The sequence below is a fragment of the Catalinimonas alkaloidigena genome (genome assembly GCF_900100765.1).
Classification (GTDB): domain Bacteria; phylum Bacteroidota; class Bacteroidia; order Cytophagales; family Flexibacteraceae; genus Mooreia; species Mooreia alkaloidigena.
On the sequence record NZ_FNFO01000009.1, the window covers coordinates 1 to 341,317 of the forward strand.

Sequence of the window (341,317 nt, forward strand, 5' to 3'; positions counted from 1 at the left end):
GGGTACAAAACGCCGGTCTGGCAGCGCTTCAACAGCGAGGACATGATCGAATTGCGGTCTGACGGGCGGACGTCTCTCAGCCTGACCTATAATTTCTGACTTACAAAAAAGGCCTGCGCGAGCGCGCAGGCCTTTCAAAAGTGTTTCTTCCTAAAGGCTTAGTCGGCCTGAAACTTCAGGTACGATACGCCCAACGGCGAGAGCGTGAGCGACAGCGAGTGCGGGCGGCCATGCTTGTTGATGGCTTCCGTATGAATGGGGTAGGGGTTATTGACTCCGCTGCCCCCGTAATCGTGGTTATCGCTGTTCAGAAGCTCCGTCCAGGTACCGGCTTCGGGCGAGCCGAGGCGGTAGTTATCGCGCGGAACGGGCGTGAAGTTGCACACCACCATGATCTTCTCCGCACCATCCTTACTCTTCCGCAGGAAGGCGATCACGCTGTTGTTGTGATCGGAAATATCGACCCACTCGAATCCGGACGGATCGAACGGAAGTTCGTACAACGCCTTCTCCTGCTGGTAGACTTTGTTGACGTCTTTCAGCCAGTTCCGCAACCCCTTATGGTTGTCGTACTCCAAAAGGTGCCAGTTGAGGGTACCGTCGTGGTTCCACTCGCTCGTATCGCCAAACTCAGCGCCCATAAAGAGCAGCTTGGTGCCGGGGTGGCCGTACATGTAGCCGTACAGATTGCGCAGGTTCGCGAACTTCTGCCAGTCGTCGCCGGGCATTTTGTAGATGAGCGGCTGTTTGCCGTACACCACTTCGTCGTGCGACAGGGGAAGCATAAAATTCTCTGAGAAGCCATACACCGTGCTGAACGTAATCGTGTTGTGGTGATGGCTCCGGTTGATGGGATCTTCCTTGAAATACGACAGCGTATCGTGCATCCAGCCCATCATCCACTTCATGCCGAACCCAAGGCCACCGTTGTAGGTCGGGTGCGAAACTCCCGCGTAAGCGGTCGATTCCTCGGCGATGGTGTGCACACTGGGGAAATTCTCGTACACGGCAACGTTGAACTCCTGCAGGAACTGAATGGCCTCCAGGTTTTCGCGTCCGCCGTATTTGTTCGGAATCCACTCGCCTTCTTTGCGCGAGTAGTCGCGGTACAGCATCGACGCCACCGCATCGACCCGCAGGCCATCGGCGTGGTACTTGTCCAGCCAGAACAAGGCGTTGGAGATCAGGAAAGCTTTGACCTCGTTGCGTCCGTAGTTGAAGATGGCGCTGTTCCAGTCGGGGTGGTAGCCCTCACGTGGGTCGGCGTGCTCGAACAGGTGTGTGCCGTCGAAATAAATCGGGCCGTGCAGGTCGGTCGGGAAGTGCGACGGAACCCAGTCGAGAATCACGCCGATGCCTTCCTTGTGCAGGGCATCCACAAGGTACATAAAATCCTGGGGCGTGCCGTAGCGGCTCGAAACGGCGTAGTAGCCCGTTACCTGATACCCCCACGAGCCGTGGAACGGGTGCTCCATGATGGGCATAAACTCCACGTGGGTGAAGCCCATTTCCTTCAGGTAGGCCGGGAGTTGCGCAGCCAGTTCGCGGTAGCTGAGCGAGCGGAAGCCCTCTTCCGGAACGCGTTTCCACGAGCCCAGGTGCATTTCGTAAACGGACATCGGTTGAGACTGCCCGGCGCGCGCGTCGCGCTCCTGCATCCACGCCTGGTCGTTCCAGTCGTAGGCCATGTCCCAGACGATGGACGCCGTGCCCGGCGGAATCTCACGCCAGAAGGCATACGGATCGGTTTTGTCGACCGTATAGCCGTTGTATTTCGACGCAATGTGGTACTTGTAAAGCGAGCCGTGCTGCACTTCGGGAATAAAGACTTCCCAGATGCCGGAATCGTCGTCCTGACGACCGCCCATCGGGTGGGCACCGGCGTCCCAGTTGTTGAAATCCCCGATCACAGAAACGTAGTGCGCGTTGGGTGCCCACACGGCGAAGTAAGTCCCTTTCACACCGTTGTGCTCCATAATGTGCGCCCCCAGCTTTTCGTAGAGCTTGAAGTGTCGCCCTTCCCGGAACAGGTGGATGTCCATGTCGGTCAGCAGCGAAAGATCGTACTGCGCCGGCGCGTGCGTCACCTCGTGGGTCGGTGCCCCGGTCGGGACTTCCGTGACGTTTTCGGGTTTGGCTGGGGTAGCATGGGTATCGGCTCCGCTTTCGAGAGAAATGTCGGTTGATGAATTCATAGCGTTTTTGTCTTCCTCCTGAGAAACCGATGCTGAAGTTGAGGTCGCCTTTGGCGCTTTTTTCGCCTTGGTCGCCGACTTTTTTGCCGCAGGCTTGGCCGAAGTTGCCGCAGCCGCAGAGGCCCCTTGTTTGGCCGGTGTGGCGCTGGCCTTTGCCTTTTTTGCAGCCGGTTTGGCGGCTACCGGTTTAGTGGCCTTGGGCGCTTCGACTGCCTTGGATTCCGCTGCGGGTGCCTTTTGGGCCGGAGCCTTGGGCTTGGGGGCCGCCTTCTTGACCGGTGCTGCCGCAGCTTCCGTTTTGGCCGGAGCAGGTTCGGCCTTGGCCGACGGAGCCGAAGCCTTGGCTTTGGTGCTCGTCGGTTTGGCTTGGGCGGACGCCGATTGGGTAGCGGCCTTGGTAGCGGCCGGTTTTTTGTCGGGCGTCAGCTTGGGTTTAACTTCCTTTGCAACTTTCTTAGAATCAGGTTTCTTATCAGGCATAAGTTAAAGTCTTCTTTTCTGTAACTACGAGGAGAGACTACTCTTCGTTTTTCGAATCTTCCAGCAGCTTCCGAATGCCACGCAGCGGAATGCCCACCCAGTTGGGGCGGTTGTTCAGTTCGTAGCCCAGTTCGTAAACCGCTTTTTCCAGAAGGAAAATCTGCAGCAGCAGATTGAGATCGTCCTTGTCTTCGGGAATGAAGTCGTAGCCCTGCACGGCCTTCAGGTAACGGCGCATGAAGAAGCCGCTGATGTAATGGTACCACTGTTCGGCCCAGGGCTCGAACTCCGACTGGTTGGCGCTCTCCTGCTGGAACAGCGCGTTGTAGGCGGCATAGTGGAACGAGCGAATCATGCCGGCCACGTCGCGCAGCGGGGAGCGCTTCAGGCGGCGTTCCGAGAACGACCGGGCAGGTTCGCCTTCGAAGTCGATGATGACGAAATCTTTCCCCGTAAACAGCACCTGCCCCAGGTGGTAGTCGCCGTGGTTGCGGATTTTCATCGCTTCGAACTTATGGCTGTAGATGCGCTTCATGGTGGCCAGGGCTTCTTCGCGCGTGGCCAACACCGCCTTGGCATCGTCTACCCAGGCTTCGGGCAACTTGGAAAGCTGCTTCTTCAGGCTGGCATAGTTGTTCTTCACCAGACCTTGCAGCGACGAGTAGAGCGACCGCTGGTAGTGGAGCGAGAAAGCATCCGGCTCGAAACCCTCGTCTTTCGGACGCGAGGCCAGCGCGATGTGCATTTCGGCCGTGCGTTGGGCCAGCAGACCCACCCGCTCCACATAAGCGCCGCCGATGATGTTTTTCAGCACTTCGGGCATCTCCTCGAACGAGGCGGGCTCGGTCAGGCTGCCGATCAGCGGCGGAACTTTGGTTTTTTCACTGACGGCGATCACACGTTCGAAATAGCGCCGCAGCGAATCGTTGAAGTACGTCCAGGCATCGCCCTGATTCGACGCCAGTTCCTGCATCATCGCCAGCACGATGGCGGCTTTACCGCGTTGTAACTCAGCTGAGCCGAGGAACTTCGGCGTGTTGGGGAAGCCCGCCTTTTCGGTCAGGAACCGCGTAATTTCCAGGTCGGGGTTGATCGTATGGTCCAGCTTGCGGTAGATCTTCAGGAAGTACTTGTCCTGATAGATAATGGACGTATTGCTCTGTTCGGCACTCAGGACCCGCGAGCGCGCCATGCCGACGGCTTCGTTGCGGCCCACTTGCTTGGCCGCACTGAACACCAGCTCACTGCCATCCAGTTTAACCCGCCGCCGCTTGGTCAGCCCTTTGAACAGGTACTGCCGGAAGGCTTCGTCGTAAACCCCGTCGTACAACATGGTGTTGAAACCTCGGACCGCAATCGGCGCGATCAGCGCCTGAGGCGACTGTTCCTGCAACTGCTCCACCCGGCTCTCGTTCGCAGCGACCGACAGCGGAAGCTGGTAAAGTTCGGGCAGCCCTTCGTTGTAGGTGACTTCGAGGATGGCCAGCGCCATCTGCTCGCCCTTGTCGCCCATGGGCAGCAGTTCGAGGATGTCCATCTTCTGTACGACGCGAGCTTTGCCCCCGAACCAACGGCAACGGAACAGGTAGGTCGGCAGAATCTCTTCCACCAGCACACGACGGCTTCCTTCGTCAAAAATGGTTTCCCAGCGGTCCAGCTCCAGCATCGGTTCCGCTCCCAGCGATTCGGCTTCTAGGCCGGCCCGCTCGGTTTTCAGTTGGAACCAGAAATAGCCGAAAGGAGCCAGCGTCAGCGGGTATTGGTCGCGGGTGATGTAAGGGAACTTGTTTTTGCTGAAGATCTCGTGCGGCACGTAGCCCTTGAACTCCGGAATGTCGAGGTCTACCGCTTCGGCAAAGCGCGAAAGGTTGACGACCACCAGAATGGCTTCATCTTCGTAACAGCGGACAAAGGCCAGCACCTTGGCGTTGCTGGTTTGCAAGAAGCGAATGTCGCCCCGCCCGAAGGCCACGTGGCGTTTCCGCATCTCGATGCTGCGCTTCATCCACCAAAACAGCGAGTTCTGATTGCGCTGCTGGTTTTCGACGTTGACCGACTCGTACTGGTATTCCGGGTCGAGAATTACCGGCAGGTACAACTGCTGCGGATTGGCGTCCGAAAAACCGGCGTTGCGGTCGGCGTTCCACTGCATTGGCGTCCGTACGCCGTCGCGGTCACCCAGGTAATAGTTGTCGCCCATCCCAATTTCGTCGCCGTAATACAACACCGGCGTGCCGGGCAGTGAGAAGAGCAGCACGTTCATCAGCTCGATCTTCCGCCGGTCGTTTTCCAGCAGCGGAGCCAGGCGGTGGCGGATGCCCAGGTTGATGCGGGCCATCGGGTCGCGGACGTACACCTTGTACATGTAGTCGCGTTCCTCGTCGGTCACCATTTCCAGCGTCAGTTCGTCGTGGTTGCGCAGGAACATGGCCCACTGGCAATTGGACGGGATGTCGGGCGTCTGTTCCATGATGTCGATGATGGGGTGCCGGTCCTCCATTTTCACCGCCATGAACAGCCGTGGCATGATCGGGAAGTGGAAGTTCATGTGGCACTCGTCGCCATCACCGAAGTACGAGGCGGCCTGTTCGGGCCACATGTTGGCTTCGGCCAGGAACATCTTGTCGTCGTATTTCGAATCCAGGTGCGCCCGCAGCTTCTTCAGAAAGTCGTGGGTTTCGGGCAGGTTTTCGCAGTTGGTATTTTCCCGCTCGAACAGGTACGGAATGGCGTCGAGCCGGAATCCGTCCACGCCCATGTCGGCCCAGTAATCGATCATCTTGAATACCTCCTGCTGTACGCGGGGGCTATCGAAGTTCAGGTCGGGCTGGTGGCTGTAGAACCGGTGCCAGTAGTAGGCCTTCGCCACGGGGTCCCACGTCCAGTTCGACGCCTCAAAATCCTGGAAGATGATGCGCGTGTCTTTGTACTTGTGGGGATCGTCGCTCCAGACGTAGTAGTCGCGGTAGGGCGAGCCGGGTTTGGCTTCGCGTGCCCGCTGAAACCACGGATGGCGGTCGGACGTGTGGTTGATGACCAGTTCCGTAATCACTTTCAGGCCCCGTGCGTGCGCTTCTTTCAGGAAGTTCTTGAAGTCGCGGATCGTCCCGTACGATGGGTTGATGCTGTAATAGTCGGCGATGTCGTAACCGTCGTCGCGCAGGGGAGAAGGATAGAAGGGCAAGAGCCAGATGGCCGTGACGCCCAGGTTCTGCAGGTAATCGAGTTTTTGCATCAGTCCTTTGAAATCGCCGATGCCGTCACCGTTGCTATCCTTAAAAGCTTTGATGTGAAGTTCGTAGATAATGGCGTCTTTGTACCAAAGAAGATTCGCGTCCTTCTTCTCTTTGCGCGCTTTGCTCATATACGGGAGGAAAGTTAAAGTCGGGTTAGGTTAGTTTCTTACGGGGAAGTGGGGCATTAGGGTTTATACGCTGGGTTCCCACCCCGGCGCATATTGGCGCGACCAATACTTCATGGCCTCCATGTCGCCCTGGATGTGGCCGGTTTTCGGATTGCACGACAGCGACCGCCCCACAAACTGCGAGATGTTGCCCAGATGGCACAGCAGCGTGGAAATGTGCGCGTCGGCAATGGGGGAGTGGAGGGCCTGCCCGGACCGAATGCCGTCGAAAAAGTTGTTCATGTGGAAGATGTCGAGTGCGCCTTCGCCCAACGTATTGGTGGTGGCGCTTTCGGCTTTTTCCAGCACTTCTTTGATCAGCTTGCCGTCCATGTCGTACGCCCAGTAGCCGTTGCGGTCTAGCATCACGGTGCCCTCGGAGCCGTGGATGGTGGCGCCGCGCCCCCGGTCGTAGAAGTTGAACGGATTGCAGCTTTTGCCCTCCCAGGTAATCATTTTATTGTCGGGAAATTCGTAGCTCACCACCTGCGTGTCAGGAAATTCCCAATCGTCGCCTTGGTAATGATAGCGCCCGCCCGACGCACTGACCTTGGTGGGGTAGTCCACCCCCAGGGCCCAGCGGCACACGTCGATTTCGTGCGTGCCGTTGTTGTGGATTTCGCCGGTGCCCCAGTTTTTAAACCAGTGCCAGTTGTAATGCACCACGTTGTCGCGGTAAGCTTCGCGCGGCGCCGGTCCCTGCCACAGTTCCCAGTCGAGCCAGGCCGGTGGCGCCACCTCGTTGCCGTTGCCGATGGGCTTACGGTTGTTGCTGTACCAGGCCTTGCCGAAATAAGGTGTGCCGATGATGCCCTCCCGGATGTCTTTAACGGCCTGGATGGACGTCGGCGCGGAACGTTGCTGGTTGCCCATCTGAATGAGCTTGCCGTAACGCTTTTGCGCTTCCACCAGCATTTCGCCTTCGCGCGGGTTGTGGCTGCACGGCTTTTCGACGTAGACGTGTTTTCCGGCCTGTACGCCCATCAGCGCCATCGGTGCGTGCCAGTGCTCGGGCGTGGCGATCGTGATGGCATCGAGGTTTTTCTGGTCCAGCAGACGGCGGATGTCTTTTTCGCCTTTCGGCGTTTTGCCGGTTTTCTGCTTCACTTCGGTCAGCGTCGATTCCAGCACTTTGCTATCCACATCGCAGATGTATGCGACTTCCGCATTGTTGCCTTTCGAGATGGCCGTGATGTGGGCCTTGCCCCGGTTGTTGGTGCCGATTACAGCCAGGTGGATGCGGTCGTTGGCACCCAGAATGCGACGGTAGCTCTGCGGACTGGCAGCGAACGCCGACCCGAACGTACTTGCGCCGAGGGCATTCACGCCGAGCGCCAGACCGGCGGTGCCCACAACCGATTTTTTGAGAAATTCCCTCCGATGGTGGCTCATGTGTGGTGGTGATGATGGGGTTTAACGTGGCATATAATTTTCGAGGCGGAACACGTGGACCGGCATGCCGTAGGGGTGTAGCTCCACATAGTTCCATTCGTTGAACCAATTGTAGTGCGCTTCCGTGAGCAGATCGTGGGCCACGTAGCCGGTGTGCGGCGCGATGCCCAGGTCCCAGACCGGCACCCGAACCCAGCCGGATTGCATGTTGTGCGGGTCGAGGTTTACGACCACGACGATGATGTTGCCCGTCCGCTCGTCGCGCTTGCCGTAGCAGAGAATCGCTTCGTTGGCACAATCGCCGAAGTGGATGTTCCAGGTCGACTGCAAGGCCGGGTTCTCTTTCCGAATCCAGTTGATCTTCGTGATGACGTCACGGATCTTGGTGTACTGATCCCAGTCCCAGTGCTTGACCTCGTATTTCTCAGAATTGAGGTACTCTTCCTTGCCGTGGGCCACGGGCGTGTTGATGCCGAATTCGTAGACAGGACCGTAGAGGCCGTAGTTCGACGACATGGTGGCCGCCATCACCACGCGGGTGATAAATGCCGGTTCGCCGCCTTGTTGCAGCGACCCGGGCAGGATGTCGGGCGTGTTGGGCCAGAAGTTGGGGCGGAAGTACTCGCGCATGTCAGTGCGCGTCAATTCCGTCATGTACTGCTTCAGTTCCCACGCCGAATTGCGCCAGGTAAAATACGTATACGATTGCGTATAGCCAATTTTCGCGAGCCGTTCCATCACCCGGGGACGCGTGAAGGCTTCTGCCAGAAAGATGGTTTCCGGGTGCTCTTTGCGGATCTCGCCGATGCACCACTCCCAGAAGTAGAACGACTTGGTGTGCGGATTATCGACCCGGAAAACCGTCACCCCACGCTCAATCCAGTGATCGAACACGCTCTTGAGTTCCAGCCAGAGGGCCTGCCAGTCTTCGGTTTCGAAGTTGATGGGCAGAACGTCCTGGTATTTCTTGGGCGGGTTTTCGGCATACTGCACGGTGCCGTCGGGCCGCCATTTGAACCACTGCGGATGCTCTTGTACGTACGGGTGATCGGGCGAGCACTGAAACGCGATGTCGAGCGCGATGTCGATGCCCTGTTCTTTGGCTTGATTGACCAGGTGCACGAAGTCCTCTTCCGTACCCAGCTCTTCGGCGATGGCCTTGTGTCCGCCTTTCGGAGAGCCGATGGCCCACGGCGAGCCCGGTTCGCCCGGCTCCGAGGTGGTGCTGTTGTTTTTTCCTTTCCGGAACTGGTACCCGATGGGGTGGATGGGCGGGAAATAGAGCACATCGAAGCCCATTTGTGCGATGCGGGGCAAGAGGCGTTCACAATCTTTGAACGTACCGTGCTGGCCGGGTTCGGATGCCGCAGAACGCGGGAAAAACTCGTACCAGGTGGAAAATAGCGCTTTTTTGTGCTCCACTTCCACCTGCACGTAGGGTTCGTAGTACGAAGCGTTTTCTTTGTCGACCTCGGACAGAAGCATGGCTTGCGAAACCGTCTGGCTGAGGGCTTCGGCCACGGCGGCCGCCAGGTTCCCGTCCTGTCCTTTTTCGCGGAGGATGTGAGCCGAGAGGTAAAGTTGTTCGCGCTGCGCATCCGACACGTTGGCGGCTTTTTCCATCATTTCGGCGCCGATCAGCAACTCTACCGCGATGTTCTGGTTGTCTTCAAATTTCTTTTTCAACCCCTTCTGCCACGTGGTGTAGTGGTCGATCCACCCCTGAACGGTGAATTCCCACAGGCCTTCGCGGTCAGGGGCGAAGGAGCCTTCCCAGCGGTCGTTGGCAACGAAGTGCATCGGGGCTTCCTGCCAGGTGGCTTCGCCGACGGCCCGGAACAGCAACGCTGCGTTGACGGAATCGTGACCGTCGCCAAAGACATCAGCCGAGACGTGGACGCTCTCGTCTACCACGCGTTTGAGCGGATAACGCCCGCAGGAAATCAGGGGCTTGACGTGTTCGATGACAACACGGCGCTTGCCTTTGATGGATTGCAAAGAAGAAAGAGCGCTTTTGTTTTGGGTTTCAGGTTCTAGGTTGATCATTCACAAAGAAATTGTGCGAGAAGATTGGACTCACAGGGCAGGCGGCGCGCCGTTGCCTGCGGAACTCGTCCACGGCTCGGCGGCATAACGCACGGGCAAAAGGTACACAAAGTTTATCTGCCGTTGCCGCAACCCCCTTCACTCTATTGTACTAGCCCTTAAATCAAAGAGTTACAGCAATTATACGGATAGTTGCTCTTTTCCTTCAGCGCTGTGCCGCCCGGCGTGTAGTGCCTGAGGCCTCAGGTACCCCATCTATAACAAATGGTACTGGTGCTTCGCTTTTGGGATAATAACAAGCACCCCTTGGGTCCTATTCAAAATTAGACATTTGGAATTAGTATGCGTCTAATTCGCCGAAAAGGGCACCTCAAGCGGTGGGTGTATATTAATATTTTGACAAAATATGTTCACATTATATTACATACGATATTTTTTACCATCTTTGCAATTGGAACATTAATTTTCGATCCTCCGTATAGAAAGCGAATCGTACTGTATAGTACTTTTCCTCCATGAAGTGATGAAGCGAGGCAGAGATTATACAGTAGTGAGAATACCATAAACGATAGTATTATTCTATTCTAAGCATAGATTGTGATGACAAACGACTACAAAAAGTACGTAAAGTGGACATGGTTCCTGCCAATGCTTCTTACATGTCAGCTTTACTCCCATGCCGCTAACGCCGCAGGCTTCCGCTGGACGGGCAGCGCGAACGACAATTATTGGGGCTCGTACTTGAACTGGGAGCCCAACGGAGTGCCGGGCGCAAGCGATACGGCCATCTTCGACAACGGTGCTACACAGCTGGTATACCTGGCCGCCAACGATACCATCGGTGGCCTGGCGTTGCGCTACGGTACCCGCCTGAACCTGACGCGTCGGAACGGTGCCGTCAGCGATCCTATTATGTTGGTCATCCAAGGTTTCCCGGGCGCGACGGCCCTTACGGTCGACGCTACTTCCATTCTGGACATTCGCTCTGAAACCGGAACGCCTTCCAAAGCCATGTACCTGAAGTTGGACAATGGCGCTACCGGCCTGATCAACGGCCGTGTGGTGGCCGGCGGCGTGAACGGAAGCGGACTGGGCCTGGTGAAACTCCTCGTCACCAACCGTCAGGCGCTGGTGTTTGCCGACGGCGCGGTGTTCCAGACCCGGAACCTGGAAGGCAGTCCGTTCAACACGGTCGGCGAAATCAACACGGTGCTCTTCCGTAACGGCTCGACGTACATTCAGCAGTCAGGCGAGACTCCGTTCGGCTTCAGCGACCGCACCAAGTCGAAAGTGGTTTTCGAAGCGGAAGCGCTTTACCGCTACCGCATGGCCGGTGCTGCGCCCGATCTGGCGGGACGCAAGTACCCCAACCTGATTTTCGACGGTGGCGTAAGCGTATCGATCTCCAACGGGGTGAGTGGTTTCCCCAGCGTAACTATGACCGACCTGATCGTGCAGGGTAACGCTACACTGAACGTTAGCTTTACCACGTCCAAAACTAACTTTATCGTCAACGGCGACCTGATCGTGAGAGCGGGTTCCAGCCTGACGTTCGGTGCGGTGACGCCTTCGCTGGCGCCTTACATCCGCATGCAAGCGCTTTCGCCCAAAAGCATCCTGGCCATCGGAACCCTGTTCATCGCGCCGAGCGCCGAGTTGCAACTGGCCAATGGTAACGTCACGCTGGACCGGGACCTGAGCATTGCCGGGAAATTCAACCTGAGCTCGAACCTTTACCTGAACGGGTACAGCCTGACGCTGAACCAGGAAGTGGTCCGGTCGCTGACCAGCAACAAATACATCATTACCAACAACGGTGGCAAAGTGATTCAGACCTTGGCGAATGCTACGCAGCCGGTTGCCGTTCCCATCGGAACCGAGAATGCGTACATGCCGGTTAACCTCGAGTGTACCAACTGTATTTCCAACAGCCAGTTTGCCTTTTCGGTAAACGACGGGTTGACCAAGAGCCCCAACGGTTCGGGCGCACCGGTCACGACGTCGGCGGTGTTGGGAACCTGGACAATCGACCCACCGAACGATCCCGGCGTGCAAACCGCCGACATCACGTTCTTCTGGCCGAACACCCGACAAGTGGATGAAAACGGCGATCCGGTGTCGAATCCCAACAATCTGGTACAGCCCATCTTCGCGCAGGCTTCGGCTACTGAATGGACGGTCGATCCCGACGCCGTTGGCGATGCGTTCCTGAATACGCCTTACTATTACTACACGCTGAACGAGTTCCCTTTCGGAACCAACGCCCCTTACGTCTTTAGCTTCGTCGATGCGCTGAACAACCCGCTGCCGGTAACGCTTCTGTCGTTCGAAGGCCGCACGGAAGGACGCATCGCCATGCTGAACTGGGTAACGGCGATGGAAGAAAACAACGACCGGTTCGAAGTTGAGAAGTCGCTGGACGGACGGAACTTCGAAGTGCTCGACGTAGTCAAAGGCATGGGCACCACGACGGCCCGGCAGGAGTATCAGTTCGTAGACGATGGCTTCCGTCGTGAGGCGTATTACCGTCTGCGGCAGGTCGACTTCGACGGCGGCTTTGCTTACAGCCCGGTGATTTACGTCAGCACCCGCAACCTGCCTGGCTTTGAGGTCTACCCGAACCCCTTGCAGCGCGGACAGCGCCTGAGCATCGAACTCAACGACCGTTCTACTACCGCCTCGGCCCTGTCGCTCTCGCTGGTGTCGGCCCGTGGCCAGGTCTTGTACCAGGCAACCGGCGATTTGGACGCACAAGTGCAGGGACTCAACGAACAATTGACAAACGCACCTAACGGCTTGTACCTGATCCGCATCAATGCCCTGGAAGGACAGCGGACCATCCGTCTGATCAAGCAGTAGGACATTTCGAATACCATTCAAAAAAGCTCCTGAGCAATTCGGGAGCTTTTTTTGATAATAACATTACGTCAACAGTAAATTATCTCTTTTGAGGTGCTTTTTGGAGATTCTATAGCACGATAGCTATGCTGTCGTTGATTATGCCACTTTTTTGTACGATCTTGGGGCGGTATGTGACTTGACTATGGAGTTGCATAGATGTAAGCCTTCCTTATTTTATTACCTAACTCGGCTAGCTTATGCGAAATTGTTCCTCTCTTCTTTCGCGTCCTTTTTTCCTTCTTCTCTTCGCATTTTCTTACACGCTTCAGGCTCAGAACGATGGAGATTTCCGGTCTGTGCAAAACGGCAGTTGGAACGACAGTAACACCTGGCAAGTGTATACCGGCGGCGCATGGACCGCGACTACCAACATCCCTGACAATGCTCGCGTTTACGTTCGCCATCAGGTAACCAAAGATATTTCCGTTGATACAAAAGGCATCTTCATTCAAGGAGGGGCAACGCTGACCCTCAACCAGCCGACCGTGGTCAGGGGCGATAGTCTGGTGGTGGAGAACAACGGGGTGTTGCAGATGAATGAATTGCTGACCATCAGTAGCAACAGTGTCTTTCAAGCGAAGAGCGGGGGAATTGTCCGGCTGAACTACAACTTTGCCGACGCTACGCCTTCGAGCACCATTTGGCGGGGCGAAGAAGATTTTCAGCCGGGATCGCTCGTAGAAGTTCAACAATGGAATTATGCACGGACGCTTTTTGCCAGCGACGATGACATGTCGCAGAATTCCGGCTACATTTTTGGACACCTGACGCTCAGTGCCACCAACGTGACGAGTGGCTGGACCGTTTTTCCGTTCGGGCCCCTGGCCGTGACGGCCAACCGGTTCGAAATCAAGACGCAGGGCGCTAAAGTGACGCTGAAAGGCGACAACAAGTTTTTGGAGTTTGGCGGTGACTTCATTTCCAGCGCGCAGTCGCTAGACTTTACAAGCCTGGAGTCAGGCACTGCCACCGTTCAGATCAAAGGAAGCTTGCAGGTGCCTTCGGGAACTACCCGCCTGACTTCGGTCGCCAACACAGGGAACCGGGTGATCAGAATAAATCTGGAAGGGGATATCCGGTTGAATGGTAACACATTACAGTCGGGCAGCGCCGCCGCTTCAGATAGCTCCGGCATTTATTTTACGCGGAACATCGACAGTGTAGAGACGACTCACCTGTTCACAGCTACGACGCAAAGCGCCATCAGTTTGAAGTTCTTCGTGCAAAGCAGCTCCAATGTTCTGTTGCAAAACGACGTGAACCTGGCTAACAACAACGCCCGCGTCGAAGTGATGGGCGGGGGAATTCTGGATTTCAATAACCACATCGTTACGGGTAGTGGGGTTTTTAAACTCAACGCCGGGGGAATTCTGAAGATTACGTCTCCGGATGGCATCAGCCGGAACGGAAAAATCGGCAATGTACAGACCTCCCCGCAGGATGTAAACCGCATATTTGATCAAAACTCTACCTTCTGGTATACCGGGACGACCAATCAGGTCACAGGCAACGGAGTCTACAATCCTAGTAACAGCTCTACGAAGAATCAGATCATCATCGATAACCCCACTACCGTTACGCTGAACAACAGGGTCAACCTGCGTGCCGGTGGGTTGTTAGAAATCCGTCAGGGAACCTTCGCCGAAACGACACAGTACGCGATGGGAGGCGGAGGAACTAACGGCGTAGGAAATGTGAGGATGTTTTCGGATGACTGCTTTTACGTAATTCCTCAGGTACCGAGCAGTAGCAGTACCACTTTGCCGGTACTTGACTTACTTCTGCTGCCCAAGGCGGAAGGTTCCGCAGAACTGACGGGTGGTACGCTGGTGCTGAACGGCGCAGGCTACCAGAAGTTGAAGGGAGGAAAAGACTATGGGAACATCGTCTTTGCCGGTTCAGGTATTAAAGAAATCAGTACTGCTACTCCGAATGTCTTTGGAACCGTTACCATTCAGGATAACGCTGAACTCAATTTGGGCGACAGAACACTCGGTGGTGCGGCAACGGGCTTGGTTATGCTGGATAATAGCCGACTGAGGACTTCAGGATCGGGCATAAGACCTAATATGGGGGGTGCGTATGACTTGTCGGGTAACAGCACCATTGTGTTTGCCGGCGATGACAGAACTCCGCAAACCATTCGAGGAAGTAGCGGTTCTCTTTCGCGTACCTACGTTAATATCGAAGTAACGGGAACGAGTGTGGCGCAAAACACGGCCCTTTTTGCCATTCAGAAATCTTTCGTTGTCAAGAAAGGGGCTACCTTCGGGATGTCAGATCTGGTAATCAGCGGTCCTGGTTCGTTTGCGGTTGAGGATAGCGCTCATCTGATATTCAGGCTGCCACTGCAAGCGGCTGGCGAAGCCAGCGGCCATATACAGGTGGAAGGATCTCGCACCTATGGTAGAGCCATTTACGAGTACTATGGCGCTGAAGGTGAACTTGGAACGGGGGTGGCAGTAGCGCAACAGTTAAAATTAAGAAATGGCAGCCTGCGGCTAAATCGCAATTTAACGGTTACTGATTCGCTGGTCATTGATCCGCTATTCTCTAGTTCGGGAACCCCGGTTCATCTCTACACCACCGGATCGGACTTCGATTACGTAGTTACGCTGGGCCCAGAAGCAATAATCGAAGGGGAAACGTCTAATGGCTATGTCTTAGGCAAGCTGGCGGTTTCGCGTCTGTCTACTGGCTTTGGCATTGTCGATATGGGCAGGGCAGGGGTAGAAATCAATGTCAATGGGGAGTTTAATCTAGGACAAATCACCCTGCTGCGTTCCACGGGCGAGGCGGTCGATACGACGGTGGCGGGCTTCCCGATAATTAATCGAACCTGGGAGATAAATTCAACCAATCCAATCCCTGCCGATGAGTCGCTCTCGTTTATTCTATATTATCTGGGGTCGGAGCAAGGTGATATTGACTACCCATCCGCCTATTGGGGCAATGGCGTTACTTGGACAGAGAAGTCAGAAAGTACCACGGTGTATGACTACATGTCTGGTAATCCCGGGCTGCTGGTAGAAGAAATCACCGACTTTGGGCTGTTCGCATTCGGCGAAAGCAACCTCCCGCTGCCGGTCGAACTCCTGACGTTCGAAGGAAAAGCCGAGGGGCGTCTGGCACACTTGACGTGGTCGACGCTGTCGGAAACCAACAACCAGGGCTTTGAAGTAGAGAAATCGGTCGATGGCCGGGAGTTCGAAACCATTGGGTTTGTGTCGGGCGCAAACAACTCCACCGTACAACAGGACTACCGCTTTACGGACGATGGCTTCCAGGGTGAGGCCTACTACCGCCTGCGGCAGGTCGACTTCGACGGTGGGTTCGAATACAGCACCATCGTACACCTGCAAAGCAGTCTGCTGAGCCTCAAAGCTTATCCGAACCCGTTGGAAGGCGCGGCTGAACTGAAGCTGGAAATCAACGGGCGTACCTACTCGGCAGAAGACGTGCAGGTGCAACTGGTGGGGGCCGACGGACGGGTGCTGTTCCAGGGAAGTGGTGAACTGTCGCAACTAACGCGCGACTTGAACCAGACGCTGCGGCAGACCGCCCGGGGTGTTTACTTCATCCGCCTGGAATCGCTGGAAGGCGCGGAGACGTTCCGACTTCTGAAACGATAAGACAAATAACAAGCAACGCGGCTTACGCGAAGGCTGTCATCCACTGGGTGACAGCCTTTTTTGTGCCTGTACCGGCGCAGAAGGGACATAAAAAAAGCCTGACGCTTCCGTCAGGCTTTTCGAATATCGTTATAAGGCAGGATTAGACCAGAATGCCTTTTTCTTTCATGGCTTTAACGACGGTTTCGCCGATGTCGGCCGGCGACTTCACTACGTAAATACCGCACTCCTGCATGATCTTCATTTTGGCTTCGGCGGTGTCGGCCGCGCCACCGATGATGGCACCTGCGTGGCCCATGCGGCGTCCGGGAGGGGCCGTCTGACCCGCAATGAACCCTACCACCGGCTTGGTGCCGTGATCGCGCACGTAATAGGCCGCTTCGGCTTCCATTGAGCCGCCGATCTCGCCGATCATCACGATGGCCTGGGTGTCGTCGTCTTCCATCAGCATTTGTACCGCCTGCTTGGTGGTCGTCCCGATCACCGGATCACCCCCGATGCCGATGCAGGTCGACTGGCCCAGTCCGGCTTTGGTAATCTGATCCACTGCTTCGTAGGTCAGTGTGCCGGAGCGCGACACAATTCCGATGGAGCCGGGGTTGTGAATGAAGCCGGGCATGATGCCCACTTTGGCCTCGCCGGGCGTGATGACGCCAGGGCAGTTCGGCCCTACCAGTACGACATCGCGTCCCTGCAGGTATTTTTTCGCCTCAATCATGTCGCGGGTCGGGATGCCCTCCGTAATGGCGATGATTACGCCGATGCCTGCGTCAGCGGCTTCCATAATGGCGTCCGCGGCAAAGGGAGGTGGCACAAAGATGACCGATACGTTGGCGCCGGTCTGGTCTACGGCTTCTTGTACCGTATTGAAAACCGGCCGGTCCAGGTGCGATTGTCCGCCTTTACCGGGCGTTACCCCACCGACCACGTTAGTGCCGTATTCGATCATTTGCCCGGCGTGGAACGTCCCTTCCGAGCCTGTAAATCCCTGGACAATCACCCGGGAATCTTTATTCACAAGTACACTCATATCAGAATTTTTTATGCTGCACAAAAATAGAAGTCATAGAGACTTATTTGTACTCAGGAGAAGTTTTTATCGGGAAAGATGTAACAAGGCCTCCGCACGGCCGCCTCGCTTACCCGTGGGTCAGGTAATAGATGCCCAGATAGGCCCCCGCTCCGGCCAGGTAACCGACCAAAGCCAGCAGGCTGATCTTTTTCAGGTACCACACGAAGTCGATCTTTTCCATGCCCATCACGGCGACCCCGGCCGCCGACCCGATGATCAGGATCGAGCCTCCGGTACCGGCGCAATACGCCAGAAATTCCCAGAGTTTGGCGTCGGTCGGGAACTGAATCAGGTCATACATACCCATGGCAGCGGCTACCAGCGGTACGTTGTCGATGATGGCCGACGCTACCCCGATGGACAAGACTATGGCGTCCAGGTTACCGATGGTATCGTTCATCCAGAGGGCGAGCCCTTCCAACACGTGCGTGGCTTGCAGCGCGCCGATGGCCGCCAGAATGCCGAAGAAGAAAAGCACACTGGCCGTGTCGATCTTTTCCAGCGCGTGGATGGCCGAATAGGGTTTTTTCTCTTCTTCGGTTTTATCGATGTGAATCAGTTCAGAGGTGATCCAGACCACCCCGAGCGACAGCAGCATGCCCATGTAAGGCGGCAGGTGCGTAAAGGTTTTGAAAATCGGCACGAACACCAGGCCCCCTACGCCGACGGCGAGCATGCGGCGGCTGCCCTTGAAGCGCTCCATGTCTTCGGCCTGCTTGTAATCGTACTCTGCACGTTCTACCTCGCCCTTCATCTGGAAGGAAAGGATCAGCAGCGGCACCAGCAGACAGACCATGCTGGGGATGATGAGTTGCAGAATAATGTTGCCCGTCGTGACTTGCCCTCCGATCCAGAGCATGGTGGTCGTCACGTCCCCAATGGGCGACCAGGCCCCCCCGGCATTGGCCGCGATGATCAGAATCCCCGCGAAAAAGCGCCTTTGCGAAGGGTTATGGACTAGTTTTCGCAACAGCGAGACCATCACGATGGAGGTGGTCAGGTTATCGAGGATAGCCGACATGAAAAAGGCCAGCAGCGACATGACCCAGATCAGCTTGCGCGAACTCCGGGTTTTGATGCGGTTGGTGATGACTTTGAAACCCTGGTGGATGTCGATCAGCTCGACGATCGTCATGGCGCCCATCAGAAAGAAGAGGATTTCGGCAATTTCCGAAAGGTGGTGTGCTAACTGCTCTCCTACGTATTCGCTGTAAATTTCGTGGTCGGTGATGCTTTGCCCGATCGAACTGGCCAACTCGCGAGCCTCTACCGAAAATTCTTTGAAGCCTTCGTACTCGAAAAAGTCCGCATTCGGCGTACCGAGAATGAAAACGGTCCAGAGCAATACGCCCGTCAACAGGGCAGGGGCAGCTTTGTTGATCTTTAGCGGATGCTCAAATACAATGGCAGCATACCCTAGGATGAAGACAATCACCATCAAGGTGTACATAAGCAGGAGAGATTTGGTATTGGAGAAATGATAAAATGAGAAAAATAACCGCGGGGCGGCATGCCGACGCCTCGCAGCGTAAATATAACAGCACAGGCGGCAATTCACATTATTTTTGTGGGATCAATATGTGTTAAACTGACGCATTGACCTGAAGCCGCTCTTTCCCCACAGACGAACGGCTCTTGGGCGGAGGGGCCTGACCTGCGCACCGGGCGGGGCGAGGCCGCGGCAGCCACCAAAAGCACCGTTTTCTGTACCTTTGGCCCTTATTGAACCGACGCCCTGTCGGTTTTTTTATCCTATGGAAGTACTGTACCGCACCGGCGTACGTCTTTACGGCACACTGATCCGACTCTCGGCCCGGGTAAAGCCCAAAGCCCGCCAGTGGGTGGAAGGACGTCGCGACTGGCAGGCTCGCCTGCAGGACGCGATGGCGGGCAGCGATGCACCGGTGGTCTGGTTTCATTGCGCCTCGCTGGGCGAGTTTGAGCAGGGGCGGCCGGTGATGGAAGCCTTTCGGGCGCGCTATCCGCAGTATCGCCTTGTGTTGACCTTCTTTTCGCCTTCGGGCTACGAAGTCCGGAAGAAGTATGCCGGTGCCGAGGTGGTGGCTTACCTGCCACTCGACAGCCCCGAAGCGTCGGCAGCGTTTCTGGAGCGGGTCCGGCCGCAACTGGCGTTCTTTGTGAAGTACGAGTTCTGGTACTATTACCTGCGGGAACTGCAATGGCGACAAATTCCGGTACTGTTGATTTCGGCGATTTTCCGGGAGGGTCAGGTCTTTTTCCGGCCCTGGGGGCGTTTCTACCGGCAGTTGCTCGCGCGGTTTACCCATCTGTTTGTGCAGGACGAAGCTTCCGCGCAGCTTCTGGCGTCCGTCGGCATTCGGCACGTTACCGTGGCGGGCGATACGCGCTTCGACCGGGTCCGGCAGATTGCGACGCAGGCGCGCGTCATTCCCGAGGCGGAGCAGTTTTGCCAGGGCGAACCGACGCTGGTGGTGGGCAGTAGCTGGCCCGCCGACCTGGAGGTGCTGTTGCCGTTTCTGCGCCAGTTTCCCGCTCCCCTGAAGGTGATCGTTGCGCCCCACGAAATTCACGAGGCTCAACTGAACCAGTGGCAGCAGGAAGCGGGCATATCCTCGGTGCGGTTTTCACAGGCAACGCCGACCACCCTGGCCGAGGCGCGTCTGTTGTGGATCGACAACGTCGGGATGCTCTCGTCGCTGTACCGCTACGGACATTTTGCCTGGATCGGCGGCGCATACGGCCAGGGGCTGCACAACACGCTGGAGGCGGCTACGTTCGGCATGCCGCTGTTTTTTGGCGACCGGAACTACCAGAAATTTCGCGAGGCCCGCGACTTGGTTGCCGCCGGGGTGGCTCATCCCGTAGCGGATGCAGAAACGTTGACGCGGCTGTTTACCGAACTGTACCACGACGAGGCCCGGCGCGCTACTTTGGCTGCGCAGAGTCGTCGCTACGTGGCCGAACAGGCGGGCGCTACCGAGAAAATTCTCACCTTTGTGGAGCAAACCAGCATCGCATGAACGGCAGGGTATTCCGATCGACCGGATCGTGGTACGAAATAGTAGACGAGCACGGGCAACGGCACCAGGGACGGTTGCGCGGCAAGCTCAAGCTGAAAGGCGTCAAAGTGACCAACCCCGTAGCCGTAGGCGATCGGGTGGTTTTTGAGCCGGAAAGCGAAGCGCAAACCGCCGAAGCCACCGTGGTGATTACGGACGTGTTGCCCCGCGACAACTACATTATCCGGAAATCGCCCCACAAAACGGCCCACGGCCATATTCTGGCCGCCAATCTCGATCAGGCGGTACTCATTGCCACCCTGACTTTGCCTCGTACGTCGCTGGGCTTTATCGACCGCTTTCTGGTCAGTGCCGAGGCGTTCCGCATTCCCGGTGTGCTGGTGTTCAACAAACAAGACCTGCTGGACGACGAGTCTCGTGCGTACATCACGGAGCTGGAGGACCTGTACGAAGCGCTCGGCTACCGGTGCCTGAAAACGTCGGCCGTCACCGGCGAAGGGCTGGAGGCACTACGCGCGCTGCTGACCGGCAAAACCAGCCTGATTTCCGGACATTCGGGCGTGGGCAAGTCGAGTCTGGTCAACGCGCTGGCACCCGACCTGAACCTGCGTACCCAGGCCGTGTCCACCTACGCCAACAAGGGCGTCCATACCACCACCTTTGCCGAAATGTTTACCCTGGCCGACGATACGTACCTGATCGACACGCCCGGCATCAAGGAACTGGGCATGATCGACACCGAACCCGAAGAGATTTCCCACTACTTTCCCGAAATGCGCGATCGGTTGGGCGATTGCAGGTTTCACAACTGTACGCATCAGCACGAACCGGGCTGCGCGGTGGTAGCGGCCGTGGAGGCGGGCGAGATTGCGCTGACCCGGTATTATAACTATCTGGGGATGATCTCGGAGGAAGACAATCGCCGATGATCACCTGCGACTGACAGATTAGAACCCCGAACTGAGCGATTCGAAAGTTTAAAAATTGCTTTTGCGTCCTGCAATCTGGAAATTAGCTTCTCATTCAACATCTCCTCTCGCCGGGAGCTGACAGACTCCCGAAAACAAGGTCGGCATTGGTCCTTCTGCTGCACACTCGAAGACCAGTACCGACCTTTGTTTATTTTCTCTCCTTACCCCTTTACCGCTGAATTTCGCTGACGGACGCCTGTGGCCGCCCGCCGTTTTTTTGTGCGCGGACCGCTGCCGTCCGAAGGCACGATGTCGGGTTTTTACAAAGGATTCTTTTTTGCCCCGCCTATCTTTGTTTCAATCGCTATGACGCTCCCCTGAGCCCATAACGATTGAGCAGCCCGGCTGTCGCTCACAGCAGGGGCACCGAATAAGGCGAGATGATGGCGGAAACATTTTCTGGCATCCGTGGTAAAAGATCCCCTGGTTCAACAAGCAGTTCCTCCCACATTCCCTTCCTCTCCCTCCATGCTTGTCCGGAGCCAACCCTCCAACCACCTCGCCTTACTCGGTGCCCCTTGACGGGCAATACTCTCCTTCACACGCTCCCAACCAATTTCTCTACTCCTATGTACACTTCTTTACGTTCCTCTTTTGTCCGACGTATGGCCATACTGTTGGCCGGCCTGGGGTTACTAACCAGCCCGGCTGCACAGGCCACGGTATTTTACGTAAACGCCGCCGCCACGGGTGCCAACACGGGGGCCAGCTGGACCGATGCGTACACGGACCTGCAAAGTGCCCTGAGCACGGCCATTAGCGGTGACCAGATTTGGGTAGCGGCGGGTGTCTACACACCTTCCGCCTTAATTGACCTGGACGACAGCGGCGGCTCCGACCCACGCGAAGCTACATTCCGGATTCCGACCGGCGTACGGGTGTACGGCGGGTTTGCCGGTGGCGAAGTAGCGGTAGAAGCACGCGACTGGACCACGCACCTGACCATTCTGAGTGGCGACCTCGACCACAACGATGTGGACCTGGACGGAAACGCAATTGCCGAAACCGTAGCGGATGTGGTGGGTAGTAACGCCTATCACGTCATCTTTACTAAAAACGTAGGCCCCGGGGCCTGGCTCGACGGCTGTGTGGTGACGGCCGGGCGTGCCGACATTGCGGGCCTCTCCACCAACAAAAACCGCGACGGCGGCGGGTGGTACAACGAAGCAAAAGAACCGGCAGCCAGCAGTAGCCCGACCATCCAGCACTGCCTCTTTCAGGGCAACTACGCCGAAGACGAAGGCGGTGCGCTGTACAACACGCCCGGACCGGGAGGCGCCACCGCCTCGCCCATGCTGCTCGACTGCACGTTCGAGGCCAATTATGCCGGTCGCCAGGGCGGTGCCATGGTGCTGGGTTCGTTTACAGCGGGGACCTACGAGGCCGACATCGACCACTGCCGGTTTATCGGCAACATTGCTTACCGTAGCGGCGGTGCGCTTTACCTGTTAGGCGATGCCTCCACACTCGACAGTTGCACCTTCGACGGCAATGCCACCACCATCGTCATGCCCGGTTCCACCTCGCCAGGTTCGGGCGGCGCGGTGAATCTGGTCGCCTCCAACGCAACATTTCAGCACTGCATGTTCCTGAACAACAGCGCCACAGGCACCCCGAACGGCGCTTACGAAGGGGGCGGGGGCGGTGCTGTCAACATTGTAGCGGGCAGCGTCAGCCAGCAGAGTGCGCCTTCATTCTTCAGTTGCGGTTTCTACGGCAACTACGCCGGTGGCAATACCAGCGGCTGGGGCGGGGCGGTCAAGCAACTGGTCGACGGAGGTGTGCTGATCTCTCAGTTCGTCAACTGCGTCTTTGCCGACAACAGTGCGCAGGAAGACGGCGGCGCGGTGGCCCTGTTCGCTCGTGACTTTGCGTATCCCGGCCCGTCGGATGCGGTGCTGGAGTCTACATTTACGAACTGCACCTTCGCCGGAAACCACGCCGATCGCAACGGCGGCGGCTACTTTACCAACCTGGTCTACGGCGACGTGTCGCTGCTCCAGGCCAAGATGGAAAACTGCATTCTGGCCAGCAACACGGCCACAACGTCGGGCGACGAATCGTACAACAACCTGAGCACCAACACGCGCGTGTCGTACAGCCTGATTCAGGGATATGGCGGCAGCGGGGGCGGCTGGAATACGCTGGCGGGTACGGACGACGGCAACAACCTCGATGCCCCCCCGCAATTTGTGAATGTTGCCCTGCCGCTGGGGGCCGATGGACTCCCCGCGACGTCGGACGACGGGCTGCGGCTGCAAATCGGTTCGGCGGCGCGCAATGCAGGCAACAATGCCGCGACAGGACTGTCGGGCGTTACGCTGGACTACATCGGTGCAACGCGCATCCAGAACGGCACGGTCGACCTGGGGGCATACGAACGCTTCTCGTTCATCATTCCCGGACTGAAACTCTACTGGTTGTACAACTGGAGACCCTACCTGCCCAACTGCCTCACGTGCCCGTGGGCTCTGCGGTTCAACACCCGAATCCTCTATGCACAGCAACTGCAGAGCCGCGAGAAAGGCGGGAAAACGGACGAAGGAACCGGGCTGGTGTGGGATGCGCCCGCGCAGTTGCAGGTCTACGACGACTACGCACTGGTGAAGGGAACGCTCGTGCATCCGGAAAACAAAGAGATTCGGTTCGACGTGTACCTGAAACTGATTAAGCCCCATACCTGGAAAGCGTGGCGAACCAAAGGACGGGGCTACAAGGCCGTGACCGACGAAGCCAAGAAAGCGGCGCGCGCGCATCACGAAGAATGGACCTACTGGATTCTGTCGAACGAAAGCAAACTGACCGGGCAGGGGGCATTAAAAGGAACCTTGTCGTTGGCCCATGCGCCCCGAAATGTCCGCACCGGATTTCAGTTAGGAGAGGGTGGCAACGCCTACGACGCGACGTTTGGACTGGGAGGCGATTTTACCTACAAGGGCAAACTGTATTACCAGCGGAAAAAGCTTTTGTTGAAGGGCACCGGCAGCCTGAACGTAGATGCCGAACTGTGTACAGAGCAGTGCGAACCTACGCGTGAGCAGGCCACCACGCGTCCGGCCACCACAACCGCTTCCGTCAGCTCGGCCGAGGCACCGTACAACATATATCCGGTCCCGGCGCGCGATCGGCTGGTGCTGGAACCGGCCGGCACCGCGTCCGGACGGCACGTCGTGCGACTGTACGACCTGCGGGGGCAACTGCTGCGCGAGAAAGCCGTGTCGGTCACCGAGGGCACACAGCATCTGGACCTGCAGGGCCTTGCGCCCGGTTTCTACCAACTCCAACTCGAAAAACCCGACGGTTCTTTCCACCGGTACAAGATCGTCGTTCAGTAACCGTTAGGCTGCTTTGTTGATGTTTGTGGTTTGAAAAAGGGAAGGCACGCGTGCCTTCCCTTTTTGTGGAAAGTCGCCGAGGAAGGAGCGTTAGTTCCGTGGCAAACCGGGCACCTGTTCCGGCTTGGCATTCTGCCACGTATACGGCGCTGCCTTTTGGGCGTCGGGCAGCACTTCGTCGAGCGTGGCGGCGTCGTACAGGCGGCCGTTGCGCATTACGTACTGCAGTGTGTTGCTGTGGCGGATGTTGTCCAGCGGATTTTCGTTCAGAATCACCAGGTCGGCCAGCTTTCCGACTTCGAGCGAACCCAGGTCATCGTCCAGCCCGATGGCTTCAGCCCCGAGGATCGTAGCCACTTTCAGCGCGTCGTGGGGCGACATGCCCCCGCTTTGCATCGACCACAGTTCCCAGTGGTACCCCAGCCCTTGCAACTGGCCGTGGCTGCCGATGCCCGCCAGCCCTCCGGCTTTCACCAGTTCGTTCATAAATTCGGCGTGGCGCTGGAAGATGTGCTCTTCGTCCATGAACCAGGCGCTGCGTCGCCGGGCTTTGGCGGCTAGTTCTTCGTACGGCGTGAAGCGCTGCAATTTCGGATCGTGGTACGGATCTTCGGTTTCGTAGTAGTAATTCTCGGCCCAGGGACCTCCGTACGACACCAGCAGTGTGGGCGTCACGGCCATCTGCGACTCGGCAATGGTTCTGATCACGTCCTGGTAAATCGGGTAGATCGGCAGGGTGTGTTCGTGACCGGGGTAGCCGTCCAGGAGTTGCGTCATGTCGAGTTTAAAGTCCAGACCGCCTTCCGTCGTCGGCATCAGGCCCAGCTCCTTCGCCGCCATAATGACCCACTGGCGCTGCTTGCGGTTCCCCACCAGATACATCTTGATCGTTTTGGTGTGGTAATAGTCGCTGTATTGCTTCAGCACTCGCTTGGTGTGGTCCAGGTCTTTCAGATTGTACATCCAGTAGCCGACACCAGGACCGGTCGAGTAAATCCGCGGACCGGGCATCAGGCCCGCTTCCACCATGTCGCCGTAGGTGAGCACGTCGGTCGTACCCGTTTGCGGATCACGTGTGGTCGTGACGCCATAGGCCAGGTTGGCCGCGTAGACCCACACCTGATTTTTGTGGATGCCCCAGGTCGGGCGCAGGTGGGCGTGGGTATCGACAAATCCGGGCAAGATCGTCTTGCCGCTCACGTCCAGTTCCTGAGTGCCGGCCGGCGGTTGCAACGAACCCGAAGGCCCCACCGCTTTGATGCGGTTGTTTTCGATCCAGAGGTCGCCTTTGGCGATGACCTCGTCGCCCTTCATCGTGATGAGGCGGGCGCCTTTCAGCAAGACGTTGCCCTGGGGAATGTCGCGTGCAAACGGCACCTTGATTTTGTATTCGTCGGCCGTGAATGCAGGGGCGTCTTTCTTGCCGTTGCGCTGGGTAGAATCCGTGCGGGCGGTGTCGGCCTTGGCGGCTTCCAGGCTATCGGCAAACGCTCTGCCCTCTGCCAGATCGTAGATGAAATGGCCGTTGCCGAGCGACCAGTGGATCTTCTCCCCGTTGCCCGACCAGGCCGGAAATTCGCCGCCCAGTTCGGTCAGCTTTTGGGCCGGAAAGGCCGATTTTTCGGGGTTGGCCACAGAAATGGTTGGCGTCTGGCCGTAGACCGGAATGGTCACCACGTAGATGTCGTTGTTGACCTGCGCGAGCGCCTGCTTGCCCGTGGGCGACAGCAGAATGACCGAGGCTTTGGAGGCTTGGTCTTCGTCGGCTTCCGGGTTTTCGGGCAGCATGTGGGCGTCGTCGGCCATGACCGAGGTGCCGTAGGTGGTGATGCCCTTGATCTTGAGGTGTTCTTTTTCGTCGGTGCCGTCCCAGCGAATCGACAGTAATCCCCGGTCGCCCTCGTTCAGGAAAATACGGTCGACGCCTTGGGTAAAATGCGGTGTTTCGCGGTCGCGGGCTTTGTCGATCCAGTGTACCTCGCCCCCCTTGCTCGCAATCCAGCAGAGGTCGTTGCCCAGATCCGGCACGCGTGGCCCGGCCGCGTCCTTATAATTCTGCGCCACGCCGCGGACAAAGACGATGCGATCTTGCGTATACGACCAGGCCGGTTGCATGTAAACACCGGGCTGCTGCGTGAGTTGCACGAGCTTGCCTTTGCCGTTCGCGTTCACTTTGTAGAGGTGACCGCCGTTTGTGTCGTTCCAGGTCGTAAACACAAGCGTTTTGCCGTCGGGCGACCAGGCCGGTTGCGCTTCGGTGAAATTGTGCGTTGTCAGTCGCCGGGGCGTTCCGTTCGGGAAGTCCATCACGTACAGGCGGTTCAGCGCCGTGAAGGCCAGTTGCGAACCGTCGGGCGAAGGCACCGCGTGGCGGATCTGCGTCGCCAGCATCTGCGTAGAGTCGCTGATCGGGAAGTTGAAGTCCAGGCGTGGTCCCATCGCCAGGTTCACATCGGCCTCGAACGGAATTTCGGTGGCCGTCGGATTCTGCACCGAGATCTTGTAAATCTTTCCCCCGTAGCTCACCACCAGAAACTGGCTGTCGGGAGTAAACGACATGCCGGGCAGCACGCCCAGCGGCGCAATCGATTCCTGTTCGTCGCGCTGCACGGGATAGGCCAGCCACCGTTCGTCGCCGCTTTGCAAATCGCGGATCAGCAGGCCGGTGTTGTCTTCAAAGCGCGTCCCGAACACCAGCCACTTGCCGTCGGGCGAGAGGGTGGGCGTGAAGGCCGAGCCGTAGCGAGACGAGATGCGCGCCGTCTTTCCGTTCTTCAGGTTATAGGTACCGATCTGGTACTGGGGCAGTTGGGCATTGTATTCCCAGGCTTTGCTCCGTTGCGAAAAGTAAAGAAGTTGCCCGTCGGGGCTGAAGGCCGGATCGATGGTTTTCAGGTTTTCCGGCTCTTTGATCAGCGCCGCCCCGGCTCCGCCGTCCTTGTGGTAGAGGTGCAGCTTGAGGTTCCGGCGTCCGCGGGCCGCCACGATGTATTCGCCATCCGGCGACCAGTCGGCCGAAGCGAAGTACTGATTCTCGTCCTCCGAAATCTGGCGCATTTTCTGCGTGGCCAGTTCCATCGTCCAGACGTTGTCGTTGCCGCTCGAATCGGAGATGAACACAATCGATTTCCCGTCGGGACTGTAACGGGGATGCACGTCGTAGGCGAGGCCCTGGGTGATGCGGGTGGCCTTGCCGCCCGCGATGGGCAGGGTGTAGAGATCGCCCATCAGGTCGAAAATGATCGCTTGCCCGTCGGGGCGCACGTCCAGCGACATCCACGTCACCTGATCGGTCGTGAACTGGACGGTACGGGTCGGTTCCAGCGGAAGCGATTTCTTTTTTTCTTTCGAAGAGGCCGCCGAATCGGCTTTTTGGGCATGGGCGAGGGGCACGACGGCCAACGTCATCATACCCGCGAGCGAACAGCCGAAGAAGCGGGTGTAAAAAAATTTCATAAGCACAAGTGAATGAAGTAAACGTAAATGTTTACCCAAATGCCCGAAAATCAAAACCCAAAAACTGCGAACGGAGAGAAATAGCGGGGAAAATGAAAAAACGCAGCGGAAGAATGGCTCCTCGCGCTGCGTTACTCTCTCCCATACCTATATTTTCAGACCAGCACCTTGATGCGTCGCGACAGCGATTCGGCCAAGGCGGCCGTGCGCGCTTGAATCTGCGCGATGTGTGCGGCGATGTCGTGGCGTTTGTGACTCGACTCCAGCAACTGCGGCCCCTGAGCCACCAGGTGTTGCAGGCCGGCGTCGTCGATCAGGTGCAACGTGGTTTTTTGTTTGTGGATGGCCGAACGCAGCGCTTTCATGTCTTCGTGGCGCAGGGCGGCGGCGTATTCGTCGGCAAATTCGCGCAACGACCGGCAGATCATCTCGGTCAGTTGCTGGCGGTAGCTTTCTTCCTGAGCGGTGGCTTCCAGCCGCGGGAAACGGTCGGGAATGGCCATGTCGAGGATGGCGGGGCGTGTCGACGAAGGGTACGACAGCGGCAGCTCGGGCTGCATGGCCAACTGGTAGGCGCGGTTGCGGCTGTGGCGACGAATGACCCGGTGCAACTCTTTGGGCTGAAACGGTTTGCCGATCAGGTCGGTAAAGCCGTACGTCTGGGTCCGCTCCGTGAGCTCGGAAGGCGTGGCGGCCGTGAGGGCCACGATGGGCGTTTTCGCCACCCGCTGGTCGGCCGAGTTGCGGATCAGCGACGTAGCCTGCCAGCCGTCCATCACTTCCATCTGCAAGTCCATCAGAATCAAGTCGTACGACGTAGCGTGAGCACGTTCTACGGCCACCGCGCCGTTGGGCGCAATGTCGAACGAAACGCCCCAGTTGCGCAGCATGTCGCCAGCTACCAGTTGGTTGACCTCGTTGTCTTCGACCAGCAGCACGCGGATGCCTTCCAGCGATTGCGACAGGGAAAGAGGACGTTCTTCGGGCAGGTTCTGGCCGATGCCGAACCGCAGCGAGAACGAGAATTCGGAGCCGAGCGACGGAGCGCTGTTCACATGAATGGCGCTGTTTTGCAGCTCGATGAGGCGTTTGGTAATGGCGAGGCCCAGGCCCGTACCGCCAAAGCGCCGGGTGGTAGAGCGATCGGCCTGCATGAACCGCTCGAAGATCTGCTGCTGCCGGTCTTCCGGAATGCCGATGCCGGTATCTTTCACCGAAAACTGAATGTGTACTTCGTCGGGTTGGAGCGACTCTAGCGCCGCGCGCACCGTGACGCTGCCTTCGGGCGTGAATTTCAGGGCGTTGCCCACCAGGTTGTTCAGGATCTGCGTCAGGCGGGTGGGATCTCCCTTCAGGACCGACGGCAGGTTTTTGTCGTAATGCACCAGCAGTTGCAGGCTCTTTTCCTCGGCACGCGGCAGAAACTGCTCGCGCAGGCCGGTCAGGATGGCTTTCAGGTCGAAGTCGATCTCCTCCAGTTTGATGTGTCCGGCCTCGATCTTGTTGAAATCCAGGATGTCGTTGATCAGTGCCAGCAGGTTATCGGCCGAAAACTTGAGGGTTTTCAGGCGGGCCTGCTGCTTGCCCGTGAGCCCCTCTTCCGCCAGCAGCAGGTTGGTGATGCCGATCACGCCGTTGAGCGGTGTGCGCAGCTCGTGGCTCATGGTCGAGAGGAACTGGTCTTTGGCCAGCACCGACCGCTCGGCCGCTTCCTTGGCCTGAATCAGCTCGGCGTGGGTGCGCTCGTCGTCGGTGATGTCGCGGACCTGCCACAGGCGGCCGTAAAGTTCGTTGTCGCGCTGTACCGGAATGCAGGCCATTTCGAGCAGACGACCGGCGTGGGTTTCGAGCCGTACTGCGTGTTGCGTCGGGGGCTCTTCCAGCACCTGGCGGATCGGCGAGTGGTCGGCCAGCAGGCGATGTTCTGCCTGGCGGATCAGGGCGGTGGCCGAGGCGCCGACGTAGTCTTTCTCGTCGCCGGGCAGTTCCCACATGCGTACGAACGTTTCGTTCAGCAGCACAATGCGGCCTTCTTCGTCTTCGGCAAGTACGCCCGCCCGCACGTGGCGCAGCAGCGTAGAGGTGCGCGACAGCGCCTTGTGCAGGTGCTGCTCGTGGCTCTTGCGTTCGTCCGAATTACGCGAAATGCTTTGTAGGCCCGTCAGGGAGCCGTTTTCGTCGCGGATGGCACGCAGCGTGGTGTCCATCCACTTGTACTGGCTGTCGCTGTAACGCACCCGGTACTCCAGGTGGACCGGCTCTTCGGGGTGGGTCAGCGCCCGCTCCAGTCCCTGGCAAAACAGCTCGAATTCTTCCGGATGGATGTAGCGCTGCGGGAAATGGCCCACCAGCGATTCGGCCGACTGCCCCAGCAGCTCTTGTGCCGACGGCGTCACGAAGGTGTAGCGCCCCTCGCTATCGTGCAGACCGATCACGTCGTGCGTGTTTTCAGAAATCAGGCGGAACAGGTGCTCGTGGTGCAGCAGGCGCTCCTGTACTTCGCGGAACGAGGTGATGTCTTGCGTAATGCCCAGAATCTGCGTCGGTTTGCCTTTCGGATCGCGGCGGAACACCATCTCCCGCGAACGCAGCCAGCGGTAGTTGCCGTCGCGGTGCCGTACGCGAAATTCGGTGGTGCGGATCTGGTTTTCTTCCAGTTCGCGCCACTCCTGGCGGCGGCTGGTGAAAGCGGGGAGGTCTTCCGGGTGGACGAGCGTGCTGAGGGGCAGGCCGCCCATGGCCTCCACTTCCGCATCAGTGTAGCCCACAAAATCGGTGAATTGCTTGCTGAGGTAGATGTTTCGCCCCAGCGACAGGTCGTAGACGTGCAGCATGTCGGGCGTGTTGTTCAGCACCGCCTCGATAAAGCGCTGGTCGTCCAGCAATTGCCGTTGAATCACCTCTTCTTCTTCCATCCCGGTCAGGGTCAGCAGCCAGCCGCCGCCCGCAAAATCGGGGAGGGGCGAGCGCGAAAGGTGAACCGGGTCGCGGCGGTCTTTCTGGATGACGTACCACTGACAGCCTGCCGTAGGCGTTTGCAACTGCTGCCACACGGCCGCCCAGCTCCCCACACTCCGGGGCAACTGGATGTCCTGCGAAAGATGCAACAGTGCGGGCAGTTCGTCGAGGTCGATCTGATAATTCGCCAACAAGCGCTTGGCTTTCTGGTTACTAAAAAAGGGCTCTTGTGTTGCGGAGAAAGCAATCAGGGTCGATGGCAACTGATCCAGCCACCGGTAGTACTGTTCGCGGCACCGGCGCTGGTGGTGCTGGTACAGAAACCAGGCCCCGAGGCCGACCAGCAACAGAAGCGTGACAACAACGAGGGAAGACAGAAAAGAGATATGAAGAAGTGAACCTGTAAAAAGGTCGAACCAAGTGACGTTTTTCATGGGAGTAAGTCGGTCCGTACGAAGCCTTCAAAACGAGATTACCCGTGGTTGCGCAACCTCACATACGTACGTTGCTCAATATTACGAGCGCCTACGTCCGTTTGCGCTTCGGGTTACGGCGAAAACGTACCGTGTAAGCTTTCCGGATAATTTTCAAGATGCTGGTGGGCATCCGGTAACGTTTGCAAGGTCGCTTGAAAAGCCGGTGCCCGAGGAGGCGCTGCAACGCCGTAGAACGCCCCGACTGGCTGGTGTTACGCAGGCTTCCGGCTGCGCGCTATGCGTCACGCCACAGATGCCGGAAGTAAGAATTTGGGGAGAAGTTCTGATTCTGCCTCCTTTCCTCAAGTCAACCCTCATTTTTGACGTACGTCTGGATTTAAAACAGAACGAAAAGGCAAGTGAGGTGCGCCTGAAACCCACAGAAAATCCATTTTGGAGAGGCATTTCGACGCCATTTCGCGCATCGGCGGGCGGCGGGCGGGCGGCCTTTTTGGTACATGTGCGGCGCGTGACCCGGACGTGGAGACAACAAGTTGGTACTGAAGCCATTGGCGGTGCAAGGGTGCTGCGGTTGCCCGGCAGCGTGTGCGGATCGGGCCGCGGACAATTCCTGGATCATACCACATCTTACGTAGGGCGTTTGAGGCGTCGTCGTAGGAATTAGGGTATTTTATCTAGATTTAGACCGGTGTTTGTGTATCAATTTATTTAAATTGATATTTAAGCATTGCGGAATGTGGGTACAGACCAGAGGCGGGTCTCGGAAATGCGTTGAACCTGCCGCGACGAGCGTAGCGCGATAAGTTTCAGAAGGTAAGGCCGTCCACGAAGCGGGCGGGTTTTTCCTCTGGTAGTGTGTATTTATTTTGAGACAACAGGATGAAGAAATTACGCACCATTTTGATCATCGACGATGATCCCATCTTTACAGAAATGGCGACCATGATTATCAAGCACTGGCAGTTGTCCGAGCACGTAATCAGCGCCCTGAACGGAAAAGAAGGTTTGGCGCTTTTGCAGAAGTACTGTGGTGCCGACCCCTCGTCCCTGTGTCCGGACCTCATCCTGTTGGACATCAACATGCCCGTCATGAACGGATTCGAATTTCTGGAAGAGTTTCAACATCTGGCATTTGTCGAAACGCCGCAGGTCATTGTGTGCACCAGTTCGCAAGAGCTCTACGACCTGGAGAAAGTGCAAAAACTCGGCGTCATCGGAAACATGGGCAAGCCCTTTAAGCCCGCCAAATTGCAAGAGATTATGGAGGCATGGGAGCACCAGCATAATCTTTGACACATCAACCTGATGTGAGGTCTGACGTACAATTACTTGTAACCCTTTTGTTTGCCTCTATACCCACTGAGCCGAAGCGTGTGCAGCCTTTGGCTTACGGAGTGCCCACACGTGTGGTATCTGTTTTCCTAATAAAGTTAGTCAGTACGAATGTGTAGTTCAGCCCAGAGAGGAACGTTGAATGGCCGGAGTTTCGGGCAGAATTGGACAGAAACGGGGGATGCATGAGCACCGAAACATCGCAGTCAATACCTGAGTCGCTTTTACGGGTGGTCTTTCAACAAGCCCAAGACGGAATTTTCGTGTTTGACGAACGGGCGTGTGTGGTAGAAGCCAACCCGATGGCCTGCCAGATGCTGGGGTATACCCGCCAGGAGCTACAAGGCCTGTCGCTGGCCCAACTGATCATGTCCGACCACCTGCAAAGCTATCCGCTACGTCTGGAAGAGCTGCGCAAAAAAAGCGTGCTGCGCATGGAACGGCGGATGCGCCGGAAAGACGGCACGTCCCTGGCCGTGGAGGTCAGTGCGTACGGTACGCCCGACGGACAACTGATCGGGTTTGTTCGTGAAGTGACGGAACGCCAGCAGGCCGAAGAGGCCATCCGTACGTCGGAAGCGCGTTTCCGGGCGCTGGTCGATGCCGCGGCGCAGATCGTCTGGACCACCGGCGCGCAGGGCGACGTGGTAGAAGATTCGCCTTCGTGGCGGGCGTTCACGGGCCAGAGCTACGAAGCGTGGAAGGGCTTCGGGTGGCTGGAGGTCCTTCATCCCGACGACCGCGAGCGGGTGGCAGGCGAGTGGCAACGTGCCGTTGACAGTCGCTCGCCCCTGGCTACCGAGTACCGCCTCTGGCACCACAGCGGCGAGTGGCGGTGGACGGCTGTGCGGGCCAGCCCCGTCTACAGTCCGCATGGCGAATTGGAAGCATGGGTCGGCATGAATACCGACATCACCGAACGCAAGCAGATCGAACAGGCACTGGCCGACGAACAGGAGCGCCGTCAGTTGGCACTGGAGGCCGGTCGGATGGGCACCTGGCACTGGTATCCGGCCAGCAAAACCGTTGAGGTGGACGTCAGCCTGCGGCGGATGTTTGGCCTATCGCCCGACGAATCTACGACCAGCGAAGACCGCATCTTTCAGACGTTTCATCGGGACGATCTGCCGGAAACCCGAAGGCGCCTGGAAAACGCCTTGCAACAGCGGGGCACATACGAACACGACTTCCGGGTGATCTTGCTCGACGGCTCCGTGCGGTGGTGTCGCAGCATCGGCCGCGGGTACTACGATGCCGCCGGGCAGTTTGTCGTTTTCAACGGCGTCATCTTCGACATTCACGCGCACAAAGAAGCGGAGCAGGCCCTGCACCAAAGCGAAGATCGTCTGCAACAGGTAATCAGCCACCTGTCCGAAGGGTTGGTCATTGCCGACACCTCAGGCAAAATGCTCCACTGGAACCGGGCGGCGCTGGCCATGCACGGCTTTGCGAACATGGAAGAGTGCCGGCAAACCCTGCCGGAGTTTCAGGACCTCTACCAGCTTGCCTTCCTGGACGGAACGCCTGTGCCTTACGACCAATGGCCCATGATGCGTCTGTTCCGGGACGAAGAAGTGCAGGAGCTGGAATTGCGCATCCGGCGACTGGATTCCGACTGGGAGCGGGTTTTTCGGTACGGCGGTAGCTCTTTTCTGGACGCCACTCAACAGCAGGTGGTGTTTCTGTCGATTACCGACGTGACCGAACGCAATGCGGCCGAACAGGCCCTCAAAGCCAGCGAACAGCGCTTTGAGCGGATTGTCAGGGCCACCAACGATGCCGTCTGGGACTGGGATTTTGCCACCGACGACATCTGGTGGAACGACGGCCTGCGTACCATTTTCGGGCACGACCTGAAAGAGCTGAAATCGGATATTGCCTGGTGGGAGGAGCACATTCATTCCGACGACCGACTTTGGCTGATCGACGACCTTCAAAACGCCATTGACAACGGCGAAATTTCCTGGTCGGGCGAGTACCGTTACGCCCGCGCCGACGGAACCTACGCCTGGGTGCTGGACCGCGGCTACATTGAGCGAGACGACGACGGACGGGCCGTTCGGATGGTCGGCGGCATGGCCGACATCACGGTCCGCAAAGAAATGGAGGAGTCGATTCGCAACAGCGAAGAGCGTTTTTCCAAGGTGTTTCGCATGAGCCCGGCCGCCAAAGCGCTGGTGCGCAACGAAGGGCGCGAGATTATGGACGCCAACGAGAGTTATGCACGTCTGGTAGGCATCCGGCGCGAAGAACTGCTGGGGCAAAGTGCAGCGGAACTGCTGATTGTGGAAGCGGCAGAACGGGCTCTGATTCGGGATCGGATGATGGCGAATCGGGGGGTAATCCACAACATGGAAATCACTGCTACGTCGCGCGAAGGAAAAAAACTAGACGTGTTGTTCTCGGCCGAACCCCTGGAGTTGGCCGGCGAAGCGTGCATCCTCGTGACGATGATCGACATTTCGCGGCAAAAGCAGGCCGAGCGGCAGATCACGCAGTTGCACAGTGACTTGGCCAAGAGCGAGAAACGATTCAGGGGACTGGTGGAAAACAGCAAAGACCTGTTTCTGGTGTCTACGCCCGCGGGCATGCAGTACGTGAGCGACAACGTGGTGCAGATCCTGGGCTATACGCCCGAAGCGTACCTTCAACTCCTGCCCGAGCAGTTGGTGCACCCGGACGATCAGCCCCTTCGCTGGAAAGAACTGGAGCAGCCCAATGCGCTGATCACCCTGAAGTTCAGGGCGTTGCACCAGGATGGGCACTGGGTCTGGATGGAAGGAACGGCCTCCAACTTGTTCCACGTCGAAGAAGTCGGCGGCATCCTGTTTACCCTGCGCGACATTACCGAGAAGAAACACGCGGAAGATGCTTTGCGCGAGAGCGAACTGCACTTCCGGCAACTGACCGAATCTTTACCGCAACTGGTCTGGACCTGCCGCCCCGACGGCACCTGCGATTATCTGAGCCAGCAGTGGGTGGAATACACCGGCATGCCGGCCGAAATTCAGTTGCAGATCGGCTGGATGGAACAGGTGCACCCCGACGACCGGGACGCCACCATCGATGCATGGCACCTGGCCGTGACGCAGAAATCCGACTTTCATGTGGAGTTCCGCATCCGCCGCCACGACGGCCTCTACCGTTGGTTCGACACGCGCGCCGTGCGGCTGGTCGATTCGGCCGGCGATACGGTGAAGTGGTTCGGCTCCAATACCGACATTCACGACCGGCGCGAGGCCGAGCAGGCGCTGCACCTGATGAACGAACTGCTGGAGCAGCGCGTCAAAGAGCGCACCATCCAACTGGCCGAAGCCAATCAGGACCTGCACGCGTTTGCCGAAGAAATGCAGGCCACCAACGAAGAGCTTCACACCGCCAACGAGCACATCTCGGCCATCAACCGCCAACTCACCGAAACCACCGACCTGTTGCAGGAAGCCCAGCACGCCGCGAGTTTGGGCAACTGGGTGATCGAAATTCCGAGCATGAAGTTGTTCTGGTCGCGCGAACTCTACGAAATCTGGGGCTTCGACACGAGCGAGACGCCCCGCCTGGCGTGGGTGGAAGAGCGCATGCATCCGGAAGATTTCGCCCGTTTGCAGGAATCGCTCGACTGGAACATCCGCGAGAAAAAGCCGTCGGAATCGATCTTTCGCATCTTTCACCCGGACGGGCAGATGCGCTTCATCGAGACCAAAGCCTTTCCGATAGTCGACGACACCGGGAACGTGGTGCGGCTGAGGGGCATCTCCCAGGACATTACCCTGCGCAAGCGCCTGGAAGAAGATCTGCAGCAGATCAACGCTTCGCTGGAGCAGAAGGTAAACCAGCGAACCACCGAGTTGCGGCAACTGGCGCGCACGCTGCAGGCACGTAACGAGGAGCTGATGCGGACCAACGCCGATCTGGACAACTTCATCTACATGTCGTCGCACGACCTGAAACACCCCATCACCAACCTGGAAGGGCTGATCGATACCCTCCAGTTTTTCCAGGAGCCGGGGCAAATGGAACGTTGGGAAGAAATGATGCGCCTGTCGGTAGCTCGCCTGCGGAAGGTCATTACCCACATCACCGAAATCGCCAAGGTGCAAAAAGGGCTGGAAAGTGAGGTGAAGGAACTGGACATCGCACAGGTAGTGCAGGAGGTAGAAAAAGACCTGCAAGCCCTCATGACGCAGGAGGACGCCACGATCCAGCTTCAGTTGGACGTGCCCACCGTCACCTTCATTCCCAAGTATTTCAACAGCATTCTGCAAAACCTGCTCAGCAACGCCATCAAGTACCACCATCCGGAACGCAAACCGGTGGTCCACCTGTCGACGCATCGCGAAAAAGAACGGATTGTGCTCACGGTGCGTGACAACGGGTTGGGGTTGTCGCCCAGCCAGCAGAAGCGGCTGTTCAAAATGTTCCAGCGGTTGCACACCCACGTGGAGGGCACAGGCATTGGGCTGTACATGATCAAACGCATGGTCGAGAACTACGGCGGGCGCATTACGGCCGAAAGCCAGGTCGACCAAGGCACAACGTTCCGGGTCTATTTCAATCCTACGTGGTTCGAGCGCCCGCCGCACCACACGACCTGAGCCGCGCGGACGGTTCCCTTTCCGAAAAGATGATAAGAATCATGTTTTGGGTTGATGAAGATGCTCGCCATTCCTCGTCAGCGCAGCTACCTTTATCGTGTCCTTGCTGACAAGGTGGGCGGCCCGTTGCCCCGCACTGGGAGGAGCAACGCTTTACTACAAAGACCTGTCAGCCGTACCGACCTGCTACGTCGGTTACCTACAAGGCTTCGCGCTGGCGGCGTGCGGCCCTTCTTCCTACCGGCCGATCATCATCCTCTTCTCCCTATACTCATGAAAAAGATTCTGGTTCCCCTCGATTTCTCGGCGCCGTCCCAACAGGCGTTGCACCTGGCTGCCCAACTGGCTCGGAAAGCTTCGGCTTCCCTCGAACTGATGCACGTGGTGGAGCTTCCACCCACCTACGCCTACGGCGCCTACAGCCTGGCGCAGGGCAATTTGCTGACCGACTGGGAAGAACAGGCTGGCCAGATGCTGGACACCCTGCGGCAGAATCCGGACTATGCCGACCTGACCCTGCACACGTTTGTGGACATCGGTACCCCCACGCAGCGCATCGTGCAGCGTGCCCGGCAGACCCACGCCAGCCTGATTGTAATGGGCTCGAAAGGCTGCACCGGACTCGACGAACTGCTGTTCGGGTCGGTTGCCGAGCGTGTGGTGCGGTTTGCTCCTTGTCCGGTGTTGGTCAGCAAAGCGCTGGTGGACCTGGCCGACATCCGTCGGGTGGTTTTTGTGAGCGACCTGATGGAAGAGCAGAGCGGGGTGATTACCGCCTTGCGCGACCTGCTGCCGTTTTTGGGGGCCGAGTTGCACGTGCTCTACGTCGTGACGCCCCTCGATTGGGTGCCGAGCCGCGTGGCCGAACAGCGCTGGAACCATTTCCGGGAGCAATACGGCTTGGAAGCGCAGTTTCACTTCTACTTCGAAGAGAGCAAAGAAAGCGGTATACGCCACTTTATGGAAGACCTGAAAGGCGATATGCTGGCCATGGGCACACACGGACGGCGGGGGCTGCAACGCTTCCTGGCCGGCGGGAGCCTGGCCGAACAGGTGGTCAACCACACCCATCAGGTCATCTGGACGTGTCCGCTGGAACGGGCAACCGACGAAGACGCGCTTCCGGAAGCGCACAATTTTGCCAGCCTGGCGCACTGATTTCCCGAAGCAACGCGACCGGCCCCGGGCCGCTGCCAACTCGATACCCCCGTTCCCACGGAGAATGCAACCCCGTTTGATCCGCCTTGCTTACGCGGCGGACTGTCCGAATCGCTCTTACGTTCCTTCTTATGCACGTTCACACCTTTTATAATCCTACGTTGGCGCATGCGTCTTACGCCGTTTGCAGTGGTCGCGAAATTGCCCTGGTAGACCCCGGGCGCGACCCGGAGCCGTACCTTGCTTACGCGCGTCAGCACTTCGGTCGCATTGTGGCCGTGCTGGAAACGCATCCCCATGCCGACTTTGCCAGCAGCCATCTGGAGTTTCACGAGAAGCATGGCGCCGTTATCTATGTCAATCCGCGGGCACGGGTCACATACCCCCACCGCGCGGTCGACGAAGGGGACTGGATTCGGGTGGGGAACGTGGGGCTGCAAACCCGCTACACGCCGGGCCACTCGCTCGACCACAACGCCTACCTGTTGCGCGATGAGCTGGGCGAGCCGCACGCCATTTTTACGGGCGATTCGCTGCTGATGGGCGACGTGGGGCGCCCCGACCTGCACGAAGGCGACCTGCCCATTTCGATCAGCCGTCGGGTACTGGCGGAGCTGATGTACAAGACGTTGCAACGCGTTTACGAACCCTTGCAGGAAGACATACTGATTTACCCCACGCACGGATCGGGTTCGTTGTGCGGCCGTCAGATCCGTTCGGAGCGGTACAGCACGCTGGGCTGGGAAAAGCGAAACAACTGGGCGTTTCGGACCAGCGGGCGCAAAGAGTTTATCCAGAACCTGCTGGAAAACCCGCCTTTTCGTCCGCCTTATTTCTCGTTCGACATCATCCAGAACCGGGCGGGCTTTCCGGCCTATGCCGAGAGTCTGCAGCAGGTACGGTGGATGGGACCCCACACCCGGCGCGATGCACGCGTCACCGTGATCGATACGCGGCGCTCGGAAGCGTTCCGGGCGGGCCATGTGGCCGGCGCCATCAACCTGCGGTGTGCGCCCGACGATAAGTTCGAAACCTGGCTGGGTACGCTGGTCCGGCCGTACGAACCGTTTTATCTGGTGGTAGAAGACACCGCCGCCGCCGGGTCGGTGCTACGCCGGATCGCGTCCATCGGGTACGAAAAACAGCTGCTGGGCGTGCAGTGCAATCCTGACGATGGCCTGGAGCGGGAACAGGTGCTCAACCTGACCAATTTCCGGATGCATCCGGACGAGTACACCATTCTGGACGTGCGCCTGCCGGCAGAAGCCAAAGCAAAACGTTATTTTGCACATGCCCATGCCATTCCACTGCCGGAACTGAAGCGGCGGATGTCGGAGGTGCCTACCGAACTCCCCATTGTGGTTCACTGTGCCGGTGGGTACCAGTCGGCGGCCGGTGCCAGCATGCTGTCCGAACGTTTTCGCGGACTGGTGCCGGTTTACGATCTGGGCGAAGCCGTCCACGAGTTTGCGCCGCTTGCGCAAAGCAGCGTCGTGTAGCGCGGCCTTCTCTTGTTGCGAACAACCTAAACCACTCCCTCATGAAAACCCTCGTTTGCCCCACCGATTTCAGCGAAATAGCCGAGAACGGCGCCCGCTATGCCTACGACCTGGCTCAGTCCCTCCAGTTCCGTCTGCTGCTGCTCCACGCGTTTCATCTGTCCGAACTGGCTCCGGTCGACGGGACGTACGTACCCGAGCGCGTGGTCGACGATCTGGCAGCGCAGTGCGATGACAAATTGCATACTCTGGCCCAGCAGTTAGGGCAGGAGCAACCCGAGGGCACGGCCGTCGAGGTGATCACCCGGAGCCGCTCCGGCTTTGCGCTGGAGGCCATCATTGCCGAGGCTGAAGCGCAGCAGGCCGCGTTGATCGTGATGGGCACCGGGGGCGACAGTGGGCTGGCCAAGCTGCTGGGCACCCTCACGGCCGAGGTAGCTGTAAAAGCGCCGTGCCCGGTCCTGGTGGTGCCGGAGGGGCAGGTATGGGAGCCGTTTCGCAAAATCGCCGTGGTGGTAGACGAGCACGAGCGTCTGTCGGACGAATTGCCGGTGGTGTTGGCCATGGCGCGCCAGAGTAACGCGCAGCTTTTCTTCTTCCATGCCCTGACCGAGGCCGACGACCAGACCAAACACGAAACCATGAAACGTTTCGAGCACATCTACCAGACGGTCGACTATCCGCAGGTTTCCTGTCATTTCAACGAACACGCTTCGGTCGAAGACGGCATCCTGGAATTTATTCAGTGGCTGGGGGCCGATCTGCTCGTCATGACCCACCACACGCGGCGCTTCTGGCAGGCGCTGTTTCACCGCAGCTGGACCAGACGCCTGGCGCAGCATACCCACCTGCCGCTGCTCGTACTGCACGACGCTCAGGCTTAAAACCTGCGCCCGCTTGATGGGCCGCTACGTTCCGAACGCTATGATCCGAGGCATTCTGGTACCGACCGATTTCTCGACCTGCGCCGAGCAAGCCCTGCACTACGCGCTAACCCTGGCCGAGCGCAGCGGGGCCTACCTGGTGTTTTGCCATACGCTGCATGCGCCGCTGGCAACCGAGCCCGCGCCGAAGCGGGTGCAGCAGTTGCGCCACATGCGCGACGCAGCCGAGCACAACTTTCAGGAACTCCAGAAGCGACTGCCGATGCTGGGCAACCTGCCCTCCGTGTTTCGCATCGAAGAAGGCAATTTGCAGGATCACCTGCGGCACTGCATTCCGGACGACCGCATCGACCTGATTGTGATGGGAACGCGGGGTGCCGACGGCATTGCTGAGCTGCTGGGCAGCAACACCAGCGACACCATCCGGCGTGCGCCCTGTCCGGTGCTGGCCGTTCCTGAAAACGCTCCGTTGCGGCCCGTCCGGCGCATTGCCTTTGCCACCGACGCTACTGCCCTCCGGCCGGAAGCCTTGCAACCCCTGGCCGATCTGGTAGCATTGCTGGACGCTGAGTTGCAGGTGGTGTACGTAGAGGCAACCTCGGCTCGGCCGGGCACCGCCGCGCATCCGAACCGGTCAGTACTTGAGGCCGCCTTTCCGCAGGCCAGCGTTTCGTTTCATCAGATTGCCCACCCGCGTGTGGAAGAGGGGCTTGCGATATTTATGACGCAACACGCGACCGACCTGTTGGCCATGATGCCCCGATCCCACACGTTTTTCGATCGTCTGTTCAAGGGCAGCCACACCCATCGGATGGCGCTGCACAGCACTGTTCCGCTGTTTACCTTTCGCGAAAACTGAGCGGAATCAGTCGAAGCGCTGGGAAAGGTCATGGCCAAAACGCCGTCAGAAAGCTTGCTTTGCCGTAGGCTGCTCTTCAAAGGACAGTCGCCGTTTTTGTTTCACCCACTGAGTTCTGATCCCATGCTCGATACCGAAACCCTTACTTCCGTTGTTTCTGTCCCCGTCGCGTTTCCGTCGGCCACGCCCTTTTGCGGCAACGTGCTGGCGGTAGACGTAGGCGGAACCAAAACCGATGTGGCCCTGGTGCGTTTTGCCGAGGGCCGGGCTACCCCGCTGGCGCAGCATACGTACGCGTCGGCGGCCTATGCATCCCTGATCGAATTGTTGGACCATTTTCGGACGATGGCCCCGGCGCCGGATCGCCTCAGCCTTGGCGTGGCGGGTCCCGTCGTGGCCGGAAAAGCGCAGACCACCAACCTGCCCTGGACGGTCGACGCCGCGCAACTGAGTCAGCACTGGAACGGTATTCCCGTCTCGTTGCTGAACGATCTGGAAGCCAGTGCGTACGGACTGGCTGCGCTGCCCGCACACGACTTCGCGGTGCTCTGCCCCGGCACGCCGTCGGCGGAGGGGAATGCGGCCATCCTTTCGCCCGGCACCGGTCTGGGCGAAGCCGGTCTGTTTTGGGACGGCGAACGTTACCGGCCATTTCCTACCGAAGGGGGACATGCCGACTTTGCACCACGAACCGAACAGGACGCGCGGCTCTGGCGCTACCTCCGCGAGCAGTTTGGGCACGTGAGCTGGGAACGGCTGGTTTCCGGCCCCGGTCTGGTGAACATTTACACCTTTCTGAAAGAGGTAGAACGCCGTCCGGTACCGGCTTGGCTGGCCGACCACCCCTCGGACGCGTCACTGGCCAAGGCCATCAGCGAGGGTGCGATGCGGCAGCAATGCCCGATTTGCCTGGAGACGATGCAATTGTTTGTGCATTACCTGGCGCAGGAGGCAGCCAATCTGGTGCTGAAACTGAAAGCCACCGGTGGACTCTTTATCGGCGGCGGCATTGTGCCGCGCATCCGCCCGCTGGTCACCCCCGATGCATTTTTGCCGCGCTTTTTGCAGGTGGGGCGGCTGCGTCCGCTTCTGGAAAAAGTGCCTGTGTACGTGGTGCTCAACCAGCAAACGGCCTTGTGGGGAGCCGCTCAGTACGGCGCCCATGCCGTGCCATCGGAGTGAGGTTACGCCGCTTTTCGGGTAGACGAAGGCGGATCTTCGTGCGTGCCGAGCAAAAGCGCCAGCGGTTTCCAGGCCGGCACCCGTTCCGAGAAAAGTTTCAGGATGCCGACGAAAGGAATGAAAAGGATCATGCCGGCCGTTCCCCAAAGGAGGCCACCCGCCAGAATCACCAGAAGCAACACGAGCGTATTGATGCGGAGCTTATACCCCACGGCCACGGGAAAAATGACGTTGGCTTCCAGGAGTTGCACGATCACAAACACCACGACCACCCCCAGCGGATAGTAGAGCGAGTCGTACGTGAGCCAGGCAACTGCCATCGGCAGCAGCGCGCCCACCGTGATGCCCACGTACGGAATGAAGGTGAGCACCGAGGCCATAAAGCCAAAGAAAATCGCCTGAGGCACGCCAAGCAGCAGCAGGCCCAGGCTGTTGAGAATGCCCACGGCCAGGTAGACCAGCGCCATCCCCTTGATAAAATTGTAATACGTGTTGATGACCTCCGGAAGTGCTGTCGCAAAGGCATTTCGCCAGTGGGGCGGGGCCAGGTGCAGCACAGACGTGACCAACAGGTCACGGTAAAAAAGAATCAGCGCCGCAAAGATCGGAATCAACAGCACCAGTACGGCCGACACCGAGGTGGAATAAAGCACGCCGGGTAACTGCCCAACAGTATGCTGCAGGGCGCTGGAGAGTGCCGACGAAAGCCACTGCTGGCGGTCGTCCTGTCCTGCCTGCAACAGGGCATCGAGGTAATCCGTCAGCCGGTGGAGTTGCCCGGTCACCTTTGCCGACAACGCCGGCCAGAGTTGCCGGAACTGCATCAGTTGGCGGATCAGCAACACCGCCACCCCGGCCACCACCAATACAAACGCCAGCAGCGCGAAGCCAATGGACAGTGACCGCGGCACGCGCCGGCGTTCCAGCCAACGGCAGAACGGATACAGCACAAAACTGATCAGAAATGCAAAGCTGAGCGTCACCCACACGGTCTGGCCGAAGTACAGAATCAGGCCACCGAACAGGATCAGTTGCAGCCAGAACAGCAGCGATGAGGAAGGGGAGCGCATGGTAGGCATCGGCACGGGGATGAAAGAAGCGCGTTCACGTACGAAAAAGCGAAAAGGCCGTTTTGCAGCCCTTTCGCTCGGAGAGAAGCATGAACGAACGCAGTACAATCAGTTGATCTTGATCTCCCGGCTTGACAGATGCCGGGCTTTTTCCTGTTTGGGCAAGGACAGGTGCAGGATACCGCCGTCGTAGCGGGCGCGAATCTGCTCCGCATCCACCGAGTCGGGGAGGGTAAACGTCCGGCGGAACGAGCGGTAGTTGAACTCGCGCCGCGTATACGTTTTCGCTTCCTGGCTATGCTCTTCTTTTGTTTCGGCGCTGATGGTCAGCACCCCGCCGTCAATCTGGAGGCGAAAGTCCTTTTTCCGGAGGCCGGGTGCCGCTACCTCCACTTCGAACCGGTCGGCGTGTTCCAGCACGTTTACCGCCGGCATGGAGAAGCGGCGGCCGTTCCCGAAGGGAAAATTCGTCCAACGTTCGTCGTCGAACAGGTCTGCCAGGAGTGCATCGGTTTCCGGCAGCGCAGGGAAGTTGCGGTGTAACAAAGCCATGTGTGGTCCTCATAGAGGGGTTTTGGGTGAAACATGTAAACAAGCCACAACAGCAAGATCGGCAGCCTGACGGAAGAACGGAATGACCTGCGTCATCGGGCGGGGTGATCCTCCTCACACGACATGGGTAGCGTCTGGTAAGTAGCCTTTCAGTGTGAAATAAGCATTCCCTGCTGGCGTCGGGTAGCCAGGTAGGCCGCCCGCAGGTCGATCAGCAGTGCGCCGAACGCAGCCGTAATTACCAGCACGCTCAGCAGAAACCCGACCAGCGGGATGAAGAACAGCCACTGCACCACCACCGTCGCCAGAAGGGCCATCAGCGCCGTGGTGAAAGGGCGCCAGCGGCGTTCGTAACGCTGCCGGAACCCGTGCGCCAGCACCAGCCCGGCGATGGCAGGGCCAAAAATCAAACTGAACAGGTAGGCCGCCAGGGCAAACAGGGATACCGGAATGCCCACGACCGAAGCGGCCAGCAGCGCAATCAGCGGGGGGAGGCCCAGCAAATACAAAAAACCGTAACCCAGGCTTTTGCCGGTTTCGCGGAAGAGCGTTTTGGCGGCCGGTGGCAGAAAACGTTGAAAAATTACCTGCATCAGCAAAATGACCAACAGGGAAGCGAGCAGGTAAAAGACGGCAAACCCGACGAAGCTCCACGTCCGGGTGTCGTCAGGCGCGAGGGTCGGATCAAATTCCCAGCCTTCCAGAGGCGCGGGTTTGATCAGCTCGTTGGTCGCGTAATGCACGGTGCCGTGGGTCTGTGCCGTAGGCTGGACGGAAATGGTTCGTGCCGAAAGGGTAGCATTGCCCCACACGACACCGCCCAGGTCGAGCGACTCGGCCTGTTGTATTTCCAGTCCTTGTTCGATGATGCCCCGCAGGTGGAGCTGCCCACCCGAGGCCACCACCTTGCCCAGCACGTGCCCGTCGAAACGAACCTCACCGGCATAGACCAGCAGATCGCCCAGAATGCGCGCCGTCGGACCCACCACCACGTCGCCACCGAACACCATGACGTCACCCTGGGTAACGCCGTTCAGAATCAGAGTGCCGCCCGCCAGGCGAATGTCGTCGCCGACGTACCCTTCGATCGTCAGCTCTCCGCCGACGGCCATCAGATCCTGCCGGACGGTATCCTGCACCCGTAGGGTTTGCGCTGCTACAATCAGGTCGCCCTCGACGGGCGCTTGCACCCAAACCTGGCTGGCCGTCAGGTAACGATCACCCGGCGAAGGCTCCTGCAGGAGAATCGTTTCGTCGGCCGTCATGGTAGAAGGCTGCGGGGCGGCCAGCAGCCCGCTGAGCAGAAGAAGCAAGAAGGGAGTCATGGGAGAGGGAGGGATAACGTGCAAAGGAAAAGGGAGAGTACAAAGGCATCGCGGACCGTATTCCGCGAGAAGCGACAGGAGCAAATCAGTAAAGGCAGTTTCCAGAGACGGGGCACCTCTACGCAGGCAAAGAACCGGATTTTTGGGCCTGCCTCCGATGATGAGGATCATACCAGCTTGTGATGTAAGTCATTCATAATCAGTGTGCTGATGGCGACTTTTACCCTCGTTCATTCACCCTTCCCTCCAACGCCATGAACACCGACAGTCGCGTACAGCAGGAACTCCTGCAGCGGTTTTGGCAAGCACCCGGCATCAGCACCGCAGGGGTAAGCCTCACGGTCCGCGAGGGCATTGTGACGCTGCGCGGACACGTCGCTGACCTGCGCCAGAAGTGCCGCCTCGAAGACCTTGTGCAGCACCATCCGGGGGTTCGGGCGATGGTCGTCGCGCTGCGGGTGCCGCTGGCCGAAACCCCATTGACCGACGACCAAGACCTGGCGCAACGCGCCGTATCTGAAGTAGCGCCGTACGAGGTGCCGCAGGTGAAAATCAAGGTCGAAGCGGGTCGCATAACCCTGCGCGGCGAAGTACCCGAAAGTGATCTGAAAGAGGAGCTGTTGGCGGCCGTAGCGCGTCTGGCCGGGGTGCGTGGGGTGATCAATCGTCTGGTGGTGCACCCGGTTGTGAGCGCCCCCGACGTCGAAGCCCGAATCCGGGAGGCGTTTGAGCGCAGTGCCCTGCAAGATGCCGACCGGGTTGGAGTGGAAGTGCGCGCCGACAACGTCATTCTGCGGGGGCAAGTCCGCTCCTGGCAGGAACGTCGCGATGCCGCGGCGGCGGCGTGGTCGGTGCCGGGCGTCCTGCACGTAGAAGACCACCTGGTTGTGGTCGAGTGCTGAGCCTCGTACGCCGCCATGCGCGCTACCTTAGATTGTATTTCTGACTTGCTATTACACTGCTATGAAAAAGATTGTGACCCTGACCCTGAATCCGGCGCTCGACAAGAGCGCTACCGTAGCCGAGCTGGTTCCGGAACGTAAACTGCGGTGCGACCGACCTTACTTTAACGCGGGGGGCGGGGGCATCAACGTGGCGCGGGTGGTGCGTCGGCTGGGTGGAGAAGCGCTGAGCTTGTTCCTGAGTGGCGGACCTGCCGGGCAACACCTGGAAGCCCTGCTGGCGCAGGAAAAAGTGCCCTACCAGGCGATTCCGATCCGTGGCTGGACACGCGAAAACCTGACCGTGGTGGTCACCAGCACCCAGCAGCAGTACCGCTTTCTGATGCCCGGCCCGCAGGTGCAGGCCGACGAAGGAACTCAGGTGCTGCACATCCTGCGGAAAGCCCTCACCGGGGCGCACTACCTTGTGGCCAGCGGCAGCCTGCCGCCGGGCCTTTCCCCCGATTTCTACGGAAAGGTGGCCCAGCTGGCGCACGAACAAGGCGTGCGCTTCATTCTGGATACCTCAGGCGAGCCTCTGTTGCACGCCGCCCGGCAGGGCGTCTACCTGTTGAAACCGAACCTGAACGAACTCGCTTCGCTAACCGGCCGCGATAGCATCGACGCCCCCACGCAGGAACGACTGGCCCGGCAGCTGCTGGAACAGAACATGTGCCAGGTGGCCGTGGTATCGCTCGGGCCCCGGGGTGCCATGGTGGTCACTTCCGAAGGCATTGCCTACGTAGCGGCCCCGACGGTAAAACCGCGCGGCACGGTCGGAGCGGGCGACAGCCTGGTCGGGGGCTTGGTGTGGTGCCTGGCGAACGGCGACGCTCTGCTGGACGCAGTGCAATACGGTGTCGCCTGCGGTTCGGCCGCTACCCTGCACGCCGGCACGGAGCTCTGCCGGAAAGAAGACGCCGACCGGCTGTTCCAGTGGGTGCGCACTTCCGCCGTTGCCCAGCCGGCTTCCTCGCCGACGTTTCGCTAAGTCATCTCCCCACCTTAACCCCCACTGCCATGATCTCCCGTATTTTAGTACCGACCGATTTTTCACCTGCTGCGAACAACGCCCTGCGGTATGCCGTCGGGCTGGCCCGGCAACTGGACGCCAGGCTGACGGTACTGACCGTCTACGAAGTGCCCATTCACGTCTATCCGATCTACTCGACGCAGACCGTTATGCTGGAAGAACGCGTGCAAAAGCAGGCGCGTACCGAGGCCATCGACCGGCAACTGATCGAACTGGAAGCCGAATTCCTGGCCCATCAAGCCGTACCGTACGAATTGGCCCGTCAGATCGGACCGATAGAAGAAACGCTGGAAAACGTGGCAACGCATGGCGGGTACGATTTGGTCGTGATGGGTGCGGAAGGTGCTACCGGACTGGCCGCCCTGTTGGGCAGCACTACCACGCACCTGATGCGACGCGTCTCGGTGCCGGTGTTGGCCGTGCCCGCGCAGGCGCGTTATCAGGGCATCAACCGCATGCTGCTGGCCGCCGACTATCAGGAAGACATCGAACTGGAGGCGTACCGACCACTTGTCCGGTTGGCCCAAGCGTGCCAGGCTCACGTCGATGTGCTGTACGTGCTGGGCAAGTACGAGTGGCTCTCGGAGGCCGAAGTCGAGGCGGGGCGTGACCTGAAACAGCTGCTGCAGGCGGTTCCCCACACGTTCCGGATCGAACGCTACAGCGACGTAGAAACGGGCATTCTGACGCATTTGCAAGCGCATCCGGCCGACCTGCTGGCGATGATGCCCCAGCAGCACACGCTCTTTGAGCGGTTGCTGGAAAGGAGCCACACCACACACCTCTGCTTTCGGACCCACGTCCCCCTGTTGACCTTCCGAGCCTGAACAGGCACCGTTTTTCTACACCCCTAACCGTTACAACCATGTTACACACAAATGACACCTTTCACCGCATCGGCGACCGCCTGGGTCACTTGATTGACACAGATCATTTTCTGGGTCGGAGCGCTTTCGACGAACTCCGTTTCTCGTATCCCCCGACCAACTGCACACAGGCCATCAAAGGATACGACCTCGAAGTGGCTTTGCCGGGTTTCCGGAAAGAAGAAATCTCGGTCTCGGTCGAGCAGCACATCCTGAAAGTGCGGGCCCAAAAGCCGGCCGCCGCGGACGAAAAGCCGAACCTGGTTCGCCAGGAAATCGACATGACCTACCAGCAACGCGACTTTGCCCTGCCGACCGGCATTGACGAGGGGCGCATCGAGGCGAGCTATCAGAACGGCCTCCTGCACATTTACCTGCCCAACCTCGAAGCCAGTGCCGCGCCTGCCCACCGGCAGGTTGCCGTTCAGTAAATCCACTTTCCACCCACCTTTCGATACGAACATGACCACTATCCCTAAACCCTTGAGCGTGCTGCACGACGACCACCAGACGTGGACCCGGCAGCTTGATTTCTACCGCGACGAGCTTCAGGTATTGAATAACCGACTCGGCGAAGTGTCCATCCACACCACCCAACAGGACGTGAAAGCCTGGGTCGACCATTTCGAAACCCAGTTGATCATTCAGAACGAGCTGATCGACGAGCTACGACACGCCATCGGAGTACACGAGCACACGCTGGAACGGCAGGCGCAGGAATATCCCGTCGCCAGCGACTACCGGCGTCTGGAAGACCACGCCGAAATGCGGGGCCAGATGCAGGTATTTGTACGGCTGTACGGCGAAATGAAAAACGACCTCAATCGCTTTTTGTCCCGTACGCTTTGAGGCCCGGCCAGTCCCCACCGCAGACGCTTCATCACTTTACTTCTATTGCCATGACACTGATTCGCTATTTCCACGAAATTGACCTGAAGAGCCTGCCGCAGGTGGGCGGAAAAAATGCCTCGCTCGGCGAAATGTACCAGAATCTCTCGGCGGAGGGCATCCAGGTGCCCGACGGATTTGCGACCACCGCCGAGGCGTACCGTCTGTTCCTGGACGAAAACAACCTCCGAACGCCGCTTCGGAAATGCCTCGCGCGCCTGGACCGCAACGATTTTTCCAACCTGACGAAAGTCGGCGAACAGGCGCGGGAGCTCATGCGTCAGGCACATCTCCCTGCGGTGCTCGAACAGGCCCTGCAGGAAGGATACGACTACCTGGCGAACCGCTACGGGCACGGCGTGGCGCTGGCAGTCCGCAGTAGCGCCACAGCCGAAGACCTGCCGGAGGCCAGTTTTGCCGGGCAACAGGAGTCGTTTCTGAACGTGAAGAGCTATCAGGAGCTGCTGGAAAAATGCCACCGGTGTTTCGTTTCGCTCTACACGGACCGCGCCATCAAGTACCGCGAAGACCAGGGATTCGAGCACGAGCCGGTGGCGTTGTCGGTCGGGGTGCAGCTCATGGTGCGATCGGACCAGGGCGCTTCGGGGGTGATTTTTACCCTCGATCCCAACACCGGGTTCGACCGCGTGGTGCTGCTGACGGGCGCCTGGGGCCTGGGCGAGAATGTGGTACAGGGATCGGTCAATCCGGACGAATTCTACGTATTCAAACCGACGCTGCAACAGGGCCGGCCCGCGATTCTGTCGCGTCGCCTTGGTAGCAAGCTACAGACCATGATGACCTGCACCGACGGGAGCAGCGGCATCGTGAACCTGGATACGCCCACCGAAAAGCGCGACCAGTTTGTGCTGAGTGACGACGAGGTCACCTTGCTGGCACGCTGGTCATTGCGCATCGAAAAGCACTACGGCCGCCCGATGGACATTGAGTGGGCTAAAGATGGCTACACCGGCAAATTGTTCATTGTTCAGGCCCGCCCCGAAACGGTACACAGCAGCCAGCGATCCGGCCGGGCCGCTACGCTGTCGACCTACACTCTGCAAGAAAAAGGACCGGTGCTGTGCCAGGGCATTGGCCTGGGCAACCGAATCGCCTCCGGCCGGGCTCGCATTCTGCACAGTCCGTCGGAAGCCCACAAGCTACAGGAAGGCGAGATTCTGGTAACCCCCATGACCAATCCCGACTGGGACCCCATCCTGAAAAAAGCCGCGGGCATTGTCACCAACCAGGGCGGGCGCACCAGCCACGCAGCCATTGTGGCGCGCGAAGTAGGCGCCGTCGCGGTGGTAGGCACTGGCAACGCCACGTCGACCATTCGGGATGGACAGGAGGTGACGCTTTCCTGTGCGGAAGGCGCACGCGGCGTGGTGTACGACGGGAAGCTGGCCTGGGAAGAAAAGGCACTAGACTTGACCGACATTGACTTGCCGCAGACGCAGGTGATGCTGATTCTGGGAGACCCGGATCAGGCCTTCCAACTGGCCCAGTACCCCCACCGGGGCATCGGGCTGATGCGGATGGAGTTCATCATCAACAACGCCATCCAGATTCACCCGATGGCGCTCAAACAGTTTGCGCAGCTTGAAGACGAGGCCGTAAAGGCGCGCATTGAAGCGCTGACGCGTCATTATCCGGACAAGGAAGCCTATTTTGTCGAGAAGCTGGCCGAAGCGGTGGCGACCATTGCGGCGGCGTTCCACCCTCATGACGTCATCGTGCGGATGTCGGATTTCAAGTCCAACGAGTACGCCAACCTGATCGGCGGGCACTTGTTTGAGCCGCAGGAGGCCAACCCGATGCTGGGTTTCCGGGGCGCGTCGCGCTATTACCACCCGCGTTACCAGCCCGGCTTTGAGCTGGAATGCCGCGCCTTGCGGCAGGTGCGGGACGTGATGGGGCTGGAAAACGTCAAGGTGATGATTCCCTTCTGCCGTACGTTTGAAGAGGCACGCCGGGTGATCGACATCATGGCCCAGTGCGGCCTGGAGCGGGGGCAGAACGGTCTGGAGTTGTACATGATGGTGGAGTTGCCCAGCAACGTGATGCAGGCCGAAGCCTTTGCCGCGTATTTCGATGGCTTTTCCATCGGTTCCAACGACCTGACGCAACTCACACTGGGCATCGACCGGGACTCCGATCTACTGAGCGGCCTGTTTCGGGCCAACGATCCCGCCGTCAAAGCCATGATTGCAATGGTGATTGCGTCGGCCCACAAAACCCATACGAAGATCGGCTTGTGCGGGCAGGCCCCCAGCGACGACCCGACGTTCGCGCAGTTCTTGGTAGAAGAAGGCATCGATAGCGTATCGTTCAATCCCGATGCGCTGATCGAAGGCATTCGCAACATCCACCAGGCCGAAAGTACCCGCGTACACGCCTAAACCTAACGAGCCGCCCGGCACCCTCTGCAACGGAGGGAGCCGGGCGGCTCTCTTTGGGTACGTCTTACAACTGTTGCCCTACGTGCTTTCCCAGTTGGGTGACAAACCCCAGAAACTTCTGAAAATCCGGATCGGACAGGGCTTTCAACAGCCCCAGCGGGCCTACACTGCGTGGCGGCGCTTGTTTTGTCTGCCGGTAGGCTGCCGCCAGCATAGCCATAAGTTGTAAACCGTCGTCGGCCAGGGCATGCGGGTCGAGTCCCCGGTCCTGTAACGTCCGGATAGAATCGTCCACCTGATCGACTGCGAAACTCATCAGTTCATCGGCCTGTGCCGTCAGGGCCACCAGGGCTTCGGCTTTTTCCAGCACCAGCGGCGCGGTGGCCTGCACGACCAACGCCTGCAGGCGTTTAAGCCGGTCTTCCAGGTCAATGCCACGGTCGGCCGCCTGATCGGCCCAGGTGTCGGTCAGGTCCACCAGGTGTGCCACCAGCTCAGGCGACTGGTCGGCGACCTGCAGCAGCGTCTGGAGGTGGTGCAGGGTGTGGGAGCGGGTCAGGCGCTCCAGCAACAACAACGCTTGCCGGGTGTTCTCTTCCGGGTCCTGTCCCTGTTCCTGTTGTCGGGCGGCGTACGCATCCAGCAGATCGGTGGCGGTGGCCATCGCATCCGGCACGGGACTCATCACGTGTGCGAGCTGCTGCAACGTCTGCTCCATCGTTTCCAGCTTGGCGAGAATCGTCTCCAGCGTTGCTGCCGACGGTTGGGTCGGTGTGCTGCGTTGGGTCGGGGGCGGTGAGTAGGTGCTCATGGCGTAAGGGGGTTAAGCGGTTCCTTTCAGAATTTTGTTCCAGTACATCCAGGGGAGCACTCGCTTCTTGAGTTGGTACATGCTGAAGCGTTCGCGGGCCTGATCGAACGGAAAGCTTTCCTGCGGCTCGTGGTTGTAGTCAAATTCGGCCAGAATCAGACGGCCGATGCCGGTCACCAGCGGGCACGACCCGTAGCCGTTGTAGGTGGCAGGCAGGGACCGATGCTGTAGTGCCGCCAGCAGGTTTTCGACCACCACCGGGGCTTGCTTGCGGACGGCCGCCCCGGTTTTGGCGTTGGGCGTGTTGGTAGCGTCGCCCAAACCGAACACGTTGTCGTAGTGGCGGTGCCGCAGTGTATGCGGGTCAACGTCGATCCAACCGGCCGCGTCGGCCAGCGGGCTTTCGCGCACAAAGTCCGGCGCGCTTTGCGGCGGGGTGACGTGAATCATGTCGAACGATTTGGTCACTTCGGTAGTATGGCCCTGGCGATCGGTTACCTTAAAAACGACCTTTTTCTGGGGTCCGTCGATGCTGATCAGGTCGTGCCGGAAAAACAGGTGAATTCCGTAACGCGCCACCACCTTTTCGAGGGCCGCCGCGTATTTCTTGACGCCGAACAGCATGCCGCCGGCCGTGCAGAACTCCACGCGGGTCTGTTTCAGGATGCCGCGCCGCTTAAAGTGGTCGCTGGACAGGTACATGACCTTTTGTGGCGCGCCCCCGCATTTGACCGGCGTGCCGGGGCTGGTAAACAGGGCCGTGCCCCCCTTGAAGTTGCGTACGGTCTCCCAGGTGTAGCTGCACTGGTCGACGGCGTAGTTGCTGCACACGCCGTTTTTGCCCAGCGTTTCGGGCAGGCCTTTGATCTGCCCCCAGTTCAGCTGAATGCCCGGGCAAACCACCAGATAATCGTAGGTAAGTATACCGCTGGTGGCCGTTTCGACCTGGTTCTGGTCCGGCACAAACGCCACGGCCCGGTCGCGAATCCACACGGCCCGCTCGGGCATCACCTCGGCTTCGGTCCGGATGGTGTCTTCCAGGGCAAATTCGCCGCCGCCGACCAGCGTCCAGGCAGGTTGGTAATAATGTTTGTCGGAGGGCTCGACGATGGCGAGCGTCAGGTTCGGATCTTTGCGCAGAAGTTGCGCAGCGACCGAAATGCCCGCGTTGCCGCCGCCCACAATAAGAATCTGAAAATGAGTGTCCATGGGTGTATAGGTTTCGGTAGGTGATACTGATGGAACCAAGGTGGGCGATTTGAGAGTACAATACCGTAACTTTTGTCACAGATGACGATGATCCTTCTTCGTATTTCTGTCCACGCAAAAACTAAACGAACCCCATTCGCATGCACGAAAACGTAACGAACATTCTGCACAGCCTTCAATTCGAAGAACGACTGATCGAAGAGATGATGAAGGTAGGACGCCTCAAAAAAGTCAAAGAAGGCGCGTATGTCATTGCCCCCGGTGGCCAGGCCCGCGAAATTCCGATGGTGATCGAAGGCACCCTGAAGGTGATGCGCCAGGCGCCCGACGCCGGCGAGCTGTTTCTCTACTACCTGGAGGGAGGCGAAACCTGTGCCATGTCGATCACCTGCTGCCTGGAGCACAAAAAGAGCGAGTTTAGCGCCATCGCCGAAGAAGACAGCCTCCTGTGGATGATCCCGGTACAGGAGTTGGACGGCTGGATTACCAAGTACGAGTCGTTCCGGAAGTTTGTGTTCCGCTCGTATCAGGCGCGCTTCGACGAACTGTTGCAAGCCATTGACGCGATGGCCTTTCTGAAACTGGACGAGCGGCTGTTCAAGTACCTGCTCGACAAAAAACAGGCGTCCGGTTCTTTCGTCATCCACAAAACCCACGAGCAGATTGCCAACGAACTCAACTCGTCGCGCGTGGTGATTTCCCGCCTGTTGAAACGACTGGAACAGGAAGGGAAAATTGAGCAGCACCGCAACCGCATCGAAGTGCTCTGACGCCTGACGCCCGCCAGGAGTCCTGTCCGCAGGCTGTGTGACCAAGGTTACACTCTTCCGCAAAGAGGCTGCCTACTTTTGATCTCAAATTGAAGCAGTTTATTCGTATGGAGGAGATCGTAGCTTTTTTGAGTCAACCCTGGCCCTGGTATGTGGCCGGACCAGTGATTGCCCTGGTGATGGGGCTCCTGATTTATTTTGGAAATAACCTGGGCGTATCGGCCAATTTCAGAACCATTTGTGCCATGACGGGCGGGGGCAAGAGCTGTAGTTTCTTTGCCTTTGAGTGGCGTCAGCAGGTGTGGAATCTGGTCTTTGCGGCCGGTGCCCTCGGCGGTGGGTTCATCGCACACCAGTACCTGATGCCAGACGCTGCCGTGCACATCAGCGAAGCGACCAAGCACGAGCTGGCCGCGTACGGCATTGCCGACGCCGGGCAAAACCTGCTGCCGCAGTCCATCTACAACTGGGAAACGCTGCTGAGCCTCAAGGGGCTCGTCATCATCGTGTTGGGCGGATTTCTGGTCGGGTTCGGTACGCGCTACGCGGGGGGATGCACTTCGGGGCACGCCATCAGCGGGTTGAGCGATCTGCAACTGCCTTCGCTCATTGCCGTCGCCGGTTTCTTTATCGGAGGCTTGCTGATGACCTATCTGGTGCTGCCGTATCTGCTGGCACTTTGAGTCGGCACGCGGCGCTATTCCCTCACACTCTTTTAGCACAATCAGTATGATGAAATACCTTAAATACCTGGCGGTCGGGCTGTTGTTCGGCATTACCCTGACCAAAGCAGAAATCATTTCCTGGTACCGGATTTACGAAATGTTTCGGTTCCAGTCGTTCCACATGTACGGCGTCATCGGGTCGGCCATCGTGCTGGGCATTGTGTTCACACAGTGGATCAAACGCCGGCAGGTCAAGTCGCTCTACAGCCACCCCATTCACATTGCGCCGAAGCAGTTCAGCGTGCCGCGTTACCTGATCGGCGGGACCATTTTTGGTCTGGGTTGGGCCATGACGGGCGCCTGCCCCGGCCCGATGTTCATCCTGGTCGGCAACGGCTTCGCCGTCATTCTGGTGGCCATTGCGGCTGCCGTTTTGGGGACGTACGTCTACGGCCTGGTGCGCGACAAATTACCCCATTAATGCGCTATGGAAGAGCTGGCAAAAAAAGCCCGGTTGCTGATGGGCATCGTAATGACCCTGGCGGGTGTGGTGGTCGTGTTGTTCGTCACGCTGATCGCCTACCACCTGAATCCGGCGGCCTTTCGTGCCTCGCCCGTAGCTGAAAACGGATCGACTCCGGAAGCATCAGCGCCTGTGGCTACGGTTCCCACGGCGGCAGTATGGCATCCGCGGTCGATAGAAACGGACCTGCCGGCGGGCGAACGGGGCAAACAAATCCGGTACGGCTACCAGCTGATTTCTGAAACGCCCCGGTGGCTCGGTCCCCATGCGGATGAGCCCGCTTTGCGGCTGGCTGGAAACGAATTGGCGTGTAAAAACTGCCACCTGGGAGCCGGTACCAAAGCCGGCGCGATTTCGTTCGTGGGGGTGGCGCAACGCTTTCCGCAGTTTCGCGGACGCGAGGGAAAAATGGGCACGCTGGAAGATCGCATCAACGGGTGCATGGAACGCAGCATGAACGGCCAGGAACTCCCGACGCAGTCGGCAGAGATGCAAGCGATGGTGGCCTACATCCAATGGCTGAGCGAAGACGTGCCCGAAGCAAAGCTAGCCGAATACAAAGGCCTGCCGGCCTTCGAAATTCCGGCCATCAAAGCCGACACGGTGCAGGGCAAGGCGATCTACGAAGCGCAGTGCCAGGCGTGCCATGGTACGCACGGCGAAGGAATTCGCCAGCCGGGCGGCGGGGCCGGCTATCTGTATCCGCCGCTCTGGGGCGCGGATTCGTACAACCACGGAGCCGGGATGCGCCGTGTGCTGACGGCGGCCCCGTTCATCAAAGCCAACATGCCGTTTGGGGTAAGCTGGGAAAATCCGCGCCTGACCGACGAGGAAGCGTTGCACGTGGCGGCCTACATCAACCACTTTGAGCGACCCCACAAAGCCAACACGGCCGAAGACTTTCCGGATAAGAAACTGAAACCGGTTTCTACACCCTATGGTCCCTGGGAGGACCCCTTCCCGGCCGAACAACACCAGTACGGCCCATTCCCGCCCATCGTTGACTATTATCAGAAGACCTTTGCGCTCAAAAAGACCAATTAGCCGGATCGGCCTGGCCCTCTTGTTAGGCGTGATGCTGCCGTGGACCGTGCACGCCCAGTCCGATTCGGTGCAGTCCCGGGGCGACGTCTCCGGGCAGTGGCGGACCTATTTTATGAGCACGCTGAATCAGGGCGACCTAAAGGATTTTGCGGCCCTGGCGACCGGAGGAAAGCTGAAGTACGTGCATCGGTGGGGCACCCATCTGGAAGCGGCGGCGGCTTTCTACACGGCGGTGAACCTGGGCATCAGTGACCCGACCGCCACCGACCCCGCCACCGGAAGGCCCAGCCGCTACGAAGCGGGCTTGTTCAACATGCAGGACCTGTCGCAGCGCGAAGTGGCCTTGCTCGGCGAAGCCTACCTAACGCTACGGTACAACCGCCATGCGCTGACCCTCGGCCGCATGAAGCTGGTCTCGCCGCTGTTCAATCCGCAGGACGGACGCATGATTCCCACGTTGCTCCAGGGCCTTTGGTACGCCCAACGGCCCGACAAAGCCTTGGATCTGGGGGCAGGTGTGTTCACAAAAGTGGCTCCCCGCGGAACGGACCGGTTCTATGGCATCGGCGAAAGCATCGGGGTCTATCCGGCCGGGCGGAACCTGACCGGAGCGCCCAGCGACTACCCGATGCATACGCGGAGTAAGTTCCTGGCCATCGGCCATGCGCACTGGAAGCCGATGCCGCACGGCGAAGTGCACGTCTGGGACTACTGGGCCGACAACGTTTTTCATACGGTGTACCTGGAGCCGGCCTATACCGTCACCCTGGGCGAGCACGCCTGGCAACTGGCAGGGCAGTGGGTGCATCAGGATCGGGTGGGCGAGGGCGGCAATGCCGACCCAGTCCGGCGCTACTTCGCCTCCCGGACGGCCGACGTGTTCGGCGTGCAACTCCAGGTCAAAGGCACCACAACCGTGCGGCTGGGCTACAACCGAATTACCGGTGCCGGGCAGTTCCTGTTTCCGCGCGAATGGGGGCGCGAAGGGCTGTATACATTCCAGAAACGCGAGCGGAGCGAAGGCAACGCTAATGCCGATGCGCTCGTGCTGACCCTGGACCGTACCTGGAAGGGGCAGGCCGGATCGCTACAGGGCATCGTGTCGGCGGGGCACCACTGGCGGGCGTCGGTCACCGAGGCGGCAGCGAACAAATACGCTCAGCCCAGCTACACCCACCTCAACCTTGATCTGTTCTACACCCCGGCCGCACTCCGACGGCTTCAAACCGAGCTGCTCTTGACCTACAAAATCGGGCAGGGGGACATTCCCGAAAATCCGGCTTTTGTGCTGAATAAAGTAGACATGGGGCTGATCAATCTGATCGTGAACTATACGTTTTGAGGAGGCGGTATGCACCGCAGTTCCGTTGACGGAAGTCAGTCTCAGCGATGAGGCAAATCACCACGGTTGGTAACGAGCGTTACAGCCCAACGGGCCTTTTTGGATGTACTTTGAGTCAGTAAATCAACGCATTACTGTCATGAAAGTACAACAATTGTATACCGGATGCCTGGCAGAAGCTGCCTACTATATTTCGTCGGAGGGCGAAGCCGCCATCATCGATCCCTTGCGCGACCCGACCCCGTACCTGGAAATGGCCCGCGCCGACGGGGCCACCATCAAGTACGTTTTAGAGACGCACTTTCACGCGGACTTTGTGTCCGGGCACCTCGACCTGGCGAGGAAAACCGGCGCGCAAATCGTGTATGGCCCTACGGCACTGCCCGATTTTGAGGCGCACGTCGCCACCGACGGCGAGGTGCTGCCGCTGGGCAAAGTCCAGATCAAAGTACTACACACACCCGGCCATACCCTGGAGTCGGTAACGTACCTGTTGCTCGACGAAGCGGGCCGCGAGGTCGCCATCTTTACGGGTGATACCCTCTTCATCGGCGACGTGGGACGCCCCGACCTGGCCGTAAAGACCGACCTGACGCGCGAAGATTTGGCGGGCCACCTCTACGACTCGCTGCGTCATAAAATCATGCCTTTGCCCGACGGCGTTATCGTCTACCCGGGGCACGGGGCGGGTTCGGCCTGCGGCAAGAACATGAGCAAAGAAACCGTCGATACGCTGGGCCATCAGAAACAGGTCAACTACGCGCTGCAGGCCGACCTGTCGCGCCGAGCGTTCATGGCTGCGGTTACGGCCGATCTGGTCGCGCCACCGCAGTACTTTCCGCAAAATGCCATGCTGAACCGCAAAGGATACGACAGCCTGGAGAGCGTGCTGAAGAAAGGCTTGAACGCGCTGGACGTGGCGACCTTTGTGCGGCATCGTGCCCATTACGACACGCTGGTGCTCGACACCCGCAGCAAAGAAGCCTTTGCGCAGGCGCACATTCCCGGTTCCCTCTTTCTGGGCCTCGACGACAACTTCGCCTCCTGGGCGGGGGCGCTGATCCCCGACCTGCAACAACCGCTGGTCTTTATCGCGGACGCAGGACGGGAGGAAGAGGTGGTGACCCGTCTGTCGCGCGTCGGACACGACAATACGCTGGGCTACCTGAAAGGCGGCCTCGTTAGCTGGCAGAACGCCGGCTACGCCACGGATCGCATCGACGAAACAACCGCCGCCGCGTTTGCCCAGCACTACCACGAGGGCATGCAGTTGCTGGACGTCCGCAAGGCAAGCGAATACCAGTCGCAGCACGTGGCCGGGGCAAGGAACGTTCCGCTCGCTTCCATCTTCCAGTCCCTGACGCAACTCGACCCGTCCGCGACCTATTACCTCCACTGCCAGGGCGGGTACCGCTCCATGGTGGCCGCCTCGATCCTCCGAGCCAAATGCTTTGGCCACGTCGTCAACATCACAGGCGGTTTTAACGCGCTGCGACAGACCGCCGTGCCGCTCACGGCCTACCACGAGCCGGTCACGCAGTTATAACTTGCCAATGCACCACCTTCCCGAAGCCTCCGTTGCAGACCGATGCGCGGGGGCTTTTTCGTGAATCGCAGCGCCACGTGTGTAACTTAAGTCACGCCACCCGGCAGGCGCACCCTCTACCTTTGTTGCTATACAAAACGTACTAAATACCTGAACTTATGTCGCTACTTGAGATAACAGGCTACGTCGGGGCGGCGCTGATTGGCATTTCCTTAGGGCTGATCGGCAGCGGAGGTTCCATCCTGACCGTACCGGTGCTGGTGTACCTGATTCACGTCGAGCCGGTGCTGGCCACGGCCTACTCGCTCTTTGTGGTGGGCATCTCGGCACTGGTGGGGGGCATCAATTATGCCCGGAAGCACCTGGTCAGTTACAAAACCGCGCTGGTGTTTATGGTACCCGCCTTCGTGACGGTCTACCTGACGCGCCTGTGGTTGGTGCCCATGCTACCGGCTACGTGGCTCACGATCGGAAGCTTTGCGCTGACCAAGGATGTTGGCATCCTGGTGCTGTTCGCCTTGTTGATGCTATTCGCTTCCGTAGGCATGATCCGCAACGGCAAAAGTGCACAGACCGACACGACAGACGAGGCCCAGCCGCGTTTCAACTTCCCGATGATTTTGCTCGAAGGGGCGGTGGTCGGCGTGCTGACGGGGCTGGTGGGCGCAGGCGGAGGCTTTCTGATCATCCCGGCGCTGGTGTTGCTGGCGCGGTTGCCCATGAAAATGGCCGTCGGTACCTCGCTGTTCATCATCGCCGCGAAATCGCTGATCGGGTTCCTCGGCGACATCCAGGCCGACCAGCCCATCGACTGGGGGTTTCTGCTGGTATTCTCGGCCATTGCGGCCTCCGGCATCTTTCTCGGCGGGTATCTGTCCAACTTCATCAACGGCAAAAAACTCCAGAAAAGCTTTGGGTGGTTTGTGCTGGCGATGGGCCTGTTCATGATCGTCAAGGAACTCTTCCTGCCGGGCGTGTAGTGTAACTCGGGTTACAAACGCACCCCTTCCAAGCCCGTACTTTTGAATAGTCGAATTGATAAAACAGAGTCTTCACTACAAATTCATAGCACCATGAAAATAGAACAGATTTATGATAAAGCCCTGGCACACGGCTCGTATGCCATTGTCAGCGAAGGGCAGGTGGCCCTGGTAGATCCGGGTCGCGACCCGCAGCCCTACCTCGACTTTGCCGAAAAACACCACGGTACCATTGTGGCCGTGTTCGAGACCCACCCGCACGCCGACTTTGCCAGTAGCCACCTGGAGTTTCAGCAACGGTTCGGCGCCACCGTCTACATCAATCCGAAAGTCGGGGTGTCGTACCCCTTCCTTCCGCTGCAACACGGCGACGAAGTGCGCATCGGGAAGGTAACGTTCCGTGCCCTGTTTACACCCGGTCACTCGCCCGACCACAACGCCTACCTGTTGCTCGACGAAGCTGGCAAGCCACATGCGGTCTTCACCGGCGACTCGCTGTTTGTGGGCGACGTCGGACGACCCGATTTGCGCGAAGGCGCAGGCCACGTAAAGGCCAACCGCAAGGAGCTGGCCGGCATGATGTACGACACGGTCAACACCGTGTTTGCTCCCCTGCCCGACGACGTGCTGGTCTATCCGGCCCACGGCGCAGGGTCGCTCTGCGGCAAAAACATGAGCACCGAACTCTACAGCACCATCGGGCAGCAAAAGGAGGAAAACTGGGCGTTCCACGTTAAAGAGAAGCAGGCGTTTGTCGAGAGTTTCCTCGACGGGCAACCGTTCATTCCCAAGTACTTCCCCTACGACGTGGAGCTGAACCGCAAAGGGGCCGATCCGCTGGCCGAGAGCATTGAGCGGGTGCCGCGACTGGCTTCGGCCGAAGCCCTGGAAAAAGGGGTGCTGATTGTCGATACCCGAAATCAGGAGGCGTTCAAGGCGGGGCATCTGAACGGCGCACTCAACATCCAGAACAAAGAAGGCGATAAATTCGAAACGTGGCTGGGCGCGCTCGTAAGCCCGACCGAATCGTTTTACCTCGTTGCCGAAGACGAAGAGGCGCTGGCAGCCGCGATTGTCCGTGCGGCCAAAATCGGCTACGAAAAGCTGATCAAAGGAGCACTCGTCAACCCGGCACAGGCCCCGGTGAAAAGTGACCGCCTGGACCTGAACGAGTTCAAGGCGCATCCGGAGCGCTACACCATCGTGGACATTCGCAACCAGTCGGAAGTCGCGACCGGTAAGATTTTCGATAGCGCCGTGGAGATTCCGCTGCCGGAATTACGCGACCGCAGCGGCGAACTGGCGACCGACAAGCCCATTGTGGTGCACTGTGCCGGGGGGTATCGGTCGGCGGCCGGAGCCAGCATCCTGGAACGCAAGCTGGCCGGAGCCACGGTATACGATTTGAGTGAAGCAGTGAAAGAATTTAAATAAGAAGGGAGGCAATATGTTTGGTTTTAGCAAGCAAGTGAAAAATTTCGAAGATGTAGACGCCGCAACGTTTGAGGCATTGCGTCAGGAGGGAAAGGCCGTGGTGTTGGACGTGCGCACACCGGCCGAGGCACAACAGGGAATGATTCCCGGTGCCAAGCTCCTCAATGTGATGTCGCCTTCGTTTCAGAACGAGGTGCAGCGGTTCGATAAGTCCGTGCCTTACCTGGTGTACTGCCGCAGCGGGAACCGGAGCGCGCAGGCGTGCCAGTGGATGGCCGATCAGGGCTTTCAGAAAGTCTTCAACCTACGCGGGGGCATAGGCGCCTGGCAGCATGCGGTTGGGAAGTAAGTAGAGGAGTTTTTGCCTGCAAAGTGGTTGATGGCCTGGCGGTTCCGTTCGGAATCGTCAGGCTTTTTTGTGTCTGCAGGGGGGGGAGCAAACGAGCGTTCAGCCGCTCTGGAACTCGGTTACACGACGCACGATTCCGGTTTCGGGCAGCTCCCAAGATGACGAGAATCATGTTTTGCCCTGACCCGCACCAGTGCGGAAGCCCGCCAGAACCGACATCTTCGGAAGATGATAAAAAGACCGTGCCGGCAGTTGTCCACTAAGAACCACTTTATGAAACATGTGTACTGTCATTTGGTTTGCCTCGGGTTAGCACTCGGGGGGATGGAAAGCCTGTCGGCCGCTGCGCCGCCCGATTCGGTAGCGCAATCCCTGATGGCCTTCATCGAAACCAACGGCCCGGACGAGCGGCTGTTTTCGCAGGTGGTGTTGCCGGACTTCTACCGTCGGCGGCAGTACCAACCGGCCTGGACCGATGCGCGCAACGTGTCCGATCTGCTCGCCATTTTGCAAGCCGCTGAACAGGAAGGGCTGGCGCCTGCCGCGTATCATCTGGACCGCATCCAACGGTTGCGTTGCGCTACGGCCACCGCTCCGCAGTGCGCAGAACTGGACCTGATGCTGACCGACGCTACGCTGATGTACGCCTCGCACCTGTACTTCGGGAAGGTGGACCCCCGCACGCTTTCTGCCTCCTGGAACGTCGAAAAGCGGCCTCTGCCGGACGACCCGGCCGGTACGCTCGAAGCCAGCCTGGCGATCTGTTCCCTGCCGCAGGCGTTCGAGGCGCTGAAGCCGACGCATGCGATGTATCGGCAGTTAAAAGAAAAGCTGGTCGTGTTGCGTCAGCGCGCGGCATTGGGCGGGTGGGCCCCGGTGCGGTCGGAGGCGAGTACCCCTGCCGCTCTGGGCGACACGGTTCCCTGGCTGGGGGCATTGCGGCAGCGCTTGCGGGCCGAAGGGTATGCCATGGCGGCCGATGGGGGGACGGTCTACGACAGCGCCCTGGCCGAAGGCGTGCGGCTGTACCAGCGGGAGCACGGCCTGGTGCCGGACGGCATCGTCGGGGCCGCGACTCTCCGTGCCCTCAACCGCCCCGTCGATTTCTGGATCGATCAGGTGCGCGTCAACCTGGAGCGGGCACGCTGGGTACTCGGGCATTTGCCCGACTCGTTTCTGGTGGTCAACATCGCCGCTGCGGAACTGTACCTGGTGTACGACCGGCAGCGCGTGTGGCAAACGTCCGTGGTGGTAGGCAAAACGGCCACGAAAACGCCCATCTTCAGTTCGCACATCACCCGGGTTGTGTTTAACCCGACCTGGACCGTGCCGCGTAGCATTTTACGTGAGGGCCTGTGGGCCGACATCCGCCGCAATCCGGCCTATCTGGCACAACAACGGATGGTGGTGCAAGCCCGGGGGCAGACCCTGGACCCGACCACCATCGACTGGTCGACTTACAGTCCGTCTACTTTTCCCTACAGCGTGGTGCAGCGCCCCGGCCCCAACAACGCGCTGGGGCGGGTCAAGTTCTACTTCCCCAATCCCTACCACGTCTACCTGCACGATACGCCTTCGAAAGAACTTTTTGCACGGTCACCGCGCACGTTCAGCCACGGCTGCATCCGCGTCGAGCATCCCCTGGAACTGGCCCGGCTCCTCCTCCAGGACTCGGTACGGTGGTCGGCAGCGGCCATCGATCAGGTCGTGCAAGACGGGGCAACACAGCAGGTAGCATTGTCGCGTCCCCTGCACGTGCTGATCTTGTACTGGACGTGCGATGCGCAGCCCGACGGGCGCATCCGGTTTCACCAGGATGTGTACCGGCGCGATCCGGCCGTTTTGCAGGCGTTAAATCAGGGCGAGCCTTACTGAGGGACGCGGCACCCCGTAGCGACTGGAGTGCGATGAAAAACGTCCGGTGGTGGGGCAGCGGCCATGCCGGTTTGGCGGCAGGATACCCCCGGCGGCGCTCCCGTTCTGCCACTGTTCGGTCACCACGACGGGCGCCCTTTTCGCACTATGCTGGCGTGTAGATTCCGCCGCCTGCGCGACCCCTCCACACGCATCATTTGTCGGGCCTGAGAGGGAGCACGGCTTTTCCCGGATCAGGCAAAATCCACCGATGCCTACGACTTCGCATAATTCAAGAAGTTCTCTTTTTTGTAATTGTGAGCGGCGAAGTAACTCGGAAAAAGGCAAAAAATATCGCAAATAAGTCTCAAAAACTTCCCCGCTTTTAACCAACTTTAAGGCTGGATAATCAGCTCGTACCCATTCCGCACAAAATTTTTTCCGGATTGGCTTTTTCTGACGATAAACAAACCTATGGAAACGAAGCCACACGACGGGGTTCAGGAGAGTAACTTCTTGGACCCTAAAGAACTCCTGCAAGTGTTGATGGAAGTCAAGAACGGCAACTTCTCGGTCCGCATGCCGGTCGACCATTATGGCATCAACGGGAAAATTTGCGACACGCTGAACGACATCATCGAACTGAACGAGCAGATGATGATCGAGTTTACCAAAGCGGGCCACACCATCGGCAAGCAGGGGCAACTCACCCAACGGCTGGAACTGCCCAACGCCAAAGGGTCCTGGCGCACCGGCATCGACACGCTCAATACGCTGATCTCCGACCTGGTGCACCCCACCATCGAAATCGCGCACGTGATCGGCTCGGTGGCGAAAGGAAACCTCTCGCAGGCCATGCCTCTGGAAATCAGAGGCAACGTGTTGCAGGGGGAATTTCTGCGCATTGCCCGGGAGGTAAACGACATGGTGAAGCAGCTGAACCTCTTCTCAATGGAGGTGACGCGTGTGGCGCTGGAAGTAGGGACGGAAGGAAAGCTCGGTGGGCAGGCGAAGGTGAAAGGCGTTGCGGGCGTGTGGAAAGAACTCACCGACTCGGTAAACCAGATGGCCTCCAATCTGACGGCGCAGGTGCGGAACATCGCGGAAGTGACCACGGCGGTGGCGCGCGGTGACCTGTCGCGGAAGATCACGGTGGACGTAAAGGGCGAGATCCTGGAGCTGAAGAACACGATCAACACGATGGTGGACCAGCTCAACTCGTTTTCGTCGGAAGTAACGCGTGTGGCGCTGGAAGTAGGAACGGAAGGAAAGCTCGGTGGGCAGGCGCAGGTAAAAGGGGTCGGCGGGGTCTGGAAAGAACTCACCGATTCGGTGAACCAGATGGCGTCCAACCTCACCTCGCAGGTGCGGAACATCGCCGAAGTAACGACGGCGGTGGCGGGTGGAGACTTGTCGCGCAAGATTACGGTGGATGTAAAAGGCGAGATCCTGGAGCTGAAAAACACGATCAACACGATGGTGGACCAGCTCAACTCCTTCGGCTCGGAAGTAACGCGCGTGGCGCGCGAAGTGGGCACGGAAGGGAAGCTCGGTGGGCAGGCCAACGTACAGGGCGTTGGCGGCACATGGAAAGACCTGACCGACTCGGTGAACCAGATGGCCTCCAACCTGACGGGGCAAGTGCGGAACATTGCGGAAGTAACGACGGCGGTGGCGGGCGGTGACTTGTCGCGCAAGATCACGGTGGATGTAAAAGGCGAGATCCTGGAGCTGAAAAACACGATCAACACCATGGTGGACCAGCTCAACTCCTTCGCCTCCGAGGTGACGCGCGTGGCCGTAGAAGTAGGGACGGAAGGGAAGCTCGGCGGTCAGGCGACGGTAAAAGGCGTCGGCGGGGTCTGGAAGGAACTCACCGACTCGGTGAACCAGATGGCCTCCAACCTTACCTCCCAGGTGCGAAACATTGCGGAAGTAACAACCGCCGTAGCGCGTGGAGACTTATCGCGCAAGATTACGGTGGACGTAAAAGGCGAGATCCTGGAGCTGAAGAACACGATCAACACCATGGTGGACCAGCTCAATTCCTTCGGTTCTGAGGTAACGCGTGTGGCGCTGGAAGTGGGTACGGAAGGAAAGCTCGGTGGGCAGGCCAAAGTAAAAGGCGTCGGCGGCACGTGGAAGGACCTGACCGACTCGGTGAACCAGATGGCGTCCAACCTCACCTCCCAGGTGCGAAACATCGCCGAAGTAACAACCGCCGTGGCGCGTGGTGACTTGTCGCGCAAGATTACGGTGGACGTAAAAGGCGAGATCCTGGAGTTGAAAAACACGATCAACACCATGGTGGACCAGCTCAATTCCTTCGGTTCCGAGGTAACGCGTGTAGCCCGCGAGGTAGGTTCTGAAGGAAAACTCGGTGGGCAGGCGACGGTGATCGGGGTCGGTGGTGTCTGGAAGGACCTCACGGATTCAGTGAACCAGATGGGCTCGAACCTGACGGCGCAAGTGCGGAACATTGCGGAAGTGACCACGGCGGTGGCGGGCGGAGACCTTTCCCGGAAGATCACGGTGGACGTAAAAGGCGAGATCCTGGAGTTGAAGAATACCATCAACACGATGGTGGACCAGCTCAACTCGTTTGCCTCCGAGGTGACGCGCGTGGCCCGCGAAGTGGGGACGGAAGGGAAGCTCGGTGGGCAGGCCAACGTACAAGGGGTCGCCGGGACGTGGAAGGACCTGACCGACTCGGTGAACCAGATGGCGTCTAACCTCACCTCGCAGGTGCGGAACATCGCCGATGTGGCCATTGCGGTGGCGAACGGTGACCTCTCCAAAAAAATTACGGTCGACGTGCGCGGCGAGATCCTCCAGCTGAAGGAAACGCTCAACACGATGGTGGACCAGTTGCGGGGCTTCGCTTCCGAGGTGACGCGCGTAGCCCGCGAAGTGGGTACCGACGGAAAACTGGGCGGTCAGGCCTTTGTGCCGGGTGTCGCCGGGACGTGGAAAGACTTGACCGATTCGGTCAACCAGATGTCGGGGAACCTGACTGACCAGGTACGCGGCATCGCGGAGGTGACCAAGGCGGTGGCGAGTGGTGACTTGTCGAAGAAGGTGACCATCGACGTAAAAGGCGAGATCCTCGACCTGAAAAACACGATCAACACCATGGTGGACCAGCTCAACTCCTTCGCCTTTGAGGTGACGCGCGTGGCGCGTGAAGTGGGGACGGAAGGGAAACTGGGCGGCCAGGCGCAGGTACGCGGGGTGGCCGGCACGTGGAAAGACCTCACCGATTCGGTGAACCTGATGGCCTCCAACCTCACCGGACAGGTGCGGGGCATCGCCAAAGTCGTGACCTCCGTCGCGAAGGGAAATCTGAAACAAAAGCTGTCGATCAACGCCCTGGGCGAAGTCGCGCAGCTGACGGAAACCATCAACGAAATGATCGACACGCTGGCGGTCTTTGCCGATCAGGTAACGACGGTGGCCCGCGAAGTAGGGGTCGACGGAAAACTGGGCGGGCAGGCGAGCGTGCCGGGTGCATCCGGAACGTGGAAAAACCTGACGGAAAACGTAAACCAGCTGGCCGAAAACCTCACCACGCAGGTGCGCGCCATTTCGGAAGTGGCCTCGGCGGTGACGAAAGGAGACCTGACCCGGACCATCAACGTGGAAGCCAAAGGCGAGGTAGAATCGCTGAAGGATACGATCAACCAGATGATCGCCAACCTGAAGGAAACGACGCTCCGCAACCAGGAACAGGACTGGCTCAAGTCCAACCTCGCGAAGTTTACGCAGATGTTGCAGGGGCAGAAGGACCTCAACACCGTAACGCACCGCATCCTCTCCGAGCTGGCCCAGGTGGTGCGCGCGCAGTACGGTGCGTTTTACATCCTGCAGCAGAACGAAGAGCAGCACGACCTGAAATTGCAGTTGTTTGCGGCCTATGCCTACAAGGAAGACAGCCGCATCACCAAAGCCTTTGCCATTGGCGAGGGGCTGGTCGGGCAGTGTGCAATGGAAAAGGAAAAAATCCTGCTGACCAACGTGCCCGGCGAATACATCAAAATCAATTCCGGCCTGGGCGAAGCCACACCGCTCAACCTCGTGATCCTGCCGGTGCTGTTCGAAGGCAAGGTGAAGGCCGTCATCGAGCTGGCTTCGTTCGAAAGCTTCAGCGAAACGCACATGGACTTCCTGGAGCAGCTGACGGAAAGTATCGGGATCGTACTCAACACCATCGGCACCAACACCCGGACCGAAAAACTGCTGACGCAGTCGCAGTCGCTGGCCGACGAGCTACGTCGCGCCAACGAAGAGTTGCAGGACAAGGCGCTGCTGCTGGTCAAGCAGAAAGAAGAGGTGGAAGCCAAAAACAAGGAGGTGGAAGAGGCGCGCCGCTCGCTCGAAGAAAAGGCCGAACAGTTGACGCTCACGTCCAAATACAAGTCGGAGTTTCTGGCCAACATGTCGCACGAACTGCGCACGCCGCTGAACAGCCTCCTGATTCTGGCGCAGCAGTTGTACGAGAACGCCGAAGGCAACCTGACCGAAAAGCAGGTACGCTTTGCCAAGACGATCCACTCGTGCGGCGACGACCTGATCCAACTCATCAACGACATCCTCGACCTGTCGAAAATCGAATCGGGCTTTATCTCGACCGAAATTCAGCCGGTGCGGTTGCGCGAAATCTGCTCGTTCGTGGAGACCACCTTCAAGCCCATTTCGGAGGCCAAGCACCTCAAATTCCAGATCGAGTTGCAGGAAGGCCTGCCCGAAAAGATCGAAACCGACCTGCAACGCCTCAACCAGATCCTGAAAAACCTGCTCTCCAACGCGTTCAAGTTTACGGAGCGCGGCGAAGTGCGACTGCGCATCCACGCGGCCCGCAACAGCAGCTGGAAAAACAGCCACCCGAGTCTGGCCCGCGCCCGGCAGGTCATTGCCTTTGCCATTGTCGATACGGGCATCGGCATTTCCCGCGACAAGCAGAACATCGTGTTCGAGGCCTTCCAACAGGCCGAAGGGTCGACCAGCCGCAAATACGGCGGCACCGGCCTGGGGCTGTCCATCAGCCGGGGACTGGCCGAACTGCTGGGTGGCACCATCGAACTGCAAAGTGAAGTCGGGCAAGGAAGCACCTTTACGCTGTTCCTGCCACTGGAACCCGCGTCGGTGCTCAACCGCCTGCAAGAATCACCGCAGATGGCCGCGCGCGCCTCGGATCTGCTCGAACAGTCGGCGGCGGCGGCGTATGCCCTGCCCGCGCAACGTTCGGACGGTCGCCGTCTGGAAGAGATGAACGAAATTCTGAACCCGACGGGCGACGACCGGCACAACATCCAGTCGGCCGACCAGGTGCTGCTGATCGTGGAAGACGACATGCGCTTCGGGCGCATCATGCTGGAAAAGGCGCACGACTGGGACCTAAAGGCCGTCATCGCGACACACTACGGCGAGGTCTTCGACTTTGTCAATACGTACCGACCCGTGGCCGTGACGCTCGACATCCGCCTGCCCGACAGCAGCGGCTGGAAAATTCTGGACCTCTTCAAGAACGACCTGCACCTGCGTCACCTGCCGGTCTACCTCATTTCCGGGGAAGAAAACCAGCCGCTGGCCTACCAGCGCGGGGCACGCCATGCGCTGCTGAAACCGCTGAAAAAAGAACAGGTTGACTGGTTGTTCCAGGACCTGAAAAACCTGCACCAGCGGCAGGACAAACAGGTGCTGGTGATCGGCACCGACGATGCCCAGGTGAAACAGGTCCGGCAACTGATGAAGCCCAACGGCGTGAAGGTGGCCGAAGCTGCCGACGAGCGAAAGGCCCTGAAACTGTTGCAACAGCGCCTCTACGACGCCGTGGTGCTGCTCTATCCGTCGGGCGATTTGTCGCTGCCGGAACTAATGGCCAAAGGCCCCCGGACCGACTCACTGCCGCGCACGCCGCTGCTGGTGTATGCGACCGAACATCTGGTGGAAGAAGACGCGGCGCTGCTCAAGCCGTGGGCGAAACGGATCATTGAAGCCTCGCCCGAATCGCTCGATCTGCTGCTGGAGGAGCTGGCGATCAACCTGCACCTGGAGCACCAGCGCCTCCCGGCCGACCAGCGCAAGCGCATCGAGCGGCTGCGGATGAAAGAAGACGTGCTGAACGGGAAAAACATCCTGATCGTGGACGACGACGTGCGGAACCTGTTCGCGCTGACCACCGCCTTTGAGCGCTACAAGATGAACGTGACGACCTCGGAAAGCGGGAAGGAGGCCATTGCGCTGCTTCACGAAATGGAGGACATCGACATGGTGCTGATGGACATCATGATGCCGGAAATGGACGGTTACGAGACGATTCAGAAGATCCGGGAAGAGCGCCAGAACAACGACCTGCCGATCATTGCCGTGACGGCCAAGGCCATGAAGGGCGACCGGCAAAAGTGCCTGGAAGCGGGCGCGTCCGACTACATCACCAAACCCGTGAAAATCGACCAGCTGCTGTCGCTGATGCGCATCTGGCTCTACAAATAACCCTGCCGACGGAGGCTTTGCTGCGGTGTTCCTGCCGCAGGGAACGGCGGCGAAGCCTCCGCCTGGTATAACCTGACAATGAGTACCCATTTTCGGCCGCAAACGAATCCTGAGGCATGCGCATTTCGGTCCTGATCTTTGTTGGCTTCATCCTGATCCTGCTGCTGTTCTCCATCACTACTTACGTCAACTACCAGTTGTCGCAACAGGTGATCGAAAACACCAAGTGGGTGGCCAATTCGCAGGCGGTGATCCGCAACAGCAGCCGGTTGCAGCGCAACCTGATCGAGATGGAAAGCAGCCTGCGCGGCTACCTGTTTACCGGCGACGACATCTTCACGGACAATTACGACGTCGCTTCGCGCGAAAATGCCGAATTGTTTGCGGGGCTGGTCAGCACCATCGACCGGTCGGATACGGCCCGGCAGGAGGTGCGTCTGGCCGAAATCAGGGAGCTGTTCACCCGCTGGGAGCAGGAATACAGCCTGCCGTTGCTGCAGGCCAAACGGAACGCCGTGCTCTCCGACAGCGCTAACCAGCAGTTCGGGCGCCTCTACCGCACGCGGCTGCGCGACAAAATCGGCGTGGAGATCGGCAACGGCATCCGCACCAACCTGCGCGACTTTATGAACCACGAGTACGACCTGCGCGGCATCCGGATGGCCAACCTGGACGAGTCGGTGGCGCGCACGCGCGAAATCTCGTTCATGCTCACCTGTGCCTCGATCATCACAGGCCTGGTCATCGCCTTTTACGTCACGTTCCTGATCGCCCAACGTATCCGAAAAATGGTGCACCTGGCCGACCGGATTGCGGCGGGCAATTTCCAGCTGCTCACCGAAGACCAGTCGCGCGACGAGCTGGGAATGCTGGCGCGCTCGCTGAACCGCATGGCCGGGATTCTGAACGAAAACATCTCCGAGCTGCAACGGAAGAACGAGGAACTGGACCGCTTCGCCTACGTGGTGTCGCACGATTTGAAAGCGCCCCTGCGGGGCATCGAAAATGCTTCCAACTGGCTGGAAGAAGACTACGGCTCCGAGCTGCCCGACCGGGCGCGCGAGTACCTGCACCTGATGAAAGGGCGCGTGCACCGCATGGAAAACCTGATCGACGGCATTCTGGCCCTGTCGCGCATCGGCAAGGGGAAAAAGCCCGTGGAAACGGTCGATGTCCGGCAAATGGTCGAGGAAATTGCCGAAACCCTTTCGCCGGGCGAGCACATGCAGATTGTGATCGACACGCCCCTGCCGGTGCTGGTAACCGAGCGGATTCCGCTCCTGCAGGTGTTTACCAACCTGATCAGCAACGCCATTAAGTACCATGACCGGCCCACCGGGCGGGTCGTGGTGGCCTGTCTGGAGAAAGAACACGAGTACGAATTTTCGGTCGCCGACGACGGCCCCGGCATCGATCCGCAGTACCACGAAAAGATTTTTATCGTGTTTCAGACCCTGAAAGAGCGCGACGCCCTGGAAAGCACGGGCGTGGGCCTGGCCATCGTGAAAAAGATTATGGACGATGTGCGCGGCACGATTCAGGTTTTTTCGGAAGCCGGCCAGGGCGCGACGTTTACCTTTACCTGGCCTAAGTACCTTTGCGAAGAACGTATACCCTGAGTTAGTGTCACGATGCTTGAGAAAATAGTAAACATCCTGCTGGTAGAAGACGATTACCTGGACGTGATGGACGTAGAGCGGAACCTGAAGAAAATCAACGTTTTGCACAAGCTGTACGTCGCGCGCAACGGGGAGGAAGCGCTGGCGATGCTGCGGGGCGGAGGCGCGGAAACGATCGATCCGCTGCCCAGCCTGATCATGCTCGACATCAACATGCCGAAGATGAACGGCATCGAATTTTTACAGGAGTTGCGTCAGGACCCTGCCCTGAAACACATCAAGGTGTTCATCATGACCACGTCAGATCACGAAGAAGACCGCTCGGCGGCGCAGGAGCTGGGCATTTCCGGCTACATCGTCAAGCCGCTGAAATTCAGTAATAAATTTTCGGCCACGGACAGCTTCAATCTGTTTATCGACTTGCTCAACCTGAAAAAGTAGCGTAGGCGGGGCACCGCGGCCGAACCTAGTACACACTTAATTACGCAGTCATGAGTCTGGAGGAGTCACCCGATATCAAAATCTTGTTGGTCGACGATCGTGAGGACAACCTGCTTTCGTTGGAGACGCTGCTGGAACGCGACGGGTACCAGTTCAAGAAGGCACAGTCGGGGCGCGAAGCCCTCAAAATCTTGTTGAAGGAGTGGGACTTTACGCTGATCCTGATGGACGTGCAAATGCCCGACATCAACGGCTTCGAGACGGCGGCCATGATCCACGCCCGCGACAAATCGTGCCACATTCCCATCATTTTCATCACGGCGCACCATAACGACGAAAACATCACGAAAGGATACCTGCACGGCGCCATCGACTACATCTACAAGCCGATCAACCCGGTGATTCTGCGGGCCAAGGTGAGCGTTTTTGTGGACCTCTACCAGAAGAACTACCAACTGCGCGAACAGGAAAAACGGCTGAAGGCCATCAACCTGGAGCTGGAAGAGCGCGTGCAGGAGCGCACCGCCGAACTGCTGCTGAAAAATCAGGAACTGGAAAAAATCAACCGCGATCTGGACAACTTTGTCTACGCCGCTTCGCACGACCTGAAAGCGCCCATCGCCAACATCGACGGCCTGTTGCAACTGTTGCGCAAAACGCTGAAAAACCGGCTGAACGAGAAGGAGGACCAACTGTTTGCGTTGGCTAACCAGTCCATCAGCAAGTTCAGCAGCACCCTCAACGACCTGGGCGAAGTGATCAAGGTCCAGCGCCTGGACGGGGAAGCCATCCGTCTGGTATCGCTACCCGACGTGGTCAGCGACGTAAAACAGGACCTGACGAGCCTGATTGCCGAGACCGGCGCGACGTTCGAAGAGGACTACGAGGTGAAGGAGATGACGTTTGCCCGGAAAAACCTGCGCAGCATTTTCTACAACCTGATGGTCAACGCCCTTAAGTACCGGTCGCCCGCCCGACCGCCGCACGTGCGCATCCGCACCTACCGGGGCAAGGGGCAGGTCGTATTTCAAGTGCAGGACAACGGCCTGGGCCTGAGTCGCTCCCAGCAAACCAAGCTGTTTACCCTCTTCAAGCGAATGCACACCCACGTAGAAGGCTCGGGGGTAGGCCTCAGCATCGTGAAGCGCATCATCGACAACAACGGCGGCACCATCGAGGTAGAAAGCGAAGTAGACCGGGGCACCACTTTCATCGTGCGCCTGCGGTCGGTCGAAGAGGCCCTGCCCACCGTTTCGTGAGCAATTTCCCGACACCGCATACGTTTACCACAGAATTTAATCCGCTGATTCTGGGCGGGTTGCGCCATGCATTGCGTAACTCCGAAGTTCGTGGGGTGAGCTGATCGAACATCGCCCGACGCATGAATTATTCGATCAGCCCGAACTTGAAAAAACCAAGCGCTACGCGTCCGGCAAATTCGGGTGAGTAGCGCGTGAAAAACAGTTTGAAAAGTACGGCCGCCTACAGGTCGTAGATGGGCTTGGGCGCCGGTGTGGTCTCCTGCTCCGACGTAACCTCCTGAGCCTCGGCCGTGAGGGAACTCAGTTCGTCAACGTGAAAGGTGTGTTTCTTGAACTCGCCCGTTGCCGCAACGTAGTACGTGCAGGTGATCCAGGGCAGGTCGATTTCCCGGACGGTCATCGTCGGACTGGCGGGGGCTTTGTGGACGACCAGGTCGCCTTCGTTAAACAAGTCTTTTTTCTTTTTCTTGGCCATACGGGTCCGTTTTTTAGACATACAAATTCGTTACTGTCTCGCCCAAACGTATCAGGAATCCCGCCCATCGCCAAGGGGTAATGCATGCGCCACGAAAAAATAAACTAGGCGTAACAGGACGTTGCCGTTGGTCCGCTAGGTTTGTGGTGTTGCGCTGAAACGGGAACGTTCAGGCAACGGATAGGTTAAGTAGTGACATCAGATTTGCCAACGTCTCTCCGGTCTCCAGAGGGGCGTTTTTTTTTAGCGCCCCTTTGTGGACTACCCGCGTACGCCGCCCCGCCCGGACAACCTGGAGCGTGCATCCGGAAACGCGTGCAGCGCTTGCTACGGCGCATCCGCTTTGGCGCTTCTAGGCAAACGAAACAGGGTGGGGCGGGGGCAGTGGGGCACGGCAGCCGAGCCAAGTGCTACCCGAAAAAGAGCTGCGGCACAGTCCGGGCAATTTCTTAATGGAAAGATAACACTCCGGTTCAGGCTTTCCTGGGGCAGCCCGTTGCGGGAGTCCGGCCCTCTGGGTGGCGTTACGGGCCGTCATGGTCGGCTGTGCACGTGCCGGAGCGTAAGCACCCCGGTTGCGGTCACGGTGGTCGCGCGTGTACTTTTACTTTGTGTATGCTTTGAAATGGTTACCGGTACGATGGATGTGTTGCGCCATCCTCTGCGTCGGCATAGGACCCGCCGAGGCACAGCCGTCGGACGACGTGGCGCGTTTGCAGGCGGAATTGCGCCAGGCTCCTCCCGAAACACGCGCCCGCCTGCAGAACCGGTTGGCTCATGCGTACCTCTCGTTCGCACCCGATTCGACTTATGCCTACGCCCGGCAGGCCCTGAGCACGGCCGAGGCACAGGGGTGGCGCGATGTACAGGCAGAAAGCCAGCAGCTTCTGGGGCAGGTGTTGTATCAGCAAGGCGCCTTCACCCCGGCATTGCAAGCGTATTTGCAGGCTGTGGAACTCTACCGCCAGGTTGACGACCGTCGGGGGCAGGCCGCTACCTACGATCTGTTAGGGGAAATCTACCATTATACACAGCAGGCGGATCTGGCCTTTCGGGCTTATCAGGAGGCGTTGCACTTGTACGAATCCTTGCAGGAAGCCGCCGGGCAGGCCGCGACACTCGGGCACCTGGGGCATTGGTACGAGAAGCAGCAGCAGTACGACGAAGCGCTCGCGACCCAGCGGGAAGCCCTGTCCATTTACCAGCGGCAGCAGGACCGGGCCGGGCAGGCCGTGATTACGGAAAACCTCGGCAGCATCTACGAAGACCTGCAACGGTTCGATTCGGCCTATTTCTACTTTCGCCAGTCGCTCGACAATCATCTGGCCACCCGCAACCACCTGGAAGCCACCCGCCTTTACAACAACCTGGGCGACATCTACCGCAAAACGGGGCAGTACGACGACGCCCTCCGGCTAACGCAACAGTCGCTGGCAGAGGCGCGTGCCCTGGGGCAACGGTACCAGGAACGGAGTGCCCTGCGCGATCTGGGCAAAACACACGAACTGCGGGGCGAGTTGCCACAGGCTTTGGCGTATTACGAAGAAGCTTATCAGCTTTATCAGGAACTGTATTCAGAAGAAAATGCCCGCCAGATGGCTCGCTTTCAAGCGCTTTTCGAGACGGAGCAGAAAGACCGCGCCATTGCCCTGTTGGAGCGCGACCAGCAGATCAGCCGCTTGTCTCGCTACGCGCTGTCCGGCGGAGCGTTGCTGCTGTTGCTCGTGGCGCTGCTGGTGTGGAACCGGCAGCGGCTGAAGATCCGCCAGAACCAGGCCCTGCTGGAACAAAACCGCAAACTGCACACGACCGAGCAGGAGCTTCTGCGTGCGGAGCTGCAAAACCGGCAGTGGCAAGAAGAACGCCTCCGCTACGAACTGGAAAACCGCAGCCAGTCGCTTTCGCAGCACACCGTCCACCTGATCCAGAAAAATCAGCTCCTGTCGGACCTGAAAGAGGAGGTACTGAGCCTGACCAAAGGCCGCCCCAGCGGTGGGTTCAAGCAGTTGGTGCACCGCATCAACCAGAGTTTGCAGCAGGACCAGGAGTGGGAAGATTTTCAGCAGACCTTCGAGCGGGTGCACCCCGCTTTTTTCCGCGAACTGCAGCACCGCTTCCCGGAACTGACTCCGGCCGAGGTGCGACTGGCCGCGCTGATGCGGCTGAACCTCGACTCGAAAGACATCGCTACGCTGTTGAACATCTCACCCGAAAGTCTGCGCACCTTCCGCTACCGCCTGCGCAAAAAACTGAACCTCTCCGGAGAGGTGAGCCTGAGCGGCTTCCTTCAGCAGCTCGGTGTTACGCCTGCCGAACCCCCGAGCCACGAGCACCGCGAGCAAACGCTGGTAACGTTGCAAGATGATAACGAAACGTTAACCTAGTGGTAATGTGGATAAGTGATTGATATTCAGTTGGTTAATGGGTGTTGTTCACGTTCTGATACACCGCTTGCGTAGCCTGTTGCCGTCTTGTTGACGCCGCTCTTTGCGGGGAATCGGGGAGGGCTCTATCCTTGAAGCGGAAACCCCATACCGCTCATGAAACGATCACTACTTACGCTTTTTTTACTGCTGGCGGGCACGCTGCCGCTGTGGGCACAGACCGGCGCGCTCTCCGGGCGTGTCACCGACGAACTGGGCCTGGCCATGCCGGGCGCGACGCTCTTGGTTACCGATCTGCAACGTGGCACCGCCACCAACAACCAGGGCGAGTTTACGCTGGTCAACCTGCCGGCAGGCACACACACGGTGCGCCTCTCGTACATCGGCTACGCGCCCACCGAAACGTTCGTGACCATCGCCGAAGGCACCACGACCCAACTCAACCTCTCGCTGGAACCCGGCGTCACGCAGGGGCAGGAGGTCGTCGTCCTGGGCGACCGGCTCAAAGGGCAGGCCAAGGCCCTCAACCAGCAGCGTTCCAACCTGAACGTGACCAACATTGTGGCGGCTGACCAGATCGGTCGTTTTCCCGATGCCAACATCGGCGACGCCATGAAACGCATCCCCGGCATTACGGTGCAGTACGATCAGGGCGAAGCCCGCTTCGGCATCATCCGGGGAACGTCCCCACAGCTCAACTCCGTGATGATCAACGGCGAACGGGTGCCTTCGGCCGAGGCGGAGATTCGCTCGGTGCAACTCGACCTGGTGCCCGCCGACATGATCCAGACCATCGAAGTCAACAAAACTGTGACGCCCGACATGGATGCCGACGCGATCGGCGGTTCGGTCAATCTGGTGACCCGCTCGGCCCCGGAAGGGCTGCGCATTTCGGGTACTGCGGGGACCGGTTATAACTTTCTGTCCGAAAAGCCACTGACGACCGGCGCGCTTGTGCTCGGCAACCGCTACTTCAACAACAAACTCGGCGTGGTGCTGAGTGGCTCGTACTACAACCACCGGCTGGGCTCCGACGATTTAGAGGCCGAATGGGACTACGACGACGACCCCAACCAGGCGTGGGTGAGCACCGTGGAGGTGCGCAAATACAGCGTTCAGCGCGTGCGGCGCAGCCTGTCGACAACCCTGGATTACACGTTCAGCCCGAACCATAAACTCTTGTTCCGGGGCATGTACAACTGGCGCGACGACCGCGAGAGCCGTTACCGGTTGAACTACGTGCTGGAAGATGCCCTCAACGGCGGCCGACCGGGGCCGGAAGGCCTGGTGCCAGGAGAGGCCACGGAGATTGAAGACGGAGAAGAAGAAACCTACGCCACCGAAGTACAGATCCAGACCAAAGGAGGGCCCGACAACGACCGCGCCCGAAACCGCCGCCTGGAAGATCAACGCGCGCAGAGTTACCAGCTGCGGGGCGAGCACCTGCTGGGTAACAAGGTCAGCCTGACGTGGCAGGGCAACTACGCCATCGCTTCCGAAATGCGGCCTCAGGAACGCTACATCGGGTGGAACCTGGAAGGTGCCGACCTGCGTGTCAACTTAGCCGACCCGCGCCAGCCTCAGGTGGGCTTCGTACATCCGGAAGACTACCAACCCGGCGAATTTTCGCTCGACGAACTCACGGAAGAAAACCAGTTTACGACCGACGAAGACCTGAACGGCCGCGTCGACCTGCGCATTCCGTTGCAACTCAGCGGCAACACCGGCACGGTGCAGCTCGGGGGGCGTCTCCGCCACAAGTCGAAGGTGCGCCGCAATACGTTCAGCGAATACGAACCCCTGGACGAAGACGCCTGGGCAAACATGGGGCAACACCCTACAGCGGTGCAGACCGATCCTGATTTTCTGGCCGGACCGTACGCCGCCGGTTTCTTTACGCCCAATGGTTACCTGGGTACGCTCCGGCTCGACGACGCGGGGCAGTTTGAATCCGACGATCTGCTCGACGAGTACGTGTCCGGGAACTTCAACGCCCGCGAAGTGATTACGGCCGGCTACCTGATGTGGCAGCAGCAGTTGAGTGAAAAATTCTCGTTCCTGACCGGGGTGCGCCTCGAAAACACGAACCTCGACTACACGGGCAACGAATTGACGCTGGACGAAGAAGGCGAGTACGACGGCGTGCGACAAATCGACAACTCGGATCAGTACCTGAACGTCCTCCCGGCGCTGCACCTGCGTTTCGACGCCACGGACCATACCGTCCTGCGCGCCGCCTGGACCAACACGCTGGCCCGTCCCAACTACTACGACCTGGTACCGTACCGGGAGGTGAACCTGGAGGACAACGAACTGGCGATTGGCAACCCCGCCCTGCAACCCACGGTGTCGATGAACTTCGACCTGATGGCCGAGCATTATTTCTCGTCCGTGGGCGTGTTGTCGGGCGGTTTCTTCTACAAAGACCTGGAAAACTTCATCTTCAACTACCAGCGGGACGACGTGTACGATCCGGTGACCGACCGTGAGTTCGACGACTTCAGCCAGCCGCTCAACGGGGGCAGCGCGTCGCTCTGGGGCGTGGAACTGGCCGCACAACGCCAACTGGACTTCCTGCCGGGTGCGCTGCGGGGCCTGGGTGTCTACGCCAACTACACCTTTACGCAATCGGCGGTGGACGGCCTGCCCATCGAAGGTCGAGAGAACGAAGCGTTACCCCTGGCGGGCACCGCAAATCATACCCTGAACGGCTCGCTCTCGTTCGAGTCGGCCCGGCTGGTGCTGCGCCTGTCGCTGAACTACACGAGCGATTACATCGACGAATACGGCGACGAAGCGTTCTACGACCGCTACTACGACCAGCAAGTGTTCCTGGATTTCAACGGCTCGTATGCCTTCACGCCGCAGTGGCGTTTGTTTGTGGAAGCCAACAACCTGACCAACCAGCCGCTGCGCTACTTTCAGGGAATTGCGGACCGCACCATGCAGGCCGAGTACTACAACGTGCGCGTGACGGCGGGCGTCAAATTCGATTTGTTCCAAAAGTAAAAGAGGAAGGTGCCGGGGCCTCTGTGCGGCCCTGCTTCCAGTTTCTGAAGATACCCTATGAAAAAATGGCATTGGCCCCTTTTGGGGCTCGGCATAGCCGCTTGTTCTACCTCGGCCACCACGCCCCCTGCGGCACAGCAGGCCGACACGTCGGTCGCCACGGCGGACCTGCGCGTACGGCCGGTGGTGGTTACGGAGCCCACGTTGCACGATACGGACGACCCGGCCATCTGGGTCAATCAGGCAGACCCTGCACAAAGTCTGGTGCTGGGAACGGATAAAAACGTAGACGGCGCCTTGTACGTCTACGACCTGAACGGAAAGATTCTGCAAGACCGCGTGGTGCGCGGGCTGCAACGCCCCAACAACGTCGACCTGGAGTACGGCCTGATGCTCGGCGGAAAACCCACCGACATTGCGGTGGTGACCGAGCGGTTGACGCACAAACTCCGGATCTTCCGGCTGCCCGACATGCAACCCGTCGACGGGGGAGGCGTGGAGATGTTCGTCGACGAAGCGGGCGAAGGCTACCGCGATCTGATGGGCATCGGGCTCTATAAACAGCCGCAGACCGGCGAGGTCTACGCCATCGTGGGGCGAAAAACGGGCCCCACCGACGGAACCTACCTGTGGCAGTACCGTCTGTACGACGACGGAACCGGGCGGGTGGCGGCCGAACTGGTGCGGAAATTCGGGACGTTCAGCGGACGGAAAGAAATCGAATCCATTGCGGTGGACGATGCCCTGGGCTATGTCTATTTCTCGGACGAAACGGTGGGCGTGCGGCAGTACCACGCCGATCCCACCAAAGGGAATGAAGAGCTGGCCCGCTTCGCCACGGAAGGCTTTGCCGAAGACCACGAAGGCATTTCGATTTACCCAACGTCCGATTCCACCGGCTACATTCTGGTATCCGACCAGCAGGCGAATCAGTTTCAGGTTTTCACCCGCGAAGGCACGCCTGGCCATCCGTACGAGCACCGTCTGGTCAAGGTCATTCCTGTCTCCACGAACGAAAGTGACGGTTCAGAGGTGACCGCCGTCCCGCTCAACGCACAGTTTCAACACGGCTTGTTCGTCGCCATGTCCGACGACCGTACGTTTCAGTTCTACCGTTGGGAAGACTTGATGTCGTTCGACACCGCCGCCCGGTAATCTGCTACGGCGCGCGGTTTGCGTTGCGGTCGGCGATCAGGCCGTAGCCCGCGATCAGCGCCCACGCTCCGTTGAGGAACGCCGCCGGCAGGGACTTGTCGTACAGGGTGTTGAGGGTCAGCAGCACGCCGCCCAGGATGTTGCAGAGGTGATAGGCGAGGGAGGTGGACGTCCACCGTTTGGTCACGAGCAGAAAATACGCCAGCAAGTACAGCAACGTACCGAGCCACCCGAACAAGGTCATGATCGCCTGCCCCGTCATGGGGTGGGCGATTTGGTGACGCGTACCCAGCGGTTGACTGCGTTGTGCGAACCTTCCAGCACCACCTTGTAGAACTCGGACGGCAGCGTCGAAACGTCCAGCGTGTACGCTTCTTTCTTCAGGGGAACGGTCGCCAGGCGTTGGTAAGCATCCTGTTGTCCGCGGTCCTTGACATGATTCGTGGTGCTGACCCACACCTGCACGTCGCCTTTTTTCTCAAGCGCGTTCCACGAAAGCTGGAGCTTCCCGTTCTGGTACTGCACCTGTGGATCGGTGAGCGATACCGGGCCGGTCAGCGGCACGCCGTCGAGTTCGAGCAACGTCGCGCGCGGCACGTCGATGCCCAGGAACCGCGTCATCGTGGGCAGGATGTCGACCATGCCCGGTTGGTCGTTGTGGAAATGGGGGTTCAGGTCCTTCAGATTGGTCGTGATCCAGATTGTCCGCTCCCGCTCCGATTGGCCGCCGTGGTCTTTGCCGGTTTTCGCGTCGCGGCCGTGGTCCGTCGTAATCAGAATCATCCACTCTTCGCCAAAGCGTTGTTGCCGTTCCTGAAGGGCGGCCCAGATGCGCCCGACCTGTTGGTCTACGATCTCGACGGCACGCGTCTGTTGCGGACTATCGCCGAAGCGGTGGCCCATGTCGTCGGTGTATTCCAGGTAGACCCACGACAGGTCCGGCCCTTCTGCGCGCAGATAACGCGCGGCCTCGTCGGTTACCAGTTCGTCGATCTGATGAATGTATTCACTCTGGCGGTCGTGCGGAAAGCGGACGGTGTCCAGCTCAAACCCGTCGAAATCGTAATCGACCTGCACATGTCCTGTCGCGGCCAGCCCTTCGCCAATCAGCTTGGTGCGGTTGTCGAGCCAGGTGGAGAACACGGCCGTCTTCTTGTCCGGGTACTGATCTTTGAACAACCGGAAGATGGTGGGGTAGTGGTAGTTGGGGTCTTTGATGCCGTTGCCCCACACGTTGTGTTTGTTGGCCCACGTACCGGTCAGCAGACTGTTGTAACCCACGGCCGAAATGGTCGGCGTTTCCGAGTAGCCGCCCGCTTCGCCGCCCGTGTAAGCGCGGGTGTAACCCCCGACTTTCGCAATGGCATCCAGGTGGGGCGTGGGCACCTTCTCCACGACGTCGGCCGGAATGCCGTCTACGATGATGAAAACCGCTTTGCGGGGGGAGGTTTGTGCCCGTAGCCCGCCCCCAAGCAGGAGCAGGCCAATGGACAGAAGAAATGCTTTTTGCATGATCAGGAAAGGTACCAGATGGTGAAGGATGTTGTCATTGAGTGGAGGAGTGCAGCGATTTGTGGTTCATCCGTAATGAGCATTCGTAGCGACGGGCACTGAATTCCGTCGCTACGAATGCGCCCCGCCCCATGCACTCTGCGCTACTCCCAGCCGAAAAGCTGACTCAGGTTGGGGTTCAGCCGCACCTCGGCCTGCGGAATCGGGCGGTAGTAGTATTTCGGTGCCACAAACGTACCCCGATCGGCCGTAACCTGGACGGTACCCGAGGTGCCGTTTTTCAGAAAGACGGAGGCATCCTGCCCGAGGGTACCGGCGCGGTAGTAGATCAGCGGGACGCCCAGGCCGTTGGTTTCTTTCGTGTCGGGGATAGACTCCGAGGCGGCAATGAGCATGATGTCCGGTTCGCCGTCGCCCGTCAGGTCGTGTTTGCCCAGGCCCGAAAAATAAAGTCCCTCCGGCTCTTTTTCAAACAAGTGACCGGCGGCCCAGCGCATCAGGTCGTCGTAGCGATACCCTTCCAGTCCCAGCTCTACGCGGCGTTCCCGGCGGATTTCCAGCAGTTCGGCGCGTTGCGCAGACGTGATGTTCGGGTAGCGGTCGGCCTGTACCGGATCGACTTCCGGGTTCATCGCCAGGTGCGGCATGCCCACCCGGTCACGCAGCAGATTTACCGTCAGGTCCAGGTCGCCCTGCGTCAGTTCGCCCAGCTCGGCACGTGCCTCGGCGTAGGTCAACAGCACTTCGGCATAGCGGTAGACCGGCACATCGACCGAGTTGCGCACCGTCTGGTCGGTCGAGTTCATAAAGCCCTTGATCTGGTGGTAGCCCGAGAAATTTTTCGCGAGCTGCTGTACGTAGAGGCCCCCGCCCTGCGAATAGGTGCTGGTGAAAATCAGTTCCCAACCCGGGTAAGCATAGCTCTGGCTCAGGCGCGGATCGCGGTTGGCAAATTCGGCCACAAACTCGTTCGTTTCGTAGCCGGGCTGGCGCGTGTAAAAGGAGCCGTCGGCCATCAGGTAGGTCTGCACCAGGTCTTTCACCGGATTGTACTCGTAGTTGCCGAAGCCGTATTCCCACCAGCCGCTGTTCAGGAGGTTGTCCTCGTAATACCGCCCCAGAATCACTTCCGAATTTCCCGCCAGGCTGGTCTGGTTAAACAGGTTCAGGTAATCTTGGTCGGGGTGGCCGGTCGAGTAGAGTGCAAAGCCGCCGTTGTCCATGATGTCTTTCGCCACGTCGCGCGCCGTACGGAGGAAGTCGTCGGCTGTGGCCTGCAAGTCCAGCTCGGGGTGGTAGGTCCGGAAGGTGCCTTCGTAGAGCGCAAAGCGCGCAAAATCAGTTTTGACGACCCATCCGTTTACAGCCCCCGCTGCGGACGTGGGGTCGACGTGCTCGGCTGCAAACCGGTAATCTTCCATGATCCGCTCCACCACAAACGCCCGCGGATCACGCGGCTTCATCAGCAGCTCTTCTTCGTTCGTAGAGATCACTTCGTCGTACCAGGGCACGTCAGAATACCGCTTTACCTTGTTGGCGTAAAAGCGGGCCCGGAAAAAACGCGCCAGCCCCTCGAAATGGTCCAGGCGTTCCTGCGAAAGCTGGGCGCGCTGGAAGTTTTCCAGGAAGAAGTTGATGTCGCGCAGGCTGCTCCAGTCCCAGCCGCTGGTAAGGGTTTGGGACGAAGGCGCAGAAATCATCATCGTTTTCAGTTCGGTCACCCCCGTGGTGGCGGCGTTGTCGGTGGCTGCATCGGCCGTGTAGAGGCCGATTCCCGGAAAATCGTACAGGTTGTAGAGGTACATGGCGAGGTCTTCTTCCGTGTTGAAGAAGTTCTCCTGGTTGATTTGCGTTTCCGGAAATTTGTCGAGAAAATCGTCGTTGCAGGCCGTCAGGGTGGCGGCCAGGGCAACGCTTAAGAGTAGGGAACGAGAGTTCATGGGAAGGAGAGATCAGAAGTTAACGTTGAGACCGACCGAATAACGACGCTGGAACGGATAACCGAAGCCGTTGCCGACGCGGTCGGGGCTCTGGCCGGGATCGGTGTAGATGTTGGTGTTGACCGCTTCCGGATCGTATAATTTCTTCAGGGCCGACCATTCGGTGAGGTTGTCGCCGCTGACGAAGATGCGCAGGCTGGCAATCTTCCAGCGGTCGGTGAGCGCCGTCGGCAGCGTGTACCCGACGGTGACGTTTTTCAGGCGCAGGTAGGCCGCGTTGAGCAGGTACTGCGTCTGCGGAATAGCCAGCCCCTGCGCCTGGTCGATGCGCGTACCCAGGTTGCGGTCGGCCAACCACGCTTGCAGAATGGGATACGCCGCGTCCAGATTCTGCTGGGCCAGTCCGGCGTCGAGGTACGACTGCGAGTGCCGGGCCTGATCGGCCGCGCTCTCGTCGGCCGGTCGGTAGAAATCCAACAAATGCTGGTAGCCCCCGCCGTACGGCTGCTGGTAGAATCCCCAGTAGAGGTAATCGAGGGGATAGTAGTCGCGCTTGCCGATGCCCTGGAAGAACACCCGCGCGTCGAAGCCTTTCCAGTTCGCGCTCAGGTCCAGGCCGTACTGCAGGCGGGGCGTCGCGTTCCCGATGACCGACAGGTCTTTCGTGTCGTCGAGGGTGTACCCTTTTTCAATAACGCCGTTGCCGTCGAGGTCCTGGTAGCGTGGCCAGCCGGGCACGATGGACAGCGCTCCCCACGGGATGATCGACGTTTGATCCAGGGTAGCGATCTGGTCTTCGGTCTCGAACAGACCGTCGTTCTTCAGGCCCCAGATCTCGCCCAGTTCCATGCCTTTGTAGTATTGCAGGATGCTCCCGCTCGGGTTGTCGAATCGGGTAATGGTGGAGCGGCTGTCGGACAGCACCATCCGGGCGTTGAACGAGAACGGGCTGTTGGCGACGGCAAAATTGGTGCGATACAGCAGCGACGCTTCCCAGCCGTTGGTGCGCAGGTCGGCGGCATTTTCGCGCGGTTCCGAGGCGCCCAGAACCCCCGGTAGCTCTTTGCCAAGCGTCAGCATGCCCAGCGTATTGCGCTGGTACACATCGACGTTGAGGTTCAGCCGGTCGTTGAACAGACCCAGGTCCAGCCCGACGTTGGCGGTGTTGACTTTCTCCCACGTGTAGTTGGGGGAAACCAGCCCCGGTGCGTGAATGGCGTAAGGTCGTGCGCCGCCGATCAGGTAACTCTGCAGGTACGCCTCCATCGACGGAACGTACCCGTAGTTGAGGTAGCTGCCGCCCGCGTCGACGATCAGCTGGTTGCCGAGCGACCCGTACGAAGCCCGCAGCTTCAGGAGACTGAGCGTACCTGCAAGCGGTTGCATGAACGGCTCCTGCGAAATATTCCAGGCCGCCGACGCCGACGGGAAAAATCCGAAGCGCTTTTCGCGTGGGAAACGGGACGAGCCGTCGTAGCGCCCGTTCAGCTCGAAGATGTAGCGATTTTTCAGGATGTAGTTCAGGCGGTAGAACGCGCCGCGCAGGGCGTAGGTATCGACGTAATCGTTCGCGGTGCTCTCGCCGGTCGCGAGTTCCAGCACCGGGAACGAAGGCGAAATGATGCCGAGCTTCTGGGCACTGAACGCTTCGAGCCGGAACGATTCTTCGTTGAAACCGGCCAGCGCGGTGAAAGAATGCACACCCCAGTCTTTTTGCAGCGTGGCGTACACGTTCAACACGTTGTAGTTCTCAAACTCCGCGTAGCGATAAACCGAACTCGAACCTTCCTGGCGCACGTCCCCGGGGCCGTAACCGATCAGGTAGGGCGTCTGGTAGCTTTTGTAGTTCTCGTTGCGGCGGCGGTAAGTGTAGTCGGCGTTGACTTTCAGGAGTTTCTGCCAGAACGAAAGCTCTACGTTGAACTGCGTCTGGATCGAAGTGTTTTCATCCGTGGTTTCCCCACCGTCCAGAATGCTGGCCGCGGCGCGCCCTACGGCCGTGTTCGCCCAGGTGCCGTCGGGGTTCTGGTCCCAGGACGTAGGGAAGAAATTGTACGTGTCGAACAGGCTGAACTGCGCGGGCGTGTCGCGGACCGTCTTGGACAGAAAGGTGTTGTTGCCCAGCCGCAACCACGGGTACGCGTCGTACGACACCTTGCTGCGGAAACTGTACCGGTCGAAGTAGTCGTCGCGGATCGACAGGGCGCTGTTTTGCCGGTTGTAGTTCCCCGACAGGAAGTAATTGACCGTCTGGTCGGCATTGGCCCCGCTGACCGACAGATCATGGTTGTGCGAGAACGTGTAGTCGGACAGAAAATAGCGTGCCCAGTCGCGGTTGCCCATGTACTCCCACTGGGTGGGGTCAGTCGGGTTGATGCGCACGCCCGGTACCGACGACGGGTCGTTCGAGCGTTGCCGGGCGTACTCGTAAAACTGGTCGCTGTAGTTCACGTTGTCCCACGGCGTGTTGTCGGTCGAGGTTTCCAGCAGACGGGAGAAAATGTACGGGTCGGTGATGCGGTCGGGCAGCACGGTCGCTTTGCCCCAGGTCAGGTTGTTGCCGTAGTTGATGTGGACGCCCGGTTTCTGGCCCGTTTTGGTCGTGATCAGAATCACGCCGAAGGCGGCGCGGGCTCCGTAGATGGCGGCCGCCGAGGCATCTTTAATCACCGAATAGGTGGCGACGTCTTGCGGTGCCAGGCGGTTCAGGTCGGCCGAACTGGACGGAACGCCGTCGATCAGAATGAGCGGGCCGCCCCCGTTGATCGAGGTGATGCCTCGGATGTTAATGTTGGCGGCCTGCCCCGGCTCACCGGAGTTGAACTGCACGTTCAGGTTGGGCACCAGCCCCTGCAACCCCTGCGAAACGTTGGCGATGGGGCGACTTTCCAGGGCTTTGGCGTCGATCTGATCGACGGCCCCCGAGAGGTTGACTTTCTTTTCGGTGCCGAAGCCGATGACCACCACGTCCTGCAACTGCGCGACGTCCTCTTCCAGCGTCACGTCGAGCGTGGAGCGGCCGTTGAGTGGCACTTCCTGAGACAGAAAGCCCACGTACGAAAACACCAGCGTCGCGTCCGGGCCGGAGGGCGTCAACTGAAAGCGCCCCTCCAGGTCGGTAATGGTGCCTCGGGTGCTGCCTTTTTCCAGCACCGAAACGCCGATCAGCGCTTCGCCGGAGAGGTCTTTGACCGTGCCGGTGACCTGCGCCTGCGCCCCCAGCGCAACCCCAAAAAGCAGCAGGCACACCGTCCAAAATCGGTAGTAATTTTTCATGGGAGGTGAGTATGGAATGAGGCAGCAAACATAGAAGTGGCATGTTAACTCATGATGAAACCGACATTAAGAATCCGGGAATATTGATTTAACATTCATTCAATTTATTTTCAGGGATGAATCCCTATTTTTGATGCGACGGGCAGGTCACTGCACCTGCCAACGCCACCACCAACCCCGCACGCTATGGGACGAAAAAGTCTGAAAGACGAACGCCAGAAAAAGATCATCAAAGCTTTTTACCGGGTCGCGAAAAAGGAAGGAATCGAAAATACCTCGTTTGCCAAGGTGGCCAAGGTGCTGGAGATGCCCCCGAGCCTGTTGGTGCATTATGTCAACTCCAAAGAAGAGCTGTTGCTGGGGCTGATCGATTTTATTCTGGAAAAATACCGGGCGATTTACCAACCCGCGCCGCAGCGCGAGGGCGATGCGCTGGAACGGCTCGTCTCCATTCTCGACAACATCTTTTCCCGCAAGTGGAACCGGCTGATCGACGACGGCGTCTTTTACAGTTGCTTTGCGCTCGTGTTCCGCGACCCGCGCATCCGCACCAAATTCCGGGAACTGCACCTCGTGTTGCGGCAATGGCTCGCCGAGACCATTCAGGCGTGTATGGACCAGGGCGTGTTGACGGTGCAGGATGCCACCCACACCGCCGACCTGATTTTTGTCATTTCCGACGGAGCGTATTACTACCTCAGCCTGATCGACGACGAGGCAGCGTACCAGGAACGGCTGCAGGCGTATCGTCAGGAAGCGTTCCGGTTACTACAACTCGACGAACTCAACGTGCCCTCCAGGGAGTAAATGCTGCGGCCAGACTTTGGGCGTGGAAGCGGAAACGTGTCCCTGTAAAAAAGCTACCGCTCGATTTCCATTTCCAGCAGGGCATAGCTCAGGGTTTTGCCGTGGGTATCCATCGCCAGCGATGTGGTAACGCCTCCCAGCAGCGCCCGTTCGCAGACAAACTGGAGCGCGGGCAGGCGGGGGAGTTCGTAGCGCGTGATGTTCCCGTCCACGATGCCCTGCAGGTGCTGTTTGACCGCTTCGGCCGTGCAGTGGGTGCGCAGCAGTTCGTAATCCTCCTCCCGGTACGGAATCAGCGAGAGGGTCAACGTGTTGCCTTTGTCGCCTGCCCGGCTGTGTGCGAGGTCGTAGAGTTTGGTTTTCATGCGTGGTGAAGGGTAACGGAAGGATGTACCTGAGCGCGGGGAAGTAGGGTGGAGACGATGCCCACCACTTCGCGGACGTATTTGCGTGCGCCACCGCCACCGGCCGGTCCGTTCGTATAGAGGGCTTCTACTTCTTCGCCGATTAGTGCCGCCTGCGCTGCTGTCGTGGCCTGGCCTGCCACCCGCAACCGGATTTCGTACGGATCGGGAGGATGTCCCAGCACGGTGCGATGCACGGACGTATGCCCGATGTAATCGATGTGCAGGTCGGGAAAGTCGGCCGCCAGACGCCGCCGTATGGTTTCTCCGGCCAGTTGGGCACGGCCCAGCGCGTTGGCGCCGGCGTAGGAAATTTCTCCTTCTCCGATAAAGCCGGCGTCGTAACCAACGCTCACTTTCAACGTGTCGGGTCGGGCCTGGCCCCGTCCGCCGGAGGCTTTGATCCGGTCGGGACCGACTTCTTCCAGCCGCACGTGCGTGAAGTCGGCGATTACGTCGGGCGTGAAATACCGGCCGGGGTCCATCACTTCGTAGAGCAGTTGTTCCTTGGCCGTGCGGAGGGTCAGTCGGCCGCCGGTGCCCGGCACTTTACTGAACAGCGCCGTGCCGTCGGCGGCCACGTCCACAAACGGATGGCCCAGCCGGTCGAAGTCAGGAATGTCTTTCTTGCCGGGGTCGGCAAAATACCCCCCGGTCAGTTGGCCGGCGCATTCCATCAGGTGTCCGATCACCGTCGCCTGCCCGATGCGTTCCGGGTCGTCGAGCGACCAGCCGAACGTATGGACCAGCGGCGCTACGAACAGAGACGGATCGGCCACTCGCCCGGTCAGAATGAGGTCGGCGTCGGTCGCCAGGGCGGGCAACAGGGCGTCGGTACCCAGGTAGGCATTGGCCGAAATCAGCGGACCGGAAGCGTGGAGGGGTTGTCCGGTTTCCAGCGCAGCTTCGGCGCCCGACAGTTGTGCAAACACATCGTCGCCCGTCACGGCCGCGACCGTAAGGGAAAGCCCCAACTCCCGGGCGAGGGCGCACACGCGCTCGGCGGCGGCTACGGGATGGGCCGCGCCCATGTTGGTGATGATGCGGAACTTCTTTTGCTTGAGAAGCGGCAACAGCGGTCTCAGCCGACGTTCCAGCAATGGATCGTACCCTTGCGCAGGGTCATGGCGTTTGCGCTTCTGCGCCAGGGCAATCGTGCGTTCGGCGAGGCATTCCAGCACGAGGAAATCGAGGTGGCCCTGTGCGGCCAGCACCACCGCCGGTTCCAGGCGGTCGCCCGAAAAGCCGGCACCACAGCCGATGCGTATCGTGTCGTTCATAAGCTTAAAACGGAATGGCGCTCACCGCTATGGCGACCACCAGCATGACAAAAGTTACCAGAAACGCCAGCGGCATCGTTTTGCGTTGATGATCGCCCAGGTCGACGCCCGTCAGCCCGATCAGGAGAAAGGTAGCGCCCGTCAGCGGACTCACCGGAAAGCCCGTGGTCATCTGCCCCAGCAGCGCCCCGCGCCCCACCGCCAGCGCCTCACCCCCGAAATGTTCCGCCGTGGTGCCCAGCAGCGGCAGCACGCCAAAGTAAAACGAATCAGGATCGAACAACAGGCTGGCCGGCATCGACACCAGCCCGGTCAGCACCGCGAGGTGATTCCCGATGGCGGGCGGGATGTGCTCCACCGCTGCGTTTGCCATGGCATCGATCATCCCCGACCCTTTCAGAATGCCCGTGAAACAACCGGCTGCCAGCAGAATGCTCGCCATGAGTAGGGCGGCTTTGGCATGGGCGTCGATTCGTTCGCGTTGTTCCTTCAGGCGGGGGTAGTTCACCGTTAGGGCCATCACAAACGCCACCATGAAAATGACATGCGGCGGGGCCAGGCCGGAAATCAGCACGCCGACGGCCGCCACGATCAACGTCAGGTTGAACCCCAGAAGCCGTGGCCGCGCGAACGGCTTGGTGGCCGGTGCCATTTCCGCGACGGTAATTGCCCGCGGCTGCGCGATCCGCCTTTGTTCCTGAATCCCTAGCCCGTAGGCCAGCCCCAGGACGGTCAGCAACCCTGTGGTGACGGGCAGGAGCAGCGGATTGAACAGTTCGGTGACGGGGACATCCAGGGCAGTGGCGGCGCGAAGCGTAGGCCCACCCCAGGGGAGTGTATTCATGGTGCCCGCAGCCAGCGCCACGATGGTGGCCAGCGTGGTGCGGCGCATGCCCAGCGCGTCGTACAACGGCAACAGCGCCGGAATGGTCACCAGAAACGTCACGGCCCCCGAGCCGTCCAGGTGTACCAGCATGGCGAGCAGCGCCGTAACCAGCGTAATGCGGGGTGGATGGTGGCCCGCCGCCCGCAACAGCCGCGCGATGATCGGGTCGAAGGTACCTGCGTCCATCAGAATCCCGAAGAAAAGAATGGCGAAGATGAACATCACCGCCGTCGGAGCGATGGTCTGGATGCCTTCGGTCATGAACGCGGGCAGTTCGCTGGCAAAGCCTCCCGCCAAGGCGGTGGCAATCGGCACCGCGATCAGGGCCACCACCGGCGACACAATCCGGGCCATGACCAGCACCAGCAGCAACACGATGGTAAGCAATCCGAGGAAGGCAAGCATGCTGCAGATCAGGGCGTGGGTAGATGCGATTGGAGGAAGTCGAGGGTGGCGGCATCGGGAAGCGGTTTGGCAGATGGCGCCACGCCCAGGTCCATAATCTGTTGTGTTTTTCTCGTGTAGGCCGGCCACGCAGGCAGTCCGGCGCCGTTCGGGTTGCCGGTTTTGATGAAATTCGTCCAGTAGGACGACATGGTCTCGGCCAATTGACGGTCGACCGGCTCCCAGGGTCGGTTCACGAAGCGCAGGTTATCGTATGCGTAAGGCACTTCACCCGTATGAAAGGCCCCGTACTTGACGTACTCGCCGGTGGCTGGCACTTTCCGCGTAAAGCGATAGACGTAGACCGGCCGCTCCCGGTCGCTCGCGACATTGGCCCACGTATAATTCTGCGCGCCGAAAATCAGATCGCGAGACAAGGCGAGTTGCGAGGCAGCCGCTTCGTCGTCGGTGGTGGCGGGATAGAACTGGAGAAACGTAGTCGCCTCGGTCCCGTACTGTTCTTCGGCCTGTTGGCGGAAATCGGCCGCGTTCTTGATGGGACCGAACAGCAAACCTTCGTCTTGGTTCCAGCCGGTGAGCAACGTCACGGGGTTCTCGTGTCCGCCCGCAAAAATCGCGGCGATGGGCTCGGGCAGCACGTACCCGTCGATGATCGGGCCGCGCACGGACTGGGGCTGTTGCAACAGGGTAGCGGCCGGTACCTTTCGCAGGGCCGCGAGCGACGACGCCGAGACCGCCTGCGCAACTTGCTGGCCCGCTGCTTCGGCCTGGGCCAGCGTGGCGCTGCCCCGCGAAAAGTTGGCACCGCTCTGGGCAATGGCTTTGGTAAACAGGCCGCGCGCCAGCGGCGACGCCACCAGACCGTTGACGCTCATCGACCCCGCCGACTGGCCCGCAATGGTGACGTTGGCCGGATCGCCCCCGAACCGCGCGATGTTGCGCTGCACCCAGTGTAGCCCCGCGATCTGATCCATCAGGCCGTAGTTGCCGGAGGCCCCATGCCCCGATTCTTTGGTGAGGTCGGGGTGGGCAAAAAAGCCGAAGTGGCCGACGCGGTAGTTGAGGCTCACGAACACGATTCCCTTCTTCGCCATCGCTTCGCCGTCGTAGATCGGCACAGCACTGCCGCCACTCGAAAACCCACCGCCGTAGATCCAGACCAGCACCGGCCGCTTTTCGTCGGCCGATTGCGCGCCGGTCCAGACGTTCAGGTAGAGACAATCTTCCGAAATGGGCTCTTTCGGAATGAGAAATTCTTCCGACCACATGCTGAACGGAGCCGGCGCGCCCTGCATCGGACTGGGACCAAACTGGGTACAGGCCCGCACGCCTTTCCAGGCGGGAGCGGGTTGCGGTGCTTTCCAGCGCAGTTCGCCTACGGGCGGAGCCGCGAACGGAATGCCCTTGAAAATCCGGATGGAGCCGTCGGCGTTGGTGGTGCCGGAAATCAGTCCCGCATCGGTTTTAACAGGCTTCAGGTCGTACGTCGGGGGCGCTGCGCTGAACAGACTCAGCAACAGCAGGGTGCAGAGGTAGGTGGGAAACGTCATAGGGTTACGCCGTTGGTGTGAAGAACCTGGTAGAGGAAAAGTACCTGGTAGGGCAGCGCATTTTGCCAGTAGGCCCACGTATGTGCGCCGGGCCGTTCGGTGTAGTCGTGGGGAACGCCGTTTTCCAGCAGCAGCTGGTGCAGGGCCCGGTTGGTGTCGATCAGAAAGTCGTCGACGCCACAGTCGAAAATCAGGTGCAGGTCGCTGGCTTTGAAGCGATCGAGGCGTCCTGCGGCCGTGTACTCCGGGTACGGCCGCAGTGTATCTTGGGGCGGTCCCAGCAGCTTCGCGAAGTTCTGAGCGCGCGACTGGGCAAATTCGGCCGGTACTTGCCAGGTGCGGGTGTCGATGTTCATCACGCCACTCATGCTACCGGCCGCGCAGTACAACTCCGGGTGTTGCGTGGCGAGGTAAAACGCCCCGTGGCCGCCCATCGAGAGTCCGGCGATCACCCGCCCCTTGCGGTCGCGCACCGTGCGGTAAGTGGCGTCGATCGTGGCGATCACTTCTTGCGTGAGGTGCGTCTCGAACTGACTGGTCGGGTCCTGCGGACTGTCGAAGTAATAGCTGGTCGGGTTGCCGTCGGGCATCACGATGATCAGGTGGTACTGGTCGGCCAGCCGGTGCAGGAGGGTGGGGTCGGGCGTTTTGCTGAGCCAGTCGCGGTAGCTGCCGGTGCCGCCGTGCAACAGATACAGCACCGGAAACGATTGTTTCTTGGCTTTCTGATACAAATCCGGCACCACCACGGCGGCCCGCAGGGTGCGGTGCATCGCGGCACTGGGTACGTCGAGCGTATCGACCCGGGCGGCCCCGGCGCATAAGCTCGTGAGCGTGAAAACTACCGTCAGGCAGTAGCGGAGAAACAACATACGGAACTTTAATGAGACGTGTACGTGGTGGCGACCGAGCCGGGACGTAAGGCCAATTCGGTGGGAATGGGCGGACTGTACGGTTATTGTCGCAGAAAGAGACAATAGTAAAAAAGATCGCAGGAACTTCCAAACCACCGGTGGGGAGGAGTCGCGTACGGGCGGAAGAAGAACGGGTTAAGGATGGCCCAGCCAGTAGGACAGCAGTGCCAGCGTATAGACGCTTTCGTAAGGTTTAAACTTCTCGCGGATCGTCTTCAGGGCTTTGTGCAAATGGTTTTCGATGTTGCTTTTGCTGGTGTTGAGGAGTTGGGCAATCTCCGAATTGCTTTTGCCTTCGACCCGACTCAGGAGAAACACCTGCCGCCGGATGGGGGGAAGGGTCGCATAAATTTCTTCAAGAAGCGCGACCACTTCCTGGTAGGCAAGGGCCTCTTCCGTGCAACTGCTCGTAGGAATGCCGGCCGCCACCACGTACTGTCTGAAGGCTTGCTCGTAGACGCGGTGGCGCGCCTTGTTGTAGACCAGATGCCGGGCGATGCGGTACAGGTAGCCGTCGAAGTTCAGGGTAGCATCCAGCGTATGTCGCCGTTCCCAGACCTTCAGAAAAACCTCCTGCACAATTTCTTCGGCTTCTTCCCGCTGCCGGACCAGGTGCAGGGCAAACGCGTACAGTTGGGGCTCGAAGTGGTGGTATAGGGTGCGAAAGGCGGCCACATCGTCTCCCCGGAGTGCGGCGAACGTGGTGGCCAGGCATAGGGTGTTTTGGGCCTTCATGGTGGTGAAAAGGCTAATGGTGGTTGTCCGGCAGGCGTACACCAGCCGGTAAAAGCAACGGATAGCTGTCGGCAGCAGCAAGGCAGCGCGAGGCGTGGGACGAAGCCACAACTCACGTCACCCGAACCCGGGCGCGTGTCTGTGCGCACCCCAGGCAAGACAAAGGCAACCCGGCAGAAAGATGTAGAAAAAGCGTAAGTGGTGCGGACGTACGACGCACATCAAACCGGCCTTTTCCTGAGCAGCGCAGTGTCAGGTTTCCGCTCAAAGTAGGAAAAAAATCATAGCAAACAGAAAAATCACCTTTCAATAAAATTTTTTTCGCGGGCGAGGTGGTGCGTTGCTCGGGTTGCGTGTAGTACCGGTACCTGACCCGAAAACCGCGCCCATGAACCGTGCCCTACTCGACAAGTTTTACCGAGGCGAATGCTCTCCGGAAGAGGTGCGGCAGGTCGTGGCCTGGTTCCGGACGAACGAACTGAGCCCGGAACAGGAGCCGGACTTCCGGGCGCTGTGGGAAGAGGCCGGACAACACCCACCCGACGCGCACGATGCCGACCGCCTTTTCCGGCAGATCGCCGACCAGCTGCCTCCGCCAGGGGAGAAGCGCATGAGCGGTAAAAGGCGCCGTTTGCCTGCCCCGGCAGTCTGGTGGAAAGTTGCGGCGGTGCTGGTGCCGCTTTGTGTGCTGGGAGCGCTCGTGCTGTGGCAGCCCTGGCGTAACCCGGCCGACGTGGCGTATCGTTCGGCTGCAACCGCGCCGGGCGAGCGGAAAACGGTCCACCTGCCCGATGGGTCGGTTGTTTTTCTGCACGGCAACAGCCGCATCACCTATCCCGAGACCTTTACCACCGGTACCCGCGCGATCGAACTGCAGGGCGAGGCGTTTTTCGAAGTGGCCAAAGACAGCCTGCATCCGTTCGTGGTGCAGTCCGGCGCCATTGCCACCCGCGCGTTGGGCACCTCGTTCAACATCCGCTACCGACCGAACGATGGCCTGACGACCGTAGCGCTGGCTACAGGCGTGGTGCAGATCGAAGCCGATGCGTCGGGCACCGCCCAACCGTTGACGCGGCTGGTGCCTGGGCAGCAGCTGGCGTTCCAGCGGGAGGCACAGCGCTATGCCGTCAGTCCGTTCGACGCCCGCGAAGTGCTGGGCTGGATGGACGGCGTGCTCTACTTCCGGAATGCCGGCCGGGCCCAGGTGCTCCGCAAACTGGAAGACTGGTACGGCGTCGAGATCGACGTGGCGTCGGCAGATCAGGCACACGAAGACTGGAACTATACCGGCGAATACACCCACGAAACGCTCGATAAGGTGCTGGAAGGCATTGGCTTCGTGAAAGGATTCACGTTTGAGCGCACGGGCCACCACATTCAACTCATTTTCCACCCATCACAGCACGCCATGCCACAGAACCCGGACTAAACCACCCGGGGCGCACTCACCTACCAAGCGCCCCGCCCGCCCTTCGCCTCGCGGTTTCTACCGATCCCTACTCAGGAACTCAGGGGCACCCCAATTCAAACAAATCAACCGTACCTCTGTATGAACCACCACCTTTACCTCTCATGCTCCGGGCGCGTCGTCGCCTGCCTGTTGGCGTGGGCGCTGCTGATGCCCGCCTTTGTGGTGCGGGCCGCAGACCGACCCGTGCAAGAAGCTGACATCCAGAACGCGAAGGTTACGCTTTCGCTCACCCAGGCTACGCTACGGGAATTCATCAAAAGTGTAGAGTCGCAAACCTCCCTGCGGTTTACGTACGACGAAAAAGAACTGAAAACCGCCCGTCCCATCACCGTCACGGCCAAAAACGAATCGCTCAGCAAAGTGCTGGCGCGCATCACGGCCGAAACCGGGCTGGAGTTCAAGCTCATCAACAACAACATCCACATCCGGCTGGCCAGCGTCCCCCGGGCGTCGGAAGAGCGCCTGCCGCCAACCGGGCTGGACGTTACTGCCACCATTACCGGGCGCGTCACCGACCCGAGCGGGGCGGGCATTCCGGGCGTGAGCATTGTGGTGAAAGAGACCAGCAAAGGCACCATCACCGACGCCGCAGGCCAGTACGCTATCGACGCGGAAGCCAACGACGTGCTGGTGTTTTCGTTCATCGGGTTTACAACGCGGGAGATCACGGTCGGCAACCAGACGAAGATCGACGTGGTGATGGAAGAAAACGTGCAGGCCCTGAGCGAAGTGGTGGTAACGGCGCTGGGCATCAAGCGGGAAGCCAAGAAGCTGGGCTACGCCACCTCTACGGTCGATACCCAGGAACTGCTCAGCAGCCGCTCGCCGAACGTGGGGACAAACCTGGTCGGCAAAGTTGCCGGACTGAACGTACAGGCACCGCCCACAGGTCCGGGTGGTTCTGCCAAGATCCGCATCCGGGGGCAGTCGTCGTTCGGCGGCAACAATTCACCCCTGATCGTGGTCAACGGTGTGCCCATCAACAACACACCCGGCGGGCTGGGCAACGGCGCGGGGAAAGGATTTGCCGGTGAGGCCAAGTCGGACAACGGCGACGGCTTGCAGAGCATCAACCCCGAAGACATCGAGTCGATGACCGTGCTGAAGGGCGCGGCCGCCGCGGCACTGTACGGCTTCCGGGCGAAAGATGGCGCCATCCTCATCACCACCAAATCGGGAACGAATCAGACGGGCATCGGCATCACCATTTCGTCGACCGTTCAGGCCGACCGGGCGCTGGACTTTACCGACTTTCAGTACGAGTACGGGCAGGGTGAAGGGGGCGTGCGCCCGCAGAGCGTGAGCGACGCCCGCTCGTCGGGCGTGTGGAGTTTCGGCGAACGATTCGACGGCCAGCCCACGTGGCAGGTCGACGGGCAGCAGCACCCGTACGTGCCGTTCGAAGACCGGACGCACGCGTTCTACCGCACCGGCCTCATGACGCAAAACAGCGTGGCCCTGGCCGGGGGCACCGACAAAGGGAGCTTTCGCGTTTCGTTCGCCAACAACGACGCGCAGGGCATCATCCCCAATTCCGGCTTTACGCGCCGGTCGATCAACCTGGGGCTGAACTACAACCTGACCGACAAGCTTTCCACCAGCGTCAACGTCAACTACTCGAACGAGTACAACAAGAACCCACCGGTGGTCTCGCAACAGGATTACAACATCAACTCCACGCTCTACACCCTGGCCAACAGCATCGACCCCCGCTGGATGGAAAGCGCCTACAAAGATCCGGTGACGGGCAACGAGATCAACCCGGCGCGCTTCACCAACCGGACCAACATGTACTGGTCGATCAACGAGCGTTTCGAAAACCGGAAGCGCGACCGCCTGTTCGGCAACGCCGCCCTGCGCTACCAGTTTACGCCCTGGCTCTACGCCCAGGGGCGCGTCGGACAGGATTTCTTCGCGATTACCTACGAAGTGAACCGCCCGACCGGCACGGCCTTCCTGCCGCCGCCGCCTTCGGGCTTCAACGGCAATTATTACCAGAACAACGAGACGTTCCGCGAACTGAATATGGACTTCCTGATCGGGGCCAACCACGCGTTCGGGGCGTTCAGCATCGACGCGACGTTCGGCGGCAACACCATGGACCAGACGGGCCAGACGCTGAGCACGTCGGTGACCAACTTCTTTGTGCGCGACCTGTACACCATCAACAACGGGCAGATCAAAGAACCCGGCTACACCTACTTCCGCAAGCGCGTCAACTCGCTGTACGGAACCGTCGATCTGGGCTGGCACGAGTTTCTGTTTCTGAACCTGACGGGCCGCAACGACTGGTTCTCGACCCTGAACCCGAATTCCAACAGCTACCTCTACCCGTCGGTGAGCACCAGCTTTGTGTTCAGCCAGGCCCTGACGCTGCCCAACTGGATCAGCTTCGGCAAACTGCGGGCGGCCTACGCGGAGGTGGGCGGCGACACCGATCCGTACACCAACCAGCTGTTCTACACGCTGAACAACAACACGCTGAACGGCATTCCGTTGGGCAGCATTTCGGGCACGGTCAGCCCCAACCCGAACCTGCGTCCGCTGAAGGTGAAAGAGCTGGAAGTGGGGCTGGAACTGAGTTTGTGGAGCAACCGGGTTAACCTGAACCTGTCGGCCTACAACAAGAATACGGAAGACGAAATCCTGAACGTCGACATTTCGAACGCATCCGGCTTCGGGCAGACCAAGGTCAACGTCGGCCGCCTGCGGAACCAGGGCGTGGAAATGCTGCTGAGCGTGTTGCCCGTGCGCAACGACAAGCTCTCGTGGGAGACGGCCCTGAACTTCACTTACAACAAGAGCGAGGTGCTGGAGCTGGCCAACAACCAGCAGCGCATCGACGTAGGCACCGGCGAATTCATCGGCATTGTGTCGCACGAAGTGGGCAAGCCGCTGGCCTCGTTGCGGGGCGTGGATTTCCGGCGCGACGCCAACGGCAACGTGGTGACGTCGGACGGGCGGATGCTGGGCGGCGAACTGGTGACGTACGGCAGCGCCATTCCCACGCACATCGGCGGTTGGCTTAACACCATCAATTTCAAGGGATTCCGGCTGTTTGCCCAGATCGACTTCAAGTCGGGGCATAAGATGCTCTCCAATTCCAACTTCAACTGGTACCGCCACGGGCTGCACAAAGCGACCCTCGAAGGCCGCGAAGGCGGGGTGGTGTTCCCGAGCGTGACGCCGGAAGGCGAACCCAACACCACGGCCGTGTTGCCCGGTACTTTCTACAACGGGGTGCGCAGTTTCAGCATCGCCACGCCGTTTGTCTACGACGCCAGTTTCGTGCGGTGGCGCACGCTTTCGCTGGGCTACGACCTGTCCAAACTTTTGAGCGGCACGTTCGTCAAGGGCCTGACCCTCAACGCCTACATCAACAATTTCCTGATGATCAGAAAGCACGTGGACAACCTGGACCCCGAGGCGCAGTATTCGGCTTCCGACAACCTGTCGGGACTGGAGGCGCACTCGCTGCCTACCACACGCGGCTACGGACTTAACGTGACCATCAAATTATAAACCCCTGAACCACACGCACATGAAAACCCGATACCATTCGATTCTAGGGGCGGCACTCCTGCTCGTGGCAGGGAGTTGCGACACCAATTTCGAGGAAATCAACACCAACCCGATTGCCCCGATTTCGCTCAATCCCGAATACCTGTTTTCCGATGCCCAGCGCACGTCGGCCGTCAATACGCTGACCTACCAGGCGCCGATCATCCAGCAGGTGCAAATTCCATACTCGGGCAACCCGTCGGGCGGCAACCTGAACGTGGTGAACGAGACCAACACGATCCCGATTTTCAATACGCTCTATACCGAAACGATCCGCAACCTGACCGACATCCTCGACAAGACTAAGGACAATCCGGAGCGGAAAAACCTGTACAACATGGCGCGCATCTGGCGGGCCTACTGCTTTCAGGTGCTGGTCGATACGTACGGCGACGTGCCGTATTTCGAAGCGGGCAAGGGCTTTCTGGAAAGCACCTACCTACCGGCGTACGACGAGGCTTCGGTGATTTACGAGGACCTGATCAAGGAGTATACCGAAGCTACCAACGCGCTCGATCCCAACGGCGACATTGTGCAGGGGGATTTCTTCTACCGGGGCGACATTGCACAGTGGAAACGGTTGGGCAACTCGCTGTTGCTGCGGACCGGCATGCGCTACACCGAAATCGACGAAAACAAGGCGCGGTCGGTCGTGGCCGTGGCCGTGGACGGAAGTCGGGGCGGGGTGATGATGTCGAACGAGGACGACGCGGCCGTGCCGTTCAGTAGCATTTTCACCCATCCGATGTCGTCGCAGTTGCAGGCCACCGAGCGGCACAACTACTACGTGGGCGCACCGTTCGTGGAATTTCTGCAAGCCACCGAAGACCCGCGTCTGCGCTACATCGCCGTCAAGTACGAGAACCCGGTCAACCCGCTGGAAACCGCCGGGGCCGAAAATACCGATCCGGACGACCAGCAGGGCATGCCGTACGGGTACGACGAAACCACCATCGCCAACGCCCCGGAGTTTCCGGGCAAGATCGGGTCGGCGTTTGCCTACTCGCAGCTCAACCGCCGGACGGTGCTGCGGCTGGACCGGCCGGAGTTTCTGGTGACCTACGCGCAGACCTCTCTGCTCATGGCCGAGGCCGCCCACCGGGGCTACATTGGCGGCGGGGAGGCCGCCGCGCAGACCTACTACGAAGCGGGCATCCGGGCGCACATGAACCAGATGGCCGCCTACAGTGGCGATACAGAAAACTCGACCATCGACATCACCTCCGACCAGGTAGATGCTTACCTGACGCAGCCGGAAGTGGCGTACGACGTGGTGCGTGCGCTGGAGCAGATCAACGAACAGTACTGGGTGGCGTGCTTCCTGCAGTTTCAGGAGGGGTGGTGCAATTTCCGCCGCAGCGAGTACCCGGACCTGCAACCGATCAATTATCCCGGTCAGGACCCATCGGTCAACGCCGAGGGGGGCGGGTTTATACGTCGCCTCACCTATCCGCTTCGGGAACGGTCGGTCAACACCGCCCACGTGGACGAAGCCTCTGCCCGCATGGGGGGCAACACGCTGGGCAATCATGTATTCTGGGACGTGGTCCGCTAATGCTAAAAAAAAGAGCGCGGCGACGGGCCCGTAACCAACCGCCTGACGCTGAGTATGAACCGAATCGCCGCGCTCTTTTATTCCCAAGAACCCGACCACCGTGCCGAGGGGCGCCCCAGCCTTTGTGCCGCGCGCGTGGTGCATGGCCGAAGAGCCGCATGGCACTCCGAACTTTATCGACTCCGACACTAAATTCTAACCGCAGACCTACTTTATTTTCATGAAAAGCCTTTTACAACAGCTCATCGCCACCAGCAGAAAACAGGAACAGGACGCGGCGGCAGCCCGGCAGGCCGAACTCGACAGCCCGACCACGTCGGACAACCGCCGTGACTTCTTGAAGAAAACGGCGTTGGGCGGCATGGCCCTCGGAGGCTTCCTGTTTGCCCCCATCGAGGATACCGTGGCGCAATCGACCTCGAAAGTCAACCGGGCGTCCAGCCCTTCCGATCTAAAAATTACCGACCTGCGCTATGCCCTGACCAACGTGATGAACGGGACGGCCATCATCCGGATTGACACCAATCAGGGCATTTCCGGGCTGGGCGAGGTGCGCGACGCGGGCGATCCTCGCTACGCACTCATGCTCAAAAGCCGCCTGCTGGGGAAAAACCCCTGCAACGTGGAGATGCTCTTTAAAATGATCAAACAATTCGGCGCGCACGGGCGGCAGGCTGGCGGCGTATGCGGTGTCGAAATGGCCCTCTGGGATTTGTGCGGCAAGGCGTACAACGTGCCGGCGTGGCAGCTGCTCGGTGGTCGTTACCGCGACTCTGTGCGGCTCTACGCCGATACGCCGGAGGCCGACAGCCCGGAGCGGCAGCAGGAGTTGATCCGCTACCGCGTGAAAGAGCAGGGATATACCTGGCTGAAAATGGACCTGTCGATCGGTGAGCTCAAGGATGTGGACGGCGCGCTGGTCAACGCCGAGTTCTGGGGCGGGGCTCTCTCCCAATGGCGGGGCGATTACATGTCGTACGCCAACACGAAGCACCCCTTTACGCAGGTGCAGATCACCGAAAAAGGACTGGAGCACCTGGCGGGGCTGGTAGAACACGTCCGCAGCATGGTTGGCTACGAGATGCCGATTTCGACCGACCACTACGGCCACTTCGACGTGAACAACTCCATTCGCCTGGGCAAAGCCATGGAGAAGTACCGGCTGGCCTGGTTCGAAGACATGGTGCCGTGGCAGTACACCGATCAGTGGCGGCAAATTACCGACGCGCTGGAGACCCCGACCCTCACCGGCGAGGACATCTTCGCGAAAGAAGGCTTTAAAGAACTGGTCGAGAACCGGGCGGTGGACATCATCCACCCCGATCTAGCTTCGTCGGGCGGGTTGCTGGAAACCAAGCGCATTGCCGACTACGCCGAGGAAAACGGCATCGCGATGGCCATGCACCAGGCCGGGACACCGGTTTCGTTCATGGCCAATGTGCATTGCGCCGCCGCCACGCAAAACTTCCTGGCGCTGGAACACCACTCGGTGGACCTGCCCTGGTGGGAGAACCTGGTCAAAACGACGGACGGCCGACCGCTGATTACGAAGGGCTTTGCCAACGTGCCGCTGACGGCGCCGGGGCTGGGCATCGAACTGAACGAGGACGTGGTGAAACAGCACTTGCACCCCAAGGACAAAACGTTCTTTGCACCGACCAAAGACTGGGACGAGTTGCGTTCGCACGACCGGCAGTGGAGCTAAGGTAGCGGTTTGGGCCATTAACCTCCGTTCACGCTTTGAAAGCAATCAACGTTTACAAACTCGCGATGGGAGTAGCGGCAGTCGGCCTGGCCGTGGCGCTACTCCTGACCGCCTTCGGGCGCATTGCTCAGGCCGGGCCGTTCTTCATCGTTTTCTTTGCGGCCCTGGCGCTGGGGTGCCGCGGTTTTGCGCCGCTCAGGGGTTTTGCCTACACGGTGATGATCTTTGCGGCAGTCACCACGGCGCTGTACTATCCTGCCTATTTTGTGTCGGTCGGTACGTTCAAGTTCACGACGCTCATCACGCCCCTGATCCAGCTGATCATGTTCGGGATGGGCACTTCGATGAGCGTACAGGACTTCATCGGCGTGATCAAAATGCCCAAGGGCGTGCTCCTCGGCATCGTGTGCCAGTTTACCATCATGCCCTGCATCGGATTTCTGCTGGCTAACCTGAGCGGCTTTTCTGCCGAGATTGCGGCCGGCATCATCCTGATCGGCTGTTCGCCCAGCGGGCTGGCTTCCAACGTGATGAATTACCTCGCCAAGGCCAACCTGGCGCTTTCCATCACCATTACGGCCATCACCACCCTGCTGGCGCCGTTCTTTACACCCCTACTGATGAAGCTCCTGGCCGGTGCGTTTGTCGAGATCGAAGTGTTGGACATGATGTGGGACATCGTCAAAATGGTGATCCTGCCCATCGGGGCGGGGCTGCTGTTCAACAAGCTCCTGCACGGCAAAGCCAAGTGGCTGGACGACGCCATGCCGCTTGTGTCCATGTTCGGCATTGCCTTCATCATTACCATCATTACGGCCGCCGGACGCGACAGCCTGCTCGACATCGGGGGGCTGCTCATTCTGCTGGTGCTGGTGCACAACACGGCCGGCTATTTTCTGGGGTACTGGGGTGGGCGGTTGTTCCGCATGAGCGAACAGGACTGCCGCACCATCGCCATCGAAGTGGGCATGCAAAATGGCGGGCTGGCGTCGGGCATCGCCAAGGAGATGGGCAAAATTGCCACCATCGGGCTGGCCCCCGCCGTTTTTGGCCCGCTGATGAACATCACCGGCTCGATCCTGGCGTCGTACTGGCACCGCAAACCTCCACCGGTCGATGCGTCCGGCGAGCGTCCCCGGCCCGAAAAGCCGATGGCATTGGCCGAGCAATAACCCCGAAACGTAACTGAGGCGTATCGCGCCTCAACCCCGTGCAGTAGAAGAGGCAACGGCTCCGTAAAACGGGACGTTGCCTTTTATCGTGAAAAAGCGCTGGCGATTTACGTGCAGAATTGAGTACCTTATCCCTCCTTACGTTGGTGTAGATCACGAGACGACACCGGCATACCGATGGGATCGTGACCTGTTGCTGCCTTCATGATGAAAAAAATAAAAACAATTTTAATTGTCGACGATGATCCTATTTTTACAGAGATTGCAACCATGCTCCTCCACCATTTGCAGGTGGCAGAGCAGGTGCTCAGCGTTGTAAACGGGCAGCAGGCTCTGGCTTTGCTGCATGCCTGCACGGGCGCTGACGCGGGTCGCGACTGCCCTGACCTGATCTTGTTGGACATCAACATGCCGGTGATGAACGGCCTCGAATTTTTAGAAGAATTTCAGGGCTTGTCGCTTACCTCTACGCCTCGGGTGGTGATCTGCACCAGTTCGCAAGAGCCTTACGAACTGTCTGAAATTTCAGGATATGGTGTGATGGGAATTCTGACAAAACCCCTGAAGCCCGATAACCTGCACGCGATGCTGGCCTTGTGGCAGCAGCAATGAGGCCACGGTTTTTCGGTCTTCCGGAGAAGTGGCGCGTACGGTACTGCCGAGTGGCAAGCGTACGCCTAATTTTTACCAAGCTCCCATTGAGGTATCCAGATGAGCACAACCCCTTTCCAACCCTTCTCTGACGAACTGTTTCGCACGCTTGTGCAGCAGGCACGCGACGGCATTCTGGTCACCGACTCGGCGGGGCATCTGGTCGAAATCAACCCCAAAGGCTGCCGGTTGGCAGGCTATACCCGTCAGGAAATGGTAGGAATGCCGCTTGCGAAGTTGCTGGAGCCCGAACTGTTGGTCGGCCACCCGCCGCACCAGGAGCAGTTGCAACAAGGCAAGTCGGTGCTGGTGGCGTGTGAACTGCGCCGGAAAGACGGCTCGCTGATTTGGGTGGAGATCAACGCCTATACGGTTCCCAACTGCTACATCGTCGGGATTGTCCGCGACATTACCCAACGCAAAAAGCACGAAGAAGCCTTGCAGGCATCGGCCGCCCGCTTTCGGGCGCTGGTCGACGCCACGGCGCAGATCGTCTGGACCACCGATGCGCAGGGTGCCGTGGTGGAAGATTCGCCCTCGTGGCGGGCTTTCACGGGCCAGAGCTACGAAGAGTGGAAGGGCTTCGGGTGGCTGGACGCCTTTCATCCCGACGACCGCGAACGGGTGGCGGGCGAGTGGCAACGCGCCGTCGAAAGCCGCACCCCACTCACCACCGAATACCGGGTACGACACCGCGATGGCGGCTGGCGGTGGACGACCGCACGAACCAGCCCTGTTTACAACCGGCGCGGTGTGTTAGAGGGGTGGGTCGGCATGAACACCGACATCACCGAACGCAAGCAGATTGAGGCACAACTTCAGTACCAGGCAAGTCTGTTGGACAACGTGTCGGATGCCGTAATTGCCGTGGATCGCAGTTTCCAGATCACGAGTTGGAACCCGGCGGCCGAGGTCATCTACGGCTGGACCGCCGAAGAGGCCGTCGGCAAGCACATTAACGAGGTGCTGAAAACCGAGTACTTTCAGGGAACACAAGAACAGGCCCGGGCCCAGTTAGGCCAGCTGGGAAACTGGCAGGGCGAAGTCCGTCAATACCGGCGCGACGGGCAGCCCCGAACCATTCTGTCGTCGGTTACCTGGATCAAAGAGGCCGGCGGGCAGCCGGTCGGAGCCATTGCCGTCAACCACGACGTAACCGAGCACCGGCAGATGACGGAGGCGTTGCAGCAGAGCGAAGCCCGATTCAGCAGAGCGTTTCAGGTAAGCCCGGCTGCCCAACTGATTCTGCGGCAACGCGATAACCGGGTGATTGCCGTAAACGAGACCGCCCTCAAACTTCTGGAGCTGCGTCGGGAAGACGTACTCGGGCAGACGCCCGACCGCCTGGGGGTTATTTCGCCGGAGTTGATGCGCGAGCGGCAGGCCGCACTGGCCGAACACGGAGAGGTCAGGGGACGGGAACACACGGCCCGCACGGGCAGCGGGAGGGTCATCCACATGCTGACGTCCGTATCGGGTTTGGAATTTGACGGCGAAGCGTGTGTGCTGATCATCGGCATCGACATCACCGAGCGCAAACAGGCCGAGTCGGCACTGGTCGAAAGCGAACGGCGTTTTCGGCAGATCGCCGAAGGCCTGCCCCAACTGGTGTGGACCTGCAACGCCGACGGGTGCTGCGAATACCTGAATGATCAGTGGATAAAGTACACGGGCGTACCGGCCGCCGAGCAACTGGACTACGGCTGGCTGGCGCAGTTGCATCCGGACGACCGCTTGCCTACGCGTTTGGCGTGGGATCAGGCCGTAACGCAGCAATCGGAGTTGCAACTGGAGTACCGGCTGCGTCGGCACGATGGCGTGTACCGGTGGTTCGAAGTGCGGGCGTTGCGGCTCCAAAGTGCCGCGGGCGATACCTTCCGGTGGTTCGGGACCAACAACGACATCGAGGACCGAAAGCAGGCCGCTCAGATTTTGCAACGGACCAACGAAGTGCTGGAACAGCGGGTGCAGGCACGCACGCAGGAGCTGATCGATACCAACCACGAGCTGCAGGCCGCCAACGAAGAGTTGCAGGCCGCCAACGAAGAGCTACATGCCTCTAACGAGCACGTCTCCACCATCAACGCGCAACTGAGCGAGACCACGCAGGTACTCAAGCAGGCGCAGCAGACAGCACACCTGGGCAACTGGGAACTGGCCTTCGTGGAAGGGAAGGAGCAGATCGTGTATTGGTCGGAAGAAATGAGCCGCATCTTTCAGATTCCCTCCGATCCGCCCCCGACTCTGTCGTCGGTGGTAGAGCGCCTGCTGCCCGAACACCGCGATACGTTCCGCCAGAAAATCGGGCGTGCGATCCAGGAAGGTGTGTCTTACGAGCACAGTTGCAAAATTCAGCTGCCGTCAGGTGGCATCCGTTACATCGAAAGCCGGGGCATTCCGATCTGGAACGACCAGGGGCAGTTCCTGAAAATCCGGGGCATTTCGCAAGACATCACCGCCCGCCGAAAGCTGGAAGAAGAACTCCAGCAAGCCAACACCACCCTCGAACAGAAAGTGGCCGAACGCACGGCCGAACTGCAGCTACGCAACCAGGAGCTGGTGCGCATCAATACCGATCTTGACAACTTCCTGTACATGTCGTCGCACGACCTGAAACACCCCATCACCAACCTGGAGGGGCTGTTGGACATGCAGTCGTTCTTCGAAGAAAATCCGGTACAGAAACAGCGCTGGGAAGCCATGATGCGCCAGTCGATCGCCCGACTCCGCACGGTAATCAGCCACATCACCGAAATCTCGAAAGTGCAGCGTGGGTTGGAGCAGGAAGCACAGGAGATGGACATCGGGCGGGTGTTGGAAAGCGTACAGCAGGATCTGGCGTTTCTGATCAAGGAACACCGTGCGACGTTCGAGGTGAAGTTGGAGGTGGCGCGGCTGAGGTTCATTCCCAAGTACCTCCACAGCATCCTGCAGAACCTCATCAGCAATGCCATCAAGTACCGCCACCCTGACCGCACGCCCCTGATCAAAATCACGACCCACCGGCAAGACAAGCAGGTGGTGTTGGCCGTGCAGGACAACGGACTGGGCATCCCGCCGAAGCAGCAAAAGCGCCTCTTTAAGATGTTCCAGCGCCTGCACACCCACGTGGATGGGGCGGGCATCGGGCTGTACATGACCAGGCGCATGATCGAGAATTACGGCGGCCAGATCCAGGTCGAAAGCCAGGTAGACGTCGGGACCACTTTTCGCGTTTACCTGGACCCCAACCGGTTTGCGCACATTTCCTCCGAAGAAAATAAAAACGACTGACCGACCGCTTGCTGCCTAAGCAAAAAGACCCCGAGAGAGGGGGCGTGCAGCGGACGTTCCGGTCATAGCTAACATTGGTGCGATGTGCGCCATGTCTTGCGTAAGGCTGTCCCCTGTTTATAGAAAGGTATACCCGATGACTGTTATCTGAAAGTAGGCGTGAGGATTGGTAGAAATGGGTTAGAAGTACCCTAGAAACCAGTGAAGCCCGCTGGTGTAGCGGGTTTCCTAGCCAGAATAAGGAGAAAAGCGGAGAGTTAGAACTCTTGTATCAAAAGAGTTCATCTGTATAGGGTATAACGGGATTTTGATCGTAGCTTTTAGTAAACAGGTTCTTATAACTTATTTTATCGGATAGACGTGTGTTCCTTCCGTTGATTAGGAGCTATCTTCCTAAATGCAGATAGTAGAGACGCTGACACGAAATCTTCGGGAAAGAGGCTATGCGGCTTTGAGCGAATGATATTGATGGCTGGTATCTTGGTTCTTTCTGCATGACCCATAATAGTGCTAATCCATCAATGGGTCGAAGCAAATAAATCAATTTGAGGATGATCACGCGCGTGCATTCCAGCTGTTGCAGACGGTACCCTTCTCGTCGTAATACTTTTTGATGACCTTGGTCAGGTGGCTGGCATCCGTAAAGCCCAGCTCGTAGGCGATTTCCTTCAGACTTTGGCCTGAGTGCTGGATGCGGCTCTGCGCAACATTGACCCGGGCTTTCAGAATGTACTCTTTGAGGTTACTGCCGACTTTCTTCTTAAAGTACTCGCTCACGTAACTGGGAGCCAGGTGAAACGTTTCGGCAATGGCCTCTGCCTTGAGTTTGTCGTTCTCGAATAAGTTGTGCTGAATATACTGCAGAAGATCTTTGGCCTCGGGGGCGTCGGCATGATGACTCTCCAGAAAGCGGTTCTCAAAGTTGCGCACCAGGATGTTGAGCATGGCCACCATGTTGGTACGGAGGATGGACTCGGAGGGACGCGCCTGTTGGCGCTCGTGCAGCATGTTGGTGATCAGGCTGATGATTAGGGCTTTGTCGGACGGCGCATGCATGATGTCGCCCGGCACCCGGTTGTAGGTAGAGAGGATGTAGTGCAGGTTTTTGAACCACTCCCGGTAGTCCATCATCTGCCTTTTGTCTTCCTGGAAGAACAGTGCATTGAAACGAATAAAAACGAAGGTAGTAGGCGTCTGGATCTGGAACGAATGGCAGTCGTAGGGAGGCAGTAAAAAAAGGCTGTCCTTCTGGTAGGGCAGCAGCATGTCGTTGATGCACTGGCTCCCCGTGCCCTCCTTGATAAAAACCAGTTCAAAAAAGTTGTGCTGATGCGGACGTTTGGTCCACTTCAGTAACGTTTCTTCCTCCATTTCGAAGGGCTGCACCGTTTTTTCTATCTTCATTGCCTGCGATCGCTTGGTTTCGGGGAGTTGCCGGGAAATAAGTATACAGAAACGCTTCCCCGGCAGAGGAATGTAGAGGAATGCCGGTTGTTTTTGCATAAAGCTACCCATCAGGTCTGAAACATGCACTACGCGCTTTCTACCGTCACGACGGTTTTTCCAGTCAGTTGGTGGCTGATCATCTTCTCGTGTATCAGGGGAATCTCCCGGAACGTAAACCGGTGGGCGATGCGTGGCGTCAGGATGCCTGCTGCGAGCCATGTAGCCAGTACCTGCATATCCTCACCGCTCGAATGAACAAAGAGAAATTGGGCCTTGATGTGCCGCCGGGCGGCAAGGTCTTTCCAGGTGTCTCCGGTGCCCGACGGAATGGTGATCAGTCGTCCGTTCGCGCTTAGGATCCGAAATGCTTTGATGACGTTTTCGCCGCCCAGCGTATCCAGCACAAAGTCGATGTTGTTTGTTTCTTTTTCGAAATCAGCCGAAGTGTAGTCGATGGCTTCGTCCAGCCCATTGGCCAGCAGGAAAGGAATGTCTTTCGGTGCGGCGGTACCAATCACGTAAGCACCGTAGTGTTTGGCTAATTGCAGGGCCGGAAATCCAACGCCACCCGCCACTCCCTGGATCAGCACGCGCTCTCCTTGCCGGACGGCAGCCACCCGGAGGGCCTGGTAGGCCATCAGGGTAGCCAGGGTAGAAGCGGCGGCCTGTTCGTGCGAACAGTTCGCGGGTTTCCGGGCGATGTCGGAGACCGGTACGGCCACAAACTCGGCATAACAGCGCCCGTGGCCGGGAAAGCGAATCAACCCGAACACTTCGTCGCCCACCTGAAATGCCGATGCCTCGGCGCTTGTCTGAACCACCACGCCGCTCAGGCCCCAACCCAGTACGATTGGCGCATCGTTCTGAAGGGTGGGGTACTGTCCTTTTCCCTGGAGGGTTTTGCTATCGACGGGATTGATGTCGATTGCCATGGTTTTAACCAACACCTCGCCGGCTTGTAGCTCGGGAACGGGAAGATCCTGCAAGCGGAGTGCTTCTGCACGGTTAAGACCTGTCAGAACGTATGCTTTCATGGTTTTTTGACGGTAGGAGAAACTAACTTGGCGAAGGCCGGGCCCCGATTTTCATTTTATAGATGACGACGGGCCTCTGTACTTTGTTAACGCCCTTCTGGAACGGAGCCAGCCGATTCAGTTGGCCGGTAGGCATCCACAAATACCCTTCGTGATCGATCCAGAGGGCATCGCACCACAGAAGGCGTTTGTCCTGCACCACCACGCTGGTGGCCCCCTCGGGCGTGATCCGGAGGATGCGCCGCCGATTGACGTCGCTCACGTAGAGGTTGCCCGCCGCATCGATCGCCGTACCTCCGGTGGAAGGGGTTTGGTAAAAGAGCGAAATCTGGGCAGCCAGTGCCTTTTCGTCCATCGCTGCATCGCAGAGGTACTTGGTTTCGACGCGCCACAGGGGGCCACTGGCCGGCTGAAAGTAGAGCCATTGCCCATCGGGCGAGATCTCCAGCTGATCCGCATGAATGCGCACCTCGTTCCCGCGCTCGTCTTTCATAATTTTTCCTTCGGCGCGAATCGGAAGTTGGTCGGTCGTCGAGACGTGATTTTCCAGCACCCTCCGGCCTTGGCCCGTAGTCTTGTCCAGCACAATCAGCGCCGGTGCGCCCGCGTCGGTCAGAAAAATGGTGTTGTCCCACAGGCGGAGGTCGTCGATGAACGAGGTTGCTGTCGACACCGCGGCCAGCGGCAGGATGCGAACAACCTGATCGGTGCGGGGATCAATCGCCACCAGTTTGGCGGCCGGTCCCGGCAGGGGGGCGGCGCCCATCCGGGGAGTGCCGGTGTCCACCCCCCAGAGCAGTCCGTCGGGGCCGATGCGCAACGAGTTGGTGCGTACGAACGTTTCGTCCGTTGCTGCACCTGCCTGCCAGTTGTTCCAGGCGGCGTTCGGATAAGGTACGATGTGGCCGTCGGGCAGAACCTCCCCGATGCGCATGCCGGTGTCGCCTTCAAGCCGGGGAAAACAGACAAAGATGCGGTGGTCAGCCGTGACCGTGACGCCGTTCCAGACCGTCTCCGAGGTCGCTACCGGTTCGAGTTGTGCCAGGGTCGTGGTGCTGAGGAGAGTCGCCAGCAGAAAGAGAACGTGTTTCATAAGCTGCATGCGCAAAACGGCTGCGACCGTGGTTAGGTCGCAGGTGGTCCTGCCGCTATAGTTTGATTCTGAAAATCTGATAGGGATACCGGGTGCGGTTTACGTTTCCGTTGAACCAGGGCATCCGCTGAATTTGCGTGGTAGAGACGTAGAGGTAGCCGTCGGTCGAAATGCTGTAGCTATCCGGCCACACCAGTCGGGTCGTATCCCGCACGAGGGTCTGCATGCCAAGGTCGGGCGTGATTTTCACCAGGCTGCTTTGTTCCAGGTCGCCCACGTAAAGATTACCCTGCCGATCGAAGGCCATCCCGTCGGTGGTCGTGAAGTGTCCCAGGTCCTGCACGCTGTCGACCAGCGTCGCCTGAGGAAGCGAGAAATCCCGTAGCAGATGCGTGCGGATGCGGTACAGCTTGTCGTCCGTGAGGGGTTTGTAATACAGCCAGTCACGATCCGGCGTAAGCGCAATACCGTCGGAATTAATCTGGACAGGGCTGCCGTCGGCCTTGGTAAACGCTTTTCCCTCGAACCTGATATGATAAGCCGGGTCTGAGACGACCGAAGGCGAGTCGTGGAGTACAAAGCGGGAAGCGCCGGTATTGAGATCGAGCACAACAATTCCACCGTTGGAAGAGCTGGTCAGGTAAGCAAAGCCGTGTTCGTGGTCGACCCGAATGTCGTTAAGGTAGCTGTCTTTTCCGGCTACGCTATCGGGAAACCGGTAAATGCGTTCTACCTGATTGCTGGCCAGGTCGACTTTCACCACCTTGTTGCTCTGCTGGTACACCGCTCCCAGGCCGATGCCGGCGGCGTCGACGATCCACAGGGAGCCTTGGTCATCGGCCACGACGGCCTGCACACACACAAACTGATGCTGCCCATCCTCGCCGGTCCGGAAGTTGTTCCAGGCCGTGTCCGGATAAGGGACCGCTTTTCCTTCGATGATTTCCACCACCGAGTAGGCATGCGTGTCGAGCCAGTAGGGGTAATTGGTGAAGAGGCGTCCCTCCGGAGAGACGGCCACGCCCGTAAACTGATACACACTGTCGGCAAATACTTCTTCGAGCCTCGGAGCCGCCGCAGGGAGGGGCGCTGTAGCGTCTGCCGTTTCCGGAGGCGTCTGCCGGGTTTCCGACGAAGTACTGCAACTGATGAGTCCTGTCATTACGAAAATGAAGAGGAGCATTCCATACGTTTTCATGTTACTTACCATCTGAGGTATGATGAATGGGGTTGGGGAAACCGGCCCGTGCCCGGATGCAGAGCGCCGCCTGGCCGGACCGGTGATGCGTTTATTTCTGGAAGTACTGGTCCGTCCCGTTGATCCAGTCTTCCCGTTGGGGAGCAAAAAAATCCAGGTCGATTGTGCCGTCTTCCAGGCATTCAAACCGGTGGGGAACATGGGCGGGAATCAGAAGCACTTCGCCGGCTTTGACCACGTAGGTCTGTTCCTGAATCGTGACCTTCACGCTGCCTTGCAGAATGAACGTATACTGTTCGTTCGGGTGGTGATGCAGCGGTACTACCGCTCCCCGTTGCATGGTAAAATAGCCGAATGTAGCGCTATTCCCGGACGCCATCCGGCGGGTAATGCCGGCACTAAGCTGCTGGGTGGCCATGGTATCGAGGGTGAGGTGACGCACGGATTGTGCCTGGAGGGCCGCCATGCTCGCTAGCCAAACGACCAGCGCGCCTATAAACTGTCGCATGATGTTGATTTTTACGTTCGTACGGAGAAGCATCTGCCCCTCCGTCGGGATTAAGGGACGTGTACGTACGCGACGATAGAAGCCTTCGAAAGCGTGTTGGCGGTGAGGTTAAAACCCACCAGGGCCGGATTGGCGTCCTTGCTCAGGTCAAGCTTGTTTTTGAGGGCATATACGGTGATCACATACGGGTGAAACCCGCTCCCCGGCAGGGGCACCGGCCCGCCGTATCCGTACTGTCCGAAGTCATTGAGGGACGAAACGCTCCCTTTGGGTAACAGGGTAGGGTGGGTACTGGCCGCGCCCGATTTGAGGGTTTTTACGTCGTTGGGAATGTTAAACAAGACCCAGTGCCACCAGCCGCTGCCGGTAGGTGCCGCCGCATCGTACATCGTGACGGCAAAGGCCTGAGTGCCTTCGGGAGCATTCTCCCAGGACAATTCCGGCGATTCGTTTCCACCGTCTACGCCCCAGTCGTTATAATAAAACAGTGGAGTCAGCTGCCCTCCCAGTTGGGTGCTTTTGAGCGTAAAGGTCGGGGTCTGGCCGACCGATTGAGCGGAAAGCGCTCCGGAAAAGCCGAGCAAGGCTACCAGAATAAAAGCGTATAGCGATTTTTGAATTGCTGATTTCATGATTGTTGTGTTTAAAAATGATATGGATGACTAAATTTTAGTGCAGCGCCGGTGCCTCCGGAAAATCGATCGGAATGCCGGTGTTGGCGTACACGTAGTTCGTAAAGGTGCGGAGGGAGATCCAACCCAGCAGCTCCATCAAGGCCCCTTCGTGAAAACCGGCTTTCTCAAAAGCATCGAGGAGCTGAGGGTCGGCTTTGCCTTTGTTGGCGGCTACGGACTGCGCCAGCCGGACGATTGTATTCAGTTTTGGATCGGCAATCGCGGCTTTCCGGATCGCGAGCGTCTCGTCTTCCGTAAAACCTTTGGCTTTGGCCAGCGCCGTGTGAGCAGCCAGGCAATACGCACAGTCGTTGACCTGCGAAACCACCAGGTTGATCGCTTCGCGTTCTTTCGCCGTGAAATGAGACCCGTGCGCGAGTGCGTTCTCGAAGTCGAGCATGCCCTTCAGAGCGCCTGCGGAGTAGCCTATCGTGGCGTACAGGTTCGGCAGCATGCCGATCCGTTTTTGCACCTGTTCCAGGAGAGTTTTGGCGTCACTGCTTACTTGTTGTAGCGTGGGTACCGCAAACGGAGCCGCAAGTTGTTGTGTGTCCATTGTGTTTCTTTTTTAGTGAGTTGGCACTGATTTTTAGTGTACTACGCCCAGTTGCTGCATCAACGTGAGGTTATCTTCCAGATGCCAGTCTTCAATAATTTTAGCATCCCGGATACGGAGGATATCGATCGCCAGAAAACTGACGGGCTGACCCTGGCCCTGCACGTTCCCAAAGCTTCCGGTGAACGTGCCGGTAAACTGCATGCGCACCGTAACTTTATCGTCCGTAATCAACAAGTCATTCACCGTGCAGCGGAGGTCCGGCACGGCTTTCCGAAAGTTGGTGGACGCATACAAAGGTCCGGCCGGTCCCTGCGGTCGTCCCGGCGGAAGGGTGTTGTCGATAAATTGGGAAGCCACCGCTCTGTCGAGGTAGTGCTTCTTGCCGGTATTCCAGAAAGCGTAGTACGCCAGCGCGGTTTCCTGCATCATCGTGGCCCGCGCGGCCGACAGGCCCTGGTCGACGGTGATCGATTGAGGAACCGGTGTTTCAGGAAGCATTGCCTCTTGTGCCTGCGTGGGCAAAGCAATGAGGACGGCGGCTGCGATCAGGAGGTAGGGGATACGTTTCATCAGAAAAAGTTTGTTCGTACTGTGCCTTTCGACACCGCAAATTTTGACAGGACGCCCCTCGGAGGAGAGGTAGGTTTACAGGTTGCTCCGGTACGTTTTCAGGTTTTTGAGACCTTTTGACGCTGCTCTGCCCCGCTGGCGCTGTATGCTGTGTGGAACTGACCTGCCGCATGGAAGGTGGCCGGGGCACGTCGTATGTGGCGGTGGACGACGGAAACAAAGCTAGGCCCTGAGCAGACCGGTTGTTGCTGCAAAGCGTTGGATCCGGGATCGGGATCGTTGAGTGGTTCGTTGTGTGGGTTAGAGTGCCGAGAGCGGCGTGGCAGAAGCGAATCCGTCCGTGCTGATCGGTGTCGACCCGTAGTCGCCAGCGGTCGCTTGCGCTGTGGTGGGCCGACGCGGTGAGCCGGCTTTCGGTCCGAACTATCGGTAGGTCGACTTAAGCTACTCTTTTCCCTTTTTCAGCGATTGACCGGAACGCAAAACCGTATTTTTATGGACCTTCCCCCATCGTTTCGAGCGAAAGTCCCGGAGAAACGGAAGCACACCAGCTCCACCCAGACATGCATTTTATGATTAACAAGCGGTTCATCTTACTGACAATTCTGGCCTTTGTTTCGGGTACCTTCATTCTGCTGCTGATCCAGTTCAACTCGTATAAGAACATCAACCGGCTGATCAGCGGCAACGAACGGTTGCTCCGGGAACTCCGGCTCAGCAATTACCTGCGCGAACTGGAACGGGACATCATCTGGGTGGAAAGCCGCAATCGGGCCGCTATTGCGACAGACGACCCTTCCCACATCGAAGGGGTCGAGCAGAAAATTGCACAGGTGCAGGCTTACCTGGATACCCTGGAAGAGACCAACGACGACGACGAGATTACCCAGTACATCAACATGCTGCGGGTCCATGCCGCCGAAAAGCTGGAGGTCAAAAACCAGTTGTTGGACAGTTTCCGCCTGCACGGCACGATGGACGATACGGTGTTGATCGCCAACCCGCGGGCACGGCAGGTCTCCAACGAGATTAGCCTGGCCACTCAAAAAATCTACGACAGCCGCCAACACCTCATGCTGCAACTGAGCGACTCTATTGAGGAGATGAGCCTGAACGCGCGTAGCTGGAGCAGCATTCTGATCGGAGCGCTGGTGGTGAGTGCGGTGGGGTGGTGCTGGTTCATTTTCGCCCGCCTGCAGCAGCAGAACCGTCTCATTGTCCAGCTGAACGTTTCGGAGAAAAAGGCCCTGGCTGCTGCACAGGTGAAAGAGAATTTTATGGCCAACATGAGCCACGAAATCCGTACGCCGCTCAATGTGATCCTGGGCTTTACCAACCTGCTCAGGATGCAACCCCTTGATACACAGGCCAAAGAGTTTGTGACCTCGATTCAGAAGGCCGGAGAAAATCTGCTGGCCATTGTCAACGACATTCTGGACCTGGCCAAGCTGGAAGCAGGCATGATGCGGATCGAGGCCAGGCCGTTCCACCTCAGGAGTCTGTTGCACTCCCTGGAGATGATGTTTCAGGAACGGGTGGAGGCGAAAGGGCTGTCCTTTCAGGTACAGATCGACCCCAAAGCCCCTGATCAGCTGGTGGGTGACCCCACACGGCTTACCCAGGTGCTGGTCAACCTCATCGGCAACGCCCTGAAGTTTACACCGGAAGGTCACATCGCGATTCAGGTCGCCGCTACGCCCCTCCCCGAAGCGCGCGTGCAGATGCACTTTGAAATCAGCGACACAGGCATTGGCATCGAAAGAGAAAAGCTGGCCACCATTTTTGAACGGTTTCAGCAGGCGGACGACTCCACGTCCCGCAACTATGGGGGCACCGGCCTGGGCTTGTCGATCGTCAAAGACCTGATCCAGCTGCAAGGGGGCGAAATTCAGGTAGCAAGCGAGACCGGCCGGGGCACGACCTTCCGTTTCTTCGTGCCTTACAAAGTGGCCGAACCACTCCCCCCCCCCGCCCCGGCGTTGGAAGAGCAGGTTTCGCCCCTGGCAAGTGCACAGTTGCGGTTGCTGGTGGTAGACGACAATGAAATGAACCGGAGTCTGATGCACTACCTCTTGTCGCAGTGGCAACTGCAGTTCGATACAGTGGCCAACGGCGAAGAAGCTATCCTGCTGGTGCGGCAGCACTCCTATGACCTGATTTTGATGGACATTCAGATGCCGCGCATGGATGGGTACGCGGCCACGCAATACATCCGGTCGCAGCTCAAATCGACGGTTCCGATTGTGGCCATGACGGCCCACGCCCTGGCCGGTGAGCGCGAGAAGTGTCTCCGCATGGGCATGGACGACTACCTGACCAAACCCATCGACGAGCAGAAGCTATTCGAGGTGATCACGCAGTTAACCCGCTTTCGGGCCCGTCAGGAACCCGCCCGCCTGCCGGGAGGGGCCAGCGACAAAGACGGGGCCTATCAATACATCAACCTGACCTACCTGCGGAGCATCAGCAAAGAGAACGTGGCGTACATGAAAAACCTCTCCGGCCTGTTTCTGGAAGTGGTCGACGAAGAGCTGGAGCACCTGATCACGGCATTGCAACAAAAAGACAGCGAGACGATTCGGCAGGTGGCACACAAGATGAAAACGAGCGTCTCCGTGATGGGGCTGCTCGAAAGCCTGGAGCCGATGCTGGATGCCCTGGAATACCATGAACTAACCCCGGACGAACGAGAAGCCCTGGCGACCCGTGTCATCGTCATCTGTCAACATGCGTTGCAGGAAGCGAAGCTTTTTTACGACTCACTTTGACCGACCCATACGTACGGGCTGAACTGAACAGTAAGAAGGCGTCGACACCCACCTGACTTTTTCCTCATGTGCTAAAAAGTGATTCGAATGAAACAGATCAATACCGCCATCCTGATCATCGGGTTCGGCAAAGCGGGCAAGACCCTGGCGGCCTATCTGGGGAAAAAAGGCATCCGGACGGTGCTGGTGGAACAGTCGGAAAAGATGTACGGCGGAACGTGCATCAACATCGGCTGCATTCCCACCAAGGCCATGGTTTTGCAGGCAGAGCGCCATCAGCCTTACGCGGAGGCTCTGGCCCGGAAAGGCGAATTGACTTCCTCGCTCCGCCACAAGAACTACCAGTCGGTCGACCAGTACGCCTCCGTCGACGTCATTACCGGGAAAGCCACCTTTCTCCACGAACATGCCGTTCGGGTCGTGCTGCCCGATGGCTCGGACGTAGAGATCACTGCCGAACGTATCTTCATCAACACGGGTACGGTCCCGCTGCTGCCCGACCTGCCGGGCCGGGAGCAGTCGAGTCGGGTATACACCAGCACCACCCTCCTGGAGCAGCCGGTCTTACCCGAACGGTTGGTCATCATCGGCGGGGGCTTCATCAGCCTGGAGTTTGCGTCCATGTACGCACAGTTCGGTTCGCAAGTGACCATCCTCGACATCGCGCCGGTGTTTCTGCCGCGCGAGGACGAGGATATGGCAGCCGAAGTGAGAAGCGTGCTGACCGGAAAAGGCATCGAGATCGTCAACAGCGCGCACGTACAACGCATTGTGCCCGGCGAAACGACCGACCGAATCCAAGTGAGTATTCAGGGAACTCCCCGCACCATGGAGGCCGACGCAATTCTGATCGCTACCGGCCGCAAAGCCTATACCGAGGGGCTGAACCTGGAAGCAGCGGGCGTGGTGACGGATGCCCGGGGCTTCATTCCGGTGAATCGGCTGCTGCAAACCAATGTCGCGCACATCTGGGCACTGGGGGACATCAACGGAGGTCCACAGTTTACCTACATCTCCCTGGACGACTTCCGGATCGTCCGCGATCAGCTGTTCGGCCCACGGCAACGACATACCGAAGACCGGCAGCACGTCGCCTTCTGCGTGTTTGTGTCGCCTCCCTACGCCCACGTGGGGTTACGCGAGAAAGAAGCGGCGCAGCAGAACCTGGCATACCGGGTGGTGAAAATTCCGGCCAGGGTGGTGCCGAGGACCGCCCTGCTGCAACAGCCTGAGGGCATGCTGAAACTGTTGGTCGATCCGGAAACCGATCAGATTCTGGGGTGTACGCTGTTCTGTGCGGAGGCGCAGGAACTGATCAATACCGTACGGATTGCGATGAAGGCCGGCATGACGTTCGGCCAGTTGACAAACGAAATTTACACGCACCCTTCCATGACCGAGGCCTTCAACTACTTTGATTAAGAGTAGGGGGGCAGTGCACGAACCGGAGATCTGTGTCATTCTTCCCGACAAATGAATTATTTCCCGCACACCCCTCCCGATACCTTTGTTCTGGCGAAACAAAAAGATAACCCCGTATTTCTACCTCATGAGTAAGCTGCTACACTACAAAACCCTTTCGGACCTGCACCGGGGCAACGGCTGGCCTCCACCCGAGCATCCGTTGGTGAGCGTGGTCAACTGTATGAAAGACTGCCCGCTGGGTGACCGGGAGTTCACCAGCGACTGCTACATGATTGCCTTCAAAAAACTGAAGGCCGGGGTGGTGTTGTACGGGCGCACCACCTACGATCACACCAACGGCTCCATGATGTTTGTAAGGCCCCGGCAGATCATCGAAATGAAGAACCTGGAATTTGAGGAGCAAGGGTTTATGATCCTGGTACACGAAGATTACCTGACCGGCCACGAGTTACACGATACGATCCAGAACTACGGCTTCTTCGACTACGAAATCAACGAAGCATTACACCTGTCGCCCAGAGAGGAAACCATTGTCTGGGACTTGTATCACAAGATCGTGGTCGAATACGAGGACAATCCGGACGAGTACAGCCGGGAAATCATCCTCAGCCACGTGGCCTCCATCCTCAAGTACTCCCAGCGATTTTACAAGCGGCAGTTCATCAACCGGACCGACATGTCGGGCAAAACCGTCACCCGTTTCAACCAGGCATTGCAAGGCTATTTCAGGGCCGGTTTTTTGCAAAGCCGCGGGCTGCCTTCTGTGCAGCACCTGGCCGACACACTCTACCTTTCGCCCCGCTACCTCAGCGATTTGCTCAAACAGGAAACCGGTAAAACCGCCATGGATCTAATTCATATCGCCCTCATGTCGGAAGCGAAAAACCAACTGAGAACTTCCGAACAGAGCATTGCCCAGATTGCCTACGGACTGGGGTTTGAAAATACTTCGTACTTCACCCGTCTGTTCAAAAAGCAGGTAGGGATTAAGCCCTTGGAGTATAAAAAAATGTCGCTTAACTAAAACCGGACCGGGCGTTGTTGCCGCTGGCGCTTGGCCCTTTTTCGGCTCTTCATAACAGTAACCCTACGACCCTTTTGCGTCTACTGCCCTTCCTGAAAAGAGAGGGAACACGATGAGCAACGCTTCATGGTGCGGGGGGATTTTTTACCATTTATTCACTCAATTATATGATTACTTTACCGCAAAACCCTACCCTGTTGGATTCGGTCATCGCCGCCTACGGCGGAATCGACACCTGGAACAAGTACCAAACCCTGCAGGCCCATGTGCGCATCGGCGGGGTGACCTGGGGCCTCAAAGGCCACGAAAATGCTTTGCAGGATGTGGTGTTTACGGGCGCCCTGCACGAGCAGAACAGCAGCTGGACCCACGTTTTCGAGCCGAATACACGCTCGGTTTTTGAGCCGGGTCGCGTGGCGTTATTAAATGAGCGCGGCGACGTACTGGAAGAGCTGCGCAACCCGCGGGACTCTTTCAAAGGGCACACCCTGGCGACGCCCTGGACCAAGCTGCAACTGGTCTATTTTTCCAGCTATGCCACCTGGAACTACCTGACCGCTCCCTTCCACCTGCTGCAACCCGGCTTTCAACTGACGGAGCTGGACCCCTGGGAGGAAAATGGAGAAACGTTCCGCCGGCTGGAGGCCCGCTACCCGGACACCTTTGCGACGCACAGTCGCCGCCAGGTGTATTACTTCGACGCACAGGGGCTGATTCGTCGTCACGACTACTGGCCCGAGGTGCTGGGCGGGTCGTCGGCTACGCAGATCATCGAGGACTATCAAACGTTTGCAGGAATCAAAACCGGCACCAAGCGGAGAATTTACATCCTGAACGATGCCGACAACCACTACCAGCCGGAGCCGGTACTGGTGTCGATTGATGTGCTCGACCTCCGGTTCCACAACTAACTCACTACACGTATGAACGCAGTCATTGATCAGGCGCTGGAAGCGCCTACCCGTTTCCTGGAAGTGAACGGCACCTCCTACGCCTATCGCCGGTTCGGCCGCCCTTCCCAGGTGCCGCTGGTAGGGTTTCAACACTTTACCGGCACGCTCGACAACTGGGACCCCGCCCTGTTGAACGGCCTGGCCGAAGCACGCGAAGTCATCATTTTCGACAATGCCGGGGTGGGCAGCAGTGGAGGGCAGACGCCAGACAAAGTCGCCGGTATGACGGCGGACGCCGTGGCCTTTCTTCGGGCGCTGCAGCTGGAGCAGATCGACGTACTCGGCTTTTCGCTTGGCGGATTCATCGCCCAGCAACTGGCCGTGCAGCACCCCGCGCTGGTGCGGAAAGTGATCCTGGTCGGCACGGCACCGCAGGGGGCCCAGGTGCTGCGGGGATTTCCCGAACTTATTCAAAAGGCCATGCAGCTGCCGCCGGCCGAGCGGTTCCTGTTTATCTTCTTTACCGGTTCGGCACCAAGTCGCGCTGCCGGCGAAGCGACGCTGCAACGCCTGTGGGCCCGAACCGAGGATCGGGACCGGGACGCCAGCGTGCAGGCCGTGACGGCCCAGATCAACGCCATCACCACGTGGGGTACCGATCCGGTCACCCTCGACTTGTCCACCCTCCGGCAACCGGTGCTGATTGTGCAGGGCAGTCACGACGAGATGATGGCGTCAGAGAATGCTTATCTGCTCTACCGGCAGTTGCCCAATGCAATGCTGACTTACTATCCGGACGCCGCCCACGGCTCTTTCTTTCAGTACCCGGAATTGTTTGTTCACCAGGCCAACTACTTTTTGAACCACATACACTGAGCCGGACACCTGAGATTGCATGCAGGCGTCTCTTCACTAGTAGCTAGTATTTACATGATGGAAGAATTTGTTACCGAGAGTCCGGCCGCCGCGGCGGCCACTCAATTTGCAGCCTTAGCAACCAGTAAAATCGCGTACCGTACGTTTGGGCACGGCGTTCCGCTGGTGTTGTGCAACCGTTTCAGGGGCGTGCTGGATACCTGGGATCCCCTCTTTCTCGATTTGCTGGCCGCGCAACACACCCTGATCATTTTCGACTACCCGGGAGTGGGGGATTCGACCGGAACGCTCCCTACCGAGATCACCGACGTGGCCGACGTCGTAACGCAACTGGCAGACTACCTTCAACTCGACACGTTCTCCGTGCTGGGGTGGTCGTTTGGTGGGTTGGTGGCCCAAACCGTTACGTTTCTTTATCCCACTCGGGTGCGAAAAACGGTACTGATCGGGACCAACCCTCCCGGTACAAATGAAGTGGCCATTGAACAGACCTTTTTTGATCATGCTCTGAAGCCCCGCAATGACCTGGACGACGAAACTGTCCTGTTTTTTGAGCCTGCCGTGGCCAGGAGCCGACAAGCAGCGCAGGCGTCACATGCACGTATCGCGCCCCGGTTGAACCGAACCCTGATTCCGTCCACGCCGGAACTGTTCCAGCGTTATTTTGCCGCCTCGGCTACCTTCAGAGAGGACAAACACCAGTTGCGAGCACGTTACCAGAAGCCACATGCTCCGGTACTGGTGGTGATGGGTGACCACGACGTCAGCTTTGCCGTCCAGAACTGGTTTCCTCTGCTGCGGCAGGCCGGCCATACCCAACTTCTGATTCTGCCCGAAGCAGGACATGCCCCGCAACACCAGTATCCCGCCCTGGTTGTCGGCTACCTAAACACGTTTTTAGGGCAGGTCGTGTCCTGAATGGATGAAACGGCAAGCATGCTTTGTCCTGAGAAATCCTCTGGTTTTAGGTCAGGTATCTCCCCGGGGCTGGATCTTCCGCCGGACCTGAGAAAAGGATAAGAGGAGCCCTGAAAAGAGTAAAAACCTCAGCTTGGGCGAGGGCTACTTTTGCCGTATTGAAACTAACTCAAAAAAGCAATGAAAAAGACAGTTTTGATTACAGGCACTGCCTCGGGCTTCGGCCGGGCAACGGCCTCCTTGTTTCATCGCAAGGGCTGGAATGTGATCGCCACCATGCGTTCGCCCGAAAAAGAACAGGAGTTTACCAAGTGGGAAAACGTGTTGGTTACCCGGCTGGATGTGCAGGACGAGGCTTCCATCAAACAAGCCGTACAACTCGGGAAGGAGACCTTTGGTACCATCGATGTCCTGGTTAATAACGCAGGGTATGGGCTGATGGGGGTTTTTGAGTCGGCCACCAGGGAACAGATTCAGAATCAGTTTGAAGTCAATGTCTTTGGGATGATGCAGGTCACCCAGGCCGTCTTGCCGATGATGCGTCAAAAGGGCCAGGGGGTCATTGTAAACCTTTCGTCGTTCGGGGGCATCGTCGGCCTACCCTTCACGAGCCTGTACGCAAGTTCTAAGTTTGCCGTGGAAGGCTTTTCGGAGGCCTTGTCGCATGAGCTTTCCCAGTTGCATATCGCTGTCAAAATCATCGAGCCCGGCGGGGTACACACCAACTTCCGCAACGGCTTGGACGTGGTAAAAAATGACATTGAGGTGTACAATCCTTTGCAGGCTGCTTTTTTTGAGCGGTACGGAAAACCCACCGAAGCACTTCCGAAGGCTACGCCCGAAGAAGTGGCCGAAACCATCTTCACCGCGGCGACCGACGGAAGCAATCGGTTGCGGTACCTTGTGGGCGAAGACGCTCAGTTTTACGCCGACATCAAACTAAAAAACACGGAAGAAACCTTTGTTCAGTCGATCAGAGATTTCTTTGTCAAGTGAGCGGTAGAAACTCAAAGGGAGGGTCGTATTCAAGACGCTGCCGTCTCTTGAGAAAGCACTTGTTTACTTAATAACTATGGTGATGCTGGAAAATAAAGTAGCGGTCGTGACGGGTTCGTCCCGGGGCATTGGCAAAGCGATCGCCGAACGATACGCCACGCGCGGAGCCCACGTGGTCGTCAATTACACCTCCCACAAAGCCGCCGCTGAAGCAATTGTCAGGTCGGTCGAGGACAGGAAGGGCCAGGCCATCGCCGTTCAGGCCGATGTGTCGAAGGTCGATGAGGTGCATTGCTTGTTCGAAACCGCTCTGCAACACTTTGGTCGGATCGACATCGTGGTTGTCAATGCAGGGTTGGAGCTAACCGGCTTGCCGGTAACCGACGTTACGGAAGCGCAGTTTGACCGGCTGTTCAATACCAATACCAAAGGAGCGTTTTTCACGATGCAGGCGGCTGCCCGGCACGTTGCAGACGGGGGCAGGATTATCTACATTGGTTCCAGCACCACCGGTTATCCCAGGGCCGGCTATGCTATTCACGGGGGCAGCAAAATGGCCCCCCTGTATCTGGTGCAGGTGCTGGCCCAGGAAGTTGGCCCACGGGGAATTACCGTAAACGCCATTCTGCCGACGGCCACCGCGGGCGCGGGGTTGCATACCCACGTGACCGAAGACGCTCCCATCCGGAAGTTTATGGCCGAATTCAGCCCCATGGGGCGCATGGGTACCCCGGAAGACGTAGCGAATGTCGCCGAATTTTTCGCGAGTGATCTGGCGTCTTTTGTAAGTGGGCAGCATCTGTTGGTGACTGGCGGCGGACTGGCGTAAGCAATTTTACACTTTGAGCAAGGGCATGAAACCCACCTACCTCGACATAAAATCGATTGCGGAGGTGCATCGGTTTTACCGCTGTGATAAGCCAAAGCACCCGCTGATTACCATCATCGACCTGGCGAACGTACACCCGGACCGTCCTCCGGAAGAGGTATTTTACAGAACTGCCTTTTACAGTATCGTCTGCAAGCGGTTTGAGGGGGCCATGAAATACGGTCGGGCAGCTTATGATTTCGAAGAAGGGTCGCTGATGTTCACCGCGCCCCATCAGGTCATCTCCTCCAGCCCGGATCTGCAGGTAACGGAAGGATGGGGCCTGTTTTTTCATCCCGATCTGTTACACGGTACGGAACTGGGCAGCACCATTCATCACTACTCTTACTTTCAGTACGATGCCAATGAAGCCCTGCACATTTCCGAAGAAGAGAAGCATGTGTTGCAGGAAAGCCTGGAAAAGATAAAGAGAGAATATACTCAAAACGTAGACCAACACACCCGGGCATTGATTGTCGACAACCTGCAACTGATGCTGCGCTACTGCCAGCGTTTTTATGACCGGCAATTTTTTACGAGAGCAAAGGTGAGTCATGACGTAGTTCAAAAGTTTGAGCACCTGCTCATCGATTATTTTGCCAAAGATGGGGCCGTGAAGGGCGGCTTGCCGACGGTTCATTACTTTTCGGACCGGTTGCACCTTTCGCCCAACTACCTCTCCGATCTGCTGAGCAAATACACTGGAAAAACCACACAGGAGCACATCCACCTGCACCTGATCGATAAAGCCAAGGCACTTCTGTGGGGAACCGACAAGGCGATCAGCGAAATTGCCTACGACCTGGGGTTTGAGCATCCTCCTTACTTCACAAAACTTTTTAAGAAGAAAGTCGGGGTATCACCCAATCAATTCAGGCACTTGAATTAACGACTTGAGGAACGCTGGCAGCGCCAGGACAGATGTAGAAAAGAGCGTGCGTCATCCACTCAAATTCTCCTGGCATATTTGTGCTATTCTCTCCGACAAATGGGTTATTTCCGGCGTAGGCGTGCCGCTACTTTTGCTCTATCAATGCATCACAAACTAAAAGAGCAATGTCAAAAGTTATTTTTATTACCGGGGCCTCCAAAGGATTCGGAAGAATCTGGGCCGAGGCTTTTTTAACGCGTGGCGATAAGGTAGCGGCTACCTCCCGCAACATACGTGGGCTACAGGAACTGGCCGATCGCTACGGCGATGCGTTTCTGCCGATCCAGCTGGACATCACCGACCGCGAAGCGAGTTCTGCCGCCGTTGCCCGCGCGCATGACCATTTTGGGGGGCTCGACGTGGTCATCAACAATGCGGGGTATGGGGTATTTGGGGCCATCGAAGAGGTAAGCGAGCAAGAGGCCAAGGATTTGTTTGAGGCCAACGTGTTTGGCACCCTCTGGGTGACCCAGGCCGCGCTACCCATCTTCCGGAAGCAAGCGCACGGACACATCATTCAACTTTCCAGTGTGCTGGGGGTATGGACGTTGCCTACGCTGGGACTATACAACGCAACCAAGTTTGCGGTGGAAGGCTTGAGTGAGGCACTGGCCAGCGAGGTCGACCGTTTCGGAATTCATGTGACCCTGATCGAGCCGAACGGATACACGACGGAATTCGGGGGCAGCTCTGCCGTCCAAAGCACGCCGATTCCGGCTTACGACGAGCTGCGGGCCCGCCTTGCCCATACCGAAGGACTTGGTCCTGACGATTACGGAAAACCGGAGTCGACCGTCCCGGCCATCCTGAAACTGGTGGACAGCTCCAATCCTCCCCTGCGGCTCTTTCTCGGCAAGATCGGTTACCCCAAAACCGAGCGGGTGTACGCCGAAAAGCTGCAAACCTGGAAAGCCTGGAACGAGGTATCGGTGGCCGCTCACGGCTGAGCCGAGGGCATTTTCCCCCTGCCCGGTGAGGGTAGGGGCTTTTTTTAGAGACGCGCATACGTTGGGCCGATCACGAGTAGATGTCGCTGACAGCCAGGTATTTGTCGTTACAGTGGGCCGTCGATAACGCGATAGCCGGGTAAACTTAATTTTCCTCTTTACAACTCAATACGCTCCGTATGAAACGGCAACAACCGCAGTTTTTGCGCATCAGCACCCTGCTGGCTTTCGTCTTGATTCCGCTGGGTGGGTTTGCCACCGACATTTACATCCCGTCGCTCCCCGCCATGTCTCAGCACTTGGGCGTCTCGGTGCAGGCGGTACAACTGTCGCTTCTCCTCTTTATGGTGAGTTCGGGCGGTAGTCAGTTGTTTATCGGCAGTCTGCTGGACAGTTACGGGCGTTACCGCTTCAATCTGGTGGCTTTGGGCCTGTTTGCCCTGGCCAGCTTCACCATTGCGGTGACCGGCAACCTCTACGTGATCTACGCCATGCGCGTACTTCAGGGAGTGACCGTATCGCTGATCATCGTAGGCAAACGGGCCTTTTTTGTGGATATGTATCAGGGCAGGCAACTGAAGCACTACACCAGCCTGTTTTCCATTGTCTGGGCTACGGCGCCTATTCTGGCGCCTTTCATCGGGGGCTACCTGCAACATGCATGGGGCTGGCAGGCTAGTTTTTACTTTCTGGGCATCGTGACGGCGCTGGTGCTGCTTTTTGAGCTGATTTACAGCGGAGAGTCGCTGGACACGTGGCCGCCTTTTGACGGGCAGCACATCCGGCGGGTATACCGTCATATGCTGGGCACGGCCGATTTTGTACTCGGACTCCTGATCACCGGACTGAGTTATGCGCTGCTGGTCATCTACGGCATGGTCAGTCCGTTCATTATCGAAAAGATCTACGGCTATACGCCCGTAACGACCGGTTACAGTTCGCTGCTTTCCGGTGTTGCCCTCATGAGCGGTGGTATCGTGTCGAAGCTGCTGCTCAATCAACCGCTACGTGCCAAGTTAAACGGAGCCATGCTCCTGCAAGGGATCACGGCTGTCTTGATGTGGGTGACGACCCGACAGGTCGATCGGCTTGAGGTGCTACTGGGCTTTACTTTTGTGCTCCACTTCATCGCGGGCTTCCTCTTCAATAACCTTTATGCCTACTGCCTGCAGCGATTTACGACCCATGCCGGAACAGCCAGCGGATTGACGGGGGGCGGGATTTACGTGGTCAGTTCGGCGGTGAGCTACGGGCTGATCCATCTGATCGACCTGACAAACACGCAGGCGTTGGCCGTAGTGAACCTCGGCCTGGTAGCGATGCTTCTGCTGACGATTGTGGTATTCCAGCGAATGGCCCGCCAGCGCATCGGGGTCGTTGCTGCCGAGGTGGTTACTCGTTAAGAAAAGGAGAAGCACCACGGCAAGGGAATGTTTACAGGACGTTCAGTCGGCTGTTGACCTGCTTGCGGTAAGAGTCCGTCACGGGGATGAATTTCTTTCCGATGTACAGCCCACCGTCCTGAAACGTATCGATACTACTCAGATTGACGATGTAGGAGCGATGCACACGTAAAAACTGCTCGGCCGGAAACCGATTTTCGACGGCCCGCATGGTGGTATGAATGGCGTACATTTTTTCCGGGGTGTGCAACTTGACGTAGTCGCCCATGGCCTCCGCGTATAAAATGTTTTTGAGTTGCAGGCGGCGCACAATGTTGGAATCCCGTACGAAGATGAACTCGTCCGACGCCCATTGTATTTGTTCTTTCTGGCTTTCCAGAATGTCCCGCGCCTTGTCGATCGCCTGGGTGAACCGGGGCAGCGTAATCGGCTTCACCAGGTAGTCGACCACGTTCAGTTCGAAGGCTTCTACGGCATACTCTTTCCGGAAGGTCGTGAAGATGATCAGCGGCGACTTTTCACCCAGATTTCGCGTCAATTCCAGGCCATTCATGCCGGGCATCTCGATATCCAGCAACAGTACATCTACCGGATGCTCCATCATGTATTGGTAGGCTTCCAGGGCATTGCTGCACTCACAGACAATTTCCAGATCCTTGAGGTCGCTGGCCATGTGAATCAGGATTGAGCGTGCAATGCGATTGTCGTCGACGAGTAACGCTTGCATAGGGCGGAGGGGTTTTCAAGTTGCAAATAAACAGATGCCCGACGAAAACCCAAACAACTTTTGAGCGGGGTGCGATTATTTCATGGTCCTATCGTCGACCTCATCTACCCTTCGGCAGGGAGCGCAGTGCCAACAACGCTACGTTCGATCCAACCCACCAAGTGCACCTTCCAACGATCCTTTCTCCGGATCTAACGCTTTGCCGATACACCCCGTCCCGTTAGCTGATAGCTTTACCCTCGTAAGCCGCTGAAAACGAAAGTTTTCTATCATATAACTAAAATTCCTGATTACCATGGAAACTACACAAATCCAAGATTTCAAAACTGACCCCCGGCTCGATGCCGGTACCAAAGCGTTTCTGAAGGTGCTGAACACGGGTGGCTCTCCCGTCGAGAGCCTGTCCAAACAAGAGGCCCGCAACGTGTTGATCAACGCCCAGGCCGGGGTGGAGGTGGACCTTTCCGGCATCGACGAGTCGGAGAAAACCATCACCGCCGATGGCTACACGCTCACGCTCAACCTCGTGCGTCCCAAGGGCCACGACGAACCGCTGCCGGTCTTCGTGTTCATCCACGGGGGGGGCTGGATTCTAGGCGACTACCCCACCCACAAGCGGATGGTCCGCGACCTGGTGGTGCTCTCGGGCTGTGCGGCCGTGTTCGTTAACTACACGCCTTCGCCCGAAGCGCAGTATCCGCAGGCCATTCACGAGATCTATGCCGCCACCAAATGGGTCGCCGAGCATGGGGCCGAAATCAACGTGGACGGCAGCCGGCTGGCCATCGTGGGCAACAGTGTGGGGGGCAACATGAGCACGGTCACCGCTCTGATGGCCAAGGAGAAGGGTGGACCCGACATCAAGCTGCAGATCCTGATGTGGCCGGTAACCGATGCCGGGTTCGACTACGAATCGGTGCGGGAGTTTGGGGAAGACCGCTTTCTGACCACCTCGCTGTGGAAGTGGATGCTGGATCAGTACACGACCGACCCGCAGGAGCGCGGGGAGCTCTACCTTTCGCCGCTGCAGGCCAGTGTGGAGCAGCTGCGGGGCTTGCCGCCCACGCTGATACAGGTGGCGGAGAGCGACATTCTGCGCGACCAGGGAGAAGCCTACGGGCGGAAGCTGGATGAAGCGGGGGTGCCGGTGACCACGGTGCGCTACGACGGTATGATCCACGACTTCGGGTTGCTGAACGCCCTGGCGACGCTGCCCACCACTCGCTCGCTGTTTGTGCATGCCGCCGCCGAGCTTACAAAGTATTTGCAGTAGCCGCGCCCTCCTCTTGCGGGCAGCTAAGTCCTGAACAGCCCCGACCAGGCAATACCTCGTATTTCTCCATTGGATTTTTTAGCTCCTGGTCGGGCTTTTTTATTCTTTCTCGTCAACGGCCTGAAGCGCGCATTTTGTCGTGCCACTAACCCTCTTTTTAGAAATAGCATGTATCAGTTAAGTGTTGGGCTGAAAAAACAGGTCATCGGGGCCTTGATCAGACAAAAGCAGGAAGAATTGTACGCGATGCAGGGGTTTCAGCACCAGCAACTGGTGGCGGTTTCGGATCAGAACCAGGACAGCTTGCAACTGGTCGAATCGCCTCTTGAGGAAACGATGCAAAGCCTGGAGTTGTATACGCGCAGCATGGATCAGCTGAGCCGGGAAATCGCGCTGCTGCAGGAAATTGATCCGGACGTGTGGCACGATCAGATCCGCTACGGCAGCCTGGTCAAGCTGCAGCAGGTACTTCTGCTGGTGGCGGTGCCCGCTACCCGACACCGCATTCAGCAGTTTGACGTGTACGGCGTCTCCCTTGAGTCTCCCATCTATCGGGCCCTGGAAGGGTTGCTGCCCTCGGATCGATGCTACTTCGGGGGGATCGACTATTTTATTGAAGACATTCTGTAATAACCTATTGATTTTCCCGCTACATGGCAGTCACCGATTTACACCCCCATCTCCGCGCCGAGCATATCGAACAGATGTCAGCGTTTGGCCACCGCCTTGGCATTGCGCAGGGAGAGTACCTGCTCCGATCCGGCGAAAAAGCGCACAGCCTGTTTGTGATCCTGGAAGGCACCGTAGGGATTTTCGACGATACGACGCAGGAAAGGATTACAACGCACCAGCCCACGGAGTTTACAGGCAACATGACGGCGCTGTCGGACCGTCGGTTCGAGTACAATGCCGTGGCCCTGACCGATGTCGTCGTGTTGCAGGTTCCGCAGCTCCGCCTCAAAGAACTGATTAGCCAGACACAGGAGTTGAGCGAGCTGTTGCTTCGCACCTTTTTAGTGCGTCGGGTCAGCGAAGTGGAAAACAAGTATGGTTCCATCAAACTTTTTGGCTCCCGGTATTGTCCGGCCGTGTTCAGGCTGAAAGAGTTTTTCTCTAAAAACCACGTGCAGTACGTATGGGTGGACCTCGAAAAAGACGCTACTTCGGAACGCATTCTGCAGGAATTCGGGGTAGGTGTGGAAGAAACGCCCGTGGTCATCACCAACGATCACAAGATCTTCAAAACGCCTTCGGTCGAAGAAATTGCGGCGGAGCTGGGCCTCTCTTCCCTGCAGGACGCCTCGGTCTTCGATGTAGTGGTGGTGGGGGCCGGGCCGGCCGGCCTGGCCGCCAGCGTCTATGCCGCTTCGGAAGGGTTACAGGTAGCGACCATCGACGCGCTGGGACCGGGCGGGCAGGCCGGTACCAGTTCCAAAATCGAGAACTACCTGGGTTTTCCGCTGGGCATCTCCGGCAGTGAGCTGGCCAGTCAGGCCTATCTGCAGGCACAGAAATTTGGTTGCCATATTTCCATTCCCCACGAAGTGAAATCCCTTCGCTTTGAGGGCAATGTATTCCAACTTTCGCTGGCTTCGGGACACACCCTGAAAAGCAGTACGGTCATTGCGGCTACGGGCGCGGCTTACCGAAAACTTTCGTTTCCCAACCTGGCGATGTACGAGGGGCGGGGTGTCTACTATGCCGCGACTCCCATGGAGTTGCAACTGGTGCGGGGGAAAGAAGTGATCATCGTCGGTGGGGGAAATTCTGCCGGGCAGGCCGCCGTATTTTTATCCGCTCACTCCTCCAAAGTGCATCTGGTCATCCGAGGGCACGACCTGCGCAACTCGATGTCCAGTTACCTGATCCGACGACTTGAGCACGATCCTAACGTCACCTTGTACACCCATACGGAAGTTACGGCGTTGGCGGGCGATGGGTACCTGGCGCAGGTGGAATTGACGGATCGCCTCTCGCAGCAAAAGACCTGGAAAGACATCAGCAATCTGTTTTTGTTTCTGGGGGCTCAGCCCTGCTCCGCCTGGTTGCGTTCGATGACCTGCCTGGATGAGAAGGGATTTGTCGTGACGGGACGCGACCTGACGCAAGACACGCTTGCCCGCTACCAATGGCCGTTGCAGCGCCTCCCGCAGAGCCTGGAAACGTGTGTACCGGGACTTTTTGCCGTAGGTGACATGCGCAGTGGGTCGGTGAAGCGCGTCGCGTCTGCGGTCGGAGAAGGGTCGATGGCCGTGAGCCAGGTACACGCTTTCTTGACTGCGTAGCCGGTAGGCTAACAGGATGGCATTTCGAGACACCGACGACTAGCCACATCCGGATCGGCCCGGGGACTTCTTTGCCCTCCTCGGTTTCTCCGTAGGTCCTGACCGAGGGGAAGACGGATGCCGGGAAAGGCCGGTGGAACGTGTGGCACCCGTGCCCCCAAAAGAAGCTTCTGTACTCACATTTGATAAATCAATACAAAACTAAAATTCAACATGGAAACGATCACAGCAACTCTGGAAGAGAGAACCAAAGAAGTAGCGTATATGCTCAATACAATTTTAGCGGACGAGTATGTGCTCTACACCAAAACCCGCCACGCGCACTGGAACGTAGAAGGAGGCGATTTTCAAAGTCTGCACCTGTTTTTTGAGACGCAGTACCGGCAGCTGGATGCATTGGTGGACGACGTGGCGGAGCGGATTCGGACCATCGGCCACTATGTACCGGCCCATCTCAAGATGTTTCTGCAGGAAACGCACTTTACGGAGCAGGAGACCGCAGCCAATGACGGCAAAACGTACCTGGGCGCACTGTTGAGCGACCACGAGGCCCTGATTCTCCACTTCAAAGAGATTCTCCCTTCCCTGGAAGAAAAATACCGGGACTTGGGCACGGCAAGCTTCGTCAGTAAACTGCTGGAAGTGCACGAAAAAATGGCCTGGATGCTTCGCGCGCATTTGCGATAATACGACCCGATCTCATCTCATGCGGGGAGTTGAGGGGGACCAGACCGATCAGCCTGCGACGTGGCAAAGCAAAAACCTTAATTTGTACTTGTCACACCTTAAAATGTACTTCTGCTCTGGTGCCAGATCCGGCTAGGTTTGCCTCCGTAATCTGACCTAAAACGCACGAAGCCATGAAGGCCATCATCCTTAACGAGCCCGGCGGCACCGACGCCCTGCAGTACACCGATCTTCCGAAACCCGTCCCCCAGAGCCACGAGGTGCTGGTGCAAATCAAAGCGATAAGCATCAACCCGGTAGATGTAAAGACCCGCATGGGGAAAGGCATTTACGGACGTATCAAAGCGGATTCTCCTCTGGTTATCGGGTGGGACATTGCCGGTGTCGTGGTGGAAGTAGGCGATGAGGTAGAAACTTTTCAGAAGGGAGATGCGGTTTTTGGCATGGTCAACTTTCCGGGCTACGGCGGGGCCTATGCCGAGTATGTAGCGGCACCGGCCGATCAGCTAGCCCTCAAGCCGCCGTCGATTTCGTACCAGGAAGCGGCGGCGAGTACCCTGGCCGCATTAACGGCCTATCAGGCCATTTTTGAGAAAGCGAATGTAAAAGCCGGGCAACGGGTCCTGATTCATGCGGCGGCCGGGGGGGTAGGGCACTTTGCAGTACAGTTGGCGAAGCGCATCGGCGCCTATGTGATCGGCACTTCGTCGGCCAGCAACAGAGACTTTGTGTTAAGCCTGGGAGCCGATCAGCACATCGATTACCCCACCACCTGCTTCGAGAAAGAGGTGCTCAATGTAGACCTGGTGCTCGATACGGTAGGCGGCGACACCATCGCGCGTTCTTTGAAAGTCATCAAGCCCGGGGGGACGCTGATCAGCATTCCGACTGGTATTCCAGCGGAATTGACCGCGCAGGCCCACAAAGCCGGTGTAAACGCCTTCTTTTTCCTGGTGCAATCCAGCGGGTATGACATGCGGCAGTTGGCCGAGCCGCTAAGCTACCATCAACTGAAAGCACACGTTTCACAATCGTTTTCGTTTGACGAAATGCCCCAGGCACATGCGCAGGTGGCCAGTGGCCGCACGGTAGGCAAAGTCGTCGTGGAGCTGTAAGACCCGGCCCGACGCACTGTTGGGCATTGATGGGCTCGGCAAGGGAGGCGATAGTCTTGGAAAAAGTTAAGCGGGAGGAGGAGGTGATTTCAGGCGGACCCCTACGAACCGGCTGGTTCCCGTCTCGTCCGCACGGTGTCGGCCGAAAACTACCTCTTTTTAGGTCGCTCTAAAGCCAGCAAAGGTCTTCTGGCAATGCCTGGCTCCTACGCTTCTTTGCGTAGCTCTGTGGGGGCGTAGCCAAAATGCTTTTTAAAGGCGAACGAGAAATGTGACAGATTTTCAAAACCCGCTTCGAGGTACACCTCTGCCGGTTTTTCTTTGTTCTCGGCAAGCCGATAGTGTGATAGCTCCAATCGTTTTTGCGTGAGCCATCGTTGCGGAGTGGTATGAAAGATTTTTCTGAAGTCTCTGTTGAAAGTGGCCACACTTCGCCCGGTTAAGTAGCTGAACTTTTGCAGTGGCATGTTGAACATAAAATTTTTTTCCATAAACTCGGCAAGGTTGATCTTTCCTGGTTCTGAAAAATCAGCCAAAAGGCTATCCACCTCCTTATCAATCGACCGAAGAATGCTTATGCCTTCCTGTATCTTCAGCAAGGCTATTTCGTCAGGTAACTCGGACTTCATTTCAAAGTAGGAAAGAATAGAGGAAAAGTAACTATCCAGTAAAGCGTTGCGGGCAAATGTTCTCAGTTTTTGAACGGACGGCTGTTGAATCGTAATCTTTTTTTGAGCGTAGTAGTCTGTAAGGCGTTCGGGTCTAAACGTGACTGCGATTGATTTGTACGGATTGCCGTTTGTAGGCCGCTTGATAACGGCACACAGCTGGTTTCGTGGCACTAGTAAAATGTCGCCTTCGGTAAACACGTAAGAATGATCAGTCTGCACCATTTTCATTTCTCCTGATAGTACGTGCACCAATGTATGATACTCTGAAACAACCTCGGCTTTGAACGGTTTTTCTTCTACACAAGACAATACTATCTCAGCGTATTTGCTTTCTGCCATCAGTAAAATTTATAAATTTTAACGACCGTTCGTTACTCCAGGATTGCAATTTTAATTGCCTCCAGGTATTCTTTATTTCTCTTGGCATTATACGTATCCGCAATCATCAGCGCTAATGCGAAAAATACAAAGGAAAGTGAAATCCCTTTCCAGTAATAGTCAGGAGAGAGCAAAGCAAACCAGGTCAGTCCTGTAATCAGTACAGAACATGCGATCAAGGCGTAGCGAAACGATACATCTAGCACTTGAGTCATTCGCTGTATTTCCGCTTGCTGCAACTGTAGATCGGTTTCATTTTTTCTTTCGCGCAGGCGCTCTATCATCTTGGTATTGTAACATCCATTGGAAACAATGAGGAGGAGTAGGAGGCCGCCGGCGACTGTTAACCCCGTTCCTAGGCCTTTGGATAAAGGATTGACTGAGGATTGCAGCCCTAGCAAGAGACCTGTCAGGACAAAGCTGATCCCTGCGGGCAGTGCGTAGACGGAAGCCGCTTTCTCAGCTGCGTAGTACTGGTGAATGTGTTCGAGCATCTATTTTTTTAGAAAATCGGGCAGCACCATGTGGCTTTCGAAATCAGCATATTCACTGACCTCTTTCCATTGTTCGGCATCCTGCCATCTTTTCTCACTTGCTTCTTTTGCCAATGTATAGGCATCGCTCCCGATCAGAATATGAGGGGGAACCTGGTCAGCCTCACTGATTTTAAGGATGATCTGAGCAACTTTATTGGGGTCGCTATTTTCGTGGCCCCAGTAAGTTTCAAGGTACTTGATTGTCGCTCCGATGGTAGGTTCGTATTCGGGTAGTAACTCAATTGTGTTCTTGAAGGCACGTTTGCCCCAGTTCGTTCTCATGCCACCTGGCTCCAAAGCGGTTACCTTTACGTTGAACGTGGCTGTTTCTTGCGCCAGCCCTTCCGTAAAACCTCCAATGGCCCATTTTGAAGCATGATAGGCTGCATTACCGGCAGTGGCCATGCGTCCGCCGCCAGAGGAAATCTGAATGATATGGCCGCTGCGTTGCTGGCGCATCAGCGGCAATACTTCACGCGTCAGTGTCACCACACCAAAGAAGCATGTTTCCACCAATTTTCTGAATTCTTCAGCGGGCACTTGCTCAAAAGGTCTGTTGTCCCCATAGCCTGCGTTGTTTACCAAAACATCAATGTGGCCAAACGTATCGAATGCTAACTTCACAACTTCCTTAGCCTGACTTTCATCGGTTACGTCCAGTTCCGCAATCAGAATTTGACTGCCGTATTGCACCGACAGATCATCCAATTGCTTCGTGTTTCTGGCTGTAGCTACTACAGCATGTCCCGCCTGTAAGGCAGCTTCAACGATATTCCTTCCTAGGCCGTTACCACTACCTGTAACCAACCATACTTTCTTGTGCGTTTCCATTTTTTTGAATTCTGATGACGCAAAAGTAAATCGACGTCAGGCAGTTCACTTTGTTCAAACTATCAATTTGCTTTGTTCAGAATGTCATTCTAATACCTTAAGAATTGCGTACAGCCCACGGGGAACCGACATGTGAGAGGCGGATCATGCTCTTTCGTGCAGCACCCGTAATGTCCTCCTGTGCCGCCGCGAGTTGAAGCGCCGCCGGGCGAAAAACGGATTAGTATCTGAGTCGCGCCTTCCGCCTGTCTTTGTTCAGCGGCTGGCAACCTGAACCTGGAGTATACTCTCTGGGTCCTGGGCTTTCATTCAGATGGTATAAAAATCTTTTGGGACGTAATAGTACCGGGCGTTTTCTTTCTTGATGTAGCCTAAACCAGGATAAGGCAGATGATCGCCAAAAAATAACTGTCTCGATGCAGCAAGCTTTTCCAGAATAGAGAGGCGTGTTTCTACTGCAAGGCTAAAATCAGAGTCGATCTGATTGCCCCACTCGGGATGCTCTACTAACAGAATATGCTGGAATGCATCGGCGATGTGAAGTAATTCTTCCTCTTCAGAGAAAATTCTGATGATGGTATGGCCCGGTGTATGGCCTGGCGCAGCGTGAAGTTCAAGAAACCCAAAAAGTGTGTCCTGAAAATCATAAAACCTGATGTGACTGCGAATCAATTTCAAATGCTCCCTGGCAAACTGTATTTCGAAATCGGCAATTGCATTTTTAGTGCCGTTAGAAAAATCAGGCTCTTCTGAGTTCCAAAAAGTATACTCCGCACTGGCTATGTGAAATTCGGCTTTGGAGAAGACCAAATTGCCTTCTTCATCAACGATTCCCCCAATGTGGTCCGGATGTGCGTGGGTGAAGACGACGTCGGTGATATGGTCGGGGGTTAAGCCGGTACTGACGAGATGGTGGAATAATTTCCCGGCCGTTGGTGAAATTCGGTGCCCGCTACCTGTGTCGATCAGTACTGTCCTGTCGGGTGATTTGATGAGCATGACGTTGCCGGCCAACGTGATTTTATCCGTAGTAAGGAAATGATTCGCTAACAAAGTTGAAACCGCCTCAGGGCTGGCCTTTGGGGCGAAGAAAGGCTGTATCGGTGAAACGTCAGAGAAGCCGTCTGTCAATACAAACACTTCTAACTTGCCCAGTTGCATTTTGACGTAACCGGGATTGGTGATTTGTTCTGTCAAGTCCATTTTTTATAAATTTATGATCGCAAATTTACGGCAGGGGGCGGTTCGAAAATTATTACTATCCTTTTAGAAAGTGCTTTCCTTTTAGAAAGCTTTATGGAAATGGCAAAAGCAGCAGAAATTGAGCAAAAAGCGTGTCAGGAAATTATGCTTCCTATAACAGATGCGCTGGAAATTCTAAAAGGGAAGTGGAAACTACCGATCATTGTTTCTCTCTCATTCGGCAGTAAGCGGTTTCGGGAAATTTCAAGAGAAATTCCCGGAATTACCGATAAGGTCTTATCCAAAGAGCTAAAGGAGTTGGAAACGAATTGCCTGATTACCCGAACCGTTCATGACACGTTTCCTCCTACCGTAGCGTACGAAATAACTGAGCATGGTTTATCACTGGAGAAAGTGATCATGTCACTAAAAGACTGGGGCGTAGAGCATCGGAAAAAAATTATAGGAACTTGACGTGGCTGTTGAGTGATGAGAAACAGAGCGGAACGTAGAAGGTTGCTGAAGCTGCCCCATGCGGTTTCCTCTCGATGGCCGTGGCGCCGGACACTCAATGGGACATCTACGTGACTTCCTGCACTGGCGTGATGAAGGTCCGCATCGGAGGCTACTTTTACTCTCGGTTATACGGTCGGCCCAGCGCACCCATGCGTAGGCCAGATTGAAGCACGAGCGCAATCATGAACGCTATAACTATGGCCGTTTATTGGTTGCTCTATAGCTTGAGCAAGTATCGCGTTGCCCGGTTACGGAACCGCGGCAGTAAGATTGGAGAAACCCTTATAAATTAAGGAGCGAGAGAAGGCACCTAGACCTAGTAAACGCGCTACACCGAGCTAGTAGGGAACCGGTAGCCGTGGGGGGAGTGTCATATAAGCCCATTTATATCTGTAATATGGCGGCTCCCATTACCTATCCAATTCCAGAGACCACGAGTTGATAAGTAAGCGAGACCTGCGTCTTTTCAGATAGGCATGTGATTAATAATTGTTTACTGATTGTGTATTGAAGGAAGAGAGGGAGGTTATTATATAGACCTCTTGTATGCTTCCTGCACCCCGAAAGCTTGCCGAAACTCAGGACCATCCGATCTGTCACGGCAACGTAGCGCTCGTAGGAGCGATGGAGTTATACTGGATCGTTGAGTTCAGCCTGTTTGGCGATCACCTTCAGATAATCGTTCAGCTTCTGGTAGAGATAGAACGCACTTTGTCTTCCAGATACAATTTGACAATGTCACGAGCTTTTGGTGTAAGAGGAATCAGTAGACGAGACGGTCGTTGGTCTTGGTAGTGGTGATTTGTAATCACTCTTTTGAAATGCTTTCGACGAAGAATGGAAAAGTCGGAGTAGCGTATGCCGGTGTACACGGACAGTAGAAACAAATTGCGGGCCTTGTCTAGGTGACCAATGAGTTCTAGCTCCTCCAAAGCTTCTATTTCTTCCAAGGTGAGGACAAGCACTTGGGATTCACGCCGCCTCCAGCGAAATTTTTGGTAATCGAGCCGTATGTTGTAGCCTTGACCGGTGGCAAAGTTAAGGAAGCGCTTTGGTGTCGATACCTGTTTAACCACTGTGCTAGCGGTCAGTTTCGCCTTTGGAAGCAGGTGCGACGTCCAGCATTCGAAGAACGTAGCATTAAGGGTATATAATTAGATCCGGTAACGCGATTGCTTTTTAAAACCTTTCAAATGGTGCAAACAAGTATGATAGACTTGGATGCTCCCCATTTTCTGGTGGTGCTACATAATCTACTCTTTCATCATTACAAAGGTCTGTACATAGTACAGCATAAAACCTATGCGGTACTGAGCATGAAAGGATCAGTCTGCTTCTGCTCGTGGGTGACTTTACTCTTTATCCGTAGACGCAGAAGCATTATTAGAAGGTGAACTTCTACTTAACCGCAGCACCCAAACAATATAGCGAAGGTAAGTTTGGCTTTGCGTTAATGGGGATTCGTCGAAAACGCAGGGAGCTAGCTATATTATGATTATGAGGTTGCTACATTATGAAGCTGCTTTCTGGTACAAGTGTAGCTAATGGCTTCTATGTACCCCCAGGCGTACCCCAAAAAAGCAAAAGCCCTTCATACAGCTAGTATAAAGGGCTTTTTGCGGAGAGGGGGGGATTCGAACCCCCGATACCGTTGCCGGTATAACGGTTTTCGAGACCGCCGCATTCGACCTCTCTGCCACCTCTCCAGAGGTCCTTCGAAAGGCGCGCAAAATTAGTGGGTTTTTGTGAAACTACCATGCCTGTGAAAAACAAACAGCAGGATGAGGAGCTGTCTCTGCTGTGGCGGTGGGAAGACCGGTGCCGTCGAGCGAGCTGTACGAGATCGGAAATCTAGGGGAAAACCAAGGTGCCTCTTGCGGACGGTGCTCCTCCGGCAGGCGCTACGGAGCAGGATGGCCGCGTGCAAAAAAAGGCAACGCCTGCGTTTCACTCGGTAATTTGTCTTTAGGTTTTGAATTAAATTTTTCTACCAAATGTCATTTTGCGTGGTTGAAAGCCGGGTTCTGTTCCCTGTTTCAAAAGATCCAAACTGGCGGAATCGGCGGCGCACGGCAGCCAAGTGAAAATATTATTATGTCAAAGGGACACAATATGGCGCTGTTAGCCGAATAAAAGCGATGTTGCGAATTGTATTTAAAGAATAAAGTTGCGTTGTGTGTTGAAATCCCGAAAAAACTTTTTTGTTAAGATAATTTGCTAAGAATACCGGTAATTTAGTTATTTAGCGGACCAATGGTTCTCTGTGCAAACGATGGTATTGGGATTCTCGCGAGTTTCAGAAACTGTTGTTTTAAGGAGACGCTTCTTTGCATTTTGTCCGAGCGGCTATTTTGCAAAGTAAGACCAGAATAGTACTTTAGTTTACTAGATTACCTACTACCACCATGCTACACTCTACTCTTCAGACCTTTCCACTATCGGAATTCCTTTCGTTGCCGCGCGAACCACGAGCGGGACGATCGCTATTCTCAACCCTTTCTTCTTTACGCAGTTAACCCACGTTTTCCTTCCTGACCTGGAGGGGAGAGGTGTGTTCGCCCTTTTGTAAGGGCAAACCTTTGTTCAGGGCAATACGACTTCTGTTGTGTATTGTGCTAACCTTTGCGCATCTACTTATTATCTTTTATTTTTCTACTGTCCAAAACTCAAACATCTGTATGCATTACATCTACTTATCACGCCACCTACGCATGATTATGTGCCTGGTGGTATTCCTGGGGGCTCCGGGACTCTTGTGGGCCCAGGGAAGAACCATTTCCGGCACCATCATCGATGCCGCTGATAACTCCGGCGTGCCCGGCGTTAACATTCTGGTGAAGGGTACGTCTACCGGTACCATCACCGACGTAAACGGGAAGTACACCCTTCAGATCCCGGCCAACTCTACTACGCTGGTCATTTCTTCGGTAGGGTACCTGACACAAGAAGTGGAGATCAACAACCGCTCGACGATCGATGTCGCCATGGAGTCGGACATCGCGCAACTGAGCGAAGTGGTCGTCACAGGGTACACCACCGAAGATCGCCGCGAAGTGACCGGGGCCGTTGCGACCGTAAAATCGAAAGAACTGGTCGCGGTTCCGTCCGGTAACGTCGAGCAGCAGCTGCAAGGTCGTGTCTCGGGGGTAACCGTCATCACCAACGGTCAGCCCGGTACCACCAGCGTCGTTCGTCTGCGGGGCTTTGGCGCATTTGGTGGTAACGAGCCTCTGTACGTAGTCGATGGAGTTCCTGTAGGGTCTACCAACTTCCTGAACCCCGATGACATCGAGACAACTACGGTTCTGAAAGATGCGCCTTCGGCTTCGATTTACGGAGCGCGTGCTGCCAACGGGGTTATTGTCTACACCACCAAGAAAGGCTACGATGGCAAGATGCGCGTCACCTACGACGGGGTGGTTGGGGTCACTACACCGGGTAAAGTCGACAACATTCTCAGCCCGCAGGAGCAAGCGGACTGGATCTGGCAGGCAAAGCGCAACACCGCGCGTCAGCTGGGCTATCCAGTCGGATCGGACAAATACAACGCGCTGTTCGTAAGTGACCAGTTCGGGAGCGATCCGGCCGGTCCGGTGTTGCCTGACTACCTTCTGGTGGGCGACAGAACGGGCGTAGTCGGTGAGATTGACCTGAATGCAGAGCGCGCCAAATACAACAACGACCCCAGCCGAGGTTCGTTGTACCTCGTCATGCCGGCCGACAAATCCGGTACTAACTGGTGGAACGCCCTGACGCGCCCTGCCATCCTGAATCGTCACACGCTGGGTTTCTCGGGCGGAAGCGATCGTAGCAAATACTACGTTAGCCTGAGCATGCAAAACCAGGACGGGGTGCTCATCTATCAAAATTTCCAGCGTTACGTGCTGCGCCTGAACACCGAGCAAACCTTATTCAAAGGCGTTCGCTTCGGGCAGAACCTGCAGGGAACCTATCTCTCGGCTCGCGGTCTGGTGGGTAGCAACGGCGGACGTGGTGCAGCCGGTGAAGAAAACAACTACCTGGATGCCTTCCGGATGCCTTCTATCATTCCGGTATACGATGCCTTCGGCGGCTACGCCGGAACGCAGGCCAAAGGCTTCAACAACCCTCGGAACCCGGTGGGGATTCGGGATCGGAACGTGGCCAACGACCGGAACTTCAGCTTTGGGGCGTTCGGTAACTTCTACGCAGAAGCCGATATCTTCAAAGGCTTAAAAATCCGCAGTAGCTTCGGTGGCGGACTAAGCATGAACTACTTCTACGATTACAACTTCCCCACTTACGAGAACTCAGAAAACCTGGGTACTTATACCTACGGAGAAGGCGCGGGCTACAATGCGAACTGGGTGTTTACCAACACTGCCAGCTACGAGCGCGATTTCGGCGCACATTCGTTGAACCTGTTGGCCGGTGTCGAATCCCTCAACACCGGGATCGGACGCAACATGAACGCCAACGGACAAGAGCCGTTCTCGCGCGATCCTAACTACGTCAGCATCACGACCACCGGGAATAACACTGCATTCAGTAGCTATTACCGGGGCGTTAACTTCTTCTCGGTATTCGGACAGGCCAAGTATACCTTTAACGACAAATACATCCTCAACGGGGTGCTGCGTCGTGATGGTTCTTCGCGCTTTGGTGCAGAAAACCGCTACGGTATCTTCCCGGCAGTATCGGCCGCCTGGCGTGTTTCTTCGGAAGACTTTATGGCGGGCGTTCCTTTCGTAACGGACCTGAAGCTGCGCGGTGGTTACGGGTTGATGGGTAACTCTAACAACGTAGATCCTAACAACCAGTACAGCCTGTTTGCCGCTACGCTGAACTCTTCGTTCTATGACATTACGGGAGGCAACGCAGCGCCGACCGAAGGTTTCTACCGCAGCCGCATCGGCAACCCCGCTGCGAAATGGGAAACGTCCGAGACTTCTAACATCGGGATCGACGGATCGTTCTTTGGCGGTAAGCTCGATGTCGTGTTCGACTTGTGGAGAAAAGATACCCGCGATCTGCTGTACTCTCTGAGAACGCCGTCCGTGATCGGTCCTGCTGCCAATGACCCGGCGATCAACATCGCCAAAATGCGGAACCAGGGACTTGACATCGAACTGACGACACGCGGAAACTATTCGGCCGACTTCAACTACGAAGTGAAGCTGACCGGTTCATTCCTGCACAACGAGATCATCGCGCTGGCACCTGGCGTAGAATACTTCGATGCCGCTACGCTGCGGAACATCACGCCGGTGCGTAACCAAGTAGGCTACTCGCTCTCTGCGTTCTACGGCTATCAGGTACTGGGCCTTTTCCAGAACCAGGCCGAGATCGACGCTGCGCCTGTACAAGACGGTGTGGTTAGATCACAAGACGCTACCGAAGAGAATCCGGCACAGGGAACAGGTCGTTTCCGCTATGCCGACATCAACGGCGACGGAAAAATTACCGTTGACGACCGCACGTACCTGGGAAGCCCCGTACCGAAGTTCAACGGTGGGATCAACCTCGTGCTGGGTTACAAAGACTTCGAACTGACGGCCTTCCTGCAGACTTTCCTGGGCGTGAAGATTTACAACTTCTCCAAGTGGTACAACAACTTCTATCCGTCCTTTACCGGAACTGCTTACAGCACGGCGGTGAAAGAGTCGTTCACGTTTGAAAACGGAGGCAACACCGTTCCGATTTTCGAAGACGTTTCTAACTTCAGCACCAACACGCAATCGAACTCATTCTACATCGAGAGCGGTAACTACGCACGTCTGACCAACCTGCAGCTGGCGTACAAAGTGCCGAATAGCGTAGTGGGACGGTATGGTTTCGACCGGGCGCGCCTCTACGTGCAAGCCACGAACCTGTTCACCATCACCAACTACTCAGGATTGGATCCGGGTGTAGCCGGTGCGGCCGATACGCAATTGGGTATTGATGTGGGGAACCCGCCGATCACCCGTGGTTACAACATCGGTCTAAACCTTACTTTCTAAAACAACCAGTGTGCTGACAAAGCACCTTAAAATTTGAGCTTACTATGAAAAAAATAGTTAGAAAAGGACTTCCTTTCGCTGTGATTGCCGCCGTTGTGCTAGGGGCAATTGCCTGTAAGGATGAGTTTCTGGAAGTGCCGGTAACCGGTCAGATTTCAGAATCTCAGTTGACTACGCCCGCTGGTCTTGAAGGGCTACTGATTGGCGTGTATGCGCAACTCATGGGAGCTCCCGACAACGGAGGGGGTTCTGCAGGGGGTGAATGGAACGGCGGTGCTACCAACTGGGTGTGGGGTAGTATCCGCGGTGGGGATGCCAACAAAGGCTCCAACGCGGGTGACTTCAACTCCATTACGCCTATCGAACGCTTCGAGGTGCAGGTCACCAACAGCGAGGTGCAGTTTAAGTGGGAAGGTTCGTTCGAAGGCGTGGCCCGTGCCAATACGCTGCTGAAAATCATGGCTAAAGCCGACGAAGTATCAGAAGCACAGAAAACACGGATTGCGGCCGAAGCGCGTTTCCTGCGCGGCCACTTCTATTTTGAGTTGCGGAAAAACTTCAAAATGGTGCCTTGGGTCGACGAAACCATGACCGACGAAGAAGCCAAGAAAGTGCCGAACAACACGGACATCTGGCCGAAAATCGAAGCCGACTTTCAGTTTGCCGTCGACAACCTGCCCGAAACCCATTCGCAGATCGGACGCGCCAACAAGTGGGCGGCCATGTCTTACCTGGCAAAGGCGTACATGTATCAGAGAAAATTCAACGAGGCCAAGCAACTGTTCGACGACATCATCGCCAACGGAACGACCACTGATGGCACGCCTTACGGCCTGCACCCTGACTTTGGTGACTTGTTCTCGCTAGGCGGCGAAAACTCGGCGGAATCCGTGTTCGCCTATCAGGCAACGGGCGGAGCGAGTAGCACCTATAACTCTCTGCACGAAGTAGCGATGCACCAGCCGTACAGCACGGCCGCTGGCGAAACCGCCGGTAGCGACTGCTGCGGTTTCTTCCACCCGAGCTTCGACCTGGCCGCTTCGTACCGGACGCAGAATGGATTGCCGCTGTTGGACGGCTCGTACCGGACCGGTACTAACGAGTTGGTGACCGACCAGGGCAAAGCTTCTGACGAAGCGTTTACGCCCGATGCAGGTCCGCTGGATCCTCGCCTCGATCATACAGTCGGCCGTCGGGGTATTCCATGGCTGGATTGGGGGAACATCCACCCCGGAAAAGCGTGGATTCGCGATCAGAACTTTGCTGGTCCCTACACGCCGAAAAAGTATGCGCTGGATAAAACTGAGTATGGCACCCGCGATGCCAGTGGCTGGACGCCCGGCTATCAGGCCACAAACTTCATGATCATCCGCTTTGCTGATGTGCTGCTGATGGCCGCCGAAGCCGAAGTAGAGGTCGGAAGCCTGGAAAAAGCGCGTGAGTATGTGAACCTGGTCCGTAGCCGTGCCGCTAATGCTTCGGCTTTTGTGAAAAACCTGGAAGGTACCGCGGACGCCGCGAACTACGTAATCAGCACCTACGACCTGCCCTGGACAGATCAAACCGCAGCGCGCAATGCCGTACGCTTCGAGCGGAAGCTGGAACTGGCTCTGGAAGGCCATCGCTTCTATGACCTGGTGCGTTGGGGCAATGCCGCCGAGGTGCTGAATGCTTACCTGAGCTATGAAGCCTCGAAGCTTTCGAACCAGTTCGGAGGAGCTACCTTCACGGCGCCTGCAGACGAATACCTGCCCATTCCGCAAACAGAAATTGACCTGCAAGGGAAAGATGACAGCGGAGGCAACGTGCTGACACAAAACGACGGTTATTAAACCTGTCAGATCACTTCAAAAGGCTCTCTTTCCGGAGAGCCTTTTTTTATGCATTTTTGTTAACTTCTCCCTGTGCCACAACCTGCTTACACTTATGAGAAACGCCATGCTTTGGGGCGGCCTGCTCCTGCTTTGGGGAGCATGTTCGTCGAAAGAGGAAACCCCCACGCTGTTCCGGCTCCGTACCCCCGACCACACCGGAATCCACTTTGCCAACCACATTCAGGAGAGTGACTCGTTCAACATTCTCGTCGAGGAATACATCTACAACGGCGGCGGCGTCGGCGTGGGTGATTTCAACCGCGACGGCCTGCCCGATGTGTACTTTACGGGGAACCACGTCGGTAACAAGTTGTACCTGAACCAGGGAAACTTGGCGTTTGACGACGTCACCGAAACGGCCGGTGTAGAAGGGAACGGGCAGTGGTGCTCGGGCGTGGCCGTGGTGGACCTCAACCAGGATGGATGGCCGGACCTGTACGTGGCTTCTACCATGCAGAAAGATCCGACCCGTCGGCGCAATCTGCTGTACATCAACCAGGGGTTGAACGAACAGAATGTACCGGTTTTCAAGGAGATGGCTGCCGCCTACGGCATTGCCGACGAGGGTTTCACGACCAACGTGGCGTTCCTGGATTACGACAAGGACGGCGATCTGGACCTGTACGTGCTTAACAACATCATTACGAAAGAGGTCCCCGGCAATTACCGCGTTAAGATTACCGACGGCACCGCCCCCAACAACGATCATTTCTACCGGAACGAAGGCGTAGGGCCCGACGGCCATCCCGTCTTCACCGAAGTTTCGAAAGAGGCGGGCATTACCATCGAGGGCTATGGCCTTGGATTGGCGATCAGTGACCTGAACCAGGACGGCTGGCCCGACATCTACGTCACCAACGACTACGTTTCCAACGATTTTCTGTGGATCAACAACCACGACGGCACATTTACGAACCGTATCGAAGAGTACCTGCACCATACGGCCTATTCGGCCATGGGCAACGACGTGGTAGACATCAACAACGATGGCCAGGCCGATATCATCGCGCTCGACATGCTGCCTGAGAACAACGAGCGCAAGAAACAGATGCTTAGCGCCAACAACTATACCTCGTACCTGAACAACGAGCGCTACGGGTTTCAGCATCAGTACGTGCGCAACGTGTTGCAGTTGAATCAGGGACAAACCCCGGAGGGCGCGCCGCAGTTCAGCGAAGTAGGACAACTGGCGGGCATCTACCAGACCGACTGGAGCTGGACCCCGCTGGTGGCGGACTTCGACAACGACGGATTTCGGGACCTGATCGTAACAAATGGCTTTCCGCGTGACGTGACCGACCACGATTTTGCGATCTACCGCAGTGGGCCAGCGGGTAAGGTGGCCAGCAATACTTTTCTGCTGGAGAAAATTCCGTCGGTCAAAATCCCGAATTACGCGTTTCATAACAACGGCGATCTGACGTTCACGGACGAAACCAAGGCCTGGGGACTTAACATTCCGTCGTTCTCGAACGGGGCGGCTTATGCCGATCTGGACAACGACGGCGACCTCGATTTTCTGGTCAACAACATCAACGACAGTGCCTTCGTCTACGAAAACCAACTGTACCGGGACGAAGCGCAGGGCGCGCACTTCCTTCGGTTCCGCCTGGATAGTGCCGGCACCCCATCGGTGCTGGGCACCAAAATCAGGCTGCACTACGACGGCACCCAGCAGTACTACGAACACTCGCCCTTCCGGGGCTATCTTTCGTCGGTGGAGCCGGTGGCCCACTTTGGCGTCGGCGACCGTACCACCATCGATTCTGTACAAATTTTCTGGCCCGACGGGCGTTACCAGCTGCTGCGCGATCTGCCGACCGATCAGGTCGTGGCGTTGCAGTGGCAGGAGGCACAACCGGGGCCGGTATCGCCTCAGCCGGTCGGTCGGCCGTTGCTACAACCGGTGGCGGTGCAGCATGGCTTGCGTTACGTGCACGAGGAGCAGGACATGGTTGATTTCAACATTCAGCGCACGCTTCCGCACAAATTTACCCAGGCGGGGCCCGGCCTGGCGGTGGGTGACGTAAATGGCGATGGACTGGAGGATGTGGTGATTGGCGGCTCGGCCAATCAGCCTACTACGCTGTTCGTGCAACGGAAAGATGGCTCGTTCGAAAAACGTACCGAGGGCTTCGCCCCGAATCCCAAACCTCAGGAAGACATGGGGCTGTTGCTGTTTGATGCCGACGACGACGGCGATCTGGACCTTTATGCCGTGAGCGGCAGTTACGAGTTCCGGACCGAAGCGGAAGAGTTGCGGGACCGTTTCTACCGGAACGACGGGCGCGGCCACTTTACGCACGAGCCGAACGCGTTGCCCGATTTGCGCACGAGTGGCTCGTGTGTGCGGGCGGCCGATTTCGACGACGACGGCGATTTGGATTTGTTCGTGGGCGGGCGCGTGGTGCCTTACCAGTATCCGCTGTTGCCCAAGAGTTACCTGCTGCGTAACGAGGGCGGCACCTTTACCGACGCTACGGCCCAGGTGTGCCCGGCGCTCGACACGCTCGGGCTGATCAACGACGCGCTTTGGTCCGACTTTGACGGCGACGGACAACTGGACCTGCTGGTGGCGGGGGAGTGGATGCCCGTGACGTTTCTGCGCAACCACCAGGGCACGTTCGAAAACGTGACCGAAGCGGCGGGTGTCGCCAACCAGGTCGGATGGTGGAACTCGCTGGCCGCAGCTGATTTCGATCACGATGGCGACCTGGACTATGTGGCCGGCAACCTGGGGCTCAACACCCACTACAAAGCCAGTGAACAATACCCGCTGAGCATCTACGCCAAAGACTTCGACGACAACGGCACGGTCGATCCGCTGCTGTCGTGCTACATCAAAAACGAACAGGGGGAGATGAAGCCTTACCCGATGGCGACGCGCGACGACATGATCGGGCAGCTGTTGAAAGTCCGGCGGAAGTACGACCACTTCGCGGAATTCGGGAAGGCAACCATGGACGACATCCTGGCCGGCGAAGATCTGCAAGGCGCACTGATCCGCCACGCCACCCACTTTGCCAGCAGCTACCTGGAGAATCAGGGCGATGGCACCTTCCGCATGCGGTCCCTGCCGAACGAAGCGCAGTACGCGCCGATGTTCGGGCTGACGACCTACGACGTAAACGGCGACGGGCATCCCGATCTGGTGGCGGTCGGAAACGACTACAGCACGGAAGTATTCACCGGGCGGTACGACGCTTCCGTCGGCGCGGTTCTGCTGGGCGATGGCAAAGGACATTTCAGCGCCATGCCCATGACGCAGAGCGGCTTCTTCGTCAACGGCGATGCCAAAGCACTGGCGAAAGTCTATGCCGGAACCCAGCCGCTGCTGTTGGTCACCCAGAACCAGGACAGCCTGGACGTGTATTCGCTGCCCACGTCGGAAGAGCGCGTGCGGGTGCTTGTGCCGGAGCCGCTGGACATCCGCGCCGAAATCGAATACCAAGACGGCCGAAAGGAGCGACGAGAGCTTTATTATGGTCAGTCGTATCTGGCCCAGTCCAGCCGTCGCCTGGAAGTCGGCCCCGACGTCGTGAGCGTGACGTTCTTCCGGCCTTCGGGCGAGTCGCACCGCATTACGGCCGATATGTGGGCGCAGCGATAATGCGGGCGGTGCACTCCTTCGTCACAAAACGGTTTGGGGTTTACCGCGCCGCCTTCGACCTTTGCTGGCGTGAGCGGTCTCCCTCGGGTTAACGACGCGCAGTTTACGACTGAGGCGCGTGCGATTGAGGGGCGATCTGCCAATGCCAACCTAAATTCAGAAAACCGTGCTTGATCTCATCAAACAGGTGCAGGCCATCGCGCAGGCGGGGCTGCACTATGGCGAAAACGATTACGACCTGGACCGCTACCAGCGGCTCAACGAGCTTACCCAACAGATGTTCAACGCCTGGACCGGGACTGCTCCGGAGTTTGCGGCCCGTTGGTACGAAGGCGAAATCGGCTATCCCACCCCCAAGGTCGATGTGCGGGCGGTGGTGATGCGGGACGGAAAAATGCTTCTGGTGCGCGAAAAGATCGACGGTTGCTGGTCGCTGCCGGGGGGCTGGGCCGACGTGGGGTGTACCGTGCGCGAAACCGCCGAGAAAGAAACGTGGGAGGAAGCGGGCCTGCGGGTAAAAGCCCAGCGCCTGCTGGCCGTGTTCGACAAAAAATGCCATCCGCACCCGCCGGAGCCATGGTACGTATACAAGCATTTTGTACTGTGCGACATTGCAACGGGCGAAGGCGACGGGCAAGCCGGTATGGAAACGCTGGACGTCGGTTTTTTTGGACCGAACGAGTTGCCGCCCCTTTCGGTAGATCGCAATACGGCTTCGCAGGTACATCAGATGTTTACGCTGGCCACTTCTGTACAACCCACCATTTTCGACTAACGACCGTGTAGCCTACGGCATTTAAGAGCATTAGCCGTAGAATCTTCGTAATCTGGAAACGTATCGTGTAGAGATTTGTAAGAAATCTCAGAAAATGGTACATGGACAAATCGGGGATCAGAGCACTTAACATAATACACATCTCGTTTAAGAGGCTGGTATTGCACATTTTGTAGAAAAAAGGCATGGGTGTATTCCAGTTGTGCTTTTGAAAAGAAAAGAAAAACTACTAGTTTACATACATACCCAATCGTTTGAGCAACTATATTATGCAAAAAGCCCGGCCGCTAGCCGGGCTTTTTCTGTTGTCGGAAAGGGGAGGTAATAAATTGTTCTCTAGGAAGATTTCAGAAACCGGAGAAGCGGTTGTATGAACTGATCGTATGCTTCGATGTGGGGCAGGTGCCCGACCCCCGGCAACTCTACCAACTGCGCCTTCGGAATTTTGCGTGCCGTTTCTTTTCCCAGTTCCGGATAGTTGCCCATGGTGTTGCGTACTTCCGGGCTAACCCGGTTTTTGCCCAGCGCCGTGCGGTCCAACTGTCCGATGATCAGGAGGGTCGGGGCCTGAATCATCCCGAATTCGTACACGACCGGTTGCGTAAAAATCATGTCGTACGTCAGGGCGGCATTCCACGCAATGCGCGGATATTCAGGGCTGAGCGTCCATCCTGCCAAGGGGACGACCCACTGTTCGTACGCTGGCTTCCAGGTGCCGTGGTAATAACTTTCGACCTGGTATTTTTTGATCGACTCGTACGTATTGGTCAGTTCGGACTGGTACCACGCCTCCACGGGTTGGTAAGGAACCTTGACTTTCCAGTCTTCCAGGCCAATGGGGTTGGCCAGGATAAATTTTTCCACCCGTTCCGGGTACATCAACGTAAAGCGTGTGGCCAGCATGCCGCCCATCGAGTGGCCCAACACCGCTACTTGGTCAACGCCCAGGGTATCGAGCAAGGCACGGGTGTTTTGCGCCAGCAGCTGAAACGAGTACTGCAGGTCGTGCGGCTTCGACGATTTTCCAAAGCCAATCTGATCGGGAATGATCACGCGGAACCCGTTTTTGCTCAGGTCGGCCGCCGTCTGGCCCCAGTACGCCCCGTTGAAGTTTTTGCCGTGGAGCAGCAGCACCGCTTTGCCGTTGGGCTGCGGGGGTTGCACATCCATGTAGGCCATCTGCAACGCTTCGCCCTGGAGCGTCAGGTTGAGGTATTGCACCGGGTAGGGGTACGCGTAGCCTTCCAAAGCGGTGCCCAACGGCCGAACCGGCCCCTGGGCCAAGGTACCGAACGAAATCAGGCTGCAGAGTGCAGCCAACAAAACAAAACGTCGCATCACAAAAAAGTAGTTTTGGTTCTGTACGCGCGCCGTTCGCCGCAGGTTGAGCAAAGGCAGGCCGCCAGCACAGTCGCGTCAGGCCGCTAGTCTTCGGTAATCTCCTGGCACAGTTCAACCAGCACGCCGTTGGTGCTTTTGGGGTGGAGGAAACAGACCCATTTGTTGTCGGCGCCGCGTTTGGGTTCTTCCTGCAAAAGCGTGAACCCTTCCTGCCGGAGCCGCGCCATCTCGGCACGGATGTCGGTCACTTCGTAGGCAATGTGGTGGATGCCTTCCCCGCGCTTCTCCAGAAATTTGGCGATGGGGCTATCGGCCGTGGTGGCTTCCAGCAACTCGATTTTGGTGTCGCCCGCCCGAAAAAAGGACGTGGTGACGCCCTCGGAAACAACCGCCTCCGTTTTGTAAGAAGGGGCGCCTAACAGCTTCTCAAACAGGGTGTTCGATTGCGAAAGGTCGCGGACCGCAATGCCGATGTGTTCTACCTTCATTTGGTTGTAAATTACCGGAATGTTAACTTTCGCGAACAAATATACTGGGGCGACTGTTTGCGTTGTTTAGATATCCCTTCTTCTCGAGTAGCCATGCTGGACTCTTCTCCTGACATTCACGTCGAAAGTGCGCGTATCCAAAAAGAAATCAAGGATTACCTTGGGCTGTCGAGCAATAGCCTGGTATTTGAGTTTCGGACCGTCGAAAACAACCGCGTTCGGCTCGACCTGATTACAATCAACCCACGCCACCGGCAATCGTTCCTGTTTCATACCGAAGAGGGGTACGATAAAGTTGACGTGTTGAACCGGATGTTGCATTACGTCCGGAACTATAAAGACAAAGAAAACTCTTATACCGTACAGTGGCGCATCCGGGGGGAGAAGGAATTACAGACTTCGTACTTTCGCGCCAAAAATATGTACGACGCGCTCGATAAACTTTATTACGGGCGCGACATGAACACAATTACGGTTTTTAGCCTGGTGATGAACCCGGTAGCTTAACCTCACTGTTATACGATTATGATCACGGTTACAGAAAAAGCGAAACAGCGCATTACCGAACTACGGCAGGAAGAAAATTATACGGACGATTATGCCGTACGCGTGGCGGTGCACGGCGGCGGATGTTCCGGCCTGATGTACGACCTGAAGTTCGACAATCAGGTGACGCCCAGCGATCAGGTCTTCGAAGACAAAGGCGTCCAGATTAAGGTCGATAAAAAGAGCCTATTGTACCTGTTGGGCACCACGCTCGACTTTTCAGACGGGCTGAACGGCAAAGGCTTTCAGTTCATCAACCCGAACGCTTCGCGGACGTGTGGTTGTGGCGAAAGCTTCGCGGTCTAAGAACGATATTCTACTGTGCAAAAAGCCGCTGTCTCGCTGGAGGCAGCGGCTTTTTGCGTTCAGAGTCCGGCCTGTTTCAGGTAGCTTCGAAGGGTCGCGAGGTCTTTTTTCATCACCTGGATCGTCTGCTGACGCTTGGCGGTTGCGCTGAGCGAGGCGTTGTGTTCCGGCATTTCGTACTCGAAGTGGATCGAAACGGGCACCCGCAGACCGGAGGCTTTGAGCTGCCGAAAGAACGCCGGAAAATCGACCCTGCCTTCGCCGATGGGCGTATCCACAATCTGCCACCGGCCCTTTACCTCCGCCCATTTGGCGTCTTTCAAGACCAGCGTATTCACAAACGGCTGGATAATGCCCAGGCCGATGGGCCACGACTGCGCACTTTCGAGGGTGGCGTGGCGGATGTCGTACTGGCAACCCAAGTATTCGGAGCGAATGTTTTTCAGCACCTGTGCCAGGTCCCACACCGGTGCCCCAAAATAGTCCGCACCCGCGTGATTCTGGTAACTGCCCCGGATGCCCACCTCCCGGTTCAGGAGCGTCAGCGTGCGCAACTGCCGCTCGAAACGCGCCTGTTGTGCGCTGATCGAGGTACTCTGGTCGTACTTCAGCCAATCGGTGCGGTAGTAGCGAATGCCCAGTTGGGCGGCGGTGGCCAGTACCTGCCGGCTTAGCGGGTCGTCGGCGCGGGCGATGGCGGTTGTGATCTGAACCACCTGCAACCCCTGTTTTTGTACGGCCCGTACCGCCCGGGGCAGGTCGGTGGCGACGCGCTCGGGCAACACATGGCCGCCGGGCCGCACAGCAAGGTCAACGCCGTCGAAACCCACTTCGGCGGCTACTTCGGCCATGGCGTCATAATCCAGCCATTGCAGGTGTTTTGAAAAGACGGAGAGCGGCATCGGGGGCAGCGGGACCGGTGGTGTCGTAGCGTGCAGGTGACGCGCGGGTGTCAGCGCTGCAGGACCGGCAGCAACAGCGAGGGTGGCAAGGGCAGTGTGGGTTAGAAACGTACGGCGCGAGAGGGACATCGGAGGCTTCACATAAGTCAGTGGTAAAGTAACGCAATTTCCCTCCGTTTCCGTACCTCAACAAGTATTCCGCTGCCCAACAAAAAACCTCGCCGGGTGGGGCGAGGCCTCAAGCTCTTGTATCGCGTTTAGCTTAATGATCGTTGGTCGGCGTGGGCTGCGCTTCCAGGTTAAACAGGTCGTTCAACACGTCGATGAGCGTTTCGGCTTCGCCCCGGCGGCAGGCGGCTTTCAGTTGCAGCACCGGCAATTTGATGATCTTCTGCATCATGCCTTTGGTCACGCGGTCGACCAGCACCTGCTCTTCTTCCGACATTTTTTTCAGGTGACGCGCCAGCTCTTCCTGCCGAATCTGCTCCAGGGCGCCTTTCAGCTTTTGAATGGTGGGCGAAACGATCATGTCGCGTGACCAGTCTTGGAACTCCGTCAGGGCGGCTTCCATAATTTCTTCCACCTGCGGAATGGCGGCGATGCGTTGCTGTAACGCCTCGGTGGCGCGGTTCTGAATGTGGTCGATGTTGTAGACCAGCGCGCCGGGATGTTCTTCCACGTCGGGCGCTACGCTGCGCGGCACCGAGAGGTCGATGAAATACTTGTACGTGAGCAGTTCTGTGGCTGCCAGCATCGACCGGGTGATGAACGGTTCTTCGCGGCTGATCGAACTAATAACGACGTCGGCGTCGGCGATGGCTTGCGCGGCTTGTGCGAACGGCACCACCTCGGCCCCGATTTTCTGTGCGAGGGCTTCGGCTTTGGCTGGCGTCCGGTTGCAGATCCGGATATTTTTCAGGTCGCTGTTTTCCAGGTTCTTGCACACATCCCGGCCAATCTCGCCTACGCCCAGAATCAACACCTGCGGCGCGGCCATGTCCATCGTCAGTTCTTCCACCAACTCCACCGCCGCGTACGAAACCGAGGCGGCACCGTCGCGGAAACTGGTCTGTTGCACCACGCGCTTGTTGGCGAAGAAAATGGTGTGCATCAGGCGGTGCAGGAACGGCCCGGCCAAGTTGGCATCGGCAGTCCACTGGTAAGCCCGCTTCACCTGGTTGATGATCTGCATGTCGCCCACCACCATCGATTCGAGTCCCAGCGCAACGCGGAACAGGTGCCTGGCGGCTTCGTCGTCTTCGTGCAGGCGATTGAACTGTGCTAACGGCAATTCCGCAGCACTCAGACCCTTTTGCAGCGCCAGCAGTTTGATAATTTCGGTGCTGTAGTCCTCGTCGGACGAATAGTAAATTTCCGTACGGTTGCAGGTAGACAGGATGAGCAGTTCAGTAACCTCGGTGATCTCTTTCACGGTATCGAGCAGGCGGCGGCATTCTCCCTCGTCCAGGGCTACACGTTCACGAAGCTCAACGGAAGCGTTTTTATGAGATAGACTGATCGCTTTAAAAGAAGACTGCATGTTCGGGATTTTGGCGGCAAATTGATGAACTTACGGTGCAAAAGCTTGTAGATTTCCGACGTCCGGTCTGTTACATCTTCACAAAAGTAAAGTCGACAAGCCGGATAGAAAAATGATCAAGGTCAATTGATTCACTGATTTCGAATTTTAATTCAATTTAAATCTGTCATCCCGACACAAAAGGCGCTGAGACGCTTCGCGCGGGTCAACAACGGGAGGCGATGCGCCCAGAAACGCGCCCAAATGGGTGGCGGCGGGTGGGGAACCTTCGCCAACAGGAGCCGGGTTACAGAGGCAGTGGCCGTACATCGGAAGAATCTTTTCAAACGTTTGTCGTTTCATACACAGGCAAGTACACTATTGACTACAAAATATGGACGTGTTCGGTTCTGAAAATATTTATCAAGGGCGTTCGAAACTTAAGCTGGTCATCGTGGTCGTCGCGCTGATGATCGGTGGCTTTTCGCTGCTCTACACCAACTACCTGGTGAGGATTCTGGCCGAACGCGAAAAGGGCATGGTCCAGCTCACGGCCCGCAGCATCGAGTTTATCGGCAACGAAAGCGACCCCGGCGAGAGCATTGAGCTGGCAACGGACATTATCGAATCCAACAACTCGATTCCGTTGATCTGGACCGACGAGAAGGGGCATCCGATCAGCCGCCGTAACATCAACACCACCGGCATGACCGACGAGGAGGTGATGGCCCTCCTGGAAAGCAAAGTCCAGGAGATGCGCGAAGTGTACGAGCCCATCGAAATCGGGTCGGTCTCCGGCAAACCGCAGTACGTGTACTACGAAAATTCCGAGCTGACGTCTACGTTGCGGTATTATCCCTACGTGCAACTCAGCGTCATCACCATTCTCTCGCTCATGGCGTATCTGGTGTTCAATTACTCGCGTCGGGCCGAACAGAACCGCGTCTGGGCCGGACTGGCCAAAGAAACTGCCCACCAACTGGGCACGCCGCTTTCGTCGCTGATGGCCTGGCTCGAATACTTCAAGTCGGACGATCGCCTGAAAGACGATCCCGTCATCGACGAGTTGGGCAAGGACATCCGCCGCCTGGAGATGATCACCGCCCGCTTCTCCAACATTGGGTCGGTACCGGTCCTGAAACCCGAAGACGTCGGTGCCAGCATTGCCGATACCCTCAACTATCTGCGTCCCCGCATCTCGAAAAAAGTCACGATGGATCTGATCAATCGGTTGCCTGCGGGGGTGAAAGTAAATCTGAACCGCGCCCTGTTCGAGTGGGTGATCGAGAACTTGTGTAAAAACGCCGTCGATGCCATGAGTGGCGTAGGCAGCATCCAGATCGAGATTCAGAGCCTGCGCGACCACCGCATCGCCATCGACATCACCGACTCGGGCAAAGGGATGACCAAATCGCAGATGAAAAAGGTATTCGATCCGGGCTTCACCACCAAAAAGCGGGGTTGGGGGCTGGGGCTAACCCTGGTCAAGCGCATTATTGAAAATTACCACGGCGGCCGCATCATGGTCCGGCGCTCCGAACCCGGCAAGGGCACCACGTTCCGGATTTTCATGAAAACTTCGGAAACCACCCGTGCCGCCGAGCCGCAGCAGGTTATTTCTGACGAGCAGCTGGCCTGAAGCCACTCAGCGGTAAGGATTGGGGTTGTAATCGGCAGGCGGGGGCGGTTTGCTTTCGTCGTAAATGATGTCGGTGTTCACGTTCAGCAACACCCACTTGTGGCGGGGATGCTCCGCTACGTACCGGGCCATCCGTTCCTGCAGGCGTGCGGACGTGACGCCCCCCCGCACCGACCACCACACCACCACGTAGTAATCTGCCTCGGGCAGCTGGGCAAACGCAACGGGCTGCCCCTCCCAGGTGCGGTACTGGGCCAGCTCTTCCTCCAGGAAATACTGGCCGTAAATGGGCGACAGGTTGTGGGGAGGCACCCGCGCCAGCACTTCGTCGGTCAGGTCGCCTTCGATGCTGCCGTAGTGCGACAGCATCCGCCCGTCTTTCCCGAACACCTTGAACTGTAACAGCGGCTGGTAGTCGAGCTCGTAGGTCGGTTTGAAAGGACGCCGCCCCAGCGTGTCGAGCGCTGTCGGATCAAAAATCAGAAATTCCGAACTATCGCCGATGTGGTGCGTACGTGCATACTGCAGAATTTCACCGGGATAGGCGGTGCGGCGGCTGGGTTCGTCGAGGGTAGAGCGCGCGCCACCGTAACGGATGCACGAACTGCACAGCAGCCCTAACAAAAACACGTAACGTTTACGTAATGAGTTCATGCAACGAAGCGCCCGGGTCTGCAGAGCCTCTGCCCAACGGAGAAAGGTGGGCTTTGCAGAAGGAAGGCTTTAAAAAGGTACGGGTAAATTAGTGTTTTATTGGTAGTTTTAGAAAGTTCAACACGCTCTGTGTATGGTATTCTTGTCTGAGTTTGTTCTTCCGTTCAAAGATCCGGTTCTGGTATTTGCGCTGATGCTGATCATTACGCTGCTGGCCCCGATGGTGTTCAGCCGGCTGCGCATGCCCGGCATTGTCGGCTTGCTGCTGGCGGGCGTGCTGGTGGGGCCGCATGGCGTGGGCCTGCTGGAGCGCGACATCAGCATCGAACTGTTCGGAACGGTCGGGTTGATGTACATCATGTTTGTGGCGGGTTTGGAAATCGACATCAACGACTTCCGAAAAACACAGACGCGCAGCCTGCGCTTTGGGACGCTCAGTTTTCTATTGCCGCAGGTGCTGACGACGCTGGGCGCACGCCTGGTGCTGCATTTCGAGTGGCCCGCCGCCGTGCTCTTCGGGAGTTTGGTGGCCTCGCATACCCTGCTGGCTTACCCCATTGCGAGCCGCCTGGGCATTACCAAAAACGAAGCCGTAACCGTGACGGTGGGCGGAACCATCATCGCCGATACGCTGGCGCTGCTGGTGCTGGCCGTGGTGGCTGGGGCGGCGCAGGGCGAAATCGGGATCGGTTTCTGGGTCACGCTGGTCATTTCGCTCTCGGTGTTTGTGTTCCTGATCATGTGGGGCATTCCTAAACTGGGGCGCTGGTTTTTCAAAAACATTGAAAGTGAGGGCGTATCGCAGTACATCTTCGTGATGGCGCTTACGTTTCTGGCGGGCTATCTGGCGCACCTGGCCGGGGTGGAGCCCATCATCGGGGCCTTCCTGGCGGGGCTGGCCGTCAACCGGCTGATTCCGGCCAGTTCGCCGCTGATGAACCGCATCGAATTTGTCGGCAACGCCATTTTCATTCCCTTCTTCCTGATTTCGGTAGGCATGCTGGTTGACATCAGCACCCTCTTTGCCGGGCTGGAAGTGTGGCTCATTGCGGGGCTGCTCATCGTGTTGGGGGTCATCGGCAAGTATGGCGCCGCGTTTCTGATTCAGAAGTGGTTCGGCTATACGGTGGCGGAGCGGCACGTGATGTTCGCCCTCAGCAGCGCCCGGGCCGCCGCCACGCTGGCTGCCGTGCTGCGGGGCTACGAACTCGACATTTTGTCGGAAAACGTCTTCAACGGGACGGTACTCATGATTCTGGCCTCCACGCTGATCAGCTCCTTCACGATGGAAAGCGCCGGCCGCAAGCTGGCCGTAGAAATTGCCGACAGCCCTTCGACGACCGAATCGCCCGACCGGATTCTGGTGCCGATCTCTAACCCGAATACCGTCGAGAACCTGATGGACCTGGCGATGATGATCAAAGCACCCGATTCGGATGTGCCCATCATGCCGCTGTCGGTGGTGCGCGATGCCGACGACGCCGAAGAAAAGATTCAGGAAAATAACAAGATGTTACAGAAGGCGGTGCACCACGGGTCGGCCGCCGAAAAGAACGTGCAGGTGGTCTCGCGCATCGACCTGAACATCACCAGTGGCATTGTGCGCGCCATCCGCGAACTGGGCATTACGGAAGTCATCATCGGGTGGAACGGCAAAGTAACGGCCCGCGAGCGGATTTTCGGGACCGTACTCGACAACCTGTTGGCCAGCACCCGGCAGATGCTGCTCGTGAGCCACGTGACGCATCCGCTTAACACCATGGAAACGATTGTGGTGGTGGTGCCGCCCAATGCGGAGCTGGAAAAAGGCTTCGGCCGCTGGCTCCGGACCATCCACATTCTGGCCCGGCAGATCGGCACGCCGGTGCAGTTCTGGGGCGAAACCGAAACGTTGCAGGCCATCCGCGAGCCGCTGGGCAAAATGAAGCCCAACATCGAGGCGAAAATGCAGCCCTTCAACGAGTGGGCCAAGTTCCCGCGGTTTGCGCGCCGCATCACCACCGACGACCTCTTCATCGTCATCAGTGCTCGGCAGGGCACCATCTCCCACAACAACTTCGTGGATCGGATTCCGCGCCAGCTCAGCCGCTTCTTTGAAGATAACAACTTCGTGATCATCTACCCGGAGCAAGCCAGCCAGTTTCAGAGCGAAGAGCAGTTGCACCTGCACCAGCTGCGCCATACGATCAGCGAAAACGAGGACGAACAGCGAGAATACGAGAACCGTTCGGTGGTTCAGCCCGGCGAGACCCGGTCCGAAGTATAAATTGCACTTTTTTAAAGGAGGGTGGCATTAATCATCTAGGTAGATTCGTATATTTGTTACTTCCTAAGGTTCAATAGTCCTTTTCTTCTTCTGTGATTGGGTAGATATATGATTTAATCTTCAGATGTTTACCTTTAAACATCTACATGCCATACGCCTGCTATCTCTATGTCGAACTTCGCTCATCTGGATCAACTACGTCGCCGGTATTACACCCAGGCCCCAGTGGTTTTTCTGGTAACCGACGAGTTGGGCATTGTCCAGGAGTTTGACGGCAACACGCAATTCTTTTTTCTCGACGACCGGACCGTTACCGGGCAGTCGTTTCGGGCGGTGTTGCCCGCTACCATTGCGACCGAGCTGGGACGTATGCTGGTGCGCATCAATTCCGAAGGGCGACGGGTGTCGGTCGTGTTGCCACAGGTGCCACTGGCCGGCGAGCGTTGTGCCGTACGGGTGACCGGCTGGCGCATGCCAGGGGTCTACCAGACGTTGCTGGGCTTTTCGCTGGAGCGTTTGGCGGCGGAAAAAGGCCCAGACACCCCGAAGCCCACCGAAGCGAAACCGACTGCCGAACCGGGCCAGGTGTATCACTTCATGCGCGACGTAAACGAAATCGGCGTCGCGACCCTCGACCTGAAGGGACGTTTTACGGAAGTCAACGCCGGTTTTGTGCGCACTCTGGGCTATCAGGAATCGGACCTGTTGGGGCAACACGTTTCCGGCATTCTTTTTCCGGAGAACGAAGCCGAGATGCTGGCCTATCTGTTCGACATCTTCCGGGCGCAGGGGCGCGGCAACCGGGAGTGCCAACTGCGCCACCGCGATGGACAGGCCCTCTACGTGCAGGTCTATCTGGAAGTGTTTCAGCCTTCCGACGGCGCGCTGCAGATGATGTTCGGCATGCTGGACATCAGCCTGCGGAAACAGGCCGAGCGGCAATTGCACCGGTGGCTGGACTCAGAGCGTATTCTGCGGGCGGTATCGACGACGTTGATCCAATCGGCGGGGGAAGCTCCGGACGAAGTGATGGCGTACGCCCTGCAACAGATCGGAAAGTTCGCGGAAGCCGACCGCGTCTACCTAGGGCTGGTGACGGGCCGTCGCCTGCACCTGAAACACGAGTGGCGTGCTTCGGGGATCAAATCGGTGATGACCGACGCCGCCATCGGGCCAGAGGACTTTCCCTGGCTGGCCCGGCAACTGCCGCGCGGCAATGCCCTGCGCTTCGATACCCTCGACGAGCTTCCGGCCGAAGCGGCGGAAGAGCGCCGCTATTTTGAACGGCAGGGGACTCGGGCGCTGATGCTCATTCCTATGTTGCGCGACGGCAAGTTCATCGGCGTGATCGGCACCGAACAGGTACGCAAGGCACGTCCCTGGGAAGAAGAAGCTTTCTTTCTGGCCCGCCTTGTGTGCGAGCTTCTGGCCAATGCCCTGCGTCGACAGCATTTGAAGGAACGGCGGGCACGCCAGCACGAGTACCTTCAGGAAATTCTGGATACCAGCCCCAACCTGATCCTGGTGCGTACCGCCACCGGCGACTACAACGTGGCCAACCAGGTAGCGCTCGATTTTTTCGAGGGCGTGCTCCCTGTGGAACTGGACGAGTACGATCGGCAGGTACTGGACCGGAAGCAGACGGTGACCTGCACCCTGACCACAACCACGTCGGCGGGCAAAGCGCGCACGCTGGTCTGCACCAAAAAGCCCCTGCGTACCGCCGAAGGCCACTGGAACGTGCTGACCATCGGCGAAGAGGTGACAGAACAAAAGAAATACGAGGAGAACTTGCAGGCCGCATTGCAGGAGAAAGACGTGTTGCTGAAAGAGATTCACCACCGGGTGAAAAACAACATGTCGATCATTTCAGGGCTTCTGTCGCTGCAGTCCAGCTACGTAACCGACGAGAATACCCAGCGACTTTTTCAGGAGAGCCAGAATCGTATCAAATCGATGGCGCTGATCCACGAAAAGCTTTATCAGTCCGACACCCTTTCGCGGATTGACTTTGCTGCCTACCTGCGCGAACTCGTCAATGGCATCGTGGGCTACTACCGCCTCAACAAAGACATTCAGGTCGCGGTAGAGGCCGAGCCGGTGTTTGTGGACATCAACTTGGCGGTGCCTTGCGGATTGATTGTAAATGAGTTAATTTCTAACGCGTTCAAACACGCCTTCGAAGGCCGGCAACAGGGCCGGATTCGGGTAGCCTTTCACCGGGAGAAACAGGGCTATGCCCTGAAGGTGAGCGACAACGGCATCGGCATGAGGGAAGTCCCGCCCAAAGAAAGCACACAATCGCTGGGCACCACCCTGATCTACGCGTTAACTGCGCAACTCAATGCCGATATGGACATCATCACTGACGAGGGCACTACCTACGTTATCCGTTTCACCGAAAAAGTGAAACGCGTCCGGCGCCCGTCGGCTGTATGAGGAACCAGAACAAAGGGTACTTTGTGTTGCATAACATTAATCAGCAGGAAATAACTTACTGATCTTTAGCGTTTTTCTATCCCTTTCTTCGTAAAACGCGTTTAAGTTAGCATTGAATTAGCTGGGGCTCTCATGTATTGCAAAGTATCTTTTCTAGTCGTGCTCATGCTGCTCGGCCGAGTGGCGTGCGCACAGCCCATTCAGTGGGCCAGTGAGGTGAATTTTTACCACGGCGCCTACCGGGGCGAGGGCGATTACGGGGCCAAACAGGTGCTCGGGCCGCCCAACGCCGTTCCGTTTGGGCAGATGAGCCCGCGGGCGTTTCGGCTGGCTAGCCAGGAGGGAAGCGGCATTCTTCGTGTGGGATTTGCGCAGCCACAGCCCATCAAACAGGTGGTCGTGGTCGAAAGCAATTTGCCCGGCGCCGTCACCGAAGTGAAACTCTACGACGAGTACGGGCGCAGTTATGCGGTCTACCAGCAGGAGCCGCAAAAGCTGGCGGCCCCCTTTCGGAGTTTTAACCTGATTATTGCCGAAACCACCTACAAGGTTGCGCAGGTCGAAGTGCGACTGAACGCCTCTACGCATCACGGCTGGACGCAAATCGACGCCATCGGCATCCTGAATTCGGACGAACCGTATACGCTGTCGAGTTATTCGACCTATTCTGAAACCAAAACGGAAGCCCCGGCAGTGAGCTTCGTGTCTAAAAAAGAAAACCTGGGCGAAACCGTGAATTCCAAGTTTACGGAGATCAACCCGGTGATTTCGCCCGACGGGTCCATGCTGTACTTTGCGCGGCAGAATCATCCGCAAAACGACGGCGGCAAGCGCGACGCGCAGGACATCTGGGCGAGCCGACGGCAGGGGGACGGGTCGTGGGGAGAGGCCATCAACATGGGCAGCCCACTGAACAACGCGATGCCCAACGGCGTTGCTTCGGTATCGCCCGACGGCAACACGCTCCTGTTGCTGAACCGCTACAATCCCGACGGGTCCGTCAGCCCGGGGGTATCGCTGTCGCAACGCCAGAAGGGCGGCTGGTCGGCCCCGATTCCGCAGGAAATCGATCAGTACGAAAACCGCAGCGACTACGTGAATTACTACCTGACCAATGACGGAAACGCCATTCTGATGGCGGTCGACCGGCAGGAGGGCTACGGCGATCAGGACATTTACATCAGCTTCCGGGAAGGCAAAAACAAATGGAGCAAGCCCCAGAACCTGGGACCACAGATCAATACCCCTCGGGCCGATTTTGCGCCGTTTCTGGCGGCCGACGGGCGCACGCTTTACTTCGCTTCGGAGGGCTACAGTGGCTTTGGCGGCAGCGACATCTACTTCAGCAAGCGCCTCGACGAATCGTGGCAGCGCTGGAGCACTCCGGAAAACATGGGGAATCAGATCAATACACCCGATTGGGACGGCTACTACACCATCTCGGCGGCGGGCGATTTTGCTTACCTGGTTTCCGATCAGGAGGCCATTGGCAACTCGCGCGATATTTTTAAAATCGCCCTGCCCAACGCCATGAAGCCGGAGCCGGTGGTGTTGCTGAACGGACACGTGTACGATGCCGTCACCCGCCAGCCTCTGGCCGCCACCATTCAGTTTTCGACGCTGGAAGGCGGCAAAGAAGCCGCAAACGCTCGTACCTATCCGGAAGACGGCAGCTTCAAAGTCGTGTTGCCCTTGGGGGTGGAGTACAGTTACGTGGCAGAAGCGCCGGGCTATGTGGGCGTAGATGAAGATTTTTCGCTGGTCAGCATCCAGGAGTACCGCGAAATGGAGCAGGACATTTTTCTGTTTCCTCTGGAAAAAGGCCAGACCATCCGGCTGAAAAACATTCAGTTTGAGCGGAGTAAATCGTTTATTCGCGATTCGTCCAAACCTACGCTGGAACGCCTGGTGCGTCTGCTGGAAGAAAATCCTACGCTCGAAATTCAGCTGGAAGGGCACACCGACAACCGGGGAAGCTTCAACGCCAACATGAAACTTTCGGAAGATCGGGTCACGGAAGTGAAAAAGTACCTGACCGACCGGGGCATCAAAGCCAAACGTATCACCCTGAAGGCCTACGGAGGAACCCAGCCCATCGCCGATAACGAAGAAGAAACCACCCGTCGCCTGAATCGCCGTGTAGAATTTACGGTGACCAACCTGTAAGGCGGGGTCGCATTGTCTTTTCTGAACTTACCTTTGTGGTAACGCGCCATTGCGTTTACGTTCCGGACCCCGCAGGCGGGGACTTTTACGCGTTTACCCCATGATCGAAGTCAGACATATTACCGACCCGGCCGACCTGGAAAAGGCCATGCAGATTCGCCACCGTGTGTTTGTAGAAGAGCAGCAGGTGGCCGAAGAAGAAGAGTACGACGAATACGAAACCGTATCCCGGCATTTTCTGGCGTTTGCGGATGCGCAGCCCTGCGGCACAGCTCGCTGGCGTTATACCGACAAAGGCATCAAACTGGAGCGGTTCGCGGTCGAGAAAGCATGCCGGGGGCGGGGCGTCGGCAAAGCCTTGGTCGATACGGTACTGAAAGACGTTGCCGCTGCCGCCGAGAGTGCCCATAAAATGATTTACCTGCACGCGCAGTTGTCGGCCATGCCGCTTTATGCCCGTGCCGGGTTCGAAAAAGAAGGCCCGCTCTTTGAAGAAGCGGGCATCCAGCATTATAAAATGGTGTGGCGGGGCGCGTCAGCGAATCAGTAAGATCGTGCCGTTCTGGTTGTAATCGCGTCGGTTGGGGTAGTATTCCGCCCGATAGGTGAGCGTCCAGGCGTACGTACCGGCCGGGGCGGGCTGCCCGCGGTACGTGCCGTCCCAGGTGTCTTCCAGTGAACGGGCCACAAACACCACCTCGCCCCATCGGTTGTAAACGCGCATCTCGAATTCGACGACGTATGCCCCGAACAGAGCTAGTGCATCGTTGGTGCCGTCGTTGTTGGGCGTAAACGCATCGGGCACAAACACACGCGGATTACACAGGTCTACCACGTTGTATTGCACGGTCTCTGTGCAACCGGCCGTATTGGTGATTTCTACCGTATAGACGCCATCCTGTCCTACTTCAATGGCGCGGGTGGTCTGGTTGGTCGGCGTCCAGCGGTAGGTAAAATCCCCCGGGCCGGCATCGAGCGTAATGGTTTCTCCGTCGGGAACGCAGATCGACGAGTCGGCCAGCGGCACCGGGCGCGGCTGCGGCACCGGTAAAATGGTGACCTGCGTCTCGGCCGATGCCACGCACGCGTTCTGTTCGACTTCTACCCGATAGCGTCCGCTTTGCGTCGGAGTATAGCGGAGTCCGTTCACGCCGTTGAGGCGCTGGTTGTTGCGGAACCAGGTGATCGTCGGGTTCGGTACGTTGCCGACCGTGGCCACCAAGGTAGTCAGGTCGTTGGCGCAAGGCGAAACCGTGCTGCCCACGTTCAGCGAAACGGTGGGTTGCGGCAACACTTCTACGTCGACCAGTCCGGTGTTCGAACAGCCGTTGACCGACGTTACCGTCAGTTGGTACGTCTGCAACGTCCGGGTCTGGTTTACTTCGAGCGTCGGGCCGTTGCCGAGCGATTGGTTTGGGTTGGTACTCAGGGTCCAGTTGTACGAAGTGCCTTGCGGGTTACTGGGCGCTCGCAGCGTGACGGAACTGCCCTGACACACGTAGATACGCTCGTCGCCCAGATCTGCACTAGGAATGGGCTGGAACGTGAGGGGCGGCCCCTGGGCCTGGGTCTGGCAACCGCCACCGTCGCGCGTCACCGTGACTTCATAACGCCCGCTTTCCAGCGCCGTGAAACTGAAGTTGCGTCCCACCACCTGATTGTTCCCCACCCGTCGCCAGGCGTAGCTGTAACCGGCGGCCGTAGTCGGTGTCGTGATGGGAACGCCGTTGATGCGGAGCGTAAGTTCGATCTCGTCTCCCGCACAGGCCTGCGTTGTGCTGGCCTCTACCTCTACATTCAGTTGCTCGAACGTAACCGTCACGGTCGTGTCGTCCACGCAACTGTTGTCGTCAGGATTACGGACCGTAAGGGTGTAATTTCCCGCTTTGTTGACCGTCAGTGTAGCGCCGGTTGCACCGGACAGTACAGTATTGTCCAAGCGCCACTGGTACGTAGGATTGGCAATCCCGGTGTTGCCCGCTCTTAAAATGCCTTCCTGGCACGAGGTTTCTTCGAACGTCAGGCGAGCCACCGGCTGAGGGGCCGGCCGGATAACCAGCCCGCTGATGGTTTGCGTGCAGCCGTTCAAGTCGGTCAGCGTAACGGTGTATGTGCCCGGTACTCCATCCAGGTGCGCCTCGGTCGTTGGGGTGGTCACTCCGCTTTCGGTGTTGAGCCAGTCAAACTGCACTGCGGTTGAGTTCCCCGGTCCCGCCACAGGTGTCAGTGTGAGCCGTCCGGTGCCTGTAGCACACGAAGCGGTTACCGGCGCATTAGCCTGATAACGAGGAGCTTGCTCAATTTGTCGGACTTCGATCGTAGAGTCAATAACACAACCGGCAGCGCTTAAGATTTGCACTCTGTACTCTCCGGCTTGCAAGCCTGCAATGTCTTTCTCATTCGAGGCAAATGAGCCAGGACCTGTCCACGAAAACCCACTGGCACCCGTAACATTCAGCGAAATAGACCCCGTTGCCGGAGTAGTGCCAGGACAACCTACGGAGGCCCCCACCGAGATCGAATTGATTACAGGACTGGCTTGTGTGGTGACGGTCAGCGACGTGGAGCCTTCACAGCCTTCACTGTTGGTAACGGTGACTTTATAAGTTGCGTTGGCATTGAGCGTTTCGGTAATAACCTGCATGTTGTTGTTGAGGTTCACGCCATTGCGCTCCCATCGGTACGACGCAAAGCCTGCCCCGGCGTCCAGCGTAAAAGGTTTCCCGGCACAAACGGCTGTATCGTTGAGACTGATGTCGACCGGTTGGAAGGGCTCTAGCCTGACAGGATTGGAAATCTCCATGCAACTGCCGTTGCCGGTAGAAACCTGCATCACAAATTCGGTGGGACTGCTTAAGAGGCTGCGGTCGATGGTCAGTGTGCGCCCGGAAGCAATGGCGGCGTTGTTGGCTCCCCATACATACTGCGTCCCCGGCACATTGGCGGGGGTGGTAAGTTCTACAATGGGGTCACACGGAACGGCGTTGACGTTGATGGTAGGGGTATTGGGTTGTTCGAAGATCTGAACCCGCTGGGTGAGGAGGGTATCCTCACAGCCATTTCGGAGGCGAAGCTGGACCGTATAGATGCCTGGAGACGTCCAGACGACCGACGCCGATTGTGTCTCCGCTCCCTGCACGCTGGTCCCTTGTGGGAAAGTCCACGTGATGGTATCGACGCGCGGGTCGCAAATGGCCCCCGTCGAGAACTGGATAGGCTCGCCGGTACACGTCCCTACGTAGCTGATGCCCGGCCCGGAGGGCGGATTGACAAAGGTATTGACGAAGTTGGGCAGGCCGAGGTAACTGGTTTGTCCGGCCAGATCAAAATCCCCCACCTTGTAATATTCTCCGTCGATGGGGCCCAGCGGATCGGGAATGCGGTCCAGCGCCACGGTGTCGTTCACCGCGACGTAAATGCGGCTGTCCGGCCCGATTTGCAGGGCACCGAGCTGGTGGTTTGCTCCTGAAGAGAAAATTAATTGTTCGGACATGGCTACTTCCAACGAGTCAAAACGGTTGATCGTGTAGCGGTAAACGAACGAAGAGTCGGGACCTCGGACCGACAAAAAGAGGAAATTTCCGTTGTTGGCAAATTCCACCCCGTAGGCAGCACGCGGGTATTTCTGTCGGGTGTTGATGCGCAGGATGCTGTCCGTCTCTACGGCTCCTGACGAATTGTCGAAGCCAAACAGTTCCACGCCCGTAAAGCCATAGGTCGAGTCGGTCGTGCCCGTCGAATCGGTGTAGGCCACGGCCAGCCGCGCACCATCCGGCGATACTTTCATGTAGCCTTGCGCCTTGACCGGGTCGTCGTGCACAGAACCCATGGCGATAGTCTCCGGGCCGCTTAAGCCTGTTTCGGTGAGATGATACACCAGAAAATTATCGCTGCCATACTCGTGCAAAACAATCCAGTAAGTCGTATCCTGCGGATTTTCGACGGCGGCAATTCGTTCCGTTACTTCTCCACTGAACAGTAGCGTGTTTTTTTCTACCACCGATCCCAACGGCAAGGAATCAGCAGGGTTATCCGGGGTAGGTAACGCATCGTCACCCTGCCCCATGTCTACGACGGAGTAATAAACTTTTCTCTCTCCCTGCGCGGAATCCAGCGAGAAAATGTAGTAGCGCTCGGGGCAACTTTTGCAGTCGGCGGGTTGGGGAACCACAATGGTGGCCTGCGAAGCGGTTTCGTCGGCATTCAGGTCGGTGCCATTCTCCATCACCTCGTTTGTGCGGGTATAGACCGTGCGCCCGTCGGTATAAAACAAGAAGCGGCCCACGTGGTTGCTAATCACGGCTACTCCTTCCGGATTGGTCATCTCTCCATCCGTCAACGCGACCGGCTCGCCTCCACCCGAAAAATCAATCCCGGCTTTGCCACCAAAATACCACTTGGCGGCTTCTTTCCGGTTGTCACCGCATACGCTTACGAAAATGCGGTCTCCACCGATTCTGCTGCTGTCAGCGGGGTTTGCCGGATCGTACACTTTTACCGAGAAGCATCCATAAAAGCGCACCTCAGACGTATCGACGCTGATGGTGGGCGTGGTATCCCCTGTGTTCCAAAGGTAAGCTGGCTGAAACGTAATCTCACCAAGGTTGGTAGGCGTGCCGTCCAATTCCAACACTTGATTTTCGCAGATGACAGTGTCGTTAGGGCCAAGGTCCACTTCGGGGCTGTCCAGCTTTGTAGGTGCCAGTTGGGGGGCAGGTCGTGAAGTCAGAAAGCCTGCGGTAGCGTAGCGACGTTCGGGATCTTGCGAAGGATGCCCCTGCCAGAGACCGAAACACATCGTGGCCAGGAGGGCGCTCAGGGCATACCACCGCCAGGTCCGGCGCAGGTAGAAATCGGAAACTTGTAGTAATTCAATCACGCAATCGCCAGCTTTAACTTAAAAACGGGGAAAATCCGGTGTTGCTGCCGACATTTCTCCGCTGTACCTTTCCTGTCGTTCAGGAATAAAAAACGTGTAAAAAGGGATTTCCCGTAAAGAACGTTGTAAGTTAGAGAACCGGTATATTCTCTACAAACGAAAAGATAGCACGCCGATATACCGAACGCTTTTACCATAACGTTGTAAGGACGATATGCGCAGCCCTATGACCCGACTATTTCTACTTTTTTTCGCGTTTTTTCTCACGTTTCTGGTGCGGGCGCAAGATCCGCAGTATTCCCAGTTTTATGCCATCCCGATGTACATGAATCCGGCCTTTGCCGGAAGTGCGCAGGTGGGGCGGCTGTCGGCCATTTACCGGAACCAGTGGCCTACCCTGGAAGCCAACTACACGACCTTCTCGGCTGCGGCCGACTATTACTTTCCCAATGCCCAGAGTGGCGTTGGCCTCATCGCCACGCACGACATTCAGGGATTTGCGAACCTGCAATCGACCGAGATTGCCGGGCAGTATGCCTACCAGGTGGACATGACGCGTACGTTGCGGCTGCGGATGGGACTGCAGGCGGCGTATGTTAACCGTGGGGTCGACTATTTCGGGCTGACGTTCGGCGACCAATTCGACAACCGGGGCTTTCGGCGGGTGCCGACCGGCGAAGTATTGAGCGCGAACCGACGCAGCTACGGCGATATTTCGACCGGGGCGGTATTGTTTACGCCGCAGTTTTACATGGGTCTGTCGGGACACCACCTGAACCGCCCGAACCAGTCGTTTCTGGGCGACCGCGAGGCGGCGAGCCAGTTGCCGATTCGGTACACGTTCATCACGGGCTACAAATTTGCGCTCGACCCGCAGACCAAACGCGGATTGCAGCGCGGTCAGTCGTTCCGGGAGGTGAGCTTTTCGCCAGCTCTGCTCTACATGGCGCAGGGAAAATTCGACCAGCTGAACCTGGGCATGTACCTGACCTACGAGCCGTTCGTGATCGGGGGCTGGTACCGGGGGCTGCCCATCAAGCAATACGAACAGGGATTGCAGAACAACGAGGCGCTGATTCTTCTGCTGGGCCTCAATACGCAGGGACTTTCGATCGGCTACAGCTACGACGTCACGATCTCGACGCTGGGCTTCACGACCGGCGGGGCGCACGAAATTTCGGTGACCTATACTTTCCCGCGGCCTAACGAGCGGCGGGGAAGCCTCTTCCAGCACGGAGCCGGCATTCCGTGTCCGACCTATTAAAAGAACTGATCCAGCGAAGCTTAAGGTAAGCTAAACGTATAACGCTAATCGCTGCTGATTGTATGTTCGCGGCGATTAGCGCTTGATTGCCAAAAATCACGTGTGTTTTTTCGCTTAGCCCACCTGTCCCATCACGTACATCTGCTCCAGTGTAGGGGTGGGGCTGCCGCCCGCTTTTTCCAGCGTAACGGCGTAGGCCTGCGCTAAGCCCACAAACGGCACTTTTTGCAGAAGTCCTTCGGGTGTCGCCACGTCGAAGACGCCCATGCTGACGGGCGTACCGTCGACAATGCCCCAGAGTTGGTACTGCGAGCCGGCTGGCGGTTCGGGCAGGTTCAGGACGTTGAGGTAGGCTTGCTGATCCTTTCCGTTGACATAGACCACCGCCAGCGCTTCCGGCGCGAGGGGCAGCCCCGTCATCGGGACTGCGGTGGTGTTGGTGTCGCGTAGCACGTCGTTCTGCTGGCGGAGCTGGTCGGTGAAGGCAATCAAGCGGCTGTTTTCCTGCTGGGCCGCTTCGATCTGGGTCTGCAAAGCCAGCAATTCCGATTCGGCGGCTTCTTTCTGTTGGTAGAACACAACGCTCGTAACCGTGGCGATCAGCGCTACGCTGGCCGCGGCTCCCAAGGCCCAGTACAGCCCCCGAGCGGGTCGGCTGGCCGTCAGCACCGGGGCGGGAGCGGCCGCAGAAGCGGGTGTGTCCAGCTGATCGATGGCGTCCAGAATACGGGCGCGCAGCGGGGCGGGTGGCGTCACGGCGTGCAACTGGCCGTACTGTTCCAGGGCCTGCGCCAGCGCTTCTACTTCTTCGCGAATCTCCGGGTAGCGCTCCATCAACGCCTGCACACGCGCCTGTTCTTCTGGCGTAGCAGTACCCAGCACATATTCCTCCAGGAGGCCCGAATTCTTTATCTCGTCTAGTTGCTCCACTGTCGATTCGTTCAGCTAATGCACATCAGAAATAACCACCAAAGCAGGCTGGGATGATCCCGGAAGAATTTTCGAAGCTCGCGTAGGGCAATCTTCACGCGCGACTTCACCGTTCCCAACGGAATTTGCAGCGCTTCTTCTACTTCTGTATGAGTATATCCCTGAAAGTAAATCAGGTCGATTACCTGTCGGTATTTTGGGTCCAGCGTCTCGACCATCTGCTGCACGCCGATATGCTCGGGTGCGGGTCGGTTGCTTAACGATTCCAGGTTATATACTGAGAAATCGATCGGCTGGATTTTTTGGGACTGGATATGGCGTGCCGAGCGCACGGTGTCGATGGCCTGATTGCGGCAAATGTTCAACAACCAGGTGAACAGACGCCCTTTGGTGGCATCGTAGCGATGCCGGTTGCGCCATACCTTGATAAAACTCTCTTGCAAAACATCCTGCGCCAGTTCTTCCGACTGGACGATGCGCAACACGATGCCGTACAGGGTGGGTGCGTAGTGGTCGTAGAGCAGACGCATGGCCCTTTTGTCATCGGCTTGTAAAAGCCCAATGATTTCTTGCTCACGAGAACCGGCAGGAGAGTGCGCCATAGCGAAAGGCTAAATTCTGATTTTTTGGGGGGAATGCAAACAATCGCTGCCGGAACGGGCTAATTCTGGCGCATCAAAGGGGAAAACCTGAAAAGAAAAGAGTACGCGATCTGGTAAAATTTTGCCTGAAAAAATCCGAAGCGGGAGTAACATCGTATATGGATTGATCGGGGGTGTTGCCTTTGGCGTACCACAGGCTGTTTAGTATACGTACGCGTATGGACCGTCAGAAGACCACCGGCCATGCAAAAAAAACGTGGGATCGTACCCGCCCCCTGTTTGGAGCGCCTATCTTCGGATAGAGAATAGGTAGCGCATACGTATTCCACGAACGTTTTATCCCATAGGTTTAAAGTGGACCAGCCGAACTGCCCGAGGGTAGTTCGGCTTTTTATTTTTTTTAGTGCAACGTATTTTCCAGCACCACGAACGGAAGTCCCCGGGCGGTCCAGCGCGCGACCCAGTCGCCTGGGGGAATTACCTCGAACGCCAGCGATCCCAACGCCAGATCCAGGTCGCCGTCGCCTTCCAGGTCGCCCACTTCCAGCACCAGCCAGCGTCCGTCGGTCACCTGCGGAAACGTGTAGGCGGTAAAGTGGTCGTCTCCCCGATTTTCCAGATACTGAAAGGCGGCTTCGGGGCGATGGGCGAAATCGGGAAAAAACGCGATGGCGGCCAGGTCGCGGTCGCCGTCCTGATCGAAGTCGGCCGCAACGGCCCGGTAGGCACCGTGCATCGGATAGAAGAATTGTTCCGTAAAATGCTGCTGTCCGTCGTTCAGGTAGAGGCGAATGCCGTGGTAGGGTTTCAACAGCGGAGGGTAATCGGCGTTGTCGCCGTTGGTATACAGCAGGTCAACCGCGCCGTCGTCGTTCCAGTCGACCAGCGTGAGCGCACTGGAGCCCCAGCTCGGCGGAAACGCCAGCGCCCGCTCTTCCCGAAACGAACCTTCGCCTTCATTGTAATAGAGAAAAATGCCTTCGTCGCCCTGCCCGAACAGCGCGATCAGGTCCGGGCGTGCATCACCGTTCAGGTCATGAACGTAAACCTGCGTAGCGCCGGGCTTTTCGCGCAGCGCATGGCGGCGGTAACGCCCCTCTGTCGTCAGTTCCCACCACGAGAGGCCGCCGGTCCATTTGGCAAATTCGCAGGTCACCAGGTCTTCACGTCCGTCGCCATTCAGGTCGGCGTAGGCCGTATGGACGGGCCGTTGCAGGTTGCCCAGCACAACGCCCGGCCGCAGCCCGGGTTGGGTCGGCAGTGCCAGCACCTGCCCCGAGGGCGCATCGGTGGGCGAAAACGAACCCATTACGGTCAGGCGCAACTGATCGTCCGTTTCTTCGAGGGCCACGGCCGCTTCGCCGACGTTGGCGGCTTGCTGGAGGCGCAACTGCGCGTCGAACTGGTAGAGGCGTTGGGTATGGGCATCGGCCACAAAAAGTCCCTGTCCCTCCCGAAACCGAACCAGCGTTGTGCTGGGCGGCGAAAGTTGGTAGGGCGGGGTTTTGACCGTAAAGCCGGGTAGCCCCGGGGTGATCGGCGTGTCGGCCGGGCGGGGCAGCGTGTCGGGCGCTTCGGTCCGGTAGTAGTCCACGATCTTCTGCCACGTGGCGTCGTCGAGCCAGGGCCGCACCGGAAACACGTTGCGCTGCATCACCCGCGCACCACCGGCTCCTTTCTCTAGTAACTGTTGCCGTACGCTGTCGCTCGGGTAGCGCCCCATCAGGTAGCCCATCCGCGGCAGCACGTAGGTTTCCCACGTCGACCGGTCGAGCAGCGCAGGCGCAGGATACTGATGACAGCTAACGCAATACTGCTGCGCCAGGGCCTCGCCGTCGGGGGCGGGCGCAGTGGCCGGTCGGTCAGGCGAGGCGCTGCAACCCAGCAGCGCAAACAGCAAAGGCAAGAGGCGGAACCGTAGGGCCATAACAGAACATGACAGACGCGCAGCAAGTTACAGGGAGGCTGGGGGCAGGGGAGGATTTCCGCAAAAAACCTTTGTTAACTTCTGTGTGCTTCCCAATTCTTATTACTTTTCCTCCTCCATTCTGACGAAACATGAAGTATACTACTCCCCTGATCCTGAGTTTGGGATTATTCTTTGCGGCCTGTTCGCCCTCGACCGCCCCGACCGAGGAGGCGCAGACCAACAAGGCGCAGGCCAAACCACGTATCGGCATCGTTCCGCAACCCGTGCAACTGACGACCCAGACGGGGCAGTTTGCCCTGAACGACCGCACGCGCGTGCTCTATCCGGCCGAAAATGCCGACATGGTGCGCACCGCACGGTACCTGGCCGAACAGCTCAGCGCGCGGACCGGCCTCACCATCGGGACGGCCGCCATTTCGGCGGGTCCGGCGGCGGCTGAAGAAGGCATTGTGCTGGAGCTGGGAGACATTGCCTCGTCGAATGCCGAGGCGTACGCATTAACAGTGGATAGCAAACGTGTGTCTTTGCTGGCCAACGACCCGAAGGGCACCTTTTACGGCGTGCAGACGCTTCTGCAATTGCTGCCCCTGTCGCTGCCCGGCGAGGCCGAACCGCAAACCTGGACCCTCCCGGCAGTGCAGATTCAGGACGAGCCGCGCTTTGGCTACCGGGGCATGCACCTTGACGTGGGGCGTCATCTGTTCTCGGTCGAAGAGATCAAAAACTACATCGACCTGCTGGCGATGCACAAGTTCAACCGGTTTCACTGGCACCTGACCGAAGACCAGGGCTGGCGCATCGAAATCAAACAGTACCCTCGCCTGACGCAGGTGGGGGCGTACCGGAAAGAAACCGTGATTGGCCGCAAAGGCCCCAACAACCAGTACGACGGCAAGCGCTACGGCGGCTTCTATACCCAGGACGAAGTGCGCGAGGTAGTCAAATATGCCCAGGACCGGTTCATCACCATCATTCCCGAAATCGAAATGCCCGGCCACTCGCTGGCGGCGTTGTCGGCTTATCCGGAGTTGGGCTGCACCGACGGCCCGTTCGAAGCGGCCACAACCTGGGGGGTGTTTGAGGACATCTACTGCCCCAGCGAACAGACGTTTACGTTTCTGGAAAAAGTGCTGCTGGAAGTGATGGACCTGTTTCCGAGCGAATACATCCACATCGGTGGCGACGAAGCGCCCAAAGCCCGCTGGGAAGAGAGCAAGCTGGCGCAGGAGGTGATTCGCCGCGAGGGCCTGAAAGACGAGCACGAACTGCAGACTTACTTCATCGAACGCATCGAGAAGTTTCTTAATGCCAAAGGCCGGAAGCTGATCGGCTGGGACGAGATTCTGGAAGGTGGCCTTTCGCCCGATGCCACGGTGATGTCGTGGCGGGGAGAAGCCGGTGGCATCGAAGCGGCCCGGCAGCACCACGACGTGATCATGACGCCCACGACCTACGTCTATTTCGATTACCTGCAATCGCGTTCGCCGGAAGAGCCGCTGGGCATTGGCGGCTACCTGCCGCTGGAAAATGTCTATAACTACGAGCCGCTGCCCAAGGAGCTGACGGCCGAAGAAGCGAAGTACATTCTGGGCGCACAGGCCAACGTCTGGACCGAATACATCTCCACGCCCGAGCATCTGGAATACATGGTGCTTCCCCGCATGGCCGCGCTGGCCGAGGTGGTCTGGTCGCCGAAAGAGGGCCGCGGCTGGGAAAGCTTCAAGAGCCGGATGCCGCAACTGTACCGTCGCTACTATGCACAAGGGCTGAACTTCCGCGTGCCCGAGCCGGTCGTGACCAAGCGCTACCAACACGTGAGCCAGGGCGATTCCATCCGGCTGGAAAACACGTTGGGCTTTGGCGAGGTGCGCTACACCACCGACGGCTCGGTGCCGACGCCCAACGCCAAACGCTACGAACGGCCCATTTCGGTGCGCAAAAGCACCACCATCCGGGCGAAGACGTTTCTGCCCGATGGCCGCAGCAGCGTCACGACCATTACGCAGGCGCTCCTCGACGACGAGCTGCCCATCGGCACTACGTATGGCCTGCGTTACCGGTACGTGGAGGAAGACAGCCTGACGGCGGTGCCCAGTTTCACGCAGGTAAAACGCATGGGTGAGACCATGGAGTTTCGCCTCTCGGAAGCCAAGACCCGAGGCTCGCGCTACGCGATCTCGTTCGAAGGAAACCTGAAGATTACAACCGAAGGGCTCTACACGTTTTACCTGACGTCGCAGCACGGCAGCCGGCTTTTTCTCAACGATCAATTGATCGTCGACAACGACGGCCTGCATCCCAAACAGACCAAAGAAGGACAAATTACGCTCGCGGAGGGCGACTATCCCATTCGGGTCGAGTACTTCGATGCGGCCTGGGGCGGAGATTTACAAGTTATGATGGAAGGACCTAATTTTCCGAAACAGGAAATTCCGGCCCGGCTGCTGTACGTAAAGCAGTAAGCAGCTTTCCCGCACACGCAAAAGCCGCCGGCAACACTCAGGTTACCGGCGGCTTTTGCGTTGATCCGAAGCGCAGATTATTCTTCGATGCCCAGCGCTTTTTTGCGTGCCGCTTCGTATTCTTCTTCCGTAATCAGGTCTTCTTCGCGGAGTTTTTTCAGCGCGCGCAATTTTTCTTCCATCGTTTGCGACGCGTCGTTGCCTACGGCCGGCATCGGCTCCTGGGGCAGCGGTTCCTGCAGCAGCGGTTGTAATTCGTACGTATGCTCCGGCAGATACCCCAGCGTCCAGATAAAAGGAAACATAAAGAAAATCCCACCGATGATGGCCCCGGCGTCGGCTTCTTCGTTGCGGACCAACCAGGTTTGCAGCGGTTCGTACCCCTCTAACTCAAGACGCAGCGGGGTGCGGGTCCCCGATACTTTGGTGTCTTCGTGCTGGTAGGGCGTGGTGCCGACGTACTGATCGTTCAGGTACACGTGCGCCCCACTGGGAGACGATTGAATCAGGGTCGCACTGCTGCAACTGCTCAGCAGGAGGGTGAGCGCCAGCGTACTGGTCACGATAGCGCGAACGGAAGGAGAGGTAAAGCCCATAAGGTGATTGGTTTAAGGATTTGTTTAAAGTGCCTGCTCACAAACTCTACGCCAAACCTTACAGGCGTTCCGTCGGCTATTCGCGTAGAAAGACGGCATTGCAATACAGCAGCTTGCCGCTGTGCCAGAATCCGCGGAACAGAGGGTTGTCGACCAGGTACACAACGCTGCCACGGCCCATCGGCTGCACGCCGAAAACCAGCGCCTGAGACGTTTTGGGCTGGGCTTTTCGACCTACAAAACCGCTCACCAGTGCTTCGGACTTAATCACCCCCACGTTCCAGCCTTTCGTGAGGTAGGTGTAAGCAAGTGTATCCTGCTTCAGGGTGTAGTACTCGGGTGCATACCCGAATGCCAGCGGGTGGGTCGTGTCGAGCGAGGTCTTGAAAATCGCGCCCGGAATGGCCGCACTGGCTTCTTTGCGGTCGCGTTGCCCGTAGGTTTTCAGCCGGGAGTTGAGTTGTTTGGCTTCCGACCGGGTGGCGCTGTCGGAGGGCTGCCACGCCAGGCCGTAGCCTTTTTGCCCGACAAACGCCTGGGTAGCCCGCCCGGTAGCGATGAGTCGACCCCCGGCACGGAGCCAGTCGGTAAGTTCGGTTCGGCGCGCTTCGCTCAGCAGGTCGCCGTAGTCGCCTTCGGGCAGAATCAGCACGTCGTAGTCGGCCAGATCCACACGGCCGAACGACTCGGTCGGCAAGACGGTGACCGGGTAGCCGAGCTGCCGCTCGAAAAAGTGCCATGTTTCCCCAAAGTTGAGTGAGCTGACTTCCGGTCCGGCCAACACCCCCACGCGGGGCGCTTCCAGCCGCTGCACAAAACTGGAACCCAGGTCACGGCCCTGGTCTACCCACCCCGTGGTAATGGGCACCACCGCAACGTCCAGGCGCGTGCCGGCATTTGGTACGAGGGTGTCGAACTGCGCACGTACGGCACCGTTGTCGTCCCGCAAAGCGATCAGCGTGCCCGCCCCGTACGTGGTTCCGCCCAGGGCAAACGGCTCGGAAGCGTAGCGGAAGCGGACCCCCTGGTTGAGCAGGTGAGCCAGAAGACGCGCGTCGTTGAGGCCGGTCCAGGGAATCAGGTAGGCGTACGGCGTACCTTCTACCGAGGGGGCGGCAGGCGAAGTCGTCGGAGTGGGTTGGGCGGCTTGCGGCGTGAGGCGCTCGGGCAGTGCATACGCCTGCACCCCGAACGAATACGGCAGAGCCCAGGCCGTGATGTCATAGGTAAGTGAATCGGACAGAACCGTGGTCGGCTCAAATAAGGTCTTCACCATGGTAGAACGGGGCTGATAGGCCGACACCAGCACGTCGCCCGGCTGCACCTGCACGGCACCGGTCTGGCCAGTCATGTAGTTGTAGCCGCGTCGCGACGAAGCCGCCCGCCCGGCGTATCCGTACTGAATGCCCAGTTGATCCAGGTAGGTCGTCAGGTGTTTCACGGCGTCGGGATGTTGACCGGCGCTGATCGCGTAGGTGCGGAACGTGCCCCGCGGGTTGCGGGTGCTCTCGCTGAAAAAGCGGTCGAACTCCGACGTGAGGCGGTCGGCGTGCTGCGACGCAATTTCCACCGTCGAAAGCCCCGTGGTGTAGTGATGCGCCAGCCGCTCGTCGAGCGTCAGCGTGTCGCCGTCGGCCACGATCAGCGCGAGTCCGGCGCGCCCCGAGCCGCCCTGTTCGTAAGTCATGCCGATGGCCCCGTTCAGCGTGGGCCAGGTGTCGCCGTAGCTGGGGTAAAACAGATCGTATACCTCGCGGGTAAAGTAGAGCCAACCGGCTTGGTCGAAATATTTCGCGTGGTTGCGGCCGATGGTCTGTTGAAATTCGCGTTGCCAGGGTGTCACGTCCTTGTGGAACGGTTCGGCCGACGGTGCAAAGAAATACGAAGCCGAAGGGCCCATTTCGTGGAAATCGGCGTGAACGTGGGGCAACCACTGCTGATAGAGTTTGTGGCGGGCCTGGCTTTCTTGCTGGATCTGCCACGCCCAGTCGCGGTTCAGGTCAAAGTAGTAGTGATTCGTGCGTCCGCGCGGCCAGGGTTCCTGGTGCTCCCAAGCATCGGGATGCGGGTTGTTCGGGTAGCCAACCGTCTGCTGGTACCAGTGGACGTACCGCTCGCGCCCGTCGGGGTTCAGGCAGGGGTCCATGATCACGACCGTGTTGTCCAACCACTGGCGTTTTTCGGGGTTGCTGATCAGTTCGTAGAGGGTGAGCATCGATGCTTCGGTCGACACCGATTCGTTGCCGTGCACGCCGTAGCTGAGCCAGACGATGGCCACGTTATCGGCCAGGCCCGGCGTGCCTTCCAGCAGGCCGGCGCGTTGCAAATGGGCCGTACGGAGGGCTTCCAGACGCTGTTGGTTGGCTGGCGAAGTAACCGTCAGCGCCAGCAAAGGGCGCCCTTCGTAGGTTTCGCCGAATTGTTGCACCTGTACGTACGGCGACTGCGCGGCGACGTGCTGCACGTACGCCACCACGCGGTGATGCGGCGTGAAGTGAGAACCTAGCGGGTAACCCAGAAATTCCTGAGGAGACTGCTGTGCATAGCCGGACTGGAACAAAAGCAATCCGAACAAAAGCGCGTAAAATCGTTTCATGGAAGAAAAGTGAAAAAGCATTTGCGGCGGAAATTACGACAGCCCGCGCGATGTATCGACCGAAATTTGTTGATCGGAACTTTATTCTGAGGTTTTGCTGAATTGCGGAAGAATGATTTGTGAAATTCGCGAAGGTGGCCGTGTGGATCTTACGTGCCCGCCCCGTATCTTGTCGTCGTTTTCGGTTTTTCATGCGCCTGTATCTACGCTGCCTTTTCTGCTTTCTATTGGTATCAGAGGCCTCTGTGCCGCTCCGTGCGCAAGTGCTCGATTCGCTTTCGGCGGAAGATGACGTCCCGCGCGAGCTGTCGTTTCCGCTCAACGCCAGCGGTACGCGCTACATCAAAGCCAGCCTGAGTGCTCAGGTCTGGGCCCGGTTCAACCAGAGCAACCCCGGCACGCTCGTGTTTGGCCAGCCCCGCAACAGCACCTTCGACATCGGCATCCGCCGGGTGCGCATCCGCATCATGTCCCAGTTGACCGAGCGGGTGTTCATCTACGCCCAACTGGGACAGGCCAGCCTGAACCGCGTCTCGCCTCGGCAGGTAAGCCCGTTCTTTCAGGACGTTGTGACCGAGTTTACCGTGTTGCACCGCTGGCTGACGCTGGGCGGTGGCCTGACCTCGTGGGGAGGTTTTGCCCGCCTGACGAGTGCTTCGATATCCACCTTCACTACGCTCGACACGCCCGTGTTCTGCCAACCGACGATCAACGCCCTCGATCAGTCGATGCGCAAGTACAGCCTCTACGCCAAAGGAAAGTTGAAAAAGCTGGACTACCGGCTGGCCATCAGCGATCCTTTTCCGATCCAGACCGCCAACGGGCAGTACGATCCGGTCATCAGCCCGGCGGCGCATTTTGCGCCCCAACCGCCCCACAAGCAGTATTCCACTTATTGGAGCTACCAGTTTCTGGACGAAGAAAGCAACCAGACGCCCTATTTCCGAGGCAGTTACCTGGGGGCAAAACGGGTGTTTAACCTCGGACTCGGCACGCAATGGCAGCACGACGCCATGTGGCAACTGGCCGACAACGGCCGCGATACCCTGCGCACGGCCATGTGGCTCTGGGCGGCCGATGCGTACCTGGATCTGCCCACGCACCGGGGCGAGGCGCTTACGGCCTACGCGGGCTATTACCACTACGACCTGGGGAATTATTACCTGCGCAGCCTGGGCATTATGAATCCTGCCAACGGCGTAAATCCCGCACAGCAGAGCCTGAACGGCGCGGGCAATGCCTTTCCGCTGATCGGGACGGGGAGTAGCGTTTACCTGCAGGCGGCTTATCTGCTGCGGCCCAAGCTCTTTTCGACGTTAGGGACGCTCCAGCCTTATGCCGATCTGATCCGGGCGCGCTACGACGCCCTCCGCGACCCGATGCTCAGCTACAACGTGGGTGTAAACTGGCTGATCCGCGGGTTTGAGGCGCGCATCACCCTCAATTACCAGAACCGCCCCGTTTTCCGGTTGGAGGAACGAACCGTGAAGCAGCGGCGGGGGGCGGTCGTGCTGCAATACCAGATCATTATTTAAGCTTGGTGGGCAATAGTCCAGCAATGGTCGAACTTAATCCGATGATGCGCTCTTCTTTTTTTTTGATATTTTGCCCGAGACTACGGTGGGGTGCATGCAACCGTCCGAGCAGCCGGGCGTGTCAGCAAGGCCTTTCTTACTTAGATAAAAAGCAGTTGCTGCTTTTCCAGTTACGACTTCCTGCGTGTTGAAAACATTATTTTCATGGTTGACCTACGGCGAGCGGGAACAGGACGTACGTTCTGACGACTTTCGTTACGTACAAATTGCCAATGCCCTGGCGCTGTTGCTGGCGCTGCTCAGCTTTATGGTCACGGTGGCGCTCTACCTGATTTTCGGGTGGGTACTGTCGGTGCCGCTGGCGCTGGGCAGCGGGCTCTTTTTTCTGGGCATGGTGGCCATGAATCGGTTCGGTCAGCACCGCCTGGGTCGCATTGGCATTTCGCTGTTTGTGCCGTTGTATGCCTTGCTGGTCTCCATCCTGGTGAAACAGGGGGAAGCCTACGTCGAAGAGCCCGAATACTTTGATACGCGCCTGATTATCCTCTCGGCTTCCTTACTGCCGGTGCTGTTGTTCCGCTACCAGGAATGGCGCATGTGGGCCGCCGGTCTGGCCATCAGTTTTGCGATTTTGCTGGGATACGATGTGGTGCACGACTGGTTCGGGGTGGGCTATTACCAAACGGGGCATACGGCCTCGAACTACGCGTTTGCGCGTGCTCTGTTTCCCATCACCTACCTGCTCCTGACAGGCAGTTTTTTGTATTACAAGCGGCAGCTGGAAAAGGCCGAAGGCGTACTGCACCAGAACAACCTGGAGCTGGCCGATTTGTATAAGGAAATTCAGAGCCAGAACGAAGAAATTCAGGCGCAGGCCGAGGACCTGGCCCAGAGCCAGAACAAGCTTCAGGAGGCTTACCAGCAGATCTCGCAGCACAACACCGCCCTGACCAACGAAAATACGCTGCTGTACCAGCACTTGCGCGAGCAGAACACCATTTTGGAGTCCAGCAACGCCGAGCTGCACAAGCGGCTGGACGAGTTGGAGCAGTTCAGTTACACGCTTTCGCACAACCTGCGGGGGCCGGTTGCCAGCCTGTTGGGCCTTACGGCGCTGTTCGACGTACAGCAGGGGGAACCCGTGAATCCGGAATTGGTGCAACACATCAAAACTACCGCCCAACGGCTCGACGACGTGATTCAGGACTTGGCCAAGGTGTTGCAGATGCGGGAAGGCAACAAGCCGTTTGAGGAAGTAGACCTGCCGCAGCTGGTCAACCATGTGCTGCTGGCCCTGCAAGACGCCGGCGAAGACCAGGACGCCACCATCGACCTCGATCTGAACGTGACGTCGGTCTATTGCATCAAGTCGTACCTGCACAGCATTCTGTACAACCTGATCAGCAATGCCCTCAAGTACTGCGATCCCCTCCGGCCGAGCAAAGTTGCGGTTCATGCCCGTCAGGAAGGGCAGGAGTTGCTGCTGGAAGTCGCCGACAACGGAATTGGGATCGACCTGGAACGCCACGGGCGGCAATTGTTCAAAATGTACCACCGGTTTAGTGTCCGGCGCGAGGGCCGTGGCCTGGGGCTTTACCTGGCGCGGGTCCAGGCCGAAGCCATGGAAGGGCACATCGAAGTGCAGAGCGAAGTCGGCAAAGGCACCAGTTTCCAGATCTGGCTTCCGTTGCGGCGACCCGAATAAACGGTTCCAAGCCGTTTGACGGGAATAATTAAAAAATCTCTTTCCTCTGGTTCAGTCACTTGTTGTACCCCACCGGGAAAATCTCGCGGGGAGATTAGGAATTCCAGAGGCTGTGATATTACTTTGTATCTCAAAGTTCTTTATAACTTATGAATGATCCGGTTCAGTCGTTAGCCGAAATCCGTTCCATGATGGAACGTTCGTCGCGGTTTCTTTCACTCAGTGGTTTATCGGGCATCTTTGCCGGCATCTTCGCGCTGATGGGCGCAGCCGTGGCCTATGGGCTGACGAAAGACCTGCGGAGAGGCGTGGGGGCGGAAGGCATGACGTGGTCGGAGGCGGTGCCGTGGCTGATGCTGGACGCCGCCGTGGTGCTGGTGCTGGCGCTCGGCTCGGGCATCTACTTCACCAACCGGCGGGCGTTGCGCAGCGGGCAGCGGGTCTGGAATGCAACCAGTCGACGCTTTCTGATCAACCTGGCCATTCCGCTGGCCACCGGCGGTGCCTTCTGTTTTCTGCTGTTGCATTACGGGGCGGCCATTTTGGTAGCGCCGACCATGCTCATCTTTTACGGACTGTCGCTTCTGAACGCCAGCAAGTTCACCCTCGACGAAATTCGATATTTGGGCATCAGCGAGGTGCTATTAGGGCTGCTGGCTGGTATCTTTGCAGGATGGGGACTACTTTTCTGGTCTCTGGGGTTCGGCGTGTTGCACATTGTGTACGGCGCGCTGATGTACCATAAGTACGAGCGAGCATGAAAAACATCCTGTCGGATTTAGACAAAGCATTCGAAAACCGGGTGCGGTTGGGCGCCATGTCGGTGCTGATGGTGAACGACTGGGTGGAGTTTACGGCGTTGAAAGAGACGCTGGAAGTGACCGACGGAAACCTGGCAAGCCACCTGGGCGGACTCGAAAAAGCGGGCTACGTACAGGTACGGAAGGCTTTCATCGGACGCAAGCCTAACACATCCTACGCCGCGACGGACAAAGGAAAGGCGGCGTTTCAACAACACCTGAACGCGCTGGAAAGTCTGCTGAAAAACAACGGCTTAACGAGCTAATTTTTTTGGATACTAACTTTGAAATACAAAGTACTTTATATGAAAACGAACGAAATCAAGTTTCTTCTGTCCCTGGGCCTTGCCACCTTCTACACCGTCTTTTTCTGGGAAAGCCGGAGGGGCGTCAACGTACTAGTCTTTTCCATGCTGTTGCTGGCCGCACTTTACGCGTGTTACCGCGCCAGCTTTAAGGCGTCGGCCGTGCGCTGGCTGGCGGGGGCGGTGCTGCTGACGGGCGGTGCGGTGGTCTGGCATGCGTCTCTGTTCAGCAAGTGGATGCACCTAATTTCCCTGATCGGGTTCGTCGGCATGGTGCATCAGCCCCGGCTACGGGCCGTCTACGGCGCCTTCGGGGCCGCCCTCGAAAGCGCCTTGCTGAGCGTGGTCAACTACCTGGAGGCCTGGCAACAGACCGGGGGGCGGTGGGTGCCTCGCCCTGGTCGCCTGGGCTACGGTGTGCGGTTGGCCCTTATCCCGGTGCTGCTGCTGGTGACCTTCTACCTGATTTACACACAGGCCAATCCAAAGTTCGCCTACGTCTCGGCTTCGGTCTGGGGCGAAATCGGCACCTGGTTCGCCACGATTTCGTGGGGCCGCCTCTTGTTCTTCCTGACGGGGCTGCTGCTCACCACGGGCGCCCTGTTTAACCGCCAGCTCCATCACTGGCTGAAGCGGGACGCGGCGTCCGATTACCTGATGCGTCGGCGCAAAAAGCGTCTGTTTTCGACCGGGATGACGGGCCTGCGCGAAGAGTACCGCATGGCGCTCGGCGTGCTGATTCTGCTCAACACTCTGCTGCTGGCCGTGAACACCATCGACGTGTACTGGGTCTGGTTCACGTTCGACTACCACGACGTGCGGAACCTCTCGCAATTTGTCCATGAAGGCACGTATCTGTTGATTGTCAGCATCCTGCTGGCGATGGGCGTGGTGCTCTGGTTCTTCCGCGGCAACCTGAATTTCTTCAGGCACAATCGCATGCTCAAAGCTGCTGCGGCCGTCTGGATCGTCCAGAATGCAATTCTCGCATTGTCGGTCGGGGTACGCAACTACCATTACATCCACGAGCATGCGCTGGCCTACAAACGCCTGGGTGTAATTGCTTTCCTGGTGCTGGTGCTGTTCGGCCTCTATACCATATGGATGAAAATTAACGAGGCTCGTTCTTCTGCCTACCTCTGGCGCGTCAACGGCTGGGCCTCACTAGGCTTGTTGGTTACCATCAGTCTCCTGAACTGGGATGGGATCATTGTCCGCTATAATATGACCCATTCTAAGCCAAATGAACTCGATATGGAATACCTGTTCACCTTCTCGGACAAGACGCTTCCCATCCTGGCCGATCATGCCGACCTACTGCAAACCGATCGCTACGAATACCATGAAGGCGTAGCACTGAACGAGCCTCAACGGTTGCAGATGCGCGTGCAGGACTTTTTGAATGAGTACGAAACGCGCCGGTGGTGGGAATGGAACCGGGCCGATGCGCAGGCTTACCGTCAACTGGGCCGCCTGGAATAGGCATAAGTCGGATGACACAACTTCACGTGACGATGCACCTGATTCCACATTTCTCGTTCGAGCCAATTCTGGTACCGCTGACGGGCATTTTCACTCGTCCGGTATCGACCGGCTACCAACTTTCTCTTTCATTCACGCATCAACTCAATCGCTATGTTTGGTTTACCTCAATTGCCTGAAAAGCGCTATTTTGTACAGCCGGTCGCCTGGGCGACCGGTCTCACGGCCAACGCCGCCTACCGTCCGCTGATCCGCCTGCTGGCGCTGATGTCGTTCCTCTGTGTCGGCCAACTGGCCCTGCGCGTGCTGTGGACCTGGAACGACGACTTTGCCTTCTTCTCCTGGAACCTGTTGCTGGCGTGGGTGCCGCTGGGGTGCGTCTACCTGCTGCGCTTCCGGGAAGGGCTGGCCCGTTGGAAAGTTGCCGCCCTGATGGGGGCCTGGCTGCTGTTTCTGCCCAATGCGCCGTACCTGATCACAGACCTGTTGCACCTGCGCCACTGGCCCGCCGTCTTTTCCATTGTCGACGAACTGATGGTCTTTGCCTTTGCCTTGACAGGGCTGCTGGTGGGGTGGCTGTCCATGTTCCTGATGCACGAACTAGCCATCCGTTCGTGGGGCGAACCGTGGAGCTGGGCGTTTGTCGCGGGCGTTTCGGTGCTGACGGGCTTTGGAGTCTACCTGGGGCGCGTACAGCGCTGGAACAGTTGGGACATCGTAACGCGGCCCCTCTCGCTGGTCTGGCGGGCGGGCGGCAGCCTCGACGACCTGACCACCTGGGTGCTGACCGTATTGATGGCGCTGATTTTCTTCATCGGGTACCTCTTCTTCCACCAATTGATTAGGTTGGGCATCAGACCTGAACAACCATGATTCAATTCGCTAAAACGCTCCGCAGTTTCCGTTTCGCTGCCGGCGGCATCCACTGGCTCTTTCGCTACGAAAACAACGCCCGCGTCCACTTGCTGGCCGCGCTGGTGGTGATCGGGGTCGGCTTTTGGCTGCGCATTTCGCGCACCGACTGGCTCTGGCTGCTGCTGGCCATTGCGCTGGTCTGGACGGCCGAGATGTTCAACACCGCCCTCGAAAAAGTAGTCGACCTCGTCTCGCCCGAGTACCATCCGCTGGCCGGGCAGGCCAAAGACCTCGCTGCCGGTGCGGTGCTGCTGACCGCCCTCTTTGCCGTGGTGGTAGGCGTCCTGGTGCTGGGACCGTATGTGGTGGACGTATTTGCGTAGGAAGCCGGAAAACCGGAGACGGGGGACCGGATTTCCAATTGAACTTACATAATTGCCATCTCGAATGCCGCCGCCGCGGCGGACCGCGTTGTTTGAAATGACACGGCAAAAGAAGAACGTGCGACCTGACAACCGGCAAGCCTGCGCACTTGAACCTGAGACTTGCCTCCTGCGACCCCGAACCTGTAACCTTTCAACCTTGTAACCTTAACCTGCCATGAATAACTTCTTCGAGCGCCTCAACGAGTGGGTGCGCACTTCCGTCACTATCCGCATGTTGTCGGTGGCCTTTCTGATTCTGCTGCTCCTGATTCCGGCGAGCATGATCGAATCCCTGATCCGCGAACGGGAGATGCGGCAACAGGACGTGATTCGGGAAATCAGCAGCAAGTGGAGCGGGCCCCAGACCCTCACCGGACCGATTCTTTCCATTCCCTACGACGCCTACGAGCGTGCCAACGACGGTAAAATGGTGAAGGTGACGCAATGGGCGCACTTTCTGCCGGAAAGCCAGGCGGTGACGGGCCAGTTAGCCCCCCAAACCCGCCGCCGGGGCCTCTACGAAGCGGTGGTGTACAACGCGCAGCTCCAGTTTGCCGGCCGTTTCCCATCCCCCGATTTCAGCGAACTGGGCATCGCGCCCGACCAAGTGCATTGGAACGACGCTCTGGTGGCGGTAGGCATCAGCGACATGCGAGGCATTGAAAAGGAGATTCAGCTGCAGTGGGCCGGTCAAACCTACGCGCTGAATTCCGGTATAGAAACGCGCGACGTGCTACCGGGGGGAGCCAGCGTAAAAGTGCGGGTCGCCGAGGGTGCGGGACGTTACGAGTACCGGTTCGACCTGGAACTGAAGGGCAGCCAGTCCGTTTTCTTCGTCCCTGTCGGGCGGGAAACGAACGTGACGCTGCAATCCGACTGGCCGACGCCCAGCTTCGACGGCGCCTTTTTGCCTGCCGAACGGGACGTGACGGAGACCGGCTTTCAGGCGAAGTGGCACGTGCTGCACCTCAATCGGCAGTATCCGCAACAGTGGAAGGGGAGTGCCTATCACCTCGCCACAGAAGCTTCTCCTCGCTATGGTATAGAACCTGCGTTGCAGCAATCGGATCAGGCCGCCTTCGGGGTACACCTGCTGGTGCCGGTCGATCAGTACCAGAAGTCGATGCGGACGGCCAAGTACGCCATCATGTTGATCGCCCTCACGTTTGTCGTTTTCTTTTTCATCGAAATCCTCACCCGCCGCAACATCCACCCCATCCAGTACATCCTTGTCGGGCTGGCGCTGTGTGTGTTCTACACGCTGCTGCTGTCGCTTTCCGAACAAATCGGTTTCAACGCGGCCTATGCCGTAGCGGCGCTGGCAACCATTGGGCTGATCACCGCCTACGTCAGCAGCATCTTCAAAAATGGGCGCCTCACCGCGCTCATGGCCGGTATCCTGACGGTGTTGTACGGCTTCATCTTCGTCGTGCTGCAGCTGGAAGACTACGCCCTGTTGCTCGGCAGCATCGCGCTGTTCGTGTTGCTGGCCGTCCTGATGTGGCTCACCCGCCGCATTGACTGGTACCAGTTCGGCAAGAAGCCACCGCAGGAAGAACTGGCGTAGGAGATGACAACTAATGGCGGTATCGTTGCAAACAGTAGCATTCTGCTGCTTTTTTATGTGCTGCGGTGCTTAGTTCTGAATTTAATTATGCTGATGCCTCTCGTTATCACAGTTGAGGTCATCATGCTACTGGTGATTTTAGCGAGGTTGTGCCTGAAGCGTTACCGGACGCAAAAGAATCTCGTGCGATCGGTGGTACATATAGCATGTATTTCCTCTGTATTTCTTTTCATAGGTGATTGGTGTGCTGTCTTTACTTTGTCAGTCGTTCATCACCGTACAATTAGCATTTTCACAAAATATCAGGAGCAGATTCCTGTCGGTGATCGGGTAAACGGAGCATGGATTCTGGAAGAACCTGATTTTATGATTTCTGATGAGGAAAAAAATATTCTCGCCACCAACTATGCACGATGGAGTCCCTGTTTCTACGAACGAGGTTACTGCTATGTAGAGTTTGGAGGATTTTTGCGGAATGCGGGAGGGTACTGTCTTAGACTTGATGCTGCTCAAGAAACGTGTCTCAGGGGTTTCGGATTTCACAGAATCACAATCACAAAGCCATTAATTGGAGGTTGGAGACGTTACGAGTAGTTGAGCTACGTTATGAACGTATATCAATAAAATTAATCTTTCGTTTAGTTTTATTGAAATAGTGGTTAATTTTATGCATTCTTGTTGCGCGATATGCCCAAAAAACTTCCGCTGAAATGTCCGAGTTGTGAAACTACGTTGAAGGTGGAAAGTCTGCAGTGTACGCAGTGCGCTACGCGGGTGGTGGGTTTGTTCGATTTGCCCCTGTTGACGCGGCTCAGTCCCGACGATCAGCGTTTTGTGGTGCTGTTCCTGAAGGCAAGCGGCAGTTTGAAAGAGATGGCCAAGCAGCTGGGCTACAGTTACCCGACCGTGCGCAACATGCTGGACGACCTCATTGCCCGCATCCACACGCTGGAATCTGAAACCAATCCTTCGAACGAATGAACGTAACCGCCTGGCTTCTTAATCCTTTTCAGAAAGTGGCAGGTGAGCAGGCGCTGGCGTGGGGGAGTGGCGTGGTGGTGTTGGGTGGGCTGACGGCCTGGTGGCATCAGGCGCGGTTCGATGGCGTGCTCGACATGCACCTCGTGGAAGGCGGACCGTGGGTGGGGCCTTTCCTCGACGGCGTAGTCAACGTGCTGGTGCTGACAATTGTCTTCTACCCGCTGGGGCTGCTGCTGAACCGGGGGCGCGTGCGTCTGCTCGACGTGGTGGGCACCATGGCCCTGGCGCGGGCTCCGTTTGTACTGCTGCCGTTTTTGAACAGTCACGATTTTTTGCAGCGTACCTCTTCCGAAATCCTGACGCATGTCCAACAGGGTACCGTGGCAGAAATCGATAACCTGGACCTGACGCTTCTGCTGCTTATCTCGGTACTTTCGCTGGGGCTGCTGGTGTGGATGGTGCTGTGGCTGTACCGCGCCTATGCGGTGTCGTGCAACGTGCGCGGTGCGAAAGGCATTATCAGTTTCATCGTCGGGTTAGTGCTCGCCGAGCTCCTTTCCAAGTGGCTGATTGGTCACTGGGTGCAACCTTACCTTTCTTCTTTATGAAAACCTTCTTTTTGTACCTACTGCTCGTGGGAGTCCTGGTGGAGACCACCTGGGCTCAAGACCTGACCGGCACCTGGCAGGGGGCATTGAGCGTGCAGGGCCAGTCGCTGCCGTTGGTGGTGCACCTCAAACCGGTCGACGGAGGCTACACCGGGACGCTCGACAGCCCGAAACAGAATGCCTTCGGCCTGGCGATCTCTTCTGTGGAGTTGAACCAAAAGCGACTCACGCTGGGCCTGACCGCCCTGGGTGCGAGCTACGAGGGCACGCTGGTCACGGCCGATTCGCTGGCAGGCACGTGGAAACAGGGCGGCGCTTCCTTTCCGCTGAACCTGAAGCGTACCGATACGGAGGTGGGGGAAAGTCGGAAGCCGCAGGAGCCGAAGCCACCGTTTCTGTACGAAAGCAAAGACGTGAGTTTTCAGAATGCCGTTGCCCACCTGCAACTGGCGGGCACGCTGACCCTGCCGAAAGGGGCGGGGCCTTTTCCGGCGGTGGTGCTGGTGAGTGGCTCCGGACCGCAGAACCGCGACGAGGAGATTTTCGGACACAAGCCCTTCGCCGTACTGGCCGATTACCTGACCCGGCATAACATCGCGGTGTTGCGCTACGACGACCGCGGGCAGGGCCAGTCGCAGGGCGATTTTGCGACCGCCACCACAGAAGACTTCGCGACCGATGCGGCAGCGGCGTTTGCGTTTCTGAAGCAACAGGCGAAGATCGATCCCACGCGCGTCGGCATCGTCGGGCACAGCGAAGGCGGCCTCATTGCGCCGATGTTAGCGGCGCAGGATACGACGGTGGCGTTTCTGGTGTTGCTGGCCGCGCCCGGCGTGGCGACCGACGACCTGATGTTGCAGCAGTCCATTCTGATCAGCGAAGCCAGTGGTGCCGCCCCGCAGGAGATCGAGCAGCAGGTGCAACTGAACCGGCAACTCTTCAACATCCTGAAATCGAACGACGAGCCCGAAGCGCTGCTGGAACAGATGACCGAACTGGTCGATGCCGAGGCCAAGCGGCGTGCCGGAGGCGACGAAGCCACCGAGGCGGCTCTGAAGCAGCAGATGACCCGGGCCCTCGCGCCGACGATGTCGCCCTGGTTCCGTTACTTCATCAACCTCAACCCCCGTCCCACGCTGATGCAGGTCACGTGTCCGGTACTGGCGCTCAACGGCGAAAAAGACCTCCAGGTGCCTGCGGGTCCGAACCTGAAAGCTCTGGCCGATGCCCTGAAAAGTAGCGGCAATACGCGCGTCACCACCCGGGAGCTGCCGGGACTGAATCACCTGTTCCAGACCGCCCAAACCGGTCTCCCGGCCGAGTACGGGCAGCTGGAAGAAACCTTTGCACCGGTTGCGTTAGAAACCATCGCCGACTGGATCAACGGCCTGGCTCAGCAGACGTACGGCGTGAAGGAGTAAAACGAGCACAACCCTGCGCAGCGTCCACGCCTGCCCCTGGGGTGATACCTGGAGGCACTGGGCGTACTGAGCAGGGCTGCCTCTGTTGTACTACGCGCAGCTCCCGGACACGATTCCGCGCCACTTCGGGCCTGCGGGGCAGCCGGATGCGTACGGTGCAAAGGAACTGATCGGAACCTTGCCTGCGATTGGAAGCCTGCTGTACCTCGACCTAGTTTTTTTGAACCACTATCCCCACATCTTTCATTATCCGGTAAAAATTACGGCCGAACATGCACCTCGCCCGTACCGCCTGGCCATTCGCCGGGTTCGGGTGCTGAAGTGCGTGATCGTCGGTAGCTTTGCCTACCTCACGTACGCCACCCTGGGCAACCGTGAGGGCCTCGGCACGTTCTTCCTGCTGGTGTTTCTCCCGCTTACGCTAGGCAGCACCGAGTGCTTCGTCTACCGGGCGCTTACAAAATGCTAGACCGGTAACTAGGCTAGCTTACGCCTTCACGGCTTTGAGCCAGGCGTGGGCCATCAGTTGCGCCCCGGCCACGGACGGATGCACGCCGTCGGGCGTCCAGTAAGAGGCTGGCGCTTGTTTCTGGGCCTGATCGAACACGTCCTGGTACGGAATCAGGGTGGCGTTGAATTGCTTCGCGATGTCGCGGGCTGCCTCCTGGTATTTCGGAAACTCGGGGTACCACTGGTCGGTAACGGCCTTGACGTTCGGTACCGCAAACGGTTCGCCGATGATCAGCCGCACGTTGGGCAGGGCCTTTTTGGTACGTTCCAGCAGCGCGATGTAATCGTTCCGGTATTTGTCCAGATCGCCGTCGTAATTGCCGTTGATCATGTGCCAGAAATCGTTCACCCCGATCAGGATGCTCAGCACGGTCGGCTTCAGGTTCAGTGCGTCGGTATCCCAGCGGTCGGCCAGCTGGTACACCTTGTTGCCGCTGATGCCTTTGTTGTAGATAGTCAGGGTCAGCTCCGGTGCCTGGTACAGCAACTGCGAACCGGCCATAAAAGCGTAGCCGCGCCCGAGGGCCACGTCGTTGTTGGCGTCCATTTTTTCCTTGTCGCGCCCGGCGTCCGTGATGGAATCGCCCTGAAACAGAATGACATCGCCTTTCTGAAGCGACACTTTTTGCGTAGCGGTCGGGGCCATGGCAGCGGTAACAATTTCGGGAAGACTCAGGGCAAGCGCGCCGCCCAAAGTAGCGTTGCGCAGAAAGTGACGACGGTTGGAGGAATGTGTCTCGGACATGGGGAGTAGGTGGATAATAAAACGAAAAAATCCTTTGGTCGTGAAGGTATATTTTTCGAGGGGTTGCGCCAAGAAAAAACAGCGCTTCTCTGCGATCGGCTTGCCAAGTGCCACCACGGCCGGGTGAGTATAGGGAAAACGGGCGTGGCTCTTGTCTCTTACTGCAACGCTTCCTTTCAAGAATTACGCATGCGCAACTTTATACGACTGGCAGGCTTCCTGTGTCTCCTCGGGGGGAGTCCATCGGGCTGGGCACAGTCAACCTCCGACGGATGGCCGGAACGCACCGCTACCCACCGGCCGTGGACCCGCTGGTGGTGGATGGGCAACGCCGTCGACCCGGCGAACCTCGATACACTGCTGACGCGCTACGCTGCGGCGGGTTTCGGGGGCGTGGAAGTAACCCCGATTTACGGCGCCATGGGCTACGAAGACCGCTACCTGCCGTACCTGTCGCCCACGTGGATGGACGCCCTCCGCTTTTCGGCGCAAAAGGCCGAGGCAGTAGGGATGCGCCTGGACATGAACCTGGGAACGGGCTGGCCGTTTGGCGGCCCGCAGATCCAACCCGAACACGCCGCGTCGCAACTGGTGATGCAGACCTACGACGTGCGGGGCGGCAAGAAATGGACACACAGTTTGCAGGTCGATGACCCGAAGCAGCGTGAGTTGGGGGCTACGTTGCAAGCGGTCGTGGCCTACGGCGACGGAGGCGAAGTGGTGGACCTGACCGATCAGGTGAGTGACGCCGGCCAACTGACCTGGAAACCAAAACGGGGCCAGTGGAAGGTCTACGCTGCGTTTGCCGGACACACGCGGCAACAGGTGAAACGGGCCGCGCCGGGGGGCGAAGGCTACACGATGAACCATTTTTCGGAAGAGGCGCTACAGACCTACCTCCACCGTTTCGATACGGCGTTCGGTGCGCAGCCTCCGAACGTGCGGGCCTACTTCAACGACAGCTACGAAGTGTACAACGCCGACTGGTCGCCGAATCTGCTGGACGCGTTCCGGCAGCGGCGGGGCTACGACCTGGCGCTGCACCTGCGCGAACTGGTGAGCGACGACAGCACGGAGACGCTTGCCCGCCTCAAAAGCGACTACCGCGAGACCCTCAGTGAACTTCTGCTCGAAAACTTTACCCGCCCCTGGACCGGGTGGATTCACGGCAAAGGGGGCCTTTCGAAAAACCAGGCGCACGGCTCGCCCGGCAACCTGCTCGACCTCTACGGTGCGGTCGACATTCCCGAGTGTGAAACGTTCGGGTCCAGCTACTTTCCCATTCCCGGCCTGCGCCGCGATTCGGCCGACGTGCGCAACGTCGATCCCGATCCCATTTTTCTGAAATTCGCCTCGTCGCCGGCGCACGTGCTGGGCAAGCCGCTCGTCTCGTGCGAGGCCTTCACCTGGCTGGCCGAGCACTTCAAGGTCGCGCCTTCGCAGTGCAAACCCGAGGTGGAACAGACCTTTCTGGCGGGCGTCAACCACGTCTTTTACCATGGCACCACCTACTCGCCGCTGGTCGGCGACCAAGCCGCCCCGTGGCCCGGCTGGCTCTTTTATGCCTCGACCAACTTTGCCCCGTCGAACAGTTGGTGGCCGCAGGTGCAGGGCCTGAACCAGTACATCGCGCGGTGCCAGTCTGTGTTACAGGCGGGTCGGCCCGACAACGAACTGCTGGTCTACTGGCCTATTTATGACGTGTGGCACGATGCGCACGGCATGGAGTACCAGATCGGCGTGCACGACGTGGACGAGTGGCTGCACCCAACGCCCTTCTACCAACTCGCCAGGCAGCTGACCGACCGGGGCTATAGCCTCGACTTTGCGTCGGATCTTCAACTGGAACAGGCCCGAGTGGTGAACGGCAACGTGCGCGTGGCCGATGGGGGGGGCGACTACGCGGTGCTGGTGCTGCCGAAAAGCGAACACCTGCCGGTCGAAACGTTCGAACAAGCGATGCGACTGGCCCGCGAAGGGGCGACCGTGGTGTTACAGGCTTTGCCGCAGGAAGTGCCGGGACTGCACCAGCTTGACGAACGGCGCCAGCAATTGCAACAACGTGTACGGGAGCTGTCGTTTACCGCCGGTACCAACGGCGTGCAGGAGGCGCAGGTGGGCGAAGGGCGCGTGGTGCTGACCGCGCAAGTAGAATCCACCCTGCCGACCTTGGGACTAAACCGAGAAACCCTGACTGATTTGGGGTTGAAATTCATTCGTCGGAAAATCGACGGCGGCACTTACTACTACGTGGTGAACCATACCCCCGACGCGGTCAATCAAGTGGTCACGCTCACTACGGCCGCGCAGGCAGTGACGATGCTGGACCCCCAGTCGGGTGCTTACGGCACGGTGCCGGTGCAAACCGGTGGGCAGGGCACGCAAGTAAGGTTGCAACTCGCGCCCGGCGAGGCGATGATTCTCCGGACTGCCGATCAGCCCCGGGGAGATGCACCCGTCTGGGCTTACGTCACCGAGACGGGAACCGCCCAACCTTTGAATGGACCATGGACATTGCGCTTTACCGAGGGCGGCCCCGAACAACCCAAGGACCAGAGCCTGAGTTCGCTTATGTCCTGGACGGAACTTAACGATCCCGACGCCGGACGGTTTTCGGGATGTGCAGAATACAGCACCACGTTCGAGTGGTCGCCCGAAGAAGGGGTCGACGACTACCGCTTGCAGTTGGGAAACGTGCGGGAAAGCGCCCGGGTATGGCTCAACGGCGAAGAGGTCGGCGTGTTGTGGAGCCTTCCGTTTCAGGCACGTGTCGGGCCGTTCCTAAAAAAGGGCACCAATACGTTGAAAATCGAGGTGTGCAACCTGATGGCCAACCGCATCCGCGACATGGACCGGCGGGGTGTCGAGTGGAAGAAATACCACGAAATCAACTTCGTCAACATCAACTACAAATCGTTCGACGCCTCCGACTGGGCGCCGCAGCCGTCGGGGTTGCTGGGGCCGGTAACGTTGCAACCCCTCCGGCACACGCCGAACCATCCCTGATTCTTAAGCCGCTACTTCTATCATGATCGTCTACTCCTCCATGAGAAAATCCATTGTTGTCTGCCTGCTGCTGTGCGTGGCAGGACACATACGTGCGCAGAACGCCAGCCACACCGAAGCCGTGGTCCGGAAAATCGCGGACCGGATCGTCAGCAACGCACAGTATACGTTCGTTTCAGAAACGGATGGTAAAGTCTACGCCTCGACCAAAGACATTCCCAAGAATGTGGAGGTCAAATTCGCCTCGCCGTTGCAGGAGTGGCACTACTCCAACGGTGTGCTGAACCTGGCGATGGTCAACCTGGGGCGCTACCTCCACGAGCAGAAATACCTTGACTACGCGGCCAAACACGTCGCCTTCGGATTCGAGAACTACGCGTTTTTCCAGAAACGTTTTAAGCACGACCGGCCCCACCACCGCTATCCATTCGGACAGCTCTGGACGATGGACGAACTGGACGATTTCGGAGCGATGGGTGCGAGTGTGTTGGAAGTCTACCAGACGGTAAAAAAGCCGGAATACAAAGCCTACGTCGAGAAGGCAGGCAATCACATTCTGAACGAGCGCTTGCGGATGCAGGACGGAACGCTGGTGCGCGCGTTTCCGCACGAAAACACGCTGTGGGCCGACGACTTGTACATGAGCGTGCCATTTCTGGTGCGGATGGGCAAGGAAACGGGCGATACCAAGTACTTCGACGATGCGGTGAAGCAGGTCCTGAACTTCAGCAAGTACCTCTGGGACGAAGAACACGAACTGAACTGGCACTGCTACTACACCGACCTGGAACGAAACGGCGTGGCGCACTGGGGGCGCTGCAACGGCTGGATCATGCTGGCGCAGGTTCATCTGCTCGACAACCTTCCGCCCGACCATCCGCAGCGGCAGGCAATCATCGACAACCTGGAACGGCAGATTGTGGGCGTGGCGCGCTACCAGAATGGCAACGGCGTCTGGCATCAGGTGCTGGACCGCCCCGACTCGTACGAAGAATCGTCGGCCACGGCCATGTTCGTCTACGGGGTGGCGGCGGCCGTCAACCGGGGGTGGATTCATCCGTCCTATGCCACCATTGCCGTGGAAGGATGGAAGGGACTGGAAAAACTGATGATCACGGACGACGGCCAAATGAAGGCTATTTGTGTGGGAACCGGCATTCGCGACGACATGCCGTTCTACTACAACCGTCCTACCTCGATGAACGAAAAGCACGGCCTCGGCCCGTTGCTTGATGCCGGGGTGGAAATCCTGAAGTTGGAGCGAGGTGTCCTCGCCAAGAAATAAGCCATTATTTGTCATCTTGAACGGATGCCGAATGCCGCCCAGCGGAATGCCGCATCCTTGTCATCTCGAGGTTAGGAGAGATCTCCAACGTGTTGGTTTCTAGCTCTCCCGTAAGCTTTCAGCCGCGCCGCGTAGGCTTGTGGTTGCGGCAGGATCATGTGAAAGATCTTTTTCCAGAACTGAGAAGATCTCTCACCGCATCGGCACGGTCCGCCGTTGCGGGACCGATTCGTTCGAGATGACAAAAAATTATGGAGTTCAAATGCTACTATATGACGTCCCGTCGTGACTTTCTGGCTTCCCTCAGCGTGCTGACCGGCGCGAGTCTCGTGGGCTGGCCGCAGGGCGTGCGTGCGCAACCCTCTGCCGATTTCCTTCACGGGTTCGTAGATCGGCTGCGCCCCGTCGGGCGGGCCCTGGAGCTGGAAGGCTGGTACGTCTGGTGCAACAGCCCCATCGAAGGGCCCGACGGCAAAACCCATGTCTTTTTCTCGCGCTGGCGCGAAGAGAAAGGCATGGGTGGCTGGCTCAACGGCTGCGAAATTGCCCGCGCCGTCGCTGACTCGCCCGAAGGGCCTTTTACCTACGTCGAGACGGTGCTGTCGCCGCGACCGGGGGCGTGGGACGCGACGACCTGCCACAATCCGCACATCCGCCAGATCGGTGACCAGTATTGTCTACTCTACATGGGCAATGCGAACGGCAAAACGAACACCAAGCGGGTCGGCATGGCGCTGGCCTCCTCGCTCGAAGGACCGTGGCGGCGGCCGGACCAACCGCTGCTGGACGCGGGGCCGACCGGTGCGTGGGACGACCACTGCACCACCAACCCGTCGCTGATTCAACATCCGAATGGGCAGTACTGGCTCTACTACAAATCGTGGAACACGGCCGACTACGAAAATGAACAAGGGCGCATCCGGGGCAACCGGAAGTATGGCGTGGCCGTAGCCGATCGCCTCGAAGGACCCTACACTCGATACGAGGGCAATCCGGTAGTCGACTTTTCGGGACGCGGCAACAACACGCAACTGGAAGATGCCTTTGTGTGGCGGCAGGGGAAAACGTGGTACATGCTGGCCCGCGACATGGGGTACTTCAACCACGAAGTCGGCATCCTGATGGAATCCGCCGACGGCCTGCACTGGTCCGCCCCGGTGGTGGCGTTTCGCCCGCTGTCGACCTACGTGCAGGAGCCGCCCGCGCCGCCGCATCTGCACCGTTACGGGCGTGTCGAGCGGCCCCAGCTCTTGTTCCGCAACGGCAAGCCGGCCTACCTGTTTACGGCCGCCCAGGGCGGGAAGTACAGGACCGCCTCTTCGTTTATTTTCCGCCTTGCCTGAACGACTTCTGTCGTGGTTCTATGTTACTTCTTTGCGTGGAGGGCTAACCAAAATGCAATGCTGCCGTATAAAGATGTAGATTGTAAACATAGAATTGAACGATCATGAGTATCATAGAGGTAATCTTAGCTATATTTTTGCCCCCCGTGGCCGTTGCCCTGCGTTTTGGCTTGGGCGGTAAGTTTTGGTTGAATGTGCTGTTGACCATCATCGGGATTATTCCCGGCGTCATTCACGCGTTTTACGTGTTGAGCAAACCCGCAACAGCGCACGCCTACTAACGACGTTACATCAGTAACATTCCATCTGCCGGTTCGGACCCTTGGGAACGAACCGGTTTTTTTTATGCAGACACTTGTCTACCGTGCAGCAGGGGTGGACAGGGTTGAGTATCAGGGACTGACGTATGTCGGAGGAGGGCAATTTGTCGCGGCGGCCCGGTACGCAACTGGACGAAAAGCGTGTATCTTACGGGCAACCTCTTCCTAACCCTTTTCCCCAACTTCGATGGCCTACTTCCTGAAATCTGCTTTCGTCTTGAGCACCAGCGTATTGCTCCTCACCGGTTGCAACGATTCTTCTTCCTCCACTTCGGCTACGGCCGAGGATTCTACGGCTCGTACCAGCACCACCGCGACAGCCGAAGCCGAGTGGATTCCGTTGTTCGACGGTACGTCGCTGGCGGGCTGGAAAGTCAACGAACACCCCGCCACCTTCACGGTCGAAGACGGCAGCATCGTTGCGCATGGCGAGCGGGCGCATCTGTTCTATGACGGTCCGGTCATGGACCACACGTTCAAAAATTTTGAGTTGAAGGCCGAGGTGATGACAACGCCGGGTTCTAATTCGGGGGTGTATTTCCACACCCAATACCAGGACGAAGGCTGGCCTTCGAATGGCTATGAAGTGCAGGTCAACAACTCACATCCCGATCCGCGGCGCACGGCCAGCCTCTACGCAATCGACGATGTGGCCGAGCCTGCCTCTCCTGATAACCAATGGTTTACACTTTACATCAAAGTCGACGGAACGCATATCGTCACCGAGGTCGACGGCAAACCGATGGTGGATTATACCCAACCCGACAGCGTCGATACCACGACCGGCCGGGGGTTGGCCCAAGGCACCTTTGCGTTACAGGGGCACGATCCCGAAAGTAAGGTGTACTTCCGCAGTGTGATGGTCCGCCCGTTGCCGTAATGCGCCGGAGCCTAGTGGCTGGGCTGTTTGGGTACTTTGACGCCTTTGTTGTTCCATTTCCACACGACGAACGTCAGCGGCGTGGTGCCGGTGTTGGTGATGCCGTGCTCGTCCCAGGGCGCGGCGTACTGCATATCGCCCGCTTGGGCCGGAAACGTTTTGCCGTTCATCGACCAGGTGCCTTCCCCTTCGGTCACCATCAGAAACTCTTCCTCGGCGTGCAGGTGGGGCGGGTGAATTTCCATACCGGGTTTGATCACCGCCACGGCCGCCAGTAGGTCTTTCGTGCCGTAGGTCTCGTCGGTGTAGTAGGTGTAGAGCGATCCCCACTCAAAATCTTCTCTCGATGCTTTTTGCTGCGAAATCACGGCCGAAGGATTTGGTTTGGCCAGACGGCGGGCATACGAAAAGCCGGCGGTGAAGCTCAGGCCGAGCAAGAAAACGGCAACCAGCGCGAGGGTAATTTTTGTCTTCATAGCGTGTAGTCAGGGTATAGGAATGGGATTAGAGAAGCCAAATTATGCAAAAGTGGGCGATTGGTATACAGGCCGTGGAGTGTGCGAAAGGTGCGGTTGTAAAATACGAGGGTGAAGTTTCATTTAAGAATGGATCTGCACCGAGATTGTATTATTGGTAGACGTGGGGGAACTCTTGCGAAGCGGAAACGGCTTATGGGCGTATCTGTTCTCAACCTATTGAATGACTATGAATTGTTAAGGTAGCGGCTTTCTGCAAAGACAATATCCGTAAGTTTTGTACAGTTATAGAAAAGCAGAGGAGCCTAATCCTGAGCAATTTAGTGCCTATGAGTAACTACATAGAAATCGCCGACGACACCGTCGTTTCTTCTCTTTATGTAAGCGCCATCGCCCTGGCTTACGAAATGATCAACTGGTGGGCTGCCCATCAGGCCCGGGGGCAGAAATTGAAACTTATGTGGATTGGCCACCTGGGTTGTGTGGCGTATCTGTTGGGTGCTCTGCTGACGCTGGTTTTCCCTTTTCCGTCCGATACGGTTTCTACGCTGGCGGTCGTCACCTCGGGTGTCATGCGCATGAGCGGCATCGGCCTGATCATCGTTGGGTACATCCGCTTGTTACAGATGGTCCGCACGCTGGGCTAAGCCGACGCCGCTTGTTCTCTAAAAAAGTAGAATCTCTGCAAAAACCTTATGTAAGGTTTTTGAGGCTCTTTGCAGAAAAATCCGGTAGCAATTCGACTCTATCGTTCTGTCTGTCAGGATGCTACACGCCCGGTTACTCCGTGATGGCGGCTGACTCGCAGATATACGTAGGGGTAATTCCCGTCGCCTGAATGTACTGCTTGGCCAGATGAGCGGGCGTGTTGCCCGACAGGACCATGACCGTATCCAGCCCAAACTTGTTGCCCCCCAGAATGTCGGTGCCCAGCGTATCGCCGACCATCAGAATGTCGTTCTTGTCGACCGGGTGCATCGGCTGCACGTGCTCGTAGGCGTAGATGAACATTTGTGCGTCGGGCTTCCCGAAGCGAATGATGCGTTTGCCGGTCACGTCCTCCACCATGTTGGCAATGGCCCCGATGGCGGCCGCCACTTCATTTTTCGAAACCGGATACGCTTTGTCGGAGTTGGCTACGATGGCCGGAATGTTCCGGTGGCGCAACAGGTTGATCACTTTGTTGATGTCGCGGTTCCAGTCGAACCCTTCGTCGTCCAGAAACACCACCACTTCCACGTCCTCTGCAGTTGCAGGGTCCAGTTCGCCTATCGGAATGGCCGTCAGCGAAAGGGTTTCGATGTAGTGGGCCGAATTGGGCGTGCCCAAATACGCCACCTTCCCCTTTTTGACTTTGTAGCGCAGGTACTCGCTGGCCAGCATGCCCGACGAGATGATTTTGTCGGGGGTGATGTCGTGCAGCCCCACGCGGTGGTACGAGTCGGCGAGCAGCTCCGGACTGCGCGAGGCATCGTTGGTCAATACATAATAGCCGATCCCCTGCGCGTTGAGGTAGTCGATGGTACGGTCCACACCGTCGATGCGTCCGTGTGCGTTTTTGAGCACGCCGAAGGCATCGAAAAAAACTACTTTATACTTCGAGACAATCGATTTGAAATTTCGGATTTTCATAAAAAGGGTTACTACGCTTACACAAACTCCTGTTACAGAGCACTAAAGTTGAAGGGTCGAAAGAATTTTATCGGGGTTGAACCGTAGGTCGATCAGCGGGAAGTAGGTGTTGAACGCCTCGAGCTGCAGCTTGGAGGCGTAGATTTCGTGGAAGAAATAGCGCCCGTCTTTGATGACGTAGTTGAGGATGAAGAATCGGTAGGCCTCCTTCATAAACAGCACTTCGGGGCGCGTCAGCGGATAAATCTGGTGGTATTCTTCCAGAAACCACATGAACCGGTCTTCCATCAGCGGGTCGATCAGGTAGCTGAACACCGTCCGGTCGCCGATGGTGGAACACACGCGGCTGAAGAAGTAAAAATCCAGGATGCGCGAACTCATCCGGAACCAGTCGTAGTCCCAGCGCGAATAAAAATGCAGGTTTTCGTCGACCGAAAAGTTGCCGATGTTCCAGTCCACAAACACTGGAATGGCCGGAAACGAATCGGCCTTGAGGCGGTCCATGTTTTCCAGCAGCAGCACGCACTGGTGCTTGATGTCGTCGAGGTGGAGACGGTACTCAAAACGGCCCAGGTCGGTCTTGATGATTTCCATCAGGTGGTAGATGTCGTACTTGATGGTTTTAGACCAGCCGGGCAGCACGTTGCGGATCTTGAAGCAGGCTTTGTGGAACTTGGCCAGCTCGCGCCCCATGGCCCGGATGTTTTCTTCGGGCTGGATGCGGGGCAGGCGCTCCTTGACGCTGATGGGGTTGTAAAACACCACCCACGCGTCGATAAACTGGTCTTTGTGGCGGTAGGTGTACAGCTGGTTGTGTTTGGTGAGCGACCGCGCCAGAAAGTTGCTGTAAGGTTCGGGCAGGTTGGTAGACAGGGCGTTGATCAGCGAATGGTCTTCCAAAAAATGCTCAAACCGCCCGAAGTACGAGAGTTTGGCGATGACCATGTCGTCGTTTTCCAGTTTGACGCGGAACACGTGGTTGGTGGAAACTTTGGCGCTGATGTCGGTGATGGAGAGCACCCGCCGGGAAGAGTCGTACTCGCGCCAGGCCCGTCGGATGATGGGGTCGTAATTGATGATCCGCATAACGTCAGATAAGTTCGAAGTATCGTTTCAGTTCCCAGTCGGTAACCTCGCGCTGAAACTGCTGCCATTCCCACGCGCGGGTGGTGGCGTAGTGATCGACAAAAGCGTCGCCCAGGAGCGTCCGCGCCAACTCCGACTGTTTCATACGTTGGGTGGCTTCCCACAGGTTAGGCGCCAGCGTGCCGTGCGCCTTGTTCTGGTAGCCGTTGCCCTGCGTCGGCGGCACGGTGAGCGGCAGTTCCTGTTCGATCCCGTACAGACCCGAGGCCAGGCAGGCCGCCATGGCCAGGTAGGCGTTGGTATCCGAGCCGGACACGCGGTGCTCGATGCGCATGTGCTGCGGCGTGTCGTTGATGACGCGCAGTGCGTTGGTGCGGTTTTCGACGCCCCAGGTAACGGTGGTAGGCGCCCAGGCGCCTTCGACCAGCCGCTTGAAACTGTTGATGGTGGGCGCAAACAGCGGAAGCAGGTCGGGCAGGCAGTGCAACTGCCCGGCTAGGTAGTGCGCCGCCAGTTTGCTCAGCTTGTGGGGTTGTTCCGCTGCGTAAAACAGGTTTTCGTCGTTGTGCCACAAGCTCTGGTGGATGTGGCCGCTGCAGCCGGGCAGGTCTTTGTTCCACTTGGCCATGAAGCTGGCCAGCAGCCCGTGGCGAAACGCAATTTCCTTGACGCTGTTCTTCAGCAAAACCGCACGGTCGGCCGCTTCCAGTGCTTCGGTGTGTCGGATGGCGGCTTCCACCACGCCCGGCCCCGTTTCGCAGTGCAGCCCTTCCAGCGGCACGCCGAACCGATCGAGCAGTTCGAACAGGTTTTTGAAGAAGGCGCTGTTTTGCGAGAGGCGCAACACCGAATAGCCGAACATGCCCGTGGTGGCGGGTTGTGGTGCATGGTAGCCGCGCGCTTCGAGCGACTGCGACGTCTCCCGGAAATTAAACCACTCGAATTCCTGCGCGAACTGAGGCTGGTAGCCCATCGACTCCGCCTTGTGCACCATCCGCTTCAGCAGCGACCGGGGGCAGGCCGGCGTATCCTGTCCGTCGAAATCGGCCAGAAAAAAGGGCAGGTCGTCTTCCCACGGAATCTGCCGGAACGTCGACAGGTCGATCCGCGCAAACCGGTCGGGATAACCCGTATGCCAGCCGGTCAGGTCCACGTGGTCGTACACTTCGTCCTGTACGTCCCACCCGAAAATAACGTCGCAGAACCCCAGTCCATGCGCCAGCCCGTTGAGAAATTTGTCGCGGTGGATGTACTTGCCGCGCAACACGCCGTCGATGTCGGCCACGGCATATTTGACGCGCGAAAAGCCCTGCAGGCGTTGTTGGAGTTCGTCTTGTGTCATAGAAGCGTGCTAGCCATAAACGCAGCGGCTGAAACAAAACGCGGGGGAGAGGGGCCCGCCGGTCAGCCACATGGCAAAGCTAATAAACCTGAAGGAGCCGGAGCGACGCTGACGGAAACTCGGCCGGAAAATGCTCCTTTTCTGCCGTTGAAGTAGTCCGGTTGCCATGAATATGAAGGCAGAAACCGGGTAGATGGGCGACCAGCCAATGAGTCAACGCCGTTACTGCGCGAAATCCCAACCGTGTGTTCTGTTCCGGTTTTTTGTTATTTTCCTGTGGGCAGCGTAACCCCTCGGGTGTGGCCGCAGGTATAAGACCTGTGGAGGGAGTGCGCTGTGCTCTCTGATGCACCACCTCTCGCAATTCCCATGAGTAAGTTTCTGAGTACCGTCGACCTGGCCAAAGCCCTCAATCTTTCCCCTTCTACCGTTTCGCGTGCCCTGAACGATCATTATTCGATCAGCGAGAAAACCAAAAAACGAGTACTGGAGTACGCCCGTGAAGTCGGCTTCCAGAAAAACCTGAATGCGTCGCGACTGTTGCGCGAGCAGACGTTTACCATCGGGATTGTGATGCCCGAAATTTCCAGTTACTTCTTTTCGACGGTGGTGCAGGGCCTGAAGCAAGTGCTGGAGCCAGCCGGCTACGACATGCTCATCATGCAGACGGGCGAACAGCTCGACAACGAAGTCCGGGCAGTGCGGTTTCTGACCTCCCTGCGCGTCGATGGGCTGATCTACTCCCCATCCATCGAAACAAAATCGTACGAACACCTGGAGGTCGTGATGAAAAACCAGATCCCTTTCGTGAACCTGGATCGTGGCCTGCCCGGCGTGCATTGCTATCAGGTTTTAGTCAACGACGAGCTGGGCGCGTTTCAGGCGGTGCAACACCTGATTCAGAGCGGTTGCCGGCGCATTGCGCACGTAGCCGGACCGCAGAATACCTTCAACGCCCGCAATCGATTCAAGGGCTACCAGCGCGCGCTGGAGGCGAATGGCCTGCCTTACGACGATGCGCTCGTGGTCTATACCGATTACCGCATGAGCCACAGCATGGAAACGGTACATCAGCTTTTTAAGCGCAAGGTGCTGCCGGATGGCATTTTCGCGATCAACGACGAAATGGCGGTCGGGTGTATTTCGGCGGCCCGCAAGCGCGGCCTGCGCATTCCGCAGGACTTGGCAGTGGTAGGCTTCGACGACGAAATGTACGCTTCCTATTTCTATCCGGCCCTTTCGACCGTTAAGAACCCGATGGCCGACATGGGCGAACTGGCCGCAAAGCTGTGTCTGGAGCAAATCCACGAGTACGACCCCGAGCGGTTCGAGGTGAAGTTGCTGCAGCCGGAAGTGATCATCCGCGACTCGTCGCGGCGGTCCAGCACCAAGTTTTTTGCCTGAAAACCGGCCGACCGACCCGCCGCTACACGCAAAGCTTTGCGTAAAAATCACACAATGAGGTGTCGGGCGGCCGAACGGCTTGCGTATTTTTGCTTTAGAGGTGAAATAATCGGGAGCTCGAGTACATTTTTTTCGCTTCCGGTTTTTTTAACAACACCGCTTAACCACCACGTGTATGATTGAAAAACCCAAGCCCCTGGACATTGAAGACCTCTGGGAAGAGGATCTGCTGACCCGTTATCCTGAACCGGATCAAAAAGCCAAAGAAGAGTTTCGGAATTATGACAGTCCGGGTCGCGACACGGTGCGCGAGTTCTACCGCATTAACCACAGGTACCAGACGCACGATTTCGTACAAAAGAAGCGCACGGAGTTTCTGGGGTTGAATCGCCGGAAAATGACCTTGTGGGAAGCGGTGGAGTTTCTGAATACCCTGGTGGACGATTCGGACCCGGATACGGACCTGGATCAAACACAGCATTTGTTGCAGACTTCGGAGGCGATCCGTGCCGACGGGCATCCCGACTGGTTCGTGCTGACGGGTTTTTTACACGATCTGGGCAAGGTGCTTTGCCTGTTTGGCGAAGAACAGTGGGCTGTGGTTGGCGATACCTTTCCGGTGGGTTGCCGGTTTTCCGACAAAGTGGTCTATCCCGAGTTTTTCGAGCAGAATCCGGATCATCACGACGAGCGCTACAACACAAAATATGGCATCTACGAGCCCAATTGTGGGTTGCGTAATGTGTACATGTCGTGGGGCCACGACGAGTACCTCTACCATGTGATGAAGGATTATTTGCCGGAAGAAGGCCTTTACATGCTTCGGTATCACTCGTTCTACGCGCAACACCGCGAGGAAGCCTACACGCACCTGATGGACGAGCACGACCATGCCTACTTCAAATGGGTGAGGGCCTTCAACCCGTACGATTTGTACTCGAAAGCAGCTACCCCGCCCGATGTGGCAAAATTGCGGCCGTATTATGAAGACCTGGCTGCGAAATACTTACCCGATACCTTGAGATTTTAGTCGTTTGTAATAGTTTGTTTATAGTGTAAGGTGGTGAAAGCGCAGACCTCAAGATCTGCGCTTTCTTTTTTGCCCCGTCACGATGCGCCGAGAAGCAGTAACTTGGCTCCGTGGCCATTCGCTATCTGAAAAACCGGGAAATCGATCGCGCGGCGTGGGATCGGTGTGTGCAACAGTCGCCGCAACGCATCGTGTACGCCCACAGTTGGTACCTGGACCAATGCGAGCGCGCGTGGGCGGGAGTGGTGGATGAACAGGGCGGCGAATACGTCACGGTGATGCCCGTGCAGTTCCGACGTAAGTGGGGCCTGCCGTATCTCTATCAAGATCCGTTTGCCAAAGAACTGGGGATTTTTTCGACCCTGGCTTCGCTCGCGCCAGCGTATGTGCAGCAAATCATTGCCTGCGCTTTTCGGCCGTTCCGCTACGGAGTGCGCTACGCTTTCAACACGCACAACACGGCGGTGTTGCCCGACTTGCGCACGACGATGTGCGCTACCCACCATCTGAGTCTGGCGCCTTCGTACGAAACCCTCTGGCAGGGCTATTCTTCCAAGCGGAAACCTTGCGTACGGAAGGCGCAGGCGAGTGGACAGGTACTCACGGCTTCGTCTGACCTGGAGCCGTTGCTCCGGTTGTTTAAACAGTTTACCGCACCCAAAATTGCGGGCCTTGCATCGTATCAATACGACCTCTTATGGGGATTGTACCGGGCGTTGTCGGAGCGGGGGCTGACCGAGCTCTGGTACGCGCTACAAGGAGAGGAAACCACTGCCGGCGCGCTGTTTTTTCGGTACCAGCATCAGCTTATCTACTTCTGGGGAGCTTCCTCGGAGCGGGGACGCGCCGAGCACAGCATGTCGCTTTTGCTCGACCATGTCATTCGAACGTACGCAGGTCGTCGCGCAGGAGGAGAGGCGTACCGACTGGATTTCGAGGGGAGCGATGTGCCGGGCATTGCCGCCTTTTACCGCAGTTTTGGGGCTGTGCGCCAACCGTTTGCCGAAGTGCGCTTCAGTCGGTTGCCCGGCTGGTTGGAACAAGTGCTCCGTTGGCGGCAGTCGCGGCGGGGCTTCACCACGTGAGTGCGTAGCGTTCCCGTAAAATGCCCAGGTGGTGCTGTGCGTGTCCGGCGATGATATACGCCAACGCCCGTGCACTCACGGGCGCCTGACTGGCGGTGCCCCGGCGTTCCCAGTCGGCTGGCTGCAGGGTGTGAAACAGACGCAACGTGGCCGTGCGTACTTCCATAAATTCCTCGACCAAATCAGCGATGGAGCGCCGGTCGAACTGCGCCGCTTCTACATACGGATTTTGATCAAAACCCGGCAGCGGCGTCTGATCGCCCCGCCCGATGCGCAGGAGACGGTACGCAAAAATACGCTCAGTATCGGCCATGTGCCCGATCACCTCCTTGACACTCCACTTACCGGGCGCGTACCGAAATTGCGCTTGATCGTCTGATAAATGCTTCAGGTATTGAAGCACAGTGTGTTGCTGCGGTAGCGTAGAGGTCAGTCCGTCAGGCGACACTTGGCTGACATACGTGGCATAAAACGGCGCGTACTCGTCGGATGTGGGTGGAGAGAGCTGCATAAACGGTTCAGAAAATAGGGTACATATACTACATAATAAGCAGGCATACGATACACTGAAAGTGGGAGAGGACTTCTTAGTCCGTACCGTAACGTCGTTTGAACTGACGTACCCAGTAGCGCCGTATGCCGATCAGAAAGCCGGTGCCCAGGAGAATCCCGAGTCCCCAGGCAATCCACTGACGTGGTTGTAGACCCGAATGCAAGGCAAGGCGCGGGTCGCCTACTAGCATCCAGCCGCTCCACTGGCGTGGTGACGCCAGCGTGGGGTCGGCCAAGGCGGCGAGCTGGGCCTGATGCAACGCTTCGAGCATGGGTCTGTCTTCTTGCAGACCTGCCAGAAAGATACGCAGGAAGGCGCCGTCGGCCGCTGGCGCAGCCGGCCCCCGGTAGACCAGCAGGTTTTTCCCGCCGTGGTAGAGCAACGCCTGCGTGAGTTGCGGCCAGACGGACGCTACCGCCTGTTCCAGCACGAGCAGACGAGGCTGCAACGGATGTACAAACCACTGTGCCAGCGTCGTAGTATCTATCAACGGTGCGTAGTAAATGACTTGTGCGCTATCGGCCTCGCGCCAAAAAGCCGATTCCGTAGCGTCATGGCCTGTCAGGATCTGCCCTTCCAGTGCCTGTTGCGCCATCTGTACACGGTCCGTAGCGCCGGGTTGTGCGGTTGGCGGTGCAAAGCTGAGCAGTGGTACCCCACCCTCCAACGGTGCATTGCGGAGGGTTTCAATGTAGGACGTACCGCTCCAGTGGTAGCTTACAGCTTGGTTACGGACCAGATAGGGTAGGGATGCAAACCCAGGCGCAGTGGCGGGGGACGAAGGCAAAAGCGCTTCGAAAGGTAAAGTTTGCAGGGGACCATCCGGAAACACCAGGAGGTGCTCGTGAAGCGTAATGTCGAACTGCCCGATCAGGGTCTGGTAAAGTTGAGCGGCAGCAGCGACGTACGCAGTGACATCGTCAGTCTGTAACGCCCGCTGAAATGCGGCAACCAGGCGGGCCACTGCAGTAGCATCGGCCAAAGCATACGCCTGAGCTGACGTCTTATCGATCCGCACGAGGTAACCGTTTCCCTCTATAAACAGGTAAGAAAGCGCCGTGGCGCCAAACGGAATCCGTTGCTGAACGTCGGAAAGGCCGCTGACTTCCGGGCGGTACTTCAGGTCGTAGTAGCGTGGATAGCGTCGGCGGAGCGCCGTCAGGAATGGGTCGTCGGATGCAGCTTCGGCCCTAGTAGTGCTTTGCCACCACCGCTGTTCTGCCCGTTGCAACGAGTCTGGTAACACTTCAAATTCCGGTAGCATCTGGCGTAACCGCGCGCGCCGCAGTCGCTCGCCAATACGGAACAATGAATCCAGATTTGAATGGGAAAAGTCCAACTGGTAGTTCTCCCACGCCGCTTGCCACGCTGCTACGTCAGGAGCATCCACAGAGGGGGTGCTGTCAATAGCGACCTGCGAAACAAGGCTGTCGGATGCAGAAAGAGGCGCAGCATGGGCCTTTCCGGCCAGAAAACAGGCTCCAACTACCCATATCAACGCAAGAGAGAGCCAGCGAAGCGAAACGAAATTACCAAAGAAAGGAGAAGTGCCTGCGTCCATGAAGTACAGAAAAAGAAGATAAATTTTATTATTCGGTCAAAAATTTTATATTAACGCGATTACGCTTCACACCTGCGCGTTTTGGCAAGTCATCCACACTTGCTTACCGATCGTTCTCTCACGCATCGGTCTACCATCAGCCTCCTACGGCGGAAGACACTTTTGATTTTGAACCTTAAAGCTACTATGCCCATGCAAACCACAATGCTGACCTACAGCAAAACTGTGCTCGAAAAAGTAAGTTTCGATCCACGACTTTTTGAAAAGGAACTCCGCAAAGCGATGGCCTACCTTCCGGAAGAAGACGTCAGCAAATTACTGGACTGGTGCCAGCAGCGATATGGACGTCAATACACCGCTATTCTGGACCGCTGCTTTGCAAATACAGCGACTGCTTAGGGAAACGCTTCAGAGAATCAGTACTTTGCTTTACACCTCCTCTCCCGCTCCGAGTGGTGGGGAAAGCAATCAGAACACAGAACTCCGCTAACGTAACTTAAGGTCTGTTGGCTCAAAGTCAGAAGTTTCCCTGAAGGAAGGGGCGCCTCGACACTACCAATGTGGGGCTAATCTTCTGGTTATCAACATCTTGTAAAAAGGTTAAAGAAAGAGCAGAAAAAAAAGTACACAAGCTTTGTTTTTCTGCTGTAGCCTCATACTTTTGTGCCTCGCAAAACGAAAGCCCCTGGTTTTGCAGACAATATGGTCCGTTCGTCTAGGGGTTAGGACGCATCCCTTTCACGGATGAAACACGGGTTCGATTCCCGTACGGACTACTAAAACGCCCTTCCAGTCACCTGGAAGGGCGTTTTTTATTGCCTGATTTGAGGCGTGTTTTGAGCTGGGTCGTGATGAACTCAAATCGGATAGGTGGGGAGGAGCAGGCATCGGGGTGATCCATCTTTCGTGAGTGTTGCCTAAGTTGCTGTGGCAAACCAACTGCATATATGTTCATCCGGATAATTTTTGGGCTAGCCTTGATCGGCGGGCTGGCTGCCTGTGCCACAAAGGTGAGTGAGGAGCAGGCTCCACAGGAAGGGGATCGTCCGCCCAACGTCATCATCATCTTTACGGACGACCAAGGGTACGCCGACGTTGGGTGTTTTGGGGCAACGGGTTTTCAGACACCTCACCTGGACCAGATGGCGCGCGAAGGAGTGCGGTTGACGGATTTTCACGCGGCGCAACCGGTCTGTTCTGCTTCGCGGGCCGGGCTGTTGACGGGCTGTTATCCGAACCGGATTGGGATCAACAATGCGTTTATACCCCATGCGCCGGTTGGGCTGAACCCGTCGGAGACAACCCTGGCCGAAATGCTGAAGCAGGAGGGGTACCGTACGGCGATGTTCGGCAAGTGGCATTTGGGCGACTATGCTGCGTTTATGCCCAACCAGCAAGGGTTCGACGAGTACTTCGGGATTCCTTATTCGAACGACATGTGGCCGCATCATCCACAGCAGGGATCGGTGTTTCATTTCGGGCCGCTGCCGCTTTATGAGAACGAGCAGATCATCGATACGCTGGATGATCAGTCGATGCTGACCACGCAACTCACAGAACACGCCGTCGCCTTCATCGAGCGGAATAGAGATCAGCCTTTCTTCTTGTACGTCGCGCATCCGCAGCCGCACGTACCGCTGTTTGTATCGGACAAGTTCAAGGGGAAATCGGAATTGGGCCTGTACGGCGATGTGATCATGGAACTGGATTGGTCGGTCGGGCAGATTCTGGAGGCGGTGGAACAGGCAGGCATCGACGAGCAGACGATGGTGATTTTTACGTCGGACAACGGGCCGTGGCTGTCGTATGGAGAACACAGTGGGCATGCCGATCCGTTACGCGAGGGCAAGGGAACGAGCTTTGAGGGAGGGCACCGCGAGCCGTTTATCCTGCGCTATCCCGGCGTGGTACCGGCCAACCTAACGGTCGATGTGCCGGTCATGGCGATCGACCTGCTGCCGACCATTGCGGCCCTCACCCACAGCACCTTGCCCGACAAGAAAATCGATGGGAAGGATGTTTGGCACATCCTGACGGGGCAGTCGACTGAGAGTCCACACGAAGCTTACTATTTCTATTACCACGTCAACGAACTGGAAGCGGTTCGCCAGGGCGACTGGAAACTTTATTTTCCGCATACGTATCGCACCCTGGGCGGGCGGGAAGGCGGCCAAGGAGGGCTGCCTGCCGATTATACGTACGTTACCCTGACCGAGCCGGAGTTGTACAACCTGAAAGAAGACGTCGGTGAACGCCATAACGTGGCGGCCGCGCATCCCGACGTGGTGACGCAACTGACGGCCCTGGGAGAGCAAATGCGCACGGAGCTGGGGGATAACCTGACGGGCCGGGAGAGCGGTGTCGGAAGTCGTGCGCCGGGGAAGGTGCCTGCGGCAGCAGAGTAACCGGCACACGCTGCGCGGACCCTGCGTTGGAATGAACGTGCGGAAGAAGCTTCTCCTTATTCAGAGGTTCTTTTGATGGGTCCACGTTGCCCTTGGGGAATCGCGGGTTGGGTGCATTAGTAAGACGCGCTTCTGTGGGTAGTTCCATACCCCTAAAAAACAGACAGGCGCCCCTACCTGAGCGCCTGCCTGAACTTTTCTACCACCAAAAGGGATCAATATCCGTCGTTCTGTTTATAGAGCGGGTTGGCGTTGAGCGCCCGGAACGGAATCGGGAAGTACTTTCGATGCTCGGCCGAAGGTTCTTTGTCCCACCAGGCGTTGTTGGTGAAACGGTTCCAGCGGATCAGGTCCGTCCGGCGACGGCGCTCGCCCAGGAATTCGCGGCCCCATTCGTCAACAAACTCGGCGTCGTTGAGGGTAATGGCCCCCTGCGAATAACTGTACGACGCCCATTTGTCGGCCGGGAAGGCACGCTCGCGTACGGCGTCCAGCAGAGCCGCTGCCCCGTTTACGTCGCCGGCGCGGTACTTGCACTCAGCCAGCGAGTAATAGATCTCGGACAGGCGAATTTCGGGCGCGTCGGGATCGAGGGCGTAGGGCGTATCGTCGGGGAACCAGGGGAACTTCAGCAGACGGGCACCCGAGTTTTCTTCGCCCAGGTTAACGGCCGAGCCTTTTTGCAGGCCGGCGTCGCCTTCAGAGAAACGCCCGACCTGATCGACAAAGACCAGTTGTTTCCCGTTGTATTCTTCCGTGCCCAGCACCGGATCGGTTGTGCCGAGTTTGTACTGCGGCCCGATCAGGAACATGCCCTCGTAAGTACCGTCTCCGGTGTATTTAAAAGGTTGCTTCCGCAGATCATCCTCGTAGAATTTCTCGTACGGCATGCCTTGCTCGTACCCTTCAGACTCCGAGTACAGATTGCCTTCCAGGTCGTAGGAGGGCGTCAGGTGAATGCCGTTCCAGCCTCCACCGAATTTGTTAGGCGTGCCCAGAATCTGGTAGGCGTTGTAGTGCATGGCCGTGTTGTACATCCAGCTCATTTCCCACTGGTTCATGGCCTGCGGGAAGGCGAAGATCATCTCAGACGAGGCATCGTTCGTGTAGGTGAACGGCCCGTTCCAGGCCGGGTCCAGCGAATAAGGACCGTACTTGCCGTCCAGGATGTCCTGGCAAATGGCCGCGCATTCTGCATACTTGGACTGCCCAACGTACACCTCAGCGTTGAGGTACAGCCGCACGAGCACCGTCATGGCCGCCGCTTGCGTAAAGCGCCCCGTATAGGTGATGTTGGCGACGTCGGTATTCGTTGGCAGGGCAGGAGCCGCTTCTTTCAGTTCGGTTTCGATGAAGTTGAAGACCTCCTGCGCGTTCGATTGGGGAACCACGTCGGTCGTATTGGTTGAGATCGGCACGTTCCGGAACGCATCGAGCAGTTGCACGTAGAACCACGCCCGCAACACGCGCATTTCGGCAAGGTGCGCCTGTTTTTCAGCCTCTGTCATGTTAAACTGGCTGTAGTCCAGGGCTTCGATGTCCTGCATCGTGTTATTGCAGAGCGAAACGCCCCCGAACAGACCCGACCAGACCCCGAACACAACGCCCTCTTCGGGCGTCCAGGTGTGCTGGTGGAGGCGAATCCACTGCCCGCCGTCGTAGCCGTGCTTGCCCTTCTGGGTCCAGACAAAATGGTCGGCGGTCAGCTCCTGAGCAATCCAGCGGTCGCCGTCCCAACCGGCCCAGTGGGCGTGCTCGTAGGGACGCAACAGCGAAGCGATGATGGCGTCTTTGCTTTGATAATAGTTACCGGCACCAATGCGGTCGAACATCTCTTCGTCCAGGTTCGTGCAGGAAAAGGTTCCGAACAGAAACAGGAGAAGCGACGCGTACTGAGTGAGTTTGATATTTTTCATGGGTGGATAGTCAATTGGTGTTAGAAGTTAGCCTGTACGCCCAGTGAGAAATTCCGTACGACAGGGTAAACATTCAGGTCGGCGATGCCCGGCTCCAGGCCCTGTGCGTTGATCGTGGTGGGGTCCAGCCCGGTAAACTTCGTGATGGTGAAAACGTTGCGCACTGTGCCATACACCCGCAGCGAGGACACGTATTTGCTCTTGATGGTCGGCGTCCAGCCCAGCGAGGCGTTGTCGAGGCGCAGGTACCCACCCGGCTCCAGGAAGTAATCCATCATCTCTTTTTCGGCCAGGATGTGTCCGTTGCGGTCGTAGGCATCGCGCAGCAGGTTGACGCCCGGTTGCGACTGCAGACCGTAGTACATCTGGTAGAGGTTCAGGATGTCGTAGTTGAGGCGGCTGCGGAAATACAACGACAGATCGAAGGCGCCGTAGCTGAAGCGGTTGTTCCAGCTGATGTCCCACTTGGGGTTGCCGTTCCCGATGTACGCCCGATCTTCTTCGGTTTTCAGGGTCGAGAGCTTCTTCTCGCCGTCGGCTCCGTAAATCAGGATGCGGCCCTGGTCGTCGACTCCGGCGTAGCGCAGTCCGTAGAAGCTACCGATCTCAACACCCTCTTCCAGCCGTTGGGCCGGTCCCGGGTTCCCCGGCGAAGGCAGGCTGTAGCGGTCGATGTAACCGCGACCGAAGTCTTCGTTCGAGAAGCTCACCACTTTGCTTTTTACGTAAGAGACTACGCCCGTCGTGGTGTAGTTGAAGCGACTTCCCTGGATGACGTTCCAGGTAATGTTGCCTTCCAGACCCTGGTTGCGCATTTTCCCTACGTTGACGTAAATCTGATCGTTCACCATCGGCGGCTTGGGCGCGTCGTAGTTGCTGATCATGTCTTTGGAATCACGGATGAAGACGTCGAGGCTACCGGATACGCGGCTGTTGAACAACGTGAAGTCCACCCCTACGTTATAGTTGATCGCTTTCTCCCAGCGCAGGTTGGGGTTGGGGTTTTCGTTCGGTCCGTACACGCGAATCCAGCTGCCGCTTTCGTTCAGGTAAGCACCAAAGTTAGTATAAGTTGCCTGCGAACGGTAGCGAGGGAATCCCTGCCGCCCCGTTACGCCGTAGCCGGCCCGCAGTTTCAGGTCGTTGATGGCGGGCGATTCGGGCAGGTACTTGGCAATGCGCCAGCCGGCCGAAATGGCTGGGAACCAGCCCCATTTGTTGTTGTCACCGAACTTGGTAGAGCCTTCGCGGCGCAGCGACGCGGTCAGCAGATAGGTGTCGTTAAAATCATAATTGACACGTCCAAAAAAGCCGATCAGCTTCTCTTTTTCTTTCCACGAATCCATGTTGGCTTGCCCTTCGCGCAGGAAGAGGCCCGCGTCCAGGTTGTTGTACGTGAAGGCATCGGAGGCGAAATCCATGTTTTCCGCGTAGAAGCCCCGGTTCACGAAGTCCTGGTACAGGTAACCTCCCAGCAGTTTGAGGTCGTGAGCGCCTTTGATCAGCATGTAATTGCCGACCCACTGGAACGTGCGGTCGATCCACTCTTCGTTTTGCAGGCGGGCACGGCCCCGGCGGTTGCTCTGAATCGATTCCTGTGCCGTGCTGGGGTAGAACTCCCGGTTGTACTCGTTCCGGTTCTGCTGGGCAATCTTCACTTCGGTGTTCAGGTTCTTCAGGAGGTTCACCCGCACGTTGAAGTCGGCGATCAGGTACTTGTTCTCGCCGCTTTTCTCTTCGCCCATCAGCCGATGCACCGGGTTGTAGGTATCGTATCCCTGGAAGAAAGCGTAGCGCGTCGGGTTGTTCGGGTCCATAATGGGCAGCGTGGGGTTCAGCTTGAGCGCCTGCTGGAACGCCCCGTAGTCACGGTGATCGCCACCGCTGATGTACGTCTGCTGGACTTGCGTGTTGGCCAGGTTTCCGTAGAACTCAACCACGTCGTCGAAGGCCTTCTGGTTAAAGTTCAGGCGGACGTTGTACTCTTCCCGGTCGCTGATCAGGTCAATGCCGCTTTTGGTGCGGTAAGTGCCCGACAGGCGGAGCAGGGTTTTGTCGTTGCCACCTGAAATCGACAGGTTGTGGTTCTGTCCGAAGTTGTTTTTGTTGAGCAGCGCGTCGTACCAGTCGGTGCGGTACCCCTGGTCTACGTCACGGCCGCGTGCCAGAAACTCTTCCGGCGAAAGAACGTCGGGTCGTCTCGCCACGCCATCGTGTTCGATGTAGCTGTTGTAGCCTACGTTGACCCGCCCGGAGGCGCCTTTTTTGGTCGTGACGATCACCACGCCGTTGGCCGCCCGCGAACCATAGATGGCCGCCGCCGAACCGTCTTTCAGTACCGAGATGGACTCGATGTCTTGCTGAGCCACGTTGCTCAGGCTACCGCCGGGCAGTCCGTCGATGATGATGAGCGGACCGGTACCCCCTTCGATCGACGCCGCACCCCGCACCTGAATGTCTGTACCGCGGTTCGGGTCGCCCGCCGCCGGGTTCGAGATCGTAACCCCGGCCACCTTTCCGTCGAGGAACTGTAGCGGGCTGTTGACCGCACCGGGCACGAAGTTTTTGCTCGTGACCGTCACGACAGCGCTGGTCAGGTCCCGTTTTTCTTGCGTGCCGTAGCCGACCACCACGACTTCTTCCAACGCTTTTACGTCTTCTTCCAGCGTCAGGTCAATCGATGTCTGGTTGCCTACCGCTACCTCCTGCGCCAGATACCCCACGGCGCTGATGATCAGCGTAGCATTGTCGCCCACGGTCAGCGTGTAGCGTCCTTCTACGTCGGTAATGGTTCCGTTCGACGTGCCTTTTTCCAGGATGTTCACCCCGGGGATGCCTTCGCCGGCCGTGTCGATAATACGACCGGAAATCTGCTTGTCCAGGGCGTGGAGACGGTGGTGCTGAAGCGAGACGATTTCGTTAGACGACATCATCGGCACCTCAGCGGTCTTTGTAGGGAGCATGGTGTTGGTCAGCGTGCTCGGCGGGCTGTAGACCAAATAATTGTGCTGGTCGAGCTGCCGGATGCGGATGCCCGTCTGCTGATTGATTTTATCAATCTGTGCCTCCAGTCCGCCTTGATACGGCTTCCGGAGGGTAACGCGCTTGGTCGAGAAGTCACTGCCAATCACGAAATAAACGCCGTATTCGGCCTTTAGCTCGTTCAGTACTTCCGGTAGCGCGCGCCATTTGACCTGCTCTTCGCGCGTGGGCTCCTGAACGGAGGCGTAGCGTTGCAAAGAGACGAGTTGCTGAGCCGATGCCCCGTCGCTACTCGCGTAGAGCAGCGCAAAAAGGGCTCCGGCGTTCAGCCAGCAGTAGAAATGTTTGCGCATAGGATATTGGTGTTATAGGTTGACGAATGATTAAGTGCGTGTGCGGGAGGACCGATTATTGGTCTTTCTTACGGATGGTCACGTGCTCCTCCTGGCGGTCGATCTTCAGCTGGTAGGATAGCGAGAGGATCTCCAGGATGGCATCGGCTTCGCCCAGGTACACGCTCCCGTAGAGCGGCATGTTGGCGACGGCAGTATCGGGAATCGAAATGCGGAGGCCGTAGATGTCTTCCAGGATGGTCGACACTTCTCCGAGGGTGCGGTTTTCCAAAATCAGTTCGCGCTCTACCCACGCGGTGTACTGGCGGGGCTCGGCGGTATGTTTTACAAAGCGTTCTTGTGCGGCATATTCGACCAGTTCGCCGGGCTTCATCAGCATGGCTTCGCCGTCGGCGGCCAGGCGTACTTTGCCCTCTTCCAGCACCACGCGCGTCCGCTGGTCGCGGGAGCGAACGTTGAACCGCGTGCCCAGCACTTCGACGGCCAGTTCGGGCGTGTGGACGATTAGCTTGACCGCGCCGGTATCGTGCTGCAGCTTCCGGACGCTGAAAAACGCCTCACCTTCCAGATACACGTCACGCTGACCATGCCAATGAGCCGGATACCGGAGCGTAGAGTTGGCGTTCAGCACCACCTCAGAGCCGTCGGGTAGCATGATGACTTCCTGTTCGCCGTTGCCGGTGGCGTAGAAATGGTCGCGCGGCGCGAAGTACAGGTAAGCAACCACCCCGGTAGCCACTAGCAACAGCACTGCCGCGGCCCATTGCAACAGCGGGCGGCGCGTGCGCGGAGCCATGTGCACCACAGGGGTTTCCTGACGGCGGCGATGGATGTTTTGCAAGGTGGCGGCGACTTGCTGATCCGACAGGGGCGTTTCGTTGCGCTGCAACAGCAACAGAAACTGACGGGCCATGTCGACTACCGGGCGTTTCTCCGGGTTGCGCGCCAGCCAGCTCTCCCAAAATGCATTCGACTGTGCATCGGGATGGTACACCCACTGTTGAAAGGACTCGTCCTGTACGAAATCTTTGAAGTTGTAATGCTGGTAATCCATGGCAGAATCGGCGGCTCTACAGATAGTTAGCCACCTGCCTCCCGTTTGTGACAGCAAACGCGGAAAAAATTTTAAAAAAATCGAAAAAGGGTAGGAACACGGGGGAGGTGCACCCCGCGGGCGGCATGGGTCAGGCCTGGAGAACGGTGAGCAACACCAGCAGCTCCAGCACAATGTTGTTCTGCAGTTCTTCCAGGGCGCGGTCCAGCAGGCGGTAGACCGTGCGGGTACTGACCGCAAGAATGTCGGCGATTTCGGCGGCCGACATCTGGTTGTAAAACCGCAGGTAGATGATCTCTTTCTGGGAGTCGGGCAGGTGCTCCAGCGCGGTAGTCAGCTGGTGGAGGTGTTCTTCTTCCAGCTGATCGGCGGCGCGGTCAAAGTCGTCGGCCAGCGACAGCACCCGGTCGTGCGCCTGGGTCAGGGCTTCGTAAAACGCAAACGAAAACGGTTGGCGAAACTGCCGCCGCAATTTCCGGCGCAGGGCTTTGAACAAATAATTGCGAATGGAAGCCGTGGGGCCCAGATGCGCCCGCCGTTGCCAGAGGTAGACGAACAAGTCCTGGATGGCGTCCAGCACTCGCTCCGATTGCTGAGGCATCACCCGCAAGCCGTAGTTGTACAGAACCCGGACATAACGCTGGTAGATCGCCACGTAGGCGGCTTCGTCGCCGGCACGGAAGCGATCCCAGAGCTGTGCATCGGAGGTGGATGGTGGGTGATTTGGCATGCCTCACGAAAAAGAAGGCTTAAGTGTACGTAGAAAAATAGCAATCTCAAAAAAAAGACCGGTGCCACCTCCCCCGAAGCGGGGGTTCGATATGAGGTTTCGCCGCGCCGTGGACACGGGGGCCTGCCGCCGTTGGTAACCTGCGAACGCCCGACGCGTAGGCAGAAAATAAGGTGCGCTTCAGTTTCGCAGACCTCGGGCGAGCCTGCCCTGCAGTACGCAGTACCTGCGTGCTGATGAGGCGTTTACCAGTGCTAATTTTTTTTACCTAATCCACAACCTACATGCTACACAAGTATCTCCTTGCCTTCTTGCTGCTGGTGTCCACCGCCTTTCCGGCGTTTGCTCAACTGGACACCATCCGCATCGATCTGGGCGCCAGTGCCTTTCCGAGCGCAGCCCCCTGGAACAACCTGACCGACGAAAAAGCCGGAGCCATCGAAGACCTGTTGAACCAGGCCGGACTCAACACCGGCATTTCTGTGGCAGTGACCGACGCTTTCAACGGCAACAACACCAACGGACTGCCCGCCAACGATTCGCTCTCCATCGTCGGGGAGGCGTCGCGCGACAGCTTCTTCGGCAGCAAAGTGCCGGCCGTGGGGGGCAACGAAATCACCGGGGGCGTCACCTTCTCGGGACTCGACCCGAACACCGCTTACAGCTTCGGGTTGTTTGCCTCGCGCGAAGCGACCGACAACCGCGAAACGACCTACACGGTCGAAGGTGCAACATCCGAAACCGTGAGCCTGAACGCCGCGAGCAACGTCGACAGCATGGCGCGCGTCCACAACCTCTATCCCTCGGCCGAAGGCACCATCGTGGTGACGGCCACCACCGGGGTCAACAACAACAATCCGAGTGGTTATTACTACCTCGGGGTGATCGAAGTCGCGTATGTGAATACGGCAGGGCCCGGCGAAAAAATGCTGACGCTGCTTTCGCCCAACGGCGGCGAGTGGTGGGAGGAGGGGGCACAACCCCAAATCCAGTGGCGGAGCACAAACGTGGCTACGGTCGACATTTCGTATTCGACCGACAATGGCCTTACCTGGAACGAAGTGGCTTCCGACATTCCGGGCTTTAACCAGTCGTACACCTGGACGGTGCCCGGTTTCCTTTCTGCCGAAAGCCTGGTGCGCGTGGTGGACAGCAGCGAGCCGACCGTGGGCGATACCAGCGACGCGGTGTTCAGCATCGTGGGCGACGACCCGGCGCAGTACACCATCGTGGTCATCGGTTCGTCAACGGCGGCCGGTACGGGACCTTCGTCGCTGGACAGCGCCTGGGTGTGGCGCTATCGCAACTACCTCACGCAGATGGACACCCGTTTTCAGGTAATCAACCTGGCGCAGGGTGGGTTCACAACCTACAACGTTTTGCCTACCGGGACCGCCATTTCGGGCGTGAGCCAGAGCATCGACACGGCCCGCAACATCACCAAGGCCGTGAGCTTTGTGCCCGATGCCATCATCGTCAACTTGCCTTCCAACGACGCGGTCAACAGCTATTCGGTCGCCGATCAACTGGCGAATTACGACCTGATCGCTCAAACGGCCGACTCGGCGGGTGCTTCGCTCTGGGTCACCACCACGCAACCGCGTGACCTGACCGACGCCGGGCAGATTCAGATTCAACTGGACATGCGCGATTCTACCCTCGCCCGGTTCGATTCGCTGGCGATTGATTTCTGGAGTGGCTTTGCGGAAGAGGACGGGACGTTGCTGGATGCCTACGACAGCGGCGACGGGATTCACCTGAACGACATGGCCCACCGGATTTTGTTCGAACGGGTGATCGCGAAAAACATCTACAACTACGTGCTGGATAATCCTAACCCCAACGACGATCCGGTCACTTCGCTGCGGACGCAATCGCGCGTGCCGTTGCACGTCTACCCCAACCCGGCGGCCGATCGCCTGCAGGTCAGTGTGGGTGCAACCGAGGGCGCTTTTCTGACCCACCTCCGGCTCGTAAACGCTCTGGGACAGACCGTAGCCGAGGCACAGCCGGAAACGGGCACCCGCGCGTATCAGGTCACTACGGCCGGTTTGCGGAGTGGGGTCTACTTCCTGCAGGTCGAAACCACCAAGGGCCGTTCGTCGGCCAAAGTGATTGTCAAGTAACAGCACCGCAGAGCGGCAAAGGCAGCGGGCTATCTCTCCGGAGGTAGCCCGCTTGTGGTAAAGGAGTAGCCGGACGCAGCGATCACGCCGGATTCATCAGTTCCTGAAAGCGCTCGACAAACAGCCCTACGTCGCGGCCATCGACCAGCGCGTGGTGGACGTGGATGGAAACGGGCATGGTGCGCTTTCCGTGCGCCTCCACCATCTTGCCGAACGAGACTTTCGGGCTGCTGTCCGGGTAAGAGAAACTGCGGGCGTGCGACAGGGACGTAAACCGCAGCCACGGCAGGGCAGAAAGGTGCATCACCGCCACCTCGTGGTTTGTATGGTCGGGAAACAGCGTGGTCGAGGCACGTACCTGCGCAATCGGGCCTTCGGCCTCCCGTACGAACGTCGCAAACTCTTCGTGGTAATCCAGGTACGAGAACCCGAATGTGCCGTCCGGCCGGTCGATGGTCGGCGAGGCGTGAACACGGTCGTAGACGTACACCTCCTCGTCCAGAATCCGGTAGCGAAACGGTTCCGTTTGGTTGGCCGCCGTCAGCGCATGGTGCAGGTAGGCAAGGAAAAACGAATGCCCCCGCTGCTTGGCCGTGCGGTACGCACCGGTGCAGTCGATCTCCACACAAACGCCGTGAAACGGCTCTTCGAATTTGCGGAAGAAGTGAAAGTGGTCTTTGCGCGACCAGCGATCCAGCGCGAGTCGGTGTTTCATGGCAGCAGGAAGGGAAGGATGTCGGCGATGGTGTCGACCTGCCGAAAGTGGGGATGATCGACGTGGTGCTCGATGTGCTCGTGCGCCCAGGTGGTGTGGTAAGGAATGTGAATGCCGTGCCCGCCCAGCGCCAGCACCGGCAGCACGTCGGACTTCAGCGAGTTGCCCAGCATTAGAAATTCGTCGGGGCGGATGTCGAGGTGGCGAATCAGTTTCTGAAAATCCGCCTCTTTTTTGTCGGACATGATCTCGACGTGGTGGAAATAATGCTCGATGCCCGAGTTTTTGAGTTTCCGTTCTTGGTCCAGCAGATCGCCCTTGGTGGCCACCACGAGCCGGTACCGGTCCTGCAATGCCTGCAACACCTCTTCCACGCCCTCGAGCAGTTCAATGGGCCGCGCCAGCAGCGCTTTGCCGTATGCCAGCGCCTTTTCGATCACCTCCAGGCTGACGGTCCGGTCCGTAACGCGCAGCGCCGTTTCGATCATGCTCAGCATGAAGCCCTTCACACCGTAGCCGTATAACGCCAGGTTCTGCATCTCGGTTTTGAACAGTTCCTGCCCGACGGTGTGGTGCGGCAGGTAATCTTCCAGCAGTTGGCAAAACTTCGTTTCGGCTTCCTGAAAATAGGGCTCGTTGACCCAGAGCGTGTCGTCCGCGTCGAACGCAATGACTTGAATGGCCATGACTCATTACACAAGGTTGGAGACGTGAAGGTACAGAATGGCGGGCGTTCCCTCGAAGCACCGCATCCGCCCTGTGGGGCCATGCCGTGTCAAGGGCGGATCGGATAGGATCTTCTTTTGCGATTTTAGTAATTTTTCCGGTACTTGGGGGTATCCTCCGCGATGCCGGGGCGCTCCGGCGCTGGGTTCTCTTTCGGCCATGGACGTGCTTCTCCAACGTCACGCTTATCATGCGGTATCTACTGATTCTTTTCTGGGCCGGGCTCTGGTCAGCCTTACCTGCTTCCGGGCAGTCGAGTACGCCGGACGACAGCCTGGCCCTGCAGGCGGCTATCGAGGCCGTATACCCGCTGGAGGCGGCCGATCCCGACAGGGCCGTGGCGCTTTACGATAGTTTGCAGGCGGCCTGCGTGGCGAAGGCTTACTGGGTAGGGGCAGGGCGGGCTGCGCAATACGCCGGCATTGTCGAGAGCGACCGGGGGAAGTACGACCAGGCGCTGCACCATTACCGGCAGGCCATTCCCCACTTCGAAGCCGCCCACTTCCCGACAGGCTTGGCCAGCACGCAGAACAACATGGGTGTGCAGTTTACGCTCCAGGGCCGGTGGGATAGCGCGGCCGTGCACTACGTGCGTGCCATCGAACGCTACGAAGCGCTGGCGGATACCAACGCACTGGTCATTCTTTACGGCAACACCAGCGCCGTGTTTAAGGAACTCGGCCGTTACCCGAAAGCCCTCCGCTACGCCGAAACGGGCCTGCAACTGGCCCAGGCCTTCGGCGATTCGCTGCGGCTGGCCGACGCGCTCATCAACCTCGCTACGGTCCAGCCCCAGGTGGGCCAGTCGGAGCAAGCTGCTCAGAACGGCCACCAGGCCCTGCGGATCGGCGAAGCCCTCCACGATCCTTTTGTGCAGTACCTGGCCCACAACATCCTGGCAGATTTGGCGCAGGCGCGTCACCAGCCGATGCAGGCGTTGCAACACGCCCGGCAGGCCCGGCAGTACGCGGACGCTTTCGGCGATCCGTTTCATCGGGTTACGGCCCTGAAGAACCTGGGCGCCAGCCTGTTTGAGAACCAGCGGACGGACAGCGCCCGGGTCTACCTGCAACAAGCAGCCCGGCTGGCCGCGCAGATCCATGCGTGGGACAAACTGGCCGAGACGCACCTGCTGCTCAGCGACGTGACGGCCCGCCGCCATGATTACGCGACCGCCCTGCAACACCTGCATGCGTACCGTCACCTGCACGACTCGCTCGAAAACGCCCGAACCCAACGGCTGGTGACCGAACTGGAAGCCCGCTACCAGTCCGAACAGAAAGATCGTCGCCTGGCCGAGCAGCAACTGGCGGTGGCGCAGGCGCAAAGCCGGGTGGCCCGTCAGCGGGCGCTGAACGGATGGCTGGTCGGCGGGCTGCTGTTTCTGCTCAGCGTAGGCGCGTTGCTCTACCGCACGTTCCGGCAACGGGCGGCGCTGAAAGACCAGACCATCGCGGCCCTGGAAAAACAACAAGAGGTGGAGCGGCTGCGGGCGTTGCTGGAAGGGGAAGAAAAGGAGCGGCAGCGGCTGGCCCGCGAACTGCACGACGGCATTGGAGGGCAGATGGCCCTCTTGCAGGCCAAAGCACGCGGGAAGCAAGACGTGGCGCAACTGGCCGACGAAATTCGGGACGCGAACCAGGAAATCCGACGCATTGCCCACAACCTGACACCCGGTATTTTGCAGCGGCATGGCTTCTGCAAGGCGGTCGAAACGTTTGTAGAAGAGATGAACGCCGCCCTCGTAACGCCGCAGGTCGTCTGGCAATGCTTTGGGCCGGAAGCACGCATGCCCCCGCACGTGGCGTTGCCGCTCTACCGGATCGTCCAGGAACTGGTGTACAATGCCCGAAAACACGCCGGAGCCCGGCAACTCCTGGTGCAACTGAACATCGGCGACGAGGCGCTGGACCTGACCGTGGAGGACGACGGCAACGGGCAACTGCCGCAGGCAAAAGCGAAGGGGCGGGGCATCGGTTGGTCCAACATCGAGCAGCGGGTCGCGTCGCTGGGCGCTACCCTGCACATTGAAGCCACACCGGGGCAAGGCTCTACGGTAACACTTCAGGTACCGATTTCTGCGCTGCAACATGGTTAACCTCGGCATCACCGACGATCACGAACTGGTCCGACGCGGCCTTCGCGACCTGCTGCGCCCGTCGGAACGGCTGCGGCTGTGCGCCACCTGGGATTCGGCGGTGGCCACGCAGGCCGGCATCGAAGCGGCCCGCATTGAGGTGCTGCTGCTGGACGTACACCTGCCCGATCGGCGGGGACCGGAACTGTGTCGCGTGCTGAAGGAGCGCCACCCGACGCTGCACATCCTCGGCCTGTCGACCTACGACCAGCTGATCATCGTACAAGAGATGATGGACGCCGGGGCAGGAGGCTACCTGCTGAAAAGCACGGACCTCGGCGAGATCGAAACGGCCGTGCAGACCGTCTGTGCCGGGCAGGCGTACCTGGCCCCGACCTTGGCCGAGCGCATGAGCCGCCTGGCACGGGAGCCGCGCACGCTGCGACTGACCCGGCGGGAGCAAGCCATTCTGACGCTGATCGGCGAAGAATTTACCACCAGAGAGATCGGAGAACGGCTGTGCATCACCGAGAAAACGGTAGAGACCCACCGGGCGCACCTCTACCAGAAACTGGGCGTCAAAAACGTGGCGGGGCTGGTGCGGGAAGGCATTCTCCGAGGATACATTGGGTAAAAATCAGGGAAAACCCTGATGCATCCGGACCGGAAATGGGGGTGATTTGTCCTACACAAAACTCCCATTGCCATGAAAAATGTAATTCTTCTGCTGAGTGCCCTGATGCTAACGTGCCCGGCCTCGGCGACCATCCTCACCCTCGACAATTCAGAAAACTCGGCGGCGCAGTACGCCTCCTTCGGGGCTGCCCAAAATGCTGCCTCCGCGGGCGATACCCTCCTGGTGCACCCCTCCGTCTATTCTTACGGCGACGTCAACCTCACGAAGCGCCTGGTACTCATCGGACCGGGACATGATGCAACGCAACTGAACGGGATGGAAGCCCGATTCGGGATCATAAAACTGCAGACCAACAGCAGTGGAAGCGTCATCGAATCGCTGCTCTGTAGTGCTGTGCAAGGCGATGTGTTCCAGCAGACAGACGACATCACGATCCGCAACTGCTACCTCGAATCGGGCGCGCCCGTAAAAAGTAGTTTCGGCGATGGTTCCAGTGCCGACCGCTGGCTGGTGGAAGGCAACGTGATGACGGCCACAAACTGTGGCGGATGCGCCCTCCTGAACCTGGAAACGAGCAGCGACGACTGGATCGTGCGCAACAATTTTATCCAGCTGGGGAGTAACTTCAACGGCATGCTGTTGCTGAAGGCCAACGCCACGTTCATTTTTTCGAACAATGTGGTGCTGGTACGCCAGACGAACTTCCCGGTTTTCAGGCAGGTGGCCGGGGCGCATTTCCAGAACAACATCTTCTGGATGCTGACTGATGTAACCGATTTTACTGAGGAATGCACAAATTGTTCTTTCGTGCACAACCTGTTCTATTCCCCTACGGCCACCCTCGACGCCATTCCGGGCACCAACAACGTGATGAATCAGGAGCCCCTTTTTACGCAACTCACCGCGGAGCAACCCCAGTTTGTTCACACCAACGATTATCGCCTCGCGGAAGGGTCACCGGGCAAAGCCGGCGGTACCGACGCTTCTGACCTGGGTCTCTACGGCGGCAATTACCCCTTCCGGATGGCGGGCTTTTCGCCCACGGTCCCGCGTGTTTCTTCCCTGACGCCGGCCTTTCAGTCGGTGCCCCAGGGCGGTACTGTCAACCTGCAACTCTCGGGTTTCCGAGCCGGACAATGAAACGGGGGCGCGTGTATTTTCTCCAGTGGAGCGTCCTGCTGATGCTCCTGTGTTGGTCCGGTCCGATGGCGGCACAAAGGCTGGTCGACGCCGAGTACTTTGTCGATACCGATCCGGGTGTCGGCCAGGCCACACCCCTGCAACTGGCTCCGGCCGGGCAATGGGAGAACCTTGCTCTGATGCCAAACGTCAGCACCCTCCCGCCGGGATTGCACCGGGTGTGTGTGCGGATCAGGGAAGGTCGTCAGGTCTGGAGCCAGTTCCGGTGTGGTTTCGTGCTGGTTACGCGTACGGCTACGTTCAACATCGTGGCGGCAGAATACTTCTGGAACGAAGACCCCGGCGTGGGGCAGGGCACGCCGCTGGCGTTGGAAGCAGGAGCCAGCGTGGAGACAGACCTGCAAGTGCCGACGGACGGACTAACGCCGGGACTGCACCGGTTGCACGTCCGTCTGCGCGGCGCTGACGGAGCCTGGAGTCCGTACCTGCGACGGTTGGTCTTCGTAACGGGGCAACCGGACCGGCCGGTGGTGGCGGCAGAGTATTTCTGGGATCGGGACCCGGGCGTCGGGCAGGGTATTCCGCTGGACATCCCTACCGGCGATGCGCCTGACCTCGCCTTACAAATTCCGGTCGATACCGTCGCGCAGGGGCGGCACCGGTTGTACGTACGGCTGCAAGCCCGTGACGGCGGGTGGAGTCATTACAGCAGCACGTCGGTGTCGGTCAGTGGCGTCACGGCGGTAGCCTCCCTACCCGACGGCATGGCAGTGAGTCGTCCGTACCCCAACCCGGCGCGTGCGGAGGTCACGGTCCGGCTCGCACTGCATCGGTCCTGGCGTGGGACAGTGGTGGTGTACGATGCGCTGGGGCAGGAGCTCTACCGAAACGCCACTGTGTCGTGCCCGCCCGGCACCCATGTGTTGCGCATTCCCTGCGCCGCCTGGCCCGCGGGGCTGTACCGGATCAGCCTTCAGGCGGCGGATACGCATTGGCACTACCCTTTTGTGCGGCAGTAGTTCTACTGTATCGCGACCGATAAACCGATCCTATACGCAGAGTTGCTGTTGCCGGAAACCGGGCGGATGCGTAAGGCAGCCGTCCGGTTCATTTTTTATTCGTGGCGGATGGCGTCGACCGGATCGAGGCGGGCGGCGCGCAGGGCCGGGTAGGTTCCGAACACCACGCCGATCAGCAGTGCCAGGCCGGCAATAAACCCCAGGGTGGAAGCCGTAAACGCGACCTGAAAAGGTGCTTCGGTGATGTGCCGGAGAACGGCCACCAGCACCAGCGACCCCAGCATGCCGACAATCAGCCCGAGTAGGCTGCCAAAGCCGGAAATGGTAACCGATTCGGAGAGGAATTGCAGTAGAATGTCGCGCCGCTTGGCGCCGGTGGCCTTCCGAATGCCGATTTCCATCGTACGCTCCGTGACCGAAATCAACATCACGTTCATCACGCCGATGCCGCCCACCAGTACCGAAAGGCCCGTGATGAATCCCATGACCAGCCGGAAGATGAGAAAGCCCCGGTTGGCTTGTTGGACGCGCCCTTCGTTTGTGCTTACAAAAAAATCGTCTGCCTGGTCCGGAAACTGGCTGCGCAAGTGTGCTTCTGCCGCGGCTTGGTAAACCGGAACGTCCTCGACCGTGGGGGCTTCCAGAAAGACCTGCGGCGGATTCTTGCGAAGTTCGTCTTCCGAAAAGAGTGTTATCGGCAAGTAAGCTTGTGCCAAGGTGCCATCGCCGGCGAACAGGCCCACCACCCGGAAGGTCTCGCCGCGCAGGGAAAGCGTTTGGCCTACGACGGTTTCCGGGGCGGCCGTGCCGACCAGTTGGCGCGCCAGGGCGCGGTTCACCACCACCACCGGGCGGTGCGCCCGCACGTCGGCTTCTGTAAAGAGTTCGCCGGCTTCCACTTCGACGTGGGGCGGGAAAGGAGCGGTGGTCCCCATGGCGATCAGGCCCAGGCGTCGGGTGGTATCGGGCAGCAGCAGTTCCGTCGGCTGTCGGATGTACAGATTGCCCTGGATCGGCTGCGGCAGCGACGTCATCAGCTTCTGAAAGCGCTCGTAGTTGAGGTACGGATACGTGTCCTTGGCAATGCGCACGTGATCGACCTCCCTGGTCGTCTGACTCCCCACGATAATGTGCCGTAGCGATGTGGTGGAAACCTGCTCGTGGGCGTAGGATTCCATTCCGTCGATGAGCGACAAGATGCCGACCAGCGCCGCCACGCCGATTACGATGCCCAGCACAGACAGCATAGTGTGTAAAAAATGCGTGCGGATGTTGTGCAACGCCAGGGCAAACGAGGTAAGGACGGTTTTCAGCATGGGGCAGAGGGTGAGGTAAGAAAGGTAGGCAAAACGAGCCAAAAGGACAGCAAGCGTGCGGGAAAAGGTGATACCTGCCTCACCGAAAAGTCCGTGCGACATTGTTACCGCAGTGTCAAAAAAGGATGCCTGTGCTGTAGTGCCGTGCCTGGATTGGCGCCAGGCCAACAACTTTTTTCGTGCCGGATCAGTATACGTTTGGGTACGTTCTCGGGACCGTGACGACAAGGCTGATTTTCACGAGTTTACAGAAGCGAAACGCAGAGCACAAGCTGCTGTGAGGTAGTGATGCAGAAGCCAGTTTGCCTTGGCCCCGGTGCCCAAACTACGTGCGTAGGCGATCCGCCGGGCGGTTCCCCTACGACGCAGCCCACTCCGACCAGAAGGGAAAGGAATTTATCTTCCTTATTTCATAGGTAATAAAATAGAGATAATTGATCTTTTTTGATGGTATTGTCGATTCAAACTCCCAAATTGCAAGACTGAGCCCTTATTTTTTACTTAAAAGTTTCATCTTATGAAGAAAGTGTCCTTTATCCTGCTGTCCGCTTTGTTCCTGGCCGGTCCTGCCTGGGCGCAGCGCGTGTGCGCCACCATGGAAGCGCTGGATCGTATTGAGGCGGAAAACCCGGAGGTCTCGGAGCAGATGCGTCGTATTGAGCAGTTTACGCAGCAGTACGTGCAGCAAATGCGCAATCCGAAAGGCCTGCAAACGCTTGCCGACGAGGTCTACACCATTCCGGTCGTGGTGCATGTCGTCTATCGTACCGATGCGGAAAACATCACCACCAGTCAGATTCAGTCGCAGCTCAACGTGCTGAACAAAGACTTTCGCCGCTTGAACGCCGACTACGGGAACACTCCTTCAGAATTTGCGGGGCGGGTCGCCGATGCCAAAATCGAATTTGCGCTGGCCAAGGTCAGCCCCGGCGGAAAACCCACGTCGGGCATCACCCGCACCAAAACGACCCGCACTTCTTTCAGCTCGGACGACCGCGTCAAGTCGACCGCGCAGGGCGGCCGCAACGCCTGGCCTGCCGACAAGTACCTGAACATCTGGGTCTGTAAGCTCAGCGGCGGCCTGCTGGGCTATGCACAGTTTCCGGGCGGTCCGGCCTCGACCGACGGGGTGGTCATCAACTACACGGCGTTTGGCACCAACGGCACCGCCGCCGCTCCTTTCAACAAAGGGCGGACCGCTACGCACGAAGTTGGCCACTACCTGAACCTGCGCCACATCTGGGGTGATGGCGGATGCGGTGCCAGCGATTACGTCTCGGATACGCCCGACGACGACGGGCCGAACTACGGCTGTCCTTCGCACCCCATTTCTTCGTGCGGCGTGCGCTCCATGTTTATGAACTACATGGATTACGTCGACGACGCCTGCATGTACATGTTCACGACCGGCCAGAAAACCCGCATGCGGGCGGTGTTGGCCGCCGGAGGGGCACGTGGTTCGCTGGTCGGCAATGCCGGGGGTGGCAGCAGCAACACCCCGACTTATTGCGCCTCGCAGGGAAACAGCACCGCAGACGAATGGCTCAACCGGGTGAAGGTCGGCAGCATCAACAAACTGTCCGGCGACAACGGCGGATATGTGGACTTTACTACAACTTCAGCGAACCTGACCAAAGGAAATTCTTACAGCCTGACCCTGACACCGGCCTGGTCGGGCACGGTCTATGGCGAGGGCTATGCGGCCTGGATCGACTACAACCAGGATGGCGACTTCGACGACAGCGGCGAGCGGGTGTACAGCCGCAGCAGCACGACGGCTACCTCGGTTACGGGGTCGTTTGTGGTGCCGAGCGGTGCCAAAACCGGTTCGACGCGGATGCGTGTCGCGATGAAATACAACGGTACGCCCCAGCCCTGCGAAAGCTTTGCCTACGGAGAGGTAGAGGACTATACCGTGGTGATCGGGACCGGTGGAACGCGTTCCGCCGAAGCTACTGCCGAGCCGGTTGTGCGCTACTATCCTAATCCGGCCCGCGAAAGCCTTACCATGGAAGTGACGTTGCCCGACGAGGGAACTCCGGGCATGGCCACGCCATTGGCGGTGGAAGTCTTCAACACCAGCGGACAACGGGTCGACGCCTTTACCTGGACTGCCCCTACGGGCCAGTCGGTGCGGACGATCGACATCCAGGCCTGGCCGGCCGGGCTTTACCTGATTCGCATGGAAGGCGACCGGTTGCGAACCACCGAGCGGATCACGGTCGTGAAGTAAAAGCAAGCAACATAGTATCCCTCGAAAAAAGCGCGGCACTCCCGCGCTTTTTTCGTATGCTATTGCGCAAACGAAGCCTTGAGGAAATGACTGCACGTACAGAAGAAACACGCAACCGGGGAAAGCATCCGAGCGACGAGAAACTATTCAGCGCGAAGTGGCACCCCGCTCTGAAAGAAGCCGTCGACGACCTGGAATTCCTGCTGGAGCGGGGCTACGGCAGTGCGTCGGCTCTGCAACTGGTGGGCAATCGGTACCGGCTCAACAAACGGCAACAGGAAGCCGTGTTGCGCATGAGCGCGTCTGCCCAAGAAGCCGAGCTGCGTCGACTGAAGGCCTGTAGTCCGGCGGCACTGGCCGGAGCCACGGTCGCCATTGACGGATTCAACCAGCTCATTCTGCTGGAAAGCATCCTGTCGGGAGCCTACGTTTTCGGCTGCCGGGACGGCACCATCCGCGACATTTCCAGTGTGCACGGTTCGTACAAACGGGTCGTCAAAACCGAAGATGCCGCCCGGACCATCGGGGAGGCGTTGCAGGAGCTACGGGTCGCGCAGGTCGCGTGGTGGCTGGATGCGCCCATTTCCAACAGCGGGCGGCTCAAGTCCTTTTTGCGGGACATCGGGCAGGCGTATGGGTATCCGTGGGAACTGGAACTGGCCAACAACCCCGATCTGGTGCTGGCCGAAAGCGACGATATCGTGATCACTTCCGACGGCTGGATTCTGGATCGTGCCGACCGGTGGTTCAATTTTGGAGCGTATCTGGTCGAGCGGCAGAAAGTACACCCCCAACTCATCCGTGTGTAAATCGTGCTTTCCCGAAGAGACATACGTCGACGCCCCTGTGGCCGGAAAGGCTTTCTCGCACCACCGCCTGCGTTGTCGAAGGGCGTTCAGGCGTGACTAGCGAAGTCAACTCACCCGCGAAATGCTGCGCAGATCCGACGCGAGCTGGCGGACCACTTCGCGGTTGTCGGGATCGTACACCCAATAGTTGTCGAACAAATCCACAATTTCGGGGTTGGTCTTGGCGCCGGCCAGCGTGAGGCTGTGGAAACGCGTCCCGGTCTTCTGTTTTTTGTGCATCTGCCGGACGATGTCTTCCCGAATGTCGTACATCACGAAATCGGAGACCATCAGCACATCGGCGTCTTCGTAGTCTTTGTCGTCCAGCATCCGCAGCGCTTCGTGCATCGCCGGCGAAATGTCGGTCCCTCCGTCGAAGCGGCGGTTCAGAAAGTCGACGATCTTGTCCATCGACGTTTCCAGTTCCATCAGGTTGATCGTGTGCAGCCCTACCGAAAACGAGATCAGGTAGGCGTGGCGGCGTTCGCGGGCGGCCATTTTGAGTACGGCAAAGCAAAGCACCTTGGCAATGTGTTCGGGCGTGCCTTCCATCGAGCCGCTGGTGTCGATGCAAATGATGAACGGCCCGCGCTCCTGCGCTTTTTGCTGGGCTTGTTGCTCGTAGAGCATGTCCCGTCCCTTCACAGCCTGTTCGCCCTGGTACTGGAACGTGAGGAGTCGCTTTTCGAGGTATTTTTTGAAGAAAAGAGTTTCGGTGACGGGCGTGCCGAGCAAGGCCGCTTCGGTGGGAAGGACGTTCGGCAGGTCGTCGCTTTCGTGAACGCCGCTGATTTCGCCGCGCAGGCCGGGCACGGTTTTCCACTCGCTTTTCGAGATGGCGCGGGCGTAGAGCTGTTCGTCGAGTTCGGTTTCGGCGTCGCGCCAGCGGCCCAGCAGTTGCGCCAGTTGCCGGATGCCGTGCTCATTCTGCAAAATTTCGGCGTAGCGTTCCAGCACGTTGAACGTGTGCTTCTTCCACAAGCCTTTGTCGAGGTCCCAAAACCGACCGACGTCGAGCGTAAACGGCGCGATGAGGTCGAGCAGCTTCTGAAATTCTTCCACCTTCTGGTACAGCAGTTGGCTGAATTCTTCGCGTTCCTCTTCCATGCGTTCCATCTCGTAGCGCAGGCTGCGGGCGATCAGCAGCGCTTCCCACTGCGTCAGCAGGTCCTGAATGATCCGTTCGATGGGGTGTTGCCAGTCCATCCCGTGTTCCCGGTAGGCCGCATCGAGCCGTTGGAGAAAGGCTTTCCGGTCGCGGAACGTATCGTCGAACCGTTCCTGGTAAAAAAGGACGTCCAGCTCTTCGCGCGTATAGTTTTCCTTCAGAAACTGGGTGAGGTGATACCACGTCTCGGCAAAAATGCGCAGCGGCCGTTCCTGCCACGACCCTAGCCGCCGGAACTCTTCCTGGTAGGGATTCTCCGTCTTGACACGCTGGTGCGTCTTCCGCATCCACTGCAACGTGTCCTGCACCACCTGCGTCGCCAGTGCGTCGTGCTGCCCTAACACCTGAAGCGTCGTCTCGTGCGAAAACACCCGGTCGAGGGTTTCTTTCAACAGATCGAACTCTGCCGACGGAGCCGCCAGCGCTTCCAGTTCGCCGCCGGGGTGGTTGAACCGATGCAGCAGGTAGCGCACGAGGTAACGGCGCGTGCCTTTGTCGAGCAGCGCCCCGAACTCAATAAACTGTTTAAAATCGTCTTCTTTCAAAATACGTGGGTCAATCAGGTAGCCTTCCTCAAAGGAAACACGAACCGCCCGGAATAGTTGACGACGTGCCTACGTTTTTAAAATCTGTCGGCAAACAAAAAACAGTATACTTTTTGCAAAACCGCTTCTTTACGAGTGCAGCCCGCCACCCTCGTGGATGAGGTCGGATCGTGGGAGGAGGTAGAAGTTAGGCGATCCGCCCGCTGGCTCTTGACGCACAATCTTGTCACGAAATGCTGTACTGTAACCCTTTGCCCGATTCTGACCCTACTACGGAATGAACAACTCTTTTTGGCATCAACTCTTGTGTGGCCTGGTGCTGGCGTGCCTGAGCGGCGCTCCCGTTCTCGCCCAGTCGTCGCCGCCGATCCCCTACGATACGTCCTTTACACCGCAGTCGACCTACCTGAAAGAGCGAAAAAACTTTCCGAACGTCGAACTGGTGACGCCGCAATTGCCCCGGGGCGTGGCGTGGGAAAAGGACGTCGTCTACCGGGAAATCAAAGACACACCGTACGGCGACCGGCAACTGCACGCCGACATTTTTCATCCGAAAAAGACGGCGGCCGGACCCTACCCGGCGGTGCTGCTGATCCACGGCGGTGGCTGGCGGTCGGGTAGTAAATTCAACCTGATTCCGATGGCGCAGCAACTGGCTGCGGCCGGGTACGTCACGCTGGCGGTCGAGTACCGTCTCGCGCTGGAAGCACTGTATCCCGCCTCCCTCGTCGACATCAAAGCGGCGATTCGCTGGCTCCGCGCCCACGCCAGGGAGTACCACGTCGATCCGGAAAAAATCGCGGTGCTGGGCTGTTCGTCGGGGGCGCAGGTGGTGACGCTGATCGGCACGACCCCGAGCGATCCGCAATTTGAGGGAGGGGCGTACCCGGACCAGTCGAGCGACGTGCAGGCCATCGTCAACATCGATGGTGTGGTGTCGTTCATCCATCCCGAAGCCGAAGCCGAGGTAAAAGGCAATTCGGCCAGCACCTGGCTGGGGGCGCGCTACGAAGAAAATCCGACGCTCTGGACAGCCGCTTCTCCGTTGGAGCACGTCAGCGCACAAACGCCGCCGATCCTGTTCGTGAACAGTTCGATTCCCCGGTTCCACGCGGGCCGCGACGATTTCTTCCAAAAATTAGATGCGTACGGCACGTACCACGAAGTCCACACCCTGCCCGACACGCCCCATCCGTTCTGGCTGTTGCATCCCTGGTTCAAACCGACCGTCGGCTACGTCCGCGGCTTTTTGGATAAGGTCTTTAAGGAGTAGGTGATTGATGAACCAGGATTTGATCAGGGTACAAAGCGCACGTAGTCTCTACTAACCACAACAAAAGGATATCACCAATTACCTCATCATGCTATATAACCGTCTCTTCCTTGTCTGCGCTATTAGCTTCTGGATCGCGTGTTTTACTGTTCCGGCTTCCGCCCAAAATCCCGGCTATCAAACCGAATTTACGGTGGCGCAGGACGGCAGCGGTGACTTTACCCGTATTCAGGAGGCCATCGATGCCACCAAGGCTTTTCCCGATGAGCCCATCACGATTCGGCTCAAAAAGGGGGTCTACAAAGAGAAGGTGCGCGTGTATTCCTGGAATACGAAACTGTCGCTGATCGGAGAAGATCGGGAAAACACGGTCATCACCTACGACGACTATTTCGACAAGATCAACCTCGGGCGGAACAGCACATTTCACACCTACACGCTTCAGGTGGAGGCCAACGATTTTCGCCTGGAAAACGTCACGGTCGAAAACACGGCGGGTCCGGTGGGGCAAGCCGTGGCGTTGCACGTGGAAGGTGACCGCTGCGTGTTCGTTAATTGTGCGTTCAAAGGCAACCAGGATACCGTTTACCTGGCGGGCGAGCGGTCGCGCGACTATTTCCGCAACTGTTATATCGACGGCACGACCGACTTTATTTTCGGGGAGGCGACGGCCTGGTTCGAAGCGTGTGAAATCCGGGCGAAGAGCGATTCGTACATCACCGCCGCCTCCACCGTGGAAGGACGTCCCTATGGTTTTGTGTTTCACGAATGCGACATTACGGCTGCGCCTGACGTGAAACAGGTGTACCTGGGGCGGCCCTGGCGGCAGTTTGCCCGCACTGTTTTTCTTGAATGCAACTTGCAGGCCCCCATCGCCCCGGAAGGGTGGAAGGCGTGGAGCAACAAAGACGACAAGCAAACCACGTTCTACGCGGAATATGCGTCACAAGGCCCCGGTGCGCAACCCAAGCAGCGCATTGCCTGGTCGCATCAGCTTTCCAAAGCGGACGCCGCCGCTTACACCCCCGAAAAGATTCTGGAAGGGTGGATGCCGGAGGCGGCTAAGCCCTGATTACATCACCTGAGCAATTTGCAGGTGGTTGCCGCACGTATCCTCAAAAACCGCCAGTTTGGCCGTGCCCATTTCGGTGGGCGGCACGCTGAACACGACGCCCCGCTGTTGCAGCCGTTCGTACGTCTGTTGCACGTCGTCGACCTGGAATGTCGTGTAGGGAATACCCGCTTCGAATAAGGCGCGCTGGTATACCTGGGCCGGTGCAAAACCCATGGGTTCCAGGAGGAGTTCTGTGCCGTCGCGCTCTTCTGGGGAAACAACCGTGAGCCAGCGGTGTTCGCCCATCGGAATCTCGGTTTTTTTAACGAAGCCCAACACGTCGGTATAGAAGCGGAGCGCTTTTTCCTGATCGTCGACGGGGACACTGGTGAGGTTGATTTTCATAAAGGGGCAAGGGGTTACGTGCTCCGCAAAGTCGCCATCACTCGGTTAAGATCGTTCTTGAAAATTGCTTTTCTGCGCGTGTCGCCGCTGAAAAGTGCCGGGCGTGGTGCCGGTCATTTTCCGGAAGAGGGTGGTAAACGAGCCCACACTGTCGAACCCGACGGCAAAGCAGACCGCACGGGCCGGTTGTCCCTGTCGTAACCGCAATTTCGCCTGTTGAATCCGCACCGACGTCAGGTACTGGTAGGGCGTTTGGCCGTAGAGCCGTTTGAACAGCCGGAGGAAGTGAAATTTGGATAGGAATGCCTCTCGGCAGAGCGCGTCCAGCAGAATCCTTTCCGAAAACTGGCGCTCCATGAACTGCTTTGCCCTGCGGACGCGGGCCACCTGTTCCGGTGGCGGATAAACCGTAGTCCGGAGCTGATCCATCTGCTGTTGGTAGAAGGTAGGCGGGGCGGGGAGTGGCATCACAAAAGCATGATACACAAAAAGCCGCACCTTGCGTAAAAGATGCGGCTTTTTGTCGTTATGGCCCAGCAGCGAACGCTATACCACTTGTAAAATGCCCCGCACGTAGCCGACCGACTCGGCCAGGCCGACGATGGGGTCTTTTCCGTCTTTTTCGTACTCAAAAGCGACGGTACCCTGGTAATTGATTTTTTCGAGCGTCTTGAGCAAGCGCGGAATGTCGATGAGGCCGCGGCCTACTTCGAGCGGCGTACCCTCACCGTCGTTGCGGTTCACGTCCTTCATGTGCATGTCGTAAAGACGATCTTTATATTTCTCCACCATTTTCGCGGGGTCTTCGCCGATGCGCTGCACGTGCCCCACATCGATGCAGAAGCCGATGCGCTTGTCGAGGTCCTTGATTTTGGCATAGACGTCGTTCACGCTGGAATAGAGCTTGTCGCCGGGGCCGTGGTTGTGGATGGCGACTTTGATGTTGTACTGTTTCACCATCTGGTTGGTCAGGTCCAGCAGCTCGTGGTTGGGCACGCCGATGATCATCTCCAGGTCGGCGGCTTTGGCGTATTCGAACGTTTGCTTCACCTCGTCTGCCGTTTTCATGTAAATCACCCCGGCACCGTAGAGGCTCAGGCCAGCGTCGCGTACCTTTTTTGCCGCCGCTTTGATATCGGCCGCAGAGGCGTCCAGCGGCATGTGCATGCTTTTGAGGGCGATGTTTTTCAGGTTCAGCCGCTTCGTCATTTCGATGGTTTCGTCCAGGCTAAACTCCCGGAACGTATAGGAAGCGACACCGAGGGTAAGGCCGGACGCGGCTCGGCCGGACGCGGTAGGCTGGGCCGACAGGCGGGGAATGGACAGCGAGGCGGCTCCGGCGGCTCCCAGGCCGAGAAGCTTCAAAAATTCGTGACGGGTAAAAGACATAGGTGTTGGGGGATAGGTGACTAAACACCTACAAGAGTACTAATTCCGGCCCTCATACTCATCGTTGTGGACCAGGTAATTGGTCAGCTTATTCCACTGGATTTCCTGAAAGGCCATCCAGGCCCCTTCGGAAATGACCGTATTGAGGGCACTGCGCGCGCCCGCTTCTTTGCCCTTGTTGTTGATGCCCTCGTTTTCGCCGATCTCGTACGCGGCGAGGGTCGTGCCTTTTTGTTCGACCCTGAACGTGCTGCTGGCCTCCTTCACAAAGAAATGCTCTACGTGTTCGTCGTTGCTCTGCGGATCGGTGCAGGGGTGTACGGTAAACTGAAGCGCGTGCGGCTCTTCCTGAATGTCGGTAATTTCGACCCAGTTCTCGGGGAGCGGTCCCGGCAACAGAATGCGGATGAACTGCCCCACGTCCGAGGCGGGTTCCAGGGTGGGGCGGCCGTGGCGGTCGTGCAGTTCGAACCGGGCCGACAAGCCCGACAGGTCGGACCAGCGGTTGACGTCGAGCAGTTTCGCTTTGGCACGGGCAAATGCGGCCTCAGCCTCGGCGGGTGTTGCAAACGTGCGTTCGCTGTCGTATAATTTATCTTTGCGGGCGTGCCCAAAAATCGTTTCGACTTCGGTCGAGACGCGGTCGATGATTTTCTTAACCCCCATACGGTTCTCTGTTTTAGCCACTTGTACGTAGTTCGCGCCTGCTGTGATACAGGCCACGACCGGGAACTTCTGTGCAGGCGATGCTCTTGTGTGAGATAGATCCAACCGGTGGCGAGCTTTAGCAACAGAAACCAACCGGCCTCGTACCTTTGTCCAATTGATTTACCAAACAACCTACCTATGCGTGCGCTTTTTTATTGGCCCTTGTTGGGCATCGTCACCCTCCTGTTGGCTGCGGGCTGCCGGCGCAGCACTCTGCAGGAAGCGCCCTCCCAGGCCGAAACCTCCGGCGTTTTTCCGTATTCGATCCACCAGAAACCGCTGCCCAACGGCCTGAACGTGGTCACCGTACCGTACGACAGTCCGGGGCTGGCTTCGTTCTACCTGGTGGTGCGGGTCGGGTCGCGCGAAGAAGTCGAAAGCGGCAAGTCGGGCTTCGCCCACTTTTTCGAACACATGATGTTCCGCGGGACGGATCGATACCCCAAAGACCGCTACGGAGAAGTCCTGAAAGGGATCGGTGCGGCCGCCAACGCCAACACGTGGTGGGACCGGACGGTCTACCACATGACGGGCAATGCCGACATGCTGGAAACCATGTTTGAGCTGGAGGCGGACCGATTCCAGCACCTTAACTACTCAGAGGCTGATTTTAAAGTAGAGGCCGGGGCGGTGAAAGGGGAATACACCAAGAGCTACGCCAGCCCCTCGTCCAAGTTGTACGTGAAAACCTACGACCAGGCGTTCGATCAGCATACCTATCAGCACACGACCATCGGGTTTTGGGAGGATGTGGTGGACATGCCCAACCAGTACGCCTACTCGAAGCAATTTTACGACCGGTTTTACCGACCGGAATACACCACGCTGCTGGTGGTGGGCGACGTGACGCCAGAGCAGGTCAACCACCTGGCCGAACAGTATTTCGGCGATTGGGAGCGGGGCAATTACCAACCCACCATCCCGACGGAACCCGAACAGACGGCCACCCGCTACGCCCACGAACAGGCCGCCGGTTACCCGCCGACGCTAAGCCTGAACTACAAGAGCCCGGCGTTCAGCGTGGAGAATAAAGACAAAGCGGCCCTCGATCTGCTGGCCATGCTGGCGTTCTCGCCGAAGTCGGACATCTACCGCAAGCTGGTGATCGACGAACAGAAAGCGCGGAACCTGGGCGCCTACGCGTTGGACACGCGCGATCCCGGCCTGTTTACCATTTCGGCTTCGCTGGTGAAGGCCGACGACCTGCCGTATGTCAAAGCGCAACTCGATTCGGTGATTCAACGGTACCGGGAGGTGCCCGTCAAGGCCAAAGCCCTCGGCGAAGCGCAGTCGCGACTCAAGTACAGCTTCGCCATGGACCTGGACAGCCCTTCACAAATTGCCGAAGCGCTTTCGCAAGTCATCTGGCTGACGGGCGACCCGACCGACATCAACCGCCTGTTCGATCTGTACGACGCCGTAATGCCGGAAGACCTCCAGCGCGTCGCCCGCCAGTACCTGGTGGACGAACACCTGACGCTGGGCACCATTTCGCCCGCGGCGGAGTCGCCGTTTGCGAGCCAACGCAACGCTACCGGCACCCCCCAGGGGTCTTCTAATTAACCTTTCAACCTACGCATTCATGAAAAATATACTCTACCGTGGCCTGCTGGGCGTCGCCTTGCTGGCGCTTCCTCTGGTCGTCCGGGCGCAGGAGGTGGTCGAACTGCCCAATGCGCAATCCAATAAAGTAGTGGTGAAACTGGCCTTCCGCAACGGGTCGGTCACCGATCCGCTGGGCAAAGAGGGCCTCACGAACCTGACAGCGGAAGTCTGGACCAACACCGGTAGCGACCGCTACACCAAACCCGAAATCGATGCGTTGTTGTATCCGATGGCGGCGTCGTACGGTGCTTTTACAGACAAGGAGATGACGACCCTGACCTTCGAAGTGCACGAAGATCATCTCGATCAGTTTTACGCCATTTTTCAGGGTGTTTTGCTCCGCCCCGCCTTCCACGAAAAAGACTTTAGCCGCGTGCGGAGTAACCTGAAGAATTATGTGGAACAGGTAATCAAAGCTTCGTCGGACGAGGATTTCAGCAAGCTGGCCCTGGAAGAAAAGCTTTACGAAGGCACGCCCTACCAGCACCCAAAGTACGGCACTGTGCAGGGCCTCGACGCCATTACGCTCGAGGACGTGAAGCAGCATTTTCGTACGCAGTTCACCCGCCACAACGTGACCATCGGCATTGCCGGCAAGTATCCCGCCTCTTTCCTGACGAAACTGAAAGCCGACCTCAACCGGCTTTCGGACGTGGCCCCGGCGACGGTCGTGGTGCCCCGGCCCGAGATGCCCGACGGCCTGCACGTGGAGTTGATTCCCAAACCGAACAACCTGGGAACGGCCATTTTTGCGGGATACCCGATTGACATCGACCGCAGTTCGGACGACTGGCCCGCCATGCTGGTGGTTAACTCGTACCTCGGCGAGCACCGCAAATCGTACTCCAAGCTCTACCAGTTGATCCGCGAAAAGCGCTCCATGAATTACGGCGATTATACGTACATCGAGTGGTACGAGGCCGGGGGGCAGCACCAATTACCACTGACCGGGTTTCCGCGTTCGTCGAATTACTTCGCCATCTGGATTCGGCCGGTGCAGACCGCCTACAGCCTGACGTCGCAGTACGACGAACTGAGCGATCTTCAGGTCGGGCACGCGCCGTTTGCGCTGCGGATGGCGCTGTACGAAATCGACCGGGTGAAAAACGAAGGACTGACGCAGGAGGAGTTCGACCTGACGCGGCAGTTTCTACGCAGCTACCTGAAACTCTACATCCAGACGCCCGAGCGACGGCTGGGCTTTCTGCTCGATTCGCGGTTCTACGGCCTGCAGGACTACATCGCCGAGATGGACGAAGCGCTGGCTAACCTGACGCTGGAGCAGGTCAACGCGGCCGCGGCCCGCTACCTTCAAACCGAAAACCTGGATGTGGTGATGATTACAGACGAGGCCGAGGCTGCGCCTTTGAAAACCCTGCTGGAAACCCAGGCGCCTTCGCCTATGAGCTACGCCAACGTGGTCCGCGAAAGCCTGCCCGAATCCGTTTTCGAACTCGACAAAACCGTCGAAGCTTTTCCGCTCCGCGTCGATGAAGTGACCGTGGTGCCACCGGCCGACGTGTTTCAACAGGGCCGCGAAGGAACGCCCTGAGCAGGAGCACGCTGAAATAGAAACGAGGCGATGGGCTATAAGTCCATCGCCTCGTTTGCGTTAAGAGATTTTCTTCCGGTCTTCGGAGCGCCGGTTTCCTTGCTTAAAACACGAGCGCCCGGAAGAAGAACGGGGCCAGGTCGCGGTTGTAATTCAGGGCTGCATCGTTCAGTTGCACCGTGTGCAGGTTGCGGTTGGGGCCGCGTTGCGAGTGGCGCAGCGCTTTGGCCTGGGTCAGCGGATCGATATACAGCCTCACGTTTTCGGGCGTCCAGCCAAAATCGCTGGTGTCGCACAGAATGCCTTCTTCGTGGTATTGGTTGAACCCGAACCCGACGAAGCACTGCTCGACGAAATCGGCAAACCAGGTACCTACCCGCGGGGGCAGGTCGCGTTCCTGGCAATACTGCGCCGCATGGGCGGCGATGCCGTCGGGGCCGGTTCCGAAAACAGGCTGCCCGGCAATTTGTTCGATGTCCGTGTAGTTTTCCAGGAGTCGCCACGTGGTGTCGTCCAGGGTATTTACGTTCAGGTGCTGAAAGATGCTGTTCTGGTCCAGCAGGCGCATGGCCCGGTCGAAGTAATAGACCCGGGTCTGGCCTTTCATGTTTTCGACGACCAGGTTGTTGGCGTAATAGTCGAGGTAATATTGCGCGGCGAAGTCTTTCGCGATGGTTTCTCCACTCATAATGGTAACAGTTAGTTGCCATGATTAACGCAGAAGTCCGAGCAATGTTAGCGGGCGAGCGGGCGGAAGGCGAAAAATCGTGGGTCCGTTTGGTCTCCGACGGAAATCCTGCGGTGGGGCGGGTATAAATGAAGCGCTCAGGTTTCTACTATGGTAGATTCTGCCGTCACGCAACTGCGGCGCACCGCACCTGCCACAGGCATCGTTTTCAGGCGAATCGCCACCGATGGCCGCACCTCTGCCACCTGCTTGCGTATGAACGCTCTCTTTTTCGTTTCTGTCCAGTTGTGCCCCACGTGACGGCCCGCCAATGGGCCTGATACCGACCTCACCTTTTCACCTCAAACCACCACTTTTATGCAAACTTCCGGAAAACACCTTGTCCCCGTGTTCCTGGCCCTGCTGCTGCCCCTGATGGGCGGCTGGCAAACTGACCCGGAGCCGGAGCACGCCCCCGTCAGCAAAGCGGAAATCCTGACGACGATGAAACGCGCTACGCAGTTTATGGACGACAAAGTCAGTTACCAAGGCGGCTATGTCTGGTCCTACCTGCCCGACCTGTCGCGGCGCTGGGGCGAGATGGAGGCCAAAAAGACGATGATCTGGGTGCAACCGCCGGGCACGGCCACCATGGGCCACCTGTTTCTGGACGCCTACCATGCGACCGGCGACTCCTACTACTACCGCGTGGCCAAACGCGCCACCGAAGTGCTGATGCGGGCGCAGCATCCCAGCGGCGGGTGGAATTACATGGCCGATCTGGCGGGCGAGGCGTCGCTGCAGGAGTGGTACCGTACCATCGGGGCGAACGGCTGGCGGCTGGAAGAGTTCCAGCACTACTACGGCAACGCTACGTTCGACGACGCCGGAACGGCCGAAGCCTCGAAGCTGCTGTTGCGGATGTATCTGGAGAAGCGCGAACCGGCAATCAAAAAGGCCCTGGACAAGGCCATTGCGTTTGTGAAGGAGAGCCAGTACGACATGGGCGGCTGGCCGCAGCGTTACCCACCGGCCGGTGCGTTTACGAAACAGGGCCACGCCGACTATTCTTCCTACATCACCTTCAACGACGACGTAGCGCAGGAAAATATCGAGTTTCTGGTGCTGTGCTATCAGGCGCTGGGCGATACTAGTTTGCTGGACCCCATCCGTCGGGCAATGGACTCTTTTCTGGTCACCCAACTGCCCGCCCCACAGCCGGGCTGGGCATTACAGTACACCACGGATCTGCAACCCGCCGGTGCGCGGACGTACGAACCCAAGGCGCTTTCGACCGCCACGACGGTCAACAATGTGCGGCAACTGATGAATTTCTACCGCCTGATGGGTGACAGAAAGTACCTCGCGCGGATTCCGGAAGCGCTCGACTGGCTGGAAGCCCTGCGGCTCCCCGACGACGCAATCGTCGACAACCGAACGCACCCGATGTTCATTGAGCTGGGTACCAACAAGGCCCTGTACCTGCACCGGCGCGGCTCCAACGTGGTCAACGGTGCTTATTATGCCGATTACGATCCGACGCACACCATCGCCCATTACCGCTCTACGCGCTTTGTGGATGTGGCCGACCTCCGCACCCAATTTGAAGCCATTCGCCAGCTTTCGCCCGAGGAGGCCACGGCCAAGTCGCCGCTGAAATCCGGGGTGAAGGTAGAGTTGCCGCGCTATTTTACGCTACGCGGGGCTAAAATCTCTGACCTGAATAGCCGCGGGCTGTCCCGCCGCGCAGCCTCGACCGAAGAAGTACAACAACTGATCAGCACCCTGACACCGGACGGCTACTGGCTTACCCCTCTGCGGGTCACAACGCATCCGTACATCGGTCCCGGTACGACAGAAGTGGCCGAGGGCGACTTTCGGTCCCAGTTTGTCGGCGATCAGTACGATACCTCGCCTTACTACACCGATCAGGCGCAGGAAGGCATTTCGACGGGTGCGTTCGTGAGAAACATGGACGTGCTGATCGAGTACCTGACGGCGCACGACCAGGCCGTGTCGCAACAAGGCGATTAGCATTCGGGGTGTTTGTAACACACAACGCAACGCCTCCCTCGTGCCGCATCGACATCACGGGGGAGGCGTTGGTACAGGAGGTTACGAGCGTTCGCGCTCCGTCAGCATCGGGGTGCCGCGTTTGCAGAGTTGCAGGGCCAGGCCCCAGGGATCGCGCAGCATCACCAGATGCGAGCCATCCGGGTACGTCTGGTCACTGACCAGGGTCGCGCCCGCCTCGATAAGTCGATTTTTATCCACGTCCGGATCGGCCGAGACAAAGGCTAGGTGCACCAACAGCGGGTTCATGTGGGCATAATCGGGTACTTCGTCGGCCGGGTTGGTATAAATCTCGATCATGATGCGGCCGCTGTCGTCGGCCAGAAACGTCATAAACGGCGCTTCGGGCGATTGTTTGACGATCGTAAGGCCCAGGTGGGTCACATACCAGTCCGCCATGTGCTGGGGGTGTTGAACGTTCAGGGCAAAATGCTCTAACTTCATAAATCGTGGTTTTGGGGTCTAGAGAGATGTCGCTACTAAAGAACCACGAAAGGTCGAAGTATACTAGCGCCCCGCGGTTGGCGGGTCGGCATTGCCCGCGCAAATGCGCCGATCTGCATACAATCCTTTGCATTTTTTCGGGGGAAAATGTTTGTGCAGAGGGGTGGACAGAACCGTGCCCGGACGTTATATTTGTGTATCACCCGTTCGGTAACGCGCGAGAGGAATTTTTTCACTGCCGAACGCCCACCCACTTCAAACATTCTGCACACCCCATTGGCCTGGCCACACAGGTCCCGGAGGACTTATGTCTTACCGCATAGGCGCTCCGCCCGCCACAACAGGCATCCTGCACATTTCGGGTCGTATTCATTAATCTCAGGTGTATGTTGAAGCAAGTATTCTACGTTTTGATTTTGATCGCCCTTGGGGCACGTTTCGGGTCCACGGGTTACGCACAGGACGTTTCGTATTACGAGAAACAGCACGTTAGCGCCCACAGCGGCTTCTGGCAAGTGCTGACCGATCCGGACAACCGCACAACGACCATCCGGTTTTATGACGAACACCGGCAGGTCGTCTATCAGGAAGAATTGGTGGGGAAGTACGTACGACTCACGGCCCGGAATCGCCGGAAGCTGGACGGCATGCTCGAACAGGTGCTGCACAACCGGCTGGTGGCCGCCACGGTGGGTGTAACCGAAATGCAAAAGTTAGCGCGCGGCGCTTTGCTGAAGATGCCCGACGTTCTGTTGCGGGACGAATCCAAGGTAGAGAAGCAACTGGCGTTACAAAGGGCCCAGATCCGGCTAAATGCGTATATGATGCCGCAAAGCCTGCGGATGAAAGTGCTGATCGACAACCCGAAAGAGGAACGGATGAAGATTCGGCTGATGGATACGGAAGGGGCGACGCTCTACGAGGAAAACACCTCAGCGGTGAGTTACCACCGGCCGTTCGACCTGCAGGGCATGCCGGTGGGCACGTATACGCTGCTGGTGAAATCCAGGAAACAGTCGTTTGTGCGGGAGCTTGAAGTCAAACCGGCAGACAAGCCGCTGGCCGTCATGTCTGACGTGGTGCTGCCCTAATTAAATTTCGACCCGTTCCATGGTTTTCAGGTAATCCGGGTCAAGGTCGGCACCGATGCCCGGTCCGCTTCCGGTCGGCAAGAGTACCTGTCCTCCTGCACCATACGTAATCCCCCCGATGACCGGGTCGTCCGCCAGCATGAGCGGTGAGTCCAGGTCGAAGTGGACAATGTTGGTGCGCGCCAGCACGAGGTGAAACAGGGCGGTGATGGCCAGGCGGCTTTCGGACATGCAACCGACCTGGCAGAGAATGCCACTGGCTTCGGCAATGGCAAAAATGTGGAGGGCGTGGCGCAGTCCCCCCGATTTGGAAAGCTTCACGTTGAAATAGTCGCAGGCACCTGCACGGGCCAGCCGGAAGGCGTCGTGCGGCGAGAAAAGCGATTCGTCGGCCATGATGGCGATGGGGCTTTGCTGCCGCACCCGCACCAGATCGGGCAGGTTCCAGTGCGGTACCGGTTCCTCGCAGTGCTCTACGTCGAACGGTGCCAGCGCCCGCAAGGTGGTCAGGGCCGTCACGCCATTCCAGCCCTGGTTGGCGTCAATGCGAAGGGGAAGGGCCTCGCCCACCGCCTCGCGAATGGCCCGGATGCGGGCCACGTCCTCGGCCGGGGTGGTGCCCAACTTGATTTTAATCGCCGGAAACCCTGCCGCCTGAAAACGGGCGGCCTGTTCGGCCATCCGCTCCGGCGTGCCGATACCCACCGTCATGTCGGTATGCACTTCGCGGTCGTTCGCCCCGCCCCACAGTTGGTAGAGGGGAACGCCGCACCACTTGGCCAGCAGGTCGTGCAACGCCATGTCGAATGCGCTTTTGAGCGTTGGGTTGTGCGAAAGCGCCCGGTCTAGTTCGTGCAATCGCTTTTCCAGTTCCAGCGGATTTTTCCCTTTCCAGAGGCGCGCGACCTGTTGCGCCAGAGCAAACTGCGTTTCCTGCGTTTCGCCCACGATGTATACGTACGGACAGCCTTCGCCCACGCCCGTCAGTCCCTGGTCGGTATGCAGCCGGATGTAGAGATTGGTCGCCGACGGAATGATGCCCAACGAAATCACGAAGGGCTCTTTCAGTGGAATGTTCAGCTTGAAAATCTCCACGTGGGTGATGGTCATGGAGGCGTCGGTGCGGTCGGCAGGAAAGGTCGTCATACAGCAAGGGGGTACAGAAACGTCAGCGCAACATTACTGAAGCCGCTCGATCTCTTCGGTAACGTGGACCATAAGTTGTTCCAGTTTTTGCACCAGAGTTTCATATTGAATGAGCGTAAACCTGCGGTTGTATTCGATGCGCCAGAGGTAGCTGAGCAGCTTCCGGTGGTCGGTGGGTGTCAGGTGTACCGTTGGGAGCAGGTCGGTGAGTCGGCCCCGCTCATCGAACACTAGGTAGTCGACCATCAGGTCGTTGATGGGGTGAAAGTACAAGGTGTAAAACTGCATTTCAGCGTAATGTTCTTCTAATTTCTCGATGATTTCGAAGTGGAAGTCGTACAGGGCCACGATCTCCAGGCGCAGGCTATCGTTAGTGATGATGTCCAGCCCCCGGGTTTTAAGCGATTCGTACGCTGCTGAGTTCTGAATGGCAATAAAGTCGCGAGTGAGGTAACTGAAGTAGAACGGCAGGGAGTCGGGCACAGGTTGCGGGCTGCGGAGGTAAGTCCTGAAGACGGCGCAGGCTTTGAGTCCCCGGCGGTGTCCTGACATATTATCCTGAATATCGGTCTGATCGAGCTGCAGACCATCCCGGATTTCCGTAAGGGTTTTGATCTCGATGTTGCGCTTGCGGCGGTTTTCGTTCCATTCGTCCAGGGCAAACGCCAGCGTCACCCCCAGAAAGACTACAAACAACTCGAACAGATATGTACTCCAACGGACGGTTTTGAAAGTGGTCATACCAAATCGCATACGCTTTCGGGAAAACGAATCTGCTGCTGTCGCAACGCATCGTGACGTGTCACCATACTACCTGTCGGCCAAGATAACCCTTTTACCATAAAAAAAGCCCCGGCACAGACCGAGGCTTCGAGCAACAGAGAAGGTCGTACGGACGACGCCCGCAGGTTATTGTGCCGAATGCTGACTTTTGAGAAACGTGTGATGGGCAGCCGGTGGTTGAGCAGCAACCGTATGTTGAGGTTTGATCAGGCGCTGCTGATCCTTGGCAAACGTGTGCAGCGTCGGAGGGGTGTGCGCTGCCTGAGTGCGATGCGACGTGGTACAACTGCCAAGCCCTGTCAGGGCCAGCAGCGCATAAAATGCAAGCTTTTTCATGGCGAGACGGCTATTGTTGGCAAAGGTAACGGACCGTTGGTCGACGCTCTCAACAGAGCCATTAAAAAGCGCTTAAACTTTACCGGAATGAGGGCAGAAGCACGGGTCGGCTCAATACAGAAAAAGAATACTTTTTTTTTAGTGGATTTCTGGTACGACTCAAACTCACCTTTGTACCTGCCGGCCAGGTAGCGGTCTAGCTGCGGAAGGTTGTAAAACGCGAAAAAGCAAAACAACAGCGGAATTACGAAGGAGCCGTAGTGGCGGGAAGAGGTAGGCCGTCACCCACAGCAGGTCGCCCTCGTCGGACAAAATCCAGCAGGCAAGGGCGAGAAGCCCGAGTTCCAGCGCGAGGCTGGTACACTTCTGAGGATGCTGCGGAAATGGTGACCGTAAAGCCTATGTATCAAATCATAAAAGACGTTGCCCTACGTATACCGCGGCTAGCGCATTACTGTGCGGTCAACATCTGTCCGTAGCCCTGCGGGGCCAGCGTCTCGTCCTGACGGGCCAGTTTCCCATTGACGAAAACGTAGCGAAAGCCCTGTGCCAGGTTGTGCGGTGCCGTAAAGGTGGCCGTAGCGCGGATGGTGCGTGGATCGAATACCAGCAAATCCGCTTTTTTCCCGGCCGCAATTTCGCCCCGGTCGGGGAGGTGAAAGGTCTGGGCGGGGAGCGAGGTCATTTTGCGAACGGCTTCTTCCAGCGAAAAGAGCTTTTTCCGCTGCACGTACGACTCTATGATTTTGGCAAACGAGCCGTAGCCGCGGGGGTGCCACATGGTCGGACTGCCGTCAGAGCAGACCATGATGTAGGGTGCCTGAAGAAGCCGCTCCTGTAGGGTGCTGTCCATCACGAAATACGCCCCCGAAGCGCCCGTCGGGCCGATGTCGTCGATCAAAACGTCTTCGAACGGTTTTTTGTGTTCCCGGGCGACGGTGGCCAGCGTCATACCCGCCCAGGGGGCCGTTCCGAACAATGTCGCCTCCGGGCCGTTGCGCTGGTTGATTTTGTTGCGCAGGTACTCGGCCAGTTCGCTGCGGCGAGTGCGCACCACCTGTGCGTAGTCGTGCGGGGCTTTGGCCCACTCCGGGAACACAATGCCGATGCCCGTGTAGCTGGCGGTGTAAGGATAGAGGTCGGCCGTAAGGGCCACGTCGTTGGCACGGGCCTGTTCCAGCTGCGCGAGGATCTCTTCGGCGCGGGCGCTTCCTTTGCCGTAGACGGCCTTCAGGTGCGAGGCATTCACGGCACAGAACGCTCCCTGGGCGATCAGTTCCTGCAAAGATGCTTCCAGCTGGTCGTTGTCTTCGTTGCGCATGTGGCTGGTAATCACCCGATCGTGTCGCCCCACTACTTTCGCCAGCGAGTCCAGTTCGTAAGCGGGGGCGTAGGTGCCGGGCAGGTATTCCAGGCCGGTGCTCAGGCCGAAAGCGCCTTCTTCTAACTGCGTCTCCAGCAAGGTGCTCATCTGTTGCAGCATGGCCGGGGTCGGTACCGAGTCGTAGTTAACGCCCGTTAGTTCGCGAAGCGTGCCGTGCCCCACAAACGTGGCGATGTTGACACCGGGCGCTTTGGCGGTGACCTGTTGCATCCAGGGGACGAGGGTGCGCTGGGCGGGGCTGCTGCCGTCTTGTCCCAGAAAGATGGTGGTTACCCCCATCGCCAGAAAGTTCTCGAATGCCGGGGTTTGCAGCGGATCGCCGTGCGCGTGTGTGTCGATAAAACCGGGCGTCACCACGTGTCCTGCCGCGTCGATGGTTTGCGTGACCTGCACCAGCGCCGTGTCCACGTCGCCTACGTACGCAATGGTATCGCCGCGCAGCAGCACGTCCCAACGTTGCGCAGGGTGGCCCGTACCGTCGATCACCTGCCCGTTTTTGATCAGCACATCGAACGAACCGGGGTGCGATGCCAGAAACCGCTCAAACTCCGTGGGCGGTTGGGCACAGCGCAGGATCAACAGAAAAATCGGAAAGAGTAAGGCCTTCTGAAACGACCGCCTCAAAAGCATAGTGCGTGGAACCATGGGCCACAAATACGTATCGAAACGGGAAAGAACAAAGGGGAGCGGGCGTTTTTCTGAAAACACGTGTGGGGCCGCGTCAGAAAGGGCAGTGCTCCGTTTCGCGAAACTCAATCAGATGCCCGAACTTTACGCCGATGAGCACAAAGCATCATTTTTCCAGTCAGGAAGTTCCGCAGGCCGTCACGCTGACTTCCGTCGAAGGGATTGACCTGTTCAGCCGGGAGGCCTACAAAGAGATCCTCATCAGTCACCTAAAGGACTTTATGATCCACCGGGGCCTGCATCTGTATGCCTACGTCATCATGAACAACCACCTGCACTTGGTGGCGCAGACGGAACGTGGAGAGCTCCCGGCGCTGATCGAGGCGTTTAAGCAATCGACCTCGCAGGGGATTTACAAAAAGTTGCAGCGCGATTTTCCGGAAAGCCGACGCAACTGGCTGCTGTGGATCGTCGAAAATCAGGCGAAGAAGAGTGGCGACGACCGCCGCTACAAGGTGTGGCAGGCCGAGCATGAGGCCCTTGACCTGAATACCCATCGGCAGTTGCTGACGCAGATCGACCACATTCACCGCAATCCGGTGCGCGCGGGCATCTGCTATACCGCCGAAGCCTACAAGTATTCCAGTGCCGGGATTTACGCGGGCGAAGCGGGCGTGCTGGCCATCAGCGAAGTCATCAAACCCGGCGTCAAACTACCCTGATTTACTCAAACATGATTTCGCGTTCCCATTGCCCGGCCGGTTGTTGGTACAAGGTCCAGAAGGCCTCTGCAATGTCGGTCGGGTTAAAACGCGTGTCGGGCGAGACTGCGCCATCGATGGTGACGGTGCCCACGTGAATGTTTTTGGGCAGCAGTTCGGCATGGAGGCTAAACGCCAGATTCCGCACGGCGGCTTTGCCGATGCCCAGCGAAGCATGCAGGGGCAGTGGATTGAGGGCAGACCCTCCGCCGGTAATCAGAATCTTCCCCGTCTTCCGGGTACGCATGGTCGGCAGAACGGCCTGCACACACGAGAGTGCCCCGACGGCGTTGATGCGGAAATCGTGCACCAACACTTCCGGGTCCAGTTGAGAGGGGAGTACTTCGCGGTAAATGGAGGGATTATAGACCAGCACATCCGGCGCTTCCTGCCGCTCTTCCACCTGAATAAACGCATCGGCCACAGACGCCGGGCTGGCTACGTCGATCTGGTACGCGTGGGCCTCGGCCCCTTCGTCGCGCAGGAGCTGCGCATATTCCTCAACCCGGTTCAGGGTGCGGGCCATCAGGGCAATGGAAAATCCCTCACGGGCAAAGCGACGGGCTACAGCCAGGCTCACGCCCGGCCCTACGCCCACAATCGCACAAAGTGGTGAAGTCATAGCATCAAAGTCAGAAGCCCAAAAATGACAGAATTCCTGAGCTTCCGCAAATCAGTCGCTAGAGGGCAATCTCATCGATCGGTTCGTCCCCGTCGATGTAAGCCTCCATGGAGTCGTAGACCGTCAGGTAATCGGGCTCGCCTTTTTTATCAATTTCGATACGGTACAACTTGCCGTCGACGTCGATGGTTTTGACGCGCGTTTCGGGCTCGTCGCCGGGGCGGTCGTTGACCACGCTTCCAATTCGGCCGCTCATCATGTCGTTGATGAACTGGGTAAATTCCGCACTGAGCGACTCTTCTGTGGGATCTTGATCTTGCGAAGTAGCCATAATGGTAATTGCCTTGAAAAAATAAAATAATCAGATTAGCTTTTCTTTACGTGCAATCGTCAAAACGGTTTTCGCCGCGCGTCCTACCTTTGTTATTTCTCAGGAAGCGGCGGGAAGACCGGCTGCACAGCACACGCTGCGCACGACGTTACCGTACCTATAATTTCGCATGAAAAAGACCATTTTCCTAATTTTTCTGCTGGCGGGGCTGGCTGCCGGGGCGTGGTGGGCGTTGCGTAAACACGGCGGACGCACCACGCTCCAACAGGAGGAAACGGCGTTTCAGGTGGAAGATACCGCCGCGGTCGACCGCCTGTTTGTGGCCGGAAAAGACAACCAGACGGCGCTGTTGGAGCGCCAGCCCGACGGCCGGTGGCTCCTGAACCAACAATACGCGGCCGCTCCGGCCAAAGTCGAACTTCTGCTGCGCACCTTACGCGACCTGACCGTAAAACGACCGCTGGGCCAGGCCGAACGCGAGAACATGATTCGGGAACTGGCGGTAGAGCACCGCAAGGTGGAAGTGTACCAACACGGGCAACTCACCAAAGTGTTTTTCCTGGGCAATGAAACGAACGACGAGCGGGGCAATTACGCCCTGATGAAGGGTGCAGAACAGCCGTATGTGGTCTATCTGCCGGGTTTCAACGGGTACCTGACGCCCCGTTTTATGATTGCAGGCGCAGAATGGCGCGACAAGGAGGTGTTTCGGGTGCCGCTCGCTTCGCTGCGTCAGATCGCCGTGCAGTACCCTAAAAATCCGGCGGCGGGGTTTACGTTACGGCAGGAGGGGGGGCGTTTGGCGCTGGACGACCTGCCGCAGGCCGATCCGCAGCGCCTGGAGGCGTACGCCGAGCTGTTTGAAAAAGGACTGTACGTAGAAAACTACCTTTCCGAACAGGCTACGCTGGCTCCCTACCGCGATTCGTTGCGGGCCGAAGTGCCGGATGTGGTTTTGCAACTGGCCGCCACCCGCAACGAGCCGGTCCAGGTGCAGGTGTATTATCTGCCGGGCAATCAGGATCGGGTAGCGGGCCTTTTGGGCGAGCAGCAGGAGTTGGTGACGATTCAGTGGCAACTTTTGGAGAAAATGGTGCAGCCGCGCTCTTTTTTCAACACCTCCCTTTCCGACTGACCTGTCATTTGTTTCTTTCCCGAAAAAACCTCTGTCCTGAAGGGGGGCGTGGCGTGTCACACTACGGAAATATTGGTACATTTACCGATCTATCATAGCTCTTCCTACTTATGAAGTTCACCGTATCCTCATCGGCGCTTTTAAAGCAGCTCAACAATATCAATGGTGTGATCGCCAGCAATCCGGTGATCCCCATTCTGGAGAATTTCCTGTTCGACATTCGCGACGGAAAACTGACTGTGACGGCCTCTGATCTGCAGACTTCGATGATCATGGAAATGGACATTGAAGCCGATGCTGATACCAGCATTGCCATCCCGGCCAAAATCCTGCTCGATACGTTGAAAAACCTGCCGGAGCAACCCGTCACGTTCGTGGTCGATTTTCAGACCTACGGCGTGGAAATTCGTTCCGACAACGGACACTACAAACTGGCCGGCGAAAACGCGGTCGATTTCCCCCGCGTACCCGAACCGCGTGAAGTGACGACGATGGAAGTCTCTTCGGAAGTGATTCACCGGGCGGTGACCAATACCATCTTCGCGACCAGCACCGACGAGCTGCGCCCCGCCATGACAGGGGTTCTGGTGCACATGGACGACAGCAATTCTACGTTCGTGGCGACCGACGGCCACCGCCTGATTCGCTACCGCCGCGACGATATGGTGGGGACAGGAACGGCTGCGCAAGTGTCGATTATCCTGCCGCGCAAAGCGCTGAACCTCCTGAAGGCCACTCTGCCCTCGGACAGCACAACACTGACCATGTCGTTCAACCGCTCGAACGCGTTCTTCAGCTTTAACAACATCCGGATGATTTGCCGGTTGATCGACGAGCGTTTCCCCGATTACGAAAACGCCATTCCGCTGAATAACCCGAACGTGTTGACAATCGAGCGCCTGCCGCTGCTCAACTCGCTGAAGCGGATCGCGATTTACGCGAACAAAACCACCCATCAGGTGCGGCTCAAGATCTCGGCCGACGAACTCAATATCTCTGCCGAGGACCTGGATTTCTCGAACGAAGCCAGCGAAACGCTGCCGTGCGAATACGAAGGCGAACCGATGATGATCGGCTTCAATGCCCGTTTCCTGATCGAAATGCTGAGCAACATTCATTCGAACATGATCGCCATCGAGCTGTCGGCTCCGAACCGCGCCGGGCTGATCTTGCCGAAAGAAAAAGAAGACAACGAAGACGTGCTGATGCTGGTGATGCCGGTGATGCTTAACAATTATGTCTAGTTGATTTCTTAACGTAATAGAAAAGGGTTCTCACCGCAGTGGGAACCCTTTTTTTATGATTGTACAGCGTAAGACTTTGCTGTTGCGGTTCTGAAATTACTTAAACGCGAGCTGGTCGCCTACGCCCTTCCAGGCACGCGGAACGATCGTCACCCGCATCTAAGCTTTATGTGGGTTAACGTCCGCCCGAATCGTTTCGGCTCATCAACTCAAACAGGGGCGCGAGGTCGGGGGAGAGGATGATTTCCGTACGGCGGTTTTTCTGGCGTCCTTCCTTCGATTCGTTTGACGCAACCGGGAAATACTCGCCGCGCCCAGCGGCGGTGACCTGGGCGGGTTGCACGCCGTTGTCGCTCAAGATCCGCACGATCGACGTGGCCCGCAGCACACTCAGGTCCCAGTTGTCCTTGAAGCGCGAACTTTGCCCGACCGGGATGCTGTCCGTATGGCCTTCGATCATCACCTTGATGTCGGGGTTTTTGGCCAGGACGCCCGCCAGTTTCTGCAGCGCGTTTTGGCCCTCTTTGTTGACCTGCGTGCTGCCGGAACTGAACAGAAGATTTTCCGAAAGCGAAACGTACACTTTGCCTTCTTTCATCTGCACGGTCAGTTCGTCGCTGTCGAACCCGATGAGCGCGTCTTTGACCTTGCCCAGCAGGCTGCTCAGCATTTGATTTTGCTGGTCGATGATGGCCGACATCTCCTGAATACGCCGCTCGCGTTCCTGGAGGGTCTCGGAGGTAGCCTGCAACATGTTTTCCTTTGCCTGCAGCTCACCGCTCAGGTTCTGAATATCCTGCGAAGCCGAAGCGCGCAGAAACGCCATCTCTTCGCGCAGGTCGCGCGTCACTTTGCCGTATTTGAGGGTATCGCCCTCCAGCGTGGCGCGTGCCTCGCGACACTCCTCGAAACGAGACGTCATTTCCGTATATTTTTTCTTGGAGACGCACGACGGAAAGGCCAGAAGGCACAGGGTGGCGGCAGAAGCGGCCGCACGAAACAGGAAGAAACGATTCATAGGTACTTGGCTTGGTTTTCGGTTTTTACGGAGCAAACGGGCGAAAGGATGGGGCGTGAAGCCGACAAGAAATTTGTACATTGGGACAATAGAATGCAGCTCAGTGCGTAAGGGTATAAAGAAAGTTAAACTTTGACCGGATGGCATCTGAACTTTACCTGCCTCTATTCTATTGTAAAGATGATGAAATATCCCATCCTACTTCTTCTCCTGGCCTTCTTTTCCATAACAGGACTGAGGGCGCAAGACACCAAGACGCCTAATTCTGCGCGACCCAGCAACGAAAACCGCAACCCCGATTTCGACGTCAAAGCCAAAAATTATTCGGACGAATTTGGCAGCGGCAATTACCGCAAAGAGTTGGCGAAGCTGCGCAAAGAAAATGAGAAACGTGTGGCCAAGGCCATGAAGGAGAAGAAGAAAGACCTGCGGCGCTCGTCGCGCCCCCAGTTTTCCGACGCTTCGTACTTCGGGCACAAACGCCCGCCCAAGAAGCGTAAGCCCGGTAAGAAAAAATTCTGCAAAGAGTGCGGTATTGTACATTGACCGCATCACGTCATTCTGTATACCCGCCGCAGTAGGAAGACCTACTGCGGCGGTGGTGTTTATGCCCTTACCAGTTCCAGCACCGTGATTTCCGGTGGCATGCCGATCCGCCCGGGGAACCCCAGGTAGCCGTAGCCCCGGTTGACGTACAGCCGCTGTGCGCCTTCCTGGTACATGCCCGCCCATTCCTTGTACACGTATTTGACAGGGCTCCACTGGATCGATCCGATTTCGACGCCGAACTGCATGCCGTGCGTGTGGCCGGCCAGCATCAGGTCAATGTCAGAAAACTGCGGAATCACCTGCGCGCGCCAGTGGCTCGGGTCGTGCGACAGGAGAATCTTCACCGGTTGGTCTTCGGTTCCGTGATGCGCTTTCGGCAGGTTGCCGTATTTCGGGAAGCGGTCGTTGCCGCTGTAGTTCTGGATGCCGATGACGGCAAGCGATTCGCCGTCGACGCGTAACAGCCGGTGTTCGTCGATCAGTAGGTCCCAGCCCATTTCGCGGTGCACGCGCGCCAGATCTTCCAGATTCTGCCGCTTCGCCGCTTCCGACGGCCACCGTACGTAGTCGCCGTAGTCGTGATTGCCGAAGGTAGAGTAGACACCCAGTGGGGCTTTCACCTTCTCAAAAATCGCTTTGTATTCCTTCATCTCCCGGGCTTGGTTGTTCACCAGATCGCCCGTAAAAAAGACCACGTCGGGCTTCTCGCGCAGCAGCAGATCGATCCCTCCTCGCACAGCCGTTTTGTTGAAGAAACTGCCCGAATGGACGTCCGAAATCTGCACGGCCCGCAATCCGTCGAGGGCGCGGGGCAAGTGGGGAAGCACCACGCGCTGGTGGCGAATGCGGTAGTCGTGCGCGCCCGACAGGATGCCATAGCTCATGGCTACGAACGGGACCGCCCCGGCTGCCAGGGCCACTTGCGACACCAGTTCCGAGCGGGGAATGTCGTCAGCTGGCGCGGCACCAGAACGAACCTGCTGCACGACCCATTTGCCCAGGCGAGCCAAGTCGCCGATGAATAAAAACAGCAGGACGAACACTTTCGAGAAGTAATTCACGAACAGCCCGGTCAGCATAAACTGCTGAAACAGCCGCGGGTAGCGGTCGGGCAAGGTCAGGCGATAGAGCCAGAATAGTAGCAGGGTCAAGGCCGTAAGGCCCCAGAACGACCAGGCCACCCCGTGATAGATCAGCGGTGATGCCGCCTGAAAGGCTACGCGTACCGCCTGAAAAACGTAAAAATCGATCAGCAGAAATAATACCGTCGCCAGGGCGGTCCCCACAATCCGGGAAGTCATAAGCGTACAAAGAAAACGACACGGCAGCGGCGCACAGGCGACTGCCCGCATCAGAATGAAGTTAATGATACAACAACGCGGGTGGGTAAATAGGTCGGCGTCAGGAGTGCGTTTTTTCGTACCACGCCACAATAGCATCGCGGAGGGTGCGGTCCGGGTGTTTCTCCTGATAAGCGTGAATAAATTTCTGGTACTCTACATCATTTTCGTTTTCTGCCTGTGGGCTCTGACCCTCCTTCGGCTGCGCATACGACTTCCAGGCCTCCACCAGCCGACCGTACGGCTGCCCTTGGTACTGCCGGGCAAACTCGCGGAAAATCCGCGTAAACCGGAACTGCGGGCCGAGTTCTTTCAGGAAAAATGCCCGACTTCGGTAAGTGTTCTTCATGTTGACCGGCACCAGGTCTTCGGCTTTAGCGGGTTCTTCCTGGTTGCGGTTGCGGCGGCGATAGCCCAGCCGGGGCGTGCGGGTCGGTTCTTTTTCCTGCTTGCCGTACTTCAGGTATTCGATGATTTTCGCGCGAATCTCCTCCCGATTCCCGGAGGCATCGATGTCGTGATCTTTGCAGTACGCCATCATTACCTTTTTCGACCATTCACGAGCTTCGAACTCGGGGAGCGTAATGTTGTGGGGAAGTGGAGTACGAGGGTTTGCCATGGCAAAATAAGTTAGATAGAGATAGGCTACGGCAGGCTTTCGAGGTAAAAAGCCTGCCGTAGTAGTTGCTACACTACTTTGCCCATCGCAGCCTAGCTTACTTGAGCTACCGCACGCCGGGTGCGATGGGCAAGTTTATCAGCAATCAAGTACATCACTGGTACAATCACCAGCGTCAGAAAAGTAGCGAAAGTTAAGCCGAAGATGACGGTCCAGGCCATTGGGCCCCAGAAAATTGCATTGTCGCCGCCGTAATAAATATCTGGGTTAAAGTTAGACAATAATCCGATAAAGTCTATATTAAGCCCGATGGCAAGCGGGATCAACCCCAGTACGGTGGTGATGGCCGTCAGCAGTACGGGGCGCAGGCGGGTTTTCCCTGCATCGACGATGCTGCTGCGCAGATCTTCGTCCGACAGGCGCTCGTCGTCGGGAATGCCCAATTCGGCCCGTCGTCGTTTTCGGATCAGGTCGGTATAATCCAACAGAACGATGGCGTTGTTGACCACCACGCCTGCCAGCGAGATGACCCCAATCCCGGTCATGATGATGATAAAATCCATGTTGAAAATGACCAAGCCGAGGAACACCCCGATGGTGCTGAACAAGACCGAGCACATGATGATGAACGGCGCGGACAGCGAGTTGAATTGCGTCACGATGATCAGGAAGATGGCAAACACGGCAATGGCCATCGCCTGGACCAGAAATGCCATGGATTTGGCTTGCTCTTCCTGTTCGCCCGTAAAGCGGTAGCTGAAGCCTTCCGGGAATTTATAATCGGCCAGGATGTTCTGCATTTTTTTGATGATCTCGGTGGGGTTGTAGCCCGCCGTCACGTTCGAGTAGATGGAGATCACCCGGTCCAGATCCTTCCGTTTTACTGAACCATAGGTCGAGGAAAAGTCCACGTTAGCCACTGAGATGATCGGCACCTGTTTCAGTTTCCCGAATTTGTCACGGAACGTAATGGTTTTGTTGATCAACGCGTCTACATCGTACCGCTGCTCGTCCTTCAACCGAAGTTGAATCGGGTACTCGTCCTCCCCGTCCTTGAACTGCGACACTTCTTTGCCGAACAGCGCGGTGCGTAGTTCCATGGCTACCTGACCTGTCGACAGACCGAAGCGCCGGGCTTTTTCGCGGTCGATGTCGACCAGAAGTTCGGGCTTGCCGGTTTCCAGATCGCTGCGCAGACCTTCTACCCCCGGGATGTTGGCCGCCTCAAGCTGACGTTGAACGTCCTGCGCCAGGGCTACCAGCTTCTCGTAGTCTTCGCCGACAATTTCCAGGTTGATTGGTTTGCCTACCGGCGGGCCGGATGCGTTCTTGTCGACCGTGACCAGCACGCCGGGGTATTGCCCCACGCGGTCACGGATTTTTTCCATCAATTCGATGGTCGACTGACCCCGTCGCTGGTTAAACGCCTCGAACGATACGGTGATGCGCGCCCGGTTGGGGGTAGCGGCAAAACTAGGCCCCTGGGCCGGATCGCTCGTGCCTTGCCCCACCTGTGCGATGATCGACTCGATCATGTAATCATAAGGTTGCATCAGGGCGATGATCTCGTTTTCAAGCTTCTTGGTAAACGCGTTGGTCGTTTCGATGTCAGTGCCGATGGGCTCCTCCACAAACACGTTGATGTATTCCGGCTCGTTGTTGGGGAACAGCAACACTTGCGGTTGCCGGACGCCCAGGAGCATCAGGGAGAGGATGAGCAGCAAGAATGTGCCGCCGAAGAACCACAGCGGATTCCGCCCCCGCAAGGCAAAGTCGAGCAGACGTTCGTAGCGACTTTCCAGCCGTGGCAGGCCTTTTTCCTGGAACCAGTCGGATGCCGGGGTCAGGAAGAAGAAGTTGATCAGCGCAAACAGCGCGAAGATGACCAACAGGTTGGCAACCGTAAACGCCTGGGCGAAGTAGCAGATGATGCCGATGCCGATCATGGTGCCGGCAACGATAAACAGCCGCCGCTGCCGTTTGGGCGTGCGCGCCGATTCTTCGGCCTTCATGTACATACGCGTCAGCACCGGGTTGATGACCAGGGCCACGAATAGCGACGAAGACAGCGTGATGATCAGCGTAATGGGCAGGTACTTCATGAACTCGCCGATAATGCCTGACCAAAAGGCCAGGGGCACAAAGGCCGCCACCGTGGTTGCCGTAGAGGCGATGATGGCCACGGCCACTTCGCCAGCTCCTTCTTTCGCGGCGCGTATCGGGCTGTAGCCCTGTTGCATGAGGCGATAGGTGTTTTCTACTACCACAATTCCGTTGTCGACCAGCATGCCGAGCGCCAGAATCAGCGAGAACAGTACCATCAGGTTGATGGTCACACCGAACAGGTTCAGGAGCATAAAGGCCATGAACATGGACATCGGGATGGCCACCCCGACAAAGAGGGCATTGCGCAGGCCCATGAAGAACAGCAGCACCAGCACCACCAGAATAACGCCGGAGATGATGGAGTTTTCCAGGTTCGAGAGCTGGTCTTTCGTCCGGCGCGACTGATCGTTCGTGATGGTGATTTCCAGGTCGTTCGGAAAGCGGGTGGCCTGCGCCTCCGCTACAATTTCCTTGATCTGGTCGGCGGCGGCAATCAGGTTTTCGCCGCTGCGCTTCACCACGTCGAGCGTAACCACAGGGAGTTTGTTCTGCCGCGCGAAGCTTTCCGGCTCCTCAAACCCGTATTCCACGTCGGCCACGTCGCGCAGGTACACCACGTTGCCGTTCTCGTTTTTGATCACAATGTCGTTCAATTCGTCCGGGTCGGTAAATTCGCCCGTTACGCGGATGGAGCGGCGGTAGCCGTTGCTGAGCAGATCACCACCCGAGATGGTCACGTTTTCGTTCGCTACGGCTCCTTCGATATCGGAGAAATTGACCTGTACGGCCTCCATTTTGTACAGATCGGCATTGATTTTTACCTCACGCTCGCGCGTTCCGCGGAGGTCGGCATACGAAATCTCCGGGAGCTTTTCGATCTCGTCCTGCAGGTATTCGGCAAAATCCTTCAACTCTTCGGTGCTGTAGTTGCCCGAAATGTTGACGAACATGATAGGCACATCCGACAGGTTGACCTCCTGCACGGTCGGGTCGGAAGGCAAGTCGTCGGGCAGCTCGCTCTTGGCCTGATCTACGGCATCTTTTACATCCTGCAATGCTTTGGCTTTCTCCACATCGGGGTTGAATTCAATCAGGATGGTGGAGTAATCCTGCACCGAAGTTGAGGTGATGTCTTTGACGCCCGTAATGCCTTTGAGTTCTTTCTCGATCGGTCGCGTGACGAGGTTCTCGATGTCGACCGGGGAGTTACCCGGGTAGGGCGTCCCGACGTAGACGTTGGGGAGCACCACCTCCGGAAATTGCTCCTTCGGCATGGTCACGTACGACACCATCCCGAAAATCACGATGATGAGCGTCAGCAGAATGACCGACGTCTTGTTGTCGACGGCGAGCGAGGTCAATCCAAACTCCCGTTTAATTTCTTTGTTTTCTTTCATGGGGATATTGAGTCAGGGATCAACAGTCGGGGAGGCGGGCGCATTGAGAACAGGGGAAAACCTGTATGCTCAACGACACCTGCCTCCGAATGAGATACTAGCGCTGTGCTACGTTTGCTACCACCTGCACCCGCATGCTGTCCACCACGTCGCGGAAGCCGTCGGTGATGAGCTGCTCGTTGCCCTGCAAGCCACTTTTGACCTGCGTTTCGTTCTGGTAGTTCAGGCCACGTTCGATGGCCACCCGCTTGGCAAACTGCTTTTCTTTAGGGCCGTTCAACACAAACACAACGTCCTGTCCGCGTTCCTGACGGATGTATTGCGTCGGAATGACGACGGCATCGGGCGCACTGTAGTCTTTGATTTTAACAACGGCCAGCATGTTGGGCTGCAACTGCCGGTTTGTGTTCGAAAGTGAAATTTCGACGGGGAACGTCCGGTTATCGGCTTTGATGACCTGGCTCACGGCGCGGATGCGTCCTGTGTAGGCAGAGTCGCCCAGCGATGGAAACTGGAGCATAACTTCGTCGCCTTGCTTGATCTGGCCCAGATACGCTTCCGGGATGTCGGCCTCGACATAGACCTCGTCCAGCGCGACGATGCGCATCAGCGGAACACCGGGCATGGCGTTTTCGCCTTCACGCAGCATGATTTCATCGACAACGCCGTTGAACGGAGCGCGCACCTGCGCCTTGCCCAGTTGCGACTGCAACGACCGCAGCCGACTTTCGAGCGCGTCGCGGTTGGCTTTGGATTCGAGGTACTGCACTTCCGTGCCGATGTTCTGTTTCCACAGCCGCTCCCGCTTTTCGAATACCGTGCGGGCCAGTTCCAGTTGCGACTTCAGTTCGGCGATGTTCTGGTTCATGACGTCCGCGTCGATCGAGGCGAGGAGCTGGCCTTTCCGGACGCGTTCGCCTTCCCGCACCGGAATTTGCTGCACCATGCCCGCCGTTTCGGCCCCGATGGTGATGTTCTGGTTGGACATCACCGTGCCGCGCACCTCGATGAAATGGGCGAAGTTTTTCCGTTCGACGGGTTGCGTGGCGACCAGCACCGACCGCTCTTCGGCAAAGGTTGGGTCGAGGGCAGCAATCTCCGTGCGGAGTTCGGTAATTTTTCCTTCCAGTTCCGTGACCTGCGACTCGTATTCGCTGAGCTGGGCTTTCTTTTTCTCCAGTTCGTCGCCCGACGAGCAGGCCGCCAGGGTGGCTAGGGTCAGTATCGTAAGAAATGTGTTTTTCATGATCGGTAGAAATGCATCAAAGAGTGAAGGATCGTCGGATTATTCGGTAGAAAGAGATTCGTTCAGCAAGGTGCCGTTGGCTTTGTCCAGATCGACTTTGGCCACCAGCGCATCGTACAGCGCGTTGTAGTAGTTAGTCTGTGCCGCTTTCAGGTCGGCTTCGGCGTTCACCACTTCCAGGTTGGAGCCAAAGCCCTCCTCGAATTTGAGTTGCGTAACGCGCGCCACTTCTTCGGCCAGTTGCAGGTTACGTTGCTCGTTTTCCAGCGTTTCCAGGGCATTGTTCAGTTGCGCGCTCGCCTGCTGACGTTCTAAGTCAATCTGTCTTTTCAACAGGGCAAAGCCGTTCTGTGTTTTGTCGTACGCCACGCGGTTCTGCTGAATCCGGTACTTCTTCTGCAACCCGTCGAAAATGGGCAGCGTCAGGCGCAGTCCGTAGGCGCCTTGCGAGTACCACTGCCGGTTGAAGAGCGCCGCCAGGTCGTCGTCGCCCCCCGTAAAGCCGTAGCGGGCAAACAATGATAACTTGGGCAGATAGCCCGACTGCGTATTCCGGATGTCGAGAAATGCCAGGTCGCGCTGGGTTTCCAGCACCGAATACTCAATGCGTTGTGAGTAGTCGAACGTCTCTTCCATCGGCACCAGCGACACCTTTGCCTCGGCCAGTTGGTCTTTAAGGGTAATTGGCATTTGCAAATCGTATCCCATCTGGAACTTGAGAAGCGCTTCGCTCACTGCCACCAGCCGCTCGGCGTTGGAGCGCTCCGTCGCCAGGTTGTTGCGCTGCACTTCGAGGCGCATCACGTCGATTTCCTCAGCAAAGCCATTTTCGTAAAGTCCCTTGGTCTGAAACAAGGTCGAGTCCAGGCGCGAGATGTTCAGGTCGAGCAGCGTCAGGCGTTCCCGGTTCACCAGTGCGCCGTAATACGCCTTCGACACGTTGACGATGATGTCGCGTCGCGTCTGGCGCAATTGCTTCTGCGACAGTTCCTTATACGTATTGGCGGCCTTTAGCCCAACCAGGTAAGACCCGTCGAACAGCATCTGCGAGGCACTGAGCAGCGCACTGCCCTGGTACCTGATGCCGAAGCGAAGCACCACCGGCTGGTCCGGGTCAGTAGGCGTGCCTCCGCCCCCGAACATGCCGCCGGCCTCGGCCGGTAGAATTACGACCGGAATCAAGAAATTGTCCGTTAGCTCGGCGGTTCCGCTGATCTGGGGCAGCCCTGCCGCCCTGATTTCGCCCACCTGCGCGGCGGCATTGTGGGCGTCTAGTTGCGAGTTTTTCACCACCTCGCTATTCGCCATTGCATACGCAACGGCTTCTTCCAGCGTAAACGCCTGGGGTTCGCTCGGCTGCGCGAAGCCGCTAAAAGAGAGAAGCGAAAGGGCAAGTGCCCAAACGGTAAAGCTATGGTTTCCCATGGGTCCTGATGTTGTATTTTGCTTTATAGGTCTGTAACAGCTCGTATCCGCGGGGGGACACCACGCCGTGTATAAAATGCAGCAGAAACTGCGTTTGCACTTCTACCAAACTGTAGGTGTCGTGGGGGAAGGCCGACGAATCGAACGCCAGCATCGCTTGCTCGATGCGCATGCGCGCCAGAATCGCCGGATGGGCGTCGTCGCGGTACAGGCCGTCGCGCTGACCCCATTGCAGGTTGTGGAGGATCGTCTTTTCGATGCAGGAATCGCGGTGCTCCAGAAAAACATGCCAGGCATCGGGGTGGTATTTCTGCAAGTCGTAGAGGACCACGGGGTTCATGTTGGCGAACATTTTCTGCAGCATGATCGAAATCAGGATGAACTCCTCGATGGCGTCGTGAGCTTCCTGACTAATCCCCTGCAGTACGTCTTCGGTCCGACATTGATGTTCCAGCATGACGCACTGTACCAACTCGTGTTTGTCGCGAAAAAACTGATAAATGGTCTTTTTCGAGACCGACAGGTCTTTCGCCACATCGTCCATCGTCACACTTCGTAAACCGTACCGCAAGTAGAGATCCTCGGCCCCTTTGCGGATGCGTTCGCGCATGGTTTCTGTCTTCTGTTCCATCAACAATGCAAAACTTAGGAAACGAAAAAAAGTTTCAAAGTTTCCGATTCGTAAAGCCGATTATTTTCAGGATGAAAGGCAAAAACAAAGGGCTGAACCGAAAGCAACCGTTTGGCCGCCGCGCACGTGATAGCCAACACCGGGAAGAACCGCCTCCGCATTAAAAGTTACAATCGTGTGATCTAACCTTTTGATTCTCTCGTAGTTAGATTCTCAGCATATTCTTCATACAAACACCTTCATCTATGCACACCTTTTTTACCACCCTTTGTCGCACCTGTTTCCTGATGGGGATTCTCGTGACGGCTCCCACCCTGGCTCAGACGTACAAAGCGTACCTGGGCGGCGCAAACGAAGTCCTGCCGGTCGCCACCATGGGCCACGGCGAAATCACCGCCGAATTAACGGGCACGACCGTAACCGTAACCGGCTCGTTTACCGGATTGAGCAGCAAATTCACCGCTTCGCATCTGCACTTGGCTCTGGCGGGTACGGCCGGCGACGTGGTATTTCCGCTGACGCCCACCATCCCGGTCGACTCGGACTCGCTCAGCGGAACGTTCGAAGCCGCTGACAACACCATTCCGTTGTCGGAAGAGCAGGTGATGGCGATGATGAATCGTCAGATTTACGTCAATCTCCACTCGGTAATGTATCCTAATGGCGAAATCCGTGGGCAAGTGGTTCCGGAAGCCGACGCATACTACCGCGCCAACTTGTTCGGCAGCAACGAGGTGCCGGCCGTCGCGACGCAGGCGAGCGGGAGTGTCTTCATGGAGTTGCATGCGGATACACTGGTGGTGACCGGTTCTTACATGAATCTGTCCAGTCCACGTAATCCGGTCGGTGGCACGGGCGCGCATCTGCATGCCGGTAAAGCGGGCATGAACGGGGGCGTGGTCATTCCGCTGAACCCCACACCGGGTCCGGACGGCACTGCAGGAACCTTCGAAGCGGCCAACAATACGGTGAAACTAACGGCCGACCAGCTGGTCCAATTGCGTAGCCGGGGCTTGTACGCCAACATCCACTCAGAAATGTACGGCTTTGGCGAGATTCGCGGGCAGGTGGTGAGCGGCATGGCCAATGCGGTTTTTGTAGCGCATTTGTCGGGCACTAACGAAAATCCTGCTGTGACGACGACGGCCCACGGCGCGATGGTGCTGGAAGTCATGGACATGATGGTGATGACTTCGGGGTCGTTCATGGGACTGGAAAGTGATTACGCGGCTTCGCACCTCCATACCGGATTGGCCGGCGCGAACGGGCCGGTGGCTTTTCCATTGGCACCCGCTCTGGAGGGTGACCAGCGGGGGGGCACGTTCGGGGGTGACAGCAACCAGGTCGAACTGACCCAGGCGCAATACATGGCCATGTTCGAGCGGATGATCTATGCCAACGTGCATTCGGCCAACCATTCCGGCGGCGAAATCCGCGGTCAGGTCGTCCCTGAGAGTCAGTATTTTGTGGTAGGCCACCTTTCGGGTGCACAACAGGTCCATCCCGTGGCGTCGTTGGGTAGTGGGGCTGTGCTCGGTGAGATTCAGGGAAATCAACTGACCGTCACCGGTTCGTTCATGGACCTGATGAGTGACTTCAATGCCAATGTTGCGGGCGGTGCTCATTTGCACATGGCCTATGCCGGGCAAAACGGACCGGTGGTGTTCCCGCTGGTCACCGACGTGGAGGTAGGGAACCGAAGCGGCATGTTCATGGCCGACTCCAATCAGTTTACGCTGGACAGCGCGCAGCGCGTTGGGCTGTTAAAGCGCCACTTTTACGCTAACATTCATTCGACCGATCATCCGGACGGTGAGCTTCGGGGGCAAATGCTGCCGCAGGCTACCGCGCTCTTCATCGCTACCCTGTCGGGCGCCAGCCAGACGCCCCCGGTGAAGTCCATGGGCAGCGGGACGCTGATCGGCGAACTGCACGGCACGACGCTGATGGTGAGCGGTGCGTTTATGGATCTCAGCAGCGGCTACGTGCCGAACGTAGCGGCGGGGTCGGGTGCCCACCTGCATTTGGGGCTGGACGGCATGGCCGGAGGTGTGGTAGTGCCACTGAATGTGATGGCGGCCGCGGGCGATACGGCCGGGGTAGTGATGGCCGATTCGAACAGCGTAGCGCTCACGGCGGGGCAACTCGATACGCTGCGGATGCGCATGCATTATGCCAACGTGCATACGGAAGCGTACCCCAGCGGTGAAATTCGGGGGCAGATGCTGCCGCTTGCGACGAGCTATCTGACCGCTACGCTGCAAGGCATGAACGAAAATCCGCCCGTGATGACCGACGCGATGGGTTCGCTGAAGCTGGAGATAAATGGAGAAATACTTACCGTTACCGGCTCGTTCAAGAACCTGGATAGCACCTATGTAAACTCGCACCTGCATGTGGGGGCGGCCGGTCGGAACGGAGGCGTAAAAATTCCGCTTGTGGCCACAGTAAATCCCGATTCGTTAGGCGGTATGTACCTGGCTGCTGACAACCGGTCGGTCATCAGCATGGGCGTCGCCGATTCGCTCGTGCGGGGACTGTTGTACGCGAATGTGCATTCCAAAGCGCATAGCGGTGGCGAAATCAGAGGGCAGGTCTTGAAAGAAAGTAATTTCTTCCCGATGGCCACTTCGATCACCAGTCCTGCCGACGAAGCCGAGATTACCATCGAAGGGCCAGACAATCAGGAATTTAGCGCTATGTGGGACGCCGCGGCTGACCCCGACGGAAACCGGGTGGTGTATTACTGGCAGCTAGCCGCCGATTCTGGGTTTGCGCTGATGGTCGTGAATGCCCTGGTAGATACCAACACGGCTTTTGTCACCGACTACGGCACGGTCGATTCGCTGTTGGCTCTGGCGGGCGTCGGGGTCGATCAGCAGGTGACACTCTACCATCGCGTGGTAAGTTCGGACGGAAGTTTAATGAACATGGCCATGGACGTGCCTTCGGTGATGCTAACGCGCGGAGTGGTGGTGACCGATGCCGACGAGCTGTTAAGTCAGTTCCTGTACGGAGTTTACCCTTCGCCTACGGCCGGTCGCGCGACCCTTCTGGTAGAAGCAGAACGTGCTTCGCAGGGACAGATCGTCGTGACGGATCTGATGGGGCGCATGGTCAGCCAGCGCGACATTCGGTTGCGCTCTGGCCGCAATGAGTTCCCGGTTGAGCTGGCTCGCCAATCGCCGGGCATCTATTTTGTGACCCTCGCCATCGAAGGGCAACCCCTGCCGGTGCGAAAGGTCGTGAAGCAATAAAAAATTAACGTTGATGTGTAGGGGCGATGCCGTCAGGCGTCGCCCTTTTTTATGGTACTGATCCTTAAAGAGATCGGGAAAATTACCCGTTTTTCTTGCGCCTCTGGCCAGACTGTGCGGATACGCGCCAGGGCCTTGGGCAAAGGGTCGGTGCCTTCTTGGTTCTGGTAGCGGCGTAAGGCCGACCAACTGGAAAGATAGCCCGCTAAGTGGGCATACGTCCAGGAAACTTCCAAGTTGAAGGAGCGCTCTTCCACATCGGCAAAAGGAAACGGCAGGGTCGCGTAGCCGGCCTCTACATGGCGGCGTTCGGGGTCCCAATAGGGTCCTAACGCTTCGTGGTAGAGATACCGGACGCCCGCATCGATGCCGGGGGCAATGGTCAGCAGACCATACGTCCAGACGGCGAGCTGCGCACCAGGACGTGCGACGCGACGTGCCTCTGCATAAAACGGATCGAGCGCAAACCAATGTAAGGCTTGTCCTACCGTAATCAGATCGAAATACTGGTCTGGAAAAGGCGTCTGCTCCGCCGGACTGACCTGGTAACGCACGTTGGGCAGGGTAGGGGCCTGAGCCAGCTGCTGTGCACTGAGGTCGGTGGCTTCGACCTGGTCGAAAAAGGCAGCGAGGCGTTGTGCTACCTGACCGCTGCCGGTGGCGCAATCCCAGGCACGTTGCCGTGCCCGAACGCGGCTCATCAAAAACGAGTACAATTCGTCCGGGTAGGTAGGGCGAAATTGCGCGTAAGCGGCGGCCTGTTGCGAAAAAAGGTCTTTCGACATCCCAAGGGGTTTTCGGTAAGGTAGCCACTTCGCGCTTCATGCGCCAGCACCCAGCTTTTCGTTGGGCACTTAGGTATAGACTTTCTGTTTGGTGACGACCTTGCGAATCGCTTCGTACAAATGCGTAGGTTGAAAAGGCTTGCCAATAAAGTCGTTCATGCCTACCTGCCGAATGCTCTCCTCAACTTCCGGCGAAATGGTAGCGGTTAGCGCAATAATGGGCAGCTTTTCTGCAGGAATGCGCTGGCGGATTTGTCGAGTGGCTTCGTAGCCATCCACTTCCGGCATACTCAGGTCCATCAGAATCACGTCGTATTCGTGTTGCTCCAACATTTCCAGTACCTGCCGTCCGTCGCAGGCAAAGTCGGCGCGGGCAGCCTGCCACTGTTTCAGAAATCGCTTGACAACAAGCTGGTTGATCACGTTATCTTCCGCTACGAGTACTCTGATGTCCTCCAGTGAATGGGACGAGGTCTGTACTGGCGTTGCGGGTTGCACCACTGCCGGATCGGCCTTTTTCAAAGTAAGCAGGCAATGGACAGAGGTTCCTTGTCCCGGCTGATGTTCCCGATGGAGGGTGCCCTCGTGCAAACGCACCAGCTTTTGGGCGATCGAAAGCTCAAATCCGTTGTTGAAGCTGGCGTACGATGCTCCGGTGAGTTCTTGCGTTGAGCCACCCAAAAGGTTGAACTGGCCGCTGGTGTTCCCGATGCTGGTGTCGTGTACCGTCAGTTCCAGCCGAATGTTGGTAGCGTGCGCCTGCAGACAGCGTAGCGATACGGTGATTTTGCCGCAGTCGGTGCTGTTGAGGGCGTGCGAAAGCAGGTGGTTCAGCAGTTGGGTCAGCCGGTTGCGGTCGCCCTTCAGCGGGATGTCCAGCGCTTCGTCAAACTCCAGTTGCAGGGTATTGCCTTTGGCGCGCACCAGCGGTTGAAACGCACTGAAAACGTGGTTGGTAATTTCTTTCAGAAGCAGCGGTTTTTCTTCCAGCTGAATGGGGTCCGCTTCGATCTGCTGGTAGTCCTGAATGCCGTTGAGGTTATGCAACAGGGTTTCGGCCGAGAATAAGATCAGGCGAAGCATTTTGGCTTGCTCCGGGCGGGGCAGGTCTTCCAGTAGTAAGTTGGACAGCCCCATAATGCTGTTAAGCGGCGTACGAATTTCGTGCGAAAGGCTGGAAATGAAGGCTTTCCGCGACAGTTGATGCAACTGCGTCATGATGGGATTTTCCTTCCCTTCCAGCGACAAATCCAGGTGCAGGCCCACCACGCGTTGGGGTTTGCCCGCTTCGTCCCACTCCACAATCTGCCCATGGCAGTAGACCCAGTGCATGGTGCCGCTGCGGTGGAAGCAACGGATCATGGCGCTGAACGGCGCTTGCCCGCCGGACGCGGCGTGGCGCTCGAACGCCTCTTCTACCTTGCGGACGTCGTCAGGGTGAATAATTTTCTTCCAGCTCGACGGGTGGTTCGGCATGGTTTGCTCGTCGTAGCCGAACATGGCCTTGAAGCGCGGACTCAGAAACTCATAGTCGCTCCCGATGCGCCAGTCCCAGTAACCGGCTTTGGCACCGTCGAGCAGTTGGTGGAAGAGCGTTTCTTGTTCGTATAACTTTAGCCGCAGCAACTCAACTTCTTGCTGGGCGTGGCGTTCTTTTTCGAGAAGGCACTGCTGGTCACGGACCAGTTGTACTAGTTCGTCTCGCGATAAAGTGGAGACGTCTTTTGTAATTTGGGTAGGCTTCATCCTCTAAGAATCTTTCAGTTTTGTGAAACCCAACCTGTTCATTCCAATAAATTCGATAAAAATAATAGAATGGGCAGGTAAAGAGCGCTAAAGGTAGAGAGCCCAACTTGCTATTACCGGTTAACTTTGCTGGTTACCTTACTTGAATTCTCTACTTCTGTAATTTAGTGTATTTGAGACGAATAAGCTATATATTAAGTTATAAGTTGATTTTTTTGGGTTTTGTTTCCAAGCCTTTGCGGAACAATTGGGGAAAGAATCTTCAGAAACTGAGACTTCCCCTGTATCAGCCCGACACAGGGCGCGCGGCACAATGCTGAGTTTCCGCTCTATAATGCGTTTTCCTTCCGTGAAACGAGCCGATTTGTCTTTATTGTACCTTTATGTCGGGGTTTGTGTCTCGCTCGGGTTACGTCTCTTCGTAGAATCCAGCCATTTTTTAAGTCCCGACTCAGAATATTACCTGAGTTGCAGTCAGAATGTGCTTGACGGAAAGGGTTTTGTCTTAGACAATCCGCAAACCGGGCAGCAAATTCCCTTTACCGTATGGCCCGTCGGATACCCGGCCCTCATCGCTTTGGTGGCGTGGCTGACCGGCCTGCCGGTGCTGTGGAGTTCCAAGCTTATCAATCTGTTGTTACTGGCCGTAGCGTTCGGCTGGCTGCGACAGCTGGCTCCCGCGCGCGCCTGGTGGCTGGCGCTGGCCTTCACGAGTGCGACGCTGTTGGAAGTATTTTCGTTCACGTGGTCGGAAGCGCCTTTTCTGATCGTTCTGCTGGTGTTTGGTGGCGCGCTGCACCGTTACTGTGCCGGGCCAGGCGGATGGCCACGGGCACTAGGACTCTTGGGGTTGGGAAGCGCACTCTTCCTGTTGCGCTACATAGGTGCGTTTGCGTTTTTGTGTACGGCCGGTGCCGCATTGCTGGTGTGGACACGACCCGCCCAATTCCGCTATCGGGCATTGCCGCTGCTGGTCGTGAGTTTGGTGGGGATGATCGTGGTAGTGGGCTATCTGAGCATTTTATACATGCAAACGGGCTTTTGGACCGGAGGAGCCCGTTTCGTACCCGCACAGGAAAGCCTGGGAACGTTCGGTACGATGTTGTTCAAGGCACTGGTCGGCGAATGGGTCATCCCCTATGCTTATTACCCTGCCATGCTGGCCAAACCGTCTTTTTGGAGGGTGGCGTTTGTTCAGGTGGGGTTGTTCGGATGGGGCTTTTATCGGGTGCGTCGGCTAGCCTCCAGGACACGCATCACGCTGCCTGCCTTCGCGTGGGTGTTGGTGGGGATCAGCGTGCTCTACCTCGTCGCACTGGTGGGGTTGCGCTGGCTCTCGCCCTTTGATGCGTTTGGGCCGCGGCTTTTGGCGCCCGCCACGCTTCTGCTGTTGGTCGCGGGCCTCTACACCATCGCCTGTCACGAGCCGCTTTACCGAAATTTGCGGCTGCCCCTCGTGCTGTTGTTTCTCCTGTCGCTATTCCTGAACACCCCGAAGAGCTGGGTACTTCAGTGGTGGCAAACTCTGTTGTCCTGATGCTGCCACGGGTTTCTGCGTATTTTCCGTCCATGAAACGAGCCGATGGCTACCTTTTGCTGGTGTACGTGCTAGTTTGTAGCGCGCTCTACCTGCGCATTCGGGTGGAACCGACCGGCTTCATCAGTCCCGACTCAGAATATTATTTGGAGTGCGCGCAGAATTTGCTCGACGGCCGGGGCTTTCTGCGCACCGATGCGTACCCAATTCCCACGCCGCGTGACGAAACCCGGCAGGTATTTTTTGCGGCCTGGCCGGTCGGTTACCCGCTGATGATTGCGGGACTAGGGTGGTTAACAGGGCTTTCTCTATTCTGGGCGTCGAAGCTGCTGAGTGCCGGGTGTATCGGCGGGATGCTGCTGCTGTTCCGGCACATCGACAGGGAACATGCCTGGGTGCTGGGGCTGGTGTTCGGGACCCATACCTTGCTCGATGTCTATTCGTTTACGTGGTCGGAAGTGCCGTTCAACTTCGGAATACTGGCGTTTTGCCTGCTGCTTTACCGCTTTGTGTACGGGCCGGGGCGCGCGGCTGATCTTGGTCTGTTGGGCCTGTGCAGCGTGTTCCTGTTTCTGTGTCGCTACATTGGGGTGGTGGGTGTGCTGGTGATGGGCGCGGTGGGCGTGTATTCTGTCTGGAGTACGCAAAAAGCCAAGGGCCGACAGTTACTGATAGTCAGTGTGGCGAGCGGGTTGCTGATTGCGCTCTACTTGTACATGAACTACCGCCTCTCCGGTTACCCGACGGGGATCGCCCGCAACCAGTACGGCGTGGAGTCGTGGGGAGCCTACGTGTACATGGTCGGGCGCGGGCTGTTGAGCGAAGCGGTACTCGCCGATGTGGCGCTGAGTTGGCGGCCGTTGTCCGGAAGGTTTATTGTGCTAGGAATTTTCCAGCTCGTGCTGCTCCTCGTGTTTTACCTGCGCGAAGGACGTCGGGTATACTGGGTAACACACGGAACCTACGATGCGCTGGCACGCGTGTGTCTGGGTACAGGCGCGGCGTACCTGGTGCTGTTGCTGGTGTTGCGCCGCATTTCATTGTTCGAAGCGTTGTACGGACGTCATTTTTCGCCTTTTCTCCTGCTGTGGCTGGTGGCGGGACTTTTGTACCTGATCGCTCCCGAACGCCGCCTTCTTTACCGGCGCGCCCTTCCGTACGAGCTGTTGCTGTTCGGACTTTCCTACGTGCTCAACACCCCGAAAACCATCGTGCTCGACTGGATTCGGCACCTGTTTGGTTAAATGCCGAGCAGTTGCGGAAACAGCGCCACCAGAAACAGAAAAACCAACTGGATGATGACGAAAGGCACAATACCCCGGTAGAGGTGCCCCGTAGTGACCTCGGGGGGGGCGACGCCTTTCAGATAAAACAGGGAGAAGCCGAAGGGCGGTGACAGAAACGACGTTTGCAGGTTGAGCGCCAGCAGAATCCCGATCCAGACCAGATCCATTTCCATCCGTGCGAAAATCGGGGCGACGACCGGCACTACGATGAAAATGATCTCGATGAAATCGATGAAAAAGCCTGCGACGAAGACGGCGATCATCACCAGCAACAAAAATGCGTAGGGCGATAAATTGGCATTTTCAATAAGTTCGGTCAGGTAACGGTCGCCGCCCAGAAACCGGAACACGAACGTGAACGCCGCCGCCCCGGCCAGGATGATGAAGACCATGCAAGTCAGGTGCGTGGTTTCGCGTGTTACTTCCTTCAGAATGGACCAGCGGAAGCGCCCCTGGACAAGGGTGAGGAGCGTAGCGCCCAACGCACCGACGCCGGCCGCTTCGGTCGGAGAAGCCACTCCCGCGAAGATGGACCCCAGCACCGCGGCAATCAGCAGAAACGGCAATAAAAATGCCTTCACAATTTGTTGGATCATATTTCCCTGACGAAATGCGGCAATATCTTCCGGCGGCATGGGCGGCGCGGCGTGGGGACGCAACTGGGCGACCACGATGATGTAGAGCACGTACACGCCCACCAGCAGAAGGCCGGGCAGCAGCGCCGCCGAAAACAGGTCGCCCACCGAAACGCCGAGCACGTCGCCCAGAAGCACCAGCACCACCGAAGGCGGAATGATCTGTCCCAGGGTGCCTGCCGAGGCAATAGTACCGGTCGCCAGCTCGGGACTGTAGCCGCGTTTCAGCATCACCGGCAGGGAAATCAGTCCCATCGTAATGACCGTCGCGCCCACAATGCCCGTCGAGGCGGCCAGCATGGCCCCCACCAGCACGACCGAGAGGGCCAGCCCACCCCGAAAACGGCCGAACAACAGCGCCATTGTTTCCAGCAGGTTTTCGGCCAGCCCCGATTTTTCGAGCATAATGCCCATGTAAATAAAGAGCGGGACGGCCAGCAGCACGTAGTTGGTCATGGTGCCGTACAGCCGCAACGCCAACAGGTAAAACGCGTCGGGTTCCAGAAAAATCAGTCCGAAGAGGACCGACAGGCCGCCCAGCGTAAACGCTACCGGAAAGCCCGCCAGAATCAGAATGAAAATGAGCGCAAAGAGAAGGAGGGGCGCCAGTTCGATCATGGCTGCGAAGGAGATTCAGGGTGGGAACGATCCAGCAGGATCAGGAACGATTTGATGAGTTCGGCGCAGGCTTGTAGCAACAGCAGCAGGAAGCCCAGCGGAATGGCGCTTTTGATCAGATACCGGGCAGGTAGCCCTCCGGGGTCGGGCGAACGCTCTCCGATTTTCAGGGAATTGCTGGTGAATTCCCAGCCGGAGCGGATCACGATCCAACAGAAGGGAATGAGAAACAGCAGAATGCCCAGCACGTTGATCAGCGCTTTGCGTTTTGCCGAGAAGTTGGCATAAAACACATCGACGCGCACGTGGCGGTCGTGCTTGAAGGCATAGGCCGCACCCAATAAGAACACTACCGCGAACAGGTGCCACTCGATTTCCATGATGGCGACCTGGCTGCGGTTGAACACGTAACGCATCAACACGTCGTAACAAATCACCAGCACCAGCAGCGTGTTGCCCCAGGAGACGGCACGACCCACCCACTCGTTCAGAGCGTCGATGGCGCGGACCAGGCGCAGCCAGTACGAGGTCGACTGGCTCATCGGGTCTCCAGTTTTTCGTAGTACATCTTCTCGGAAACCCCGGACCAGACGGCCATCTGCCGCTGAAATTTCTGGTATGAGGCATACACCTCCCGGCTGGTGGGATCGCTCGCGGTAAGTTCGTCGAGCACCTCTTGGGTGTACCGCCGGAAAGCATCGAGCACTTCTTGCGGAAACGCGCGCAACTGCACGCCCTCTTCTTCAATCATGCGCTGTAGGGTCTCCGCGTTTTTGGCGTCGAACTCGGTCGTGGCCCAGACGTGGAACCAGCGCGTGCCCGCACGGATGATCTCCTGCAAGTCGTCGGGCAGACTTTCGAATTTCGATTTGTTGGCGAACAGTTCGAAGATGGAACCGGGCTCGTGCCAGCCGGGATAGTAGTAGTACTTCGCGACTTTCTGGAAGCCCATGCGGTGGTCGTGATACGGCCCGATCCACTCGGAAGCGTCGATCACGCCCCGCTCCAGGTTGGTGAAGATTTCGCCGGCTGCCGACAGTACTGCCGAGCCTCCGGCTTTGGCCAGCACCTTGGCTCCCAGGCCGGGAATGCGCATTTTGAGGCCCTGCACGTCGGCCAGCGAGTTGATTTCTTTGTTGAACCAGCCGCCCATCTGCATCCCCGAGTTGCCGCTCATGAACGGAATCAGGTTGAACGGCTCGTACACCTTGCGCCACAGTTCCAGTCCGCCGCCCCGTTGCAGCCAGGCGGTCATCTGCGACCCGTTCATCCCAAAGGGAACGGTGGTGAAAAACGACGCCGACGGAATTTTTCCGGCCCAGTAATACGACGCCCCGTGGCCCATTTCTGCCGCCCCGTAGCTCACGGCATCGAAGGCTTCCAGCGCCGGGGCCAGCTCGCCGCCGCCGTACACCTGAATGCGCATGCGCCCGGCCGACATTTTCTCCACCCAGTCGGCAAACAGTTGGCAACCCTCCCCCAGAATGGGAAAGTTGGGCGGCCAGGTCGTCACCATTTTCCAGCGGTAGATTGTGTTGTCGGTTCGGCTTTGTTGTGCGGGTGAGGTGGATTCGGAGGAGCAGGCCGTGGCCGCCGTCGCCGCTACGGCCGTTCCCAGGGCAGCCGCCGTCCCTTTTCGGAGGAAAGTACGGCGTGGCAATAAATTCATAGGCAAAGTAGGTCGCAAAAGGTGCGTTTCAATCAGCAATCCGGCAAAAAAGCGAAGAATAGTTGGTTCTTCCAACCGCTTTCGCACTATTAAGGCCTGCATTGCCTAGCGCTAAAGACAGTGCTGAGCGGTTTTTTGAAAGATAGACCGACGTTCCCGAGGTATACTCACTGAGGCCGCGAAAAAGTATTCTCCAACAACAGAAGCGGCGGCCCTTCCAGCCAGCGCTCGCGTAGGCCCAGGGTATCCTGGAGTTGCATGTAGCCCGCAAAATTACCCAGCACCAGATCGTCGTCGCCGTCGCCGTCCCAATCGCCGGCGTCCAGCGTAATCCAGCGCCCGTCGAGGTGCTCGGGCATGGTAAAGCCACTAAACGTCAGATCCCCCTGATTTTGCAAATAAACGAATGCCTCTTTGGGGCGGTCGCTGTAATCGGCAAAAAACGACACCGACGCAATGTCCAGGTCGCCGTCTTGGTCGAAATCGCGGGCTACAGCGCGGTTGGCCCCGTTCTGTGCGAAAAACCAAGCCTCGTTAAAATGATTCGTACCGTCGTTCAGGTACAGACGAATGCCGTGGTATGGCTTCAGGATGGGAGAGTAGTCGCCGTTGTCGCCGTTGGTCACCAGCAGATCGTGGTATCCGTCCTGGTCGAAATCGACCCACTCGAAGCCGGTCGAGCCCCACGAGGGCGGAAACCGCAGCAGACGCTCTTCGCGGAATCGGCCATTGCCTTCGTTGTGGTATAGGTAAAAACCTTCGTCGCCCTGGGCCATCAGCGCCAGGATGTCGGGACGCTGGTCGCCATCGAGGTCCGTCACCACCGTTTTGATGGCTCCCGGCAGCGGACGCAGGGTGTGGGCGGTAAACGAACTGTCGGCCTGCTGTTCGTACCAGCTCAGGTGGCCGGTCCGGTACCCGAAGTTGCACACCACCAGGTCGGTCCGCCCGTCGGCGTTCAGGTCAGCATAAGAGGTGTGTACGGGTCGTTGCAATGAGGGAGCCAGCGGGCGACTGTCCCACCCTTCGGCACCGTCCGGTCGCGGAAACAACATGGCGGCAAAGCCTTTCGGGAGATCGTGCGGGTGGAGGTCGCCCATCAGCGTCAGCAGTAGGGTATCGCCTCGCGTCTGCAAATCCGACAGCGGCGAGGGCAGCGGCAGCGTCCAGGTTGTGCGGTCGGTTCCGTTCCAGACCGTCGTGAGGCTCCGCTGGCCCTGAATGTCGTTCGCGAAAAGGCGTTGCCGACTGGGCTCGATGTAGACCAGCGAAGTGGAGGGGCGTGGGGTGCTCCAGGGCGGAACTACCGTCTGGAAGTGCGGAAGTCCCAACTGAATCGGCAGGGTGTCGGGCGACGGCAGGCGGTCGGGCGCGTTGGTCAGAAAGTAATGCTTAATCTTTTCCCAGCTTTCGGCCGCCAGAAGCGGTTGGGCCGGGAAAATATTCTGCGACGCCAGCAGTTGCCCCTCTTCGTTAAGGCCGATCAGTTTTCCCCGAACGGTGTCTTCGTAGATGCCGAGTCGGTAGCCCATCTGAGGCAGCACCGACGCGCGCCACGTCGCTTTGTCGAGTAAATCGGGCGACGGCAGTGGGTGGCATCCCTGGCAGTAGCGTTCGGCGAGTTGTTGGCCGCTGAGCATCACCTCGTCGGTCGGCTTGCGGCGCGACTGGCAGGTGATCAGAAGAAGGAGGCCGGCCCCCAGGAGCCAGCTCCAGCGAAAGATCCTCATGCAAGTAAGTTCGGTTGCATGCCGCTTCGTCGGGCGGGCAGCATAGCGAAGCAACGCGCTACTGCCCGGCAAGGCGAAACCGCATGGAGCATAAAAAAGGGAAGTTACAGGCTCGGAAGCTGATTTGGAAGCGCGCCGTGCGTTCAGGACCGTTTTTCGGAGGCGTTCTGTGTCCTACAACGCCACCAGACCTTGCCGCAGGGCAAACAACGCCAGGCCTACGCCATTGCGGGCCCCCGTTTTGCGTAGCAGTTGCAGCCGGTGCTTTTCAACCGTACGTACACTTCTCGAAAGTTCCTGCGCAATTTCTTTGTTGCTTTTCTCCGCACAAATCAGGCGCAACAGTTGCGTTTCTTCCTCGGTAAGTTCTACGCCATCCGTCTGCGAATCGATTGGGTGCAGAAGTTCGTTGCGGAGCGCTCGGGTCACGTACTCGGTGGCGTAGATTCTGCCGTTCAGCACCGACACCAGCGCCTCTTGCAGTTCGTTGGGTTCGGCATCTTTCAGCAGGTAGCCGTCGGCTCCCGACCGGATGGCATTGATGATGTATTCGTCCTCGTCGTGCATCGAGATGATGATAATCTTCACCTCCGGGTGCGTCGCTTTGATCTGTTCGGTCAGCGCCAGGCCGTTGGTGCCCGGCATTTCTACGTCCATCAGAATCAGGTCAGGCGGCTGCGCCATGAGTTTTTGCAGTGCTTCTCCGTTCGATGCTTCCTCTACGTGTGCTACGTTCGGGAAATCGCGAATGATAGAAGCTAACCCACGGCGGAACAGGGTGTGATCATCGACCAACACAATAGTTGAGCTCATATACTAATAAACAAGTTCCATGAGCTTACATCTCCCTCTCTCTTGGTATAGTGGTGTATAGCTCGGAAATCGGATACGTTTTAAGTGACCAATTTCATAATTTTTTTTGATTAAGTCGTCATGATCAGGGGCTTTCGGTTCGTTTTTCCGAAAGTTTCTGGGATGGTCCGTTCGGTTTTTACGCCAGGCCTGTCGTAGAATCCCCCTGCCCGCCATCTATTACTACGCCACAGGCCGCGATGGCTTTCTATTGCCCCGTTTGGTTCCTAACTTTCTTAAAATAAATACCAAACTTTTCGCATGGCCATCGGTTTTCAGCTTCCTTTTTATGCCCAACCGGCCAGCCCACTGTTGCAGTGGACGGTCGCCCGGTTGGGTCATGTTGCGTTGGCCGGCCTTTTGCCCGCGCGTGCCGGTGCGCCGGGCGCCGGTGCGCCGGGCGAAGACTTTGCGCAGCACTATTACCGGCTGGTCGAGATGATTCCCAACTACGCCCCGATCGATGCGCAAACGCTTCTGTATTACGACACCAACCTGCAGCGCCACCGCGCCCAACTGGATTCGCACTGCGCGTGGCATCACACGTACGAAATGTACCTGCTGCTTGTGTTTACGGAGCTTTACCTGGACGCCTATTTTTCCAACCCCCAGGCGCTCCGCGACGCCCTCAATCGCTACAACTGGTACCGCCACAAAGCGTCGCTGTACCCGCTCGATGAGTTGCGGTGCTTATCGTTTAGCGGCGTAGACGAAACCAGCCTGTCGTGGCTGATGCACATGAACCTGATGCAGTACCGGCATTACCTGCACCGGCACAACCGGGAAGACGAAGTGCAGCGCACCATTCTCCTGGTCAGGGACGAAACCCACCAGCAAATGCACTTGCGGCAGATGCAGGGCCGTCGCATCAAAGCGAAGCCCTTCGCCGAAACTCAGCCGGATTTTTTCGAGCATCGGACCGTGGAGGTCATGAGGTTCGATCGTCTGAACGAAATCAAATGCCCGAATGCCTTCCGCAAACTGGCGGCCGAAAGTTTGCTATTGATTGATTCCAAGGGACATACTACCGGAAAAAGTCGTCCGGGACATCGCGGATTCGTCTTCGAATACAGTCAGGAGCCGATGCTGGTCGATGCGACACCAGAAGCAGAAGCACTGGCTTGTGCCCGGGGCGAAGGCTTTCGTCTGGCCGACCACGCCCTGCCGTAAGGTTTTCATCCTGCCTACCTCGTACGGTCGGCAGCTCATCCGCTCTGGCATTACTGCGTCACTACCTGCCAGAACTTCGTGTCTCGCCGAAGGGCCGTCGTCCACACCGACGGCCCTTGCGGGGTTAAAGTGGCCTGCTCCAGCGGCATCGGGCGGTGGCATCCGGCCAAAAATCCTAACTTTAGCCCATTCCGAATTCTTTTTTAAGCTATGAAGATTCTGGTGGTGGAAGATGAACCACGCCTCGCGCAGTTTATCCGGCAAGGACTGGAGGAGTTTAGCTTTAGTGTCGATCTCGCGTACGACGGGTTGGAAGGACAAGCGAAAATTGATGCCCAGCCGTACGACGTGCTGGTGCTGGACGTCAACCTGCCCAAACTCACCGGGTTTGAGTTGTGTCGGCAATTGCGCGTCCGGAACGTAACGACGCCTGTCCTGATGCTGACTGCCCTGGATGCCACGGACGACAAGCTGACGGGCTTCGACGCCGGGGCCGACGATTACCTCACCAAGCCCTTCGAGTTACGCGAACTGGCGGCTCGCCTGAAAGCCCTCTACCAGCGCAGTAGTCGGCAGAGCCCCATGCCGTCCAACGTGCTACGGGCGGGCGATCTGGAAATGAACCTCGACGAACATACGGTCATGCGGGCGGGCAGGAAGATCGACCTGACGGCCAAAGAGTTTTCGTTGCTGGAGTATTTTCTCCGGAACCAGAACAAAGTGGTTTCGCGCGCCGACATTGCCGGTAAAGTCTGGGACATCCACTTCGATACGGGGACGAACGTAATCGACGTGTACGTCAATTTCCTGCGGAAAAAAGTCGACAAAGCGTTTTCGCGCAAGCTGATCCACACGGTCACCGGCGTGGGCTACGTATTGCGCGAAGAAGCCTAGACCGGTACGGTATGCAACTGCGGAGTCGCATCATTCTTCTGTTCAGCCTGAGTGTGGCGGCGGTGCTGCTGGTGTTCTCCACCAGCGTGTACGTATCGTTCGCGCTGTTCCGCAAGCATGAGTTTCGCGATCGGTTGCGTGCGCAGGCCTACGCGGTGGCCGCGCTGTTTTTCGATGCCGACGAAATGGACCTGAACCGGTTTCAGTACACGGACAAAAACCGGTTGCCCGACATCCGCGACGAGACCATTCAGGTGTACGATAAGGAGCTGCGGCTGATCTACAGCAACGTCACCCATCCGCCCGAGCTGTCCGACGTGTTTCTGAACACCATCCGGGCGCGCCACGACGGCTACCTGGTCCGGGCCGACGCCGAGTTTCTGGGCATTTCTTATCCTTACCACGGGCAAGAGTACCGCGTGGTGCTGTCGGCGTACGACCATTATGGATTTTCGAAGCTGAATTACCTGGCCGAGGCGCTGGGGTTTGCCTGGGTGATTTGCGCCAGCGCCGCCGCTCTGCTCAGTTGGTATTTTGCCCGAAGCGCCCTGCGACCGTTGCACAAAATGGCCGATCAGGCCGAGCGCATCAGCGGCCGGAACCTGAACCTGCGTCTGCCGCCCCGCGAGCGAAGCGATGAGCTGGGACAACTGACCGTGACGTTTAACCACATGCTGGACCGCCTGGAGGAAGCCTTCCGGGCACAGCGCGACTTTGTCGCCCACGCTTCGCACGAGATTCGCACCCCGCTCAGCCTGCTGAACAGCCAGATCGAGATCGCCCTGTTGAAAGACCGGACTTCCGACGAATACCGACAGGCGCTGGAGCAGATGCATCAGGACGTGCGTGGACTCACTTCGCTTACGAATAGTCTGCTTACGCTCACCAAAGTGAGTGCGGAAGCCATTTCCGTACCTTTTACAATGGTGGAGATCGACGACCTGCTCTGGCAGACACGGCACGAACTGGTCCAGAAACATCCGGAGTATAGCGTCAGCATGACGTTCGGTGAGATTGCGGAACGCGACGCTCCTTCGACCGTGCAGGGTAACGAAGCTTTACTGCGCAGTGCGTTTCTGAACCTGATGGAAAACGCCTGCAAGTATTCGGCCGACCACCGGTGCCACCTGTTTCTGCGCGCTGACCGCGTGCTCGAAGTACGGGTGCAGGACCACGGCATCGGGATTCCGACGAACGACCTGGCACACTTGTTTAAGCCTTTTTTCCGCGCCTCGAATGCACAACCTGCCGCCCGGGGGCACGGCATTGGGTTGGCGCTCGTGCAAAAAATCATCGACCTGCACGGCGGGTCCATTGCCGTAAATTCTACGTTGGGGCAGGGGACTACCTTCACGGTGCTGCTGCCTCTGGCCGATGTAGCGGTGGTCATGGCGGAGGGAGAAGAGTAACAACCCCCTTAGCCTTCAGCACAGCGACGTAGCACGGTTGCGGTCCAATGCGCATCCGTGGCCGCGACGATCACCGTCCGAAATCCGAACCGTTCGCCTTCCTGCGCTACGCCCCGCGAATCGTCCACGTGCAGGTCGATGCCGAACGCAGGCGGATATTTGGAATACAGCCGCTTGCGGGTGCCCAACTCCCGGTCGTGCCGCTTTTGGTTGATGATGCGCTCTACGCGGAGGCCATACGTCCAAAACATCCACCGGATGGCCCGTGGCGGCCGAAACGAAGTGGTGTAAATGCAAAGATGGTGGCCGTCGGCTTGCAGTGTCCGAAAGAGCAACACAGTGCCCTGCCGAAGCTTTTCGATGCCCATCCAGCGTTGCCCAATCGTCTGCGGTTCGGTAGGAAAGCGCTTGGCGCTGGGGATCAGGGTGTCGTCGAGGTCGAAGGAAATTAGCATGCACCGGCAGCACGCACAACAATCCTGCCACCCACCTGCCCGAAAAGCGCGCTAGGTTTTGACCCGTCCGATCAGAAACGAATTGCAAAGCCCCAGCACCGCGACCAGCGCAAACGACCAGCGCAGGCTGGCGGCTTCGGCAATGAAGCCGATCAGCGGCGGACCCAGCAGGAAACCTAAAAAGCCCACCGACGAGACGGCGGCCAGCGCCATACCGGGCGACATGGTTTTGGAGCGGCCCGCCGCACCATACACCAGCGGTACAATAGTCGACACCCCCATGCCCACCAGCAGGAAGCCGATGGTAGCCGTGACCAGATACGGAAAAAATACCGAGACGAGCAGCCCCGTCGTGATGAGCAGACCGTTCGTTTGAACGAGGCGTTTCGTGCCGATCCGCGCCGCCAGCCAGTCGCCGACGAAGCGTCCGCCCGCCATGGTGCTCATAAACGCCACGTAGCCCAGGGTCGTAAGGGACTCAGGTGCGTGCACTTCCTTGTGGAAATAGACACCGCTCCAGTCGAACATGGTGCCTTCGCAGATCATGCTGCAAAATGCCACAATGCTCAGTTGCATCAGCGTACGATCAGGCCAGGCGAAGAGCGGCTGATCGGTGCCCTGGTTGATGTCCCGCGCCATGATAGAATTCTGGGACAACAGCATGAGGATTAGGGCGATGGCTCCGTTGATGCAGAAATGCGTGAAGGTCGAAAGGTCCAGGGAAATGAAGTAGCTCCCCAGCGCCGCCGCCGTAAACCCGGCCAGACTCCACAGACCATGGAACGACGACATAATCGACCGCTGGTAAAGTTCTTCCACCCCGACGGCCTGCGTGTTGACGGCAATGTTGTGAATGTTGCCCACCGTTCCGAACAGAAAAAGCGCGCCCACCAGTTGCCACGGATGGTGCACCAGCCCGATCAGCGGCAGCACCAGCGCGTACAGGGGCGCAACGATGCGTAAAATGGTCGCACTGCCGAAGCGCCCCACCAGCCAGCCCGACAGCGGAAGGCTGGTCATCAGCCCCATCGGCAGCGCCAGCAGAATGCTCCCCAGCGCACCGTCGCTCAGGCCGAGTTGTTGCTGGATGATCGGGATGCGGCTGGCCCACGAAGCAAAAAGGAATCCTTGCAGAAAGAAAAACGCGCCCACCGCAAACCGGTGTGTTCTGCGGGAAATGGAAACCTGAGCCGTCGTAAAAAACATAGACAAGGTCTTGATAAAAAGTTACTTACAAAGGTGGGTGAATTGGTGTTGCCTGGATGTAAGATCAAAATTGCAGCTTTGTCGATCAATATTCCTACCCGGATGCGTCTTTTTTACGCAATGGTTCGCGTGGCGTGTAGCAAACCTGCCGCAGAGGTAGGAGTTCTGGCGATTGGGGGGTACCTTTAGCCACGGATCTCTCTGGCGCTCTGCCTATGCTACCTTCTGGTCCGAAACCGCCTTTTTTGCCCATTCAACGTCTGTTTTTGCTGGCGCTCGGCACCGCTTTTCTCTTCGCGCTGCTGTCGCGCCTGTCGCTGGGCGATGCACCTGCCGATGCATGGACCTGGAAGAAACTGCTGAAAATCGGGTTGGGGCTTGGGTTTGTGGGGGGCAGCCTTTGGATCTACCTGGCACACCGAAAAACTTGAGTTATGGACGTTGAGTTTCTGTCGCGATTGCAGTTCGCGTTTACCATCATGTTCCACTACATCTTCCCCCCGTTTTCGATCGGCATGGGGCTGCTGCTGGTGGTGTTCGAATCGTTCTACTTCTTCACCCGCCAGAAAGTCTACGAGTCGATCACCCGATTCTGGATCAAGATCTTTGCAGCCAACTTCTCGCTGGGCGTGGCGACGGGCATCGTGATGGAATTTGAGTTCGGGACCAACTGGGCGAGCTATTCCCGCTTCGTCGGCGACATTTTTGGTTCGCCCCTGGCCGCCGAAGGCATCTTTGCCTTTTTCCTGGAATCGGGTTTTCTGGCGATTCTCCTCTTCGGGTGGGATCGTGTGAAGCCCGGCCTGCATCTGTTTGCGACCTGCATGGTCGCGCTGGGGTCGATGATGTCGGCGTTCTGGATCGTGGTCGCTAACTCCTGGCAGCAGACGCCCGTGGCGTACGAGATTGTGCAGGAAGCGGGGTACGTACGGGCGGTGATCACCGACTTCTGGGCGGTCGTCTTCAATCCGTCGTCGATGGTGCGGTTTGCGCACGTGCTGGTCGGTGCCTTCATTCAGGGCGCGTTCCTGGTACTGAGTGTGTCGGCCTTTTACCTGATCAAAAATCGGCACGTCGAAGCGGCGCAGCGGTCGTTCACCTTCGCGCTGATCGTGGCGGCCGTGGCCTCGTTGGTGCAGCCGCTCATCGGGCACGACCACGCCAAAGTAGTGGCCGAGCACCAACCGGCGAAGCTCGCCGCCTACGAAGGCCTGTACGAGACGGAAAAAAGCGCCCCTCTCTACCTGCTGGGCTGGACCGACGCAGAAGAACGCAAAACGGTCGGGATCGCCATTCCGGGGATGCTGAGCTTCTTGGTCCACGGCGACTTTACGACCGAAATCGCCGGGCTCGATCAGGTGCCCCGCGAAGACTGGCCGCCGGTGCAGGCCGTGTTTCAGACCTACCACGCGATGGTGGCACTGGGGATGCTGTTCATCGGATTGACGCTGCTGACGCTCTATTTCCGCTGGCGCAGCACCCTGTTCGACAAGCAACGCTGGCTTTTGAGGCTCTACATTCCGGCGGTGGTGTTGCCAGTGCTGGCCAACGAACTGGGCTGGGTATCGGCCGAACGCGGACGACAGCCGTGGATTGTGCAGGGACTCTTGCGTACGGAAGAAGGCCTTTCCAAGGCGGTGAGCGCGCCGGAAGTGCTGACCTCCCTGATTCTGTTCGGCATCGTCTACGTGCTGCTGTTCTTTGTGTGGACCTACGTACTGAACCGCGAAATTCAGCACGGCCCCGCCGCCCACGACGACCACCTGGAATCGGGCTACACGCAGAAGGGCGAGCGCATCGGTGCGGTGGAGCACTACGTGGGTAAAAAAGGCCGCCACTCTCACGACGAAACGTAATGCTTCTCTCTATGAACTTCTGTGTCCTTCATGTCTCTGTGGTAAACATGTAAAGCAACGCTCAACTATGGATTTCTACGTCATCTGGTACATCATCATCGGACTTTTGCTGATGGGCTACGCCGTGCTCGACGGCTTTGACCTCGGGGTGGGGGCGTTGCACCTTTTCAGCAAAGGCGACCACGACCGCCGCATTCTGCTCAACTCCATCGGGCCGGTGTGGGACGGCAACGAAGTGTGGCTCATCACGGCAGGCGGGGCGCTGTTTGCGGCCTTTCCCAACGTGTACGCCACGGCGTTTTCGGGGTTCTATCTACCGTTCATGCTGCTGCTGATCGCCCTGATTTTCCGGGCCGTCTCCATCGAGTTTCGGAGCAAGGAGAAAAGCACGCGGTGGCGGCAGTTCTGGGACGTCAGCTTTTCGGTGGGGTCCATCGTAGCGGCGCTGCTGTTCGGCATCGCCATCGGCAACATCGTGATCGGCTTCCGCATCGGCAGCGACATGGAATACCAGGGGACGGTGCTCGATCTGCTGAACCCTTACGCGCTGCTGGCGGGCGTCTTCAACTTGAGCATGTTCGCCATGCACGGGGCCATCTACCTCAACCTGAAAACCGACGGCGACTTGCAACGGCAGGTGCAGGGGTGGATCCGGCGAACGTACGTGATTTTCATCGTCCTGTTTGTGCTGCTGACCGCCGCGACGCTCTGGCAAAGTCCCTGGATGATCGCCAACTTCTCGTTCGGGCGGGTGGAACTGCCCGGGCAGCGGCACGAGCTGGTCGACCGTCATCTGACGCTGCTGTCGGTCGTGGCCTGGACGGTCGTGTTGCTGCTGTTGCTGGCCATCGTCAACATCTCCCGTACCCTGGCGCGGCAGAAGCGCTACGAAATGTTTATCTCGTCAGGATGCACCATCCTGGCCGTGATTCTGCTCTTTGCGCTGGGCATCTTCCCCAACATGATGCTCTCCAACATCGACCCCAATTTCAACCTCGATATCTACAACGGAGCGTCGTCGCACAAAACGCTGCGTACCATGTTTTTTGTGGCGATCTGGGGCCTGCCGTTCGTGCTGGGCTACACTTCGCTGATCTACTGGACGTACCGGGGCAAGACGCGCCTGACGGAAAGTAGTTACTGAGGGGAGTTGCAGGAACCGAAAAACCTCCCTAGGTTAGGCGGACCAATCTACCTCCCACCACATGACCCCCTTTCTTGCAGAATTTATCGGCACCGCGCTCCTGCTTCTTCTGGGCAACGGCGTGGTTGCCAACGTGGTATTGAACCAGACCAAAGGCCACAATTCCGGCTGGATCGTCATCACCGTCGGCTGGGCAATGGCCGTATTTGTGGGGGTGTTTGTGACGAGCGATTTCAGCGGCGCGCACCTGAACCCGGCGGTCACCATCGGCTTGGCCACAGCGGGCGTGTTTCCGTGGGCGGACGTACCGGCGTATCTGCTGGCGCAGTTTCTGGGGGGAGCGCTGGGCGCTACGCTGGTGTGGGTCATGCACCGGCCGCACTATGAGGTCACAGAAAATCCGAACGCCAAAATGGCGACGTTCTGTACCGATCCGGCCATCCGGAACCTGAGCAGTAACCTGTTTTCAGAAATCCTCGGCACGTTTGTGCTGGTGTTTGCGGTGCTGTTTCTGGCCGCACCGACCTTCTCGGTCACCTCATTGCCCGACGCAGAGTTTGGCCTGGGGGCGCTGGGCGCGGTTCCGGTGGCCTTCCTGGTGCTGGCCATTGGCCTGAGTCTGGGTGGCACGACGGGCTACGCCATCAATCCCGCCCGCGATCTTTCGCCGCGGCTGATGCACGCACTCCTGCCCATCGAAGGGAAACGCGACAGCAATTGGTCGTACGCGTGGGTACCGGTCGTGGGGCCGGTCGTGGGAAGTGTACTGGCGGGGCTGCTGTACCTGCTGCTGAGCCCGACCCCCTGATCCTTTCGGCGAAAAGGGGCTTGTTCGGGCAGTTGGGCTTACCTTTGAACCAAAAGAACCGATTCAGTTCCCTATGCATCGACTTGTACTGCTCGCTTTTCTCTCTTTTTTTTCGCTTCTCTTTTCGGCACATGCTCAGCCGTCCGACCCACCGGCGCGGCCGTCGGATGCTTATCGGTTGTCGGAGCGGCCGCTCGGTAATTTCACCGCAACGGGCCCCGACCACCTGATCGGAGAAGGGACGGTAGCGATTGCGGTGCAGGCCCTGAACGAAGCCGGCCAACCCGATACGCTGTTTCAGGGAGCTTATCCGCTGACGGTGAACGGGACGAAGCAGACCGTCACATTTGTGCAGGGCAACGCAACGCTGGAGGCGGCTCCGCAGGAAGGGGAAATTCGTCTGGAAGCGGGTTCGGGCGAAACCCAGGTGGTGGTGGTGCGCCAGATTCCGGCGTGGCTCAGCCTGGTGCCGCCCCTCATCGCCATTGTGATGGCGCTCGTGTTCCGCGAGGTGATCATCTCCCTTTTCGTCGGAATTTTTACGGGTGCGTTGATCTTGGAAGGTTTCGCGCCCAGTCGCTGGATTCCTGCGCTGTTCACGGTGATCGACCGCTACATCATCAATGCCTTGAACGACACCGGCCACCTGTCGGTCATTGTCTTTTCGCTCTGCATTGGGGGAATGGTGGCGATCATATCGCGCAACGGCGGCATGGCGGGCATCGTGCAGAAACTGTCGCGTTACGCCCGCTCGGCACGCAGTTCGCAACTGGTGACGTGGTTTCTGGGCATCGCCATTTTCTTCGACGATTACGCCAACACGCTGATTGTGGGCAACACGATGCGCCCGGTGACGGACCGCTACCGCATCTCCCGCGAAAAACTGGCTTACATTGTCGATAGTACGGCCGCCCCGGTGTCGGCGGTGGCCTTTGTGACGACCTGGATCGGGGCAGAAATCGGCTATATCAAAGATGCTACGGAAGTGCTGGGCATCGCCGAAGGCGCGTATTCCATGTTTCTCAGTTCGTTGCGGTTCGCCTTTTACCCCCTTTTCACGCTGGCGTTCATTTTTATGCTGGTCTGGATGCGCCGCGATTTTGGGACGATGCGGAAGGCCGAACAGCGCGCGCGTCTGACGGGGCGGCTCAACGAAACCGATAGCGTGGAAGAAGGGGAGGAAGAATCGGCCGACAACTCGTTTGTGCCGGTGCCGGGTGTGCCCTTGCGGTGGTACAATGCCCTGCTTCCGGTAGTGACCGTAGTGGGCGTCACGCTGGCCGGGTTGATCCATACCGGAACGGCGTCGTCGTACGCGCAAATAGTAGAAGCCGGAGGCAATCCCGCTGCCGAGACGGTGGGGGCGATCTGGCCGGAAATGTACCGCCTGACGGATGCTACGGAGATCAGCACGATGCGCAAGTTCGGCCTCCTGATCGGCAACGCCGACTCCTACATTGCGCTGCTATGGGCTTCGCTTTCCGGCCTGATTCTGGCACTCGGCCTGAGTTTCGCACAGCGGATCTTTAAACTGCAATTTGCGATGGAAAGCATGGTCGACGGTTTCAAAGCGATGCTGCCCGCCATGCTGATCCTGACTTTTGCCTGGGCACTGTCGACCGTGACGGAAGACCTCCACACCGCCGAATACCTCACTTCACTGTTTTCGGGCAACGTATCGCCCGGGATGATGCCCGCCATCACGTTTATTCTGGCCGCGGCCATCGCGTTTTCGACCGGCTCAAGCTGGGGCACCATGGCGATTCTCTACCCCCTGATTTTACCCGCCACGTGGAGCATTGCCCAGGCGGCGGGACTGCCGCAGGCCGAAGCCATGGCCGTGATGTACCACGTGATTGCGGTCGTGCTGGGCGGGGCCGTGTTCGGCGATCACTGTTCGCCCATTTCCGATACCACGATTCTGAGTTCGCTGGCCAGCAGTTGTCACCACATTGCGCACGTGCGGACGCAGTTGCCCTATGCCGCGACCGTTGCAGGCGTTAGTTTGCTCATGTCAATTCTGATGTTCAACCTGGGGGCACGCTGGTGGCTGAACTATCCCCTGGGGCTCGCGATTCTGTTCCTGATTGTCCGGTTTGTGGGCAAACCGGTCGAAACAGAGGAAGCGCCCACACGGGCGCATTCCTGAGCAAGATTAGGTTAATTCTGGTTGGTTCCGCGGTTGACCCACTGTTGCAAGAGCGAGCGCTGCTGTTCAGAGATGTTGTCGACCGGCTCGAAGGTGTACGAACTCTGCGGATTGGCCACTAACGTTACCGGCAGCTCCACCAGTCGGTTGTGGCGCGAAACCGTCAGCGTCACTTCGTCGCCCGGCTGGTACAGACCAATCAGGTCGTTGAGGTTGTTATTGGAAACGGTCCATTCGTTTACGGCCAGAATCACGTCCTCGGTATTCAAGCCGCCCTGCCAGGCGGGGCTGTCACGATACACAAAGCGCACTTTGCCTTCGCTGTTAAGACTGGCGCCCAGCCATGCTTCTTCGTTGCCCTGATTGCGATCTTTCAGTTTCAGCCCCACGTAGGCAAAATAATCGTCGTACTCAGGCACTTGCGTGCCGAAAACGTACTGCGAAAAGAACGCACTGAGGTCTTTTCCGGCCGTTTCGCTGATCGCACGCATAAACTCTTCGTCGGTATAGCCCCGGCCCAGTTGCTTGTAATACCGGTTGTAAAGCGTCTGCATGGCATCGTCGAGCGTCTTCTGGCCATTAGTTTCGTGCAGAATGGTCAGGTCCAGAAGCATGGCCATCACGGCCCCTTGTGTGTAGTAAGTAACCTGCGAATTCTGCGAGTTCTCGTCGGGGCGGTAGGCTTTGATCCAGGCATCGAAACTGGCTTCGGCGAGTGACTGCACGTTCCGGCCCGGCCGGTTCTCTACCGAATTGATGTTGCCGGCGAGGGTGCCCAGCCATTGGTCGGCCGACGTGAAACCGGCCCGGTGGACCAGGTAGTCGTCATAATAGGCCGTGAACCCTTCTGCTACCCACAGCATGTGCGTATAATTTTCTTCGTCGTAATTAAAAGGCCCCAGCGCGCGTGGCCGCAGGCGTTTTACGTTCCAGAGATGGAAATATTCGTGTGAAATCAGGCCCAGAAAACCCCGGTAGCGCCCATCGTCCTGAAACGTCGCCGGTGTGGTCTGGCAGGTTGTGGAATTCAGGTGCTCCAGCCCGCCGCCACCGCCCGGAAACGCATGGATGATGAACGTATACCGGTCGCAGGGGTGCTCGCCGAAGACGTCCTTCGCCCGTTCCACGATTTTGGCCATGTCGGTTTTTAGTTGCGTGGAGTCGAATGCTACGCTGCCCTGACTCCCTACGCCCCAGATCGCCACTTCGTGCGGCACCCCGGCCGCGGTGAAGCGAAAGGTTTCGTGCGTACCGATTTCCAGCGGAGAGTCGACCAGAATGTCGTAGTTCGGAACGCGGTACACAAATGGCTCGTTGCCCGTCTGCAACAGGCTGGTCGAGACGCGGTTCCAGCCCTCGTACGGCTCGACCGTCAGCGTAGAAGCCAGCGCCTGTTGTTCGGCCGGATAGAGGAAGGCCGACGCACCGTTGATGTAGCCGTGCGAAGCATCGACGTGGCTCGTACGCACCGTCAGTTCGTTGGCGTATACGTCGTACCGCACCCGGATTTGTGCCGCGCGATTGCTGTAAATCCGCCACGTATTTTTGTTGATTTTCTCCCAGCGCAAGTCCTGGTTGTTCCCATCCTTTGCCGTGAAGCCCTCCACATGGCGGGCATATTCGCGCACCAGGTACGAGCCTGGCGTCCAGACCGGTATTTTCAGGTCCACGAACTTTTGGCGGAATCCGTCCAGATCCATTTCCACGACGAAGTAGTGAGCCTGCGGCGCTTCAAATTTCAGACGATAGGCCAGGGATGGGGCGGCCTGCGCGGCGCAAAAACAGAAGAAACAGAAGAAAAAAGTGAGTGTACGGAAGTGATGCATGCAAAAAGGAGACAAATGATAGCAAGTTTAGCCAAAGCGGGCCATTTGCGAATGATTTTTGCTTGATTTACGTCTCTATTTCCCGGAGATTATTTTTTGATGAACGGACCTTCGTTTTTTGCGTATTCATCGTCTTAACTACTAACGCGCTCAGCCCAAGTTTTTTATGAACCGACTTGCCCAGGAAACCAGCCCCTATTTACAGCAACACGCCCACAACCCGGTGGATTGGTATCCGTGGGGCGAAGAAGCCCTGGAGACCGCCCGGCGTGAAGACAAGCTCATTTTGCTGAGCATCGGCTATTCGGCGTGCCACTGGTGCCACGTGATGGAGCGAGAATCGTTTGAAAACGAGGCCATTGCGCGCTTGATGAACGAAAAATTTGTGTGCATCAAGGTGGACCGCGAAGAGCGCCCCGACGTAGATCAGGTCTACATGGAAGCGGTACAGACGATGGACATCCAGGGCGGCTGGCCGCTGAATGTGTTCCTGTTGCCTGACCAGCGTCCTTTTTACGGCTGTACGTACTACCCACCGGCGCAGTGGGGGCGGTTGTTACAACAGGTGGCCGGCGCGTTTCAGACGCAACGCACCGAGTTGGAGCGCTCGGCGGCGCAACTCACGGACGTTTTGCAACGCTCCGACCTGGAAAAGTACGGCGTAACGCCGGCCGAAGAGCGTTTTACGGCCGAGTGGCTGGAGGGCAGTTTCCAGACGCTGGTCCGGCAGTTCGACACGAAGCGGGGCGGTACACAGGGCGCGCCCAAATTTCCGATGCCGTCCATCTACCAGTTTCTGTTGCGCTACCACTACCTGACCGGGGCACAGGAAGCGCTCGACCACGTTGTGCTGACGCTGCGGGAGATGGCCTACGGCGGCATTTACGATCAGCTGGGCGGCGGCTTTGCGCGCTACTCGGTCGATGCCCGGTGGTTTGCGCCGCACTTCGAAAAGATGCTCTACGACAATGGACAGCTCGTCAGCCTCTACGCCGACGCGTTTCTGGTGACCGGCGACCCGACTTTCCGCCAGGTGGTAGAAGCGACCATTGCGTTTGTGCAACGCGAACTGACCAGTCCTGAAGGTGGGTTTTATGCCGCCCTGGACGCTGATAGCGAGGGAGAAGAAGGAAAGTTCTACGTCTGGACCTGGGAGGAACTGGAGCTGGCGTTGGGCGACGACTTGCCGTTGTTTGCAAACTTTTACCACGCCACGCCGGACGGAAACTGGGAGCACGGCTACAACATTTTGTTCCGCGATCAGACCGCTGATGCGTTTGCCAGTGCAAACGGACTCGACCCGCACTCCTGGGCTGCGCAACTGGCGCAGCACGAGGAAAAATTACGAACCTTACGGGCGAAACGCCCCCGTCCGGGGCTGGATACTAAACTTCTGGCTGGTTGGAACGGCCTGATGCTAAAGGGATTGGTGGATGCGTATCGGGTCTTCAGGACGGACGCATTTTTGCAACTCGCGTTACGAAACGCCCGCTTTCTGCAAACTCACCTGACCGAAGGCCCCCGGCTGTACCGAAGTTACCAGCCCGGCCGCGCCATGCACGAAGGATATCTGGAAGATTATGCCGCTGTTATTCAGGCGTATGTGGCCCTGTATCAGGTCACGTTCGACGATGTGTGGTTACAGGCGGCCCGGCAACACACACAATATGTAATTGAACATTTTTACGACCCGGACGACGGTTTTTTCTTCTTCTCATCGCGGCAGGCCGAAGCCCTCATTGCCCCCCGGAAAGAACTGTTCGACAACGTCATTCCGGCCTCGAATTCGCTCATGGCGCGCAATCTGTACGACCTCAGTTTTCTGTTGGACGAACCTGAGTTTCGTACCATCGTGCGGCGGCAGGTAGCGCACCTAGTGCCACTGTTGGAACGCGACCTGCGGTACCTGTCCAATTGGGCGAGTTTGTACACAAGCCTGGCTTCTCCTACCGCCGAGGTGGCGGTTGTGGGGCCGGAAGCGTTGCAGAAAAGCGCCGCCCTGGAGCGTCGCTACCATCCCAACAAAGTCGTGGCGGGTCGTGTCTCCGGAAACGGGTCCGACGTTGAAATGTCGGAAAATTCGTCGGGCTACTCGACCGCAACCTGGCCTTTGTTGCAAAACCGTACGGCCGTCGGGGGCGAGACTACCTTCTATGTCTGCTATAACCAGACATGCCAGTTGCCCGTGCAGAACGTAGAAGAGGCTTGGCGACAGATTTATGATTATTCCGGGAAGTAAGAGTGTGTTCTTAACAACTTTCAGAGGATAAGGCACTGTGGCATTGGCAGTACCGTTTGATTGATTATTTTTATATCCTTATATGGTGTGTCGAGACAACATGCGGGGGAAATTGAATGTTTGCCTGAAAGCACAGATCGCCTTGGCCGTGCTTTGGTGGGCTGTCACCCTGCAGGGAAACACCGCTTTTGCGCAGTTGCCGGCCGCCGTACAACAGCCTCACGTCCGCTTTGAATCCATCTCGATCGAACAGGGCCTTTCGCAAAGCTCCGTGCAGGCCGTGGTGCAGGATCAGCGCGGCTTCTTGTGGATCGGTACGAAAGATGGGTTGAACCGCTACGACGGCTACGCCTTCGAAGTGTTTCGTTCGGTCCGGGGCGATTCCTTCTCGCTCTCCAGTAGTCGCATTGAAGCGCTTCTGGTCGATCAGGACGGCGACATTTGGGTGGGTACCAACGATGGCCTGAACGTATTCAGTTACCGGTCGCGGGGATTCAAGCGTTTCTACTACCAGCCGAACAATTCCAACAGCCTGAGTAATAACTCGATCACTTCCCTGTTTCAGGATAAATCAGGCGTGATCTGGATCGGCACGCAGAAGGGACTCAACAGCTACAACAAGAAAACCGGGGCGTTTTCGCGCTACCTGGCCGCCAAGGATAATCCGACCACGATCAGCCACGATTACGTCTACACGATCTACGAAGACAAGCTACAGCAACTCTGGGTGGGCACGCGTGGGGGGCTGAACCGGATGAACCGCGATACCAAAACGTTCGTCAATTACGCGCGCGTTTCGGACGCGACGACTTCGCCGGTACTGACGCTCAGCTTTAACGAAGTCTTCTGCCTTGTGGGCGACGACAACGGGACGCTCTGGGTGGGCACAGGCAGTGGCCTGTACAAATTCGACCGTGCCACGGAACTGTTCCAGAATGCGGAAAATACGCTGATGGCGACGGGTAACCTGATTCAAAAGCAGGTGAATGCCTTGTGCCGCAGCACCGAAGGCAACCTGTGGATCGGTACCGAAAACGAAGGGCTGAAGTATTACAACGTGAAGACCGGAGAGTTTACCATCTACCGGCACGACGTGGGCGATCCCGAAAGCCTGGGACGTAACCAGGTCAGTTGCCTATTGGTGGCGCGTTCCGGCATTCTGTGGGTGGGGCTGCAGGGCGCCGGCCTGAACAAGTACGATCCTCAGATCCAGCAGTTTGTCACCATCCGCAGCAGCCCCCGACCCGACGCGCTGAGTAGCAACTACGTTACGGCCATCTACGACGAGGAAAACGGCCCGATGTGGATCGGCACGAGCGAAGGGCTGAACATGTACGACAAAACCACGGGTAAGTTCAAGCTCTTCCGGCATAATCCGGCCGATCAGCTTACTCTGGGTGACGACAACGTGTATTGCATCCTGCGGGCCAGCGACAGCACCCTGTGGGTGGGCACCGACCGTGGCGTCAGCCGCCTGAATCCGGACGGTTCGTTTTCCAACCTCAACCTTCCCGCGCTGGCACCCAACGGCAACCAGGTGCGGACCTTGTGCGAGGGTGAGAAAGGCGTGTTGTGGATCGGGACGTATGCCGGGGGCATGAGCAAGTTCAACATCGCCGACTTTGCTACGGCGTCGTTCGATACCGTTTACCGCGCTTCGCTGCTGCCCGATGCCAACGCCATTCAGAGCAACCGGATTTATAAAATTCTACTTGACCCTGCCGACAGCACCCTCTGGATCGGCACGCAAAGCGGATTGACTCATTTCAACCCCCGCACCAATGTGTTCAAGAATTACGTGCACGATCCGCAAAATTCGCTCAGTGGACCCGATGCGGTGTACAGCGTGTGCCGGGATCTGAAGGGCGACATCTGGATGACTTCGTACGGAACGGGCATTTGCCGTTTCGATCGGAAAGAAGAAAAATTCTACTATTTCACGGCGAAAGAGGGGCTAATCAATCAGGGTACGTACTGCATTCTGGCCGACCGCGACAGTTCCATTTGGGTAAGCCACAACCAGGGCCTTTCGCAGTTGAGTTCGAACGGGACCTTCCATAATTACGACGTGGCCGATGGCCTGCAAAGCAACGAATTCAATACCGGTGCCTGCTTCCAGAATGCCAAGGGCCAGTTGTTTTTTGGCGGCATCAAAGGGTTGAACATCTTCGATCCGTCTAAAATTCAGCGCAATATGTACATCCCGCCGGTGGTGCTGACGGCCTTCAAAAAATTCGACCGCAAGGTGGAGTTCGATCGGGATATCTCCGAGATGGAGGCGATCGAGCTGAAGCATACCGACAACTACATCGCGTTCGAGTTTGCGGCGCTCAACTTTACAAGTCCGGAAAAGAACCGTTACGCCTACAAGCTGGAGCCTTTTGACGAAGACTGGATTTACTCGGACGACCGTCGTTACGCTAGCTACACCAACCTCGACCCAGGCAAATACACGTTTCGGGTAAAAGCCTCGAACAACGATAACTTCTGGAACGAAGTAGGAGCGACCATGCAGCTTGTCATTCCGCCGCCTTTTTACCGGACAGGTTGGTTCCGGGGCCTCACGCTCTCCGGGCTGGTCGTCATGGTCATTTTGGGCTACGGCGTGCGCATCCAACGGATTCAGGCCCAGAAGCGCAAACTGGAAGGGCTGGTCGAAGCGCGCACCCGCGAATTGCACCTCAAGAACCAGCAGGTGCTGGAACAGAGTGCGCAGATCAAACGGGAGAAGCAACGTACCGACCAGATCAACGAAGAACTGGCGATGACGGTCGAAGAGGTGAAGCAGAAAAACCTCGAAATCGAGGACAAAAACAATAAGATTCTGGACAGTATCTACTACGCGCAGCGTATCCAGCGGTCCATTCTGCCAGCGCGCCAGCGGTTGTCGTCGCACTTTCCCGAGTCGTTCGTGTTTTTCAAACCCAAAGACATCGTCAGCGGGGACTTTTACTGGTTTACGGAGAAGAACGATCACCTCTTGGTGGCAGCTATCGACTGTACCGGACACGGCGTTCCGGGCGCGTTTATGTCGCTGATCGGCTATTCCCAGCTTAACAAAATCGTTGATGAGATGGGCATCGTGGAGCCCACGGAGATTCTGAAGCGACTCGACGAAGCTGTGCTGAACGTCCTGCAACAGAACGGTCGCCAGGCCCGTGACGGGATGGACGTTGCGTTGTGTAGCTTCCATCGGCCTTCGGGCAAGCTGCGTTTCGCGGGGGCGCATCGCCCGTTGTGGATCGTACGCGACGGCGAGCTGATCGAAATCGCGGCTGATCGCTGCGGCGTCGGCATCGGGCAACTGGCCCTCAACTCTCCCAAACAGTTTACGCCCTATGAGATCGATCTCGAAAAAGGGGACATGATCTACCTGTTCTCGGATGGATTTACGGATCAGTTCGGGGGGGGCAGCGACCGGAAGTACATGGTGAAACGGTTCAAGAAGTTTCTGAGCTCATTGGCACACCTGCCGGCCGATGCGCAGTACCATGCCCTGGGCGAAGAGTTCAGAAGCTGGATGGGAGGCTCGCCTCAAATCGACGATGTGCTCGTTATCGGCATGCGTATGACCGAGCCGGGCCTTAAGATCACCCCCCTGCAGCATAAAGCGCTCTCCGGGATGAAACGAGAAGTGCCTTTGCGGCGTCTGTAGCGCTACTGGCCGTGCGTGGGCCGCAATCCTAACGTTTGCATTGATAAAGCAAAAAATAACTTCTATTTTTGCGGCTCCTTTTCTGAACCGACCACTTACTACCCAACTCCGGTGACGTACGTCAAACGCAATCATCTTTCCCAGGATCTTAACATGACCAGTCGGGTAAAAATCTTTTCAGGTACCAGCTCGCTGTACTTGGCCGAGAAGATGGCCGCCTGTTACGGTAAGCCCCTGGGTGCTGTAGATGTCCAAAAGTTTAACGATGGTGAAATGTCTCCTTATTATAAGGAGTCGATCCGAGGCGACGAAGTGTACCTGGTACAATCGACGTTTCCTCCGGCCGACAACCTGATGGAGCTTTTGCTGCTGATCGACGCGGCCCGGCGTGCGTCGGCGGCGTACGTGACGGTGGTGATGCCTTATTTCGGGTACGCCCGGCAGGACCGAAAAGACAAACCCCGGGTGGCCATTGCCGCCAAGCTGGTGGCCAACCTGCTGTCGGCAGCCGGCGCGGACCGTCTTATGACCTGTGACCTGCACGCGGGCCAGATTCAGGGCTTTTTCGATTTTCCGGTAGATCATCTGGATGGCTCGGCTATTTTCTTCCCATGGCTGGAACAACTGCAACTGAAAGACATGATCTTCGCCGCGCCCGACGTGGGGGGGGTAGGGCGTGCGCGCAGCTTCGCGAAACACTTTGCCGTAGACATGGTGGTGTGCGACAAGCAGCGGAAACGCGCTAACGAAGTGGCCGCCATGCAGGTCATCGGTGATGTGGAAGGACGCGACGTGGTGTTGGTCGATGACATCGTCGATACGGCGGGGACCATTTGCCGGGCTGCTGCCCTGTTGAAAGAAAAAGGAGCCCGTTCGGTCCGGGCGGTGTGCACGCATCCGATTCTATCCGGCGATGCCTGCCAGAAAATTGAAGCGTCGGCGCTGGAAGAAATGGTGGTAACCGATACCATTCCTCAGCGTAACTCAACGCAAAAAATAAAGGTGTTGACCGTGGCAGATCTGTTCGCAGAGGCCATCAAGCGTGTGCACGGCCACGAGTCCATCAGTTCTCTGTTTGTGTAATTACTAAATTCCAATTCATATGAAAAGTGTCGAGATTATAGGGTTTAAAAGAGCAAATCTCGGAAAAGCCGAATCCAAGGCTTTACGTGCGGAAGGCAATGTACCTTGCGTGGTATACGGCGGTAAAGGAGAAGTTCACTTCTACTCGCCGATGATCCTTTTCCGCGATCTGGTGTACACACCGAACGCTTACTTTGTAGAGCTGAACATCGAAGGTGACGTGCGTCATTGCGTGTTGCAAGACATCCAGTTCCACCCGGTAAGCGAGATTATCATGCATGCCGACTTTCTGGAGCTGAACGATAAAAAGCCTCTGAAAATGGACATTCCGGTGCGTGTAGAAGGTACTTCGCCGGGTGTGCAAAAAGGGGGTAAGCTGATGATGAAGCAGCGGAAACTTACCGTAAAGGCGCTGCCGAAAAACATGCCGGAAGAGATCACCATCGATATTTCGGACCTGGACCTTGGCAAAAGCATCAAAGTGAGCCACATCCAAGCCGGAGATTTCGAGTTCCTGGTGTCGCCGAATTTGCCGGTTGCGTCGGTCGTAGTACCGCGTGCCCTGCGTGGCAAACAACAGGATCAGGATTAATTCCAATCTACTCTGTCGCAAAAAATCCTGCTTCTCAGAAGCAGGATTTTTTGTTTCGCCACCAGGCGTATATCAATCGTATTGAAGGGAGTTGAAATGTTTGATCTTTCGTTTCCCTTTGCGTGTTTCAAACTGGGACTTGCCGACGCCACACGAGGCCATAATCAGTACAAAAGCCATTACCAGCGCCAGCAACGAGACAAACCGAATTTTCATCAGTACGTTAAGTTAGTATCCAAAGGCCAAGATAACACTAATCAGCCTCGGAGGCTTTGGCCCGTAAGAAATTGAATTACTTCGTATTATGACAGAAGAAAAACGCACAGAAATAGCCGCTATCGGCGAGTTTGGGTTGATCGACCGGTTGCAACAGCAAATCACCCTCCAACAAGAAAGCACCGTTTACGGCATTGGCGATGATGCCGCGGTGATCCAAACCGGCGAGCTATGCACCGTGGTTACGACCGATCTGCTGACCGAAGGCGTCCACTTTGACCTGCGCTACGTTCCCCTGCGGCATTTGGGCTACAAGGCCGTGGCCGTCAATGTGTCCGACGTAGCCGCCATGAACGCCATTCCCCGGCAAATCACCGTTAGCATGGCGCTGAGCAACCGCTTCTCGGTCGAGGCGGTAGAAGAACTCTACGCCGGCATACGGCTGGCCTGCGAGCAGTACAAGGTCGACCTGGTGGGCGGCGACACCACTGCCTCGGGGGCAGGGCTAACGCTGTCGGTGACCGCCCTCGGCACCGCTGCGCCGCACGAGCTGGTTTACCGCAACGGGGCGCGTGTCGGCGATGTGATTTGCGTCAGCGGCGATTTGGGCGCTGCTTACATGGGACTTCAGGTGTTGGAGCGGGAAAAAGAAGTTTTTATTGCCAACCCAAACATGCAACCGCAACTGGAGTCGTACGAATACATCGTGGGGCGGCAGCTTAAGCCGGAAGCGCGAATGGACTTGATTCACGAATTGCGCGAGTTGGGCATCCGCCCTACGGCCATGATCGACATTTCGGATGGTCTGGCGTCGGAGCTGTTTCACATCAGCCATCGTTCGGGCGTGGGCATTGCCATCAACGAAGATAAAATTCCGGTGGCCGAAGAAACCGGCCGCGCGGCCGACGAATTTCGCATCGACGCCACCACCTGCGCGCTGAACGGCGGCGAAGATTACGAGCTATTGTTTACGCTCGATCCGGCTGACTACGAACGGATTAGCAAAGAAACCGACATCACCGCCATCGGGCTGGTCCGGAAGGCAGAGGAAGGGTTGTACCTGATTACGCGGGGCAGCAACCGCCGCCCACTGCAGGCACAGGGCTGGCAACACTTCAAAAAAAAATAATCGCAATCTGTTAACCTCCTGTTATCTTCGCGCGTTATTAGCCAAGTAATTCAAAAGTTTGTCAGGTTGCTGGGATGGAATAGCCTGATAATGAGTTGATTACGGGGTAAAACGCGGGCCACAAAATTTCGTGGCACGAATCATTGACGAAGTCTGAATTAATTCTTTTCTTTTGCATTCAAACCTAAACTTCAACGACGATGGAGGAATACGATATGAGCTACGACGATGATATGCAGGACGATCTGTATGACGAGGACGACGAGGAGTCGACAGATTCTATTCTTCGTTTCCCGGAAGAAATAGACGATAGTATGTTCGACGAGTCTGACGACGAGGAGTACGATCCTTGGGCCGAAGACGAAGAGGAAGAAGAAGAGTCGGACGACGATTTTTAAACCGCTTTCTGGTTTCTATTCACCAACCTCACTACGGCCCCCCAGGGGCCTTTTTTGTTTACTCTTCGTAAATCATTTTGATGGTCATGCCGCCGTCGACAACCAAATTTTGTCCGGTGACAAACCCGGCCGCTGGCGAACACAGGTACAGGGCCGCCGCGGCGATATCTTCCGGCCAACCCACCCGCCCGACGGGATGTTGGGTGTGGTCGATGTCGCGCAACTCCGGTTTTTTGCGTTGACTTGCCTTCTGCCACTCGTCCGTGACGATCCAACCCGGTGAAATGGCGTTGACGCGTACATCGGGGCTGAGGCTCATGGCCAGAGCGTGGGTCAGGGCCACAATGCCGCCTTTCGAGGCCGCGTAGCCTTCGGAATGGGGTTCCGACATCAACGCCCGGGTCGAGGCGATGTTTAACAGGCAGCCCTTCTGCCGACGCAGGTGCGGGGCGGCAAATTTGGCCGTCAGGAAAACGCTGCGCAGGTTGACCGCCAGAATGCGGTCGAACTCTTCTACCTCCAAGGTGTCGAGGGGTTTAAAGCGACTGATGCCCGCGTTGTTGACGACGATATCTACCGTGCCGAACCGTTCGACGGTGCTGGCAATCAGTTGCTTAACATCCTCTGCACTTCCCATGTCGCAGGCCTTCGTGCCCACGCGAATCTGTTGCGTTGCCAGCCATGCGGCGCATTCTTCCAGCGCTTCTTCGTCCTGGTCGGCCACCATCACCGTTGCGCCGGCCTGCCCGAACGCCTGGCTCAGAGCCCGTCCGATGCCCTGCGCGCCGCCCGTCACAATCACAACTTTGTCCTGATAATTTTCTGTTTGTTGCATGGGTTCGTAAACTTTTTTGGCCGTTGCGGCTTACTGTTACAGTAGTTTACATCACGTAGCAACTCACCGAAAGGATACAGCATGGCGAGCGATCTTCATCACCTGGAACAGGACATCTGGCACGATTTGCAAACGGCGCTTCAGGAAGCAGAGCACCCGTTTCGGACGGGCACGCTGGGCACCAGGGGACTAGACGACTTTGTTGCGTTGCGGACGGTGGTGCTGCGGAAGGTGGATGCCGACGTGCGAGCGCTTTGGTGTCATTCGGACGGGCGGGCTGCCAAAGTGCAGGAACTGAAGCACAACCCTGTGGTGAGCTGGCTGTTCTGGGATGCCGAACGAAAAATCCAACTTCGTTTGGGCGGTAACGCTACCCTCCATCGGCAGGGAGAGGAAGTGGATCGGCTGTGGACGGAAACGTCGCGCGCCAGCCGGAAGGATTACCTGTTGCCCCACGCGCCCGCGACGCCCCTCGAACGGCCCGAAGCGGGTACGCCTGCGCACTTGAGAGGCACGTTGCCTTCAGAAGAAGAAAGTGAAAAAGGGCGCGAGCATTTCGTGGGGATTGAAACCCGGATTCAGTTCATCGATTGGCTGCAACTTTCCCGCGAAGGACACCGCCGTGCCCAGTTCCGCTACCAAAACGGTGAGCCGCATCGTCAGTGGGTGAGCCCGTAGGCGGCGTCGGGATCAGTCTTCCGGGTAGGGGAGGAACACAAAATTGGTGAACTCCACATCGACCACGAACAGGCAGCAGAATTCGTCGGCGTCTTTATACACTTCTTTGAAATCCTGCACCTTGTCTTCTTCTACCAGTTTGCGCTGGACAAACTCTTCGAGAAACGAAAAGTAAAAATTCCACTTCAGTACGAGTTCTTTCCGGTCGACCAACAGGGCTCCGATGGGCAACTCTTCCTTGCAAATCGGGAAGATGGGGTATTGAGAAATGTTGCGTTTCCGCAGTTGATACGACGCCTCTTTCAGGGTTTCAGCGATAACGGCGAAGTCAGCCGAAATGGTGCCGAGGTATTTTCCGTCCAGTTCCGGATTGTTTTCCATACTCAGGATCTCTTTTCAAGCAACATGATATTCTCGACATGCCACGTGTGGGGGAACATGTCGACAGGTTGAACAACCTTGACGGCGTACAGGTCGTCGAGTAACGCTACGTCGCGCGCCTGGGTCGCGGGGTTACAACTAACGTACACGATGCGCTGCGGAGCGGCGAGGCGGATGGTTGCCACCACATCGGGGTGCATACCCGCCCGGGGCGGATCGGTGATAATGACGTCGGGTGCGCCGTGCTGATGCAGGAACGCTTCCGTAAGTACGTCTTTCATGTCCCCCGCAAAAAAGTGCGCGTGTTCAATGCCGTTCAGCGCCGCGTTGCGCTGTGCGTCCACCACAGCTCCCTCTACGTATTCCAGCCCGACCACTTTCTGCGCCTGCTTGGCAACGAATAGCGCAATGGTGCCGGTGCCGGTATACAGGTCGTACACCACCTCCGAACCCGTCAGGCCTGCCAGTTGCCGGGTGAGGCGGTACAGTTCCAGCGCCTGCCGGGCGTTGGTCTGGAAAAACGAGGTCGGCCCGATGCGGAAGCGCAGGTCTTCCATCTGTTCGATCAGGTGGTCGCGCCCCGCGTAAGTTTTTACCTCCAGATCGTGAAAAGTTTCGTTGCCTTTATTGTTGATCACGTACTGCAACGAAGTGATTTCCGGGAAGTTCTGTTGCAGGTGTTGCAAGAGCCCGACCCGGGCCGTTTCGTCTTCGGAGAAGAGCTGAAGGATTACCATCACTTCGCCCGTGGTCGTGGTGCGAACAATCAGATTCCGCAGCCAGCCTTCCAGCCGACGCTGGTTGAAGAACGGTAGCCCGTGTTGCCGCGCGTAGTGACGTACGGCCAGCCGGATGGCGTTGGACGGATCGGGTTGCAGGTAACACGTCTCAATGTCGAGAATCCGATCGAACCGCTTCGGTACATGGAAACCCAGCGCCCGCCGGTCGTCGATCGTATCGCCCGATTGAACCTGTGCGTGCGTCAGCCACTTCTCATCTGAGAACGTAAATTCCAGCTTGTTGCGGTAGAAACGCGTTTCGGCGGAGGGGAGAATGGGTTGAAGCGGGGGCAGGTCGACTTTGCCCAGCCGCGCCAACTGGTCGGCTACCTGCTGCTGCTTGAACTGCAACTGAGTCTCGTAGGGCAGGTGTTGCCAGCGGCAGCCGCCGCACGTTCCGAAGTGCTGGCAGAACGGTTCGACCCGCAGGGGCGAAAGCCGGTGGAAGTGCAAGGGAACAGCCTCCGCAAATTTTTTCCGGTCGCGGGTAATCAGGAGGTCGACTACGTCGCCGGGGGCTACCCCGGGGGCGTTGGTGTCGGTCGTCGAGATGCCGTCCACAAAAATTACTTTGTCGTTGATCCGCGTCAGGCACTTCCCTTCGGCGGCAACGTTCTGAATTTCTACGCTTTGCAGCGTCTGTCGTTTTCGAGCCACGGCGCAAAGGTAACAAAATGCCGACGGGTGTAAGATTTGCAAGTGAATTTGATTAACTTGTACTTCTCTTTTGCGGCGTATGAAGCACCGATACCACCTCCTTTTTCTTTGCTTACTCTGCCTGACGTTTACGGTACATGTGCAGGCCACGCACATTGTGGGAGGAGAGCTGCGGCTGACCCATCTGGAAGGTGCCAAGTACGAGCTGAGCATGTTTCTGTACTTCGACGATTTCTACGGAAACCCGGGCGCGGAAGACGCCGCGGTGGACGTCGGCATCTATTCCAAAGCGACCCACCAACTGGTGGACCGCGTCACGCTGAAACGTGACGAATCCAAGCAGGTAGTGTACGTCAACCCCGTGTGCGTGCGGAGCGACTTGCGTACGCGGCAGATCCGTTATACCGAACGCTTGCAGCTTTCGCCGAGCAAGTACAACGACCCGGCAGGTTACTACGTTTCGTGGGAACGGTGCTGCCGCAATACCCACATCGTCAACTTATTTCTGCCGGGAGGAACGGGCATGACCTTTTACATGGAGTTTCCGGCCGTGTACGACAAACCCCAACACCGCGACGTGGTCAATTCCTCACCGGAGTTTGCGATTCCGTACGGAGAATATGCCTGCGTTGGCGAATATTTTTCGTTCGACTTTAGCGCTACCGATCCCGATGGCGACGAGCTGCGGTACCGGATGGCCACGCCCAAATGGGGCCATACCGACCAGTTTTACCCGTTTTTGAGCGAGCCACAACCTGCGCCCTACCGACCGGTGCAGTGGGAACAAGGCTACGACTCGGCAGCGGCCATTCTGGGCAGGCCGACGCTGGCCATCGACAGCCTGACCGGCCGTATGCAAGTAAGCCCTTCGCAGCCAGGTCTTTACCTCTATTCTATCATTTGTGAAGAGTACCGAGACGGGCAGTTCATCGGGCTGGTGCAGCGCGATTTTCAGCTCCTGGTTCTCGACTGTCCCCGCAACGATGCGCCGCTGATGCAATTGAGTACCGCTTCGCGCGAGAAGGGGGGCGCGGGGCCGCTCTATCGCCCCGGCGATACGCTGGACATATTTCCCTGGCAGAGCCCTTGTTTCGACGTTTTTTTAACGGATAACGACTTTCTGGAGCGCGTGACGGTTACGGCCGAGGCAGTCAATTTCGAGCCCGTGACTTCGCTGACGTCGCAAAGTAGTTTCTTGCTGACCGGTGCCGGCGACACGGCCACGTTTCAGGTATGCGGTCCTGATTGTAACAATCCGCGGGGCATCTACCAGGTAAATCTGTATGCCGCCGACGACGGTTGCCCTTTGCCCAAGGTCGATACCCTGACCCTCTATTTTCGGCTGAGTGCGGAAGAAAACCAGGCGCCGGTGCTTGCGGTCGATGCACCCGAATACGGAGAGCGGACGTTGTTGCGCTACATTGGCGACGAAATCGTGTTCCGGTTGGATGGCACCGATGCCGACCAGAATCGGCTGGTGCTCAGCGGCCGGGGCATCGGATTTTCGTTTGAAGACTACGGCATGCAATTTACTCCGGTGGAAGGCCAGGGAGCGGTCAGTACCGAATTTCGCTGGCAGCCGGACTGTAGCCTTTTGTTGGGAGAGCGCCGCGAGTTCGAGATGGTGTTCACCCTGCAGGACGACCCCTGTTTTGTCCGCGCTATCGATACGCTACGGGTGCACCTGATGCTGAGCGACCGAATATCGGAAGTCGCCAACTTCGAGCCTCCCAACGTGTTCAGCCCCAACGGCGATGGCAGGAACGATGCGTACACCATTCCCACGCTGCCCATCGACAATTGCATCAGTCAGTTTTCCTTCATGGAAGTCTACAACCGCTGGGGCAAGCTGGTGTACCGCACCGAATCGCGCGACATTCGCTGGGATGGCGCCGAACTCCCGGCCGGGGTGTATTTCTATTTCATTCGTTTTACCGATCAGGCCTATCGGGGGAGCATCACGCTATTGCGCTGATCGTCAGGAGCCAACAAAGTAGCATAGCGTTTGCGCCGCTGTGCGCCGTGACTTTTCGCGAAGGCGAGGATTAGAAGAGAAAAACACCTCGCTTATGAAACCGCAACCTTTTCCCTGGTATCGTCAACGCTCCCTGTTTTTCAGCATAGGGCTGGTCACCAGCCTGGGCCTGGTCATCTGTGCTTTCGAAATGCGTACGGCCGTCACCGAACCGTTGGTAATGGTGCTACCGCCCCTCGAAGAGCCGATTTTTACCGCCCCGGTGACGCAACTGGAACCGCCCAAGCCCAAGCTGCCCGAACAACCTCGGCAAGAAACCAAAAAGCCTGCGGCCGAAGTGGTTGAGGTGGATGATTGGTTCCCGTTGGATTCTACCTTGCTGGTGGAGCCACCGATTGTTGACGATCCTGCCGTAGCGATCGCCCTGACGGCCGCAGTCCCCGACGAAACGTTGGGGCAGGAGGAACCCATTATCGATTTTGCAGATGAGCAACCCCAATCCGACCGCTTTTACCCCTGGTTGCAAAAGAAGTTGCGCTATCCGGACCGGGCGCAGCGCGAACAGATCAGTGGCACGGTTTACGTCCAGTTTGTCGTAGAAAAAGATGGGGCCCTGACCGACGTACAAGTGGCCAAAGGCATCGGGTACGGCTGCGACGAAGAAGCCCTGCGGGTGGTCAGGAGCGCGCCGGCGTGGCAACCCGGCCGGCAGCGTGGGCGACCGGTACGTGTGCGGATGGTGGTGCCGATTCGATTTACCTTGCGCCGATAGATTGCCTGACTGCGCATGATGCCGTTACTTTGCGGCCTATGCAGCACAACATTCTGGTAGTAGGCAGCGGCGGTCGCGAACATACGCTGGCCTGGAAACTCGCTCAAAGCTCGCAATGCGAAAACCTGTACGTTGCCCCTGGTAACGCCGGTACGTCGCAGATCGCTAAAAACGTCAGCATAGCCGCCACTGATTTTGAAAAGCTCGGCCAATTTTGCTTCGAGCGCGAAATTACGCTCCTGATCGTGGGGCCGGAGCAACCGCTCGTCGAAGGCATCCGCGACTACTTTCAGCAGCACAAAAACCTGAGTGGGGTGGGCATCATCGGGCCCGATGCCGCCGGTGCTCAACTGGAAGGCAGCAAGGATTTCTCGAAACAGTTCATGCAACGCTACCAGATTCCGACGGCTGCCTCGCAAACGTTCACGGCCGAGCAACTCGACGAAGCGCTGGCGTACGTAGCGCAGCAAACGCCGCCCATCGTGCTGAAGGCCGACGGACTGGCCGCCGGGAAAGGCGTCATCATCACGGACGAGGTTGCCGTTGCACAGGACACGCTGCGGGAAATGCTGGTAGACCGCAAATTCGGCGATGCCAGCAGCAAAGTGGTGATCGAACAGTTTCTGAGGGGGATTGAACTCTCGGTTTTCGTCCTGACCGACGGAAAAAGCTACCGGATTCTGCCCGAAGCCAAGGATTACAAGCGCATCGGCGAAAAAGACACCGGCCCTAATACCGGTGGAATGGGAGCCGTTTCGCCCGTTCCGTTTGCCGATAACGGCTTTCTGGGTAAGGTAGAAACGCGCGTCATTCAACCGACGCTGGCCGGACTGAAAAAGGAGGGTATCGACTACCGCGGCTTTATTTTCATCGGTCTGATGAACGTAAACGGTGATCCGTACGTGATCGAATACAACGTACGCATGGGCGATCCGGAAACGGAAGTGGTGATCCCACGCTTGAAAAACGATCTGGTTGAGGTAATGGAAGCCGTTGCCGAACAACGTCTCGATGAAATTACGTTGGAGGTCGATCCGCGCACGGCCACTACCGTGATGTTGGTGGCGGGAGGCTATCCCGAGAAGTACGAAAAAGGGGATGTGATTTCGGGCCTGGAAGGGCTGAAGCAAACACTGGTGTTCCATGCCGGCACCCGCCAGAACGAAAACGAAGAGGTGGTGACCAACGGCGGACGGGTGCTGAGCATAACGGCCCTGGGCGACAGCATTCCCGAAGCGCTGGAAAAATCGAATGCCGCGGCCGAAGCCATTACCTGGAAAGGCAAGTACTACCGCAAAGACATCGGACTGGATTTGCTGGCGTAACGTCAGCGCAACGAGAGCCAGCGCATCCGAAGCAATTTGCGTAACTTCAGGAACAATCTTTCGTTTCCTTCCGATGCGTGCGCTTTTCCTTTCCGTCCTGTTGCTCCTGTGGGTGATCCCCGCAGCATGGGCACAACCTGCTGACTACCGTCACCAGCGTCCTTACGTAGCCCTCGTGAAGCTGACCAACCGCCAAAAGGTGGACGGCCTGTTGCTCAGTGCCGATCGGGGTGGGCTTCTGCTGATTCCGACCCAGAGCCGCCGCATCCATTTTTCCGCGACGCATCCGCAGCGTTTCAAAATTGACGTCGACGATATTCAGAAACTGCGTGTACAACGGCGTGGTTACGGACGACTGACAGTTCTGCTCACGAGTCTGGTGGGAATGGGCGTAGGCGGGTACCTGGCCTATCAGCAACAGGGTCTCACCTGGCCCGGCGACAACGAAGCCATTTCGGCCAATGACCGCCTGGTGTACGGCGGCATGGCAGGCGCATTGGTCGGCGGCATGACGGGCTCGCTTTTGATCACCATCGGGCGGAAGCCCGCTTTTCGCATCAACGGTGACCGGCGGTTCTATCGTCAGGAGGTGCGTCCTCAGCTAATTCCGTATTCGTTTCGGGAAGGTCTGCATTAAAAAAGGGTAGACCCCGTTGTCGGATCTACCCTTTTATGTGGTGCAGCTTGTAAGAAGCTGAGCTTACTGCATATTTTCTGAGGTCAGCGTTGCAGCGAAAAATTCGCGGTTCATGCGCGCGATGTTGGCCATCGTGATGCCTTTCGGACACTCTGCCGAGCACGCGCCGGTGTTGGTACACGCCCCAAATCCTTCGGCATCCATCTGAGCAATCATGGCTTCTGCACGCGCTTTTTTCTCGGGTTTGCCCTGCGGGAGCATCGCCAGTTGCGAAATCTTAGCCCCTGTAAACAGCATCGCCGAAGCGTTTTTGCAAGCGGCTACGCACGCACCGCACCCGATGCACGTCGCTGCGTTGAACGCTTCATCGGCAATAACTTTAGAAATTGGAATTTCGTTGGCGTCGGGTGCGCTGCCCGTATTGACGGAAATGTAACCACCCGCCTGCATGATGCGGTCGAAGGCAGAACGATCGACCATCAGATCCTTCACGACGGGGAACGGCTTGGCGCGCCAGGGTTCGATCCAGATGGTATCGCCATCTTTGAAGCTCCGCATGTGCAACTGACACGTTGTGGTTTGCTGCGGTCCGTGGGGGCGTCCGTTGATGAAAAGCGAGCAAGCACCGCAAATTCCTTCGCGACAGTCGTGGTCGAACGTCACCGGATCTTCCCCCTTCTTCACTAACGCTTCGTTCAAAACGTCCAGCATCTCCAAAAACGACATTTCGTCGTTGATATCGGTTACCTGGTACGTCACGATTTTTCCTTCAGACTGGGCGTTTGGCTGACGCCATATTTTGAGCGTGAGGTTCATAGTCGATTATCAATTAGAAAGCACCATTGCCCACTTCACGTGTGGAATCTGCAATGTTCAATTTACTTATAGCTACGCTGGGTGAGTTTCACGTTTTCGAAGGTCAGGTCTTCCTTATGAAGCTCCGATTGCCCCGGGCCTTTGTATTCCCAGGCGGCCACAAACGCAAAGTTTTCGTCGTCGCGCTTGGCCTCACCTTCTTCGGTCTGGTACTCTTCCCGGAAGTGACCACCGCACGATTCGTTGCGTTGTAGGGCATCTTCCACCATCAGTTCACCCAACTCCAGAAAGTCGCTGACGCGCAGGGCTTTTTCCAGCGTTACGTTCATCTCTTCGTTGGTGCCCAGCACTTTGACGTCCGTCCAGAACTTATCGCGCAACTCACGGATTTTCTGTTTGGCAATTTTCAGGCCTTCGGCGTTCCGGGACATACCGCAGTATTCCCACATGATCAGCCCCAGTTCCCTGTGAATCTCGTCGACGGTGCTGGTACCGTTGATGCTCAACAGTTTCTGAATGTTGTCGCGTACCCCTTGTTCGGCTTCTTTAAAGGCCGGGTGGTCGGACGAAACTTTCTCCCAACCCACTTTGGCCAAATAATCGCCCAGTGTGTAGGGAATTACGAAATAGCCATCGGCCAGGCCCTGCATCAGGGCAGACGCCCCCAGGCGGTTGGCACCATGGTCTGAGAAATTGGCTTCACCCAACGCGTACAGACCCGGAATGTTGGTCATCAGGTTGTAGTCGACCCACAAACCGCCCATCGTGTAGTGTACGGCGGGGTAGATGCGCATCGGGGTTTTGTACGGATTTTCGCCGGTGATCTTCTCGTACATCTCGAACAGGTTGCCGTATTTGGCCGAGATGGTGTCGAGGCCGTCGCGTTGGATGGCCTGTGCGAAATCCAGGTAAACGGCCAGGCCGGTCTTGCCCACACCGCGTCCTTCGTCACAAACGTATTTGGCGTTGCGGGACGCCACGTCGCGTGGCACCAGGTTACCGAACGAAGGATAGCGCCGTTCCAGGTAATAGTCGCGCTGGTCTTCGGCCAGGTTTTCCGGCTTCAGCTCACCCTTCCGGATTTTTTCAGCGTCTTCGATTTTCTTCGGCACCCAGACGCGTCCGTCGTTTCGCAGCGATTCCGACATCAGGGTCAGTTTCGACTGGTACGCTCCCGAAACCGGAATACACGTCGGGTGGATCTGTGTATAGCACGGATTGGCAAACAAGGCGCCCCGGCGGTGGGCCCGCCATGCCGCCGATCCGTTGGAGTTCATGGCGTTGGTCGACAGATAGAAGACGTTGCCGTACCCACCGGTGCACAGAAGCACCGCGTGTCCGGCGTGCGTTTCGATCTTGCCTGTAATAAGGTTCCGTGTCACGATGCCGCGCGCCTGCCCGTTGACCATCACCAGGTCGAGCATCTCGGTCCGCGTATACATCTTGACTTTGCCGTTGGCAATCTGCCGGTTCAGGGCGCCATAGGCACCCAGCAGAAGTTGCTGTCCCGTTTGGCCCCGGGCGTAGAACGTACGCGATACCTGCGCCCCTCCGAACGAGCGGTTGGCCAGCAGGCCACCGTATTCACGGGCGAAGGGCACTCCTTGTGCTACGCATTGGTCGATGATGTTCACCGACACTTCGGCCAGCCGGTATACGTTGCCTTCGCGCGAGCGGTAGTCGCCTCCTTTCACCGTATCGTAGAAGAGACGGTAGACGCTGTCGCCATCGTTCTGATAGTTTTTGGCGGCGTTGATGCCCCCCTGCGCGGCAATGGAGTGTGCCCGGCGTGGGCTATCGTGGAACGAAAACGCTTTGACGTTGTAGCCGAGTTCCGCCAGCGAAGCGGCTGCCGATGCACCCGCCAGACCGGTACCGACCACGATGATGTCGTACTTCCGTTTGTTTGCAGGGTTTACCAGCTTGACATTAAACTTATGGTTGGTCCACTTTTCGGCAATCGCGCCTTCAGGAATATGAGAATCCAGCTTCATGGTAGAGTGCAGCAATCAATTAAAAAACAGGAAGTAGATCGGAAACACGGCAAACGCTATGGGGAATAAAATCGCCAGAAACGTGCCGGTCCCTTTTATAACTGGCAAGTACTTCGGATGGTTTAAGCCCAACGTCCGGAAAGCGCTTTGAAACCCGTGATTCAGGTGAAACGCCAGCAGAACCATCGCCAGGATGTACAGGATGGAGTACCACCATTCTACCCGAAACGTGGTAGCTACCAGGGTATACATGTCGCGGTTGCCCCAGGCATCTACGCCCGGTTCCCCGAACTTGTAGCGGTACCAGAAGTTCTGAATGTGGATGACCAGAAAGATCAGCACGATGGAGCCGGAAATGCCCATGTTACGCGAAAACCACGAAACGCCCGGCGAAGGCTGGGTATAGGCGTACTTTTGAGGCCGCGCCTGCGCGTTGCGACGCGTCAGGGTAGTGGCGGTGTACACGTGGAGGACGATGCCGAGCAGGAGTACGATTTCCATCACGCGGATGATGGCCGCGGAGGTCATAAACTTGGAGTACTCGTTGAAAGCGCGGCCGCCGTCGTCGGCAAAAAGGAGAAAGTTGCCGGAAAGGTGTACGAAGAGAAACGAAACGAGGAACAAACCAGTAAGCGACATCAGCACTTTCTGGCCGATGGAACTTGTCACAGCTCTGGTAAACCAGGTCATATTATGTGGGGCTTCTTCGGAAGAGAAAAGGTAAATACTAAAACCAGCCAAAAGTACAGGCGGAACAAATAGCAAACAATCTGTAATTTGCTATTTTGAACAATTATAAATAGGTCCTGATCCCTCGGCTACTTTCTTAATCTCTCGTGATTTGGCACTTTACAAATCTTTAGCTTTGGTTTGCACAAATTCGGGAGATTGCTCGTTATCTTCCTAGTAGCTTGCCTCTTCCATCTATATCTATGCGAAAGTTTTATCTGTTTCTGTTCTTCGTAGGCTTGGCCGCTATGGTTTCGCACCATGCCACAGCGACCCACGTCCGCGCTGGGGAGATTATTGCGCGCCCCGATCCCAAAGACCAACTACGCTGGACGTTTTACATCTATATCTACCGTGATGTAACCGGGATCGACCTCAAGGACCTGTCGTTTTATCCGGGCAACCTGACGGACGCCATTACCCTGGGCGAAGAGCATGTGGTGGTGACGGCTTTCCCGCAAGAGATCTATCCGAATACCGAACAGTGGTTGTATACCTATACGCACGTGTACGATGCCCCCGGCCGCTATACCGCACGTGCCGTTGTGCAGAATCGGAACCGTGGGGTCAACAACTTTGGGAATGGTGCCTCCGACATGTACAGCTTTTATGTGGAGACCCAAATCATCATAGACCCGAGTATCGACATCAATAATTCCCCGATTTTCGACAACCCTCCGTTGGAACGGGCGGCGCTGAACCGGCTCTATAAACACAATCCGGCCGCCACCGACCCCGATGGCGATAGTCTTTCGTATAAACTGGTGACGCCACGCTATTATCAGGAAAACCCTGTGGCAGGCAGTCCGGTTGCAGAACTTCCGGCCTTCAAGTGGCCCGATGATCCCAGTTGGAACGGGGTGAACGAAGACGGAACCGGGCCTTCTACTTTTACCATTTATTCTACTCCGGTGAGCAGCGACAGCATTGCGGCGGGCGATTTGATCTGGGATGTGCCCAGTGCGGAGGGCGTCGTGGGAGAGCATAATGTGGCGTTTCAGGTAACGGAGTGGCGCAAAGACCGCAACGGGCAATACCGGGAAATCGGCTACGTGGTGCGCGATATGCAGATTCTGGTGGAAGACGATCCCAACAACCCACCCGATGTGGTGACGACGCTGGACACGTGTGTGATTGCGGGCGATACGTTGTTGAACTACGTCACGGTGACCGATCCGGAAGACGATCAGGTGACGTTGTTTGCGTCGGGGGGGCCTTTGGTGACCGATCCCGGAGATGCTTTTTTCGAAGCCAACAATCCGCAGGCGACTGCGCCCGATCCGGCAAACGGGCTGTTTACGTGGTATACCGATTGCGAGGACGTACGCCGCTTACCGTACGAAGTGCTATTCACCGCTACTGACATCCCCAACCCGGGCGTGGGGCTGAGCGATTTGAAGACCCTGCGGATTACGGTATTGGGTCCGCCCCCTACCGGCTTGTTTGCAGAAGCCGTCAACGGACAGATCGAATTGACGTGGGACAGCTACGCCTGTACCAATGCCCAATCGATTGTGGTGTACCGTCGTGAAGGGTCGTTCCCGTTTGAGCGTTATCCCTGCGAGCCGGGCGTACCGGCCTCTTCGGGGTATGTGCCGGTGGCTACATTGCCCGTCGGAGTTACTTCCTACATCGACAACGACATTGAAAACAAGGGCGTCAACTATTGTTACGTGCTGGTAGCCGTCTTTCCGGAGCCACGCGGCGGATTATCCATCGCCAGCGATGAGGTCTGCGCTTCGCTGGATCTGGATGTGCCGGTATTGACCAAAGTCTCGGTCGACAGCACCGACGCCGTCGAAGGCGTTATTCAAGTACAATGGGCTAGTCCTCAACAGCTGGATTCCACACTGTACCCACCCCCGTATCGCTACGAACTGTATCGGGCTACCGGAGCGCAGGGCACCGATTTTACGCTGCTGTACAGCACGGAGAACCTGCTTGATACAACCCATACGGATGAAGGCAGTGCGGCCAATGTGCTCAATACCCTGGATCTGGCCTATCGCTATCGGTTGCTGTTCTATGCCAACAACCAACTGCTGGATTCTTCCCTGGCTTCCAGCGTACGCCTGACCATTACGCCGGATATCGAGTCATTGACGCTGACGTGGGTAGGGCTGGTGCCGTGGAACAACGACAATCAGTACCATCGCATCTACAGAAAAAATGACACCACGCAAGCGTTCGAGCTCATCGACTCGGTGCTGGTGAGTGCCGGTACGTATCGTTATGTCGACCGGGGAACGTATCAAAACCAGCCTCTGGAAACGGGAACAGAATACTGCTATTATGTAGAAACGCGTGGCACTTACAACAATCCTCTGATCAAGCCAGAGCTGTTGCTCAACAACTCCCAGGAGGCCTGTAGTTCGCCACGTGATACGGTGCGCCCTTGTCCGCCCGTGTTAACGTTAATCGATACCTGCGGAAAATGTATTGGGCCAGGTGAAGAGTTTCCGGTTAACCGGGGCGAAAACCGCCTGACCTGGACTTACCCTGACGAATTGGATGGTATTGCTTGCGATAGCACCGTACGTGCTTACCGTATCTACTATGCCGCCCAAGAAGGCGACTCGCTGCAATATCTGGCCACAGTGACTGCACCGGTACAAGAGTGGATCGATCCGGAAGGGGCCCGGCCCGGCTGTTACGAAGTGCGTGCCGTCGATGAGTCAGGCAACGAAAGTCCCGCCAGCAATCGGGTATGCAGTACGCTCGACTGTATAGCCTACGAGCTACCCAATATCTTCACACCGAATGGGGAAGGTATCCATGAGTTGTTTGTGCCAAAGTGCTATACGCCTTGGTTGATTGAGCGGGTGGACTTTAAAGTGTACAACCGGTGGGGCAAAGAGGTGTTCGCCAGCGACGAGTACCTCGACATCCGGTGGGACGGAAGCGGGTTGCCGGTCGGGACGTATTTTTATGTAGCGCAGGTGGAATTCAAGCAGTTGTCGCAAGGCTCAGCGCAGCGTGTCTTCAAAGGCTGGGTGCAGATTGCGCGTTAGGCCGGCGGAGGGTTCGCAGGGCTGATCGTTTGGGGCCTGACCCCTAAGGCGTTAACTTGCGGCCCAAAAACCACCGCATCACCATGAAAGCATACATATTTCCCGGCCAGGGCTCGCAGTTTCCCGGAATGGGCAAAGCCCTATACGAGTCGTCTGCCGAGGCACGCGAACTCTTTGACCGTGCCAACCAACTTCTGGGCTTCCGCATTACCGACCTGATGTTTGAAGGGACGGACGAAGACCTGAAACAGACCAAAGTGACCCAACCCGCGGTCTTTCTGCATTCGGTCGTGCAGGCGCTCGTGTTGCCTGACTTTGCACCGGACATGGCGGCGGGGCATTCGCTTGGCGAGTTTTCGGCCTTGGTAAGCTGCGGCGCAATCCGGTTCGAGGATGGCCTGCAACTGGTGTACCAGCGAGCGCTGGCCATGCAGAAAGCCTGTGAAATCAACCCCTCTACCATGGCCGCCGTATTAGGTCTGGACGACGAAACCGTTGAGCGCGTTTGTGCTTCGATTGAAGGCGAAGTCGTGGTGCCGGCCAATTACAACTGTCCTGGACAACTGGTGATCTCCGGTTCGATGCGGGGCATCGAAATCGCCATTGAAAAGATGAAAGAAGCCGGCGCCAAACGTGCGCTGCCCTTGCCGGTAGGAGGTGCTTTCCACTCACCGCTGATGGAACCGGCCCGCGCCGAGTTGGCACAAGCCATCGAAAAAACGGCGTTTTCGTCCCCCCGGTGCCCCATTTATCAAAACGTCAACGCGCAGCCGTCGACCGATCCGGCCACGATTCAGCAAAACCTGATTGCCCAACTGACTGCCCCCGTGCGGTGGACGCAGAGCGTCGAACACATGATTGCAGACGGTGCCACCGTTTTTGTGGAGTGCGGACCGGGCAAGGTACTGCAGGGGCTGGTAAAAAAGATCAGCCGCGAGTCGGAAGTTATGGGTGTCTAAACCGGGACAATCGCCCGCTGGAAGCGCTCAGGTGCTGATTTTGGGCTTCGTTTTCTAGGAGGCTTCCTGGACTTTTTCGTAATTTGCAAGGTGATTACAGCCAACATTTCAAATACAACCTGTTATGTCCGGACATAGTAAATGGTCGACGATCAAGCGCAAAAAAGGGGCGCTGGATGCGAAACGTGGAAAGATTTTTACCAAGCTGATTAAAGAAATTTCGGTTGCGGTACGCGAGGGCGGGGGAGATGTGGAGAGCAACCCACGGTTGCGCCTGGCGATCCAGAACGCCAAAGGGGCCAACATGCCGAAAGACAACATTGATCGGGCCATTAAAAAAGCGGCTGGCGAAGGCGGGGATGCCTACGTGGAGCCGACGTACGAAGGGTATGGTCCTTTTGGCGTGGCTGTTTACGTAGAATGTGCCACCGACAATACCAACCGGACGGTCTCGAGCGTGCGTTCGATTTTTACCAAAAATGGCGGCAGCCTGGGGACGAACGGATCGCTGCAATTCTTGTTCGATCGGAAGGGTGTTTTTACCTTTAAGACACCAGAAAATACAGACGAAGACGAGTTTACATTAGAGTTAATTGATGCCGGGGCCGAAGAGGTAGAATTTGACGAGGACTATGTGACGGTGACCTGTGCAATGGACGACTTCGGCAGTGTACAGAAGTTTCTGGATGAACGTGAGGTAGAAGTCGAAAATGCTGAACTTCAGCGTATTCCCAACACAACCAAGCGGTTGGACGATGAAGAAGTCGCTAAAGTCATGAAGATGATCGACGCCTTGGAAGACGACGACGACGTGCAGAAAGTATACCATAACCTGGAAGTAACCGAAGAGCAGATGGCAAATCTGTAACGGAGGTACCGCGCTGGTTACTACCGAAAACGCCTGGTACTGATCACAGTGCCAGGCGTTTTTGTGTGCATAGGCAGGCTTTCGCTCCGCTGTAAGGTAATGGAGCTAAATCACAGGTATAGTGCGGTTTAGCCTACTACCTTTGTTTCAAATCAAAGACCTACTCATGAACCAAAACGCTTCTGCTATCGAGACACAAGTCGTGATTTACGATCAGGCACGAAGCCATTTTACGGGTAATTTTCCTGATAACCTACCCATTGAACAGGCGTATGTGCACATCGGGATTTTCCTGGGGTGGATTATCAACAACGATTTGTTCAGCGAATATTTCGAAGACGAAGGCGCTACGCAGATGTATCGTTTTCAGCGACGTCAAATCAGTTGTGCGGTGTTAAGCGAACTGTGGGATGGCCATTTAGGGAGTGATTTGTTCACGCCGGAAGGAAACCGCTTTACGTATTACTATTACGGAGGAGGTCTTTACGAAAAAGATTATCGTACGGTGTTGCAGAAGGGGCTACCCTCGGTCTATCACGTTGAAGACAGCTGGGAGAACTTCGAGGTGATGTCAGCGCGCATCTCCGTACAGTACCAACATTGGAAGAGTTTAATTGCATAGTGTATAGGTTTAGGTAGTCAGTGTGTGGGTCCGCGGTACTGAAAAGTAGCGCGGACTTTTTATTTGATCCGCTGCTGACCCCACCGCTCCTCAATCCCCAAACCAAACAAAGCAAAATCGTACCGACACGGATCGTCCGCATCCAGGCTCCGTAGCCGCTCGGTCAATTCCAGCGCCGTTTTCCAATCGGTCTGTTTGCGCGTAATCAGGCCCAGGCGCCGGGCAATCCGGTCCACGTGCAAGTCGCACGGGCATACAAGCTGGGCGGGCGTAATGGTGCGCCACAGCCCGAAATCCACTCCCCGGTCGTCGTGTCGTACCATCCAGCGCAAAAACATGTTCAGGCGTTTACAGGCCGAGTTTCGGGCCGGTGTCGCAATGTGCTTGCGGGTGCGGTCAGGCGCTTCTTCCAAACGAAAGAAATAGCGATGGAAACCGACCAATGCTGCTTCGACCGTGGGTGCATCGGGCGACAAAAACTGACTGAATGCGCTTTCCAACGACGCGTGAGTCCGATAGTGATGTTGGAAAAACAGTAGAAAATACAGCGTGTCGGTGGCATTAAAGGTCCGGTGCCGGAACTGCAAAAAGCGTTTCAGGTCGCTTTCCTGATGGTGTAGTACGAAATCGTGCGGTGCACCATCCATCAATTCAATCAGTTCTGCGCCCTTGCGCAAAATCGTCGGGCGTTGTCCCCAGGCCAGCACCGCCGCCCACAAGCCGATGATCTCAATGTCCTGAAGCTTGGTAAAGCGATGAGGCAGGGAAATCGGGTCGTGAGGAATGAACCGGGGCGTATTGTATTCGTCGGCTTTGGCGTCCAGAAACGCCTTAAGTTGAGGGGAAGAGAAGTGCATAACGTACGGTCTTTGGTGCCGCGCTGCGCAGAGCACCGGCCGCAAGTTACGGAACCGGGTCAGGGCAACACGGCCTGCCGCAGGAGTTGTTGTGCGCAGCGCAACTGATTTTGCTCCAAGGCCCCTACATTCACCTCGAACGTAGGCTGCCCATCGATCGAAATGAAGTTGATAAGGCTACCGGCTTTGCCTAGGCCGTCTTTTTGGGTCACGATGAGCATGGGCTTGCCACGGGTGCGCCGCAGCACTTCGGCCAACTGGTGGCTATTTTCCGGCGAAATGATCAGCATATGGCACTGTTCCGGAATTTCGCCGGGCTGCCCATACTGCGCTACGCGCATCGGGCGACCGTTGACCGTTTTGGTTTTTGCCATCGCCTCAACTTCCTGTTGCAGGTGGTTGGTTCCCAGAAAGCCGATGCAGAAGGTTCCCTGGTTGGCGCCTTCCGGCCATTGGATGTAACGTGTGAAGTTGGAGATGAAAATGCTCTGCACGCGCCGTTCGGCCGCGCGGAAATCGCGCGTCGATTGCGCGTGGCATGACCAGAAGCCCGACGCACAAAAGAATAGAACGAGTATTGTACGTAACAGCATCTTCATCGTTCCAGCGCCTCGAGTCGGTTGCGAATGGCTTTGGATTTATCTTTTTCGTTCAGACAGTAATAAATGCCTTCCAGGGCCCGGAGTGTATTGCGGTTATCGGGTTGCAAGTGGTTGGCTTTTTCGATGTAGGGCAGCGCTTCTTTGAACAGTGCCGTGGTTTGTCCCAGAATTTTGTACAGTTCTTCCAGCTCCAAGTCGTAACTCTGACCGGTAATGAGGTCGACCGCCCGGTTGTAAAGCACAATGCCCAAATTGTAATTGGCCGTAAAATCGACCGGATCTACGCTCAGGGCGCGTTCGTAAATGCGCTTCCGTTTGGTATACCATTGTTCCCAGCGGAGGGTGTCGGCTTCCTGAAGTTTCCCGTAGACCGTTCCGGCCACCAGCAGGATCTCGGCGTTGTTGGGCTCCAGCTGTAATAAAGAATCGACTTCGGCCTGCGCACCCGCATATTCCGCATCGTCGAGCAGGAAGTTGATGCGTGCGACACGCAAATTAGGTGCGTCCGGAAAAAGGCGCAGCCCCGCTTCCACCAGCCGTTGCGCTTCCGAGCGTTTGCCGGCGTCTTCCAGCAAAATGGCCAGATCTTCAAACAAATAGGGATTCTGATGTCCGGCTGCCAGGGCTTCCTGGTAATGGGTCAGTGCGTGTTGGCGATCCCCCAGCAATGACTCCGACCAACCGAGTTGATAGAGTGCTTCGGCGTAGAGCTCGTCGTGCGGAAGCGACTGGCGGAGGCCCAGAAATTTAGTGAATCCGTCTTTGGCCTGAGCGTATTCCTGTTGGTTGAACGCATCGACCGATTCGTTGTACAACGTCACGTGGATGTAATCGCGCAGTTCGTGGAGACGGCTGTTGTACTGTCCGTTCCGGTCCAGCTGGAGGCCAATGTCGAGCGACGCCAGGGCCGTCTGCCGGAAGTGGTCACGCTGAGCCGAATCGGGCGCAGTCAGAAACAATTCTTTGTAAATGTAACCGCGGGTGTACCAGGCACGCGGATCACCCTCGGTCGACGCATGGCGAATGACTTGCTCGATCGCTTCTTGTGCTTCCGGCAACCGCTTTTGCCGCACCAGCGTTTCGGCCTGATCGATGAGCAGCACTTGCGCCTGTACCGGCACGAGTGCGCCGCCATACCAGAGCATAGTCAGCCATAGCAGACAAGTTAGCGAACAACGGTAAATACGGAGGTTTCGAACCATCATAACCGGGTAACGTCGGGACTGTGCTGGCCGCTGAAGTCCCTTTGATCTTTCGGAAAGGCCCTGAGTTACAATTGACTACAGGCCAATACGGCAAATTTAAGGTGAATCCTGTCGCGAGCCTGTTTCATTTGCTGCGTAATCTTACGAGCTTGCGGCCCGATAAAAACTTTGTAAATGCTTATGAATCACTCCGTTCGTTTCCCGGCCGAGTGGGAACCACAAAGCGGCGTGCAGCTGACATTTCCGCACAAAAACAGCGATTGGGCCGCCGATCTGGCGCAGGTCATCCCTTGCTTCGTCCGCATCGCCGAAGCAATCAGCCAACACGAGTCGCTGCTGGTCGTGTGCGATAAAGTGGCCGAGGTAGCGCCGCTGCTGGCCCATTGCGATCCCGCACGCGTCCGGTTGGTGGAGCTGCCGTCGAACGATACCTGGGCACGCGACCACAGCGGCATTACGGTACTGGAAGAGGGCAAGCCGGTTGTACTCGACTTTATGTTCAACGGGTGGGGGCTGAAATTTGCGGCCGATGCCGACAATTTGCTGACCGGCCGCTTGCATGCACACGGTCTATTTGGCGAGGCAACCTTACGCCGCCCCGGATTGGTGCTGGAAGGCGGATCGCTCGAATCGGATGGGCAGGGAACGCTGCTGACTACGACCGAGTGTCTGCTCTCGCCAAACCGAAATCCGCATCTCAGCCAGCAGGAAATCGAGCAGGAGCTGAAACATTGGTTGGGCGTGTCGCGGGTGCTTTGGTTGGAACACGGCAGTCTGGAAGGAGACGATACCGATGCCCACATCGATACCTTGGCTCGCTTCTGCGATCCGACGACCATCGCCTACGTACGCTGCGATCAGCCCGACGATCCTCATTACGAATCGTTCCGGCGCATGGAGGACGAGCTACAGGCTTTCCGCACTGCAGACGGAAAACCCTACCGCTTGGTGCCGTTGCCGTGGCCCGATGCGGTCTATGACAAAGCGGGGCAACGCCTGCCGGCAACGTACGCGAACTTCCTGATTTTGAACGAGGCCGTGCTGCTGCCGCTGTACAACGTGCCGCAGGATGCGGAAGCGTTGCGCATCACACAGGAAATCTTTCCGGATCACGAAGTCGTTGGAATTGATTGTTCACCACTGGTGTTACAACACGGCTCGCTCCACTGCGTAACCATGCAGTATCCGACGGGCGTATTGAACTTCAAGTGATCTTCGGACAACCCTATTTCTATTCTGATTTATGACTTCACTGAAAGTAGGTCTGGTACAACAGGCCTGTAATCGCGACAAAAACCACAACATCGAAAAGAGCATCGCGGGCATTCGCGAGTGTGCGGCACGCGGGGCCGAACTGGTCGTGCTACAGGAACTGCATACCAACATCTATTTCTGCCAGGCCGAGTCGGTCGAGATGTTCAATCTGGCGGAGCCGATTCCGGGTGAATCGACGCAGCGTTTCGGCGAGGTGGCCAAAGAACTGGGCATCGTGCTGGTAACGTCGTTGTTCGAACGGCGGGCTCCCGGCTTGTACCACAACACGGCCGTGGTGCTGGAGCGCGACGGGTCCATCGCCGGAAAATACCGGAAGATGCACATCCCCGACGATCCGGCCTATTACGAAAAATTTTACTTCACGCCCGGCGACCTGGGCTTCCATCCGATCGAAACGTCGGTCGGACGGCTGGGCGTATTGGTTTGCTGGGATCAGTGGTATCCAGAAGCTGCCCGGCTGATGGCGATGGGAGGAGCCGATCTGCTGATCTACCCGACGGCCATTGGTTGGGACCGGAAGGACGAATTCAGCGAGCACACCCGCCAGCGCGACGCCTGGGAAATTTCGCAGCGCGGTCACGCCGTCGCCAACGGCATTCCGGTGATTGCGGTGAACCGGGTCGGTTTTGAAGAAGATTTCTCGGGCATCACCGAAGGCATCCAGTTCTGGGGGCACAGCTTCGTGGCGGGTTCGCAGGGCGAACTGCTGGCCGTTGCCTCGGGCGATCAGGAAGAGAATATGGTGGTGGAACTGGACCGGACGCGCAGCGAGAATGTCCGCCGCATCTGGCCGTTCTTCCGCGACCGCCGGATCGACGCTTACCAGGACATCACCCAGCGTTTTCTTGTGTAACCAACCCACAAGCCACGAGTTAAAAGGGCTGACGCTTTTGAGCATCAGCCCTTTTTTATGCAGAGGCCAGTAGTTCGCATTGGGCAAAGGCTCCGGCCAGGCGCTCGGCGGCTTTGGTAATCTGCTGGTCGGTAAAAGCGGCATAGCCTAATACCAGCGCGGGCGGTTGCCGGTGTTGCAGCGTGTAATTGGACAATGCTGGCGCGACAATCCCGTGTTGCGCCAACATGGCAGATACCTCCTGATCGTTCACCGTCTCGGGTAACCAGGCTAGCAGGTTCATCCCTGCATCGGAGCTGGTGAGCGTTTGCAGCGCCGGTAGCTTTTCCAACAGGCTAGCCAGCAACGCCTGCCGGTGGCTGTAGAGTTGGCGCATGCGGCGGATGTGTCGTTCGAAATGCCCCTCTTCCATAAAACGGGTGAGGATCAGCTGTTCTACGAGCGGACTTTGCTGATCCAGAAGCGCCTTGCCCCGGGTGAACGCGTGCGCGGTCTGTGCATCAGGAAGAATCAAATAGGCCATCCGGAGCGCCGGGAACAGCGTTTTGCTGAATGTGCCGATGTAGACCACCCGCCCGGCCTGGTCCATCCCTTGCAGCGACGGCAGCGGTTTGCCCGAATAGCGCAATTCGCTGTCGTAATCGTCTTCGATGATCCACCCCTCGTGCTGTTCGGCCCATTGTAACAGGCATTTGCGGGTGGGGTAGGGCAGGGTGCCGCCCATCGGATATTGATGCGAAGGGGTTACGTACGCCACTCGCGCCTCCGGGTACTGCGAAATCGCAAAATCCAGATCGATCCCTTCCCGCCCAACCGGTACCGGACAGGCAACGCCCCCGGCGGCCGTCAGAATGGTACGTGCGGTGGCATAGCCCGGATCTTCCATCCAGAACGGGTCACCCGGCCGCAAGAGCAGCGCGCCCGCCAGGTAAAGCGCCTGCTGTGTGCCCTGCACGATGATGACCTGTTCAGGACTGCACCGCACCGCCCGGTTGACCTGCACATATTTTGCAATGGCTTCGCGCAACGGCAGGTAGCCGGCGGGGTTGCCGTAGCTTAGATGATACAGGTGCAACTCACGATAAACCTGCGCGGCCAGGCGACTCCAGACGGGAAACGGAAAGTCGCGCAGTGAAGGAACCGACGTTTGGAAGGGCACAAACTTTTCTGGCACAAAGCAGCCGGTGTGCTGAGGAATGGCTTGTTGAAAAGCCGTGTGGTTCGGCAAGCGGTTGCGTTGTGGCGTCGGTACCACCAAAGGTTGTTCGGGCAACAACGTCGGATTTTGGGGCGCTACGTAGGTGCCCGATCCGGTTTTTGCAACGAGGTACCCTTCGAGTAAAAGCTGCTCAAACGCCAGCATGACCACATTGCGCGAGATGCCCCACTCAGAGGCCAGCGTGCGCGTCGCGGGTAGGCGGCGGTTGGGTTGCAGGCGTCCCTCTTCGATGGCCGTACGCAGAAACGCGTACAGCTGCTGGTGCAGGGGACAATCCCGGTCGCGGTCGAGGCGGAGGCCCGGCAGATCGATTTGTGGTGCGCTTTTGCTCATGAGATGAGAAGGAGGTTGGAAGAAGGTGACGATAGGAGGATCTGGTAATGGCCCTATGAAATAGTATAATAATGGCTCTTTTTAGGTGGCCATTATTGAGCCAAATTTGCAAAGAAATCGCGAGGAATTCCAGCTTTTTCGGCCGACAAAACCGCAAGAATCGGGTGTTGTGGCCGAAGGCGAGGTTTCAATTTTGGTGCACCAAATCCCCGTTCTTCAACCCTAATCGTTTGCCATTATGAAATTGCTATACAGTCCGTTGGTAGCCGGCTTGCTCTCGGCAACGCTCTGGCTTCAAAGTTTCTATCTTTTTGCCCAACCTCGTTTACCGACTTCGCAGTATGTGCCCGACAAAGGCTACTGGGAAGTGTCCGTCAATCCGAAAGGGCGCTACACCACCGTCGCATTTTTTGACCAAGACCGGCAACTGCTGTACGAGGAGAAGCTCTGGGGGCAATACATTGACCTGACCGAGAAGAATCGCGCGCATCTGGATGCGCTTCTTGCCCAGATGTTACAGCAACACCTGGTAGCCAATGCCGTGAAAACGAAGGCCTTGCAACAGTTGCCGTTGCGTTCGTTGCGTACGCTTCCTGCCGAAGCGCTTCGAAATGAAGTGGCCGCGACCAAGCAAAACCTGGAGGCGGCCGAGAGGCCCGTCGACCTGAGCATGGTGGTCCGCAAAGGACCCGCGGTGTTGCAGGTGTTTATGAAAAATCCGCTACAGCGCATGGTGTTTCTGCAACTCCGCAACGACAAAGGCAAGGTCTTCTACGAGGAAAATAGTCGCCAGGTGGCCTATAACCGACGGTTCCAACTGGCCGATCTGCCCGACGGCACGTACCATTTTGTGGTCAAAGCCAAAGGCAAGCGCCTGCAACGCGTGATGTTTATGGAGGCGGGGCAACTGCACCTTCTGTCGGAGGAGCTACCGCCGCCGACCGAGCCGCACTACGCCGACTATTTGCAAAAGGAAGCATTGGGCGAAGCCCAGATCAAGTGATGACAGATCGTTTTGTTCTGAAGCATCCGGGAAAAACGGTCCATTGCTTCCTGATCGTCAGGCGTCACTTCAATGAGTTCGCCGCTGCAGGTATACAAGTTCGGAAACGAGCTGAAGATAGGGGAGTAGAGCCAGATGGCGGTTTGCCCCTTGAAATCGACCCAACAGATCGTGAGTCCGGGATCTGCTTCTTGCGCCAGCCACGTCTCGCGTCTCGCGTTCAGCCACGCCAACTCGTCCATCGGGTTTGGCGTTCCACAGACTTCGGGCTGGGGCGTCGGCGCATGGCAGCCACTGCACAGAGCCAGTAGCACGGCAACGTAGAAAACGTGCTTCATGGAGGGAGGGGTTTTTCGGAAAGACGTAACCGTAGCGTGGTGTGCGGCGTCGGGCGTATAAAAATCGGACTTGAAGTGCAACGGGGCCGGTATGGTTCCAGGGGCGTCGGTTGGCCTCGAAGCGGGCGCCCTATGGATTCACGCGAGTGTGAGCCGCATTTCGTACTGATCGATGAAAACCGTCAGACCAAGGCTTTCCAGAAACGAAATGGCGTCGGGATGGCGGCGGTCTACGTTCAATACCCGGAGCGGTTCGTTGCGCAAACTCCCGAGGTACAACATCAGGAACGTGCCCCAGCCCTGGCGCCGTCGGTCAGGCCGAATGGCCAATTGCGCTACCTGATTGGTTTCAGGGATGTACATCGCTCCGCCGATCAGATCGTTTTGGTGATAAAGTCCCCAGATTTCCCGTTGATCGGGCGCACGGACCAGCACATCGGCGTGGTTTTGCCAGGCCGGTGGGGTCGCTTGCCAGGCGGCTAGGGTAGGCCAGCGGTCGAAGGACAAGGCCTCGATTTTGCCGCCGGAAGGCAGCTGGGCAGGTGGTTGGACCCAGCCCTGAAAACAGGCCAGCGTCCGCTCCGTACGAAAGCCGCTGTTTTTATAACTCCGCAACGCGGGCAGGTTCGGCGTAAGCACTTCGAGCAGGCATTGTTCTACATGCGCTGCCTGCAAGTGGGGGCGAAGCCACTCGTACATGAGTTGCGTAAAATGGCGTCCGCGCTGGGCGGGGACGACTCCGGTGCCCCCGTTGTAGGCCGTTTTCTTTCCCTGCCAGGTGCCGATGCTGTTCAGGATAAAACCCGCCAGACGGCCGTCGACCATTACGCCGGCAGACAAGGCCGGATCGAAACCATCGGCCTTCAGCTTACGGGCAAAGCGTTCCGTAGACGGAAACATGGGAATCAAATAGTCGGAAAACGCTTCCAGAAACGTTGCATGCAACTCATCGAGCGGCACGTCGACTAAACTTTGACAGTGCATAGCTGCAAAATTAGCACATTGCCAACCACCGTGCCGGGTTTCAGGGGCTTACCCTTCTAGTTCGGCTTCGGCAGCAGCCTCTACCTCGTCGCGCTCGCCGGTGTAGAGGGTATCCACCTCGTGGGCGTCCCAGCCTTGCTCGCGAAGCCAGCGGGCCAGTGTGGCCTTGTAACCGTGCGTCACGTAGATGTGTTCGGCCTCGGTAGCACGAATGGTCTCCAGCAGTCCGTCCCAGTCAGCGTGGTCGGAGAGGACAAACCCACGATCGACCGCCCGCCGCCGCCGTACCCCCCGCATCGCCATCCAGCCGGAAGCCAGCCCGGTTGCGTACGGGGCAAATTTGCGCATCCACGGCGTGTTGAGCGCCGAGGGAGGCGCCACAATCATCGCCTGCCGGAACTGATCTTTTTTCAGGTCGCCCGTAATGCGCGGAAACTCGGGCAGGGCCATTTCGTCTTGCCGCAGCGCAGCGTTTACGTTGAATACCGCTCCGTGTACCCACACGGGTCCGATGGAAAGGTCGAGCATGCCCAGGAGCCGTTGTGCTTTGCCGAGGGCGTATCCAAACAGACAACTGGCCACGCCGTGGGCGCTGTTTTCGCGCCACCATTGGTTCAGCTCGGCTTTGAGTTCTTCCTGCGGCTGCCAACGAAACACCGGCAACCCGAACGTCGATTCCGTCACGAACGAATGGCACCGGACCGGCTCGAAGGCTTCGATCAGGCCGTCGGGTTCGGTTTTGTAGTCGCCCGACACCACCCAGACTTCGCCTTTGTACTCAATGCGAACCTGCGCCGAGCCGCGGATGTGTCCGGCCGGATGCAACGAGACGCGTACGCCGTTGATCAGACGTTCTTCCTGATAGTCAACCGTTTCCAGGTTTATGTCTTCTCCCAACCGCAGGCGGAGGATGTGTTGCGAGTGGTGGTGCGCTACGTAAAGACGACTGCCGGGACGGGCGTGGTCGGCGTGGGCGTGCGTCAGCACGGCGCGGTCGACCGGTTGCCAGGGATCGATGTAAAAATCGCCGGCGGCGCAGTAGATGCCGCGGTCGGTAAATTCCAGAAGAGAGCGGTGGGCCATAGGACTTTAACTGCCGAGGCCCCTCTAAGGTTGTCGGCAAAGGCCCTGAGACGTGAACCTAAATGACGAAACCGAGGTATTATTACGGAACGAAACTTGATTTTGCTTTATGATGGAGACGCTGCTTACGCCGGCGAAGCTGGAAACGGCGCTTTCGTACGAACAGTACCGCGCCCTGATCGACCGCCTGTTGGAAGACGAAAAGACGACGGGCCCCGACCATTCCCCCACCAAGATTGATTATACCAAACTGAATGTACACCGCATGAACCGCCTGGACCGGACCACGGTGCTGAACGACGACCTGCGGCAGACGTTGCTGCAACTGTCCGAATCGTACACGTGGCTGGTACTCACGGAGGCGTGGTGTGGCGATGCCGCGCAGGTGATTCCGGTGTTTTATAAAATCGCGGAATCGTCGCCCCACATCACGCTCAAGCTGCTGCTGCGCGACGAAAATCTGGACCTGATGGATCAGTTTCTGACCAACGGCGGGCGCTCCATTCCCAAGCTGATCTGCCTTCGCGATTCCGACGGCGCGGTGGTGGCCACCTGGGGACCAAAGCCCGCCCCGGCACAGGAAATGTTGCGGGAGTTCAAAGCCCACGGCGACGGTGACTACAAGGCCTTTTCTGAACGGCTGCACGGCTGGTATGCCAAAGACCGCACCCAGACGACGCAACAGGAACTGCTGGAATTGGTGAAGGCGTTGAGCGCCTGAAGAACGTAGCCGCAAAAAAAGCCCGCTCTGCATTGGCAAAGCGGGCTTTTTTTGTGGCGCGATTTGTTACCGACCCATGCCTTGCAGCATGGCAGGATCGAAATCTTCTACCTTGTATTCGCTGGGAACGGTGAACACCGCATCGGGAACCGACTCTTTCGAAACGTTCGTCGCGGTCATCTCCATCGAAAACATGGGCGTTTCCATCGTGATGGCCAGCGGGGTGCCGTCAATGTCTTTGTAGAAAATGTTCATGCCCCCGGTGCTTCCCTGCATTTTCGAGAGTTGCAGCGCCGGTGTCGCCCAGATCGTTTGCTTCTGCGTAACGCCCGACTGCGGGTCTTTCACCGAAACCACGTATTTCTTGCAGTTGTAGCCCGCAATGCTGCGCGTCTCGTCGGTCTTTTCGACCGAAACGTTTTCCTGTTGGTCGTTCTGGTCCTGCATTTTAATGCGGAACGCCTTTTTCTGCGAAGGAAGCATCAGGTACGATACCCGCTCGTCGTTCAGCATTAGCACGTCGTTCATCATGGCGGCGTCGGACTTCATCCGGACTTTGCCCTCTTTCATTTGCAGATCGTACGATTTGGGCATCATGGCGGCCAGCTGCTGCGCATTGCTACCCGAAACTTTGATCGAATAGTTGATCCGGCCTTCAAAATCCTGGGCGTGCGCGAAGCTGACGAGCCCAATCAACAGAAGCAGGAACCCATAGCGGATAAGTTTCATGAGAATAAGAAGTTACGTAACACTCGATGTTGAGAATCTGCCGAAGATACGCCGATTTTACGGAATGTAAAAATCGAAGACGAGGTCGTTCATGCATTTGAAATGGCCCTTAGGACACTTGCTATAGCCGATTTTGGAGCACGGACGGCAGGCCAGGCGGTTGTTTTCGAACACCACGAAACGGGTCCGGTATGGGTACATGCCGAACAGCGGGGTGGTGTTGCCCCAGATGGAATACACGGGTTTCTGGAATGCCGCCGCAATGTGCATCAGCCCCGTATCGTGCGAAAAGACGGCGCGCGCGCCTTTGATCAGCGAGGCCGACTGGTTCAGGTTGTATTGCCCGCAGGCGTTGTACACCAGCGACTTTTTGTTGAGCTCGCGCAGCCCTTCTTCGTAATTGGCCGATTGGGCATGGCGCTCGAAGAACCGGGTGATCTCTTCGCCGTTGGCGCGATCTTCCGGCCCACCCAGCAGAATGATGGGCTTGTTGATCTTGTCGCACAGTTCGATCATGCGGGTGACGGGCAACTTTTTGGTGTTGTGCTGCCCTCCGATGGCGTACACCACGTACTCCTGCTGGTGCGTTTCCGGCAGCCAGTCGCGCTCTACTTCGTCGCGGTACGGAATAAAGTAGTCGAGCCCTTCTTCATCCGGTACTACGCCCAGCGGACGGGCGGCTTCCAGGTAGCGGTCCACAATGTGAACGTGCGGTAGGCGGTTGATTTTCAGGTTGACGTAGAGCCACTTTTCACGGTTCAGTTTGTTGAACGTTCGCGAAGGCACGCCAAGCCGTTGTTTGATAAGCCAGGTCCGGAGGTTGTGGTGCAGGTCGATCAGGAAATCGAACCGTTCGGCCTTGAGCTGTTGCACCAGCGGCTCCAGTTTCTCTTCCAGGAGGTGTACTTTGTCGACGTACGGATTATCCTCCACCAGCAGCCCGTATTGCTTCTTTGTACAGAAATGAACTTCAGCGTCAGGAACCTGCTTTTTAACGGCGCGGATCACCGGCGTGGTCAGGACGATGTCGCCGATGGAAGAAAAGCGAATGATGAGGATCTTCAAGGGTATAGCCTGTTGAGGCCGTAAAAGTAAAGCCTGAGGGCAATACAAACGTTGGACGTTACACTTTTTGACGGATTTTGGCCTGCCAGAACGCCCGGATGAACGGCCACGGTGGCACGGACGCCATCACCTGCAGGTCTTCTCCGAAAGAAGTTTCTTCGTCGAGAAAACGCAACAGCCGCTCGGTCGGATTGTGGCGGAACAGGTCCGTAAAAATGGGGGCGGCCCGTTCGCCGTGGCGGTAGAGGATCTGCAGCAGCATGGTGTCGAAAGTGCGGTAGCGGGCCGGGGCCTGGTACCCGTGAAATGGCTGGTTGTTTTGCACGAGTGCGTCGGTGATGCGCTGTGCGTCGTGCTGGGCGCGTAAAAACGTGTAGCCGGTCGAGGGTTTGGTCAGCCCCCCGCGCGTGCCCAGGTTCAGCACGTGTGCTCCGGCGTTGCGCGCAAACGGATGGTCCCACATCGGGATGATGCCTTTCTCCTCTTCCAGAATGGAGTACTCCGTGACGCCCAGCACCTGCGTCAGGTACGCGTGCAGGGCTTCGTCGTACGCCGCTTCCGGCAGGAGGTCGGCCGAAAAAAGGGTGTATTCGACCAGCGCCTGGCGTGGCGAAAACGGCAAGACGTACATAAACCGCATAACACCTCGCTGGGGCGTACGGAAATCGAACAGGGTAGGGCAGTCGGGTGTGAAATAGTCGTGCGGCGTTTCGACGATCCAGCCCTTAAAGTGCTGACTCAGGTAATGGCGTCGTTGCGTGTCGCGCACTACGTCGCCGGGCGAAAAGCGGCTGTCGAAGCCCCACCGACCCCGATGCGTAGTACCGTCGGCGGTGCGTACGTCCACGCCGTCGGGCGTATCCTGCACGTGCACCACTTCGGCCTGCTGCCACGTAACGTTTGGTTCGCGGGCCAGTCGCTCCTGCGCAAAACGGTAAAAATCGCTGGCGCGGATCATCTGGTAACGGTATGCGCCCAGCGGTAAAATCCGGTGCCACGTCTCGCTCACAAACGCTACCCGCTGCCAGTCGCGGTACACAATGGGCTCGAATAACGTCGGTTTTTGGGTCCAGAAGCACCACGTACGGTCGTTTGTCGTTTTAGGCGCTCGTTCCAGCACCAGCAGGGTGCGGTCGCGCAAGAGTCCTCGCTCGGCCAGATGATACGCCAGGGTCAGGCCGGCCATGCCGCCCCCCACCAGAATGTAATCGTACGTAGACACGGTTCAGGAAAATTGGAGTGAAACTACGGGAAATGAGGCAACTGTGGCCAAAGAAAACCCCGGTGCGTCTCGCACACACCGGGGAACATCAGCGCGGTCGTCACGACTCAAAACGGCAGTTGCTTGATCTGGTACTCGGTGTGCGTGGGGTCGCCCCCGAAAAGTTGATTCAGGTACGCGTAGAGGACGTAGAACTGATTTTTGCGTTGTGCCACGGTAGTCGGGAAAACGGGATCGCTCGTAAAGGTCTCCGTAGCGGTTGCCGATTTCCAGCCGTCCTGGCTGGCGAACGTAAAGACTTTGCCGGGTGCGGTTCCGCCGGCGTTACCCACCACGATCAGCTGCTGGTGATTTTTGCTCAGCGTAATGCCATCCGGCGCAGGAATGGCCACGTCCAGGGCAATCGGCGCGAAGGCCTGCGGATTGCTCAGCGGAATTCGGTACAGGGTGTTGGTGTACGAGAACCCGGCGATCAGGTAGCCGCCGCCACGCGGATCGAAGTCGATTCCGTTCAGACCAAAGGCACCAGCGGGGGTGCTGAACGTCGAGTCCTGCAGAAAAATGGAAGCTTCGCCCGCTTGCGTCACTTTGTAGATGATGGGGGAAAAGCTGTCGGTGATGTACGCGTTGCCTTGGTTATCGACGGCGATGTCGTTGGCGAAGTGGGGCTGGCCCGGCATCAGGTCACTCAGGCGTACGACATTGATCTCCTGGCCGGTCAGCAGATCATACAGGCCCAAGGCGGCATATTGCCCGATGGGTTCCTGGCTGGCCCGAACGCTGACCCCCGGATTGGAGATGGCCACCAGCAGGCGCTTGCGCGGCGCGTCGATGTGCAGGCCAATGGTCGAAATCAGCTGTTCACTTTCAATAAACGGGCTGTAGGTGCCTTCGTTCGTGACCCGTCCGATGGTGCCTTGCGTCAGGGATGACACCAGAAAGGCATCCTGGTCGGTGTCGTATTCTACCCCCTCCGGATAGAGGCCCTGCTGCTGGAACGTCACCAGGGCGGGAGCTTTTTCCCCGCCGTTGGGGGTGTCGAGGTAATCCCAGAGCTGATCCGGGTCGCAGGCGGTCAGCGCCAGCGCCCCCAGCACCAGCAGGCGCGAAAAAGAAGTATGCGAAAAGTAAGTCATGAGAAAAAAGAGTTAGGTATGGGAATGACTTTCCCTGATTAACTCGAAAGACTTACCAGAGGTTTTGCGAATCGGGCCAGAAACCGGCGCGCCGGTGCATAAGAGACGTGCCGTGGCCTAGATGTAGCCGATGGCCGCCACGGGCATGCCCGGAAACGATACCGACGAGTCGGCCAGACCGAGAATCAAGCCGGCGCGGTCGGCTTTGAGGGTTTCCAGCAGCTTGCCGAACGTATTGTAGATCTTCGCCAGGGGCTGCCCGGCCCGCACCAGGTTGCCCGGCTGCACCAGAAAGCGGATGATGCCGCTGTTGGAACTAAGCGGGCGCGTGGAGTAGAGCAGTACCTTCCCCTGGTACGATTGTTCGAGCGGGTAGTCGGTGAAGCTGCTGTCGTAGTTGATCATGCCGAGGTGATGCAGCACGCGCAGCATGGCGCTGACGCCGTACGTGATGTCGCGTTCGTTGACGGCATACGAGCCGCCCACTTCCAGCGTCAGGGCCGGAATCTTCTCGCGTACCAGGCTGAAGGAGAGGCTGTGGTTGATCACGTCTGTGTCGTAAATGATCGGAAAGCCGGTGTGGGTGGCAAGTTCTTTCAGGGGTTGGTAGAGCGCATGGTCTTCGCGCACGTCGAGCAGCGTGTACGGAATGGAGCGAATCCAGTCGTTGTGCAGGTCCAGCACCAGCGAAGGCTTGGTCTGGGTGATCGACGTAAAAATCTTTTCGGCGATGCGTTCGGCCAGCGAGCCTTTGGGGTTGCCCGGAAACGAGCGATTCAGGTCCTCCTGCGAATAGATGATCTGCCGCGAGGCGGTTTCAAAGCCCATCGGGTTCATCAGCGGGAACGCCATCAGCTTGCCCCGCCGGAGCCCCTGGCGTTTGATCCACTTGAAAACTTCCTGAATGATGACGATGCCCCCGACTTCGTCGCCGTGTCCGCAGGCCGTCATCCAGACCAACGGCCCCTCTTCGCTGCTTTCTGCCTGCATAAACGGCAGACGGCGGTTGGACAGATCCGATCCGGTCAGAATGCGGACAAAGGAGTAGCGGACTTGGTTAGGCATAAAAAAAGGAGCAACGTGGATGTTGCTCCAAATGTAAAGCGATTCCGGAAATGGGCCGCGGGTCTAAATGCCTAAAATACGGGCATTTACCCAGAAACGGGAGTCGATGTCGATGTCGACGTCCTGCGCCGGGATTTTCCTGGTGACGGCTTCTACCCGGAGGGTGAACGAGTCACGCTTGATGTATTCCTGCACGTCGGCACTGGTGGTTTCCAGAGTCAGTTGCCGACCGGGGCTGGCCGGAATGTCGTCGAGGTACGCAATTTCCGTTTCGCCCAGGTCTTCGGCATCCAGGTAAATGTGGATGGATTTCATGAAACTGAAATCGGCCGACGACGGAGACGTGATCTGCATTTTCATGCTGGTCAGCCGAATCTCTTCGATCAGGTCTTTCCGCGTATTGTTGACCTTAAATTCCGATTCTGAATTGGTCGTTACGTCCGGCGTCATCATGTCGAACGGCAGGTTAATGCTCATGCCCGACGAAACCGTCACGGACGATTCGTAGTCCATGTTGAATTGGGTCAGCCGATCAACGCTCTGACAAGCGCCCATCAGGAAGATGCTCAGGATACCGAGCCATTGAATCTGTTTTCGCATAGTCGCGAAGATAAGCACCCACGTTCCGGCGGTAGCTGTACTTTCCTAGGCCGACTGAGGCGTGTAAGAAATGCGCGCTTATGCGCGCATGGGAGGCCGGCGAACCGGAAGACTGGAGACAGGGAAAATAAAAACGTACCACGTTTACGCTGGCGTCGTCTCGGTAAACGTGGTACGTTTAAAATGCCGGTGTGCCGCTAAATGGTCGGCGTGTCGAGCTCGGCCAGCGAAGCGGTGATTTCTTCTTTGGTGAGTTCGTGTTCCTGCAATTTTCCCTCGAAGTAATTTTCGTAGGCGCTCATGTCGAAGTTGCCGTGCCCACACAAGTTGAACAGAATCGTTTTCGACGTGCCTTCTTCTTTACAACGTTTCGCTTCGGCGATCACCGTCGCGATGCCGTGGTTCGCTTCCGGTGCCGGAATGATGCCCTCGGCCTTGGCAAACTGCACGCCCGCCTCGAAACACTCGAGTTGGTGGTGCGCCCGCGCTTCGATCAGCTGGTCTTTCAGCAACTGACTGACAATGACCCCGGCACCGTGGTAGCGGAGGCCGCCCGCGTGGATCGGCGCCGGAACGAAGTTGTGTCCCAGCGTAAACATGGGCAGCAGCGGCGTCATGCCCACCGTATCGCCGAAGTCGTAGCGGAATTCACCGCGCGTCAGCTTCGGACACGAGGCCGGTTCTGAGGCAATGCAGCGAATCTTTTTCCCCTCTTCCAGGTTCAGCCGCAGGAAGGGGAACGAAATGCCGGCGAAGTTCGAGCCGCCGCCGAAGGGCGCGACCACGATGTCGGGCAGGTCGCCGGCCTTTTCCATTTGCGTGAGTGCTTCCAGTCCGATTACCGTCTGGTGCGTCAGGACGTGGTTCAGCACGCTGCCCAGGGCGTATTTGGTGGCGTCGTCCGACGCGGCCCGTTCTACCGCCTCCGAAATGGCAATGCCCAGGCTGCCCGGCGAATTTGGATCTTTGCCCAGAATTTGCCGACCTGCCTGGGTGAGGTCCGTCGGCGAGGCAAATACCTTGGCCCCCCACGTATTCATCATGATTTTGCGGTAGGGTTTCTGGTGGTACGAGATTTTCACCATGTAGACCTCGCACTCGATGCCGAACAACTGACAGGCAAAGCTCAGGGCGCTGCCCCACTGGCCCGCCCCGGTTTCGGTCGTGATCCGTTTCACCCCTTCTTTCATGTTGTAGTAGGCCTGCGCCACCGCCGTGTTGGGTTTGTGGGAGCCAGACGGACTGACGCCCTCGTACTTGTAGTAGATTTTGGCGGGGGTATCGAGCGCCTTTTCCAGGCCGTACGCCCGGTACAGTGGCGTGGGTCGCCAGATTTTGTACACCTCGCGTACTTCTTCCGGAATCGGAATCCACTTGTCGGTGCTGACTTCTTGTTTGATCAGCTCCATCGGGAACAGCGGTGCCAGCGCGTCGGGGCCGATCGGTTGTTTGGTGGCGGGGTGAAGTGGGGGCAGTGGTTTATTGGGCATGTCGGCCACGATGTTGTACCACTGTTCCGGAATTTCGTGCTCTTCCAGCAGAATTTTACGCGTCATATCCAAGGAGATTGTTTAGAAGATGAACAAAGCAAGCCCAAGGCTTGAAAGGCAAAAAGTACAGAAAACCAGGAAGTAATGCGGAGGAAAACGACCAACAGAGCGTGACGAATGTCAAGCGTCGGCCCGGCGCAGTTGTGTTGGGAAGAGGCTTGGCACCACAGCGTTAGCCCTACGCGCTTTGCCTGGGCAACCGGGACCGCAACGCAACTTACGCCGAAGGCGACTCGTTTTCGTGCTCCAGGGAAAGAATGAGTTGTTTCTCACCCGAAATCCAGACGACATCGCCCAGTTGGAACACCGTCGCCGGATCTGGATTCAGCATCCGCTGGCCGCCGCGCTCGATGCCCACCACCAGGCCGTGCGTCTTTTCCCGGATGCGCGCTTCGCGGATGCTCTTGCCCAGAAAGGGAAACTGAGCATCGACCATGAGCTGTTTCAGCATCACTTCCGGCGTTGTGTGCACCACTTGCGCCGGGGTAGGAGCCACGGTCGGCTTGAACCGCTGCAGTTGTTCGTCGGTCCCGACAACCGTCAGCTTATCGCCCGGAAAGAGGGGCTCCGCTCCGTTCGGCGCGACGATGGTGCGGCTGCCCCGCTCGATCTGCACGATATTGACCCCATATTTTTCGCGGAAGGCTAGCTCGGTGAGTGTTTTGCCCAGGCAGTCGGCATCGGGGCTGACTTCGAACGAGGCCAGGTGGGCATCCCAGGGCACCAGGTGCCGGTAGGCCATCGGCCGTTGTTGTTCCAGCGCCCGGGCGTTGAGGTTGTAGAGAAACCGATTTTCCAGCCGGGCATAGGTCTGTTGCAGGCGGTGGGTAAACAGGGGCAACACCACACCAATCATCAGCACGGCCGCCCCCAGCCCGACCAGCACCGAGAAAAGTTGCGCGAGCAGAAAGCTAACCAGCCCGACGCCGATTGCAATGCGGGCGGCCTCTAACGCCACCAGGGGCCCCCGGCTAAACACCCGACTGCGCCAGAGGGTTACGTACGAAGTGCTTCGCAACTTTTTGACAGACAGTGCCCACAGAAACGGCGCCATCAGCGAAAGGGCCAGCAGCGCCGTGAGCATTTCGCCCCACGGACTGGCGATGATGCGGAAGGTAACGATTGGCGTGAGAAAGTAGGTGGTGAGCAGGATCAGGGCAATGCAAATGACCGTATTGATCGTCACCGCCTGCAGGTACGTGCGCAGCACCTGCTGCCAGTCGCTGACTTGGGTAATGCGCTGTGTACCGGCGCTGTACGTCTGCAAAGAAGCACGCCAGCGGCTCGGAAGCTGCCGTTCCAGCACACGGTAAAACGGTTCGGCCAGCCGCATCAGGTAAGGCGTCGTAAACGTGGTGAGGACCGAAACGGCCACCGCAATCGGGTAGAGGAAATCGCTGGTGACGCGCAGAGAAACGCCCAGCGTCGCGATGATGAACGAGAACTCGCCGATCTGCGTCATGCTCATGCCCGTCGCGAGGGCGTGCCGCAGCGACTGGCCGGCCAACACGGCCCCCAGGCTCACAAAAAAAGCTTTTCCCAGAATCACCGTCGCGGAAATGAGCAGCACCGGCCCCAGGTAGTCGAGCAGCAGCACCGGATTGATCAGCATGCCGACCGACACAAAAAACACCGCGCCGAACAAGTCTTTGATGGGCCGGAGCAGGTGCTCGATCTTCTCCACAAAAATGGTTTCGGCCAGGATCGAGCCCATCAGAAACGCGCCGAGTGCCGAAGAAAACCCGGCGCTCGTCACCAGCACGACCATCACAAAGCACAGGCCCAGCGATAGAATGAGGAGGGTTTCGTCGGTAAGGGTCTGGCGCAGGCGGCGCAGCAGCGACGGAATGAGGAAAATGCCGGCCAAAAACCAGACGGTCAGAAAAAAGCCCAGTTTCAGCAGTGAACCCAGCAGTTCCATGCCGGCAAAGCGTTGGCTGATGGCCAGCGTCGAGAGCAGCACCAGCAACAGAATGGCCACCAGGTCTTCGATGATCAGAATGCCGAACACCAGACTGACGAAACGCCGCGTTTTGAGGCCCAGTTCTTCGAACGCGCGCAGAATGATGGTGGTGGACGAAATGGCCATGATGCCCCCCAGAAACAGACTGTCCATGGCAGACCAGCCCAGCCAGGTGCCGGTGCTGTAGCCCAGCAGCAGCATGGCCCCGATTTCCAGCAGGCCCGTCAGCGATGCCGCGCCTCCTACCTGCACCAGTTTCTTGAAGCTGAACTCCAGCCCCAGCCCGAACAGGAGAAAGATGACGCCGATGTCAGCCCAGGTGCGGATGCTCTCCGTCTCCAGAATGGTGGGGAAGAGCGGAAAGTTGGGTCCGACCAGCAGGCCCGCCAGCAGGTAGCCCAACACCAACGGCTGGTTCAGCTTCTTGAAGATCAGGGTGGTGATGCCGGCAACGCCCAAAATCAAGGCCAGATCGAGAATCAGCGGAGGTACATGCGCCATAAGGAAAACGGGAGATCGTCAGCAATTCAAATCCGGTCAGTCGACCCGCGTGCAATTTGCGTCATATCGGCGGTACGGTAATACTCGTGCCGGGCATAACGGCCCAAAAGAGGCGGTCGGTAGCGTATTATTTCTTTGTAACCGATTGCATAAGTTTCTCGGATTTCATGGAAAAACAAGATCTCTTCTCTATCATTGTGATGAAAGCGATTGAAATGAAAGAGGTTAAAGATGTCACCATCTACGACATAGCCAAGGCGCTGGACCTATCCCCGGCCACCATCAGCCGTGGCCTGAAAGACCACCCCGGCATCAAAAAAGAGACGAAAAAGCGCATCGTCGAGGCCGCCCGCCAAATGGGGTATCAGCACAACACGTTTGCCCGAAATCTGCGTGTGCGGAAAACCAACACCATCGGGGTGATCATCCCGCGCCTGAACAGCTACTTTATGTCCACGGTAATCGCTGGCATGGAAAAAGTGGCCAACGAACGGGGCTACAACCTGATCATCAGTCAGTCGCAGGAATCGGTGAAAAAAGAGATCGCCAGCGTCAACACGATGTACAACAGTCGGGTCGACGGGCTGTTGGTTTCGCTGGCCTATGATACCGAGAACATCGACCATTTCAGCGCGTTGCTCAAAAAAGAGATTCCGCTGATTTTCTTCGACCGTATTGCCGAGCACATCCAGTGCACCAGCATCGCCATCGACAACGTAAAGGCCGGTTACGAAGCCACGCTACACCTAATCGACCAGGGCTGTCGCCGCATTGTGTACATCGGCGGTAACCTGAAGCGCAACGTGTATGCCGATCGGCTGAAAGGGTACCGCCTGGCGCTGATGGAAAGGGAATTGCCCCAGGCACCCGAGTTGGTCATCATCAACCACATGAGCGAACAGGAGGGCAGCGAAGCCGCCCAGGCGCTGATGCGGATGAAGCCGCGCCCCGATGGCGTCTTTGCCGCCAACGATACCGTGGCGGTAACCTGCATCCGGGAGTTCAGACGGCAGGGGCTGTGCGTGCCCAATGACATCGCCGTGGTCGGCTTCAACAACGATCCTAACTCGCGCGTCATCGAGCCCAACCTGACCACGGTCGACTATCTGGGGCATGAAATGGGCGAAATTGCAGCCGCCACGCTGATCAACACCATTGAAAAGAAGCCCTCGGCCCACCTGAATACCCTCCTGTTGCGCCACAACCTGATCGTCCGGCAGTCGTCGGTACGATCGCACTCCACTCACTAACGTTTGTTCCATCCCTACGCGCTCCATCCCAATTAAGGCAACTTCCGACACACTGGAGCATACGACCGTTACGACACAAACCCGGTAAGGGGTACGGAGAGGTTGTGAGGTTGGCTCACTATCTTAAGGGGACGTAGAACGCGATATCCCGCGACTCTTTCGTCGAGGCAATGGCCGCCTGCGCCGTCGCGATCTTCTCATCAGCGAGGGTATGGAGGTGGGCAATCATGGCTTCTTTTTGAGCGGTGAGCGACATGAAAATGGTGCATTATTTTTCGGGAATGAGGGGTTTCATGACTTCAAAAAGCATCTGTTGATGGCCTTTGCAAAGCTCGAAGGTACAGAGTTTATTGTCCAGCAGGATTACGCCCCGTCCCATCGGAAATAAAGAAAAATCATCGCTCGTGCACGAAGCGGCCTGTTGTTTGCCTTGCCGCTCAAATGCTTCAAAGCGGGGCAGTACCGCCAGGTCATTGTATGTCAATCGTGTATAATGCATCTCCTCATCACGATCCGGAGTGTATGCCAAAGTCAGTTTTCCGTCATTTTGGAGGAGAAACAACGCTTCAGCCCATATTTCTTTTGAGTCTGTTACAACATGGGTTTCACGTGACAGGGCATATACTTCCACAAACGCAACGGCCTGTGATCCTGCCCGCAGGCGAGCCAGAAGCGTTTCCTGGTCGCTCACCAGGGTGAATATTTCGTCCAACGGCAGATGGACCTTGTATTTTTTCATCTGCTTAATCTCGATCTCCTTTCGGAATACGTAGCCCGTGACCGCTTTCAGTACGAGGGTATACGCGCCTGGTTCCGCTAACTCAAACACCTGCGGGTCACTGTCTTTTAAAGAATGCGCCATGCTGACTCCTTCTCCTAAGACCCTGTCTAAATTTTTTTAACAATGCGTTGGATATTGAATAGGTAAACAAACGCTTGACTGCTAGAATCCTCAGCTTCGTAGTCTTTGATCAACCTTCTCTGCCAGGGTGGCCCCGCCATTGGAGCCAGCTAATCGTTCGCTCTACTTTCCACCGCTGCGGTACTACTTGAAAAGTGAGCGAAAT

At 57.7% G+C, this 341,317-nt stretch carries 261 protein-coding genes, 2 tRNA genes and 1 pseudogene; 147 read left to right on the forward strand and 117 right to left on the reverse strand.

Going from position 1 to position 341,317, the window contains the following annotated elements; all coding sequences use genetic code 11:
- Nucleotides 1-158 precede the first annotated feature (158 nt).
- The 4 genes from glgB to BLR44_RS19985 all read right to left on the reverse strand — a co-directional run bounded on the left by glgB (nucleotide 159) and on the right by BLR44_RS19985 (nucleotide 9,516).
- Complete coding sequence (gene glgB / locus BLR44_RS19970; RefSeq protein WP_176956134.1) at nucleotides 159-2,675, reverse strand: 1,4-alpha-glucan branching protein GlgB; 2,517 nt, start codon at nucleotides 2,673-2,675, stop codon at nucleotides 159-161.
- 37 nt (nucleotides 2,676-2,712) lie between these two features.
- Complete coding sequence (gene treS, locus BLR44_RS19975; RefSeq protein ID WP_089685424.1) at nucleotides 2,713-6,039, reverse strand: maltose alpha-D-glucosyltransferase; 3,327 nt, start codon at nucleotides 6,037-6,039, stop codon at nucleotides 2,713-2,715.
- A 63-nt stretch (nucleotides 6,040-6,102) separates the two neighbouring features.
- A complete protein-coding gene (locus BLR44_RS19980; RefSeq protein ID WP_089685426.1) occupies nucleotides 6,103-7,470 on the reverse strand; it encodes a Gfo/Idh/MocA family protein in 1,368 nt (455 codons plus the stop codon).
- 21 nt (nucleotides 7,471-7,491) lie between these two features.
- Nucleotides 7,492-9,516: an alpha-1,4-glucan--maltose-1-phosphate maltosyltransferase gene (locus BLR44_RS19985; protein WP_245706120.1), complete on the reverse strand. Its 2,025-nt coding sequence runs from the start codon at nucleotides 9,514-9,516 to the stop codon at nucleotides 7,492-7,494.
- 648 nt (nucleotides 9,517-10,164) lie between these two features.
- Between BLR44_RS19985 and BLR44_RS19990 the strand changes: the two genes are divergently transcribed.
- Nucleotides 10,165-12,375 carry a T9SS type A sorting domain-containing protein gene (locus BLR44_RS19990; protein WP_176956135.1) on the forward strand — a complete coding sequence of 737 codons (2,211 nt, stop codon included), beginning with the start codon at nucleotides 10,165-10,167 and terminating at the stop codon, nucleotides 12,373-12,375.
- A gap of 338 nt (nucleotides 12,376-12,713) precedes the next feature.
- Nucleotides 12,714-16,049 (forward strand): T9SS type A sorting domain-containing protein, encoded by a 3,336-nt coding sequence (locus BLR44_RS19995; protein WP_089685430.1) that lies wholly within the window; start codon nucleotides 12,714-12,716, stop codon nucleotides 16,047-16,049.
- Nucleotides 16,050-16,191: 142 nt separating this feature from the next.
- Here the strand turns inward: BLR44_RS19995 and sucD are convergent, their stop codons facing one another.
- Nucleotides 16,192-17,079: a succinate--CoA ligase subunit alpha gene (gene sucD, locus BLR44_RS20000; RefSeq protein WP_089685432.1), complete on the reverse strand. Its 888-nt coding sequence runs from the start codon at nucleotides 17,077-17,079 to the stop codon at nucleotides 16,192-16,194.
- 109 nt (nucleotides 17,080-17,188) lie between these two features.
- Nucleotides 17,189-18,571: a sodium:proton antiporter NhaD gene (gene nhaD, locus BLR44_RS20005; RefSeq protein WP_089685434.1), complete on the reverse strand. Its 1,383-nt coding sequence runs from the start codon at nucleotides 18,569-18,571 to the stop codon at nucleotides 17,189-17,191.
- A 304-nt stretch (nucleotides 18,572-18,875) separates the two neighbouring features.
- Between nhaD and BLR44_RS20010 the strand changes: the two genes are divergently transcribed.
- The 3 genes from BLR44_RS20010 (at nucleotide 18,876) to BLR44_RS20020 (ending at nucleotide 24,429) form a co-directional block, all read left to right on the forward strand.
- Nucleotides 18,876-20,123 (forward strand): 3-deoxy-D-manno-octulosonic acid transferase, encoded by a 1,248-nt coding sequence (locus BLR44_RS20010; protein WP_089685436.1) that lies wholly within the window; start codon nucleotides 18,876-18,878, stop codon nucleotides 20,121-20,123.
- Nucleotides 20,120-21,052, forward strand: coding sequence for a ribosome small subunit-dependent GTPase A (gene rsgA, locus BLR44_RS20015; RefSeq protein WP_089685437.1), 933 nt, complete (start codon nucleotides 20,120-20,122; stop codon nucleotides 21,050-21,052). Before BLR44_RS20010 ends, rsgA begins: the two co-directional genes overlap by 4 nt.
- A gap of 647 nt (nucleotides 21,053-21,699) precedes the next feature.
- On the forward strand, nucleotides 21,700-24,429 hold the full coding sequence (locus BLR44_RS20020; RefSeq protein WP_176956136.1) for a T9SS type A sorting domain-containing protein: 2,730 nt from the start codon (nucleotides 21,700-21,702) through the stop codon (nucleotides 24,427-24,429).
- 90 nt (nucleotides 24,430-24,519) lie between these two features.
- Here the strand turns inward: BLR44_RS20020 and BLR44_RS20025 are convergent, their stop codons facing one another.
- Both BLR44_RS20025 and BLR44_RS20030 read right to left on the reverse strand, forming a co-directional pair.
- On the reverse strand, nucleotides 24,520-27,885 hold the full coding sequence (locus BLR44_RS20025) for an amidohydrolase family protein (RefSeq protein ID WP_218127129.1): 3,366 nt from the start codon (nucleotides 27,883-27,885) through the stop codon (nucleotides 24,520-24,522).
- Between the two features lie 155 nt (nucleotides 27,886-28,040).
- Nucleotides 28,041-31,277 (reverse strand): PAS domain S-box protein, encoded by a 3,237-nt coding sequence (locus tag BLR44_RS20030; RefSeq protein ID WP_089685441.1) that lies wholly within the window; start codon nucleotides 31,275-31,277, stop codon nucleotides 28,041-28,043.
- An 882-nt stretch (nucleotides 31,278-32,159) separates the two neighbouring features.
- On the opposite strand from BLR44_RS20030, the gene BLR44_RS20035 reads away from it, so the two are divergent.
- The 7 genes from BLR44_RS20035 to glk all read left to right on the forward strand — a co-directional run bounded on the left by BLR44_RS20035 (nucleotide 32,160) and on the right by glk (nucleotide 42,786).
- Entirely contained in the window at nucleotides 32,160-32,573 is a 414-nt protein-coding gene (locus BLR44_RS20035) for a response regulator (RefSeq protein ID WP_089685443.1), read from the forward strand.
- A 224-nt stretch (nucleotides 32,574-32,797) separates the two neighbouring features.
- Nucleotides 32,798-37,204, forward strand: coding sequence for a PAS domain-containing sensor histidine kinase (locus BLR44_RS20040; RefSeq protein ID WP_089685445.1), 4,407 nt, complete (start codon nucleotides 32,798-32,800; stop codon nucleotides 37,202-37,204).
- A gap of 273 nt (nucleotides 37,205-37,477) precedes the next feature.
- Nucleotides 37,478-38,362: a universal stress protein gene (locus tag BLR44_RS20045; RefSeq protein WP_176956137.1), complete on the forward strand. Its 885-nt coding sequence runs from the start codon at nucleotides 37,478-37,480 to the stop codon at nucleotides 38,360-38,362.
- A 131-nt stretch (nucleotides 38,363-38,493) separates the two neighbouring features.
- Nucleotides 38,494-39,861 carry an MBL fold metallo-hydrolase gene (locus BLR44_RS20050; protein ID WP_089685449.1) on the forward strand — a complete coding sequence of 456 codons (1,368 nt, stop codon included), beginning with the start codon at nucleotides 38,494-38,496 and terminating at the stop codon, nucleotides 39,859-39,861.
- A 41-nt stretch (nucleotides 39,862-39,902) separates the two neighbouring features.
- Nucleotides 39,903-40,745, forward strand: coding sequence for a universal stress protein (locus tag BLR44_RS20055; RefSeq protein ID WP_089685451.1), 843 nt, complete (start codon nucleotides 39,903-39,905; stop codon nucleotides 40,743-40,745).
- A 40-nt stretch (nucleotides 40,746-40,785) separates the two neighbouring features.
- Nucleotides 40,786-41,604: a universal stress protein gene (locus tag BLR44_RS20060; RefSeq protein ID WP_176956138.1), complete on the forward strand. Its 819-nt coding sequence runs from the start codon at nucleotides 40,786-40,788 to the stop codon at nucleotides 41,602-41,604.
- A gap of 123 nt (nucleotides 41,605-41,727) precedes the next feature.
- Nucleotides 41,728-42,786: a glucokinase gene (gene glk, locus BLR44_RS20065; RefSeq protein WP_089685896.1), complete on the forward strand. Its 1,059-nt coding sequence runs from the start codon at nucleotides 41,728-41,730 to the stop codon at nucleotides 42,784-42,786.
- Between the two features lie 2 nt (nucleotides 42,787-42,788).
- On the opposite strand, the gene BLR44_RS20070 is transcribed toward glk, so the two are convergent.
- From BLR44_RS20070 to BLR44_RS20080, 3 genes are all read right to left on the reverse strand, one after another.
- Nucleotides 42,789-43,856: an AI-2E family transporter gene (locus BLR44_RS20070; protein ID WP_089685898.1), complete on the reverse strand. Its 1,068-nt coding sequence runs from the start codon at nucleotides 43,854-43,856 to the stop codon at nucleotides 42,789-42,791.
- A gap of 108 nt (nucleotides 43,857-43,964) precedes the next feature.
- On the reverse strand, nucleotides 43,965-44,408 hold the full coding sequence (locus BLR44_RS20075) for an Hsp20/alpha crystallin family protein (RefSeq protein ID WP_245706121.1): 444 nt from the start codon (nucleotides 44,406-44,408) through the stop codon (nucleotides 43,965-43,967).
- A 149-nt stretch (nucleotides 44,409-44,557) separates the two neighbouring features.
- On the reverse strand, nucleotides 44,558-45,733 hold the full coding sequence (locus BLR44_RS20080) for a polymer-forming cytoskeletal protein (protein WP_089685454.1): 1,176 nt from the start codon (nucleotides 45,731-45,733) through the stop codon (nucleotides 44,558-44,560).
- Between the two features lie 254 nt (nucleotides 45,734-45,987).
- Here BLR44_RS20080 and BLR44_RS20085 point away from each other — a divergent pair, with 254 nt between their 5' ends.
- From BLR44_RS20085 to ppsA, 6 genes are all read left to right on the forward strand, one after another.
- Nucleotides 45,988-46,635, forward strand: coding sequence for a BON domain-containing protein (locus BLR44_RS20085; protein ID WP_089685456.1), 648 nt, complete (start codon nucleotides 45,988-45,990; stop codon nucleotides 46,633-46,635).
- Between the two features lie 61 nt (nucleotides 46,636-46,696).
- Nucleotides 46,697-47,665 (forward strand): 1-phosphofructokinase family hexose kinase, encoded by a 969-nt coding sequence (locus BLR44_RS20090; RefSeq protein WP_089685458.1) that lies wholly within the window; start codon nucleotides 46,697-46,699, stop codon nucleotides 47,663-47,665.
- A gap of 29 nt (nucleotides 47,666-47,694) precedes the next feature.
- Complete coding sequence (locus BLR44_RS20095) at nucleotides 47,695-48,534, forward strand: universal stress protein (RefSeq protein WP_089685460.1); 840 nt, start codon at nucleotides 47,695-47,697, stop codon at nucleotides 48,532-48,534.
- A gap of 38 nt (nucleotides 48,535-48,572) precedes the next feature.
- Nucleotides 48,573-49,004, forward strand: a complete 432-nt coding sequence (locus BLR44_RS20100; RefSeq protein ID WP_089685462.1) for an Hsp20/alpha crystallin family protein — start codon at nucleotides 48,573-48,575, stop codon at nucleotides 49,002-49,004.
- Between the two features lie 31 nt (nucleotides 49,005-49,035).
- The gene (locus tag BLR44_RS20105) at nucleotides 49,036-49,422 is read left to right on the forward strand and encodes a hypothetical protein (RefSeq protein ID WP_143017394.1); all 387 of its coding nucleotides are present in this window, start codon (nucleotides 49,036-49,038) and stop codon (nucleotides 49,420-49,422) included.
- Between the two features lie 50 nt (nucleotides 49,423-49,472).
- Nucleotides 49,473-51,863, forward strand: coding sequence for a phosphoenolpyruvate synthase (ppsA, locus tag BLR44_RS20110; protein WP_089685467.1), 2,391 nt, complete (start codon nucleotides 49,473-49,475; stop codon nucleotides 51,861-51,863).
- A gap of 64 nt (nucleotides 51,864-51,927) precedes the next feature.
- On the opposite strand, the gene BLR44_RS20115 is transcribed toward ppsA, so the two are convergent.
- Together BLR44_RS20115 and BLR44_RS20120 are read right to left on the reverse strand one after the other, a co-directional pair.
- Nucleotides 51,928-52,674 (reverse strand): DUF1641 domain-containing protein, encoded by a 747-nt coding sequence (locus tag BLR44_RS20115; protein WP_089685469.1) that lies wholly within the window; start codon nucleotides 52,672-52,674, stop codon nucleotides 51,928-51,930.
- 12 nt (nucleotides 52,675-52,686) lie between these two features.
- Complete coding sequence (locus BLR44_RS20120; RefSeq protein WP_089685472.1) at nucleotides 52,687-53,883, reverse strand: NAD(P)/FAD-dependent oxidoreductase; 1,197 nt, start codon at nucleotides 53,881-53,883, stop codon at nucleotides 52,687-52,689.
- A 140-nt stretch (nucleotides 53,884-54,023) separates the two neighbouring features.
- Here BLR44_RS20120 and BLR44_RS20125 point away from each other — a divergent pair, with 140 nt between their 5' ends.
- The 14 genes from BLR44_RS20125 (at nucleotide 54,024) to BLR44_RS20190 (ending at nucleotide 74,201) form a co-directional block, all read left to right on the forward strand.
- Nucleotides 54,024-54,653: a Crp/Fnr family transcriptional regulator gene (locus BLR44_RS20125; RefSeq protein ID WP_089685474.1), complete on the forward strand. Its 630-nt coding sequence runs from the start codon at nucleotides 54,024-54,026 to the stop codon at nucleotides 54,651-54,653.
- Nucleotides 54,654-54,760: 107 nt separating this feature from the next.
- Nucleotides 54,761-55,336: a YeeE/YedE family protein gene (locus BLR44_RS20130; RefSeq protein ID WP_089685476.1), complete on the forward strand. Its 576-nt coding sequence runs from the start codon at nucleotides 54,761-54,763 to the stop codon at nucleotides 55,334-55,336.
- 49 nt (nucleotides 55,337-55,385) lie between these two features.
- Nucleotides 55,386-55,799: a DUF6691 family protein gene (locus BLR44_RS20135; protein WP_089685477.1), complete on the forward strand. Its 414-nt coding sequence runs from the start codon at nucleotides 55,386-55,388 to the stop codon at nucleotides 55,797-55,799.
- A gap of 6 nt (nucleotides 55,800-55,805) precedes the next feature.
- Nucleotides 55,806-56,885, forward strand: a complete 1,080-nt coding sequence (locus tag BLR44_RS20140) for a c-type cytochrome (RefSeq protein WP_245706122.1) — start codon at nucleotides 55,806-55,808, stop codon at nucleotides 56,883-56,885.
- Complete coding sequence (locus BLR44_RS20145) at nucleotides 56,863-58,227, forward strand: OprD family outer membrane porin (protein ID WP_176956139.1); 1,365 nt, start codon at nucleotides 56,863-56,865, stop codon at nucleotides 58,225-58,227. The genes BLR44_RS20140 and BLR44_RS20145 overlap by 23 nt, the downstream gene beginning before the upstream one ends.
- A 139-nt stretch (nucleotides 58,228-58,366) precedes the next feature.
- On the forward strand, nucleotides 58,367-59,773 hold the full coding sequence (locus BLR44_RS20150) for an MBL fold metallo-hydrolase (protein WP_089685480.1): 1,407 nt from the start codon (nucleotides 58,367-58,369) through the stop codon (nucleotides 59,771-59,773).
- A 158-nt stretch (nucleotides 59,774-59,931) separates the two neighbouring features.
- Nucleotides 59,932-60,753: a sulfite exporter TauE/SafE family protein gene (locus tag BLR44_RS20155; protein ID WP_089685482.1), complete on the forward strand. Its 822-nt coding sequence runs from the start codon at nucleotides 59,932-59,934 to the stop codon at nucleotides 60,751-60,753.
- Between the two features lie 93 nt (nucleotides 60,754-60,846).
- On the forward strand, nucleotides 60,847-62,187 hold the full coding sequence (locus BLR44_RS20160; RefSeq protein ID WP_089685484.1) for an MBL fold metallo-hydrolase: 1,341 nt from the start codon (nucleotides 60,847-60,849) through the stop codon (nucleotides 62,185-62,187).
- Nucleotides 62,188-62,221: 34 nt separating this feature from the next.
- Nucleotides 62,222-62,536 (forward strand): rhodanese-like domain-containing protein, encoded by a 315-nt coding sequence (locus BLR44_RS20165; protein ID WP_245706123.1) that lies wholly within the window; start codon nucleotides 62,222-62,224, stop codon nucleotides 62,534-62,536.
- A 273-nt stretch (nucleotides 62,537-62,809) separates the two neighbouring features.
- A complete protein-coding gene (locus BLR44_RS20170) occupies nucleotides 62,810-64,411 on the forward strand; it encodes a L,D-transpeptidase family protein (RefSeq protein ID WP_176956140.1) in 1,602 nt (533 codons plus the stop codon).
- Nucleotides 64,412-64,864: 453 nt separating this feature from the next.
- Nucleotides 64,865-70,882 (forward strand): HAMP domain-containing protein, encoded by a 6,018-nt coding sequence (locus BLR44_RS20175; protein ID WP_089685491.1) that lies wholly within the window; start codon nucleotides 64,865-64,867, stop codon nucleotides 70,880-70,882.
- A 116-nt stretch (nucleotides 70,883-70,998) separates the two neighbouring features.
- Entirely contained in the window at nucleotides 70,999-72,501 is a 1,503-nt protein-coding gene (locus BLR44_RS20180) for a sensor histidine kinase (protein ID WP_089685493.1), read from the forward strand.
- A 12-nt stretch (nucleotides 72,502-72,513) separates the two neighbouring features.
- Nucleotides 72,514-72,942, forward strand: coding sequence for a response regulator (locus BLR44_RS20185; RefSeq protein WP_089685495.1), 429 nt, complete (start codon nucleotides 72,514-72,516; stop codon nucleotides 72,940-72,942).
- 50 nt (nucleotides 72,943-72,992) lie between these two features.
- Complete coding sequence (locus BLR44_RS20190; protein WP_089685497.1) at nucleotides 72,993-74,201, forward strand: sensor histidine kinase; 1,209 nt, start codon at nucleotides 72,993-72,995, stop codon at nucleotides 74,199-74,201.
- A 223-nt stretch (nucleotides 74,202-74,424) separates the two neighbouring features.
- Here BLR44_RS20190 and BLR44_RS20195 read toward each other — a convergent pair whose 3' ends face one another.
- Nucleotides 74,425-74,700, reverse strand: a complete 276-nt coding sequence (locus BLR44_RS20195) for a hypothetical protein (protein WP_218127130.1) — start codon at nucleotides 74,698-74,700, stop codon at nucleotides 74,425-74,427.
- Nucleotides 74,701-75,299: 599 nt separating this feature from the next.
- Between BLR44_RS20195 and BLR44_RS20200 the strand changes: the two genes are divergently transcribed.
- From BLR44_RS20200 to BLR44_RS20210, 3 genes are all read left to right on the forward strand, one after another.
- Entirely contained in the window at nucleotides 75,300-77,063 is a 1,764-nt protein-coding gene (locus BLR44_RS20200; protein WP_143017396.1) for a tetratricopeptide repeat protein, read from the forward strand.
- A gap of 156 nt (nucleotides 77,064-77,219) precedes the next feature.
- On the forward strand, nucleotides 77,220-80,072 hold the full coding sequence (locus tag BLR44_RS20205; protein WP_089685503.1) for a TonB-dependent receptor: 2,853 nt from the start codon (nucleotides 77,220-77,222) through the stop codon (nucleotides 80,070-80,072).
- 57 nt (nucleotides 80,073-80,129) lie between these two features.
- On the forward strand, nucleotides 80,130-81,227 hold the full coding sequence (locus tag BLR44_RS20210) for a phytase (RefSeq protein ID WP_089685505.1): 1,098 nt from the start codon (nucleotides 80,130-80,132) through the stop codon (nucleotides 81,225-81,227).
- A 4-nt stretch (nucleotides 81,228-81,231) separates the two neighbouring features.
- Here the strand turns inward: BLR44_RS20210 and BLR44_RS20215 are convergent, their stop codons facing one another.
- From BLR44_RS20215 to BLR44_RS20230, 4 genes are all read right to left on the reverse strand, one after another.
- A complete protein-coding gene (locus tag BLR44_RS20215) occupies nucleotides 81,232-81,489 on the reverse strand; it encodes a CBU_0592 family membrane protein (protein ID WP_089685507.1) in 258 nt (85 codons plus the stop codon).
- The gene (locus BLR44_RS20220; protein WP_089685509.1) at nucleotides 81,486-82,739 is read right to left on the reverse strand and encodes an alkaline phosphatase family protein; all 1,254 of its coding nucleotides are present in this window, start codon (nucleotides 82,737-82,739) and stop codon (nucleotides 81,486-81,488) included. The genes BLR44_RS20215 and BLR44_RS20220 overlap by 4 nt, the downstream gene beginning before the upstream one ends.
- A gap of 143 nt (nucleotides 82,740-82,882) precedes the next feature.
- Nucleotides 82,883-84,679, reverse strand: coding sequence for a RagB/SusD family nutrient uptake outer membrane protein (locus BLR44_RS20225; protein WP_089685512.1), 1,797 nt, complete (start codon nucleotides 84,677-84,679; stop codon nucleotides 82,883-82,885).
- Nucleotides 84,680-84,691: 12 nt separating this feature from the next.
- Nucleotides 84,692-87,955 carry a SusC/RagA family TonB-linked outer membrane protein gene (locus BLR44_RS20230; protein ID WP_089685514.1) on the reverse strand — a complete coding sequence of 1,088 codons (3,264 nt, stop codon included), beginning with the start codon at nucleotides 87,953-87,955 and terminating at the stop codon, nucleotides 84,692-84,694.
- A gap of 186 nt (nucleotides 87,956-88,141) precedes the next feature.
- Here BLR44_RS20230 and BLR44_RS20235 point away from each other — a divergent pair, with 186 nt between their 5' ends.
- Entirely contained in the window at nucleotides 88,142-88,762 is a 621-nt protein-coding gene (locus BLR44_RS20235) for a TetR family transcriptional regulator C-terminal domain-containing protein (RefSeq protein ID WP_089685516.1), read from the forward strand.
- 53 nt (nucleotides 88,763-88,815) lie between these two features.
- Here BLR44_RS20235 and BLR44_RS20240 read toward each other — a convergent pair whose 3' ends face one another.
- From BLR44_RS20240 to BLR44_RS20265, 6 genes are all read right to left on the reverse strand, one after another.
- Nucleotides 88,816-89,127 (reverse strand): AtuA-related protein, encoded by a 312-nt coding sequence (locus tag BLR44_RS20240; RefSeq protein ID WP_089685518.1) that lies wholly within the window; start codon nucleotides 89,125-89,127, stop codon nucleotides 88,816-88,818.
- Nucleotides 89,124-90,446: an acyclic terpene utilization AtuA family protein gene (locus BLR44_RS20245; RefSeq protein ID WP_089685520.1), complete on the reverse strand. Its 1,323-nt coding sequence runs from the start codon at nucleotides 90,444-90,446 to the stop codon at nucleotides 89,124-89,126. Before BLR44_RS20245 ends, BLR44_RS20240 begins: the two co-directional genes overlap by 4 nt.
- Nucleotides 90,447-90,450: 4 nt before the next feature.
- Nucleotides 90,451-91,737, reverse strand: coding sequence for a CitMHS family transporter (locus tag BLR44_RS20250; protein ID WP_089685522.1), 1,287 nt, complete (start codon nucleotides 91,735-91,737; stop codon nucleotides 90,451-90,453).
- An 8-nt stretch (nucleotides 91,738-91,745) separates the two neighbouring features.
- Complete coding sequence (locus tag BLR44_RS20255; protein WP_089685524.1) at nucleotides 91,746-93,287, reverse strand: carboxylesterase/lipase family protein; 1,542 nt, start codon at nucleotides 93,285-93,287, stop codon at nucleotides 91,746-91,748.
- Nucleotides 93,284-94,159, reverse strand: a complete 876-nt coding sequence (locus BLR44_RS20260; RefSeq protein ID WP_089685526.1) for an alpha/beta hydrolase — start codon at nucleotides 94,157-94,159, stop codon at nucleotides 93,284-93,286. The genes BLR44_RS20255 and BLR44_RS20260 overlap by 4 nt, the downstream gene beginning before the upstream one ends.
- A gap of 177 nt (nucleotides 94,160-94,336) precedes the next feature.
- Complete coding sequence (locus BLR44_RS20265) at nucleotides 94,337-94,936, reverse strand: RNA polymerase sigma-70 factor (RefSeq protein WP_089685528.1); 600 nt, start codon at nucleotides 94,934-94,936, stop codon at nucleotides 94,337-94,339.
- 388 nt (nucleotides 94,937-95,324) lie between these two features.
- On the opposite strand from BLR44_RS20265, the gene BLR44_RS20270 reads away from it, so the two are divergent.
- From BLR44_RS20270 to BLR44_RS20300, 7 genes are all read left to right on the forward strand, one after another.
- Entirely contained in the window at nucleotides 95,325-96,365 is a 1,041-nt protein-coding gene (locus tag BLR44_RS20270; protein WP_089685529.1) for a FecR family protein, read from the forward strand.
- 120 nt (nucleotides 96,366-96,485) lie between these two features.
- Entirely contained in the window at nucleotides 96,486-99,929 is a 3,444-nt protein-coding gene (locus tag BLR44_RS20275) for a SusC/RagA family TonB-linked outer membrane protein (protein ID WP_245706124.1), read from the forward strand.
- A gap of 19 nt (nucleotides 99,930-99,948) precedes the next feature.
- On the forward strand, nucleotides 99,949-101,523 hold the full coding sequence (locus BLR44_RS20280; RefSeq protein ID WP_089685531.1) for a SusD/RagB family nutrient-binding outer membrane lipoprotein: 1,575 nt from the start codon (nucleotides 99,949-99,951) through the stop codon (nucleotides 101,521-101,523).
- A gap of 220 nt (nucleotides 101,524-101,743) precedes the next feature.
- A complete protein-coding gene (locus tag BLR44_RS20285; RefSeq protein WP_089685533.1) occupies nucleotides 101,744-103,228 on the forward strand; it encodes a mandelate racemase/muconate lactonizing enzyme family protein in 1,485 nt (494 codons plus the stop codon).
- Between the two features lie 44 nt (nucleotides 103,229-103,272).
- Nucleotides 103,273-104,400, forward strand: a complete 1,128-nt coding sequence (locus BLR44_RS20290; protein ID WP_089685907.1) for a bile acid:sodium symporter family protein — start codon at nucleotides 103,273-103,275, stop codon at nucleotides 104,398-104,400.
- A 204-nt stretch (nucleotides 104,401-104,604) separates the two neighbouring features.
- A complete protein-coding gene (locus tag BLR44_RS20295) occupies nucleotides 104,605-105,012 on the forward strand; it encodes a response regulator (protein WP_089685535.1) in 408 nt (135 codons plus the stop codon).
- A 99-nt stretch (nucleotides 105,013-105,111) separates the two neighbouring features.
- The gene (locus tag BLR44_RS20300) at nucleotides 105,112-108,324 is read left to right on the forward strand and encodes a PAS domain S-box protein (RefSeq protein WP_089685537.1); all 3,213 of its coding nucleotides are present in this window, start codon (nucleotides 105,112-105,114) and stop codon (nucleotides 108,322-108,324) included.
- Nucleotides 108,325-108,879: 555 nt separating this feature from the next.
- Here BLR44_RS20300 and BLR44_RS20305 read toward each other — a convergent pair.
- The 8 genes from BLR44_RS20305 to BLR44_RS20340 form a co-directional block, all read right to left on the reverse strand.
- A complete protein-coding gene (locus tag BLR44_RS20305) occupies nucleotides 108,880-109,728 on the reverse strand; it encodes an AraC family transcriptional regulator (protein WP_089685539.1) in 849 nt (282 codons plus the stop codon).
- A 128-nt stretch (nucleotides 109,729-109,856) separates the two neighbouring features.
- Nucleotides 109,857-110,804 (reverse strand): NADP-dependent oxidoreductase, encoded by a 948-nt coding sequence (locus tag BLR44_RS20310; RefSeq protein ID WP_089685541.1) that lies wholly within the window; start codon nucleotides 110,802-110,804, stop codon nucleotides 109,857-109,859.
- Nucleotides 110,805-110,826: 22 nt separating this feature from the next.
- Nucleotides 110,827-111,897: an L-dopachrome tautomerase-related protein gene (locus BLR44_RS20315; RefSeq protein WP_089685543.1), complete on the reverse strand. Its 1,071-nt coding sequence runs from the start codon at nucleotides 111,895-111,897 to the stop codon at nucleotides 110,827-110,829.
- 55 nt (nucleotides 111,898-111,952) lie between these two features.
- On the reverse strand, nucleotides 111,953-113,095 hold the full coding sequence (locus BLR44_RS20320; RefSeq protein ID WP_089685546.1) for an L-dopachrome tautomerase-related protein: 1,143 nt from the start codon (nucleotides 113,093-113,095) through the stop codon (nucleotides 111,953-111,955).
- Nucleotides 113,096-113,186: 91 nt separating this feature from the next.
- Nucleotides 113,187-113,603 carry a cupin domain-containing protein gene (locus BLR44_RS20325; RefSeq protein ID WP_176956141.1) on the reverse strand — a complete coding sequence of 139 codons (417 nt, stop codon included), beginning with the start codon at nucleotides 113,601-113,603 and terminating at the stop codon, nucleotides 113,187-113,189.
- Between the two features lie 50 nt (nucleotides 113,604-113,653).
- A complete protein-coding gene (locus BLR44_RS20330; RefSeq protein ID WP_089685550.1) occupies nucleotides 113,654-114,235 on the reverse strand; it encodes a YbhB/YbcL family Raf kinase inhibitor-like protein in 582 nt (193 codons plus the stop codon).
- A 37-nt stretch (nucleotides 114,236-114,272) separates the two neighbouring features.
- On the reverse strand, nucleotides 114,273-114,833 hold the full coding sequence (locus BLR44_RS20335) for a carboxymuconolactone decarboxylase family protein (RefSeq protein ID WP_089685552.1): 561 nt from the start codon (nucleotides 114,831-114,833) through the stop codon (nucleotides 114,273-114,275).
- 33 nt (nucleotides 114,834-114,866) lie between these two features.
- A complete protein-coding gene (locus BLR44_RS20340) occupies nucleotides 114,867-115,406 on the reverse strand; it encodes an ester cyclase (RefSeq protein WP_089685554.1) in 540 nt (179 codons plus the stop codon).
- A 563-nt stretch (nucleotides 115,407-115,969) separates the two neighbouring features.
- Here BLR44_RS20340 and BLR44_RS20345 point away from each other — a divergent pair.
- The 11 genes from BLR44_RS20345 to BLR44_RS20395 all read left to right on the forward strand — a co-directional run bounded on the left by BLR44_RS20345 (nucleotide 115,970) and on the right by BLR44_RS20395 (nucleotide 128,455).
- Nucleotides 115,970-118,174, forward strand: a complete 2,205-nt coding sequence (locus BLR44_RS20345) for an ATP-binding protein (protein WP_218127131.1) — start codon at nucleotides 115,970-115,972, stop codon at nucleotides 118,172-118,174.
- Nucleotides 118,175-118,261: 87 nt separating this feature from the next.
- Nucleotides 118,262-119,596: an FAD-dependent oxidoreductase gene (locus BLR44_RS20350; RefSeq protein WP_089685558.1), complete on the forward strand. Its 1,335-nt coding sequence runs from the start codon at nucleotides 118,262-118,264 to the stop codon at nucleotides 119,594-119,596.
- A gap of 127 nt (nucleotides 119,597-119,723) precedes the next feature.
- Entirely contained in the window at nucleotides 119,724-120,623 is a 900-nt protein-coding gene (locus BLR44_RS20355) for a helix-turn-helix domain-containing protein (protein WP_317042804.1), read from the forward strand.
- A gap of 167 nt (nucleotides 120,624-120,790) precedes the next feature.
- Entirely contained in the window at nucleotides 120,791-121,534 is a 744-nt protein-coding gene (locus tag BLR44_RS20360; RefSeq protein ID WP_143017397.1) for a hypothetical protein, read from the forward strand.
- A 12-nt stretch (nucleotides 121,535-121,546) separates the two neighbouring features.
- Nucleotides 121,547-122,392, forward strand: a complete 846-nt coding sequence (locus tag BLR44_RS20365; protein ID WP_089685561.1) for an alpha/beta fold hydrolase — start codon at nucleotides 121,547-121,549, stop codon at nucleotides 122,390-122,392.
- Between the two features lie 54 nt (nucleotides 122,393-122,446).
- On the forward strand, nucleotides 122,447-123,310 hold the full coding sequence (locus BLR44_RS20370) for an alpha/beta fold hydrolase (protein ID WP_218127132.1): 864 nt from the start codon (nucleotides 122,447-122,449) through the stop codon (nucleotides 123,308-123,310).
- Nucleotides 123,311-123,490: 180 nt separating this feature from the next.
- Nucleotides 123,491-124,306 carry an SDR family oxidoreductase gene (locus BLR44_RS20375; protein WP_089685564.1) on the forward strand — a complete coding sequence of 272 codons (816 nt, stop codon included), beginning with the start codon at nucleotides 123,491-123,493 and terminating at the stop codon, nucleotides 124,304-124,306.
- Between the two features lie 82 nt (nucleotides 124,307-124,388).
- Complete coding sequence (locus BLR44_RS20380) at nucleotides 124,389-125,135, forward strand: SDR family oxidoreductase (protein WP_245706125.1); 747 nt, start codon at nucleotides 124,389-124,391, stop codon at nucleotides 125,133-125,135.
- 25 nt (nucleotides 125,136-125,160) lie between these two features.
- Nucleotides 125,161-126,063, forward strand: coding sequence for a helix-turn-helix domain-containing protein (locus tag BLR44_RS20385; protein WP_089685567.1), 903 nt, complete (start codon nucleotides 125,161-125,163; stop codon nucleotides 126,061-126,063).
- A gap of 167 nt (nucleotides 126,064-126,230) precedes the next feature.
- Entirely contained in the window at nucleotides 126,231-127,052 is an 822-nt protein-coding gene (locus BLR44_RS20390; protein ID WP_089685569.1) for an SDR family NAD(P)-dependent oxidoreductase, read from the forward strand.
- A 179-nt stretch (nucleotides 127,053-127,231) separates the two neighbouring features.
- Nucleotides 127,232-128,455 carry an MFS transporter gene (locus tag BLR44_RS20395; RefSeq protein ID WP_089685571.1) on the forward strand — a complete coding sequence of 408 codons (1,224 nt, stop codon included), beginning with the start codon at nucleotides 127,232-127,234 and terminating at the stop codon, nucleotides 128,453-128,455.
- A 31-nt stretch (nucleotides 128,456-128,486) separates the two neighbouring features.
- Here BLR44_RS20395 and BLR44_RS20400 read toward each other — a convergent pair whose 3' ends face one another.
- Nucleotides 128,487-129,182, reverse strand: a complete 696-nt coding sequence (locus BLR44_RS20400) for a LytR/AlgR family response regulator transcription factor (RefSeq protein WP_089685573.1) — start codon at nucleotides 129,180-129,182, stop codon at nucleotides 128,487-128,489.
- A gap of 295 nt (nucleotides 129,183-129,477) precedes the next feature.
- Here BLR44_RS20400 and BLR44_RS20405 point away from each other — a divergent pair, with 295 nt between their 5' ends.
- From BLR44_RS20405 to BLR44_RS20425, 5 genes are all read left to right on the forward strand, one after another.
- On the forward strand, nucleotides 129,478-130,455 hold the full coding sequence (locus BLR44_RS20405) for an alpha/beta hydrolase (RefSeq protein WP_089685575.1): 978 nt from the start codon (nucleotides 129,478-129,480) through the stop codon (nucleotides 130,453-130,455).
- Nucleotides 130,456-130,623: 168 nt separating this feature from the next.
- Nucleotides 130,624-131,085 carry a hypothetical protein gene (locus BLR44_RS20410; protein WP_089685577.1) on the forward strand — a complete coding sequence of 154 codons (462 nt, stop codon included), beginning with the start codon at nucleotides 130,624-130,626 and terminating at the stop codon, nucleotides 131,083-131,085.
- Nucleotides 131,086-131,108: 23 nt separating this feature from the next.
- Entirely contained in the window at nucleotides 131,109-132,740 is a 1,632-nt protein-coding gene (locus tag BLR44_RS20415; RefSeq protein WP_089685579.1) for an FAD-dependent oxidoreductase, read from the forward strand.
- Nucleotides 132,741-132,953: 213 nt separating this feature from the next.
- Entirely contained in the window at nucleotides 132,954-133,427 is a 474-nt protein-coding gene (locus tag BLR44_RS20420) for a Dps family protein (RefSeq protein WP_089685581.1), read from the forward strand.
- A 173-nt stretch (nucleotides 133,428-133,600) separates the two neighbouring features.
- Nucleotides 133,601-134,542 carry an NADP-dependent oxidoreductase gene (locus BLR44_RS20425; RefSeq protein ID WP_089685583.1) on the forward strand — a complete coding sequence of 314 codons (942 nt, stop codon included), beginning with the start codon at nucleotides 133,601-133,603 and terminating at the stop codon, nucleotides 134,540-134,542.
- A gap of 206 nt (nucleotides 134,543-134,748) precedes the next feature.
- Here the strand turns inward: BLR44_RS20425 and BLR44_RS20430 are convergent, their stop codons facing one another.
- From BLR44_RS20430 to BLR44_RS20445, 4 genes are all read right to left on the reverse strand, one after another.
- Nucleotides 134,749-135,552, reverse strand: coding sequence for an AraC family transcriptional regulator (locus tag BLR44_RS20430; RefSeq protein WP_245706126.1), 804 nt, complete (start codon nucleotides 135,550-135,552; stop codon nucleotides 134,749-134,751).
- Nucleotides 135,553-135,584: 32 nt separating this feature from the next.
- A complete protein-coding gene (locus tag BLR44_RS20435) occupies nucleotides 135,585-136,085 on the reverse strand; it encodes a hypothetical protein (protein WP_089685587.1) in 501 nt (166 codons plus the stop codon).
- A complete protein-coding gene (locus tag BLR44_RS20440) occupies nucleotides 136,086-136,958 on the reverse strand; it encodes an SDR family NAD(P)-dependent oxidoreductase (protein ID WP_089685589.1) in 873 nt (290 codons plus the stop codon). It abuts the gene before it with no gap.
- A 309-nt stretch (nucleotides 136,959-137,267) separates the two neighbouring features.
- On the reverse strand, nucleotides 137,268-138,161 hold the full coding sequence (locus BLR44_RS20445; RefSeq protein ID WP_089685591.1) for an MBL fold metallo-hydrolase: 894 nt from the start codon (nucleotides 138,159-138,161) through the stop codon (nucleotides 137,268-137,270).
- A 99-nt stretch (nucleotides 138,162-138,260) separates the two neighbouring features.
- Between BLR44_RS20445 and BLR44_RS20450 the strand changes: the two genes are divergently transcribed.
- The gene (locus BLR44_RS20450; RefSeq protein WP_089685912.1) at nucleotides 138,261-138,614 is read left to right on the forward strand and encodes a winged helix-turn-helix transcriptional regulator; all 354 of its coding nucleotides are present in this window, start codon (nucleotides 138,261-138,263) and stop codon (nucleotides 138,612-138,614) included.
- A gap of 1,661 nt (nucleotides 138,615-140,275) precedes the next feature.
- Here BLR44_RS20450 and BLR44_RS20460 read toward each other — a convergent pair.
- Nucleotides 140,276-140,362 (reverse strand) — tRNA-Ser (locus BLR44_RS20460).
- A 972-nt stretch (nucleotides 140,363-141,334) separates the two neighbouring features.
- Here BLR44_RS20460 and BLR44_RS20465 point away from each other — a divergent pair.
- The 4 genes from BLR44_RS20465 (at nucleotide 141,335) to BLR44_RS20480 (ending at nucleotide 150,896) form a co-directional block, all read left to right on the forward strand.
- Nucleotides 141,335-144,637 (forward strand): SusC/RagA family TonB-linked outer membrane protein, encoded by a 3,303-nt coding sequence (locus BLR44_RS20465; protein WP_089685594.1) that lies wholly within the window; start codon nucleotides 141,335-141,337, stop codon nucleotides 144,635-144,637.
- Nucleotides 144,638-144,681: 44 nt separating this feature from the next.
- Nucleotides 144,682-146,469 (forward strand): RagB/SusD family nutrient uptake outer membrane protein, encoded by a 1,788-nt coding sequence (locus BLR44_RS20470; RefSeq protein ID WP_089685596.1) that lies wholly within the window; start codon nucleotides 144,682-144,684, stop codon nucleotides 146,467-146,469.
- A gap of 94 nt (nucleotides 146,470-146,563) precedes the next feature.
- The gene (locus tag BLR44_RS20475) at nucleotides 146,564-150,121 is read left to right on the forward strand and encodes a VCBS repeat-containing protein (RefSeq protein WP_089685598.1); all 3,558 of its coding nucleotides are present in this window, start codon (nucleotides 146,564-146,566) and stop codon (nucleotides 150,119-150,121) included.
- A 166-nt stretch (nucleotides 150,122-150,287) separates the two neighbouring features.
- Nucleotides 150,288-150,896 (forward strand): NUDIX hydrolase, encoded by a 609-nt coding sequence (locus BLR44_RS20480; RefSeq protein WP_218127133.1) that lies wholly within the window; start codon nucleotides 150,288-150,290, stop codon nucleotides 150,894-150,896.
- 336 nt (nucleotides 150,897-151,232) lie between these two features.
- On the opposite strand, the gene BLR44_RS20485 is transcribed toward BLR44_RS20480, so the two are convergent.
- Nucleotides 151,233-152,234, reverse strand: coding sequence for an alpha/beta fold hydrolase (locus tag BLR44_RS20485; RefSeq protein WP_089685915.1), 1,002 nt, complete (start codon nucleotides 152,232-152,234; stop codon nucleotides 151,233-151,235).
- Nucleotides 152,235-152,320: 86 nt separating this feature from the next.
- Nucleotides 152,321-152,725, reverse strand: coding sequence for a methylmalonyl-CoA epimerase (gene mce, locus BLR44_RS20490; RefSeq protein WP_089685917.1), 405 nt, complete (start codon nucleotides 152,723-152,725; stop codon nucleotides 152,321-152,323).
- Between the two features lie 93 nt (nucleotides 152,726-152,818).
- On the opposite strand from mce, the gene BLR44_RS20495 reads away from it, so the two are divergent.
- Entirely contained in the window at nucleotides 152,819-153,232 is a 414-nt protein-coding gene (locus BLR44_RS20495; protein WP_245706127.1) for a hypothetical protein, read from the forward strand.
- Between the two features lie 18 nt (nucleotides 153,233-153,250).
- Nucleotides 153,251-153,577, forward strand: coding sequence for a HesB/IscA family protein (locus BLR44_RS20500; protein ID WP_089685602.1), 327 nt, complete (start codon nucleotides 153,251-153,253; stop codon nucleotides 153,575-153,577).
- Nucleotides 153,578-153,636: 59 nt separating this feature from the next.
- Here BLR44_RS20500 and BLR44_RS20505 read toward each other — a convergent pair whose 3' ends face one another.
- A complete protein-coding gene (locus BLR44_RS20505; protein WP_218127134.1) occupies nucleotides 153,637-154,620 on the reverse strand; it encodes a sugar phosphate isomerase/epimerase family protein in 984 nt (327 codons plus the stop codon).
- Nucleotides 154,621-154,741: 121 nt separating this feature from the next.
- A complete protein-coding gene (hemA, locus tag BLR44_RS20510; RefSeq protein ID WP_089685606.1) occupies nucleotides 154,742-156,019 on the reverse strand; it encodes a glutamyl-tRNA reductase in 1,278 nt (425 codons plus the stop codon).
- Nucleotides 156,020-156,392: 373 nt separating this feature from the next.
- On the opposite strand from hemA, the gene BLR44_RS20515 reads away from it, so the two are divergent.
- Nucleotides 156,393-157,637, forward strand: a complete 1,245-nt coding sequence (locus tag BLR44_RS20515; RefSeq protein ID WP_089685608.1) for a sensor histidine kinase — start codon at nucleotides 156,393-156,395, stop codon at nucleotides 157,635-157,637.
- A 6-nt stretch (nucleotides 157,638-157,643) separates the two neighbouring features.
- On the opposite strand, the gene BLR44_RS20520 is transcribed toward BLR44_RS20515, so the two are convergent.
- Nucleotides 157,644-158,291: a hypothetical protein gene (locus tag BLR44_RS20520; protein ID WP_143017398.1), complete on the reverse strand. Its 648-nt coding sequence runs from the start codon at nucleotides 158,289-158,291 to the stop codon at nucleotides 157,644-157,646.
- A gap of 133 nt (nucleotides 158,292-158,424) precedes the next feature.
- Here BLR44_RS20520 and BLR44_RS20525 point away from each other — a divergent pair, with 133 nt between their 5' ends.
- The 4 genes from BLR44_RS20525 to BLR44_RS20540 all read left to right on the forward strand — a co-directional run bounded on the left by BLR44_RS20525 (nucleotide 158,425) and on the right by BLR44_RS20540 (nucleotide 165,712).
- On the forward strand, nucleotides 158,425-160,557 hold the full coding sequence (locus BLR44_RS20525; RefSeq protein WP_089685613.1) for a cation:proton antiporter: 2,133 nt from the start codon (nucleotides 158,425-158,427) through the stop codon (nucleotides 160,555-160,557).
- A gap of 168 nt (nucleotides 160,558-160,725) precedes the next feature.
- Entirely contained in the window at nucleotides 160,726-162,996 is a 2,271-nt protein-coding gene (locus BLR44_RS20530; protein WP_089685616.1) for a PAS domain-containing sensor histidine kinase, read from the forward strand.
- A 165-nt stretch (nucleotides 162,997-163,161) separates the two neighbouring features.
- A complete protein-coding gene (locus tag BLR44_RS20535) occupies nucleotides 163,162-165,162 on the forward strand; it encodes an OmpA family protein (protein WP_176956142.1) in 2,001 nt (666 codons plus the stop codon).
- Between the two features lie 100 nt (nucleotides 165,163-165,262).
- The gene (locus tag BLR44_RS20540) at nucleotides 165,263-165,712 is read left to right on the forward strand and encodes a GNAT family N-acetyltransferase (RefSeq protein ID WP_089685620.1); all 450 of its coding nucleotides are present in this window, start codon (nucleotides 165,263-165,265) and stop codon (nucleotides 165,710-165,712) included.
- Here BLR44_RS20540 and BLR44_RS20545 read toward each other — a convergent pair.
- Nucleotides 165,698-170,041: a T9SS type B sorting domain-containing protein gene (locus BLR44_RS20545; protein WP_089685622.1), complete on the reverse strand. Its 4,344-nt coding sequence runs from the start codon at nucleotides 170,039-170,041 to the stop codon at nucleotides 165,698-165,700. The two genes, BLR44_RS20540 and BLR44_RS20545, sit on opposite strands and share 15 nt — an antisense overlap.
- A gap of 226 nt (nucleotides 170,042-170,267) precedes the next feature.
- On the opposite strand from BLR44_RS20545, the gene BLR44_RS20550 reads away from it, so the two are divergent.
- Complete coding sequence (locus tag BLR44_RS20550; RefSeq protein WP_245706128.1) at nucleotides 170,268-171,305, forward strand: PorP/SprF family type IX secretion system membrane protein; 1,038 nt, start codon at nucleotides 170,268-170,270, stop codon at nucleotides 171,303-171,305.
- 114 nt (nucleotides 171,306-171,419) lie between these two features.
- Here the strand turns inward: BLR44_RS20550 and BLR44_RS20555 are convergent, their stop codons facing one another.
- The 3 genes from BLR44_RS20555 to BLR44_RS20565 form a co-directional block, all read right to left on the reverse strand.
- The gene (locus tag BLR44_RS20555) at nucleotides 171,420-172,235 is read right to left on the reverse strand and encodes an anti-sigma factor (protein ID WP_089685626.1); all 816 of its coding nucleotides are present in this window, start codon (nucleotides 172,233-172,235) and stop codon (nucleotides 171,420-171,422) included.
- A gap of 11 nt (nucleotides 172,236-172,246) precedes the next feature.
- Nucleotides 172,247-172,837: an RNA polymerase sigma factor gene (locus tag BLR44_RS20560; RefSeq protein WP_089685628.1), complete on the reverse strand. Its 591-nt coding sequence runs from the start codon at nucleotides 172,835-172,837 to the stop codon at nucleotides 172,247-172,249.
- A gap of 400 nt (nucleotides 172,838-173,237) precedes the next feature.
- Complete coding sequence (locus BLR44_RS20565; protein ID WP_089685630.1) at nucleotides 173,238-174,764, reverse strand: FG-GAP repeat domain-containing protein; 1,527 nt, start codon at nucleotides 174,762-174,764, stop codon at nucleotides 173,238-173,240.
- Nucleotides 174,765-174,895: 131 nt separating this feature from the next.
- Here BLR44_RS20565 and BLR44_RS20570 point away from each other — a divergent pair, with 131 nt between their 5' ends.
- Nucleotides 174,896-177,229, forward strand: a complete 2,334-nt coding sequence (locus BLR44_RS20570; protein ID WP_089685632.1) for a family 20 glycosylhydrolase — start codon at nucleotides 174,896-174,898, stop codon at nucleotides 177,227-177,229.
- Between the two features lie 77 nt (nucleotides 177,230-177,306).
- Here the strand turns inward: BLR44_RS20570 and BLR44_RS20575 are convergent, their stop codons facing one another.
- Entirely contained in the window at nucleotides 177,307-177,825 is a 519-nt protein-coding gene (locus BLR44_RS20575) for a PEGA domain-containing protein (protein ID WP_089685634.1), read from the reverse strand.
- A gap of 76 nt (nucleotides 177,826-177,901) precedes the next feature.
- On the reverse strand, nucleotides 177,902-180,421 hold the full coding sequence (locus BLR44_RS20580; RefSeq protein WP_089685636.1) for a M14 family metallopeptidase: 2,520 nt from the start codon (nucleotides 180,419-180,421) through the stop codon (nucleotides 177,902-177,904).
- 245 nt (nucleotides 180,422-180,666) lie between these two features.
- Between BLR44_RS20580 and BLR44_RS20585 the strand changes: the two genes are divergently transcribed.
- The 14 genes and pseudogenes from BLR44_RS20585 to BLR44_RS20645 all read left to right on the forward strand — a co-directional run bounded on the left by BLR44_RS20585 (nucleotide 180,667) and on the right by BLR44_RS20645 (nucleotide 192,574).
- A complete protein-coding gene (locus BLR44_RS20585) occupies nucleotides 180,667-181,956 on the forward strand; it encodes a hypothetical protein (protein WP_089685638.1) in 1,290 nt (429 codons plus the stop codon).
- A gap of 187 nt (nucleotides 181,957-182,143) precedes the next feature.
- Nucleotides 182,144-183,661 carry a sensor histidine kinase gene (locus BLR44_RS20590; RefSeq protein WP_143017400.1) on the forward strand — a complete coding sequence of 506 codons (1,518 nt, stop codon included), beginning with the start codon at nucleotides 182,144-182,146 and terminating at the stop codon, nucleotides 183,659-183,661.
- Nucleotides 183,662-183,810: 149 nt separating this feature from the next.
- Nucleotides 183,811-184,422, forward strand: a complete 612-nt coding sequence (locus tag BLR44_RS20595) for a hypothetical protein (RefSeq protein ID WP_089685641.1) — start codon at nucleotides 183,811-183,813, stop codon at nucleotides 184,420-184,422.
- On the forward strand, nucleotides 184,419-184,727 hold the full coding sequence (locus tag BLR44_RS20600; protein WP_089685643.1) for a winged helix-turn-helix domain-containing protein: 309 nt from the start codon (nucleotides 184,419-184,421) through the stop codon (nucleotides 184,725-184,727). The genes BLR44_RS20595 and BLR44_RS20600 overlap by 4 nt, the downstream gene beginning before the upstream one ends.
- A 39-nt stretch (nucleotides 184,728-184,766) precedes the next feature.
- Nucleotides 184,767-186,248, forward strand: coding sequence for a DUF4153 domain-containing protein (locus BLR44_RS20605; RefSeq protein ID WP_089685645.1), 1,482 nt, complete (start codon nucleotides 184,767-184,769; stop codon nucleotides 186,246-186,248).
- Between the two features lie 11 nt (nucleotides 186,249-186,259).
- On the forward strand, nucleotides 186,260-186,427 hold the full coding sequence (locus BLR44_RS28925; protein ID WP_176956143.1) for a hypothetical protein: 168 nt from the start codon (nucleotides 186,260-186,262) through the stop codon (nucleotides 186,425-186,427).
- Nucleotides 186,402-187,121 (forward strand): DUF1361 domain-containing protein, encoded by a 720-nt coding sequence (locus BLR44_RS20610; RefSeq protein WP_089685647.1) that lies wholly within the window; start codon nucleotides 186,402-186,404, stop codon nucleotides 187,119-187,121. Before BLR44_RS28925 ends, BLR44_RS20610 begins: the two co-directional genes overlap by 26 nt.
- Nucleotides 187,118-187,486 (forward strand): diacylglycerol kinase family protein, encoded by a 369-nt coding sequence (locus BLR44_RS20615; protein ID WP_089685649.1) that lies wholly within the window; start codon nucleotides 187,118-187,120, stop codon nucleotides 187,484-187,486. The genes BLR44_RS20610 and BLR44_RS20615 overlap by 4 nt, the downstream gene beginning before the upstream one ends.
- A gap of 217 nt (nucleotides 187,487-187,703) precedes the next feature.
- Complete coding sequence (gene creD / locus BLR44_RS20620; protein WP_089685651.1) at nucleotides 187,704-189,095, forward strand: cell envelope integrity protein CreD; 1,392 nt, start codon at nucleotides 187,704-187,706, stop codon at nucleotides 189,093-189,095.
- 687 nt (nucleotides 189,096-189,782) lie between these two features.
- Complete coding sequence (locus BLR44_RS20630; protein ID WP_218127135.1) at nucleotides 189,783-190,076, forward strand: DUF2089 family protein; 294 nt, start codon at nucleotides 189,783-189,785, stop codon at nucleotides 190,074-190,076.
- Complete coding sequence (locus BLR44_RS20635; RefSeq protein ID WP_089685655.1) at nucleotides 190,073-190,684, forward strand: hypothetical protein; 612 nt, start codon at nucleotides 190,073-190,075, stop codon at nucleotides 190,682-190,684. Before BLR44_RS20630 ends, BLR44_RS20635 begins: the two co-directional genes overlap by 4 nt.
- Complete coding sequence (locus tag BLR44_RS20640; RefSeq protein WP_089685658.1) at nucleotides 190,681-192,105, forward strand: alpha/beta hydrolase family protein; 1,425 nt, start codon at nucleotides 190,681-190,683, stop codon at nucleotides 192,103-192,105. The genes BLR44_RS20635 and BLR44_RS20640 overlap by 4 nt, the downstream gene beginning before the upstream one ends.
- 85 nt (nucleotides 192,106-192,190) lie before the next feature.
- A pseudogene (locus BLR44_RS29425) lies at nucleotides 192,191-192,283 on the forward strand (DUF1648 domain-containing protein); the annotation flags it as partial.
- Entirely contained in the window at nucleotides 192,284-192,574 is a 291-nt protein-coding gene (locus BLR44_RS20645; RefSeq protein WP_245706130.1) for a hypothetical protein, read from the forward strand.
- An 18-nt stretch (nucleotides 192,575-192,592) separates the two neighbouring features.
- Here the strand turns inward: BLR44_RS20645 and BLR44_RS20650 are convergent, their stop codons facing one another.
- On the reverse strand, nucleotides 192,593-193,360 hold the full coding sequence (locus tag BLR44_RS20650; RefSeq protein WP_089685922.1) for an SGNH/GDSL hydrolase family protein: 768 nt from the start codon (nucleotides 193,358-193,360) through the stop codon (nucleotides 192,593-192,595).
- 189 nt (nucleotides 193,361-193,549) lie between these two features.
- On the opposite strand from BLR44_RS20650, the gene BLR44_RS20655 reads away from it, so the two are divergent.
- From BLR44_RS20655 to BLR44_RS20675, 5 genes are all read left to right on the forward strand, one after another.
- Entirely contained in the window at nucleotides 193,550-196,366 is a 2,817-nt protein-coding gene (locus BLR44_RS20655) for a glycosyl hydrolase (protein WP_089685662.1), read from the forward strand.
- Between the two features lie 40 nt (nucleotides 196,367-196,406).
- Nucleotides 196,407-197,651 carry a glycoside hydrolase family 88/105 protein gene (locus tag BLR44_RS20660; RefSeq protein ID WP_089685924.1) on the forward strand — a complete coding sequence of 415 codons (1,245 nt, stop codon included), beginning with the start codon at nucleotides 196,407-196,409 and terminating at the stop codon, nucleotides 197,649-197,651.
- Nucleotides 197,652-197,923: 272 nt separating this feature from the next.
- A complete protein-coding gene (locus BLR44_RS20665; protein WP_089685926.1) occupies nucleotides 197,924-198,994 on the forward strand; it encodes a glycoside hydrolase family protein in 1,071 nt (356 codons plus the stop codon).
- 104 nt (nucleotides 198,995-199,098) lie between these two features.
- Nucleotides 199,099-199,275, forward strand: a complete 177-nt coding sequence (locus BLR44_RS20670; RefSeq protein WP_089685664.1) for a YqaE/Pmp3 family membrane protein — start codon at nucleotides 199,099-199,101, stop codon at nucleotides 199,273-199,275.
- Between the two features lie 226 nt (nucleotides 199,276-199,501).
- Nucleotides 199,502-200,194, forward strand: a complete 693-nt coding sequence (locus BLR44_RS20675; RefSeq protein ID WP_089685666.1) for a 3-keto-disaccharide hydrolase — start codon at nucleotides 199,502-199,504, stop codon at nucleotides 200,192-200,194.
- An 11-nt stretch (nucleotides 200,195-200,205) separates the two neighbouring features.
- On the opposite strand, the gene BLR44_RS20680 is transcribed toward BLR44_RS20675, so the two are convergent.
- Nucleotides 200,206-200,670: a cupin domain-containing protein gene (locus tag BLR44_RS20680; RefSeq protein ID WP_089685668.1), complete on the reverse strand. Its 465-nt coding sequence runs from the start codon at nucleotides 200,668-200,670 to the stop codon at nucleotides 200,206-200,208.
- A gap of 329 nt (nucleotides 200,671-200,999) precedes the next feature.
- Here BLR44_RS20680 and BLR44_RS20685 point away from each other — a divergent pair, with 329 nt between their 5' ends.
- Nucleotides 201,000-201,317, forward strand: a complete 318-nt coding sequence (locus BLR44_RS20685; RefSeq protein WP_089685670.1) for a hypothetical protein — start codon at nucleotides 201,000-201,002, stop codon at nucleotides 201,315-201,317.
- A gap of 133 nt (nucleotides 201,318-201,450) precedes the next feature.
- Here BLR44_RS20685 and BLR44_RS20690 read toward each other — a convergent pair whose 3' ends face one another.
- Genes BLR44_RS20690 through BLR44_RS20700 form a run of 3 tightly spaced genes read right to left on the reverse strand, consistent with a single transcriptional unit; the run spans nucleotide 201,451 to nucleotide 204,730 of the window.
- The gene (locus BLR44_RS20690) at nucleotides 201,451-202,302 is read right to left on the reverse strand and encodes an HAD-IIA family hydrolase (protein ID WP_089685671.1); all 852 of its coding nucleotides are present in this window, start codon (nucleotides 202,300-202,302) and stop codon (nucleotides 201,451-201,453) included.
- A gap of 42 nt (nucleotides 202,303-202,344) precedes the next feature.
- Nucleotides 202,345-203,388, reverse strand: a complete 1,044-nt coding sequence (locus BLR44_RS20695; RefSeq protein WP_089685673.1) for an aminoglycoside phosphotransferase/kinase family protein — start codon at nucleotides 203,386-203,388, stop codon at nucleotides 202,345-202,347.
- Between the two features lie 4 nt (nucleotides 203,389-203,392).
- Nucleotides 203,393-204,730, reverse strand: a complete 1,338-nt coding sequence (locus BLR44_RS20700) for a glutamine synthetase family protein (protein WP_089685675.1) — start codon at nucleotides 204,728-204,730, stop codon at nucleotides 203,393-203,395.
- 369 nt (nucleotides 204,731-205,099) lie between these two features.
- Here BLR44_RS20700 and BLR44_RS20705 point away from each other — a divergent pair, with 369 nt between their 5' ends.
- From BLR44_RS20705 to BLR44_RS20715, 3 genes are all read left to right on the forward strand, one after another.
- Nucleotides 205,100-206,134, forward strand: coding sequence for a LacI family DNA-binding transcriptional regulator (locus BLR44_RS20705; protein ID WP_089685678.1), 1,035 nt, complete (start codon nucleotides 205,100-205,102; stop codon nucleotides 206,132-206,134).
- A gap of 175 nt (nucleotides 206,135-206,309) precedes the next feature.
- Nucleotides 206,310-207,164: an inositol oxygenase family protein gene (locus tag BLR44_RS20710; protein ID WP_089685680.1), complete on the forward strand. Its 855-nt coding sequence runs from the start codon at nucleotides 206,310-206,312 to the stop codon at nucleotides 207,162-207,164.
- 110 nt (nucleotides 207,165-207,274) lie between these two features.
- Nucleotides 207,275-208,249, forward strand: coding sequence for a GNAT family N-acetyltransferase (locus BLR44_RS20715; protein WP_089685683.1), 975 nt, complete (start codon nucleotides 207,275-207,277; stop codon nucleotides 208,247-208,249).
- Here BLR44_RS20715 and BLR44_RS20720 read toward each other — a convergent pair.
- Nucleotides 208,239-208,760 carry a DinB family protein gene (locus tag BLR44_RS20720; RefSeq protein ID WP_089685685.1) on the reverse strand — a complete coding sequence of 174 codons (522 nt, stop codon included), beginning with the start codon at nucleotides 208,758-208,760 and terminating at the stop codon, nucleotides 208,239-208,241. The two genes, BLR44_RS20715 and BLR44_RS20720, sit on opposite strands and share 11 nt — an antisense overlap.
- A gap of 76 nt (nucleotides 208,761-208,836) precedes the next feature.
- On the reverse strand, nucleotides 208,837-210,363 hold the full coding sequence (locus BLR44_RS20725) for a CHAT domain-containing protein (protein WP_089685686.1): 1,527 nt from the start codon (nucleotides 210,361-210,363) through the stop codon (nucleotides 208,837-208,839).
- Between the two features lie 186 nt (nucleotides 210,364-210,549).
- On the opposite strand from BLR44_RS20725, the gene BLR44_RS20730 reads away from it, so the two are divergent.
- From BLR44_RS20730 to BLR44_RS20740, 3 genes are all read left to right on the forward strand, one after another.
- Nucleotides 210,550-210,762, forward strand: a complete 213-nt coding sequence (locus BLR44_RS20730) for a hypothetical protein (protein ID WP_245706131.1) — start codon at nucleotides 210,550-210,552, stop codon at nucleotides 210,760-210,762.
- 305 nt (nucleotides 210,763-211,067) lie between these two features.
- Nucleotides 211,068-211,139 (forward strand) — tRNA-Glu (locus BLR44_RS20735).
- A gap of 171 nt (nucleotides 211,140-211,310) precedes the next feature.
- Nucleotides 211,311-212,768 (forward strand): sulfatase family protein, encoded by a 1,458-nt coding sequence (locus BLR44_RS20740; protein ID WP_089685690.1) that lies wholly within the window; start codon nucleotides 211,311-211,313, stop codon nucleotides 212,766-212,768.
- Nucleotides 212,769-212,983: 215 nt separating this feature from the next.
- Here the strand turns inward: BLR44_RS20740 and BLR44_RS20745 are convergent, their stop codons facing one another.
- The 4 genes from BLR44_RS20745 to BLR44_RS20760 all read right to left on the reverse strand — a co-directional run bounded on the left by BLR44_RS20745 (nucleotide 212,984) and on the right by BLR44_RS20760 (nucleotide 219,803).
- Nucleotides 212,984-214,684 (reverse strand): RagB/SusD family nutrient uptake outer membrane protein, encoded by a 1,701-nt coding sequence (locus tag BLR44_RS20745; protein ID WP_089685692.1) that lies wholly within the window; start codon nucleotides 214,682-214,684, stop codon nucleotides 212,984-212,986.
- Nucleotides 214,685-214,704: 20 nt separating this feature from the next.
- Nucleotides 214,705-218,019 (reverse strand): SusC/RagA family TonB-linked outer membrane protein, encoded by a 3,315-nt coding sequence (locus BLR44_RS20750; protein WP_089685694.1) that lies wholly within the window; start codon nucleotides 218,017-218,019, stop codon nucleotides 214,705-214,707.
- A gap of 55 nt (nucleotides 218,020-218,074) precedes the next feature.
- Nucleotides 218,075-219,073 carry a FecR family protein gene (locus tag BLR44_RS20755; protein WP_089685697.1) on the reverse strand — a complete coding sequence of 333 codons (999 nt, stop codon included), beginning with the start codon at nucleotides 219,071-219,073 and terminating at the stop codon, nucleotides 218,075-218,077.
- Nucleotides 219,074-219,203: 130 nt separating this feature from the next.
- Nucleotides 219,204-219,803, reverse strand: coding sequence for an RNA polymerase sigma factor (locus BLR44_RS20760; RefSeq protein WP_089685698.1), 600 nt, complete (start codon nucleotides 219,801-219,803; stop codon nucleotides 219,204-219,206).
- 284 nt (nucleotides 219,804-220,087) lie between these two features.
- Here BLR44_RS20760 and BLR44_RS20765 point away from each other — a divergent pair, with 284 nt between their 5' ends.
- The gene (locus tag BLR44_RS20765) at nucleotides 220,088-221,929 is read left to right on the forward strand and encodes an SGNH/GDSL hydrolase family protein (protein WP_089685700.1); all 1,842 of its coding nucleotides are present in this window, start codon (nucleotides 220,088-220,090) and stop codon (nucleotides 221,927-221,929) included.
- Between the two features lie 82 nt (nucleotides 221,930-222,011).
- Here the strand turns inward: BLR44_RS20765 and BLR44_RS20770 are convergent, their stop codons facing one another.
- Both BLR44_RS20770 and BLR44_RS20775 read right to left on the reverse strand, forming a co-directional pair.
- A complete protein-coding gene (locus tag BLR44_RS20770; protein ID WP_089685702.1) occupies nucleotides 222,012-222,644 on the reverse strand; it encodes a chloramphenicol acetyltransferase in 633 nt (210 codons plus the stop codon).
- Nucleotides 222,641-223,330: an HAD family hydrolase gene (locus BLR44_RS20775; protein ID WP_089685704.1), complete on the reverse strand. Its 690-nt coding sequence runs from the start codon at nucleotides 223,328-223,330 to the stop codon at nucleotides 222,641-222,643. The genes BLR44_RS20770 and BLR44_RS20775 overlap by 4 nt, the downstream gene beginning before the upstream one ends.
- 230 nt (nucleotides 223,331-223,560) lie before the next feature.
- Between BLR44_RS20775 and BLR44_RS29285 the strand changes: the two genes are divergently transcribed.
- The 4 genes from BLR44_RS29285 (at nucleotide 223,561) to BLR44_RS20795 (ending at nucleotide 228,243) form a co-directional block, all read left to right on the forward strand.
- Nucleotides 223,561-225,468, forward strand: coding sequence for a tetratricopeptide repeat protein (locus BLR44_RS29285; RefSeq protein ID WP_089685706.1), 1,908 nt, complete (start codon nucleotides 223,561-223,563; stop codon nucleotides 225,466-225,468).
- Nucleotides 225,461-226,081, forward strand: coding sequence for a response regulator (locus BLR44_RS20785; protein ID WP_089685708.1), 621 nt, complete (start codon nucleotides 225,461-225,463; stop codon nucleotides 226,079-226,081). The genes BLR44_RS29285 and BLR44_RS20785 overlap by 8 nt, the downstream gene beginning before the upstream one ends.
- A 72-nt stretch (nucleotides 226,082-226,153) precedes the next feature.
- Entirely contained in the window at nucleotides 226,154-227,224 is a 1,071-nt protein-coding gene (locus tag BLR44_RS20790; RefSeq protein ID WP_089685710.1) for a right-handed parallel beta-helix repeat-containing protein, read from the forward strand.
- A complete protein-coding gene (locus tag BLR44_RS20795; RefSeq protein ID WP_089685712.1) occupies nucleotides 227,221-228,243 on the forward strand; it encodes a T9SS type A sorting domain-containing protein in 1,023 nt (340 codons plus the stop codon). The genes BLR44_RS20790 and BLR44_RS20795 overlap by 4 nt, the downstream gene beginning before the upstream one ends.
- 95 nt (nucleotides 228,244-228,338) lie before the next feature.
- On the opposite strand, the gene BLR44_RS20800 is transcribed toward BLR44_RS20795, so the two are convergent.
- Nucleotides 228,339-229,559: an ABC transporter permease gene (locus tag BLR44_RS20800; RefSeq protein ID WP_089685928.1), complete on the reverse strand. Its 1,221-nt coding sequence runs from the start codon at nucleotides 229,557-229,559 to the stop codon at nucleotides 228,339-228,341.
- 517 nt (nucleotides 229,560-230,076) lie between these two features.
- On the opposite strand from BLR44_RS20800, the gene BLR44_RS28930 reads away from it, so the two are divergent.
- The gene (locus BLR44_RS28930) at nucleotides 230,077-231,792 is read left to right on the forward strand and encodes a GEVED domain-containing protein (RefSeq protein ID WP_176956145.1); all 1,716 of its coding nucleotides are present in this window, start codon (nucleotides 230,077-230,079) and stop codon (nucleotides 231,790-231,792) included.
- 86 nt (nucleotides 231,793-231,878) lie between these two features.
- A complete protein-coding gene (locus BLR44_RS20810; protein WP_089685714.1) occupies nucleotides 231,879-232,601 on the forward strand; it encodes a DUF434 domain-containing protein in 723 nt (240 codons plus the stop codon).
- A gap of 105 nt (nucleotides 232,602-232,706) precedes the next feature.
- Here BLR44_RS20810 and BLR44_RS20815 read toward each other — a convergent pair whose 3' ends face one another.
- The gene (locus BLR44_RS20815) at nucleotides 232,707-234,353 is read right to left on the reverse strand and encodes a VWA domain-containing protein (protein ID WP_089685716.1); all 1,647 of its coding nucleotides are present in this window, start codon (nucleotides 234,351-234,353) and stop codon (nucleotides 232,707-232,709) included.
- Nucleotides 234,354-234,630: 277 nt separating this feature from the next.
- On the opposite strand from BLR44_RS20815, the gene BLR44_RS20820 reads away from it, so the two are divergent.
- Nucleotides 234,631-235,626 carry an alpha/beta hydrolase gene (locus BLR44_RS20820; protein ID WP_089685718.1) on the forward strand — a complete coding sequence of 332 codons (996 nt, stop codon included), beginning with the start codon at nucleotides 234,631-234,633 and terminating at the stop codon, nucleotides 235,624-235,626.
- A gap of 88 nt (nucleotides 235,627-235,714) precedes the next feature.
- Entirely contained in the window at nucleotides 235,715-236,698 is a 984-nt protein-coding gene (locus BLR44_RS20825; protein WP_089685721.1) for a pectinesterase family protein, read from the forward strand.
- Here BLR44_RS20825 and BLR44_RS20830 read toward each other — a convergent pair whose 3' ends face one another.
- The 4 genes from BLR44_RS20830 to BLR44_RS20845 form a co-directional block, all read right to left on the reverse strand.
- A complete protein-coding gene (locus tag BLR44_RS20830) occupies nucleotides 236,699-237,085 on the reverse strand; it encodes a VOC family protein (protein ID WP_089685723.1) in 387 nt (128 codons plus the stop codon). It lies immediately after the preceding gene.
- A 45-nt stretch (nucleotides 237,086-237,130) separates the two neighbouring features.
- Entirely contained in the window at nucleotides 237,131-237,553 is a 423-nt protein-coding gene (locus BLR44_RS20835) for a helix-turn-helix domain-containing protein (protein ID WP_245706136.1), read from the reverse strand.
- A 78-nt stretch (nucleotides 237,554-237,631) separates the two neighbouring features.
- Nucleotides 237,632-238,474, reverse strand: a complete 843-nt coding sequence (locus BLR44_RS20840; protein WP_089685728.1) for a sugar phosphate isomerase/epimerase family protein — start codon at nucleotides 238,472-238,474, stop codon at nucleotides 237,632-237,634.
- A 39-nt stretch (nucleotides 238,475-238,513) separates the two neighbouring features.
- The gene (locus BLR44_RS20845; RefSeq protein ID WP_089685729.1) at nucleotides 238,514-239,140 is read right to left on the reverse strand and encodes a hypothetical protein; all 627 of its coding nucleotides are present in this window, start codon (nucleotides 239,138-239,140) and stop codon (nucleotides 238,514-238,516) included.
- A gap of 180 nt (nucleotides 239,141-239,320) precedes the next feature.
- On the opposite strand from BLR44_RS20845, the gene BLR44_RS20850 reads away from it, so the two are divergent.
- A complete protein-coding gene (locus tag BLR44_RS20850; protein ID WP_089685731.1) occupies nucleotides 239,321-240,745 on the forward strand; it encodes a M16 family metallopeptidase in 1,425 nt (474 codons plus the stop codon).
- 19 nt (nucleotides 240,746-240,764) lie between these two features.
- Entirely contained in the window at nucleotides 240,765-242,339 is a 1,575-nt protein-coding gene (locus tag BLR44_RS20855; protein WP_089685733.1) for a M16 family metallopeptidase, read from the forward strand.
- 103 nt (nucleotides 242,340-242,442) lie between these two features.
- Here the strand turns inward: BLR44_RS20855 and BLR44_RS20860 are convergent, their stop codons facing one another.
- Nucleotides 242,443-243,027, reverse strand: coding sequence for a hypothetical protein (locus tag BLR44_RS20860; RefSeq protein WP_089685735.1), 585 nt, complete (start codon nucleotides 243,025-243,027; stop codon nucleotides 242,443-242,445).
- Nucleotides 243,028-243,384: 357 nt separating this feature from the next.
- Between BLR44_RS20860 and BLR44_RS20865 the strand changes: the two genes are divergently transcribed.
- Complete coding sequence (locus BLR44_RS20865; protein ID WP_089685737.1) at nucleotides 243,385-245,040, forward strand: pectate lyase; 1,656 nt, start codon at nucleotides 243,385-243,387, stop codon at nucleotides 245,038-245,040.
- Between the two features lie 81 nt (nucleotides 245,041-245,121).
- Here BLR44_RS20865 and BLR44_RS20870 read toward each other — a convergent pair whose 3' ends face one another.
- Nucleotides 245,122-245,523 (reverse strand): VOC family protein, encoded by a 402-nt coding sequence (locus BLR44_RS20870; protein ID WP_089685739.1) that lies wholly within the window; start codon nucleotides 245,521-245,523, stop codon nucleotides 245,122-245,124.
- 386 nt (nucleotides 245,524-245,909) lie between these two features.
- Here BLR44_RS20870 and BLR44_RS20875 point away from each other — a divergent pair, with 386 nt between their 5' ends.
- Entirely contained in the window at nucleotides 245,910-246,614 is a 705-nt protein-coding gene (locus BLR44_RS20875) for a hypothetical protein (protein ID WP_089685740.1), read from the forward strand.
- Here BLR44_RS20875 and BLR44_RS20880 read toward each other — a convergent pair whose 3' ends face one another.
- The 4 genes from BLR44_RS20880 to BLR44_RS20895 form a co-directional block, all read right to left on the reverse strand.
- Nucleotides 246,615-247,760, reverse strand: coding sequence for a mandelate racemase/muconate lactonizing enzyme family protein (locus BLR44_RS20880; RefSeq protein ID WP_245706132.1), 1,146 nt, complete (start codon nucleotides 247,758-247,760; stop codon nucleotides 246,615-246,617). It lies immediately after the preceding gene.
- A 33-nt stretch (nucleotides 247,761-247,793) separates the two neighbouring features.
- Nucleotides 247,794-248,501 carry a hypothetical protein gene (locus BLR44_RS20885; RefSeq protein WP_089685742.1) on the reverse strand — a complete coding sequence of 236 codons (708 nt, stop codon included), beginning with the start codon at nucleotides 248,499-248,501 and terminating at the stop codon, nucleotides 247,794-247,796.
- A gap of 168 nt (nucleotides 248,502-248,669) precedes the next feature.
- Nucleotides 248,670-248,879 carry a hypothetical protein gene (locus BLR44_RS28680; RefSeq protein WP_143017402.1) on the reverse strand — a complete coding sequence of 70 codons (210 nt, stop codon included), beginning with the start codon at nucleotides 248,877-248,879 and terminating at the stop codon, nucleotides 248,670-248,672.
- A 451-nt stretch (nucleotides 248,880-249,330) separates the two neighbouring features.
- Nucleotides 249,331-250,908: an N-acyl-D-amino-acid deacylase family protein gene (locus tag BLR44_RS20895; RefSeq protein ID WP_245706133.1), complete on the reverse strand. Its 1,578-nt coding sequence runs from the start codon at nucleotides 250,906-250,908 to the stop codon at nucleotides 249,331-249,333.
- A gap of 134 nt (nucleotides 250,909-251,042) precedes the next feature.
- Here BLR44_RS20895 and BLR44_RS20900 point away from each other — a divergent pair, with 134 nt between their 5' ends.
- Nucleotides 251,043-251,612: a hypothetical protein gene (locus BLR44_RS20900; protein ID WP_089685748.1), complete on the forward strand. Its 570-nt coding sequence runs from the start codon at nucleotides 251,043-251,045 to the stop codon at nucleotides 251,610-251,612.
- A gap of 1 nt (nucleotide 251,613) precedes the next feature.
- Here BLR44_RS20900 and BLR44_RS20905 read toward each other — a convergent pair whose 3' ends face one another.
- A complete protein-coding gene (locus tag BLR44_RS20905) occupies nucleotides 251,614-252,273 on the reverse strand; it encodes an SDR family NAD(P)-dependent oxidoreductase (RefSeq protein WP_089685749.1) in 660 nt (219 codons plus the stop codon).
- A 58-nt stretch (nucleotides 252,274-252,331) separates the two neighbouring features.
- Complete coding sequence (locus tag BLR44_RS20910) at nucleotides 252,332-252,604, reverse strand: hypothetical protein (RefSeq protein ID WP_089685751.1); 273 nt, start codon at nucleotides 252,602-252,604, stop codon at nucleotides 252,332-252,334.
- 169 nt (nucleotides 252,605-252,773) lie between these two features.
- On the opposite strand from BLR44_RS20910, the gene BLR44_RS20915 reads away from it, so the two are divergent.
- Both BLR44_RS20915 and dnaN read left to right on the forward strand, forming a co-directional pair.
- The gene (locus BLR44_RS20915; protein WP_089685753.1) at nucleotides 252,774-253,739 is read left to right on the forward strand and encodes a DUF4340 domain-containing protein; all 966 of its coding nucleotides are present in this window, start codon (nucleotides 252,774-252,776) and stop codon (nucleotides 253,737-253,739) included.
- A 110-nt stretch (nucleotides 253,740-253,849) separates the two neighbouring features.
- A complete protein-coding gene (gene dnaN / locus BLR44_RS20920) occupies nucleotides 253,850-254,983 on the forward strand; it encodes a DNA polymerase III subunit beta (RefSeq protein WP_089685755.1) in 1,134 nt (377 codons plus the stop codon).
- Nucleotides 254,984-255,158: 175 nt separating this feature from the next.
- Here the strand turns inward: dnaN and BLR44_RS20925 are convergent, their stop codons facing one another.
- Nucleotides 255,159-256,001, reverse strand: a complete 843-nt coding sequence (locus BLR44_RS20925) for an OmpA/MotB family protein (RefSeq protein ID WP_089685757.1) — start codon at nucleotides 255,999-256,001, stop codon at nucleotides 255,159-255,161.
- 180 nt (nucleotides 256,002-256,181) lie between these two features.
- Between BLR44_RS20925 and BLR44_RS20930 the strand changes: the two genes are divergently transcribed.
- Nucleotides 256,182-256,547 (forward strand): hypothetical protein, encoded by a 366-nt coding sequence (locus tag BLR44_RS20930; RefSeq protein ID WP_143017403.1) that lies wholly within the window; start codon nucleotides 256,182-256,184, stop codon nucleotides 256,545-256,547.
- Nucleotides 256,548-256,606: 59 nt separating this feature from the next.
- Here BLR44_RS20930 and BLR44_RS20935 read toward each other — a convergent pair whose 3' ends face one another.
- The 6 genes from BLR44_RS20935 to BLR44_RS20960 all read right to left on the reverse strand — a co-directional run bounded on the left by BLR44_RS20935 (nucleotide 256,607) and on the right by BLR44_RS20960 (nucleotide 265,314).
- Nucleotides 256,607-257,851: a metallophosphoesterase gene (locus tag BLR44_RS20935; RefSeq protein ID WP_089685761.1), complete on the reverse strand. Its 1,245-nt coding sequence runs from the start codon at nucleotides 257,849-257,851 to the stop codon at nucleotides 256,607-256,609.
- Nucleotides 257,852-257,951: 100 nt separating this feature from the next.
- Entirely contained in the window at nucleotides 257,952-258,509 is a 558-nt protein-coding gene (locus BLR44_RS20940; RefSeq protein WP_143017404.1) for a DUF6434 domain-containing protein, read from the reverse strand.
- A gap of 92 nt (nucleotides 258,510-258,601) precedes the next feature.
- Nucleotides 258,602-262,012, reverse strand: coding sequence for an efflux RND transporter permease subunit (locus tag BLR44_RS20945; protein ID WP_089685765.1), 3,411 nt, complete (start codon nucleotides 262,010-262,012; stop codon nucleotides 258,602-258,604).
- Nucleotides 262,013-262,109: 97 nt separating this feature from the next.
- Complete coding sequence (locus BLR44_RS20950) at nucleotides 262,110-263,258, reverse strand: efflux RND transporter periplasmic adaptor subunit (RefSeq protein WP_089685768.1); 1,149 nt, start codon at nucleotides 263,256-263,258, stop codon at nucleotides 262,110-262,112.
- A 39-nt stretch (nucleotides 263,259-263,297) separates the two neighbouring features.
- Nucleotides 263,298-264,683 (reverse strand): TolC family protein, encoded by a 1,386-nt coding sequence (locus BLR44_RS20955; protein WP_089685769.1) that lies wholly within the window; start codon nucleotides 264,681-264,683, stop codon nucleotides 263,298-263,300.
- Entirely contained in the window at nucleotides 264,670-265,314 is a 645-nt protein-coding gene (locus BLR44_RS20960) for a TetR/AcrR family transcriptional regulator (RefSeq protein WP_143017405.1), read from the reverse strand. The genes BLR44_RS20955 and BLR44_RS20960 overlap by 14 nt, the downstream gene beginning before the upstream one ends.
- A gap of 245 nt (nucleotides 265,315-265,559) precedes the next feature.
- On the opposite strand from BLR44_RS20960, the gene BLR44_RS20965 reads away from it, so the two are divergent.
- The gene (locus BLR44_RS20965) at nucleotides 265,560-268,571 is read left to right on the forward strand and encodes a CHRD domain-containing protein (protein ID WP_089685774.1); all 3,012 of its coding nucleotides are present in this window, start codon (nucleotides 265,560-265,562) and stop codon (nucleotides 268,569-268,571) included.
- Nucleotides 268,572-268,603: 32 nt separating this feature from the next.
- Here the strand turns inward: BLR44_RS20965 and BLR44_RS20970 are convergent, their stop codons facing one another.
- Nucleotides 268,604-269,356: a class I SAM-dependent methyltransferase gene (locus BLR44_RS20970; protein ID WP_089685776.1), complete on the reverse strand. Its 753-nt coding sequence runs from the start codon at nucleotides 269,354-269,356 to the stop codon at nucleotides 268,604-268,606.
- A 69-nt stretch (nucleotides 269,357-269,425) separates the two neighbouring features.
- A complete protein-coding gene (locus BLR44_RS20975; protein ID WP_089685778.1) occupies nucleotides 269,426-271,102 on the reverse strand; it encodes a PAS domain-containing hybrid sensor histidine kinase/response regulator in 1,677 nt (558 codons plus the stop codon).
- A 364-nt stretch (nucleotides 271,103-271,466) separates the two neighbouring features.
- On the opposite strand from BLR44_RS20975, the gene BLR44_RS20980 reads away from it, so the two are divergent.
- Nucleotides 271,467-272,639: a hypothetical protein gene (locus BLR44_RS20980; RefSeq protein ID WP_218127136.1), complete on the forward strand. Its 1,173-nt coding sequence runs from the start codon at nucleotides 271,467-271,469 to the stop codon at nucleotides 272,637-272,639.
- A gap of 32 nt (nucleotides 272,640-272,671) precedes the next feature.
- Nucleotides 272,672-273,883 carry a hypothetical protein gene (locus BLR44_RS20985; protein ID WP_143017407.1) on the forward strand — a complete coding sequence of 404 codons (1,212 nt, stop codon included), beginning with the start codon at nucleotides 272,672-272,674 and terminating at the stop codon, nucleotides 273,881-273,883.
- Here the strand turns inward: BLR44_RS20985 and BLR44_RS20990 are convergent.
- From BLR44_RS20990 to BLR44_RS21010, 5 genes are all read right to left on the reverse strand, one after another.
- Nucleotides 273,880-275,178 carry a TRAP transporter large permease gene (locus BLR44_RS20990; RefSeq protein ID WP_089685783.1) on the reverse strand — a complete coding sequence of 433 codons (1,299 nt, stop codon included), beginning with the start codon at nucleotides 275,176-275,178 and terminating at the stop codon, nucleotides 273,880-273,882. The two genes, BLR44_RS20985 and BLR44_RS20990, sit on opposite strands and share 4 nt — an antisense overlap.
- Complete coding sequence (locus tag BLR44_RS20995) at nucleotides 275,175-275,720, reverse strand: TRAP transporter small permease subunit (protein ID WP_089685785.1); 546 nt, start codon at nucleotides 275,718-275,720, stop codon at nucleotides 275,175-275,177. The genes BLR44_RS20990 and BLR44_RS20995 overlap by 4 nt, the downstream gene beginning before the upstream one ends.
- Entirely contained in the window at nucleotides 275,717-276,847 is a 1,131-nt protein-coding gene (locus BLR44_RS21000; protein ID WP_089685787.1) for a TRAP transporter substrate-binding protein, read from the reverse strand. The genes BLR44_RS20995 and BLR44_RS21000 overlap by 4 nt, the downstream gene beginning before the upstream one ends.
- 167 nt (nucleotides 276,848-277,014) lie before the next feature.
- The gene (locus BLR44_RS21005; RefSeq protein WP_089685789.1) at nucleotides 277,015-278,577 is read right to left on the reverse strand and encodes an FG-GAP repeat domain-containing protein; all 1,563 of its coding nucleotides are present in this window, start codon (nucleotides 278,575-278,577) and stop codon (nucleotides 277,015-277,017) included.
- 174 nt (nucleotides 278,578-278,751) lie between these two features.
- Entirely contained in the window at nucleotides 278,752-279,390 is a 639-nt protein-coding gene (locus BLR44_RS21010; RefSeq protein WP_089685791.1) for a response regulator, read from the reverse strand.
- A 300-nt stretch (nucleotides 279,391-279,690) separates the two neighbouring features.
- Between BLR44_RS21010 and BLR44_RS21015 the strand changes: the two genes are divergently transcribed.
- From BLR44_RS21015 to BLR44_RS21025, 3 genes are all read left to right on the forward strand, one after another.
- Nucleotides 279,691-280,599, forward strand: coding sequence for a hypothetical protein (locus BLR44_RS21015; RefSeq protein WP_089685793.1), 909 nt, complete (start codon nucleotides 279,691-279,693; stop codon nucleotides 280,597-280,599).
- A gap of 210 nt (nucleotides 280,600-280,809) precedes the next feature.
- Nucleotides 280,810-281,493 carry a response regulator transcription factor gene (locus BLR44_RS21020; protein WP_089685795.1) on the forward strand — a complete coding sequence of 228 codons (684 nt, stop codon included), beginning with the start codon at nucleotides 280,810-280,812 and terminating at the stop codon, nucleotides 281,491-281,493.
- A gap of 11 nt (nucleotides 281,494-281,504) precedes the next feature.
- Nucleotides 281,505-282,902, forward strand: a complete 1,398-nt coding sequence (locus BLR44_RS21025; RefSeq protein ID WP_089685797.1) for a sensor histidine kinase — start codon at nucleotides 281,505-281,507, stop codon at nucleotides 282,900-282,902.
- A gap of 8 nt (nucleotides 282,903-282,910) precedes the next feature.
- On the opposite strand, the gene BLR44_RS21030 is transcribed toward BLR44_RS21025, so the two are convergent.
- Nucleotides 282,911-283,357 (reverse strand): hypothetical protein, encoded by a 447-nt coding sequence (locus tag BLR44_RS21030; protein ID WP_089685799.1) that lies wholly within the window; start codon nucleotides 283,355-283,357, stop codon nucleotides 282,911-282,913.
- A gap of 51 nt (nucleotides 283,358-283,408) precedes the next feature.
- Entirely contained in the window at nucleotides 283,409-284,563 is a 1,155-nt protein-coding gene (locus BLR44_RS21035) for an MFS transporter (RefSeq protein WP_089685801.1), read from the reverse strand.
- 245 nt (nucleotides 284,564-284,808) lie between these two features.
- On the opposite strand from BLR44_RS21035, the gene BLR44_RS21040 reads away from it, so the two are divergent.
- From BLR44_RS21040 to BLR44_RS21060, 5 genes are all read left to right on the forward strand, one after another.
- Nucleotides 284,809-284,994: a hypothetical protein gene (locus tag BLR44_RS21040; RefSeq protein ID WP_089685803.1), complete on the forward strand. Its 186-nt coding sequence runs from the start codon at nucleotides 284,809-284,811 to the stop codon at nucleotides 284,992-284,994.
- A gap of 3 nt (nucleotides 284,995-284,997) precedes the next feature.
- A complete protein-coding gene (locus tag BLR44_RS21045; protein WP_089685805.1) occupies nucleotides 284,998-286,419 on the forward strand; it encodes a cytochrome ubiquinol oxidase subunit I in 1,422 nt (473 codons plus the stop codon).
- Nucleotides 286,420-286,486: 67 nt separating this feature from the next.
- A complete protein-coding gene (cydB, locus tag BLR44_RS21050; protein ID WP_089685807.1) occupies nucleotides 286,487-287,563 on the forward strand; it encodes a cytochrome d ubiquinol oxidase subunit II in 1,077 nt (358 codons plus the stop codon).
- Between the two features lie 61 nt (nucleotides 287,564-287,624).
- Nucleotides 287,625-288,371 carry an MIP/aquaporin family protein gene (locus BLR44_RS21055; protein ID WP_089685809.1) on the forward strand — a complete coding sequence of 249 codons (747 nt, stop codon included), beginning with the start codon at nucleotides 287,625-287,627 and terminating at the stop codon, nucleotides 288,369-288,371.
- Nucleotides 288,372-288,444: 73 nt separating this feature from the next.
- Entirely contained in the window at nucleotides 288,445-290,520 is a 2,076-nt protein-coding gene (locus tag BLR44_RS21060; RefSeq protein ID WP_089685811.1) for a Na+/H+ antiporter NhaC family protein, read from the forward strand.
- Nucleotides 290,521-290,531: 11 nt separating this feature from the next.
- Here the strand turns inward: BLR44_RS21060 and BLR44_RS21065 are convergent, their stop codons facing one another.
- Complete coding sequence (locus BLR44_RS21065) at nucleotides 290,532-292,346, reverse strand: M61 family metallopeptidase (protein ID WP_089685814.1); 1,815 nt, start codon at nucleotides 292,344-292,346, stop codon at nucleotides 290,532-290,534.
- Between the two features lie 166 nt (nucleotides 292,347-292,512).
- Between BLR44_RS21065 and BLR44_RS21070 the strand changes: the two genes are divergently transcribed.
- The 4 genes from BLR44_RS21070 to BLR44_RS21085 all read left to right on the forward strand — a co-directional run bounded on the left by BLR44_RS21070 (nucleotide 292,513) and on the right by BLR44_RS21085 (nucleotide 299,915).
- On the forward strand, nucleotides 292,513-294,585 hold the full coding sequence (locus tag BLR44_RS21070) for a thioredoxin domain-containing protein (protein ID WP_089685816.1): 2,073 nt from the start codon (nucleotides 292,513-292,515) through the stop codon (nucleotides 294,583-294,585).
- 148 nt (nucleotides 294,586-294,733) lie between these two features.
- Nucleotides 294,734-298,240: a two-component regulator propeller domain-containing protein gene (locus BLR44_RS21075; RefSeq protein WP_218127137.1), complete on the forward strand. Its 3,507-nt coding sequence runs from the start codon at nucleotides 294,734-294,736 to the stop codon at nucleotides 298,238-298,240.
- 153 nt (nucleotides 298,241-298,393) lie between these two features.
- Nucleotides 298,394-299,323 carry a ribose-phosphate pyrophosphokinase gene (locus BLR44_RS21080; protein ID WP_089685819.1) on the forward strand — a complete coding sequence of 310 codons (930 nt, stop codon included), beginning with the start codon at nucleotides 298,394-298,396 and terminating at the stop codon, nucleotides 299,321-299,323.
- Nucleotides 299,324-299,342: 19 nt separating this feature from the next.
- Nucleotides 299,343-299,915 (forward strand): 50S ribosomal protein L25/general stress protein Ctc, encoded by a 573-nt coding sequence (locus tag BLR44_RS21085; RefSeq protein ID WP_089685821.1) that lies wholly within the window; start codon nucleotides 299,343-299,345, stop codon nucleotides 299,913-299,915.
- A 72-nt stretch (nucleotides 299,916-299,987) separates the two neighbouring features.
- Here the strand turns inward: BLR44_RS21085 and BLR44_RS28935 are convergent, their stop codons facing one another.
- Entirely contained in the window at nucleotides 299,988-300,131 is a 144-nt protein-coding gene (locus tag BLR44_RS28935; protein ID WP_176956147.1) for a hypothetical protein, read from the reverse strand.
- An 88-nt stretch (nucleotides 300,132-300,219) separates the two neighbouring features.
- On the opposite strand from BLR44_RS28935, the gene thiL reads away from it, so the two are divergent.
- On the forward strand, nucleotides 300,220-301,260 hold the full coding sequence (thiL, locus tag BLR44_RS21090) for a thiamine-phosphate kinase (RefSeq protein ID WP_089685823.1): 1,041 nt from the start codon (nucleotides 300,220-300,222) through the stop codon (nucleotides 301,258-301,260).
- A 200-nt stretch (nucleotides 301,261-301,460) separates the two neighbouring features.
- A complete protein-coding gene (locus tag BLR44_RS21095) occupies nucleotides 301,461-301,658 on the forward strand; it encodes a hypothetical protein (RefSeq protein ID WP_089685825.1) in 198 nt (65 codons plus the stop codon).
- A 58-nt stretch (nucleotides 301,659-301,716) separates the two neighbouring features.
- On the opposite strand, the gene BLR44_RS21100 is transcribed toward BLR44_RS21095, so the two are convergent.
- Nucleotides 301,717-302,493: a glucose 1-dehydrogenase gene (locus BLR44_RS21100; RefSeq protein WP_089685827.1), complete on the reverse strand. Its 777-nt coding sequence runs from the start codon at nucleotides 302,491-302,493 to the stop codon at nucleotides 301,717-301,719.
- A gap of 81 nt (nucleotides 302,494-302,574) precedes the next feature.
- On the opposite strand from BLR44_RS21100, the gene BLR44_RS21105 reads away from it, so the two are divergent.
- Nucleotides 302,575-303,171, forward strand: a complete 597-nt coding sequence (locus tag BLR44_RS21105; protein WP_089685829.1) for a pyridoxamine 5'-phosphate oxidase family protein — start codon at nucleotides 302,575-302,577, stop codon at nucleotides 303,169-303,171.
- Between the two features lie 12 nt (nucleotides 303,172-303,183).
- Here BLR44_RS21105 and BLR44_RS21110 read toward each other — a convergent pair whose 3' ends face one another.
- Together BLR44_RS21110 and rlmD are read right to left on the reverse strand one after the other, a co-directional pair.
- Nucleotides 303,184-303,552: a hypothetical protein gene (locus BLR44_RS21110; protein ID WP_089685831.1), complete on the reverse strand. Its 369-nt coding sequence runs from the start codon at nucleotides 303,550-303,552 to the stop codon at nucleotides 303,184-303,186.
- A 2-nt stretch (nucleotides 303,553-303,554) separates the two neighbouring features.
- Entirely contained in the window at nucleotides 303,555-304,988 is a 1,434-nt protein-coding gene (rlmD, locus tag BLR44_RS21115; RefSeq protein ID WP_176956148.1) for a 23S rRNA (uracil(1939)-C(5))-methyltransferase RlmD, read from the reverse strand.
- 79 nt (nucleotides 304,989-305,067) lie between these two features.
- Here rlmD and BLR44_RS21120 point away from each other — a divergent pair, with 79 nt between their 5' ends.
- The 4 genes from BLR44_RS21120 to BLR44_RS21135 all read left to right on the forward strand — a co-directional run bounded on the left by BLR44_RS21120 (nucleotide 305,068) and on the right by BLR44_RS21135 (nucleotide 309,697).
- Nucleotides 305,068-306,963 (forward strand): T9SS type B sorting domain-containing protein, encoded by a 1,896-nt coding sequence (locus BLR44_RS21120; RefSeq protein WP_089685834.1) that lies wholly within the window; start codon nucleotides 305,068-305,070, stop codon nucleotides 306,961-306,963.
- A 94-nt stretch (nucleotides 306,964-307,057) separates the two neighbouring features.
- On the forward strand, nucleotides 307,058-307,735 hold the full coding sequence (locus BLR44_RS21125; protein WP_089685836.1) for an energy transducer TonB: 678 nt from the start codon (nucleotides 307,058-307,060) through the stop codon (nucleotides 307,733-307,735).
- A gap of 38 nt (nucleotides 307,736-307,773) precedes the next feature.
- Nucleotides 307,774-309,060 (forward strand): phosphoribosylamine--glycine ligase, encoded by a 1,287-nt coding sequence (gene purD, locus BLR44_RS21130; RefSeq protein WP_089685838.1) that lies wholly within the window; start codon nucleotides 307,774-307,776, stop codon nucleotides 309,058-309,060.
- Nucleotides 309,061-309,133: 73 nt separating this feature from the next.
- The gene (locus BLR44_RS21135) at nucleotides 309,134-309,697 is read left to right on the forward strand and encodes a hypothetical protein (protein WP_089685840.1); all 564 of its coding nucleotides are present in this window, start codon (nucleotides 309,134-309,136) and stop codon (nucleotides 309,695-309,697) included.
- A gap of 63 nt (nucleotides 309,698-309,760) precedes the next feature.
- Here BLR44_RS21135 and BLR44_RS21140 read toward each other — a convergent pair whose 3' ends face one another.
- From BLR44_RS21140 to BLR44_RS21150, 3 genes are all read right to left on the reverse strand, one after another.
- Nucleotides 309,761-310,513, reverse strand: coding sequence for a succinate dehydrogenase/fumarate reductase iron-sulfur subunit (locus tag BLR44_RS21140; protein WP_089685842.1), 753 nt, complete (start codon nucleotides 310,511-310,513; stop codon nucleotides 309,761-309,763).
- Nucleotides 310,514-310,575: 62 nt separating this feature from the next.
- Nucleotides 310,576-312,507 (reverse strand): fumarate reductase/succinate dehydrogenase flavoprotein subunit, encoded by a 1,932-nt coding sequence (locus BLR44_RS21145; RefSeq protein WP_089685932.1) that lies wholly within the window; start codon nucleotides 312,505-312,507, stop codon nucleotides 310,576-310,578.
- A gap of 15 nt (nucleotides 312,508-312,522) precedes the next feature.
- A complete protein-coding gene (locus tag BLR44_RS21150) occupies nucleotides 312,523-313,197 on the reverse strand; it encodes a succinate dehydrogenase cytochrome b subunit (protein ID WP_089685845.1) in 675 nt (224 codons plus the stop codon).
- A gap of 242 nt (nucleotides 313,198-313,439) precedes the next feature.
- Here BLR44_RS21150 and BLR44_RS21155 point away from each other — a divergent pair, with 242 nt between their 5' ends.
- From BLR44_RS21155 to BLR44_RS21170, 4 genes are all read left to right on the forward strand, one after another.
- Complete coding sequence (locus BLR44_RS21155) at nucleotides 313,440-316,247, forward strand: T9SS type B sorting domain-containing protein (RefSeq protein ID WP_089685847.1); 2,808 nt, start codon at nucleotides 313,440-313,442, stop codon at nucleotides 316,245-316,247.
- 83 nt (nucleotides 316,248-316,330) lie between these two features.
- Nucleotides 316,331-317,206 (forward strand): ACP S-malonyltransferase, encoded by an 876-nt coding sequence (fabD, locus tag BLR44_RS21160; protein ID WP_089685849.1) that lies wholly within the window; start codon nucleotides 316,331-316,333, stop codon nucleotides 317,204-317,206.
- Nucleotides 317,207-317,330: 124 nt separating this feature from the next.
- Nucleotides 317,331-318,074 carry a YebC/PmpR family DNA-binding transcriptional regulator gene (locus BLR44_RS21165; RefSeq protein WP_089685851.1) on the forward strand — a complete coding sequence of 248 codons (744 nt, stop codon included), beginning with the start codon at nucleotides 317,331-317,333 and terminating at the stop codon, nucleotides 318,072-318,074.
- 166 nt (nucleotides 318,075-318,240) lie between these two features.
- A complete protein-coding gene (locus tag BLR44_RS21170) occupies nucleotides 318,241-318,696 on the forward strand; it encodes a DUF7832 domain-containing protein (RefSeq protein ID WP_089685933.1) in 456 nt (151 codons plus the stop codon).
- A 59-nt stretch (nucleotides 318,697-318,755) separates the two neighbouring features.
- Here BLR44_RS21170 and BLR44_RS21175 read toward each other — a convergent pair whose 3' ends face one another.
- Genes BLR44_RS21175 through BLR44_RS21185 form a run of 3 tightly spaced genes read right to left on the reverse strand, consistent with a single transcriptional unit; the run spans nucleotide 318,756 to nucleotide 321,300 of the window.
- Complete coding sequence (locus BLR44_RS21175) at nucleotides 318,756-319,553, reverse strand: TIGR02757 family protein (protein ID WP_089685853.1); 798 nt, start codon at nucleotides 319,551-319,553, stop codon at nucleotides 318,756-318,758.
- A 59-nt stretch (nucleotides 319,554-319,612) separates the two neighbouring features.
- Entirely contained in the window at nucleotides 319,613-320,146 is a 534-nt protein-coding gene (locus BLR44_RS21180; protein WP_218127138.1) for a YfiR family protein, read from the reverse strand.
- A 2-nt stretch (nucleotides 320,147-320,148) separates the two neighbouring features.
- Complete coding sequence (locus tag BLR44_RS21185) at nucleotides 320,149-321,300, reverse strand: tetratricopeptide repeat protein (RefSeq protein WP_089685856.1); 1,152 nt, start codon at nucleotides 321,298-321,300, stop codon at nucleotides 320,149-320,151.
- 240 nt (nucleotides 321,301-321,540) lie between these two features.
- Between BLR44_RS21185 and BLR44_RS21190 the strand changes: the two genes are divergently transcribed.
- Complete coding sequence (locus BLR44_RS21190) at nucleotides 321,541-322,572, forward strand: agmatine deiminase family protein (RefSeq protein WP_089685858.1); 1,032 nt, start codon at nucleotides 321,541-321,543, stop codon at nucleotides 322,570-322,572.
- 31 nt (nucleotides 322,573-322,603) lie between these two features.
- Nucleotides 322,604-323,488 (forward strand): carbon-nitrogen hydrolase, encoded by an 885-nt coding sequence (locus BLR44_RS21195; protein WP_089685860.1) that lies wholly within the window; start codon nucleotides 322,604-322,606, stop codon nucleotides 323,486-323,488.
- A 55-nt stretch (nucleotides 323,489-323,543) separates the two neighbouring features.
- Here the strand turns inward: BLR44_RS21195 and BLR44_RS21200 are convergent, their stop codons facing one another.
- The gene (locus tag BLR44_RS21200) at nucleotides 323,544-325,040 is read right to left on the reverse strand and encodes a MocR-like pyridoxine biosynthesis transcription factor PdxR (RefSeq protein WP_089685862.1); all 1,497 of its coding nucleotides are present in this window, start codon (nucleotides 325,038-325,040) and stop codon (nucleotides 323,544-323,546) included.
- A gap of 238 nt (nucleotides 325,041-325,278) precedes the next feature.
- Here BLR44_RS21200 and BLR44_RS21205 point away from each other — a divergent pair, with 238 nt between their 5' ends.
- Complete coding sequence (locus BLR44_RS21205) at nucleotides 325,279-326,043, forward strand: hypothetical protein (protein WP_089685864.1); 765 nt, start codon at nucleotides 325,279-325,281, stop codon at nucleotides 326,041-326,043.
- On the opposite strand, the gene BLR44_RS21210 is transcribed toward BLR44_RS21205, so the two are convergent.
- The 3 genes from BLR44_RS21210 to BLR44_RS21220 all read right to left on the reverse strand — a co-directional run bounded on the left by BLR44_RS21210 (nucleotide 326,001) and on the right by BLR44_RS21220 (nucleotide 328,448).
- Complete coding sequence (locus tag BLR44_RS21210) at nucleotides 326,001-326,381, reverse strand: hypothetical protein (RefSeq protein WP_089685866.1); 381 nt, start codon at nucleotides 326,379-326,381, stop codon at nucleotides 326,001-326,003. The two genes, BLR44_RS21205 and BLR44_RS21210, sit on opposite strands and share 43 nt — an antisense overlap.
- 138 nt (nucleotides 326,382-326,519) lie before the next feature.
- Entirely contained in the window at nucleotides 326,520-327,365 is an 846-nt protein-coding gene (locus tag BLR44_RS21215) for a GNAT family N-acetyltransferase (protein WP_089685867.1), read from the reverse strand.
- Nucleotides 327,366-327,413: 48 nt separating this feature from the next.
- A complete protein-coding gene (locus BLR44_RS21220; protein ID WP_089685869.1) occupies nucleotides 327,414-328,448 on the reverse strand; it encodes a ligase-associated DNA damage response exonuclease in 1,035 nt (344 codons plus the stop codon).
- 109 nt (nucleotides 328,449-328,557) lie between these two features.
- On the opposite strand from BLR44_RS21220, the gene BLR44_RS21225 reads away from it, so the two are divergent.
- The gene (locus tag BLR44_RS21225) at nucleotides 328,558-329,169 is read left to right on the forward strand and encodes a thioredoxin family protein (RefSeq protein ID WP_089685871.1); all 612 of its coding nucleotides are present in this window, start codon (nucleotides 328,558-328,560) and stop codon (nucleotides 329,167-329,169) included.
- Between the two features lie 66 nt (nucleotides 329,170-329,235).
- Here the strand turns inward: BLR44_RS21225 and BLR44_RS21230 are convergent, their stop codons facing one another.
- From BLR44_RS21230 to BLR44_RS21265, 8 genes are all read right to left on the reverse strand, one after another.
- Complete coding sequence (locus BLR44_RS21230; RefSeq protein WP_089685873.1) at nucleotides 329,236-329,898, reverse strand: DUF4412 domain-containing protein; 663 nt, start codon at nucleotides 329,896-329,898, stop codon at nucleotides 329,236-329,238.
- A gap of 57 nt (nucleotides 329,899-329,955) precedes the next feature.
- Nucleotides 329,956-330,963, reverse strand: a complete 1,008-nt coding sequence (locus BLR44_RS21235; protein ID WP_410493107.1) for a glycosyltransferase family 9 protein — start codon at nucleotides 330,961-330,963, stop codon at nucleotides 329,956-329,958.
- A 58-nt stretch (nucleotides 330,964-331,021) separates the two neighbouring features.
- Nucleotides 331,022-332,185, reverse strand: a complete 1,164-nt coding sequence (locus tag BLR44_RS21240; protein WP_089685875.1) for an FAD-dependent oxidoreductase — start codon at nucleotides 332,183-332,185, stop codon at nucleotides 331,022-331,024.
- A 107-nt stretch (nucleotides 332,186-332,292) separates the two neighbouring features.
- Complete coding sequence (locus BLR44_RS21245) at nucleotides 332,293-333,321, reverse strand: hypothetical protein (RefSeq protein ID WP_089685877.1); 1,029 nt, start codon at nucleotides 333,319-333,321, stop codon at nucleotides 332,293-332,295.
- A 117-nt stretch (nucleotides 333,322-333,438) separates the two neighbouring features.
- A complete protein-coding gene (locus BLR44_RS21250; RefSeq protein WP_089685879.1) occupies nucleotides 333,439-334,386 on the reverse strand; it encodes a M14 family metallopeptidase in 948 nt (315 codons plus the stop codon).
- Nucleotides 334,387-334,449: 63 nt separating this feature from the next.
- Complete coding sequence (locus BLR44_RS21255; protein WP_089685882.1) at nucleotides 334,450-334,986, reverse strand: hypothetical protein; 537 nt, start codon at nucleotides 334,984-334,986, stop codon at nucleotides 334,450-334,452.
- Between the two features lie 197 nt (nucleotides 334,987-335,183).
- Nucleotides 335,184-336,542, reverse strand: coding sequence for a TrpB-like pyridoxal phosphate-dependent enzyme (locus tag BLR44_RS21260; RefSeq protein WP_089685884.1), 1,359 nt, complete (start codon nucleotides 336,540-336,542; stop codon nucleotides 335,184-335,186).
- A 211-nt stretch (nucleotides 336,543-336,753) separates the two neighbouring features.
- A complete protein-coding gene (locus BLR44_RS21265) occupies nucleotides 336,754-339,000 on the reverse strand; it encodes a monovalent cation:proton antiporter family protein (protein WP_089685887.1) in 2,247 nt (748 codons plus the stop codon).
- A gap of 167 nt (nucleotides 339,001-339,167) precedes the next feature.
- On the opposite strand from BLR44_RS21265, the gene BLR44_RS21270 reads away from it, so the two are divergent.
- Nucleotides 339,168-340,250, forward strand: a complete 1,083-nt coding sequence (locus BLR44_RS21270; protein WP_245706134.1) for a LacI family DNA-binding transcriptional regulator — start codon at nucleotides 339,168-339,170, stop codon at nucleotides 340,248-340,250.
- Between the two features lie 118 nt (nucleotides 340,251-340,368).
- Here BLR44_RS21270 and BLR44_RS28940 read toward each other — a convergent pair whose 3' ends face one another.
- Together BLR44_RS28940 and BLR44_RS21275 are read right to left on the reverse strand one after the other, a co-directional pair.
- Nucleotides 340,369-340,506 carry a hypothetical protein gene (locus tag BLR44_RS28940; protein WP_176956149.1) on the reverse strand — a complete coding sequence of 46 codons (138 nt, stop codon included), beginning with the start codon at nucleotides 340,504-340,506 and terminating at the stop codon, nucleotides 340,369-340,371.
- Between the two features lie 12 nt (nucleotides 340,507-340,518).
- Nucleotides 340,519-341,112 carry a hypothetical protein gene (locus tag BLR44_RS21275; protein ID WP_089685889.1) on the reverse strand — a complete coding sequence of 198 codons (594 nt, stop codon included), beginning with the start codon at nucleotides 341,110-341,112 and terminating at the stop codon, nucleotides 340,519-340,521.
- Between the last annotated feature and the right edge of the window lie 205 nt (nucleotides 341,113-341,317).

Bases quoted from the DNA above. Each gene is read 5' to 3' on its own strand.
- glgB (WP_176956134.1), bottom strand. From the start codon at position 2,675: ATGCCTGATAAGAAACCTGATTCTAAGAAAGTTGCAAAGGAAGTTAAA.
- treS (WP_089685424.1), bottom strand. From the start codon at position 6,039: ATGAGCAAAGCGCGCAAAGAGAAGAAGGACGCGAATCTTCTTTGGTAC.
- BLR44_RS19980 (WP_089685426.1), bottom strand. From the start codon at position 7,470: ATGAGCCACCATCGGAGGGAATTTCTCAAAAAATCGGTTGTGGGCACC.
- BLR44_RS19985 (WP_245706120.1), bottom strand. From the start codon at position 9,516: ATGATCAACCTAGAACCTGAAACCCAAAACAAAAGCGCTCTTTCTTCT.
- BLR44_RS19990 (WP_176956135.1), top strand. From the start codon at position 10,165: ATGCTTCTTACATGTCAGCTTTACTCCCATGCCGCTAACGCCGCAGGC.
- sucD (WP_089685432.1), bottom strand. From the start codon at position 17,079: ATGAGTGTACTTGTGAATAAAGATTCCCGGGTGATTGTCCAGGGATTT.
- nhaD (WP_089685434.1), bottom strand. From the start codon at position 18,571: ATGTACACCTTGATGGTGATTGTCTTCATCCTAGGGTATGCTGCCATT.
- BLR44_RS20010 (WP_089685436.1), top strand. From the start codon at position 18,876: ATGGAAGTACTGTACCGCACCGGCGTACGTCTTTACGGCACACTGATC.
- rsgA (WP_089685437.1), top strand. From the start codon at position 20,120: ATGAACGGCAGGGTATTCCGATCGACCGGATCGTGGTACGAAATAGTA.
- BLR44_RS20020 (WP_176956136.1), top strand. From the start codon at position 21,700: ATGGCCATACTGTTGGCCGGCCTGGGGTTACTAACCAGCCCGGCTGCA.
- BLR44_RS20025 (WP_218127129.1), bottom strand. From the start codon at position 27,885: ATGAAATTTTTTTACACCCGCTTCTTCGGCTGTTCGCTCGCGGGTATG.
- BLR44_RS20030 (WP_089685441.1), bottom strand. From the start codon at position 31,277: ATGAAAAACGTCACTTGGTTCGACCTTTTTACAGGTTCACTTCTTCAT.
- BLR44_RS20035 (WP_089685443.1), top strand. From the start codon at position 32,160: ATGAAGAAATTACGCACCATTTTGATCATCGACGATGATCCCATCTTT.
- BLR44_RS20040 (WP_089685445.1), top strand. From the start codon at position 32,798: ATGAGCACCGAAACATCGCAGTCAATACCTGAGTCGCTTTTACGGGTG.
- BLR44_RS20045 (WP_176956137.1), top strand. From the start codon at position 37,478: ATGAAAAAGATTCTGGTTCCCCTCGATTTCTCGGCGCCGTCCCAACAG.
- BLR44_RS20050 (WP_089685449.1), top strand. From the start codon at position 38,494: ATGCACGTTCACACCTTTTATAATCCTACGTTGGCGCATGCGTCTTAC.
- BLR44_RS20055 (WP_089685451.1), top strand. From the start codon at position 39,903: ATGAAAACCCTCGTTTGCCCCACCGATTTCAGCGAAATAGCCGAGAAC.
- BLR44_RS20060 (WP_176956138.1), top strand. From the start codon at position 40,786: ATGATCCGAGGCATTCTGGTACCGACCGATTTCTCGACCTGCGCCGAG.
- glk (WP_089685896.1), top strand. From the start codon at position 41,728: ATGCTCGATACCGAAACCCTTACTTCCGTTGTTTCTGTCCCCGTCGCG.
- BLR44_RS20070 (WP_089685898.1), bottom strand. From the start codon at position 43,856: ATGCGCTCCCCTTCCTCATCGCTGCTGTTCTGGCTGCAACTGATCCTG.
- BLR44_RS20075 (WP_245706121.1), bottom strand. From the start codon at position 44,408: ATGGCTTTGTTACACCGCAACTTCCCTGCGCTGCCGGAAACCGATGCA.
- BLR44_RS20080 (WP_089685454.1), bottom strand. From the start codon at position 45,733: ATGACTCCCTTCTTGCTTCTTCTGCTCAGCGGGCTGCTGGCCGCCCCG.
- BLR44_RS20085 (WP_089685456.1), top strand. From the start codon at position 45,988: ATGAACACCGACAGTCGCGTACAGCAGGAACTCCTGCAGCGGTTTTGG.
- BLR44_RS20090 (WP_089685458.1), top strand. From the start codon at position 46,697: ATGAAAAAGATTGTGACCCTGACCCTGAATCCGGCGCTCGACAAGAGC.
- BLR44_RS20095 (WP_089685460.1), top strand. From the start codon at position 47,695: ATGATCTCCCGTATTTTAGTACCGACCGATTTTTCACCTGCTGCGAAC.
- BLR44_RS20100 (WP_089685462.1), top strand. From the start codon at position 48,573: ATGTTACACACAAATGACACCTTTCACCGCATCGGCGACCGCCTGGGT.
- BLR44_RS20105 (WP_143017394.1), top strand. From the start codon at position 49,036: ATGACCACTATCCCTAAACCCTTGAGCGTGCTGCACGACGACCACCAG.
- ppsA (WP_089685467.1), top strand. From the start codon at position 49,473: ATGACACTGATTCGCTATTTCCACGAAATTGACCTGAAGAGCCTGCCG.
- BLR44_RS20115 (WP_089685469.1), bottom strand. From the start codon at position 52,674: ATGAGCACCTACTCACCGCCCCCGACCCAACGCAGCACACCGACCCAA.
- BLR44_RS20120 (WP_089685472.1), bottom strand. From the start codon at position 53,883: ATGGACACTCATTTTCAGATTCTTATTGTGGGCGGCGGCAACGCGGGC.
- BLR44_RS20125 (WP_089685474.1), top strand. From the start codon at position 54,024: ATGCACGAAAACGTAACGAACATTCTGCACAGCCTTCAATTCGAAGAA.
- BLR44_RS20130 (WP_089685476.1), top strand. From the start codon at position 54,761: ATGGAGGAGATCGTAGCTTTTTTGAGTCAACCCTGGCCCTGGTATGTG.
- BLR44_RS20135 (WP_089685477.1), top strand. From the start codon at position 55,386: ATGAAATACCTTAAATACCTGGCGGTCGGGCTGTTGTTCGGCATTACC.
- BLR44_RS20140 (WP_245706122.1), top strand. From the start codon at position 55,806: ATGGAAGAGCTGGCAAAAAAAGCCCGGTTGCTGATGGGCATCGTAATG.
- BLR44_RS20150 (WP_089685480.1), top strand. From the start codon at position 58,367: ATGAAAGTACAACAATTGTATACCGGATGCCTGGCAGAAGCTGCCTAC.
- BLR44_RS20155 (WP_089685482.1), top strand. From the start codon at position 59,932: ATGTCGCTACTTGAGATAACAGGCTACGTCGGGGCGGCGCTGATTGGC.
- BLR44_RS20160 (WP_089685484.1), top strand. From the start codon at position 60,847: ATGAAAATAGAACAGATTTATGATAAAGCCCTGGCACACGGCTCGTAT.
- BLR44_RS20170 (WP_176956140.1), top strand. From the start codon at position 62,810: ATGAAACATGTGTACTGTCATTTGGTTTGCCTCGGGTTAGCACTCGGG.
- BLR44_RS20175 (WP_089685491.1), top strand. From the start codon at position 64,865: ATGGAAACGAAGCCACACGACGGGGTTCAGGAGAGTAACTTCTTGGAC.
- BLR44_RS20180 (WP_089685493.1), top strand. From the start codon at position 70,999: ATGCGCATTTCGGTCCTGATCTTTGTTGGCTTCATCCTGATCCTGCTG.
- BLR44_RS20185 (WP_089685495.1), top strand. From the start codon at position 72,514: ATGCTTGAGAAAATAGTAAACATCCTGCTGGTAGAAGACGATTACCTG.
- BLR44_RS20190 (WP_089685497.1), top strand. From the start codon at position 72,993: ATGAGTCTGGAGGAGTCACCCGATATCAAAATCTTGTTGGTCGACGAT.
- BLR44_RS20195 (WP_218127130.1), bottom strand. From the start codon at position 74,700: ATGTCTAAAAAACGGACCCGTATGGCCAAGAAAAAGAAAAAAGACTTG.
- BLR44_RS20205 (WP_089685503.1), top strand. From the start codon at position 77,220: ATGAAACGATCACTACTTACGCTTTTTTTACTGCTGGCGGGCACGCTG.
- BLR44_RS20210 (WP_089685505.1), top strand. From the start codon at position 80,130: ATGAAAAAATGGCATTGGCCCCTTTTGGGGCTCGGCATAGCCGCTTGT.
- BLR44_RS20215 (WP_089685507.1), bottom strand. From the start codon at position 81,489: ATGACGGGGCAGGCGATCATGACCTTGTTCGGGTGGCTCGGTACGTTG.
- BLR44_RS20220 (WP_089685509.1), bottom strand. From the start codon at position 82,739: ATGCAAAAAGCATTTCTTCTGTCCATTGGCCTGCTCCTGCTTGGGGGC.
- BLR44_RS20225 (WP_089685512.1), bottom strand. From the start codon at position 84,679: ATGAACTCTCGTTCCCTACTCTTAAGCGTTGCCCTGGCCGCCACCCTG.
- BLR44_RS20230 (WP_089685514.1), bottom strand. From the start codon at position 87,955: ATGAAAAATTACTACCGATTTTGGACGGTGTGCCTGCTGCTTTTTGGG.
- BLR44_RS20235 (WP_089685516.1), top strand. From the start codon at position 88,142: ATGGGACGAAAAAGTCTGAAAGACGAACGCCAGAAAAAGATCATCAAA.
- BLR44_RS20240 (WP_089685518.1), bottom strand. From the start codon at position 89,127: ATGAAAACCAAACTCTACGACCTCGCACACAGCCGGGCAGGCGACAAA.
- BLR44_RS20245 (WP_089685520.1), bottom strand. From the start codon at position 90,446: ATGAACGACACGATACGCATCGGCTGTGGTGCCGGCTTTTCGGGCGAC.
- BLR44_RS20250 (WP_089685522.1), bottom strand. From the start codon at position 91,737: ATGCTTGCCTTCCTCGGATTGCTTACCATCGTGTTGCTGCTGGTGCTG.
- BLR44_RS20255 (WP_089685524.1), bottom strand. From the start codon at position 93,287: ATGACGTTTCCCACCTACCTCTGCACCCTGCTGTTGCTGAGTCTGTTC.
- BLR44_RS20260 (WP_089685526.1), bottom strand. From the start codon at position 94,159: ATGTTGTTTCTCCGCTACTGCCTGACGGTAGTTTTCACGCTCACGAGC.
- BLR44_RS20265 (WP_089685528.1), bottom strand. From the start codon at position 94,936: ATGAAGGCCCAAAACACCCTATGCCTGGCCACCACGTTCGCCGCACTC.
- BLR44_RS20270 (WP_089685529.1), top strand. From the start codon at position 95,325: ATGAACCGTGCCCTACTCGACAAGTTTTACCGAGGCGAATGCTCTCCG.
- BLR44_RS20275 (WP_245706124.1), top strand. From the start codon at position 96,486: ATGAACCACCACCTTTACCTCTCATGCTCCGGGCGCGTCGTCGCCTGC.
- BLR44_RS20280 (WP_089685531.1), top strand. From the start codon at position 99,949: ATGAAAACCCGATACCATTCGATTCTAGGGGCGGCACTCCTGCTCGTG.
- BLR44_RS20285 (WP_089685533.1), top strand. From the start codon at position 101,744: ATGAAAAGCCTTTTACAACAGCTCATCGCCACCAGCAGAAAACAGGAA.
- BLR44_RS20295 (WP_089685535.1), top strand. From the start codon at position 104,605: ATGATGAAAAAAATAAAAACAATTTTAATTGTCGACGATGATCCTATT.
- BLR44_RS20300 (WP_089685537.1), top strand. From the start codon at position 105,112: ATGAGCACAACCCCTTTCCAACCCTTCTCTGACGAACTGTTTCGCACG.
- BLR44_RS20305 (WP_089685539.1), bottom strand. From the start codon at position 109,728: ATGAAGATAGAAAAAACGGTGCAGCCCTTCGAAATGGAGGAAGAAACG.
- BLR44_RS20310 (WP_089685541.1), bottom strand. From the start codon at position 110,804: ATGAAAGCATACGTTCTGACAGGTCTTAACCGTGCAGAAGCACTCCGC.
- BLR44_RS20315 (WP_089685543.1), bottom strand. From the start codon at position 111,897: ATGAAACACGTTCTCTTTCTGCTGGCGACTCTCCTCAGCACCACGACC.
- BLR44_RS20320 (WP_089685546.1), bottom strand. From the start codon at position 113,095: ATGAAAACGTATGGAATGCTCCTCTTCATTTTCGTAATGACAGGACTC.
- BLR44_RS20325 (WP_176956141.1), bottom strand. From the start codon at position 113,603: ATGCGACAGTTTATAGGCGCGCTGGTCGTTTGGCTAGCGAGCATGGCG.
- BLR44_RS20330 (WP_089685550.1), bottom strand. From the start codon at position 114,235: ATGAAATCAGCAATTCAAAAATCGCTATACGCTTTTATTCTGGTAGCC.
- BLR44_RS20335 (WP_089685552.1), bottom strand. From the start codon at position 114,833: ATGGACACACAACAACTTGCGGCTCCGTTTGCGGTACCCACGCTACAA.
- BLR44_RS20340 (WP_089685554.1), bottom strand. From the start codon at position 115,406: ATGAAACGTATCCCCTACCTCCTGATCGCAGCCGCCGTCCTCATTGCT.
- BLR44_RS20345 (WP_218127131.1), top strand. From the start codon at position 115,970: ATGCATTTTATGATTAACAAGCGGTTCATCTTACTGACAATTCTGGCC.
- BLR44_RS20350 (WP_089685558.1), top strand. From the start codon at position 118,262: ATGAAACAGATCAATACCGCCATCCTGATCATCGGGTTCGGCAAAGCG.
- BLR44_RS20355 (WP_317042804.1), top strand. From the start codon at position 119,724: ATGAGTAAGCTGCTACACTACAAAACCCTTTCGGACCTGCACCGGGGC.
- BLR44_RS20360 (WP_143017397.1), top strand. From the start codon at position 120,791: ATGATTACTTTACCGCAAAACCCTACCCTGTTGGATTCGGTCATCGCC.
- BLR44_RS20365 (WP_089685561.1), top strand. From the start codon at position 121,547: ATGAACGCAGTCATTGATCAGGCGCTGGAAGCGCCTACCCGTTTCCTG.
- BLR44_RS20370 (WP_218127132.1), top strand. From the start codon at position 122,447: ATGATGGAAGAATTTGTTACCGAGAGTCCGGCCGCCGCGGCGGCCACT.
- BLR44_RS20375 (WP_089685564.1), top strand. From the start codon at position 123,491: ATGAAAAAGACAGTTTTGATTACAGGCACTGCCTCGGGCTTCGGCCGG.
- BLR44_RS20380 (WP_245706125.1), top strand. From the start codon at position 124,389: ATGCTGGAAAATAAAGTAGCGGTCGTGACGGGTTCGTCCCGGGGCATT.
- BLR44_RS20385 (WP_089685567.1), top strand. From the start codon at position 125,161: ATGAAACCCACCTACCTCGACATAAAATCGATTGCGGAGGTGCATCGG.
- BLR44_RS20390 (WP_089685569.1), top strand. From the start codon at position 126,231: ATGTCAAAAGTTATTTTTATTACCGGGGCCTCCAAAGGATTCGGAAGA.
- BLR44_RS20395 (WP_089685571.1), top strand. From the start codon at position 127,232: ATGAAACGGCAACAACCGCAGTTTTTGCGCATCAGCACCCTGCTGGCT.
- BLR44_RS20400 (WP_089685573.1), bottom strand. From the start codon at position 129,182: ATGCAAGCGTTACTCGTCGACGACAATCGCATTGCACGCTCAATCCTG.
- BLR44_RS20405 (WP_089685575.1), top strand. From the start codon at position 129,478: ATGGAAACTACACAAATCCAAGATTTCAAAACTGACCCCCGGCTCGAT.
- BLR44_RS20410 (WP_089685577.1), top strand. From the start codon at position 130,624: ATGTATCAGTTAAGTGTTGGGCTGAAAAAACAGGTCATCGGGGCCTTG.
- BLR44_RS20415 (WP_089685579.1), top strand. From the start codon at position 131,109: ATGGCAGTCACCGATTTACACCCCCATCTCCGCGCCGAGCATATCGAA.
- BLR44_RS20420 (WP_089685581.1), top strand. From the start codon at position 132,954: ATGGAAACGATCACAGCAACTCTGGAAGAGAGAACCAAAGAAGTAGCG.
- BLR44_RS20425 (WP_089685583.1), top strand. From the start codon at position 133,601: ATGAAGGCCATCATCCTTAACGAGCCCGGCGGCACCGACGCCCTGCAG.
- BLR44_RS20430 (WP_245706126.1), bottom strand. From the start codon at position 135,552: ATGGCAGAAAGCAAATACGCTGAGATAGTATTGTCTTGTGTAGAAGAA.
- BLR44_RS20435 (WP_089685587.1), bottom strand. From the start codon at position 136,085: ATGCTCGAACACATTCACCAGTACTACGCAGCTGAGAAAGCGGCTTCC.
- BLR44_RS20440 (WP_089685589.1), bottom strand. From the start codon at position 136,958: ATGGAAACGCACAAGAAAGTATGGTTGGTTACAGGTAGTGGTAACGGC.
- BLR44_RS20445 (WP_089685591.1), bottom strand. From the start codon at position 138,161: ATGGACTTGACAGAACAAATCACCAATCCCGGTTACGTCAAAATGCAA.
- BLR44_RS20450 (WP_089685912.1), top strand. From the start codon at position 138,261: ATGGCAAAAGCAGCAGAAATTGAGCAAAAAGCGTGTCAGGAAATTATG.
- BLR44_RS20465 (WP_089685594.1), top strand. From the start codon at position 141,335: ATGCATTACATCTACTTATCACGCCACCTACGCATGATTATGTGCCTG.
- BLR44_RS20470 (WP_089685596.1), top strand. From the start codon at position 144,682: ATGAAAAAAATAGTTAGAAAAGGACTTCCTTTCGCTGTGATTGCCGCC.
- BLR44_RS20475 (WP_089685598.1), top strand. From the start codon at position 146,564: ATGAGAAACGCCATGCTTTGGGGCGGCCTGCTCCTGCTTTGGGGAGCA.
- BLR44_RS20485 (WP_089685915.1), bottom strand. From the start codon at position 152,234: ATGCGACGTTTTGTTTTGTTGGCTGCACTCTGCAGCCTGATTTCGTTC.
- mce (WP_089685917.1), bottom strand. From the start codon at position 152,725: ATGAAGGTAGAACACATCGGCATTGCGGTCCGCGACCTTTCGCAATCG.
- BLR44_RS20495 (WP_245706127.1), top strand. From the start codon at position 152,819: ATGCTGGACTCTTCTCCTGACATTCACGTCGAAAGTGCGCGTATCCAA.
- BLR44_RS20500 (WP_089685602.1), top strand. From the start codon at position 153,251: ATGATCACGGTTACAGAAAAAGCGAAACAGCGCATTACCGAACTACGG.
- hemA (WP_089685606.1), bottom strand. From the start codon at position 156,019: ATGCAGTCTTCTTTTAAAGCGATCAGTCTATCTCATAAAAACGCTTCC.
- BLR44_RS20515 (WP_089685608.1), top strand. From the start codon at position 156,393: ATGGACGTGTTCGGTTCTGAAAATATTTATCAAGGGCGTTCGAAACTT.
- BLR44_RS20520 (WP_143017398.1), bottom strand. From the start codon at position 158,291: ATGAACTCATTACGTAAACGTTACGTGTTTTTGTTAGGGCTGCTGTGC.
- BLR44_RS20525 (WP_089685613.1), top strand. From the start codon at position 158,425: ATGGTATTCTTGTCTGAGTTTGTTCTTCCGTTCAAAGATCCGGTTCTG.
- BLR44_RS20530 (WP_089685616.1), top strand. From the start codon at position 160,726: ATGTCGAACTTCGCTCATCTGGATCAACTACGTCGCCGGTATTACACC.
- BLR44_RS20535 (WP_176956142.1), top strand. From the start codon at position 163,162: ATGCTGCTCGGCCGAGTGGCGTGCGCACAGCCCATTCAGTGGGCCAGT.
- BLR44_RS20540 (WP_089685620.1), top strand. From the start codon at position 165,263: ATGATCGAAGTCAGACATATTACCGACCCGGCCGACCTGGAAAAGGCC.
- BLR44_RS20550 (WP_245706128.1), top strand. From the start codon at position 170,268: ATGACCCGACTATTTCTACTTTTTTTCGCGTTTTTTCTCACGTTTCTG.
- BLR44_RS20560 (WP_089685628.1), bottom strand. From the start codon at position 172,837: ATGGCGCACTCTCCTGCCGGTTCTCGTGAGCAAGAAATCATTGGGCTT.
- BLR44_RS20565 (WP_089685630.1), bottom strand. From the start codon at position 174,764: ATGGCCCTACGGTTCCGCCTCTTGCCTTTGCTGTTTGCGCTGCTGGGT.
- BLR44_RS20570 (WP_089685632.1), top strand. From the start codon at position 174,896: ATGAAGTATACTACTCCCCTGATCCTGAGTTTGGGATTATTCTTTGCG.
- BLR44_RS20575 (WP_089685634.1), bottom strand. From the start codon at position 177,825: ATGGGCTTTACCTCTCCTTCCGTTCGCGCTATCGTGACCAGTACGCTG.
- BLR44_RS20580 (WP_089685636.1), bottom strand. From the start codon at position 180,421: ATGAAACGATTTTACGCGCTTTTGTTCGGATTGCTTTTGTTCCAGTCC.
- BLR44_RS20595 (WP_089685641.1), top strand. From the start codon at position 183,811: ATGAATGATCCGGTTCAGTCGTTAGCCGAAATCCGTTCCATGATGGAA.
- BLR44_RS20600 (WP_089685643.1), top strand. From the start codon at position 184,419: ATGAAAAACATCCTGTCGGATTTAGACAAAGCATTCGAAAACCGGGTG.
- BLR44_RS20605 (WP_089685645.1), top strand. From the start codon at position 184,767: ATGAAAACGAACGAAATCAAGTTTCTTCTGTCCCTGGGCCTTGCCACC.
- BLR44_RS28925 (WP_176956143.1), top strand. From the start codon at position 186,260: ATGACACAACTTCACGTGACGATGCACCTGATTCCACATTTCTCGTTC.
- BLR44_RS20610 (WP_089685647.1), top strand. From the start codon at position 186,402: ATGTTTGGTTTACCTCAATTGCCTGAAAAGCGCTATTTTGTACAGCCG.
- BLR44_RS20615 (WP_089685649.1), top strand. From the start codon at position 187,118: ATGATTCAATTCGCTAAAACGCTCCGCAGTTTCCGTTTCGCTGCCGGC.
- creD (WP_089685651.1), top strand. From the start codon at position 187,704: ATGAATAACTTCTTCGAGCGCCTCAACGAGTGGGTGCGCACTTCCGTC.
- BLR44_RS20630 (WP_218127135.1), top strand. From the start codon at position 189,783: ATGCCCAAAAAACTTCCGCTGAAATGTCCGAGTTGTGAAACTACGTTG.
- BLR44_RS20635 (WP_089685655.1), top strand. From the start codon at position 190,073: ATGAACGTAACCGCCTGGCTTCTTAATCCTTTTCAGAAAGTGGCAGGT.
- BLR44_RS20640 (WP_089685658.1), top strand. From the start codon at position 190,681: ATGAAAACCTTCTTTTTGTACCTACTGCTCGTGGGAGTCCTGGTGGAG.
- BLR44_RS20650 (WP_089685922.1), bottom strand. From the start codon at position 193,360: ATGTCCGAGACACATTCCTCCAACCGTCGTCACTTTCTGCGCAACGCT.
- BLR44_RS20655 (WP_089685662.1), top strand. From the start codon at position 193,550: ATGCGCAACTTTATACGACTGGCAGGCTTCCTGTGTCTCCTCGGGGGG.
- BLR44_RS20660 (WP_089685924.1), top strand. From the start codon at position 196,407: ATGAGAAAATCCATTGTTGTCTGCCTGCTGCTGTGCGTGGCAGGACAC.
- BLR44_RS20665 (WP_089685926.1), top strand. From the start codon at position 197,924: ATGACGTCCCGTCGTGACTTTCTGGCTTCCCTCAGCGTGCTGACCGGC.
- BLR44_RS20670 (WP_089685664.1), top strand. From the start codon at position 199,099: ATGAGTATCATAGAGGTAATCTTAGCTATATTTTTGCCCCCCGTGGCC.
- BLR44_RS20675 (WP_089685666.1), top strand. From the start codon at position 199,502: ATGGCCTACTTCCTGAAATCTGCTTTCGTCTTGAGCACCAGCGTATTG.
- BLR44_RS20680 (WP_089685668.1), bottom strand. From the start codon at position 200,670: ATGAAGACAAAAATTACCCTCGCGCTGGTTGCCGTTTTCTTGCTCGGC.
- BLR44_RS20685 (WP_089685670.1), top strand. From the start codon at position 201,000: ATGAGTAACTACATAGAAATCGCCGACGACACCGTCGTTTCTTCTCTT.
- BLR44_RS20690 (WP_089685671.1), bottom strand. From the start codon at position 202,302: ATGAAAATCCGAAATTTCAAATCGATTGTCTCGAAGTATAAAGTAGTT.
- BLR44_RS20695 (WP_089685673.1), bottom strand. From the start codon at position 203,388: ATGCGGATCATCAATTACGACCCCATCATCCGACGGGCCTGGCGCGAG.
- BLR44_RS20700 (WP_089685675.1), bottom strand. From the start codon at position 204,730: ATGACACAAGACGAACTCCAACAACGCCTGCAGGGCTTTTCGCGCGTC.
- BLR44_RS20705 (WP_089685678.1), top strand. From the start codon at position 205,100: ATGAGTAAGTTTCTGAGTACCGTCGACCTGGCCAAAGCCCTCAATCTT.
- BLR44_RS20710 (WP_089685680.1), top strand. From the start codon at position 206,310: ATGATTGAAAAACCCAAGCCCCTGGACATTGAAGACCTCTGGGAAGAG.
- BLR44_RS20720 (WP_089685685.1), bottom strand. From the start codon at position 208,760: ATGCAGCTCTCTCCACCCACATCCGACGAGTACGCGCCGTTTTATGCC.
- BLR44_RS20725 (WP_089685686.1), bottom strand. From the start codon at position 210,363: ATGGACGCAGGCACTTCTCCTTTCTTTGGTAATTTCGTTTCGCTTCGC.
- BLR44_RS20730 (WP_245706131.1), top strand. From the start codon at position 210,550: ATGCCCATGCAAACCACAATGCTGACCTACAGCAAAACTGTGCTCGAA.
- BLR44_RS20740 (WP_089685690.1), top strand. From the start codon at position 211,311: ATGTTCATCCGGATAATTTTTGGGCTAGCCTTGATCGGCGGGCTGGCT.
- BLR44_RS20745 (WP_089685692.1), bottom strand. From the start codon at position 214,684: ATGAAAAATATCAAACTCACTCAGTACGCGTCGCTTCTCCTGTTTCTG.
- BLR44_RS20750 (WP_089685694.1), bottom strand. From the start codon at position 218,019: ATGCGCAAACATTTCTACTGCTGGCTGAACGCCGGAGCCCTTTTTGCG.
- BLR44_RS20755 (WP_089685697.1), bottom strand. From the start codon at position 219,073: ATGGATTACCAGCATTACAACTTCAAAGATTTCGTACAGGACGAGTCC.
- BLR44_RS20760 (WP_089685698.1), bottom strand. From the start codon at position 219,803: ATGCCAAATCACCCACCATCCACCTCCGATGCACAGCTCTGGGATCGC.
- BLR44_RS20765 (WP_089685700.1), top strand. From the start codon at position 220,088: ATGCTACACAAGTATCTCCTTGCCTTCTTGCTGCTGGTGTCCACCGCC.
- BLR44_RS20770 (WP_089685702.1), bottom strand. From the start codon at position 222,644: ATGAAACACCGACTCGCGCTGGATCGCTGGTCGCGCAAAGACCACTTT.
- BLR44_RS20775 (WP_089685704.1), bottom strand. From the start codon at position 223,330: ATGGCCATTCAAGTCATTGCGTTCGACGCGGACGACACGCTCTGGGTC.
- BLR44_RS29285 (WP_089685706.1), top strand. From the start codon at position 223,561: ATGCGGTATCTACTGATTCTTTTCTGGGCCGGGCTCTGGTCAGCCTTA.
- BLR44_RS20785 (WP_089685708.1), top strand. From the start codon at position 225,461: ATGGTTAACCTCGGCATCACCGACGATCACGAACTGGTCCGACGCGGC.
- BLR44_RS20790 (WP_089685710.1), top strand. From the start codon at position 226,154: ATGAAAAATGTAATTCTTCTGCTGAGTGCCCTGATGCTAACGTGCCCG.
- BLR44_RS20795 (WP_089685712.1), top strand. From the start codon at position 227,221: ATGAAACGGGGGCGCGTGTATTTTCTCCAGTGGAGCGTCCTGCTGATG.
- BLR44_RS20800 (WP_089685928.1), bottom strand. From the start codon at position 229,559: ATGCTGAAAACCGTCCTTACCTCGTTTGCCCTGGCGTTGCACAACATC.
- BLR44_RS28930 (WP_176956145.1), top strand. From the start codon at position 230,077: ATGAAGAAAGTGTCCTTTATCCTGCTGTCCGCTTTGTTCCTGGCCGGT.
- BLR44_RS20810 (WP_089685714.1), top strand. From the start codon at position 231,879: ATGACTGCACGTACAGAAGAAACACGCAACCGGGGAAAGCATCCGAGC.
- BLR44_RS20820 (WP_089685718.1), top strand. From the start codon at position 234,631: ATGAACAACTCTTTTTGGCATCAACTCTTGTGTGGCCTGGTGCTGGCG.
- BLR44_RS20825 (WP_089685721.1), top strand. From the start codon at position 235,715: ATGCTATATAACCGTCTCTTCCTTGTCTGCGCTATTAGCTTCTGGATC.
- BLR44_RS20830 (WP_089685723.1), bottom strand. From the start codon at position 237,085: ATGAAAATCAACCTCACCAGTGTCCCCGTCGACGATCAGGAAAAAGCG.
- BLR44_RS20835 (WP_245706136.1), bottom strand. From the start codon at position 237,553: ATGCCACTCCCCGCCCCGCCTACCTTCTACCAACAGCAGATGGATCAG.
- BLR44_RS20840 (WP_089685728.1), bottom strand. From the start codon at position 238,474: ATGTCTTTTACCCGTCACGAATTTTTGAAGCTTCTCGGCCTGGGAGCC.
- BLR44_RS20845 (WP_089685729.1), bottom strand. From the start codon at position 239,140: ATGGGGGTTAAGAAAATCATCGACCGCGTCTCGACCGAAGTCGAAACG.
- BLR44_RS20850 (WP_089685731.1), top strand. From the start codon at position 239,321: ATGCGTGCGCTTTTTTATTGGCCCTTGTTGGGCATCGTCACCCTCCTG.
- BLR44_RS20855 (WP_089685733.1), top strand. From the start codon at position 240,765: ATGAAAAATATACTCTACCGTGGCCTGCTGGGCGTCGCCTTGCTGGCG.
- BLR44_RS20860 (WP_089685735.1), bottom strand. From the start codon at position 243,027: ATGAGTGGAGAAACCATCGCGAAAGACTTCGCCGCGCAATATTACCTC.
- BLR44_RS20865 (WP_089685737.1), top strand. From the start codon at position 243,385: ATGCAAACTTCCGGAAAACACCTTGTCCCCGTGTTCCTGGCCCTGCTG.
- BLR44_RS20870 (WP_089685739.1), bottom strand. From the start codon at position 245,523: ATGAAGTTAGAGCATTTTGCCCTGAACGTTCAACACCCCCAGCACATG.
- BLR44_RS20875 (WP_089685740.1), top strand. From the start codon at position 245,910: ATGTTGAAGCAAGTATTCTACGTTTTGATTTTGATCGCCCTTGGGGCA.
- BLR44_RS20880 (WP_245706132.1), bottom strand. From the start codon at position 247,760: ATGACGACCTTTCCTGCCGACCGCACCGACGCCTCCATGACCATCACC.
- BLR44_RS20885 (WP_089685742.1), bottom strand. From the start codon at position 248,501: ATGACCACTTTCAAAACCGTCCGTTGGAGTACATATCTGTTCGAGTTG.
- BLR44_RS28680 (WP_143017402.1), bottom strand. From the start codon at position 248,879: ATGAAAAAGCTTGCATTTTATGCGCTGCTGGCCCTGACAGGGCTTGGC.
- BLR44_RS20895 (WP_245706133.1), bottom strand. From the start codon at position 250,908: ATGGTTCCACGCACTATGCTTTTGAGGCGGTCGTTTCAGAAGGCCTTA.
- BLR44_RS20900 (WP_089685748.1), top strand. From the start codon at position 251,043: ATGAGCACAAAGCATCATTTTTCCAGTCAGGAAGTTCCGCAGGCCGTC.
- BLR44_RS20905 (WP_089685749.1), bottom strand. From the start codon at position 252,273: ATGACTTCACCACTTTGTGCGATTGTGGGCGTAGGGCCGGGCGTGAGC.
- BLR44_RS20910 (WP_089685751.1), bottom strand. From the start codon at position 252,604: ATGGCTACTTCGCAAGATCAAGATCCCACAGAAGAGTCGCTCAGTGCG.
- BLR44_RS20915 (WP_089685753.1), top strand. From the start codon at position 252,774: ATGAAAAAGACCATTTTCCTAATTTTTCTGCTGGCGGGGCTGGCTGCC.
- dnaN (WP_089685755.1), top strand. From the start codon at position 253,850: ATGAAGTTCACCGTATCCTCATCGGCGCTTTTAAAGCAGCTCAACAAT.
- BLR44_RS20925 (WP_089685757.1), bottom strand. From the start codon at position 256,001: ATGAATCGTTTCTTCCTGTTTCGTGCGGCCGCTTCTGCCGCCACCCTG.
- BLR44_RS20930 (WP_143017403.1), top strand. From the start codon at position 256,182: ATGATGAAATATCCCATCCTACTTCTTCTCCTGGCCTTCTTTTCCATA.
- BLR44_RS20935 (WP_089685761.1), bottom strand. From the start codon at position 257,851: ATGACTTCCCGGATTGTGGGGACCGCCCTGGCGACGGTATTATTTCTG.
- BLR44_RS20940 (WP_143017404.1), bottom strand. From the start codon at position 258,509: ATGGCAAACCCTCGTACTCCACTTCCCCACAACATTACGCTCCCCGAG.
- BLR44_RS20945 (WP_089685765.1), bottom strand. From the start codon at position 262,012: ATGAAAGAAAACAAAGAAATTAAACGGGAGTTTGGATTGACCTCGCTC.
- BLR44_RS20950 (WP_089685768.1), bottom strand. From the start codon at position 263,258: ATGAAAAACACATTTCTTACGATACTGACCCTAGCCACCCTGGCGGCC.
- BLR44_RS20955 (WP_089685769.1), bottom strand. From the start codon at position 264,683: ATGGGAAACCATAGCTTTACCGTTTGGGCACTTGCCCTTTCGCTTCTC.
- BLR44_RS20960 (WP_143017405.1), bottom strand. From the start codon at position 265,314: ATGGAACAGAAGACAGAAACCATGCGCGAACGCATCCGCAAAGGGGCC.
- BLR44_RS20965 (WP_089685774.1), top strand. From the start codon at position 265,560: ATGCACACCTTTTTTACCACCCTTTGTCGCACCTGTTTCCTGATGGGG.
- BLR44_RS20970 (WP_089685776.1), bottom strand. From the start codon at position 269,356: ATGTCGAAAGACCTTTTTTCGCAACAGGCCGCCGCTTACGCGCAATTT.
- BLR44_RS20975 (WP_089685778.1), bottom strand. From the start codon at position 271,102: ATGAAGCCTACCCAAATTACAAAAGACGTCTCCACTTTATCGCGAGAC.
- BLR44_RS20985 (WP_143017407.1), top strand. From the start codon at position 272,672: ATGAAACGAGCCGATGGCTACCTTTTGCTGGTGTACGTGCTAGTTTGT.
- BLR44_RS20990 (WP_089685783.1), bottom strand. From the start codon at position 275,178: ATGATCGAACTGGCGCCCCTCCTTCTCTTTGCGCTCATTTTCATTCTG.
- BLR44_RS20995 (WP_089685785.1), bottom strand. From the start codon at position 275,720: ATGAGCCAGTCGACCTCGTACTGGCTGCGCCTGGTCCGCGCCATCGAC.
- BLR44_RS21000 (WP_089685787.1), bottom strand. From the start codon at position 276,847: ATGAATTTATTGCCACGCCGTACTTTCCTCCGAAAAGGGACGGCGGCT.
- BLR44_RS21005 (WP_089685789.1), bottom strand. From the start codon at position 278,577: ATGAGGATCTTTCGCTGGAGCTGGCTCCTGGGGGCCGGCCTCCTTCTT.
- BLR44_RS21010 (WP_089685791.1), bottom strand. From the start codon at position 279,390: ATGAGCTCAACTATTGTGTTGGTCGATGATCACACCCTGTTCCGCCGT.
- BLR44_RS21015 (WP_089685793.1), top strand. From the start codon at position 279,691: ATGGCCATCGGTTTTCAGCTTCCTTTTTATGCCCAACCGGCCAGCCCA.
- BLR44_RS21020 (WP_089685795.1), top strand. From the start codon at position 280,810: ATGAAGATTCTGGTGGTGGAAGATGAACCACGCCTCGCGCAGTTTATC.
- BLR44_RS21025 (WP_089685797.1), top strand. From the start codon at position 281,505: ATGCAACTGCGGAGTCGCATCATTCTTCTGTTCAGCCTGAGTGTGGCG.
- BLR44_RS21030 (WP_089685799.1), bottom strand. From the start codon at position 283,357: ATGCTAATTTCCTTCGACCTCGACGACACCCTGATCCCCAGCGCCAAG.
- BLR44_RS21035 (WP_089685801.1), bottom strand. From the start codon at position 284,563: ATGTTTTTTACGACGGCTCAGGTTTCCATTTCCCGCAGAACACACCGG.
- BLR44_RS21045 (WP_089685805.1), top strand. From the start codon at position 284,998: ATGGACGTTGAGTTTCTGTCGCGATTGCAGTTCGCGTTTACCATCATG.
- cydB (WP_089685807.1), top strand. From the start codon at position 286,487: ATGGATTTCTACGTCATCTGGTACATCATCATCGGACTTTTGCTGATG.
- BLR44_RS21055 (WP_089685809.1), top strand. From the start codon at position 287,625: ATGACCCCCTTTCTTGCAGAATTTATCGGCACCGCGCTCCTGCTTCTT.
- BLR44_RS21060 (WP_089685811.1), top strand. From the start codon at position 288,445: ATGCATCGACTTGTACTGCTCGCTTTTCTCTCTTTTTTTTCGCTTCTC.
- BLR44_RS21065 (WP_089685814.1), bottom strand. From the start codon at position 292,346: ATGCATCACTTCCGTACACTCACTTTTTTCTTCTGTTTCTTCTGTTTT.
- BLR44_RS21070 (WP_089685816.1), top strand. From the start codon at position 292,513: ATGAACCGACTTGCCCAGGAAACCAGCCCCTATTTACAGCAACACGCC.
- BLR44_RS21080 (WP_089685819.1), top strand. From the start codon at position 298,394: ATGACCAGTCGGGTAAAAATCTTTTCAGGTACCAGCTCGCTGTACTTG.
- BLR44_RS21085 (WP_089685821.1), top strand. From the start codon at position 299,343: ATGAAAAGTGTCGAGATTATAGGGTTTAAAAGAGCAAATCTCGGAAAA.
- BLR44_RS28935 (WP_176956147.1), bottom strand. From the start codon at position 300,131: ATGAAAATTCGGTTTGTCTCGTTGCTGGCGCTGGTAATGGCTTTTGTA.
- thiL (WP_089685823.1), top strand. From the start codon at position 300,220: ATGACAGAAGAAAAACGCACAGAAATAGCCGCTATCGGCGAGTTTGGG.
- BLR44_RS21095 (WP_089685825.1), top strand. From the start codon at position 301,461: ATGGAGGAATACGATATGAGCTACGACGATGATATGCAGGACGATCTG.
- BLR44_RS21100 (WP_089685827.1), bottom strand. From the start codon at position 302,493: ATGCAACAAACAGAAAATTATCAGGACAAAGTTGTGATTGTGACGGGC.
- BLR44_RS21105 (WP_089685829.1), top strand. From the start codon at position 302,575: ATGGCGAGCGATCTTCATCACCTGGAACAGGACATCTGGCACGATTTG.
- BLR44_RS21110 (WP_089685831.1), bottom strand. From the start codon at position 303,552: ATGGAAAACAATCCGGAACTGGACGGAAAATACCTCGGCACCATTTCG.
- BLR44_RS21120 (WP_089685834.1), top strand. From the start codon at position 305,068: ATGAAGCACCGATACCACCTCCTTTTTCTTTGCTTACTCTGCCTGACG.
- BLR44_RS21125 (WP_089685836.1), top strand. From the start codon at position 307,058: ATGAAACCGCAACCTTTTCCCTGGTATCGTCAACGCTCCCTGTTTTTC.
- purD (WP_089685838.1), top strand. From the start codon at position 307,774: ATGCAGCACAACATTCTGGTAGTAGGCAGCGGCGGTCGCGAACATACG.
- BLR44_RS21135 (WP_089685840.1), top strand. From the start codon at position 309,134: ATGCGTGCGCTTTTCCTTTCCGTCCTGTTGCTCCTGTGGGTGATCCCC.
- BLR44_RS21140 (WP_089685842.1), bottom strand. From the start codon at position 310,513: ATGAACCTCACGCTCAAAATATGGCGTCAGCCAAACGCCCAGTCTGAA.
- BLR44_RS21145 (WP_089685932.1), bottom strand. From the start codon at position 312,507: ATGAAGCTGGATTCTCATATTCCTGAAGGCGCGATTGCCGAAAAGTGG.
- BLR44_RS21150 (WP_089685845.1), bottom strand. From the start codon at position 313,197: ATGACCTGGTTTACCAGAGCTGTGACAAGTTCCATCGGCCAGAAAGTG.
- BLR44_RS21155 (WP_089685847.1), top strand. From the start codon at position 313,440: ATGCGAAAGTTTTATCTGTTTCTGTTCTTCGTAGGCTTGGCCGCTATG.
- fabD (WP_089685849.1), top strand. From the start codon at position 316,331: ATGAAAGCATACATATTTCCCGGCCAGGGCTCGCAGTTTCCCGGAATG.
- BLR44_RS21165 (WP_089685851.1), top strand. From the start codon at position 317,331: ATGTCCGGACATAGTAAATGGTCGACGATCAAGCGCAAAAAAGGGGCG.
- BLR44_RS21170 (WP_089685933.1), top strand. From the start codon at position 318,241: ATGAACCAAAACGCTTCTGCTATCGAGACACAAGTCGTGATTTACGAT.
- BLR44_RS21175 (WP_089685853.1), bottom strand. From the start codon at position 319,553: ATGCACTTCTCTTCCCCTCAACTTAAGGCGTTTCTGGACGCCAAAGCC.
- BLR44_RS21180 (WP_218127138.1), bottom strand. From the start codon at position 320,146: ATGCTGTTACGTACAATACTCGTTCTATTCTTTTGTGCGTCGGGCTTC.
- BLR44_RS21185 (WP_089685856.1), bottom strand. From the start codon at position 321,300: ATGCTCTGGTATGGCGGCGCACTCGTGCCGGTACAGGCGCAAGTGCTG.
- BLR44_RS21190 (WP_089685858.1), top strand. From the start codon at position 321,541: ATGAATCACTCCGTTCGTTTCCCGGCCGAGTGGGAACCACAAAGCGGC.
- BLR44_RS21195 (WP_089685860.1), top strand. From the start codon at position 322,604: ATGACTTCACTGAAAGTAGGTCTGGTACAACAGGCCTGTAATCGCGAC.
- BLR44_RS21200 (WP_089685862.1), bottom strand. From the start codon at position 325,040: ATGAGCAAAAGCGCACCACAAATCGATCTGCCGGGCCTCCGCCTCGAC.
- BLR44_RS21205 (WP_089685864.1), top strand. From the start codon at position 325,279: ATGAAATTGCTATACAGTCCGTTGGTAGCCGGCTTGCTCTCGGCAACG.
- BLR44_RS21210 (WP_089685866.1), bottom strand. From the start codon at position 326,381: ATGAAGCACGTTTTCTACGTTGCCGTGCTACTGGCTCTGTGCAGTGGC.
- BLR44_RS21215 (WP_089685867.1), bottom strand. From the start codon at position 327,365: ATGCACTGTCAAAGTTTAGTCGACGTGCCGCTCGATGAGTTGCATGCA.
- BLR44_RS21220 (WP_089685869.1), bottom strand. From the start codon at position 328,448: ATGGCCCACCGCTCTCTTCTGGAATTTACCGACCGCGGCATCTACTGC.
- BLR44_RS21225 (WP_089685871.1), top strand. From the start codon at position 328,558: ATGATGGAGACGCTGCTTACGCCGGCGAAGCTGGAAACGGCGCTTTCG.
- BLR44_RS21230 (WP_089685873.1), bottom strand. From the start codon at position 329,898: ATGAAACTTATCCGCTATGGGTTCCTGCTTCTGTTGATTGGGCTCGTC.
- BLR44_RS21245 (WP_089685877.1), bottom strand. From the start codon at position 333,321: ATGACTTACTTTTCGCATACTTCTTTTTCGCGCCTGCTGGTGCTGGGG.
- BLR44_RS21250 (WP_089685879.1), bottom strand. From the start codon at position 334,386: ATGCCTAACCAAGTCCGCTACTCCTTTGTCCGCATTCTGACCGGATCG.
- BLR44_RS21255 (WP_089685882.1), bottom strand. From the start codon at position 334,986: ATGCGAAAACAGATTCAATGGCTCGGTATCCTGAGCATCTTCCTGATG.
- BLR44_RS21260 (WP_089685884.1), bottom strand. From the start codon at position 336,542: ATGACGCGTAAAATTCTGCTGGAAGAGCACGAAATTCCGGAACAGTGG.
- BLR44_RS21265 (WP_089685887.1), bottom strand. From the start codon at position 339,000: ATGGCGCATGTACCTCCGCTGATTCTCGATCTGGCCTTGATTTTGGGC.
- BLR44_RS21270 (WP_245706134.1), top strand. From the start codon at position 339,168: ATGGAAAAACAAGATCTCTTCTCTATCATTGTGATGAAAGCGATTGAA.
- BLR44_RS28940 (WP_176956149.1), bottom strand. From the start codon at position 340,506: ATGTCGCTCACCGCTCAAAAAGAAGCCATGATTGCCCACCTCCATACC.
- BLR44_RS21275 (WP_089685889.1), bottom strand. From the start codon at position 341,112: ATGGCGCATTCTTTAAAAGACAGTGACCCGCAGGTGTTTGAGTTAGCG.